Consider the following 461,373-nt stretch of genomic DNA (forward strand, 5'->3'; position numbering starts at 1 on the left):
GTTGCACGCGTAACCTGTTGGAGTGCTGCTCTAAAGCGGGCATAAAAAATATAATCTTCAGCTCTACTGCTGCTGTATACGGCGAACTTGAAACCGGTTTTGCTTCAGAAGAAACCCCTACCGCACCGATTAACCCGTATGGCAGTTCTAAACTGATGAGTGAGCAGATGATTCGCGACTTATCTAAAGCCACAGAACTCAATCACGTTATCTTGCGCTATTTTAACGTTGCCGGTTCGGACCCCGATGGAAAAATTGGTCAATCAACAAAAAATGCGACTTTACTCATTAAAGTCGCCGCTGAAGTTGCTGTTGGCAAACGTGAAAAATTATTTGTCTTTGGCACTGATTACCCAACACCCGATGGCACCGGTATTCGTGATTACATCCATGTGTCTGACTTAGCTGAAGCACATATTAACGCTCTGGATTATTTAAGAAATAATGGCGAATCAACAACCCTTAATTGTGGTTACGGCCATGGTTTTAGCGTTAAAGAAGTCATTAACGCTATTAATGAAGAACATGGCGTACCCATCTGTGTCGAAGAAATGCCCCGTCGTGCCGGCGACCCACCAGAACTCATCTCTGTGGCTGAAAAAATCCGTCAAACCATTGGTTGGCAACCTCAGTACGATGATTTAAACCTGATCGTTAAAACATCCTTAGCCTGGGAAAAGAAACTAATTACACACGGTAGCTAATAGGTTCAAGCGAGCCAACCCTGCACTATGCAGTTAATCTTAGCTACCACGTTCTGCTAAGAAGGTTTTAATTCGCTTTAAGCCCTCTTCAATACGTTCAATTGATGTCGTGTATGCAAACCGAAGATACCTCGCAGGTTCGCTAGAACCAAAGTCTTTCCCTGGCGTTGTTGCTACACCTGCTTTTTCCAATAACTCCAAAGCAAACGCATAACTATCATCCGTAAATAATCGGCAGTCCGCATAAATATAAAACGCACCTTGTGGCTTAGCCATCATTACAAACCCCAATGACTCCAAACCCTCGTAAAGCCTATCTCTACGCTGCTCGAACTCATCTCTACGTTGATTCAAAATCACTCGTGTATCCTCATCAAAGGCAGCTAAAGCGGCATATTGCGAAGGCGTTGGTGCAGAGATATATAAGTTTTGCATAAGCCGATTTGCAGCTGATATAGCGTATTCAGGCACCACCAACCAACCCAAGCGCCAGCCTGTCATTCCAAAAAACTTTGAAAAGCTATTTAAAACAAACACATCATCTGATATTTCTAATGCTGAAATGGCTCGTTGCCCATACACAAGCCCATGATATATCTCATCTGAAATTAAAAACCCTTCTCGCTCTCTTATTGTTTGAACAATATTTTGTAACTGATCAAAATTAACCGTTGCTCCAGTTGGGTTTGAGGGTGAGGCCATCATTACACCACGTGTTGCCTTCGACCATGCTTGTGCAATTAACTGCCCTGTTAGTTGAAAACCATGTTCCTCACCAACATTGATAGAGGTTGGCTGCCCCCCAAATAAAGTAACTATATTATTATTACAGGGATACCCCGGGTCGCAGGTCAGCACCTCATCACCTGCATCTATCAATGATGCTAAGGCAACCGTTAAGGCCCCTGATGCACCTGGCGTTATAAAAATACGTTCAGGCGATAGGTCAACGTTATACTCATCACGATAATACCTTGCTATTTTTTTTCGTAAGGCAGGTAAGCCTTGCGCTTTAGTATAGTGAACATCTCCTTTTTCCAAAAAACCTTGAGCAGCCTTTAAGATCGGTTCAGGGGTTGGAAAGTCTGGTTCCCCTACTTCCATATGAACAACATTTTCCCCTTGCTCTTCAAGCGCTTTAGCTTTCTCCATAATATCCATCACATAAAACGGAAAAACCTGTTCAACGCGCTTAGAAACTTTCCCAACATTCATCAAAAAACCTTTGTAGAAACCTGAAATAAAGTCTATATTTTAGAGCAATACAACTGAACGTACGAGCATTCAAATCGACGAAAAACATTGCTTATTTCCGCAATATCTGATATTTATGCGCGCTTGATTTTTTTAACCATTGGTAACAAATAAAATAATGGCTACAAACAAAGATAAAAATTTAGATGCAAGTCACCTAGAGTTTAAACCTTACAAAGCAAAGAAAGGTGAGGAACACATGAGTCCTGCTCAGGTTGAACACTTCAGATCTATTCTAATGCAGTGGAAAGAAGGCCTAATGGATGATGTGGACCGTACCGTTCATCACATGCAAGATGAAGCTTCAAACTTTCCAGATCCAACAGATAGAGCCAGCCAAGAAGCTGACTTTAGCCTTGAGTTAAGAACACGCGATCGTGAACGTAAACTGGTCAAAAAAATTGATGAATCCATTAGCATGTTGAACGCTGGTGACTATGGGTTTTGTGAAACATGTGGCATAGAAATCGCTATTAAGCGTTTAGAAGCACGCCCAACTGCCACACAATGTATTGACTGTAAATCTCTTGATGAGATAAGAGAAAAACAAAAGATTTGATGCCTTTGCCTTAAGCCTATCTTTTGGTTGCTTTGGACCCAGCTTATAGGGGGCGATTTGCCCCCTCTCCAACCGGCCCTTTACATTACGGCTCTTTATACACGGCTATTGCTAGCTTTTTACAAGCACGATCTAAAGGCGGCAAATGGCTTGTAAGAATAGATGACTTAGACTCCGCTCGCTGTCAGCAACAGTATTCCAGCAAAATACTTAAAACGCTCGAGCAATTCGGCCTTACATGGGATGAGCCTGTTTTCTACCAGCACACTCGCCATCATGACTATCAACAGGCGTTAGAACAACTCCTTGAACGTCAATTACTTTATCCCTGTCAATGCTCTCGCAAAGATTTAGCCAACAGAGGACTTCACGCAGGTCTTTATGACGGCCATTGTCTAAGCCATCCGCTAAAAGCCAATCAACCTTCTGCATTACGTATCCGATTAGCAAATAAAAAAATATCCTTTATCGATGCCGTGCAAGGTCCCTCCCACCATAAACTACAAACACAGCATGATGATTTTGTAATGTTTCGTAAAGACCGTGTTTATTCTTATCACCTTGCTGTTGTTATAGATGATAATACACAAGGCATTACTGAAGTATTACGAGGGCATGACCTTCTAGACAGCACCTACCAACAAATTCATTTACAACAATTATTGAACATACAAACACCTCATTATGCCCATATCCCTGTTATTACAGACACTAGCGGCATTAAATTGAGCAAACAAACTTATGCGAGCGACATCTCATTATCACCTGTTAAACCCACACTTTTAAGAACATTTGTTCATTTAAGCTTAAACCCACCCCAAGAACTGTTAGAATCAAGCACAGCAGACATTCTAAATTGGGGTATTAAGCATTGGTCACTTAAACAGATTATTGCGCAACAATCACTCCCCTTACAAAGCAACTAAACATCAAAGCCAGCATTACGTTTTAGTTTTATTTCAATATAATCATAGCTAGTTCATTAGAAACAACACAAATGACCACAGATACTAAAAGCCCTTATACTCAGTTTTTTACATTAATGAACAGTAAGCTGCCAGATGAGTACAAGGCCGTTTTGCAAAAGTTTCAAGAACATGGCGACTTTTATCAGCAGCTAATTAACAACGTAAATAATAACGAGACTGATTTATCAAAATTTTGGGACTTACCCAGCACTCTCGGATTTAACACAGCATCAAACCCACAAACTAAATGGCTCCAAAGCTTTTTTAGCCTCAATAACTTTCAATCAAGCACTGATACCCAGCTGATACAGCAATTTACCCAAGCAATCTGCGAACTTCCATTACAGGCCCAAGAAAATCTCTCTAGTATTCAAGCAGCGCTGTCTAAATTAAATCAGCTTTATGCCAAGTTAAGCCAATCAGCAATGAAGCACTTTCAAGCTTTGAAAGATGAGTCTCCAGACGCATCGAATGAACAGCTATGTATTTTTTGGTTAACTGCTGGAGAAAAGGCGTTTAGTGAGATCAGTCAAACAGATGACTATATAAATGCGCAAAAAAAATTGTTTGAATCATTAAATAACTTAAAAAATACACAACATGCTTTTTCTGAACAAGCAGCTGAGCTATTCGGCCTTCCAACACAACAATCATTAGAAGATTTACAAAATGGCCTGCATAAACTTAGAATGGAGTTTGCAGAATATAAAGCACAAACCGACGAAGTCATTAACGAACTTAGACAAACCATTTATCAATTAAAATAACGCCTGTTGAGCCGAGCAGATGCCGAATAAAACCAAAGATCACGAAAATATCTGGCAAGATGAGTTTGTGCTTCTTATGGAGAAGCTAGCTGACAAGGATAAACAACCCCCACCTGAAGTCGGCAGTAGCCTCAAAGAACTTATTTATAGTGAAAATAAGCTGCAACTTTTTCACTATAACCCTCTTGATGTTGCGCAGAAAAAACTCCCTATCCTAATAACCTACGCTCTGGTTAATCGCCCTTATATTATGGATCTTGAGCCTAAAAGATCCCTTATATTACGTTTATTAGAGAAAGGTTACCCGGTTTACCTCATCGACTGGGGATACCCCGATAGTAGTGATCGTTTTACAGACCTAAATGACTATATTAATGGTTATTTACACCGTTGCGTTCAGCAAGTAAAACACCACTCTAAAGAAGAAAAAATAGACCTCTTAGGTGTTTGCCAAGGCGGCGTCTTCTCCTTATGTTATACCGCGCTTCACCCAACTGAAATTCGCAAGCTCGTAACCCTAGTGACGCCCATAGATTTTCATACTAAAAACAACCCCTTAACAAGTTGGACCAGTCACTTAAATACACAAGCATTAGCATCTCATACAGGCAATGTGCCTGCTGAGCTTATAAGCCAACTTTTTAAAGCCATAAAACCTTTTCAATTAAACCGAGAAAAGTACCGTCGACTCAAGCATATTATTAACAACGCTGAAAGCTTAAACACGTTCCTACGCATGGAAAGGTGGTTACATGACGGACCAGATTTAAACAGAGCGGCTGCCGATGAGTTTTTAATTAATTTTTATCAACAGAACAAATTACATGAAAACACATTAACCATTGCTGGCCATGCTGTTTTACTGAACAAAATCACGTCTCCGGTGCTAAACCTTTACGCAACACAAGATCACCTTGTCCCACCCGAAGCAACACGCGCACTAAAGCAACATATAAAGCCGGAGCTTTATCAAGAACAAGCGCTTGTTGGCGGGCACATTGGTGCATTCACTAGCCCAAGAACTCAACAGACACTGATCCAATCACTGGAACAAGGACTAGCTTAGGATTTGCCTTTGTCTGTCGATGTTGATAGCTCAACCGTTTTCATCATCGCATCCCACATGGTCTTTTGAACACCTTCCATTGCCAACATTTGTTCAGGCATTGGCATATATAGTTTCATGAGTTCAACCATATCACTCGACTCAATACCAACTAGCATTTTATTACGAATTTTCTCTATCGCTTCGCGCTGAATAGCTTGAACATCAGGCAGACCCAAGAACTCTCTCATTTCTTGAGGCGTTGCCTCAATTTCAATCGTTGCTTTCATATACTTCCCCACCTCATACCGCTAAGGTCTACCTAACATTGTAGACCTTAGCGCGAGACATAATTATTTTTTAGCATCACCTTCTGTTACAGGGCGACCTGATGGATTTGGTAGTTGAGTGCTTCTAGCTGTTGCTTTAGGTGCCGTTTGCTTGACAGCGGGTTTTGGTGCGGCTTCCTTAGCTGTAGGCTTCGGTGCGGCTTTCTTAGCCGCCGGTTTGGGGGGAGTTTTTTTAGCGGCAGGTTTCGGTGCTGTTTTCTTAGCCGCGGGTTTGGGGGGAGCTTTTTTAGCAGCAGGTTTCGGTGCTGCTTTCTTAGGCGCAGGCTTGGGGGTCGCCTTCCTAGCGGCAGGTTTTGGTGTTGTTTTCTTAGCCGCGGGCGTCATAACCATTGAAGGCGCCTCTGCTAAGCCTTCTTGGATAAGCTCGCCCATCGCCTTCCTTGTCTCCATTGCAACTTTGACTGACGATTGCGCATTTTTCAATACTTTTTCTGATAGCTCCTTGTACAAACTAGATTGTAAATTCATCAATTCTGTCATTGACTCAACTTTGTTCACCGAGGTAACTTTTTTTATACTTCCTTCAAGACAACTCGACACCAAATCCATTTGTAATTGGGTTAGTTGTTTTACCGATTGGGTATTTAACGTATTAATTTTCTTTAATGATTCATTGGCTTTTTTACTTAATTGAGCCCACTGTTTGATAAGGTCATTTTGCATTTTCACCGCTCCCTGAATTATTTAAAAAATAAAAACCTAGTCCAGTAATATCGATTACTTAACTAGCTGTCAATAAAAAAGGCAACCAAATGGTTGCCTTTTTCTCTCTAAAGAAGTATTTCAGACTCCTTAGAAACTAGTAAACAAGCCACCATTAACAGGAATATTTGCCCCTGTTATATAGCTTGCTTCGCTTGAGGCTAAAAAGTTGACCGCATTGGCAATCTCAACCGGCTCAGCCAAACGTTGCATTGGAATTTGCGAAATTAATTCATTACGAATGCCTTCATCAATCGCCATAACCATGCTAGTCGCTACATAACCTGGGCTTACTGAATTAACAGTAATCCCTTTACGAGCTACTTCTTGTGCTAACGCCATTGTGAAACCGTGCATGCCGGCTTTTGCCGCAGAGTAGTTAGTTTGACCAAATTGGCCACGTTGGCCATTTACTGAAGAAATATTAATAATCCGTCCATGTCCTCTTTTCAACATAAAGTCTAGAACATTTTTAGTCATGTTAAACACGCCATCTAAATTAGTAGATAACACAGCATCCCAATTAGACTCATCCATGTTTTTCAAAAAGCCATCGCGAGTAATGCCTGCACAGTTAACCAACACTTCAATTGGTCCAACTGTCTCTTCAACGTGTTTAATCATCTCAGCACAAGCGTCAAAACTTGTAACGTCTGCTTCTTCAACTAAAAAATCAAACCCTTCTTTCTTTTGAGCAGCTACCCATTCGTCTGCTTTTTCAATTTCTTTGTTAAACGTTGTTGCAATAACAATATAGCCGTTCTGTGATAACTTTTTAGATATCTCAGACCCAATACCGCCAATACCACCTGTTACTAAGGCTACTGAATTACTCATACTCTGGCACTCCAAATAATTAATTAAGAATAAACTTGTTTATTGCATTGCACTATAGTTAAAGTAACTAGCTAAGTCAATTTTTGGCCCGCCAACATACCCTCGCTGCGTGTTTATTATTATTTTGCTCATCACGTTTTATAATAGAGAGCCCTTATAAATAAAGCTTCTTTTCTCACTTAACTGAACCAGTATATTTACCGTACAATACGAACACACATCACTTAAAATGAGTTAAGGCTATGTTATTGATTATTTCTCCTGCGAAAACCTTAGATTTCGACACCCCGCCCGCTACAACAAGCCATTCACAACCGGCGTTTTTAGATGATTCAGCGGAGTTAATTGATCAACTTAAAACCCTGTCACCATCAGACCTGTCTAGTTTGATGAGTATTAGTGATAAATTAGGCGTGCTCAATAGCAACCGGTTTATTGAGTGGCAGCGACCTTTCACCGATAAAAATAGCAAACAGGCATTATTATCATTTAAAGGTGATGTTTACGAAGGCATGGATACAAGCTCATTTTCAGAGGACGATTTAGAGTGGTCTCATAAGCACCTACGTATTCTTTCTGGTTTGTATGGTTTACTTAAACCTTTAGATTTAATCCAGCCCTATCGTTTAGAAATGGGCACAAAATTTAGCAACCAACGAGGTAAAAACCTCTATGAATTTTGGGGTCATAAAATTACCGACAAACTGAATCAAGAACTTACCGAACAGAAAAGCCCTGTTCTTATTAATCTAGCTTCTAACGAATATTTCAAGGCTGTCAAACCAGCTCAGCTGAATGCTCAAGTGATCACCCCGGTTTTCAAAGACTGGAAAAATGATAAATATAAAATTATCAGTTTTTATGCTAAAAAAGCGCGCGGTATGATGAGCGCCTACATTATTAAAAATAGACTGGAAAGCCCCAGCGATATCAAACAGTTTGACACCGCTGGCTACGCATTCTCAGCAGAACAATCTACAGACAAAGAATGGGTGTTTTTAAGAAAAGAGGCTGTTTAATTTTCTATCGCTTTTGCTACTGTCATGCCAAAATCGGTTATTCAAGCCGCTGTTTTAGTGTCTCTGGTTATCTTTAACTATAATCACAAGGCAGCAGACTTGCTCTAAGGTAAAACCCCACTTCGGCTCCAGCTCATTATAGACTGCTCCAAATCAGGCGACTGGTTAACTGGTCAATAAATTATTAACGCTAAAACCTATTAGAGGGTGCCTTATTAGTACGATACCTTTCGCCCTAGCCAGCTAGTCTGTGGTCAAGATAACGCGAATTGCATCTAACTTAAATGAGGCTCTTTTAATGTAGCTACCTAAGTCGTTAATATTGGCTTTTAGTTGAGTAATCTCGCTATCGCGAATATTTGGGTTTACCCGCGCCAATGCAACAAGCCTTTCTAGATTCAACGATTCTTGTTGTTGCATCTCTTCAACACTTTGTTTTACTAACGCTTCTTGGTGAACAACAACCAGTTTCTCAGCTTTTTCAATCAGTGTTTTAATCGCCTCTTGACCATGCTCAATAATATTCAGTGCAATTGACTTTTTAACAAACGTCACCCTAGACTCAATATGCTCTGGCTTTAAAATATCAGTCATATCCAAGCCATTTGAACCGACCACAATTCGCTTTACCGTTTTCGGCAAATAGCGGTGCAATTGTAAGCGTTTAGGTGCGGGACAATGCGTTGTAAAAATAGCTTCGAGAATCACCGTTCCAGCAGGAATAGGCGGTAATGCCATGGTACAAAACGTTGAATTACCAAACTCACTATTGATAATTTGCTCCATCGCGCCGGTCACCATGGGGTGTTCCCAGGTTAAGAATTGAAAATCTTCACGTGACAAGGCAATCTTTCGGTTAAACGTCGCCGTTAAACCGTCTTCAGGCAAACTAGGGAAAGCATCACTTTGCAAATGACCACTTGGCTTAATAACAATGCTGTCTTCGCTATGGTATTGCTGCTCAACACCAAAACTTTCAAAGACTTCTTCCATGTAATGAGACAGTTCTAAGTGGCTTGATGACAAACTAATTTCATCAATAATTTCTTGTGCCTGCTCTTTTCTGCAAGAGTTTAATTCCAACATCAAGTCACGGCCTGCATGCATATCCGCTATGCTCTGTTGCATTAACGTACTGGTTTTTTCAATGATCGCTGCAAATTCATCATCAGACGCATCACCCAGCAAGGCTTCTTTTAAATCCGCTTTAACAATCGCATAAACATGGTGCCCTGTTGAGCAGACATGGCTAAAGGCGTTGAGTCCTTTATCATACCAATTCATCAATCGATGTTGGCCGGTTCCCTCTATACATGGCACATGAAGGTGCACCGTATCGGTTTGACCAATTCGATCTAGGCGACCTATCCTTTGTTCTAACAAGTCTGGATTAAGTGGCAGGTCAAATAATACCAAGTGATGCGTAAACTGAAAATTTCGACCTTCACTTCCAATTTCAGAACAGATAAGAATCTGAGCTCCTTCCTCTGCATCAGAAAAATACGCCGCAGCCCTATCTCTTTCTATTAAGCTCATACCTTCATGAAAAACGGCAGACGCAAAAATTGTGCGCATTTTTAAATATTCATGTAACTCCTGCGCCGTTTGTTGCTGCGCGCAAATCAACAATACCTTTTCATTTTTATGCGTATCCAACCATTCCATCAACCAGGTGATACGTGGATCTAGCGTCAACCAGTCTTCGCCCAATAACATTTCAGGCAATAGCGTTTTGGCCAATGCAAGATCGGTGTCTAGCTCAAACTCATTTTCTACGCTAAGCGCAGGTAATTGATACGCGTGTAATTGCCTAGATGAAAATGCATCTATATTTTCTCGCGTGTTCCTAAACAACACGCGGCCAGTACCGTGCCGATCGAGCAATGCATCAATGAGCGAGTCCACAGATATATCGTCAGATAAAACCGCTTGCTCACCCAGTAGCTGCAACAGCGATTGCTTTAAATTAACATCAGCAAGTACCCCATCAATGGAGTTTGCCGCCATCAACTGTTTAATAAGCTGATTAATCTCCTGGTAACCGGCTTGTTCTTCACGAAAAGCGGCTAAATCGTAATAGCGATCGGGGTCTAATAAGCGCAACCTTGCGAAATGGCTCGTGACCCCTAATTGCTCAGGTGTGGCAGTCAATAACAATAAGCCCGGCACATGATTTGCCAATTCTTCAATACAGCGGTATTCGTTACTAACGTTATTCTCGTTCCAGAATAAATGATGTGCTTCATCAACAATCATCAAGTCCCAATTTGCTGCTACCGCTGAGGCATGATAATTCGCATTTTCAGATAAAAAAGATAATTGGCAAAGTACTAATTGAGCCGTTTCAAACGGGTTTATGTCACCCTCTTCTCTAATCGCATCACAACGTTCACGATCTAGAATTGTAAAAGACAAATTAAAACGACGTAAGAGTTCTACCAACCATTGATGAATAAGTGCATCGGGGACAACAATCAATACTCGCTCAATCGAACCGGTTAATAGTTGCTGATGTAAAATTAAACCCGCTTCAATTGTTTTCCCTAATCCGACCTCGTCGGCCAGTAAAACACGCGCTGCATTTCGCTCCGTTACTTTACTCGCTATATAAAATTGATGGGGTAGTAACTGAACACGTGGGCCCGATAAACCAAACCCTTTAAACTGATCTAGTTTGCGTTGAAAGTCTAATGTTTTAAGGCGCAAATCAAACAGCTTGTTTTTATCTAGCTGCCCAGTAAATAAACGACTTTGAGGTTTATTAAACGCCCCGGTACTATCCAAATCAATTTCGTGTAGCACCACTTGCTCACCCTGCCCATCAATACACAAATAAATCATGCAATGGTTATGCTCTTGGGTTTGCTCAATAGTTACTTCTTGACCACCTTGGTGGCTTACTGTGTCACCCACATTGAAAGTCACCCTACTTAGCGGTGCATTATCCAATGCATACACCCGAGGCTCTTCAACAGCTGGGTAAAACAATGTCACGTGGCGCCCTTCTATGCTCTCAACAACCCCTAGGCCCAATTCAGTTTCAGAATGACTAACCCAACGTTGCCCAGGATAAAAAATATGTTGACTCATCGACTGTTGACCTCACCACGGAATATAAAAGGCGTGGATGATAAAAGTAATCCCCCGTACTCGCAACCTAAGTTACACCTAAAATCATAAGATTACTTAAAGCCAAACAGGATTTCCATACTCGTTGTTAAAAATGTTTCACATCCAAATCTTTAGTTAAACGAACCTGCGCCGCAATCTCCTCAATCGAAATAGAGGTTACATTCAAAAACGGCACATTTTCCATATGCAATAATTCTTCTACTTGTGAAACTTCTCTTTGACAGGTTTTTAATGAAGCATAAGGACTACCTGGTCGACGCTCTTCACGAATCCTGCTCAGCTGCTCCGCGCTGATGGTCAAGCCAAATAATTTTTTCTTATACGGTTTTAATGCTCTAGGAAGCTCACAGTTATCTAAATCACTGTCTGTAATCGGGAAGTTAGCCGTAAAAATGCCATATTGAAGGGCAAGAAATAAAGACGTTGGTGTTTTCCCCGTTCTTGAAACACCAATTAAAATGACATCAGCCTGATCATAACGGTCTAAACGCGCACCATCATCATACTCCAGCGCATAATTAACCGCCCGTATGCGTGATTCGTAAGAGCTTGTATCACTCAAACCATGACTTTTCCCGACCTCATGAGATGACTCTTGTCGCAAATCATTTTCCATTCTAGTAATATAATCATTAAACAAATCATAGAAAATACAATTACTTTTAGACACTATCTCACGCAAATCATCATTAGTGAATGTGCTAAAAACAATTGGGCGGCCTTCATTAACCGTATAAGCTGCATTAATTTTATTACACACAGTCTGTGCCCTTGATACCGTATCTATAAAGGGAATAACGTGTCGTTCACGCTCAACACCTGTAAATTGTGTCATTAGACTATTACCCAGTGTTTCTGCTGTAATAGCCGTTCTATCTGATATAAAAAAGATTGTTCTGCTTTTCATTGAATATAGCGGTGCATTTTTTGTTAAAATATTGGATTAATTCGAATTTTAAACCAAAAGGTAGCTTCTCAGCAGATAGATTTGCAGTGTGGAAGGTATCAACATTAGGGGATCAGAAGTTGGAAGATTATATTGTTTGGCTAGACTCAACAGGTATGGACGACGTCGAGCACGTTGGTGGAAAGAATGCATCACTCGGCGAGATGATTAGCAATTTAGCCTCTGTAGGCGTTGATGTACCCGGTGGCTTTGCCACAACAGCAACGGCTTTTAGAGACTTTCTTTCGCAAAGTGGTATCGATGATAAAATTCACGAAAAGCTCAGCACATTAAATGTAGATGACGTTAATGCCTTGGCCGCAGCCGGCAAAGAAATTCGCCAGTGGATTATTGACACGCCCTTCCAACCAAGCTTAAAAACGGCTATTGAAAAGGCCTATGCAAAAATGCAAGCTGATGCAAATAGTGAGTTTTCTGTTGCCGTTCGTTCCTCTGCAACGGCTGAAGATTTACCCGATGCATCATTCGCGGGGCAACAAGAAACATTCCTAAACGTTGATGGTATTGACAATGTAATGCGTTCAATTAAAGAGGTATTTGCCTCATTATTTAATGATCGAGCCATTTCTTACCGTGTACACCAAGGATTTGAACACAGTGGCGTTGCCCTTTCCGCTGGCATTCAACGCATGGTTCGCAGCGACATAAGCGCTTCAGGTGTTATGTTTACACTCGATACCGAATCAGGCTTTCGTGACGCAGTTTTTATCACCTCAAGCTATGGCTTAGGTGAAATGGTCGTTCAAGGTGCCGTTAACCCAGATGAATTTTATGTTCATAAGCCAACCTTAGAAGCTGGTCGGCCTGCTGTATTACGCCGCAACTTAGGTAGCAAGTTGATTAAGATGATCTATAACGATGAAGCAGGCGACCCTGTTAAAATTGTGGATACTGACCCATCAACACGCGGCGTTTATTCCTTGACCGATGCCGAGGTGGAAAAACTTTCCAGCATCGCTATTACTATTGAAAAACACTACCAACGGCCTATGGATATCGAATGGGCTAAAGATGGTTTAGACGGTCAGCTGTATATCGTTCAAGCTCGTCCTGAAACGGTTCAAAGCCGCGCCGGTAAAGAAATTCAACGTTACTCTTTAAACGAAACAGCTAAGGTACTTGTTGAGGGTCGTAGTATTGGCCAAAAAATTGGTTCTGGCCCTGCTCGCGTTATCGATAATATTTCTCAAATGGACCAAGTCCAAGAGGGCGACGTATTAGTCACCGACATGACCGACCCAGACTGGGAACCGATTATGAAACGCGCCTCAGCGATTGTAACCAACCGTGGTGGCAGAACCTGTCATGCCGCCATTATTGCCCGTGAATTGGGTATTCCTGCTGTGGTTGGCTGTGGTGATGCAACAGACCATATTACCCAAGACACTGATATTACCGTTTCTTGTGCCGAAGGAGATACTGGCTTTATTTACGAAGGTCTACTGGACTATCAAGTAGACACCGTTAACTTAGACGCCATGCCTGACATTCCAGTTAAAGTCATGATGAACGTCGGCAACCCTGATCGAGCCTTTGATTTCGCCTCATTACCCCATGAAGGAGTTGGCCTAGCACGCTTAGAGTTCATTATTAACCGAATGATTGGTATTCACCCTAAAGCACTCTTAGAGTATGAACAATTACCAAGCGACCTAAAAGAAACCATCAGCAAACGAATTTCTTGTTATGAAAGCCCTAAAGACTATTACGTTAAACGTTTAGTCGAAGGCATCTCAACCATCGCTGCAGCTTTCTCGCCTAAATCCGTCATTGTTCGCATGTCCGATTTCAAATCGAATGAATACGCCAACTTAATTGGCGGCGACCGTTATGAACCGGAAGAAGAAAACCCAATGCTTGGTTTTAGAGGCGCATCACGCTACATCTCTGACTCATTCCGCGAATGTTTCAATATGGAATGCGAGGCCCTAAAGTTTGTACGCGACCAGATGGGGCTAACAAATGTCTGGGTGATGATCCCTTTCGTACGTACCCTAGACGAAGCCAAGCAAGTCACCGAGCTACTGAAAGAAAACGGTATTGAAAGCGGTAAAAATGGCCTTAAGCTCATTATGATGTGCGAATTACCTTCTAACGCTTTAATGGCTGAAGAGTTTTTAGAGTATTTCGATGGTTTCTCAATTGGCTCAAACGATTTAACACAACTAACGCTAGGGCTTGATCGTGATTCCGGCTTAATCGCTTCTTTATTTGACGAGCGCGACCCGGCCATTAGAAAACTTCTTTCTATGGCTATTCAAGCATGCCGCAAACAAAACAAATACATTGGTATTTGTGGACAAGGACCATCTGACCATCCTGATCTTGCCAAATGGTTAATGGAACAAGGCATTGAAAGCGTCTCGCTAAACCCAGACAGCGTTATTGAAACCTGGATGTTTATGGCGGGCCAAAAAATCGAAGGCTAAAAAAAACCATGACGATCACAACGTTTAACCCACCCGTTCGCACCTTGATGGGCCCCGGCCCATCTGATGTTCACCCACGTGTCCTATCGGCGCTTGCACGCCCAACGATTGGCCACTTGGACCCGAGCTTCAGCACCATGATGGATGAGGTTAAAACCTTGCTTCAATATGCATTCCAAACAGACAACCAATTAACTTTCCCGGTATCTGCGCCCGGCTCTGCTGGTATGGAAACTTGTTTTGCAAACTTATTAGAAGCAGGTGACAGCGTTATTGTTTGCCAAAATGGTGTTTTCGGCGGACGGATGAAAGAAAACGTTGAACGTTGTGGTGCTATTGCCATCATGGTTGAAGATGAATGGGGAAAAGCGGTTGACCCGCAAAAAGTTGAAGATGCTCTTAAAGCCCATCCTGAAGCTAGCGTGCTGGCTTTTGTTCACGCAGAAACTTCTACGGGCGCTTTATCGGACGCCAAAACTTTATGTGCATTAGCGCACCAATACAATTGCCTCACTATTGTAGATGCCGTCACTTCTGTGGGCGGTTCAGAATTACGGGTGGACGATTGGGGTATTGATGCCATTTACTCTGGCACACAAAAATGTCTTTCCTGCGTGCCTGGCTTATCCCCTGTTAGCTTTAGTGAACGCGCACAAGAGCGTATCAAACAACGTAAGGAGCGAGTACAAAGTTGGTTCTTAGATTTAAGCCTTGTTATGGGCTACTGGGGTAATGACGGCGGACGCTCATACCATCACACCGCCCCAGTTAACAGCCTATATGCCTTACATGAATCACTATTAATGCTAAAAGAAGAAGGCTTGGAAAATGCATGGGCTCGGCATTCAATGCTGCACCAGGCCTTAAAAGCCGGTCTAGAAGCAATGGGGCTTAGCTTTATCGTTCCCGAAGGCTCTCGGCTCGCCCAACTCAATGCTGTCACTATTCCTAGCAATGTTGATGATGCTGTCGTTAGAAAACGCTTGCTACACGAATATGACCTAGAAATTGGCGCAGGGCTTGGTTCCTTAGCCGGTAAAGTATGGCGTATTGGCTTAATGGGCCAATCTGCTAGCGCTAGTAATGTGATGTTCTGCCTTGCCTCGCTGGAGTCCGTCTTGAATGACATGGGGGCAACTATCAACACTGGTGTTGCACTACCTGCAGCACAAAAAGCAACTTTCGGATAACGGTATTTAAAATGGATAAACTCTTTATACTCCTTCAGCACATTTTGCCAAAGCATAGTTTATCGGCCTTAATGCATAAACTCGCCCGTTGTAAAACGCCTTGGGTAAAGCAATTTATCATCAATACTGTTATTAAACAGTTTGGCGTCAACATGTCTGAGGCAGCACAGCCAGATCCAGAAGCCTACGAAAGTTTTAATGCCTTTTTTACCCGTCAATTACGTGAAGATGCTCGTCCCCTAGAGCACGACGATACAACGATTGCCAGCCCTGTCGACGGCACCATCAGCCAAATGGGCAGCATTGAAAACGGCGAATTATTTCAAGCAAAAGGCAAATCATTTAACCTGTCTGCTTTGTTGGGCAATGACAGCCTAAGTAGCGAATTTGAAGACGGCCAATTCACCACGGTTTATTTATCCCCCAAAGATTATCACCGCATCCACTTCCCTGTCGATGGAACACTCAAAAAAATGGTACACGTACCCGGTGAACTGTTCAGCGTTAACCAAACCACTGTTGAAGCAATAGATGAATTATTTGCCCGTAACGAACGGGTTATTGCTTTTTTTGATACCCCTGCTGGCCCTATGGCGATGGTCATGGTTGGTGCTATTTTTGTGTCGAGTATTGAAACCGTTTGGTATGGAGAGGTTACCCCGCCTCGCCACAATCAAATTCGTCAATGGCAATATAGCGATAACAAGCAACAATATAAAAAGAATGATGAAATGGCTCGTTTTAATATGGGCTCAACCATCGTTATGTTATATGGAAAAGACAAGGTCACATGGGCTGAAAATTTAGCAGCAGGGGACGCCGTTCAATACGGGCAAGTGATCGCTAAAATTAATAAGTAAACAAGCAAATTGAAAACCAACACGGTTTACACATCGGCTTGGCTTTTTATTTTTTTCAGCACATTACTATGGTCTGCCATAGCACCCAATGATGCCCTAACATGGTTACTTGAGGCCCTTCCGGCAATTATTGCGTTAATAATTTTAACCTTTACCCGCAAGACCTTCCCACTCACCACGCTGGCCTACCTATTAATCTTAATACACGCTGTCATTTTGATGGTTGGTGCTCATTATACTTATGCTGAAGTCCCTCTTTTTGATGCCTTGGCTGAGCTAATGGGCTCAGAAAGAAACAATTACGATAAACTTGGGCACTTTGTTCAAGGCATCACCCCAGCGATTATTACTCGGGAAATTGTCATACGACAAGATGTTATAACGTCATCACGCTGGATGAATTTTTTTGTCATCTGCGTGTGCTTAGCCGTGAGTGCATTTTATGAGTTAATTGAGTGGTGGATTGCATTAGCGTCAGGGAAAAGCGCAGACGCTTTCTTAGGCACGCAAGGCTACATTTGGGATACACAGTCAGACATGATGTTTGCACTAATTGGCGCCATCACTGCCCTGCTCACCTTATCTTATTTACACGATAGACAATTAAGCTCGATCAATCGGAAACGTTAAAACATCATCAATGGCGTTCGCGCCTGTCATTAACATCAACAGCCTATCTAAGCCCAAGGCAACGCCTGAACATTCGGGCATTCCATGTGCAAGCGCGGCTAATAAATTTTTGTCCATCGGCAAACCATCTAAGCCACCTTGCTCTCTTTGTGTTAACTCATCTCGAAAGCGCCTAGCTTGTTCAGCAGCATCGGTTAGCTCCTCATAACCATTCGCTAACTCCACATTATTAAAGTACACCTCAAAACGCTTAGCGGTCACGGGCGGGCCTTCATCTAATTGGGCTAACATCGCCATGCATTCAGGGTAATTGGTTACAAAATAAACAAGGTCTTTTTTAAGCTTCGGCTGAACATATTGACTGAATACGTAATCTAGGCCGTTGGATAACTTCCCGCCACAAATATCACTCGCCTCTGGGTTGCCTTGCGTAGTCGCATAGGCCATTAAATCACTGTAGGTAAGCTGATGAGGGTTTAACCCGGTTAATTGCTGAAATAGTTGTTGGTACGTGACCGTTCTATACGCCAAATTTTGCCCGAAACAGAGCATCAACAACTCAACCATTTCATTGATTAAATCAGCCAGCTTAAAACCCACTCGATACCATTCTAGTAACGTAAACTCAGGGTTATGAAAACGCCCCCGTTCAGACTGTCTAAATGATTTTGCTATTTGATAAATAGAACCCGAGCCCGCAGCCAGCAAACGCTTCATGGCAAATTCAGGTGACGTTTGCAAGTACAGTTTTTGAGACGCCGACAGGGCCGTACAAAAACTATCTAAATTAATATCACAACTTGCTGCTGCTGAAAGCACCGGCGTTTCGACTTCCAGAACAGCTTTTTCTATAAAGAAAGCCCTGATCGTTCGATAAAGCTCGGCACGCTGATGCAATAAAGCCGCTGAACAAGTCGGCGGCCATTGCTTATTGTTAAGGTCAGTCAATTAAAAACTAGTTTTTCACACGTGAAGTGTATTCGCCTGTGCGAGTATCAACCTTAATCACTTCGCCAATTTGCACAAATAAAGGAATTCGAACAACTGCACCTGTTTCTAATGTTGCGGGCTTACCACCACCGCCAGAAGTATCGCCTTTTAAGCCAGGGTCGGTGTCGGTCACTTCAAGCTCTACAAAATTTGGTGCCGATACCAATAAAGGCGCCCCATTCCATAAAGTCACAATACATTTATCTTGTTCTTTTATCCACTTTGCAGCATCGCCAACTGCGGTTGCATCACCGGATACTTGTTCGAACGTTTCATCATCCATGAAGTACCAAAAATCCCCATCGTTATATAAATAAGACATTTCAGTTTCCATTACGTCAGCCGCTTCAACGGTTTCGCCCGACTTAAACGTGCGGTCAATGACCCTACCTGTTTTTAAGTTACGAATCTTTACTCGACTAAACGCAGGCCCCTTACCGGGTCTCACGAATTCATTTTCAACAATCGTGCATGGCGAATTATCCAACATAATTTTTAATCCGCCTTTAAATTCATTTGTACTGTAAGTGGCCATGTAAATTCTCGTTAATTAATATAGTTAAATTATAAAGTTCTTCAATTAATGGTCATTATAATGGCTAATATGATGAACACAGAAAAAACTTCTTTAATTCCGAGCTGGCAGCAAGAACTCCAATCGGCCTTTACAAACATCAATGACTTATTGTGTTTTTTAAACCTTAATATTGACGACCTTAGCCTTCATACTGAAGCAGCTAAAGATTTTCCACTTCTGGTCACAAAAAGTTACGCACAGCGCATTAAAAAGTCTGATTGGGGTGATCCGCTGCTTCGGCAAGTTCTCCCCGACCCTAGTGAGCTTTTAACAAACCCAGATTATTTAAATGACCCAGTTGGTGACAGCCAAGCCAGTGTCTTGCCCGGCTTGTTACATAAATATTATGGTCGTATTTTACTGGTTAGCACGGGGGCCTGCGCAATACATTGTCGTTACTGTTTTCGTCGTGAGTTTCCATATACTGACAATAGTGCAAACCGCTCACAGCTTGACTCTATTAAACAGTACCTCATTGAACACCCAGAGGTAACCGAGGTCATTCTCAGTGGTGGCGACCCGTTAACACTAAGTGATACCAGACTTGAGCACTTATTTGACTTGTTCGAACAGCTGCCACAAATTGAGCGTATTCGTATTCATTCAAGAATACCCATTGTGTTGCCTAGCCGGATAAGCAAAAAATTATTGGAAATACTTTCCTCAACAAATAAAAAAGTCATTATGGTTATTCACGCCAACCACCCAAACGAGTTAGATGATAGTGTTTCTAACACTTTGTTTGCTATAAAAAAAGCGGGGCTTACTTTACTCAATCAAACGGTATTATTACGGGGCATAAATGATAATGCAAAAACCTTAACTAAGTTAAGCCACCGTCTATTCCATTGCGACACCCTCCCCTATTACTTACACGTTCTTGACAAGGTAAACGGTGCTATGCATTTCGATACAGAGATGGAGCATGTGTTTGATGTATACCAACACCTTCAAAAAAAACTCCCAGGTTATTTAGTACCTAAGCTGGTACGCGAAGAAGCCGGCAAGCCTTATAAAACATTATTATCTACAAATATTAACTTTCCTTAAAATAAGGCGCATAATCAAACCTAACTTATAAAAAATAATTTAAAACACACCTTAAATAAATACTGACTTAAGAAACACCACATGGATATGCACAAAAAATTCACGGATAGAATTGGGCCTGTCGCAACTAAATCTCACGTAGATTTGCCTTTTGAGCCTAATACAAGATCCTGCCAAGAGTGGGTAGACGACTTGCCGATCTTAGACGCCGCATCGACAGCAGGAATGATGTTGACAGCAACGCAAGGGCTATTATCAACGACCGTTGCCCCCTACACTGAATTTAAAATTTCTGAGGTAGTTAGCCCTTATGTTATAAAACTAACAACTCTCTACCTTAAAGCAACAGAGGGAACCAAGTTACCGTTAAGCCAAAAGCAGGCTGAGCTTTCAACACAAACATTAAAGGTTTTAACAAACGCCCAAGCTGTTTACCAAAATATTATATGCTCCGCATACTTTGCTAAAAACAGCGCTGATGAGAGCGGTGACGATACTCCTATTTTTTCTAAACACCAAAAGGGCCTTATTATCCATAGGGCCGTAGAGCTACTGGGTATTATTCAGTTTTTTGAGTCCCTAGTTTACAAACCCACTGACGCTGGCTTTTGGAATGCGCTCAACGCTTTATTTACTCTCGCTGAAGACTTGCAAGTACATCAACTTGATTGCCTTAAAGTAAACGGTAACAGCCACACTACGATAGAAAATGAATTCAAGAAAATTCATTTTTTTAATTTAGCTCGCCCTAACCGGTTTAGACAAGGTGATATCAAAACGATCCAACGTATTTTATCCTTGCAAGCTAATAATATAACAATGTCCTCAAACCAAGAGGTATCAACAAGCTTTTATATTGACCTTTCATCATCTAAACCGATTTCCCATGTGGCGACTTTAAAAGCGCATGATCAATGCCGTTTTATAGACAATAAGCTTCTTGTTCAATTCATACAAAGTGATCAACTTGTCGCCCCAGAAAGACAGGTCACTATTTCAATGACTCCTGAGAAACCTATTTTGTCAAAAAAAGTAATCCAGCAACTATTACCTAGCTGGAGCACTCAACAAAGCCGACAATCACCGAGGTATGAACAAACTGAGGAGTTAACCGTTTACCCTGGTTTCGACAGTGTTATTAGGGCGTTGGTTCTTAAACAAAACCCCGATTACTTTGGCAAAAAACCCGCTCAAACAACAAAACCTCGTCACGACTTCGGTATAGATAACCTACACTTAATACCAATAGAGGAACGCTACAAAAGCCAACATACAATAAATGATACCGACGTAAACAAAGCGCTTAAAGCTTCCGCCGAAAACTCACTGTCTGCAAACAGCATTTGGACTAAAAACCTTATAAAGCCAGGTGAAAAAGGTCACTCAATGGAAGCAACAATGAACGATATCAGCTTACAAGGGCTAAGGTTTCAAATTGCTGCTAATAACCAAGCCCTTTTAAATGCAAATGACCTTATTGGCATCCAAACAAAAACTGGCCCCCTTCAACTCGCCATCATTAGGCGCATCAATAAACTTGAGGACGGCGATATTTCTGTTGGTGTAGAAATGATGTCGCCTAATCTTAAAATTGCCAATATCAAGTTCCATAATAAGGAGCTCCCCCCTAAACCGGCTATTTTCCTCCAAGGCATTCCTAGTATTCATCAACCAGACTCAATTATCACCCCTCTACTACTAAACAATACAGCTAAAAGCATCATCTTAAAAACAAAGGACACCCTTAACACTTACCGCCTTGATAAAATAATAGAAACAAATCAAGTTTTTAACCATTACACAGTGTTAAAAGAATCAGATCTAGATTATGGTAAACAGTAATTTAATAATTGGCTGAAAGATGACTAAGCGGACTGTATTAACTGTTGGTTTTTCAACAAAAGAAAGTAAGGCTTTAGAGCTTGCATTGAACACAACTAAAACCGATGTTGTTTTAACGCCAACAACTGCTAGCCGCCTAAAATCTGAGTCATACGCTGATGCGAACTTAGTTGTTGTAAAACTAAACGACGATGACTCAAAAAACGAAGATTTAATACGAAAAGTAAAACAATACTTTCTTCACTTCCCCGTTATTTTATTGACAGAAAAACACTTAAGCAGTGATGAAGTCAAGCGTTACGATGCTAACAACATTATCGATATTCGCAGCTTTAACCCTGTTCTTTTGGTCGCTAAATCTATCGCCCGTGAAGTAACCCTACAACATAATAAATATTTATTACACCAGGTTAATTCACAGTTTAAAAATGAATCTTACCGATTCGAGTCTTTTCTAAAACATACCGAAGACGGTGTCGCGCTTATCTACGATGGGCAATATTGGGCGACCAACTCAGCCTATAAACGTATTTTTAACATCCCTGATGATGAGAACATTATTTGCACACCCGTCATGGAGTTCAGTAGCCCAACATCATGCGCTGTGCGTGGCAACCTGCCTAAAAGAAACTTCAATACGTCGCTAGAATCGTTACCCGATGAAACCGTCTTATCGGTTCTTATACAAACTCGAGATGGCGACTCATTTGTCACCACTCTCTATAAGACGCATTGCTTTGTTAAAGAGCAGCTTTGCACACAAATCCTGATTCATAACCCAGATGCATGGAGTAGCGTAGAAAAAGGCTTCACCGACCTACGAACCTTTGACCATGAAACTGGCTTGTACAACAAAAGATTTGTGACTGAATATATTGATAAAGAGATAGCCAGTGAAGAAGCACGTGGCTCGCTGGCCATTATTCTGATTGATGACTTCCGTACTATTCGAGAACAGCATGGTATTAATTATACCGACGACGTTATTCGCTCCCTAAGCCGCACGATTAACGAAACCTGCTCGCAAAATGATATTCTTGCGCGCTATGGTGATGCTGTTTTCACCTTGTTTTCAGATGAGCTTGGGCGCTCTGAGTTTTTGTTAAGCTGTCAAAAAATACTAACCCAAGTTAACAACACCCTCTTTGGCGATGATAGCCAATACATTAAATTAACCTTAAGTATTGGTGTTAGTTTTATTGACCCGCGAGTCACCACCTCTAAACAACTCACCTCACAGGCTGATAAAGCCTGTGACAAAGCCAGTTCTCATGGTGGCAACCAAATTCATGTCTTTGATTCTGTCACGACACCCTTAACCGTTATCATCGATGAGGCAAAAAACACGCATTTGATACAATCTGCTTTAGAACAAGACAGACTTCACCCGTTATACCAACCCATTGTGGAACTATCCCAGAAAAAAACTGAAAATTATGCGGTGCTACTTAGGATTCTTGATAGCAAGAATGCACATATCCCACCTGATCATTTTATTTTAACAGCCGAAAAAACCGGCTTAATCAGCCAGCTTGATGAGTGGGTATTGAAAAGCACCCTAGAACAAATCAAAGAAGCCTCTCGCCAAGGCATTAAAAGAAAATTCTTTATTTCTATCTCTAATATTACCTACCGAAATACACCGTTCATAGAAACGCTTGTGAGTGAATTAAAGTTCTATAATATAGATGCCAGTTTATTGGTTTTCCAAATCAGCTTTTCCGATGTAAAAATTGAACCCACTGTTTTAAAGAATTTCATCTCCGTCATTAAAAAAGAGTGTGGTTGTCAAATCGCTTTTGACCAGATTGGTTTTAGTCAAATCACTGACAGCATATTAAAAGAGTACCATGTTGATTACTTAAAAATAGACGGTACGTTTAGTCAAAACTTACTTAACAATGAAGAGTCACAACAAACCATTAAAGACCTTATTCAAGTCACTCGCAGAAATAACGTAAAAACAATTGCAAAGTCGGTTGAGAATGCAAATACACTCGCGCTGCTTTGGAACCTTGGTATTGACGCAGTACAGGGCTATTTCTTACAAGAACCCTCCGACATCATGCGTTTTGACTTTGACCTTAACAACTAATCTTCATTTGCCACGCCATGAGGTACATGTCCAGTAGCGACGTGTAGTTGAGCAGACTCGCAGTGCGCTGCTTGATCATCAAAGAAAATATCAGCACCAAATGATTTTAAAAACTCACCTTTTGCTAGCCCACCTAAAAAAAGCGCCTCATCAATTCTAATATCCCAAGAACGAAGCGTTCGAACAACACGCTCGTGGGCTGGCGCTGAACGAGCCGTTACCAACGCTGTTCGAACAGGGGATATTTCTTCAGCAAACTGACTTTGTAAATTATGTAAGGCAGATAAAAAGGATTTAAAGGGACCGCCAGACATCGGTTCTTTAGCTGATACCTGCTCATTTTCAGTAAACGCATCCAGCCCTTTTTCCTTATATATTCTCTCCGATTCATCAGAAAAAATAACCGCATCACCATCAAAGGCTATCCGTAACTGATCATTAGCAGCATCCGTGCCTTTACCAGACAAAATAGTCGCTGCAGCATGCCCTACCTCCAACGCCTTACGTACATCTTCTGGAGAGGTTGAGAGAAACAAGTCCACTTCAAAGGCTGAGATATAACCAAACGGGCTATTACCACTGGTAAAAGCAGCACGCTTTATATCTAAATCATGTTCGCGTATTGAGTTAAATACCCTAAGTCCAGTATCGGCGCTATTTCTTGATAATAAAATCACCTCAACTGATGCCTCAGGTAATCGTTTGTTCAAGCCCAAAAGCTTTTTCACCAAAGGGTAAGCCACCCCGGGGTTTAAACTCTCATCCTCCCTAGCAATTTGATAAGCGCAGTACGCTGCTTTGCCTTCTGTTTCAAACACTTTATTCGATTCGACTAAATCAAATAATGCCATTGAAGAGATCCCAATCGTTAATTTTTTAGAACCTGATGATTGCATGATGAATACCCCTATTTCGCTCGTCCATATTAAATCATGTAGATAAGCCCCATAAAAGAAGCCCTTTGCCATGTACAACTAGTTGAAGATTCAAGCAGTACTGACGATATTAGTTGTTTATAAAGCCTCTATCAATAACTCATATAAGCATAAACTAACTGCTAGTTTATTTGTTCATCTGTTGAAATCAGATCAGCGCTTAATTAGACAGAACTAATGCCTTCGCCTGTGGCTGCTAAGTCCTCAGAATTACCTCGTTCCACCCAGTTCCATGCAACAAAAAATGCTATTGCACTCAAGAAAGAGGCCATAGTAAATACCCATTGCGAACCAAACGCATCCCAAAGAAAGCCCGCTAGCAGCCCACCAAACATGCCACCTGCCCCATAACCAATACTCGTATATAAAGCCTGGCCTTTATCTTGCGCCGCACCTTTAAAGTAGTGATGTGTTAACTGTATGCAAACAACATGAAATGAGCCAAAAGATGCGGCATGTAATAGTTGCGCCACTAACAGCGCGACCAAACTTTCTGCTAGCCAAGCAATAATTAACCATCTAATAATGGTTAAAAATATACTTAACAATAAAACAAACCGTAATTGAAGATGATGAAAAAGCTTCTGAATTATGATAAATATCGCAATTTCAGCAAAGACGCCTAACGACCATAACAGGCCTATTTCAGTTTCGTTGTAATCTAGCTTATCGAGTAATATCGAAAAAAATGCGTAATAGGCTCCATGTGAGGCTTGCATTAAAAAAACCACCATAAAAAATGCGACTATTGCCTTTTTGCTCAAAATGGAATAAATCGTAGGTCCCTTTGTTGGATGTTTTTTTCGCCCTTTTTCACTCAGCAGCAAGCTAGATAAAAAAATCATCACCAAGCACAGACTGACCAAGAGCGGCCATTCATCTAAACCGATGACTGTCAGCACATAGCCAACACCCAACACCGTCACAACAAACCCCACCGAGCCCCATAACCTTATTCCGCTATATAGGTTTGTTCGCTGCGCCAATTTAGTTAATGTCACTGCCTCAAACTGCGGCAACATGGCATTCCAAAAAAAACTAAAAACAAAAAATATCAACAAGATAGCAACAAATTCTTGCTCAAATAGCACACAGGTATAAGCCGCCGCGGATACAAAAGAGGCCAACTGGATCAGTCTCATTCGGTCATTAAACCCTGAAGATATCCAAGCTAAAATACTCGGCGAAACCAGCTTAGTTCCTTGCATCACAGCAAAAACCAAACCTACTTGCACAGCCATATAGCCAATAGAATTTAAATACAGGCCTAAATACGGCGTCAGCGCACCTAAGGATGCAAAATAAAAAAAATAGAACCCAGATAACCGCCAATAAGGCAATTTTTGATTAGCCAACGAAATAAACCTTATGCCAGACTATTAGTGAACACTATAACGAGCTGTCTCCCGCTGGAATAATAGGTGCCGCTGATTTCACATCACTGTTTTGTCCTGTGTGTCTTAGCATATGATCCATTAACGTAATGGCCATCATCGCTTCTGCAATGGGGGTTGCTCTAATGCCTACACAAGGATCATGTCGTCCTTTAGTAACAACCTCTATGGGCTGCCCATGTATATCGACAGACTGACCAGGAATTCGTAAACTGGATGTGGGTTTCAAGGCGATACTGGCCGAAATCGCCTGACCAGTAGAAATACCTCCTAAAATACCGCCGGCATGATTACTGAGGAATCCTTCTGGCGTTATTTCATCTCGAAACGCCGTACCTAGCGCCTCCACACAGCCAAAGCCCCCTCCAATTTCAACGCCTTTGACGGCATTAATACTCATTAAAGCATGCGCCAGTTCGGCATCAAGGCGATCAAAAATCGGCTCACCCAACCCTACAGGGACACCTGTTGCACTAACATTGACCCGTGCACCAACAGAATCGCCTGATTTTCTCAATGCATCCATATAGTTTTCTAATTCACCTACTTTACTGGGATCTGGAGAAAAAAATGGATTTTCATGGACATAGGCCATATCAACCACATCAATTTTAATTGGTCCTAATTGAGCCAAATACCCTTTAATTTCAACACCAAATTTCTCTCGCAAATATTTTTTTGCAATACCGCCAGCGGCTACCCTCATTGCCGTTTCACGGGCAGAAGAACGCCCACCACCACGATAGTCACGAAAACCATACTTATGCTGGTAGCTATAATCTGCATGCCCAGGTCTAAAGGTTTCTTTGATATTCGAATAGTCCTTAGAACGCTGGTCTGTATTTTGTATCAACAGCCCAATAGAGGTCCCTGTTGTTTTCCCTTCGAACACTCCCGATAAAATTTTTACTTCATCAGCTTCACGTCGTTGTGTTGTGTGTCTTGATGTACCAGGTTTCCTTAAATCAAGATCTCCTTGTAAGTCTGCCTCGCATAGCTCTAAGCCCGGAGGACAGCCATCTACAATACAGCCAATAGCCGGACCATGACTTTCTCCAAAACTAGTCACCGTAAAAATTTTTCCTATTGAATTTCCTGACATATTCGTATTATTACTGTTAATTAATTACGCTAGTTTAGCTTGAAATAGCGTGTGATATTTTAATAATTGTTCTTTCGTTAACATGAAAACACCATGTCCACCATACTCAAACTCTTGCCATAGAAAGGGGACTACTGGGTAACATTGTTGCAAAGCCTCATCTGTGTTTCCAACTTCAACATAAAGCACCCCACCTTCTTTTAAATATTCTGGAGCCTTCACAAGAATGTTATGCACCAATTCTAAACCCGATACTCCACCATCCAAACCAAGTTGAGGTTCTTTATAAAACTCGTCAGGTAAATTAGAAAGCTCCTCATGCCCAACATATGGCGGGTTACTAATAATCAGATCATATTGCCGATTCGCCAAGCCTTCAAATAAATCTGACTCCATAGCCTCTACCCTGTCTGCAAGCTTATGCCGCTGTATATTTTTATTAGCAACATTTAACGCCAACGCTGAAATATCTGCCAAATCAACCTTTGCCTCAGGAAAGCTAAACGCACTAGCAATCCCTATGCAACCGCTGCCGGTACATAAATCTAGAATACTATTTATTTTTGAGCTATCCACCCAAGGAGCAAACCGGTCTTCAATAAGTTCTGCGAATGGCGAACGAGGGACAAGAACATTATTATCAACAAAAAAAGGTAGGCCAGCAAACCACGCTTCACCCACTAAATAGGCAGCAGGAATTCTTTCTACTATTCTACGCTCAAAAGCATCTAAAACTTTTTGCTGTTCATCAACACTCACCTCTGACGATAATATCTGCTCATTATCTAACGGTAAATTCTTTGTGATGCCCAGCACAATATAACTGGCTTCATCTAGTGTATTATCTGTCCCATGGCCAAAATAAAGCCCTGCATCAGCAAATAAATTAGCGCCCTCAGTAATGAGTTCATTAATTGTCTTTATTTTTTGTATTTTAATTGTCATAGGGGCATAGAAAGGGCTATATTTAACTGAATAATAGGGTGATTGGTGATTAATGATAATTTTAACTCAAATCATAACTTACAAAGCAGTTTAAAAAAGCAGTATAAAAAATGTCCATTAGAAGCCTAACAAACGAAGAAGTTAACACCTTATTTCCTATCAGAAACTTCTCTGATAATAGCAAGCAGCAACTTAAAGAAATGGTGAAAACGGAACAATATGATTCCAATAGCATATTGTTTTCTGAGGGTAGTAGTGATGACAAACAAACTTACTTATTAGAAGGTAAAATACAGCTAACGTTTAGTAACAAAAAAGAAAGAATTATAGAAGGTGGTCAAATGGAAGCCCGCTTTCCCATTGATAATACATCTCCTCACCAAGCCACAGCCGTTGCACTTGGAGACGTCACCGTTTTATCTGTTAAGCGCAGCACATTAGATGATTTATTAAACGAGGTCCTGCCCAATAACAACGTTGAGATTCTTGATAATAGTCAGGACTCCTTACTGTATAACCAACTTTACTTTGAAGTTACCCAAGAAATGCAAGCGGGTAAACTAATATTGCCATCTATTCCAGAAACGGCGGTAAAAGTTCGCGCTGCTATCACAGACCCTCATGCAACGTCAGACACGATTGCAAAAATCACCCAACAAGACCCCGCTATTACCGCTCAGCTAATCAAAGTTGCAAATAGTCCCTTATTTAGGGGACGAGAAAAAATCGAAGCCCTCCCGCTTGCGATCACTCGATTAGGAATAAAAGCCATCAGCAACCTCATTACCACTTTTACCATGAGGATGGTTTTCACAGCTAAAACAAAAGACGTAAAGGATTTGATCTCAGCGTTATGGTTACATAGCCGAGATGTCTCAGGAATTTGCGCTGTCATGGCAAAAAAGCTTAAGGGCTTTGATACTGACAAGGCCATGTTAGCCGGCTTGATACACGATATCGGATCCATACCTATTTTAACTCATGCAGACAAACACCCAAATTTAATACATAACAAAACCGAAGTACAACAGACGCTTGAAAAGCTCTCACCTGTTATCGGCAAGATGGTATTAGAAAAGTGGAATTTCACTGAGGACTTCGTTGAGTTAGCCGTTAATGCTGAAAACTGGGAGCGCAAAAATGATCAACCCGCTAACTATACGGACTTAGTCATTGTTGCCCAATTACTCAGTTTTAAAAACACCCCTCACAAAAGTCACTACCCAGAAGCATCTTCTGTACCTGCTTATAATCGGCTGACCAAGTTGCTCCGAGACCCTAATGATTCGCTTGATGTGTTGGAAAATGCACAAGAAGAACTGACTATCGTCAAACAACTTTTCAATTAAATAGCCACCTAGCTTCATTGGAAATACCTAGCCTCCCAACCCACGTAACAACAGCAACTAGGGAGACAGCTTTAATTATAGACAAGCTCCAAACCGGTCAACCCTTACAAGTAAAAATAGTCGATCAATTAGCCAATAAGCATGACGTTATTATCCATTTGGGTAATCAACTGATAGCGGTAAAAACAAATATTCCCGTCACTGTTGGTCAAACGATTAACGTGATAGTCGACAGAACGCCTACTGAACTGATCCTAAACGTTAAACAGCCACCACAAGCCAATCAACAAATACCGTTAAGCTTACGACACTTACTTCCAAAACAAACTCCCGTCAGTGATTTCCATCAGCCACTCGGCGAAGTGCTTGCTGGGATTAATAAGCAAACAGTTCAATCAGCGCTGACTCAGTCAAAAGAACTGGCGCTGCAATTACTTCAGCTTCGGCGTTTAGCCAATAATATTATTCACACCTTGCCCAAGCAAAAAAATATAACAACAGCTGCGGGACTAAAAGACGCAGTCCAGCACTCAGGTGTGTTTTTAGAACCAACCTTACAAAAAATGCTGTTGGACAATAAAGCCGCTTTAAAAAACCATTCTGATAACGCAACAACCAGACATCAGCTTCCACTCGAACATTTAGCCACTAAAGCATTAAACCAACAATCTACTGAGCTCTCTCGCGTTGATATAAAGGCAAACCTTATTAAACTCATACAATTATTGAATGCCTGGCCAAACTCCACAGCAAGCCAACAAAAAGCGCAGCCACAAAGACTAACGCAAGAAGCGGCACCATCGTCCTCAGTAAAACCTACCGTTATGACACAACAGGCAAGCGCAGCGCAATTATTCGACCAACAAATAAAGGCCTTACTCAATAAAACAGAAGGTGCGCTTTCTAAAATAACGCTAAACCAACTGGCAAGCAGCAATATCGATAACAGTACCGGTCGCCAAACATGGCAAATTGAAATTCCGTTTCTAAACCAACAAGCTACGGAGTCTGTTTTTCTAAAAATTGAACAAGAAGACCCCTCTCGTAAAAAAACGAATGAGACGAACCCTCAATGGGTCGTTTCGCTTGAAATGAACCCTCCAAAATTAGGCCTCATTAAAAACAAACTCACACTTCAAAACCATCAAATCAGCAGTCATTTTTGGGCAGAACAACTCGAAACACGGCAGCTAATTGATCGTCACTTAAATACCTTCAAAGAACAACTTAACCGCGCCAACTTAAAGACCGATAGTATTCAGTTACAAGAAGGGCCAGGCCCGATAATGCAAAACAACAAACCTAGCGAATCTATTTTAAGTGAGAAGGCCTAATGACTGACATAGTAAACCCTGCTGATATTGCCATTGCTTTAAAATACGACGGCCAACATGCACCTACTATAACCGCAAAAGGTAGGGGTGATCTTGCACAGGACATTATTGACCTTGCTATTGCTAATGACATCCCCTTTGATCACAACCCAGAATTAGTCAAAATACTCAGTAGTATTCCTCTCGGAGATGAAATTCCCGAAGCACTTTATATAGCCGTTGCAGAAGTCATTGCCTTTGCTTATTTACTATCCGGTAAAGTACCAGACAACTATACAGAGCAACCAGACTAAGCCTTATGTAAGCGAATCAGTAAACTGGCTTCATCAACTGTTAGGTGGCACTTTTCAACAATTTCATCAGCGCTAGCCCCTTTTTGCGCCAACTCTATCGCACCTTGGAACTCTTGTAAGTGCTCAAACGTATCGCTTTCTTCTAATTCTTCTATACGGCCCATTAAACTACGAACACGCCGCTCTGCCCCACCCACGCGCTCATCAACACCTAAACCACTCGCACAAAGGGCTGAAATATCATGTTGAACCGTGTTAAGTTTCTTACCAAGGTGGCTAACTGTAGACTCTAGTGCTTTAGTTCTACACCATTGTTTATAGGTTAGAAAAAACAGCATCACCACCGCCAACAGCAGCGCGGTAACAACTATAGGTATATAAAATTCCATCAAACCCTTTCGTCTATATGTTTAGGCACTGAGTCATCCTCAGTATCTTTTGGTCGTTGCTTTTCAATTTTTTTATTTGTTTGAGCGTCTGGTTTATTTTTATTGTTCGGCTTAACAGGACGAACAGCTCTACTTGGTGTTATTTTATTTATACTGGCCATCTTTACTAACCCATATATTAATTCAAAAATTTATTAAACCGACTATTTTTGGCTTTCTCAAGCTTCTCTATTTTTTCAGCTGTCGATTCATTTGATTCACTCACATTACCCATTGGCAACTCAATCGCTTCTTGCAATTCGACCGCTTTCTTTTCAACAACCATAGGCTCTTCTATAACCGCCTGCGCTGATTTTCTTTTTTCTGCAAAACGTGAAATAGCATTCGATTGAACCACAATAACCACTCGTCTATTCCTTTCACGCCCTTCTGGGGTTCGGTTATCCTCAACTGGGTGGTGTTCGCCATAACCAACCGCCGCCAAACGTTGCGGATCGATCCCATATTTAGTCAATAAATGAACAACACTGGCTGAGCGTGCGGCAGATAATTCCCAATTAGAAGGGTATTCAAATGAATTTATCGGAATATTATCCGTGTATCCTTCTACTTGCACCGTATTATTTAATTTTCTAATTGGCTTGGCGACTTGCCATAAGACTCTTAACGCTTCATCAGACAAGCTCGCATTACCACTTCCAAATAACATTTTGCTGTTCAATTCAATTTCGACCCAAAGGTCATTTTTTTTAACCGACACAAGGTCACTATCTATTAGTGGGGACAAACCAGACTCCAAATTGTCGGCTAACTGGCCTAAGACTTTCGCTTCACTTATTGTTTGATCACTGTCAATGTCACTATCAACAATTTTAGCTGTTTGTTGTGGTTTGGCCTCAGAAAATAGCTCAGGAATCATTTTATCGCCCCCTCCTTCCAGCTCCATCAGCCTTTCAATCAGCGCTTTATTTTGCAGAACATCGCCAATTTCTATTGGATTCATGGTTCTAGGCTGACCTTTAAAAGCGCCATCTAAAGTGCTTGATAACACTCTATATTTCCCTTCATTCACCGACGAGACCGAATACATCACCACAAAAAAGGCAAATAAAAGGGTAATGAAGTCCGCATAAGAAACCATCCATCTCTCATGGTTTTCAACCTCTTCAAGCTTTTTTTTGCGTCTTGCCATTGACTATAAATACCCTTGAAGCTTTATCTCAACATTCCGTGGATTTTCACCTTCGGCTATCGCCGCAATCCCCTCTATCATCATTTCTCGAGATTGCGAGTATGCTTGAATTTGAACTTTTAATTTGGAGGCCATAGGAATAAATAATAAGTTAGCTAAGCCTACACCATAGATGGTTGCAACAAATGCGGTTGCAATACCAGCTCCTAATTTACTTGGGTCGGACAAGTTTTGCATAACATGAATAAGACCCATAACAGCACCAATAATGCCGATTGTTGGTGCATAACTACCCATCGACTCAAACACTTTTGCACTCAGCAACTGCCTTTCTTCTAGCGCTTCTAATTCAAGCATTAATATATCGCGTATTACTTCTGGTTCAGCTCCATCAACCAATAATTGCATTCCTTTTTTAGCGAACTCATCTTCTTCATCATCAACAACCGCTTCTAGACCGAGTAACCCTTCGCGTCTAGCAATTTCGCTCCATTCAATAATTTTAGTGATTGACTGTTTTAGCTTAAGCTTAGGAGGAAAGAGCACCCAGCTTAATAACTTAAGTGAACCAAAAAATATTTTTGCGGGTGATTGCAGCAAAACTGCGCCAATGGTTCCACCCAGCACAATCAAGGCTGCCGGGCCATTAATCAACGCAGACAGGTGGCCACCATCCATAAAATTGCCACCTAAAATAGCACCAAAGCCAATAATTACGCCCAAAATGGTCAAAATATCCAAATTACACTCTCCTGGTTTAGGGCGAATAACATCGAATGAAAAATCATCAATACAGCTCCATTGTCTTAATTATTAGGCTTAATACCTGATGCTTATGAGGGCGCATAATTTACCAAACGTGATTTCAAGCGAAGCATTGCTTGATTATTAATTTGACACGCTCGTGATTCACTTACCCCTAATACACTGCCTATTTCTTTTAAATTTAGTTCATTATCATAATACAATGATACGACCATTTGCTCTCTTTCCGGCAAGCTAGAAATGGCCCCTGCTAGTGCCACTCTAAAGTCTTCTTCATTGATGTTTTCTAAAATATTTTCTGTAGAGACTTGGTCGCTTTCTCCCTCCATCTCATCGGTACTGAATAACCGACAACATGTACTATCTTGCAATATTTTATGGTATTCCTCTATTGTGATATCTAGCAGCGCGGCTATTTCTGTGTCACGCGCATCTCGCCCAGTTTGCTGTTCAATACGTCGCATCGCTTCAGTAATTTGACGCGCTTTTCTATGCACCGACCTAGGCGTCCAATCGGTGCGCCTAACATCATCCAACATGGCGCCTCGTATGCGAATTCCAGCATACGTTGCAAAACTAGCCCCATAGTTATCTTTATAGTTATTAGAGGCTTCTAATAAACCTATCATACCTGCTTGAATAAGGTCTTCTACTAAAACAGTATCCGGTAGTTTCGCTAATAAGTGATAAGCAATGCGTTTAACTAAAGGCGCATGTGTAGCAACCAGTTCCCCAGCAGTTTTTGCTTGAAGGTTGGTATACATCGCAATGCCGTTCACTCCGTCAACTCTCCTATTTAACTCGCCTGAATAAGCCGTTCTACAAAAAACTCTAAATAACCTGCCGCACCCCGTTGCACAGGCCATCGATCAATTTTATTTGCTAGGTTTTTAATCGCCACGGCGGCGTGACTATTTGGCGCAGACTCAAGCACTGCTTGTTGTTTTTGAACTGACTTACGGAGACTTGGATCAAATGGAACAGCACCTGTAAAATACAGCGCTACATCAAGATATTGATCCGTGACTTTACAGAGCTTTTGGTACAGCATTTTCCCATGTTGAAGCGACTCCACCATATTGGTAATAATATGGAAGCGAGACAGGCCATGATCACGGTTTAACAACTTAATCAACGCATACGCATCGGTTAATGACGTTGGTTCATCACAAACAACAATCAACACCTCTTGACAAGCCCTTGCAAAATTAATCACACCGCCATGAATGCCCGCTGCGGTATCAACCAATAATAAATCAATTTCTTCTTGAAATTCGCTGAACGCATTAATAATCCCAGCTTGTTCCAGCGTGCCCATTTCTGCCATATGCTGAACACCTGATGAGGCTGGAATGACTTTTAAGCCCTGAGGGCCTTCAACAACAATTTCGTCTAACGTTTTTTCCCCACTTAACACATGGGTTAAATTAAATTCCGGGTGCAGCCCCAGCAAAATATCAACATTGGCTAACCCCATATCTGCATCAAGCAGCGCAACTTTTCGGCCTAATTTACAAAAAGCGATTCCCAGGTTTACAGATAAATTTGTTTTACCCACCCCACCTTTACCACTGGCTACTGCAATCACTCTCACAGGTTTTTTATTTGTCATCTGTTTCATTCCTGATGCTTGATTCAAGCCTTCTTTAAACATTCGCATGTCGCGAAGACCCATCTAATAACACAGATAAACCAATATCTTCTTCATCTGCTAATAATTCACTGGGTTCAATAAACGTTGCCATAAGCTCGCTGGCAGATGGGTAATGGAGATCTTCAGGTACTCGTTGCCCATCTGTTACAAAACCCAAGGGTATTTGTTGTTCAATAATGGCAGATAGTGCACTGCCAGGGCAATCTGTTTCATCCAATTTACTAAGAATGCAGCCTTTTGGCTCTGCATCTGCAAACGTTTTAATCACTTCGCGCATAGCCCTAGATTCGGTAGTCGCCGAAATGACCAAATAATTATCTATCTCAAACTTATCGTCTTGCAATAATTTGAACTGTTCTGTCATCCGAATATCTCGTTGACTCATCCCAGCTGTATCGATCAATACCAACCGTTTATCGACGAAATCCGTTAATGCATCTTGGAAATCCTCTTCGGTAGAAGCAACACGCATAGGCACACCTAAAATTCTAGCAAAATTACTCAATTGCTCATGAGCCCCAATACGGAAATTATCTGTTGTGATTAATGCTAATGAATCAGGCCCATGACGCATTCTAAAACGTGCAGCAATTTTTGCGATAGTGGTGGTTTTACCCACACCTGTAGGGCCCACTAAAGCGACCAAACCACCGTCATCAAGTATTTTGTTCTCCATAATAGGTAGTGAATCGGCGGCTAGTGTTAAGCAATTAAGCCACGCCTCTTCAAGCTCTGTTTCTGTAACAACCGTTTCGGCCAACTTAACACTTAGTTTTTTTGAAAACCCGGTATCCAACAATCGTCTAATAACATCAATTCGTACTGGGTTTTGTTGCGTCCGGTCTGACCAAGACAATTCGTTTAATACGGTTCTAAACTCATGCCGCATCATGTCTAATTCATGTTTAACTGCCTTAATAGCTGGGTCTTCAACCCATGTTGGCTCGACCCCTGCCGGTTTGTTTTTTGCTGGTTTTGGTTTAGCTAACCGTTGTTTCAGCGCCGGTTTTTTGTGGCCCGGCGTATAGTCCTCTCTAAACGCCTGCTTAGGCGGCTCATTCCAGTCTATTGACACCCTGTCATCTTGTAGCTCCTCATCCAACCTAGCATCTAGCAACGTTTCTTTCTTATCGGCCGCTGCTTGAATGGCTTGCTCATCATAATCCTTAGCCGCCACAATTTCGACGCCACCGTCTACTCTATTATTTGATAGGATAACCGCATCCGCACCCAGCTGCTCTTTGACCAGCTTAAGTGCTTCACGCATATCGGGAGCAAAAAAACGTTTAATTTTCATCGAATATAACCTCGTTAAGTCTATTATCCATTTTGCCCAACACTCCCAACAACACGAACTTGTCTATCCTCAGGGATTTCGTTATACGACAAAACATTTAATGTTGATATTGAGTGGCGAACAAAATGAGCTAACCAAGGGCGCAAAAAGCCAGAGACTAGAAGAACGGCACTTTTCCCTTCCATTTCTAGTTTTTGAGTACTTTCTTGCAATGCATTTATCATTCTTTCTGCTAACCCTGGTTCCAATCCTGCGCTACCATCTTCTGACGCTTGTAAGCTTTGTTGCAATAAGCGTTCCAAATCTGGATCTAAAGTAATCACTGACAGTTCACTGTCTAAGCCACTGATTTTCTGGACTATTGAGCGGCCAAGGGCAATTCTAACGGCCGCTGTTAATGCGCCAGCATCTTGACTGCTACGCCCATGTTCAATCAGTGTCTCGGCAATTGTTCGCATATCTCGAACCGGAATATTTTCCTGTAATAAATTTTGCAGCACTTTAACAACTGTACCTAATGAAATGGTTTCTGGTACTAAGTCTTCAACCAGTTTTGGCGCTGACTTTTTCAGCGTATCGAGCATTTGCTGAACTTCCTCATGGCCTAATAACTCATGCGCATGTGTTTGAATAATCTGACTTAAATGTGTTGCCACAACAGTCCCAGGGTCAACAACGGTATAGCCCATTGTTTGTGCTTGGTCCTTTTGCGATGAGTCAACCCAAACCGCGTCTAGACCAAACGCGGGGTCTTTTGTAGCAATGCCTTGAATATCACCAAATACTTGGCCTGGATTAATCGCCAATTCCCTATCAGGGTGAATTTCAACCTCGCCAATATTAACGCCCATCAATGTTAGGCGATACACATTCGGTGCCAAGTCTAGGTTGTCACGAATATGCACAGATGGAATTAAAAAGCCTAATTCTTGCGAGAGCTTTTTCCGTACCCCTTTAATTCTTGACATCAGCTCACCACCTTGCGTTTTGTCAACTAAGGGAATCAACCGATAGCCCACCTCTAGGCCAATCATATCGACTGGGGCCACATCATCCCAAGACAGTTCTTTTGGTTCATCTGGCAATGCTTGTACAGGCGAATCAAGCTCAACAGGTGTTAATTCTGCCTGTTGCTGTTTTTTATGCATTAAATAAGCAACATAACCTAAGGCACCGGCCAATGACATAAACACTAAGTTGGGCATTCCTGGAATCAACCCTAATACGCCAATAATCGCACCAGCAATAGCCAATGCTTTCGGGTTACTAAGTACTTGCAGTGACACCTGCTCACCCATATCTTGATTACTATTCACTCGCGTCACGATAATGGCTGTTGCGGTAGAGAGTAATAAGCCGGGGATCTGCGCCACAAGACCATCACCAATTGTTAGCAATGTGTAATATTCCATTGCTTGAGAAAAAGCCAAGTCGTGTTGCAACACACCCACACCAAGGCCGCCAACAATATTAATTAGTAGAATCAAAATGCCTGCAATAGCATCACCACGAACAAATTTACTAGCCCCGTCCATCGAACCATAAAAATCAGCTTCCTGACTAATCTCTGCTCGTCTGTCACGTGCTTCATCTTGGGTTAACAGCCCCGCATTTAAGTCTGCATCAATAGCCATTTGTTTACCCGGCATTGCATCCAAAGTAAACCGAGCGCTCACTTCTGAGACACGGCCTGCACCCTTTGTAACTACCACAAAATTAATGATAATCAAGATGCTAAAAACTACTAAACCAACCGCGTAGTTACCACCAATAACAAACGCACCAAATGCTTCGATCACTTTACCGGCAGCATCACCACCATTATGCCCCTCAAGTAAAACCACCCGCGTTGATGCAACATTTAAACTAAGCCGTAATAGCGTAGCTACCAATAAGAAGCTTGGAAAAACAGCAAAATCCAGTGGCCGTAATGCATAAACCACTACCAATAAAACAATCAACGACAACGCAATATTAAAGGTAAATAACATATCCAGCAAAAAGGGTGGCAATGGCAGCACCAACATCGCCAAGATGACCATAATCAAAATGGGTGCACCTAAACCATTTCGCGCGAAATCTAATAAAATTTTTGAAATGTCGTTAAAATTCATCGTCTATTGCTACCTTGTTAAACGCTAATCGGTGTTGTTTGTATATTTTTTGTATTCATCTGGAATAGAAATATCACTTGGCGCGACTGGTTTCTTCCAGCGCTTTTGTGTTGCAATTCGTAATTGATAAACATATGCCAAGACTTGAGCTACCGCTAGGTAAAGCCCTTTAGGGACTTCTTGATCAATTTCCGTCGTAAAGAATAAGGCCCTAGCTAAAGGTGGTGCTGAAACCAGCGTAACCCCATTACCAACCGCAATATTCCTTATTTTCGCGGCTATTAAATCCGCACCTTTAGCAACAACGATGGGGGCATCGCTTCCACCTTCCTCGTATTTAAGTGCTACTGCAAAATGCGTGGGGTTGGTCACAATAACATCAGCCTGTGGTACCGCTTCTAGCATTCTTCCTTGTGACATTTCTTGTTGCAATTGACGTATTTTACCTTTTACTTCGGGCCGCCCTTCGGTCTGCTTCATTTCATCTTTCACTTCTTGAAGCGTCATTTTTAGCTTTTTCTTGTATTCCCATAAACTAAACGGCACATCAATCGCCACGACCAATAATAAAGACGAGCATAAAATGACAAAAGATAAGGTCATCACATCGCTGGCTCGAAGCAAGGCATTTTCTAACGGTAATTGACTAAGATAGATAAACTCGCGCAAATAGATATCCACTAACAAAGCCATAATGCCTAATATTAAGCCAAACTTAAGTAAAGATTTAACCAGCTCTATTAGACTGCGCATCGCGAACATTCGCTTAAAGCCTTCAAGCGGATTCATTTTGCTTGCCTTAGGAGCAAAGGCTTCAGCACTAAATGACCAGCCCCCCATCGCAATAGGAGCCGCTAACGCAGCAACCACCATCGCCGCTAAAAAAGGGGCCACGAACATTAGTGCCTCCTGCATAGCGAACTGAAGGCTGTTAATTGATGCTAAAGGGTCAAACAAAGTGCTTCTTTCTATCGTAAAAGCCTCTTCCATCACGCGCCACATGCCTTTCATGATGCGCTCACCGGTCATCCAAATCATCACCGAGCCCACCATTAAAACAACGACCGTATTCAGTTCTTTAGAGCGTGCAATATCACCCTTTTTTCGGGCGTCTTCCTCACGTTTGGCGGTGGGTTCTTCGGTTTTTTCTTGGTCGTTATCAGTCGCCATATCAACGCCTTATCCGTAAAAAGTCGCCAATCACACCATAACTTTCTGCCAGCAAATTAGTAAAATTTCCAAGTACTGACGGAAGGGTAACCCACATTAATAATGTTCCTAAAATGAGTGTAATGGGAAAACCAACCGCAAAAATATTAAGTTGTGGCGCTGCTCTTGTAACAACACCGAAGGCAATATTGACCATTAATAACGACACAATGGCTGGTAATGCCATTAATAGCCCAGCTGAAAAAATTCTGCTTGACCAGGCAATAATGGACCAAATGTCCGAACGCTCCATGCCGATAGCACCAATCGGTAGGGTATTAAAACTATCGATCAACATTTCAATTAACACCAAGTGCCCCCCAAGTGTTAAAAACAAAAGAGTAGCCAGTACCAAATAAAATTGACTAACCACCGGTACGCTGACGCCGGTAGTTGGGTCCATCATCGAGGCAAAACCTAGGCCCATACTGTAAGCAATTCCCTGTCCTGCAAAAATAATAGCACTGAATACCAACTGCAAAACAAACCCCATTGACAGGCCAATCAATAATTGTTGCAACCCCGTCATAATGCCTTCATGACTCAACACATCAATCGCTCGGTGTTCAGGTAAAAGAGGAAGCGTAAAAAATGTCACCATCAATGCTGCGCCAACAAGAATTTTGTTATCAACAAAACGCCCACTAAACACAGGGATTGCAATAAACATGGCACTTATGCGAAGCAAGGGCCAAAAAAAACTCGATGCCCAAGCCATGATTTGTTGTTCACTATAGACCACGCTTAGAGTATCCGCTTAACCGATTAAATCAGGAATACTTAGATATGTTTGGCGCGTAAAATTAATAATTAAGCGCAACATCCATGGCCCGGCAATAGATAAAACAACAACGGTGATCAATAACTTAGGAACAAAACTTAATGTCTGCTCATTAATTTGAGTTGCAGCCTGAAACATCGCAACAATAAAACCAATGGCTAACGCTGATAATAAAATAGGTGCCGATAAAAGGACCGTTACTTGCAAGGCTTGCTCGCCTAAATTCATGACGCTATCAGGTGTCATTAGTTCTACCTCCTAAGTAAAGAAGCTCGCGGCTAAAGTCTCCATAATCAGCGACCAGCCATCTACTAAAACAAATAACATCAGCTTAAATGGCAAGGAAATAATCAATGGAGATAACATCATCATACCCATCGACATCAAGACACTGGCCACGACCATATCGATGATAAGAAAAGGAACAAAGATCATAAACCCAATTTGAAACGCTGTTTTCAGCTCACTGGTCACAAACGCCGGTAATAACAGCGATAACGGCACATCTGACTCATCTGTGATAGGCTCCGCTCCAGAAATTCTGGCAAACATTTCCAAATCATCACTTCTGGTCTGGCGCAACATAAAGCCACGAAACGGCTCTATTGCTTTTGTAATAGCTATATCTGCCGCTATCTGATCGTTTAAATAAGGTTGCAGAGCCTCTTCATTCGCCTTTTCTAACACTGGCGACATAATGAAAAAAGTTAAAAATAAAGCCAGCCCCAACAAAATTTGATTGCTAGGTGTTTGTGGTGTGCCCATCGCTTGGCGAAGAATGGAAAAAACAATAATGATTCGTGTAAACGAGGTCATCATTACTAACAAGCTTGGTAAAACTGTCAGCAATGTCATAACTGCTAATATTTGCAGAGTGACCGAATAACTTTTACCGTCTCCAGCGATAGTAATGGCCTCAATGCCATTCGCCGCAAAACTAGTCATGGGAACAAGAGAGAAAAAAATAATAAACAATAGTCGCCTTTTCATTCTGCGCCCTTTTTATTCATTACTTTTTTTAAACTGTCTTGAAAAGCTGTCGGTACTGCTTCTTCCTGACTAAGGCTTTGAGATATTTCACCGGCCTCAAAGGTATGCAAGGTCACCACCCTACCCGGTGCAACACCAAGTAGCAGGTGTTGATTACCCGCCTGTATCAAGACTGCTTTTTCTCGATGCCCCAACGACACTCCAGACAGTACTTTCAAATGACCTTTATGACTAGAGGCTAGCCCTGTAAAACGCTTTGCCGCCCAAGCAACGATAAGAATCAGCAATAAAACAAAGAACAAACCTATCGTCCACTGCGTTAGATTCGCTGTAGAGAACGGATCTACGCTATTCGAACCAATAGCAGTTGGCACCGATGAGAAGGCAGCTGTTGAAGTGAACATCAATGATAAAGCCCGTAAGTAGTTCATTACTTCAGCTTCTTTACTCGCTCGGCGGGGCTGATAATATCCGTTAAACGCAGGCCAAACTTATCATTCACAACCACTACCTCACCACGCGCGATAAGCGTTTTATTCACCAGCACATCCATCGGTTCACCAGCTAGGCGGTCTAACTCAATCACCGAGCCTTGGTTTAGCTGAAGTAAGTTACGAATACTGATCTTTGTATTACCCACTTCCATTGAAACAGTCACTGGCACATCTAAAATAACATCCAGATTTATTTCGCTGTCCATGCTGCTAGGCGCGCTGGTATCAGAGACAGGTGCGAACGCTGCTGCTTGTGCATCATCATGTTCATTAGTACTCTCATCGCCCCAATCAGCATTGTTATCTGATGGCTCATTTGCTGTCCCACCTAGGTCAGAAGTGTCATTAGTATTATCGTCATCACTCATTTTCTTTATTCCTCATCATTGACCAAAATCTTCACTTCTTCACGTTCCATCTTCTCTTGAAGTTTCACCGCAAAGTGTCCATTACTTTCACCAAGCTTGCCTCTAAACAATGGCATTTCTCCAGACTCAACAATGACCTGCTCTGGTAAGGTAATCGGTAAAATATCGCCTTCCTTAAAGGATAAAACCTCTTTAAGTGAAACTTCTTTCTTTAGTAATACACAGTTAATATCCACATCTGCTGTTTTAATGTCGTTCCTTAATGCAGACTTCCAACGGACATCAATATCACCACGGTCACTTTGAATACCGGCATCTAACAGTTCACGAATCGGTTCTAACATGCTGTATGGCAAACTAAATTGAATATCTCCGCCACCCCCTTCAAGCTCAAGATGAATAGTCGATACCACCATCACCTCTGTCGGGCTAACGATATTGGCAAATTGGGGGTTTACCTCAGAATTAACATACTCAAACTCAAGTTTTAAAACCGGCTCCCATGCTTTCATCAAGTCTTCAAAAACAATGTCCAAAACAATTCGAACTACACGTATTTCTGTTGCTGTAAATTCGCGTGCTTCGCTCGTATTATGAAATTTTCCAGAACCGCCAAAATAACTATCCACAATCATAAAGACCAAGCTTGGGTCAAAAACAAACAAGGCTGACCCACGTAAGGCCTTTATTTTTATAATATTTAAGTTAGTTGGTACAAACAGGCTTTGGACGTATTCTGAAAACTTCAACATTTGAATGCCTGATACAGACACCTCTGTTGAGCGCCTTAAGAAGTTAAACAGGCTAATGCGGAAATAACGTGCAAAGCGCTCATTAACCATTTCAAGTGTTGGCATTCGCCCACGCACGATTCTATCTTGGCTATTAAAGTCATAATTGCTCGCCTCACCGTTTGGCGCATCAACGCCTGTTTCTGTTTCAACATCGCCACCATCGACACCTTGCAATAAGGCATCAATTTCATCTTGCGATAATAAATCCGAATCAGACATTTACTGCATGACCAAGTCTGTAAAAAAGACTTCTTTTACGTTAGAAGAGACGCTTCTCTTAACTAAAATTTTATTAATTTCTTCTTTAACATCTGATTGCAGCTGTTCTTTTCCTTTTGATGTTTTGAGTACTTCAGGATCTTGAGCAGACAGCATCATTAGAATATTGTTTCGAATCACAGGGTCATGTTTTTTTACCGCATCAATAACGCCTTCATCATCGACCATAATACTGATAGCCAGTTTTAAGACCTTTATATTGCCGTCTGAAAAATTAACCATAAACGGCGGCGTCAATGCTTGATAAACGGCTACCGCTTCAGCCTCATCAGCATTCTGTTCATCTGCTTTTTCTTCAATAGCTTCTGTTGACTCACCCACAACCGGATCTTTTTCTGCTTCAAAAAAACCTGTGAAATACAAGCCAGCGCCTAGCAGTATAATGGCCAACACAACACCGCCCGCGATCATGATTAACTTCTTTTTAGAACCCACCGCATTTTCAACTGCTGTTTCTTGCTCTTGCTCTTCGTCTGCCATAATATTTACGTCCAAAAGTTATTACATAAAAACAGTAATAGCAATTGCTGTGCCATATATTAAATCGATATTTTTCAATGACTTATAATAAATTAATACTCAGACGTCAAAATCAAGTCATTAAGCAACGTAGTATTTTTGGTGTTTGTCAAAATTTAACCACCCTAAACGTAAAAAAGCCTAAGTGTTCTTAGAACAACTTAGGCTTTTAAAACATCCTACCTAACTGTCTATTTAAACGTCAGGCAAAGTCACTAAATAAACCAGTGTATCGTCGTACTTGTTCAGCATCTTGTGAATCAAACATTGATTCACCGGTGTCCCGATTAAACTCATCTGATTGAGCCATTCCACCTTCTTGGCTCTTGGATGCTTGTTCACGTTGATCACTAAATGAATGTTGCGATACATCAATATCCACCACGTTGACGTTTTGCTCATTCAACATATCGCGTAAGCGGGGAAGAGCCGCCTCAATGGCTTCTCTTGTTGCACCATGTTGTGCAGTAAATGACACCATTGCTTGATCATTTTGCATTTGGACTCTGACCTCAATAGGCCCCATATGCTGAGGGTTCAACCTAATCTGTGCGCCAGACATGGATTGGCCCACTACCCACTGTACTCGCTGGGTGAAGTGCTCCCCCCACTTCTGACTGTTCATTGGTGTATCAAGCTGCAAATTTGCCTTATCAATTACGGCATGTTGTGTTTGCCCAGCAACCGGTGCCCCTACATTTAATAACAAGCCTTCTGTTGCTGGTAAAGCTTTACTGCCTGCCGTTTGCTGAGTAAACATGGAGTTTACCGTATCAGACACTGTGTTTTTTAAATCACCTACAAGTGCATCAGGCAGACTTGTAGATTGAGGCTTATTTAAGGATGGCAGCGTAGCCGACGAATTCAAAAAATTCACTTCGCCACCTTTCCCATTCAATCTACCCCTCTGGTCCGGCAACCGTCCGGCCGTTAGTGGGTCAAACACTATATCTTTGTCGCGCACATTAACATTAGCCAATATATCGCTGTTTAATGGGCCGCCCAAAGCTGCCGCTGGTGGCAATTCATTGCCGCTAATCGCAGCCATAGCTTCCCCTGCTTCAAGCTTAGGTTCAACTAATATTACGCCTGCCTCTGTGGGTATCTCAGCTGTATTTTCTACGATAATGACTTCTTCATGCAGTTGCCCTGAAGCGTTAGATAGCACCTCGGTAACCGTTGCCGTTTGTTCTGATTGAGTTTCATCAGCCGTTACAATCTTGGATGATGAAGCAGCTTCCGGCGCATTAGTCTTATTAACAACAGCCGCCGTGTTACCAGTGTTTTCAGCATGTTTATCCGATGATGCTGGTTCATGACTCTGCCTATTAAGACGGTCTATATTTTTTTCAAAATGTTTTGAAAACCCGTCATCGTTTGAGCGACTGGAATCACTTATAACCGAATCAGCAGCACCCTTCGAGGCGCTACCCATCTGTGGACTTAATATAGCTGGTACGTCCATTGCCATCTCCATATTGCTTTAAATGTGTTTACAACAGAGCAATTGGCATGCCAGATCAATAAAAGCCTTAATAACCAGGTCTTAGCTTTAGTTTTATCAAGCTTATTTTTAGATTACTACTGCCTACATATTCCGGCGGTACTGTCCGCCGACCTCAAAAAACGCCTCTGTAATTTGGCCCAATGAGCAATAGCGACCTGCCTCCATTAACACCTCAAAAACGTTCTCATTATTTTGCACCGCCTGTTGTAAATCATGCAGTGCTTCTACGGCCTTATCTTCGTTTGCTTCGTGGGTAGCCTTTAATCGATGCAATTGACTTTGTTTTTCTTCTTCCGTGGAGCGCGCCAATTCGATAGACGTTACGGACTCATCAGCCGTTGGATTTTTAAACGTGTTTACCCCAATAATTGGCAGCTCACCTGTATGTTTCAACATTTCATAATTCATTGATTCATCTTGAATTTTCCCACGTTGATACCCCGTCTCCATTGCACCGAGCACGCCACCACGTTCAGAAATGCGTTCAAATTCGCGTAGCACTGCTTCTTCGACTAAATCAGTCAGCTCTTCGATAATATAAGCCCCCTGCAAGGCATTTTCATTTTTTGCAAGGCCGTACTCTTTATTGATAATAAGTTGAATTGCCATCGCACGACGGACAGACTCTTCGGTTGGTGTTGTCACCGCTTCATCATATGCGTTGGTATGAAGGCTATTGCAGTTGTCATTAATGGCAATCAATGCCTGCAAGGTAGTCCGAATATCATTAAAATCCATCTCTTGAGCATGTAATGAACGGCCCGATGTTTGGATATGGTATTTTAATTTTTGTGAGCGATCATTTGCCCCGTATTTAAAACGCATTGCAACGGCCCAAATTCGCCGCGCTACTCGGCCCATAACGGTATATTCCGGGTCCATACCATTAGAAAAAAAGAATGACAAATTAGCGGCAAAATCATCAATATGCATACCTCGTGACAAATAGGTTTCTACATAAGTAAAGCCATTTGACAAGGTAAAGGCCAACTGGGAAATAGGGTTCGCGCCCGCTTCAGCGATGTGGTAACCCGAGATCGAGACTGAGTAGAAATTACGGACTTGTTTATCGATAAAATATTGTTGGATGTCACCCATCATTTTCAGGCTAAATTCTGTCGAAAAAATACACGTGTTTTGACCTTGATCCTCTTTAAGAATATCTGCTTGAACGGTACCTCGTACATTCGATAAAGCCCAATCTTTAATCTCATTGCGTTCGTCCTCTGACGGGCAGCGTCCTTTTTCCTCTTCAAATTTATCGCACTGTTGATCAATAGCGGTATTTAAAAAGAACGACAATAAGGTTGGCGCTGGGCCGTTAATCGTTAGCGAAACGGATGTTGTTGGTGCGCATAAGTCAAAACCATCAAACAAAACTTTCATATCGTCTAGAGTAGCAATAGAAACGCCTGAATTGCCAACTTTCCCATATATATCGGGCCTCACACCTGGGTCATTGCCATACAGTGTTACCGAATCAAAGGCTGTTGATAGCCGTGTTGCCTCTGAACTTTCAGACAATAATTTAAAACGTCGATTGGTTCTGAAGGGGTCGCCCTCACCCGCAAACATACGGGCTGGGTCTTCACCTTCGCGCTTAAAACTAAACACACCGGCGGTATACGGAAAGCTTCCCGGTAAATTTTCTTTTAATAAAAAGCGTAATCGTTCGCCATCGTCTTCATAAGCGGGTATTGAGACTTTTGGAATACGGGTGCCTGACAAAGAGTATGTTGCTATATTCGTTGTCACTTTTTTATCCCGAATAGTGTTCACATAGGTGTCTTCTTTATAGGCTTTTTTTGTATCTTCCCAAACATCAAGCAATCTTTTACAGCGTGGATCGAGCGCATTTTCACGCTTCAAAATTTGTCTATTGAAGGCTTCGTCGCTTGCAGGCTCACCCAACATACGTTGCACTTGTTTCAATTGCTGACGTTCTCGTGCAACGATGACTTGCTGTTCGATTTTTTTATGGTAATCACGCACTGTTTCGGCAATTTCAGCTAAATAACGTTGCCGTTCAACAGCAATAATCGCGCTACTTGTTGTTGAGCGTTTGATGGCTACTTGAGCAAAAAAGTCACCTTCCCAGCTGTTAAGCTCTTTGCTCTCGAAGATTTTTAATAAGCCCTGATACAACGCCGTCACCCCATCATCATTAAATTTTGACGCGATGGTGCCATAAATTGGCAGTTCTTCGATCGGGGTTGTAAAGAGTTCGTAATTACGTTGATACTGCTTTCTAACATCGCGAAAAGCATCGTCACTGCCTTTACGATCAAATTTATTAATTACCACCACATCAGCAAAATCCAACATATCAATTTTTTCTAACTGACTGGCTGCCCCAAACTCAGGCGTCATCACATACATCGATACATTAACAAACGGAACAATACCCGCATCACCCTGCCCAATGCCTGGGGTTTCTACAATAATTAAATCAAAATTTGCAACTTTGCAGGCATCTATAATGTTTGGTAATGCTTCAGGAACTTCGCCTTTCGTGTTGCGCGTTGCGATCGATCGAAAATAAATATTCGGGTGATTAATCGCATTCATACGAATACGGTCGCCTAATAGGGCACCACCCGTTTTACGTTTGGTAGGGTCAATGGCAATAACCGCAATTTTTAAATGCTCAAGCTCAATATTAAAACGTCTAATAAGCTCATCTGTTAAGGACGACTTACCAGCACCACCGGTTCCCGTAATACCCAACACAGGGGTTTTTGAAAACGCCTTAGCACGCACATTGATTGCATCAGTAGATTGTTTTGAAACCGTATTTTCATCGAAGCCTGTAATAAGACGTGATAATTTTCGATACCCGTGTTCATTCAAATCATCAAAATCATCAGGTATACCCACCTGTGCAAGGTCATAGTCCGATGTTTCGATCATCTCATTGATAATCCCTTGTAGCTGTAATGATTGCCCATCGGCTGGACTAAATATATGAGACACACCATAGGCATGCAACTGTTCAATTTCTTCTGGCACGATAACCCCACCGCCGCCTCCAAAGACCTTGATATGCGATGCTCCCTTTTCTTTTAACAGGTCAATCATGTATTTGAAATATTCAACATGTCCGCCTTGATAAGAGCTTATTGCAATACCATGCACATCCTCCTGAATAGCTGCATTAACCACTTCTTGTACCGAACGATTATGCCCTAAGTGAATAACTTCAGCCCCCGTTGATTGAAGAATACGGCGCATAATATTAATCGCCGCATCATGACCGTCAAACAAACTGGCTGCGGTAATAAAACGCACGTGGTTATTAGCTTTATATTTTACAAGTTTACTGGGGTCAACGACCGTCTCTTGTGCTACTGACATGCTATAACTCCTAACTGTTTTGCCTTAGTTCAATACGCCTTATTTTTCCTGAAATTGTTTTTGGTAATGACTCAACAAATTCAATTTCTCGTGGGTATTTATAAGGTGCTGTCTGTTTTTTCATGAAAGCTTGAATGTCTCGTCTCAGCTCATCACTAGGTTGATAGTTACTGGCTAAAATAATAAACGCTTTAACTACTTCGCCACGTGCTTCATCTAGCTTTCCAATGACCGCTGACTCAAGAACGGCAGGGTGTTCTAATAAAGAACTTTCTACTTCAAATGGGCTAATTCTGTATCCCGATGAATTAATCATGTCATCTGAGCGCCCAACAAACCAAAAATACCCGTCTTTATCGACGCTACCATTATCTCCCGTATAGTACCAACCGTTTTTGAAACACATTGCCGTTGCTTCATCATCTTGCCAATAGCCCTCAAACATACCCGGCTGAAGCGGCTCTGTTAGTTCAATGGCTATACTGCCAATGCAATCTACCGCACAAATATCACCTTTTTCATCAACAACTTGCACATTAACACCCGGTACCGGCTTACCCATAGAGCCTGGTTTAACAGGCATGCATGGGTAGTTGGCAACAATATTAATGGTTTCGGTTTGACCATAGCCATCGTAAATTTTTCCACCCGTGGCGTTATACCAAACTTTAATCACTTCCGGGTTTAACGGCTCACCTGCTCCTAACGCATGACGAACTGAACTTAAGTTATAGCTTGATAAGTCCATTTGAGCAAATACTCGGTAAACGGTTGGCGGCGCGCAGAATGTTGTTACTCCTAACTTTTCAATTAATTTCAAGTGTAATTCGGCATCAAAACCCACACCATCAAACAACACCATTGCAGACCCCATTTGCCATGGTGAATACAACATTCCCCAGGCTGCTTTAGCCCAACCCGTGTCAGACAACGTCCAATGGATATCATTTTCTTGCTGATCCATCCAATATTTACCCGTAATCGTATGGGCGTGTGCATAGGCGTTATCTCGTGGCACCATTTTTGGCATTCCTGTCGTACCAGAGGTAAAGTAAATCATCATTAAATCTGATGCTTTGCTCGGTGCTAATTGTGACCTATCTAAATGAGTGCTTGCAGGTTGAGTAAGTGATTCAAATGTACACCAACCTTCTTTTGGTTCTCCAATAACAATCAGCGTCTTAAGACTAGGGCAGTTCTTTTTAATCGCCTCAACCTTATCTGCGTTACTGGCACTCACAATTGCCATACTGGCCTTTGAGCGATTGATACGATATTCAATATCTTGTGAGGTTAACAAATTAGTACCTGGCATCGTTACCACACCTAATTTGCAACAGCCCAGCATTACTGAGTACCATTCACCAACTCGGGGAATCATAACAAAAGCCAAGTCGCCTTTTTTAGCGCCTAAGCTTAGCAAGCCATTTGCAAATTGATTAGATCGTTTAGAAAGATCGCTAAATTGATAATATCGAATATTCTCGCCCGTACTATCGACTTCGATATACGCCAATTTATCGGCTTCTTGCGCTCTTTTATCAATGACATCAAAAGCAAAGTTATAAAGTGCCGGCGTTTCTAATGTGAATGATGCTTTAACATCATCATAATTTGTCATATTAAACATACGCTTCCCCTATTTTTATTATTATTCTTTTAATCAGTTTAACACTGACCAATTATGAGTCAAAAATAGTAAAACTAATGCTTGGGCTATGTATATAGTCCATAGATCACTAATTTCGTGCAAAAAAAAGCCCTTATAAATATACTTTATAAGGGCTTTATGTATTAAGGCATCAATTGTTTAGCATTAACTGAATGGGTTATTCAGAACAATCGTCTCTGTCCTTTCTGGTCCTGTGGAAACAATATCAATAGGCACCTCTACGAGTTCCTCTAATCGTTTAATATACGCTAGCGCTTCTTTTGGAAAGCCGTCTAACGATTTACACCCTTCCGTTTGACCTTGCCAGCCAGGCATTGTTTCAAAAATTGGCTCACACTGTGCATAATTTTCAGCACCAATGGGTGGTACGTCAATAATCTCACCGTTTAACTTATATGCGGTGCATATTTTTACTTCCTTGAGTCCATCCATTACATCCAGTTTGGTTAAGCAAATACCAGTTAAACTGTTCAAGCGGGCAGAGCGTCGAAGTGACACAGCATCGAACCAGCCACAACGCCTTTCACGACCGGTTGTTGCACCAAACTCATGCCCTTTTTTACCTAAGTACTCCCCCACTTCATCATTTAACTCGGTCGGAAACGGTCCGCTACCAACACGCGTTGTATAAGCTTTAGTGATGCCTAAAATATAATCCATATCACAAGGCCCCATTCCGCTGCCACTGGCCGAACTACCAGCAGTAGTGTTAGACGAAGTAACATAGGGGTAGGTGCCATGGTCAATATCTAATAATGCGCCTTGTGCGCCTTCAAATAAAATATTTTGACTGTCGCGACTGTATTTATGCAGTTGATCGGCCACATCAATAAGCATTGGCTTAATGATCTGTGCCTGCTCCATTACTTGGTCATACATTGTTTGAAAATCATACGTTTCGGCATTGAAATAATGCTCCAACACAAAATTATGGTACTTCAATAGTTCTTGCAGCTTTTCCGCAAAAATCTTTGGTGTTAATAAATCGCCGGCACGCAAACCTCGTCTTGCAACCTTATCTTCATAAGCAGGCCCAATTCCACGTCCTGTGGTGCCAATTGCTTTATTACCTCGTGCTCTTTCGCGCGCTAGATCTAAACCTATATGCACAGGTAATATTAATGGACAGGCTTCACTAATCTTCAAGCGTCCATCCAACTTAACACCGGCTTTTTCTAAAATATCCATTTCAGTCAATAAAGCTTCGGGCGATAACACAACACCGTTACCAATTAAACACTGAACATTTTCTCTTAAGATACCTGATGGAATCAGATGCAATACTGTTTTTTCATTTCCAATCACTAAGGTATGGCCAGCATTATGCCCCCCTTGAAAGCGCACAACTGCAGCAACATCATCAGTTAATAAATCAACCAATTTACCTTTGCCCTCGTCACCCCACTGGGTGCCAATTACGACAACATTTTTTCCCATTTTATGTCTCTATCTAAACTATGATTATGAATTGATACAAGTGCGTTATTCACTCACTTGCCATTGACCGTTTATCTGTTTGATGGTCAACGTATGGTCGGGTTGTTGCGTATCACCGGGTAGCGCTTGTATAACAATTCGGCCCGATGCTCGCAATTGACGAATAACATCATGCAAATCAGCATCCATTACATCGGGCGCTAAAATAACATTGTCAGTTTGTTCTTCGCTTAACTGACTTAAGCGTGATAACACTTTGACATCCGCACTAAACCCAGTGGCTGGTAGCAAATCGTCCATTTGTTCTGTTAAGTTATCGTATCGGCCACCACGCGCCACTTCTGAGCCAAAGCCCGGCACAAACGCAGCAAACACAATACCTGTTTGGTATTGATAACAACGCAGCTCACCTAAATCAAAGTATAAAGGTAACGCGGGGTAAATATTCTGCAGTAATTCAGCGGTCCGTTGAAGCTCGTCTATCGCTTGTAAAACATCAGCGCCGCCAATTGCTAAATTAGTTTTTGCATCATTAAGAACAGATATATCGCCATTTAGGTTTAACAACTGATAAAAAGCATCATACCAAGCTTTATCTAACTGGAAAGTTGTTAGCAACTCTTCTAGCTCTTCCGTCGCTTTTCGTTGCAATACTTCAAATAACTCAGCTTCTTGCTCAACCGTTAAGCCGGCGTTTTTGGCAAGCTCTCTAAAAATGGCCACGTGGCCTAAATCTAAGTGTACTTCTTGTAAGCCAGCTATTGCTAAGGTTTCGAGCATCAACCGTATAATTTCCACATCACTTTCAATGTGCTGGCTGCCGTAAAGTTCTACCCCTACTTGAATTGGGCTACGTGATTTTTCAATCTTAGCACCTCGCGCCTGTAGTATTGAGCCGAGGTAACAAAGCCTAGTAGGCGCCTCTTTATAAAGGTGATGTGAGGCCATACGAGCCACTTGCGGCGTCATATCGGCTCTAACCCCTAAGGCTTTACCACTGATCTGGTCAGTTAAATTAAACGTCTGAAGCGCTAATTCACTGCCCGTTCCTGTTAGCAAGGTATCGCGAAATTCAACCATCGGTGGAATAACATACTGATACCCCCAAGATCGAAACAAATCTAACAATTTGCGCCGCATGGTTTCCAAACGAGCTGCCTCATTCGGGAGTAAGGCATCAATACCTTCTGGTAACATCCAATTATTTTTCTTAGCCATTAACTTGTTAACCTTATCGCACCAGCGTTAATAAAATAACACCCGCAATCATGCTTAAAAGCCCTGACATGCGAATCGTTTTATCATCCATTTCTATTAACCGCTGATAGGTTTTGCGTAGTGCATCGGGGCTTATAAATGGAACAACCCCTTCTAAAACCAACACCAATGCCATTGCCGCAAATAGTTCTTGCCACGCCATTACAAAACCCCATTAGCAATTACTGCTTATATAAACTTACTGTTTCTTAAAATATTTAAAGAAATCAGATGTCGGTTCAAGCACAATAAGGTCATCTCCTGCCCCCATACTTTTACGATAGGCATCTAAACTACGGTAAAAAGCGAAGAACTCTTTGTTCTTATTATATGCACCGGCATAAGTTTCAGCCGCTTCGGCATCACCCCTACCACGTAATTCTTGCGACTCCCTATAGGCTGTCGCTAAGATAATTTCACCTTGTTTATCAGCATCCGCTTTAATTCTCTCAGCTGCCTCTTTACCTCTTGATCTAAAGTCACGTGCCACACGCTCACGCTCTGACTCCATTCTTTTGTATACAGACGCGCTAACTTCCTCTGGCAAATCAATTCGTTTAATTTGAACATCAATAATATCGATGCCTAGACCATTTGCTAACTCATTAATTTCTTTAACAAGCCCTAAACGGATTGTATCTCTACCTACCGAAATTAACTCTTTAATTGTTTGCTTACTAAACGCTGCTCGCATGCCTTCTTTTACAAATTGATTTAATCGTGTATCAACTTGCCTAGGGTCGCCACCAACAGCTCGATAGAAATTATCCACATTGGCGATTCTCCATTTCACGAAAGTATCAACAATCACATTTTTCTTTTCAGAGGTTAAAAAACGCTCTGCCTTAGAATCAAGCGTTTGAAGACGACCATCATATTTTCGAACGTTATTAATAAACGGAAATTTGAAGTGTAACCCTGGCTCTAGGTCTGTTCGAACAATTTCACCCAAGCGAAAAACGATTACCCGCTCTCGTTGATCGACCGTAAAAATACTTCCAGAGCCAATAAAAAGAACCGCTGCTAAAACAACCAACATCATTGGATTCATTTTCATTATCTTCCCCTCCCTCTATCTCTGTAACTTGTATCTCGCCCTGTGTTATCAGGCGTGGTTTTTTCTGGCGGTGTAATAAAGCGATTCGGGGCAGCCGATGCTTTAGCAGCGGTTGATTCCATCAATTTATCAATAGGCAAATACATTAAGTTATTGCCACCTTTAACATCCATGATGACTTTTTTAGAATTACCCAACACATCTTCCATTGTTTCTAAATAAAGTCGTTTACGAGTCACTTCTGGAGCTGCTTCGTACTGAACAAGCAGTTGATCAAAACGTGAAGCATCACCTTTCGCCTCTGATTTTACACGTTGTTCATAGGCTTGTGCTTCTTGCACAATTCTTGATGCCGCACCACGTGCTTTAGGTATGACTTCATTAGAGTAGGCTTGCGCTTCGTTGATAAACCGCTGCTCATCTTCTCGAGCCCGAATAGCATCGGAAAACGCACCTTGGACTTCTTCAGGGGGTTGTGCTTCGACAAGGTTCACAGACAAAATGATCAGACCGGTTTCATATTCATCCAGCATGGTTTGCAGCTTTGTCTCAACTTTTGCGACAACCTCACTTCTACCTTCAGTTAAAACAAAGTCCATTTTATTTTTGCCGATAACAGATCGTAAGGCACTTTCAGCAGACTGTTTTAGCGTAACCTCAGGCGCTCTAACGTTAAAAATATAATCTTGTGGATTTTTAACTCTATATTGCACTGCTAAGCGAACATCAATGATATTTTCATCTTCTGTCAGCATTAATGCTTCTTTTCGGACACCGCTGGCTGCTTGCTGGTTAGCACCAGAACGGTAACCAATTTCAATAAATCTTTGCTGATCGACATTAACAATAATCGCGCTATCGACTGGGCGAGGGAAACGCCAGTGGGGCCCGGGTAATGTTGTTTCATGATATTTACCGAAACGTAATATAACGCCTCTGTTACCTTCATCAACGATATATATCCCTGTGGCGAGCCAAATTAAAGCGGCAATTCCAACCAACACACCAAGGTTAGCGCCTGATGGGCCATTTGAAGGTTTCTTATTAGACGTTCCTTTTGAACCGCCCCCACCAAACAAGCCACCAAATTTTTCTTGTAAGGAGCGTACTAACTCGTCTAGATCTGGAGGAGTTTGTTGTTCTTTTTTACGCCCACTCCATGGGTCTTCCTTCTTTTTATCGTTACCTGAGTCATCCCAAGACATAGTTAAAACCTCAACTTTAAAAATTTATTTATTTCAGCACACAATTTTAGGGTGCTACGCCATGCTAAGCAAGAATTTAAACCACTAATTCAATGATGCCCTGCTAGATGGTCGTCAGCAAATGTTTATATTTATTGGATATATTGAGCTCTATAACCCAGCAACCATCATCCCGGTTTTCTTCTTTAAGAATTTGTGCAACTTGGAATAACTTCGCTCGTAGTTTAGCCTGCTCGGGCTTTAAAACGACACTCATTCGTGTGTTTTCATCATGACAAAGCGTCGATAGTGTCTCTAACAATAGGTTTATTCCATCACCGTCCATTGCTGATAACCAGACCGCGTTGACACTGTCTGTTTCGTCTTTATCTACATGCGCATCGACGGCTGGTAAGCAATCAATTTTATTGTAAACCATCACCTGTGGGATGTTGTCTGCTCCAATTTCTTTCAGGACAGAATTTACTTCGTGGATTTGTTCTTGCCTATTAGGACTACTTGCATCAACTACATGTAATAGCAGGTCAGCCTCAATCGTTTCTTGCAGGGTAGAACGAAAAGCTGCGACTAATTCATGCGGTAAGTTTTGAATAAAACCAACTGTATCAGCCAATACAAGCTCACCGTAATCAGGCAATTTCACTTGACGTAATGTTGGATCTAATGTGGCGAAAAGCTGATCCGCTGCATAAATAGCAGAGTTTGTCAGTACATTAAAAAGCGTTGATTTTCCGGCATTTGTATACCCCACTAAAGACACCGTGGGCACATCAGCGCGTTGCCGACTTCGCCGCCCTTGATCGCGCTGCTTATTAACTTTTGTTAACCGTGTTTTAATTTGACGGATACGTTGGCCTATTAGTCGGCGGTCTGTTTCTAACTGTGTTTCGCCCGGCCCACGCAAGCCTATCCCACCCTTTTGTCTTTCTAGGTGAGTCCAGCCTCTAATTAAACGCGTCGATAAGTGCTGTAATTGCGCCAGCTCGACTTGCAGCTTACCTTCAAAAGATTGTGCTCGTTGGGCAAAAATATCTAGAATTAAGTTCGTCCGATCTAATACCCGAACTTCTAATTCTTTTTCTAAATTGCGTTGCTGACTTGGACTTAGGGTATGGTTAAACAACACAATATCAGCGCAAGTTTCATGCAACTGATGCTTCACCTCGTCTAACTTACCCTTCCCCACAAAAAATCTAGCGTCTGGCGAACGTCGTGAGCCAGTCACCGTTGCCAGCGGCTCAACATTGGCCGATATAACCAATTGCTCAAACTCGCTTAGATCATCTTCTGAAAAACTTTCATTAATCGATAAATGAACAATAAGCGCCCTTTCACCCGTACCGGGGCGATCAAACAACTCCATTAATTAGGCCCAGCGCTAATCATTAAATCAACCGAATAAATAAACTAAGCCTCCTCACCAGCACGAGGCATCGTAACCGCTCTAGCAGGCACAACCGTGGAAATAGCATGCTTATAAACCATTTGATTAATCGCATTTTTTAAAATGACGACGTATTGATCAAATGACTCAATTTGCCCTTGCAATTTAATCCCATTAACTAAAAAAATCGCCACAGGAATATGTTCCTTTCTTAATGTATTTAGAAAAGTATCCTGTAAGTTATGCCCCTTAGACATCTTGTTTCTCCTTATTATTTTGAATATTAACTTAGTGACTCCAAAACGATCGAATCCATTCTATTTTGCAGTGCAACAAATTGTACCTCAAAACACCTCAAATTTGTTTATTAATATTGTCTATTGCTTATAGATGATGACGTCATCACAATATTTCAAGCCTACCGCATTGTTTTTTTGTTAACCTCGCTCAACACCTGCTCTAACACCCTTGGAGCGGCTATGTCCAAAAGGGTTGTTTTAGTCTGTTGTCGCAACCAGGTAAACTGCCTTTTTGCCAATTGTCGTGTGGCTATAATCGCTTTTTCACGAAAAGTCACTTCGTCATATTCGCCCAATAAGTGTGACCATGCCTGTCGATACCCAACTGCTCTAATAGCCGGCAATAATGCCGTTAAATCACCTCGTTCAAACAAGCAACGAACCTCATCAAGAAACCCGTTTTCAATCATCTTATCCATTCTTAAGGCGATCTTGTCATGTAGCTCTATACGATTGCTTGGCATGATAGCAAATTTAAATACTTCAAACGGTAGCGGTTGTTTTGCCTGTTCTAACAACCAATCGCTTTGACTTTTACCCGACACCAAAAACACTTCAAGCGCACGTTGTATTCTTTGCGTGTCATTCGGGTGAATTCGCTTAGCCGCCTCCGGGTCAACTTTTTTTAAATGATCATGAACCGCCTCCCAACCTTCACTCGCTGCTTGCTGATCAATCTCTTGACGAATCGCTGCATTAGCATCGGGCAATTTAGCCATACCATTTAATAAAACATGAAAGTACAGCATCGTACCACCAACTAAAATCGGCATTTTCCCTCTACTCGCTACCTCATTAATCAGCCCGAGTGCCTGCTCTCGAAATTGCCCTGCCGAAAAACTTTCAGAAGGGTCTAAAATATCAATTAAATGATGCTTAACACCTTGCCTTTCAGTTAAATCTGGCTTTGCTGTGCCAATATCCATCCCTCGGTAAACTAACGCCGAATCAACACTGATCACTTCACCATCTAAGGCCTTTGCTATTTCAACCCCCAAGGCTGTTTTACCAGAGGCAGTTGGCCCCATCAACATGACCACACGAGGTAAAATTGACATACGTTTATTGACCTCTTAAAAACAATGAGTCTAATTGTTGAACATTAAGTAGCACCCATGTTGGTCGCCCATGATTGCATTGACCGCTATTCTCGGTCTGCTCAATGTCTCTCAACAAGGCATTCATTTCCATTTCTGTTAGGCGTCGATTGGCTCTAATGGAACCATGGCAGGCCATATTACCCAAAACGGTATAACACGCCTCTTGAATACTTTTTGTTTCCCCTGTTTGTGCCAAATCTTGAATTAGTTTCCTAACCAACACCTCAGCATCATCTTGTGCCAGCAAAACAGGTATAGCTCGAACCAAAAGCGTATTTGGGCCTGACAAACTTAAGTCTAACGCTAAGCCTTCAAGCATGTCTTGGTATTGCTCAAAAGCCACCACCTCTTCATCCGATAAATGTATCTTCTGTGGAATCAACAACGGTTGCGATGGTATCTCACCCGCGTCATATTGTTTTTTCATCTTTTCGTACACAATCCGCTCATGGGCCGCATGCGTATCTACCAATACCAAGCCTTGTTCCGACTCTGCAAGAATATAAGTATTGTGCAAGTGTGCAATGGCATACCCTAGCGGAGGCGCACCCTCTGCTTGCTGAACACGATTATCAACTGCTGGAGCCGCCATTGACATTTTTGGAGCGGTGTATGATGTTCCTTTAGCGTAATGAACAGGCGATTCAGAAACTGACATTGGCATTTGACGCTGCTGCATATCGCTGTAACTGGGCACAGTATTTGGCGTAGTCGGCGTTAGTGTTTTAACCGAATGATGGTCTGAGGGCCGAACATCCGTCAATAATTGTTTTATTCGCCGATAAACAAAGTCATGAACCGCTTTACTTTCGCGAAAACGCACTTCTAATTTAGCTGGGTGCGCATTGACATCAACTAACCTAGGATCAATACTCAAATACAAGACATAAACCGGGTGACGCCCATGAAATAAAACATCCTGATAGGCTAAGCGAACCGCGTGATTAATCAATTTGTCTCTGATCAAACGGCCATTGACATAAAAAAACTGCATATCTGCCTGCGACCTTGAATAAGTTGGTAAACCAACCCAACCTTGCAGACCTAAGTCTCCATTGACGACATCCACTTCTAGCGATTCATGGACAAAACCATCACCACATAATAAGCCCACTCGTTCGCTCTTTTCAGCATTAGATAAGGCCGGTTTTAAATCCATAATTTGACGCTGATTATGCCTAAGGTTAAACCCTGTATCAAAGCGACTTAACGCCATCCGCTTAAGCACTGTTTCAATATGGCCAAATTCTGTCTTTTCTGTTTTAAGGAATTTTCGGCGTGCAGGCGTATTGTAAAAAAGATCACGCAGTTCTACGCATGTGCCAAAAGGGTGTGCGGTGGGCACAGGGTCTAGTTCTTTTTCTGTACCGTCTGCCTTAACAGACCAGCCTGCATTATCACTTTCTTGTCGTGAGGTTAACGTTAATCGTGACACCGAACTCATACTCGGTAAGGCTTCGCCGCGAAAACCAAAGCTAAGCACTGACTCTAAATCATGCAAGGAACCAATTTTACTGGTTGCATGACGCGATAAAGCGAGCTCTAGATCCACTTTAGCAATACCTAAGCCATTATCGGTAACACGTATTAACCGCGACCCACCTTCTTCAATTTCTATCAAGATTTGAGTAGCACCGGCATCCAGTGAGTTTTCTACTAATTCTTTCACTGCAGAGGCGGGGCGCTCGATAACCTCACCTGCCGCAATTTGGTTAATCAGCTGTGGAGGTAGTTGCTTAATGAGCATAAGGCATTCGATACGTTTGTTGTTTTGCGTCTATATGAAGGTAGACACATTGTATCGAAAAAAAACTAACTGGGTATTTGAATAACTTGACCAACTTTAATTTTACTGCTGCGCATGTCATTGGCTTTTTTCAAGGAACTAAGAGAAACCCGATGGCGTTGCGCAATGCCCGACAAAGTATCACCTCTTTGAATTTTATAAGTTGCCGCAGCCATACGAATCGTTGGTTCTGACGGTAAGCGTTGATGAGCAAAATATGTCTTAACGCCTTTCATAATGGCATTCGCCATTTTCATTTGATGCCTTGGGCTTCGTAGCTTAGCTTCTTCATCTTTATTTGAGATGAAGGCCGTTTCAACTAAAATCGACGGTATATCTGGCGACTTCAATACCATAAAGCCCGCTCGCTGGACTTGTTTTTTATGTACATGGCCAACGCCTTTTAAGTTTTTCAGCACCTCACTTGCCACTTTTGCACTGGCATCTTCAGTATGGTTTTGCGATAAATCCAGCAGTACAGAGGCCAACATGCCGTCTTTATCATCCAAGCTAACACCACCCACTAAATCGGCTGCGTTTTCACTTTTAGCTAACCACCTCGCCGCTTCACTACTAGCACCTCGGGTAGACAACACATACACGGACGAACCTCTCGCACGTTGGTCTTTAAACGCATCGGCATGAATAGATACAAACAAATCAGCTTTAGCCTTACGAGCCTTTTCCATTCGCTCACGCAAACCGATGTAATAATCCCCTGAACGAACTAAATAAGCTTGCATATTGGGCTGTTGGTTCACCAGCGTCGCTAATTTTTTAGCAATCGCTAACACCACTTCTTTTTCACGCGTCCCTCTATGACCTTGTGCGCCCGGATCTTCTCCACCATGACCCGCGTCAATAGCAACAACCCACTTGTTATGCTGAGCAGAACTCACTGACTTTTTAACGACTGCCGGCTGCTTAGCCACTGCATTTTGTTTAGGGTATAAATCAACCACTAAACGATGTCCATAATTATCATTTGGTTTTAAAACAAAACTTTTTGCCTTAACCGCTGTTTTCAAATCAATGACAACACGCAAATCATTTTTATTACGAGACGCTTGGCGTATTTGGTTTACGACTTTGTGATTGGTCGTAAATGCTGGCACTACCGCGTCAAACTTTGCGTTATTTAAATCAACCACCAACCGAGAGGGGTTATCGAGTGAAAACACTTTATGCACAACCGGTGACGACAAACCAAACACTAAACGCGTATGATCCGGTGCAGTCCAATAACGCAGTGAGTCCACTTTTTTACTTGCAGCGGCGATTGCCGTAGTACTTATTGATAAGGCAAAGACAACCAACATCAGCATTGACACATGCTCTATCAGTTTAAAATTATTCGAGAATAGTTTCATAACCAACTGTTTTTATGAGTCTTTATAGTTAGATATTAACAGTTCTCTCTCCGTTCCGTAAATATTTATTTTAATCAGTAAATCTGGTTCTGTTAATAAGTCTCCGCCATTAACTGGCCATTCAACAAAACAAATTGATTCGTTATTAAAATAATCACGTATCCCCATGTACTCGAGCTCTTCAGCATCCTTTACTCGATACAAATCAAAATGAAAGACTGGTTGATCGTTGATGATGTAGGGTTCAACTAAATTATACGTCGGGCTTTTAACGGCTCCTTGGTGCCCCAGGCCTTGTAAAACACCTCGAACTAAGGTTGTTTTTCCTGCACCTAAATCACCCTCTAAAAAAACAATCATTCCCGCTTTCAACTTCAATGCCAGCTGCTTTCCCGCTGCTAACATGCCCTGCTCATCTTTAATAATCATTCACTAACTCACGAATTGGTTGCATCAAATCACTTGCCAACAGGCCTCTTTGACCCTTCTGAGCCGCACAATCGGCTGCCATCGCATGAACCATTACAGCCATTTTTGCGGCGTCTAAAATCGTTAAGCCTTGAGCCATTAAACCTGAAATAACCCCTGTTAAGACATCACCCATACCGCCTGACGCCATGCCTGGGTTACCGGCTTTACACATGTAAATATCATCACCGCCGCCATAAACTAAACTACCAGAACCTTTTAAAACAACCACCCCTCCATATTCATTCTGGAGCTCTTTAACAGCTGCTTGCCGATCTAGTTGAATATCCGCAGCTGAACAGCGCAGTAGGCGCGCAGCCTCACCGACATGAGGCGTTAATACCCAATTTTTATTTTTCCGAGGTGACCTAGACAATAAATTCAGCCCATCCGCATCAACCACTGCTGCTAGCCCCGTTTCTAAGGCCGCTTCATAGAGACTGCTTGACCACCGTGTTTGACCAAGCCCTGGACCGATACCAATAACATCACAGGCCGTCGCTATTCGCCTTAATTCTCTTTGATCAGCGACCCCATGGCACATTAATTCAGGTCGTGACAAAGTAAGGCTTGCCGCATGTTCTTTTTTTGTCGCAATACTAACTAAACCACTGCCAACTCTTAGCGCTGCTTCTCCAGCCAACCGTATCGCACCACAAAACCCACGATGACCACCCACTAGCAAAACATGGCCAAAATCACCTTTATGTGATTCCTGTTCACGAGGCGGCAATAAGGTCATCAGCTCAGCATGTGCCAATACCGATATTTTATTTTGTATTTTTTCGGGCATATGAGGACATTCGAAATTGAGATATAAATTCACTGATCATTTTAAGGTATCCTACCGCAGATGAACGAAAACAACATCGACTTACAACAATTAGCCAAGGAAATAAAATCACTTGGCCAGTCCCTTGGCTTTCAACAGGTCGGCATTACTGACACCGAATTATCTAACGCTGAAAAACAGCTAAATCATTGGCTTGAGGCGGGCTTCCATGGCGACATGGATTATATGCACAAACACGGTACAAAACGTACACGTCCCAGTGAGTTACATGAAGGCACGATACGTGTTATTTCATGCCGCATGGATTATTTACCAGAGCACATGGAGCGCACTAAAGACTTAATGAAAGACCCCGTTCGCGCCTATATTTCACGTTATTCGTTAGGACGAGACTATCACAAACTCATCAGAAAAAGGCTTCAAAAACTGGCAACCCTCATTGAACAAAAAATAGGCCCTTTTGGCTACCGTGTGTTTGTTGATAGTGCACCAGTTATGGAAAAAGCAATTGCTGAAAAAGCCGGCTTAGGTTGGATTGGAAAACACAGCAATGTATTAAATAAAGAGGCCGGCTCTTGGTTTTTTTTAGGCGAACTCTACATCGACCTGCCACTGCCCATTGATACAGCCGCCGAAAAACATTGTGGCCGTTGTATCGACTGCATTGATATTTGCCCAACACAGGCTATCGTCGCCCCTTACACCGTTGACGCTAGGCGCTGCATATCATACCTGACTATCGAACTGAAAGGCTCGATCCCAGAAGAATTTCGCGCTCCAATGGGTAATCGAATATATGGTTGTGATGACTGCCAACAAGTTTGCCCATGGAATCGATTCGCCAGTTTGACGAACGAAGAAGACTTCCTAGCGCGCCAACATTTAGATACCACGTCTCTCATTGACATCTTTCGCTGGGATGAACACACTTTTTTAAAAAACACCGAGGGCTCTGCTATTCGTAGAATTGGTTATGTCAGCTGGATTAGGAATATTGCCGTTGCCCTAGGTAACGCGCCCCACGATAAGGAAATCATTAAAACCTTGAGCGAAAAACAACATGACGACAACCCAATTATTCAAGAACATGTGCAGTGGGCCATCACACAACAAAAACAGAAAAAGCCTTTAAGTAATTGCTAAGCAAAGTCACTTAGCCAATTTTTATAAAATGCTCTCTGTAGTACTTTAATTCTTCTATTGACTCGATAACATCGTCTAAAGCCTGGTGCGTCGCTTTTTTCTTAAAGCCCTTCATTATTTCTGGTGCCCAACGGCCTGCCAATTCTTTTAACGTGCTCACGTCCAAATTTCTGTAATGAAAAAATGCCTCTAGCGTTGGCATATAGTTCGCCATAAAACGCCGGTCTTGGCAAATACTGTTTCCACACATAGGTGAAGCACCTTGTGGGACCCATTTCTCCAAAAAATCAATGGTTTGCTGTTCAGCATCGCGTTCTGATAATGAACTTTTTAAAACGCGCTCAATCAAGCCAGACTGGCCATGGTGCTGCTGATTCCAATCATCCATTGCATCCATCGTTTGTTTTGTTTGACGTACTGCTAACACCGGCCCTTGTGCAAGCACATTCAGTTCCTTATCGGTGACAATCGTTGCGATTTCAATGATAGAATCGCTGGCAGGTTCTAAACCCGTCATTTCAAGGTCTATCCATATTAAATTCTGTTTATCTTGAGACATTTTATTACCTTATATAAATTACAAATATTAATAACACCCAGCATGCTAGTAAAATTATGAATGAGTTTAGCTATATTTTTTTATTTTTCTTAGTCGCCTCAACACTACTAACACTGTGGTTGAATAAACGCCAAATAATGCACATCATGCACCACCGGAATAGCGTACCCAGTGATTTCAGTGACAAAATTGATTTAACCGCCCACCAAAAAGCGGCTGATTACACCATTGCTAAAACAAAAATAGACAACTTACAAACCCTGCTAAGTGCTGGCATTTTAATCATTCTAACCTTAGGCGGCTTGATTAATGTCATTCTTGAAACAAGCCAGACTTACCTCTATAGCGATATTTGGGCTGGGGTGAGCTTAGTTCTTTTTGTTTTTGTTCTCTCCCATCTTCTTGGTTTACCTTTGAGCGTCTATCAAACCTTCAAGGTCGAACAGTACTTTGGTTTCAATCGTACAACGGTAACGCAGTTTATCAAAGATCAGTTTTTACAACTGAGCTTAATGTTTGTGATCGGCATTCCGCTGCTGTACGCGCTGTTATGGGTTATGGATAAAATGGGTACATATTGGTGGCTGTATGCTTGGATACTAACCATCAGTTTTACATTTTTTATGACTTGGTTAGTTCCTACAGTTATCGCCCCCTTGTTTAATAAGTTCACCCCGCTTGAAGAAGGCGAATTAAAATCAAAAATCACACAACTTTTTGAACGGTGCGGTTTTAATAGCAAAGGCATTTACATCATGGACGGGTCAAAACGTTCAGGGCACGGTAACGCTTACTTTACAGGCATTGGAAACAACAAGCGTATCGTTTTTTTTGATACCTTAATTGACGCCCTAAGCCCCGATGAAATAGAGGCCGTACTTGCTCATGAGCTCGGTCATTTTAAATGCAAACATATTCTCAAGCAGATGCTCACATCAACGCTCATTACCCTGATAGGGTTTGCTATCTTGGGCGTGTTAAAACAACAAAATTGGTTCTTTGAAGGTTTGGGTGTCTTGCAAAATAACAACGCTGTCGCGCTACTACTTTTCATCTTAGTGATGCCGGTTTTCACTACTTTTTTACAACCACTTAGCAGTCATCTTCAGCGTAAGTTTGAGTTTGAAGCAGATGCCTTTGCAAGCACAATGGCTAACCCAGAGCACCTAATTCAGGCCCTTGTGAAGCTCTATCGAGAAAATGCCAGCACACTAACGCCAGATCCACTTTATTCAAGCTTCCACCATAGCCACCCGCCTGCTGGCGTGAGAATTAATCACTTAAAAGAGCTAGCCCATAAAGCTTATTAACGCTGCCTATGAACGTAAACGCCCGCTGCACGCTGTTTTTGCCTGTTAAGCCTTACTTTGTAAAAATGCTAACAAGCATTCAACGAATTGTTTCGCAAACAGCTTATCATTCACCTAAAACCCGTATTCTGTGAAGACTAACAAACGCGCGCAACACACTAAAAAGGAGCAACAAAAGCTTCTTAAAGGTCGCATTATTGCTCACTTAGGAAAGGCGTTAATTATAGAGGACGAGCAAGGTCGAACGGCTCGCTGTAAAAAACGCACACAGCTACAACAGCCTGCTGTTGGCGACTATGTAGAATGGATAAAAACTGAGGATGATGCGGGGCGCGTTGAAAATGTATTAGAACGTCGTTCACTACTGTCTAGACCTGCAAAAAATGGCCAAACACGGCCTGTCGCTGCTAATCTTGACCAAATTGTTATTATTATTGCCGTTAAACCTACAATAGATCCGCTGCTACTCGATCAATACTTGATTGTTTGTGAGTTCCAAGAAATAAAACCACTTATTGTATTGAATAAAGTTGACCTGCTTGATGAGAGCTCAAGGAAAAGCACTGATGAGCTGATCCTACTTTATCGAAACCTTAGCTATGAAGTTATCGAGGTTAGCGCTGTAGAAAAAAGCGGGCTAGACAAACTAAGAAAACGGCTGAAAAATGAAACCAGTATCTTAGTTGGACAGTCTGGCGTGGGCAAATCAACCATCACTAATTCATTACTACCTGACCTAGACCTTCAAACAAAAGCTCTTTCCACGGCATCAGGCTTGGGCAAACACACAACCACCTCATCCACTTTGTACAAACTACCTGAGGGTGGTGACATTATTGATAGCCCGGGTGTTAATATTTTTGGTTTAGCGCACATTACCGAACAAAATTTGGCTTATGGCTATCGAGAAATCAAGCACTTAGCAGAGCATTGTAAGTACTCAAACTGTCTGCACCTAAAAGAGCCCAAATGTGCCGTTAAAGATGCCGTTGAAACAGGTGATGTTTCAAAAAAACGCTACTTACGATATTTGAAATTACGCGATAAACTTGCTTACTAGCCTGGAGGCCACTGCATTGCTCTTCCACCTAGCACATGCAGGTGAATATGGTAGACCTCTTGGCCAGCATCTTGTTTACAGTTAAACACGGTTCGATAACCTGACTCCGACAACCCCTCCATCTCAGCCACTTTTTTAGCCGCCTGCATAATTTCACCCATTAACAAGGTGTCTTCCTCGCCCATATCTGCCAATGTCGGGATATGCTTTTTAGGAATAACCAATATATGCGTTGGTGCTCGCGGATTAATATCTCTAAACGCTAAAACAGACTCGGTTTCATACACAACATCCGGTGTTATTTCACCATTCACCATCTTACAGAATAAACAATCCGTCATTTATTGCTCCTTTAAACTTCACTACGCCCACTAAACGCGTGAGACAACGTACCACTATCAATATATTCTAACTCGCCGCCAAAAGGCACACCGTGCGCTATACGCGTAGCCCTAACGGAGTATTTTTTTGCCATCTCACTAATATAATGCGCTGTTGCTTCACCTTCAACCGTTGGATTAGTCGCCAAAATAATTTCTTTAATGACGCCCATTTTCAGTCTATCAACCAATTTATCCAAACCGATGTCCGCTGGCCCCAAGCCATCGAGCGGAGACAAGCGGCCGTTCAACACAAAATACACCCCTTTAAAAGAGGTTGCACCGTCTATCGCCATCACATCAGCAGGTGTTTCCACAATACATAATAACTGTTGATCACGGCGATCATCTGAACATAATCCGCAAATATCAGCAGACGACAACGTTTGACAAACCGAACAGTGTCCAATTTTATCCACCGCTTCTGCAAGGCTTTGCGCCAATTTAAAGGCGCCCTGACGGTCACGTTCTAGTAGATGAAACGCCATTCGTTGGGCCGACTTTTGACCGACACCCGGTAAACAGCGCAAGGCCTGAATAAGGTCTTGAAGAATGGGCTCAGATTGCATTTAAAAAGGTAATTTGAAGCCAGGAGGTAGTGGAATGCCTGCGGTCATCCCCGCCATACTCTCTTTATTTTCACTTTCAACTTTACGCACCGCATCATTAATCGCTGAGACAATTAGATCTTCGAGCATTTCCTGGTCATTATCTGCAATCAAACTTGGGTCTATCGATAACCTTTTGGCTTCGTGTTTTCCTGTCAGTACGACCTTAACAAGACCTGCTCCGGACTCGCCCGTCACTTCAAGTTCTGCCAGCTTTTGTTGCGCCTCTTGCATCTTTTCTTGCATTTTTTGCGCTTGTTGCATTAAGTCGCCTAATTGGTTCTTCATTTCTTTCTCCGTACTATACCGTGGTTAATCTATTGGCTTAATTGAGCCCTCTATAATAGTAGCGTCAAACAACTCCATTATTTTCTTTACTGCGGGGTTGTTTCTTACTTCTTGCTCTGCCTGACGTTGCCTTTCAGCCACTTTATCATTAGCAATACTATTCGGTGTAACAATGTCTTTAGCCCCTTCGATGAGCTGAAGCTGTAACTTGCGCCCATAATAATCAGACAATGCCTGTTCTAAGTTTAGCTCTGATTTTTTATTTAGAGAAACATGCCCGCCCATTAACATCAACTCACAGACGTGCTCGTCCAGTTTCACCAATGTTGCATTATTCGCTAACTGAAGTGTCATGGGATCCAAGCCTAATGTTGGCACCAACTCATGCCAAGGCAGATCTACATTGGCAGCTGGTTTTACTGTTTCAACAGGTTGTATAAGAGCCGTGGGGGCTGCTTTTTTAGCGACAGGAACCGGTTCTACCGGACGCTTTGTTACTGGCGCTATATTTTCAGGTGTTTTTTTTTCAGGAATAATCAGTTTAGGAGCTTTTTTAGCTTTGCCCGTCTCTTTGCTGTCCTCTACTGTGACCTTTTTTGGCACCGCTGCTACTTCAGTTAATTTTTGAGCCGCCACTGGTGGCTTTGGCTTAAGGCTAGCTTGTGCGATGGGTTTATCACTCCTATTAGCAACATCAACCGGTGCAAAGGCTAGCATCCTCAATAACACCATTTCAAACCCAACTTTTGGTGTAGGTGCCAACGGCAAGTCTTTTTGGCCCATCAGTGCTATTTGATAATACAGCTGCACATCTTCTTTGCTTAACTGCTGGGCCAACATGGCCAACGCTTTATCTTCTGCGTCAGTTCCAACTATTTGACAGACTGCTATTTGATGCAGGTGAATCAATAACGACTGCAACACTTCTGCATAGTCTGGGGCAAATTCATCCAGTGTTTGAATGCTAGCTAGCACTTCTGATCCTTGCTGAGTTAATAATGCCTTTAGTAAATCTAGTACCGGTTCGCGTGCAACGCTACCCAGCATATCAATTACATCAGCTTCATTCAGCTCACCGTTGCCGTGAACAATCGCCTGATCTAATAAACTAAGACCATCACGCATACTGCCATCAGCTGCACGTGCCAATAATTCAGTTGCTTGTTGTTGATATGCAATGCCTTCGCTTTCAAGAATTAGCTTAAATTGACCTTCAATTTGATCTGGCGATAAGCGCTTCAGGTTAAACTGCAAGCAACGAGATAAAACGGTCACTGGCATTTTTTGTGGATCTGTCGTTGCTAAAAGAAACTTAACATGAGCGGGCGGCTCTTCTAATGTTTTAAGCAGCGCGTTAAAACTACTTTTGGAAAACATGTGCACTTCATCGATCAGGTAAACTTTATATTTACCGCGACTCGGCATATATTGAACGTTTTCTAACAGGTCTCGCGTGTCATCGACACCTGTTCTAGACGCCGCATCAACTTCAATTAAATCGGGGTAACAACCTTGATCGACTTCTAGGCAAGTTTCACACTCACCACAAGGCTCTGCATTAGTAAGATTAGGGCAATTTAATGCTTTAGCTAATACGCGGGCAATTGTTGTTTTCCCTACTCCGCGTGTCCCTGTGAAGAGATAGGCATGATGCAAGCGGTCATTTTCTAAGCCATTGACCAAGGCACGCACGATATGCTCTTGCCCAACCACTTGAGCAAAATTTAACGGGCGCCATTTTCTTGCAAAGACTTTATAACTCATAAGTTTTTATAGGGTAACAAAGGCAATGGGATTGTGCGAATTTTTAGCCCTTTAAGCTAAAACTAAAGAAGCCTCTAAAAAATGGGCGGTAACCCATGCCAGCCGCACCCCGGCACATGACTCCATCGCTACCGTTGCTCCCTTCCGGGCCTGGCGGAGTTCACGACTTCACATTGCGAGGGGACCAACATGAGTCACCATTGTTCGTTGCTTTCAATCAGGGTGGGGATTGTCCATCATTGTGTGCGATCAATCAAGAAGGGAGAATAAAGTTTATTCATTATTTTTAAACCAGGAAGCCCTTTATGCTAAATATGCTTAGTAAGAACTTCCCTTAAATGCTAATTTACCGTAGAGTAGAAGTATGCCTTGGCCCAATTCTGCATTATTGCGCATGAAGAACTCGCCAAACTCCCTCTTATTACAAAATTTAAGCTACAGCACGCTAATGCCTAACTGGCCGCTTTGCCAATTTACGCTGCAAGGTTCGCCGATGCATATTAAGTCGCCTTGCTGCTTCCGAAATATTCCCATCACAGTCCAATAAAATTTTCTGCATATGCTCCCACTCAACGCGTTTAACAGAAAGCGGTTTATCAGATGGTGTGACATCAGAGTCTGCCTTTTCTTGCGCAAAGGCCGCTAGAATCTCATCCGCATTTGCCGGTTTAGTAATATACTGAATAGCACCCAATTTAACCGCTTCTACTGCTGTCGCAATACTTGCATAGCCCGTTAACATCACTATGCTTATGGCCGTGTCTTTTTCTTTCAAGCGCCGAATCAGCTGCAAACCAGAACCGTGCTCTAACCGCAAATCCACTACTGCCATATGTGGTTTAAACACCTCTGCCTTATGAATAGCTTGCTCTTTTGTCTGTGCCGATGCCACCTCAAAACCACGACGCGTAAAGGCATCACATAATACTGAACAGTAAACTTCGTCATCATCAATAATCAGCATTCGTTTATGAGTGTCTTCCATGCTCTTTGCCTATGCTATTACCGGAATACAAATACTCACACAAACACCCTTTGGCTGGTGATTTTCCCATTTAATACTCCCTCCTAATCGTTCTAGAGTTGCCTGCGTAATATAAACACCAAGACCTAACCCTTTGTCTTTAGAACTCATCATATGTTTGCCTAATTTAAGTAATTGCGCTTCATCTATTCCGCAGCCTCTATCTTCAATACGAATATGTATATTGCTATCAGTCCAGCTCAATACAAGTTTCACATACTCTGGGGAGACTCTTGCTGCATTGTCTAACACATTGATTAATGCACGCGTTAATGCAAGATCGGTTATCAACTTTGGGGCGCGCCCAACTCCTTTAACCTTTTCAATTAAAGGCACATTTAAATTAGATATTCGCCATTGGACAACAACATTAGCCAAGTATTCATCAATCGCTAATAATTGCCCTGAGTCATATTTTTCAGACGTTGCTCTTTCAGTAATCGTCGACAGAACCTTTTTACAACGTTTGATTTGTCCTTGAAGAATCGATAACTTAGAGCTCGCAGCCTTATCTCCCGCTGCCTGAAAATCAAGCTCAAGCTCATGTGCCAACACGTCCATTGTCCCTAATGGCGTTCCAAGCTCATGAGCAGCGCCTGTCGCCAAAGTCCCCAGCGCAATTAAACGCTCATCTCGAAACATGCGTTCCTTCATAGTCGATAACAGCTCGTTTCTCTTACGTAATGATTGTGCCATCCCTGCTACAAAATAAGCCAGTAAGAATATAGACAATAAAAACCCTATCCACATACCGATCACATGGTCTTTAAAATGCCCACCTGCTTCCACTTCCACGGGGTTATTAATGTGAACAAGTGGCTGATAATAAAACACAATTAAGCTATACGATAGTGATGTCAATAATGCCATTAGCCAAACATAACGTTGTGATAACAATGTTGCCGCAATACTGTGGGGGACTAATAAAAACCAAGCAAAGGGGTTTGTCGCACCGCCTGTGAAATACAAAATACCGGTTAGCGCAACCACATCACTAATCAATTGGTAGAAAAATGCCTCATCTGTAATTCTTGATGAATCCTTTAATAAAAAAAGAGTCGATACACTCCAAATAACTTGACCTACTAATATCGCCGCTAACGGTTTAACAGGCAATGCCATTTCTAAATAGTAAATCGTTGTTAAAATAGCAATCAATTGCCCGCTTATATTCAGTGCTCGTAACGATAATAAACGCTTTAGGTTCTCACCAGGTGCTGAGGTTGCTGTATTGGCCGACAAAGTAATCATTAAAATATTTAAAAAAATAAGCGCTTCTTACTTTAACAGCTAAATCTATTAACGAAGAGTCCTTGCGTCAATTTGACTCAGTTAATCACTCATTATTTTTTCTTTCCCATCTAGTAAATTCTCAATATCCTGCCATCATTAATGTATTTATATTTGGAACTTAACTTATGACCCTTGATCAACCAGAAAGTCGTTGCTCTATTACTGGCTTGCCCGATGCTGCGACTTTTTCAGAGCAAACAGAACAACTACTAGAATTTTGTACCCGTACTCATGCTAACGCCCTTATGCTTTTTATTACTTTTGATACGAGTGTTAGCGAGATCAATGGCCAACAAAATGACCTCGCCCTTAAAGCCATTGCAAAGCGATTACTCTCTAAAGCCCGTGATTCAGATATTTACGCCCATTTAGGTGAAATGAACTTCGCTAACCTAACTATTGAAACCAGTGAAAAACATACGCCGATCTTAATTGAAAAGCTCAAAATAGAACTCGCACAACCGATCACGTTAATGGACGGCTCTTCTATCAAACTAAACACTAAAGTGGGCCTTGCCGAGTATCCTAAGCAAGGAAAATCTTATGCAGAGCTGATTGAGGTTGCTAGAAAAAACACTCAAACGTTATAGCTTAGAAAGCAACATACCCCAGATACAAAAAAACCTGGCACCTATTGAATTAGGCGCCAGGTTCAACTCAATATTAACTACTTAAGTTGTTATTTCAATGAAGCAAGCGCCTCATTAAATATCTTTGAAGGTCTCATAACCTCACGCACTTTATCAACATCTGGCTTGTAATAACCACCAATGTCTACTGCATGCCACTGCTCTGTAGTTAATGTACCAACAATTTTCTCTTCATTCTCAGTTAGTGATGCTGCTAATGGCTGAAAATGAGCTTGTAAGGCTTCATCTTCTGTCTGTTCAGCAAGTGCCTGCGCCCAATACAACGCAAGGTAAAAGTGACTACCACGGTTATCAAGCTCCCCTGTTTTACGTGACGGCGATTTGCCAGTATCGAGTAATTTAGCCGTTGCTTCATCTAATGTTTTTGCCAACACAGCTGCCTTCGCATTGCCATCTGATATCGCTGTATGCTCAAGTGAAGCGCACAGAGCTAAAAACTCACCTAGCGAATCCCAACGTAAATGATTTTCTTCTATCAATTGTTTAACATGCTTAGGCGCTGAACCACCTGCACCCGTTTCAAATAAACCACCGCCTGCCATAAGCGGCACGATAGACAACATCTTTGCACTGGTCCCTAACTCAAGAATCGGAAATAGATCGGTTAAGTAATCACGCAAAATATTACCCGTCACAGAAATTGTATCTTTACCACGTAAAATACGCTCAAGTGTGTAACGCATCGCTCTTGTTTGCGACTTAATTTTAATATCTACGCCGGTTAGATCATGATCTTTAAGGTATTTTTCAACTTTTTTAATCAATTCATTTTCGTGCGGACGGTACTTATCTAACCAAAAAACAGCCGGCGTATTTGATAAACGTGCGCGCTTCACAGCCAATTTCACCCAGTCTTGAATAGGTGCATCTTTAACTTGGCACATTCTCCATATATCACCTTCTTCAACATCCATTTCAAGTAAGACATTACCTTCTTCATCAACAATACGGGTGCTGCCATCCGCCTTCATCTCAAAGGTTTTATCATGGGAACCATATTCTTCAGCTTTTTGAGCCATTAGGCCAACATTGGGGACTGTTCCCATTGTGGTTGGGTCAAACTCTCCATGTGTTTTACAAAAGTTGATTATTTCTTGATAAATTCGAGCGAAAGTACTCTCCGGCATCACTGCTTTCGTGTCTTTCATTTTACCGTCAGGGCCCCACATTTTGCCGCCTGCGCGAATCATTGCAGGCATTGATGCATCAACAATCACCTCATTAGGCGTATGTAGGTTAGAAATCCCTTTAGCGGAATCCACCATAGCAAGCTCTGGGCGCTTTTCGTAACAGGCATGCATATCACTAAGAATTTCTTCTTTAATCGATGCAGGTAGCTTCTCAATATGTTCATAAACACTGCTCAAACCATCATTAGGGTTAACACCTAATTCATCAAACAGCTTGCCATGTTTTTCAAACAAGTCTTTGTAATACACTTTTACCGCGTGTCCAAAAACAATAGGATGAGACACTTTCATCATGGTCGCTTTTACATGAAATGAAAACATCACACCGGTTTCTTTCGCGTCGTTCATTTCATCTTCTAGATACGCACACAATTGCTTCTTGCTCATAAACATACTGTCTATGATTTCACCTTCTTGTAGCGCTAAACCCTTCTTTAATACGGTGACCTCACCATTCTTAGCAACAAATTCAATGTTCACCTTGCATGCTTTGTCCAGCGTTAAGCTTTTCTCACTAGAATAAAAGTCACCTGAGCGCATATGAGAAACGTGTGTTCTAGACGCCTGACTCCACTTACCCATAGAGTGTGGGTTTTTCTTGGCATATTCTTTAACTGCCTTAGGTGCGCGACGATCAGAGTTACCCTCGCGTAGTACCGGGTTAACCGCACTTCCTAACACTTTACCGTACTTTTGTTGAAGAGCTTTTTCCTCATCAGTTTGAGGATCTTCTGGATAATTTGGAATATCAAAACCCTTTCCCTGCAACTCATTAATAATTGCTTTTAACTGAGGAACCGATGCACTGATATTCGGTAATTTGATAATGTTCGTCTCGGGATTTTGCGTTAAACGTCCTAATTCAGACAATGCATCGGGGACCTTTTGATCATCAGGTAGCTGATCAGCAAACGTAGCAAGCACTCTAGACGCTAACGAGATATCACTCACCTCAACGTCAATGCCAGCTGCTCCTGCGAACGCTTCAACAATAGGAAGAAATGAAGCAGTCGCTAATAAAGGCGCTTCATCCGTTAACGTATAAATAATTTTGGACTTTTTGACAGTCATTCTCTCTCCGTGCATTGATAGGGTAATTTAAAGATGCCTGATTATACGACATTTTAAAGCCCTTCTAACTGTTTAGAGCACGAAAATTCAGCAATGACTAGCTGAGTGTATTCCAGCTAGTTTGAACTTAATGCAAAACATCATCATCAAAAACCGCTTAGCTTTCGTATTGTAATTGAAATACGAGTAACCTTTTAGAGACACCGTTGTGTTTTAATTCCGACATGGAGGCTGAGAGCGGAATCGAACCGCTGTACACGGCTTTGCAGGCCGCTGCATAACCACTCTGCCACTCAGCCAGAGAGGACTTTATTGATAAAACCGTGGTGGTATCACGGCTTAAAATTTGGAGCGGGAAACGAGATTCGAACTCGCGACCCCAACCTTGGCAAGGTTGTGCTCTACCACTGAGCTATTCCCGCTTTGAGGCCGTGTATTCTATCTTTCGTAGCAACTCTGTCAAGTCAGAATCCCTACTATTTTCTAAATTGGGGTAAAGCAAGCTGAATATATTGCCACATTGACCAAAGCGTCAGCACTACAGAGATATAAATCAACACCACTCCTAACATCCGAACCGGAATCCCATAAAGGTCTGCGTTAAATAACAAACACACAATCGAAACCATTTGGAACCCTGTTTTATACTTTCCAATCCATGAAACCTTTACAACAGAGCGTTGCCCAACCTCTGCCATCCACTCACGTAATGATGCCACTGAAATTTCACGGCCTATAATGATGGCGACTGGTATTGCGATATAAATAGCTGGATCGGCTTGCACAATAAGCACCAATACAACCACCACCATTAACTTATCAGCCACAGGGTCGAGAAACTCACCAAACGCGGTCTGCAAATTCAACTTTCTGGCTAAAAACCCATCAAACCAATCTGTGATGGATGCCACTATAAATATTAGCGCACACCACAATCTAGGCTCTTCAATTGGCAAGTAAAAAATCACCATTATTACCGGTATAGAGGCAATACGGAATAAGGTCAAAATGGTTGGAATATTAAGAATCATTCAACTAAAAAGTATTGATGTAGCCACATATAGTACCACTTTATCCAGCTGGTCCGTCATGATAGAAGTTATACACTCTTTGCGCTAATGATTTACTGATCCCCTCAACCGTACAAAGGTCTTCCACCCCAGCAGATTGAATTTCACGCAAGCCTCCAAACTGTTTAAGTAATTGGCGTCTACGTTTCGGACCTAAGCCATCAATTTGCTCTAGGGTCGACTTTTTCTTCTCTTTACCACGCTGTTGACGATGGCCACTAATAGCGAAACGGTGCGCCTCGTCTCTAATTTGCTGAACAACCAATAAGGCCGGTTCATCTGCTGGAAAAATTAGCACCTTACCGTCCTTTGCACGATAAATTTTTTCCATCCCAACTTTTCTATCACTACCTTTTGAGATGCCGATAACAAACACTTCAGGGCTATCAATATCGCTTAGTGCTTTTAAAACAGCATTAACTTGGCCTTTCCCACCATCAATTATCAGCAAATCGGGCACTACATGTTCATTTTTTTTGGCACGAAGGAAGCGACGTGATACTGCCTGAGACAGTGCAGCATAGTCATCACCCGGCGTAACTCCGGTGATATTAAAGCGACGATAATCTGATTTCAAAGGGCCCTCTTCATTTAAAACAACACATGAAGCAACGGTTTGATCCCCCTGCAGATGACTAATATCAAAACATTCCATACGCGCAATACCTTTCTCAACGCCTAATAGCATTGATAATTTACTGAGTCTATCCCTTGTATTTTCTCTACTTTCTAGGCGCTGAGTTAAGGCCGTTATAGCGTTACTTTTCGCCATCTTCAGCCAACGCGCCCTTTCCCCTCTGGGGTTAGTAACTAGACTTACTTTCCTCTCTGCTTTCTCATTGAATACTTGTTGGATTAATTCTGCTTCAAGCAAGGCATGACTCAAAATAACCGCCTTAGGTAATTTTTTATCTAAATAAAACTGCAGCAAGAAAGCATTTAACACCTCTTGCTCTGTTTTTCCCTGCGGAATTTTAGGATAAAACGTACGATTGCCTAAATGTTGACCTTTTCGTATGAAAAACACTTGAACACAAGCAACATGCTGCTGTATTTCACACGCAACCACGTCAAGGTCCCCATCATTACCACTAACATATTGGCGCTCCATCACCTTTCTTAACTGAGCAATTTGATCACGGAATTGAGCTGCTTTTTCGAAATTCAACTCATTTGCTGCACTTTCCATTTTCTTAACTAGATCACTGATTAGTTTGCTATTTTTGCCCTCAAGAAATAACACCGTGTGAGCCACATCATCATGATAATCTTGCTGGCTAATAAGGCCAACGCAAGGGGCTGTGCAACGTTTAATTTGATGCTGTAGGCACGGTCTAGACCTATTTTTAAAAAAACTGTCATCACATTGCCTAACGGGGAAAAGTTTCTGCAAGACGTGTAAGCTGTCGCGAACCGCGCCTGCACTGGGGTAGGGACCAAAATACTGCCCTTGCTTTTTTTTAGCACCCCGATGGAATGTAAGTTTGGGAAACTCTTGATGTGTTGATAAATAAATATAAGGGTAACTTTTATCATCCCTTAAACAAATATTATATCTAGGCTTCAATTTTTTGATGAGTTGATTTTCTAACAGCAGCGCCTCACCTTCAGTATGCGTAACAACTATCTCGATCTGTTGCACATGAGACAACATCATTTTTTTCTTAGCGTCTTTATCTGTTTTATTAAAGTAACTCGACACCCTTTTTTTTAGGTTTTTCGCTTTACCTACATAAATACACATACCACGATGATCGAGCATTTGATAAACACCCGGTTTTTGGGTCAATGTTTTTAGAAAATGCTCGCTATCAAAAGTCGTTAATTTGTCCTTACCTTCCATAACAATCAGTTTACTTATTTATTCAACTTAAGGGCAGCCATATTCATTTTAAATTAACCCTACAGGGTATTTTTATACTAAATGAACAGCCAAAAAAAAACCTCGTAAACGAGGTTTTTTCTTTTAGCTATTAACTGCTTATTTCTTTTTACTGGCTTTAGCAGGCATCACACTTTTGAACAGCCCTTCTTGCATTTCTTTAAAAACTTCCATATTTCTATTTGCTAATGAGGTCATCATTGCAAAAGGATCAGCTGCTTGCTCCAGTTTGCTCCTTACCTTGGCTCTTTGCTCGGCGATTAACTTCACCGAGTTTTCAAGGTAACTTGCAAAATTATGTTGAAATGGATCACCATAAAAACGAATCAATTGCTCTAACATTTCAGCACTCATTATCGGCTCACCATCCTCTTCTTGCTCAAGAATGATTTGCAATAATACGCTTCGAGTTAAATCTTCTTTTGATTTCGCATCAACAACTTTAACAGGTTCCCGTTCAATAATAAGCTGACGCACATCATTAAGCGTTACATACTTACTAATCTCTGTGTCATACAAACGACGATTAGGGTACTTTTTTATGATTCGAGAATTAGCCATAGTTATTAACCGTGAACTGATGAGTCGTTAATCTATTTCCTTCATGCTTAATCTAACACGTCCTTGGCGATCAACCTCAAGAACTTTCACATTAACAACATCACCTTCAGAAAGCTTGTCACTAACCTTCTCAACACGCTCTTCAGAAATTTGTGAAATATGTACAAGGCCATCTTTGCCTGGCAAGATCGATACAAATGCACCAAAGTCCATTAAACGAACAACTTTACCTTCGTAAATTTTGCCCACTTCAACTTCTGCAGTAATATCTTCTATGCGTTTTAACGCTTTTTCGCCAGCTTCACGATCAACTGAAGCAACTTTTACGATGCCTTCATCAGTAATATCAATAGATGCGCCTGTTTCTTCGGTAATTGCCCGAATAGTGACACCACCTTTACCAATAACATCACGAATTTTTGCTGGGTCAATCTTAAGTGTAAGGATGCGCGGAGCAAAATCAGACATCTCTTCGCGTGCTTGTGAAAGATCAGAATTCATTTTTTCTAAGATATGCAAGCGGCCTGCCTTTGCTTGCTCCAACGCATTAGACATGATTTCATGCGTAATCCCTTGGATTTTGATATCCATTTGAAGTGCAGTCACACCAGAATCTGTACCAGAGACTTTAAAGTCCATATCACCTAAGTGATCTTCATCGCCCAAAATGTCAGACAAGACCGCAAATTCATCACCTTCTTTGATAAGGCCCATCGCGATACCAGCTACAGGTGATTTAATCGGCACACCTGCATCCATTAGCGCCAAACTAGTACCACATGTGCTCGCCATTGAGCTTGAACCATTTGATTCTGTCACTTCGGCTACAACACGTAGTACATAAGAGAAATCTTCTTGGCTTGGTAGAACCGCTTGAATACCACGTTTTGCTAAACGACCATGACCAATTTCACGTCTTTTTGGTGAACCAACAAAGCCTGTTTCACCAACACAATATGGAGGGAAGTTATAGTGCAACATGAAGTGATCACGGTACTCACCTTCTACTGCATCAATCATTTGTGCATCGCGGTCTGTGCCTAACGTTGCAACAACTAATGCCTGCGTTTCACCGCGAGTAAATAGCGCCGAACCGTGTGCACGAGGTAAAACCCCTGTACGCACATGGATAGGACGAACAGTTGACAAATCACGTCCATCAATACGTTTTTTAGTCGATAGTACTAACTCACGGACATGTTTCTTTTCTAGAGAAGAGAAGATTTCTTTTACTTCTTCAGGGTCTTCGTCTTCAAGTTGGGCTAATACACTTGTACGTAGCTCTTGTAATTTAACTTGACGATCAAGTTTAACAAGAATCGTATACGCATCTGCAATGCCAGCTGTTGCAAGATCAGCCACTTTTTCAAGTAACGTTTGATCTTTTTCGGGTGCAACCCATTCCATACGTGGCTTACCCACCTGTTCAGCTAGCTCATTAATGGCCTGAATAGCCGCCTGCATTTGTTCGTGGCCAAAGGTCACGGCGCCCAACATAATATCTTCAGGCAAACAATCAGCTTCTGATTCAACCATTAAAACAGCATCTTCAGTACCTGCAACAACTAAATCTAATTTAGACTCAGCCAAAGCATTTTTTGATGGGTTTAATGCATATTCACCATTTATATAACCTACTCGTGCAGCACCAATTGGACCTTCAAACGGTAGACCTGAAATAGCCAATGCAGCTGATGCACCTAATAAGGCAGGAATATCTGGATCAACTTCTGGGTTTAGTGAAATAACAGTCGCAATAACCTGAGTTTCGTTTTTGTATCCTTTTGGAAACAGTGGACGAATAGGACGGTCGATAAGACGAGAAGTTAGAGTTTCTTTCTCACTTGGTCGCCCTTCTCTCTTAAAAAAACCACCCGGTATTTTACCTGCAGCATATGTTTTTTCTTGATAGTTTACGGTAAGCGGAAAGAATGAATTATTTTCTCCCCCTTCACGTTTACCTACTGCTGTTACTAAAACAATCGTACCGTCTATTTCTACTAGTACTGCTCCGTCTGCTTGACGTGCAATCTCACCTGTTTCAAAAGATACAGTCTGATGACCGAATTGAAACTCTTTTTTTACTGAATTCACTATTTATGCCTACCTATTATTTATCTTTTACTTTCTCAATCCTAAACGCGCAATCAATGCACGGTAACGTTCTACGTCTTTGCCTTTTAAATAGTCTAATAACTTACGGCGACGGTTAATAATTCTTAATAAACCTTGACGTGAATGGTGATCTTTTTTGTTCTCAGAAAAATGCGGTGTCAAATGATTGATTCTCCCCGTTAACAAAGCAACTTGAACCTCTGGAGATCCTGTATCACCTTCTGATAACGCATATTCTTTAACAATTTCTTGCTTTTGTTCTGTACCGAACGACATATTTCTTACTCCACTTTCTATTATATTAATCTTAAGTAACAGTTCATTGTACTCTTCGTAATGTATGCTAACAAGCTTTAAGACAAATGCTTAAGCAAGCTTATTATGCAAAAATCCTGATAGGCGCCAAATAGTTACCCTCACTCCACTTACCAAGGCCAAAAATATTTCCCTTTGGGTCATTTAAACGAATAATAGGGGAATTTTCTAGACCGTCGACGTATATTTGCCGACCCAAACATAAATCACTCACCGCTTTATCATTACAGTTGATGATAGGGTATTGTTGAAGCGCCAAATCTAGACTATTCAACTGGCAATCTAAACTAGCCAAATCACCTTTATCAGCCTCTAATTGCTCTATGGTAACCGCATCATTAAGGTCAAACGGACCAGTTTTAAGGCGCCTTAAAAAGGTCACGTGAGCCCCACACCCTAACTGCTTACCAATATCTTCTGCCAAAGTGCGAACATACGTACCTTTAGTACACGACACTTCAAACGTTAGGGTTTCTTCGGATTGTGACAGCAAGCTCAATGAATTAATCGTCACCTCACGAGCTGGCCGCGGCACTACCTGCCCTGCGCGTGCTATGTCATACAACCGCCGACCGTTATGTTTAAGCGCCGAATACATTGGAGGGATTTGTTTAATCTTTCCGCTAAATGTTTCCAAGATTAAATTGAGATCATTTTTATTTATAGATGGCACAGGGCGCTCGGCTAGGACCTCACCCTCAACATCACCTGTAGTGGTGGTTTGCCCCAATCTCATTGTAAATTGATAGGTTTTATCTGATGCCAATAAATATTGCGACACTTTTGTTGCATGGCCTAAGCATATCGGAAGTACACCAGATGCAAGCGGGTCTAAACTGCCGGTATGCCCTACTTTTTTTGCACCATATAGACGTTTAATAATTTGAACGGCGCGACTGGATGAAATATGAAGTGGCTTGTCTAAAATTAGAATACCGCTGATATCACGGCCTTTCTTTTTTCGTTCTGACACTCGTTATTTCTCGTTATCTGGGTTTGTTGCTTTCAGCAGCGCATCCATTTTAATACCTTGTTCGATAGACTCATCTAGAAAAAAACGTAATTCTGGCACCATCCGCATGCGCATCCGCTTTGAAACGATACCGTGGATGTAGTTTGACGCACGATTTAAAGCCGCAACACTAGACTGCTTATCTTCTGCTTCTTGCGTTGTTAACACGCTGACAAAAACTTTGGCGACCGCTAAATCTTTCGTGACTTCAACATCACTAACGGTGACAAAGCCAACGTCAGGGTCTCTCAAGTCACGCTGAATAATTTCAGCCAACTCTCGTTGAAGTTGGCGTGAAACTCGTTGGAAACGTAAAAACTCTCTAGGCATTAATCACTGCTTATAATTTGCGTTTAACTTCTATGCGCTCAAAAACTTCAATTTGATCGCCATCTTGTACGTCATTGTAGTTTTTCACACCAATACCACATTCCATACCCGACTTAACTTCCTGAACATCATCTTTAAAGCGCCTTAATGACTCAAGCTGTCCTTCATAGATAACAACATTGTCACGTAACACACGAATAGGTAAATCCCTCTTAACGTAACCTTCTGTCACCATACAGCCTGCAATTGCGCCTAATTTAGGTGATTTAAATACGTCTCGTACGTTTGCAATCCCCACAATTTGCTCTTTAATGTCTGGAGCTAATAGGCCTGACAATGCATCACGTACATCATCAATCACATCATAAATAATACTGTAATAACGAACCGATACACCTCGGTTTTCAATCATACGCCTTGCACTTGCATCGGCACGTGTATTGAAGCCGATAATTAGCGCATCTGACGCAGCAGCAAGGTTAACATCACTTTCATTAATACCGCCAACACCTGCGGCCACAATTGAAACCTTCACTTCATCTGTTGAAAGATTTGTTAGTGATGATTTAAGTGCCTCTAAACTACCATGTACATCTGTTTTAAGCAGCACATTAAGTGTAGCGCTATCCCCATCTTCCATTTGTGAGAATGCTTGCTCTAGTTTCGCTGCTTGCTGTTTTGCTTGCCTTGCTTGTTTCGATTTATTTTGGCGGAATTCCGCAATTTCACGTGCTTTTCGCTCGCTTGGTGCAGCATATACTTCAACGCCAGCTTCAGTTGCACTTGAAAGACCCAGCACTTCAACAGGTACCGCTGGCGTTGCTGATTTCACTGCTTTAGCATGTTCATCAAACATCGCCTTAACTCGACCATGCGCTTCACCAGCAACTAAATAGTCCCCCATATTCAAGGTGCCTTTTTGCACAAGAATAGTTGCCACTGGGCCTCGGCCCTTATCGAGTCGTGACTCAATTACAACGCCTGTAGCTGCCACATCAACTGGTGCAGACAACTCTAATAATTCAGCTTGTAGCGCAATTGCTTCAAGTAACTCATCAACACCGTCGCCTTTTAATGCTGAAATATTAACAAATTGCGTATCACCACCCCAATCTTCAGGTGTCACCTCAAGTTGAGACAACTCATTCCTTACTCGATCAGGCTGCGCCCCTTCTTTGTCCATCTTATTAACAGCAACAATCATCGGGACACCCGCTGCTCGCGCATGCTCAACGGCTTCTTTTGTTTGCGGCATCACTCCATCATCGGCAGCAACCACTAAAATAACTAAATCGGTTATTTGCGCACCCCGTGCACGCATTGCAGTAAACGCGGCATGCCCAGGTGTATCAATGAAAGTCACCATGCTATCGCCTTGTTTAACTCGATAAGCACCAATATGCTGAGTAATACCACCTGATTCACCCGCTGCTACACGACTTTCGCGAATATAATCTAATAGCGATGTTTTACCATGATCTACGTGCCCCATAATCGTCACGACTGGGCCACGCGGCTCTTCTTTACCGTCTTTTTCTATGACATCTGCTAATAACTCAGCCTGGATGTCTTCATCGCTGCGTAAAACAACCTTATGACCCATTTCTTCAACGACAATTACCGCTGTTTCCTGGTCTAATGGTTGATTGATGGTAGCCATAGTGCCTAAGCCCATCAATGTTTTAATAACTTCTCCTGCTTTCACATTCATGCGCTGAGCAAGGTCAGAGACAATAATGCTTTCAGGAATTTCTACACTATAAACAATACTTTTTGTTGGTACTTCAAAGCCGTGCTTACCATCGGATTCTAGTCGTATATCACGTGTCTTACCGCCACCTTTCTTTTTATTTCGACGTGGTTTCTTGTCTACGTGCAAGATGCCTCCACCGAACTTAGAGCCCGCCTTCTTCTTGTCTGTCCTGCGGCCCAGTTCTTTTGCTTTTTTAGCGTCAGCTTCTGCCTTCACTCTGGCCATAATCTCAGGTGAGGCTATTTTAATCTTAGGCTCCTCAACTGGCTCACTTTTTGGTTCTGGTTCTGGCTGCGGCTCTGGTTTTTGCTTTGCTTCTAACTCAGCACGCTTAGCCGCCTCTTCTGCTTCAGCCGCTGCTTTTTTTGCAGCTTCTTTAGCTTGTTCAGCTTCTAAAATTGCTTTTTCTTCAGCTAACTTAGCCTGTTTTTCAGCTTCAATTTTATCTAAGGCTTCTTGTTTTTTGCTCGCTCTTTCTTGTTCTTTTTCACGAGCGGCACCTTGTTCCTGCACTAAGTCTTGATGTGCTTGGGCCGCTCTTTTTGCTTCTTCAAGTTCATCAGAACTCAACCCCGTCGCAATTTCTTCAGCGGAGCGTCCAAGTGTTTTCTTTTTTCTAACCTCGATACTAACCGAACTTGCGCCACGGCCTTTTGCTTGCTTCAGCTCTGTGACGGTAGTTTTACGTTTAAGAGTCATCTTTTTTGGTGCGGAGATGTCTTTTTTAGCTTTCCCGTGACTCTCACGAAGATATGTGAGTAATTTTACTTTATCGTCTTCACTAAGCGTTGAGGTTATTGTCTTACCTTTTACACCAGCATCTTTTAGTTGCTCCACTAGCTTTTCAGCGGAGGTACCAACTACTTTTGCTAAATGTTGAACTGTAATATCTGCCATACTTCTTTCTCCAGAGAGTTTATTGCTTACTCAGCGAACCAAGGTTCACGTGCTTTCATAATTAATGTTGTCGCACGCTCTTCATCAATACTTGCTATTTCGAGTAGTTCATCGGTTGCTAAATTAGCTAAATCTTCCATTGTGACAATTTCTTTGCTCGCTAATTTAAAGGCTAACTCACGATCCATCCCTTCCATATTAAGAAGGTCTTTGGCTGGCTCATGTTCTTCTAAGACTTCTTCAGAAGCAATTGCTTTTATTAAGTAAGCATCCTTAGCACGTTGTTGCAGCTCTTCAGCAATATCTTCATCAAATTCTTCAATATCAGTTAGATCATCTAAATCTGCGAAATTTATTTCTTCAATTGAGGTGTAACCCTCTTGCACTAAAATGAGTGCAACATCTTCATCAACATCAAGATCAAGCATTAATTGTTGAGCATAACCATCTGCTTCTGATGAATTTTGCTCATCTGCTTGCGTCTCGCTCATCACATTAAGCTTCCAGCCAGTTAACTCACTTGCCAAACGAACATTTTGTCCACCTCGACCAATTGCCTGCGAGAGACTATCGTCTTTAACTGACACATCCATGCTGTGCTTATCTTCGTCCACGACAATCGCAACCACTTCAGCTGGCGACATCGCATTAATCACGAACTGCGCTTCGTTTTCATCCCAAAGAATAATATCTACACGTTCACCTGCCAGTTCATTTGATACTGCTTGAACTCGTGAACCACGCATCCCAACACAGGCACCCACAGGGTCTAGACGTTGGTCTCGTGTACGAACGGCTATTTTTGCTCTTGAACCTGGGTCACGCGCAGCCCCCAAAATTTCAATTAAACCGTCTCCTACTTCAGGCACTTCTAGTTTAAAAAGCGCTGTTAGTAATTCTGGTGCGCTTCTTGAAACCGTCAGCTGCGGACCACGTGTTACTTCTTCTACTGACTTTAAGTAACCACGAATCCTATCGCCTGTTCTAACGGGCTCCCTTGGAATCATTTCTTCACGTGGAATAATGGCATCCGCTGTCCCTTCTAGGTCTACAAACACATTACCACGCTCAATACGCTTAATAACGCCTGTGACCAGCTCGCCCACTTTATCTTTATAAAGTTCGTATACTTTTCTTCGTTCAGCTTCTCTAACTTTTTGAACAATCACTTGCTTTGCAGCCTGCGCACCAATTCGGCCAAAGTCAGCCGACTCAATTGGCTCTTCTATAAAGCTACCCACTTCTAAAGTTGGGTCTTTTTTCTGTGCATCTTCCAGTAGGATTTGAGCATCTGGGTTTTCTAAACCATTTTCAAACTCAGGGTCAGCTTCAACAACCTCCCATTGACGGAAAGATTCATAATCCCCACTCACGCGATCAATAGCTACACGCACTGCAATGTCGTCACGGTATAGTTTTTTCGTTGCCATCTCTAAAGCAGCTTCAATTGCTTCAAAAAGAACACTACGATCAATTTCTTTTTCGTTAGAAACAACGTCTACAACCATTAAAATTTCTTTATTAGCCATCTTTAACCCTGAAATATTTTTTAATAATTAACTACTAGCCTAGCTTTCTTTATGAGAGAAAACGGAATTTCTATTTCCTCGTCATCAACATGTAAGTGCACTGTCTCACCTTTCACTTCTAGAATTTCGCCTGTAAACCGACGTTGCCCTTCAAGTGTTGATTGACGCAACTCCAATTTGACTGTTGATCCTTTAAAGCGTTCAAAATGAGCCAACTCAAACAATGGACGCTCCAAACCAGGCGATGAAACTTCAAGCCTGTATTGTCCTGTTATTGGGTCTTCAACATCCATAATACCGCTAATTTGATGACTCACTTTAGAACAGTCATCCACCATAATTCCTTTTTCCGAATCGATATAAACCAATAAAGTCGCCGCCTTACCTTGCCCGGTAAACTCCGCACCAACAAACTCATAACCAAGCCCAGTAACTGCGGGCCTAATCAACTCTAATATTTTAGCGGGTGCTTGATTCATCTCTATCCATCACGTACAAAAAAAGGGCCAAAGCCCCATTCAACACTTTAATTTTTGCCTTAAATCTTTTAGTCTTATTTAGATTCATAAGGGGCCAAACAAAAATACCCCAAATGGGGTACCGTATATTCATTGGTAGCGGGGGCAGGATTTGAACCTACGACCTTCGGGTTATGAGCCCGACGAGCTACCAAACTGCTCCACCCCGCGTCCATTTAAGAGAAGAATAATACTGGATTTAGCTTTCTTTTACAATCACTATTAACGTTTTATTTACTGTTTTTAATTCTTCGTTTTAAAGCAAGCCTGTTAATACGTATAAACAGCCGGCAGACATCAGCCCTGCCAATAGATCATCGACCATAATACCGAGGCCACCTTTTACTTTTGTATCTAACCAATTAATGGGCCAGGGTTTCGCAATATCAAATAGACGAAATAAAACAAACCCCAGTATTACGTTTTGCCAACTAAACGCCACCCAATACATTGTTAGTAAATAACCAGCAATTTCATCCCAGACAATACCACCATGATCATGCACACCAATATCATCCGCCGCCTTACCACATATCCACACACCTGAAACAACGACCAATATCAACGCCGCTGCATAACCATTTTCAAAAAACTTGATTAGTACATAATAAAAAGGAATCGCCACTAATGTTCCCATCGTGCCGGGTGCTTTTTTAGATAACCCAGAACCAAACCCAAAAGCCAACATTTGCACAGGGTTAGCTAATAATTGTTTAAATGACGGGGTTTTATCAGCTCGCAAAATGATCGTACCCCTTATTAAGCGTAAATATTTTTCCGTTTTTCACTTCGACTCTCAAGCCCGCCTCTTTCTCAATAACACCAATTTTTGTAATGTCATACTTATGTAATTTACTTAATTCATCAGCATTTAGGTTCGAGGGTAATGTAAAGCATAACTCATAATCATCACCTGTCGAATAAGGCCATAAATCGTCACTCAGCTTACTTGCATGTTGGCGAACGGACTCAGTCACAGGTAAGCACTCATCCCATACGCTTGCCCCAACACCGCTTGCTTTAAGTAGGTGACTCAAATCTGCAGACAAGCCATCTGAAACATCAATACAAGATGTCGCTACATTGAGCAGCTCGCGCCCTAATGCCACTTGAGGATTTGGCTTTAAATATGAACCCAGTTCTGAGTCCATCATGTTGAGATAACCCTGGCGGGCTTTTTCTAAGCCTAAGCCGGCGCTACCAATATGACCGGACACATAAATATCATCACCAACGTTTGCGCCTGAACGCATCAATCGTTGCTGTTTAGGTAATAGACCCATCACATTCACTGTAATAGAAAGGGGGCCTCGAGTAGTATCACCGCCTATTAACTGTAACGAATATCGATCAGCCAATTCAAAAAAACCTTTTGCAAACGATGCAAGCCAAGCTTTATCTATTGCTGGTAGTGTAATCGCTAACGAGGCCCATGCTGGGGATGCCCCCATCGCGGCTAAATCACTTAGATTAACAGCCAGCACTTTATGCCCTAACAATTCTGGTTCACTATTCGCTAAGAAATGTACATTTTCAACCAGCGTATCCGTGCTAACAGCTATTTGTTTATGGCTAGGCACATCGATTACAGCGCAATCATCCCCGATACCTAGCACTAAGGATTCGTTAGGGCCACCTGCTCTTGAGGCAAAGAACTCTTCAATAATCGAAAACTCGGGGGACGACATCTTGCAAGGTTAACCGGTTTTTTTCTTGCCTTTTGATTTTGCGTTTATTTCAACGGCTCGACTTTTTTGCGCTAATTTGTCCATGATGCTATTTACATAAGCATGACTTTTTTCAGAACCAAATTTTTTCGCCAAGTTTATCGACTCATTAATAGCCACTCGGTACGGTACTTCTGGCTTGTAAAATAGCTCATATGCACCCAAGCGTAAAACAGCCTTTTCAATGGGATCAATCTTTTCTAAATTTCGCGTAGTGAACTCACTAATTGCTTCGTCTAACTCACCCAGTTTATCAACGACACCGATCAATAGGTGCTCAAAATAGGCTGTTTGATATTTAGGCGTTTCTGAGTCTTCTTCAAATTGTTTACAAATTTCATTAAGGTTTTGACCCGTAATTTGCCACTGATACAAAGCTTGTAACGCGACTAATCTTGCATTGCTTTTTGGTGAACTCATTCGGCGTCTATCACCTTAAGCACATTAACCATTTCAATGGCCGCAAGGGCCGCTTCTGCCCCTTTATTTCCAGCCTTTGTGCCCGCACGTTCTATCGCTTGCTCGATAGAGTCAACTGTTAACACACCAAACGTAACAGGGATATTCGCTTGCAATGACACAGTGGCTAGGCCTTTGGTGACCTCGGCTGAAACATATTCAAAATGTGGCGTACCACCGCGAATAACCGCGCCCAAACCAATGATTGCATCGTAATTTTGCTTCGCTGCTAGACGTTGCGCTGCCAAGGGCATTTCAAATGCGCCAGGTACTTTGACAATATCAATGTTTTTAATATCCGCACCATGTCGGACTAATGTATCAATTGCACCGCCTTCTAGTTGGTCAACAATAAAACTATTAAAACGCCCCACCAATAAGCAGAAACGTGCATCACGCACGACCATATTCCCTTCTATTACCTTTGCATCTGACATATAAAACCCTTGTTATGTGTACGTATAAACTTAAATTTAAAGAACCATTTGTATCGTTCGAAAAGCGCTTAAGCTGCTGCACTCTTCATTTATCAGCAACTTAATCTAATGGCACATGCTCAACAATCTCAATATCAAAACCAGTCAGTCCTGAATATTTCGTTGGCGTACCAAGCAATTTTAAGTTTTTAATACCGAGCGCTGTTAAAATTTGACAACCTACACCCACTTCTCTTGAGTCAACCAAGGGTTGTGGCGCCAAATTAGACACCCCTTTTTCTTTTAATTCTTGCTCGTGAATAAACTCAACAATCGATTGATTATCTTCTTTATTACGAATTAAAATCAACGCACCTCGCCCTTCAGCAACAATCTTTTGCATCGCACTTGGCAAGGGGTAGTGATCACTCTCTTTCGCGTGTAATAAGTCGGCTAATGTGCTTTTTGCATTAATTCGAACCATTACTGGCTCATCTGTGTTGACATCACCATACGTTAAGGCCAAATGCAGCTTATTATCTATTTCATCTTGAAAAGCATGAAGTCTGAAATCACCGTATTTAGTCGGATAATGGCAACTACTGACAAGCTCTATCGTTTTTTCATTTTGTATACGGTAATGAATTAAGTCGGCAATCGTCCCCATTTTTAATTCATGTTTTTCAGCAAAAACGCTCAAATCTGCTCGCCTCGCCATCGTGCCATCATCATTTAATATTTCCACAATAACAGCAGCAGGCTCTGCACCTGCCAGACGCGCAAGGTCACAGCCAGCTTCAGTATGCCCTGTACGATTTAAAACCCCACCCGGTTGCGCCATCAGCGGGAAAATATGCCCCGGCTGAACCACATCGGTTGGCTTTGCAGTTGGATTAACCGCGGCTAAAATAGTTTTTGCACGATCAGCCGCTGAAATACCGGTAGTTACGCCTTCGGCCGCTTCAATTGACACCGTGAAATTGGTTGAGTAGGCTGCTTGATTATCATTAACCATTAACGGCAACCTTAATTGCTGGCAACGCTCACGCGTTAACGTTAAGCAAATCAAACCGCGGCCATAACTCGCCATAAAGTTAATGTCTTGCGGGCGCACATGCTCAGCAATCATTAGCAAGTCACCTTCATTTTCACGATCTTCATCGTCCATTATGATGACAATTTTGCCTTGCTTTAGGTCATCAATAATTTCTTGAGTCGTATTCATAAGTATTTTTAGTTGGTCAGTGGCACGTATTGTAGCCGATTCAACTCAGTTTCTTTTCAGATTATTTAACAAAGCCACTGCTTTCAAGTAATTTTTTATAATCAACTGATGACGAATTCTTTGCATCCCCCATCATTAAGCGCTCTAAGTAACGCGCAATAACGTCTACTTCAAGATTCACTGAATCGCCAATTGTTCGCAGGCCTAATGTTGTCATCTCTAACGTGTGCGGCACAATATTAACGGAAAACGAAGAATCATCCACGCTATTCACCGTTAAGCTAATACCATCAATACAAATGGAGCCTTTTTGCGCAACATAACGAGCTAATTGTTTAGGCATACTAAAACGAAAACGGACTGAACGTGCATCGGTTTTGCGCTCAAGCACCTGCCCAACCCCATCAACGTGGCCACTAACCATATGCCCACCTAAGCGAGTGTGTGCTTGCAACGCACATTCTAAATTAACCGCCGTACCGACTGTTAGTGCCCCCATCGTTGTTGCCGATAATGTTTCATTTGAAACATCCGCAACAAACTGGCCTGCCGCCAATTCAATGGCCGTTAAACAGACACCATTAACAGCAATACTGTCACCAAGCTGTGCATCACTCAAATCTAAATGAGCTGTAGCAACCGTCAAACGCACATCACCTTGCTGTTGCTCAATACGCTTAATTTCACCGACTGCTTCGATAATTCCAGTAAACATTTAGCCTTCCCTTTTAACCCGATAAGTTAATTTAATATCGTTATCAAGCTCATGCATACCCACATAGTGTAGTTGAACTCTATCTGACAACGTTGATACTTGAGGCATAGAAAAAGCACCTCTTGCATCCGACCCTAAGGCACTTGGCGCCATATAAATGATTAACTCATCAATAATACCTGCTTGCAACAGTGCACCATTTAACAATGCACCGGCTTCAACCATTACACTATTAATAGCCTGCGACCTTAGCCACTCATGAACGGCGTATAAATCAACTTGTCCCTGAGCATCGGCAGCAATCACCTGCACAGTACAGCCAGCTTGCTGCAAAGCCGTCATAGCGTCTTGATTATTACTACAGGTTAAAATAGTGACCTTAACGTTCGACTTAAAAATACGAGCATTCACTGGGGTTTTTAACTGCGAATCTAGAATAACTCGATGCGGTTGCTCTACCGCTATATGCTCCAAACCATCTCTCGCTGTTAACTGGGGGTCATCAGCAAGGATTGTTCCTACCCCTGTTAAGACAATATCACTTTCAGCACGTAGCTGATGTACATCCTTTCTCGCCGCTGCTCCTGTTATCCATTGGCTTTCGCCCGATGCCATCGCTGTTTTACCGTCCAGACTCATTGCCACTTTACTAAAAATATACGGCTGGCCTGTAGTCATCCTATGATAGAACGCTTGATTTAGCGCTATTGCTTGCTCTTCAAACAAGCCAACAGCCACCTCAATACCTGCAGCCTGAAGTTTAGCAACACCTTGCCCGGACACAATAGGATTAGGGTCTTGCATAGCAATAACCACGCGAGATACCCCCGCGTTAATTAAACCATCAGCACACGGTGGTGTTCTGCCATGGTGGCTGCAAGGCTCTAATGTCACATACGCAGTTGCACCTTTCGCTGCTGCAGCAGCACTCTGTAACGCATATACTTCAGCATGTGGTTCGCCAGCTTTTTTATGCCAACCTTCAGCAATAACGTGCCCCTCGTCAACAATAACACAGCCGACACAAGGGTTTGGTTTTGTGCTGTACCTACCAAGCGCCGCCAGTTCTAGCGCTCGGTTCATATGGCGTTGATCATTAGACGTAAACGTCATAGCATCATATTATTTTTTGCTAACAACGGCTGATAACATCAGCTGTTCGCTTTTATCTTCTTTTTCAAGCTCATCAATTACTTTTCTAAATTCATTGATGTCTTCAAAACTTTTATACACAGACGCGAAACGAACATAAGCAACATGGTCTAGGTTTCCTAGTTCTTCCATCACCAGCTCACCAATTTTCATCGAGGGGACTTCGCGCTCGCCCAGTGACAGCAAGCTTTTTTTGATGCGACTCAAAGCAGCATCAATATCTTCGCTGCTAACAGGCCGTTTCTCTAACGCACGCAATACCCCGACACTAAGCTTTTCTTCCCAAAAGGGCTCGCGAACACCATTACTCTTCACTACCCTCGGCAGATTCAGCTCGGCTGTCTCAAAGGTGGTAAACCGCTCTTTACATGCTTGGCATTCACGACGCCTACGCACACTATCCCCTTCACCCGCTAAGCGCGAGTCAATAACACGTGTATCACTGTCATTACAAAAGGGGCATTGCATATGGCTTAAACCTTAATCTGCGTAAACAGGTAAACGTAAACAAATGGCCAATACTTTTTCCTTAACCGCTTGTTGAACGCTTTCGTTTTCAATGTCATCAAGAATGTCACACATCCAACCAGCAAGGTCTTTGCTGTCTTGTTCGCTAAAGCCGCGTGTTGTAATTGCTGGCGCACCTAAACGAATACCACTGGTCACAAAGGGTGACTGAGGGTCATTCGGTACAGAGTTTTTATTAGTCGTGATGTTTGCCGCTTCTAGGGCTGCTTCAGCTGCTTTACCGGTTAAGCCTTTGTCGATTAAATCAACCAAGAACAAGTGATTGTCTGTACCACCTGACACGATGTTATAACCACGTGCGATAAAGGTATCGGCCATCGCACTAGCATTGACTTTAACTTGTTTTTGGTAAGCTTTAAATTCAGGTGACAACGCTTCTTTAAAGGCCACTGCTTTCGCTGCAATCACATGCATCAGTGGGCCGCCTTGAGTACCGGGAAAGACCATTGAGTTTAATTTTTTCTCAATCTCAGGATTGGATTTGGCCAAAATTAAACCACCACGTGGGCCACGTAATGTTTTATGTGTGGTTGATGTAGTAACATCAGCAATCCCTACTGGGCTTGGGTATTCACCCGCCGCCACTAAACCGGCAACATGCGCCATATCTACAAATAAATACGCACCAACAGAATCCGCAATATCACGGAATTTTTGCCAGTCCATTACACGAGAATACGCAGAAAAACCGGCTACAATCATTTTAGGTTTATGTTCGTTTGCCAGTGCTTGAATTTCTTCATAATCCACCTCGCCGGTTGCTTCATTTAAGCCGTATTGAACGGCATTAAATATTTTGCCCGAGAAGTTTACTTTAGCTCCATGCGTGAGGTGCCCACCGTGCGCCAAACTCATCCCTAAAATGGTATCGCCTGCTTGTAAAAGTGCGAAATAAACTGCTGCATTGGCTTGTGAGCCCGCATGAGGTTGCACATTGGCATAATCTGCACCAAACAACTCTTTAACACGGTCAATAGCTAACTGCTCAGCAATATCCACATACTCACAACCACCATAATAGCGTTTACCTGGATAGCCTTCTGCATACTTATTAGTCAACATAGAACCCTGCGCCTGCATCACACGAGGACTCGCGTAGTTTTCAGATGCGATCAGCTCAATATGGTCTTCTTGGCGTTGCTCTTCTTGTTGAATAGACGCCCAAAGTTCGTCATCAAATCCTTCAATGGTCATGCGCTTGTTGTACATTTAGTTTCCTCGTGCCGTTTCCAACGTCGTTAATTAAATAAAAAAGCGAATTCTACATCATATTGTGGTTACAAGGCTATTTTTAGCAGAAAGCACACAAGAACTTTGAAAAACCAACACCAATTGGCATCCTAAAGCCTGATCAACGCATGCTCAAGTTCTTTAATGTATATTATTAACATCATAAACTACCGGACCAATGTTGTATGAGAACGGCCTACATCACGCATGCTGATTTAATTAAACATGACATGGGGGATGGACACCCAGAAAGGTCAAGTCGCCTATATGCCATTCAAGATCAATTAAAACACCAACAGCTTTGGGACCTTTTAGAGCATATTGAGGCGCCAAATGTCGAGCAAGCCGCTTTATTGCGAGTTCATAGCCAGCAACACCTTGAATATATAGTTGATAACGCCCCTGGCAGCGGGCAAGCGCTCTTTCAAATCACCCCTGATACGCTAATGAACGAACATAGCCTAGACGCTGCGCTAAAAGCTGCAGGCGCAGGCACCACTGCGGTTGACCTTATTATGGACAAGCAAATAGAAAACGCTTTTTGTGCTGTTCGGCCACCGGGGCACCATGCGGAAAGGTCCAAATCAATGGGCTTTTGTTTTTTCAACAATATTGCTGTTGCGGCTGCACACGCTCTTGAAAAACACACACTAGATCGTATTGCCATTGTTGACTTTGATGTCCACCAAGGTAATGGCACACAGGAAATTTTTGAGGCAGATGATCGCGTGCTATTTTGCTCAAGCTATGAGCACCCTCTGTTTCCATTTTCTAATCGCCCGAGCATCCCCAACAAGCTCATTAACACGCCTTTAAAGTCAGGCTCAACAGGGGCAGAGTTCCGCGCTCAGGTACAACAACATTGGTTACCCGCCTTACATGCTTTTAAACCACAGTTTATTTTTATATCGGCCGGCTTTGATGCACACTGGGAAGATGATATCGCGACCCTGTGTTTTCAAGATCAAGACTTTGCTTGGGTAACACAGGAAATCATAGCGATTGCACGGCGCTACTCGCACAATCGCATTGTTTCTGTACTCGAAGGCGGTTACGCACTAAAAGCATTGGGACGTAGTGCCGAACAACACATACGTGCTCTAATGCAATTGAGCTAAATCAACTGTTTGACGCTTCGCGATTTAATAACAGCTTCACCGTCACCACCCCGGGTTCATTATGCTGACTTTGCATCGTAAAGCCGGCTCTTTTACACAGATCTAGCATGACTTTGTTTTCTGCCAACACTGAACCATACACCTCCTTAAGCCCTCTTGATTCGGCGTAATGAATAATCCTCTTCAACAATAACGTACCCAAGCCTTGTCGGCCAACGACATGATTAACAATTAAAGAAAACTCGGCCCTTGGTTCAAATGCATCTGATATTAAGCGCACCACGGCGTACAGCTTCCAGTTTTTTTGTGTTCTTGGGTCCGTTATAACCAACGCCATTTCACGGTCATAATCAATTTGCGAAAAACGTGCTGCCATGGGGTGACTCATCGTCTTTATTGCATTAAAAAATCTAAACCGTATCTCTTCTTTGGTTAACTGATTAAAGTTTTCTATCAGCGCCGGTTCATCCTCTGGTCTCACCGGTCTCAATTCGTAGGTTTTACCGGACGCAAGCGTTATTTTCTCTTCAAGATCATGTGGGTAAGGGTGTATAGCCAGCCTGTTCGTCTTCACCTCACTTTTTATAGAAATACGTATGCGGGCATCGAGCGCAACAACACCCTGACTATTAACCAGCAACGGATTAACATCCAACTCAACTAAGCGATCAAAATCCACAACTAATTGAGAGAGTTTAATCAGTGTTAACAAAAGCGCATCCATATCAACAGCTTCTCGATCACGATAACCTTTTAGCAGATGATAAATTTTCGTCCTCACCACCATATCTTTTGCTAACTTAAGGTTCAATGGAGGCAAGGCTAGCGCTTTATCGTTATACACTTCAACCGCTGTACCCCCCTGGCCAAACATTAAAACCGGACCAAATGTTGGGTCATTTAACACACCTAAGATCACCTCATGCGCGTCTTTATAATTAGCCATATTTTGAACAAAAAAGCCTTCTATTTGCGCATCTGGCCGACGATGTTGAACCGTATTTTGAATATCTAGCACGGCTTGTTTTACCGCTGCCTCACTCGCCAAGTTCAGCGCAACGCCTTGAACATCTGATTTATGAAGAATATCGGGAGAAAATATTTTTACCGCCACTGGGTACCCAAGCTCTGTCGCAAAACTGACAGCCTCTTCGGCTGTCGTAGCTAGGCGTGTTGTTACCGTCGGAATACCATAGGCTGCCAACACCTGCTTTGCTTCCATTTCATTAAGCCATTCGCGCTTTTGCGCTACCGCTTTGTCAACAATAGACTGTGCTGTCTTAACGTCAAACTCTAAATCTTCTGTCAGCGCGGGCGGTGTTTCCATCAAAATTTTCTGGTTTTGACGATAATGTACTAAATACATAAATGAATTAACCGCCGATTCAGGCGTTGCATAACTCGGAATACCTCGCTCAGCAAACAAGGAACGACTTGCTTCGGCGGTTGCACTACCCACCCAACTGGTGAGCACACATTTTTTACCTGTTGCAGCAATATCAGCCACAACCTTCGCTATATCAATGCTTGATGAAACAGCCGTCGGACAATTCAAGACCAATATCGCACCAATATTTTCATCCTCTTGAAGAACACCCAAGGCGGCAGCATAACGGTCTGGTCCAGCATCACCAATAATGTCGATAGGGTTTGCACCCGACCATGTTTTTGGCAACACCTTATCAAGCTTTTGTTTGCTGACATCTGACAGCTGCGCTAACACCCCACCTGATTGAACCAATGCGTCTGTTGCCAATACACCCATACCACCACCATTTGTCAAAATGGCTAAGCCACTCTTATCCAGTGGTTTAACCGATGTCAGTGATGCAGCAGCATAAAAAAGCTCACTCATCCCATTGACCCTAAGTAAGCCTGAACGATCAAAAACAGCTTGATAGACATCATCAGAACCTGCCATTGCTCCCGTATGAGACGCTACTGCTTTACTGCCCGCATCTGAGCGACCCACTTTCAGCACAACAATCGGCTTCGTCCTAGAGGCGGCCCTTGCTGCTGAAATAAAGCGCCTCGCATGCTGAACCGATTCCATGTAAATAACAATAGCTTCCGTTTCTGAGTCCATTGACATTGCATCTAAGACCTCTCCAAATGTAATATCAGCCATATCCCCCAGTGACACTAAATGAGAAAAACCGATACCGCGACCACATGCCCAGTCAATAATCGAGGTTAACATGGCGCCTGATTGAGAAATGACACCAATCTTTCCTTTGTTAGGCATTAAATGGCTAAAACTCGCATTTAATTTGTTAATCGGTGAGATAACCCCTAAACAATTCGGCCCTATAATTCTCACATTATATTGACGCGCCTCTTTCAACATTTGCGCCTCAAGATCTTTACCACCGGTGCCATTGCCTTCAGAAAAGCCAGCGGTAATGACAACAACACTTCTTGTCCCTTTTTGCCCTAGTTCAGCAATTAACCCCGGCACAGTCTTAGGTGGTGAAACAATAACCGCTAAATCCGCTGCAGATTCAAGTTCATCTACCGAGGCACTACAAGGAAGATCGAGTACACGTTTATACTTAGGGTTAACAATACTGATATTGTCTTTCGCCATACCGCCAGACAATAAGTTTTGAACAATGATCTTACCGAGTGAGCCATCACGTGAACTGGCGCCGATAACAACAATTGTTTGAGGAGCAATAAAGCTCGACATTCTGTTTTCAGTCATGTTCCTTCCTTAAAATAAAATTATTTGTGCAATGCAATATAATAAGATTGTAATACGCATTTATCTAATTTATAAGAAAAAACCACCTATATCGCAGCCTAATCTGATATTTACGCCTATAACACCACCCAATCATTGTATAAAATATCTATCAATAACTATGCGCACCAACTCGCCATTAAACGAGCCGCGCCATAAACGATTAATACGCGTTTAACTATGTTTACTACCCTTAGAAAAAGTCTTATTTAAATAATAAACGGATTACAAATGGCTCAATATATCTACACCATGAACGGCGTTAGTAAAGTCGTTCCCCCTAAACGTAAAATTCTTACTGATATTTATTTATCGTTTTACCCCGGCGCTAAAATTGGTGTTTTGGGTCTAAATGGCTCAGGTAAATCGACCCTGCTAAAAATTATGGCTGGGTTAGACACCGAAATAGAGGGCGAAGCGCGCCCACAGCCAGGCATTAAAATTGGCTACCTCGCCCAAGAACCGCAATTAGACGAAAGCAAGGACGTACGCGCTAACATTGAAGAAGCGTTAGGTGACCTCACCAATGCTCAAGCTGAATTAGACGCTGTATATGCCGCTTATGCCGAGCCCGATGCTGACTTTGACGCCCTAGCAAAAAAACAGGCCGAGTTAGAAAACATCCTGCAAGCTGGTGATGGCCACGACACCGATCGCACCATGGAAATTGCCGCAGATGCCCTACGCCTACCGCCATGGGATGCCGATGTGAGCAAACTATCAGGGGGTGAAAAACGCCGCGTTGCGCTGTGTAAATTATTACTTTCAAAACCCGATATGTTGCTGCTTGATGAACCAACCAACCACTTAGATGCTGAATCTGTGGCATGGTTAGAACGCTTCTTGCACGATTTTACCGGTACCGTAGTTGCCGTTACCCATGACCGTTATTTTTTAGATAACGTTGCCGGGTGGATTTTAGAACTCGATCGCGGACGCGGCATTCCTTGGGAAGGCAATTACTCATCATGGTTAGAACAAAAAGACGCACGACTAGAGCAAGAACAAAAAGCCGAAGCTTCACAAAAACGTTCCATTAAAAAAGAACTTGAATGGGTACGTTCAAACCCGAAAGGCCGCCATGCCAAAAGCAAAGCACGTATGGCACGCTTTGATGACTTGCAATCCAAAGAGTTCCAAAAACGCAGCGAAACACAGGAAATTTACATACCACCCGGCCCACGCTTGGGTGATTCGGTGATAGAAGCCGTTAACATCAGCAAAGCCTTTGGTGACCGCGTGTTATTCGACAACTTAAACTTTAATCTGCCACAAGGTGGCATCGTGGGGATTATTGGTGCCAACGGCGCAGGTAAATCCACCCTATTCAAAATGATGGGCGGGTTAGAAGAAGCCACCAGCGGCGACATTAAAATGGGTGAAACCGTAAAACTCGCCTACGTAGACCAATCACGCGAAAACTTAGACGACAACAAAACCGTATTCGAAGAAATATCAGAAGGTAACGACGTGATTACCGTTGGCACTTACGAAACCCCATCACGCGCTTATGTTGGACGCTTTAACTTTAAAGGATCTGACCAACAAAAACGCATGGGCGACCTATCCGGTGGTGAACGTAACCGTGTGCATTTAGCTAAAGTACTGAAAGAAGGCGGTAATGTATTACTGCTGGATGAACCGACTAATGATTTAGACATTGAAACCCTGCGCGCACTAGAAGAAGCCCTACTCAGCTTCCCCGGTTGCGCCGTGGTCATCTCGCATGATCGCTGGTTCTTAGACCGCATAGCCACCCACATGCTTGCCTTTGAAGGCGATAGTAATGTAGTCTGGTTTGAAGGTAATTATGAAGAATATGAAGCCGATTTAAAACGCCGACTGGGTGTAGAAGCAGATCAACCTAAAAGGTTAAAATATAAAAAGTTGGCGGGGTAGAAAAATTCATTCATGGGGCTATCGAATATCAATTTGATTGCCCCTATGATTTCGCACCATAAACACCATTAAAAAAGGACGATTAATGCTCAACTCATCCAAAAGCCGTCAAATAATCTATGCTTTATTTGCTTTAGCGGGCGTCACGTTAACGTCGTACTTTAATATTCAATATATGCTTGAACAGGGTGGGTTTTCACTTAGTCATTTTATTCATCAGGCCTATATTAACAATGCCTCAAGCTCTTTAACCAATGATGTGCTGGTTATCTGGGGCGCTTTTATTGTTTGGTCATTTGTTGAAGCTCGCCGCCTCTCAATGGCTCGATGGTGGGTGTATATTCTACTAACGGCTACCGTTGCGGTGGCTTTTGCAGTACCCGTTTTTCTATTAATGCGCGAGCGACGCTTAGCAGAGATGAATATCGATTGATAATGAGTGAAGACTACGAGGCTGTTTAAAACGCAGACTAGACGCAGAAACAGCTCAAGCTCGTCGACTTAAATATTAAATTTGGCGGGGTAAAAAAGCTTATTGATATGTGGGATTAAATCCCACCATTTAAATTCAAGAGACCAATGGAATGGAAATAATATATAAATATTACAAAAAGTTAAGCCCCTTTATTTAAATCAACCAAATAAAACTATCGGGATTCCCGGTAATACTGTTTTGTGGGATGCAATCCCATAAAACATACTGTTAACTGTACATGGATGGATTGAATCTTGGTTGAACAATTTGCAGTAATCGTTGGACTAATTTCAGCCTTCTCAGCAGGAAGGGAACTAAATAAGGCTACAGATATGGCTGAGTTTCAGTCGTGGTTGATTGAACACAACCATCAAGATATTCTTGCTCTTATCACTGAAAGTAATAAATCAAGCAGATTCGTAAAAGCCTATCTCAACCAACAGGTTCCTGAGATTCAGGGAAAACTAGATAAGCTAATATATCTAGTAGAGAATTTAGCTGGTGAGGATGGTTCTGATGAGCTGGAATTTACAGGTCATCATTATTTAAAGGGAATATTAAGGTGTTCGTTTGAAAATATTTTTAATTCTAATCTGTCGTCGAATGACTTTGATATCGCTTATACGTATGTTACTGATTGGATAGGTGACAGCGCTCGATATAATGAGTATGTTCTTGAGAAAATGGTTAGAGAGTCTTTGAAAAGAAAAAATACTATTTCACAATTGATAGATAAATATTGGTTTGATTTGGTCGGTGGTTAGAGCAATTCATAAGACCTTATTGAGAGAAAAAGAGAAAAATAGGGTCAGGTCTTGCAATCACACATTTCTGTTTTTCAAGTTACTTGACGAAATCAAGGGGCGGTCAGCTTAGTTTCTTCAAAAATAAGCTCCCCTTTACTCCCAACTTAGCTTTTAACGCTTTGATTTTTAAAAGACTTGAATTTACGTACGCTTAGGCGTACGCTTCGCTTGGAGGTAAAATATTATGACCATATTAAACGTTACTGAAGCTAGATCCAAACTGTACAGTCTTATAGATGAGACTACTGAAACACACCAACCTGTCATCATTACAGGAAAAAGAGGTAATGCCGTTTTAGTGGCAGAAGAAGACTGGAACGCCATCTCTGAAACGCTTAACTTGTTATCCGTTCCTGGCATGCGAGAGTCTATCCAAGAGGGATTGAAACAAGACCTATCTAAAAGCTCTAAGGAGCTTGATTGGTGACTTGGGCGCTACTCTATACAAAACAAGCTCAAAAAGATGCCAGGAAGCTTTCTTCTGAACTTAAGAGTAAATAATAGGGTCAGGTCTTGCAATCAGGCATTTCTATTTTTCAAATTACTCGACGAAATCAAGGGGCGGTCAGCTTAGTTTCTTCAAAAATAAGCTTCCCTATACCCCCAACTTAGCTTTAACGCTTTGATTTTTAAAAGACTTGAATTTACGTACGTTTAGGCGTACGCTTAGCTTGGAGGTAAAATATTATGACCATATTAAATGTTACTGAAGCTAGATCTAAACTGTACAGTCTTATAGATGAGACTACTGAAACACACCAACCTGTCATCATTACAGGAAAAAGAGGTAATGCCGTTTTAGTGGCAGAAGAAGACTGGAACGCCATCTCTGAAACGCTTAACTTGCTATCCGTTCCTGGCATGAGAGAATCTATCCAAGAGGGATTGAAACAAGACCTATCCGAAAGCTCTAAGGAGCTTGATTGGTGACTTGGGAGCTACTCTATACAAAACAAGCTCAAAAAGATGCTAGGAAGCTTTCTTCTGAACTTAAGAATAACGCAAAACCTCTTCTAGATATAATTCAAAAAGACCCTTACCAAAACCCACCACCCTATGAAAAGTTGGTTGGCGATTTATCCGGTGCATATTCACGTCGCATCAACATTCAGCATAGGCTTGTTTACCAAATATACGAAAAGGAACATAGTATAAAAGTAATCAGGCTTTGGACTCACTATGAATAAAGGTGAGTTCAAGTTGCAAGCCCAACACTCTATAAACTAAAAAGACATCGCAAGTATCTGATAAATTTAAATCACTACAACTTAAATATCTGGAACTCACGATGTCTTATACTCATTTAACAGCAGATGAGCATTTCAAAGAGACTAACCCAGCAAACCCTTAAGCGTTCAACGCTTCCTCAATCGCGTTAATAAGGCTTGCATCATCAGGCTATATCAGGCGCAAACCGGCCTTTAATTGACCCATCACGTGCCACTAAAAATTTTTCAAAATTCCAGCTGACATCGCTTTCTACCGCTGGCGATAAACCCTTTTCTGCCAGTCGGCTCATTAACTGACCACCTTCTAGCTGTTTGCTTGTTGGCTGGGCATTAATAAGCCATTCGTATAGCGGGTGTCTTGGGCTGCTATTTATGTTTACTTTACTGTACAGCGGAAAATTGACGGCATAGTTTGTTGAACAAAATGTTTGTATTTCAGCATCACTGCCCGGTTCTTGCCCTGCAAAATCATTACAAGGCAAACCCAATACCACCAAGCCTTTGTCCTGATACGCTTGATAAAGCGCCTCTAAACCTTCATATTGAGGGGTTAAACCGCATTTAGAAGCCACATTAACAATCAGCATAACCTTTCCCTGGTAGTCAGAGAGGGTTGATTCGCTACCGTCAATTTTAGTTAGCGCTATGTCGTAAATTGAGTTACTCATCATCTTTTCCTTGTTCGTTTAATTGTCGTATCTTAACCATTATTTTGATAACTTGTACCTTATAAATGCAGTTATTCCTAGTACCCTAAAAGAACGTGAATATCACAATAGAGTGAATTATGGGGTCAGTCTAGCTAGCGCCCACTCTTAACAAAGAACCAATAAGTTCTTTAACGGTTATTGGTTAAAGTAATCATAAAAAAACATGCAATCAGACCCCCAAAAACTAATTGAAAAACACCCCAGCCTTACTCACTCAGAATTAATGAAGGTTATGTCACATGTTCAACGCCCTCAAGGCGACTGGATTTTACATACGTTGATGGTAGAAGGTTGCACTGTGCCCTTTAAATTCAAGCGCAAAGGTCAATACCAGAGCTTAAAAGGCGCCCGAGTAAACATGACGTACTATCCAGCACAAGAAACTGTTGCTGGCATTGATTTAGAAATTATGAAAGTAGTGCGTATAAAAAGAGGCTGACCTACAACTTAAAGAAGGCGCTAGTTTAAGTTCGTGATTGTTATGCCTAACACGAGTTTTAGCAGAATTGCTTGCAGCTGTACCCAACAGGGCCTGTATCGGTTCTTGATAGGTAAAAAACAGTTGAAAGATAACAAGAACACCAACGCCAACCAGCACATAACCGTTGCCATTAAACCTTGCCCAGTTAAATACCGAAGCCATGGTATAGATGGGGCAGCCAGTTTGATTTAACTCAATTAGTCATTTTTTGACGCGACTTTTAACAGGCGATTTTTACTCTTGAGACGATAAAAGAAATTAGGCTCGCTGATGACATAAATATCACCGTCTTTGTCCATTGTTATACCTTCAGCCTGCGGTACATCATCATGCAAACCAGCATTCCCTCTACTCAAGTCCAATCGGCTGATTTCAATCCCTTCTTTATTGACTTCAACCATTTGACGAGATTCGTCACTCAAGAGTATTAGATGGCCTGTTTGATCGTCATAATGCACCCCTGAGTAATCATCACCGCCAAAAGAGGTTTTTTCTAAAGAAAACGGCGTTGAAATAGCGATATCAGATGATTCAACAAAACCCGACAGCTTTATCAGTTGTCGAGGTGTTTTCTCGTTAATGATAAATAAATCCCCACTGTCTTGGTTATAAGTTAACCCTTCAAATCCTTTGTTTTTACCTGATGTAATGGCTAACTGAAGGCTCTTTAAGCCCACCCTATTAACAACCTTTGTTTGCGAATTAATATCGAACATTACCAAGGTTCTTTTTCGCTCTTCAACCACGGCATATCGTTCGCCGCCGAGATACATCACCCCTTCTGTGTCTTCGAAGCCAATTAAATCAATACGACGAATTAGCTCACCGTCTTTTGTCAGCTCAAGTAGCATTTCTGGGTTATTAACAACAGCAAATAATGTATTGGTATTGCTGTTATAGGTTAGGCCAGATGCATTATCTTTAACACCCGCTATCATCTTAGGCGTTGCGTGAATTTCATAGCCAGTTAAGCCAATTTGCTGTCCAGCAACTATGGGGGTTTCTTCACCGCTGAAGAGGCCGAATGAAACGACTAATATTAACAAGAGATAGATCAGGTTTTGCTTATTACAAACTTTTAAATCACCAATACGAGACTGCTCCAAAACAATTTTTAAGCAATAATCTAAACGAGATATTCGTGTGGTATTCAGCATGGCATTCATCCTTAAAATTTGCAGTGAATGTAACCAATGATGATGACAACGAAGTGTCAGAACGATGACAATATGCAGACGCAAGGCACAAATACCTATCTCAGCCCTTTCCGTGTAACAGGAAAATTTCGCCCCATAAAACCAAAGGATTAGACACTGTCACGAACCTGTCATCTTGCCTCTACATAATAAAGTTTTAGTAAACGGCTTAGGTAGGTTAGGTGATCAAAAAATTAGAGGCGAAATATATTGCGAAAGAACTCAGCTGGCTGTCCTTTAACGAGCGCGTGCTACAAGAAGCGGCTGATAAATCCACACCTATTATAGAAAGAGTCCGGTTTTTAGGCATTTTTTCAAACAACCTAGATGAGTTTTTCAGGGTGCGCGTTGCCAATGTTAAGCGCCGGGTTCTTATTGAGAAAGACCTTGATGAACAAACACCGACCAAAAACTTGTTACGTGATATACAAAAAAAGGTCTTAAAGCTACAAGAAGAATTTGATGTCACTTACCATGAGGTATTGAAAGGGCTCGCGCATAAAAACATTTTCTTAATTAATGAAGATCAACTGAGCCCCGAGCAAGGAAACTGGCTACAAAAATACTTTACCAATCATCTACAAGGTTTTATTGAGCCTATTATTATCAATAAAAATACTAATTTAGCGGCCTTATTAAAAGATGACCTCAGCTATTTAATTTGTGAAATGCTGGGTGGTAAAAACATACAGTATGCAGCAATTGCGATACCAACCACAGACTCTCCTCGTTTTATTGAATTACCACGTGAAAAAGGTAAACGACGACGAGATATTATTATGTCCGACAATATTATTCGCTATTGTATAAACAATATTTTTTCCGCCTATTTTAATTACAAGGTCTGCAATGTTTACGCTATGAAGGTAACGGGAGATGCTGATTTCGGTCTAACCGATGATATTGATTTATCGGTTTTAGAAAAATTATCTATCGGTTTAAAGCAGCGCCTACATGCTAAGCCTGTGAGATTTGTGTACGAACGAGCCATGCCCGATCATGCTATCGACATGCTGAAATCTAAACTTGGCATTACACGTCATGATAGTGTGGTGCCAGGTGGCCGTTATCATAATTTCCGAGACTTTATTGACTTCCCTAATGTGGGGCGTAAACACCTTGAAAACCCTCCGTTAACACCTTTGGTTTCTAGGCAATTTTCCCGTCATGCCTGCCCTTTTGATGCAATAAAGCAGCAAGACATTTTGCTTTGTTACCCTTATCACAAGTTTGATCACTTTACCGAATTGATACGTCAGGCAGCTTTTGATCCAAATGTATTTGAAATAAAAATCTGCCTCTACCGTGTAGCCAACAACAGTAGGCTTATCAAGTCACTGATCAATGCGGTTAGAAATGGCAAAGAAGTTTTTGCTGTTATTGAGTTACACGCACGTTTTGATGAACAAGCCAACATGGAATGGGCGCGTATCTTAACCGAGTCGGGTGTTAAGGTTCACTTTGGCTTACCCTCACTAAAGTGCCACACTAAATTATGTTTAATTGGCCGACATGAACATAAAAAACAAACCTATTACGCTCACGTTGGCACCGGTAACTTTCACGAAAAAACAGCTAAGGTTTACACCGACTTTAGTTTATTTACCAACAAACAAGCGATTACCAAGGAAGTTGCGCTTGTTTTTGACTTTATTGCGCACAGTTATAAAAAAACCACGTTTAAACATTTAATTGTTTCCCCTATCGGCACAAGAGATTGGATTAATAAATCGATTGAGAATGAAATAAAGATGGCCAAAAAAGGGCATAAGGCTGAAATTCTTATTAAAATGAATAACATTGATGATAAGCAAGTTATTGATAAGTTGTACGAGGCCAGTAGTGCCGGTGTGAAAATTAAAATCGTCTTGAGGGGAATGTGCAGTTTAGCTCCTGGGGTTGTAGGGCTTAGTGACAATATTGAAGTTATTTCTATTGTCGACCGATTTTTAGAACATACACGATTTACGATTTTTCATAATAATGGAGACCCTCGCGTTACCATTAGTTCGGCAGACTGGATGACGCGTAATATAGAGCGGCGTGTAGAGGTTGGCTGCCCTATTTATGACCCTGCCATTCAGCAACAAATTATCCATATCTTTAACCTCCAATGGTCCGATAAGACAAAGGCCAGAATTATAGATAAGAAACAACATAACAAATATTTGCCACGAGGCAATAAGCGAAAAATTCGCTCTCAAATATCGGTGTATAACTATCTAAAAGACCTTGAGTCTAACAAGAAATGACTAGCCTTAACGCCGATACCCAATCAGAATTAATTGCTGCCTTAGATTTAGGCTCTAATAGTTTTCACTTAATTATTGCTCGCTTAAATGCCGGTAAGCTTGAACCTCTGCATAAGGTAAAACATCGAGTACGCTTACGAGCGGGGTTAAATAAGGCTAATGAATTAAGTTACGAGGCGATGCTAAGAGCAGCAAGCAGTCTTAAAGAAATGAGCGCTACAATAAAAACATATCAAATTAAAAAATGTCGTGTCGTGGCCACTCATACCTTGCGAGAAGCTGTTAACCGTAATGCTTTTCTCTCACTGGCTGAGTACTCATTGGGCTTTCCTATTGAAATAATTTCAGGCTCTGAAGAGGCCAGATTAATCTACCAAGGGGTCGTTCGTAGCGAAGAAATCAAAGACTCATGTTTGGTGGTTGATATAGGTGGTGGCAGTACTGAAATAGTGCTGGGTGAAGGCACTGATACTCAATATAGAGACAGCAAAAACATGGGCTGCATCAGCTTTACAGAACGTTACTTCAGTAAAGGCGTGAATCAAAAATCATTTAAACGGGCCGAGGTATCCGCACTGCAAAAGCTTGAGCAGTGTTCCCATCATTTTAGGACAAGTCACCCAAATAAGGTCTTTGCAACATCAGGCACCGCCAAAGCCCTTTTTAAGGCGATCGGTTTAATCAGCGAAACAACCGACCGTCTAGAATTAAATACCTTACTCAAATTACAACATTTATTATGCCAAATAGACGGTGTCTCTAAGCTCTCATTAGTTGGTATTGACGAAGCTAGAGCCATGGTTTTACCTGCTGGCTTAGCCATTATGATTGCCCTTATGAAGAGCCTAAACCTAACTGCTTTGACATTCTGCTCTGCTGCCTTGCGCGAGGGCGTCTTGTTTGAAATGGAGCAACAAAATAAACAAGGAGATACACGGCTGCGTACTCGCCAACATTTACAACGTCTTTACAACGTTGACCGTAGGCAGGCCCAACAAATAGCAGAAACTTGCGAGCTATTTTGGCACCAAACTTCAAAAAGCTGGAGTCTAACCTCAACGAAACTTAAGACTCTATTACTTGAGGCCGCTTATTTATATGAGGTTGGCCAGCAAATTAATGTGACTGACTTTCAGCAACATTCAGCTTATATTTTGGCTAACAGTGACCTTGCGGGCTATAACCAAGACGAACAGCTTCTGCTTTCAACCATCGTCATTGGGGCTAGAAAACGGTTTAGACGAAGACGGCTTCCCGACATTCGAATTATCAGCCATAAAATGTTAACGCGGTTAATTCGCCTATTTCGCTTAGCTGTTATTATAAATAATAGCCGCCAGCCCTTAGTTATCGATTTATTATCGCTTCAGGTTGATGGGCGCGAAATGATGCTAAGCATTGATAAACAGTTCTTTCTTGAACAAGACGTGACTATGGCTGACTTAAACAAAGAGTCCAGTGTTATGGCAAACCTAGGCTACACCCTGTCTTGCCAAATTGTTTAACTGACTAGTTTAATAGCAAAATTTATTCTGCACGTTACTTAGCTGGCCTATTCACCCTCTTTCACTTTAATGTTTTATATTTTTTTGCAACGCTGTCTTTTTCCTAACTAGAATCGAACGTTCAAGTAATCAAACTAACCTTCTCTGTCCTTAAACAAAAACGCTTAACCGTTTAAGCATTAGGTATCAAAAATAGGGTATTTAGATTATTGAGACAAGCAAACGTCGAGTAAGATATTTAGCTTAAAATACCTAAACTTGAATTTACAAAATTCACCCCCAAATACTTTTTATATTGTTTAAGGACATTTTTAACATGACTCGAATTGCTTTATTTTTAGCCACTAATGTAGCCATTATGGTCGTTATCAGCTTGGTATTTAGCCTATTTGGTTTATCAGGTACTTTGCAGGCAAATGGGGTCGATTTAGACCTGAATGCTTTATTAATTATCTCTCTGATCGTTGGCATGACCGGTTCGGTCATTTCCTTAGCCATGTCAAAATCCATGGCAAAACGTTCCATGGGTGTTCAGGTTATTGATCAGCCTAAAAATTCAACAGAGCAATGGCTTGTTTCTGTGGTCTCAAAACAGGCGGAAAAAGCAGGCATTGGTATGCCAGAAGTCGGTATTTTTAATAACCCTACACCCAATGCCTTTGCAACTGGGATGAATAAGAATGATGCTTTAGTGGCCGTGAGTACTGGCTTACTTAATGCAATGAACAGAGATGAAGTAGAAGCCGTGCTTGGGCATGAAGTCAGCCATGTTGCCAATGGTGATATGATCACGATGGCATTGATGCAAGGTGTGGTGAATACTTTTGTATATTTCTTTGCCTCTGTCATTGGTCATATTGTGGATAGGGTCATTCTTAAAAATGAACGTGGGCATGGCATTGGTTATTTTGTGACCCAAATGTTAGCTCAGGTCGTGTTATCCTTTTTAGCCTCCATGCTTGTTATGTGGTTCTCGCGCTATCGTGAGTTTCATGCCGATAAAGGCGGCGCCAATTTAGCCGGCAAACAAAAAATGATTAACGCATTAAAAGCCCTACAGCGTAGTCATGAGCCAACTGATATGCCAGAAGAATTAGCCGCTTTTGGTATTAATGGTGGACAAGTCAAAAAACTCTTTATGTCTCACCCACCGCTTGAAGAACGCATCGCTGCGCTACAAAGAAACTAAGCTATCAAATAGATAAGGCAAACTGTACACATTATTAAACTAGGGAGCACCTTAAATGGATAGGCGATCTTTTATTAAAAAATCCAGCAGCTTCGCCTTAGCAAGTAGCTGCGGCGCCTCCTTATTAGTGGGCTGCCAAACATCACCCAATATCAAAACCACTCTTTTAAAAACGCAGCAAAACAATAAAATAATTGCTCATAAAACTGTATTAGAAAACGATGACTTTGCTATTTTGCAGGCCACGACTGTCAAGGCACCGATCTTTCTACATCAACAAAAAAATGGAAAATATGTTGCCTTGCTCTTAAGCTGTACACACCAAAAGTGCACCGTTTCTGTGGCGCCAGACAAGCTAGTTTGCCCCTGTCATGGTGCTAAATTTGATAAACAGGGGACGGTTCTTCAAGGGCCCGCTGATAAAAACCTTCTTGCGCTTGAACTTTCTGAACAAGGCAATGAAATTGTTATCTCACTTCCTTAATAACTGCTTTTAAAAGGCCAGACTCAACACGATTGCCGATGAGGTTTGCCATTTATCCTTTTGCTTTGCCACTATTTTAAAAGATAGTTGCGGCACCACTGTTTTGAATTTATCGAAGGTAACACCCATGTCTACCCGTGTTTGCGATAATTGATGCGCCGTTAAATCATAATAATATTCATGGCTCACAAACGGTTTAGCATTAAAAATTCGCTTGGGTAATACAACCTTAGCTCTCACTCGGCTGCGTTTAGAGCGCCCTTTTCCTTCTCGATCTCTAAATTCTTGGCGAACTCTCAATCTCCAATCAAGCTTATTGTTCCCTTTGAATTTTTGCTCTAATTGAACATAGGGCCTATTTTCTAGCGCCCAACCATCTTCTTCTAAGCTATAAACCCTTCGATAATGAACACCTAGTGTTAAGTCTTTTATCGCCAAAGGAAGTCTCACGCCAATATCTGCATGCTTTCTATGCAATATGCCTTTATCTCTTCGGGCTTCTATATCACCTTTAAAAGCCACTCCTTTTATGACGGCTTTTTTATTCACTTTTAACTGGCTTTCAGTTGCTAAGCAGCTAAAAGAAAAGCACCAAACAACAAGGCTCATTAATATGAATCGATTTAAGTTAACGAACATATAAACACCAATCTTTTATCCTGCAGGGTGTGTTATCCGCTTTCTGCTTCTTTTTTTAAAATGCATCGTTAAAAACAAATATAGCCCCGTTACCCACAAAACAAATAAAATCAATGAGCTAGGTAAAAAAACCCATAGCTTTACAGCATCATGAAAGAACGTACCATCATGAATTGACTCAATGAAATCTGACCGGCGATGGGCCACTTGCAATATTTCATTAGATTGAGTGTCTATTTGAATTTCCCAATCGCTCTTCGCTCGAACTTTAACAATGCCTTTATTGGGCCTTACATCCAGTCGGTCAATATCCGCCCAACCGTTAACCTTTGCTTGTTTTACTGTTTTTGAAGTTGCTAGAATTTCATCAAAAGTAATTGAAGGAACAGAACTCACTCCGCGAGTGCTGGGCGGCTGGATCCAATCTACATCTTTTTTGAGCAGCAACAAGACGCCTGAGCCTATAACAACCAAAATAGGTAAGGCACATAAAATTGATCCCCAATAATGCGTTTTCCGATTAAATTTTTTCCAATTTACTTTCATTATTTCGCTTTTCATTTTTCTGTTTAACTTTCAATAACACATGAAGAGATAAACTGACAGGCAACACGAGACCTATCGCTAAGTGGGTGTACTCAAGCCATTGTCGAAACGTATCTTCTGCTACGTAATACAATAAATAGCCACTAATTATCAAAAGGCAGGGCATGGTAAGCAGCAAAATACCTGTCTTTCTTTTCTGTTTTGTTTTCCAACTTTTGGGTAGGTGGGCTCCTATAACAAAGCCCACGCCAATCATCATTAAAAATGCCATTGCACCGTGAACTTGCAATGCAGGGTATTGCCAAGCATGTTTTACCAGTCCATATTTGCCTTCTTGAAGAAACCAGGTTTTAAGAATAAAAAACCCACTGCCCGAGAACCAACTTAAGAAAAACAAACTATAAAGGCCGTAACGATATGGTTTAGGAAAATAGACAGTTACCATGACGTAAATAACTCATATTTATTACTAAATTAATTGTTAAACGAGTAGGTATTACAAGTGCTGTAAGACTTGTTGCCAAGTATGCGTCCAACGGTTTACTCCATCGGTAATATGTCGGCACGACAGCGTTGCACCCGAAATATTGTCAATCTGCTTATCTAACAATAATTTCTCAGAACTATCCCGACCATTAAACTGATCTAACCATTTAATATATCGAACTTCACTGCCATAACTTTCAACATAACGCAGTACCCTAAGCCCCTTTATCTTGCCTGAACTATCGATACCCACAGCCATATCAATCATTTCATGCTTACCAATAACTTGGTCTACAAGAAACCACTCGTTGCTTTGTGTTTTCCATGCATTCAATTTATTACTCAGCACACGCATATCCGACGCATCTTCTATTGCCTCAACTTGAGCGTTAGATAATGTTAAATCCATTTTTTTCATCGGTGTGTTAGCAAATAACTCACCTTTTGCTTGCTCAACCGTTAAAAAAGTTTCCGCGTGTCCTGTTGAAATCAGGCTTAACAGCATAAAGCCGAGTATGTACTTTACGTTTAACGCTTGCATTAAAACTCATAACCGAATGATACGCCGGCATGGTATTTCTCATGCTCATCAAAGTTTTTACCATCTTCACTAAAGCCGCCGCCCCCTTGGAACTGAAACAACACACCGCCTGTTGCCCACCATCGCTGAGTCGCATAATGAAGCGTTGGACCTATGTATTGGCCACTTTGATACCTATCGCCTAATCTAAAATCTGTTAAATCAAAACTAGAGCGCTGCACACCTTCTTCGAATTCTCCGTTTTCTTGCACACTTAAATAATCAGATTGAGAGCGATACTCAAGGCCGACCGTCCATTTAGGCATAAATCGATATGAAACAGCCGCCATCAACTCTAATGAAATCTCTTCCTCTAATACATCGGGGGACTTTCTTCTTTCAAGCTCTACCTTAGGGTTAACAACAAATATAAGTGTGTCATCTAAAAAGTCTTTTTGAAAATAGAATGTCGTTGTTAACGAATCTTGATCGATATCTGCGCCATCTAATCTGTACGCATCTCTATGCTCAAAAGCCAAGCCTACAGATAAACCCATGACATCTTTATAAGGGCTCAAAATATTATATTTAAGCGCCGCTTCATACCCTGCAAACTGAAATTTATCAAAGCGCTTGCCAGCCCCTCCCTGTGTACTAAACATAGGGTCATTGTCTGAATTATTCAGTGAGTAGTTATGATCAAAAAACACCAGCTCAGCGCTTACAGTTAATTTATCCGTTATTCCATACTCAATTTCTGGCCTAATATCATGTGCAACATAATCACCTGAGTTTTTTCCAACTTTAATTGTGTCACTCAGTTTGAACTCATAACTCCCTTGCGGCCTCGTGTCTGTACCTTTTGCATATAGCCATTGGTTTTCTCCTGCCACTGAAGCACCACTGGCTAACGTCAATAGACTGACTGCATACAACTTTTTCATAAAATTAATCCCTCTCCATAATTTTAATGAATAGTAATACGAATCATTCTCATTAGCAATAAGATTATTAAAAGTATTTTCTTGACAGCGCCAATCCATTTGTTTTAAATATTAATGATAATCATTCTCATTAACAAAAAAAGGTATTTGTATGAAATCCAATAGCACACCATTAGACCCTTCATCAAACATTGCAGACATGGCGACAAACATAAGCATTGAAAAACTACAGACGACTGTTTTGTTTTTAACAACCAAATATGCACAAACTAGGGAGTTAAAATTTGCTCAAGCAACCTATCAACACCTCTGTATGATTAATGATCACACCGATGCCAGCCCTGAACTAAAATACTTTGCCCAATCTTTAATTATGAAATGGCGGTTAATCGCATGTAATACTAGTTCACGCTTTTCATCACTTAATTAGCCCTGCTCTACCCTAATACGGTTTGCTTATTTGGGTGCCTATGTCATGCGACTCCAGCTGACCAAGCATTTATTAAGCAGGCCGTATTTAATAGCATTGAACATATGATGTAGCGATTTTCTCGGTAGTGCCGGCTGTGTTAGTACAGCTAAACGAAAAGTCTTATCGCTTCACTCTATCGCCGGTTGCTGACAGGTATAATGGAGGCCTAACCCACCGAATTAAGACAAATATCATGAATGACCCAATTGATTACACAAATAACCCGCTGCATGGCCTTAGTTTAAAGAACCTGCTGCTTGAGATCGTCGAGCATTACGGCTTTGAGATTCTCTTTGCTTATTTGAATATTAATTGCTTTAAGACTAACCCGAGTATTGCGTCGAGCCTTAAGTTTCTAAAAAAGACAACTTGGGCGCGTGAAAAAGTTGAGGCATTTTATCTATATGAATTTAAAAACCTGCCCAAGGTATCATCTAAAGAATTCTCAATACCACCTAGAGACCGACTTGTTCCAGCAAATCAAACGCCCGGGAAACCAGCTGAGCTAAGTTTGGAAGACGCGGAACAATTACAGACTAAACGTGTTAATAAAGCCTCTACCTATAATAAAGGCCAACACACAACGCACGAGAATAAGCGCCCGCCCGTCGAAGATAGCTATAGCCCTGAAAATACTGAGGATCCTTGGGCAAAATGGCGATAAAACCCAGCTACGCTATGTCTATTTAGGTGACATAAAATGGGCTGGCTGGCTGCTTTATATTACCCTTAAAGCTCGATGTCTAAACCCATGTGGCGTTGAACAGCACTACTCAACTACTAAAAGCGAAATATGCTAATTACACGCCTAGACTAAGGAAACCAGTATCATTATTTGCAACAAACACGCAGCCTGCCAGTGTGTTTGGGTATCGGCTATTCGCTATTTTTTTTAAACGAATCGGAGATGGCTGAACCGTACGCTGTTTCTTGTTCACGGCCTGCAGCCTGTTCTTGCTGGTTCTCAATGTCACGTGCCTTAGCCCTTAGTGGGTTTGAGCCCATACCATCTTGTCCATCACAACCGATCAAGAAGGAACTTGTTACGATGATAAATAATATCTTTTTCATACTTAAATACAGTTATTGATGAGCCTAATGACCTATTAGTATAACCGTTATTCCCACTAAAATTTTAGCGTGAAGGGCTATTTTAAAAAAATACTTTTTGAGTGGTTCAACTGCTTAAGCGCACAGTATTTTTAAACTACTGCATACACAAAGCAACCAATACTACAAGCTCAGCTGCTTGTTATAAGCCTTGTCTATATTGTGCCATCGTCGAGACAGGAACCATTTGATTAAGCTGTTGTTTTGCTGCCTTTTGACCGCTTATTATTTGCTCAAAAGAATCTATCAATTGTGTTTTGTTCTGCTCTTCTTTTGACCCTGCACCGATATTGGTTAAATCTATAAAAAATTCATCAAATAAATCAGCCAAATCATTCACTACATCTAGGTTCAAAAACTGCTCATCATTGTAAATGCTGGGGTAGCCACCTTTTTGCTTATCAATGGCAAACGACACACCTTTTACATTGGTAATAGTCGTTGCCTTTTGACACTTAAGCATGCAGCCATCTTCAATGCTCGGTTTTTTACACCCCACAGTTTGTTGAAAGAAACATTGTCGACTGGTCATCATTAAAATGGGGTGATAAATACTGTAGAGCAATTTGAAATTTTTGGGTCGCGCAATATTTTTAATTTGCATACGATTAATTTCATTAGAAATAAACGCACCCGAACAGTTAAGCGTTTCTTGCAAGGTTAACAAAGCATATGAATTAGTGGTGTTTAAAAACGGTCCGGCAACCCAATCTATTCCCATTTCAAACGCTTTATAGGCAATACCCGTATTATTAGTAACAATACGTTTAGGGCGCACATGTTTTAGGACATTAACGGCTTCTTGGTAATCTTTACCAATTAAAACAGCGGGAAACCACGGTATTAAACGTGGGTTTTGAAGAAATAAATCAATGTATTTCGTACAGCCTTTTTTAAAGCTTTCTGGCAACTTAAAGTAAATGTCCGCCTGTGTTACCTCACATAAATGCAGGTCTTTCTCATCCGCTATTAAAATAGACATAGACGGCTTCTTATCTATCGATGAACCTTCTTCTACTTTTGGGTGATTGAGCAGTGGCGGCACATCGACATCCCGCAATATCTCAACAGAATCATTCAGCAGGAAAGCGGCTTTATTTTTTAGCCGTGCCAGTTCTTTGAATGGCAGGCTAATATTGTCTGCTAAACGACTAAAGTCTATGGCTTCAATCGTATATCTCGCCTTATTGAAGCCTTTAAAACGCTTCTTGATCGCATTGGTATCCAGTGTTGACTGTGTTGGGTTTTTCAGTGGCTCTGCAGATTCGATCACATGTGTTGTCTCATCTTGCCCATTTGCAGTCTTTACCTGAATAGTTAGCACTAATGGCTCACCCACTTGCCCAGAAAAAACCAAATTCAATTGCTGCTTATCGATATTTAAGCCTTTAATTTTGTCGGCTAATTCATCACCAATTTTATTTTTATCTTCATACAAATCTTGTTTTGCTTTATGAATATGGACAATCGATACAGCCTGGCTTTTCGTCACTGCGTGTTCAACACTGTGATCTCTGGGATTATCAATAAACATGTCTTTGGTCAGATCACCCTTTAAAAAGGAATTGGTGAAATCACGATTAAAGACCTTATGTAAATTTGAATCGTCTTCTAATAAGCGCCCTGTTTGTTCAAATTTATCCATTTGTTTACGCCAGCTATCCACCACCGTATAAACATAATGCGCACCCTTAATACGTCCTTCTATTTTTAACGAGTCGACGCCCGCGTCCACTAATTCAGGTAAATCAAAATAGGCTGAATTGTCTTTTAAATTAAGTGGGAAATTATTGCCCGTGGCAGTGGTTTCATACTCATCTCGGCACGCTTGGCTACACCGCCCACGGTTACCAGAGTTGCCGACACTTACCGAGCTTGAATAACACTGACCAGAAAAAGCTATACAAAGGGAACCGTGTACAAAAACTTCGGTTAATACATCATGATCATGTGCAAAACGGGTCAGGCTTTTAACCTCGTCAAGGTTTAGTTCGCGCGATAAATTAACCCGAGAAGCGCCAATTTTGCTTAAAAACTGTATTTGCCCTTCATTGTGCGTCGTTAACTGCGTTGAGGCGTGTAAATCAAGACTTGGAAAATACTTCTTTACTAAATTAAATGTGCCAAGGTCCTGCACAATAATGCCATCCAGACCGCTATTCACTAATTTATTCAACAGTTTGATTAGGCTTGGTAATTCTTGCTCCAATATAACGACATTGAGCGTTAAAAATACCTCGCAATCGTGCTGATGCGCTAAACGTAATACGCCACACAACTCATCAAAAGAAAGGTTGGTTGCGCGATTACGTGCATTAAAAACATCTAAACCGCAATAAACAGCATTTGCACCGGCAACAATGGCCCCTTTAATTGCTTCTACATCGCCGCCGGGTGCTAATAACTCTATTTGCTTATTCATTCAATTCATCGTGTCTGACTATAAAAGCTTATTCTACTGTATCCAACACTTGCACCGGCTATTAGTCGTCACACTTCAACTCATTGCTCGATAAGCAAAGCCCTAGTCGTGAGACCAATAATGAATTAAAACTGATAACCCGGTGTTGACTTAGACACAGCTATTTCATCCTCTGACATCTCAATCGAAATATCATCAAACAAAGGCGTACTTAAATAACGCTCGCCAGTGTCTGGCAACATACATAAAATATTCGCACCTGACTTCGCTGTTTCGGCTATTTTCAAAGCCCCAGCTAAGGTAGCACCTGCTGAAATACCCACAAAAATACCTTCTTGTTGCGCTAAATCTTTCGCACACTGAATGGCCTCTTTGCCATCGATAGATAGCAGTTCATCAATACGTGAGCCAGCATCCACCACTTCTTTTGTTAACACGGGAATAAAGTCTGGCGTCCAACCTTGTATCGGGTGAGGGTTAAAGCTTGGGTGGCTTTCATTTTCAACTTGCGCAATACCACCACCTAATAAGGCTGCATTTACCGGCTCACAGACAATAACTTTGGTTGCTGGGCTTTTTTCTTTTAATACGGCTGATACACCGTTTAACGTCCCGCCTGTTCCATAACCGGTGACCCAATAATCAAGCGTTACATCGGAGAAATCTTCTAGAATTTCTTCTGCCGTCGTTTTCATATGCATTTGCGCATTTGCTGGGTTTTCAAACTGTTTTGATTGCCACCAGCCATTTTTAGCCGCCAGTTCTTCCGCCTTTTTAACCATGCCCGTGCCTTTTTCATGCGCCGGCGTTAGCACCACTTTTGCGCCTAAAAAGCGCATCAGTTTTCTGCGTTCTACGCTAAAACTCTCGGCCATGGTTATCACCAATGGGTAGCCTTTTTGTGCACATACCATTGCTAAACCAATACCGGTATTGCCACTGGTCGCTTCTACAATCGTTTGACCTGGCGTTAGCTCACCTTTACGCTCAGCATCTTCTATAACACCCAAAGCAAGCCGATCTTTAACCGACCCCATTGGGTTAAACGCTTCTATTTTGGCAAAAACATTCACCCCTTTTGGGCCAAGCTTATTGATCCGTACAACCGGCGTATGACCTATTGTTTGTAAAATATTATCGTAGCGTTGAGCCATATCAATCTCCTTATTTAAGAACTACTTTAGTTAGTATTAAATGAGTGCCTGAGCAATTTCAAGCACTTCATTGACCAAATCATCAGCATGATGCCAATCTGTTCTAGCACCCAAAAAGCACGGCCGGATAACCAGCTTATTATCCACCATGGTGGTGCTCGGAATATTGACACCATTTTTCATTAGTTGACGGTGAATTTTTTTATTTAAGCCATTTAAATCATCTACTTTTTCATTAACATAACGGAAACAACATACCGATAACGTCGGCTTTAATGCTAATTCTAAATGAGGGTGTTTTTCTACACGTTCAGCAACACGTCGCGCCATAGCATTGTGTCGACACACACGCGCCTTCATTCCCTCTACACCAATTTCACGAATCAAAGCCCATACAATGGCACCTCGAGCAGGTGCAGATAGCTCAACACCTAAATCATGATACGGAAAACCAATGGTATCCATTGAGTTCTCAATGTGTTCATTTTTTACCGTTGTTGTTTCTAGGTAAGCTGCTTCGCCTTGGTTAAAGGTTTTATATTGCGCTTGAACATCGCGCACAAAAGTCGCCCCAATACCAACCGGTGCACCTAACCATTTATGAGCATCAACAGTAATAGAATCAGCTAATGCCAGCCCCTTATATAATTCATGTACTTGTGGATCTAATGTGCCGGGTAAACCATAAGCACCATCAACATGAAACCAAATATTATGTTCACGTGCAATTTCGCCAATTTCTTGCAAAGGGTCAATCGAGCCTGTGTTCGTGCTGCCTGCATTAGCCACAATAGCCACTGGTAATGCATCGGACTTTTTATCTTCTATTAATAAACGTTTAAGCTCTCTCGGTGAAAGCCTCATCATATTATCAACAGGCACATGCACCATCGCCTTTCGCCCCATACCCAACACAGCAGCTGCACGGTGTATGGTGTGGTGACTATGCTCAGTGGCATACACTTTACAAGCGCGCTGAACACCGTCATTTGCCGGGTCTAAACCAACTTTTTCAAAGGCAGACTGCCTAGCCGCGCCTAAGCCTATTAAATTAGCCGTAGAGCCGCCACTGCTAAAAACGCCTTGCATACCCTTTGGCAAATCAAACATTTCAGTTAACCAATTTAAGGCAACCTCTTCTAAATGGTTAAAAGCGGTCATGCCAACACGTTGTGGTGATGCCACTATTCCAGCCAATGTCGCAATAGACCCCATATCCGTCGCGGCTGTTGTTATATAGGATGTACAACCGGGTTTAGCCAGTTGCGACCCATTCGGCATCACATGTAAACCCAATTCACTAATCACCTGTTTTGCACCAATACCTTGCGTAGGTACTGGACGATTTAATGCTGTAGTCCAACTGTCCACGGTTGACATGGCATCAGGCTGTTCAAATCGCTGGCATTGTTCGATGGCACTGCTTAACTGTTGCAATAACTCAGGCAGGTGATTACATTCTGCTTTTTCTTCAAACATTAAAATATCAAACGTTCCGAGTTTTAAAGGGCTACTTTACCATTGCAGCATTCATCGCCAACATAGTTTTTTATTATCAGTTTCGCAAGACATGTTATAGCCTTAAATGACCCTTTATCGTCTCCTTTACCGCACTAATGATGTCAACACAGCTGTCCTTTTAGCCCCCACTTAAACCGATACTTGCTCTGCAAACTATTTACAAACCTCTTTATGGGATCGTTACTTGAACAAGTGTTATCGCTTGATTATTGAAGTATTCATCAATATTGAGCCCGTTGCTGAATTGGAATACTAGTATTGATTGGCGTAACCCTAATTAATACCCACGAGCCTATTTATCGTTAAATTCAACTTTAATATGACTTATAGATAGTCTATGGTTATGTGATAAAAATAATATCAAAGGAGCCTCATGAGCACTCAAGCAGCAAACCAGTCACTTTCATCTGCCCTACTATCAGGGAGCATGGGTATCATTGTTGTATTAACCCTAGCCGCTCTTTGTATTGCACCTTTTGAGCAACACTTTTTTACCGGTTGGGTGGGTATCGCATTTATGTGCGCAACACCCACACAAGTCATTTTAAATTTGTTTTGGCATAACAACTTACCCAAACGAATCGGCGATATGCCACAGCCACTAAAAGGCATTTGCTTAACCCTTATTACTGTTGCTGCAGGTGCATTCTTCACCTTGTTATTGTCCGCCTTGGTTGGGCAAAATTATGGCGATACCCCGATGTTTATCCAGTATACGATTCTAACGGTTGTGACTGTTTTATGGCTTATTCCGATATGGCATGCTTGGCCTTTTTCTTTACTGAGTAAAAACCCTGTCATCATTGGGCTTGTTACATTAGTGGCCACGTATGTCTTAGCCTATATTGTCTGGTTTATCTTTTTTGACTACAGCGCATTAGCGCATATCCCCACACCCAACGGCGAGATTGTTCACCCGCTTTACCACCCAGAAATTGACCCGAAAGGCTTATTCGACTCATGGGTGGCTATGACATTTGCCGTTACAACGGCAGGGGTGATTGTTATTCATTCTTTATTTGACTTTTGGCCTATTAACAAGCTGTCGATGGGCCGCCCGCAGCCTATTCGCGGCCTTATTGGAACGATCTATGTTTTACTTTTTGCATTCATCGTACGCTGGTTTTTTACTGACTTTATCGGCATGGAACAGGTGAGCTATATGATTCAAGTGCCTGTCTGCATGCTTTTTGGTGCCTTTTTGGTTAACAATATGATGCAATTTAGCCTCTTCCCTAATTTAAAGCAGCCTTACCGTGGTTTTGCGCTATTAGCTTGTGCGGTTATAGCAGGCTTAGTTATGTACCGACTCTACAGTTATGCCGGTTATTTATTCGTAGGGCATGAGCTAATATCAGGCCCAGCAGGTGGCTGGGAGCTTGAACTATGGATAGCCACAGCCATGTTAGGTGTGACCTTTCCTATGGTATTCCTCGTATCCGGTTTTTTTGATTTTTGGTTACTTAAAAAAGCAAAATAAAACCAGCCTTTAACTAAAAAACAGCGTCACCAAAAGAAATAACAGTGCCTTCTCTCAAGAAGAAAGAAGGCACTGTTTCTCAACAACTCAACAATCTGGATTCAAGCTTAATTAATTTTATGGCTTAGTTAGTTTATGACTTATTAAGTGGCTATATTATGTACTGGCAGCCCAGCGAGCTAGATTTCAAATCTCAACATTATTTAATAACATCACCAGCAGCCGAACAAAATCAGTGTTGATACATCAAAATCATCAACTGACCTCAGAACAAACGTCATCAATCAAAAACAACCCTAGAGCATGTTAACTCATCACTCTGTTTGATTTTGTACCCATTATTCTTGGCATAGTAGTATCACCATGTCAGCCATTTCAATACAAACCGATTCTCGCGCCTTACAAATACTCGCCGTATTTCATCTGCAATAATAATCGTAATGGCAAACGGAATGCTCAAACTTAACTGCCATAATTCCAGCGGCGCGGTACCAAAGAACGTATTCATCAAAGGTACATAGGCAATTAAAGCCAATAAGATCAACTCTGACACAACACCCAGTAACACGAGTTTATTGGCAAAAATACCTACCGTTAAGATACTTTGTCGTCGTGTACGACAAATTAATACATCGGCAATTTGGCAGATAATGATGGACGCAAAAAAAGCAGTAATCGCTTGTCGATACAGCGGATCGGATACGGCCAACGCCTTGCCCCATTGCCAGCCGCCATCCAGCAGGATATAAAAATAACTAAAAAAGCCGGCAGCCGCTTGAATCATGCCGACAATGCCATAGCTCATAAACAATAAATTTCGCGTTAAGAGCCGCTCATGTCTGGCACGTGGCGGTTTATTCATCACATCGGTTTCAGGCTTTTCTGAACCTAAGCCCAGCGCTGGAATAATATCGGTGCCTAAATCAATCGCCAGTATTAACACCACGGTGAGTGGCAGCGGGATATCCAACAAAACATAGGCGATAAAAGGCAGAATTTGAGGAATATTACTGGTTAAAATATAAGCGATAAACTTTTTGATATTATCAAAAATAGTCCGGCCTTCTTCAATCGCCGTCACAATGGTGGCAAAGTTATCGTCCATTAACACCATATTACTCGCTTCTTTCGCGACATCTGTCCCCATCAAGCCCATTGCTACGCCCATATCTGCATTTTTAAGCGCAGGCGCGTCGTTCACCCCATCACCGGTGACCGTGACAATTTGATCTTTCTTTTGCAAGGCTTGGACTATTTGCAACTTTTGAGCTGGTGTAATACGCGCAAATATCAACTCATTTTCATCCAGCAAGCTCGATAAGCCAGCCTCATCTAATGCTGATAATTCATCACCATTTAGCACCTTGCCTTTATCACTAAACAAGCCAATTTGTTTACCTATCGCTTTAGCTGTAGGGCCAAAGTCACCGGTTAGCATAAATACACGTATGCCAGCCTGCCGACATTTTAAGATCGCCTCAGGAACTTCTACCCGAGGCGGGTCAATCATGCCAACAACCGCAACAAATATGTAATGCGCATCCGGAATGCCATCATTATCAAGATTCCTATAAGCTAATGCTAAGCCTCGCTCACCTCGTTCAGCCAGCGACATATATTGCGCAACAACCTGCTTTCGATACGCCTCGGTAAACGCCACCTTTTGACCATTTAAATGAATCTGATCACACATCGCCATCACCACTTCAGGCGCACCTTTTAAATAGGCATGAAAATGATCGCCCTCTGGTGATTCATTAACGGTCACCATATATTTATCTTCAGAGGTAAACGATTTTTCAGCTAGGCGTTTAGTCTGCACAATGTCTTTAATTGAGGTTAGCTTTTCTGCGTAAGCCAGCAGCGCCACTTCTGTTGAATCACCACTGTATTTCAGCTCACTGTCTAGGTGTGCGTTATTACAAAGGGTCATCACTCGACGGGCTATGTGTAATTCCACATCATCAGCAGTCAACGATAGCCCCACATCGTATTCACGTTGGTTAGTAATCAAGCTGTTAACACTGATTTTATTCTGCGTTAGGGTGCCAGTTTTATCGGTGCAAATAACGGTGGTGCTACCCAGTGTTTCAACGCTTTCTAAATTTTTAATCAGCGCATTTTTACGCGCCATTCGTTTACTGGCCATGGTGAGTGCTAATGTGACCGTTGGCAATAAGCCTTCGGGTACATTCGCGACGATGATCCCAATCGCAAAAATAAGGCTACTGATCTCCCCTTTCCCAATCGCCACGCTCACGGCAAAAAAGCTAATACCAAGCACTATCGCAATACTGCTGATTATTTTTATGAAGTAATTTAGCTCTTTACCAATGGGAGTTTCAACGTTTGAGGTCTGCTTGGTTAACTCAACTATTTTACCAATTTGAGTCGCCATACCTGTTTCACAAACCAGCACCTTAGCATTGCCACTTTGTACCAAGGTACCTGAAAACACCATATTTCGGCTTTGATATGGGTTCTCGCTATCAGCCTCTAACTGTAAGGTTTCGGGCGTACTTTCACCCGTTAAACTACTCATATCAACTTGCAGTTGATTAACGCGAATTAAGCGCCCATCTGCCGAGACTTTATCGCCCTCATACAGCAACATAATGTCACCAGGAACCACTTGGCTAGCGGCGATCTGCTTAACCTCACCTTCACGTTCAATATTAACCATCGTTGGTAACATTTTCTGAAAGCTTTGCATGATTTTTTCACTTTGATACGCCTGTATAAAGGTGAAAATAGCGTTGAGTAATACCACGCCATACAGGGCACAACCAATATAAAAGTTACCTTGACCTGGGTCCAAATAATCAGCAAAGAAAGCTAAACTGCCCCCAACCATCAGCAAGATGGCAAAGAAATTTTTAAATTGTAAGAGGAATTTTATATAGCCAGGTGTTTGCTGCCGAACGTGTAGTTCATTCGTACCAACAATTTTAAGCCGCCGCTCAGCCTCTTCATCTGACAAGCCTGTTTCATGGCTATCAAGTGATTGATAGAGCTCACTAATCGGGCATTGATGAGGCTTTTCCATAATCACACTCTTAGCAATTTACACTCAATTAGCCGCGAAACTAACAAACCATTATGATTATCTTGGCAGTTTTATCGTTCAACTCAGCCATCAATAAACGTTAACTTAGCTAAATAATCATAGTGCGGCCCTTGCTGAACTATCTCGCAACTAAAGCCATTTCTGTCAGCTGCATCTTGTAATAATTCCTCAGCAACATATAACCAATTAAATGGCTTTCCAGTAATATCTTTATAAGACAAGTTAAACTCGACCTCACCATGATATTTATCATTTAAATCAATCAGGTAAGAACCATCGTCTTGTTCGTAAAGGTAGATAAGATCTGAGCTATCTAACAATATTTGCCCATTCGGTGCCAACAAACTTTTTGCTTTTGAAAAAAAGGCATCAAAGCCCTCTAATGTTTCAACTAAGCCGATTCCATTCATTAATAATAATAAGGTATCAAACGGCTCTTCAGGTAAATCATAAAAGTTACACAATTTAACCGTTGATAAACCGCGCTTTTTCATCAACGCCACTGAATGAGGCGATATATCTAAGGCAGTCACATCGAGTCCTTGATTCTGCAAATACAAACTATGTGAGCCTGCACCTGCGCCTACATCTAACACTTTTCCATAGGCTAATTGAAGGGCTGCTTGCTCTAACGCGGGGCACTGCTCATAGGAACGGAAAAAATAGCTGGGCGCTAGCGTATCTTGCTCTGCAATATCCATATCAACGAAGATAGGCGTATCATCTTGCGTTTGATAAAAATTTATCAGCGCAGACCCTATCGGGTCCTCATTTTTATTTATCAACACAGTTTTAAGAAGGGTGTTTTCATTTAAGTGTCCTGTGTTTCGCTGTTGGCTTCGCGTTTCTTTTTGAGTTTATCTTGCCGATGCTGCTCAATCAATTCAGCCATTTCACCACCAATATGTTCCTCGCCGCGTTGTTTTGCCAATTCAATTTGATGTTGACGTTCAATAAACCGTGCTTTTTGCTCCTCATCCGTTTTATCAAAACAATGGTGGCAACTAATTCCCTGCTGATAGTGCGGATGCAATTTATCTTCTTCGGTAATGGGCATTCTGCAACCAAAACACTGATCAAAACTGCCTTTTTCTAATTGATGATCCACCGACACGCGGTTATCGAAGACAAAACATTCTCCTTCCCATTGCGTTTGCTCCTCTGGCACTTCCTCAAGGTATTTTAGTATCCCACCTTCTAGGTGATACACCTCATCAAAACCCTGTTGTTTGAGATAAGCAGTCGATTTTTCACAACGAATACCGCCGGTACAAAACATCGCTACTTTTTTATGCTTCGTTGCATCTAAATTTTCTTTTACGTAATCAGGAAATTCGCGAAATGTTTGCGTTTTAGGGTTTAGCGCCCCTTTAAATGTACCAATCGCCACTTCATAGTCATTGCGGGTATCCACCAATAACACATCAGGGTCGTTAATCAGCGCATTCCACTGTGTTGGTTTGACGTACGTACCTACTATATCGTTAGGGTCAATATCCTCGACACCCATCGTGACGATTTCTTTTTTAAGCTTCACCTTAGTGCGGTTAAACGGTTGCGAATCGACATACGATTCTTTGTGAACAAGGTTTTTAAACGCTTCTTGATTTCTTAGCCACCCTAATAGGTGGTCTATCCCATTGCGTTTTCCTGCAACGGTGCCATTAATGCCTTCAGCGGCGAGCAGTAAAGTACCCTTAATACCCTGATGTTGCATTAGCTTAAGTAAAGGCTGTTTTAATGCCGCGTGGTCAGCTAATCTAACAAAGTGATAGAGCGCACAAACAACGTAGTCTTGATTTTTCATATGTATCCTCAATGAGCTGGCTGGAACGTAAATCCAGTGCCTTGGTTGATTATTATATCAAACCGGCCAAAAACTTAGCGCAAACTCTTAAGAACCCACTCTGTTTAATAGCTTTTTAGGTTAACTATTTGATTTAAGTCATTATCACTTAAGTACATTTCACCGTCTTGGATATTACACTGTAAATTCATCGTTCGGCCCGCCAATGCTTCTACCCCACTGGCTGTAATGTGCACGATACTGAGATTTTTAAACCGTGCTAACTTTTCGCCGTGTTGTTGCCACCAAACAGTCGCCTTACCTTCGTGATAGGTATAAATAATCACTTGTTGTGCTCGTCCACAAGCCTTACGGATACGTTTTTCATCTGGCTGCCCAAGCTCAATCCATAATTCAATCTCACCTGTTAATGATTTTTGCCATAATTCCGGCTCATCATCGGTTGATAAGCCTTTGGTCAATGTCAGGTTTTCATTAGCATTGGCTATAAAAGCAATTAATCGAACCATCAACCTGAAATCATTTTCTGATGGGTGTTGGGCTACTGTTAACTCGTGAGTTGCATAATAATGGCTATCCATATTAGCGATACTCAAAGACACTTTATTAATGGTTGATCCGATAGCCATCTACGTTAATAATTTTTTTTTAATCACAAAAAAACAGGCTAACAGATTAAAGCATTCTTGACACAGCTCATTGACGCATTCCCCTCTAATGATTGATAGTTATTACACCTTTCAATCATTAGCTCCAAACACAATAGAAAACCTTCCAACGAAAACTATAGCGTTCTTAACTAATCAATAGCCATCATGACACTAGCTGAAAAAAAAACCATCCATAGAGCAAGAGAAAAAACTCTTGGCGTGCCAGAATTAATTGCCATTGCATTGGGAGGGATGGTTGGCGGAGGCATTTTTACCATTTTGGGCATTTCTGTTTCAATGGTCGGTGCATATACACCCGTGGCTATCTTTATCGGCGGAGGAATTGCCTTATTAGCCTGTTATTCATATATAAAGCTGGGCGTTTACTACCAAGATGAAGGAGCTACGTACTCGTTTTACAAAAGAACCTTTCCCAAATCGCGGTTTGCCGCCTCATTAATTGGTTGGTGTGTGATTTTTGGTTATATCAGTACACTTGCTTTATATGCCTATACTTTTTCTTCTTACGCCGTTAGTGCTGTTGATTTTGCAAACAATGAATGGGGGCGAAAAATCGTTGCTGGACTGATCATTTTAAGCTTCACACTAATCAATATATGGAGCGTTAAAGGTATGGGTAAAATTGAAGACATTATGGTCTATAGCAAATTAATTATCCTAATCGTGATCTCCTTTGTGCTGATTAACAACAGCCAGACCTCTCTGCCTGAGCTTCTGCAAAACGAACAAAACACTAGCCTTCTATCAATACTTATTGTGGCATCACTGACCTTTGTCGCCTACGAAGGGTTTCAACTAGTCATCAATGCAGTGAATGAAATGGAACAGCCTGAGATCAATATTCCAAAATCAATTTATTCTGCTATTTTTTTAGCTATTTTGATTTATGTTGTGATTTCACTTGGCGCCATTTTAGCTATCTCATTTGAAGAAATTATCGAGAACCAGGAATATGCACTCGCTGCTGGAGCAAATCACACACTCGGCCACTGGGGCACAGACCTTGTTATTATTGGTGCACTGTTAGCCACCAGTAGTGCAATTAGTGGCACCTTATTCGGTGCTTCAAGGCAAATGGCCGTCATTGCTCAAGATGGTTACTTTCCTGCTATTCTCGCCAAACGCTCTGGCCAAATACCCACTGCGTCCATTATCGGTATGTCGATAATGGCATTTTTATTAATATTAGCTGGAAGTCTGCGCATTATTCTTGAGTTTGGTAGCATTACGTTTTTGCTTGTCTCTGTATTGATGGCTTATGCAAACTTTAAAATTCGGCAGCTAACAAAGGCTTCCCCGTTAATAACAATAAGTTCCATCGTCGGGCTTTTTTTAGCCACCGCACTGATCATTTATTATGAGTTTACGCATCAACCGCAGCAATTAGCTTTTATCGTAGGAATATATGCTTTGCTGACCTTAAGCGCTTGGCTTTATTCTAAAAAAAACCAACCTTAATTAAGAGCTACACGACAGCATAGAACAACCTACTTTATGCTTCGCCCAATCTGGCCTTTTTTGATTGAGGTGCTCTTTATCAGGTTGTTCATCATATGGGTGCCTTAAAACCTCTAAGAGCTCATTCACCATGCTGTGATCGCCTTTCTCTGATTTATCGATCGCCAGTTGAGCCAAATAATTACGTAATACATATTTAGGGTTAACGCTGTTCATTAAGGCCCTTCTTTGCACCGCATTTTGCGGCTCTTGTTCGCACCGTTTCACATAGCGAACTAACCACTCGGTGATCGCCTCTTTCGCCTGCAGCTCAAGCTCATCAATATAAAACGCTGGCTTTAAATGCTCTATCGCTGTTGCGACGTTAAAGTCATCAGAAGTTGTCTGAATATCTGCTAATCGTCTAAAGAAAATCGTCATATCTGTTTCATGCAAACTAAAAAATGACAGCAATTGTTTAACCAACTCACTATCAGTCTCTTCTTCATGCTGCGAGAAACCGAGCTTTTTAGACATCATTAATAACCATTGTTGACCGTAACGCTCAGCATACTCGTTAAGCGCTTTTTCCAACGGTTCTGCCTCCTCAATCAACGGATAAATCGCATTTGCTAATTGATATAAATTCCAGTGCGCTATTTTTGCTTGTTGAGCAAAGGCATAACGATGATGTGTTGCATCGGTGGTATTAGGTGTCCAGTTAGGGTCATACGATTCAAGCCAACCATAGGGACCATAATCAATGGTTAAACCAAGTATCGACATATTGTCGGTATTCATGACCCCGTGAACAAAACCAACTCGCATCCATTCTATGACCATATCGCAAGTTAATCTGCAGACCTCTTCAAACCACTTCAGATAAATCTGCTTAGACGGCACTGAGTCTTTTTCTAGTAAGTGCGGAAAATCGGTTTCAAGCGTGTAATCAACAAACTGTTTTAATAAATCTTTATTTTGTTGCCCGTAATATTGAAAATGCCCGAAACGCGTAAAGGATGGTGCGAGCCTACAAACGACAGCACCCGGTTCAGGCGCCGGGTTACCGTTGTACATCACATCACGCATAACATGCTCGCCAGTACTTGCTAGACTAAGTGCCCGCGTGGTTGGCACGCCAAGATGAAACATCGCTTCACTGCACAAAAATTCTCTAATCGAAGAGCGTAAAACAGCTAACCCATCTGCCGTTCTAGAGTACGGTGTTGGCCCGGCTCCTTTAAGCTGCAAAGCCCAACGTTCACCCTTTTTATTAACAATTTCTCCTAAATTAATTGCTCGCCCATCGCCCAGTTGCCCTGCCCAATTTCCAAACTGATGGCCGCCGTAACAAGTAGCATATGGCTGCATGCCATCGAGTTGTTCATTCCCTGAAAAAGTATTGAGAAACTGTTCTGATAAGCAATCGTCTTCATCTAAGTCTAATAATGCCGCCGCTTCTAGAGAGTAAGAAACCAGCGATGGCGCCTTCATCTGTTTTGGACTAACCCATGAAAAACAAGCTCCCTGAACCTGCCGCGGGTAATTCTCGCTAACATTATCGGCAGGTAACTGGCTTACAAATTTATTACTAAAGGTTAAATTATTCATACTGCCTCCTCGGTTGGCATTAAGTCGGCAAATACAAAGCCATCACGTTCCACGACTTCACCCAGCAACACCCCAATGGAGTACTTAAACATCGGGCCAGCATACGCAAAACTATGAAACTCACCATTTTCACCGCATGGATCAACACCAATCGGTAAGTCATCTAAAAACTGTTGGTTAAAATCACGCCCTACAAAACTGGCTGGCAACTGCTTAGGGTCAATACAAGTAATGTGCGTTTTTAAGCCAGCTGCTAACATCTGTTGAGCTAGTTGATCGGTCGGTTTCAACCAGAGTGGGAATAAAGGCTCTATCCCAGTTGGTTTTAAGTTGTCTATTCGGTATTGGCGAATATCCTCTAAAAATAAGTCGCCAAAGGCCATATGCGTGGCACCCAGCTTTTCGATGGATTCAAAAAAAGCACTCATTGCTCGGTTATATTCATTATTACTACATGGCGATGGAATGGGGATAATATATAAGGGGAGGTCTGCCGCCGCCGCTTGTTGCTTTAGCAGTTCCACACGAACTGCATGCATCGCAACACGTTGGTGTGTTTGATTGACCGTTGTTACTAAACCAAGCAGTTCAATATCCTCATCTTGCTGAAGTTGATAAAGTGTCCACGCGCTATCTTTACCACTACTCCACGATAATAAGGTTTTTTTCTTTGTCATGGTAGCGTTACACCTTCTACCGATTGTTCAAAAGAAGCAACTTTTGCTTTAATATCGTTGGGAATTGGGGCTGTTTGTTGACGTTTCATATCAAACCAAACTATCACTCCTCGGCTTGTTAGTACGGGAGTATCCTGACCTTTGTGATAAATATCGGCTAACATTGTTGCGCTTTTATTACCCATTTGACTAATGCGCGTATGAACCTCAAGTAAGGCTGGATAATGGACTTGTTTTAGATACCTACATTGCATATCCGCTAATACCCAGCCCGACTCTATACCCGCTTTAAGGGTTAAGCCCATCACCTCTTCGCAGTAAGCAACTCGACCGGATTCAACATAACGAACAAATTCAACATTATTAATATGTCCATAAACATCTGCGTCACCCCAGCGAACAGATAATGGAAAGACATGGTTAAATTCTTGTTTACTCATCAACAGCCCTTTGAACCTTATAAATTATTCATTACGTTTGTCATTATAACGACTTGGACACCGCCGCTTTAGGACAATATATTTCAATATTCTTAACGCTTAGAGCTATAGAAAACATACCCATCATTTAAGTGCCCTATTGAAAACAACCATAACAGTCGAACTATTGAACACCCCTTTCTATTTCACCGCGCTTATTTAAAACCCGCTTCACGATCTTACCAGCACCATTTTTAGGAAGTGTATCCATAAAAACGACTTTTCTTGGCACTTCATAACTGCCTAAGTGTTGACGACACCAACGACGTATATCGGCTGAGCTCGCCTCAACGCTCTCTTTTAACACGACATAGGCAACGGGGATTTCACCATGTAGTTCATCTGTTTGCCCAATTACCGCTGCTTCTAATATTCCGTCATAGCGATACAGCACCTCTTCAATAATCCGCGGATAAACATTCATACCGTTAACAATAACCATATCTTTTTTCCGATCGAGAATACTAAAGTAACCCTCTTCGTCAACGTTACCTAAGTCACCGGTTAAGAACCAATCTTCATAAAAAGACTCTTTGGTCGCCTCTGGCAATTGCCAATAGCCTTTCATCACATTATCGCCACGAACGGCAATTTCACCAATTTCACCTACCGGCAACTCCACACCCTGTTCATTAAGAATTTTCATTTCAACATTGGGTACAGGCAGACCAACCGTGCCTATTTTTCGAATGCCGCCTACTGGATTTACACAAGTTACCGGTGAACACTCTGTTGGCCCATCGCCTTCATAAATGGGCACGCCAAATTTTTGTTCAAAACGATTTAATATGTCTACCGGCATCGACGCACCACCAGACACACATAACTTAATTGAACGAAAGCGTGCACACTTATCGTTACGAGTATTTAGCAACACGTTGTACATACTAGGCACACCAAGAAAAACGGTACTGTTAGTTTTTTCGATGATGGTAAGCAAATTATCAGGTTCAAACTTGGCAACGGGAACAAAAGCACAGCCATGGGTCAGAGGGGTCAGCATGCCCACAGTCGCTGCAAACGCATGAAACATTGGTAACACTAAAACAATCACCTCTTTACCTGCTTGCCATTTCATTGCCTGAAAGACACTAGATGTATTGCTCACTAAATTGTGATGTGTCAGCATCGCACCTTTTGGTTTCCCCGTAGTACCGGACGTGTATAAAATAGCCGCTAAGTCATTAACTGGGTCAATTTTTATATTTGGTAATGAGCCATCATTATCACAAAGTTGCTTCCAATCAGCAGATTCTTCACGATTAGCGCGGATACAAATATTAAATAACGGTGCTGATATCTCTGCAGCAATGTCATCCATATTCGCCTGAAAAGCTTCATGGTAAATAACACCTTTAACCTGTGCATTTGTCATCACATAAATGATTTCAGCCGCTTTTTGAAGTAAATTAATAGGAACCACAACAGCTCCAGCCTTAACGATACCCATATAAGCTATCGCAAACTCAATACTGTTTATGCAATACAAGGCGACTGTGTCGCCTTTTTTAATACCCCTTTTTAGCAGCCCGTGAGCAAATTTATCTGAAGCAGTTTTTAACGCTATGAAAGTACATGACGTATCATTATCAATAACCGCAACACTATTAGCATAGGTGCTTGAAGTGGTGTTAAACGCATCTATTAAAGATATTTTATGGCTCATTTATGCTCTCTTTTATTGCCATTTAATGGCTTATATTTATTAATGAGTAAGCGGTAAGTTATTTACTCTACGATGTTAGTTATTTATCACACATATTATTAGCAGCCAACCATAACGTGACAATATACTGATAGCAACCTAGAAGCGCTAAAGCAAGCGTTTCATTTTAATGAACTAAAAAATAGTTTACGTAGGTTTGATGATTGTCGTTAGCTTTTTGATCGAACAGCTCTGTTTAACAGCAAGTAATTACAAGATAGCTTACCGATAAGACTTAGCCGAACCAGATGATAAGAAAGCTAGATTAGCACTGAGATAACAGGGTAGTCTATTAATGGACTTTAGTGAATAATCCGTAATCCCAACTGATGAGCAACCGTAAAATAAACACCAGCAGGCAAAGCATTTTGAATGATACCGTTATTACCACGAATAGATTAGCAATAAGTGCTACTTACCACTAAGGACGAGAACTGAGATGGTTTTATGTCTAATTCATGCCACTACGTTTATGTAGCCGTCATAGACATTATTTAACTATTTTTAACACCGGTTTTTTAGTTTCTTTTTTTGCCGGCGATTTATCAGGATCTGGTGGCACGTCATCTTCAAAGCGTTCATCAAACATCATCCCTTTACCATTTTCTTTTGCATACGTCGCTAAAACAGCATTGATCGGGATATATAGGTTTTCAGACTGACCAGAGAACCGAGCAGAAAAAGAAATAGCCTCATTATCTAAAAACCAATTTTGTACTGCGCTCGGGTTAGTATTTAAAATAATACGCTCATCCGATACATATGCAGTCGGAACAATGACCCCCTCATAGCTTGCATCAACTAAAAGATAGGGAGTCATTCCGTTTTCAAGTATCCACTCATGTAAAGAGCGTACTAAATAAGGCTTGAGTGGCGTCATTGATAATTAAGAGGCCATTAATATATGACTTTCCATCATATCAAGCTCTTCTTTGCTCATGCTTTCTTGGAAGGTGTCACGTTTTGTGACTCGAGCAATATAGTCCTTAATGGCCTTTGCTTCTTTAGGTAATTCAATACCATATAGTGGTAGACGCCAAAGTAAAGGAGCCAGTACACCATCTACCAATGTAAACTCATCACTTAAAAAGTATTTATTTGATTCAAACAATGGAATAGAAGCGATTAAGTTTTCTCTAAGTAGTTTCTTTGCTTTTGCCGCTTTTTTCTCACCTGCATTAACAATATCATCAAGTAGGGTATACCAGTCTTGATCAATTCTATGTATTAACAGACGAGAACGCGCACGGGATACAGGGTCAATAGGATATAACGGTGGATGCGGAAAGCGTTCATCCAAATATTCCATAATAATTCTTGAATTGAATAAGGCTAAATCCCTGTCAATTAAAATAGGTAAGGTTCCATACGGGTTCAACTCTTGTAAGTCTTCTGGGAACTCCTTGCTATCTACAAATTCAACTTCAGCTGATGCACTTTTTTCGCACAATATAAAACGAGCACGGTGACTATAGTGACACACAGGGTCTGCAAAAAGCGTCATGATGGATTTTCTATTCAGTGCATTTATCATTATTTTGTCCGTTTTATTAAATGTGAAAGAGCTTTGTGTTAAATACAAAGCTCCTCAACTAGTACCGCTTATTATATTTTTAGTGAACGTCTTTCCAATATTCTTTCTTTAAGAAATAGAACACGACAATCATCAAGAAGATAAACATCAAGACTTTCCAACCAAGGCGTTGACGTTCAAGTTTTGCTGGCTCGCCCATGTAGGTCATAAAATTAACAAGGTCATTCATCGCCTTATCAAATTCTTTTTCAGTCATTCGACCAGGCTCAACGATTTCTAATCGATCTATCACTTTACGAATAGAACCATCTTCAAGCTCAACATCTTTATAGACTGCTTGTTGCATACCTTGTAAGTCTGCCAATACATGTGGCATCCCTACTTTTGGAAACAACGCATTGTCCACTCCAAACGGGCGCGATGCATCTACATAGAAGCTTTTTAGGTAGGTGTATAACCAGTCAGAGCCACGAGACCTAGCAATCAATGATAAGTCTGGTGGGTTAACACCAAACCACTTTACTGCATCTTCTGGACGCATTGAAATGGTCATACCATCAAATATTTTTTCACCCGTGAACATTAGATTAAGCTCAACTAATTCAGGCGGGATTTCTAAATCCTTCGCCATTCTTGAGTATCTAAGTTGCTTAGCTGAATGACAACTTAAACAATAGTTAACAAAATACTTAGCACCCCGTTGTAAAGACGCCTTGTTATCTAAATCTATCCTCGCCGACTCAAGTTCAATTGCCCCACCTGCAGCAAACAATTGTGATGAAAATAGTACTAATAAAGCCAAACTTAGTTTTTTCATTTCTCTTCTACCCTCTCTGGAACATATTTATCTTGGCCAAGGTTTGAATAAAATGGCATTAATAAGAAAAAAGCAAAATAAACAATCGAGAAGAGCCTAGAAGCTATGGTGCCTATTTCTGTTACAGGCTGCATTCCAAAGTAACCTAAGCCAATGAAACTAACACAAAATGCAACTATCGCCGCTTTAAATATAGGGCCTCTATAACGTATTGATTTATTCACACCCCTATCTAACCAAGGCAATAGGAATAAAACAAAAATTGCACCACCCATTGCAACAACGCCTAGGAACTTATCAGGCACCGCTCTTAAGATTGCGTAAAACGGTGTGAAGTACCATACCGGGGCAATATGCTCAGGTGTCTTCAATGGGTCCGCTGGTATAAAGTTTGCGTGCTCAAGGAAGTAGCCTCCCATCTCCGGCATATAGAAAATAATTAATGCGAAGACAAACATGAACACCGCGACACCTACTAAGTCTTTGACTGAATAGTATGGGTGGAATGGTATTCCGTCTAACGGTACACCTTTATCATCCTTGTGCTTTTTAATCTCGATACCTTCTGGGTTGTTAGAACCCACTGCATGCAATGCCACAATGTGCATAAACACCAAAATAACCAGTACTAATGGAATCGCAATCACATGAAAAGCAAAAAAGCGGTTAAGTGTTGCATCAGAAATAACATAGTCACCACGTAACCATAGTGCTAAATCTTCACCAACATAAGGAATCGCTCCAAACAAAGACACAATCACTTGTGCTCCCCAATATGACATTTGGCCCCATGGTAATAAATACCCCATAAAAGCTTCAGCCATAAGAGCGACATAAATAATCATGCCGAATACCCAGACTAATTCACGAGGTTTTTTAAATGAGCCATAAATCAAACCACGGAACATGTGTAAATACACAACGATGAAAAAAGCAGATGCGCCTGTTGAGTGCATATAGCGAATCAACCAACCCCATTCGACATCACGCATGATGTACTCAACAGAGTCAAACGCTAACTTTGCATCTGGCTTGTAGTTAATTGTTAAGAAAATACCGGTAATAAATTGATTAATTAGCACCAATATCGCTAACGAACCAAAGTAGTACATCCAGTTGAAGTTTTTAGGTGCATAATATTCTGCAAGATGCTCATTCCACACTTTGCTTAGTGGGAATCGTTCATCCACCCACCCTAACGCATTTTTTAACATGCCACTCATTATGCTTGCCCTCCTGATGAACCAATTAATATTCTGGTGTCTGTTATATATTCATGAGGCGGCACCACAAGATTTAATGGTGCAGGTACGCCCGCGTAAACTCGACCGGACAAATCAAACAACGAACCGTGACATGGGCAGAAAAACCCACCCTTCCACTGAGGACCTAAGTCTTCTGGAGCCACTTCGGGTCTATAGGTTGGAGAGCAACCCAAATGTGTACAAATACCAACTGCAATAAAAACTTCTGGCTTAATAGAGCGCGATACATTTTTACAAGACTCTGGTTGCTCAGATTCATTTGAATCTGGATCCCTTAATATATCTGTCATTTCAGCCATCTCAGCGAGTGCTTCTTGACTACGTTTCAACACCCAAACCGGTTTCCCACGCCATTCAACACGAATCAGCTGCCCGGGTTCTAACTTACCAATATCAGCCTCAACTGGAGCACCCGCCGCTTTTGCACGGTCACTTGGGTTCATTGACGCTATAAATGGAACCGCCACATAAGCCGCACCCACTCCCGTTACCGCAGTAGCTGCAGCGGTTAAAAAAAGACGCCTGCGCTTATCTACTACTTGTTCGCTCATCTAAATCTCCATAAAATCATCGTAAATTACACATGCACATTTTGCACGGCACTTATTCGCAGGATTTTAGCATATTTTATTTTTTTAGGGTCAGCTAACAAAGCCTAGAAGAGAAATTGTATGCCATATACAACTCTTTTTTGATTTACTGCTTTAGTATTGAAGCAAATTTTTCAATAAATAAATCATTTTCCGAACGTGTGCCTACTGTGACGCGAAGACATTCCGCCGGCAAACCGGGATTACTAGCCATTTTTTTAATTAACACACCGGCTTGCTTTAATTGCTCAAAAACACGCTCCGCAGAATCGGATAACAATGAGAATAATATAAAGTTGGCATCACTCGGGAAAACTTTCACTCCAGCAAATGACGTTAAGCCGCTCAGTAACCGTTCACGTTGTTCGCGAATAACGGCGGCTTGCTGATTTAGAGTATCAATGTGTTTAAATGCAAATGTAGCCGTTAATTGTGTAAAAACATTAATATTGTATGGCAGGCGTATTTTTTCAAGCTCGTCTGTCAGACATGGGTGGCCCACTACAAAACCAAGCCTCAACCCTGCCAAACCTAATTTAGACACTGTCCGCATCACTAATAAATTTTTAAAATCTGGCGTTCGATTCATAAACGTTTTGCATGCGAAAGGCTGATACGCCTCATCAATCACGACTATGCCATTAGCCAATTCTAAAATTTGAATTAAATCATCATCATCAAATAAGTTTGCCGTCGGGTTATTTGGGTATGATAAAAATATAACAGCCGGGTCTTCTTGTTTAATTGCAGCCTTCATAGCCGACATATTCAAGCTAAAGTCTTCGTTAAGCGGCACACCGGTGAAAGGCAAACCGAGAGAATTTGCAATGTGCTGGTACATAACAAAACTTGGTGTTGGCGCTATGACAGCACTTCGATCGTTCATCGCCATTAAAATAAGTTGTATCAGCTCATCAGAGCCATTACCAAGCACTACCCCTAATTCTGCTGGCACATCAAAGCAATCACGCAACCCAGTTATCAATTCCCTAGCTGATGGATCTGGATATCTATTAGGCTCAACATTTGAAAGTAGTTGTAACCACTCTTCTTTCATTGCCTTAGGCCACGGAAATGGGTTTTCCATCGCATCCAACTTAATCAGCCCTGTTGCTTCTGGCACATGATAAGCCGCCATTTGCTGTATTTCTGGGCGAATTAAGTCTTCAACTATTTTGTTTGTTTTTGACATCCTACTAGCCGTTTATTTTACGGTATTCTGCAGATTTTGCATGGGCTGTTAAAGCCTCACCGCGCGCCAAAATAGACGCTGTATCAGAGAGTGCTGAGGCCCCAGCTTTACTGCAATTAATCATGCTAGTGCGCTTTTGAAAATCATAAACACCCAGTGGTGATGAGAATCTCGCTGTGCCAGATGTCGGTAAGACATGGTTAGGTCCAGCGCAATAATCGCCCAGTGCTTCCGGCGTATATCTACCTATAAATATTGCACCCGCGTGTTTAATCTCTTCAGCCCACTGCTCAGCATTATCTACTGATAACTCAAGATGCTCTGGCGCTATTTTATTAGCAATGCTTATCGCTTGTTCTTTTGTTTCTGCATAAATAAACCCACCCCTACCTTCTAATGAGGCTTTTATCACCTGTGAACGCTCAAGCGTAGGAAGTAATTTTTTTATGCTCGCCTTAACCGCTTCAATGAACCCTTCATCTAGTGAAACGAGTATCGACTGCGCTTTTTCGTCATGTTCTGCTTGCGAAAAAAGATCCATCGCTATCCAATCTGGATTGGTTTTTCCATCACAAACAATAAGAATTTCAGACGGACCAGCAATCATGTCTATACCTACTTGGCCGAAAACCATCTTTTTTGCTGTCGCGACAAAAATATTGCCCGGCCCAACAATCTTATCAACTCTCGGCACGGTTTCTGTTCCATAAGCAAGCGCTGCCACGGCTTGCGCCCCACCCACTTTAATCACCTTATCTACGCCCGCAAGCCAGGCAGCCGCAAGAACTAATGCGTTTAGTTCGCCCTTAGGAGTCGGGGTAACCATTACAATCTGTGATACCCCCGCTACTTTCGCAGGAATAATATTCATCAACACTGAAGATGGGTATGCCGCTTTACCGCCCGGCACATATACACCAACACGTTCAAGTGGGGTAACTTTCTGACCGAGCGTATTACCCATCTCATCGACAAAATCCCATGATTGTGCTTTTTGCTGTTCGGCATAGTGACGAATCCTATCAGCGGCGACTTTAAGTGCCTTTGAGTGCTCATCCGGTAATTGATCCCAAGCACTAGCGAGCTGCTCTTGGTCAACAACAAGGTTATCGGCGCTGGCTTCCCATTGATCAAACTCTTGAGTATATGACAATAGCGCTGCATCACCATGCTGGCGGACAGCCTGTATTATTTCACTGACGGTTTGATTAACCGAGCTATCTTCTACATCATCCCATGCCAACAAATCAGCAAGTGATTGATCAAAATCAGTACTCGATGCGTTCAAGGTTTGTATATTCATTTATTAACGCCTGTTATCAACAGCCACTTCTAATGTCTTAATCAGCGTCTTAATTTGTTGATACTTCATTTTCATTGAGGCTTTATTAATGACCAGCCTAGAGCTAATGTCCATAATAAAGTCTAGTGGCTCCATACCATTAGCTTTCAATGTATTACCAGTATCGACTAAATCCACAATACAATCGGCCAAGCCTACAATAGGTGCCAACTCCATAGAGCCATATAACTTAATAATTTCTACTTGTTGGCCTTTTTTAGCAAAATATTGCTCCGTTAACGACACGTATTTAGACGCCACTCGAATTTTACCGGTTGGTAGTTTTTTACCCGTTACAATCGCCGTCATTAAACGACATTTTGCAATATTTAAGTCTAACGGCTCATAAAGGTTATCGCTACCATGTTCAACCAGCGTATCCTTACCCGTCACACCGACATCTGCTGCGCCATACTCTACGAAGGTTGGCACATCAGTAGCCCTTATGATGACTAAATTAACCTTACCACAAACACTTGGCACAATCAGTTTCCGTGTTTTAGATAAATCCTCAGATGGCTCGATGCCCGCCTCAGCCAACAACGGGAGCGTATCTTTTAAAATCCGGCCTTTTGAAATTGCTATTGTTAACATTGAACTAGCTAGGTACTCGGCGTATTTGACCGCCTAATAAAGCGGTTTTTTCTTCAATACATTCATAACCACGGTCGATATGGTAAATCCGCTCAATAATTGTTTCGCCTTTAGAGACTAAACCAGCAATAACCAGACTTGCAGATGCTCTTAAATCTGTTGCCATCACTGTTGCGCCTTCCAGCATTTCTTTACCGACACAAATAGCTGTATTACCTTCTAATTTAATATCAGCACCTAAACGCTGTAACTCATGAACATGCATAAAGCGATTTTCAAAAATCGTTTCTGTAATAACCGATGTCCCTTCAGCCAGTGTATTAAGCACCATAAATTGTGCTTGCATATCTGTTGGAAAACCTGGGTATGGCGCTGTTTTAAAAGACACAGCTTTAGCACGTTGGCCCTTCATATCCAACTCAATCCAATCGTCGCCTATGGTCAATTCTGCACCGGCTTCTTGCAATTTTGACAACACCATATCTAAGGTACCAGGGTCAACGTCTTTGATTTTAATCTTCCCCCCGGTTGTTGCAGCCGCCACCAAATAGGTGCCCGCTTCAATCCTATCTGGAAGAATGTCATACACTAAATTTTTAGTTGCTAGCGATTCAACACCTTCGATGGTCAAGGTGTCTGTTCCAATACCTGATATTTTTGCACCTAATTTATTTAGAAAGTTAGCTAAATCACTCACTTCAGGTTCACGTGCAGCATTTTCTATAATGGTTGTTCCTTCTGCTAACGTCGCAGCCATCATCAAGTTTTCAGTCCCTGTCACTGTCACCATATCTAACACAAGCCTTGCACCTTTAAGCCGATCGCATGACGCATGAATATACCCATTCTCAACTCGAATATCAGCGCCCATTGCCTCCAAGCCCTTTAAGTGAATATTCACCGGTCGTGAACCAATTGCGCAACCACCTGGCAAGGAAACTTCTGCTTTACCAAAACGTGCTAATAATGGGCCTAAAACAATAATTGATGCCCGCATTGTTTTTACCAGTTCATAAGGTGCTTTAAAGGTGGAGATCGTAGATGAATCTACTTCAATTCTTACTTTTTCATCGACCGATAAGGTAACACCCATCTGTCCTAGCAGACTCATTGTGGTTGTAATATCATGCAGATGAGGAACATTCCCAATAATAACTGGGTTTTCGGCAAGCAACGCACCTGCCAAAATTGGCAAGGCCGCATTTTTTGCACCTGAAATACGTATTTCTCCTGAGAGCGGCCCACTGCCTTGAATAATCAACTTATCCATTTTCTACCTACCTATTATATTTACTAACGCCACTAAACGATTGGCAGAATTCCATCAAGACCACTAACTCGGGCGATTTCTAACATTTGCTCAGGTATTTCTTGAAAACAAATACCCTGACCAGACCTCTGCGCCATGGCCATCCACTCAACCAATAAAGCCAAGCCTGCGCTGTCTGTTTTTTCAACTGAGTTTAAGTTAAACGCTAGGTCAGCCTGACCGGCAAAAAACGGCTCAGACGCTAATAACAACGCCGCAACATGATCAAACCCTAAGGTACCTGACACACATATTACACCTTCATCATTTTGCTCTAGTCTTGCATTACTCATTGATAAATCCAGCCTGCTGTAAAACTTATTATTCTTCGGAGCTACTGCTAAACAAAAATTGACCAATAATCTGTTCAAGCACTAACGCTGATTGCGTCATCTCAAGTTGACTGCCGTGAACAAGTACTTCTTCTTCACCGCCAGGCTCAAGCCCAACAAACTGCTCCCCCAACAAGCCTGCTGTTAAAATACTCGCATTACTGTCAGAAGGTAATTGGTTGTACTTTGCATCGATCTTCATCGTGACAACAGCCTCAAATGAGTCTGGGTCAAAATCAATCGCCTTTACTCGGCCTATGTTGACGCCAGCCATTGATACTGGCGCACGCACTTTTAGGCTACCAATATTTTCAAAGTTAGCAATAACATCGTAACCTTCGTCACTATTTGCATTGCTTAAATTGCTCACTTCCATAGACAAGAAAAACATCGCAACAAAGCCAATGGCTACAAAAAAACCTACTAAAATCTCAATCGATCTTGATATGTGCATACCTAGATATCTCCAAACATCAATGCAGTTAAAATAAAATCTAACAATAAAATAGCAAATGCAGAGTGAACAACCGTTCTCGTTGTTGCTCTCCCCACTCCTTCAGAAGTAGGCACCGCATCATAACCTTCAAAAATAGCAATCCATGTGACTACCCAACCAAACACTACACTTTTAATTAAGCCATTAATAATGTCTTCGTTGAAATCAATCTTAGCCTGCATTTGAGACCAAAAACCACCTTCGTCAATGCCAAGCAAGCCAACGCCGATAAAGTATCCACCTAAAACACCAACCGCACTAAACAATGTCGCTAAAATAGGCATTGAAAGCAAACCTGCCAAGAAACGTGGCGCCATAACTCTTTTGACTGGGTCAACAGCCATCATCTCCATTCCAGACAATTGCTCAGTGGCTTTCATTAAACCAATTTCTGCGGTTAGTGCTGACCCCGCACGACCAGCAAATAACAATGCCGTTACCACTGGGCCTAACTCTCTAACCAGTGACGCGGCAACCATGACGCCCAGCATGCCTTCTGCGCCAAAGTCTGACAGCGTATAAAACCCTTGTAATGCCAGCACCATACCGACAAAAACTCCTGAAATAATAATCAAGGAAAAACTCAGCACACCAACCGAATACATCTGTGCAATTAACAATCGCGGCCTCATCAAAACACTTGGGATGCTCAGCAAAATGTTAACAAAAAAAACAGATCCTCGACCCAAACGCTCAAGCATACTCAATGATGCAGCCCCTAAGCGTTGCAAATAATCTAGCATGCTAAAGTCACCTTTATTCTCACGTCTCTATTCCCATTAAGTCTTTTGCATACTCTTTGGCTGCATAATGAAAAGGAACAGGCCCATCAGCCATTCCCTGCATAAACTGTTGCGTCCATTCAGAGTCTGATTGTGCTAATTGCTCCGGCGAGCCGTGCTCAACCACTTTGCCCTTTGATACCAGATAAACATAGTCTGCAATGGCACAGGTTTCTTTCACATCATGTGACACCACAATACTCGATAGGCCTAATGCATTATTCAACAAGCGAATTAACTGCACCAACACACCCATCGAAATGGGGTCTTGTCCAGTAAATGGCTCATCGTACATAATCATCATTGGGTCTAGTGCAATAGCTCGAGCCAATGCAACACGTCGCGCCATACCACCGGACAACTCGGCCGGCATCATATCCCTTGCGCCGCGCAAACCAACCGCATTTAACTTCATTAATACTAAATGGCGAATTAACGACTCGGGAAGCTGAGTGTGTTCACGTAGCGGAAACGCCACATTGTCAAACACCGAAATATCCGTTAGCAATGCACCACTTTGAAACAGCATTCCCATTTTTTTACGCAGTTGATAAAGGTGCTTATGTTTTAGCTGATGAACATTCTGCCCATCTACTTCAATAGAACCAGATGAAGGTTTCAACTGACCACCAATTAACTTCAACAAGGTAGTCTTTCCTGTCCCACTAGGCCCCATAATGGCCGTGACTTTTCCACGCTGAATATCCATATCTACGCCATCAAAGATAAGCTTTGATCCGCGAGAAAAATGGACATCTCTAACTTTTATTAATGAAGTCGTTTCCGTCAATGACGTTTCCCTAGTTTCTTTCAACACTATTATCAGCGTTATTGAAGATAAAATAAATCAGGCATTGTCCCTACCTTATCAATGCACGTCAATCCGAACTTTCACTATTTATGGCGCAATCTTTTAAAACCCAATTGTTTTTTTCGCTTAAACTATCCACTTTTTATGCGACAATAAATTTCGCGTTAACTTAACCTATTCTCCTTACCTTAATCTTATGCTTGTATTTTCTGTTGCGCTGCTTGCAGGCTTTTTCTTTTTAATTTTTTCAGCTGATTATTTTGTTAAGGGCACTTCCGCTATTGCGCGAAATATTGGAATATCGCCGTTAATTATTGGTCTCACCATCATTGGCTTGGGCACTTCGGCCCCTGAAATGTTGGTTGCTGGAATAGCCTCTGTTCAAGGCAACACTGGTCTTGCAACAGGCAATGCCGTTGGCTCAAATATCGCTAATATTGGTCTAGTACTCGGTGTTACCGCGTTAATCAGCCCCATTTTGATAAAGTCATCTTTACTTAAACGCGAACTACCTATTTTATTGGTCATCTCTATAATCAGTTACCTTTTACTCGTTGATGGCCACCTATCAAGATTTGACGGACTTATTTTAATTGCTGGGCTCATTGCTTTCCTTTACTGGTTATTACGCAGCGCTCAACAGAACAAGCAGCAAAAAAAAGACATCTTAGCAGCCGAATTTGATGACGAAATCCCAAGCGACCTAAGTACAAAGACTGCCTCTTTTTATGTCATCATCGGCCTTACTATCCTCATTATTAGTTCAAAACTACTAGTTTGGGCAGCCGTCAATATTGCCATCCTCTTTGGTGTTAGTGATTTAGTCATTGGATTAACCATTATCGCCATAGGAACTAGCTTGCCAGAATTAGCAGCTTCTATTATGAGCGTTATTAAAAAAGAGCCTGATCTTGCTGTAGGAAACATTATTGGGTCGAATGCCTTCAACTTATTAGCTGTCTTATGTTTGCCTGGGCTTCTTCACCCTGGCAATGTAGATCCACAGCTCGTTTCACGCGACCTCCCCATTATGCTTGGCTTTACTTTATGCCTATTCATTTTTTCATATAGTTTTAATGGCCAACCTAAGATCAACCGTTTTAAAGGTGGGGTTTTTATGCTATTTTTTGTCGCCTACCTTAGCAAGGTATACTTAGATACTCTTGGAATTTAGCACAACTGAACACCGACCTAATGCCTGATAACCATCATCGAACTCAACTTAAGCAACTAGGCTTGGCCGTTGTACAAACCGAAGCAGACGCTATTGCTAATCTCGCCGGACACATTGACGAACATTTTATCGATGCGTGTGAACTGATGCTTAAATGTGACGGCAAAGTTGTCGTCATCGGTATGGGAAAATCAGGCCATATTGGTAATAAAATTGCTGCCACGCTAGCCAGCACCGGAACACCTGCTTTTTTCATTCACCCAGGGGAAGCCAGCCATGGCGATCTTGGCATGATCACTAAAAACGATGTCGCTTTAGCGCTTTCAAATTCAGGCGAAACCGGAGAAGTGCTCACCATTTTACCCATTCTTAAACGTTTAGGCATTCCACTCATTTCTATCACAGGCAATCCAAGTTCAACCTTAGCAAGCCTTTCTGACGCACCCATTAATGCCAGTGTTGCTAAAGAAGCTTGCCCATTGGGCCTTGCGCCTACCTCCAGCACCACAGCTGCGTTGGTTATGGGCGACGCCTTGGCCATTGCGTTACTTGAGGCACGCGGCTTTACCGAAGCGGACTTCGCTCTTTCACACCCAGGCGGCAGCCTAGGAAGGCGTCTATTACTTCATGTTAGTGACATTATGCATCAGGGTGATGATATTCCAATCACTGAAGAAACAGCGCCGGTAAGCGCCGCCTTGCTTGAAATGACAGAAAAAAAATTAGGAATGACGGCTATTACAAACCAACAAGGTGATTTAACCGGTATTTTCACCGATGGCGATTTACGACGCATGCTTGAAAATAATATTGACATCCACGGCACTGAAATCAAACAAGTGATGACCCGTGGAGGCGCGACTATTAGCTCAACACAACTGGCCGTCGAGGCCTTACAACTGATGCAAGATAAAAAAATTAACGCATTATTGGTCACCGATAACAACCAACTGGTTGGTGCTCTTAATATGCACGATATGCTAAAAGCAGGGCTATCATGATTGAGCTAACTGATGATTTTCAGCAACGGGCACAAGATATCCGATGCGTTATTTTTGATGTCGATGGGGTGTTAACAGACGGAAAATTGTTTTTTGACCTAAAAGGCAATGAGTACAAATCTTTTCATGCACAAGATGGACAAGGCTTAAAACTACTCCAGCAAAATGATATCGATGTTGCCGTTATTTCTGGCCGCTCATCCCCCCTTGTCGAGCAAAGAATGAAAAACCTTGGCGTGACAAATATTTACCAAGGCCAAGAAAACAAAACCGCCGCGTTTAACCATTTACTAAAAAAACTTAACATTACCCCAAATCAAGTGGCGCACGTTGGTGACGACTTACCCGACTTAGCGCTAATGACACGAACTCGCTTAGCCATTGCCGTTAAAGACGCAAACCCATCTATACTTGGATACTGCCAAGGCCAAACAGAACGACTCGGGGGACACGGTGCCGCTCGAGAAGTCTGTGATACTATTTTAAGCATTCAAGACAAACTCACGCCTTCTGTGCAACTGTTCTGTGACACCTAACACCCTAATGAAACCTCTTAAAATCCTTGCCTTGGCTCTATTTGCCGCTGGCACTTGGTGGATTGCCTTCACACAAGAGCCAGAAGCGCCTGTACAAACGACAAAACCAGGGCATAAAATTGATTATTTTTTAAAACATTTTGAAGCCCTCAGCATGACCTTATCGGGCGAACCAAAACAACGAATAAAAGCAGAATACATGCAACATTTTGTTGATGACGACAGCACCGAGCTTACTCGCCCTATCATGACCATGTATTCACCAGACAAACCTGATTTGCACATTAATTCGGAGACTGGTTATTTATCTTCAGACGGTGAACTTGTTTTACTCAATGGTGCCGTAAACATCAGACGAGAGGCATTAAAAAATATTGCGCCACTTGAAATCGACACGCATAATCTACGCATTCAATTGCCCAACGATTTTGCAGAAACCGATGAGTTTGTGAAAATAAAATCTGGCACTAACGCCATTGAAGGCATGGGCTTACGTGCCCACTTTCGAGAACCCATTAATATTAAAATACTAGAACAAGTTCGAGGCCGCCATGAAATCAACTAAACAAACGCTTCTTTTTTTAACACTGACATTAATCTCAGTGACAACACCCTTGTGGGCGCTCAGTACAGATAAACAAAAACCGGTAGAGGTTGAGGCCGATAACTTTAATTTAGATGACGCGAAAAAAATTACCGTCTATTCTGGTAACGTTATTATCACCCAAGGCAGCATGGAAATTATAGCTGATAAAGTCACCATTTATGGCGTTCGCGGTACCACCGATAAAGTTATTGCCATTGGAAACCCAGTTAAATTCAAACAACAACCTGATGGTAACCAAGGACTTATTCGAGGTGAAGCTAATCGGTTTAACTACTTGGTAACCAAAGACACTTTGGTGCTATTAGACGATGCCACTTTATGGCAAAACGGTAACACCTTCGCCAGCGATCGAATTGAATACGACAGCAAGCGCTCTATCGTCAAAGCAGGTGATAAAAAAGCAGGCTCTAAACGTGTAAAAGTAACCTTAGAGCCTGCAAAAAAATAATGAGCACCTTAAAAACACATAATATCTGCAAACAATTCAATAATAGAAAAGTTGTTGATAACGTTAGTATTAACGTAAAAAGTGGTGAAGTTGTTGGTTTATTAGGCCCAAATGGTGCAGGCAAAACAACCTCTTTTTACATAACCGTTGGCCTCATTAAACCTGACAGTGGCGATGTCTTTCTTGATGACGAAAACATTACTCAAAGCCCTATGCATGTTCGCGCACGTCAGGGTCTTGGCTATTTACCACAAGAAGCCTCTATTTTTAGAAAATTAAGCGTAGAAGACAATATTCGCGCCGTTCTACAAACACGAAAAACACTCTCACCCGGCCAGCAAGAACTGGTTCTTGATGAGTTATTAAATGAGTTTGCAATCGATCAATTACGTACTCAAAATGCCTTAGCACTTTCTGGCGGTGAAAGACGCCGATTAGAAATAGCCCGTGCGCTAGCCACTGAACCTCGTTTTGTATTGTTAGATGAGCCTTTTGCCGGCGTTGACCCCATCTCTGTTATTGATATTCAAAAAATCATCCATCACTTGACCGAACGAGATATCGGTGTCCTCATTACCGACCATAATGTTAGGGAAACCTTAGGTACTTGTGATCGTGCATACATCCTAAATAATGGTCGTGTTATCACCGAAGGATCAGCTGAAGATATCTTAGAACACCGCGAGGTACGGGACGTTTATCTAGGGCATGAATTTCGCATGTAATTTCCAATTAAAAGTCATTCTTTTTGTTGAAATATGGGCTAAACTTACAACATGAGATGTCAGCAAGTTTTTAATTCTTTTGTACAACAGGCGGTATAAATGAAGCAGTCATTACAGCTTCGAATAGGTCAGCATTTAACAATGACCCCTCAATTGCAACAGGCTATTCGCTTGCTGCAATTATCGACAGTAGAGCTTCAACAAGAAATCCAAACCGTCCTAGATGGCAATATGATGTTGGAAGTTCCGGACGAAGAGCTTCCTGCTAATCAAGATGCTATAGACAAGAAAAATCTCCCCGCCGATGAAAAAACCAGCGAAGGTTCACAGGATCTTCTACCTGACGAGTTAGCCGTCGACACTTCATGGGATGACATTTACGACCTAACCCCCTCACCCGGACTTAATCAAGCTTCAGACAGTATCGCCCCTGACCCTGGTAGTATCAATTCTGCTAAGCAGACTTTACATGATCACCTGACGTGGCAGATGGAGTTAACCAATTTCTCAGATACTGACCGCGTCATAGCCACCACCATTATCGACAGTATCAACGACAACGGTTATCTAAATTCAAGCCCTGAGCTTATTCACCAATACCTGTCAGAGCAACTAGACAATTTAGATCTAGATGAAGTTATTGCTGTTTTACATAAAGTGCAATCATTCGACCCCATAGGTGTTGGAGCACTTGATTTACAAGATTGTTTGCTCATTCAATTAAAGCAACTGCCAGAAAATACGCCTCTTTTGTCACTTGCTATCGAACTGGTCAGCAACTGTATGCCAGCACTTGGCTCTCAAGATAGTACAAAACTTAAACGCCAGATGGGCGTTGATGACGATACATTAGGGCAGATTATTGCTCTTATTCAGCAGCTCGATCCACGACCAGGGTCAGGTGTTGAAGAAACCAGTACCGAATACGTCACACCTGATGTTTATGTTAACAAAGTAAAAGGTCGCTGGCAGGTTTCTATCAATGGAGAGATCGCGACAAATATTCGTATTAATCCTTATTACCAAACGCTGATTAAACACGGCGATAAAAGCACCGACACTCAGGCCATGAAAAACCACTTGCAAGAAGCGCGTTGGTTTTTAAAAAGCCTACAAAGCAGAAATGAAACGTTGATGTTAGTCGCACAAGAAATTGTTAACCGGCAGCATGAATTCCTTGAGCATGGCGCTATCGCCATGAAGCCGATGGTATTACGTGACATCGCTGAAACCGTTGAAATGCATGAATCAACCATTTCACGCGTTACGACAAACAAATACATGCATACACCCAACGGTATTTTTGAACTCAAGCATTTCTTTTCAAGCCATGTTTCAACTGACACAGGTGGAGAGTGTTCCGCTACTGCGATTCGAGCCTTTATTAAAGAACTTGTTAGTAACGAAAACCCTAAAAAGCCTCTTAGCGACAATAAAATTGCCGTTATACTGGGAGAAAAAGGCATTAACGTTGCGAGAAGAACGATCGCCAAATACCGCGAATCCATCTCAATACCCCCTTCTAGTCAAAGGAAGCGAATTCTTTGATTTTTTACCACCAAAACAGGAGAGTGATATGCAATTAGATCTATCTGGACACCACGTTGAAATTACCGATGCAATTAGAGAATATACAAATACAAAATTTGGTAAAATTAAACGTCATTTTGATAAAGTTATCGATGTACATGTTGTTTTATCCGTTGAAAAACTTGAACAAAAAGCAGAAGCGACTATTCAGCTAAACGGCTCAAAAATTTTTGCTGAAGATACGCAAGAAAACATGTATGCAGCCATCGACAACTTGGTTGACAAGTTAGATAGACAAGTTATAAAACACAAAGAAAAGACTAACGCTCACCGCTAATTAATTAAGGCCGACTTCACCGTCGGCCTTTTTACTGACTTATTATGAAATTTATTATCGTTAGTGGTTTATCCGGATCAGGAAAAAGCGTCACTTTAGATACCTTGGAAGACGCCGGTTTTTACTGCACGGATAATTTACCTGTTGCCTTATTATCAGATTTTGCAACATTGCTGACAGATTCAAAAAAACCTCTCTTTAGCAAAGCCGCTGTTGGCATCGATGCACGTAATGACCCGTCGTCCTTGGAGCAGTTCAGCGGTTTTATTGAACAACTAAAAAGCAATAATATCGATTATGACATTATCTTTCTTAGAGCCAGTAAAGGCAGTTTAATTAAGCGTTTTAGTGAAACTCGACGAAAACACCCCTTATCTGACAGCAATACCTCGTTAGATGAGGCGCTAGACTTAGAACTTAACCGACTTAGCTTAATCTCAAGTCATGCAAGCATCCAAATTGATACAACGCACAGCAATGTGCATGAGTTACGCGGAATCATTCGTGAACGTGTAAGCTTTGATAACAGCACAGGTTTGTCGCTTCAAGTCATGTCCTTTGGGTACAAACACGGGGCACCCAATGACGTCGACTTTGTATTTGATGCTCGATGCCTCCCTAACCCATATTGGGAACCAAGTTTGCGTGAATTCACCGGGTTAGACAAACCTGTTATCGAGTTTCTAGATGATAAACAACTCGTTCAAGATTTTCTTCAAGATACCGCTAAATTCCTGACTCGCTGGGTGCCAGAGTTTATCAATACAAACCGTAATTATTTATCCATTGCTGTAGGCTGTACCGGTGGACAACACCGCTCTGTTTACCTCACAGAAAAGTTAGCAAAATACCTTACTTCTCAAGCACTTAACGTAATCACTCGACACCGCGAATTAACCTAAGTCTATTCGGCCTTGACAGTTCGCATAAATAACAAAGCAGTCAACAAATGATTACGCTAGAATATTAGGTGTTTACAGTACCTGATTTTTATTATTGATATGTCAGCTTCTCCACAACATGAGAACACCCATGAGCACCTACGTTTACTCGCCGGTAACCTCGACAGCGGTGCTTTATCAAAAATTGAAGCCCAACTAAACGAACTTCATCCTGCTGAAATAGCTAACCTTCTCGAATCACTACCACTACAAAACCGACGTATTGTCTGGGAGCTTACCAACCCTGAACTAGCCGGTGACATTTTAGTTGAAGTAAATGATGAAGTACGCCTAGGGCTTATCGAACATACCGATGAAGACGACTTAGTTGCAGCTGTCGGCTCACTAGATACTGATGATCTGGCTGATATTTTTGAAGACCTTCCGAAGGTTGTTTTGCATCAGGTTGTCCGTGCCATGTCAAACCAAGACCGACGACGACTACAGTCTGTCATGTCTTATGATGAGGATAGCGCGGGGGGGTTAATGAACCCTGACATGGTCACTATTCGCCCAAATGTGGATCTTGGTGTGGTTTTAAGGTACCTAAGACAACGCAGTGAGTTACCGGCGAATACTGACAAATTATTTGTTGTCGATAGAGATGATCGTTATTTAGGTATTTTGAACATCTCAGACTTGCTGACAACCAATTCTAAAGCGTCGGTGAGCAACACCATGATCACTGACCAAAAAGCCTTACTGCCTACCTTATCTGCTAATGAGGTGGCCCTATTCTTCGAAGATTACAACCTCGTTTCAGCGCCTGTTGTTGATGAGGACAATCGATTACTTGGGCGCATTACCGTTGATGATGTTGTTGATGTTATTCGTGATGAAGCCGATCGCTCCTTGTTAAGCTTAGCCGGTCTAGATGAAGATGATGACATGTTTGCACCTGTCACAAGGAGCGCTAAACGTCGTGCAGTTTGGCTAGGAATTAATTTATTCACCGCTTTTCTAGCTGCTTGGGTTATCGGTATATTTGCAGCAACCATTGAACAGGTTGTTGCCCTTGCGGTTCTTATGCCAATTGTTGCCAGTATGGGTGGAATTGCCGGTAGCCAAACATTAATGCTGGTAATACGAGGCATTGCACTGAATCAAATTGGCACTACCAATGCTCGTTGGCTATTATGGAAAGAATTAGCCGTCGGTAGCTTAAATGGTATTCTATGGGCTTGCGTTGTCGCCGCAATAACTGGGTTTTGGTTTCAAAGCCAATCCCTCGGCCTTTTGATTGGTGTCGCTTTGGTTATTAACTTAATCGTTGCTGCACTGGCCGGCGCCACCATTCCGTTAACGCTAAAGAAAATGAATATAGACCCAGCTATTGCTGGGGGCGTTATTCTGACGACGGTCACCGACGTTATCGGCTTCTTTTCTTTCTTGGGCCTCGCAACCGTTTTTCTAATTTAAATAAGTCCAAACGCTGACTTACGAACCAGCAATGGTCATTTCACTAACTAAAATAGACCCTGTCCGCGTATTCCCTCTAAGGTCTACATCATTACCCACAGCAACAATAGATTGATAAATATCTTTTAAATTACCCGCTATCGTCACTTCTTCTACTGGGAACTGGATGACCCCATTTTCAACCCAAAAACCTGCGGCTCCTCTGGAGTAGTCACCGGTCATTGTATTCACTCCCTGACCTATCAATTCAGTCACTAGCAAGCCTGTATTCATTTCTTTAAGCATGCCATTAAAATCCAGCTCACCGGACTTAACGGTCAAATTATGTACGCCACCAGCATTAGCCGTGGTTTTCATCCCAAGCTTACGCGCTGAGTAACTACTTAAAACATAACCTTCGACTACGCCTGCTTTAACAATGTTCCTTGCCGATGTGGCCACACCTTCAGAATCATACGTTGCACTACCCATTGCTTGAGCTAACAAAGGCTGCTCATAAATATCAATAAATGAAGGAAAAACTTGCTGACCTAAACTGTCCAAAAGAAATGATGATTTGCGATATAAATTTCCACCTCTAATGGCTGATATAAAATGGCCGATCAGGCCACCGCTGACTTCAGCAGCAAACATAATAGGGCTTTTTCTAGTGCTAATGGCTTTAGCTCCAAGACGGTTTATGGTTCTTTTAGACGCCATTTCACCTACTTTTTTAGCATCATCCATTGCACTAGCCTGACGAGCAACGGTGTACCAATAATCGCGCTGCATAGTTCCATCACGTTCACCAATAACTGAGCAGCTCATGCTATGGCGACTAGCCGGATAACCATGATTAAACCCAAGGCTATTGGCTAGCACTCGGGTGCCCTCAAATGTTTGAATACTGGCACCCTCTGAGTTGCTAATGTCTTTATCATAAAAACGTGCGGCATCTTCACACCTTACCGCCATTTCAATGGCTTCATCCGCACTAATAGTCCATGGGTGATATAACGATAAGTCAGGAAAAGTTGTTGCCAAATACTGCTGTTCTGGCAGCCCAGAAAATGGATCTTCTTCAGCATACTTCGCAATTGCACACGCTGCAGACACCATTTCTTTAATTGCCGCAGAATCCAATTTTGTGGAACTAGCAGAGCCCTTCTTATGGCCCTTATAAACGGTAATACCAATACCCTGATCACGATGATGCTCTATCGTTTCAACTTCCCCCAAGCGTGCATTCACAGAAAGGCCTTGCCCAACACTAATAGCCGTTTCTACTTGGTCTGCACCCTGTTTTTTTGCTTCTAATAAAATATCGGCTGCAATATTTTTCAATTGCTCCGTTTTTTGTTCACTGTTAGTTGATGTATCCACTGACTTAGGCATGCGTCCCTCCTACTGTCAAGCCATCAATTTTTAGTGTTGGCTGGCCGACTCCAACCGGAACACTTTGACCTTCTTTACCGCAGGTTCCAACCCCTTGATCTAATTTGAGATCATTCCCCACCATGCTGACTTTGTTCAAGACATCTGGGCCATTACCAATTAACGTTGCGCCTTTGACAGGTTGGGTTATTTTTCCGTTTTCAATTAAGTAGGCTTCGCTGGCTGAAAACACAAACTTACCCGAGGTAATATCCACCTGCCCCCCTGCAAAATTGACTGCATACAAGCCATTTTTTACCGATGACACTATCTCAGCTGGCTCACTTTTACCCGGCAACATATAAGTATTTGTCATTCTAGGCATTGGTAAATGTGCATATGACTCACGTCGGCCGTTTCCAGTTGCTGCATGCCCCATCAGGCGCGCATTCATTTTATCGTGCATATAGCCCTTCAATACACCATTTTCAATTAATGTTGTACACGCCGTCTTAGTACCTTCATCATCCACCGACAGTGAACCACGCCGACCTTCCAACGTTCCATCATCCACCACAGTGCATAATGGCGAGGCCACCTTTTCACCAATGCGTCCACTAAACGCTGAGCTGCCTTTGCGGTTAAAATCGCCCTCTAAGCCATGGCCTATTGCTTCGTGTAGGAGAATCCCCGGCCAACCAGGCCCTAATACGACTGTCATGGTACCTGCTGGAGCCTCAACTGCTTCTAAGTTAACCTGCGCTAAACGCACAGCCTCTCTTGCATAACTCATTGCTCGATCTTCTTCTAAGAAGTATTCATAACCTTGTCGCGCGCCACCACCCGAACCACCTTGTTCACGTCGCCCATTTTCTTCTATGATAACCGACACATTCATTCTTACTAAGGGTCGGATATCGCTGCTTAGACTGCCATCATCCGTTGCCACCAGTACAACTTCGTAAACACCCACCAAACTAATAACGACTTGTTCAATACGTGCATCCAGTTGACGTGTTTGCTGATCAATACGTTTTAATAAAGCCACTTTCTCTTCACGAGTCATGGTATTTAATGGGTCAATGGGTGCATACAAGCTAGGCATATCATTGAACATAGTAGCCTTTAAAATACCCGAACGTCCCCCACTCGCTATTGCTTTGACGCTGTTCGCGGCGGCTAACATATTCGGCAGTGTTAGTTCCTCACTGTAGGCAAAACCTGTTTTTTCCCCGCTCACCGCTCGAAGACCAACGCCTTGTTCTATATTGTAATTGCCATCCTTCACGATACCATCTTCAAGAACCCACGACTCACTGCGTGACGATTGAAAGTAAATATCTGCCTGATCAATGTTAGTCGACAGTAATGACCCCATCACATTGTCTATATCGTTAATTGATAAACCGACAGGTTTAAGAATCAAACTTTCTGCTTGTTGAATTAAATCGCTCATAATGTCTCGTTATTAAAGTCGTCTATGCTGAATCGCTGGTAGACTTGTTCTGACCTTGTTTAGTTCTGATTTTTTGAATGTCGCTAGGGCAATACCATTGTCGATGTCTAAGCTCGATAGCACATCACCCCAAGGACCGACAATCATACTATGTCCGAAGGTTGAACGGCCATTATTATGCTGACCACCTTGGTTAGCCGCAATCATATAACACGAATTCTCAACGGCCCTAGCCCTACATAATAATGACCAATGTGCTTGACCTGTGAGTTCAGTAAAAGCCGACGGTGCGACCATAAACTCCGCCCCTTGGCGTAACAGTTCACGGTAAAGTTCGGGAAAGCGTAAATCATAACAAATAGACAACCCCATCTTACCAAACGGCGTATTAACTACCACTGGGGAATCACCTGCTAAAAAGGTCTCTGATTCACGATAACGCTTCTTGCCATCCGCTATGTCTACATCAAATAGGTGCATTTTATGATAATACGCCTGTCGCTCACCCTTAGCGTTATAGACCAAACACGTCGCATATACTTTGTCTTGTACCGGCGAGCTTATCGGTAAAGAACCCGCCACTATCCAACACGCCGTCTTTTTTGAGAGTTCACTTAAAAAACTCTGGATTGCCCCCTCCCCTAACGTTTCAGCAATCGATAGAAGTTGCCCCGAGTGCTTGGCCATTAGTGCAAAGTTTTCCGGCAACACAACCAGTTTTGCTCCCTCAGACACCGCTTGGTTCACCCAATATTCAACGGCTGTTAAATTATCTGCAAGTTGGTCAGATGATGTCATTTGAACAGCCGCCACCGTTAACTCTTTTTTCATCATGGCATTACGGCTCATTAGCCTTCTGCCCTGAAAGAGGTAACTGGCCAAGTGTTGCATCAAAAACAGGCGTTAACACATTATCCATCATGCCAAATATTTTACCCCCAGGTTGACTAATTTGTTCTATCGTCGGGTCACGCCATGGCCCGGTAACACGATATTGATAGCCGGCCAATTTATTCACTGTTTTGCCAGCAATTTTTTGAGCGATAAATACCGCTGCGCCGACCAAAGGACCACCAGCGATAGCACCGGCTAAAGGTAAGCTTTCCGTTGTTTTTGGTGTCACCGTAATCAACTGATCTAATTGTTCGTTAACTAAACTAACATCCCCTTGAAAATCTAAGCGAGCCGACGGGCTTTCTAAATAAAAACGCTTTGTAGATGCCTCGCCTTTTAGCAAGTTAAAGCGCCCTTTTATTTTATCAAAACTCAAGCCTTTTTGTACCAAATCACTAAAGTCGAGCTGCAAGCGCCTTTGCAGTGTATTTAGACTCAACAAACCAAAAATCCGCCCAATGCCAGGCTCGACATCTAACAAACGCCCTTGACCTGATTTTATCTCTGCATACCCGCTGAGCGTATCTTTTGAGAAATCTTGCGGCTCGCCTAACCAGTTCAAATCAAAATAAAACTCGACAGGCGCATCTTTCAGTTTCTTGGTGATGTGCATATCCGCTAACAAAGAACCTAATGACTGACTATTAAGCGTTCCTTTTAAACCCGTTATACTTTGCCCATCCAGAACTTCCCACGCGCCGCCCGCTTTAAAGTCATCACGATCTGATTTTAAAGATAATGTTTCAATCACGACTCCATTATCTTTTTGACGAAGCTGCAATGTCAGCGTTCCTAGTTTTGAGCGCCCAATAAAAAACTCTTTACTACTCAAATCTAGATTTGGGATATCAGTAGGGCTCATTGGCGGTATTTTGCCGCTATATACCTGCCCCTCATTAGAGGGTAGTTTCAAGGTATCTAACTCTAGACTTATTGTGCTTCCATCAACAAATTTGTCCGGCACTTTATATCGACCTATAACAGTTGGGCTGTTGACCTCGCCCGACCAAGTTGAGTGCTGATGCGTGCCACTAACAAGCACATTATCAAAGACTCTATCTAGCCATTCTAGCGTTCGAATATTGAGGTTAAATTGGTTGATCATGGGCGGCTCTGATATACGACTTGTGTCAACACCAAGAGCTTGCTGCCACTGTGTAATATTTAACACTTCGATTTCCCCAGATAACTGAACTCCCTGCTTTACCGGTAGTTTCGACTCGTCTTTACCAAAATGAATATCTGCTTTTTCTAGGGCCAGTTTTTTATCCTGACTATTGGTTAATCGTATATAGGTTTTAAGGCTGTCTCCATACCAGGCTTTAATTGGTAATGAGGACTGACCCAGCTGCACTATCGCCTTAAAGGGCTTTACTTGATTTTTTTGCTTACCTATCGGCGCGGGTAAGTCCACCCCTACCCCTTTGAGAGAACTGCTTAATGTGATCGTCGATAACCTTCCAGTCGCTAATCCCTTATGCGGTAACTCAACCTTTACCTTGGCCAAACCAGTACCCTTAATATGCCTCCAAAAGTCTGACGGGTACTGTTTTGCAAGACGCGAAATAGTTAACGGGCCATTACCTTCAATGACCGTACTATCTTTTTCCGTCTTGATCGCTAGACTAAGTTTTTCATCTAAGAAATGCCCAGTAATTGAGTCCCCACGTATGCCTTGGTCGTCATATTCAATTTCACCTTCAATAGCATTAATAACCAGCCCAACATCAGGAACCGTTAGTCGATTATCTTTTAATTGCGCTTTCGCTTTCACCTTTGTTTTAAGGTTTTTCCTAAGCGGTATATCAAGGTTTAAATCTAAAACCGAGGACCCAGACACAGTGCTGTAGTCTAATAAGCCACTCATCTGTTCATTAAGCGGTGACTGCTTAAAAAAGGTATATAAGCCTTGAATATCATTTTTAACCTTACCGCTTAGGTGTAAGTATTTATCTGTTTTAAAATCTGCGATATTAACAAGAACATGATCAATTTCATTACCCGCTATTAAGCCTTCATGCCCATTAATCTTCATCCCTTCATTTTTAAATTCAATATCTGCTGACACGCCTAACGCATCTGGCCACTTATCTGCATAATGTAAGCGGAGATTTTGTGCGCTAAATAGCACTTGAAAAACACCTTCATTTTGACGATATGGGAAACTTGATAATGGACCGCTAAGTAATAAACCACCTCCTTGAACCCCACCTTCTATAAAAGCTGCATCTAACCAATTAACAACCTGTTTGCCCATGATACCAACCGGTAAATAAAGCGCTGTATAGCGGCTATCCGCTGCACCAAAATTTGTTTGCAAGTCGATCGAAGGTTTTTCATCGCCATCAGGTAACGTAACGTTCACCCGTGTTTGTGTCGCAATATGCGGTGAATTCATCGTGATATGATCAGACTTTATTGACCAGCCATACGCGTCTTTATGCCACGTTAATTGACCATTTAGCTGATCAACCGTTATCGGTTCTCTAAACAGCGGCGTAAAGTGTATCGAGCCGTTATCCACATCAAGCTGTAACCAACCTTTATCTTGCGTTGCACAGCCTGTTCCAGAAAAATTATTAATACTTGGAAATACTTCATACGCCTCGCTCGTCAAGCCTTGCAGCTCGCCGCAAGTAGCCCAGCTAAGCTGTGTGTCTCGGCGTTGAATAGAAACACTTGCATGATTTAATAAACCCGTTGGTTTAACCTCTTTAAGAATAGGTAAGACAGAATCGTCTGTCACACTAACAGACTGAAAAATACTGGTAATGGCCTTTAAATTAAGCCCATTTGCTGTTACATCAAAGGAATAATTATCCGCATTATCCGAGCGATATTGCACATTAAATTGGCTTTCCTTCTGCATGCTGTTCTGTGTTTTAAACACTACATCTTGGGCTTTTAATGTCCAACCATTCAAAATGGTTTCCCAAGCAAAATGACTACTAAAGTCAGACACATTAATTTCATTATCGCCCTGCCTAAGGCTGGCTCTTCGTACCAAGGCATTGCCTTTAACCTTTGACAATTTAGCGGCTTTCCACGTACTCCAAAGCTCAACATCACCTTCACCTTGGTCAATAGACAACGTTTCTACTTTTAACCGCGTCAGGTATTCAGCTATATCAATCCCTTCTGCCTTAAAGTAGCCTTTAGCATCCCAGTTTGTTGTTGATAAAACATCCCCTCTAACTTTAATAGCTAAAACAAAGGTTCCCCCTTTTTCTGTTGGCAATGCCGCAGTCACTTTGAGTGCATGTTCTGGCCCGTTGTTTTGAAAAATGATATTTGCCTTTTCAAGGGTAATGTCTGGCAAGTCTCGTAAATCGTCTTGCCATATGATCTGACTATCCATTACTTCATAACGTCTACCCTCTAATAACCAAGAAAAGTCACCTGATGAAGCATCCGTGTTTTTTGCAGTTGTCAAACCAACGAGAGAAAAACGCCCATCAGCAAGCCGCTGTATTTTAATATGACTATTAACGATGGTTATTTTATTTGGCTTGGTTTCCCCCGTCACCAAATCAAGTGGATTAAACGATAAGCGAATTTCACCCACCTTGAGTGCGTTTGTTTGTTTGTTTAGCCCATTTATTGTTATACCTCTTAGACTTAACTGTGGATTGAAACCAGACATTCTCGCCGACAAGCTGGTAATACCAACCTCAGCACCTATTTCTTCAGACAAGTACACTTCTAAATCATGTTTGTACTCGGGCACCTCTGTTAAAAAAAATCGTGCCGTCATTAGCAATACCGCAAGCACACCAAGACTTACGGTAAAAAACCATAATAAGGAATGTCCAAATAAACGTACTTTACTCACTATTAATACTCTAGTTTTATACTAGCACCACATCATATTGTTCTTGGGTATATTCATTTTCTGCTCTAAAACGAATGCGTATACCAACAAAAGATTCTAAGTCTGCCAATGTTGTTGATTCTTCATCGAGCATCATGTCGACAACTTCATTTGACGCCAACACCAATAGCTCCTTTGCTTCGTATTGCCGAGCATCTCGTATAATTTCACGAAAAATCTCATAACACGTCGTTTCTGGTGTTCGCACCATCCCCGTGCCTGAACACGTAGCACAAGGTTCACACAACACTTGCTCCAAACTTTCCCGCGTCCGCTTACGTGTCATTTCGACCAAACCTAACTCGGAAACATTACTAATTGTATATTTTGCATGATCCTTAATCATTGCTTTTTCTAAGGCATTCAACACCGCCGCTTTATGCTCTTCGTTATGCATATCAATGAAATCGATGATGATAATGCCACCCAAGTTTCTCAGCCGTAACTGGTGTGCAGTAACTTGAGCCGCTTCCATATTAGTTTTAAAAATAGTTTGCTCTTGATTACCTCGTCCTAAATAACTGCCAGTATTAACATCAACCGTTGTCATTGCTTCTGTTTGGTCAAGTATCAAATGCCCACCTGACTTTAACGGCACTTTTCTTTCCAATGCTGCCTTTATGTCACTTTCAATGCTGTACATATCGAATAAGGGCCGATGGCCTTTATACAATTCTAATAAGTGTTCTACTTCCGGCATAAACTTGATTGAAAAATCCAGCATTCGATCAAAGTTACTCTTCGAATCTATAACAATTTTAGTGACTGATGTTTGATACCAATCCCGTAATATCCTCAAAGCCAAAGGTAAATCTTCATAAATAAGCCCAATAGGCACTTCTTTTACTTGAAGACTGATCACTTCCCAAAGTTTGTTAAGAAACAGCATATCAGCGCGAATGCTCTCTTCACTAACCCCTTCTGACGCAGTTCTTGCGATATAACCACCTGAGTAACCTTGCTCTTTAAAAATCTCCATACACGCTAGCAACCGTTCTCGCTCGGCTTCGTCTTCTAATTGTTGGGACAGCGCTAATTTTTCAGAATAAGGCAAAAAAACTTGGTAACGAGATGGAATTGAAATACTCATCGTTAAACGCGGGCCTTTTGTACCAATGGGGGCTTTCAAAACTTGTACGACAACTTTTTGACCTTGCTGCAAAAAATGCTCGATGCCTTTGTCTTCCGAGGGAGTTTCCCCCGCCACCAACACGTCAGATGCATGTAAAAAACCAGCCCGGCCGATACCAATTTCCACAAAAGCCGCTTGAATACCTGGCATAACACGACATATTTCACCACGATATAAATTCCCAACAACATCTCGTTTACGCTGGCGCTCAATAATCAGTTCTTGCAAGACACCATTTTCAAGCACCGCCACCCGTGTCTCAGGCGGCGTGATATTTATCAGAATTTCATCGCTCATTTTTTCTAAACCATTGGTTATTTAGTATTGATGAATATAGTTAGGGTATTGACCACTTTACTATGAAAAGCCTTTTTTACTGCGTTGATTTTACGCTTATTACACCGCTGCATTTATCAATTTGCTGATAAAAACAGATAACCAACTTGCAAATAAAAAATGTAAAAACTAGTCCCGCACAAACATTAATAGTTTTACCGGTATGGGACGGAAAAGTTGCCGATAAACCTGAGGCTGACTAAGGCTTTTGTGTTATGCCTAATAACGACCCTCTATAAGCGCCTGTCATGGAGCCATTCAACAATAGCATCACGTTTTGCCCCTATCATTCCAGTTGAAAAAATTAAACAGTTTTAGCTTGGCTTACATCAAGTCCATGTTGTTTAAGTAACTGAGCTGTTTCATAGATAGGAAGCCCCATAACACCTGAAAAACTGCCATTCAATTCGGTAATAAAAACAGCGCCTTTACCTTGTATTGCATAGGCGCCGGCTTTATCTTTTGGCTCCCCTGTTAACCAATACCATTCAAGCTGATGATCTGAGAGAGTTGAAAATGTCACCGTGCTTTCACTAACTACATACGCATTTTGTTGCCCCATAACGGCCACCGATGTTAACACTGTGTGTCGCTTACCTGACAGTTTCCTTAACATTGCCAAGGCATGTTCTTTGCTATCTGGTTTACCTAAAATCTCCCCCTCGATAACAACGGTCGTATCAGACCCTAGCACCAACACCTCTTGTTCCGGATAAAAAACCTTTGCTGCTTTGGCTTTCTCTATTGCCAAACGCTGAACATAATCATATGGCAACTCACCCTTTAACGGAGTTTCATCTATATCGACAGGTTTTACATTAAACTCAACACCCAACTGACGCAGCAATTCAGCCCGCCTTGGTGATGCCGATGCTAATATTAATCGCTTCATTCTCTATGGTAGGGATGGTTATTCATCAGGCTCCAGCCTCTATATAATTGTTCAGCAAGAACAACACGCACAAGAGGATGAGGAAACGTCAAGGCGGATAAGCACCATTGTTCATTGGCTCTTTTTAAGCACTCGGCGGAAAGACCGTCTGCACCACCGATGATAAAAATTATTGACGGTTGAACACCTTGCCAAGCCGATAACTTATTTGCAAGCTCTTCTGTTGACCACTGCTTTCCTTTCACCTCAAGGGCCACGACATAATCAACATCTTTAATCATGGATAAAATCTTTTTCCCCTCCAGCTCCACCACTTTCGACACATTACTTTGCTTAGTCCTTTTTGCAGGGGGAATTTCAATCATTTCAAGTGAGCATTCACGAGGCATTCGCTTTGCGTATTCCTGATAGCCATGACTCACCCAGCTGGGCATTTTTTGCCCTACTGCTAAAATTTTCAGCTTCATATACGACCTATGATTTATGAAAAAGGCGGCTCAACTGAGCCGCCTTTATACTTTCTTTTGAGCCCTTATCGTAACAAGCTCCTTAAAATACGCTGTAAGCTAACGCAGTGCTACCTAACATTTAATGGTGTTAATGTTATTTCCACTCGCCTGTTTTGTGCTCGCCCTTCTTTTGTAGAGTTACTTGCAATCGGACTTTGCTCACCATAGCCCATTACATTAAACCGTTGGCCAACCACACCTTGTGAGCGTAGGTAGCTCGCTACACTTTGTGCGCGCTGTTCAGATAAACCTTGGTTATACGCTTCATCACCTACACTATCTGTATGGCCAATGACCGTAATGGTCGTATCTGAATATTCTTTAAGAATAATCGCCACTGAGTCCAGCACTTGATAGAAGCCTGCATTAATACTTGAGTTACCAGTTGTAAACGTAACATTGCCGGGCATATTCAATATAAGGTTGTTTCCAACACGGCTAACGCTTACCCCTGTTCCACTTAGACGTTGACGTAATTTCGCCTCTTGCACATCCATATAGTAACCAACACCACCGCCTGCTGCCGCACCCAAGACTGCACCTTTCAATGCCGTTTTTCGGTCCCCTTTCATTGCGCCTATTATAGCGCCTGTTACAGCACCCGCTCCTGCACCCATCGCCGCTTTACTGGTTTGTTGTTCTTGTGTATATGGGTTTACTGTCGTACAACCGGCTAATGTAAACATTAAACCAGCTGCAATGCCTGTTACTAAGGTTTTACTATTCATCCAAAATCTCCCTATTAATACGTATGGTTAAAAATCATTGATTCATAAAATCGAGCATTTAAAATCATTGCCATTTCTTTGTTTTGTTCCTTATCTTAACTCACTTAAATGAACAAACAATGAACTTAAATCAATCTTTAAGTATCTGTCTCGACCGTCCAAAGCTTTTCAAGTTGGTAGAACTCACGAATATTCGGCTGCATAACATGAACAATCGTATCACCCAAGTCTATTAGCACCCATTCACCCGCATCCATTCCTTCAACACCGAGGGGTATTAATCCGTGCTTTTTAGAAACCATCGATACTTCCATTGCAAGAGACTTTACATGTCTATTTGATGAGCCTGTCACAATCACTATATGATCAGCAAAAGAGCACTTACCGCTCACATCAATCACTTCAATGTGCTGACCTTTTTTATCATCCAGCGCTTCGGTGACTTTTGTTAATAACTGCTGAGCCATATTTTCTATACCTTATTTTCTAATTATTGAGTTATCTATAAAAACTGTTTTTGTTAATCACATCTAAACACTGACTCGTCAGCATTTCTTTTACAGTTTTTTTATCTTTAATGCGTTGTCTAATCTGTGTTGCCGAAATATCGAGAGGCTTCACTGACTGACAGTAAATTTTACCATGTGTTTGCTGCTTTAGTTGCGACTTATCCTTTGTTAAAAAAGGGGTAATATAACTTTTTACTGCTGCTTCAAACTGGTTATCAAACCCAGCACGATCGGTCACCACGATATGCGTCAATTTTATTAGCTCTTCCCAGCGATGCCACGACATCAAACCATTAAAAGCCTCCATGCCTAACACCAACACCAGCGAGTCATTTGGATACTTTCGACGAAAATCCGATAACGTATCTACCATATAACTCGGCCCACTTCGCTCCATTTCGCAACTATCCGCCACTAGCGAGGGGTACTCTCTCACTGCCAACTTCAATAAAGAGAATCGTTGTTCCGCTGATAACACCGGCGCAATACGATGCGGTGGATTAGCTGATAAAACCATTCTCACCTCATCTAAGCCTATCTCTTTTTGCACTGCGCTTGCCGCTGTCAAATGCCCCAAATGAATGGGGTCAAACGTCCCGCCATATATTCCAATAAATTTGGCCATCACTCACAGCATCTCAAAACAAGCAAACAACAAGCCCATTAATGGAGCAAAACTACTGACGAATATGCCCATCACCTAACACAATATATTTTTGCGTCGTCAAACCAATCAGCCCAACAGGGCCACGCGCGTGCAGCTTGTTGGTGCTGATACCTATTTCACCACCCAAACCATACTCAAAGCCATCCGCAAACCGTGTCGAGGCATTGACCATCACAGAGCTCGAATCAACCTCACGTAAAAATTGCATTGCCTTAGAATAATCGGCCGTCACAATTGACTCGGTATGCCCAGACCCATGCTGATGAATATGATCCATAGCAGCTGTCATATCATCAACAACCCGAATTGACAAAATAGGGGCAAGGTACTCTTCGTCCCAATCAGCCTCAACAGCTTTCTCGCAACTGGGTATAATTTGACAAGTTCTTTCACAGCCACGTAACTCCACTCCCTTATCAGTGTAGAGTTTCGCTAATTCAGGCAAGATATCTTTTGCAATACCTTCGGCCAGCAATAAAGTTTCCATTGTATTACAGGTACCATAACGCTGTGTTTTTGCATTGAACGCAATCGATTTCGCCATTTCTTTATCCGCCAAATCGTCAATATAGACATGACATACTCCATGCAAATGCTTGATCACTGGCACCCGTGCTTCTTTAGTGACCCGTTCAATCAGGCCCTTACCGCCTCGTGGGATAATAACATCCACAAAATCTTCCATACGTATTAGCTCACCAACTGCATTACGATCCGTTGTTTCAACAACTTGAACCACCTCGTTTGGTAAGCCTGCTTGATTTAAACCTTTGGTAATACAAGCTGCAATGGCTTGATTTGAGTGTTTTGCTTCCGAGCCGCCACGTAAAATACTTGCGTTACCTGACTTCAGGCATAACGCAGCCGCATCGGCAGTTACATTTGGACGTGACTCATAAATAATACCGATCACACCTAACGGGACACGCATTTGACCAACTTTTATTCCCGAAGGTCGTGAGTTAATTTGACTGATTTCTCCCGCAGGATCAGGTAAGGCGATTATCTGCCTTAAGCCTTCTGAGATGGCCTGTACACGTTCTTCATTCAACGCTAAACGATCTAATAAAGCAGCATCAAGGCCACTGTCCTGGCCAGCTTTTACATCTAGCGCATTGGCCTGTAAAATAACACTTTGTTGATGTTCTATTTCATCAGCTATAAACGCCAGAGCTTGATTTTTAACGCCAGTATCTGCATTAGCAATAACACGGGCAGCACGTTTTGCCCGCTCACCCACGCTATACATATAGTCTTTTAGTTCGCTCATTTTTTTCCTATAAAAATCATTATTTTTGACATTAATTATACTACGGTTGGTTATTGAAACGTTTCGGCTCACAAAACGCTAAACAAATTTGCTCAATCATCAGCCATTCATCCCCTGTCTCAACACCTTTTGTCACCCGTTCGGCCTTTGCGCAAGCCTGAATCATCGCTTGCCACTGACCAAGCCCTCCTCTAGATAGAGCCTTCATATAAGTGTTTTTTTTACTGTCCCAAATCCGGTGCTTTTTAAACGTTGCGTCACGTCGACCCATTGTTTTTTCTTCAAAGCTTAAGCTGGCAAGAATCCGTAATTCGCGCATTAAAGCCCATAAAACGACAGGTGCCGCCAGCTTTTCCCCTAACAAGCCTTTTAATATTTGAAGTGCTCTTGCCGCGTCACCCAACAGCAAGCTATCGGTCAGCTTGAAAACATCATACCGTGCATTATCTGCCACCGTATTTGAGATATCTTCTATTGATAATTCTACTGGGCCAAATAATGTGTGAAGTTTTTCAATTTCTTGATCAGCAGCCAGCAAATTCCCCTCAACACTGTCTGCTAGCAATTTAACACCTTGGGCGCTTGCCTTTAAGCCTTTTCGCTTCAGACGATGGTCCAACCATCTCAACAATTTATCATCAACCAGAGGCCACACTTGCACCACTACCCCATGTTGATCTATCGATTTAAACCATTTTGACTTTTTTGCAGAACCATCTAACTTGCCAGCGACAATAATCAGTAGATTGTCGGCAGACAAATCATCTAGCATTTTTTCAATCGCTTGTGATCCTTCTCGCCCCGGTTTAGCCGTTGGTAAATTTAATTCAATTAGGTTCTTTTCGGCAAATAATGACTGGTTCAAACTAGCGGCATAAAGCTGGTTCCAGTCAAACTGCCCCTCAACATGCAACACCTGACGGTTCACAAACCCCGCGTTTCTGGCCTGCTGACGAATTAAGTCAACAGCCTCACCTTGCTGTAATGGCTCAGCACCCGACACTAAATACACCGGTGCTAGTTTTTTATTCAGCGAAGAAGATAATTGATTAACGTCTAACTGCATAGGCTCTGGCTCAACACAGGCCAGCTAATTGAGTTAATGAACCACCGCGTCTACTTTTACTGCTTGTATATGCCTTAAAATTTGTTGGGCCGCATCTCGTTTTAAATCACGCGCAATAACCGCTGACTCATTGGTTCGACCTATAATGTCATTTTCATCGTTGATGAAATCACGCACTAATAATAGCGCTTGGTCATCTAAAAGCACCTGACCATTCGCCATCACCAAACTATAAATGACGGAGTACTGCATTTCTGACTCACGAACTTTACCTCTTGAGTCCACACTCAAAGTTCTATTTTCTGACTCTTCTTTTTTAATCGTTAATATCGCATCGGCATCTGAACGCTGGCTTACCACTTCTGCGGAGTACCCAAGCAGCTCTTTCAAATCTCTTACTAAGTCAGTGTGCTGAGGGCCAGCCACATAAATTTTCTGAAGTTCAGCAGGTAGCTCGAAAGCTCCTCGTAATTTAAAACCGCACGCCGTTAATGAAACTGACAACAGGCAAAGTATTGTCATTAAACGCAGTATCACAAAAAAGTGTGTTCGAGTGTTCATCATATTTTAGTCCGCTAAATAACAATATTAACCAGTCTCTTCGGCACAATAATAACCTTTCGAACAGGTTTTCCGTCAATAAATTTATTAACATTGTCCTCTGATAACGCTAACTTTTCTATGCTTTCTTTAGATGCATCGGCCGCCACCATCAGCTTAGCTCTTAATTTGCCATTTACTTGCACCACCATTTGCACTTCCTCCAACACCAACGCCGTCTCATCAAATTCTGGCCACGTTACGTCGATCAGTGGATCTTGATGGCCCAAAGCTTGCCACATCTGATCACAAACATGAGGAATAATCGGCGACAACATCAACACAATGCTTTCTAACGCTTCTTGTAACAAGGCTCGAGAAGCATCCGTTTCGGCTTTAAATTTAGACACTGAATTTAACAATTCCATATTAGCCGCAATGGCTGTATTGAACGTTAAACGGCGACCATAATCATCATTGACCTTATTTAAGGTTTCATGGACCTGTCGACGAAGCGCCTTATCTTCACTGCTTAATTGATCAACTGTATATCCGCTGATTAAGCCGCCATCGACATGCTCTTTGACTTGACGCCATAAGCGACGAATAAATCGAAATGAGCCTTCGACTGCGCTGTCAGACCATTCTAATGATTGCTCTGGAGGCGCAGCAAACATAGTGAATAGGCGCACCGTATCGGCACCGTACTTTTCAATTAAACCTTGCGGATCAACCGTATTGCCTTTCGATTTTGACATTTTCGTGCCATCTTTAAGCACCATCCCTTGCGTTAACAAGTTCTTAAACGGCTCATCGCAAGACACCAAGCCAAGGTCACGCAATAATTTTGTATAAAACCGCGAATACAGGAGATGCAAAATAGCGTGTTCAATACCACCGATATATTGATCAACCGGCAGCCAATAGTTAGCTCGTTCATCTAACATCGCTTGATCATTATCTGCACAACAATAACGTGCAAAATACCATGAAGACTCCATGAACGTATCAAACGTATCGGTTTCTCTTTTAGCTTGCTGACCACACGTTGGACAGCTTGTATTAATAAATTCTTCGTGCCTTGCTAAGGGCGACCCAACCCCTTCCAAGGACACATCCTTAGGCAAAATAACCGGTAACTGCTCATCGGGCACTGGCACAGTACCGCAGTCATCACAATAAATAACCGGCACAGGTGTTCCCCAATAACGTTGACGTGAAATACCCCAATCACGCAAACGAAAGTTAACCGTTTTTTTGCCCTTACCCTTGGCACTTAATGATTCAGCAATTGCATCGAAGGCCTGCTGAAAATCTAAACCATCAAATTCCGCTGAATTAAGTAACGTTCCTTTGCCCGTATACGCTTGCTTTGTAAGATCAATATCATCAGGGTTATCGGTAGCTATAACTTGCTTGATTGCTAAGCCATACTTGTTCGCAAACTCGAAATCACGCTGATCATGAGCAGGCACTGACATCACTGCTCCGGTTCCATAATGCATTAATACAAAATTTGCGATCCAAATAGGTACCGTCTCACCCGTTAATGGATGAATCGCCTTAAGCCCCGAATCAATGCCCTTTTTCTCCATTGTCTCCATCGCAGCTTCCGATGTTTCCATGGTTTTACATTGATCTAAAAATTCAGCAATATCGGTATTATTTTCTGCCGCTTGGAGAGCCAGAGGGTGCTCTGCCGCAACCGCAACATAGGTAACACCCATTAAAGTATCTGGTCGTGTCGTATAAACAGGTAAGGTACTATCACTGCCTTCAATATCAAACGACAGCTCAACACCTTCTGAACGACCAATCCAGTTTTGCTGCATAGTGCGAACCTGCTCAGGCCAGCCTTCCAACTCTTTCAACGAGCTCAATAATTCGTCAGCATAGTTTGTAATTCGCATAAACCATTGTGAAATTTCGCGTTTTTCAACCTCGTTATCACAACGCCAACAGCAACCATCAATCACCTGTTCATTTGCTAACACCGTATTACAATCTGGACACCAGTTAAGCGGTGCTGTTTTTTTATACACCAAGTCTTTTTCAAGTAAGCGCGTAAAGAACCACTGTTCCCAACGATAGTAATCATCATTACAAGTGGCCACTTCACGCTTCCAATCATAACCAAAACCCAATTGTTTAAGTTGGGTGCGCATATAATCAATATTATCTGAGGTCCAGCCACCAGGGTGCACTCCATGTTTCATCGCTGCATTTTCCGCCGGCAACCCAAAGGCATCCCAACCCATCGGTTGCATCACATTTTTACCTTTCATCCGCTGGTAACGGCTAACTACATCACCAATGGTGTAATTACGAACATGTCCCATATGTAACCGCCCACTCGGATACGGAAACATAGACAAACAATAGTATTTTTCCTTTGTTGTGTCCTCGGTTACTTCAAAAGCACCCGTTAATTGCCATTTTTCTTGAACACTCTTTTCAATAAGAGAAGGTTGATATTCTTCTTGCATTTTTTTACCGTCGGACACACTATTTAATAAGGTGGGTAGAATACCTTAGCTACCTATAAATCTAAAGTTGAATTAAATAGAAGGTTACATCTTCTGTTTGTATAAACTTTAAACCCAATGGGTCTGAAGTTGAATTGAGAAGACTAGACCTTCATACAGGGAGATCTTATGAATAACTCAATACAAGATAAGTTACTTCAAGCCTACGATAAGATGATGCAACGCCTCCATGACACCGTTGAACGGGCTGAAAAAATTGCTATTCCAACTCTTAGTGAAAACCTAAAACATGCACAAGAAAAAGCCGTTGAACTAGGCGAACTGACAAAAGAGGAAGCAAGTAAAGTTGCCGACTATTTAAAAAGGGACTTAGAAGACGCCTCAGCCTATCTACAAACCACAAAAAAGGAGTTCTCTGACTGGCTATCTTTTGAGTCAAATTTGATAGAGGGTAAAATCGGTGACTGGACCCATTCGGTCGTCGATAAAGCAAAATTAGAGTGGGAGAACTTAAACTTAGATACCATAAAGGGAACGCTTTACCATTCAGGAGAGCTTACAGGCCCTGGCACTCTTGAGTGCACCCAATGTAAACAGACACTGAACTTTAAAAAAACCGGACATATTCCCCCATGTCCAACCTGCCATAAAACTGAATTTAAACGTCGCAAAAAGAAGGTGGTTAAAAAATGAACCGTGTTATTTTTAATAAAAAAGGTGGTGTTGGCAAATCTACTATTACCTGCAATTTAGCCGCAATTAGTGCGTCGAAAGGTAAAAAAACCTTGGTCATCGACCTTGATACACAAGGCAACTCAACTCACTATTTACTCGGCCAGCAATCAAATACGCTTGAATCCACATTGGCAGATTTTTATACCAACACCCTTAACGTAAGCCTATTTCCAAAAGATTTCAGCGATTTTATCTATGAAACTGGTATGCCAAATTTATATGTCATGCCATCACACCCAGACATGGACAATCTACACGCAAAGCTTGAATCTCGTTACAAAATATATAAATTGAAAGAAGCGTTAGACACCATGGGAGAGTTTGATAATATTTTTATCGACACGCCACCAGCGCTCAACTTCTACACCCGTTCGGCACTAATCGCCGCAAATAGCTGCATCATTCCCTTCGATTGCGATGTTTTTTCAAAACAAGCCTTGTATTCCTTACTCGATACTGTCGCCGAAGTTAAAGCTGACCATAACCCAAACTTGGCGATTGAGGGTATTGTTGTCAACCAGTTCCAAAAACGCGCAAAACTACCGACCCAGCTACTAGAAGAACTTATTGACGACAATTTAAAGCTTTTCAAAAGCATGATCTCCCCTTCTGTAAAAATACGAGAATCCCATAGCGCAAGCCAACCCATGATCCAATATGCGCCAAACCATAAAATCACCGAGGAGTTTAAAAGCCTTTATCAGGAATTAAAGAAAAAATAATTGGATTCTCCCCTAACGTTAGGTTTACACTCTACGGCGGTTATAAATTACCTACATTTAACACTTTTTAAAATCAACACAGCAAACGTAAGGTCACAATGAAAAAACTATTTGGCTTATTTGGTGGGGCAAAAAAAACCCCTTTAAAGGCAACTATTCAGCCATCTGGCAAATCATTTGAAGTTCCAAAAAACAACACTTTGTTACAGACTGCGCTCAATGAAGGGGTTAATTTTCCGTTTCACTGCACGGTGGGCACCTGTGGAAATTGTCGCTGCAAATTACTCGATGGTGAGGTTAAAGCCATCATGGATTTTTCATACACCTTATCAGAACCAGAACTTGATGAAGGCTACATTCTTGCCTGCCAAAGCTTATTGAAGACCGATGTTATCATTGAGCTTGAAGCCGACGCTAACCAACCCAAACACTCAGTAAAAACCTATAAGGGAACCATTACTGACACCCACATGCATACACATGACATTATGGAAGTGACGGTGGAATTAGACCAAGCAATTTCATTCACCGCAGGGCAATTTGCCGATATAGGACTTGAGGGGTTTTCTCGCCACCGCAGTTACTCTTTCGCCAATGCGCCGGCTGCTAATGGCCAAAAAACGCTAAGTTTTCATGTTAGAAATGTGCCCGGTGGCGACTACACCCAATGGCTGTTTGAAAAAGACCGAAAAGGCGAAGCCTTTGAACTGCACGGCCCTAGCGGTGCGTTTTGGTTAAGAACTTCAGATGCGCCAATTCTCGCCATCGCAGGTGGTAGCGGCATGGCACCACTAAAATCTATTTTAGAAGATGCCTTAAAAAATAACATTAATAGACCCGTTACCTATTTATTTGGTGCCCGTGCTCAACGCGATCTCTATTGTCTTGATGATATGAAAAAACTAACAGAAAAGTGGTCCAACTCTTTTAAATTTGTACCCGTGCTGTCCGAGGAGCCTGAAGATTCAGACTGGACTGGAAAACGTGGTCTGGTCACCGACTTTATTGACGATGAAACTATCGGTTTTTCGGTGTCTGATAGTCACGCCTACCTATGTGGCCCGCCAGGAATGATTGATGCAACACTGGTAAAGCTTGAAGAGGCTAATATCAGTTTAGATAATATTCATTACGACAAATTTTTGGACTCTAGGCAGTTAGAGAGCTGATTTTCGAACTACCCTAGAGTTAAATCTGATTCGCCTTCAGCAAACCAGCATAAGAGCGTCATGTTCATCTGGCCGCCTTTAGTCTGTTAAGCACTGTAGGCGGGGCGATTTTTTATACGGTCCCTTTTTAAAAAACTCACCAGTACCATCACCACAACAAAACCTAAAAAGCCCCACCAACCACCTTGGACAAAAGGGGTAGCGCCCTTTAACGGCGTTATCTCCCCAGTTAATGCAGTGCGTCTAAACATCGGCGCTTGTTTAATAACTTGCCCCGCAGGGTCAATAATTGCCGTAATACCCGTATTGGTAGACCTTAATAAAAAGCGCCCACTTTCCAACGAACGCATCCGAGCCATCTGAAAATGTTGGTACGGTGCAATCGTGTCGCCAAACCAGGTATCGTTACTCACGTTCACTAAATACGCTGCCTCAGGAAGCCCATCAATGGATGTTTGCTGAAAAGCATCTTCGTAACAAATAGACGATGCAAACGGAAAACCCGCCCCTTGTAAAAGCGTTTGCTGATCACCTCCGGCTGAAAAATCGGACATGGGTATTTTTAGAAAATTTAAAATAATGGTCGATAGGGGCTTCAATGGCATATATTCACCCAGAGGCACTAAATGACGCTTAAGGTAAAAATCATTCGAATATCGAACACTGTATAAGCCATTATAATAATCGCTGCCATTAGTAGACATGACGGGTAGCCCTAGAACAATATCTATATCACGTTCATCTACTTCCCTTTTTAGTTGTGGTATCAACGTGTTTTCCACCCGATGCAAAAAAGCAGGTACAGATGTTTCAGGCCAAACAATTAAATCAACACCATGCTGTTGCCTTGTCATTTGCAGATAAATGTCGATGTTTTTTTGCTTAAATGACGGCAGCCATTTTATTTCTTGTGGGATATTACCTTGCAATAAGGCTACTTTAATCGGCGCTCCTGCAGGCTCCGTCCATTCGATGTTTTTAAGCATAAATCCACTGAGCCAAACGGACACAATTAAAGTACTAGCAAACATCATCTGCCTTTTTCCTAACTTATGAAGGCAGTATGAAATCGCCCCAACCATTACGACTAACAACCAAGAAACCCCCAACACCCCAACGATAGGGGCCCAAGCAGACAGCCAAGTATCGACTTGGCTAAAACCCAGTGACAACCATGGAAACCCAGTAAACAAGATGCCTCGTAACGCTTCTAACCCAACCCATAAACTGGGCAACGCCAATAAATACCGAACCGCAAGGCGCCGGTAAAAAAATCGGTTCATCAAATATGCAAATAACGCCATATAAAGCGCAAGAATGGCCACCATTCCTAACATGATAATGATGGCTAACCACAATGGAGCATTTGCAAAGTGGTGAATACTAAAGTAAACCCAATAGACACCATGAGCAAAATACCCCCAACCAAAGGCATAGCCCATTAACGCTGCTGTTGATGGCCTTAATTGGCGTAAGGTCAATAGAAATAAAACGGGAGACAGCACCGCCATAAGCGGAAGGTCGTAAGGTGAAAACGCTAGTGGGAGTAAGGCACCAGAAAAAATTGCAGCAATAACACGCATGCCCTGCTTAGGATTCATCAGCATTATTCGCCCTGCATTTTCCTGACTTTATTCTTCCTCAACCGCATCTAGAATGGTCATACGAAGTAAATGAACACGACGATTATCAGCCCTTAACACCTCAAATAAAAAGCCATCAATTTGTGTTTTTTCACCATGTTCAGGCACATGACCGAAGCTTTTAACCACCATACCACCCACTGTATCAACATCGTCTGGATAATCGGTTTCAAAACGTTCATTAAAATCGGCAATTTCGGTTAAGGCTTTAATGTTGTATTCATATTCGCTACGCTGAAGAATAAACGCTTCTTCTTCAAAATCATGCTCATCTTCAATCTCACCAACAATTTGCTCAAGCACATCTTCAATCGTGATAAGACCCGCAACTGAACCATACTCGTCAATCACAATCGCCATGTGATTTCTATTCGCACGAAACTCATGCAACATCACATTTAAACGCTTACTTTCAGGCACAAAAATCGCGGGGCGCATGACATCCTTTACGTCAAACTTTTCATCCTTATTAGTAACAACATAGTTCAATAAATCTTTCGCCAACAAAATACCAGCCACTTGTGAGGTTTCTTCATCTTGAACAGGAAAACGAGAGTGTGCTGACTCCGTCACGCGAGGAAAGATATCTTTCAATTCTGCTTCTCGAGGAATAAAAACTATCTGCGAACGAGGAATCATAATATCTCGCACCTGTAACTCTGAGACTTGCAAAACACCTTCAATCATCGCTAAGGCATCCTGCCCTAATAAATCTCTTTTCTCCGCGTCACGCATTAACTGCACTAGGTCTTCACGATCTTTTGGCTCGCCCATTAGCGCCTGCCCTAATCGTTCTATCCAAGATCGATTTTCAAGTGTGTCATTTTTTGTCTGGTTCATATTATTGCTCAACCCTCATAAGGGTTCTTAATCCCGATACTATTCAAAAGTTTTATTTCTAACAATTCCATGACCTGAGCATCATCGTCATTAATGTGATCATAACCTTGAAGGTGTAAACAACCATGGATCACCATATGCGCCCAGTGTGCAGCCGCTTGCTTCCCCTGCTCTTCCGCCTCACGCAACACCACAGGTGCACAAATAACTAAGTCGCCTAGGGTTTCTTCCGATAAGGCACCGTCAGGCAAACCACTTGGGCTTTCGAACGGAAAGCTTAAAACATTCGTTGGCCCTTTCTTTTGACGATAGGCTTCATTTAAAGCAGCTGACTCATCTTCGTCTACCAATCTTATAACGACTTCAGCATCTTTTTGCTGTTGGAGTCCAAGTTTAACCCAATCAATCAACGATTGTTGCTCAGGCAATTCGCTACAGTCACTGGCTATTTGTAATTCAACACTCATGATTTAGCGTGCTTTTCATAGGCCGACACAATTTTTTGTACGATCGGATGCCTCACCACATCTGTATTTTTAAACTGCGTAAAACTAATGCTGTCTATGCCCTTTAAAATCTTCATGACCAATTTCAAACCCGATTCGGTATGCCCTGGTAGGTCTATCTGAGTAATATCACCCGTCACCACCACTGTAGACCCATAACCAATTCGTGTTAAAAACATTTTAATTTGTTCTGGCGTTGTATTTTGCGCCTCATCTAAAATAATAAATGCTTCGCTCAATGTTCGGCCTCGCATAAAAGCCAATGGCGCAATCTCTATTACATTTCGTTCAATAAGTTTTTCGACTCGCTCGACACCTAACATCTCATATAAAGCATCGTACAAAGGTCTTAAATATGGATTAATTTTTTCACTTAAATCGCCCGGTAAAAAACCCAGTCGTTCACCCGCCTCTACCGCTGGGCGAGCTAGAATAATTCGTGATACTTTCTCTGCTTCTAAGGCTTCTACTGCACAGGCTACAGCCAAATATGTTTTACCCGTCCCTGCCGGCCCAATGCCAAAAACAATATCATTTTTTGGAATACTTTTAACGTAAGACTGTTGGTTACCGCCACGTGGCTTAATTACTTTTTTTCTAGTATGGATAACGGCGGTGTCATCTAGATCCACCGGTTGCTCTACAGACATCTTTGTTTCCTGCATTAATAAATGTACCTTTTCAGGTGTTAATTGATCGCTTTCGGTACTTTTATACAGCGCTTTTAACGCCGTAATCGCTACTCCAACCCCAATCTCCAAACCGGTCACGCTAAAATGATGCCCTCGATGTTTTACATCAACATCTAAACGCCGTTCTAACTGTGTGATATGCTCATTAAATTGGCCGCACAAACTGGCCAAACGTTTATTGTTGGCTGGCGTTAAGATCACATCAGTGGTTTTAAGTTTGCTACTCAATTTATGAAGCTGTACGCCTTTCTTGAAGAGACTGACTAGCCTCCCTATCTGCTGCTGTCACTACCCGTCCCCTTAGAGAGTATGGCAAGGCTTCTGTAATTAACACATCAACAAATTGCCCTTTTAGCCGAGTATGGCCAGCAAAGTTTACAACGCGATTATTCTCTGTACGCCCGGTCATTTGTAAAGAATTCTTCTTTGACTCACCTTCCACCAAAAGCCGTTGAACAGTGCCAACCATGCTTTTCGAAATATCTGCCGTTTGCTGGGTAATAATATTCTGTAGTCGCTCAAGACGTTGCTTTTTAACATCCATATCAATATCATCTGGCATTTCTGCCGCTGGCGTTCCTGGACGAGCACTAAAAATAAAGCTAAATGAAAAGTCGAAGCCTATTTTTTCGATTAGCTGTATGGTGTCTTCAAACTCCTCATCGGTTTCTTGTGGAAAACCAACAATGAAGTCTGATGAAAAGCTCATATTCGGACGAATCTTTTTAAGACGTTGAAGTTTTTCAATATATAAATCTATTTCATGCCCGCGTTTCATTCGTGCCAACACGCTATTGCTGCCGCTTTGCACTGGCAAATGAAGGTGATCAACTAACTCTGGAATATCCTCATACGCTTGAATTAAACTTTCTGAAAACTCCTTTGGGTGTGATGTGGTATATCGGATACGATCAATACCATCAATTGCTGCAACGTAATGCAGCAGTAACGCAAAATCAGCGATATCTCCATCGCTCATTTCTCCGCGATAGGCGTTAACATTTTGCCCCAATAAATTAACTTCTCTAACCCCTTGCGACGCTAAACTCGATACTTCTGCAATCACATCATCTAAAGGTCTACTGACTTCCTCGCCGCGTGTATAGGGAACAACGCAAAAGGTACAATATTTACTGCACCCTTCCATAACTGATACGAAAGCTTTCGGCCCTTCTGCACGAGGTTCTGGCAAATTATCAAACTTTTCAATTTCCGGAAAAGAAATGTCCATTACCAGTTTCTTTTTTGTTTGCGCCTCTTTCAACATCGCTGGTAAACGGTGCAAGGTCTGTGGACCAAACACTACATCAACATAGGGTGCTCTTCGCCGTATAATTTTGCCCTCTTGACTGGCAACACAACCACCTACGCCTATTAATAAGTCGGGGTTCTTTTCTTTCAATGGGCGCCAGCGCCCTAATTGATGAAAAACACGCTCTTGTGCTTTTTCTCTAATTGAGCAGGTATTAAGCAGCAATACATCTGCTTCTTTTTCATTATCTGTTAACCGTAGGTCATGCGATTGCGCAAGCACATCCGCCATTTTTTCAGAATCATATTCATTCATCTGACAACCATGGGTGCGTATAAAAAGTTTTTTAGTCATATTCGTTAATTTTAACACGCAACGAGAGGCCGTTGCTCAACTTGGTCCACCAGCTTTTCTTACCATCATGCCCTTTGATGGGTTATAACCCCAAACGGCCACTAACAAAAACACAATAAACGCCACTAAGGTATACACAAAAGCAGCTAGGTTAAACTGCCCATACAGCGCAAATCGAAGCAACTCAACCGCTTGTGAAAACGGATTATAACTTGCCAAGGTATGCAATAACTCGCTTGATTCTTTAATTTTCCATAACGGATAAAGCGCCGTAGACATAAAAAACATTGGAAAAATAACAAAATTCATCACCCCTGCAAAGTTTTCTAACTGTTTTATAAAAGACGACAGCAACATTCCTAACGCTCCGAGCATTAAACCCGCTAGGACCAACGCCGGAAATAAAGTCAGATAGCCCAGCCATGGTGCTTGAATGTCATAGAACCACGCAATCAGCAAAAACACATACGCTTGAAGGATCGAAACAAACGTCCCGGCCATTAATTTTCCAGTGAGTAAAAACCAACGTGGCAAAGGGCTAACTAAGAGTGTTTTCATGCTACCCATTTCGCGATCATAGACCATCGATAAGGAACTTTGCATGCCATTGAAGAGTTGAATCATGCCAATCAAACCAGCAGTAATATACACCTCATACAATATGTACGTTTCATACGGTGGCATAATCGCAATTCCCAAGGTAGAGCGAAAACCCGCTGCAAAAACAAACAACCAAACCAAGGGCCTAACTAACGCCGCAATAAAACGTTCACGTTGAAGCAAAAATCGCCACAACTCTCGTTTTATAATACCTTTCAATGCAATAAAGGCATGCTTAAGCCTCATGATGATATCCCCTGTGTTAAGCGCTTAAACGCACGGGAGATGTCATCTGTAGAGTCCCCACCACATACTTGGCTCACCGGCCCTTGTGCTTTGATTTCCCCTTGATGCAAAACAAGCAACTTATCAGACGGATACACCTCATCGATCAAATGCGTTGCCCAAAGAACCGACAACCCATCATCTTTGCATAACGCATGCACGTGCTCAACAATCCCTTTACGGCTTGACACATCCAAACCAACAGTGGGCTCATCTAATAACAATAAAGATGGCTTATGTAACAGCGCTCTGGCTATTTCCACACGCCGACGATGCCCGCCATTGAGCTGACGAATTTTTTCATCTTTACGCGCCAACATACCCTGCCTTTCTAGTTCTTCACTTACTCGAACGGAAGCCTGTTTACGCGACATACCGTGCAACGAGGCGTGATAATAAAGATTTTGCAGAACACTTAAATCCATATCTAGTGTTGTTTGCTGAAACACCACCCCTAAATTCGCCAAAGCCTGACAAGCTTGCGTCTTAACGTTAAACCCATTAATGCTAATTTCACCGGAACGACTGTCGTACAAATGCGTTATCAACGAAAACAAGGTCGACTTGCCCGCACCATTAGGCCCTAACAAAATAGCGCACTCACCAGCTGCTATTGAAAAATTAATGTCCGATAAGGCTGCTGTATTTCCATACGCATAACTTAGCGTTTTAACAGCTAATGAAAGACTCATTATTTAACTGCAATACCCCAAGGGTAACGACCAACCCGTACAGATTTTGTTACTGTTAAGGTTTCCACCTCAATAATCGAAATGTCATTACTGACACCATTAGTTGTATACAACCGCTTTAAGTCTGGCGAAAACGCAAGGTTCCATACCCGCTGGCCAACTAATAAATACTTGATGACCGTCATTGTTTCAATATCCAAAACAGCAACACGGTTCGCAGGACCCAACGCAACAAATAAAAATTTATTATTCGGGTGCGCCAACACACCGACCGGTTGAATAAGCGCCTTATCAACCCCGGCTATTTCAAACTGTACTTTACTGACAATTTGCTTCGTCGACACATTAATACGAGACAAAGAACCTGCTATTTCAGAGCTTACAAACAGCGCTTGACCGTCTACAGAAAACTCTGCTGCCCTAGGACGTGAATCGACCAAGGTATTCTCTTTTATCGTTTGCTCTGTAGGATCAATCCAATGGACCATATTAGTTGTTTCAGATGTATTAACTACCCACTTTCCATCAAGAGACACAGCAATACCTTCAGGTTCCACGCCAACCGGGATCTCAGCAATTACGTTCTTTGTTTGCAAATCAATCACTGTGACAATATTGTCATCTTCATTAGATACGTACAACCAAAGGCCATTAGGGTGAATCTTGAACAATTCCGGGTCATCACCTGATGGCAGCTCACCCACCACCTTTAAGCTTGCGGTATCTATAACCTGAATGGTGTCATCGTCACTCGCTGCGACATAGAGTTGTGTTTTATCGTTGTTGAAGGCTACACCACGTGGGCGCTGACCCAACGGCACTGTTTGCAACAACTGCCCTGTTTCACCGTTAACCACAGCCAAGGCGTTGTCTTTTTCTAATGTTATATAAAGTGTATCTGCAAAACTGACTGTCGAAAAAATTATTAAAAACGCGAAGAGGTATTTATTCATTATTATTTTTAGCGTAATTCACATGTTGATTCGAGCTTATCATACCCTAGCGTATCTAAATAAGTCCGCGGGTGTAAAAACTCTTTAAGCGGCAATACCGAGACAATTGAGCGTGGCGTTGCCAATAAAACAGGCTGACGTAACTGTTGATTCCAACGCCTAAATGTAAGCTTTACACCTTTAAAACCGGCCAAACTAAAACGATCACTGAGGATATATTTTTTTACTTCAGCTGGCTCCACTTTATTGGCTCGTGTCACCGCCTCACCTACCGTACGAACGGCTAACCATGACGAGTAATCAACATCATTCATCCAGCGGCCAGCTTGCTTATAAAACCTATTTTGCATTTGAACTGCGCCCCATCGCTCGTGGGTTCTATGCCAAGCACTTGGCACTAAACCCTGCGTGCCAATAATAGGTCGAGGTAACCAAGTATTCATCGTTAAGTATTCACCAAATAAGCCTTTTACATCCGCTACCGCTAAAACATCATACTCAGCGCCCTGAGTAAATACAGGGATTTCTGCTTGCGCTGTGCGACGAGCATCATGATCAAAATTCCACGTTTTTTCTTTTACGATTTTTATCCCAAAACGTTTTGCAGCACGCTTAATAGCATTAGCAAAGCGTTGGTCTTCTTCATCGTTCCCCTTAACCAAAAACCAATTTTGCCAGCGTTTTTTCAGCATCCATTGAGCAAGTGCATCTGCTTTCATAGCATCACTTGGAATAATATGAAAGATGTTTGCACTACAACTGTTATTCCTTAGCCTGTCATCTGTCGATGAAACATTGAAGAGCAATATATTCTTCGGCTTGGCCAAGGCAGAGATTTTTTCCAGTGTTGATGCTTGAACATCGACGAGGATATAGCGATAACCTCCTTCTACCAATAGATTGAAGGCGCTAATTACATCAGCATGAAGAGGCACCTCAATGTGCTTCAAGTCATAATGATGTCCTGTAAATTGCCCTGTGGTATTATTATCCTTGATGCCTAAGGTGGCTCCTTGAATACCTTCATCCGTTAGTATTGGGTCAAGGTTTGATAAGGCCGGCGGCACTGCTCTTTTTTCCGTAAGCAAGGCCAAACTCACCTTAACATCATTTGCTAGCACATGATTGGAGCCCATCACCATTAAGCAAGTTAAGAAAAAAACCACGCGCTTGTTTAATACCATATTATTCATTTTTTAACCGGCTCTTTAGCAATGGACACTGCCCTTTCAAGCGCTTCATGCGCCATCTGTGTGCAGCTTGACTTGTTTTTGATTTTATTTTGATTAAAACAGCACGTCTAGTGCAATTAAAGTCTAGAATGTGAGGCAAAAAAAAGCGACTCATAAAGAGTCGCCAAGAGGAGGAGAACATTATTACATTGGGCAGCGATCTGAGAGCAGAGCTGCAGTAACAATGTGATATGAATATTATATTGCTTTGCAGCATACGTCAAGACTTATTCTAAAATTTACACATAAAAAGTTAGCCCGCTTTAAATAAAAGGAAAATAATGATTAATACATCTAAATATAATCGAGGTAGCAATGAACATTGAATCCTCGGCAGAAAACCCAGCTTTAGATGTTATTGAGCGCCACCCTAACAAAGCGACTCGCAAACCCATCTTATTTATTCATGGTGCGAACATGTCTGCATGGTGTTGGGACGAATACTTTATGCCTTTTTTTGCAGACCTGGGGCATCCAACCTATGCCATCAATCTACGCGGCCACGGGAAAAGCGGCGGAAGCGCCATGCTCGCTTCAAATAGCATTGCCGATTATGTTAATGACATTCAACGAGTTATCGATGAAATTGGCGAACCCCCAATTCTGATTGGTCACTCCTTAGGTGGGCTGATTATTCAAAAATATATAGAAAAGGAAACCGTTCCTGCCTCCATACTGATGGCTAGTGTTCCTGTTGACGGTCTTATTCCATCAATTATTGATTTGGCCTTGAACCCAACTTTTTATATGCAAATGAACCTTGGCGAACTTATCGGCACGTGGTTTTCACCGGTTGATCTAACGCGTAAATCTATATTTGCTGGCCACGTTAATGACGATGTTGTAATCCGTTATTGTGCTGAAATGCAACAAGGCTCTCCAAAAGCTTTGCTTGATACCTTATGGCTTGGTCTGCCTACGTACAAAAACCCTTTCGAGATCCCGATGTTGGCGCTCAGTGCTGATGAGGATACTTTCTTTAGGCCCGCACACATCAGAAAAACAGCAAAGGCATACAAGGCAGACTTCATTAATATGAAAAAAATGGGGCATACCATGATGATTGACGCTCACTGGCGTGAAAGTGCTGAAACCATTCAGCATTGGCTAGAAAAAAACCTTTAGCCGCTCATTAACGACATATACCTTAATAAAAAGGGCTGAATACACAGCCCTTTTTACGATCACTTAAAGCACCACAGCGATTTAAGATATCATCGCTTTGCTTTTCTCAACAATTAAGTGAAGTTTCTTCAAAATGACTGATAATTGCTCAATTTCCATTTCACTTTCAGCTTGAATTAATGACACCAAGTGCAAATAACGATCAATATCAGCGCGTTGAGTAGAGCACCACTCAGTGAGCCTTTTTTCCGTAGTATCGCCTTTATCAAATGATTTAAGTATAGCCGTTAACAAGGCACGATTTTCAGCATGCAATTCATCTCGTAAAGCCGACCGAGCCAAGGATTGCCAGTAGTTTTTCCGCGGTAAATAACTAATACATCCATGCAACCAACTGAGTTTAAGTTCGTTACTAACCACCGAATACACAGACAGAACATCCTCTATACCTCGATCAACAATACTGTTCACCGCAATAATATCTAAAGCAACAAACTCCAACTCTAGACAGGCAATCTTGTTAGCTAATACCTCATCCACGCCGCCTTCTTGGTAGTAAGCAGCTCGCTGCTCAACATGCTCTTTTTCAACGTCTGAAGCATGCGTTATCATCTTTTCCCCTATTAGGGAAACATTCTTAGCAAACTCATCAGTCACGTCGGTAACTGAAACGACTTGCGAACGGTTTCTCTGCAACCAATACATCGTACGTTCAACCAGCTTTCGTACATTCATCAACATATCGATCTGCACTTTGGGCGATACTTTATTATCTAGCGCCTCAATCTCGCTCCATATCACTTCTATATTAAAAATCTCGCAAGCAATCTTATAATTTTTAATAACCTCATCAATACAGGCACCCGCTTCATCTTTCATTCTAAAGGCAAATGATGGCCCTAGCCGGTTTACCATACTGTTAACTACCTGATTAACAATGATATCGTCTCGTAAGCGATGCTCCTCAATAGCGCTTACAAATTTATCCCGTAAGTTTGATGGGAAGTATGCCAATAACTCTCGTTTAAAATTTTCATCTTGTATAACTGAAGCGCCCTTCATTAAGTCCTTTAAAAGTAACTTGCTATAGGCAAAAATCACCGCCAACTCGGGGCGATGCAAGCCCTCGCCTTTAGCCTTCCGCTCTTCTATTTCTTCTTGGCTTGGTAAGAACTCAACTGTACGGTCTAACCGACCCTCTTGACCAAGTTGGTTGATCAAACGCCCATGCACTTCCAGCATGTCTGAGGATTGGCTTTCAACCATCGTAATGGCTTGTGTTTGCAGGTAATTATTTCTTAGTACCAACGTACTGACCTCATCGGTCATCTTGGCAAGAAGAGCATTGCGCTGCTTAATGGTCATATCGCCTTGCTCAACCAATTTATTAAGTAAGATTTTAATATTCACTTCGTGGTCTGAGCAATCCACACCTGCAGCATTATCAATAGCATCGGTATTAATGCGCCCTTTAGCCGCGTATTCAATCCGGCCTAATTGGGTAAACCCTAAATTTCCGCCTTCACCCACCACTTTGCAAGCAAGCTCTCGACCGTTAACCCTTAGTGCATCATTGGCCCGATCTCCTACATCAGCATCCGTCTCGATGCTAGATTTTACATACGTTCCTATACCACCGTTCCACAACAAATCTACCGGCGCTTTTAGCATCGCTCGAATAAGATTATTAGGCGTTAACACCTTATCGCTAACGCCTAATAACTTCTGTATTGGTGGCGTGAGGGCAATAGATTTATCTGCCCTTGAAAAAACACCTCCACCCTTCGAAATCAACGCCTTGTCATAGTCACTCCATGATGAACGTGGCAATTTAAATAACCGCTTACGCTCTTCAAATGAAGCACTGATATCGGGGTCTGGGTCTAAAAAAATGTGCATATGATTAAATGCACCGATAAGCCTAATCTTTTCAGATAACAACATTCCGTTACCAAACACATCTCCGGCCATATCGCCAATTCCGATCACGCTAAAAGGAGTTGTTTGAGTATCGACGCCTATCTCTCTAAAGTGTCGCTTTACCGACTCCCAAGCCCCTTTGGCGGTAATGCCCATTTTTTTATGGTCATACCCGACAGAACCTCCTGATGCAAATGCATCACCCAGCCAAAAGTCACGCTCAATAGCTATATTATTCGCAATATCAGAAAATGTTGCTGTCCCTTTATCTGCCGCCACCACTAGATAAGGATCATCATCGTCATACCGCACCACATCATGTGGCGGTATCACTTTTTCACCTTTCAAATTATCAGTGATATCTAACAAGGCACCAATAAAAATACTGTAACAAGCAACCACTTCTTCCATCATCTCGTCACGCGTTAAGCCGTCTAGAGAACGCTTAACGATAAAGCCACCTTTAGCGCCGGTTGGCACGATCACCGCATTTTTTGACATCTGCGCTTTCATCAAGCCTAAAATTTCTGTTCTAAAGTCCTCTTTTCGATCTGACCAACGCAAGCCACCACGCGCAACTGAGCCCCCTCTTAAATGTACCCCTTCAACACGAGGCGAATAAACAAATATTTCAAATTTTGGTCGCGGAGACGGCAACTCGGTCAGCGCTTCTGGGTTTAGCTTAAACGAGAGATACGGCACACCCGTACTATCGACAGTGCATTGGTAATAATTTGTCCGTAATGTTGACTGAATTAAATTCAAATACCGCCGTAGAATTCGATCTTCATCTAGCGACACGACCGTCTCAATTTCAGCAAGAATCTCTGCTTCCTGCTGCCCAATTTTTGTTTTTTTAGCTTTAATAGATGGGTCAAATCTAAGCTCAAATAAGCGCACTAAATGCCCCGCAATAATTGGGTTACTTTGCAAAGTTTGCTGAACATATGCCTGGCTAAAGGTTATTCCTGCTTGCCGCAAATACATATAATAGGCACGCAGTAACATAATCTGTTTCCAATCAAGGTTTGCCTTAATGACAAGCTGATTAAATCCATCGTTCTCAATATTTCCAGTCCAAACCTTTTCAAAAACCAATTGAAAGTTTTCTTTTATACTTTCTATGTCAGGCAGTTCTGTGTTGTACACCAAACCAAAATCATGCACCCAGTAACTCGACTGTGATGATAGATCAGTCACTTCAAACGGTCGCTCATCAAACACCGTAACACCCATGTTTTCTAGTACCGGTAACGTTTGCGATAAAGGAGCTGGCACCCCCTTATTAATTAACTTAAATTGTAAACCCTCGCCGTGCGACTCTAATGGTTGATACAAAGACATTTGAATTTGTTGGTCGGCACTGACTTTTAAACGTTCGGCTTTTTCAATATCGGCCACAGCAAACCTAGCTGGATAGTTATCTTTATACGCCGAAGTAAAACCATCACCATAACGATTCCAAAGCTCTGTGCCTTTCGTTTCCCCATGTCGATGAACTAAAGAAGATAATAAATCGTCCTTCCAATCTCTGAGCGCTTCAATGATTTCACTTTCCACTTCAGATACATCAAACTCACCCACCCAATCAGTATTGGTATGCACCATAAAATGAATCCGTGCAAAAATAGACTCGCTAAACTGGACATTAAAATCTACGCTATCGGTTTGCAGTTTAGCGCAAATGATCTGCTCCATTTTTTTTCTAGCCATCGTGTTGTAGCGATCTCTAGGCACGTAAACAAGCATTGATACGAAGCGCCCATACGCATCAATTCTTGCAAACACCCGAGTCCGTTGACGTTCTTTTAATTTTAGAACCCCCAGCGCTAAACTCAGTAATTGCTCATCATTTGAATGAAATAACTCATCTCGAGGCAAATCTTCTAGCACATTCATTAACGATTTGCCGCTGTGGCTATTTTCCTTGAAGTTTGATTTAGCAAAAACTTTGCTGATTTTTTTGCGTATTAAGGGGATTTCTCTCACCCTGACAAGGTAAGCCGCTGATGTGTATAGCCCTAAAAATCGATACTCGCCAATCACCTCACCGTGTTTATTGAATTTTTTTACCCCAACATAATCCATATACGCAGGACGATGAATAATAGATTTTGTGGTTGCCTTAGTCACAATTAACGGGCATGGCTCACTCATAAAGTCGCATGCCTTATCCGTTATAGGAATAACATCAGCTTGTGGGATAGCCGCTAGCTTATCTCTTAATATACCTTTACCGGAACCTTCTACAATTTTAAAACCATCCGATTCATTACCTTTAACCAACTCATATTCCCGACAGCCAAGAAATAAAAAATTATCGTCTTTAAGCCAGCTTAAAAAGGCTAACGATTCGTCAATATCTTCATTATTATCTTTTGGCGAAAACTCTTTTAGCATCTCGGCAGACTGCTGAAGTGAATTAATACTAGCTTTCCAGTCTTCATTAACCGCCGTATTGTAGGTGATCACTTTTTGAACTTGATCTGCCAACAGCTCAAGCCCGCCTCCCTTTGAAGCCTGGCGATCAACTTCTAATCGAATCATTGACTCACTGACTGTGCGCTCTTTACTTTGCCCAGGCTTAAGAAGGCCATTTTCATCACGCACGACTTCAATAATGGGGTGAACAACCAAGTGACAAGTTAAGCCGCTTTGATTTAAATTCATTGTTAACGAATTCAATAAAAACGGTCTATCCATGGTGACTATTTCTATAATGCTATAAGGGGATTGCCAGCCATGAGTTTCAAAGTCAGGGTTATAGACATTGACTTTAGACTCTTCACCTTGCCTAGACTGCGCTAAATTCCAATGCGCAATCGCCGCTCCATACAGGTCATCCAGCTCTCTTTCTGCTAAATCCTCCCAAGCCACGTCACGATAATATTCGTTAATAAAGCTCCGAATAATAGGCTCTTCTTTTTTATCAAAACGGTGATTGATAATTTTTTCTAGCTGAGAAAAAATTTGTTCTTTTTCTTTTAACTCTGTCACCATTAACAGCCTCTCTATTGATCGATAAAATTAAGTATAGGAGATTTTCTTTAAGATGTGCTTATTTTGCTGGCTACTGGGTAATAGATAAGCTTATCGCCCCCTACAACCGTTGCTGCTGTATGAAGTTTTCTAATTGTTGCTGCCCCTGTTGTTCAAGCCGTATGAACTTAAGGTTAAAACAAAATAAATCCTGTGCTAAGCGGTAACTATTTTGTATGCTGCACGTGGCTTTAAGCGAGTTATCTTCCATCTCAAATTCAACACCCAAGTGCAGTGGTTTTGCTGGATTTAGTTGATAGCCTTTCGGCATAATCATTTGCGCGGTCATTTGGTCACAGCAGATGCCTAACCCACCTACAGAAATATTTTCCCCTCTCACTATCAACGTTATACGCTCGGCTGTTTCCAACTTCACCTCTTGTTGATAGTCAACTCTTACATATTGTCGTTCATAAACTCTCACTGTAGATCCACCTTACTCTAAGTAAGTCGCAATTAAATAGTTTCTAAGGTTTTCGTGTACAACAGTTTTAGCTCTGTACCTGCCCAACCAACAAGAATACAGATCACCTTACCGCTAATGTTAATAACCTTATTGTGTTTTTCTTCATACCCTCAGCCATCTATTGTACAGGCCTGCAAATAAAGACAAAACACCTTAACAACACGGCTAATTGCTGCGACTAAGCGATAAAATAATGCTTTCCCTTGCTCCGTTAGCATCCCAACGTTAACATTGAATTTTTAAACTAAAGACTCTCTATATAAAGTGAAAAAAAGCTGTCTACTTATCACTCTTCTATCGCTGATTTTTAGCGCCATAAGTTATGCTCAAGACCCCTTACGCCTAGCAACGACAACAAGCACTGAGAATTCAGGTCTTTTGGCACAATTACTACCCGCCTTTACTCAGCAAACGGGCATCCAAGTTGATGTAATTGCCGTAGGAACCGGCAAAGCACTTCAAATGGCCCGCAAAGGCGATGCCGACGTTGTGATGGTTCATGCAAGACAAGCCGAAAATATTTTTATTGCCGAAGGTTTTGGCGTTAATCGACGTGATGTGATGGAAAATGACTTCGTCATCGTCGGCCCTGTTACCGACCCTGCTCATATTAAAAACCAGAAAAACACACTGAATGCACTCAAGCAAATTGCCGCTAAGCAAGTGTCTTTTATTTCTCGTGGAGATAATTCTGGAACGCATAATAAAGAACGCTCCATATGGGGCCAAGCTAATTTGAAGCCCCGTGGCCCTTGGTATAAGGAAGCAGGACAAGGCATGGGAAAAGTATTGTTAATGGCTGATGAATTGGGCGCTTATACCTTAACTGACCGAGGCACTTGGCTGGCCTATAAAGACAAACTGTCACTCACTATTTTAAATCAAGGCAGTGTTTTACTAAAAAACCCTTATGGCATTATTGCGGTAAATCCTGCTTTGCATAAAGACATTCAATACTTAAAAGCCATGTCACTTATCGCTTGGGTAACCTCGCCAGCAGGACAACGCCTTATCGATACCTTTCAAAAAAACGAGCAACGTCTTTTTTACCCAACCGCCATTAAAGACGTCATGACCAGTGAATGATTTAAGCCAAGCTTGCATAAATGCCTTTCAGTTGTTACTGAGCGGTCATGATGATATTTGGGAAATTATCTCGCTCTCATTTGGCGTATCTATGTCGGCTATTTTGATTGCCACGCCCTTTGCGATGCTGATTGCCTTTATATTGGCTTTTTTCGAATTTCCCTTGCGTAGAGTGCTCATTTCTTTATTTAATACCTTTATGTCTGTCCCCGCCGTCATTGTTGGCTTAACACTTTATTTAATTTTATCGCGTAGCGGCCCATTAGGAGATTTGAGGCTTTTATTCACCAGCCAAGCAATGGTTATCGGCCAAGTTATGCTGAGCTTTCCATTATTAGTCGCAATGGCTCATGCCTCTTTTCAAGCTGCAGACCGGCGCGCTTGGGAAACGGCTATCACCTTAGGCGCAAAGCCTTGGAGGGCTTTTTTCACACTAATATACGAAGTACGTTTTGGCTTAATTGCTGCTGTTGTTGCCGGCTTTGGTCGCGTGGTTGCTGAAATTGGTTGTTCTATGATGGTTGGCGGTAATATTCTTCACTCCACACGTAACATTCCTACCGCTATCGCCTTAGAAACCAGCAAAGGCGAGTTCGCTCAAGGCATTGCACTTGGCATGGTTTTACTGTTACTGTCCTTAAGCTTGAATGCAGGCATTTCGATCTTTCAAGGTAAAGGGGAATTAAAAGCATGAGCACATTAGTTAGTTATAAAAACCTCGCTATTACCTTGTCTGGAAAACTGGTTTTAAATATCAAGCATCTCGATATACCCGCCCGCCAATGCACACTCTTAACTGGTCAAAATGGATCGGGAAAAACCACGTTATTAAAAATAATGAGTGGTTTATTAAAGCCTGATTCAGCCAGCATTAACTACCAAGGTTTAACGCTCAACTGGAAGCAAGCCAAAGCTTACATCCAAAAAGACATCATCTATTTACATCAACAACCGTATTTATTTGATGCCAGCGTTACTGACAATATTGCTTATGGACTGTATCGATCAGGCGAACGCAAAAGCAATGTGCATAAAAAAGTCACGCAAGCATTAGATTGGGCAGATTTATCGCATCTTGCCCACCGCCCAGCCAAACAATTATCTGGCGGTGAAAAACAACGTGTTGCGTTGACTCGCGCACGTATTTTATCGCCGCGCTTATTGCTGCTAGACGAACCAACCGCAAGTATGGACAGTACTGCAAAACAACAAACAGCCAAGCTATTACAGCGACTCAAAGATGAAGGGGTTACCATTATGATCAGCAGCCACGAAGCACATACTGTTGAACATATTGCCGATCACCATATTCATATTGAGCATGGTAATGCCCTAATACGTCCACCTAATTCAAATAACGTGACAATGATAAACACCGCAAAAAAAACTTCATAATATGAATAGAGTAGACGTACAAAGTAGTTGTAGCGACGACAATGAAGCAGACACCTTAAGCGTCGATGCCGCCTTGCTGAAAATGTTAAACGCTGTTGCAGAAAAAAGCGGCAGTGAACATATTCCATTAACTTCGGCTGTTGACCGAATACTCGCAGCCCCCATTCTTTCGCCAATCAACGTTCCTTCACACCGCAATGCAGCCGTTGATGGCTATGCAATAATACATACTGATTTACCCAGCAGCGGGGAAATCAAAACATTAAACATTGTTGGTCGTATTGTTGCTGGGCACCCTTATAAAGGTCGCTTAAAGCAAGGCGAGTGCCTACAAATAATGACTGGCGCACAAATGCCTGACGCTGCCGATACCGTTATTATGCAAGAACATGTAGAAATACATGACAACACCATTCATATTGATGCACGGCATAAAAACGGACAAAATGTTCGCCAAGCAGGCGAAGATATCCAACAAAATCATACTGTTTTGGAAGCAGGCATTAAATTAACACCGCCACAAATTGGTCTCATTGCCTCTTTAGGTATTTCAGAAGTTCATGTTAAAACGCCACTAACCATTGCTGTTTTTTCAACCGGCGATGAACTTCTTAGCCTTGGAGAGCCTCCACGTGAGGGCTGTATTTATGACAGTAACCGCTACAGTATGATTTCTGCATTAAAGAAAATAGGCTGCAAGGTATTAGACATGGGCATCATTGCAGACGACCCCGAACAATTACGCAGCGCTTTTAAACTAGCATCAAACAGTGCCGATGTTATTTTCACCTCTGGCGGCGTGTCTGTTGGAGCCGCCGATTACACCAAACAAATACTCGCAGAAACTGGCTCTATCAATTTTTGGAAAGTCGCTATAAAACCCGGTAGGCCCATTGCCTTTGGCCATATAGACAATACAACGTTTTTTGGCTTACCCGGTAACCCTGTCGCAGTCATGGTCACCTTTTATCAATTTGCCTTACCCTGCCTACAAAAAATGATGGGGCTAACAACACCATTAATTTGCCCAACTATTCAAGCCAAGAGCACACACTCTATTCGAAAAATTGCAGGGCGTACTGAGTTCCAGCGTGGGTTTTTATCAAAGAACAATAACGGCGAATGGGAAGTCAGCACCACAGGAAAACAAGGCTCTGGTATCTTACGATCAATGAGTGATGCAAATGCCTTTATCATTCTTGAACACGAGCGCCCCTCCATCAATAAAGGCGACTGGGTAATAACCCAGCCATTTTCGGCCCTTTTTTAAGGCTTTATAAGCCCATAAAACATGCTAAGTCTCAATTAAAATCTGGCTTGAGTGAATGACGTTAATTGACCACAACTGGCCTCTCTTTCTAGGCCAACCACGAACCTCAAGTTGTTTACCTTTATAGCTGTCTAACGTTAAAAAATAACGTTTGTTTTCAACGCTAATCCAAATATACACTTCATCAGTTAGCCACAACTTTGCACCTTTTTTACCCTTCGTTATTTTTTGGACTTGCCCACTAAAACGCCCCCAGCCCTGAGCTCTATTTTTTGCAATCTCCTCAACCGCCTTTTTCTGATAAGCCTGCAGGGACCATAAACCCATTTTCTTTTTCTCGGCCTGTCGTTGCATCGCTTTAAAACGATGGGCATATCGAAGATTAGGCGGATGAATACTCAGGGTCGCTTGACCACTACGAAGCATTTCTAAATTAATGTGTTGGCCATCGTCTAAAAATAGATGCGCTAATATACGACCATAGCGATCTTTTTGTTCGACATCGTATTCAACTAAAACCATTTTGTTTAATACCCATTTTTTCAACGCCTTTTTTGCCGCAACGGCTCCTGCTTCACTAGCCCGTCCCTTGTAACCCATTTCAGGCGTATTAATGCCTAATAAACGAACCGTCAAACCATTTTTAAGCACAACAGTATCACCATCAATAACATTGATTACTTTTAATAACGACCCAGCCTGAACGGTAGAACACGCGACTAGATACAACAGCAAAAAAGTAACGAATGTAAATTGCCTGATAGAAACAACGCTAAAAGCCCGACTGATAATGTCTTTTTTAATATGATCAATTAACATATTGCACCGCCCATTAGCCTATAATTAGCTCAGCCATAATACCTATGGCTATTAACTTTTTAACAATAAATAATAACAGGTAGGTGTAGGTTGTATTTACGCATACAAAAAAGACTCAAAAAATTTCTTGATCACCAGCAAGGTGACGCACTTTGTGACGGATTAAAAGGTATTGAAAAAGAAAGTTTGCGCGTAACCCCTGAAGGGAACATAGCTCAAAGCCCACATCCTACTGGCCTTGGATCTGCCTTAACAAACCCTTACATCACCACTGATTATTCAGAGGCATTGCTCGAATTTATCACCCCACCTTTTAGCAAGACGGCCGATACCTTAAACTTTATGGAGGCCGTACATTCCTATACTTACCAACACCTTGGTAATGAAATGTTATGGGGTACCAGCATGCCATGTATTGTTGATGGAGACATGAGTATTCCTATTGCCAATTATGGCTCATCCAATATTGGTCAAATGAAACATATTTATCGAATTGGCTTATGGCACCGTTATGGCCGAAGCATGCAAGCCATCGCAGGCATACACTTTAACTACTCTCTGCCAGAGAAGTTTTGGCCCATTTACCAATCTTTAGAGCAAGACACGCGGCCTAGGCAAGATTTCATTTCACAGTCATATATGGATATGGCACGAAACCTACACCGATACGGCTGGTTAATTTTATACCTATTCGGCGCGTCACCTGCTATTTGTAAATCGTTCGTTAAGGGTCAAGAACACGACGATTTCGAAGAGTTTGATGCCGGCACACTGTACAAACCTTATTGCACCTCTCTTAGAATGAGCGATATTGGCTATAAAAATGACAGTCAATCGAACATCAACATTTCATACAACAGCCTTGACAAGTATGTCGCTCGACTAATAGCTGCTACGCAAACGCCTTTTGCTGAATACGAGGCCTTTGGCGTTAAAGATGCTAATGGACAATACCAGCAACTTAATACCAATATTTTGCAAATTGAGAATGAGTACTACAGCAACGTTCGCCCTAAACAAATTACTCGCTCAGGGGAAAGCCCTAGTCAAGCGTTAAAAAAGCGCGGTATACGTTATGTTGAACTTCGTTCAGTGGACTTAAACCCATTTGACCCTGCCGGTATTAATGAACAACAGTTACACTTTTTAGAAGCCTTTATGATCTTTTGCTTATTGGCTGACAGCCCTTCCCTTTCATCAGAGGATAAAGCTTGCGTAGATAAAAACTTAACCTTAGTCGCCTCTGCTGGTCGACAGCCAGGGTTAAAGTTACGCCGTAATGGTGACAGCATCAGCTTAAAAGATTGGGGATTAGAAATTTGCCAAGAAATGACTCTGCTTTGTGAGACGCTTGATGCCGATGATAAAACCAAACCATACAGCAATTCACTCGCCGCACAGATCGCTAAATTGAATGATGTGGAACTTACCCCTTCTGCAAAAATACTCAAGGCCATGAAAGAGCAAAAACTTCCATTTTTCAAATTTGCAATGAAACAGGTCAAGAAACATCATACCTTCTTCAATCAGCACAGCATCAACAATGAGCAACAGCAGTGTTTTGAAAAAGCAAGGCAACAGTCTATCGACGAACAACGAGAGATAGAAAGCAGTGATACAGTCGAATTTGATGAGTTTTTAGAACGCTATTTAGCGCAAACTAAAAATGTTTAGTTATTTTATCTAATATCAACACACCATTACTTCTATTCATATCTCATTTTAGAATTTTTGAAATAGATGATTCTTGCTACACTGACAGCTAGCCATTTACTAGAGCCTTAATATGAACATCCAAACACTCCAAAGCCAACTGGACAATAAGCAACCACGAGACATTCTTAAAACCATTTACTCGCAGCTAGATGACCTCGCTATTTCATTCAGTGGTGCCGAAGATGTAATATTGATTGATATGGCATGCAAACTTGGATTAAAACCAAATGTCTTCACCTTAGATACCGGACGACTTCACCCTGAGACATACCAGTTCATCCAAACAGTGATGGACCATTATAAAATTAAAATTACCGTTTTATCCCCCAACCAAGATGCTTTACAAGCTTTAACCCACGAAAAAGGCTTATACAGCTTTTACCAAGATGGCCATAAAGAATGTTGCGGCATTAGGAAAGTTCAGCCATTAAAGCAGCATTTAACGGCTTATTCTGGCTGGATAACAGGCCAACGACGTGACCAAAGTAAAGCCACTCGTGATAGCCTTAATATTGCTGAAATTGACACTGCTTTTAGCGGCAAAAACACGGAACTGCTAAAGTTTAACCCCTTGTGTCATTGGACTTCAGAACAGGTCTGGTCGTATATACGTGCTCTGGAAGTCCCGTTTAACCCGTTACATAACCAAGGGTTTATTAGTATTGGTTGTGAACCTTGTACAAGGGCCACCTTACCGCACCAAGATCCTAGGGAGGGGCGATGGTGGTGGGAAGCTGCAGAGAGTAAAGAATGCGGATTACACTCAAGTTTAAGCAAACCTCGCTAGAAAGTTATTGCCCCTTAGAAATGAGGCAAGCTTACACCCTCAAATAGCTTATCAATAGCCGATTGCTCCTTAAGTTCCATCGCTTGATTGATAACTGCTTGTGTTAGATGCGGCGCAAATAAATGAATAAACTCATACATATAGCCACGTAAGAAGGTATCTTTACGGATACCTATTTTAGTGATGCTGGTGCCAAAAAGATGTCCAGCATCTAATGCCACCAGATCATTATCTACTTGTTCGTCATAGGCCATCCGCGCAACAATCCCTACCCCAAGTCCAAGCCTGACATATGTCTTAATGACATCCGCATCTACCGCTGTTAAAGCAATATCTGGACTTAAACCTTGTGCTTTAAATGCATCATCTAATTTAGATCGCCCAGTAAAGCCAAACACATAAGTTATCAGCGGGTGTAGCGCAACATCAATAAGGCTTAGCCGATCAATTTTAGTTAACGCATGGCCCTTCGGAACCAATATGCACCGTTCCCAAGAATAACAAGGCATCATGACCAAGTTATCAAATAACTCTAAAGCCTCCGTTGCAATGGCAAGATCCACTTTCCCTTGCGATACCATTTCAGAAATTTGTACCGGCGTACCTTGTTGAATATCTAAGCTAACATCTGGCATTTCTTGCATAAATGTTTTGATGATAGACGGTAAAGCATAACGTGCTTGAGTATGTGTTGTTGCAATCGATAGCAAGCCCTTTGTTTGATTTTTATATTCTTTAGCAATATTTTTGATATTCTCTGCCTTCATTAACATTTCGCCCGCTATGCTAATAATTTTTTTTCCGGCCGGCGTCATGTCAGTTAAATGCTTGCCATTACGAGTGAAAATGGGAATACCTAACTCATCTTCTAAAATACGAATTTGTTTACTTATACCCGGTTGCGAGGTATAAATTGTTTCAGCTGTCGCTGACACATTAAGATTGTTTTTTGAAACTTCCCAGATATAACGGAGTTGTTGTAACTTCATAGATTAATATTCTTTTGTTATAAATATAGAAATATATATTCCTTTTTATTATAAGAGAATTGATTTATATTACAAGGTTATATTAATAGCTCGGTTTCTCCCATTGGATTACTTATATATATTAGCAGGCGCAGCTGTAGGCTTCGTAATTGGCCTAACGGGTGTAGGTGGTGGTTCTTTGATGACGCCTCTACTTGTTCTTGGCTTCAACGTTCAACCAGCGATTGCTGTTGGCACAGATCTTTTATACGCAGCCATTACAAAAGCAAGCGGCGTTTGGTCACATCAAAAACTTAAAAATATTGACTGGATGATTGTAAAAAATCTATGCCTAGGTAGCATCCCAGGCTCAATATCTTGCATATACATCATCCAATACTTTAATTTATCAGCAGAAGCATTTGAAAGCATTATATCGATTAGTCTAGGCATCATGCTAATCTTGACCTCAGCAGTTATAGTTTTTAAAGACAATATAGCAAGGCACTTCAAAAAACCTGCTGACTACACGCCAAGCCCATTTATTATTATCTGCTTAGGCCTTGTGCTAGGCATACTGGTCACCTTATCGTCAGTTGGGGCAGGTGCTATTGGTGGTGCGCTTTTATTACTCCTCTACCCTCGTTTAAGAACCAGAACCATAGTAGGCACCGACATAGCACATGCCGTACCGCTAACTGCAGTAGCAGGCCTAGGACATTTTCAATTAGGGCATATAGATTTCCAATTATTAATCAGTTTGATCATTGGCTCATTGCCAGCAATCTATCTAGGCACTATGGTCGGTGAAAAACTGCCTGAGAAAACATTAAAATATATCGTCGCAACCATTTTATTACTAATTGGCATTAAGTTTGCGATTTAACACGGCAATTAAATCACAGTACATTCAATTTTATGTGAGCTAGATTCTCAAATTGAATATAATAACAACAGAAACAAACCAACAAGGATTATAAAATGACATTCGTAGTAACCGAATCATGTATCAAATGTAAATACACCGATTGTGTAGATGTATGCCCAGTAGATTGCTTTCATGAAGGGCCAAACTTCCTAGTCATCGACCCAGATGAGTGTATTGATTGCACACTATGCGAACCTGAGTGCCCTGTAGAAGCCATTTATTCAGAAGATGAATTACCCGAAGGGCAAGAAGAATTTATTCAAATTAACGCCGACCTATCCCAAACTTGGCCTGTTATCACTGATGTAAAAGATGCACCTGAAGATGCTGATGAATGGGCAAACAAAGAAAACAAATTAGACTATTTAGAAAGATAAATAAAATAGTTAAGCATAAAAAAACCGGGCTAAGCCCGGTTTTTTTATGCTTATCAAGCAGATCAAGATTCGATAATTTCTTCCGAACCAGATTCCACATCACGATCGACTAATTCAACATACGCCATAGGCGCAGCATCACCAGGTCTGAATCCACATTTAAGAATTCGTAGATAACCACCAGGGCGATCTTTATAACGAGGAGCTAGATCATTAAACAGTTTCGTAACACTGTCTCTATCTCTTAACCGTGCAAAAACTAAACGTCTTTTAGCAACGGTATCTTCCTTAGATGATGTAATAAGAGGTTCAATGAAACGACGAAGCTCTTTGGCTTTAGGTAATGTTGTACGAATAACCTCATGACCGATGAGAGAGTTAGCCATATTTTTAAACATTGCTTTACGGTGGCTGCTATTACGATTAAGTTGCCTACCTGATTTACGATGACGCATAGTTAAATCCTTAAATTAAATTGAACCTACAGCTCTATCACTAGTAATTAAACTAGATGGTGGCCAGTTTTCAAGACGAATACCTAAAGACATGCCCTTTGAAGCAAGAACATCCTTAATTTCTGTTAATGATTTTTTACCAAGATTTGGTGCTTTTAATAATTCAACTTCAGTACGTTGAATTAAGTCACCAATGTAGAAAATTTGTTCAGCTTTCAAACAATTTGCTGATCGAACCGTCAGTTCTAGATCGTCAACAGGACGTAATAGAATAGGATCGAACTCAGGTTCTTTAGGTTCCTCAGGAACTTCTACAATGTCTTTAAGGTCAACAAAAACAGCAATATGATGATGTAGAATCGTTGCAGCCGCTCTAATCGTTTCTTCAGGATCAGTCGTACCGTTTGTTTCAAGCTCAATAATTAGCTTATCAAGGTTAGTACGTTGCTCAACACGAGCTGTATCTACATTATAAGAGATGCGCTTAATAGGGCTAAAAGAAGCATCTAATAAAAGTGTACCAATCGGTAAATCTTCATCATCTTGTTTACGTGAAGCGGCTGTCTGATAACCTGAACCCCGTTCAACTTTAATTGACATGGAAAGCTTACCATTGGCAGTTAAATTGGCGATAACAAGTTCTGGATTCGCTATTTCAACATCATGATCAATTTGAATGTCAGCAGCAGTAACTTGACCTTCTCCAGATTTTTCGATTGTCAAATAGGCTTCATCTTTTGCATTTAGATTAACCGCAAGATTTTTAAGATTCAACATGATATCAATAACATCTTCTTGGACGCCATCGATTGTTGTGTACTCGTGTAAAACACCTTCAATTTTAATTTCGGTCACTGCGCAACCTGAAATTGAAGATAAAAGAACACGTCTTAAGGCATTACCTAAAGTGTGACCATATCCACGTTCCATTGGTTCTATGGTTACTTTAGAACATGTAGGAGATATAGATTGAACTCCTGTAACCTTAGGCTGTAAAAAACCTGAAAGTAAATTTTGCATTATATTTCCTCTTTAAAGATTACTTAGAGTACAGCTCAACAACAAGATGTTCATTGATTTCTGCAGGTAAGTCAGAACGCTCAGGTTTGACTTTGAAAATACCTTGCATTTTTTTAATATCAAGCTCTATCCACTCAGGCACACCACGTTGCTCAACAAATTCAAGAGCAGATTTGATACGGTTTTGGTTCTTTGAGCTTTCCATTACTTCGATAACATCTTCAGATTTAACCTGAAACGAAGGAATATTCACACGAACACCATTAACAACAATTCCGTTATGTCTAACAAGCTGCCTTGCTTCAGAGCGTGAAGCAGCAAAGCCCATTCTGTAAACGACATTATCAAGACGGCATTCTAACAATTGCAATAAGTTTTCACCGGTAGAGCCTTTAATACGGGCTGCTTCAGCATAATAACCACGGAATTGTTTTTCAAGTACGCCATAAATACGACGTAGTTTTTGTTTTTCGCGAAGCTGTAATGCATAGTCTGATAAACGAGTACGACGTTGCCCGTGTTGACCAGGAGGGTATGCTCTTTTTTCCATTGCACATTTAGCTGTGTAGCATTTTTCGCCTTTCAAGAAAAGCTTTTCGCCTTCACGACGACATAAACGACATTTTGAATCAGTATATTTAGCCATAATAATTTCCTAGTTATACACGTCGTTTCTTTGGCGGACGACAGCCATTATGTGGAATAGGTGTTACATCTTCAATAAAAGTAATATTAAAACCAATATTGTTTAATGCACGTACTGCAGATTCACGACCAGGACCTGGGCCTTTAATCTTAACTTCAAGATTTTTCATTCCAAAATCTTTCGCAACTTCACCGGCACGTTCAGCGGCAACTTGAGCTGCAAAAGGTGTACTTTTACGTGAACCTCTAAATCCAGACCCACCAGCAGTTGCCCAAGATAGTGCATTGCCTTTACGGTCTGTTATGGTAACGATCGTGTTATTAAATGTAGCATGTACATGGACAATTCCATCAACTACATTTTTTTTAACTTTCTTCTTACTACGACTTGGTTTAGCCATACTTCAAATATCCTTTAATTGAATCTTACTTTCTAATTGGTTTCCGAGGGCCCTTGCGGGTTCTAGCGTTTGTTTTAGTACGCTGGCCTCGAACAGGTAAACTTCTACGATGACGGATTCCACGGAAGCAACCCAAATCTAGTAAGCGTTTAATATTCATAGAAACTTCACGACGTAAATCGCCTTCTATTAAATATTTTCCGACTTCTTCACGTATCAGTTCTAATTGATCTTCAGATAGTTCGCGAACTTTAGTTGTTGTATCAATTCCAGCTGCAGCACAAATAGCTTTTGATCTAGTAAGACCAACGCCATATATAGATGTCAGTGAAATAACAATGTGCTTATTATCAGGTATATTAATACCAGCGATACGTGCCATTAATTCTCTCCGTTATTTTGGCCAGTAGAAAACCGGCAATTTTAATCTTTATTTCGAATAACTACAAGCTTAAATATTAGCCTTGACGTTGCTTATGTCGCCCATCTTTGCAGATAATGCGTATTACTCTATTACGACGAACAACTTTACAATTGCGACAAATTTTCTTAACTGATGCTCTTACTTTCATAATTTACTCCTACTAACCTTAACTTATTTGTTTTTAAGGTTCGCTTTTTTCATTAAACCTTCATATTGCTGTGACATAAGATGACTTTGCATTTGCGCAATGAAATCCATGACAACAACAACGATAATTAACAATGATGTTCCACCAAAATAAAACGGCACATTCCAATAAACAATCAAAAACTCAGGTAACAAACAAACAGCCGTAATATACATAGCACCAAGCAACGTTAATTTTGTAATAACCGCATCTATATATTTAGTTGTTTGCTCACCAGGTCGGATACCAGGAATAAAAGCACCTGATTTTTTAAGGTTATCCGACGTATCTCTTGAATTAAATACTAATGCAGTATAGAAAAAACAAAAGAATATAATCGCTGCTGCATAAAGCAACACATAAATTGGCTGCCCAGGAGATAACATACTAGATACATCTTGCAACCAACCCATTCCTTCACTGTTACCAAACCAACCTGCAATAGTTGAAGGAAATAAAATTATACTTGAAGCGAAAATGGGTGGGATCACACCTGCCATATTAAGCTTCAACGGTAAAAAACTAGACTGACCCGCCATCATTTTATTACCTTGCTGACGTTTAGCGTAATTTATAGTGATTCTTCGCTGAGCACGCTCAACAAAAATCACAAATGCCGTCACAGCAACAGCTATAAAGAACAGCATAATAACCATAAATGCGTTCATTTCGCCTGTTCTAACTAATTCGAGTGTACCACCAATAGCACTCGGTAATCCTGCAACAATACCACCAAAAATGATAATTGATATACCGTTACCAATTCCACGTTCAGTAACTTGTTCCCCTAACCACATAAGAAACATCGTCCCACTGACAAGTGTAACTACTGCAGTAAACATAAAAGCAAAACCTGGATTAAATACCACCGGTAAGCCGCCAGCAGATTGCCCTTGAATTGCTGTAGCAACACCAAACGCTTGAAACGTTGCAAGTACTACCGTGAAATAACGTGTATATTGAGTTATTTTACGTTTTCCAGATTCACCTTCTTTTTTAAGTTGCTCAAATTTTGGAACAACAGACGTCATTAACTGGATAATAATAGACGCAGAAATATACGGCATTATTCCAAGCGCAAAAATACTCAGTCTTTTGAGCGCACCACCTGAGAACATGTTAAACATATCAAGAATAGTTCCAGCTTGTTGCTCGAACATTAATGATAGTGCCTTAGGGTCAATTCCAGGAACTGGCACATGCGCACCAATACGAAACACGAACAAAGCACCAAGAACGAAAAACAATCGTTTTCGTAGTTCAGGTAGTTTGCTTAACCCGCCAGTTGCGCCTGAGGCTGATGAACCAAGTACAGACATTGATTAAGCTAAACTGCCGCCAGCTGCTTCGATTGCCTTAACGGCACCAGCAGTTGCAGAAATTCCTTGTAATTTTACCGCTGAAGTCAATTCACCAGATGAAATAATTTTAACTTTTTTAGTAAAAACAGGAACAATATTAGCGGCGATCAATGATTCAATTGTAACAATCTCATCATTTAAGTTATTTAACTCATGCAACCTAACTTCTGCTGTTAATTTCTTTTTAGCAGAGGTAAATCCAATTTTAGGAAGCCTACGCTGTATTGGCATTTGACCACCTTCAAAACCGATTTTAGGCATTCCACCTGATCGTGATTTTTGACCTTTATGACCACGACCACAAGTTTTACCTGATCCAGAGCCGATACCACGGCCAACGCGTTTTGCAGGTTTTGTACTACCAGCAGCTGGTTTAATTGTATTTAGTAACATTTTAAATCTCTTCTACGTTAAGCATGTAATGAATTTTATTGATCATGCCTCGATTTTCAGGTGTATCAATAACTTCAACTGATTGATTGATTTTGCGTAAGCCTAAACCAGCAACACATGCTTTATGTGATGCTAATCGACCATTCTTACTACGAATCATTGTTACTTTGATTTTCTTTTCACTCATTATTATTACCCGATGATATCAGCGACTGATTTTCCACGTTTCATAGCAACTTGTTCAGCATTCGTCATATCAGACAAACCTTTAATAGTTGCTCTAACAACGTTAGCAGGATTGTTACTTCCAACACATTTTGCAAGCACATCATGCACACCAACAACTTCAAATACAGCACGCATTGCGCCACCAGCAATAATACCAGTACCATCAGAAGCAGGTTTCATAAAGACTTCTGCAGCGCCATATTTAGCAGTAATTGGATATTGCAATGTATGCTCACTTAAATTAACTGTAACCATATTTTTGCGTGCTTGTTCCATCGCCTTTTGTATAGCTACAGGAACCTCACGTGCTTTGCTAATACCAAAACCAACACGACCGTTACCGTCACCTACAACAGCAAGTGCAGAGAACCTAAATTGACGTCCACCTTTAACTACTTTAGAAATTCTTCTAACGGTAATTAATTTTTCTTGTAAATCGTCTTGTTGATTATTTTGTCCAGGTTGTGATGCCATAATTGCCTCTAAAATTCCAATCCATTTTCACGTGCAGCGTCAGCTAGTGCTTTAACGCGGCCATGATATTTATATCCAGAACGATCAAAAGCAACTTCTTTTATACCTGCTTCTACGGCACGTTCAGCAATAGTTTTACCAACTACGCTGGCTGCTTCAATATTTCCACAATTTTTTACTGATGATTTAATATCACTTAATAGTGTAGATGCGGAAACAAGCACCTTAGATCCATCAGCAGTCATTACTTGTGCGTATATATGACGTGGTGAACGGTGCACGCTTAAACGTGCTTTTCCACTTTCTTTAATACGTGACCTTGTTTTGGTTGCTCTACGCAAACGTGAAGTTTTCTTATTCATTATTCCGCCTATTTCTTCTTAGCTTCTTTCATAACAACGTGCTCACCAACATACCTAATACCTTTACCTTTGTATGGTTCTGGTGAACGATATGCACGAATATTAGCAGCAACTTGACCAACTAATTGTTTATCACAACCCTTGATAACAATTTCAGTTTGAGAAGGTGTTTCAATCGTAATACCTTCTGGAATATCATATTCAACAGGGTGAGAAAAACCTAAGGTTAAGTTAAGAGTTTTTCCTTTAACCTGTGTTCTGTAACCAACACCACGTAATTCTAATTTCTTTTCAAACCCATCAGTTACGCCAACGACCATATTGTTAACAAGCGCTCGTTGAGTACCGGTTAATGCGATAGAACCTTTCACTTTATTATTTGCTTTAAAGGAAAGAACGTTATCGTTAACATCAATATCAACACACTTAAACAATTCACAGCTAAGCTCGCCATTTTTACCTTTAACAGATAAGTGACCGTTAGCATTGTTGAACTCTACACCTGCAGGCAATACAACTGGATTATTCGCAATTCTTGACATAATAAAACCTAACCTAACTTACGTAACAAAGAACTTCACCACCATGACCTTCAGCTCTCGCTGTACGATCAGCTAACAAGCCTTTAGATGTAGAAATAATAGCCACACCTAAACCACCCTTAACTTTAGGAAGTTCATCTTTTGATTTATAAATACGTAAACCAGGTTTGCTGACACGGTCGATTGTCTCAATAACTGGTTTACCTTGAAAATATTTCAACGTAATCTCTAACTCAGGCTTACTTTTTGAGTCTTCGATTTTAGTCGAACCACTTACAAAACCTTCTTGTTCTAAAATGTTAGCTAATGCTTGTTTTTTAGTAGAAAAGGGCATTCTAACTACAGCTTTTTCAGCAGACTGCGCATTACGAATGCGAGTTAACATATCTGCAATTGGATCACTCATACTCATTTTAATACTCCTTCTTTACCAGCTAGCTTTAGATAAGCCCGGTACATCACCGCGCATCGTAGCTTCACGTAACTTGTTACGTCCAAGACCAAACTTTCTATAGTAGCCATGTGGTCGACCGGTCATATTACAACGGTTACGAACACGAGACGCACTTGAATCACGAGGTAAAGACACTAATTTTGTTTGTGCCTCTGTTACTTGTTCAAAAGTAGACTTAGGGTTTCTAATAATTTCTTTAAGCGCTGCTCTTTTGGCAGCATATTTAGCCACTAAACGAATTCGTTTATTTTCTCTAGCTATCATTGATTTCTTAGCCATTTCTTAACCTTGTTGTTTAATGGGAAAATTGAATGCTTTCAATAAAGCACGACCTTGCTCGTCATTCTTAGCACTTGTCGTAATAGCAATATCCAGCCCACGTAGCGTATCAATCTTGTCGTAATCAATTTCAGGGAAGATTATTTGCTCAGTTACACCAAGAGAGTAGTTACCTCGTCCATCAAAAGATTTATCACTTAAGCCACGAAAATCCCTAATTCTAGGAATTGCAATTGAGATAAGTCTCTGAAGAAAATCATACATACGCTCATTTCTTAAAGTGACTTTACAGCCAATTGGCATATCGTCCCTTATTTTGAAACCAGCGATTGATTTTTTTGAAATCGTAATAATTGGCTTCTGGCTTGAAATCTTTTCTAGGTCAGAGACAGCATTTTGGATAATTTTTTTATCAGCAACAGCCTCACCAACACCCATATTAAGTGTTATTTTAGTGATCTTAGGCACTTCCATAACAGTCTTAAGATTCAATTCCTTTAATAAAGCAGGAATGATTTCTTTTTTATAGCGTTCTTCTAAATTTGACATAAAATTCTCTATTTCTTAAGCGTCAAGCACTTCATTATTTGATTTGAAGTAACGAACCTTCTTACCATCTTCAAGTACTTTAAAACCAACTCTATCAGCCTTGTTAGTTTGAGCATTATAGATAGCAACATTAGAGACATTGATCGGCATTTGCTTCTCAATAATCCCACCTTCAATACCTTTATTAGGATTAGGTTTTTGATGTTTTTTTACTGAATTAATTCCTTCAACCAAAACTTTTTCATCAGAAACAACAGAAAGAACTAGGCCTTTTTTACCCTTATCTTTCCCTGTTAAAACGATTACTTCATCACCTTTCTTTATTTTATTCATAATTAATTCAATCAGTTAAATCACTTCAGGCGCTAAAGAAATGATTTTCATAAACTTTTCATTCCTTAATTCGCGAGTAACAGGGCCAAATATACGAGTTCCAATTGGTTGCAAGTTTGCATTTAAAAGCACCGCCGCATTACCATCAAAACGAATAGCTGAACCATCTGGACGACGTATTGCTTTTCTTGTTCTAACGACGACTGCATTATGAACATCACCCTTTTTTACTTTGCCACGTGGGATCGCATCTTTAATGCTGACTTTGATGATGTCACCAATTTTAGCATAGCGTTTATGAGAACCACCTAGTACTTTAATACACATAACATTGCGGGCACCGCTGTTGTCTGCCACATCAAGTCTTGTCTGCATCTGAATCATTACTTAACTCCCACTCACTCTATTTAGTTTTTTCAATGATTTCATGAAGTTTCCATGATTTCGACTTTGAAACAGGTCGACAAGAAACTAAAGAAACGATATCGCCTTCAGAGCATTCGTTACTTTCGTCATGAGCATTATATTTAGTTGATCGTTTAATCACCTTGCCATACAAAGGATGTTTAACTTGACGAGTGACTTTTACAGTGATGCTTTTATCACCTTTATTGCTTGTCACAACACCAGATATAGTTCTTAGAGTCTGCTCTTTTGCACTCATTTAGATTCACCTGCTTGATCATTCAAAATAGTTTTAATACGAGCAATATCACCACGTACTTCACCAAATTGATGAACTTGATTTAATTGACCAGTAGCATTTTGCATACGTAAATTAAATTGCTCTTTTCTTAATTCAAGCAATAATTCGTTAAGCTCCTGAACTGTTTTTTCTCTTAATTCTGATGCCTTCATTACATTATTGTCCGTTCAGCAAATTTTGTTTTAAAAGGGAGTTTTGCAGCAGCTAAATCAAAGGCCTCAACTGCTAACTCTTTTGATACACCCTGCAATTCAAATAACATAGTTCCTGGTTTGATTTGCGCAACCCAGAATTCAACACTACCTTTACCCTTACCCATACGTACTTCAAGAGGTTTTTTTGTAATTGGTTTATCTGGGAACACGCGGATCCAAACCTTACCACCACGCTTAATATGACGTGTAATAGTACGACGACCAGCTTCAATTTGACGCGCAGTCATTCTACCGCGTTCAATAGATTTCAAGCCAAATTCACCAAAACTAACACTACTACCACGATGTGCAAGTCCAGTGTTTCTGTTTTTATGTGCTTTTCTAAATTTAGTTTTTTTTGGTTGTAACATATCGCTTACCTATTCTCCCGTCGCTTCCTTATTACCTAAGATTGGTAGGGCAGACTTTTCGTCAAAAACTTCACCTTTGAAGATCCACACTTTGATACCTAAAATACCATATGTAGTTAGTGCTTCAGTAAATCCATAATCAATATCAGCACGAAGTGTATGTAGTGGAACACGTCCTTCTCTGTACCATTCGTTACGAGCAATATCTGCACCGTTCAAACGTCCACTTACTTTAATTTTGATACCTTCAGCACCTAATCGCATGGTGTTAGTAACCGCTCTTTTCATTGCACGTCTGAACATAATTCGACGCTCAAGCTGTTGCGCAACACTTTCAGCTACTAAAAGAGCATCCAGTTCAGGCTTACGAATTTCCTCGACGTTTATCTGGACAGGCACACCCATGATATTACTTACTTCCGCACGTAGCGAATCAACATCACCACCTTTTTTACCAATAACAATACCAGGACGAGCCGTATGTATTGTAATTTGTGCATTACCCGCAGGACGATTAATTTGGATTTTGCTTACAGAAGCTGCCATTAATTTCTTTTTTAAGAAATCACGTGCAATTAAATCTTGTTTTAACATGTCAGGATACGCTTGTGAACTAGCATACCAACGCGAATTCCAATCTTTAACTATACCAAGGCGTATACCAGTTGGATGTACTTTTTGACCCATATTTATTTACTCTTTTATTTAGTATCACTAACTTCAATAGTTAGATGGCAGTTTCTTTTAAGAATTTTATTACCACGACCTTTAGCACGCGCTTTAAATCGTTTGTAAGTAGGTGCTTCATCAACAAATACTGTTGAAACATATAACTCATCTACATCAGCACCTTCATTATGTTCAGCATTAGCAATAGCAGAATTAAGAAGTTTCTTGAAACTATCTGCTGCTTTACGTGTACTAAAACCCAATAAATTCAAAGCACTCTCAACATCCATGCCTCTGATTTGATTTGCAACTAATCGGCCTTTTTGGGCTGAAAAATTAGCGTTTTTTAATTTAGCTTTAACTTCCATCACTGCACCAATGTTTATCTGGATTTTTTGTCAACAACATGACCACGGTATGTACGCGTTAACGCGAACTCACCTAATTTGTGGCCAACCATATTTTCGGTAATCAATACCGGCATATGCTGTCTTCCGTTGTGAATAGCTATCGTCAAACCAACCATAGTTGGCGAGATCATTGAACGTCTAGACCAAGTTTTAATTGGTCTACGATTATTACTTTCTGCGGCTGCTTCTACTTTCTTCATTAAATGAAGATCAACAAAAGGGCCTTTTTTTATGGATCTTGGCACAATATATCCTTAACGTTTTGTTCTATTTCTAACTATTAATTTATCAGTACGCTTATTTTTACGCGTCTTATAACCCTTTGTTGGCATACCCCATGGAGATACCGGGTGGCGACCACCAGAAGTACGACCTTCACCACCACCATGCGGGTGATCAACAGGGTTCATAGCAACACCACGTACAGTTGGTCTAACACCTCTCCAACGTTTTGCCCCGGCTTTACCAAGGGAAATCAAGCTATGCTCAGAATTACCAACTTCTCCGATAACTGCTCGACAACCAGATAAAACCTTGCGCATTTCGCCAGAACGTAACCTTAACGTAACATGGTCACCATCTCTCGCAACAATTTGCACAACAGCACCTGCACTACGTGCTATTTGGGCACCTTTATTTGGTTTTAACTCAACACAGTGTACTTGTGTACCAACAGGTATATTCCTCATTGGTAAACAATTGCCTACTGTAATTGGGGCTACTTCAGAAGAAATCACTTCATCACCAACATTTAAGTTTTTTGGTGCAATGATGTATCGTCTTTCGCCGTCATTATATAGTATCAGCGCAATATTGGCAGATCTATTTGGGTCATATTGCAGACTTTCTACCTTACCAGGTACATCGAATTTGTTTCTTTTGAAATCGATAATACGATAATGTTGCTTGTGACCTCCACCACGATGTCTTGTAGTGATCCTTCCGTTATTATTGCGCCCGCCTGACTTGCTTTTTTTAGCTAAAAGCGGCCCATGTGGTGCAGACTTACTAAGCTCAGCATTTTTTACTCTAATTACAAAGCGTGAGCCTGGTGAAGTTGGTTTTGATTTTACAATAGCCATAAGATTAATTTATCTTCCAGTTAGGCAGAAACAAATTCTATTTCTTGCCCAGATTTAATACGAACATACGCTTTTTTTACATCTGATCTTTTACCAAAACCTTTACCAAAGCGTTTAACTTTTCCTTTTACATTCAATGTTTTTACAGACTCAACATCTACACTAAATAGTTTTTCAACGGCAGCTTTGATATCAGCTTTATTAGCACTGCTATCAACCTTAAAGACATATTGATTATTAAGGTCAGCAGCAATAGAGCTTTTTTCCGTAACAACAGGCGCAGTAATTAACTGCAATAAGAATTCCTGATTCATTTTAAGCGCTCCTCTACTAATGCAATTGCATCAGCTGTTATACAAACTTTTTCATATGCTAGTAAAGAAACAGGATCAATTTCATAAGCAGTACAAACATCAACTTTTTGTACGTTTCTACTAGCTAATTGCAAATTAACGTCTTCAGCCGCTAAAACGATTAAAACATTACTTAGGCCATTTTCAGCCAATTTAGCATTTAATAATTTTGTTTTAGGTTCTTCAATACTTAGCTCATCAACAACTACCAATCTATCTTGACGGATAAGCTCAGATAAAATTGACTTCATACCAACAGCGTACATTTTTTTATTTAATTTTTTGCTGTGATCTTGAGGTTTAGCTGCAAACGTTACACCACCAGTTCTCCAAATAGGACTTCTGATTGTTCCTGCACGAGCACGACCAGTTCCTTTTTGTTTCCATGGCTTGATACCACCACCGCTTACTTCTGATCGAGTTTTTTGCGCACGTGTTCCTGCTCTAGCATTCGCCATATAAGTAACAACAAGTTGATGAATTATCCCCTCGTTATATTCTTGGCCAAAGACCGCTTCAGAAACATCTTTACCTACGACAGGCGTTTGAATATTCATAATTTTGCCTATTTATTTGTTTTAATAGCAGGTGTAATAACAATGTCACTATTCTTTGAACCCGGTATCGCACCTTTAATTAATACCACAGACTTGTCTGTATCAATTTTTACGATTTCAAGGTTTTGAGTAGTCACTCTTTCGTCACCCATGTGACCTGACATTTTTTTACCCTTTAAAACACGACCTGGTGTTTGACATTGCCCAATTGATCCAGGCGCACGATGTGATAAAGAGTTACCGTGTGTAGCATCTTGCATTTGGAAATTATAGCGTTTGATAACACCCGCATATCCTTTACCAATACTTTTGCCACGCACATCAATTTTTTGACCAGCTTCAAATATATCAAGTGATAAATCAGAACCTACTTCAAGGTCAGAGTCTTCTTCAAGTCTAAACTCCCATAAACCTCTTCCCGCTTCAACACCAGCTTTTTTGAACTGGCCCGCCTCAGCTTTATTAACTCGAGAGTTCTTTACATCACCCGTTGTTACCTGCACTGCAGAATAACCATCGGATTGTTCATTTAAAACACGTGTAACACGATTTGGCAAAATTTGTACTACAGAAACAGGAATTGACTCACCTTCTTCTGTAAACAATCTTGTCATTCCGCATTTACGGCCTACTAAACCTAAAGACATGATTTATCCTTTATTTTATATATTTAAAACTGATTTAATTCAGTTTAATTTGAACATCAACACCAGCTGATAAGTCTAGCTTCATCAGCGCATCAACAGTTTTATCAGTCGGCTCAACAATATCCATCATACGTTTATGCGTACGAAGCTCATATTGATCCCTTGCATCTTTATTAACATGCGGAGAAATAAGCACTGTAAAACGTTCTTTTTTTGTTGGTAAAGGAATAGGACCCATTACTTGAGCGCCTGTACGTTTCGCAGTCTCAACTATTTCACGTGCCGCATGATCTATTAAACGGTGATCAAAGCCTTTTAAACGAATTCTTATGGATTGTTTTGACATTTCAATTACTCAATAATTTTAGCAACAACACCGGCACCAACTGTTCGGCCACCTTCGCGAATAGCGAAACGTAAACCTTCTTCCATGGCAATCGGGTTGATTAATTTGACGGTCATTTGCACGTTATCACCTGGCATCACCATTTCGATACCTTCTGGTAAGTCACATGCACCTGTTACGTCTGTCGTTCTAAAGTAGAACTGTGGACGGTAACCGTTGAAGAATGGTGTGTGACGACCACCTTCATCTTTACCTAACACATAGACTTCTGCTTCGAAGTGTGTGTGAGGTGTGATTGATCCAGGCTTAGCTAATACTTGACCACGCTCTACGTCTTCACGTTTTGTACCACGTAGTAAGATACCAACGTTATCGCCAGCTTCACCTTGATCTAATAATTTGCGGAACATTTCAACACCGGTACACGTGGTTGTGACCGTGTCTTTGATACCAACGATTTCAATTTCTTCACCGACGTTGATAACACCGCGCTCAATACGACCGGTTACAACTGTTCCACGACCTGAGATTGAGAATACGTCTTCAACTGGCATAATGAAGTCGCCGTCTACAGCTCGTTCTGGTAATGGGATGTATGAGTCAAGCGCTTCAACTAGTTTAAGCACTGATGGAACACCAATGTCTGATGTATCGCCTTCTAGGGCTTTAAGTGCTGAACCTGTTACGATTGGTGTGTCATCACCTGGGAATTCGTACATGTCTAATAGTTCACGTACTTCCATTTCTACTAGTTCTAATAGCTCTTCATCGTCAACCATGTCCGCTTTGTTAAGGAATACGACGATGTATGGAACACCCACTTGACGTGATAACAAGATATGTTCACGTGTTTGCGGCATAGGGCCGTCTGCAGCTGAACATACTAGGATGGCACCATCCATTTGCGCCGCACCTGTGATCATGTTTTTAACGTAATCGGCGTGACCTGGACAGTCTACGTGAGCATAGTGACGTGTATTTGATTCATATTCAACGTGTGATGTTGCAATGGTAATACCACGCTCACGTTCTTCTGGTGCATTGTCAATTTCATCAAAGGCTTTAACTTCTCCACCCATGGCTTCAGCCATAACTTTCGTTAACGCAGCCGTTAATGTTGTTTTTCCGTGATCAACGTGGCCAATTGTGCCTACGTTTACATGGGGCTTATTTCTTTCAAATTTTTCTTTAGACATTGTAAATACCCGTCATTACTTAATATTAATAAAAAATTCTGCTTTTAATCTTTTCTTCTAACGCTTTAGGCACTTCAGCATAACTATCAAACATCATGCTGTATGTAGCCCTACCTTGCGTTGCAGACCTAAGGTCTGTTGCATAACCAAACATCTCGGCAAGCGGCACATCTGCATCAACCATCTTTCCAGCAGGACAATCATCCATACCATGAATAACCCCCCTACGCTTATTTAAATCTCCAACTACGTGACCCATGTACTCTTCTGGTGTAACCACTTCTACTTTCATCATTGGCTCTAGCACTTTAGGATCTGCTTTTGCTGCGCCATCTTTAAAACCAAGTGAGCCGGCTATTTTAAACGCCATTTCATTTGAGTCAACATCATGATACGAACCATCGTACAAAGTAACTCTAATATTTATCATGGGGTACCCTGCTAAAACCCCATTTTTCATTTGTTCTTTGACACCAGCCTCGACCGCACCAATATATTCGCTTGGTACTGAACCACCGACAATCGCATTTACAAACTCAAACTCTTGATCTTCTAGTGGCTCAATCTTCAACCATACATGGCCATATTGACCCTTACCACCAGACTGCCTTACAAACTTGCCTTCTTGCTTCACGACTTGACGGATAGTCTCACGGTAAGCAACTTGTGGTGTTCCAACATTGGCTACCACATTAAATTCTCTGAGCATACGATCAACGATTATCTCAAGATGAAGCTCACCCATTCCAGAAATAATTGTTTGCCCTGACTCTTCATCAGTATGCACTTTAAATGATGGATCTTCTTGTGCAAGCTTTCCCAATGCAACTGCCATTTTATCTTGATCTTGTATGGTTTTAGGCTCTACCGCAATTGAAATCACGGGATCCGGAAACTCCATACGCTCAAGTGTAATGGGTGCATTAATTGAACATAAAGTATCACCAGTAGTAACATCTTTTAGTCCAATTGCTGCCGCTATATCACCAGCATATACTTCTTTAACTTCTTGCCTATCATTCGAATGCATTTGCACCAATCGACCAATACGCTCTTTCTTATTTTTAAGTGGGTTATAAACAGTATCACCTGCTTTTAACACACCTGAGTACACTCTAAAAAATGTTAACGTTCCAACAAATGAATCCGTTAAAATTTTAAATGCTAATGCTGAAAATGGTGAGTCATCATCAGCACTTCTTATTTCTGGCTCTTCACCCTCAGATACTACTGAGGAAATAGCCGGCACATCTATCGGTGATGGTAAAAAATCCACAACCGCATCCAGCATTGCTTGTACGCCTTTGTTTTTAAATGCACTTCCACATAATACAAGCACTAACTCATTATTGAGAGTTCGTAAACGCAGTCCAAGCTTAATTTCTTCTTTAGATAACTCGCCAGAGTTAAGATACAGCTCCATTAACTCATCATTACCTTCAGCTGCTGCTTCAACTAACTGTTCACGAAGCGCTTCACATTCATCTTTTATTTCTTCAGGTATTTCACCTGTTACATGTGAAACACCCTTATCACTTTCATTCCAATAGATCGCTTGCATACTTATTAAGTCTACAACGCCTTTGAAAGCATCTTCAGCACCAATTGCATATTGCAAAGGCACTGCATTACAACCTAATCGAACTTTTAATTGATCGACCACACGCATAAAATTTGCGCCAGCCCGATCCATTTTATTCACAAACGCTATACGAGGCACTCTGTATTTATCTGCTTGCCGCCAGACCGTTTCCGATTGCGGCTCAACACCACCAACAGCACAGAAAACAGCACATGCTCCATCTAAAACTCTTAACGAGCGCTCAACTTCAATGGTAAAGTCAACATGCCCTGGTGTATCGATAATGTTGATACGATGCGTATCATACTGCTTATCCATCCCAGACCAGAAACATGTGGTGGCCGCTGAAGTTATCGTTATACCACGTTCTTGTTCTTGTTCCATCCAGTCCATGGTAGCTGAACCATCATGAACCTCACCCATTTTATGCGACACACCCGTATAAAACAAAACACGCTCTGTTGTTGTTGTCTTACCAGCATCAATATGAGCCATGATGCCTATATTCCGATAACGCTCAATTGGAGTACTGCGAGGCATCTTTATTCCTAAATTATTCTAAATATAATTACCAGCGGAAGTGAGAGAATGCTTTGTTCGCCTCAGCCATACGGTGAGTATCTTCACGTTTTTTAAATGCAGATCCTCTACTTTCTAAAGCATCAATAACTTCACCTGCTAATCTAGCAGACATAGATCGCTCACTACGTTTACGAGAAGCATCTATCATCCAACGCATTGACAAACCCATTCTACGATTTGGACGTACTTCTACGGGCACTTGGTAAGTAGCACCACCTACACGACGAGACTTAACCTCAACTGCAGGCTGAACTTTCTCTAACGCCTTAATAAGCGCATCAACAGGTTCCGCATGACCCTTGCCTTCAATCGTATCAAGAGCGCCATAAACAATCTTCTCAGCGATTGATTTCTTACCATCAACCATGATCATATTCATAAACTTTGCTAACACTAAATTACCAAACTTTGGATCTGGGAGGATTTCGCGCTTTATCGCTTTTTTTCTTCTAGACATTATTTAAACTCGTTTAATATTAGTTTTTAGGGCGCTTAGCACCATATTTAGAACGGCCTCTACGACGCGCTTCTACACCAGATGTATCCAGGCTACCTCGGACTACGTGGTAACGTACACCAGGTAAATCTTTCACACGACCACCACGAATAAGTACAACCGAGTGCTCTTGGAGGTTATGGCCTTCACCACCAATATAGCTAGTTACTTCTGCGCCATTGGTCAGCCTTACACGAGCTACTTTACGAAGCGCTGAGTTTGGTTTTTTTGGTGTTGTTGTATAAACACGTGTACAAACACCCCGTCTCTGAGGACAAGCCTCTAGTGCTGGCACATTGCTTTTTTCTACTTTACGCTTTCTAGGTTTACGAACTAGTTGGTTAATAGTGGTCATATCTAATTTAGAGCTCCAAAAACTCGTGCAAAACATTTTCCACACATCCTATGACGTGCGTTTAAATTCTTATTTAGGTTATTTCAGTAAATATAAAAAAATCCAATCTACCGAAGAGCGGGAATTTTAGGCAGATATCACTTATCTGTCAAGCATAATGAGTGCGTAATTATTCTTAGATAAGAAAATGCCAACCCATGGTTCAGGTTGGCATTCTTTAATCCCGCTACAATAGAATAATTAATTATTCTTGCATGTTAAGCGCTTGCTTCAACGCCTCTTCTGCCTCGTCATGTGCTGCTGCTGTAGTCACTTCTTCAACAATCTCTGGGCTCATCGATGCTGCTTTATTTTTTCTGCGTTCCAGGTGATGAGCCAAGCCTGTTCCAGCCGGTATAAGTCGACCAACAATGACGTTTTCCTTCAAACCATGCAAGTCATCTCTGGTACCTCTTACAGCTGCATCTGTTAGCACTCTTGTTGTTTCTTGGAAAGATGCTGCAGAAACAAACGATTCAGTCGCTAAGGATGCCTTTGTAATACCGAGTAGTACATTATCAGCTGTCGCAGGTACTTTACCTTCTGCTTCTAGTTGATCATTAACTTCAAGGAAACGAGTCTTCTCAACTTGCTCACCTTTGATGAATGAACTATCCCCACCAGACGTAATTTCAACTTTTCTTAACATTTGCCTGATAATTACTTCAATGTGCTTATCGTTAATCTTCACGCCTTGTAAACGATAAACATCTTGGATTTCATTTACCAAGTATCTCGCTAATTCAAAAACCCCTCTCAATCTTAAAATATCATGTGGTGTTAATTCACCTTCAGCAATGGTTTCACCTTGCTCAACGTGTTCACCTTCAAATACTGTGATGTGTCTCCATTTTGGTATAAGCAGTTCTTTAGTTTCACCATCTTTATCAGTGACTACTAAACGACGTTTACCTTTAGTCTCTTTACCAAAACTTACTGTACCAGTCATTTCAGCTAAGATAGCCGGATCTTTTGTTTTACGAGCTTCAAATAGATCGGCCACACGAGGAAGACCACCGGTAATATCACGAGTCTTACTTGATTCTTGTGGAATTCGCGCCAAAATATCAGCATTTTCTACGCTCATTCCATCAGTGACATTAACAACAGCACCTGCAGGCATAACATAATGCGCAACAATGGTAGTACCAGGGATATAGACCGGCTCACCTTGCTCATCAACCAAGGTAATAGCAGGTCTTAAATCTTTACCGCTACTTCCACGCTGTTTCGCATCTGTCACCACTAAAGATGTTAAGCCTGTGATTTCATCCGAATGTTGTTGAACAGATACACCTTCTACAAAATCGGTAAAGATAACTTTACCATTTACCTCTGTAATAACAGGGTGAGTGTGCGGATCCCATGTTGCTAAGACCGCGCCGGCTGATAAGGTGTCACCTTCCTTAGCTGATAATTCAGAGCCATAAGGTATCTTATAGTTTTCACGAGTACGACCATATTCATCAACAACACTGATCTCACCGGAACGAGAAATAACAATCAGTTTATTCTCTTTGTTCTCAATTGTTTTTAGCTTGTCATTAAACGTTAGTGTACCTTCAGATTTTATCTGAATACTATTGATCGCAGCTGAACTAGACGCCGCACCACCAATATGGAAAGTACGCATAGTAAGCTGTGTACCAGGCTCACCAATTGACTGCGCTGCTACCACACCTACCGCTTCACCTAGGTTAACTAATTGTCCTCGGGCTAAATCGCGGCCGTAACACATCTTACAAATACCCTTACGATTTTCACAACTAATCGCAGAACGGACCATCACCTTATCTACACCCATTTCTTCAAGACGTTCTACCCATGCCTCGTCAATTAGTGTATTCCTTTCAACAATAATTTCATTAGTTGCGGCGCTAATGACATCTTGCGCGATAACTCGACCCAGTATTAAATTACCCAGTGGTTCAACAACCTCTCCACCTTCAATTAGCGGTGTTACTTCAAGGCCATTTTCAGTACCACAATCATCTGTTAAAACGACCATATCTTGTGCCACATCAACCAAACGACGAGTAAGGTAACCAGCATTCGCAGTCTTTAAAGCCGTGTCAGCCAAACCTTTACGAGCACCATGTGTAGAAACGAAGTACTGTAGAACGTTCAAACCTTCTCTGAAGTTAGCTGTAATAGGTGTTTCAATAATTGACCCATCTGGCTTAGCCATCAGGCCACGCATACCAGCAAGCTGTCTAATCTGCGCTGCTGAACCACGAGCACCAGAATCAGCCATCATGTAAACAGAATTAAATGATTTCTCCTTAACTGTTTCACCTTTGGCATCAACGACATCGTCGCTACCTAAGTTATCCATCATTGCCTTAGCAACTTGCTCATTAGTATGAGACCAGATATCAATGACTTTATTGTAGCGTTCGCCATTTGTCACAAGTCCAGATGCATATTGACTCTCAACATCTTTAACTTCTTTTTGCGCTGATTTGATTAATTTACTTTTACTTTCCGGGATAACCATATCGTTAATACCAAACGATACCCCTGATTTAGTAGCATTTGAGAAACCAAGATACATAAGCTGATCAGCGAAAATAACCGTTTCTTTATCACCCAATTGGCGATAAGACGCATCAATTAACTGCATAATCGCTTTTTTAGTTAAATCTTTATTAACTAAATCAAAGTCTAATGATTTTGGAACTATATTCCATACTTGAGCACGACCCGTTGTCGTTTCAACAAGACGTCTGGTCACTGTGGTTTCACCGTTTTCATCGGTGTGCATTTCTTCGATACGAATTTTAACCTTTGAATGAAGACCAACAACGCCTGACTGGATAGCACGTGCCGCTTCTTCTACATCACTGAACGCCATGCCTTCACCAAGACCATTAATACGTTCGCGTGTCATGTAGTACAAACCCAACACAACATCTTGTGAAGGCACAATCACTGGCTCACCGTTTGCTGGAGACAAGATATTGTTTGTCGACATCATCAATGTTCTGGCTTCTAACTGTGCCTCTATCGATAAGGGAACGTGGACAGCCATTTGGTCGCCGTCAAAGTCAGCGTTAAACGCAGAACAAACTAGCGGATGTAATTGAATCGCTTTACCTTCAATCAAGGTTGGTTCAAATGCTTGAATACCAAGACGGTGAAGTGTAGGAGCACGGTTCAACATGATAGGATGCTCACGAATCACTTCAGCAAGAATATCCCAGACTTCTGGCCCTTCACGTTCAACCTGTTTCTTAGCTACTTTAATGGTTGTTGCTTCACCACGTAATTGTAATTTGTTAAAGATAAATGGCTTAAATAATTCAAGCGCCATTTTCTTAGGTAAACCACACTGATGTAATTTTAAGGTAGGTCCAACAACAATGACTGAACGCCCAGAATAATCAACACGTTTACCTAGTAAGTTTTGGCGGAAACGACCTTGCTTACCTTTAATCATATCAGCTAAAGATTTTAACGGACGACGGTTCGTACCTGTAATAGCACGGCCTCGTCTACCATTATCTAACAATGCATCAACAGATTCTTGAAGCATACGCTTCTCATTGCGAACAATGATGTCTGGCGCACTAAGGTCTAATAGACGATGTAAACGGTTATTTCTGTTAATAACACGGCGATAAAGGTCATTTAAGTCTGATGTCGCAAAACGGCCCCCATCTAATGGCACCAAAGGTCTTAATTCAGGTGGAAGCACAGGAAGCACTCTTAAAATCATCCATTCTGGTTTATTTTTAGATTCAACCAGAGCCTCTAAAACTTTTAGACGCTTAGATATTTTTTTAATCTTTGTTTCAGATTTAGTTGCATTAATATCTGTACGACACGATTCCATTTCAGCGTTCAAATCAAGGGCTTTCAAAAGCCCATCAACCGCTTCCGCACCCATCAGCGCTGTAAATTCATCACCATGCTCTTCAAGGGCATCTAAGTGCTCTTCTTCTGTCATCAGAGTACCGGCTTCAAGCGCAGTTAAACCCGGATCAACAACAACAAATGATTCGAAATACAATACTCGCTCGATATCTCGTAATGTCATATTGAGTAATAAGGCAATACGTGATGGTAGCGACTTAAGGAACCAGATATGAGCTACTGGAGAAGCAAGGTCAATATGACCCATACGTTCACGTCTTACTTTAGACAATGTGACTTCTACACCACACTTTTCGCAAATAACACCGCGATGTTTTAGACGTTTATATTTACCACACAGACATTCATAATCATTAACTGGGCCGAAAATTTTTGCACAGAAAAGGCCATCTCTTTCTGGTTTAAATGTACGGTAATTAATCGTTTCAGGTTTTTTAACCTCGCCATATGACCATGATCTGATCATATCAGGTGAAGCTAGACCTATACGAATGGCATCAAACTCTTCAGTTTGGTTTTGTTGCTTTAAAAAATTGAGTAGATCTTTCAAGACCGTATCTCCTTGTTATCAGTTTTTGTTCAGCTAAATGCTAATAGAAAAAGAAATTAATCTTGTTCTAACTCTATATTGATACCCAGCGCTCTAATCTCTTTAACTAACACGTTAAATGACTCTGGCATTCCTGGATCCATTGTGTGATTTCCATCCACAATGTTTTTGTACATTCGTGTACGTCCAGAAACATCATCAGACTTAACTGTTAGCATTTCCTGCAAAGTATATGCTGCACCGTAAGCTTCTAGTGCCCATACTTCCATCTCACCGAAGCGTTGGCCTCCAAATTGTGCTTTACCACCAAGTGGTTGCTGAGTCACTAAGCTATAAGGTCCAGTTGATCTAGCATGCATTTTATCGTCAACCAAGTGATTAAGCTTTAGCATATACATGTAACCTACCGTCGTTTCTCTATCAAACGCTTCACCCGTACGGCCATCATAAAGTTGCACTTGACCCGTGTCTGAACGTCCACCAAGTTTCAACATTTGCTTAACTTCTGTTTCTGATGCACCATCAAACACTGGCGTAGCCATCGGAACACCGCCCTTTAAGTTTTCAGCCAATTCGAGAATCTCACCATCACTAAATGAGTCTAAATCTTCTTTACGACCACTTGTGTTATATACTTTGTCTAAAAATTTACGCACTTTATCGACATTGGCTTTTGCTTCAAGCATTTTACCAATTTCATTACCTAAACCTTTAGCAGCCCACCCTAAGTGAGTTTCTAGCACCTGTCCAACGTTCATCCGCGAAGGAACACCCAATGGGTTTAGGACAACATCTACAGGAGTACCATCTTCCATATATGGCATATCTTCTTCAGGTACAATCATTGAGATAACACCTTTGTTACCATGACGACCCGCCATTTTATCACCCGGTTGAATACGTCGTTTAACAGCTAGATACACCTTAACCATTTTCAATACACCTGGCTGAAGGTCATCACCCATTGTAATTTTCTTACGCTTTTCTTCAAATAATTCATTAAGATCAATTCGTTGCTGTTCAATTTGTTCAGCTACCGCTTCAAGTTGAACATTAAGCCCTTCATCTTTGAATTTAATTTTTAACCAATCATGATTAGAAATACTAGATAGGTATTCTTTCGTAACTTTAGTGCCTTTTTTCAGTTTCTGTGGTCCAGAAACGGCCTCTTTGTCTAAAATAAGCTTTTCAACACGTAAAAATGTATCACCTTCAACAATCCTTAATTGATCATCAAGGTCTTTCTTAACACTGGCTAATTCTGCATCTTCAATTTCAATTGCACGTGCATCTTTATCAACTCCATCACGTGTAAATACTTTTACATCGATGACAGTACCTTGCATGCTTGAAGGAACGCGTAATGAAGTATCTTTTACGTCAGATGCTTTTTCACCAAAGATCGCCCTTAACAATTTTTCTTCAGCAGTTAGCTGACTTTCGCCTTTAGGTGTTACTTTACCGACAAGAATGTCGCCACCTTTAACTTCGGCACCGATATATACAATTCCAGATTCATCAAGCTTAGATAATGCACCTTCACCTACATTTGGAATATCAGCTGTAATTTCTTCAGAGCCTAATTTTGTGTCTCGTGCAACGCAGACTTTTTCTTCAATATGAATGGTAGTCAGGCGATCTTCCTTAACAACTTTTTCAGAAATAAGAATCGAATCTTCAAAGTTATAGCCATTCCAAGGCATAAACGCGACCATCATATTTTGACCAAGCGCTAATTCACCCATGTCAGTCGATGGACCGTCTGCAAGAACATCACCTTTAGCAATCAAGTCCCCTGGTTTAACCAATGGACGTTGGTTAATACAGGTGTTTTGGTTAGATCGTGTGTATTTTGTACAATTGTAAATATCTACACCCGATTCACCTGTTAACGTTTCTTCATCATTAACACGAACGATAATTCTTGACGCATCAACGTCATCGATCACACCACCACGCTCTGCAACAATTGTTACCCCTGAGTCAACAGCAACAGCACGCTCCATACCGGTACCTACTAATGGCTTGTCTGCCTTAAGGGTTGGAACTGCTTGACGCTGCATATTAGAGCCCATCAACGCACGGTTAGCATCATCATGCTCGAGGAAAGGAATAATAGAAGCCGCAACAGATACAATCTGTTTTGGTGATACATCCATATAGTCAATTTTATCAGCTGTAGCAATGGCAAACTCTTCTGCATGACGACATGTCACCATGTCTTCTACAAACCGGCCATTTTCGTCTATTTCAGCATTCGCCTGCGCGATATAGAAACGACCTTCTTCAATAGCTGATAAAAAGTCAACCTGATCAGTTAATTGTCCATCAACAACTTTTCTATACGGAGTTTCTAAGAAACCGTACTCATTAGTACGCGCATAAACAGCTAATGAGTTGATCAAACCAATATTTGGCCCCTCAGGTGTCTCAATAGGACATACTCGACCGTAATGAGTTGCATGCACATCTCGAACCTCAAAACCTGCTCTTTCACGAGCTAAACCACCTGGGCCTAAAGCAGAAACACGACGTTTATGTGTGATTTCTGATAACGGGTTATTTTGGTCCATAAACTGCGACAATTGGCTTGAGCCAAAAAATTCTTTAATCGCAGCCGCTACAGGTTTTGCATTAATGATTTCCTGAGGCATTAAACCTTCAGAGTCTGCAATTGAAAGGCGCTCTTTAACAGCTCGTTCAACACGAACTAAACCTACTCTAAATTGGTTCTCAACCATCTCACCAACAGAGCGGATACGTCTGTTACCCAAGTGGTCAATATCATCAACTGAGCCTTCACCATTACGGATACTAATTAGCTCTTTAAGTACATCAATAATATCTTCGTTACTCAGTACGCCAGGACCTGTTATTTCTTCACGGCCAAGACGAAGATTAAATTTCATTCGCCCAACTGTTGAGATGTCATAACGGTCTAATGTGAAAAACAAGTTCTGGAATAACTTTAGCGCTGATTCTTTCGTTGGTGGCTCACCTGGTCTCATCATACGATAAATTTCAACCAAGGCATCTAGCTGATCTACGGTTGAATCAATTTTCAAAGTATTTGAGATAAAAGCACCTTTATCAAGATCATTTACATACAGTGTCTCAATAGTCGTTGCACCGCTATGTACAATATCGTCGATATTATCTTCAGTAACCTCTTCATTCAGATCGACAATAATCTCACCTGTTTCTTGGTTAACTATGGGCGTAGCCATAATTTTTCCAATCAGGTATTCACTCGGTACATCAATTTGCTTAACACCAGCTTTGCTTAAGTCACGAATGTGTTTAGCTGTTACTCGACGCCCTTCTTCAATAAGGGTTTTACCATTGACCTTAACATCAAAACCAACAATTTCACCACGTAACCTTTCAGGCACGAGTTCCATTGTGAGTCCATTTTTGTTTAGGTGAAATACATTCTTTTCAAAGAACATATCTATAATTTGATCGTTAGTAAACTCTAACGCTTTAAGTAATACAGTGGCCGGCAATTTTCTACGACGATCGATACGTACATATACGATATCTTTATGATCGAATTCAAAGTCTAACCAAGAACCACGGTATGGAATAACACGGGCAGAAAAAAGTAATTTTCCAGATGAGTGCGTCTTACCTTTGTCATGATCAAAGAACACACCAGGAGAGCGGTGCAGCTGCGACACTATAACGCGTTCAGTACCATTAATAACGAACGTACCATTATCAGTCATTAAGGGTAATTCACCCATATAAACTTCTTGCTCACGTATATCTTTTACGCGCTTAGAGCCAGCAGGAGAGTCTTTATCATAAATGACAAGCCTGACCTGTACTCTTAATGGTGATGCATATGTAGCACCACGTGATTGACATTCTTTAACATCAAACTTGGGCTTACCCAACCGGTAACTCACATATTCCAAAACAGCATAACCGGTATGACTAGTTATTGGAAACACACTACCTAACGCAGCGTGAAGACCAACAGAGTCAAGTTCATCTGCTTTTGCAACTTCGGATTGAAGAAAACGTTTGTAAGAACTAATTTGTGTTTCTAACAAGTAAGGCGTTTCCATTGCACCTTCTTGTCGACCAAATGTTTTACGAATACGTCTTTTCTCAGTATATGAGTACGCCATTTTTAAACCCTTTTTAATCAATTACTTCTAAATTTAGACTACATTCCAATTTAGAAACTTAATACCCTACAACGGGAAATAGGCCGACAGTTAACAACTGCCGACCCTATTCTTTTAAAAGCTTTTATAGCTTTTTAGTAACAACAAGAATTACTTAATTTCAGCAGCAGCACCTGCTTCTTCAAGTTGTTTTACTGTTTCTTCAGCTTCATCTTTTGACACTGCTTCTTTAACTGGAGCTGGAACACTTTCTACTAATGTTTTCGCTTCTTTCAAGCCTAGGCCAGTGATACCACGTACCGCTTTAATAGCAGAAACTTTGTTATCACCGAAGCTTGTCATAATAACGTCAAACTCAGTTTTTTCTTCTACGGCAGCCGCTTCGCCACCCGCAGCTGGTGCAGCCGCTACAGCAGCCGCTGCAGACACACCAAATTTTTCTTCCATCGCTTCAACTAGTTCTACGACGTCCATTACACTCATGTTTGAGATTGCTTCTAAAATATCTTCTTTGGAGACAGCCATTGTCTTAACCCCTATAATTTAAATTTGTTTGAAAAAATAATACCTATGCAGCCTGCTTTTGAACGCGGACAGCATCGACAGTTCTAACCAATTTCGCATGTGGCTCAGCAAGTGTTCTGACGAATTTCTCGACAGGTGCTTTCATCACAGACATCAACATACTGATTGCTTGGTCTTTTGTCGGTAGTTTAGATAGTCGTTCGAGTTCTGAAGCCTCAAGTAATTGGCCACTGACAGAAACAAATTTTGTTTCTAGCTTTGCATGGTCTTTACTAAAGGTTTTCACCAATCGAGCCGCACAACCTGGATCTTCCATCGAGAACGCTACAATTAGCGGGCCCGATAAAGCGTCTTGAATACATTCAAAATCTGTATTTTCAACTGCTTTTCGTACCAACGTGTTTTTTACCACACGTAAATACACACCAGATTCACGAGCTTGTTGACGAAGCTCAGTCATCTCAACAACAGTCAAACCACGGTATTCTGCTGCAACCACTGAAAATGCATTTGCAGCTACCTCAGCCACTTCAGCAACTACCGCTTGTTTTTGCTCAAGATTTAGTGGCATATATACCTCCTGACTACTGTATGTAATAACCTAAGTTATTACGGTTTATAAAACCCAAAAAGGGCACCCTAACGGGGCCATCCTTTAAAATAAAATTAAGGACTTTACCGCCTGCGTAGGAAATTAAGCAAAATCTGCTCCTACGGTCTTTGACGATTGTTAATTATTTTAACAATCCAAAGTTTTGCTTCGAAAACGAAGCTTCTAGCCAATAGAAACGCTAGATTGATCAACCATCAGGCCAGGGCCCATTGTGGTTGACACACTAATTTTCTTTAAGTAAACACCTTTAGCAGCAGCTGGTTTAGCTTTGATCAAATCAGACAACAGTGCTTCCATGTTTTCTTTAAGTGCATTTTCATTAAACGTTGTTTTACCTATACTGCAATGGATAATGCCAGCTTTATCAGTTCTATAACGCACTTGACCACCTTTAGCATTTCTTACAGCGGTTGCCACATCTGCAGTAACTGTTCCAACTTTCGGGTTAGGCATCAAACCACGTGGGCCCAATATCTGCCCAAGTGTACCAACAACACGCATAGCATCAGGTGACGCAATCACAACATCAAAATCCATCTCGCCCGCTTTAACTTGGGCAGCCAAATCATCCATACCTACAACATCTGCACCTGCTTCTGTTGCAGCTTCAGCATTTGCACCTTGAGTAAACACTGCAACGCGAACAACTTTACCCGTACCATTTGGCAATAATGTAGATCCTCTAACATTTTGCTCAGATTTACGTGAATCAATGCCAAGATTGACACTTACATCTACTGATTCTTCAAATTTACTGATGGCCAGTTCTTTTAGAATTGAGAACGCATTGTTTGCATCATATGCTTTCCCGGGCTCAACTTTCTCTTTAATTAGTTTTGCTTTTTTGGTTAGCTTAGCCATTTACACACCCTCCACATCAATACCCATACTACGAGCACTACCCGCAATCGTTCTTACAGCAGCATCCATATCAGCTGCAGTAATATCTGCATCTTTTACTTTGGCAATTTCTTCAAGCTGTTCACGTGTCACCTTTGCAACTTTTACAGTATTTGGTGTACCACTACCTTTTTGAATACCGGCTGCTTTTTTTAATAAAATTGAAGCTGGAGGTGTCTTGGTGATAAATGTAAAGCTTTTATCAGCGAAAACAGAAATAACCACAGGGATAGGCAAGCCTTTTTCCATACTCTGGGTTTTAGCATTAAACGCCTTACAAAACTCCATGATATTTACACCGTGCTGACCCAACGCTGGACCCACTGGTGGACTTGGATTTGCTTCACCTGCTTTCACCTGTAACTTAATATAGGCATCAATCTTTTTAGCCATCTTACTCTCCTAATTGGGTCAAACGCCTTACGGCTCCCCTGTTAATAACAATCAGACCTTTTCGACCTGACCAAATTCTAAGTCTACCGGTGTGGCACGACCAAAGATCAATACGGATGCGCGTAACGAGCTTTTATCATAATTGACTTCTTCGACTGTACCATTAAAGTCTTTGAATGGCCCATCGTTAATGCGAATAACCTCACCTACTTCAAAGAGTACTTTAGGTCGTGGCTTCTCAACACCTTCTTGTATTCTATTAAGTATTTTATTTGCTTCAGCTTCTGAGATAGGTGCTGGACGATCACTTTTACCACCAATAAACCCTAATACTTTATTTGTGTCTTTTACCAAGTGCCAAGTATCATCATCTAGTTCCATTTGAACCAATACATAGCCTGGAAAAAACTTGCGCTCACTTCTTTTTTGCTGACCTTCACGCATTTCTACAACTTCTTCAGTTGGCACTAAGATCTCACCGAACTTATCTTGCATACCTTCACGTTCAATCGCCTCTTCCAATGAGCTTTTTACTCTGTGCTCAAAGTTTGAATAAGCGTGAACCACATACCAACGCAACGTCATATTATTAGCCTTAACCTGTTATATAGCCAATGCCCCACATAAGCAGGCCATCAAACATCCATAATAAAATTCCAACAAACAAAACCATCACTGCAACAATTAACGTCGTCTGCATGGTTTCTTTTTTAGTTGGCCAAACAATCTTTTTAAGCTCAATTTTAGAGCCCTGAGCAAATTGCCACAATGATTGCCCTAAGCCTGTGCTATACACCAAACCAACTGCAAAAGATAACGCAACAAGCAACCCTATTACTCGAAACAACAAAGACTCATCTGCGTAATAATAAAACCCAGCTATTGACGCGACTATAACTACAACTGCTAACGCTAATTTTGCTACATCCAGTTGACCAGAGCCTTGATCTGTTTCTGCATTCATAGTGATTAATTTCTCTCGATCAAAGTAAGAAAGGTCAGCACCTTCCAAATGGCAGGCCAGGAGGGAATCGAACCCCCAACCTGCGGTTTTGGAGACCGCTGCTCTGCCAATTGAGCTACTGACCTATACTTATTGAATTAAATTTTATTATGTTATTACTCAATAATTTTAGCAACAACACCGGCACCAACTGTTCGGCCACCTTCGCGAATAGCGAAACGTAAACCTTCTTCCATGGCAATCGGGTTGATTAATTTGACGGTCATTTGCACGTTATCACCTGGCATCACCATTTCGATACCTTCTGGTAAGTCACATGCACCTGTTACGTCTGTCGTTCTAAAGTAGAACTGTGGACGGTAACCGTTGAAGAATGGTGTGTGACGACCACCTTCATCTTTACCTAACACATAGACTTCTGCTTCGAAGTGTGTGTGAGGTGTGATTGATCCAGGCTTAGCTAATACTTGACCACGCTCTACGTCTTCACGTTTTGTACCACGTAGTAAGATACCAACGTTATCGCCAGCTTCACCTTGATCTAATAATTTGCGGAACATTTCAACACCGGTACACGTGGTTGTGACCGTGTCTTTGATACCAACGATTTCAATTTCTTCACCGACGTTGATAACACCGCGCTCAATACGACCGGTTACAACTGTTCCACGACCTGAGATTGAGAATACGTCTTCAACTGGCATAATGAAGTCGCCGTCTACAGCTCGTTCTGGTAATGGGATGTATGAGTCAAGCGCTTCAACTAGTTTAAGCACTGATGGAACACCAATGTCTGATGTATCGCCTTCTAGGGCTTTAAGTGCTGAACCTGTTACGATTGGTGTGTCATCACCTGGGAATTCGTACATGTCTAATAGTTCACGTACTTCCATTTCTACTAGTTCTAATAGCTCTTCATCGTCAACCATGTCCGCTTTGTTAAGGAATACGACGATGTATGGAACACCCACTTGACGTGATAACAAGATATGTTCACGTGTTTGCGGCATAGGGCCGTCTGCAGCTGAACATACTAGGATGGCACCATCCATTTGCGCCGCACCTGTGATCATGTTTTTAACGTAATCGGCGTGACCTGGACAGTCTACGTGAGCATAGTGACGTGTATTTGATTCATATTCAACGTGTGATGTTGCAATGGTAATACCACGCTCACGTTCTTCTGGTGCATTGTCAATTTCATCAAAAGCTTTAACTTCTCCACCCATGGCTTCAGCCATAACTTTCGTTAACGCAGCCGTTAATGTTGTTTTTCCGTGATCAACGTGGCCAATTGTGCCTACGTTTACATGGGGCTTATTTCTTTCAAATTTTTCTTTAGACATTACGCACCTTTTATTCGAATATTAATTTAAATTAAAAACCACAATCACTTCTTAACAACTAGATACAACTGGAGCCCATAATCGGAATTGAACCGATGGCCTCTTCCTTACCAAGGAAGTGCTCTACCCCTGAGCTATATGGGCTTGACCCATGCCGCAATGGAGCGGGTGATGGGAATCGAACCCACGTGTTCAGCTTGGAAGGCTGACGTTCTACCATTGAACTACACCCGCGGTCATTTCGGCTCTACCAAAAATGGTGGAGGGGGGAGGATTCGAACCTCCGAAGGCTGAGCCGTCAGATTTACAGTCTGATCCCTTTGGCCGCTCGGGAACCCCTCCGAAATTAGCCGACTATTGTCTTTGATTTAATTTTGGCTGTCAACAACCAATATACTTCTTAATAAAAGATTTTAGTCTGTATGTAAACTTTGCATTACCGACTGGATCTCACCGGCACAAATACCCGGTATTTTCTCAATCGCACGATCCATTGCAGCCTCAATTAATACATTATCCGCTTTACTGGGCGCCTTTAATACATAATTTACAACTTTATTACGATCACCTGGGTGCCCCACCCCAAGTCTAAGCCTATAAAACTCTTTGGATGATAAATGCGCGATTATATCTCGAAGACCATTATGCCCGCCATGACCCCCTCCTTTCTTCAATCGCACTATGCCAGGCTCCAAGTCTAACTCATCATGCACAATCATGACATTTTCTGGCTGGACAGAATAATACTTTGCATAGGCCGATACTGACAAGCCACTTTTATTCATAAATGTTTGCGGCTTGATTAACCTAACCGTGCTGTTACCAATTACGCACTTTGACACATCGGCTTTAAATTTAGCGTCATAATTAAAGTGCGCACCTTCTCTTTGAGCCAAAGCATCTAACAATAAAAACCCGACATTATGTCGGGTTTTTTTATACTCATCGCCCGGATTGCCCAGACCGACTATTACTGAAATCATTTATTACTCGCCAGAACCCTCTTCGGACTCACCTTCAGCTGATTCAGCACCTTCAACATCTTCGTCTACTTCTGCTGCTCTGTTGGCCTGAATTGCAACCACCTGCAGATCGTGGTCTTCACCTTGCAACAAGGCAACCATTTCTAGACCATCGGCCAACTTAATGTCGGATAAGTGTAAACTATCACCAATTTCTAGAGCCGATACATCCACTTCTATAAACTCAGGCAAATTATTAGGTAAGCATTGTATCTCAACATCCACTAGGCTATGCGTTACCACACCACCCTGTTTAGCGCCTGGAGCCTCTTCTTCACCAATAAAGTGAATAGGCACATGTACTTTTAATTTTTCCTTCATGCTGACACGCATAAAATCCGCATGCATTAAAATATTTTTCGCAGGATGACGCTGTAACGCTTTGATAATAACGCTTTCTTTCTTTCCATCCACATCAATAGATAAAATATGCGAGAAAAAGGCTTCATTTTCCGTGCTATGCATTAATTGATTATGGCCCAAAGTTATCGAAACAGGTTCTTCACCCGCCCCATAAATTACAGCTGGAACCATTTCTTGTTTGCGTAAACGACGCGTTGCACCTTTACCTAAGTCATTACGAATCGATGCCGCCAATTCAAAGCTGATACTCATCTAACTTTCTCCAAAAATAATATTTAATTTGCGCTAAACAGCGTATTTTGCCACATTTTTTAATCTACGTATAGCGAACTTACTGAATCGCCTTCTACCATTCGACGAATTGTTTCTGCCAGCATCTCAGCAATACTCAATTGTCTTATTTTTTCACAACCCAATGCTGTTTCACTTAAAGGAATTGTATCTGTAACAACCAATTCATCAAGCACTGAACCTGATATATTTTCTATTGCCTTTCCTGATAACACAGGGTGCGTACAATACGCCTTTACACTTATTGCGCCATTATCTTTTAGCGCCTTTGCAGCCAAACACAAGGTACCCGCTGTATCCACCAAATCATCAACAATAACGCATTCTCTGCCGCTTACATCGCCAATAATATTCATCACTTGCGAAACATTAGCCTTTGGGCGACGCTTATCTATTATTGCCAAATCTGCATCGTCTAAGCGTTTTGCAATAGCCCTTGCCCTTACTACACCGCCGACATCAGGCGACACAATCATTAGGTCTTTTGTTTTTCTCTTCCATATATCGCTCAACAAAAGAGGTGACGCATAAACGTTATCAACCGGGATATCAAAAAAACCTTGGATCTGATCGGCATGCAAATCAACAGTTAGTACATGATCTGCACCGGCAGTATCAATCATTTTTGCTATTAATTTAGACGTTATAGGCACCCGCGCTGAACGTGGGCGGCGATCCTGTCTAGCATAGCCATAATATGGAATAACCGCAGTGATACGATTTGCGCAAGCTCTTTTCAGCGCATCAATCATCACCAATAACTCCATCACATGGTTGTTTGTTGGTGCGCATGTTGGCTGTATGATGAACACATCTTTACCACGAACATTTTCGCCAATTTCAACCATTACTTCGCCATCGCTGAATATCTCAACGCTGGCACGGCCAAGCCTCATATTAAGATGACGAACGATATCTTTAGCTAACGATATATTTGCGTTACCAGTAAACACCATGATGCCATTATCTAGCACTATGAACTCCCACTAAAGTATTGAATGATATAAGTATAAAGAATGGCTGGGGCGCCAGGATTCGAACCTGGGATGCGGAGATCAAAACCCCGTGCCTTAACCACTTGGCCACGCCCCAAACTTTATGGCTGCAGATTATACCTGATTTAACCGATTAAAAAACTGTTTAAGCGACTTCTGTAAAGGTGATTCGCTTACGCCCTTTACTACCCACTTATTCCAGCCATCAGGTAACCTTTCTGACAGCAGCACCGCCTCTTGCCGAGTATCGCATTTAGCAAACATACTCGAGCCAGTGCCTGTTAAATAAACCTTAGAGAATTCAGAAAATTGCAGATAAACAGCATCCAACTCTTGACTTATTTCTCTAACAACCGGCAAGCAACTATTATCTTCTTGCCCGTCTAAAAAGTCGCGTATTGTGATGGCTGAATTATCCCGTGTCAAACTGTTATGTGAAAAAACTTCTTTTGTTGAGCAATGATAAGGAGGATTTACCACAACAAACCACTTTTCAGGCAAGTCAATCACTGTCATTTTTTCACCAATACCTTCCGCCCATGCTGACAAGCCCCTAACAAAAACAGGCACATCCGCCCCCAGTTTAAGGCCCAACATTTCCAACTCTTCAACTGAATAACCGAGCCCCCAAACTGCATTAAGCACAATCAACGTAGTGGCCGCATCAGAGCTACCTCCTCCTAAACCGGCACCCATTGGTAATATTTTCTTAAGTATTATCTTTGCACCTAAACTTGCATTTGCTTGCTGCTTTAGTAAATTAGCCGCTTGAACAACCAAATTAGTATTTGTTGCAAGACTGACCGAATTGCAACTTAATGTGATCTCACCATCCTCTGTAGGCACGACGTTTAACCAGTCAGAAATACCTATTAACTGGAAAACTGTTTGCAACTCATGGTATCCATCAGGTCTTTGTCCAACAATATTTAGCATTAAATTTAACTTTGCCGGTGCTGGCCACCAATGCTCTTCCCACTCTGTCACCGCTATTTTTCCATCCACCATTTATCTACAACCAATTTAATTTTTAAGTCTTCTTTTATAAGCGTCACCCTAGCGGGCAATACAACTTCCCCATAACTCTGAAACCGTTCTAATTGCACATTCCAGCCACCCTGCTCAAACAACACGGTATCATCGAGATATTCCCTGCTTGATGGTCCTTGAAACTCGGGGGATAACACACCTCTCACCCAATATTTCATATGCTTTAAAGGTGCTGAATACCCCAATAATGAAGCCAACTCCTCCTCCGAAACATGCTGTAAAACACCCTCTTCATCGGTCAGTAAAATACCTTGCTTTGAATACAATATTTTTGCAACCACGCCCCCTAATGAGGTGCTTAAGGTCAGGTCATCTATACCCTTTCGATGATTCCACTCTAGCGTTGTAAACCAAGACTGCCGCATATTTCGAACAGATAAACGACCCAGCAAACGCCACTCATTAATAGCTAAAACCTTCTCTGCGTTGTGTAAGGTCGGTAAAGAACTTTCCTCAGTTTTTATAATGCTTGTAGAGGCACAGGCCATCAATTGCGAAACTAACAGAAGACAAACAAGACAACGGGTCATTTTAGTTTCTGCAATACTTCAAGTAGGTAACGGTTATCTTTATCCCGTTTTAGTGCTTCCTCCCAGATGGTACGCGCTTCTTTTTGACGCCCTAGCATCCAAAGAGTCTGACCAAGGTGAGCAGCTATTTCACCTTCAGGTGTTTGACTGTATGCTCTTTTTAACAAAACCAGTGCGCTTTCGTAATGACCTTCACGATAATCCAACCACCCCATACTATCTAAAATAGCGGGGTCATCTGGCTTTAATGAAAGCGCCTGCGTTAGGTAACCCCTCGCTTCTTTAAAGCGAAAGGTTTTACTCGCCAATGCGTAACCCAATGCATTTAAGGCATTAACATCCTTAGGCTCTTTTTCTAATACAAACAATAAGTCTTTCTCTGCAACGGACAATTTATCTAGCTCCGTGGCTGCGATTGAGCGCGCATATCTGAGCGATAAGTTATCCACATTTTCACTAATTGCCGACGATAATAAGTCATAAGCCAGCTGATAATTCTGAACATCCACCAAAAGCTCCGCCTCTAACAGGTAAAACCGTGCTGTATTTTTTGGGTATTCATTGCGCAACTGTTGCAAAACACTCCTGGCGCCTTGCAAATCTCCCATTTCTGACTTAATCATCGCGATTGAGACCCAAGAATCTACATGGTGAACACCATTATCCACCTTCTCAAACCACAACAAAGCATCTTGGTACTGTTTCTGATAATAATATATTCGCCCTAAATAAAAGGCTGACTTCGAAGCAAACACCTCTTCGTTATATAAATTTTCAAATACTTTCGCCGCTTCTATAGGGTTATCCAACTTTAAATAAACAAGGCCCAATGCAAAACTTGCCTCTGGGTAGCTTTCCCCATCAGACAACAACTTTAAAAACTGCTCTTTTGCCTCTTCGTACTGTTCATTCTTGGCTAACAACTGACCATAACCCATCAGCAAAGGTTTCGCTTTAAGGTTCTCGACAGCGTTTTTTAAAACCTCTAACGCACGCTCTGTCTCACCTTTTTGCTCCAACACTAGGGCAAGCTGAGCAAACCCCACAGGCCAGGTCGAATCCAACTCAGTAACCTTCACCGCATCCTTTTCGGCTTGAAGCAGTTGCCCTAAATGAGACATCATTTGCGAGCGAGCAAGATAAGCTCCAGCCTCTTCAGGATAATAACTCACCAACTCATCGATCAGATGACCAGCCAAGTCTTTAGACGCATGACGGGAAACAATGTCGCCAATGGCCAGCAAGGTATTTCGTTGAGGCATATCGCTTTCTTTAAGGATTGAAGTAATCAAATCCAAACTCTTCTCTGCCTCACCCGCACGCAAGTAAACTGTTAGAGCAAGCCGTTGCGATTGAAGCGATAGCTCTCCTTTTGCCACCAATATATCAACGGCTAACTTAGCTCCAACGATATCATTACTATACAACGCTATTTGTGCAGCCCTAAGCGCTACCTGTGGATCATTCGAGCGCTTAGCCGCATCAACATAGAATGCAGAAGCCATTTTGACATCCCCACGTTGACCTGCCACCTCGCCACCTAACAAACTATACAATAAAGCAGCATCTAGCTGGCTCGGTTGTACCTGCTTCGTTTTAACCTCAGGCGTTTCTTGCACAAGATTCGATATTGCTTTGCTTGGCTCTACCACTTCAACAGCATCGTTTTTACCTACGTGTGTACAACCTATAGATAAAACAACAAAAACCATCATCACGAACTTTAGAATCATATTTTTCTCACCCACACCCTAATCAACATCAGCCGCCTATAAAACTAACACCTCATTCTCTTTTTACAAGGCAAATCGAAAACTACCTGTTTAAACATATAGAACATTCATAGGGCTAAAACGCTTATAATAACCCAATTAACCTAAAGTAAAACTACCAAAAGCGCATGCTGCTTACGCTCGGACTCAATCACAACACAGCACCTATCGAGATTCGAGAGAAACTCGCTTTCTCTCCTGAGCGCCTCGGTCAATCGCTTCAGTCATTAGCGCAGCTTTCATCCATTGAAGAAGCCGCTATTTTATCCACCTGTAATCGCACCGAAATATACTGTGATATAGCAACGCAACAAACAGATGAACTGATCGCTTGGCTTGCCAGCTACCATCGCCTAGATGAAAGTAGTATTAGAGACTATCTATACAGCCACATTGGCCCCCAATCAATAAAGCACATGTCACGAGTCGCCTGTGGGCTTGACTCCTTAGTGCTTGGCGAACCACAGATTCTTGGTCAAATGAAAACGGCTTATCAACATGCCTCTGAGGCCGGCACCCTGGGAAAGTATCTTGGTCGCTTATTCCAGCACACCTTCCAAGTCGCAAAGAAAGTGCGTACCGATACAGCCATTGGCTCTAGCCCGGTATCGGTTGCTTTTGCTGGCGTAAAATTAGCACAACAAATATTTGGTCAATTACAAGATCAAACCGCCTTACTTATTGGTGCCGGGGAAACTATCGAACTATCAGCCCAACACCTAAAAGAGCAAGGCATTGGTCGATTAATTGTTGCTAATAGAACCCTTGAAAAAGCACATGCCATTGCTTCTCAAGGTAATGGATACGCCATTGAAATTAAAGATATCCCTGAGCATCTCGCCGAAGCAGACATTATCATTTCATCAACGGCTAGCTCACTACCCATCCTTGGCAAAGGGAGTGTTGAAACCGCCATTTCAAAACGTAAACACAAACCCATGTTTATGATGGATTTGGCAGTACCACACGATATAGAAAAAGAAGTTGGTTCATTAAGCGACGTCTATCTTTACTGCGTAGATGACCTAAAAAATATAGTTGATGATGGACTTCAATCACGTCGCGAAGCGGCCGAACAAGCTGAAGATATAATCGACATTCAAATCTCGCACTTTCAAACATGGCTACGTGCGCAAGATGCTTCAAAAACCATTTACCAGCTTAGAACCCAATCGGACAATATACGTGAGGAACTCCTTCAAAAGGCGATTAGTGCGGTAAAAAACGGCCAGCCCGCTGAACAAGCCCTAGAACGTTTAGCAAATGATCTCACGAAAAAAATATTACACGCACCTAGCAGCACCCTGAAGAAAGCTGCATCCGAAGGTAACAACGAATTACTATTAGCCGCTCAACAACTTTTTAACTTAAATAAATAACGTGAATATAACTATCCTACAAAAGCTAGACACTCTGTCTGAACGTTTCGAAGAAATTGCTGGGCTACTCTCTGAACCCAGCATACAAAGCGATCAAAATAAATTTCGCTCTTTGAGTCAAGAGTATGCCCAATTAGATCCCATTGTTAGCACCTACCAGAACTATCTAGCGACACTAGAAGATAATGAGTCTGCAAAAGCCATGCTGAATGATAGCGACCCGGATATTAAGGCTATGGCAAAAGATGAGTTAAAGGACACTCAAGCAGCCCTTGAAAAACAAGAAAATGAATTGCAAATCCTTTTGTTACCTAAAGACCCTAACGATGGAAAGAATGCTTTTCTTGAAGTTCGTGCGGGAACAGGTGGTGATGAAGCAGCTATTTTTTCAGGCGATCTTTACCGTATGTACCTACGATTTGCTGAGAAAAAAGGCTGGAAGTTTGAAATCATGAGTGAAAACCAAGGCGACCACGGCGGATACAAAGAAATTATCGCTCGAATAGAAGGTCACGACGTGTATTCACAACTGAAATTTGAATCCGGTGCTCACCGTGTTCAACGTGTCCCAGAAACCGAATCTCAAGGCCGCGTTCACACCTCTGCATGCACGGTAGCTATCATGCCTGAAACCGATGAAAAAGATGATATTGAAATCAACGCTGGCGACTTGCGTGTCGACACTTTTAGAGCATCAGGATCTGGAGGCCAACATGTTAACAAAACAGACTCTGCGATACGTCTTACTCATCTTCCCACCGGCACAGTTGTAGAGTGTCAAGACGAACGCTCACAACATAAAAATAGGGCTCGCGCGATGTCCTTATTAAAGGCCAGAATCATGACCGCTGAACAAGAAAAAGCTGATGCTGAACAAGCTGAGTCTCGTCGTTCGCAAGTTGGTAGCGGCGATCGCTCTGAACGCATTCGAACCTATAACTACCCACAAGGCAGAGTTACCGACCACCGCATCAACTTAACACTGTATAAACTAGATGAGATCATGCAAGGCGCACTAGATCAGGTGATCGACCCATTAATTCAAGAACACCAAGCAGAACAACTAACACAGTTAAGCGCAGAAGAATAAACCCTCGTTTTGAAGCCCCCCTTGACAATAAAAGAGGCTCTTACAGAAGCTGCAAAAACACTGGTTAGCAGTGACAGCTGCGTGCTTGATAGCGAAGTATTACTAGCCTTCGTACTGAATAAAAACCGTAGCTATTTTAGAGCTTGGCCTGACGAGCTTCTAACTACCGAGAAGCTGGACAGGTTTCAGCGACTTGTTAAACAGCGACAAAAAGGGCAGCCGATCGCTTACTTAGTTGGCGAACGAGAGTTTTGGTCACGACGATTTATCGTTTCAAAAGACGTCTTAATTCCTCGACCCGACACCGAGCTACTCATAGAAATTACCCACGAAACGTTCGCTACCGACCAATATTTCTCAGTATTAGATTTAGGGACTGGTAGCGGCGCCATCGCTATCACCTTGGCATTAGAGTTTCCAAACGCCTCGGTGACAGCCGTTGATAACAGCCAAAAGGCCTTAGCGATTGCTGAAAAAAATGCCCTGCAACATAAGGTTCACAATATTCAGTTTCTGCGTAGCGATTGGTTTGAAACAGTGCCCAATACGAGGTTTGATTTAATAATAAGTAACCCACCTTATATTTGCCCAAATGACCCTCACCTTTTAGAAGGCGACCTTCGTTTTGAACCCTCTTCGGCATTGATTGCTCAACACGAAGGCCTACAGGATCTTGAGCATATTACCTCGCAAGCAAAGTCTTTCCTTAAACACAACGGACTTATCTTGTTTGAGCATGGCTTTCAGCAAGGCACTTTGGTCAAAAACTTGTTAGAATTGTACGGATTTAAATCAACCCAACATTTCCAAGATATTCAAGGGCACGTTCGGGCAACATTAGGCACAAAACCATAAACATTAGGGTTAAAAATGCACGAAAAAGAAATTGTCTTACCTAGAAAACTCGTTAATGAATTACTTCATAACGCACAATTATCAGAAGACCTCGAGGTCTGTGGTTTTATCAGTAAAAACAAAACGGGTCAGTACACCTGCCATCCTGTTCAAAATATAGCTGAAACACCTAGCAAGCGTTTTCTAATGGCGCCTGAAGAACAAATCAGCGTAATGAAAGAAATCCGCGATAAGGGTGAAGAGGTTTTTGCTATCTACCACTCGCACCCCACCGCACCCGCTAGGCCTTCAATAAGCGATACTGAAATGCCTTCACACCCCGAAGCCTATTATTTAATTATTTCGCTAAACACCAAAGGTGTCTTAGAGATGCGCTGTTTCAAATTATTACACGATGAAAATATTGTTGAGATAACCCTAAGAATGGTTGAGGAATAACAACCAGACCGGGTTATCCCTTATTGGCTATTTACTTAACGCTATCGTTGCCAAAAACATTGCTCGTTTTAGTTTTCTTTTGGGCTCCTCTGCATAGTCGCTCAATATATATGCTTCTCTGTAGGCTGAAACAGCTTCATCATATCTTTTCAAATACATGTTTCCATCGCCGACTAACAACCAGTCTTTAACCGTTGGTTCATCTTTTAGCTTTTCAGATATACGCGCAACCTGCTGCTCAACTTCCGCTTCCTCTGCTGACAAAGTCTTAGTCGCCAGCCCTTCTTGAGTTAGTTCCACGCCATTTTTAGTCGCATGGCCACAGGCAGCCAACCATAACGCGATAATAAAAACACTCAACGCCTTCAATATACTCATAACATCCTTGCTATTTATTCTAATAATTAACGTAACACTTTAAGAGAAACTACCCTTTTAGTTTACTTTCCAGCAATTTATTTAATTCTTGTGGATTCGCCTTACCCTGGGTTTGCTTCATCAACTGACCAACAAAGAAGCCTATCATTTTTGTTTTACCGGCTCTATATTGCTCAACTTGCTGAGCGTTATCAGCCATTAGCTGATCAATCATTTTTTCTAAGGCACCTGTGTCAGAAATTTGTTTCAAACCTTCTCGCTCAATCACGTCGTCTGCAACATCCTGACTATTCCACATAAACTCAAGGACTTGCTTAGCGATTTTTCCAGAAATTGTCTTATCTGCAATGCGTCTAACCAAGCCTCCTAATCGTTCAGCACTCAAGGGACTTTGCTGGATATCTAAATTATTGTTATTCAAGTTTGCGCTCAATTCGCCCATCACCCAATTAGCAACAAGCTTCGCCTCTCCATCTGAAAAGTTAACAGCATCTTCGTAGTAATCTGCCATCGCCCGTTGTGTTGTTAATACGTCGGCATCATACTCACTTAAACCATACTGCTGTTGGAAACGTTGTTTTTTAGCCGCAGGTAATTCTGGCAAGTCATTACGCACTTCATCCAACAACTCTGCTGTGATTTCGACTGGTAATAAATCAGGACACGGGAAGTATCGATAGTCGTTCGCTTCTTCCTTAGAACGCATAGAGCGTGTCTCATCTTTATTAGCATCATACAAACGAGTCTCTTGAACCACTTGTCCGCCTGTTTCGATCACATCAATTTGGCGCTCAACCTCATGTGCAATGGCTTTTTCAATAAAACGAAATGAGTTTAAGTTTTTTATCTCTGCACGGGTTCCAAAGGCTTCTTGCCCTACTGGTCTGACTGATACATTAACATCGCAACGAAAAGAACCTTCCTGCATATTGCCATCGCAAATTCCTAAATACTGCACAAGAGTATGTAGTTTTTTAACATACGCTACTGCTTCTGCGGCAGAGCGCATATCCGGCTCAGAAACAATTTCAAGCAACGGTGTTCCTGCTCGATTTAAATCTATTCCCGTCATCCCATGATAGTCTTCGTGCAACGATTTACCCGCATCTTCTTCTAAATGAGCCCGCGTAACACCTATTGTTTTTGTTTTACCATCCACCTCTATATCTAACCGCCCTAAACCAACAATCGGCTTATCAAATTGACTTGTTTGATAACCCTTAGGCAAGTCAGGATAAAAATAGTTTTTCCGTGCGAACACTGAATATGGAGCGATATGCGCACCAATGGCCAAACCAAATTTCACCGCAAAACGAACGGCCTGCTCGTTCAACACCGGCAATGTACCCGGTAACCCAAGGTCCACCGCACAAGCCTGCGTATTAGGTTCTGCGCCATAAGCCGTTGAAGCACCCGAGAAAATTTTAGATTGAGTCGCTAACTGAACATGAATTTCAAGACCTATAACTGTTTCCCACTGCATCCTTATACCTCCTGCTCGTATCCAGCCGGCACCGCAAGATGCCAGTCAGTCAGTTGTTGATATTGGTGCGCTACATTTAACAAGCGAGACTCTTCAAAATAATTTCCTATCAACTGCATACCTACCGGCTTGTTCTCCACAAAACCACACGGCACTGACATTCCAGGCAAGCCTGCTAAATTAACACCAATGGTAAAAATATCTGAAAGATACATTGAAACAGGGTCTCCCTTCTTCTCATCTGATTTAAAGGCAACAGAAGGTGCTGTTGCACTAGCGATCACATCTACTTCTTTAAACGCTTCTACGAAATCTTGTTGAATCAAACGACGAACTTGTTGAGCTTTTTTATAATACGCATCGTAATACCCCGCAGACAAAACATAAGCGCCAATCATAACTCTTCGTTTTACCTCGTCACCAAACCCCTCTCCACGCGAACGCTTATAAAGATCCTCTAAGTCTTTTGGCGATTCGCAGCGATACCCAAATCGAACACCATCAAAACGAGACAAATTAGCAGAACATTCAGCGGGGGCAACCACATAATAAGCAGGCACTGATAGGTTAATATTCGGTAGGCTAATTTCTTTCACATGTGCCCCTGCAGACCGAATGGTATCAACCGCTTCTTCTACTTTTTCTCGAATATCACTATCAAGATCATCGGTAAAAAACTCTTTGGGCAAGCCAACGGTCAAGCCTTTGATCGAGTCACCCAAGCCGCTTAACAAATCATCAACGGGTCTATCAACACTGGTTGAATCCCTCTCATCAAAACCAGACATCGCTTGTAGCATGATCGCTGCATCTTCAGCACTTTTCGCCATCGCACCACCTTGGTCCAAACTAGAGGCGAACGCAATCATGCCGTAACGTGACACACGGCCATAGGTTGGTTTAATACCCGTCACCCCACAAAAAGCTGCTGGCTGACGGATCGATCCACCTGTATCTGTACCACTAGCCAACGGCGCCAAACGTGCCGCTACCGCCGCTGCTGATCCACCCGATGAGCCACCTGGGACCGTTTCCAAATCCCAAGGGTTTTTTACTCCACTATAAAAACTGGTCTCATTTGACGAGCCCATCGCAAACTCATCCATATTGGTTTTACCCAACATCACCGCACCAGCTTGTTCTAATTTACTAACCGCTGTTGCCGAATAAGGGGCAATAAAATTATCCAGCATCTTTGAGCCACAGCTTGTTCGTAAGCCTTGTGTACAAAAGATATCTTTATGTAACAAAGGAATCCCCGTTAACAAGCCGGCATCCCCTGATGCAATTAGTTGATCCGCCTGTTGAGCTGCAAGTAATGCGCCGTCTTCATTTAATGTAATGACGCTATTTAACGCCCCATCGTATCGATTGATACGCTCCAAAAAGTATTGACTAAGCTCAACACTGGATATTTGTTTGTTGTGGAGGTCGCTGGACAGTTCTTTTAATGATTTGTTATACATTGATTACCAATACTGTTTAAAAGGTATATATGCTTATCGCTATAAGCCTTTGTTTAAATAAAAATGACACCGCCTCGTTAAAGGGCGACTAATCGATCACTCGCGGCACTAAAAACAAACCGTCTTCAATAGATGGCGCATTGTCCTGCAAAATATCACGTTGATTGCTTTCTGATACCACATCCGCCCGTAAACGTTGAAACTGATCAAGTGGGTGGGCCATAGGTTCAATATCAGTTGTATCAACTTGATTCATTTGCTCAACTAACAGCATTATATTCGACAAGTCTGACGCATATGACTCAAGCTGCTCGTGCTGAATACCGAGCCTCGCCAAGTGTGCGATTTTCAGTACATCTTCTGACTGAATTGGCATAAAATAACCCCCTTGTTTTATTCATACTTTAAAACAGTGCAAATTAACACAATTCGCGCCTTGCCCAAAGAGGTAAAGGGTTGTTAAAGTACAAAATTCTCACCACCTACATTTATAAAATTCATGTTTAAAAAAATACGCGGCATGTTTTCCAACGATTTATCCATCGATTTGGGCACAGCGAACACACTAATCTATGCACTTGGCAAAGGCATTGTGCTAGATGAACCCTCTGTTGTTGCCATTCGAGAAGATAAAGTGCGTGGCGAAAAAAGCTTTGCCGCTGTCGGCAGCGAAGCAAAAGCAATGCTGGGTAGAACACCTGGTAATATCACCGCGATTCGCCCAATGAAGGACGGTGTTATTGCTGACTTTACTATCACTGAAAAAATGCTTCAGTACTTTATCCATAAAGTACATGAAGGTAAATTTCTACGTCCTAGTCCTCGTGTGCTTATTTGCGTACCGTGTGGCTCTACTCAAGTTGAACGAAGAGCCATTCGAGAATCGGCATCAGGTGCTGGTGCACGTGAAGTATATTTAATTGAGGAGCCAATGTCAGCGGCAGTTGGTGCAGGCTTACCGATAGATGAGGCGCGCGGCTCCATGGTATTAGATATTGGTGGCGGCACATCAGAAATCGCCGTTTTATCACTCAATGGTATCGTCTACTCGGAGTCAATTCGCGTTGGTGGTGACCGTTTTGACGAAGCGATTATCAATTACGTTCGACGTAATTACGGCACTATCGTCGGTGAATCGACCGCCGAAAGAATTAAACACACGATTGGCTCAGCTTACCCAGCGAATGAAGTTAAGGAAATGACCGTTACGGGTCGAAACCTAGCAGAGGGCATTCCCCGAAGCTTTACGCTTAACAGTAATGAAATTTTAGAGTCATTACAAGAACCTGTTACCGCCATTGTTAGTGCTGTGAAACAAGCTCTCGAGCAAACTCCCCCAGAGCTAAGCGCTGACGTTGCTGAAAATGGCATTGTGCTAACCGGTGGCGGTGCATTACTGTATGGTTTAGATGAGCTTATCCATGAAGAAACAGGCGTACCTGTTCGCACAGCTGACGACCCTCTAACTTGCGTTGCGCGAGGTGGGGGCAAAGTACTAGAGTTGATCAATGAAAAAGGGCCTAATACGTTTGCATTAGAGTAAGAATAAGAGGTTATTCGCCATAAAACCAATTTTCTCAAAAGGTCCTGCTACCAGCACACGCTATATTGCCGCCGCCGTTATTTCTATTTTGCTTTTGCTACTTGCACAGCAAACGAACCAACTTACGCGCCTTAAAGACAGCCTTTCTTTTATCGTTCACCCTGTTCTCATCGTTGTGGACCTGCCTAGCCAGCTCTATGCCTGGCTGACTGAAAGCACAACAGAGTTATCTGAATTAGCTGACGAAAATCAACGCCTAAAAGATGAGTTATTATTTCTTAAAGTCAAACTGCAAAAATTTGAGGCGCTTGAAACAGAAAATACCCGGTTGCATAGCTTATTGGAGTCTTCATTCAAAATTGGAGAACAATTTATTTCAGCGTCTCTTATTAAAGTAAACCAACACCCAAACACAACCAATATTGTGATTGATAAAGGCAGTCGTTTCGACCTTTATAAAGGACAAGCCGCCCTCAACGAAGACGGTGTACTCGGTCAGATTACCAACGTTCACCCGCTCACTTCGTCTATCATCCTGATTACTGACCCCAATCATGCTATACCTGTTGAAATAAACCGAACAGGCTTAAGAACCATTGCCTCTGGTAGCGGACTAAAAAATACATTAACGCTACCATACCTACCCCATAATGCTGACATCAAGATAGGCGATTTATTAACGACATCTGGACTGGGCGGTGTTTTCCCATCTGGTTACCCTGTTGCCACCGTCACCAAACTGGCCCCGCTGCCAGGAGAAGCTTTCATGCATGCCGAGGCTAAAACTGTCGCCAAAATAGACAGCACTCGTGACATTTTATTGGTATGGAGCCAACAACAGCCCATTCCTATTTTATCAGGCGCCCCTGAAGAACCAGAAGTACCCACAGACAATGCACGCTAAATCCTCTGGCGGTACCATCATTGGCTTAACTTTATTTTTTTCCATGGCCCTTAGCATTGCACCTTGGCCTGACCATTTGGCTATATTAATGCCCAGCTGGACGTTGCTAACATTAATCTACTGGAGCATCGCTTTACCGCATAAAGTTAGTATCTTGACTGGTTTTTCAACCGGCCTACTGTTCGATGTTTTAACAGGCAGTTTGCTCGGACAAAATGCGCTAATATTCAGTACCGCTTCTTTTTTTAGCCACTCTCTTTATTCACGCCTAAGAAATTATCCTGTGTGGCAACAATCTACGCTTATTTTAATGTTCTTAGGGTGCATAAAACTACTCTCTTTATGGCTTAACCACTTTATTGTTCACATTGAGTATACTTACCAACATGGGCTTCAAGTTCTTTTTAGCGCGCTGGTATGGCCTGCTATATTTGCTGTCTTACGCCTCATCAGAAGACACTTTAAAGTACAGTAACCTCACATGAACACTCGCTTCGACCTCAAGAGCTCACTCCAGGAAAATCGCCTTTTCCTATTGCGAGCCACCACATTGATCGTTTTTGTTCTTATTTTATTTTTTGCGCTGATTGCCCGTCTTACCTATTTACAAATTGCAACACATGAGAAGTATGTAGACCTCGCTCAAAATAACCGCGTAAAACTATCAGTTATTAGTCCTGTTCGTGGTTTAATTTTCGATACAAAAGGTCGCGTTCTTGCTGAAAACAACCCTACTTATAGTCTTGAATTAGTACCGGAACAAACGCCAGACCTTGCGAACACCCTCGAACGCTTGAGCGCCTTATTACCCATTTCTAAAGATGAACTGGCGTTATTTGAAAAACGTAGAAAACAGCAAAAACGCTTCGCTAGCGTCTCCATTAGAAATCGATTAAACGATCAGGAAGTGGCTATTTTTTCTGCCAACCGTCACTTATTTCCCGGTGTTGACATACAGGCACGTCCATTAAGACACTACCCTTTCCCTGAGCTAACCGCACATGTAGTGGGTTATGTCGGCGCCATTAATGAACAAGAGCTGAAAACTATTGAGCCAGCCAACTACCGAGGGACTCGATTTATTGGAAAAACCGGCATTGAAAGAACTTACGAAACTGAATTACATGGTTATGTTGGATACCAGCAAACCGAAAACACAGCACAAGGCAGATCATTAAAAGTCCTCAGCTACACACCACCATTATCAGGTAGCGATCTAACTTTGAATCTAGATATTGAGCTACAAAAAATCGCTCACGACGCACTCGGTGATTACACCGGAAGTGTTGCCGCAATAGATACTCGTACTGGCGCAGTTCGCGCCTTGGTGAGCAAACCAGGCTTCAATGCTAACTTGTTTGCTAAAGGTATCGATCAAGCCTCATACAGCCAATTACAAAACTCTTCAAAACGCCCTTTATTTAACCGCTTTCTTCGAGGGCAATATCCCCCAGGGTCTACCTTAAAGCCATTTTTAGCGCTCGCCGGCCTCGATTACAAAACCGTTCACCCACATCAAAGAATCTTCTGCCCAGGCTTCTATCAACTACCCAAACAAACACATAAATACCGTGATTGGAAAAAAACTGGGCATGGTATGACCACGCTTCATGACTCAATCGTTCAGTCGTGCGATGTTTATTACTATATATTGGCCCATGAGTTAAAAATTGATCGGATGCATGACTTTCTGCAAAAATTTGGTTTTGGGCAAAAAACAGGCATTGACATTCTGGGCGAAAGATCGGGCTTATTGCCCTCAAGAGAGTGGAAGAAACGCACACGAAATCAGGTCTGGTATCCTGGCGAGACATTGATTGCTGGCATAGGGCAAGGTTTCAATTTAACCACACCCCTTCAGTTAGCCCATGCAACGGCTCTTATTGCTAACAAAGGCTCCACACATATTCCATCACTCGTTGCTAAAATTAATGATAAGCCTCAGCAAACATCAACCACCCTGCCAATTACATTAAATAACCCTCAGCATTGGAATACCATTATTGATGCCATGTATGATGTCGTTAACGGTGCGCGTGGCACTGCTCGAAAAATTAGGGAAGGTGCGCCCTACAAAATAGCTGGCAAAACGGGAACTGCTCAAGTGTTTACCATCAAACAAGATGAAAAATATGATGAGGAAAATGTGCAAGAACACCTCAAAGACCATGCCCTTTTTATCGCTTTTGCACCCGCACGTGAGCCTCAATTAGCCGTTGCTATCGTGGTAGAGAACGGTGGTCATGGTGGCTCGGTTGCTGCGCCTATTGCCCGTTCTATTTTCGATCAATATATACAAGTTACCCCATGAATTGGTCTTTCCAAAAAGCCTCACAAATGAGCCTCTATCATCATCGCAAAGAGAGCCTCTTTCAGCGATTGCATATTGACCTCACCTTGCTCATTCTACTGGCCCTCTTATCGTCTATTGGCATTCTTATTTTGATGAGCGCCGAACACCAAAATATTGGATTATTAAACAGGCAAGCCACTCGATTAGCTGTTGCCTTTTTTGCCATGTTTATCATTGCTCAAGTGCCACCTCATGCGTTAAAAATGTTTGCTCCTTGGTTATTTTTTCTCGGCACGCTCTTATTACTGGGCGTGTTATTTGTTGGTGATATGGGGAAAGGCGCTCAACGTTGGCTAGACCTAGGCTTCTTTCGCTTTCAACCCTCTGAATTACTGAAACTGGCAACCCCCATGATGGTGGCTTGGTACCTAGCAGAACGGCGACTACCTCCCAGTCACAAACATGTCGGTCTCGCCACTGTTTTTATAGCTATCCCTACCGTCTTAATTGCCAAACAACCTGACCTCGGTACCGCTATCTTAATAGCCAGCTCGGGATTAACCGTGCTGTTTCTTGCCGGCATTTCATGGAAGATCATCATCGGCGTCATAGCAACTGGCGCAGGACTCGCCCCTGTTCTATGGAGTTTTATGAAAGACTATCAAAAACAACGGGTTCTTACCTTTTTGAGCCCAGAAGAAGACCCATTAGGGGCTGGTTACCACATTATTCAATCAAAAATCGCCATTGGCTCAGGTGGTATCAATGGCAAAGGCTGGATGCATGGCTCGCAAGCACGCCTAGAGTTTTTACCCGAAAGTTCTACCGATTTTATTTTTGCCGTCTTCTCTGAAGAATTTGGCTTGATGGGTTGTGTCGGCTTATTAACCATTTATTTGATTATTTTCATCCGCTCCATTTACATTGCAATTCAGGCACAAGACACCTTTTCACGACTGCTTGCAGGTAGCTTATCGCTAACATTTTTTATCTATTTATTTGTAAACGTCGGGATGGTCACGGGTATTTTGCCAGTCGTTGGTGTACCCTTACCTCTAGTGAGTTATGGCGGTACATCAATGGTGACATTATTACTTGGATTTGGCATATTAATGTCGATACATACTCATCGAAAATTACTTTCTTCTTAAGGACAAACGATGCGCAACATAAAACTTTTTTCTTTTCGATTAGCATTAACCCTTCTATTAACGCTAGTCTCTATTAGTGCTTGCGCCTCAACATCGTCGTCGCCTAGCAACCCTAGCCTTTATCACGACTTTATTGAAAAAATGGTCGAAGAGCACCAATTTAATCGTGACGAATTAACAACCTTATTAAATAAATCGGTTGTTAAAGAAAGCATCTTAAAAGCCATGTCATCACCGGCGGAGAAACGCCTAGAGTGGCACAGTTACCGTAATATTTTTCTTAAACCTAATCGCATTAATGGCGGTATAAAATTCTGGAAAGAAAACAAAGACCTATTGGATGCCGCCACCGAAAAATATGGCGTACCAGCAGAAATCATTGTCGCCATTATTGGTGTTGAAACACGTTATGGTGGCAACACAGGGTCTTATAAAGTCCTCGATGCCCTAACAACCCTTGGTTTTCATTTTCCAAAACGCGCTAAGTTCTTTCAACGTGAGTTAGAGCATTTCTTATTACTGTGTCGTGAAGAAGGCTTTGACCCTTATGAACCCAAAGGGTCTTATGCTGGAGCCATGGGGAAGTCTCAATTTATTTCAAGCAGCTACCGTGCTTACGCTGTTGATGGTGATGGCGATAACAAGCGGGACTTGTGGAATAGCCAGGCTGATATCATTAACAGCGTGGCCAATTACTTTTCAAGACATGGTTGGAAAAACACAGACCTAGTCACACAACAAACTAACGTTACAGGTGATGCTTATAAAACCTTACTCAATCGTTCACTCAAACCAAAGAACACCTTAAAACAACTGGCTAAACATCAGGTGCAAACACCACCTAATCTTGCAGATGACACTATCGTCAGATTATTGGAACTTAAACAAAAAGACCAATCGGAATTTTGGCTAACATTTCATAATTTTTATGTCATCACCCGCTACAACCATAGTCACTTATACGCAATGGCCGTTTATCAACTTGGTCAAGAAATTAAAAAGGGCTTTATAAATAACGCATGATCCGCCTCCACTTTTTTTTATTATGCTGCTTGTCTGCTTACTTTTTAATAGGCTGCACAAGCCAACAACCTTTCGTTACCGATAGCGCCCCATCCGTTCACCCTGCCGGTATTGAACTAACCCCAGATGCGATCCCTAAAATAGAAGCTAAGAGCCGTGGAGGCAACCCCAGCTCCTATGAAGTTTTTGGCAAAAAGTATTTCGTACAAGCGTCCAGTAAAAACTTTGTTCAACGCGGCCTCGCCTCTTGGTACGGCACTAAATTTCATGGCAATAAAACTTCGAACGGTGAAACCTACGATATGTATGCAATGACTGCCGCGCATAAAACCCTGCCTCTCCCAACCTATGTCGAAGTCACTAATCTTTCTAATGGCAAAAAAATCATTGTTCGCGTTAATGACCGTGGCCCTTTTCATGATGAACGAATTATAGATTTATCGTATGCCGCTGCCGCTAAACTCGGCACCCTTAAAAACGGCACATCAATGGTAGAAATCAAAGCCCTCGACCCTCACACCTATCTTTCAACCTCTTTAGATGAGCCACCTGCCGCACCAAAAAGCGACCTCACCTTAAGGTATACTGTTCAGCCACCCCAACCCTCTACTGAACAAAAGGGTTTGTTATTTATTCAAGCGGGGGCCTTTAGCTCTGAAGAAAATGCCAATAAACTCAAGTATGAATTGACCAATTTACTAAAAACCCCAGTCACCATAGAGTCTGGTGGTAGCACGTCAAAACCCTTGTATTTTGTGCGTGTCGGCCCTTATATACGAATGAAAAGTGCTGACTCAACAAGATCAAAACTTTACGAGTTAGGCTATAAGAGCACTTTTTATACCTCTAAATAAGCCAGCTAAAACAGCCTTCCTCCTAGCCCTTAATGATACGTTTTGCATGATATAATCCGAGCTTATCGTTACCCTAATACCTAACATTGCATTAATATGAAAAGAATTATCCTGCTGCTGAGCTTTTTTCTCTCTTCTCAAGCCATCGCGTTACCTATTCCTTCCGCCCCAAATTTAAAAGCGAGAAGCTACCACCTGACCGACTTTCACAGTGGAACAGTTTTAGCCTCTAAAGACCCTGATTTAAAACTAGCCCCCGCCAGCATGACAAAAATCATGACTGCGTTAATTGTCTTTCGTGAACTAAACCATGGAAATTTGAATTTAGACGATCAAGTTCGTATTAGTGAAAAAGCATGGCGAACTCCTGGTTCTAGAATGTTTGTGGAAGTTAATAAATTCGTTACGGTCGATGATTTAATTCACGGAATGCTTGTGCAATCAGGTAACGATGCCACTGTTGCATTAGCCGAACATATCGCAGGGGATGAATCAACTTTTGCACAATTAATGAACCAAGTTGCTAAAGACCTTGGCATGAAAAATAGCCACTTTACTAATAGTTCTGGTCTGCCCGACGAACAGCATTACACTACCGCTAGAGACCTCTCAGTTCTAACTCGCGCCTTAATCATTGAGTCTCCCGAGTTATATAAAATAAATGCGATCAAATCATTTTCTTTTAACGGTATTACTCAACAAAATAGAAACAAGCTGTTATGGCGTGATAGCACAGTAGACGGCGTTAAAACAGGGCATACAGAGGACGCTGGTTATTGTTTAGTTTCATCTGCTGTTCGCGACAATATGCGTTTAATTTCTGTCGTTATGGGCACAGACAGCGTAGCTGCACGAAATGATATCAATCAGGCCTTGCTGAATTATGGTTACCGTTTTTATAAAACTCACTTGCTGTATAAAGCACAACAATCACTAACCACCACCCGCGTCTGGAAAGGCGCGATTAAATCTTTACCAGTAGGCTTGGCGAAAGACCTTTACCTGACTATTCCTCGCAATGAATATAAATCATTAGATGCGAGCCTAGAGTTAAACCCCCAGCTGATTGCACCCATAAAAAAAGGCCAACTTGTTGGCAACGCGGTTATTCAACTTAAAGGTGACATTATTGCCAAACGCCCACTCATTGCTTTACAAGATATTCCGGAAGGGTCATTTATGGACATCCTAAAAGATGAAGCATTGTTATTGCTTGAGTAGGAGAATTGATGGTGTCGCACAAAACTGATGTTTTCCTTAATGGCCAATTTCTGCCACTAGCTGAGGCTAACGTTTCTGTATTAGACCGTGGTTTTTTATTTGCCGATGGTGTGTATGAAGTTATTCCTGCATACGGCGGCAAGCTTTTTCGCCTTCAACAGCACTTAGACCGCCTCAATAGTAGCTTAGCCGCTATTCGCATGAAACCGGTCATGAGTGATCAACAATGGACAAAAACACTCTCCCAACTGGTTTCACCGCATACGCAATCTGACCAATCGGTCTATGTTCAAGTAACACGTGGTGCTGGCACAAACCGTGATCACCAATTGCCAACTGAGTACTCCGCAACAACTTTTGCAATGTGCCAAACAATAGACCCCAAGAGTCTCGATTCTATTGCTAACGGCATTAACGCTATCACTTTAGATGATATTCGCTGGGATTGGTGCCATATAAAATCCGTCGCCTTACTTGGCAATATATTATTGAAGCAACAAGCCAGTGATCAAGGTTGTACTGAGGCTATTTTATTACGTGATGGTTTTGCAACCGAAGGGTCTGCTAGTAACTTGTTTATCGTTAAAGACCAGCAACTTATTACGCCACCCAAAAGCCATCATTTATTGCCCGGCATTACACGTGATCTTGTTTTAGAGCTTGCTATCAAAGAAGGCATTTCATGCATTGAGCAAGAAATATCAGAACAACAACTGTTTGATGCTGATGAAATTTGGTTAACCAGCTCTACCAAAGAAATTATGCCTGTAGTTAAATTAAACCGCCAAGCGGTCGGCAACGGACAACCGGGGAATTTATGGCAACAAGTCTCAACCAGCTATAGTCAATTTAAGAACCAATTGAGAAACCAGTAAAATGACTGATAACCCAGACGATCAACATAATGCATTAATGGACTACCCTTGTGAGTTCACCATCAAAACAATGGGGCTATCAAACATTGAGTTTGACGTAATCGTTGTCGAGATTGTGCGTCGCCACGCGCCTGATCTGAGTGAAAATGCGGTATCGTCGAAATTCAGTAAATCTAAAAAATACGTGTCTGTTAGCATCACCCTTACTGCTCAAAATAAACAGCAAATGGATGCCATTTATCAGGACTTAACGGACTGCGAACACGTTTTAATGTCTCTGTGAGCATTGACACAACACCCCCAGATTTACCATTAGTTATTCGTCAGCTTAACCAGCAGGACTACCTAGCAACCTGGGAAGCGATGAAAGCCTTTTGCATTGATCGTACCGGCGAAACACATGATGAAATTTGGTTTGTTGAACACCCCTCTGTTTTCACCCAAGGGGTGAGCGGTAAACCCGAACACGTCTTGAGTGCCAGTGATATTCCTATTATTCAAACAGACCGTGGCGGTCAAGTCACCTATCACGGACCTGGGCAATTGGTCATGTACGTTTTATTGGATTTACGCCGCCTAGGAATAGGTGTTCGTGCACTGGTTGATGTGCTCGAAAATATTACTATCTCAGGGTTAAAGAAATACGGATTAAAGGCTGCTGCACAAATAGATGCGCCGGGCGTCTATCTTAATGATAAAAAAATTGCTTCCTTAGGTTTACGGGTAAAAAAAGGCTGTAGTTATCATGGACTCAGCATAAATGTTGATATGGACCTAACACCCTTTAGCTTTATTAACCCCTGTGGTTATAAAGGTCTCGAAGTTACCCAATTATCCAAACATGGCGTAAAATGCACTACTGCAGACTTTTCAGCCGTTTTATTGCATGAATTAAAAGAACAACTCAATTATTCCCAATTAATACTCGGCCCCAATACACTACACGTTTAACACTATGTCACACGATACTGATACTTTAAAAGCACCCTCTCGCGCTACACCCGAAACACATCAACGCAGTGAAGCAAAGTTGGCTCGCATTCCGATTAAAGTTGAGAAAAAAGCTGACATTTTACGCAAACCCAAATGGATACGTGCAAAAGTACCCAGCGGGAACCGCGTTAACGCCATAAAAAAGGCTCTTCGTGAACACGGTTTATATTCCGTTTGTGAAGAAGCGGCTTGCCCAAACCTTGGCGAATGTTTTAATAATGGCACCGCCACCTTTATGATTATGGGTGATATCTGTACACGGCGCTGCCCATTTTGTGACGTTGCTCATGGTCGGCCAAACCCGCTAGATAAAGATGAACCACAAAAACTCGCCGACACCATTAAAGATATGAAGCTCCGTTATGTGGTCATTACATCGGTAGACCGTGATGATTTACGTGATGGTGGCGCTGACCATTTTGCCCAATGTATTAGTGCCGTGCGTGAAAAAAACCCTACTATACAAGTTGAAGTGCTAGTCCCTGACTTTAGGGGCCGTATGGATATCGCGGTCAACATATTAGCGCAAACACCACCAGATGTTTTTAATCATAACCTAGAGACCGTTCCACGTTTATATAAAAAAGCGCGCCCCGGCTCAGACTATCAGTGGTCGCTTGATTTATTAAAGCGTTACAAAGACGCCCACCCTGATATTCCAACTAAATCGGGACTTATGCTTGGTTTAGGGGAATCCAACGAAGAAACCTTAGCGGTAATGCGAGATTTACGCGCGCATGGATGTAACATGCTGACCTTAGGCCAATACTTACAACCTAGCCAAGGGCATTTAGCTGTGGAACGATATGTCACCCCAGAAGAGTTTGATGAATTAGCCAAACTGGGCAAAGAGATGGGCTTTTCACACGTCGCCAGTGGACCGATGGTTCGCTCTTCTTACCATGCCGATCAACAAGCCTCCGGGGTCATCGACTAGCCTAACGTTTGAGTGGCGTTAACGCTGTTTAAGCTTTAACGCCAACTCAGCAAGCCTTTCCGGTGTTCCTACATCAACCCACTCCCCCCGATGAAGCTCGCTGCTCACTCGCCCTTGTGCTATAAACTGACGAATAATCGGTGCTAAAGGAAAAACACACTCTGTTTGCTGTTCAAAAACAGCGCGGCTAAACACGCCGATTCCACTGTAGGTATAACGTTGACTGTCTTGATTTTTTTTCTCGCCATCCAGCAAGCAAAAATCACCGTGTTGATTATGATCAGGGTTATTAACAAGCACCAGATGAATATCTTTCACTGTCTTTTTTCTTAAACGCTGGAATGGAAAATCAGTCCATACATCCGCATTGACCAATAAAAACGGTTCATCACCTAATAAAGGCAAGGCCCTAAAAACCCCACCGCCTGTTTCTAAGGCGTTATCGCCTTCATCTGAATATTCAATGTGAACGCCCCACTGCTCCCCTTTTCCTAAGGCCGTTTTTATTTGATCGCCCAAATAGGCCACATTAATAACAAAGTCATTAAAACCTTGCGATTTTAACGCCAATAGGTGATGCACAATTAACGGCTGACCCGAAATTTCAAGCAGCGGTTTCGGGCAATTGTCGGTTAAGCGGCCCATTCTCTCGCCTCGACCTGCCGCTAAAATCATGACCTTCATGCTTCTTCACGCTCTTGTTGAAGCGTTGTAAATCTCTTCATTAATTGGTACTTATTAATCAAATCTGCTAATGGTTTTAATGTTTCATAACGTGAACACACACGGGTTATATACGCCAGTGTGCGCGGTATATCCTTTAAGTAGCCTTTTTTACCATCCCTTAATAGCAAACGAGAAAAGATACCTACTGCTTTCATATGTCGTTGAACACCCATCCAATCAAACCATTGGTAAAAACGAAGCGAGTCAAAATCATCGCTACAACCACGTTGCTTACGTTGTTGTAGAAACGCATCCAGCCAAGCATAAATTTTTTCATCTGGCCAATTTATATAACAATCCCTGTATAAAGAGACTAAGTCGTAGCTTATTGGCCCGACAACAGCATCTTGAAAATCAATCACCCCTGGGTTGTTCTTCTCTGTCACCATCAAGTTTCTTGAATGGTAATCTCTGTGTACAAAAACCTGTGGCTGCTCGAGAGCAGAGCCTGTTAAGGCGTTTTTAACAGTCACTAGTGTTTTCTTATCTTCAGATGATAACTCTACACTTAATAGCTGACTGATAAACCACTCATCAAACAAGCCCATTTCTTTGTGAAGCAACTGAGAGTCATAATGCGGAATTGACAGTTCTTTCAGCGCTATAGCATGCATCTTATGTAGAACAGTCGCAGCATCTTGGTAGAGCCCATTAACAGACATTTCGTTCAATTTATCCAAATAGCTGTCTGTTCCTAAATCACTGAGCACGAGAAACCCTTCTTCAAGCGATTTGTAAAAAATTTCCGGTGCATAAATGCCGTTTTCGCGTAATACCTCAGCTATCATGATAAAAGAGGTACAGTCTTCTTGAGCAGGGGGCGCATCCATCACAACAAAAGATTGTGCCTGACATTTAACCCGAAAATAACGTCGAAAACTTGCATCACTTGAAGCAGGCTCACAACTAAAATCATCGGTTAAGAGAACCCCCGACAACCATTTAATTAAACGCTGCTTACGCTCATCTCTTACCATAAAAAATACTCTATCAGACCTAATTAACGCAGACCGAAAGTTGCGTGTTAATATATCGAAAAAATTACATGCTATCGTTGAAGATAAGCACCATTCTATGCGATTTTATACAACTTACGTTAGACTCAAGCAAAAAGGTTCAGCCATTATCTGCTCATACAAACACTTTCTTTTAGCCCTAGTGCTTTTATTGATGGCAAGCCAGGCATTTGGTTTCAGTAACTCTCAGTGGGATTGTAAATTAGCGAATGATGGTCAAACCTGGGATTGTTCCGCGTCTACCAAACCGATTGAAAAAAATGCCAAAGTAGATAGTCCGCAACAACCCTCTAAGGATCAAACAACCGTTGCAGACAACACGACTGATAAACCAGCGCCCCCCCCTGTTCCAAGGGTTCGAGTTGCTGGCCAACCAAAAGTCATACAAACAAACAAAAAAGCACCGACTCAGACTCAAGTCACAACATTAAAAAACACTGGCTCATGGGATTGCAAAACTGGTGAGAATGGAACTTGGGACTGCTCACAAACCAGCGCGCCTTCTACAATGGTAGCCACCCTAGATAATAGACAGAGCATTGCCTTGTATGATGATAATGCAGGCCGGGTTAGAAATAATGCGCTGTTTCATCAAATGGTTAGGCAACTTAAAGTTGACCCTTGGGACACTTGTGAAGTCACTACCGACTCACTTCGCGAAAGCAGAAACAGCATTCAGCAAAATCGTTTAAATTCTGAGGTAAACATACAATCAGACTACGCCGAAGTCCTTGATAAAAGTAATGCCAAATTTAGCGGCGATGTCTTGGTTAATCGTGCTGATCAATCTATTACCGCCGACCAACTGACATATAATAATCAACAAGAAAGCGCCTCTGCTTCAGGTGATGTTTTCTACCAAGAAAATGGTTTCGCCTTGCACAGTGACCAAGCTGAACTACAGCTTGCTAAGGATACCGGGCAATTTAAAAACAACCAATTTATTCTTGAAACCACACACGCTCGCGGCAGCACCCAAACAACAACACTGGTTAACCGTAATATCACCCAGTCAACAAACGTTACTTACACCACCTGCGCACCGAGTGTTAGTGACTGGGAGTTACAGGCAAGAACACTTGAGTTGAACAAGGAAACTGGTCGCGGAACTGGACGTGACGTATGGGTTGAAGTATTTGATATTCCATTGCTTTATACGCCTTACATTAGCTTCCCTATTGATGACCGACGTCAATCTGGGGTCTTGACACCGACCTTTGGAAGTTCTGACACAACAGGCGTTGATTTCTCTCTCCCTTACTATTGGAATATTGCGCCAAACTATGATGCAACTATTACTCCTCGCATCATGAGCAACCGAGGGTTTATGCTCGGAGGCGAATTTCGCTACCTAACAGGTAGCAGTGAAGGACAGGTATCTGCTGAAATTCTAAGCGATACAGAGACGAGCGACTTACGAGGTCAATTTTCATTACAAAACCAATCAACCATTACATCTCGTTTGAGCTCAGATATAGACTTAAACTACATCTCCGATGATGATTATTTTGAAGATTTTGGTAATAGCCTCATCAGCTCTAGTAACCGTTACCTAAAAAGCCAAGCCAGTTTAAATTACCGTGCCGATCACTGGAGCCTACTAACTAAAATAGATAACTATGACTCTATTGATGAATCCCTCTCTAGCACCGCACGTCCTCATCGCCGTTTACCTCAGGTGCTGTTTAATTTACGTGAAACAGACGTATTTGGTATCGCTAAAGTCGATATGCGCAATGAGTTTGTTTACTTCGACCATAGTTCAGATGTTGATGCCAAACGTGTAGACCTTCACCCAGGCATTAGCGTTCCTTTAAGAAACGCCAGTGGCTTTTTAACCCCTAGACTAAGCCTAAGACATACCGAATATCGGCTGAGCGATCAAGCCAGCACCATTAACAGCGGTCAAAGTAGAACGCTTCCAATACTCTCTGTAGACTCTGGATTGTTTTTTGAAAGAAACCTTAATTTTGCCAGTGGCATGATACAAACACTGGAACCACGCGTATATTATTTATACGTTCCCCATGAAGACCAAGATGATATTCCATTGTTTGATACCTCTGAATATGACTTTAGCTTTAATCAATTATTTAGAGAAAACCGTTTCTCCGGCGCTGACAGAGTAGCCGACGCTAACCAGCTTACCTTAGCAGTCACTTCACGTTTTATTGAGTCTAATACGGGTAATGAACGCCTAAGAGCCAGTATTGGTTCCATTGTTTACTTTGACGACCTAGATGTACAACTTAAACCAACCAACAAGCCTATTACCGACGATACTTCAGACTTAGTAACAGAAGTTTCCGCAAAAATCACAGATACATGGTCCGCTCGTTCAGCCTTGCAATACGACCCACATGCTGGCAAAACAGAAAAAGCAACTCTGGGTCTTCACTACCAAGATGGGGCAAATCGTTTATTTAACGCAACCTACCGTTCACGCTATGAAGGCACTACTGACTTCAGAGGAAACTCTAATGATATTGAACAAACCGACTTATCATTCAAATGGCCAATTAGCAAAGAATGGAGTACGGTTGGCCGCTGGAATTACTCACAAGAGCATAACCTAGCACTTGATACCTTCTTAGGGTTAGAGAAAGACACCTGTTGTTGGCGCTTAAGAGTCATCGCTAGGCGCTACGTTAACGACGCAATAGACGAAGAAGCTAAAGAAGGCATTTTCTTTCAATTTGAACTAAAAGGCCTTACCAGCTTTGGTGAAAAACTAGACTCTTTCCTTGAAGAAGGCATATTAGGCTACCAAATACCCGAGCAATAACGTTCAGAAAAATCACTCTCAACAGTAAATAGAAGGTTACATAATAGCAATCCAAATGTTATTTTAACCTTCTATTTAAGCCCCTTTTAACTTGTGAATCTTTCCATCATGAATAATCTTAATCGCGCTCTCTTTATTAATGCAATCGTGCTATGTAGCTTCCTTTCGCCTGCTGTCTTCGCACAAGAGTCTATGAACCGCATTGTCGCCATTGTTGATAAAGGCGTTATTTTAAAAAGCCAATTAGACGAGCAAGTTAAACAAACCTACCAACGCCTACCCGCTGAACAACGTGCCTCAATATCAAGAGACGATATTGAAAAACGCGTATTAGACCGTATGGTACAAACCGAACTACAACTACAAATTGCTAGACGAAGTGCAATGAAAATCTCTGACGCGGAAATCGAAGACTCCATGCAACGTATCGCAGCCGCCAATAAACTTTCAACAGAAGAATTTTTAGACGTTCTACAAAAAGATGGCGTTACGCTGAAGTCTTTTAAGAACTCAATTAGAGATCAGATGTTAGTCAGACGTGTACAAGCAAGTTATGTACATCATGAAGTTAAAGTTTCAGACCAAGAAGTCGCCAGTTTTCTAAACTACCTAGAACAAAGCGAAGGAGACCAGTCTACAGAGTATCATTTAGGACATATCCTCATTGCTACGCCTGAAAACGCATCACCACAACAAATAACAACCGCTCGTAACAAGGCAGAAAAAATTATTACTAGCCTTAAACAAGGAAAGAAATTCTCTACGCTGTCCATTGCAAATTCAGACGCCAGCAATGCATTGGATGGTGGTGACCTTGGGTGGATGAAATTAGCGCAAATGCCGTCATTATTAACGCCCTTCGTTGAGAAAATGCAAGTCAATGAGTTTTCAGACCCTATTGAAAGCCCTAGTGGGTTCCATATTATTAAACTGTTTGGGACACGTGGCCAACAAAAGGTAATGATTACTAAAACACATGTTCGTCATATTCTTATTAAAATTAATGCATTGATTACCGATCAAATTGCGCAGGACCGATTGCTTAATCTTAAACAGCGTATTGAAAACGGCGAAGACTTTGCTGCATTAGCAAGAACAAACTCCGAAGATAGAGGGTCAGCCATTAATGGCGGCGACTTAAATTGGGTGCAACCCGGTGCTCTGGTGCCTGCTTTTGAAGCCGCCATGAACACACTCGAGATCAATGAAATTAGCCAACCTGTACAAACCCAATTCGGCTGGCACTTAATTCAAGTGTTAGGTCGCGAGGAACAAGATAACACCCAACTGATGCGCGAAGCTCAAGCACGCTCTCAACTTCAAAAACGTAAAGCAGATGCTGCGATTGAGTCGTGGTTAACTAAGTTAAGGGATGATGCTTACATTGAATATCGCTTGGATAACTAATTATCTTTTTTATCCAGTGATCATGTAATCATGCCATTACCTCGAATTGTTATTACACCTGGCGAACCTGCCGGTATTGGGCCTGATATTTGTCTGCAAATCTGCCAGAAACCATGGCCCTGCGAGCTTATTTTTGTCGCTGACCCTAACCTGTTAGCCCGTAGAGCTACTGAACTAAACCTTTCCATCGACATTCAACAAGCAGACCTAAGGCAAGCCTCTAGCGCCCATAAACCCGGCACTATGAACGTGTTTCCAATTAAACTCGCTAAGCAAGAAATTAGTGGGCTCTTGGATGTCAGCAATGCCGCGTATATCGTTGAAACGCTCAAAGCCGCCGCTCAACTTTGTCTCGACAATCAATGCCAAGCACTCGTTACTGGGCCTGTCCAAAAGAGTGTTATTAATGATGCTCATATACCCTTTTCTGGCCACACTGAGTTTTTAGCTGATTATTGCGGCAGCTACCCAGTAATGATGCTAGCAACCAAAACCTTACGAGTTGCTCTTGCAACAACGCACCTTCCACTAAGCAATGTTAGCGCAGCCATTACCCCTACTTTACTGGAAAAAACGATTACAATTTTAAACCATGATCTTCAACGGCAATTTGCCATCGCCAACCCGCGAATCGCCGTCTGTGGGCTCAACCCCCATGCAGGTGAAAATGGTCACTTGGGCAATGAAGAAATTGACACCATTATTCCTTCACTTGAAAAATTACGCCTAAATAATATCTGCCTGACTGGCCCCCTGCCGGCTGACACCGCGTTTACACGACCCGTGCTTGAAAAACATGATGTGGTGTTAGCAATGTACCATGACCAAGGCTTACCAACCCTTAAGTTCTCTGGCTTTGGCGACGCTGTTAATATCACCTTAGGTCTACCAATTATTCGCACATCTGTTGATCACGGCACAGCTCTTGATTTAGCCGCTACAGGAAAGGCCAGCGCAAGCAGTTTAGCATCTGCTTTAGACACTGCCATACAACTCGCACAAAGGTCAACCCTTGAACAAACAACATAAAGCTCGTAAACGCTTCGGCCAGAATTTTCTACAAGATAGCCAAATTATTCACCAGATAATCATGGCCATAGACCCTATCGCCACTGAACACCTTGTTGAAATTGGGCCAGGGCAAGGCGCTATTACAGAACCACTCCTTGATGCTCAATGTGAGCTTGATGTTGTAGAGTTGGATAGAGATTTAGTAGAGCAACTAACTAGCCGCTTTTCTCATATCGACCGCTTTACCCTTCACAGTGCAGATGCCTTAACCTTTGATTTTTCTGCTTTAGACCATGGCCAGCCATTGAGAGTTATTGGTAATTTACCTTACAATATTTCAACGCCCTTATTGTTCCATCTATTAACCCAAGCCTCGCATATCAAAGATATGCATTTTATGTTGCAAAAGGAAATTGTTAATCGGCTTCAAGCACAGCCTGGCAGCAAGCAATTTGGTCGCCTAAGTATCATGGTACAACTTCATTGTCAGGTTGAAGCACTATTTGATGTCGAACCAGAATGTTTTCACCCACAACCTAAAGTCATGTCGAGTATCGTCCGTATTACTCCTTACCGCCAACAAAAATACCTGATTGATGATATGCAGCTATTTGAAACCATAGTAAAGGCCGCCTTTTCTCAGCGTCGTAAAACCATTAAGAACACATTAAAAAATATTTGTGATGACAACGCACTTGACGCCGCTAACATCGCCCCTAGTCTTCGTGCAGAAGCCCTGACAATTGATGACTTCGTTAACCTTAGCAATCAACTCAGTCGTGCTTAAGTTAAATTACTGAGCAACCAACGCTGCTTCAACAGGATATATCAGCTGTATTACGTGGTAGGACAAGTACAAGTAACAAAACGTTAATAATAAACTCACACCCAAACTCTTTTGTATTGTTTGTCGAATAATATTTGCCAGCACAGCAAAGCTCCAACAAACAATTAGAAAGACGACCAAACCCAGCACGCCGGTTGAGCCTTCACTGCCAGTCATACCACCCATCAAAAAAACAAATGGAGCACTGATTACGGTAATTAAAGCACCGCTTCCGTAAATCGCTGTTACTGATTGATTAAAACGATTCTTGAGTGCAAAGAAACTCAATAATATATAGACGAATAAGCCCAACAATATGGTCTCAATGAAGGATTGAACAACTGCCTCACCGAATGCCATAGAACTTGAAAGCAGTAAACTACCTGATAGAAAATAAATAAAAAATACGGCTTTCAATAATATTGTAGAGTCCGGCACATCTTGCGGCCCTTTCTTGATGAGACAAAGATCAACAAATAGCCGTAACACTGTTTTAAAATCATTATTCATGCCGCAAGTATGCTGTACCATAGGCGTTTATTCAATGCGCTTTGTGTAAATCGAAATGATATTAAGTGAAAATGATCAAATAGAGCTCAGGATTATTGAACTCAACCAAGAACATCAAGATTTACACTATATCATCGACCATTTAAGTGAAGAAATTCAGCCTGATCAACTGAGAATTCGTCGATTAAAAAAAAGGCGACTATTTATAAAAGATCAAATCGTACACTTGAAAAGCACCTTAATCCCCGACATTGATGCCTAATGGAAAAAATTAGTTACGAACAATACCTACAACTGATTGACGGTGCGCAGGTAATAGAAAAAGATGGCGCCGGTATAAAAGTACTGGATACTCAGCAAGGTGAAATCATTAAATTATTTCGCCGAAAACGATTCTTTTCGACTGCTCTTTTAAAACCTTACGCAGTTCGCTTTGTAGACAACGCACAACAGCTTGACACCCTTGGTATTCCAACGGTTAAAATTAATCGACTACTTTGGTGTCACAGCATTAAGCGTCATCTCGTTGTTTACCAACGCTTAGACGGCTTATTACTGCGCGATGTCTTAAGCGATAGCACACTCAATAGCGATGCCCTCTTTCGACAATTTGGAAGCTTTATTGCCAAGCTACACAATAAAGGAGTTTATTTCCGCTCTGCCCATTTAAAAAACATTCTTGTTTGTCCTCATGGGGACTTTGCACTGATTGATATTTCAGATATGCAAATCAAGAAAAAAGCCCTCAAGTTAGCGTTACGCATACGGAATTTTCAACACATACTTCGTTATCAGGCAGATAAAGACTTACTCAAAAAACACACTGAAGCCTTTCTTTCAGCTTACCTTGAGGCCAGCCCGTTAAACAAAACCGATGCAGCAGCTCTAAACCGTGGCTTACAGTCTAATTTGAGTAATACATCAGCGACGTAAACAAAGTACTGCAAGAACACATCACCTAGTCGACGTTATGTTTTCTCACTAAAATATCTTCCATCACTAAATATTCCAAGTCAGACCCATAAAACATATTTAGGGCATCGGTTGGTGAACACACCATCGGTTCTCCACGACGGTTTAGCGAGGTGTTTAACACGACCCCATTGCCGGTGAGCTTTTCAACTTCGCTAATCAGCGAATAATAACGAGGGTTAGTTTTTTCAGTGACAACTTGTGCCCGTGCTGTTCCATCTTCATGCACTACTTCCGGAATACGTTCTTTCCAACTTTCTGCCACATCAAAGGTAAACGTCATATAAGGGCTTGGGTGATCGGTTTGCAATATATCCTCAGCCACTGTATCTAAAATACTTGGGCAAAAAGGTCGCCAACGTTCGCGGTATTTGATCTGTGCATTAATTCTATCTGCCACACCTTTACTACTGGGGTTACCAATAATACTTCTATTGCCTAACGCACGAGGACCAAACTCCATACGGCCTTGGAACCATGAAATAGGGTTACCCTCAGCCAACAACTTAGCTGTGTATTGCGTCGTATTTTCCAACACTTCATACTTTGGTTTATTCGGGTGATCTAAACAGGCCTGAATACACTCTTCATTGGTGTACTTTGGCCCAAGGTAGACATGTTCCATTTTTTCAATCTCGTCACCTAATTCTTGAGCCGCATAACTCGCCGCACCAATCGCTGTTCCTGCATCACTTGCAGCAGGTTGTACAAACAGTTCATTAACATCAGGTCGAGCAATAATGCGCTGGTTCAATTTAACATTAAGAGCAACTCCACCGGCGTAACATAACTTGCCAGTTTCTTTTAAGGTGTCGCCTAGATAGGTATCAATTAGGCCCAGCGCTACTTTTTCAAGCAAGGCTTGAATGCTTGCAGCATAATCAATATACGGATCATCAATCTCATCACCTTCACGCTTTGGCCCCAGCCACTCAATCAACTTTGGACTAAAGAAATAGCCTTTGCCATTTTCTTTATAACGACGTAAGCCCAAGCAATTAACCAACTTAGTATTCACTCGAAAATCCTTACCATCGGTTTCAATTAAACGTGAAAAATCAAACCGGGAAGGGTCGCCATAGGGTGCCATCCCCATTACTTTAAACTCGCCATCAAGCATTTCAAAACCGAGAAATTCGGTAATTGCGCCATAAACACCGCCCAGTGAATCAGGATCATAAAATTCTTTTATTTTATGAATTTTTCCATGTTCACCGTAACCGAAAAAGGTGGTTGCGTATTCACCTTTTCCATCAATTCCAAGAATAGCCGTTTTTTCTTTAAAACCACTTAAGTGATACGCACTACTCGCGTGCGCTAAATGATGTTCAACTGGAACATACTTAACACGCTGAGAGCCAATGCCAAGGTCATCGAGCATTTTCATAACACTATTGAAGTTACGCTCATATCGACGGTTACCATTAAACAATGCCATCAGCGCACGATCCGGCGCATACCAATGCCGTTTTGCATAATGCCATCTCGCTGGACTAGATAAGCCTATTTTCGCGTACGGAAACGCCACTACGTCGACATCGCTTGGTTTAATACCCGCGTACTCTAGACAGAACTTGGTAGATTCGTAGGGAAACTGACCTTTTGCGTGTTTATCTCGTAAAAAGCGCTCTTCTTCAACCGCCGCAACTAATTTCCCATCAATGTATAACGCTGCTGATGCGTCATGACTAACTGCACCCGACAAACCTAAAACTATCATAAATAATCCGTTTTCAATTCCTGTTATTTCACCTAGCTTGGTGATTCTTTTTGCAGCATTTTACAGGATCCAAGGTTCTTGCTGTTTATAATTTCAACCCGCAAGACAGCCTTTTCAGCGCCCATTAAATTTATTTTTTATTCAACTTATTCCAAAGCCGTTGTGAACCATTGCTCAAATAGCTCTCACCTTGGTAGGTCTTATAAAATGCTAACTTGTCTTCATCACTCCACGTCTTAGCATGTCGTAATAAGGTATCTAAATCCCTATACATAGCTTGCTTCTTTGTCAGCACTTTTTTTACTTTTTCCAAGTCTATAACGCGTAAATCCACCCCACCTGCTGCTAATTGCTTTGCGAAAACATGCTTTGGATATAAACAGTTATGCTGAAACTTATGCTTATGCATGCTATGGAGTAGTTCAGCCAGTTTTTCAAATAGTGCCGTTTTTTGTTGTTCGTTTGCTAACAGTGCCGAGCCCATCCTATAGTCTTCGGACGATAGCGGAGCATAGCCAGACAATTCCTCGGTCATAATAAAAGCACGTTGATGCCCATCTTGCTTCCATTGTTCAAAAAAAACGACTTCTAACGATGGAATATTATGCTGCTGAAAAGCACGAATAACATTGAATTCTCTAGCAAATGTGGAAAACCCTTTAATGGGGTGCCCCAGTGTACGCGTCACATGGTCCTCTTGACGTTTTAAAAACACCCCGACTGAACCACCTAGCGGCAACTTTAACTCAACCCTAGAAACTCCGCTCCAACCACCTCGGCGGTAATTAGGCTCTTCAAACCAATCTGCTTTCAGCGCCCATACTTTTTCATAACTGTCTAAGTCATTAAAAACGAGTATGTCCCGCCATTTTTCAGCTATATAATGTTTCATTTGATCACCAACTTACACATCTAATGTCCTCTAGGAAATCATTATATCGGTATATTTTTCACGGTACTCGATTAAATATAGTCCCCCAATACCGCTCCACTTTATCGACTATCGGGCTCAATGATGCATCGAACTGGCTAACGTTTAATACTGGTGAAACTTTATCATCAGGCAAAACCACCTGCCTAAAAATTACTCTGCCAAGCAATCAAGGAGTTTTTTATTTCAAAAGGTATGTCTATAAAAAAAATCGCTGGGAATTTTTCTTACGCCGAAGCAAAGCCGCTAATGAGTCAATTAACTACCAACGTTTTAAGAATCTTGGCATTCCAACCATAGATACAATTGCCTTATATGAACAACGCTCCTTTGGTCGCTTAGATACTGCTTGCATCGTGACAAAGGAACAACCTAATAGCATGCAATTAGATCACTTTTTCAAAAAAGTCCTGTTAAAAATGCCCAACAGTGAGCACAGACTTATACTTAATAGTCTTAAGGAACAATTATTCCAACAAATAAGAACCGCTCATGACACGGGGCTGTTTCATCTAGATCTCAAATGGCGGAATATCCTTATCCAACAAACAGGACAGACTTACACACCTATATGGATAGATTGCCCTCGAGGCATTCAGCGTAAATTTTTTAATTACCGCCTTAAGGTGGCCGACTTAAGCGGCTTAGCCCGCAAAGCACTCTCCTTCTTTACCACCCAACAACTCTACAGAATGCTTTATTCTTACCTTGGTCCCTCCGCATCAAAAGCAGAGGCTAGAAAGCTGTTTTTGGATATTGCCAAGCATTTAAGCCGCCGCCCACCTAAAAAGATAACGCCTTAAGCTTTTATCGGTTTAGCTTTTAAGACCCGTGCTTTTCTTTTTACTTCAGCCCAAAACTTTTTGTTCTCGGTTAATTCTTTAGTCGCTTTATTCCCAGTGTAGTGATGAATAAAGTAAAACAAATCCTGACGACTGAGGCCAAGATCCATACTTGAAAACCACAAAGCGGCCAAATCTTTTACTAACCAGCGCATCGGCGTTTTAGCTCTTATTTGTACCCGATGTAAGTCTATTAAATAAAGATCAACATCTTTATTGCCATTAAGGGCTTCAAGTTCATTCTCTTTCAATAAAAAATGGCAAATATACAAATCTCGATGATTAATGCCATTTTCATGCATTTTTCGCGTTATGCTAGCCACACGTCTAATCAATGCTCGCTTTAATTTTAGCGAAGGCTTATCTACTGCCCAATTTGCACAGAAATCTTCTAAGCTTATGGCCGGTTCAAGTGACCGTGTTAGCACAAAGGATTCTTGCTCGGCGATATTCCACCCACGCCGCCCATAAGCTGCAAGTGTCATCGTCTTAATGCCAAGCTTTGTTAGAGCACGAATGGCATCATATTCATTTTCGGCACCCAATATAGGTAACCGCCCCTGAATAATGTTTTTTAAAATCTCCCTCCAACCAACACCGTGGTGAATTTTTGCAAAGTAAAACGTCTCCTTAAGAAGAAACTTGAATGTTTTACGTCGTGCCACTTGTCGATACATTTCACCGTCAAGTGCCATTAACTGATCAAAGCTAGGGGTGTCGCCCCAGTCTTTTTGAAACTCTTCCGTTACTTCAAGTTTCATTCCGTTTCCTATTTATGACAGTTTCAATCGCCTCTACTGCTTTTTCAGGCATGCTGTATAAGTCTTCTTTGTTTGCAAATGCTAATGCATGGTCACGCCGTTCATTGGTTTTACCATCCGTTAGCATGCTCACTAACTGTTCATTAAGTAACTGCTGATTAAAGGGTGACGACATTACTGCACCTGCTTTAGACTGCGTAACATACTTTGCATAACCACACACATCCGTTACCAACATGGGTAGGCCTGCAACCATTGCTTCTAAAATAACCGTTCCCGTATTCTCCTTACGCGCAGGATGTAACAGCAGATCAGCCGCTAATAAAAAATCAGGCACATCTGAGCGCCCTCCCATTAAGTGAACCCGTTCACTTACCTTGTTTTCTCGGGCCAAACGCTCATAGCTAGAAAGGTCATCTTCACCAACAACCATTAAAGACGTTTTACTCTTCAACCCTTCAGGTAACGCCGCTATTGCTTTTATCGCTCGGTCAACGCCCTTGGTTTTAAACCCAGTTCCAACCATCAAGACCATTAAATCTTGCTCAAGCATGCCTAGCTGTTGACGAAAAGCTGCCCGCTTACGAAGTGCATCTAATGGTCTACGTCGGTTGATATCAATGCCTGGCGGTAACATCACTAACCTTTCAGCAGCAGTCTGGTAGTGCTTTTTAAACAGTGCCATTTGCACATCTGATATCATCAAACATACCGTACGACTGGGCGCTTTGAAAACAGCTTTTTCCACCCCAGCATAAAAACGATATCGTGGATTGAGTTTATTGAAAAACGACCGGGCAGAAAAGCGATCGATGTAACAAGGATCCGCGGCATAATACACATCAACACCGGGAATTTTATTAAAACCGATCACTGCCTCATACGATTGTTGCTCCAACCTTGATCTCAATTGCTGGTGAAAGTCAGCAACTTTGGCATGATTACTCCACCCCGAGGAACGCAACACAGAGACATTATAGCCAGCCTTTTGATCACCTTGCCATTCCATTACATACACATCAACTTGATAACCTTTCTCAAGGCAAATATCCGCAATACGCATAAAATCACGCGCTAGTCCGCCGTACGGGAAATACTTATAAAGTGCAAAAGCTAAACGCATGGAAGCTGAAATAAAATCCTATTGAATTAAAATAATTTTACCCCTAAACACCCTACCAATGGTCAAACTATGCGTTAAAATGTTGGATTGTTAAGCGCAACGGTTAAACATTGAACAAGCAAACTAAAAAAGCCCCATCAAGCACTAGCATTAAAATTTACTTAAGGTTGCTTGAATACGTTTGGCCTTATTGGAAACCTTTTTCCATTAGCCTCTTAGGGTTTCTCATTTTCGCCCTCACGCAACCCGCTCTTGCTGCCTTGATGGAGTACTTAGTTGATTCATTACAGGCTGAAAATAGATCGGAAATTTACTGGGTACCTTTAGCAACTATCTGTATTGTCTTTTTTAGAGGCATTGGCTCATTTTTAGGTAGTTATTACATTGCAAAAGTCGCTAACAACGTCGTACATAATTTACGTTGTGAAATATTCAACAAATACACTGCCCTGCCTAACTCATATTTCGATGACCAAAACTCTGGGCACTTGCTCTCACGTGTTACCTATAACGTCTCTCAAGTCACATCTGCTGCAACAGATGCCATTAAGGTTGTGGTCAGAGAGGGCTTAACCATTATCGGTCTACTCGGCTATTTGTTGTACATGAACTGGGCTTTATCTTTAATCTTTTTAACCATTGCACCCATCATTGGCTTACTTGTAAGGTATGCCGGCAAGCGCTTTAAAGCCATTAGTAAACGCATTCAAACCTCAATGGGCGATATCACCCATGTCTCGTCCGAGCTGATCAACAATTACCGCGTTGTTCGAAGCTTTGGTGGAGAAGACTACGAAAAAAAGCGTTTTAAAGAAGCCAGCTTTTCAAACTTCAAACAAGCAATGAAAATGGTACAAACAGGTGCTATTAACACACCTGTCCTACAGCTTATTGTTGCGTCTGCCTTGGCCTTAATGATCTATTTAGCTTTATTGTTCATGACTAATGCAACTCCTGGGGAATTCATTGCTTACATCACTGCCGCCGGTTTAATGCCCAAACCCATCAGACAGCTTAGTGAAGTCAATGCAAACATTCAAAAAGGCATTGCTGGAGCAGAAAGTATTTTTGAAATCTTTGATACACAACCAGAACAAGACGATGGTGAATATAGTGTCAACAAGGTTAGCGGACACATTAAAATCAGAAACTTAGACTTCTCTTACCCAGGTACAAATAAAACCGTTCTGAAAAATATTAATATCGATATTAAACCAGGCATGATGGTTGCGTTAGTTGGTAGGTCCGGTAGCGGAAAAACAACGCTAGCAAACCTCATTCCTCGTTTCTACACACATCAACAAGGTGATATTTTGCTAGATGATGTCGACATTAATCAATATACCCTTAAAAATCTAAGGCACCATATTTCTCTGGTTACTCAGAACATTACCCTCTTTAACGACACTATTGCCAATAACATCGCCTACGGCACCCTTAAAAACACACCGCTAGACGAAATTAAACAAGCCGCTAGAGATGCAAATGCCGCAGAATTTATCGAACAACTGCCAAATGGTTGGGACACCTTAGTGGGGGAAAATGGGCTAAAGCTCTCTGGTGGTCAGCGTCAACGTATTGCAATTGCTAGGGCCTTACTAAAAAATGCCCCCATTCTCATTCTTGATGAAGCAACATCTGCTTTAGATACCGAATCAGAACAACTGATTCAAAATGCATTTGAAAAAGCCGTAAAAAACCGTACGACTATCGTCATAGCCCATAGGTTATCAACCATTCAAAACGCCGATGAAATCTTAATTATGGATAAAGGTAAGATTATTGAATCTGGAACACATAGTACTTTGTTGGCAAACAACGGCGCTTACACAAAGCTTTTAAAAAACCAAGTGACTACCCCCTAGACACATGAAGGAAAAAACCATTCACTCGTTAACAGCAGCGAATGAAATAACTCACGTTGAGTTACGAAACCTTCTTATATTTACAGTCGTCATAAGTCTATTCTTATCATTATCACAACATATAGCTGATTCAGTAATAAATAGTGACGGAATACTCTATCTATACCTAGCATCACTCATTCAAGAAGGTGACTGGCAAAGTGCGACAAAAGCCTATAATTGGCTGTTTTACCCCTATCTAATCTCACAAATTTCCACACTCACTACCCTTTCTTTAGAATATTCCGCCTATATTTTAAATGCTTTCTTAACAGCGCTGACCTGCGCTGTATTCATAATCATCGTAAAAGAATTTGCTGGTAAAAACAAAATACTCCTATATTGTGCCAGTCTCGTGATTTTATGTTACCCAAATTTAAATGAATACCGTAACATGGTGATTCGCGACCACGGTTATTGGGCATTTTATTTACTAAGCGTTTACTTCTTCCTTCAAGCCTACAAAAAAACAACGCTAAGGGCCGTTATTTCATTAACTTTCTTCACTACTTTAGCTACTTTATTTAGGGTAGAAGGCATTATTTTTCTTCTTCTACCGCTGCTATTATTATTCCGTTCTGTTTCCTCAGCAGGCAAACTGACCATAGCAACCACTTTAATACTGCTAGTAACGTTACTTAGCACCCTCATCTATAGTCATAACTATGAACACATAAACCTTAGGGGCTTTACAAAATTCGATCAAATTGAACATATATTAAGCTCATTCGGTACAAGCGTTTCATCCGCTTTAAATTCAACTGAAAAATTCATTAACACCCTTTCCCCTCAAGGCTTTTCCAATGATTATGCCTTTGCTGTTCTTGCCTTTCTTTTCATACTTATTTTACTGACTGAAATTGTTTCCGCGACAAGTCCTCTTTATGCCATTTTCTTAGTTCCCGCACTTTTCTTCAGTAGAACCACTGTAAACCATCAAGTTATACGTCCTTGGGCTTACTTAATAGCGATTCATATTATTATATTAGTTGGCTTTTTATCATCCAGATACTTTCTTGCTGGAAGGTACCCAATCCCACTAGCTCTAACGCTCATCATTCCCTTACCTTTTTTGCTTCAACTAGCTTATCAACAACTACAAAAAAAAGCTTTTTCACCAATTCAAGCTAACATTGTAAAAATTACAACAGTGCTTTTTATCATCTTAACTCTTGATAGCCTAATATCGACCGGCGCAAGCAAAGCGTATCTGAAAGATGCTGGACAATGGATTGCTGCTTCAAATAAAAACCAAGACATCTCGTTATTTACCAACGATCAATTTGTCAGCTTCTACTCTGGTCATCAGAATGGGAAACGAATTAGAGAACCGCGCTTTAAAGCTGTTATTCAAAAAATAAACAATGGAAAATTAAATCAATTTGACCTTTTAGCTATACAAGTAAGCCGAAAAAACACCACCGGGGTCTCAACCTTGCTTAATTCATTAAAGACAAAACCAGTAAAGATTTTTAACAACCGTAAGGGTGATAGCGTTTTAATTTTTAAACAATAAAATTATTTATGCTCTTTAATAGCTACGAATTTATTTTTGCTTTTCTACCCGTGTCAGTCATGGTCTTTATTCTATGTCAGCGGGTTGGCAACAAGGAGCTGACATCACTTTGGCTTATTGCATGCTCACTTTTCTTCTATGGCTGGTGGAACCCAAGCTATTTACCTTTAATTCTTCTTTCAATTTTCGTTAACTTCAGTCTTGCTAAGAAAATACTTTCTTTAAATACAAGCAATAACGCACTATCTTCAAAACTCTTTTTATTACTGGGCATTAGCCTAAACCTAGTCTTATTGGGCTACTTTAAATATGCTAACTTTTTTATTGAAAATATTAATGCAGTCATCGATACAGAACATTCCACACTGAATATAGTCCTTCCTCTAGCAATTTCATTTTTCACCTTCCAACAAATAACTTATTTGGTTGATACATATAAGAAAGAAGTTGAGTCTCATAGAGTTTTAGATTACCTGCTTTTTGTTACATTCTTCCCACAATTAATTGCAGGCCCTATCGTTCATCATAAAGAGATGATGCCGCAGTTTTCCAACCCAAAATTTTTAATACTCAACACATCAAACATTGCCAAAGGCCTCTCTATTTTCAGCTTAGGTTTGTTTAAAAAAGTAATTATCGCCGATTATTTCGCTTCTCTCGCTAACCCTATCTTTAATCAGGCTAGCGCTGATATGATTGCCAACTCAACCACAGCTTGGACAGGGGCAATAGCATACACATTACAACTATATTTTGACTTTTCAGGGTATAGTGATATGGCAATAGGTTTAGCCTTAATATTTGGCATTACACTTCCATATAATTTCAACTCTCCATACAAAGCAAAAAATATCATAGATTTTTGGAGGCGTTGGCACATGACCCTTTCACGCTTCCTAAAAGATTATGTTTATATCCCGTTAGGTGGAAATAAAAAAGGTGATGCAAGACGTTATATCAATTTGATGATAACGATGCTTCTAGGAGGCCTGTGGCATGGTGCAGGGTGGACTTTTATACTTTGGGGTCTGTTGCACGGAATATATTTGACCCTTAACCACAGCTGGCAAACACTAGTAAACTCAAAGCCTCATCGCTTAAGTTTCCTCTCCTCAACTTTTGGAAGGTTATTAACATTTCTTTCTATTGTTCTTGCTTGGGTTATATTTCGTTCAGAAAATATACCTACCGCTATCAATATCATCCAGCAAATGCTTATTATCAATCCCGAAGGCTTCAGCCAACATCTCGAATCAATCTCTTCACTTATAATTGGACTCTTTTTAGTATGGTTTGCACCCAACAGTAACGATATTTTTTCTAATAAAGTCAAACCTGACGTTTACCGGCTTGACTACCGCTGGCATCCAAGTAAAGCGTCAGCATTAACCTTCTCCATCATCGGCTTTATTTCGGTTATCTATTTAGCTAGAGCTCAAGAATTCTTATACTTTCAATTTTAATATGCAATATAAGCAATACCTTTTAATTTTTCTTAGTCTATTTTTTCTACTTTGCTTGTCTGCCCTATCACTCTCTTTTTACGCCAACCCATACGATATAGACTCTTTTTTGTCTCCAAAAGGCTCCATTAGTTATTTTGGAGGGACAAGAACAGCTAAAGCAGTTCATATTGTTAAAGGTGATTACGATGCTTTTATTTTGGGTTCATCACGCTCAGAAATCGGCATTAACCCTAGACACCGACTTTGGGGCTCACTCAAAGCATATAATGCATCGTTAGCTGGTAGTAACTTTATAGAAACACATAAAGTATTCCAGACCATTATCAAGCACAAGCAACCTAAATTAATCATGCTTGCTCTCGATTACGGCCTTTTTTCCGAAGCACGTTCAACCAGCGCAGATTTCACTCTCTCTAGATTTGACGATTCAAACAACGCTTTCTCATCATTTTTCAAAGAGCATTTCAGCAAAGAGTCTATCGAAAAATCATTTCGAACCTTAAAGTACACCGCAAAAGGATTACCCGCTAAACATAAGCAAGGCCAAAAGTTAGGCGAACTCACTTTTTCAGATACGATTGATAACGGTGAGCAGCACGAACTAATTCTCAATACCCTAGAAAAAAAAGTCATCAATAATAATGAAACTTATTCTTCAAAGGGCTATTCCAGTGATAGGTTAAGATTATTAAAAGAGTTAATAAAAACCTGCCTTGATCATGAGATTAACCTTATGATCGTTATTTCACCGGTCCATACTCTACAATTAATGACTTTTAAACAAATGGGCATATGGGAGAACTTTCTTACTTGGAAACAGGAGATCGTCTCTCTAACAAGCGCCCCCAATAATATTCCTCTTTACGATTTTACTGATTTAAGCACGGTTATATCTGAAACCGTTCCAACCGAGAAAACATCAACACCGATGAAATGGTTTTGGGAAACATCTCATTACAAAGAATCGATGGGCGATCTCATCTTAAGTAGAGTCATGGCACCATCATCGCCAATAGAGCCAAGCTTTGGCGTCAAATTAACAAGTGAGAATATTGATTTTGAAATTGCCAAACAACGTATCAAATTAGAGGAGTACGAACAAAAAAATAGCGAGTTATACTCAACGGTTCTTTCATTAATAAAACCGAACAGCTAAAACTCGTTTTTTACATTAAATTTAAAATTTCAATCTTTCGTAGCCAAAAAAATTAAAGTCTTCTTTATAACGCTCATACACTTTTTCTTCTAGCTCCCTAGAATACTTCATACGATAATCATCAATATTTAGACTTTTTGTACTATTTTTATGTACTGGCTCCCCTAGGTTAAATCGCTTATCTAATGACGCCCAATCTTTTTCAAAGCACTCTAATTGCCCTATAAACTTTGGGATAACGTTTCCTTCATAACTTAGAAACCATGCCTGCGAGCGTAAGTGTCTATCTATTCTGTTGTCTGTTAAACCACAAACAATATCAACAAACTCATCAAACTCCATTCCTAACCTAACACCATGATTACTAAAAATATTTTTGCCCCCTATTTCTAGTGGCTGTAATACCTTGTTTTTATATGCCGAATATAATCGATCGTAAGGGTTTCTCACAAAAGCAAAAATATAATTTTCTTTTGATAGCAGACTTAGTACTTTCTGTGATGCATGAAATGCAGTTTTTTCTTCAACCTTTTTGATTGTTTTTTTATCCCACACTATTGGCCTATCAAGAGATTCCTTTTCAACATAGTAATTAGCTAAACACTGTTGAATTGACCGCGTTGCTACTTTAGGGATTTGAATATAACCCACACGTATATCTTTCATAAGCCACACTTCTGGCTTTTCACGCTGGATTTTATTATTACGCTTCCAATGCTCAAACCTCTTTTTTAGTGTTAATTTCATTTTAATAATAAGTGTGTGAATTTAATGAAATAAGGGTTTTCTTTCCACTTATCCGGCCAACTTATCTGAAAGCGCCGAAGGTCTTTAGAAATTTTTTTCTGAAATCTTTTAAAGTTCTGGTTTGACTTAAGACCGTCTAAGTCTATAAAAAAAGCGCCTTCAGCGGAGCACAAAATATTATGTGCTTTTAAATCACCATGGCTGATCTGACTGAGTTTTAACAGTAAAAACAATTCGTAGATTTTTTTTGCCCACTGCTTTTTATTCTCTTCATCATATTGATCATCTTCATAAATATCCCACGCTCTAGGCGCATCAATATATTCTGACAACAGGTATGAGCGCCGTCTTAGTGCCCTCTTACGCTCCTCAATCATCGCATACGATTTTGCAGTTGGGATGCCCAACATTTCTAAGAGCAGACCGTTCTTCCACGATATTGCCGCTCTAGACCAACAAAAACCTCGTAATAAAGCATGAATAGGTTTTTTTATATTGTAACGTTTTAACACATACGGCTGTCCAGCAATCTCCACCTGGGCTACCGTGGCAGTGGCGCCATCTTTCAACAATCGGCCCTTAGCAATAAGCTTGTCTGGATCAGATAGCGCTACGGCCATTTGTTCAGAGTAATCAGCCCGTTTAGCCATCAAAAAACGTGATGTATTTTGCTCACAAATATAGGCTGTACATGAGCGAAAAACCTTTTTATTAATAAATCTTTTTTGTCGCCAACGTCGTTGTTTAAGTAACGCTTGCCGCCAAGATTGTTCGCTCAAGCCGTTCCAGTCAGCCAAACTTTCTAACATTTTTGTTAACAATTGATACGCTTGTTGATCTAACGTTACCGGTAATTGCGCATAAAATAATGCTAAATTTTGCATCGCTGCTTGAGCGCTAAGCTTGTTTTTTACTTTTTTTATATCACCTGCATCAATAAGATACACATCACCTTGGCAACATAAAAAATTATCTAAATGAGGGTCTTTAATCTCAAACCCTGCCTGTTGGCACAACAACACTAACTCAGTAACTGCGAGTAATTTAGTCTCAAGCTCGGCTTGTTCAGGCTGCGACCAAAAAAAGGAAGAAAGCGTTTGCACGTGCTCTATATACTGAATAACGAGCACCCCATAATCAGTATGTTGTTCACTATGCAGTAACTCGGGCACCTTGATAGATGACTTCTTTAAAGCCTGTAACATTAACGCTTCTTTAAACATTAATGCCTTAAAACCAGCACCGTAAAAAAACTTCGCGATCACTCGCTTATTCTGCCATTGCGCACGACACGTTAATCGTCTTGTAGGTAAGTGCCTTAAATTCGCCTCTAACTGAATAGGTCCATGCTGAGTTGTTAATGCCAACATGTCAGCTGAACTGTTCGCCCAATTCTCAAGTTCCTTCACTGTATTTAGCTTTTCTATATTCATACCATTAGCTCAACTAAGTTTTGCCAAACCAAGTCCGCTGGTAAAGTCTGATAACAGGCGGGGGTTACAGTTGTTTGTTGATTGTAACAACAAACCTTTTTCAAACATGGTGAGCAAGCGAAATTTGTTTGTAAACAGGCGTTTTTTTCTCCCATGGTGCCGGTTAAGTCAGCACTCGTTGAGCCGTAAATCGTCACTGATGGTGTCTCACATGCCGCCGTTAAGTGCGCTAAACCACTATCCACACCCACTACCCCGCTGGCATTCATTAGGATTTCAGCGAGCTGTTTTACGGATGAACGTTTTAACACATATGCTTTTTCTGATAAGCGAGAGAGTTCATCAGCACGCGTTTTTTCAAACTCGTTCCCCCAAGGCAAATAAATATTGAAGCCTTTAGCGGTCGCCAGTGAAATTAATGTTTGCCAGTATTCATTAGGCCAATGCTTGCTTTCCCATGTGGTGCCATGAAGAAAAACCAAATACGGTGCTTCCAGACCCGACGAGTCACTTATACTTGCTTTATTCAGGCCATATGAAAAAAAGTTACTTGGAACGTCATAACCTAAGCTTTTTGCAAATAACTGCCGAACACGGTCAATCGCATGCTGCCCTTTTGCGACATCGACCTTATATTGGTAAGCCAGTGCTGCTAGCGGTTCTCGACAACTTGTTTTAGACAGACCGTACCTTTTACCTTTTGCATAACGTGTAAAAAAAGCACTTTTTATTAAACCCTGTGCATCAATCACAGCATCATATTCGTCTGCCTGAATATCGCGAATACTCGCCTTAATTTCAGCACGATATTTCCAAAAATTCTTTCGCCAACGCCGAACAGACACCGGTATCACACGCTGCACATTAGGGTGTAAGGCTGGAATATCTTGAAATGATTCTTCTACAACCCAATCAAACGAGATACCAGGAATAGCGTGTACCGCATCGCTTAACGCTGGTAAGGTATGAACAACATCACCCAAAGACGATGTTTTAATGATAAGCACCTTCATCAAGGCACTGATGCCACGTCCAAGAGCGCTAACACACGCTCTGGTAAAATTTTTGTAAGACAATCTAAGTGCCCAAGTGGACACTCCCGCTTAAAGCAAGGCGAACACTCCAATCCTAACGTAATCACCTGTGCATCTGGGTGCAATGGCGGAGTAAACGTTGGGTCGGACGAACCATACAGTGCAATGGTTTTAATGTTAAGGGCCGCGGCCACATGCATTAAACCAGAATCGTTGCTAACGACCGCATCACATAGTGACATAAGGTCTAACGCTTGAGTCAAACTTGTTTTACCAGCAAAATCACTACAGGCTCCACCACTTAGATCATTAATAGTTGCCGCTACGGCCTTATCTTTTGCTGAGCCGAATAGATACACTTGCCAGCCATTTTCTATGGCTTTTTTTGCCACCTCAGCATAATGCGTTTCAGGCCAACGTTTTGCCGGGCCATATTCTGCCCCTGGGCAAAGCCCAAGTATTTTCCCTGCCTTGGTGGGCAATAAAAACGTTTCAGTTGTTTTAGCAACACTCGCTGGATCAACTAATAAACGTGGCTGTGGAATAACCGGCAAAATAGCACACGGCTCGGTGGCCAAGGCCACAAAACGTTGCACCGTTTTAGTCAAAAAATCTTTATTAAGCTTGCGTGCATTATTCAACAAACCCCAACGCATCTCACCTAAATAACCGGTTCGTTTCGGTATCCTAGCAAAGTAAGGAACTAAGGCCGATTTCCATGAATTTGGCAATACAATCGCTTCGTCATAATTTTCATCACGTAGCGATAGGCCCAAGTTTTTACGACCCTTGAAATTAAACTGTCCATGCCCCAATGACATAACAATCGCTTTACGTACTTCAGGCATCCGCTCCATCAACGCTAATGACCATTGCGGTGCGAGCACATCTATTGAGCAATGTTGATATTGCTCTTTAAGTGCTATAAATAAACTTTGTGCCATCACCATATCGCCGACCCACGAAGGGCCTACGATTAGTATGCGATAAGGGTTACTCAAGCCTATTATACGTAAGTTAGCCAGTCACTATGCTGAGCGGAGCGACCTTGGACGGCATCAAAATACATTGTTTGTAAGCGTTCGGTAATTGGGCCACGCCCCCCATTGCCGATGGTTCGATCATCCACTTCACGAATAGGCGTCACTTCAGCAGCTGTCCCGGTGAAAAACGCTTCATCGGCGACATAAACCTCATCACGTGTGATTCTTTTTTCAACGACTTCTAAGCTACACTCTTCAGCCAGTTGGAAAATTGTTTCGCGCGTAATCCCTTCTAATGCAGAGGTTAGGTCGGGCGTAATTAACTTACCATTGCGAACAAGAAAGATGTTTTCACCGCTGCCTTCTGCCACATAGCCTTCGTGATCGAGCAACATCGCTTCATCGTAACCGCATGAAATAGCTTCTTGCAGCGCCAAAATAGAGTTCATATAGTTTCCATTTGCTTTAGCTTTGCACATCACACTATTCACATGGTTTCTGATATAAGAAGATGTACGAATGCGAATACCTTTTTCTATACCGTCTTCACCAAGGTATTTACCCCATTCCCATGCCGCAACCATGACGTGAACTTTCAGGCTATCGGCACGTATACCCATTCCTTCAGAACCGTAAAAACACATCGGACGCAAATAAGCAGACTTTAACTTATTTTTAGCCACCGCCTCGCGCTGCACCTGGTTTAGCGTAGCTTTATCAAACGGAATTTGCATATTTAAAATATGAGCCGAGCGGAACAAACGGTCAGTATGATCCTGCAATCTGAAAATAGCGGTGCCTTCATTTGTTTCATAGGCACGTGTGCCTTCAAACACACCCATACCATAATGCAGAGTATGCGTAAGCACGTGGACTTTGGCGTCGCGCCAATCTACCCATTCACCGTCCATCCAGATGACGCCATCTTTGTCATCCATTCCCATAGTTAACTCCTAATTTATTTGTGAAACTAAACGACCATTCGTTTAGTTATTTATCATTATTTCATCCCAAACTAACGCCACCTGCCGAACCTGCTCTTCAACCACATCAACTGGTACCATTGTTGGCTGTTCTGCTAATGAAGCATGATGCGAGGCTTCTCGATAGGCTTTGTATGCCCCATCAAGATTCTGCTGTTGTAACGTCGATAAGAAACCAATCTTGTTCAATTCATGTAACAGACGAATATTGTCTGTATACGTTAATAGACTGTCATGTTCATTAGCATTAGCCAATACACCGAATTGTACAATAAACTCAATATCGACAATACCTCCAACACCATGTTTAAGATCAAAAAAGCCCTGCTTTTTAGTCAGTAACGTTGAACGCATTTTTTCTCGCATTTCAACCACCTCATTTCTCAAGGTTGTTATATCTCGTCGAAGCCCTAACACCTCACTTCGAATCTTGTTAAATCGCTCAGCTACGTCAGAACACCCAGCAACAAATCGCGCACGTACTAGAGCCTGATGTTCCCACGCCCATGCGTTTTTTCGCTGATATTGCTCAAATGATGACTCACTGCTAACTAACAGACCAGAATTTCCATTCGGCCGCAGTCGTAAATCCATTTCATACAATAAACCAGAAAAAGTGCGCGTTACCATGTAAGTAATAATTTTTCGCCCCAAGCGCATATAGAACTCACCCAATGAAATCGCACGATCACCCACTGTCATCTCATCTATTTGAGCCTCTTTATGCAAAAAAACCACATCAAGATCTGACCCAAAGCCCAGCTCAATACCCCCCATTTTTCCAAAGCCAATCACCGCAAAACCACTCACCGACTGCGCGCTTGCATTCGCGGGCGTTCCATATTGTGCGCAGATCGATTTCCAACTCAATGTCACCACTTTTTCAACAATGACCTCTGCTATCTCCGTCAGTTTATCGCTCACCACCATGACCGGCAAAGTACCTGTTAAATCTGAGGCAGCAACATGTAAAACACTGGTTTGCTTAAACAACCTCAACGCTTCCATCTGAGCTTCAATATCGTCCGAGTCTATTGATAATAAGGCATTATCTAAATCAGCTTGAAGCTCATCTTTTGACGGCACCTGATATAAACTATGAGGATCAATCAATTCATCCAATAGAATGGGCGATCTTGTCACCTGCGTTACAATCCAAGGGCTCAATATCGCCAACCGAGTTAACTGATTAAAGACACTTGGGCTTTCAACCAAAAGAACTAAGTACGCAACACGGTTACAAATCTTTTCAAGCATAGCCAGAAAAACGAGTACTGTTTTTTCTTCTGGCTCCACTATGAGTAAACGCTCTAACAACATGGGCAATAACCGAACGATATATTGCCGACCTTTCTCCTGTAATTGTCTAACCGGATAACTGTGGCAAAAATGGATAATGCCTTTTCGCGTTTCCTCACTCACTGAGCCACCTTTGGCGGCTAAAAAGCTATCCAGCCCCTCCTCAGTTAAGTCTAACCAGTCGGTATTATCAGTTTGTTCGGTAGGCTCATCAAAATCGACCAGCCTGTCAAAATATTGATGTACTCGCTTCATCGTTTGTTGTGTTTTTTCAAGCAGCTCAAGCCAGCTTGAAAAGCCCATTGAAAGTACTAGCCGCAGCTGGTTTTTAGTATCGGTGGGTAAATCATGTGTTTGCCGATCATCTATCTCTTGAATATGATTTTCTAAACGACGTAAGTAGCGATAATCTTCGCTAAGTTCTTGCGCTGCTAATGGTGAAATTTGATTCCTATCAGCCAATAAGCCTAACACTTTCAAAATACCACGCGCTTGCAACGCTTTATCTCGACCACCTCGAATCAGCTGGAACGCCTGGCCAATAAATTCAATTTCCCGAATACCACCCGGCCCTAATTTAACATTATGCTCAACACCCTTTTTTTGTAACTGCGCTTCAATCTGTCGCTTCATCACGCGAATAGAGTCGAACACGCCATAATCTAAATAACGGCGAAAAACAAAGGCCTTTATCATCGTCGTAAGTTCAGCCTTACCTTCTTTACTTCCGGTTATCAGCCGTGCCTTCACCATCGCATAACGCTCCCACTCTCGCGCATGGCTTTGGTAATAAATTTCCATGGCATCGTGGTTTAGCACTAATGCCCCACTTTCACCAAAAGGGCGTAACCGGGTATCTACGCGAAAGACAAAACCATCCACTGTAACCTTGTCTAGCAAGCGAATAACCATTCTGCACATTTTAGTAAAGAACTCTTCATTACTTGTAGGCCGTGTACCATCGGTTTCACCCCTTGATGGGTAACAAAATATAAGGTCTATATCCGAGGAAAAGTTAAGCTCCTTCGCACCCAGTTTCCCCATACCAATCACTATTAACTGCTGCTCTTTGCCTTGCTCATCACGGGGAATACCCGAGCGTGCACAAGCCATCGAATACGCCCATTCCACTGCACATCGGATCAACGCATCAGCCAATGCAGACAAATACTGCAAAATTGAATCGACCTCAGCGCCAGCGAGATCAAGCCAAGCAATCTGTAACATGTATTGATTGCGAAACTGGCGAAGCAGGGGCATCATAGTCGCTTCATCAGTAACTCCATCGACCCTGCCCGTTAACTCTTCAAATAGGCTATCGACACACCAGTTAATTGGGCCGACCCCTTGCAATAGCTTCTCGCTTATCTCAGGAAAGCGTACTGCTTGGCGTTGAATAAACGAACTACTCGCCACAACTCGGCCAGCTAAATGAGCATCCATTTCTGCAAGCCGACGTTGATCAAATAAATCCGGCAGCTCACTGACCATATGCGTTATATCTGCATGTAATTCGCTAGGCAATTGAGCCAATAATTCACTACTGTCTAATATTGTCATAAAGTTACTTTAATCGAAAATATCTCTGTCATAGTCTAATATCATATCCTTTCTATAAATTTAGTCTAAAATCATTGTACTTCTTTGCGCCCTGGTTTATAACGGAGTAATAAATCAAAACTCAATAAAATCAATCATCTATTGAGAATCTTGTCATTTATAAGGTTACCCACATGATCACTACATTAGCTGTACAGGTTGCTAAAAAAACCACTCAAAACTGTGCCGCTGCGTTATGGCACCTTAAACATAACTAAGCCAATGAAAGACGATATGTTTAACCAAAAGGGTTTCTTAATAAATGAACAAAAGCCTCTTTCTAACCCTTCGTCAACCGTTAAGCCTCATATAGCTGCGAAGGCTCAAAAGAAACTGAAAGACCAACAGGCTCGCATTAATCAACCAGAAAAAGAGACTTCAAACATTAAAGAAAAACTAAGCATCGAGAGAGATTTTCTTCAAGCAACGATGGAGTCAGTGCATGAAGGCGTTATCGTTACCGACCTCAACGGTATCATTCACTATAGCAACCCCGCTGCCCATAAGTTATTAAACACTCAACAAAAAGACTGTACCCACCAAGCTATTGATGAGGTTTTAATATTAAAAACCAATGAATCGTTGCCCATTGAGTTGGTTAATATCAATAAAGAAACGTTGGAAGCAAAACAACAAGTTGCTTTTATTGAGCACGAAGATGGCAACAAATCCACGATTGAGTGGTCTCGCACTTTTATAACCAACAAAAATGCCGAACGTTTAGGGCTTGTCTTTACTATTAACGACATCACAACGGCTTATCATTTAACCAACCAATTAAAGCATCAAGCCTCTCATGACACCTTAACCGGCTTATTAAACCGTGGTGAATTTAGCCGCCGCTTAGCAAACTGCCTATCTGCAACTCAAGAAGCCAATATTAGGCATAGCCTGATCTTTATAGACCTCGATCAATTTAAAATAGTTAATGACACCTGTGGACACCAAGGTGGAGATCAATTACTCAGGCAACTCTCCTCCATTCTTTCGCCTTTAGTCCGAGGACGAGATACCTTAGCGAGACTTGGTGGCGACGAGTTTGCCATTTTATTGGAAGCGTGCCCGAAAGAGGCTGCACTTAAAGTGGCTAACGACGTCTTATCCACCATACAAAAGTTTCGTTTCACCTGTGATCATAAAACGTTTAATATCGGCGCCAGTATGGGCATTGCACACTTTTCTTCCGGATTACAATCTGAAAGCGACCCACTAACAGTCGCTGATGCTGCTTGCTATAAAGCAAAAGAAGAAGGTAGAAACTGTATTATAGAAATGGATATCTCAAATGTTCAGCAACAGCCGGGCATACCTCAACACCAAATGCAATGGCTTAACAAGCTAAACACTGCGCTCGACACCGACCAATTCATTCTCTATCAACAAAGAATAGCCCCAACCAACCCTGGTAGTAACCAATCTTTACATTACGAAGTCCTACTCAGAATAAAAGATAATGAAAGACTCATCAGCCCCGGCGCTTTCTTACCACCAGCTGAACGTTACGGGCTGATACACCGAATTGATCATTGGGTCATTAAAAACACATTGGCATGGCTGTCTGAGCACCCTGATGTGTTAGCGAAAACAAAATTATGCAGCATTAACCTATCAGGCCTATCATTGTCAGACGAGGATCTTTCCCATTATGTCACTCGATACCTCAAACAATATGCGATTGATTGTAAAAAAATATGCTTTGAAATAACCGAGTCATCGGCCATTCAAAACTTATCGTTGGCATTTGAGTTCATACACAATATGCACGAGTTGGGCTGCTCTTTCTCATTAGACGACTTTGGTACGGGCATGTCATCCTTCTCTTACCTTAAGCAATTACCCGTTAATCATTTAAAAATAGACGGTAGCTTTATTCGTCATATTGAGTCCGACCCCATTGATTTAGCGATGACCCGCTCCATCAATGAAATTGGTCATGTTATGGGCATGAGTACAATTGCTGAGTTCGTTGAAAATGAAGAAATTTTTCAGCTGCTTAGGCAACTCGGGGTAGATTATGCTCAAGGCTACCACATAGCTAAACCCGCACCCCTAGATGAACTGCTTGATCACCTAACTTAAAGCCTTACCATTTTTAACCGCAGCGCATTGGCAATCACTGATACAGAGCTTAAACTCATCGCTGCGGCGGCAATCATCGGCGACAATAAAATCCCTAAGAAAGGGTACAACACGCCTGCTGCAACCGGCACACCTAAGCTATTGTAAAGAAAAGCAAACACAAGGTTTTGCCTGATATTTTTCATCGTTGCTTTACTCAATTTACGCGCGCGGACGATACCTCTCAGGTCACCCTTAACTAGTACAACTCCAGTGCTTTCAATAGCAATATCCGAACCGTTGCCCATTGCAATACCTACATTTGCTTGCGCCAGCGCGGGGGCATCGTTAACACCATCCCCAGCCATCGCTACCACATGGCCATCAGCTTGAAGACTTTTAATAACATCCGCTTTTTCTGCCGGTAAAACACCCGCTTTAAATTCATCAATCCCCAACTGATTGGCTACCTGCTCAGCTGACCCCTGCTGGTCACCCGTTAACATCACGACTTTTACACCAGCTTGGTGCAGTTGATCTATCGCCTCATGTGTTGAAGGCTTTATTTCATCCTTTAATAAAAACACTGCACAGGCCTGATCATTTACCGCCATATACAATAAAGTTTCTCCTGCACTGTTATCAGATAACGACAAGCTATTAAAATCACCCGTATCGATCCCGTTATCATCCAGAAAACGTTTATTCCCTAACAATACAGACTGCTGATTAATCTCACCAGACACTCCTTTTCCAGTAGTAGCATTAAAATCAACCACCTCAAGCAGAGTTAACTCTTGCGCTGCATTCACAACCGCCTCCGCCAGTGGATGTTCACTGACTTTTTCAAGGCTTGCCGCCAATAAGAGCGCCTCATCAGTCGTCATCTTCCCTAGTGTTTTGATACCCGTTACACTGGGCTTCCCTTCTGTTAATGTGCCGGTTTTATCAACCACCAAGGTATCCACCTTTTCCATCAACTCTAACATTTCAGCATTTTTGATTAACACGCCCATGTTCGCACCACGTCCCATACCCACCATAATCGACATCGGTGTCGCTAAACCTAGGGCACACGGACAGGCAATAATTAACACCGCAACGGCATTAACAACAGCCAAACTTAGCGCATATTCGGATGCCAAGGCATACCAGGCAAAAAAAGTCACCACAGAAATACTAACAACAATCGGGACGAACCACGACGCTACAACATCCGCCACACGCTGAATCGGCGCACGACTACGCTGTGCCTCGCTAACCATATGAATGATTTGTGACAACAACGTCTCATTGCCCACGTGCTGCGCCGTTAAGGTAAAGCTGCCAGTGCCATTAACTGTACCGGCAATAACTGAGTCTCCTGCTGTTTTCTCCACCGGCACAGGCTCACCGGTGACCATCGACTCATCTATTGAGCTACCGCCATCGAGTAAAACACCGTCCACAGGCACTTTATCGCCTGGGCGAACACGCAGCACATCACCGACAACAACATCTTCTAATAAAATTTCCTCTTCATCGCCATGCCCATTCACCCGTCGCGCTGTATTAGGTGATAGCCCCACCAACAAATGAATTGCTTTGTTGGTTTGACCGCGTGCTTTTAATTCCAACACTTGACCCAACAATACCAAGGTAATAATCACTGCAGCCGCTTCAAAATAGACAGCAACAACACCCTGTGCATTGAACATTGAGTCCGGAAAGGCATTAGGGAAGAACACCGCCACGAGGCTATACAGCCAAGCGACGGTTACACCCAAGCCGATCAAGGTGAACATATTAAGGTTCCATGTTTTTATCGACTGCACGGCGCGTTCAAAAAACGGCCAGCCCGCCCATAATACAACCGGGGATGCCAGCAGTAGCTGAATCCATTGCCATGTTTTGGCCGATAAAAATGATAAAAACAAATCCCCTACCAGCATTTCTGACATGGCTATAATAAATAACGGCACCGTAAATATAAGACTAAAGGTAAACCGTCGACTCATATCATCTAATTCTGGGTTTTCCTCTTCCAAAACCACCGTTCGCGCTTCTAAAGCCATACCGCAAACCGGGCATGAACCCGGTGACTCTTCCACCACCTCTGGATGCATAGGGCAAATATACTCGGTCTTTTTAGATGGAGGTACAAAGGCTTCCGGCTCCAATGCCATACCACATTTTGGGCAAATATCTGGGCTATCACTTTCAACACCCGGACACATTGGGCAGATATATTTAGCCCCTAGAGCAGCAGTAGGTTCAGGTCGTGCTTGACCCGACAGGTACATGTCTTGATCTTTGTTAAATTTTATCAGGCAGCCTTCACAACAAAACCCATACCATTGGCCCTTATATTCCGTCTGGTACTGAGTATCTTTAGAAACATCCATGCCACATACAGGGTCTTTATGGCTCATTCCCTTCTCCTGTTGAGCTTCATGACAACAATCATGCATGTTAGCAACTCCTCATAAAAAAACTGATCAAGATTATTTATAAACTATATTCACACCTCTAAGGCTTTAGCGTTCTTCCAGACCACAAGCCCTGTTGCGATAATAATGACATGAATAACCAGCGTAATCAGTGCCACAACAACATCCTCATGGTTCATCGCACTGTAGATATCCCAAATGCCAAAGATCGTTTCTGTGATAAACACCACAGGAATCAACGCAGGATAGTAGCGCATTGGGTTTCGTGCGCCAGCAATCAACACCACGCCTATTGCTGCTAAACCAAGCCCTACAATCAACCAAGCATCTAGCAACAATTGAAATATAACCTCATCTTGATATAGCTCAACACCTGGATACATCAAAGGTACTTGCGGCCCCCAAAGGCTTGGCCACAATAACACCAAGTTTAATATATAAAAAATACCAACACCGACCATCCAAACTTTTAAGCCTTTCATCAGATTGCTCTCCTAGATTTTGATTAATTTTTTAAAGCACGAATACACTAGCATTTACTTAACAATAATCAAAGAACGGCGTTACAATAAAACTAAGCATATTGATGCTTTTAGTAGACAATGACCCACATTTATTTTGGGATTTTTAACTAACGATAATTATAAGGAATAACACGTATGAAACTTTATTACTCCCCAGGATCATGTTCTTTATCTCCACATATTGCTATTCATGAAGCAGGTTTAACAGCTAAAACAGAGCTAGTAAAAGTAGACTTGCAATCACACACTCTCGAGAATGGTGATAACTATCTTGACATTAACCCTTGCGGTTATGTGCCTGCGTTACAGCTTGATAGCGGTGAATTTTTATTCGAAGGTCCTGCTATTGTGCAATACATCGCAAGCTTAGCACCTGAAAAAAACCTAGCACCTGCTGCTGACACGTTTGAACGTGCAAAGTTACAGCAATGGTTAAACTTTTTATCAACAGAATTACATAAAGGACTTGCGCCTTTATTTAACCCTGCTCTTTCTGATGATACAAAAGGTGTTTTTATTGAAGGTTATAGCAAGCGCCTAACTCAATTAGTTGAGTCAATGGGTGATAGTGAGTACCTAGTAGGTGATCAGTTCTCAGTAGCAGATATCTACTTATTCGTTATCTTAAGCTGGCACCCATACTTTGAATTTGATGCCTCACCTTGGCCATCACTTAAAGCATTCCAAGAGCGTATTGGCTCTCGCCCTGCTGTACAAGAAGCACTTAAGCATGAAGGTTTAGCTTAAGTCTTAAGCAAGTAATCGAGGTGCCCATAAGGCACCTCGGTTATTTCATTACAATTTAACGCAAACATTCCGTGTTTCAGTATAAAACTCTAAGGAATGAACACCACCCTCTCGTCCAATACCTGATTGCTTAGAGCCACCAAAAGCGGTTCTTAAATCACGTAAGAACCAGCTATTAATCCAGGTAATACCCACATCAATTTTGGCAGCCACGCGGTGAGCGCGTGACAAATCCCGTGTCCATACGGTTGTTGATAAACCATATTCTGTATCATTGGCCCAGTTAATCACTTGTTGCTCATCGTCAAATGGCGCAATGTGGCAGCAAGGACCAAAAATTTCTTCCTTCATGACCGTTGCATCTTCTGCAAGCCCCGTCCAAATGGTTGGCTCCACCCAAGCACCCTCTTTTAATTCTTCTGGCATGCTGGGAACGCCACCTCCCGTGACAACTGTTGCGCCTTCCTCAACTGCTTTTGCATAATAAGACAGTACCTTTGCTTGATGCTCATGGCTAATCATTGGGCCAAAATTACAGTTTTCATCATCCGGCCTACCGTGGCGCACTTTTTCGACTTTTTGCTTCAGTGCTTCCACAAATTTATCAAAAATGGGCCGCTCAACATAAACACGCTCCGTGCCTAAGCAGACCTGCCCAGAATTCAAGAATGAGGACTTGTATATCCCATCAACCGCTTTATCAAAATCACTATCTGCAAAGACAATACCCGCATTTTTACCACCCAGCTCAAAGGAAACATCTCGCATCCCCTCCGATGCGGCTTTCATAATGGCCGCTCCTGTAGTCGTTTCACCGGTAAAGGTAATAGCGTCTACCTTTGGATGATGTGTTAAATACTCACCGGCAGAGTCAGGCCCAAAACCGTGAACAACATTAAACACGCCTTTTGGTACGCCTACTTTATTCATGACTTCACCCAATAAAGCAGTGGTTAATGGCGTCTCTTCAGAAGGCTTAACCACCACCGTATTTCCACAAGCCAGCGCCGGCCCTACTTTCCACGTCATTAACAAAAAGGGTGCATTCCAAGGCGACACCACACCAACAACCCCTTTTGGTACACGAATAGCATAGTTCAGCGCACCTAAACCATCGGGTGTTGTCGTTTGAAATGACTCATTCGGAACATTCTTAATGACATCAGCAAAAATTTTAAAGTTTGCCGCGCCTCTAGGAATAAACGCATGCGTCATAATACTTTTAGGTTGGCCCGTATCTGCCATTTCCGCTTCTACAAAATCATCAAAACGTCGGGTAATCTCATCGGCAACACCATATAAAATCTCAACGCGTTGCTCCATGGTAAAAGCTCCCCATTCACCATTTAAAGCGGCACGCGCTGCTTGGACTGCACGATCAACATCAACCTTACCCCCTTCAGATACCTGAGCGATAAGGCGCCGGTCAACAGGGGAGCGTTTTTCAAATGATTTACCGTCAACAGCGGATACAAACTCGCCATTTATGAAATGATTAATATGTTGCATATGCCTTCCTTAAATAGTTAACTGAATGATAAAATAATTTATTCTACCGTGGCTAAATACACCACGCATTGATCATCATCAATCATAGTCTTTAAACGACTTAAAATTAATGTCATCAAAACACAAGCTTATCTAAAATAAGCCAATATCTGAGTTTTAATACCTTACTTTAAAGCTTTAAACCCTGCATTATCAAACAACCTGTCGCTCAAATCTAACTAAAGATAGATTTTTTTAAATTTTTTAAACTACAATGACTTTAATCAATATTTTATTCTAAAGAACTTAAAAATCACTTTTGGAGAACAGTAATTCATGAATAATGAGGAAAAAAGCACGTCTAATTGGTCTATCAATGAGATCAAAAAGTTAGTCAGCGACAAAAACGGAATTATAGATGCACGCATCTATAATGATGAGGCACTCTATGAACTTGAGCTTGAACGTGTATTCGCTCGTTCATGGATCCTACTTGGACACGAGAGTCATGTTCCTAATACCGGCGACTTCCTAAACACTTATATTGGTGAAGACCCTGTCATTCTAGTGCGACAAAAGGATGCTAGCCTTCGTGTTTTCTTAAACCAGTGCCATCATCGAGGCATGAAATTATCCCGTGATGACGCAGGCAACGCCAAAGCATTTGTTTGCACATACCACGGCTGGGCTCACGACATTTCTGGCCAGTTAATTGATATCCCCTTCGAGAAAGAAGGCCATTGTGAGCCCTTAGACAAATCAGAGTGGAGCCCCTTGCAAGCACGTGTTGAAACCTATCGCGGACTCATTTTTGCAAACTGGGATGAACAAGCACCTTCGTTAGACGAATACCTATCTGACTCAAAACCTTATATCGATGTGATGTTTAACCGGACCGAGGCAGGCACAGAAGCCATCGGCGGCATTCAAAAGTGGGTTATCCCCACCAACTGGAAATTTGCTGCCGAACAATTTTGTAGCGATATGTATCATGCTGCCACTATGTCTCACTTATCTGGTTTTACCGCTGGTTTACCTGAAGAGCTTAACTTGAACGATATTGATATCCCAACTCAAGGCAACCAGTTCCGCGCTAAATGGGGCGGTCATGGCACCGGGTACTATGTAGATCAACCCGGTCTTTTGCAGTGCATTATGGGCCCGGCCATTACTGAATATATTACCACCAGCCCGCAGGCCGAGATAGCTTCAAAACGCCTAGGCCCTATGTTTGGTCAACGTATGATGGGGCAACACATGACCATCTTCCCTACTTGCTCCTTTTTGCCGGGCGTTAACACCATCCGTACTTGGCACCCTCGTGGCCCTAACGAAATCGAAGTATGGGCATTTATTGTGGTTGATGCTGATGCACCTGATCATATTAAAGAAGAGTTCAGAAAACAGAATATTCGCACCTTTTCTGCCGGTGGTGTTTTTGAACAAGACGATGGTGAAAACTGGATTGAGGTTCAAAAGCTTTTCAGAGGCAATAAGGCTCGAAAAACTAAGCTTAATATGCAAATGGGGTTAGGTGACTCAACTACCGATCACCCTGACTTCCCTGGCCGCATTAGTGGTGTTTACAGTGAAGATGCCGCTCGTGGCATGTATCAGCACTGGTTAAGAATGATGACTGAGCTCAGCTGGGACACCTTAAAACCTTAACTTTAAGAGCTGATCTTAACCTAAAAATTACTTTTGGAATCGACTATGGCCTCACCTATTAACATTAAAGAAATTATTTCAAGCCCTGCGGCTGACCTTGCACTACAAAACGAAATTGAGCAGTTTTATTACCGCGAAGCGCTACTATTAGACAACATCAAATACGAAGATTGGTTTGCCTTATTAGATGACGACATTCACTATTATATGCCCATTAGAAGAAACGCTATGCAACGACGTGGACGCGTTCGAGCTAGTGATTTAGTTGAATATACTAACCAGCATGAATTCGCTCATTTCGATGAAGACAAAACCACAATGAACGGACGTTTAAGAAAGCTTCTCAGTGACTTTAGTTGGTCTGAAAACCCAGCTTCGCGAACACGTCACACCGTTTCAAACGTGATTATTACCGAAGGTGAACAGAAAGACACCTTCAATGTTTGCTCATCATTTATTGTTTATCGAAACCGCTTAGAAACGCAGGTGGATATTTTTGCAGGCGAACGTCACGACGTGCTGCGCCGCTCAGATAATACATTAGGCTTTAAAATAGCCAAACGTACCATTTTAGTAGACCAAAGCACCATCCTATCAAACAATATTAGTATCTTTTTCTAGTTAGATAGAAACCAGACTACCATGAGGTTGTTGCCAATATTCGCAGCGACCTCATGGCATAATAAACTCTGCTCTAAAATACCCTTGATCCAAAGAGTAGCCGAACCGACAGCCAGATTCTTTCGGCCTTAGCGCATCACCACTAAACCCTCATATACCTGCCACAGCAACCGCTAACGAGCCAAACATTAGCAAACCGCCTGCTAGTCGACTAATTAATTGTTTACGCGTCAGTTTTTCCATTTGGCTCAAACCAAACCGGGCTAATACATAAACCACACCTACGGCAATAAAGCCTCTTGACGCTTGCACAATATTTATCATCGTTGCCTCTTCCGATAACTTAAACGCATACATCAAAATAATAAGCCCCATGAAGTGCGCTAACGCATATATAAGCAATGATTTACCAAACGGTTTTGAAACCTTCCAGTCATTTTTAAACAAAATTGGTGAAAGTGGCATTAATAATACGGCTGGAACAACAAAAACAAACACCGCCAATTCCAACCCCCCCATGCCATTTTTCAATACATGGACGACAATTATATCGGCCAAGGCAAAGAAGAAACACGTTAACAATACAAAGAACAATGCCAACGGCGAGCCATGTAATTTACCGTCATTTAAAAAAAACAAACTAACGAAAGCACCTAGCCCCGCAAGATAGACACTCGGCGGATAGGTTTGTTCAAAAAACAGTACCGACAAGCCAGCCACTGCAAAAATTTTACAGCCCAACATCGGCACTACAAATGACGCATCACCATGCCGCATTGCATTGAGATAACTTGTTTGTCCCAATAGCACGAGCACACACATCGATAAGACTAGCCAAAACTGCTCCCACAATTGTGCTAAATCAACAAACGGCAATAATAGTACCGCTAGAAACCCCACTGCATACTGACTGTAAAAAGCTAACTTTTGGCGATTCAAAGAATGCGCTAAGAACTGTTTAGTATACGTAAAGCTAAACGCATGAAAAACAGATGCCAGCAATGTTAGCCAGACATAGGAGGGGATAATTGATATCAAAATGATGTCCTAGGTAGGAATAAACCAGAATATTATTACAAGCTAATATAATACCAATATTCAGGCTCTGTATCAGCTTTATTAATGACAGTTTACCTTAACATCCGTATCAATATGACTGACTGTGATTCACTACTCATTCGCTAACACTTTTAATACTTAAACAGCATATACAAATTTATTTAATACGAACCAACCATCGCCACATTAGCCCATAACAACAAGGCGCTGGGTTAAATGAAAGAGCGACCTCCTTTAATATCACCTATCTCATTTAAATTTTTCATGGCGCATTAAAAAAGCTTATGAGCACATCACCCATAAGCTTTTTATAAAACAAGAAAAAGGCTAATCCTTATTAAAGCGATCTAGCAAAGAGCCAGCAGCTGCCTTTAACAATAAGGTATCTGCTCCAATCAAGAAAAAACTAGCTCCCATTTGTTGGTAGCGCTCTGCTTGTTCAGGATCACCACAATAAACACCCACCGGCTTTCCAAGTTCATGAACACGCTTAATTGATCGCTCAACGACCTTACAAACTTCAGGGTGTCCAGGTTGACCTATATAGCCCATTGCAGCCGCTAAGTCTGCAGGGCCTATAAACACCGCATCTACACCATCAACTTGAGTAATCGCATCAAGATCCGCAATGCCTTCTTTACTTTCTAGCTGTAAGACTAAACAAATATTATCGTCTGCTTGTTGAAGGTAATCTTTGATGCTCCCCCAGCGAGTTGCTCGGGTCAAAGCCCCTCCCATACCTCGCACACCCTTCGGTGCATAACGTACCGCGTCGACTAATTGCTTCGCTTGCTCAGCCGTGTCAACCATAGGAATAAGCAATGTTTGCGCACCAATATCAAGCACCCTTTTAATATCGCCAACATTATGATCTTGCAAGCGAACAACTGAGTTAACGTCATACGCACTCATCGCTTGCAGTTGATGCATAATATTTTTGATATCATTCGGGCCGTGTTCGGCGTCGATCAACAACCAGTCAAAACCGGTCGTCGCCATCAGCTCTGCTGCCGTAGAATCGGCCAGTGCCATAAAGGCGCCCAGTTGTTTTTTATTCGCCTGTATCGACTGCTTAAATATATTCTTTGTCATCGGTAATGACATATTTCTCTACCTCTTAAATATTTAATTAGACGAAACGGAATCCAATGCTACCCAAAGTGCCAAAATCAGCATGAAAGGTATCTCCACGTTCGACTGACAAAAGGCGCGTAAATGAGCCACCTAATATCACTTGCCCCGGTTCCAGCGATATACCATGCGGAGCAAAACGCTTTGCCAGCCATACAATCCCATTACCTGGGTGATTAAGCACGCCCGCAGAAACGCCCGTTTCTTCGATTAAACCATTACGCGAAATGACACCACCTATCCATCTTAAATCAACATCCATTGGCTTTACTGGTCGGCCACCAGTAATTAAACCAGCACAAGCAGCATTGTCCGCAATAGTATCAAACACTTTGCGTCGTTTGCCGGTTTCTGGGTCTACACGTATTACCCGTGAATCAACTATTTCTACAGCTGGACAAACATAGTCAGTCGCTTTCAGCACATCCGTTAGCGTAATATCTTCACCAACAAGGCGTTTTCCTAAAACAAATGCTATCTCTACTTCAACCAACGGCGCAATAAAACGGTCAAATGGAATTTCAGAGTTATCTGAAAATACCATATCATCCATTAACGTACCGTAATCAGGCTCGGTTATTTGCGATGCCATTTGCATAGCACGGGATGTTAAACCAATTTTTCGCCCTACAATTTTTCGCCCTTGAGCCAACCTAATTTTTGTCCATTCAGCTTGGATGGCATAACCATCTTCAATGGTCATTTCAGGATACAGCTGAGAGAACTGCGGGATAGTCTCACCACTGGCTAGCGCTTTATCAAGCGCTAGCGCAGAGGCTTCTAATATTTTTTGGTCTAACACCTGATTTCTTTACCCAAGAAGTGAGACATAATAATTGGATACATACCGTCCCAACGTTGTGTTTGAGCCCAGTGACCACAACGATCCAATACATGTAGCTCAGCACGTTTCAAATGCTGTAAGAAGTACATGCTAGTTTCTAGTGGTACCACTTTATCTTGACGACCGTGAATAATCGCCCATTCATGGTCCATAGAAGCAAGGATAGGTGGTGGAATAACGAGCACTGTATTCATCTCTTCATTCATCGCTTTAAACATTACTTCTTGAATAGGACGCATTTTAGGGTCCATTGCTTTATCAAAACGATCTTGCATCACTGCTTCTAAATCTTCAAAGATACTTGGATCATAAACAAAGCTTTGAATTAACTCACGGTAACGCGCTTTTCTTGGATCATCATAAAAAGTCATCATACGTGTAAGCGTGGATGATTTTTCGAATGGCGCACCGATAGCGCCCATCAACATACACTTATCAAAACGATCTGGCATTTCAACAACACACTGCATAGCAAGCGCACCACCCATTGAATTACCAATAATATGTGTTTTTTCAATGCCTAACTCATCAAGCAAGCCCTTAATTTGCTCCACGCGATAGCCCATCCATCTAGCAATTTTTGTCGGCACTTCTTTCGGTAATTCTGATTGGCCGAAACCAATCGCATCCGGTGCAATCACATAAAAATCTTTTGCTAAAATAGGAGCACATTGCGCCCAATTTGACATCGCACTGGCTCCTGGGCCTGCACCATGTAATAACAATAGCGGTGGATTTTTAGGGTTTCCTGCAATAATACAATTACTTGCAAGCTCCCCTGAAGGGATCATTTTTTCAACCATTTCAAAACTCATATTTCTCTTCCTCTATATTAATTTATAAAAAACTTCTACAACTCTAAAAACGATGGCCCTTAAAAGGCCCATTAGTTTATTCACCACTATAAAATAACAGTATTCATTTAACGTCTGCTATAACACTGGTCCACCACGTTTAAGCCAATCTTGCATATCCCAATACTCACGCCACGAACTTATTTTGCCATTATTATCAAACTCAAATATACCTAATACTGGCAGTTCTTCCATCATCGTGCCATCTTTAAAAGCAAAGGTATCGACTCGTTCGGTTACAACACGCTTACCATCTGCCACCAAGGTTAATATTTTAAATTCAGTGCTTGCTGTCATCTTTAAAAAACCTTCTACAGAGCCTGCTATTTGCTCGCGGCCCTTTAATGGCCCTAGCGGTAAGTTATGGTAAACAGCATCATCACTCATTAACGATAAGATTGTATCCTGATCCATTTCATCCCAAGCCTCACAGAATCGCTTAACCGTTTCCTCATTATTGGTTACCAGCATGCCCCTCCTTCTTATATATGAGAACCGCGCTTTTCATACCACTTAGGGCTAGCATTCAACATGCACGACACAAAACGCAGATGTTGGCGACTCAAAAGAAAACTAACACTTGTTATTTTTACAGATCGGCATAATGCTAACCACTTACAGCGACTAAATCAATGCTTTTTATGCTTGAGATTTAGTAAAAATCTACTCTTAACTTTAATCTAATTCTCAAGTCGAAGCAAAGCTAGTTGATTCTCCTCATTATTGTATTTTTTTAAAACTTTGGCAGGCCATCATCATTCAGCTGTTCTTGTTTTAGACTGAGCTTTTAAAAAGCAATGTCAGCTATAGTTTCGATAGAACCAAGTTACCTATATGATCAACCTGACATTGCCAACCAGCGGCTAGGTACGTGGTTGCCACCTGTTCAACAATGAGCGCTTCCCCATTAATTACGTCATTCGACATTAACTCTTTTCGTTGGTAAATATGCATTCCATCATCCATTTCAACAGGCACCTTACCGTCTTTATCACGTGAACACTGTTCAACTAACCTAGGCTTCGGCATTTCACCCGATAATGACACCCTCAGATTAACTAATTCAACGGCCAGCTCTAGATCATGCCCATAACGGCTCTTATGCATCGTATGAAAGTCTTTAATCACTGTCGCCGAATCACTCCATTGTATTGGCAACGTATACGACTGACCGACATACCTTAGATCAACCAGGTAGTTTATTTTTATATCGTCTAAGGACACGCCTTCCGCCATTAATTCTGCTTGGCCTTGCCTCACTAAAGTTAAAAAACCATGCTCTATTTGCTCAACAGCTACATCATCCAACCGCCCTAGTAAGCTTCGGGACAACTCACGCGAGCGTGGCGCTGCTAACATCCCAAAGGCAGACAGCACACCCGAGTTAACAGGGACTATGGCTGTTTGCATTCCCAAAGCCTCCGCTAAAGCACACACATGCAAACTGCCTGCCCCACCAAACGTCATTAAGGCATAAGGCCTTGGATCAATACCACGCTGAATTGAAATAACACGTAACGCTCGTGCCATATGTTCATTCGCTAACTTAATAACCCCTTGCGCTGCCTCTTTAGGTTCACATCCCAAGTCTGCCGCTAAGCTCTCCATTGCTTGATTTGTCGACTTTATATCTAAGGGCATATCACCACCAAGAAAATAACGCGTATTAATTCTAGCCAAATATACATTGGCATCCGTTACTGTTACTGCCTGCCCACCTTTGCCATAACAAGCTGGCCCAGGTGAGGCACCCGCAGATGCAGGTCCAACACACAGCAACCCACCTGCATCAACAGATGCAATAGAGCCACCGCCTGCACCAATGGTATGCATATCCACCATTGGAACCGCAACGGGATAACCCTCAATTTGCCCCTCGTTTGTTAACGCTATCGCACCATCTAATAAGGCCACATCCGTAGACGTCCCCCCCATATCCAACGTTAACAGACGATCAAACCCTGCTTTTTCACCTATATGTAATGCGGCCATTAATCCGCCAGCAGGGCCAGACAAAAGCATTCGAACCGCTTGTTTACCTGCCTGTTCTGCGGCTATCGTTCCACCAGAGCTTTGCATCACAGAAACGGATGATGCTTTAACTGCTGCTCTTAGTCTATCTAGATAACCAATGACTAACGGCCCAACATAAGCATTCAACCAAGTCGCCATACCGCGTTCATATTCTTTATATTCAGCCAAAACCAGCGATGAACGCGATACAAATAAACCTTCAGGCATGGCCGCCTCTAATCGTCTTTCTGCTGCATCATCTAAAAAAGAGAATAAGAAATTAATCGCAACTGCTTCTGGTTCTAGATAATTTATTTTTGAAATCAATGTTGCGATCTGCTCATCGCATAGCGGTTCAATCACTTCACCCTGCGCTGAGACACGCCCGCCCGTTTCCAAACACAAGTTTGAGGGCACCGGCGGCTCTTCCGGTTTTGGGTTTAAGTTGTAAAGCTCTTTCCTTGCTTGGCGACCTATCGTTAACATATCCGCTAAGCCATGGTTTGTCACAAAGCAGCAACGGACACCTTTTTTTTCTAATACAGCATTAGTCGCCACTGTTGATCCATGCACAATCAACAAACTTTCATTATCAACGCCCAAGGCATTAATGCCTTGCAAAATAGCTTTTTCAGGAGCCTCTGGGGTTGAAAGCACCTTATGAATACGCACGCCTTGATCGTCTATGTAAACAAAATCGGTGAAAGTGCCGCCAGTATCTATACCTAATAACATGAAAAAAGCTCAACCTTTTAAACCTGTATTTTTACATGCCTCTATAATAGATTCACCCCTATTTATCTGACCATCGTTGCTTGAAAGGAAGTCAGGCACATATTAGACTCCTTCGTTTAACCCCCTAAACTAAGATCACAGATACTAAATTTGATGAGCAGCCTAATAGAAGTTAACCATTTATCGCGTCAATTTGGTCACCATTGTGCTGTTGACGATGTAAGCTTTTCGCTTAATAAAGGCGAGGTTCTTGGCTTTTTGGGGCCAAATGGGGCTGGTAAATCAACCACCATGAAAATGATTTGTGGCAACTTAACACCCACCGTCGGTGAAATTAAAATTAATGGTTATGACATTATCGACCAACCCAAACTTGCCAAAGCTGAATTAGGGTTTTTGCCTGAAATACCCCCTGTTTATCCAGATCTGACGGTAGATGAATACCTGCGCTACTGCGCCAAACTGCACGGTTTACGTAAACACGCCATTAAACTCTCTGTAGAACGTGGAAAGCTAAAATGTGGTTTAAGCGACATGGGGCATCGTTTAATTGGCAATTTATCAAAGGGTTATCAACAACGCGTTGGTATTGCTCAAGCTATTTTACATAACCCATCGGTGATTATTTTAGACGAACCCACGGTTGGCCTAGACCCTATTCAAATTTTAGAAATTCGTGAACTCATTCGTGAACTTGGCAATGAACACAGTGTCATTTTATCCACTCATATACTGCCCGAGGTTCAGCATTCATGCAGTAGAGTACAAATCATTCATCACGGAAAACTGGTATTAAATGAGCCTGTTGAAGGCTTATCTCGCAGAATGACGTCTTCGAGCTTAATAGTGCGCTTTCGTCAACAACCGAACGAGGAAGTACTGCAAAACGTGCCCAACATAACAGCCCTTGAAGCCCTCGACACCGGGCAGTACCTGATTCAGCATACCCAAGGCACTAGTATCTCAGAAACGATAGTCGAGCTGTCGGTAACAAATAACTGGGGCTTGCTAGAGTTGACACCTCAGCAACACGATATGGAACAAATTTTCCTTTCACTCACTCAACATTCAAATAACCATGAATAGTTTCACGATTGCCAGCCGAGAACTGCGCAGTTTATTTCTGTCACCACTTGCGTGGACCATTCTCGGTGTTAGCCAGCTTATTTTGGCCTACATGTTTTTAACACAAATTGATTATTATTTAGCGATACAACCCAAACTTATTGGTATACCGGGTGCGCCTGGCGTAACCGATCTGATTGTCGCACCGCTGTTTGGTAATGCTGCTGTCATCTTGTTACTTATTATTCCACTGCTAACCATGCGAACCATCAGTGATGAACGCCGCAACAAAACCATTAGCTTGCTGTTTTCTGCTCCCGTCAGTCTAACTGAAATTGTGCTTGGTAAATTCCTTGCCATTTTTGCTTTCTTACTGATTATTCTTTTATCCATCACCCTAATGCCGCTCTCGTTATTGACTGTAGGCGAACTCGATATAGGCAAGCTTTTCGCCTGCCTGCTTGCCATGGTCTTACTGATGGCTTCGTTCAATGCGCTAGGGCTTTACATGTCTGCTATTGCCTCTCAACCAACGGTTGCAGCAATCGGAAGTTTTGGCGCTTTATTACTCTTATGGATTATTGATTGGGCTGGTAACAGCAGCAGTGTGCTTGAATATATTTCTATCATGCGACATTTCGAAAACTTACTACGCGGCTTAATACACTCGACTGATATTTTTTACTTTATTTTGTTTATAGCCGGGTTTTTAATTCTCAGCATTCGTCGATTAGATAACGACCGTTTACAAAAATGAAAATATCCCGCAAAGCACACCAATTTATTCGGCTGCAAAATGTCGTTTTCACACTTTTATTTCTTGGCGTACTTGGCCTACTCGCTTGGCTAAGCACACAATATACCGCCCAATTTGATTGGACAGCCAATAGTAGAAATTCGTTATCTACCCCGAGCATCCAATTACTGAAACAATTAACACACCCCATAGAGGTAGACGCGTACGCCACTGAAAATGATATTTTGCGCCAACAAATCTCTGAGCTTATTGATAAATATAGCCACCATAAAACAGATATTACATTAACCCTTATTAACCCCGATATACGCCCTGACCAAGCACGTGAAGAAGGCATCACCGCCGATGGTGAGTTAGTGATTCGCTATAACGGTAAACGCGAATCACTACAACAATTAAACGAGCAAGCCTTTACCAATGCCCTACAAAGGCTTGCTAATAGTGATCAGCGTTGGGTTGTTTTTCTCACCGGGCACGGCGAGCGCAACCCAGCAGGCCATTCAAATTATGACTTTGGCCTATTCGCAAACGAATTAAAAAACAAAGGCATTAATAGCCAAACCATTAATCTAATGGATACGCCATCCATACCAAACAATACATCCTTGCTCGTCATCGCTGACCCACAGGTAAATTACCTAGCCGGAGAAATCGACGTGATAAAACAATATCTTGCTAAAGGTCGGGCATTATTATTGTTGGGCGAACCTAATCAATCCGAACCTCTTAAGCCTTTAACAGAACTGTTAACGATTCAACTCTTGCCCGGCACTGTGGTCGATGCCACTACCCAAGTCTTTGGTATTGATGACCCAACCTTTGCCTTGGTCACCGCATACCCTAACCATTTAGCAACCAAACATTTAAAGGCTATGAGCTTGTTTCCAGGCGCCGCTGGACTCAGTTTATTAGCTAACAGCCCTTATCAAGCCGACCCCTTATTATCTACGCTGGAACGTTCATGGACAGAAACAGGTGATATTGAAGGGCAAATACAATTTGACCCCGATACGGATGAAAAGCAGGGCCCCATTACAATTGGTTATGCGCTGAATAAAAAAGATGACAATACCAAAGAGCAGCGCATTATTGTTTTGGGCGATGCGGATTTCTTATCCAATACTTTTCTTGGTAATGGCGCTAATTTAGACCTTGGTCTTAGTCTGATTCAATGGCTCAACCACGATGATTCCTTTATTGATATTCCTGCAAAAACAGCGCCCGATACCACACTAGAAATAAGCCAACAGTGGTCGCTTATTTTTGGTCTTGGGTTTTTGTTTCTGCTACCGGCCCTCTTTATCGTCAGTGGCCTGCTCATTTGGCTTAAACGCAAAAAACGTTAAGCTATGAAAAATCGTCTACTTATCAACTTGCTACTAATTACCTTAGTGGTCTGTCTAGGCATGATTGCCTGGCTAAAGCCCGGGCATGAAGCCCCTAAAAAAAACAACCTAGCTGGGTTAGACATCAACACTATTCAGCACATTAAGATCGAGCGAACAGCGGCTAATACCATAGAATTAAAGCGCCTACAAAACCAGTGGTACTTAACCCAGCCTGTCAACACACTAGCCTTAGCAGGCAAGGTAGAAAGGTTACTTAAAATATCTCAGATCAAACCAACCACTAGCTACCCATTAGAAAAACAGCCACTCAGTCAATTTGGCCTAGATACACCAACAGTTAAGGTCTCTTTTAACAAAAAAACACTCAATATTGGCAAAACAGAAAGCGTTCAATCACGTCGCTACGTCAGCAACGACACACAATTATTTTTATTAGACGACACTTTTTTACATCATCTAACCGCGCCTGTTGATGCTTATATTGACACTCGGCTGATACCCAATAACGGTCAGATTATTGGCTTAAAAACACCCGAGATAACGCTTCAACGACAAGAAGATAATACTTGGAAAAATATCCAATCACCCACTGACGAGCTCTCATCAGACGCGGTTCAAATGCTTCTCGATGAATGGCGATTTGCCCGCGCTATTACTGTTACTACAAAATTCGACGCCACACCTACCGAACAGATTATTATTTCTCTCTACGAGCAGCCAAACTTGACCTTTCATTTAATAAAGCAAAAAGACAGCGTCTTGCTAGTCTCCAATGATAAAAAACTTGCATATCAGTTTAGTGATACAAAATATAAGAAAATGACAACTCTACCGAGATTGGAGACACCCGATGCCTGAGTTACCAGAAGTCGAAACGACTCGTCGCGGAATTGCCCCTCATATTGAAGGCAAACAAGTTTCACAGGTCATTGTCCGACAAGCAAAATTACGTTGGCCCGTTAGCCCAGAAGTTTCCACCTTATTACCGGGTCTTTGCATTAACCATGTTAAACGTCGTGCAAAATACCTATTGCTTGAAACCGATAAGGGCACGTTAATTATCCACCTGGGCATGTCGGGTAGTTTACGCATCGTTCAGGCTTCAACGACACCAGAAAAACACGAGCATATTGACATTATTTTTAGTAATAACACCTGCTTGCGCTATAAAGATCCGCGCCGTTTCGGTTCGCTGTTATGGTCAACAGATGTCATTGAAAATCACAAATTAATACAACACCTTGGGCCAGAGCCTTTATCCGACGCATTTAATATTGACGATTTTTACCCAAAGGCTCAATTAAAAAAAACACCCATTAAAAGTTTTATTATGGATGGGCAAGTCGTTGTCGGCGTTGGTAATATTTATGCTAGCGAAGCATTATTTCAGGCAGGCATTCACCCTAAACGTGCCGCTAACAAAGTTTCTAAAAAGCGCTTGATTAACCTCGTTTTTGCCATTAAAAAAATCCTAGCGCAAGCTATACAACAAGGCGGCACAACGTTAAAAGATTTTGTTAACAGTGACGGCAACCCTGGTTATTTTCAACAAACACTTAATGTTTACGGGCAAAAAGACAAACCTTGCCCAAGGTGCAAAGCACCCATTAAACAAATCATTATTGCTCAACGATCGACCTTTTACTGCACCCACTGCCAACGTTAAATACTTGACGAGCTAACGCCTACCAATAACGTTTTTTAATTCTTTATTAGGCATACCCTCCTAATTCCTATAGAGTTATAGCTCTAAAGGGAGTTTGCTTGTTTCAGTTAAAAAATAAATTTATTAACCAATTATTCGGCAGTTTTATGGACCTGCTGCCAATTTTTTCAGTGGTTCTTTTTTTTCAGTTATTTATTCTGCGCCAACCCATCCCCAATATAGCGGATATTGCTATTGGTACAGCTTTTGTTGTACTCGGCTTAACGCTGTTTATTCAAGGTCTTGAAAAAAGCCTATTCCCCATTGGTGAGACCATGGCCTATGCGTTTGCTAAGAAAGGTAGCTTATTGTGGTTACTAGTCTTTGCCTTTTCATTAGGCTTTGGCACCACTGCAGCCGAACCCGCCTTAATTGCTGTTGCCGACGAAGCAGCACGTATTGCAGCGGAAGGTGGCATGATCGAGAAAACTAACAAAGCAAAAGAATCTTATGCTTTTGGTCTTCGGTTTACCGTTGCCTTCTCTGTAGGCTTTGCCATTTTGTTAGGGGTACTAAGAATTATTCGTGGCTGGCCTCTGCATTATTTGATTATTCCAGGCTATATCGGCGTTGTGGTGATGACTTTTTTTGCACCCGAATCAATTATCGGTATTGCCTACGATTCAGGTGGCGTTACTACGTCTACTATCACAGTCCCCTTGGTAACCACTCTCGGCGTTGGCTTAGCCTCAGCCATTCAGGGCCGCAATCCAATGACTGACGGTTTTGGCTTAATTGCCTTTGCATCACTCACCCCGATGATTTTTGTGATGGCATACGGGGTCATTTTATAATGATATTGCTGGCGGAATTGTGGAGCACTTTCTTAAGTACCTTACGTGATGTCGCGCCAATTATTTTTGTTATCCTTTTCTTTCAATTGGTCATTATCCGACGACCATTTAGTCATTTGAAAAACTTAATAACCGGAATGGTTTACGTAGTTCTAGGGATGACTTTCTTTCTTGTGGGTTTAGACAAAGCCCTTTTTCCTTTAGGCACCAGCATGGCCGAACAATTAACCAGCCATGACTTCATCAACCCAACAACCGATCAACGTATTTCTATTGCTTGGCAAGACTATTATTGGGTTTATATTTTCGGGGGCTGTATTGGCTTTGCTACAACATTAGCAGAACCTGCTCTTATTGCTGTTGCTATCAAAGCTCAACAAATTTCTGGTGGTACTATTAAAGCTTGGTACCTAAGGTTGGCTGTGTCTATTGGTGTTGCAGTTGGTATTTCACTAGGGACATTTCGAATTGTAAGCGGCATTGATTTATATATGTTTATTATTGCTGGCTACGTCGTTGTCATTATCCAGACTATTTTTTCACCAAAACTCATCATTGGCCTTGCTTATGATTCAGGTGGCGTTACCACATCAACCGTCACCGTACCGCTAGTTACCGCATTAGGTATCGGTTTAGCTTCAAGCATTCCTGGCCGAAACCCATTGATGGATGGTTTTGGCCTTATTGCCTTTGCCAGCCTATTTCCCATCATGGCTGTGTTAGCCTACGCACAATTTGCTGAGTGGGTAAATCATCGCGCACAACTTAAACAAGCAGACCAAATAGGAGAATAAAATGCACTTTAAACTCATTATCGTCTTTGTTGATGACAACAAAACTGACAAAGTCCTTAAAGCGGCTAGAGAAGTAGGCGCCACCGGCGCTACTATTATCAATAATGCACGCGGCGAAGGTATTAAACAGCAAAAAACATTCTTGGGTCTAAATTTAGATACTCAACGAGATGTTTTGCTTTTCTTGGTCGAAGAACATTTAAGTCGAAAAATTATCGAAGAGGTATCACGAGCGGGTTTATTCGATGAAGAACCGGGCAGCGGCATCGCCTTACAAATAGATGTTGAAGATGCTATTGGCGTGCTACATCAAGCAAAAAAAATTACCCAATCAATAGAGACAGAACTATGAATGATGCAAAACTTATCACCGTACGCGATGTGATGAAAACCGAGTTTTATATGATTGATGGAACAGCCACCATCACAGCAGCTATTAGAATGATGAAAAAAAATAAAACCTCGGTTTTATTTGTCGATAAATTTCACGAACATGATGAGTATGGCGTGATTAATGCGGGCATTATTGCAAGACTTGTTTTAGCAAAAGATAGAGCACCCGACCGTGTCAATGTATACGAAATAAATGAAAAGCCACTCATTAACGCACACCCCGACATGGATATTCGTTACTGTTCTCGTTTATTTGCGCGCTATAATTTGATGCGCGCACCGGTTATGGAACAAGGCAAAATTATTGGTGTTGTTAGTCCTATTCAGCTAGTGCTTGATGGTTTATGTGAAATTACTGGCATTTGTTAATTAGCCGTATAAAAAGCTCATCAAAAACGCAGCAACGCGATTTATTTTGCTGTGCTTAAAGGTACTGACTCAACAATAGCTGCCCCAGATCCTCTACGGTCACTGGCGGCAACAAGTTTATTAGACTTTTTATCCCACAAGACTGCGTGCATATTGCCATAATGCCTTCCAACAGACTTTAGTTTGTGGCCTTTTTCGGTCAACTCCAGCAAAGTTTCTGCTTTAAAAGTATCTGGCTCATGTTGAATAACATCCGGTAAGTATTGATGATGATAACGTGGCAAGTTGACCCAAGATTCAGGACTATGTCCTTGCTCGGCATCCAAAATACCCAATAACACCATACTAATAATTCGGCTGCCTCCTGGTGTACCCAAAACGCCCACTTTTTCCTCTGTTTCAATAAAAGTTGGAGACATGCTCGATAACATTCGCTTACCTGCTGCGATTGCATTTGCCTCTCCGCCCACCAAGCCGTATACATTTGGCGTGCCTGGCTTAATAGAAAAATCATCCATTTCATCATTCAACAAAACACCCGTCCCTTGAGGCACAAATCCAGAACCAAATGGGTAATTAATCGATAAAGTTGCCGCCACACGGTTACCCCTTTTATCGATCACAGAGAAATGCGTTGTATCATGTCCTTCAATTTCGTTTAAACCACTAATGTGTTGACTGGGTGTAACCTCATCTAGCCTTAAATCTTTAGAGATAGTATGAGCATACGACTTTTCACTCAGCTCACTTACTGGCACGCTGACAAAATCACTATCGCCCATATGTAATGCGCGATCACGGTACGCTCGTTTCATTGCTTCAACCACAACATGAATTCGTGTGGCTTCGTCCATCGTTGACAAGTCATATTGTTCTAAAATATTTAGCGCAATAGACAACACCAATCCACCCGATGAGGGCAAAGCAGCACTGGTCACCTTGATATTTTTATAATGCGCAACCACCGGCAAACGCTCTTTCACTGTGTATCGAGCCAAATCCTCTTTGGTCCATATGCCCCCAGCTTGTTGCACACCTTTTACTAACTTATCTGCAAGCTCTCCACTATAAAACCCATCAAAACCTTGTGTTGCCAATAACTGCAAAGTATTAGCTAAATCGTTTTGTATAATGTTTGCGCCCAAGGCAGGTACCTTTCCATCACTTAGGAAAATAGCCTTCGCAGAGTCATTTGACGCTAAAACCGCCTGACGAAATTTAGCCAATCGCTGGTAATGCTCGTTAACTAAAAAACCGTCTTTAGCCAGCTTTATCGCCGGCTGCAAACTATCCGACAGTGCTAATACTCCATAATGCTTTGCTAAATGATCTAAAGCAGCTGGTAAACCCGGAATACCGGCAGCTAATGCCCCATCGACCGAGGCATTCTTAATTGGCTCACCCTGACTGTCTAAATACATATCACGTGTGGCGGCCAAAGGCGCTACTTCACGCCCATCTATCATCACTTGTTTACCATCATGTTGGCGATGTAATAACCAAAATCCACCACCACCCAGTCCAGAACCGAAGGGTTCGACAACTGCCAGTGCCGCACTAACGGCAATGGCTGCATCAAAAGCATTACCTCCTTGGTTGAGCACACTAAGTCCTGCTTGAGTTGCCGCCGGGTGTGCACTTGCTACTGCTTGTTGATGCAGCTGTGTGGCAGGGGTTGCATACGCTGTTATTGCAAATAAAATACTGGTGAAAAAAAGAATTTTTTTCATTTTTTTAATCCTCATTTGTCGCCATTAATTGCTGATATTTCAATAAAAGCTGATCGTTAGTTTCTTCGTTATTCGGATCTTTTGGTATACATTCAACGGGGCAGACTTCCACACACTGAGGCGTATCAAAATGCCCGACACACTCTGTACAAAGGTGAGAGTGTATTTCGTAAATTTCTTCGCCCATAAAAATCGCATCATTCGGGCATTCAGGTTCACAAACATCACAGTTGATGCACTCATCGGTAATAATTAATGACATTTTTCTAATTCACCTTAGCTAAAATAGCTTTTTCAATCTCATGCGGAACAAAATCACTGACCTGCCCACCAAGCCGTGCAATATCGCGCACCAAGGTCGAGGAAACATCACACCAGTCAGGGTCGGTTGTTAAAAATACCGTTTCTAATGCTGGCATCATTTTTTTATTCATACCTGCCATTTGTGATTCATATTCAAAATCCGCAATGCTGCGAATGCCTCTAACAACAATATTGGCTTTATGTTCTTTTGCTAAATCAACCAGCAGGCCATCAAAAAACACCACATCAATATTGTCATATTCACATAATGCTTGTTTTGCCATATCCAAACGCTCTTGGCTTTCAAATAAAGGTGACTTACCTGCACTTTTTGCAACCGCCACCACTATCGTATCGAATAATTTGCTGGCTCGCTGGATACTATTAATGTGTCCATTTGTCATCGGATCAAACGTTCCAGGGTAAATTGCTTTTTTAATCATTTGCTTCTCGATGATATAGGTAATAGGCCACTTGACCTGTTTTTTTTTGTCGGTGCTCTGTCCAGTTTTTTGGCAGAAAATCTAAATTTAGCGCGTTTTCGCATTCCAAATAAATAACAGCATCATCCGATAAGCAGCCACTTTCTTCAAGCCGTTTCACGCATTCACTAAGTTCACCTTGCTTAAACGGTGGGTCAAGAAAAACAACATCAAATAGCGCATCTGTTTGTTTACGCTTATCGTTTAAAACATCCAACGCCATTCGTTGCATTAATTGAATATTATCTGCTTTTATCAGTTCTTTATTCGTCCTTAGTGCCTTTATTGCCTTAATATCTTTTTCCACCATTAAAACAGAACGCGCACCACGCGATGCCGCCTCAAACCCTAATGCACCACTACCTGCATATAAATCTAAACAATTAGCTTGCGGTAAGTAAGGTTGCAACCAGTTAAATAGTGTTTCACGAATTGGGTCTGTAGTTGGACGCAAACCGTCAATACTAGGAAATTCGAGTTTACGCCCTCGCCATTGTCCACCAATGATACGAACACGGTTTCCCTTAGCAGCCATTAATCTTTTTGTACGACAGATTGGCCAGCAGTTACCATGACCATTTTTTCCATCTTCAGATGTCTTTGGAAAGCTTGTTTTATTTGCTGCTGTGTGACCGCTTCTATTTTCTGCATATAGCTATTTAAATAATTTAAGGGCGCACCACTAACAACGATTCTCACCACATTTCCTAACAATTTTTTATTGCTGTCTAACTTAAGCGCGAAGCCCCCTATGATATTTTTCTTAGCGGCCATTAGCTCTTCATCTGTTGGTCCGTCCTGTATAAAAGTTCGCAACGTTTGTTTAACAGCCATTGACGCTTCCTTTGCTTTTTCATTACGTGTCTGTAGGCCCATTACAAACGGCCCCTTTTGAATCATCGGGTGAAAGTAACTGTAGGCACTGTAGGCCAGCCCTCTTTCTTCACGAATTTCTTTAACAATGCGTGAGCTAAACCCGCTGCCACCGAGAATATGGTTACCCACATACAATGGAAAGTAGTCTGGATCATTATGCTGTAATACCGGCAAACCATACAGTAAGTGCGTCTGCTCAGATGGATATTCTAGATGAATAACCTTACCTTTTTGCGGCGTCAGCACCGCTTCAATCGGCGCCGCTTTTTTACCCGCTAACAAATCAACCACCAACTCCTCCACCATGCGTTCGGCCTGATCACGCGAAATACCGCCGACTAAAACAACCGCAAGGTTATTGGCTACATAATACTGCTGATAAAACTGCTTTAAGTCGTTAACTTGAATCTCTTTCACCGTACTTTCGACACCTTGTATTGCATGCGAATAAGGGTGGTTTTTATATATTTCTTGGTAGAGCGCCAATTGCCCCAGTACTCCCGGTGACTCTTGGCGCTGCTTAATCCCCAGTAATGTACGAGCCTTAATTCGATTAAAGTCCTGCAGAGGAAAGCTCGGTTTGCTTAATACTGCTTTCAATAACTGCCACGAGGTTTGTAGCGCTTTTTCATCTGTTAAGCTTCGGTAACTAATTGTTGTTAAGTCACGCGATGTTGATGCGCTGAGTTGCGCCCCAACACTGTCTAGTCGCTCTGCAATATCTTGCGCATTAAGCCCCGCTGCACCTTGAGTCAGTAAAGCACTGGTTAACGCTGCCACGCCATTTTTATCTCCGTCCGCTGAACTGCCTGCCCGCAAGACTAGTTGTGCGTCTAAAATTGGCAACCCTTCAGTTGGCACAAAATATACCTGAACGCCGTTATTTGTTTGCCAATGTTGAATACTTGGGAGAGCCAGCGATAACGGGCTGAGTAACAACAGAACACTACTGACTATAACCTTTATTTTAATTTTCATTAGCGTCCCCCATCGGCAGCATATGAACGACTGTTAAATGATCTTCAATCAAATATTGTTGTGCAACGGCACGAACTTGCTCAGCCGTCACAGCGTTTACTTTTTCAACATAATCATGCGCTTTTTGCCAACCAACACCTACAGTTTCAAGCATACCCAACTGCATCGCCTGATAAAAATTGGAATCTTTTTCATACACCGATGCCGCTATCACTTGCGCTTTAACCCTGTTCAATTCTTTTTCCTCAATTAAATCCGTTTGCAAGTTTGCTATTTGCTCCACTAAGGCCTCCTCAAGCTGTTGAATGCTTTTATCTGCAGCCGGCGCACCATCAAACAAAAACAATGTCGGTAGCCGAGCATTCATGTCGTACCCTGCACTGGCACTGGAGGCAACTTGAGAACCCCGTACTAAATTTGAGGGCAATCGTGCGCTACTACCGCCGCTTAAAATACCGGATAACACCTCTAATGCGTACACATCCTCTTCATTCTGCACAGTGTTGAGCACAGGTACTTTGTAGCCCATCAATAAATAAGGGACTTTAGCATTCTGCTTCACAATACTACGTCGCACACCCACCTGTGGCACTTCTGTTCTTTTTTTAACCGGCTTAAACGCGACCGCAGGAATAGGCTCAAAATATTGTTCTGCCAACTGAAAGACCTGCTCATGCTGAACATCACCGACAACCACCAGTGTTGCGTTATTTGGCGAATACCACTGTTTATACCAAACCGCTAAATCCTCTAGTTCCATATCTTTTAAGTCCTGCATCCAACCAATGATAGGGTTTCGATAGGGACTACTGGTGTAAGCCAGTGCTTTAAAGTATTCGTACGCCTGACCTCGTGGTTTATCTTCAGTACGCATACGGCGCTCTTCCATAACCACTTGCAGCTCTTTGCTGAACTCCTTTTCTTGCAACTTTAAATTTTGCATCCGTTCTGCCTCAAGCCGCAGACTTACCTCAAGGCGTGAGGCCTCCATGGTTTGAAAATACGCCGTATAATCAGCACCGGTAAACGCGTTTTCACGACCGCCATTTTCAGCAATTATTTTAGAGAACTCACCCGGCTCTAGGTTTTCTGTTCCTTGAAACATCATATGTTCTAGTACGTGCGATACACCGGTAATACCATCATGTTCGTAACTGGCCCCGACTTTATACCAAATTTGCGACACCATAACGGGTGCTCGCCGATCTTCTTTAACCAACACTTTTAAGCCATTTTTTAGCACTTTTTCGTGTACCATATCAGGCAGAGTTTCTGGCGAAGCAAAACTGTTCAGCGAATAAACGATATTCAGAATAAAAAGTGCCACAAATAACTTCTTCATTTAGTTCTCACTTAACTTTAAAACGAATTTAGAATAGGGATTTTACGATAAAGTTCCCACCAATAGACACAATATCATGTTTGGATTTGGCAAAAAGAAAGATACCGACACAACTAAGCAGCCGCCTGTCGAAGAACCTAAAGAAGGTTTTTTTGGCCGCTTAAAAAACCAGTTAACAAAAACACGCAGCGGATTGACCGGTGGTTTAGGTAATTTATTTTTAGGGAAAAAACAAATCGACGACGATTTGTTTGAAGAATTAGAAATGTTACTGCTAACAGCTGATGTCGGCATTGAAGCCACTCAACACATCATTTCAAATTTAACTCAGCGAGTTGCGCGCAAGCAGCTAGCCGACCCACAGGCTCTCACCCAAGCACTTCAAGAAGAGATGCTATCGATCCTTGAGCCAAACCAACAAGCTTTAACCATTCCTGACAGTGACGGCCCTTTCGTTATCTTAGTGGTCGGCGTTAATGGCATGGGTAAAACGACGACCATTGGTAAACTGGCTAAACGTTTACAAGCCGAGGGCAAAAGTGTCATGTTAGCGGCTGGCGATACATTTAGGGCCGCTGCGATTGAACAATTACAAGAATGGGGGAAGCGTAACGACGTTGAGGTTGTTGCTCAACATACTGGGGCTGACTCTGCTTCGGTTATTTACGATGCCTTTGAGAAGGCAAAAGCGCGCAACATTGACGTCTTACTGGCAGACACTGCTGGCCGCCTACATACCCAAACAAACCTAATGAATGAGTTAAGCAAAATCAACCGTGTTATTAAAAAACTGGATGACAGCGCGCCACACGAAACCATGCTGGTTCTTGATGCAGGCACCGGACAAAATGCCCTCGCCCAAGCTAAGAATTTTGATAAAGCCACCCCACTAACTAGCATCACTCTTACGAAATTGGACGGCACCGCAAAAGGTGGTATTATTTTCGCCATTGCCAATCAATTCAAACTACCCATTCGTTTTATTGGTATTGGTGAAGGCATCAATGACCTACGTCCTTTTGATGCCGCCGAGTTCACCACGGCTCTATTTGAAAAATCTGAAACTGACCATTAGCGCTCATGCTTCAATTTATCAACGTCAGCAAACGTTACCCTGGTGGTGCCGATGCGCTTAAAAACGTTAATTTCGAGTTAGAAAAAGGCGAAATGGCCTTTCTTACCGGCCACTCTGGTGCGGGTAAAAGCACCTTGCTAAAACTTATCGCGATTCTTGAACGTAGCACGCAAGGTCAAGTGATGCTCGACAACCAAAACATTGGCCGCCTTTCCAAACGGCTTGTTCCCTATGCTCGGCGTAAAATTGGCATGATATTTCAAGATCATCGTTTACTGCATGACCGTACCGTTTTTGATAATGTCGCCTTACCTTTAATTATTGCTGGACTGGATCGTCATGAAATTCAACGCCGTGTTCGCGCAGCGTTAGATAAAGTCAATTTACTTGGAAAAGAAAAGCGCTACCCCATCACTTTGTCTGGCGGTGAGCAACAACGTATTGGTATTGCACGGGCAGTTGTTAATAGGCCGCCAATGATTTTAGCCGATGAACCAACAGGAAACTTAGACCCTGCTTTATCCGAAGAAATAATGCAATTGTTTGAACAGTTTAACCAAGTGGGCGTGACTGTACTGGTCGCAACTCATGATATTGCCCTTATTGAACGCATGAATTATCGAACATTAGTACTTTCTCAAGGTGAAATAGTGAGCAATCATGGCTAGTCGTCGACAAAACGTACAAAGACCTACTAGTCTATTTAGTTTACGTGCTTACGTGCTAATTCACTTGCATACTTTTTTTGCCAGCCTTGGTCGTTTTTCAAGAGCACCCTTTAACTTTATGATGACGGTCAGCGTCATTGCCATAACATTATCCCTGCCGTCCGGTTTATTAGTTTCTATTAACAACCTTCAATCACTTAGCGGGCAAATTGACTTAAACAACAATATTTCATTATTTCTTGATCAGTCGGTCAACCTTGAGCAAGCGTCCAAACTCAGTCAGGCACTACATGAACATGATCAGATCACCCAATCACTTTTAATTAGTAAGCAAGCAGCTCTAGAAGAGTTTCAGCAATATAGCGGATTTGGTTCAGCCATTAGCGCACTTGCCAGCAATCCATTACCGCATGTTATCCAAATCACCCCTATTATTCAGCTAAACAACCGTGAGGCACTTGAGGCCCTGGTTAATGAACTTAAACAACGAGCCGATATCGAACTGGTCCAACTGGATATGGGCTGGCTCGACCGGTTAAATGGCATCCTCAACATAGCCCAGCGTGGTGTTAGCATTATCACTGTATTACTGGGTTTTGCTGTACTCTTAATCGTTAGCAATACTATTCGATTAGAACTGCAACACCGTCGTGATGAAATTGACATCACTCGACTAGTGGGTGCAACACGCAGTTTTATTATGCGCCCATTTATCTATAGTGGTTTTTGGTATGGTTTTCTGGGTGGTATTTTCGCTTGTTTGCTGGTTAATTTATCTGTGTGGCTAATTGATGGTCCCACCAGTTCTTTATCTGCTTTATATAATAGCTCGTTCAGCCTTAGCTTTATGCCTTTAGGGCATGCTATTTTATGGGTTATCTTCTCTATCAGCCTTGGTATTATTGGTTCATGGCTGGTTGTTAGTCGATACTTATCAGAACTAGAAAACTGAGTATCATAAAGCCTTTAAATTGCTTTATAAAATGAACCTTTGTTATACTTGCTGGTCTTATATTGTGAGTGTTAAGTTATTCAAGCACACAAAAGGAGGGATAGTATGACTCATGCTTTAGCATTACCTAATCAATTATCAGCTGGATCTTTAGATGCTTATATAGCCTCTGTTTCCTCTGCGCCTGCGTTAACGGTAGAGCAAGAAAGAGATTTAGCAAATCGTTTACGAAATGAAAATGATTTAGAAGCTGCTCGCATGCTCGTTTTATCTCATATGCGTTATGTTATCCATATTGCCAAAAGCTATAGTGGCTATGGCCTTGCACTGCCAGATCTCATTCAAGAAGGCAGCATTGGCTTAATGAAAGCCGTTAAACGCTTTGACCCTGACATGGGGGTTCGTCTTGTCTCGTATGCCGTACACTGGATTAAATCTGAAATTCATGAATTTGTAATCAAAAACTGGCGTATTGTTAAAATTGCGACGACAAAAGCTCAGCGCAAACTGTTCTTCAACTTAAGAAAGCACAAAAAGAACCTAGCATGGCTAGACGAAAATGAAGCCGACGCTATTGCAAATGACCTAGGTGTCGATAAATCTGCCGTTTACGAAATGGAAAAGCGTTTGAGCAATTTTGATATGGCTTTTGACGGTCATCAAGATGACAACACAGAATCAGACGAATTGATTCATACGCCTGCGACATTTGTGACTAAAGAAGAACACGACCCTGCTACTTTACTAGAAACATACAACGAAGAGGCTCACGATGCTTCTCGCTTAAATACTGCCCTTAGCAACCTTGACGATAGAAGTCGATCAATTTTAGCAGAGCGCTGGTTAAGCGAAAAGAAATCAACTTTGCATGAGTTAGCAGATAAATATCAAGTCTCTGCTGAACGTATTCGTCAATTAGAAAAAAATGCGATGAATAAGGTAAAGCAAGAATTAATTGAGTATAGAGCCTCTTAAAACCGCCTAAAGCCCAAGAATATCACCTTGGCTTTTTAGGCGTAGAGTCAGCTGTTTCCCGACTTGTATCATCTCGACCTGCTTTAAAAAACTCATCCCTAATAAAACAACCTCACCATCCATATGTGGGTTGATATGTGCCGCAACATTTTTTAGTTCAATCGACCCAAGGCTAACCGACTCAAGCGTAACCCGATACACCACAATATCACCATTGGCGGTTCGCGTTCTTTGCGGGTAACCTTCCGGCAATCGCATCTGTTTAGCAACTTTAGCGGGAATACTGATATTGGTGGCTCCAGTATCCAAAACAAACATAACCCAATGACCATTCAATTTGCCATTCGCTACATAATGACCTTGTTTATTTTGTTGTAACGTTACCTCAGCCACACCATCCAAGTCATAGATAACATCAGGGCGCTCGTTGGGGTTCGCTTGCAAGTCAAGGTATCGATCGAAGCCTATCACTAACATGGCTAAAAGGCCCAACCATGTTAGCCAAACCATTATTTTTGAAAGCTTAGTATTCGGTTCTACACTTTTCATTAGCAAATATTACACACACTTACGGCTCACCGCATTATGACAGGTAGTTATTTAACTCGCTGTATGTGTAACGGTATTAAATATTTTGCCTATTTAAATCAAAGATAATGATCGATAAGTAAGGCGGCGAATAACAGCATTAAATATAGAATTGAGTATTTAAATGCTTTCATTGCAATAATGTCATCAGCTGTTTTCTTAAGCAGCACTGCATAATATAAAAAACCGAAACCTAAGCCGATAGCACTAACCAAATAGAGCATGCCACTCATGCCTGTCAAATACGGCAATAAACTCACTAATATTAATAAAACCGTGTAAAAAACAATGTGTAGCCTAGTAAATTCGGCGCCATGAGTCACCGGTAACATCGGAATATCTGCTTTAGCGTATTCCTCCCTTCGCGCAACAGCCAGTGCCCAAAAATGTGGCGGCGTCCAAATAAAAATAATTAGGAATAACAATAAAGCATGTGGGTCAATTGTCGATGTAACCGCACTCCAGCCCAATACAGGAGGCGCTGCACCCGCAGCACCACCAATAACAATGTTTTGCGGTGTAGCATGCTTCAAATAAACGGTATAAATAACTGCATAACCAATTAATGAAAGAAAGGTTAAAAAGGCCGTTAACTCATTTACCAGAAAGATTAGCACTAGCATTGCAATAGCACCAATCGTAAAGGCAAATCCAAGCACCTGTGTACCGTTCAAATCCCCATGTGGTAATGGTCGCCCTTTTGTACGAGCCATTTTGGCATCAAATTTTTGATCTAGGTAATGGTTAATCGCTGCTGCTGAAGATGCTGCCAAACCAATTCCAATCGTGCCGAATACCAATGGTTGCCAAGGCACCATGCCCGGCACTGCTAAAAACATTCCAACCACTGCTGTAAAAATAATCAGCAGGACTACCTTAGGCTTACATAATTCGTAATAGCTTTTCCAACTAATAGTGTTAGTGGAATCATTAATCATCTGTTCACTCAAAATATAACCCTAAATTATAGTACTGGCTTACCAAGCCTAAATCTTACATACACTACACTTAATAAAAGTAATGCTGCTACTGCATTATGCGCGACAGCAACGTGTAGAGGCAAATTTAGCAACACATTTAATATGCCCAGCATTACTTGCATAAATAATAGAGCACCAAGCATTATTGCTTCTTTGACGGCACTTAAACGGATCAGTAAATATATCAAGAAACTAAATAATATAGTTGTTATTAAGGCGCCTATACGATGCACCCAGTGTATAGCTGCACGCGCTTCATTACTTAACACACCAAACTCATAGTCCACACCTAAGCCACGCCATAACACAAACCCTTCTTTATAATCCACAGCTGGGTTCCAGCTAGTACCAAAACAAGTCGGAAAGTCTGGGCAAGCCAACGCTGCGTAGTTTGTACTTGTCCAGCCGCCTAAGGCAATTTGCACGACTAATACTAACAGAGCAACTGATGTAACACCCCTGACAGTGTTTTTTTTGTCTGTCTGTGCTAACCGTTTTGTCTGAATACGCAGCAACAGCAACAATAACAAACTAAGTGTTGCTAACCCACCGAGCAAATGACTCATAACAATCGCCGGTTTAACCAACAAAGTTACTGTCCACATTCCAAGCGCCCCTTGAAACATAACTAACAATAATAATAACGTCGTTAAGCCTCGCTGACCAAGCTCTGGTTGCCTCCAAGCCATAATCGTTAATATTAGTATGACAAGACCTAGGCCACTAGCAAAATAACGGTGTATCATTTCCTTCCACGCTTTAGATACCTCTAGAGGGCGCTCAGGGTAATGCTCAGCGGCATGCGCAACACCTTCATGCGATTCGTCGACAATGAGGCTTCCGTAGCAACCAGGCCAGTCTGGGCAACCTAGCCCTGCATCTGATAAGCGAACATATGCGCCCAATACAACGACAAACAAGGCCAAGAGTATTGCAAAAATAGTTAAGTTTCTGAACATGTTATTAACCTATTTGGGAGGCCTTAAATAAAAGTTTAAGGTCTTTTTGAATACCATATGGGTCTGCGTCTTGCGAATATTTCATCATGATGTTCCCAAGAGGATCCAACAGCAACATATCACCATCGTTGATGTTTTTAACATTAGCTTGTAACTTTGCAAGATGCTGATCACTCCAACGTAAAACAAACAACTCAGGAGCCTGTGAAAGAAACACATTATCTTGATGTTCGGATTTGTCTAAATATACTCTTTTTAATCGCTTCGCATCTTTGTTTAACAATACGTGCAGTTGTTGAACAATATGAACAGACTGTTCACACAATTCAGAACACTCCCCATCCGTATCAATATGCACAAGAACCCATCGCCCCTTCAAGTCCTTGATCTCATCTTCTGAACCAACAAAGTAGTCACTTAATTCAGAAGGTATTGCTGGTACAATTAATTCACCATAGTTTTTAGTACTGCCACCGTCAAGCCATTGTGGATTATTGAACAATAGCCAGGCCGTTAAAACTGGCACAGCAAACATACTTGCAATAAATATAAGTTTAAGTCTATTTTTAATGACGTTATCCATTCTTTTTTCTACCTAGTTTTATGGTTAATACAAAATAAATAATGACCCAAGCCGTCGCTAAAGCAAACCATTGAAATGCGTAGCCATGGTGTTTTTGTGGGCCCATCTTCATTGGAACCCAACGACGATCATAGCCATTAGGTTCTTGTTGGTTTAATAACAGTTGATATGGCAAAACAGTATAACCTAAGCGTTCCGACACCTTATCGACATCAATTAATTGCGTTACCGAAGGCCAACCATTAGACAGTGTATCTGCTCCATCTAGCTTTATACCAACACTGGGGAAATGATCTAGTTTCCCACTAATTGTAACCTCATTAGCCGGTAAACTGACATTTGGTAAAATATCTCTAGTCGGTCCAGCAGGCACCCACCCTCGATTCAATAAAATTGCTTCTGAAGCATTTAATTTTAAAGGTGTTAATACAAAGTAGCCCTGTCGACCATCTTTCACTTGATTATCTATTAAAATTTGTTGATCTGTGTCTAACAAACCAGTTGCCTTAACTGGCCAGTAACGTAAGCCTTTATTAGCTCTCAACTGCAACGTTGACAACTCAACAGACTCCATGTTCATTCTGATGGACTGCAAATCTAATATATCTTGCTTTTCTTGAGCTCTATTAAGCTGCCAATTACCCAAACTTAGAAGCAATAACAAAACCAATATGGCAAGTATTGTTAAATATATATTCGCTTTGAATTGCATAATAAAATATTGTTAGTCTTTACACTAAGTTTAAATGACAATAGGAACATTATAATTTGAGAAATATGCAATGAACCCCTTCATTAAATACCTAATTGTTTTTACATTATGCGTCATTATTTACAGCCTCTTTAAAGCTTTCTACCATTTGTCTCGTAGAAAATCTTCCCCTAAAGAAGTGGTGAAGTCACTCGCACTACGAATTGGCCTATCATTAACGCTATTCATTTCATTATTATTATTTTCTTATCTTGGCTTTATTAAGCCTCATGCTGCCATACCCACCCAGCAAAGTAATCAACAACCATTAAATCAATGACAATAAAAAAGGCGCTATCTTGTAGCGCCTTTTTTAAATAAACCTCAGTCTCTATAGCCAATAGACAAAGACAAATAGTCCCAACCAAACCACGTCAACAAAGTGCCAATACCAAGCCGCTGCTTCAAAAGCAAAATGATTTTCTGGCGTGAAGTGTCCCTTCATACTACGAAAAAGGATAACTGCGAGGATAATAGCACCCATTGATACATGAAACCCATGGAAACCAGTCAACATATAAAAAGTAGAGCCATAAACGCCCGAAGCCATGGTTAAGTTCAAGTCATTATAACCGTGACTGTATTCAAGGGCCTGTAAAGCAACGAATACGAAGCCCAAAATAACCGTTAACGCCAATCCGATAATAAGCTGTTTACGTTTATTAGCAATTAAACCCCAATGTGCCCAAGTCACCGTCACACCACTTGTTAACAGAATAAGTGTGTTGATCGCTGGCAAACCCCATGGGCCCATTTTCTCATATTCACCACCTACATTTGCTGGTCCATTTGTTGGCCACATCGCCTCAAAGCCATCCCAAATATATTCATTGGTACTCGCTCCTGAGCCTTCGCCGCCTATCCAAGGCACTGAAAATGTTCGAATATAATACAAAGCACCAAAGAATGCGGCAAAAAACATTACTTCAGAAAAGATAAACCAAACCATGCCGCCACGAAAAGAAGCATCTTCATTGCTTTTATAAGCACCCGATTCACTTTCATTAATAACTTCGCCGAACCACCCAAACATCATATAAACCAAAACTAAAAAACCTACCGTCATGATAATAGATGCAGAAGGAGCATTATTTAGCTCGGCAGCAAAACCACCAAAAAATAACATCAAACCAATGGAGCCAATAATCGGCCATTTCGCATCGTGAGGTACGTAATACGCGTTTTCAGAAGACATAAATTTACCTATTCTAATTATTTATTCTGTAAGGAACATAAAAGAACCTAAATAAAAGCTTAATGCCATAGCGACCAAAATAGCCACTGTGATTAATTTTTTTTTGCGTTGTTCTTTCATATTAATAATGCGTCTAGCCCTTAAGCTAGACGCTCATACCTTTATTTAATTTCAGGTGCCGTTGAAAAACTATGATACGGCGCTGGAGAAGGCAATGTCCATTCAAGACCTTCAGCTCCTTCCCAAACTTGATCCGTTGCTTTTTCCCCGCCTTTGATTGTTTTATAAACAATGAAGCAGAAAAATACTTGCGACAGGCCAAAGGCAAAACCACCAATACTCGACCACATATTAAATTCTGCAAACTGAACTGAGTAATCAGGAATACGACGAGGCATTCCAGCAAGCCCTAAAAAGTGTTGAGGGAAGAACAATACATTCACAGATATCGTAGATAGCCAAAAGTGCCATTGGCCCATTTTTTCGCTATACATATTGCCTGTCCACTTTGGAATCCAATAATAAACAGATGCCATGATTGAATACACCGCACCGGTCACCAATACGTAATGGAAATGAGCGACAACAAAATAGGTGTCATGGTATTGAAAATCTGCAGGGGCAATCGCCAACATTAAGCCTGAGAACCCACCAATCGTAAACATAATGACAAAACCAATCGCAAATAACATGGGTGTTTCAAATGTCATCGAGCCTTTCCACATAGTGGAAATCCAGTTAAACACTTTCACCCCTGTTGGTACCGCAATCAACATCGTTGCGTACATGAAAAACAATTCACCTTGCAGCGGCAAGCCCACTGTGAACATGTGATGCGCCCAAACAATAAATGAAAGGAATGCGATCGACGAGGTCGCGTATACCATTGAGCTGTAACCAAATAGAGGCTTACGAGCAAACGTTGGAATAATCGCAGAAATGATACCAAAAGCTGGCAAAATCAAAATATACACTTCTGGATGACCAAAGAACCAGAAAATATGCTGGAACAACACAGGATCACCACCACCCGTTGCACTAAAGAACGTTGTATCGTAAAAGCGATCTGTCAAAAGCATTGTGATTGCCCCTGCTAACACAGGCATTACGGCAATTAATAAATAGGCTGTAATGAACCAAGTCCATACAAATAAAGGCATTTTCATCAATGTCATGCCAGGAGCACGCATATTAAGGATGGTAACAATAACGTTTATAGCGCCCATCACAGATGAAATACCCATCATATGAATCGCAAAAATCATAAATGGAAAGCCGTTACCACCTTGTAGTACTAACGGTGGGTACATAGTCCAGCCACCTGCTGGCGCACCACCATCCATAAAGAATGTTGCCAATAGCATTGTAAATGCAAAAGGTAGTATCCAAAAACTCCAGTTATTCATCCTAGGTAATGCCATATCAGGGCCGCCAATCATAATGGGCAACATCCAATTGGCTAAACCCACAAAAGCCGGCATAACAGCACCAAAAATCATGACTAAAGCATGAACAGTTGTCATTTGATTAAAGAAGCCTGGATCAATAAATTGTAAACCTGGTTGAAATAATTCCAAGCGTATAACCATTGCCATTGCACCACCAACCATAAACATCACTAGTGCAAATACTAAATACAGTGTGCCAATGTCTTTATGGTTTGTTGTTGTTACCCAACGCATAAAGCCTTTTGCTGGACCATGATCGTGGTGATCATCATGTGAATCTATAACAGTCGCCATTATCTGAATCTCCTAATTATCTTTTAAGTCTCTTGGATTAAGCGCGTCAAGTGCTGCTATTTTCGCTCCCTTAACCCCTGATTTCTGTTCGGCTAACCACGCTGCATAATCTTCTTCAGATTTGACTTCAACAACGATAGGCATAAAACCATGGTCACGACCACATAACTCAGCACATTGACCTCGGTAAATACCTGGTTTATCCACTACAACCCAAGCTTCATTAATATAACCAGGGATCGCATCTTTCTTCCAGCCAAAATCTGGTACCCACCAAGAGTGGATAACATCACTTGCTGTTAATAAGAAACTTACTTTTTTGCCCACAGGCAGCACCAATGGGTTGTCAACATTTAACAAGTAATTCTCAACAGTGGCTGGATCAATTTCTGAACCAACTTGACGTGCTTCGTTACTGGCAACATCTAATGTGCTAAAGAAGTCTACGCCTTCACCGACATACTCATAACGCCATTTCCACTGGTAGCCGGTTACTTTGATTTTCATATCAGCTTCAGACGTGTCATGCATTTCAATCAACACTTTCGTCGCTGGAATAGCCATAACAATCAGAATGATGAATGGAATAATTGTCCACACCAATTCTGCCGCCATGCTTTCATGAAACTGTGATGCCACTGCACCGCGTGATTTACGGTGATAAATCATCGAATAAATCATCGCACCAAAAACAACCACGCCAATCGCTACACAGACCCATAGGATCAACATATGCAAATCATGAACTTGCTTGCTCGTCTCAGTTACACCCACCGGTAAATTCAACCCATAGTCCGCCTGGGCGATGCCTGACATCAACGTCAATACAGTGCCACCAGCAAAAAGTTGCTTTAGTTTAATCACAGAAACTGCCTCCCTTATTTTTTATCTTTCAAAACTAATTTGATATTGACACGATTAGCATTTTCAAATGTCGCATCACCAACTTTTCGTTTACTTTTAGTTACAAAAGCATCCGACCTCAATTTAATGTTACTACCTTGTAAGACAAGGTCTCTGGGCGTCAGTTATATAGTGACGTCTCCAGTAATATTTATTTAACAACTAACGATTTTACTTTTATCCGAGTGAGTTCGTTCTCCTTCACTCACTTAAGATATACAAAGTAAAATCAATTAAAAATATATAGTATTTTCAGAATACCCATGAAAATCTGAGTGTTAGTGTCAGGCATTCTATCAATGACTTCTACCGACTTTACCCATTAATTTTCATCTATCCAAGCATAAGACAGTATGGCCTCGCAATTTAACGAAATTCAATCAAATAATCAAGTAGACCCTTTATCTTTCTTTGATCCACAGCACTCTTTTTGTCTTTATCTGGTTGATATTCAATATTGCCTATAAATTTAGATTTCATTCGCTGCTTTAATGTCCGTATATTTTCATTTATCTCCATAAACTGACCGTTTAGGTCATTACCGATCCAACCTGCAATCCGACACCCCTTGTTCAAAATTGCAGCCTCAGTCAATAACGCATGATTAATACACCCAAGCTTTAAACCAACGACTAGAATAACCGGAGCATTAAGCGCTAACGCCAAATCATCAAAACCAAGCTGATCATTTAGCGGAACCATCCAACCTCCGGCTCCCTCCACTATCACCATATCAGCTGCCAACTTATGTTTTGCGTAAACCGCCTCAATGTCTGGCAAGTTAATGACCATGTCTTCTTGTTCCGCCGCAATGTGCGGTGCTATGGCTGGTTCAAAACAATAAGGGTTTACATCCGAATAGCCCAGCCCTGCCGTAGATTCCCGCATTAAATCAATTGCGTCTTCATTTTTAAATTGACCATCCTGCCATGTAGCACCAGCAGCAACCGGCTTAAAACCAGACACCGTCAACTGACGCTCTGCTAAACCTCTTATTAAGGCAGCCGCGACATAAGTTTTTCCAACATCCGTATCGGTACCCGTAATAAAAAAACTCTTTAACATTAAACTTTACCCACCTTTTTAGCATAAACATAAACTGCCTGAAAAGTGGCAGGGACCCCTTGCTCTGTTCGTAAACTTTCATACGCTTTGAGCATAGCCTTAAATGATTTAACACCTGTTAAACCAAGCCGTCGTCCTTGATTCATATTGTGTGCTCCCATCCCTTTCAGGCTCACCATCAATTGTTTTGGTGATGAGTAATAATTCACAATATTATCCGTCAGTATCGTTATGTCGTAAAAACCAGCACGTTGAAGCGCTTGCCGAATCACTTCTTCACCCACAAACGAATTAACGTGTACCGCCTTATCACTTTGCTGCCATGAGCTTTTTAACTCAGTCAATGTTGCAGGCCCAAATGTGCTGAACACAAACAAACCTTTCGGCTGTAACACCCTATGTACTTGAGCAAACACTTTCTCCAAGTTTTCACACCATTGAAATGCCAGATTAGAATAAATCACATCCATAACGCCATCATTCAGTGGTAACTTTTCAGCATCGGCACATATAACGCCTTTCGCCTGCAAAGTCCCTAAATAATGACGTGCATGCTTCAACATACCAATTGCAATATCTAAAGCATACACATCCTTCACTTCATTTAACTCAAATAATTTCTTGGTTAAATAGCCCGTTCCAGCGCCAATATCAAGAACGCTTTGATTCGCATGATTTTGAGCTTTTTTGTGTAAAAGTAAGCGATCACCAATCAGCCGTTGAAGAGAGGTATGTTCGTTATAGTTTTGTGACGCTGAGTCGAATGATTGACGCACCATTTCTTTACTATAAGTAACTTTTTGAAACCCGCCAACGCTCATAACTCCCTATCTCCAGCAGACATAAATCGTACTAACTCTTGTGATACCTCATTCGGGTGTGACAAAAAAGGAACATGTGTGGCGCCCTCTATGACACACACAGCAACACGAGGATTAATTTGTGCGAACTCATCTGCTACCTCAACTGGCACCAATTGATCCTTCTCCCCAAGCAACAGCATAGTCGGACAGTTTAGTTTTTTTAACGCAAGCCGATAGTCAGCCTGAGATAAAATATCCAAACCGCTAATCAATCCTTTTGTTGATGTTTCACTGCGCACCTGTAACACCGACTTTAGAAACCTCTCGATTGTTTGAGATGGTTCACCACCATCTGTTTGCAATTTAACAAAGCGTTTCATAGTTGGCAGCGGCTTTCTTTTCAAGTGATTAGAAAAAACATCAAATACTGCTTTAGATTGGGCAGGCTGCCAGTCGGCAGATTGTACGAATTTTGGTGTGCTCGCCAACATGACAAGCCGATTAACACGCTTCGGGAAGTGATCTGCATAAGCCAAGGCAACCAACCCGCCTAATGACCACCCCAAAAAACTACACTGCTGAGGTAATTGTGCCGCCATCATCTCCAGCAAGTCACTCATCTGCCATGGCTCGTTATACTTGCTGTTTCCGTGCCCCGGCAACTCAACACAAATAACACGAAAGGACTGTTCCAAAAGAGCTAACCAATTATTCCAAACCAAGTTATTCATGGCCCAGCCATGTACTAACACAAGATTTGGCCCTTCACCCGATTCTTGTATATTTAATGCTGTTAACAGAACAATTCCTCCAAACCCAGCAGTAAATTATCAACTTGTGAGTCCGTATGGGTTGCCGATAACGTAATTCTTAGCCTCTCACTCGCTTTTTTAACCGCTGGATAACGAATAGCGCCCACTAAAACACCTTTCTCTTTTAAATACTCACCCGCAGCCATGACCGCCTCATTACTACCAAGAATAATCGGCTGGATAGGTGTCTGCGAAGGCATTAAGTTAAGCCCTAATTGCTCGGCGCCTTTCCTAAACCTAGCGACCAAATGCCGTAACTTTTCTCTGCGCCATGTTTCTTGTTGGCAAATTTTTAAACTTTGTCTGGTGGCTGCCATTACCGCTGACGGCATTGCAGTGGTAAAAACGTAGGTACGCGCTTGCTGTATCAACGTTTCGATAAGTTCTTCACTACCTGCAACAAAAGCCCCTGATGTTCCCAAGCCCTTGCCTAACGTCGCCATCAAAATGGGGACTTGTTGCTGATTTAAGTCGCATGCTTCCAATAACCCACCACCTTTTTCACCCAACACCCCTAGCCCATGCGCATCATCAATCATCAACATTGCATTTGAGGTTTCCGTTAGACCAACCAAGTCCTGCATGTTGGCTTCATCACCGTCCATACTAAACACGCCATCACTAACGACCAACTTTCTGCGAGTTGATGAGCCTTCGAGCAATTGCTTTAACTGCCCCATATCACCATGAACAAACCGTTTAACCTGAGCACCAGAAAGTCTTCCGCCATCGATCAGTGATGCATGATTAAGTTTATCTTGGAAAATCTCATCGCCTTTATGAGCCATTGCCGATATTGCGCCTAGATTTGCCATATAGCCAGTTGAAAAAATCAACGCGCGATCACGCCCGGTAAATTCTGCCAGTTCTTCCTCAAGCGCATGATGTTCGGCACTATGGCCACAAATCAAATGCGCAGAACCACTTCCAACACCGTAACGTTCAGCAGCTTGTTGAAATGCTTTAATAACCGACGGATGATTTGCTAACCCCAGGTAGTCATTGCTCGAAAAGTTATCGAACATTTGCCCAGCCATTTGGACACTTGCACCTTGAGGACTTTCGATTGTTTTGCGCAAGCGATAGCGCTGCTGACGCTTTAACTCATCGAGCTTTGTTGCTAACTCCCAAGGATCCATACAAAAAACTACACCGTTGCAGGATAAATACCTAATCGCTTAAACAATTGATGGTCTGCACTTTCTTCTGGATTTTCTGTGGTTAACAGTTGATCACCGTAAAAAATGGAGTTTGCGCCTGCAAAGAAACACATCGCCTGCATTTCATCGGTCATATCAGAACGACCAGCAGACAACCTGACTTGAGAAGTTGGCATTAAAATTCGAGCCACTGCGATCGTTTTTATAAATTCAAGCGAGTCTATCGCCTCGGCACCGTCTAATGGCGTCCCTTTTACTTGCACTAATTTATTAATCGGTACGCTTTCTGGCGGATGCTCCATGTTCGCTAATGTTTGTAACATCTTTGCTCGGTCATCACTGGCCTCACCCATGCCGACAATTCCGCCGCTACACACGTTAATGCCGGCATTTCGAACCGTATCAATCGTATCTAAGCGATCTTGATAGGTTCGCGTCGTAATCACCTCTTTATAATAGTCTTCTGACGTATCAATATTATGGTTGTAATAATCTAGCCCAGCGTCTTTTAACTGTTGCGCTTGGCCATCTTCCAACATTCCCAAGGTAACACAGGTTTCCATTCCCAAGGCTTTTACCTCTTCAACCATTTTGGTGACTTTATTTAAATCACGATCTTTAGGGCTACGCCATGCCGCCCCCATGCAAAATCGGCTTGCACCATTCGCTTTAGCTTCTTTAGCCGCATCAACAACTGCTCTAATTTCCATTAATGCTTCTTTTTCCAGCCCCGTATCGTAACGAACACTTTGTGGGCAATAGGAGCAGTCTTCAGGGCATGCGCCCGTTTTAATACTCAATAAGGTGCTAATTTGAACCGCATTTGGGTCAAAATTCTCACGGTGGATAGTGTGCGCTTTAAAAAGCAAATCGTTGAATGGCAAATCAAACAGTGCTTGAATTTTCTTTAACGGCCACGTGTTCCTAACTATATTAACGGCAGCTTTTTTTTGCTCGCCAATCGCTTCTGATGCTATGCTCATTCAAAAATACCTTTTCAACTGGATATAAATTGACAATGGTACATTAGGTTAAAAAGTTGTCAAAATTAATTTATACAAAAATGGACAACTGGTCAAATATTATCCAATTTAACCTTTACCCGCCCACTTGTTTTATTTGTGATCAGCCAGGGCATAATGCATTAGACCTATGCACTGAATGCCTACAAGAACTAAAGCCATCAACACACGCATGCCCAGTCTGCAATATAGAGCTCAGCGCTGTATCATCCATTTGTGGCCGCTGCCTACAAAGGCCACCCTGTTTTGACCATGTGTTTTCGTTATACCGATACGAAGGTATTGCACAATTTTTAATTAAGTCATTAAAATTTCAAGCAAAACACAGTTGCGCAAGAACCATCGGGCACCTAATGGGGCAGCACTTCAAAACTCTCGAAAAGCTACCTGACGCCCTAATAGCTGTTCCACTACACCCAAAACGCCTAAAAGAACGAGGGTTTAACCAAGCAGAACTTATCGCTCAACATATACATAAAGAGCTCAACATTCCTCTGGTTTCGCCCGACCTGACTCGAATCATTAACAGCACGAGCCAAACCAGCCTTAAAGCCAGCGAACGTCGAAAAAACTTAAAAAATGCTTTTTGCTATGAGCCATCAATAGAACTTAGATCCATCGCTGTTATTGATGACGTGGTCACGACTGGATCGACAGCAAACGAAATTGCCAAAACGCTGAAGAAAAAAGGAGTGCAACAGGTTGAAATTTGGGCTTTTGCTCGGGCTTAAGCAACAATACCTTTTACTGCATAGTCCGCAGCTATACCTACAAAAACGATTAAACCGAGCCAGTTATTATTTAAAAACGCCGCCATACACTTTGAGCGATCTCGATCTTTGATCAAATACTGATGGTAAATAGACAGTAAAAACGCAATGAAGACGGCTGTAAAATAAAGGCTGCCCAAATCTGCTTTTTGCCCAATCATGATCAACGCTATAAAAAATAATAGCTGGAAAAAACCAATCAATACTTTATCCAAATCACCGAACAAAATGGCCGTAGATTTAACCCCAATTTTTAAATCATCATCACGGTCAACCATTGCGTACATCGTATCGTAGATCACTGCCCATATCACTGTAGCGGTAAAGATCAGCCAAGCCATCGCAGGCACAGTATTTGTTTGAGCAGCAAAAATCATAGGAACGGCCCAGCCAAATGCCATGCCTAAGAATATTTGCGGCAAATGAGTATGGCGTTTCATAAAGGGATACAACGAGGCTAAAAAAACAGCACCCAATGATAAATAAATTGTCAGCGTGCTCATCAGTAACACCAACAGCGACGACGCAAAAACCAAAACAAAAAATAATTGCAATGCTTCAGTGGGCTCTACTTGCCCTAAGGCTAGCGGTCGATCTTTTGTTCGCAACACATGTGGGTCAAGTTTTCTATCTGCATAATCGTTAATCACACAGCCAGCCGAACGCATCAACACCACGCCCAACGTAAACACGATCAAAACCAGAATATCCGGCTTGCCATTACTGGCGATCCAAAGCGCCCAATACATCGGCCAAAGTAATAATAGGCTACCAATTGGCTTATGCATGCGTGTTAAACGCCAATACGCCTCAATGTTTTCTTTTTTTAATTCTAATTTCATCATTAATTATACAAAGCTGGTAAAAAAAACTCGCTAACCAAAAACACGTGTTTATTAAGCTGATAAGCATTACGACGTGCCCAGATATGCGGCTGACCTTCAAGCATTTTTTGAGTTTCTAGGTTTAACTGATGGCAGCCAATTTTAGCCAGATCAAGCCCTACTCTTTTTAACCTTGGGTCACTAAAAATGACTTCGCCCAGCGGTTTGTCCCCTAGGTGCGTTAATTCTTGCAAGTGATGGGCAGCTTTTCTTGGCAAAGTGGTCCGTGCAAATACAAACGGTTGATTATTAATATTCAGCTGCACCTCACGAATAAGCGCATACCGATACGGGCGCTGATTTAAATAGCGGGCATCCGCCAATAAAGGTTTTGCCAGTCCTTGCCCTAACACATTGACACTAAAAGGCTCATCAAATGTATTTTTCATTCGCACAGTAAGTGAATTAGGCTCTAATAACCAGTCTACCACCTGTTGCGGCATCGAGTGTATTGGCCATCGGCTTAACGCACGCCATACGGGTTCTTGTAGGAAAAAGTTATTAATGTTCTTCAACACAGCCTGACTCAATTAAACTTGCGCATATTCTACTGAATTCGCTATCCAACGGTGAACTAATGGCTCAACTAACTCCGGCTGTATTCGCAAAACCTCCTCCGCAGACAGTGCCACTTGATCTAACAACTCAGCATCTCTCACTAAGTCAGCCACTTTAAACCGCATAAAACCAGCCTGTCGCTGACCTAATATTTCCCCTGGACCACGCAATTGCATGTCTTTTTCGGCAATTTTAAAACCATCCGTTGTTTCACGCATAATTGATAACCGCTCACTGGCATTTTTTGACAACGGCGCCTTATACATCAGCACACAATGACTTTCTCGTTGCCCCCTGCCGACCCTACCTCGCAGTTGATGTAGTTGCGCCAAGCCCAAACGTTCGGCATTTTCAATGACCATTAGACTTGCGTTAGGTACATCAACACCTACTTCAATAACCGTTGTCGCCACCAGAACCTGTAATGCTTGCTGCTTAAATTGCATCATCACAGTCTGCTTTTCTTGTGCTTTCATCCGACCATGTACCAAGCCAATTTTCAACCTTGGTAAACACTCTCGCAGCAAATCAGCCGCTACTTCAGCTGCCTGACACTGTAAAGCCTCCGACTCTTCAACCAGCGTACAAACCCAATACACTTGCCGGCCATCCTCAACCCCTTTTTCAATTCGCTCAATAATTTGTTCTCTTTTAGAGACCGGAAGCACCGCCGTGGTCACTGGTGTTCGCCCGGGTGGTAGCTCGTTAATAATCGACAAATCTAAATCTGCATACCCTAACATTGCTAGGGTTCTTGGAATGGGGGTTGCTGTCATCACCAACTGATGCGGATAACCCCCTGTCTTCGCCCCTTTATCGCGTAACGCTAATCGTTGATGCACACCAAACCGATGCTGTTCATCAATAATGACTAGACCTAGGTTTGCAAAGGTTACTTTTTTTTGAAACAAGGCTTGTGTGCCAATTACGATGTTAGACCGACCTTCGGCAATATCGGCAGTAATTGACTCGTATGTTTTTCCCTTATGTTGTCCAACAAGCCAATCCACTTGAACACCTAGATCTTTTAGCCACAATTGGAAGTTTTTGAAATGTTGCTCTGCTAATAGTTCTGTTGGTGCCATCATTGCTACCTGATACCCCGCCTCTGTAGCTGCTAAGGCAGCACACGCTGCAACCACTGTTTTCCCTGAACCAACATCCCCTTGCAATAAACGTTGCATCGGGTGTGAACGTGCCAGATCTGACAATATTTCTTGAATCACTCGGTTTTGTGCATTAGTCAGCTCAAAACCCAATGATGTTAAAAAACGCTGTCGACTTTCCCCAGCCGATTTAAAACTCGGCGCAACATCACAACGAATGCCTTTTTTTAACCGGCTTAAACTAAGGTGATGAGCCAGTAATTCTTCAAATATTAAGCGTTTAAATGCCGGTCGCTGACTGGCATCCGAGCTTGGCATTGTGTCTGGGTAGTGTAATTGCTGCAAACTGTCTACTAACGTAGGCAGACCGCGTTGACTCAACATGGACTGCGGCAAACAATCACGAATGCCCATCCCTTGTTGAAGGAGCAAAAAAGCCTGCCTTATCAGTTTCCTAAATGATGCTTGATGTAAGCCATCTGTTACTGGGTAAACCGCAAGCAAACCTTCTTGAATTACACCGCGTTGCGCTTCATTAATCAACTGATATTCAGGGTGGACCACATCAGCAACCCCTTGTTTACTATAAGATTTAATATCACCAAAACAACGTAGCCACTGACCACGCTGCATAGCTTGTTTTTGACTGTTTGAAAAGTGAAAAAAACGTAATGTGACAAAGCCCGTCCCATCACTCAAGCGAACGAGCAAAGAGCGTCGCCCCCTAAAAACCACCTCTGCTAACTCAACTTGACCTTCAAATAAAGACGACTCCCCTGTTTTCAACGAGCCTATCGCAACCACCTTGCTTCTGTCTTCATAACGAAATGGCAAATGAAACAAGATATCTGCAACACTCACGATCCCTAGCCGACTTAATTTTTCGGCTACTTTTTCGCCAACACCTTTAAGGTAAGTTATGGGCAAATCATCCAAATAACTATCCACCACTATAACAGCCTTCTATGCAATAGTATTAATCGTCAACCAATACCATGACAGCGTCCATTTCAACACGACTATTTTTTGGTAATTCAGCCACGCCTATTGCCGCTCGTGCTGGGTAGGGCTGCGAAAAGTGGGCCGCCATTTTTTCATTGACCACCGGAAAGTCCGCCATATCAGTTAAATAAATATTTAGTTTTACAATATCTGCCAAACCACCGCCTGCCGCTTGTGCCACAGCGGTTAAGTTTTTTAATACTTGTTCAATTTGCTCTTCAATGCCGCCGCTAACCAGCACCATAGTTTCTGGCAATAGTGGAATTTGACCGGATAAATAAACCGTTTGGTCCACCTTAATCGCCTGCGAATAAGTGCCGATAGCATCTGGTGCTAAATCTGTATGAATGACTGTTTTTTGCAAAGCGCCCTCCTTAGTTCCTAATTCGTGCTATTTTTATAACCGATGCAAGTGCATGTAAACGACGCATCACCCTTGCTAAATGCTTCCTATCCCGTACCGTTATGGTAAAAACATCACTAGAAGCATCTGCAGAACGTGAGGCTATTTTGATGTTTTCAATATTACAATCATACGATGATAATATTGACGCAATCTCTGCTAAAACACCCCGCTCATTCTTTAACTCTAAGCCTATATCGGAACTAAACTCGCCTTCCACAATATTGGCCCACTGAACACTTAACCAATTTTTGTGTTTGCGTTTATATTCCCGTGTGTTTTTACAATGCACCCGATGTACCACCACACCACGCCCAGGGTTAAAAAAACCAATAATTTTATCGCCTGGAATTGGCCTACAGCAGGTACCCAAATTAATCAGCATCCCATCTGCACCGTGGATATTAAGCGTGGCTGTTGCTTGCTTACCCTTGGCAATGTCGATGAAGGAGTCTTCATCCCCAGCTGCTGCAATTAAATGTTGCGCAACCAACAAAGGCATTCGATTACCAAAGCCCAAATCCATCAATAAGGCATCAAGCGAACCAATTTGCTGTTCGCTTAAAAACTTTTGTAATTGTTCAGGGTCAACATCATCAAAATTTAAGCCGACACTTTTAAACTCTGCATTCAACAGTTGACCACCAAGACGAATAGCATCACGCTCTTTAAATTCTTTAAGGTGATTTCGAATAGCGTGCCTTGCTTTGTTGGTTACAACAAAATTTAACCAATTGGGGTTACAGACTGCAAAATCACTGGTCATAATTTCAATAGTCTGGCCATTTCTAAGCACTGTGTGCAACGGCTCCATTATTCTATTTATCTTCACGCCAGCACACGCCATACCAATATCGGTATGAACCGCAAAGGCAAAATCAACCGCCGTAGAGCCTTTAGGCAATTTAACAATTTTGCCTTTCGGCGAGAACACAAAAATTTCTGTCGGAAACAGATCTACCTTTAACGTATCAATAAACTCAAACGAGTCATCAGAACCCTTTTGCGTTTCTAACAGGTTCCTTAACCATTCATGCGCTCTCACTTTTGCATCATGCGCAACATCTGTTGTCTTATAAAGCCAATGTGCGGCAATCCCTGACTCAGCCAAACGATCCATTTCTAAGGTTCTAATTTGAAGCTCTATTGGCACTCCAAAGGGGCCAACTAATACGGTATGTAATGACTGATAGCCATTCGTTTTTGGCAAAGCGATGTAATCTTTAAATCGACCCGGCACCGGTTTGAATAAATTATGCAGCAAGCCTAAGGCTTGATAGCATTGCTCAATTGTCTCGACAATCACCCTAAAGGCATACACATCAAACACTTCGTTAAAAGGTATGTTTTGCCGTTTCATTTTTCGATAAACGCTGTACAAGTTCTTTTCACGCCCGTAAATAACGCCCGGAAAGTCGGTGTCTAAAAACTTTTCTACCAGTAATTTCTCTACTTTATCGACGACCTCTTTTCGGTTGCCTCGAGCTTTTTTAATGCTTTTATTGATAATCGCTCTGCGACGAGGGAACATTGCTTCAAAACTAAGGTCTTCTAATTCAAGCCGAAACTCATGCATCCCTAGCCGATGTGCAATAGGCGCATAAATATCTAATGTTTCTTTGGCAATCCTCCGTCTGCTAGCGGGTTTCATCACCTTAATTGTTCGCATATTATGCAAACGGTCAGCTAATTTAATAATAATCACTCGCAAATCTTTTGCCATTGCCAAAAACATTTTGCGCATATTTTCAGCCTGCGCTTCTTCACGAGTTTTAAAGTTAATTTTTGTGAGTTTACTCACTGCATCAACAAGGCCAGCAACATCATCATTAAATAACGAGGCCAATTCCTCATAGGTCGTGTCTGTATCTTCAAGAAGATCATGCATTATGGCAGCCATAATGCAGTCAACATCCATTTTCATATGACTTAAAATGAGTGCGACAGACACTGGGTGACAAATATAATCTTCACCACTCAATCGGTATTGTCCAGCATGTGCTTCACTGGCCACTTGGTACGCCTGATGAACCTGATCCAATTGCTCCTGCGATAAGTACTCAGACAACACTGACATTAGCTCTGCTAACAAGGCCGTTTGCGGCAATTCAACGTTTTCTTTTTCTACATCCATCTACAATTATTTTCTTTTTCACATAAAAAATGCCCATGAGAGCATCATGAGCATTTGAGTCTATCACCAAAACTCTATTGGCGAATAGGCAGCGTTTCTAATTTTTTAGTTGGCCAACCCTAGTTTTCTTCAACAGTCACTTGCTCAGTTGAATCAGCGTCTTCAATAAACAGCTCTTCAATCGGTGGATTATCAACCAAGTCCAACGCTTCTTCGGTGATATGACCGGCTGCGATTTCTCTCAGAGCAAGAACAGTTGGTTTATCATTTTCAAGCTCAAGGCTTGAATCAGCACCATCCATTATCTGGCGCGCACGTCTTGAAGCTAATAAAACCAACTCAAAACGGTTGTCTAATTTTTCAAGACAGTCAGAAACTGTTACACGTGCCATTTGAACCCCTTTTAAATATGAAATAATTTGAATAGTCGAACATTATACTATATTTTTAAATAATTAATTAAGCAACTGATTAATCAAAGCCGAGTGGGTGAGTTTTCCCCTTTTCATGGCTAATCGTTGAGTCTTTACAATCATGGCTAGCTCGTCCAAAGCCACTTCAAAATCATCATTGACCACCAAGAAATCATATTCTTCATGATGCACCATTTCATCCACTGCTGTACGCATTCGCTTATTGATAACCTCGTCGCTATCTAACCCACGTCCTCGCAACCTTTCCTCGAGAACCTGTTTGGACGGTGGCAAAATAAATATTGAACAGCTATCCTTCATCACACGGCGAACTTGTTGCGCCCCTTGCCAGTCAATCTCTAGAATAATATCCACCCCTTGTGCTAACTTTTCATCAACCAAGCGCTTGGACGTTCCATACGAATTGCCAAAAACGGTCGCGTATTCTAAAAAGCCATCTTGCGCAACAACCTGTTGAAAGCCTTCCTCGCTGATAAAGTGATAATCAATACCACTCACCTCACCTGACCGTGGTGCTCTCGTTGTACTTGAAACAGACACCTCAATATCTGAGAGTGTCTCTAATAACGCCTTCACTAAACTTGTTTTACCAGCCCCCGAGGGTGCAGATACGATAAATAATTGCCCTGTTCTCGTCACTTTTGTCCTTTATTCTATGTTTTGAATTTGTTCTCGCATTTGTTCTATCAGAACTTTTAACTCAACAGAAACATTCGTTGTTTGGATATCTGCCGACTTTGATCCCAAGGTATTCGCTTCTCGATTAAGTTCTTGCATCAAAAAATCTAACCGTCGTCCAACCGGTTCTTCTTGGTGCAAAATCCTACGTACTTCCTTAACATGTGACTCAAGCCTATCTAGCTCTTCTTCAACATCCATTTTTTGTAAAAAATAAACAAGCTCTTGCTCAAGCCTTGCTTGCTCAGGCTCATCCATCAAGTCCTTAATTTTCTTTTCTAGCTTTTCACGCAGTAAGCCCTGCACTTCTGGTAGCCGTGTTTTAGCTATGTCCATTTGTTCTTGAATCAGCTCACAACGCGAATCAACCATTTCCAATATATTGGCGCCTTCTCGTTCACGCGAGTCAATCAATTGCTCTAACGCCTGATTTAATAATAACATCGCACCATCATGCACCGGCTCTAAGTCCTCCCTTACCTCTGCTTGCACACCCGGCCAACGTAAAATATCTAACGCAGACAGCTTCTGAAACTGTTCCATATTCGTTTCGATCTTCGAGGTTGCTGTTAGCAACTGCTTCAAGCGTGCTTGATTTATTTCAATGCTTTCTTCGCCTTGCTTTTGTTTTCTGTAAACCAAGTTACAATCAACTTTGCCACGCTTTAGCCGCTTGCCAACTGCCTCACGAACTAATGGTTCAATCGTACGAAATATTTCAGGCAACCGAGGTGAAACATCTAAATAACGATGATTAACTGACCGAATCTCCCAAATCAACGTGTATCCTTCAACTTCACACTCACTACTTGCAAAAGCAGTCATACTTCTTATCATTTTGTCGCCTATACTTAACGTTAAACAATAAATATTAGGCTGTTTTTAAAAAGATTAATACCCTGATGACAAAAAACACCTTCTCACTTCCTGCACACGCAACAACAAATCATACCGAGACCTTACCCTCTGGCACTGTTGTTAATGAATATATTATCGAACGCGTCATTGCACAAGGCGGTTTCAGCACCGTCTATTTAGCTCGCCAACTAAAAGATCAGCAACAAGTTGCTATCAAAGAATACAAGCCTAAACACCTAACTAGACGCAATGGCAACGCTGTCATGCCTATTGACTCGGCGGCACTAAACTTATTCCAACGTGGCCGCCAGTTATTTATGAAAGAAGCCACCTTATTAACAACCCTCAAACACCCAAACATTGTTAGCGTGCTTAATTTTTTCCTCTGCAATAATACCGCTTACTTAGTGATGAATTATGACTACGGTATAACCCTTGGAAATTGGTTAAAAGATTCAACAAATATCGCGACCACTGAGTTTTTACTGGACGTTTTTCTACCCGTAATGCGATGTATTAAAAACATGCATAACAGAGGGGTACTTCATCTCGATATTAAACCCGATAACATTCTATTAAGACCCTCATGCAACCCTCTCATCCTCGATTTTGGTTCAGCACTGTCTTACAAAAACCAACAACAGCTAAATTCACATAGCATGACAAAGGGTTACGCTGCACCAGAACAACACGAGCAAAGCAAAACATTAGGCCCTTGGAGTGATTGCTATGCAATAGGCGCTAGCATGCGCACTTGTTTAGATAGAACCGCCCCTATAAGCTCATCAGACGTTGTCGCTATTGAAAAAAGGCAATCGGCCCACCGTCTTTATAAGAAGCAAATTAATGAAAATATTCTTTACGCTATCGACTGGGCCATGCAAATGTCACCCTCTAAAAGGCCCCAGTCCATCGACGACTTATTGAATATCATAAACTACCGCCAGAATTCTTAATTCAGTCAGATAAAGTGATTTTTCTGGCCTATAATGCGCATATTATCAAACGTGGCATTTTCAACGTTGCCCGTCATTCAATATTATTATCATAGGAAAAAACATGAGACCCAGTGGACGTAACCCTGACCAACTTCGCGAAGTAAAAATAACAACCAACTTTACGATTCACGCCGAAGGGTCTGTATTAATTGCCTGTGGTGACACCCAAGTTCTATGCACCGCTTCGGTTGAAAGCCGTGTACCAAGGTTTTTAAAAGACAAAGGTCAAGGCTGGGTCACTGCTGAGTACGGCATGCTTCCGCGTTCAACACACAGCCGTATGGGTCGCGAAGCTGCGCGCGGCAAACAAAGCGGTCGCACACAAGAAATTCAACGCCTCATAGGTCGTTCTTTGCGTGCCGCCGTTGATCTAAACGCACTAGATGGCTACACGATCACTATCGACTGCGATGTTCTTCAAGCAGATGGCGGGACACGCACCGCCTCTATTACGGGAAGTTTTATTGCTTTGTCATTGGCTATTGAAAAATTACTCGATGAGAAAAAAATCAAGAAAAACCCAATCCATGGTCAAATTGCTGCTGTCTCTGTAGGCATTTTCAACGGCGTGCCAGTACTAGACTTAGACTACCCCGAAGATTCCGAAGCGGAAACTGACATGAATGTCATTATGAATGAAGCAGGTGCCTTCATCGAAGTTCAAGGCACTGCGGAAGGGCATGCTTTCCGTCGTGAAGAACTGGATGAAATGTTAAACCTTGCCGCATCTGGCATTAGCGAATTAATGCAGCAACAGCGTGACGCCTTAGCAAAATGATCCAACAACTTGTGCTGGCCAGCAGCAATAAAGGGAAAATAGCAGAAATTCAGGCGATGCTTAAACATCAAAACATTGAGATTGTTTCACAATCACATTTTGATGTGCCTGATGCCGAAGAAACCGGCACTACGTTTATTGAAAACGCTATCATTAAGGCTAGACAAGCAACAAAAATTTCAGGTTTACCTGCCATTGCGGATGACTCTGGACTAGAAGTTGATGCCCTTAATGGCGCGCCTGGCGTCTATTCTGCCCGTTATGCAGGCTTACCCAGCAACGATAAAAAAAATACCGCAAAGTTACTCAATGCGTTAGCCGACGTAGCTCAGGAAAAACGTACAGCACGCTTTCATTGCGTGATGGTTTTCATGGCACATGCTAATGACCCTTCCCCTTTGATCTCTCATGGTGTTTGGGAAGGGCGTATCGCATTTCAAGAAAATGGCGATAATGGTTTTGGCTATGACCCCGTTTTTTTTACCCCTGAACACCAGTGCCTCTCTGCTGAGCTAGCGCCCTCTATCAAAAACACAATCAGTCATCGCGCTAAAGCATTGAACCAACTCATGCCTCAAATTTCTGATTACTTCACGACACAAGCATGACAAAAGGCTCAACAGATTATAGCCTCTATATTCATATCCCTTGGTGCATTAAAAAATGCCCCTATTGTGACTTTAATTCACATGAAAAAAAAGGCGACTATAACGAAGAACTGTACGTTAACGCGCTGATAAAAGATCTCTCAACCGAAATAGAAACTGTTAACAATAAGTCATTAAAAAGTATCTTTATCGGTGGCGGCACACCCAGCCTCTTTTCCGCCGCTAGTATTCACCGCATTCTAGAAGCAACCGATAATGCGCTGGGTATTAATGAACAGACTGAAATTACCTTAGAAGCTAATCCTGGCACAGCCGAAGCCAAGAAATTTTCTGACTTTCACGCAATTGGTATTAACCGCCTATCCATTGGCGTGCAAAGCTTTAATAACGAACATTTGAAAAAACTGGGCCGTGTTCATGATGCTGAGCAAGCGCATAAGGCCATCCAACTAGCACAAAAAGCTGGTTTTAATAGAATCAATCTTGACCTCATGTTTGGCTTACCCGGCCAGAACATCCAACAAGCCATTGACGACGTTGAAATGGCACTAAGTTACCACACAGGCCACCTGTCTCATTATCAACTCACCCTTGAAAAAAACACCTTATTTTATAAACACCCACCAGCGTTACCGCATGATGAGTTAATTTGGGATATGCAAGTTGCCTGTCAAACAAAAATTGATAACGAACTTAACCAATACGAGGTATCTGCCTATGCTGCCGAGGGGCAGCAGTCTCGTCATAACCTAAATTATTGGCAATTTGGCGACTACATTGGAATCGGCGCGGGCGCACATGGCAAGTTAACCGATGAACAAGGTACTATCACACGCTATTGGAAAAAGAAGCTGCCTCGAGACTACATCAAGCTGGCGGGCACTCAAGATGTTATAGGTGGAAAAAATATCGTTAAAGACGCTGAGTTACCTTTTGAATACATGATGAATGCTTTGCGCTTAAAATCAGGCTTTACAGTTGACCACTATCAACAACAAACACATCAAAACGCTTACCAAATACAAGCCATCTTAGACTCACTGGTTAACAAGAAATTATTACAGCGGAACGCTTCAAGCTACCGCTGCACCGAGCAAGGATGGAACTTTCTAAATGATACCGTAGAACACTTTTTACCCAGCGAATGAACGAATTACTGATCAACAAAACTTACAGTTGCCCATATTGCGGAGAACGAATCGATACCTTCATCGACACCTCTCAAGGCAACCATCAAACAGTCGAGGACTGCAGTGTCTGCTGCCGCCCCATTGAGTTAAACATAGAAATTGATATCAGCAGCCAAGAAGTTAACCTAACTGCACAAACTGATTCAGAATAATATCGCGCCAAAAGATTGCTTCGTTCCTACGAAATAGAGCACCTTTCAGTATAAAATAGCCCAACATTAACCCAGATAATCAGACCATGAAAAATTACAAACGCGAGTTTATTGAATTCGCCCTGCAATGCAACGCACTCAAATTCGGACAATTCACCCTAAAGTCTGGCCGAATTAGCCCTTACTTTTTTAACACCGGGCTATTTAACACGGGCTATCGTTTACGAAAATTAGGGCATTTCTATGCACATGCCTTGATAGACTCTGGCATGGATTACGATATTTTATATGGCCCCGCTTATAAAGGCATTCCACTTGTTTGCGCTGTGTCTATTGGCTTGTCTGAGGTGTCCAATCAAGATATACCCTATGTTTTTAATCGTAAAGAAGTCAAAGACCACGGCGAAGGTGGCTTATTAGTCGGCTCAGAACTGAAGGGTAACGCTATCATTGTTGATGATGTTATTAGTGCCGGCACCTCGGTTAGAGAGTCTGTCGATATTATTCGATCAGCTAATGCGACTGCATCCGGTGTTCTAATCGCGCTTAATCGGCAAGAAAAAGGTCGTGGCGACACCTCAGCAATCGACGATGTGGAAGAAAGCTATGGCTTTAAAGTCGCTTCTATTATTGGCTTAGCAGACATTATCGATTACCTCAAAGAATCAGCTGAACCTGAGCATTTAAACAGTATTCTTAAGTATCAGGAAACTTACGGGACTGGCTAGCCCCCACCACGAAGAAACTTAAGCAAAAACACGTCCATAAACTGCGCTTGCTTTTCATCATCCATCGTTGAAAAGTCAAAGCTCACGGGCAACATTGGTAGGCGCGTAGAGGATACTTTATGCGTACCCTCATGACCTAAGCTAAGACGCGCCTGTTGATCAGCTACTGTAAAGATAATGAGATTTTCATCGCGTTTATAAACCAACTTATTTTGGTTCTCGAGCAACGAAAGAAACTCTTTGCGCGAGAACCCCATGTCTAATGTAAATTGTTTTTTTTTAAATAGTTTCATTATTCAGCCTCACTTGTTGTCAACTCAAAGAACACTGGCTTTGCTGTTCAGGTTGCAACTTTTCGATTCATCACACGTTCCTTTAAAGCTAAAATCAAGCATAAAAAAAGCGAGACTTTTGTCTCGCCCTTTCTATTAGCACTTTGATCAGCTAATGGATATCAAACGCCGATCAATGCCATTTATCTTATAACGTCAGTCGTTATTTTGCTGGCATCGCTTTCGCCGCATAACCTTTCATTTTGTCATACCCAGTCCAATTCGCATCTTGATAAGTAATAGCATCCGTTGGGCATGCTTTTGCACACTCTGGGTCACCGCCACATAAATCACATTTAATCACTTTGCCACTGTCTGCATTATAGTTAACCGTTCCGAATGGGCAGGCAATCGTACAAACTTTACAGCCAACACATAAATCATTAACAATTTCTTTTGCGCCTGTTTCTTTATTCAACTGAATCGCTTCAACAGGACAAGCATGCATACACCACGCTTCATCACATTGGGTACACGTGTAAGGTACAAAAATACCTTCTTCATGAAATGGGAAGATTTTAATTCTGGATTTTGCTGGGTTAAAAACACCCTCGCCTTCATAAGAACAAGCCATTTCACACTGCAAACAACCCGTACATTTATTTGCGTCAATAACTAATGACATCTGCATAACACCCTCCTGTGGGTTCTATTTACTTTTAATAACATTAACAAAAAATTTATACCGTAAAGACATAAGGCCTAATTTGATTGGTAAAACTTACCTCTTTGCCACACTCACACTTAACCGCCCGTAACACTCATATGTCGAAAAATAACAGGTTGTTCTGTCATATCAAAATCATGCCCTTTTGGCTTTATGTCCATTGACTCTATAAGCGCTTCTTTGACCTTATTTAAATCTGTTGGGTTCGCTCTTAGTACCTGCTTTAAATCCATTGAGTGCTCTTGCCCCAGACACAATAACAACAAGCCCGATGCTGTAACACGCACTCTATTGCAAGTATCACAAAAGTTATGGCTATGTGGAGAAATAAAACCCACCAAATTGTCATAACCTTTTACGCCGTAATAACGTGCTGGACCACCCGTATTTTTTGTACTTGGTAGCAATTCAAATTGTTGTTCTATATCGCGCTTAATTTCATCACTAGAGTAATACGCCTCTTGTCTCGAGTGACTTTCTATGGCCCCTAAAGGCATTTCTTCAATAAAGCTGATATCGAGCCCCTCTTTCATTGCAAACTGAACTAAGCTGTTTACCTCATCGTGATTCCTATTTTTAAGAATCACCGCATTTAGTTTAATTTTTTCAAAGCCCGCTTTTTTAGCAGCTTGAATACCTTCTAAGACAGTATTAAGGTCACCCACTCGCGTTACTTTTTTGAATTTATCCGCATCAAGACTATCTAAGCTGATATTGATTCGTTTGACGCCAGCCTCTTTCAATGGGTGTGCTAATTTAGTTAATTGCGAACCATTTGTCGTAATAACTAATTCTTCCAAGCCCTCTAACTTAGCAACATCTGCCAGCATATTGACGATATCTTTTCGTACCAAAGGCTCACCCCCTGTTATACGAATTTTCGTCACGCCCATTTCTACAAAAGCCTTCGATAAACGAGTTATTTCCTCTAAGCTCAATACCTCTTCGCGCGGTAAAAACTCCATATCCTCGCTCATACAATACACACAGCGAAAGTCACAACGGTCTGTCACAGAAATTCGCACATAGGTGACTTGTCGACCAAATTTGTCGATTAACTTATTTGTGTTTATTATTGGCGATACGGCATTCATACAATCTAAACTGCTTCTCCTAATTTTTCTTAAGAAACTCCCGCACTTCAAAAGGTTACGAGCTTCTTGAGAATTACTTTCAATTGAAAATTATTCTCATTTATAATTAATGACTTACAGCCACATTCGTACTTTGTACACCTTACCGCAGTTTAAATTTATAGGTCAATAAATTAGTTCATAAAGCTAACTCCAAACTAGGGCTTTTATATACCTCCCAAGGCCTATTTCATCATTCACTTCACCTTCACTGTAATTAAGATAAACTAGCTTCTATAACAATTATTACAACAGCCTCCTTTACTATAGATGCGACTGTCATTAAAAACATACCTCACCAGCTACGTACTGATAACTACATTTATTTTATCTTATAGCGCTGTCGCCGATACAGGCACGCCGATAAAAATATCTGTCCTTAAGTTTGGTACTGTTAACTGGACATTAGAAACCATAAAGAAAAACCGACTTGATAAAAAAAATGGTTTTGAACTCATCATCCAGCCTTTAGCCAACACTCAAGCGGGCAAAATTGCACTGCAAGCAGGTGCCGCCGATATTATTGTCTCAGATTGGACATGGGTTGCGCGCCAACGCCAATTCTCATCTGATTATTTATTTGCCCCCTATTCATCCGCGGCAGGTTCTATTATGGTGCCTAATGACTCAGCTATTCATTCCATCAAGGATTTGAGCGGTAAGAGATTAGGGATCGCAGGAGGCGAGCTAGATAAAAACTGGCTGTTACTCCGAGCATTAGCATTAAAAAAAGGCATCGACCTTCAAACAGGCCTCGATACATTTTTTGGCGCCCCACCGCTGCTCAATAGCCTCATCAAACAAGGCCAGTTGGACGCCCTAATCAATTATTGGCACTATAGTACGCGTTTAAAAGCAGATGCTTATCGTGAAATTATTAATACGCATGAGATTATTCAGCAACTCGGTATCAACAAAACCATTCCAATCCTTGGCTACGTTTTTAGTGAAAAATGGGCACGAGAACAATCAATCAGCCTCAATAATTTTCTCACCGCTAGCCATGATGCCACTCAGCTCTTATGTACTTCAGATAAACACTGGAAAGCCATCTTGCCGCTAACCAAGACACACAACACACTGACTCAACAACTGTTACGCAAGAGTTATTGCGAAGGACAAATTAAAAAATTTTCAGCTGAAGAGAAACAAGCCATTGCTGATATTTACTCTATATTAGCCGATATTGGAGGTGAAAAACTTGTCGGGACAGTCAAGCAATTTGACCCTAATTTATTTTGGAATAGCGGCCATTAATTAACCAACCTCATGATGCTACGCTCCTCATTCTTAAACTCGATGTTATCATTAGGGCTGCTGATATTAATTTGGCAACTTGCCGCAGTCACATTTAACAGCCCCGTCTTACCCTCACCTTTACTGGTTTATAAGACACTGGCTCATGCTATTCAAACCCATGAATTACCACATCACCTTGGCGTAACTTTATATCGGTTAATAATTAGTTTTTTTCTGGCCATGCTTATAGGAACCGCCATTGGGATTCTTTTAGGCCGGCACAATTCACTCAATCAATTTTTTGATAGTTGGCTAATCATTCTGCTAAATATCCCTGCTTTGGTGACTATTATCTTGTGTTACATTTGGTTTGGTTTAGTTGAAACAGCTGCTATTTTCGCTGTCGTTATCAACAAGATTCCCAACGTTATCGTCACCATTAGAGAAGGCACTAAAAACCTAGATGAGCACCTTATGGAAATGACTAGGGCTTATCGATTTGGGCGCTACAAGACATTGCGTCATGTAATTCTCCCCCAACTCTTTCCTTACATTATGGCTGCCGCCAGAACCGGCCTTGCTCTAATATGGAAAATAATTTTAGTCGTTGAAATGTTAGGCAGAAGCGATGGCATGGGTTATCAAATACACCTGTTTTTTCAACTTTTTGATATCCCCAGCATTATGGCTTATACCGTTTCTTTTATTATTGTAATTCAATTGATAGAAAGCATGATATTAAAACCTTTGGACAAAAAATCTCAACGCTGGAAATAACGTACGATGAGCTCTCTTACTGTCGATATAAAAAAGAAAAACTTTCCAAAAAGTGGGCTTAAGGAAACGTTCACCGTCATAGAAAACCTTTCTTTCGATATAACAAATAATGAGTTTGTCTGCCTTGTCGGCCCATCAGGCTGTGGCAAAACAACGCTGCTTAATATTATCGCGGGCCTTGATAGTGATTATGACGGTACTATTAATAGTCAAAGCAGCAAGCTTCGACCCAGTTACGTTTTCCAAACTCCCCGTTTATTACCATGGCGAACTGTCTTGGAAAACATTCAATTAGCAACCCAGCCCGATGCTTCTTTAGCCAGCATAATAAAAACTCTTCAATCCTTAAACTTAGGTGACCATCTACATAGCTACCCCCATCATTTATCATTGGGAATGCAACGACGGGTTTCACTTGCAAGGGCTTTTTGCTTACCAAGTAACTTGTTGTTAATGGATGAGCCGTTCGTTTCGCTCGACCAGGCCAACGCGAACAAAGCCAGAGGGGCTTTATTAAACTTATGGCATGAAAAACCAAGGTCTATATTATTTGTTACCCATGATTTAAGCGAAGCGATAACACTAGCCGATCGCATTTTATTTTTATCCGCCCCCCCTAGTCATATTATCGCCGAGGTCAACATTAGCCTGACGAGAACTGAACGCACACCCAATCAAGTTAACGCATTTAAAGAGCATCTGAAAACCAGCCAACCAAACATTCGCCCATTTCTGTAAGTTAAACGCCTAAACTGGCTATAAAAAATATAACCTCTGTTTTCTTAAGATACTCATAAACAAAAAAAATCCGCTACCAAATTTGGCAGCGGATTTTTATAGCTATTAAACCATCCTCAAAAAGAGGACTTCTCACAAATGGTCAAGCAATTAGTTTCACTTTAAGCTGCTTTTTTAGCTGCTTTTTTTACAGTGTCTTTAACTTCTTGAGTTACTACTGAGTTGCTTTCTTGAACAAGCTTAATCACTTCTTCGTTATAAGCCTTAACCTCTTCAATCAATTCTTTACTATCAGCTTGTACTTTTTCAAAGCTACTTTGGGCCAGTTCAACCTGATCTTTAACAAAAGCACTTAGGCCTTCAAGATCTGTAATGGCAGTAGCCGCTTTAATGCGTGCTTCAGTGAGAGCAACATATTCTTTAGCTGCAGCTTGTTGTGCGGCAATAGCTTTTTCGAACTGTGCTTTATTTAATTCAACTAATTTTTTAGCAGGAGCGAATAAAGTTTCTAGATTATTTAACATGTCATATCCTTTTATTTGTTTTAAGGTATAAGCAATAACTTCTTCTTTGCTGAGTTGGATTATACAGTGTTTTTATTGCAGCGCAACACTTATCTAACTATCGCATTTTGCACGCACTGTCAACACCCCTTGAACCACTAGTGGTATTAGTCCCCTTACTAAATATTTATATTGCAGTCTTAAAAGAACATACGCTAACCTCTTTAGTTAACGTATCATTAACGACGACGATATCCATTTAATAGTCTCGATTATTCAGCGTAATGAATGGTAAAAAAGTCTTATTTAACCAAAAAGGAGCAGTGTTATGTTTATCGCAATGAACCGCTTTAAAGTAAGCCTTGGCAAAGAAAACGAGTTTGAAGAAGTTTGGCGTTCACGCGAATCTCGCTTAAATGAAGTCCCTGGTTTTAAAACATTTCACCTTTTACGTGGCCCAGCACTTGAGGATCACACCCTATTTGCCTCACATACAACATGGCAAGATAAAGCGGCTTTTGATGACTGGACTCACTCGGACGCGTTTAAACAAGTGCACGCTCAAGCCGGGCAAACAAAAGGTTTATATATTGGGCACCCTAACTTTGAAGGGTTTGAAGTCGTTTTATAGCTTAGGTGGTTTAGTTGTTTTTTTTGTTACATCAGTCTCGTCTTCCCGCTTGAACTCACCTTCGATGATATCCCCATCCAACGCGTCTTCACGGCTGCCTTGTTGAAACGGGCCATCTTGTTGGAAAGAGGCTTGGCCCATTAACGAGCTCTGCAGAATAGAGCGCGCAAAGCGATATCGTAACGACGGCACTAAACAAAGAAAACCAATAATGTCCGTCAAAAAGCCTGGTGTTAACAGCAAGGCTCCACTGACCAGCAACATAGCACCCTCAACCATCTCCACTGCTGGTATCTCAGCTCTAGACAGGCTTGCCTGTATGCGCTGTAGTGTTGCTAGGCCCTGCAATCTAAACAGGTAAGCACCTAATACCGCTGTCAGCAAAATCAACACAACGGTAGGAAACGCACCGATTATGCCTCCCACCTGAATAAGAAAATAAATTTCCACCACAGGGACAACAATTAAGAGTAACAAAAAAACAGAAAAGGGATTCATAGCCAACAGCTTACACAGGAACGATGCCTTTGTAAAAACTGGCATACAGATAAACAGCACAATAACAACATTAAAAAGAAAGATATCAGGAGCTCTTCAGGTCCTAATCTCTATGCAAAACAAAATCAGCTCCTTTGTATTACCGGTGGCGTTATAATGCCTACAAATAACAATGAACAACAAGCACCTGAGCAATGCTTGATATTTCAAGTTAGCATACTGACCCAATCAATTACTCAATGAAAACAAGAAATGTAATTATTTTATGTCTTCTCCTTTGCGCTGTATTTTCTACATCAATGGGGCTTGCAGCTGAGGCAGACCTTAATAAAAAAAATATTACCGATACAATAGGTGATTTATTTGATCGATTCAGCACTTCCCCCTCTGATGCATTACTGGAACCAGATGATGCCTTTAAATTTTTTGCAGAGGTAAACGATCAACAACACATTATCTTAAATTGGCAAATTGCTGACGGTTATTACTTATATCAACAACAGGTTGAGGTAACAGTAATCAACCCTCAAGGCATTCAGTTAGAAGCAATAAAATTCCCAAAAGGCAAGCGCAAAGTAGATGAGATATTTGGTGATACGGTGGTTTATTACCATGATCTACGACTCACCCAACGCTTAACCAATCCACTTGTTAAACCCACTAACGTAACGCTCAACATTCGATTTCAAGGCTGTGCTGATATTGGGGTTTGCTACCCGCCCATGAATAAAACGGTGAGCTTATCCCTGCAACCGACAAACCACCTAAATATTACCCAGCCGACAAAACCTACCCCTAGCAATATTTCGGAACAGGGCCGAATCGCCAAAGCCCTTGTGGACAATACCGTTTGGTTGACCGCTTTAACCTTCCTTGGGTTTGGTCTATTACTCTCATTGACGCCTTGTGTATTTCCCATGATCCCTATTCTGTCTGGCATTATTATTGGGCATGGCAAAAGCCTTACTACACGTAAAGCCTTTTATTTATCCTTTAGTTACGTGTTTGCCTCGGCAATAACGTATGCGCTTTTCGGCATATTAGCGGGCCTGTTTGGTAGTAACTTACAAGCCACCTTTCAAAACCCTTGGATTCTCAGCATCTTTAGTGGGCTTTTTGTGTTACTTGCTTTATCGATGTTTGGCTTGTATCAAATACAGCTACCTAATGCACTCCAAAGTAAACTATCTCAACTGTCACAACACCAAAAACACGGCTCCTTATGGGGCAGTGCAATCATGGGTATTTTATCGACACTTATTGTTGGCCCCTGTGTTGCTGCGCCACTCGCCGGGGTGTTGATTTATATAGGACAAACGGGCGATGCTGTATTAGGCGGCCTTGCACTATTCTCGTTAGGCCTCGGTATGGGCATTCCATTACTAATTATCGGTGTTTCTGCGGGTAAATTATTACCTAAGGCCGGGCACTGGATGGAACCCATTAAGTACTTCTTTGGGGTGTTATTATTGGCTGTCGCTATCTGGCTTGTTGAGCGCATTTTACCGGCCAGCATCACACTCCTTTTGTGGGCAAGCTTATTTATTATTTGCGCGATTTACCTTAACGCACTGGATCGGTTACCAGAAAATTCTTCGGGTTGGCAAAAACTATCCAAAGGAGTCGGTGCTATTTTGATGATCTATGGTGTTATTTTAATGCTCGGTGCAGCCTCCGGCGGAAGCAACCCCTTAAAACCTTTAGCCAACTTTAGTCTTTCGCAAAAAAATAACACTCTACAGCATAGCCTGCCATTTAAGAGAATCCAAAATATTGACGACTTACAGGCTGCTTTACAGCTTGCCTCTCAAAACAAACAATTCGTCATGTTAGATTTTTATGCTGACTGGTGTGTTTCCTGTAAAGAAATGGAAGCCTTTACCTTTAGTGAACCATCTATCCAACAGGCTTTAAAAAACACCCTCCTGTTACAAGCAGATGTCACCAAAAATAATGATGAAGATCGAGCATTATTAAATGCTTTCTCACTTATTGGGCCACCAGCCATTTTATTTTTTTCGCCTAACGGCACTGAAATAAAACAACATCGAGTCATCGGCTATATGGCAGCTGACGATTTTCTAAAACAACTACAAATACTGAAATAAATGAAGAAGAAGGCTCTATTTTCAATTGGTTTTATACTTATCTTCGCTACCGTTGCTATCACTTTGTTTAGCAAGAACCCTTTAACTATTAGCTCTAACGACACAACAGCTACTCAGCAGGCCCCAACCATGCGGCCAGAGTTTTCTTTTCCCGACCTTCAAGGCCAGTTACGAAACATTAAGGAATGGGACGGCAATTATATCGTGCTTAATTTCTGGGCAACTTGGTGCCCACCTTGTCGTGAAGAAATCCCTGAATTCATTGCCATGCAAAAAGAATATGGTGCAACCAACCTACAGTTCATTGGAGTTGCCATTGATAACACGGTCTCAGTTAACAAATTTGCTTTAGAAGTAGGCATCAACTACCCAAATTTAATTGCCGAAATACAGGGTCTGGATCTAGCAAGGCAATACGGCAACACCATGGGCGCCCTTCCTTTTTCTGTTATTATCAACCCTGAAGGCCGCATTATTACTCGTCAAGTAGGGCTTCTTGAACGATCCAAAATTCTTAAATCCATTCAGCTTTCAAAAGGCTAACTCCTGCTAACTTGCTTATATTTGTCTTTATCTTTCGCGAAATAACATTTTATATAGACTTTATCCAAAAGCTTTGGCAAAATCCCCCCTTATTGCAAGATGAAATTGCATAACCAATTATTTTTAAGTTAGTACATTATGGCAATTATTTCAGTCATCAACGGCCCAAACCTAAATATGCTAGGCACACGAGAACCTGGGATTTATGGTGCTCAAACTCTCGCTGATATAGAGCATTCCTTAACTCAGCTGGCCGAACAACACGGACACGAATTGCTTTTCTATCAAAGTAATGCAGAGCATGACCTTGTTAATAAAGTACAACAAAGTAAGCATGATAAGGTTGCTGTTATCTTATTAAACCCAGCGGCTTTTACGCATACAAGCGTTGCCTTGCGTGATGCCCTATTAGCAAGCGACACTCCTTTTATTGAGCTTCACTTATCAAATGTTCATGCTCGCGAGTCATTTCGCCAACACTCTTATTTTTCAGATATTGCCAAAGGTGTTATCTGTGGCTTCGGCCCCGACAGTTATAAATTAGCGCTGCTTGCAGCTCTCCCATTAATACAAAAACCATCAAGAGATTAATTATGGATATAAGAAAAGTTAAAAAACTGATCGAACTCATCGAAGAGTCCGATATTGCAGAAATTGAAATTCACGAAGGTGAAGAGTCTGTACGTATCAATCGTTACTCTTCAACACAACCTGCTGCCGTAACACAAATGCCTGCACCTGCTGCCGCTCCAGCCGTTGCCAGCGCTGCGCCTCAAGCAGCTGCAAGCGACAATACTGAACAGCCGTCTGGACATGTTATTACTTCTCCAATGGTCGGCACGTTTTATGACGCACCTGCGCCAGGCTCGGCCCCTTTCGTCAAAATAGGTCAATCCGTTCAAAAAGGCGATACCTTGTGCATTATTGAAGCAATGAAAATCCTTAACCAAATTGAAGCGGACAAATCTGGTGTTATTGCATCAGTGTTGACTGAGAATGGCCACCCAGTCGAATTTGATCAGCCACTTTTCATCATCGAATAACCGCCCCTGAGACGAGAAAAATATGTTCGATAAAATTCTTATTGCCAACCGTGGTGAAATTGCTTTGCGTATTTTGCGTGCCTGTCGCGAAATGGGCATCCAAACAGTTGCCGTTCACTCCTCTGCCGACCGTGATTTAAAACACGTTCGTTTAGCAGATGAATCCGTTTGTATTGGCGGTCCTTCATCTACAGAAAGCTACCTAAACGTACCCGCCATTATTAGTGCTGCAGAAATTACCGATGCCCAAGCTATTCACCCCGGCTACGGCTTTTTGTCTGAAAATGCGGACTTTGCTGAACGCGTAGAACAAAGCGGCTTTACATTTATTGGCCCTCGCTCGGAAACAATTCGCCTAATGGGTGATAAAGTCTCAGCGATTGAGGCAATGATTAAGGCTGGCGTGCCTTGCGTTCCCGGTTCAGATGGCCCGTTAAACGATGACAAAGAACGAAATGTCAGATTAGCCCGTGATATTGGCTACCCCATTATCATTAAAGCTGCTGGCGGTGGTGGTGGCCGCGGGATGCGTGTGGTTCATACAGAAGCAGCCCTTTTGAATGCCATTTCACTGACCAAAACCGAGGCTAAAAACTTTTTTGGTAACGATATGGTGTATATGGAGAAATTCCTTGAAACGCCACGCCATATCGAATTCCAAGTGCTGGCCGACCAACACGGTAACGCCATTCACTTGGGAGAACGTGACTGCTCAACTCAGCGTAAGCACCAAAAAGTAATTGAAGAAGCGCCCGCAATTGGCATCAGCGAAGAGGTTCGCCAAGAAATTGGTACTCGCTGTGCGAAAGCCTGTACAGATATTGGCTACTATGGAGCAGGAACCTTTGAGTTCTTATATGAGAAAGGTGAATTTTATTTCATTGAAATGAATACACGGGTTCAAGTAGAACATCCAATTACAGAAATTGTCACTGGTGTCGATATTGTTGCTGAACAACTGAAAATTGCCGCTGGTCTACCACTTGGTTACACGCAAGATGATATTAAAATTTCAGGTCACGCTATTGAATGTCGTCTAAATGCTGAGCATTCTGAAACCTTTATGCCTTCACCAGGGAAAATTACACAGTTACATATCCCAGGCGGTCCTGGCATTCGCTTTGATAGCCATATCTATAACGGCTACACCGTGCCTCAATACTATGACTCGATGATCGGCAAACTGATCGCATCAGGCCCCTCTCGCGACTCTGCACTTGCTCGCACAAAAACAGCTCTTAACGAAACGGTTATTGATGGCATTCACACCAATATCCCGTTATTAAAGGACATTGTGGTCGACAAAGATTTTGCCTCAGGCGTCTATAATATTCATTACCTTGAAAAGAAACTGGGGATGTAATCGGCATGGCATGGCAACAATTGACCATTGCAACAACTCAAGAGTTAGCCGCAACGATTGAAGGCTTATTAGAAAACCTTGGCGCTCTGTCTGTGACCATCACAGACAGAGCCGACCAACCTATTTATGAGCCGCCATTAAATAGCACGCCTCTATGGCAACATGTCTCCATTACAGGTTTGTTTGACGAACAAGACGACCTTAAAAATATCGAGCAATTTTTTAACCAACAACTTGGCCATCAGGGCGAGTGGCAATTAACTATTGAGCGTCTAGAAGACCAAGTCTGGGAACGTGTTTGGCTTGAAAATTTCCAACCCATTAAATTTGGCGATAACTTTTGGGTTTGCTCTACCGAACATGACATTGCAGATTCCAATGCAACCTTATTACGACTCGACCCTGGTCTAGCATTTGGCACCGGCACACACCCTACGACCGCCCTTTGTCTCGATTGGTTAGCCAAACATGATCTTACAAAAAGCAATATTATCGACTTTGGATGTGGCTCTGGCATACTCGCTATTGCAGGTCTTTTATTAGGTGCAAAAAGTGCTATTGGCATAGACATTGACCCTCAGGCACTTATCGCCACAACGAGCAATGCCGAACAAAACAATGTACTTGATAAAGTCAAAGTTTATGCCGCTGATCAATACCCTCGAAAACCCCAAGCCATTGTTATTGCGAATATTTTAGCTGAGCCGCTTATCTCACTATCAAGCGATATTTCAGCCTTAGTTAAACCCAAAGGCCATTTATTATTGTCTGGCATCCTTAGCGAACAAGTAACGCAAGTTATTAGCGCCTACCAACATGAATTCATCTTCTGCCCTGCCACCATTAGAGACAATTGGGCTTGCCTCCATGCCGTTAAAAAAACTTGAGCAATGCCTTATGCACTTTGTCCTTTTTGTTTTAGTACACTACATGTCACCCCTGAACAATTAGCAGTTAAGTCAGGCGTTATTCGCTGCGGCCATTGCCATAAAGTATTTAATGCACGGGAAAATGAACTCAGCGCCGATATTGAGCGAACTATTCCCATTAAGCCCAATGAAGACATCACTCAGTCATCAACTGCTATCCAAGAGCATTCGTCTGAAATAGATTCTCCTCCAATTATTGCGGCATGGGAGTCTACAAAAACCACCCATCACTATAAACTGCCTTACGGTCTGCTTTCATTTGTATTAGTGTTAGTGCTTCTCACTCAAATTGCCTTCATTGAATCAACACGATTAACTCAGAACACACAATTACAACCCTTCTTCAAAAAACTCAATAACACCTTCGACTTATCAATTCCTAGCTACCAAAACCTGGATGAAATTCACATCATTGCACGCCAGCTTACGCCTCACCCAAAGCTAGATGAGCTGCTGTCTTTTCAACTCACAATCAAAAATTCCGCCTTAGCCGAACAACCCTATCCAAGCATAAAATTGCTACTAACATCGACTCTCGGTGAGCCAATAGCTCAAGGAGTTTTTACTAAAAATGATTACCTAGCAGACAGTGAAATCAATGATTATTTCGCACCTCAATCCCTAAGGAACATTACGCTTACCTTCCAAAAACCTAGCAAAACTGCCTTTGGTTTTGAAATATCCTTTCAACCTTAAGGTAAAATGCTTGCGATAAATCGCCGCTAAGGATTGACTCAAGATCAGACAATAGCGACACTAAACACCTGAGAGTGTCGCATAAAACTCTCAACTCAACCCCTTTAAGTTCTTATGAAAATTGGTCCGTATACATTAAGTAACAACTTAGTCTTATCCCCCATGGCTGGAATAACCGACAGACCTTTTCGTCAACTTTGTCGGGAATTAGGGGCTGGCTTAGCGGTGTCTGAAATGACTGCGTCAAACCCTGCTTTACGCAAACACCGACGAACCTTATTGAAACTCGATCATAATGGCGAGAACGAGCCTCGCTCGGTACAAATTGTTGGCACAAATCCCAAACAAATGGCTGAAGCGGCTCTCTTTAATCAAGCCAATGGCGCACAAATTATTGATATCAACATGGGCTGTCCTGCTAAAAAAGTATGTAATGTCGCTGCTGGTTCAGCCTTATTAAGAGACGAACCTTTGGTTGAAGAAATTTTAAAGTCTGTGGTTTCTGCCGTCCACATTCCGGTAACGCTAAAAATAAGAACCGGCTGGGATCCACTCAGCAAAAACGCCCCCACCATTGCTAAAATTGCCGAGCAAGCCGGCATACAGGCCCTTGCGATTCATGGTCGGACACGTGCTTGTAAATATGATGGAAACGCTGAATTTGACACCATTAAACTCGTTAAACAATCCATCAACATTCCGGTATTTGCCAATGGAGATATAACTACCCCTCAACGAGCACGTGACGTATTACATCACACCAATGCAGATGGTCTGTTAATAGGCCGTGGTGCCCAAGGGCGACCTTGGATTTTCAGAGAAATTGACCATTTCTTGAAAACAGGCGAGACCTTAGCGCCACCTGACTTTGAGGAAATAAGACAGGTTGTTATTCGCCATATTACGCAGCTACATCAATTTTATGGTGATATTATGGGCGTCAGGATTGCCAGAAAGCATATAGCTTGGTATTTTAAACACCTAGATACATCATTACTGCCTCTTGTTAAGAAAAGTTTTTCCATCCAAGAGCCTCAGCAACAACTAGATTTTATGGATAAAATTTTTCATGCCCTTACACAAACACAACACCAAGTAGCATGAGTTTAGATAAATCAAAACAACCTTTATGTCACCAAGTGACACAAGCACTCGAAAACTATTTTGCACAACTTGACGGTCAAGAAGTCGTTGACCTACACGCACTAGTCATCAGTGAAGTTGAAAAACCATTATTTGAAGCAGTGCTAAACCATACTAAGTCTAACCAGTCTAAAGCTGCGAAGATGCTTGGTTTAAGCCGTGGCACGCTGAGAAAGAAATTAGCCAGCTACAATTTGGATATTTAACCCTAGTTCAGTTCTAAGCCGAGTAGCAAAAAGCTCAGCAAAAACATACGACTTTCTATAGAATACCCTGTTTTCAGATAGGCCAATTAGGCCTGACACTCTTTCATAAACAGGTCAAAAAATGAGCAATAAAATCACTCGCGCTTTAGTTAGCGTTTCCGATAAATCAGGCATTATTGAGTTCTGTCAACAATTGAGCAGCTTAGGTGTTGAAATCATTTCAACCGGCGGCACCGCTAAATTACTACAAAACAATAATATTCCTGTTGTAGAAATCAGTGATTACACCGGGTTTCCAGAAATGATGGATGGCCGCGTCAAGACGCTGCACCCAAAAGTTCATGGTGGTATTTTAGGTCGCCGTGATATTGACCAAACCATTATGCAAGATAATGATATCAAGCCGATCGACCTAGTTGTTGTAAACCTATACCCCTTCCAACAAACAGTGGCAAATCCAGATTGTGATCTTGCAACGGCCATCGAAAATATCGATATTGGTGGGCCCACTATGATTCGCGCTGCTGCTAAGAACCATAAAGATGTCACCATTATTGTTGACCCTAATGATTACCAACAAACCATTGAGTCTATTAAGGCAACTGGCGGGGTCGATGCGCCTAGTCGTTTTAATTTTGCCGTTAAGACGTTTGAGCATACTGCACAATATGACGGCGCTATCGCAAATTATTTAGGGGCCATTCAAGAAAACGGCGATAAAGCCGACTTTTCTCGTACTATTAACCTACAATTTAAACAAAAACAAGTGATGCGTTACGGTGAGAATCCTCATCAAAAAGCAGCCTTTTTTACCGAAGAGGCCTCTCAACCCGGCACAATTGCTTCAGCAGTTCAGCATCAAGGCAAAGAGTTATCCTATAACAATATCGCTGATACCGATGCGGCGCTTGAGTGTGTTAAACAGTTTGATGATTCGCCAGCCTGCGTAATCGTGAAACATGCAAACCCCTGTGGCGTAGCCCTTGGTGATAACATTCTGGACGCATACAACCGAGCTTACCAAACAGATCCTGAATCTGCGTTTGGCGGCATTATTGCGTTTAACCGCCCACTTGATTTAGCAACAGCTAAAGCCATCACAGATCGTCAATTTGTTGAAGTCATTATCGCCCCAGGTGTTAACGAAGATGCCTTGGCCGTCATCGCTGGCAAGAAAAACCTTCGCCTACTGGACAGCGGACAATGGGAAAAAAGCGACGAAGATCGCTATGATTTCAAGCGTGTTAATGGCGGCCTACTTGTCCAAACTATTGATAAAGAGTTATTCACAGATCTAACCGTTGTTACCAAACGACAACCCAGCAAACAAGAAATGCAAGATTTATTGTTCAGCTGGAGCGTTGCAAAGTTTGTTAAGTCAAATGCTATCATCTACGGCAAAAACAACATGACTATCGGCGTAGGCGCCGGTCAAATGAGCCGTGTTAATTCTGCGAGAATAGCCGCGATTAAGGCTGAACAAGCAGGTCTAGATGTTACTGGCTCTGTCATGGCATCTGATGCATTCTTCCCCTTTAGAGATGGCCTCGATAATGCTGCTCAAGTGGGTATTCGAGCAGTGATTCAACCTGGCGGGTCAATGCGTGACGAGGAAGTTATTCAAGCGGCTGACGAGCACGATATAGCCATGGTCTTTACGGGCATGCGCCACTTTAGGCACTAATCAAGGAGTTCTATAATGAATGTACTAATCGTAGGCGGCGGTGGGCGTGAACACGCCTTAGCGTGGAAAGCAAAGCAATCTTCTAACGTAGATACGGTTTATGTAGCACCCGGTAATGCAGGCACCGAACAAGAACCCGGCATTACCAATATTGACATACAGGCTGAAGATATTGATCGCTTATTAACCTTTGCCTTAGAAGAAAAAATTGAATTGACCATTGTTGGCCCCGAAGCTCCGTTAGTGGCCGGTATCGTTGATCAATTTACCGCTAACGGTTTACGTTGTTTTGGCCCGACCCAACTGGCTGCACAACTTGAAGGATCCAAAGCCTACTGTAAGGACTTCTTAGCACGCCATAATATTCCTACCGCTGACTATCAAAGCTTTAGCGATATCGAACCTGCTTGCGACTACATTCGCAGCAAAGGCGCTCCTATTGTTGTAAAGGCTGATGGTTTAGCCGCTGGCAAAGGCGTTATCCTTGCGGAAACTGAACAAGAAGCCATTGACGCGGTCAACGACATGTTAGCTGGCAATGCCTTTGGTGAAGCAGGTCATCGCGTTGTGATCGAAGAATTTTTGCTCGGTGAAGAAGCCAGCTTTATTGTCATTGCCAATGGTAATCAAGCACTGCCCATGGCCTCATCTCAGGACCATAAAGCACGTGATAATGGAGATTTAGGTCCTAACACGGGTGGTATGGGTGCTTACTCACCTGCACCTGTTGTAACACCTAAAATGCATGACCTCATCATGGATACCATTATTCAACCAACATTGGATGGCATGATAAAAGACGGTATTCCATACACCGGGTTTCTATACGCAGGCGTAATGATTGACGCTCAAGGAACACCCAAAGTACTTGAATACAATTGTCGATTTGGCGACCCAGAAACCCAACCCATCATGATGCGCTTGAAGAGCGACCTGACTAAGCTGTGTAATGCCGCCCTTGATAATAAATTAGATACCATCTCAGCTCAGTGGGATACTCGCACAGCTATTGGTGTGGTTCTTGCCGCTGGTGGCTACCCTTTCGACTATCACAAGGGTGACATTATTACTGGTATTCCAACGGAAACCGATGATGCTAAAACCTTTCATGCTGGTACCAAAATGAGCAATGGTGATATCACCACTAATGGCGGCCGTGTCCTGTGCGCCTGTGCCCTAGGTAACAGCGTACTCGACGCGCAATTAAAGGCCTATGAGACGGTCGGTTCAATTCAATGGGACAATGTATACTTCCGAACTGATATTGGCCACCGCGCTATAAAGCGCGAACAATCGGCCTAGCCTAATAAAATATCAACACGCAAAAAAAGAGCGTTTAAATATAAACGCTCTTTTTTTGTTTCTTAAAATTATTAATTGCTAACGCTTCATTGAATCAAAGAACTCGCCATTTGTTTTTGTTTTCTTAAAGCGTTCTAACAAGAACTCAATCGCACCCATTTCATCCATTGGATTAAGAATTTTGCGGAGAATCCAAGTTTTTTGAAGGATATCAGCGTCCACTAAATATTCTTCTCGACGTGTGCCTGAACGGTTAACGTTAATCGCTGGGTAAATACGTTTTTCAGCAATTTTACGCTCAAGATGAAGCTCCATATTACCCGTGCCTTTAAACTCCTCGTAAATCACATCGTCCATACGCGAACCGGTTTCAACGAGAGCTGTTGCAATAATTGTCAAACTACCGCCTTCTTCAATATTACGTGCCGCACCAAAAAAACGTTTAGGACGTTCAAGTGCATTAGCATCCACACCACCAGTCAAAATTTTACCTGATGAAGGCGCTACAGTATTGTAGGCTCGACCCAAACGGGTAATAGAGTCTAACAAAATAATAACGTCTCTTTTGTGCTCCACCATTCTTTTTGCTTTTTCAATAACCATTTCGGCCACCTGAACATGGCGAGAAGCAGGCTCATCAAATGTACTGGAAATCACTTCACCTTTAACGGTACGTGACATCTCTGTCACCTCTTCAGGCCGCTCATCGATCAATAGAACCATTAAATGGCTTTCTGGATTATTTGCAGCAATAGAGTGCGCTAAATTTTGCAGAATCATGGTCTTACCAGCTTTAGGCGGTGACACAATTAAGCCACGTTGCCCCTTACCAATGGGTGATACCAAGTCAATAACACGGGAAGTTAAATCTTCAGTCGTACCATTCCCCATTTCTAAAGTTAAACGTTCATTGGGGAAAATAGGCGTTAAATCCTTAAACGCTATTTTGTTTTTTGCATGTTCTGGTTTTTCATAATTAAGCTTATCGACCTTCAATAGTGCAAAGTAACGCTCACTATCTTTAGGTGGGCGAATTTTTCCCGAAATGGTATCCCCCGTTCTTAAACCAAACCGACGAATCTGACTCGGCGAGACATAAATATCATCTGGACCCGCTAAAAACGAACCATCTGCCGACCTTAAAAACCCAAAACCATCTGATAATATTTCAAGAACCCCATCACCATATACATCATCGCCTTTTTTGGCTATTTTCTTAAGAATTTGAAAGACAGTGGTTTGTTTTAATGATCGTCCAGTGTTATCAACACCAAGTTCTTTCGCAAGTTCAAGGATTTCAGTTGCGGGTTTACGCTTCAGCTCAGTTAGGTTCATATAGATTTAAGGTTGGAATAAAAAGGTATAAACGTGCACATTTAGCACTAGAGGTTTTTTAATTGATTTTTTTGATTGTTTGCACGGCAAGTGGCGTGCTTAAGGGGTTCTTACTTATGGAAGTAAAGGTAGCATTAAAAAACACCCTCGTCTACCTTTAAGGCGAAGGCGTTGTATTTTTTTAGATATTACTGTCAATAAATGCTGATAATTGTGATTTAGTCACGGCTCCTACTTTGGTCGCTTCCACTTCACCAGCTTTATAAACCATTAAGGTTGGAATGCCTCGCACACCAAAACGCCTTGGCATCGCTGGGTTTGAATCTATATCCAACTTAACGACTTTCAACTTACCGGCATATTCGTCTGCAATTTCATCGAGGATCGGTGCTACCATTTTACAAGGACCACACCATTCAGCCCAAAAATCTACTAATACTGGTTGTTCAGACGCCAAAACGTCCTGTTCAAAACTATCATCGGTGGTATGAACTACATTTTCACTCACTATTTATCTCCGTTCGGTTAATACTACGCACTATTACATCATAATAGAGTACGATATCAGATGCATAGCTTACCATGAATATTTCATTCCTAACTAAACTTCCAATTCACTCCTCTATTTCTTCAACAATTACATAACTTATGTCCGACACCCATCTTACTGATACTCAATTTTCTTCACTTGGGCTCACTGCCCCTTTAATTCAAGGTTTAGACGAGGCTAATTTCATAAAGTGCACGCCTATTCAGGAACAAACCTTACCCATCAGTTTGCTCGGCAACGATGTCGCAGGACAGGCGCAAACAGGCACTGGAAAAACCATTGCTTTTTTACTCGCCACGTATCACACCCTACTAACAAAAACGCCTGCCGATAATAAAAAAGGTGTTAGGGCGCTTATTCTTGCTCCAACGCGTGAACTGGCGATACAAATTGCAAATGATGCAAAAATTATTGGTAAACACACTGACATTAAAGTCGGCCTTGCCTACGGTGGAACAGATTACGATAAACAACGTAAAACCATAGAGGATGGTGTAGATATTTTAATTGGCACCCCGGGACGAACCATCGATTTTTTCAAACAAAAAGTATTTAACCTTAGAAACACCGAGGTCCTAGTACTAGATGAAGCAGACAGAATGTTTGACCTTGGGTTTATAAATGATATTCGCTATTTATTACGACGATTACCTAAACCTGAAAACCGTTTAAACTTATTGTTCTCGGCAACACTTTCGTTCAAAGTTACCGAATTGGCTTACGAGCATATGAACAACCCTGTAATGGTTCGCGTTGAACCCGAACAAATAACTGCAAAACAAGTGGTTGAGTCTGTTTATTACCCTGCTGATAATGAAAAAATCCCCTTACTTCTTCATCTGCTGACAAATGAGAAACCCGAAAGAGGGATTATTTTCATTAATACCAAACACACTGCAGACCGTTTACATCGTTACCTAAAGGGCAACGACTTTGATAACGCCGTGCTTTCAGGCGATGTACCACAAAAAAAACGACAAACCATTTTAACTCGCTTTCAAGACGGCAAACTACCTTTATTAATTGCCACTGATGTGGCCGCTCGTGGATTACACATTCCTGCTGTTAGTCATGTATTTAATTTTGACCTACCTCAAGATGCCGAAGACTATGTTCACCGAATTGGTAGAACCGCCCGCTCAGGCGCCAGCGGTAAAGCCATTAGTTTTGCCTGTGAAACCTATGCTTACTCACTGCCTGACATTGAAGCCTATATATCACACAAAATTCCTTTCGAAAATATTGATGGCGCCTCCTTACCGGATGTTAAACCAGCTACTAAAAGAACCGCTAAACCATCTACTCACAAACGCCCAGCAAACGCTCGAACACAACAAAAATCACGCTCACATAAACGGTAATTAAGCCGTTTATTTTGGCTGAATAGCGCCAAGACTTTCGACTGCTAAATAGTCATGTACGATACGCGGTGGCTCAGCGCTATCGGGTTTAGTAATAGCGACGATGTATTGAATGCCAAATGTATCGGCTGCCTTCAACACACTTAAACTATCATCCACCATCACGGTTTTAGATTTATCAAACTGCTCCAGCTGATGAAAAGCATGCCAAAAACTTTGCTGCTCTTTGGGGTAACCAAAATCATGCGCAGAAACAATCGCATCAAAAAACTCTACCAAACCTGTTTTTTGCATTTTTAGGTTTAAACTCTCTGCATGTGCATTTGTTACCAACACACAGCGTTTACCCGATGCTTTTATAGCTCCTAAAAAATCGCGTGTATGCGGCAATTCTTTAATATGTTCCTGTGTTTCAACTTTTAGCTTAACAATATCAATACCTAATGCCTCGCTCCAATAATCTAAGCAATACCAATTTAACAAGCCTTCTTGGGCTTTAAAAAGAGGCTCTAGCTGTTTAATTGCTTCATCAAATGAAATACCTTCCTTATTAGCAAAATAATCAGGCACAACACGTTGCCAAAAATGGTTGTCGAACCGTAGATCCAACAAAGTACCATCCATATCCAATAAAACAGTTTCTATATCCGACCAATTAATCATCTGGTAACCTAACCTTTACAACGTTAAACTTTTCGACTTACCTTCAAAAGGCATACCGGTATGTTAAACCATTTCAGCAAACGCTTATCCCTTTTCCTAATAAGTGGTTTATTGCTTACCATCAATGCCTCTCAACATTCCCCCACCCATGCTATTTAAGCGCTAACAAACAGATACTTACACAATAACTCAACTCACTTATGAACAAAGCTAAACGCCTAGAAATATTCGAGCGACTCGCTCAAGCTATCCCTGAACCTGAAACCGAACTTAATTACAGCTCACCTTTTGAGCTTTTAATTGCAGTTATCCTTTCTGCTCAAGCTACCGACAAGGGAGTTAACAAGGCGACCGATAAATTATTCCCTGTTGCCAACACGCCTGAAGCTATTTTTGCACTCGGTGAAAAAGGACTCAAAGAATATATTAAAACTATCGGGCTTTTTAACACCAAAGGCAGCAACGTTATCAAAACCTGTAAAATGTTAATGGAACAACATAATAGCCAAGTCCCTCAAACTCGCGAGGAACTTGAAGCCTTACCGGGCGTTGGGCGAAAAACGGCAAACGTTGTTCTAAACACTGCCTTTGGTGTTCCGACTATCGCTGTTGATACGCATATCTTTAGGGTCAGTAATCGCACTAAAATTGCCACCGGTAAAAATGTCTTAGAGGTTGAAAAGAAACTTGAAAAAAACGTACCAACAGCACACAAGCTTGATGCCCATCATTTACTGATTCTTCATGGTCGATACACGTGTATTGCTCGAAAACCACGCTGCGGTTCATGCGTCATTGAAGATTTATGTGAATTTAAAGACAAAACCATCTATTAGATCATTTTTAAATCAAGCTTATTAATTCTAGTAAAACTAAAACAAGCTGTAAGTTTTTTAAACTTTGCTTGGTCTATTAAAGCGCATATAGTAAACCGGCTTACTCTTGTCGGTACTGCAGACAAACGCACTGAAATAAACAGTGACCCGAGAATAAAAAAACAACAGGATATTCTTATGAAAAACCCTACAAAAAAACCAATCATCACCGCGTTAGGGGCTGCCTTTGTCACCTCAATGGCATTTACTCCAGTCGTAAACGCAGACACAAACCCATTTGGCGCAACTGAATTAAAAACTGGCTACATGGTGCTTGCCGAAGGTAAATGCGGTGAAGGCAAATGCGGTGAAGGTAAATGTGGTACTGAAAAAGCTGCTGACAAAGTAAAAGAAGCAAAATGCGGTGAAGGTAAATGTGGCGCTGAAAAAGCTGCTGACAAAGTAAAAGAAGCAAAATGCGGTGAAGGTAAATGTGGCGCTGAAAAAGCTGCTAACAAAGCAAAAGAAGGTAAATGTGGCTCTAAGAAGTAACGCTAGCTAGCAATGATTAATACCTTTCCCGTTCATGGAGTTGGGCTTGGATTAAGGCGGGCCTTTATAGGCCCGCTAGTTGAAAAGCCGCCTAGCAATATAGATTTTTATGAAATCGCTCCTGAAAACTGGATAAAAATCGGTGGTCGATATGGTAAGCAGTTACGCGCCTTAACCGAACAGTTTCCTTTTGTAGCACATGGTTTGTCACTCAGCCTAGGTAGCCCAGACCCACTAGACGTTAAGTTCATTCGCGACATTCGAGATTTTATTAAACTACATCAAATTAAGGTTTATACCGAACATCTCAGCTATTGTAGTGATGGCGGTCACCTATACGACCTGATGCCCATCCCGTTTACTCAGCAAGCAGTTGAATACGTAGCTGAGAGGATTCTCCACGTACAAGATATTCTTGGCCAACAAATTGCCATTGAAAATGCCTCTTACTATGCTGCCCCTGGTAAGGAAATGGAAGAAATTGATTTCATTAACGCAGTGATAAAAAAAGCCGATTGCAAGTTACTGGTCGATATTAACAATATATATGTCAACAGCGTAAACCATAAATACAGTGCGGAAGAATTTTTGAAAGCACTACCCGGTGACCGCATAAGCTATGCACATATTGCAGGACACTATAACGAAGCCGACGATATTATTATTGATTCTCACGGTGCTAATGTCATTGATCCTGTCTGGCAATTACTCGATAAAGCTTACGACAATTTTGGCCTATTTCCCACCCTATTGGAGCGTGACTTTAATATTCCACCACTACCTGAGTTACTCGACGAGGTTCACCTTATTCATCAAGCCCAATTAAATTATTCACCCCAATCAGGTCAAAAACGTGTCGCAAAATAACGCGCCTTCTTTCATGCAAACTCAACATGCATTCACCCGCTATATTCGTGACCCAAAAAATGCGCCAAAACCGAGTGATATTGAAGAACGACGCATAAATATATACCGCGACCTTCTGTTCACCAATATTGCCAGCGCGCTTAGTGATGGATTCCCGGTTGTTAAGACTATTTGCTCTGAACAACAATGGGAAAATATCTGTAGAGATTTTTATCATCGTCACCCAAGTCAAAGCCCCTACTTTTCTGACATTCCCCAAGAGTTTATCCACTATTTAGAGCACGAACGCACAAGTAATTCAGACGCCATTGATGATACTCCATTCCTACTAGAGCTAGCTCATTATGAATGGCTTGAGTTTATCGTTTCCATTACTGACGATGAAGCCTACCCTCCCATTAGCGACCCTTTCAATCAAGCTTTAACCGTTGCGCCAACAGCCTTAGTTGCTGCCTATACCTACCCCGTACATAAAATTTCGCCTGACTTTTTACCCGCCGAACCACCCGATCAGCCAACATACCTAGCCGTTTACCGCAATATTGAGCACACAATATGCTTTTTAGAAATAACACCAACAACACATGCCTTGCTTATCGCATTAGCCGACAACACAAGCCAATTAACCAAAGACATTTTGTCAACATTAGCTAAAAACCTTCAACACCCAGACCCTAGCGTTGTTATACAAGGAGGGCTATCCATAATTAATGACTTTATTCATCGTGGTATCGTCGTTTCTGCCCCTAATTAATTTAACCCTCAGCACTTAAAACGAGCTTGCGATAGCCGCCTGAGCTATTTTCAAAACTTTTTAACCCGCTAATGCCTGCTTTTTTTAAGTCCTTCATCTTTATTGCTTATAATGTTCCGTTATTCAAATAAACCACCCATTGATATGAGCAACTCTTCTCTTTTTGATCAAGCACAACAATCTATTCCTGGCGGGGTTAACTCACCGGTTCGCGCCTTTAAAGGTGTCGGTGGAGACCCTGTTTTTATCGACCATGCAAAGGGCGCATACCTTGTTGATACTAACAATAAACAATATATCGACTATGTTGGTTCCTGGGGCCCTATGATCTTAGGCCATAGCCACCCCGATGTTGTTAAAGCCGTCCAAACAGCGGCCGAAAAAGGGCTTAGTTTTGGTGCACCCACCATTATTGAAACCACGATGGCAGAAAAAGTGTGCCAACTAGTACCATCCATTGAAAAAGTACGCATGGTCAGCTCCGGAACAGAAGCCACCATGAGTGCTATACGTTTAGCTCGTGGTTACACAGGCCGTGACAATATCATTAAATTTGAAGGCTGTTACCACGGTCACTCCGATTCATTATTGGTAAAAGCCGGTTCTGGCGCACTCACTTTTGGCGTTCCCAGCTCACCGGGTGTACCAGCCTCACTGGCCGACCACACCCTAACGCTTCCCTATAATGATGCTGAAGCGGTCTCGCAATTATTAAAAACCAACGGCAATGACATCGCCTGTATTATCGTCGAACCAGTCGCTGGCAATATGAACTGCATACCTCCAGAAACCGGCTTCCTTGAGTGCTTACGAACATTATGTGACCAATACGGCATTGTGCTGATTTTTGATGAAGTGATGAGTGGCTTTCGCGTCGCGCTTGGTGGCGCACAACAAGTGTATGGCGTAACGCCCGATTTAACCACACTAGGCAAAGTCATTGGGGGTGGTATGCCTGTCGGTGCTTTTGGCGGCCGCGCTAAAATCATGGCTGAACTTGCACCTGATGGCCCTGTCTACCAAGCTGGCACCCTATCAGGCAACCCCCTAGCTATGTCTGCTGGGCTCGCAACACTTGAGCTTATTAGCCAACCTGATTTTTACCACCAACTATCACTCCGTACCACGCAGTTATTGGATGGTCTAAACAACATTGCTAAAGAAGCCAACATCCCTTTTTCTACCAACCAAGTGGGCGGTATGTTTGGCCTATTTTTCTCTGAGCACAAAAATATTCGCCGCTTTAGCCAAGTCATGGCATGCGACCAGGCACGCTTCAAACAATTCTTTCACCTTATGTTAGAACAAGGGATCTACCTCGCCCCTTCTGCCTTTGAAGCTGGGTTTGTCTCTGCTGCGCATAGTGAACAAGATATTAACGACACACTTCATGCTGCCAAGGTCGCCTTTGAGAAATTAACATGATTGACACATTAAAACCTGGCCAAACCTATAAACTCACCCAATACGAAAAACTAGGTGGTGAAACAGGTATTCGTCAACTTGTTAAGTACTTTTACGAGGCCATGGACAACACCACTGACGTTAAAACAATTCGTGACATGCATGCGGCAGATTTAACGGAGGCTGAAGACAAATTATTTCTTTTTTTAAGCGGGTGGCTCGGCGGCCCTTCGTTGTATATTGAAAAATATGGTCACCCACGATTACGAGCGCGCCACTTACCTTTTTCCATTGGCATTAAAGAGCGTGATCAATGGTTACACTGCATGGATAAAGCTCTCCACAAAATGAATATCGAAAAAGCCATGCACGATGAATTGATGCAAGCATTCTTTAACACCGCAGATTTTATGCGCAACCAAACTGAGTAACAACTGAACTGAATGTTTGCCGAACTGCTCGACACCTTCACTCAGCTAATTAACCAGCACCCAACCTGGGCAGGCCTTATTGTCTTTCTAGTTGCCATGGTTGAATCACTGGCTATTATTGGGGTGGTTATACCAGGTGTCGCTATTATGTTTGGAGTCGGCACACTTATTAGCAATGGCACATTAGATATGGCTAGCACTGTTATGTGGGCGGCAGCAGGCGCATCATTTGGCGACGGACTAAGCTTTGCATTAGGTAAGCACTACGATAAAAAAATTTACACCATCGCTTGGTTTAAAAACAATCCGGATGTATTAAAAAACGGACACGAATTTTTTGAAAAGTATGGCGCAATTAGTATTTTGATTGGGCGTTTTATTGGCCCTATTCGCGCGATTATTCCACTTATTGCTGGTATTTTAGACATGCCTACTAAGCATTATATTCCTACCAACCTTATTGCGTCGGCTTTATGGGCGCCTGCTTATCTCATACCCGGCTTTTTTTTTGGAAAATCGACGACCCTCATCACCACTAATCTTGAAAATGGATGGCCTTTCATCCTGCTCTTTGCTGTGCTTATCTGGGCTTTTTACAAAATACTCAAACAACGCTAATAAACTGATGGCTTAACCCTGATTAAAACCTAGTTAAACCTGTTAAGTCGTGCTATCAAAAGCCAACCCATTGCTTGTCAGCCTTTATAAAACAACCACATTTCTAAATAATAAATCATCCATCTCTTTTGCTGGCATTGGTTTGTGAAAATAATACCCTTGAAAGACAGAACACCCATGATAGGTTAAAAAGCTCAATTGGCTTTCCTTTTCAACACCCTCGGCGACCACATCCAAGCTCAAACTTTTAGCCATCGCAATAATCGTAGCGGCAATTTCCGCATCCGATTGATCGACGTGCAAATCTCGAACGAATGACTGGTCGACTTTTAATTCACTCAGCGGCAGCTTCTTCAAATACATTAACGACGAATACCCCGTGCCAAAATCATCCATCGAGATTTTAAAGCCGAGATCTGTCAACGCATGCATTTTATCAATAGTCAGGTGTATATCTTTAACAGTAATCCCCTCTGTTATCTCTAACGTCACATAACTTGCAGACATACCTATTTCCTCAAGCAGACTTGTTATTGTCTCGAGAAAATTATCCTGATCAAATTGATACGGGCTGATATTTATCGATAATCTAAAATCTGGAGCGATGTCTGCCTGCTTCCATTTTTTCAATTGCCCGAAGGCTTCTTTTATAACCCACTCACCAATCGGTAAAATAAGACCTGTCATTTCAGCTATTGGTATAAACTCCGACGGGGACACCATTTCTCCATCTTTTTTAAACCAACGTAACAAGGCCTCAGCCCCTAAAATTCGACCAAACTCATCTACCTGCGGTTGATAATATAATTTAAACTCATTAGCACTAAGAGCATGTCTTAAGTCCGTCTCCATTTGCAGCTTAGCATCTGCATCTGTTTGCATTTCAAGCTGGTAAAAACGATAACCATCACGTCCACCTTCTTTAGCACGATACATTGCGGTATCAGCCTGTTTCATTAAACCTTCCGGGGTCGTGGCCATATTTGGGAATGTGGTAATGCCAATACTCGCTGTTAAGTGATAAATTTCACCTTGGATAATGAATTTTTCACTTAAAACATGTCGTAACTTCAACATTAACGAATGAATTTGGTTAATAACCGCCTCTTCAGAATCTTCCAGTTGGCCTGATAAAATAACAAACTCGTCTCCACCCAATCTAGCAATCGTATCCACCCCACGAAAAACATGCTTCAAACTATCGGCTACTTTTTTTAATAGTTCATCCCCAGCTGCATGACCACGTGAATCATTCAGTGTTTTAAAGTTATCTAAGTCAATAAACAGTAATGCACCGTGCCGGTGTTCTCTGATAGCAATATCGAGAATGTACTCCATGTGTTCTGTTAACAGCCGCCTATTCGCAAGGCCTGTTAATTCATCATAATAAGCCAGCTCCTGAGCCACTTTTTTTGATTGCTCAACCTCATTCAACGTTGCATTCATCCGTTGCAATAAACTATTAAAATGCTTGGCCATTTCAGCATACTCACTGCTATCTGCCTTATTGACAAAGATTGTCTTTGCATAAGCCTGCTCAAGTGTAATGTCTTTGATATCCTCCATTAAATCTTGTAGCGGCTTGACGAAAATACTTTGTAACCAGATGGACAAGAGAATAGCCAAAACAAACGCGATAGGAATTGAGATCACAATCAACTCCTTTAGCGCTATTAGAAGCTTTTCAGAACTATCAGTAGAAATGGCATAAGTGACAGCACCCACTTCCTCTTCGCCATACATTACAATACTTTTGTATAACAGTAGGTTGTCGACTGCTTTTATTGTATCCGGCTCAACAAGTTGAATATTTTGATGTGCTTGTGCAGATTTTGAATAATGCAAAATAGTCTGCCCAGAAGCCCCCGCAAGATCGGCATGCTCAATAACAGGAAACTGTTGCCATTTACGCAATAATTCCGCACGCAAGCTTGGCACACCATTCAACACCAAGGCAGCATAATCATTTTCTAAGACCTGAGTGATGGCTTTCAATTCGCTAACTGATTCTTTAGCATACTCAGCCTTTTCATGTTGATAGGCAAACACAGAATAAAAAACAATCAGTGCTGACGCCATCACCATCATTAACAAGATAAATTGATACCTGACAGGGAGATAAGAAAGCTTCACTGTATTTAACAAGCTTATCCCCTTTAATTAATTGCTTTTTGTAGTAAGCCGACAGAAAACTGCTGCCACTCAAAAAAGGGGGCCAGATTGGTGCGCACAGGTACAGCTATTAGGCAACGACCCACATGATTAACAACCGGCCACCTAGCCTTGCTCTCATAAGTGGCCACCATCTCAATATGCCACGCTTTCATCTTGTGTGTGCAACTCACCAATGGTTTTAGAGCTTGAGCAAGTATCCAAGCATAAATATTGCCCCTGAAAAAATCTATCCAAGCCAAACAACGAGCTAGATGTTCTCGATCGCTCATTGCCTTCATTACTCCTTATTTTTACACACATACCCAAACGACCCGGTCATAAAATCTTTTAACCTTTAAAATATAGCAGATAAAAGCTCTTCTACAAGTCAATAAACAAAGGCAATTCAATGAGCCGATAACAAACCCAAAATCACCTCTAATCGCTCGGTAGGGTTGTCTATTTCAAGCAATCGTTGGCGCATAATATTTTCCATTGGAAATACTTCTGTTAGGCGGCAACTCACCCAGTTTGCATCTTTAAACCTCGATTCATCCAATGGGCTATTCGGTTGATGCTTTTTAAGTATTCTTTTTAACATCGTGATTAACTCAGAGCATTCAGCAGGAATCGTTGCGCCCACAGGTTCCTCTAAAATTTTAATACTAGCTGTTCTTAACTGTTGATCAGACACTTGGCTATCTACTATGCTGAATCGCTGACAACCTAATGCCTCAATTTGCAGCACGCCATCGGCTGACTGATCCCAATTGATGATTTTAGCTAATGTGCCTATTGCATAACACTTGGCTGCATCACCCACCTCATGACCATCTTCAATCATATTAACGCCAAAAGGCATATTTTGTTTTAAACAACGGCTCACCATATCGAGGTATCGCGTTTCAAAAATTCTTAGCGACAAAACCCCTTCTGGAAAAAGGGCTACGGATAATGGAAAAATAGGGACATTGTTTGTTGAAATTTGCATGGCCGTGTTACGAATTTAATCTGTCTTCAATTATTTGATGAATACCGCTAAAACTACCATTGCTCATAAATAACACATGGTCATTTGATTGCACAACACTAACGGTGGCTGCCACTAAATCATCAATGGTTTTAAAAAGCCTAATATTGGGATAATTACCCATCTCCATTTGCCAGTCCATCTCATCCGGCATAAAAACAAAAGCAAGGTCTGCTTGCTCTAACGAGGGTAACAAGGTCTCTTTATGCACGCCCATTTTCATAGTGTTGGATCGTGGTTCAAGCACCGCTATTATCCGTTGATCTGCAACCTTTCCTCGCAAACCCGCCAAGGTGCTAGCAATGGCCGTTGGGTGATGGGCAAAATCATCGTACAAGGTAATATTATTTACAACCGCTCGAACTTCCATTCGACGTTTAACGTTTTGGAATCGCGCCAGCGCTTTAATTGCGGTGGCCGGCTTAACACCCACATGAGCTGCCCCTGCAATAGCAGCTAAGGCATTTGATACATTGTGTTGCCCGCTTAAGCTCCAACACACACGCCCCATAAAATCACCTTGATAATACACATCAAACTCGCCTTCACCTGCGTCAAGGTTATCGGCAAACCAAGTCGCTTTAGCTGATGACTGTTTAGCAAATTTTTCTACCGGAGACCAGCAACCTTGTATGAGCACCTCGTCTAAGTTTTCATCACCGGAAGGGGAAATCAACAGCCCATTGTTTGGCACCGTTCTTACCAAATGATGAAACTGGCGTTTTATCGCACCAAGGTCATCAAAAATATCAGCATGGTCAAACTCAAGGTTATTTAAAATACAGGTCTTTGGCCGGTAATGTACAAACTTCGAACGTTTATCAAAAAAGGCCGTGTCATATTCATCCGCTTCAATCACAAAGTAATCAGATTCTCCCAACTTAGCAGATATAGCAAAATTTAGCGGCACACCACCTATTAAAAAACCTGGTTTTAAACCAGCATCCTCTAAGATCCACGCTAACATCGAACTGGTTGTCGTTTTGCCATGCGTGCCAGCGACAGCTAACACCCAATGATGTTGCAATACATGTTCGGCCAACCATTGTGCACCTGATGTGTAAGGCAGATTTAGGTTCAACACCGCTTCAACCTCTTCATTGCCTCGCGACAGTGCATTACCTATCACAACAATATCTGGCTTTACCCTTAAGTTATCAGCACTATAACCCTGCATCAACTCAATCCCTTCGGCTTCAAGCTGAGTACTCATGGGTGGGTAAACACCAGCATCTGAACCAGTAACGGTATGGCCTAAACGTTTCGCCATAACGGCAAGCCCGCCCATAAAGGTGCCACAAATACCTAAAATATGTACTCTCAATTCACGTTTTCCTAGATAATATCGCTGAAGACCATCTTACTTCAGATACTGTTTATATTTGAAGGTAAAGGCCAATTTATTATGAACAACCACCCACATTGGGCAAACGCTATTATTTATAAAAACCATGAGTGATATAAAACGTCAAAAGATTCAAGTCGATGTAGACACTACTTACATCGCCTCTTCATCTGAACCAGAAGCAGCACGTTACGTCTTTGCGTATTCTATAACAATTAAAAATACCGGTAATATTGAGGCACAACTCTTGAGCCGTCATTGGATTATCACTGATGCTAATGGCAAAGTTCAAGAAGTGCATGGCGAAGGCGTCGTTGGCGAAAAGCCTCACCTACAACCAGGCGAGTCTTTTCAATATACTAGCGGTGCGGTTATTGAAACATCGGTAGGTGCGATGCAAGGCAGTTATCATCTACAAGATGCTGATGGCGAAAAGTTCACCGCTACCATTGCGCCCTTTTCTTTATCCACTCCAAGAACCTTGCACTAAGGCGCTGTTATGACAACCTACGCCATCGGTGATGTTCAAGGTTGTTATGATTCTCTTCGCCGGCTATTGGATAAAATTCAATTCGATCCTAACAAAGATCAACTATGGTTTGCTGGCGACCTCATCAATCGAGGTCCCAAATCATTAGAAACATTACGTTTTATCATCTCGCTAGGCGACAGCGCCCACAGTGTATTAGGTAATCATGAGTGCCATTTTTTAGCATCCGCACGTGGTCACAAGAAAGCACATCGCACAGATACATTTGCTAATATTTTAGAGGCTCACGATGCCGACCAGCTTATTCACTGGGTTCGGTCGCTTCCATTCTTACATCACGACAAAACACTCGGCTATACAATGATTCACGCAGGCTTGCCTGCCCCATGGACACTTGAAGATGCTAAACGATATGCAAAGGAGCTGGAAGCAGCCTTTCAGAGCGACTTATTCGATCCCTTTTTAGCAAGTATGTACGGTAACAAGCCTACCCACTGGGATAACAGCTTGTCAGGTCATGCACGTTTGCGCTTTATTATTAATTGTTTTACCCGAATGCGTTTTTGCGATGAACAAGGACATTTAGAGTTTAAAGAAAAAGGTTCGCCAGCAGATAGTCCGCCTCACTTAATACCTTGGTTTGAAGTACCTAAGCGGCAAACAGCCCAGGAAAAAATAGTGTTTGGTCACTGGTCAACTTTAGGCCTCAATAAACAAAACAACGCCTTTTGTTTAGACTCTGGCTGTCTTTGGGGTGGCCAATTAAGCGCCATGACACTGGATGGAACTGAGCGCATAATCTCGCTAGATTGTGACGCTTCATTAGAACCTTATTAGATTCGTCGATAGGTTATAAATGAATACGAGTAAGCGTGCTTTTCATCCGCTTCATGCTTAACCTGCTCAACAACCTCCCAATCTTCGGCTTTGATCTCAGGAAAAAAAGCATCTGCTTCAAAATCTTGATGGACCACCGTTAAATATAATGTCTCTGTCACCGGTAACATTTGCTCATAAAAACTTGCGCCACCAATGACCATCACATCATCAAATTCTTCCGTCGCTTCTAACGCTGCTGTAATTGAATGAACAATGACAATACCCTCAGCCGTAAAGTTATTATCACGGGTAATAACAATGTTTTTTCTGCCCGGTAATGCCTTTCCTATCGATTCAAACGTCTTACGCCCCATTAAAATAGGCTTCCCCATGGTGACCGACTTAAAATGCTGAAAATCTTTAGGTAAGTGCCAAAGCAGCTCATTATTTTTCCCAATGGCTCTGTTTTCAGCCATTGCAACAATCATAGAAATCATTAAATCGCGACCGGTGCTTTAATCCCGGCATGGGATTGATAACCAATGATCTCAAAATCTTCATACCGATAATCAAATAATGAGGCGGGCTTTCTTGCTATCTGTAATTGAGGCAACGCTAAAGTATCACGTGATAGCTGTAAATTTGCTTGTTCAAAATGGTTGCTGTAGAGATGCACATCTCCCCCTGTCCAAACAAAGTCACCAACCTCTAAGTTTGCTTGCTGAGCAACCATATGGGTTAACAAGGCATAGCTGGCTATATTGAACGGCACCCCTAAAAAGAAATCAGCTGAGCGCTGGTACAACTGACACGACAGTTTCCCATTAGCGACATAAAACTGAAACAATAAATGGCATGGTGGTAAGGCCATATCCGGTATCTGCCCCACGTTCCATGCACTCACTATCATTCGGCGAGAGTCGGGGGTGTTTTTAATTTGCGCCAACACCTCACTGATTTGGTCAATATTCTCGCCAGAAGGAGTTGGCCAAGAACGCCACTGGTGACCATAAACTGGGCCTAAATCGCCCTTATCATCTGCCCATTCATCCCAAATACTCACCCCGTGATCTTTCAAATAGCGTGTATTTGTATCGCCATTTAAAAACCATAACAGTTCATGAATAATAGATCGCAAGTGTAATTTTTTAGTTGTTACCAACGGAAAACCTTTCGATAAGTCAAAGCGCATCTGCCGACCAAACACTGACCGCGTTCCAGTTCCCGTTCTATCTTCTTTATCTGTCCCGTTATCGAGGATATCTTGCATTAACTCTAAATATTGTTTCATTAACTTAGCCTTTTTGTTTTGCTTTCAGCATTAAGACGGCTCCTAACAGCAACATTGGCAAGGTCAAAATTTGCCCCATGGTTAGCCAACCAAATGCTAAGTAGCCTAAATGCGCATCGGGCAGCCGGACAAACTCAACCGCAAACCTAAAGGCACCGTAACCGATTAAAAACAGGCCCGACACGCTCATCCTTGCTCTTGGTTTGCTTGAATAAATCCATAAAATAAAAAATAGCACAAAGCCTTCTAGTACCGACTCATACAATTGTGAAGGGTGCCTAGGCATATTACCTAACCCTGGCACTAGCATACCTAGCGCAAAATCAGTCGGTTTACCCCACAGCTCACCATTAATAAAATTACCAATTCGTCCCGCCCCTAAACCAATCGGTACCAAAGGGGCAATAAAGTCAGTCACTTCAAAAAAGTGATGCTGGTATTTTTTGCCAAACAGGTACATGGCAACAAGCACACCCAATAACCCCCCGTGAAAAGACATACCGCCTTGCCATATTTTTAACAAAATAACAGGGTTATCGATAAAAGCAGGGAAGTTATAAAATAACACATAGCCAATACGGCCACCCAATACCACACCCATCGCCGCGTAAAAAATAAGGTCATCAATTTGCTGAACACTCCAGCCCACCTTTTTAGCCCTATACCGACCTAACAACCATGCCCCCACAAACCCAACAAGATACATGAGGCCGTACCAGTGAACAGCCAATGGCCCGAGGTTGATCGCAACGGGGTCTATTTGAGGGTATACCAACATATTATTTAATCCTTAAAGGGAGTAAATATTTTAGCGTGTGCACGCCAAGACATGCATCTTTTATTTAACGCAACCTGATTAACAAAAGTTATCGATATTTTTAACATTTTTCTCATGTTAAATAAGACATGAAATCTAACAACAAAAATAACTATTGTGGCTACTCGAACAACTGACTAATATAAGAAATATAAAATAAGCATGATGAAAGGATTTACTGTACAAAGAAATGCCGTTGGTATGGTGATTAGCATCATCATTCGCACGGCTTGTAGTTAAGGACCCTTTGATCATTTTTAGCTGACAGGATTATACCATCCACAGATGAATTACTTCTTCTCGTCACTATTCAAGAAGCTGTCAGCGAAGTACCTGCTGCGGTCATTAAATACGTTAGTTTTTATTTAAACGGTGGTCGATTTTATAATTATTGCTTTCACTATTTTCATGGTTGTGAAGGCTATTAACTCAACAAAAATAAACGGTGCTTATCAATGTTGAATGAATCTAACTTGTTAATTGGCGGCAACCTTACTGATCAAATAAAATTGAACCCTAAAATGGGCAATCGACACGGGTTGATTGCGGGGGCTACAGGCACTGGAAAAACCGTGACACTTCAGGTGTTAGCTGAAGGGTTCTCCAAGCTTGGTGTCCCTGTCTTTATGGCTGATATTAAAGGGGACTTATCTGGACTTGCTAACGCCGCATCAGCACACCCAAAAATCGAAGAGCGTATTAAGAAAATCAAAATAACAGATTATCAATCGCAAGCTTCACCAGTAGTTTTTTGGGATGTTTATGGAAAACTTGGTCACCCATTACGCACAACTGTCAGCGATATGGGCCCGCTACTTCTATCTAACTTACTCGAATTAAATGATACTCAAACGGGTGTCTTATACGCCTGCTTCAAAATTGCAGATGATAACGGATTATTGTTACTCGATTTCAACGACCTTAGATCAATGCTGACATGGGTGAGCAATAACACCAAAGAACTAAAAGGCGAGTATGGCAATATCACCTCCTCCAGCATTGGCGCAATACAGCGTGATCTACTCATTTTACAACAACAAGGAGTAGAAAATTTTTTAGGTGAACCAGCCTTAAGGCTTGAGGATTTAATGCGTATTGACTGGTCAGGTCGAGGATTCATCAATGTGATGGATGTAACGCAACTCATGCACAAGTCACCTCGTTTATACGCCACTATTTTATTATGGTTACTGTCTGAATTATTCGAAAACTTACCGGAAGTCGGTGATGCAGATAAACCAAAGTTTGTTATGTTCTTTGATGAAGCGCATTTGCTCTTTGACGATGCACCGGAAGCACTAACCGACAAAATCGAACAAATTGTAAGACTCATCCGGTCGAAAGGTGTTGGCGTCTATTTTATCAGCCAAAGTCCTATGGATATTCCGGAAAATGTCTTAGGGCAATTAGGCTTACGTATACAACATGCCTTACGAGCATTTACACCTAAGGACCAAAAAGCTATCAAACTGGTGGCTCAAACGTTTCGGCAAAACCCAAACATTAATATTGCAACATGCATTGCTGAGCTAGGTATTGGCGAAGCCTTAGTCTCCACACTTGACGAAAACGGTAGCCCTACACAGGTTGAGCGAACGCTCATTCGCCCACCTGAATCACAAATTGGCCCGATAAAGATGAAAGAACGCGCAGAAAAACTTGACCGTTCTCCTGTATCCGGAAAGTATGACACGCCTATTGATCGAGAATCCGCTCATGAGCTCTTAAAAATAAGAGCAGAAGAAGCAGAAAAACGTGCGCTCGATATTGAAGAAGAAAAAGCCAGAAAAAAACCCACTCGTAAGAAACCTCAACGCTCTACCAATAACCCAATGGACGCCATGATAAAAAGCGCCGCCCGAGCCATTGGAACTAAAATTGGCGGTAAACTCATACGCGGTCTCCTAGGTTCATTACTAAAGTAGTTTTAAACAAGGACAGATGAGTGTAAAGTTTTTAACGTCGACTCGACAAAACAACATAGGGAGAGAAAGATGACCGCATTATCTGATATAGAAGGAATTGGACCAGCATATGCAGAAAAACTAAGGGACGCCGGTTTAACATCAATTGAGAATTTATTAGAGGTTTGCTGTACAAAAAAAGGACGCAAAGAAATTGCCGAAAAGTCTGGCTTGAGTGAGAAACTTATCCTAGGCTGGGCCAACCGCGCAGATTTAACGCGTATTAAAGGTGTCAGCACACAATATGCAGACTTATTGGAATGCGCTGGCGTTGACACGGTACCAGAACTAAAACAACGAAACGCCGAGAACTTACACGCTAAAATGGCACAGGTGAATGAAGATAAAAATTTAGTCCGTAAAGTTCCCGCCTTATCACAAGTAGAAAGTTGGGTTGAGCAAGCTAAAGACTTACCTAAAAAAATCACACATTAAAAGCTTCCAGCACCCTATATAAAAGCCGTATATATCGTTAATGCTATGTACGGCTTTTTTTTACCCCAAAACAATCCTTTGTAAACTTTACATCCATGAGAAAGTATCTTGTTCTAATAATAGCGATCATTATTTTTTTCACCTTCTTTAACAAACAGCATCTACCCCTTGATACACCTCATGACTCAAGCTCTTCTACGTCCACGTATTCAACTGATGCGTTAATAAGCGCTTATAACAATAAACAAAGCGATAAAATTATCACAGCCACAGGCACCGTGAGCAAATTATTAGCCGATGATAACAATGGCAGCAGGCATCAAAAATTTATTGTCCGTATTTCACCCGTATTAACAGTCTTGATTGCGCATAATATTGACCTAGCTCCTCGAGTAAAGGCCTTAAAAAAAGACGACCCTATTACATTTAAGGGAGAATATGAGTGGAATATAAAAGGTGGTGTTATTCACTGGACCCATCATGACCCTAGAGGCATACACCCAGCCGGATGGATCAAATATCGTGGTAAAGTTTACCAATAAGATGAAAAATTAGAGAACATTATGAGCAAACCAACAAAAAGCAAAAAGATTCCAACACAAGCAGAACCCTTACTTGGTTCAAATCTAGTCAACGTAGACATTGGTCAAATTCATTCTTGCGCCCTTTCAGAGGATGACACGCCTAACTTACAAGAAAGTAATGAGTTTAGAAGTGCCGGTGTGTTAATGAAAGCCATTGCTGATGAAGCCCTATCTTGGCGACAATCACTTGAAGAAGGCCTACAACCAGCTATTGTGGCCGTTCTACAAGGTGGCATTCAAATTGACGTGTTAAAACTCTCTCAAGTCAGTTTCCACGGTATTAGAATTGAAGGCAAAATGGGCGGGAATAGCTGCGTGATGTTTGCTCACCAATCCAGTGTACAAATGCTCTGCCACGCGATAGAAATAAAAGAAGAGGCGCCCCAACGATCCATCGGTTTTATTTGGCCTGATAAAGAAGTTCACATATAAAAAAAGCGGCATTTAAGCCGCTTTTTTTATACCCTTTTACGCTCTACCCGAGCAACGGCGCAATAACCAAACTTACAATCGCCATTACATTAATCAAGATATTCATTGAAGGGCCTGATGTGTCTTTAAAGGGGTCGCCTACCGTATCACCTACCACTACGGCAGTATGGGTATCAGAACCTTTACCGCCTAAATTTCCTTTTTCAACGTACTTTTTAGCATTATCCCAAGCTCCACCGGCGTTCGCCATCATCAATGCTAACAACACGCAACATAGCAATGCGCCTGATAACATACCGCCTAAGGCTTCAGCGCTTATGAAAAAACCAACTAAAGGAGGCGCACTCACTGCAATCACACCGGGCACAATCATTTTCTTAAGTGCTGCTGTTGTTGCAATATCAACACAACGAGCGGTGTCTGGCTCGGCTGTTCCTTCTAATAAACCATCAATCTCTTTAAATTGGCGACGAATTTCCTTAATCATCTCAAATGCCGCATCACCGACAGCTGTCATCGTCAACGCAGCAATAACAAACGGAATAACCCCACCAATAAATAAACCAATTAATACTTGCGGGTCATTTAACTGCAAGGAAAAATCTGGCACATGTACCGATACTGTTTCTATAAACGCAGTAATAATCGCCAATGCCGCTAATGCTGCTGCACCAATAGCAAAGCCTTTACCTATCGCTGCTGTTGTATTACCCAGTTCATCTAACGAATCTGTGATTTTACGAGTTTCCTCGCCCAAGCCCCCCATTTCAGCAATACCACCGGCATTATCAGCAACGGGGCCATAAGCATCTATGGCCATAGTTATGCCAACAGTCGCCAGCATGCCCACCGCAGCAATACCCACACCGTATAAACCAGCAAAGTGGCTGGAAACTGCAATCACTCCACAAATACTAAATGCTGGGATAGCGACTGATTGCATACCAACAGATAAGCCTGTAATCATCACCGTTGCAGGGCCCGTTTCGCCTGATTTAGCGATATGTTTAACCGGTGCTCCTGCAGTGTAATATTCTGTCACTAAGCCAATTACCATACCACCTACTGCACCGGCCAAAACCGCTACCCAAACATAATTACTCACATCCATCATCAAAATAAGTAGCAAAGCCACAACAATAAATAAAGCAGATGCCCCCATGGTCCCCATACGCAGTGCTTTTTCTGACGACTTGGAAGCGTTGTTTTTAACAATAACAATACCCCCTATTGAGCAAAGTAATCCAATCGAGGCCAATGCCAAGGGTAAAAACATTAAACTGGACTGTGCACCCAGTTCTGACAACAAAACAGCTGACATCGTTGATGCAATCGCAATGGTCGCAATCATAGACCCACAATATGATTCAAAAATATCTGAGCCCATGCCAGCAACATCGCCCACGTTGTCGCCAACATTATCAGCTATCACGCCCGGATTACGCGGATCATCTTCTGGAATACCCGCTTCAATTTTCCCCACCAAATCCGCACCAACATCTGCACTTTTAGTAAAAATACCGCCACCTACACGAGAAAACAGCGCAACAACTGAGGCGCCCATCGCAAAGCCATGTATAGCATGTGAGCTTTCGGGGTCACTGCCAAAAAATAAATACATCAAGCCTAAACCCATTAGGCCAAGAGAGGCTACCGCTAGCCCCATAATTGAACCACCAAAGAAAGCAACTGAAAGAGCTGCTTCGGCGCCATCTGTATGAGCGGCCGTTGTTGTTCTAACATTCGCTTTGGTGGCTGTATTCATACCAATATAACCAGCCGCACCAGAGGCCAACGCGCCCACTAAGAAGCAAAGTGCTGTTGCCCAACCTAAAAATATAAATGTTAAAACAAATAAAGCGGCCGCAAAATTAACCAGCATTTTATATTCGCGCTTCATAAAAACCATTGCGCCTAAATGAATTTGCTCAGCAATTTTTGCGACAACACCCTCACCTTCCGGGTACTTCATTACCAAGCTATATACATATTTCGCTGCATACAAACCAAAACACCCAATAATAGGGGGCAATAAGTGACTCAACTCCATAGTTTTCTCCTGATGATTATTCTATTTCCCGCTGATTAGCTTCATAAAAACATCACGCCCTCTCTTTTTTACTCTGCCTACTGGTATGGTGCAAGCAGAAAGCTTAATTAAATCAAATCCTCCCTGTATAATGCGGCACAACATTCAATCCAACATAAAAACATAGGAAAAAACATGAGCCTTAACCTAGTCCCTTCTGGGGAAGATCTACCCCATGACGTTAACGTTATTATAGAAATACCCTCTCACTCTGATCCTATTAAATATGAAGTCGACAAAGAATCTGGCGCATTATTTGTAGACCGATTTATGGGCACTGCTATGCATTACCCATGTAACTATGGATACGTGCCGCATACACTTTCTGATGATGGTGACCCAGTGGATGTGCTCGTTATTACACCCATTCCTTTGATGAATGGCTCGGTTATTCGCTGTCGTCCTATTGGTGTTTTAAAGATGACTGATGAAGCAGGTGAAGATGCCAAAGTATTGGCTGTGCCTGTATCAAAACTGACACCCTTGTATGATGATGTTAAATCCTATGAAGATATCTCACCGGTTACCTTAAAACAAATCGCTCACTTTTTTGAACACTATAAAGATTTAGAAGCGAATAAATGGGTAAAAGTTGAAGGATGGGAAGGTGTTGATGGTGCCGCCAAAGAAATTACAGAAAGTGTTGCTCGTTACAACGCTATAGAAGAAAAGCCTAACTTCTAAACGGCTTGTTCTGATCAATAACCGCTGGTGTTTTTTTCAACCCAGCGGTTTTTTTCTGCCTGCAAAGCGGTAGAACTAAGGTTCTCTTTTTTCCAAAAAGGTGCCTTACTTTTTAAATCTTCCATAATAAAACGACTCGCCTCAAACGCATCTTTACGATGTACCGACCAAGCAGCCACCAAGACTATAGGATCATTTGGCAATAGCGCCCCTACTCGATGAATAACTAATGTTTCCAGCAGGTCCCACTGTTTTTTTGCCGATTGAACGATCTTTTCCAAGTGTTTTTCGGTCATTCCAGGATAATGCTCAAGAAACATTCCGTTGACGGCATCTCCCTCGTTCATATCACGCATCGTTCCAATAAAATTAGCACAAGCACCAAACTCACCTTCTCGCTTCATTTTTCGCTGAAAAGTTGCTAACTCTTGCCAAGGGTCAAACGCTTTTTGAATAATTTTAATCATTCTCAACCACCCGTAACTGGAGGAAAAAAAGCCACTTCATCGCCAGCATGTACTAACGAGTCCGCTTGAGCATATTCATGATTAACCGAATACAGCACCTGCTGGGATACATCGTACCCCTTGCTCACATGCTTCCAAACATCTTCGACCGTTTTTAGGCCGTCAATATTAAGCTGTTGCTCGCCACGTCCGAACAGCTCTTTTAAACTGGCAAAATAAAGTACTTTTACAGACATCGCTTCTTCATACATCTGACTATTTGATTGTGTCATAATTGATTATATTATCATGTTAACAAACGAATCGAGCCACTAGATTATGTCTGAACTCACACATTTTAACACCGCCGGTGATGCTCATATGGTCGATATTAGCGCCAAAGCCGATACCGACCGGACAGCCGTAACTGAAGGCTTTATTGAAATGAGCGCTGCCACCTTACAACGGGTGATGAACGGCGATAATAAAAAAGGCGATGTGCTGGGTATTGCACGGATCGCTGGCATTATGGCCAGCAAAAAAACAGCTGACCTTGTGCCCTTATGCCACCCCTTACCAATTACCCATGTGGACATTAAACTGGAACCTGATACGCAAAATAACTTGATTGCTTGCCAAACCACCGTCACCACATCGGGCAAAACAGGTGTTGAAATGGAAGCCCTTAATGCTACTCAGGTAGCCTTACTGACAATTTACGATATGTGCAAAGCGGTTGACCGCGGTATGACTATTCAAGGCGTTCGTTTGCTTGAAAAGAAGGGCGGGAAATCAGGTCATTGGAAACGTGAGGAGCCATAAGCATGGACTTTAAATTACATCCATGGCTTGCTGAAGATTGTTACTACCTAGGCGATTTTCCTTTGTGTGCACTTTTACTGAGCAAAGACGCCAATTACCCTTGGTACATTCTTGTGCCCCGACAAGCAGGCATTGTCGAAGCATTTCAGCTCAATAAGCAGGACCAACAAACACTACAAGATGAATCCTTACAATTCAGCCAAGCGTTAAGCGCAGCCTTTTCCGCTGACAAGATGAATATCGCCGCATTAGGAAACATGGTCCCGCAATTGCACCTTCATCATATTGTTCGTTATAAACATGATGCCGCTTGGCCAAATCCTATATGGGGCCATGTGAGCGCTAAACAATACACCCCTTCTGCATTACAAGACCGTATTCAAAAAACACACCAATTGCTCGGTCAGATGCACTTCACCCCTAACTTACAAACCAGCTAAAACAGGGCTTATTTTGAACCAACAAACCACCGCCATCTTATTAGCAGAATGTCCTGATCAAGCTGGCATTATCGCAAAAGTTACCAATTTTCTTACTAAGAATAATGGCAATATCGTCGATTTAGAACAACATGTCGATACTGCAGATAAGCACTTCTTTATGCGTGTTGAATGGCAACTAGAAAACTTTTCTATTGACCGCGAACAGATTCAAAAAACCTTTTCGGAAGAAGTTGGCTCGGCGCTTAATATGAACTGGCAGATAGCATTTTCTGACATTAAACCTAAGCTTGCACTGTTTGTTTCACAGCATGGGCATTGTTTGTTTGACATTCTTTCTCGCTACCAATCCGGCGAGTGGGACGTCGAGATCCCCCTGGTCATCAGCAATCACAAAAACCATCAATCACTTGCTGAAAACGCAGGCATTGCTTTTCATCACATACCCATCACTGCCGACAACAAGCAGCAGCAAGAACAGACGCAACTTGACTTACTTGCCAAGCATCAAATAGACACTATTGTGCTGGCTCGTTATATGCAAATATTAAGCGCCAACTTTATAGACCATTACCCGCATCAAATTATTAACATTCACCATTCTTTCTTACCCGCTTTTCCAGGCGCTAGGCCGTATCATTCAGCGCATGAAAGAGGGGTCAAGATTATTGGTGCCACTAGTCATTATGTCACCACGGAATTAGATGCAGGCCCTATTATTGAACAAGATATTGTACGCATCAGGCATAACGATAATATCGAAGATTTAAAACGCAAGGGCCAAGACAATGAAAAAATTGTGTTATCTCGCGCTATCCGACATCACCTAATGCACAAAGTATTAGTTTACAAAAACCGTTGTATCGTCTTTGTGTAACAACCTAATCAACAGCGGCTTAGTTGCCCAGTTGGTTTTGCGTAAATAAGCAACCGAGTCAAAAAGCCATTCCCAACCACGCTCTACTTAGTTGTAACAACAGAGCTACTTAAGCTGGGACGTTTTGCGCCGTCAGATGATGCACCAACCTCATCAAAAACAAACCAATAAAAAACCCCAACACCCAACAAGACGGCCACCACACTTAAGACAACCATCATATAAGCAAAGCGGCTTACTGCCTTTTTATTCGCTCTCACTGCATCTCTCCTTCATCTACAAAACAGAGTAAATCTGCATAAGTAAACGGCCAAGCCAACACTTGCTGAACAGCATCTTTCATCACAACGGGTATGCGCGTTCCATACTGTTCAACTAACTCTTCTGAGTCAATAATATCCACCACTTCGATTTGAAAACGCGTTGGATACTGCACTAATAACTGCTGTAATAACCGCTGTGCATCCTCACATAAATGACATCCTTCGGTTGTATAAAAGGTTAACTCAATTATCATCTGGGTCATACGCAAGACTTGGGGCCAGCCAACGTTCTATATATTCTAACGATTCACCCTTACGCACCGCATAGTCTTCAACTTGGTCTTTCTTTAGTTTTCCAACATTAAAATACTGCGCCTGCGGATGCGCAAAGTACCAGCCGCTCACTGCTGCAGTTGGGTACATGGCAAAACTTTCTGTTAACTCAATACCTGCTTGCTCGCTAGCATTAAGCAATGAAAACAATGTGGCCTTTTCAGTATGATCAGGACAGGCAGGGTAGCCTGGAGCAGGACGAATACCCGTATATTTCTCGCCAATAAGCTCGTCATTTACAAGTGATTCATCAGCGGCGTACCCCCAATAATCTTTTCTTACATGCTGATGTAAGCACTCAGCAAACGCTTCTGCTAAACGATCAGCTAACGCCTTGACCATAATCGATTGATAATCATCATGATCTGCTTCAAATCGCTTAATATGCTCTTCAATGCCAATACCCGCCGTTACTGCAAATGCGCCAATGTAATCATTAATGCCTGAACCCTTTGGTGCAACCATGTCCGATAAGCAGTAATTTTTACGTCCTGGTGGCTTGATATTTTGCTGACGTAAATGATGTAAAACTGCTGCTTCATTAGAACGCGACTCATCTTCATAAACAACAATATCATCCACTTGACTATTGGCTGGATAAAAGCCAAAAACCCCACGAGCCGTTAGCCACTTCTCATCGATAATTTTTTGCAGCATGATTTTGGCATCTTTTAACAAGTCCTTTGCATGCTGACCGACTATTTCATCTTCTAAAATTTTAGGGTAGCTTCCAACCAGCTCCCAAGTTTGAAAAAAGGGTGACCAATCAATAAACTTTGCAATTTCATCCAGTGGAAAATCATTCAACACCTTGGTACCCAAGAAACTCGGCTTTACCGGTGTATACTGACTCCAATCAATCGTGCTTGCATTCTGCCTGGCATCGTCTAAATTAAGCTGGCGTTTTGTAGACTGACGACCCTTATGACGCTCACGAACTTCAGCATATTCCTCACGAATTTTTTGCTGATAATCATTCGCCGCGCTTTTATCCATTAAATTACTCAACACACCAACCGACCGAGACGCATCGGTAACGTACACACTTACACCATGATAGTGCGGTTCTATTTTTACCGCTGTATGCGCACGCGATGTCGTCGCACCGCCAATCATTAACGGTATATCAAACCCTTGGCGTTCCATTTCTTTTGCCATATGCACCATTTCATCCAAAGATGGCGTAATCAGGCCGCTTAAGCCAATCACATCAACATTGTGTTTACTGGCTTCTTTCAAAATAGTATCTGCAGGTACCATTACACCCAAATCAACTACTTCAAAACCGTTGCATTGAAGCACAACAGCAACTATGTTTTTACCGATGTCATGCACATCGCCTTTGACTGTTGCCATTAAGACTTTTCCGTTAGTCTCCACCACATCACCCTTTTCTTCTTCCATAAACGGCATTAAATAGGCGACCGCTTTTTTCATAACACGCGCAGACTTTACGACTTGCGGTAAAAACATCTTACCAGCGCCAAACAAGTCACCTACTACATTCATACCATCCATCAGCGGCCCCTCGATGACGTGTAAAGGACGCTCAACTTCTTGTCGAACCAATTCGGTATCTTCTTCAATAAATTCTGTAATGCCTTTAACCAGCGCATGCTCTAAGCGTTTTTTAACCGGCCAAGATCGCCATTCGGCGGCTTCTTTAACCGCTTCTTCTGAATCACCCTCAAGGTATTTTTCAGCAATGGCTAATAAGTTCTCTGTCGCAGAGGTACCGCTTTTAGGTGTCCGGTTTAAGATGACATCTTCGACACTCTCGCGTAGCTCATCAGGAATATCGTCATATACTGCTAGCTGCCCTGCATTGACAATGCCCATATCCATGCCTGCTTGAACCGCATAGTATAAAAATACCGCATGAATCGCTTCCCTGACTTTGTTATTTCCTCGAAAGGAGAAGGACACATTCGAAACACCACCAGACACCATAGCATGTGGCAAAGTTTGCTTAATAACACGTGTTGCTTCAATAAAATCAACCGCATAATTATTGTGCTCATCGATGCCTGTGGCAATGGCAAAAATATTAGGGTCAAAAATGATATCTTCGGCTGGGAAGCCAACCTTTTCAGTTAGCACTTTATAGGCACGTGTACAAATTTCAACTTTACGTTCAAATGTATCTGCTTGCCCGGTTTCATCAAACGCCATCACTATCACTGCCGCGCCGTAACGCATAATGGTTTTAGCTTGATTGATAAAATTTTCTTCGCCTTCTTTCAGACTAATCGAATTGACGATCGCTTTGCCTTGCACACACTTTAAACCGGCTTCTAAAATATCCCATTTAGAAGAATCGATCATCACGGGAACCACCGATATATCTGGCTCTGCCGCTATCAAACTTAAAAAACGTATCATCGCTGCTTTCGAATCCAACATGCCTTCATCCATGTTGATATCGATCACCTGAGCGCCACTTTCCACCTGCTGACGCGCTACATCGAGTGCTGTTTCGTAATCTTGCTCTTTAATTAGGCGTTTAAACCGAGCCGAACCGGTCACATTCGTTCGCTCACCCACATTGACATACAGAGAGTCTTTAAAAATATTCATCGGCTCTAAGCCAGACAATCGACAGGCAACCTCAAGCTTCGGTATTTCCCTTGGTGCACTATCGCTCACTGCTTCTTTCATTGCCGTTATGAATTCAGGTGATGTTCCACAACAGCCACCAATAATATTCAAGAAACCACTTTGCGCCCACTCCCGAATATGGCCGGCCATATCGTCTGGTGTTTCGTCATAACCACCAAACTCATTCGGTAGACCTGCATTGGGGTGTGCACTGATATACGTATCGGCAACACGAGACAACTCTTCTACATATTGGCGCAACTCTTCAGCACCAAGAGCACAGTTAAAGCCAATACTAATCGGCTTGATATGTCTTAGCGAATTCCAAAATGCTTCGGTTACTTGACCTGACAACGTTCGACCGGAGGCGTCGGTTATTGTGCCAGAAATCATGACTGGGTATTCAACATCATGTGTTTCAAAATACATTTGAATCGCGTACAGCGCCGCTTTCGCATTGAGCGTATCAAAAATGGTTTCTACCAAGATAATATCGGCCCCACCTTTTATCAGCGCATCAATTGATTCTGTATAAGCCTCCGCCAATTCATCAAAGCTGATATTTCTAAAAGCAGGGTCGTTTACATCCGGCGAAATACTGGCCGTACGATTTGTTGGGCCTAAAACACCTGCTACAAAACATACTCTGCCAGGGTATTTTGCCTCAATCTCATCTGCCGCTTTTCTTGCAATACGAGCCGATTGTTCGTTAATTTCATACGATAACTCTTGCATATCGTAATCAGCCATAGCAACACGTGTTGAGTTAAAAGTATTCGTTTCAACAATATCCGCACCCGCTTCAAAATAAGCCAAATGGATAGCACGGATAGTATCTTCTTGAGTTAACGATAATAAATCATTATTGCCTTTTACATCGCTTGGCCAGTCAGCAAAACGCTCCCCACGATAATCACTTTCGTTAAAGTCATACGACTGAATCATCGTACCCATAGCGCCATCCAGTAATAAAATGCGTTGCTTTAATAAATCTAACAGCTGTGTATGTTTTTCTGTTTGTGCCATTGTTTCGGTACGTTTGTTTTTAAATAATCAGCCATTTTACTCGTTTGCTACTGAACAGGCACTTGTTGTTATAAATTTATTCCTCTACCATCCTTTTTTAAATGTAAAACGCACCCCACTCTTTTGTCTCATTCGCCAAAAAATCTAGACATAAAACCTGCCGTACTAACTATTTCTGGGCATGACCCAACTGGCGGCGCCGGCATTCAAGCGGATATCGAAGTACTCACCCATTTTGGCTGCCACCCTTGTTCAATCATCAGCTGCTTAACGGTACAAGATTCCAGCACGGTTCATCGTTTAATACCCTTAAAAGCGGACGATATCATTGAGCAAGCTAAGGTGTTGTTTGATGATCTGCCTATTGCTGTTATCAAAGTTGGGTTAACTGGGTCAGTCGACGCCGTTAAAGCTATCGTCAAGATCATTCAGTTACACCCTAATATTCCTGTGGTTTTCGACCCCGTCCTTGCTAGTGGCGATGGCACATCATTGGCCAATATTAAACTGCTCGATGAAATTAAAAATACGCTTCTTCCCCTCACAACCGTGTTGACACCCAATACTATCGAAGCGGCTCAACTTTCTGGGTTACAACACGATAACAATGAAGAAAGCCTTGGCAAAGCACTGCTTAACACAGGTACAAATTACGTTTTAATAACGGGCGGGCATTCACCAGGGGCGGTACTGCGTAATCACTTATTTTTTAATCATGAAAAACAAATAACTTATGAATGGGAACGCCAAAGCGGCCACTTTCATGGTACCGGTTGCACACTGGCCTCAGCCATTGCAGCCTTAGTCGCGCAAGGTCAATCAATACCCAATGCCGTAGCGTTGGCACAAACATATGTTAACCAAGCCATTAAATTAGCTAACCGAGTTGGTAAAGGGCAACTTTTCCCCAATCGCATTCAGCAATGACTCCGTTACCTAAAAATGGCCTATACGCTATTACACCAAATATAGCCGAAACAGCTTTATTATTAGAAAAAGTAGAACAAGCACTTCAAGGAGGTGCAAGCCTTCTGCAATACCGAGACAAAATCAGCACGCCTGATGAAACACTGCTGCGAGCACAGGCTATTCATCAATTGTGCTTAAATTATAACGTTCCATTGATCATTAACGACAATCCTGCCCTTGCACTAGCCTGTCAGGCAGAGGGTGTCCACCTTGGTCAATCAGATGGCAGCATTCTTGAAGCGAGACAACGATTAGGCAAGGATGCACTTATCGGGGTGACTTGTCATCACCATTTATCGCTTGCCTTACAGGCTCAAGAACAGGGTGCAGATTACGTTGCATTTGGTCGATTTTTCAATTCAACCACAAAGCCCGGCACTCCTTTAGCAAACCTTAAAACCCTACAGGATGCAAAAGCTGCTTTATCTATCCCCATCGTTGCCATTGGCGGCATTCAACACAACAATGCAAAAGCACTGATTAATCAAGGTGCAGACTTTATCGCCGTTGTAGAGCAAATTTTCAGCGCAGATAACATCAGCGAAAGCTGCCAACACTTCAGCGCTTTATTTTAGTATTGCAGTGCCCACCTATCCACGACCTGAAGAGCATTTGCATCAGCTGCCACTAACTCACGCGCGCAAGTCAATAGTATTTGCTGGCTCACGATAATTCCCCTTAACTATGCTCTGACATTCAAAATGCGCATATTACGCTCTTTCATTTCTAACTAAACCTCGTAAAAACCCGAAGAGTAAGGTTCGGCGTTTGTATTCTAAGTACTACTTGGGAAGTCGCATCACCGCTTTAAGTGTCACGCCTTTCTCTGAGTCTTCCGCTGCTTGGTTTATTTGATCAAATTCGTAAAATTTTATTAATTTATCAAATGGAAATTTACCCTGTTTATACAACTCGATTAAGCGTGGGATAAAAATATCAAAGTTAGATTGGCCTTGTATAATCCCTCGTAGCGTTCGGTTATCCAACATAAAACTAACATCTACAGGTATCGTTACACCTAGCGCTGGTGAACCCACGATGCCTATTTCACCCCCTGGTTTTGAACAAGTAATTGCTTGAACCAATACATTTGGAACCCCGCTTGTTTCAAGTACATAAGCAATACCTGCCCCACCCACTATTTTCTTAATTTCCTCAACAGGGTCTACCTCAGCGGCATTAATAACATGGGTCGCCCCAAGCTCTTTTGCTAACGCTAAACGGTTTTCCTTTACATCAACCGAAATTATCGTTGTACAGTTTGCAATAACAGCGGCCATAACAGCCGATAGACCGACTGCACCCGCACCATAAATAGCAATTGCACTTCCTGCAGGTGGGTTCAAGGCATTGAGCACCGACCCTGCACCTGTTTGCACGCCACAACCCAACGGCCCCAATAGCTCCAATGGGACGTCTTTAGGCACTTTTATGGTATTTCTTTCATAGGATAGTGAATAGCTAGCAAATGATGATTGGCCAAAAAAACTCGAACCGATTGCTGCCCCCGAGTGATCATGAATCGTACAACTACCATCAACTGCTCGACCTAAAAAGTTCGGCTCAAATGCTGCTTCACATCGCGCAGGCTCACCATTCAAACAAGCTTCACAGTGGCCGCAGGTATAAAATGTAAGAACAACATGATCGCCCGGTTCAACCTTCGTCACATTTTTACCTACTTTTTCTACAACGCCAGCCCCTTCATGACCAAACACCATGGGCAAGGGAACGGGATAAGCTTGATCACGACAGGTTAAATCCGTATGACAAAGCCCTACTGCGACTATTTTTACTAAAATCTGATCAGCTGATACTTCTGCTAACTCCAACGATTCAAATTCAAAAGCCCCTTTACTTCCCCTTATTACTGCTGCTTCTATTTCCATGGAATGATCTCCTTTAGGTGATTATTATTTTTTATAAAATGCTAGTGTTAAAAATATGAATGAATGCTTTGCCTACCTAGAGCAAGCTAGAAAACGTTGCGCATTCACAGACTGAAGGAGCGACATATCATGCTCACTAAGCCCCAAAGATTGTATCCGCTTGCCGGGCGACTTCTCACGAATGACAAAAGGGTAATCAGACCCCACCATGAGTTGCTCTATGCCAAATGAGTCAATTAAATACTGAAGTGTTTGATTATCGTACACCAAGGTGTCGTAGTAGAGTCGTTGTGCAATATCTATCGGCGATTCATCAAATAGATCACGCCCCATTGTTTCCCACCCTTGCATCATTCGCGGCAACATCATGGCAAAACCACCGCCACCATGACTTAACCCAATACGTAACGCTGGGTACTTGGTTAACATTCCCCCGCTGACTAAAGAGGCTGCCGCGAAAGCTGTTTCATTTGGAAACGCTACCAAAGCTGGCATGGCTGGCGGGCCTATAACTCTTTCCACCCCAGCTGGGTGTAACGGATGAATAAAAATTGATAATCCATTCTCAACCGCTGCCGCAAAAATGGGCTCAAAGAAAGGGTCGCCAATGGGCCGTCCATTAATATTTGTACCCACTTCTATACCCAATAAACCATAATCAGCACGTAAACGTGACATTTCACTGGCTGCACGCTCAGGGTCTTGCAAGGGAACCATTCCTAATCCATAAAAGGATTCAGGAGAACTATTAACCATGTTAGCAATCGTATGATTCATATGCCCACACATACGCACAGCATCATCCACATCAAACCAATAGGATAAAAGCTCAGGCATTGGCGACAAGACTTGTCTATCAACCTTTTCCACCTGCATATCAAGCAGACGTTGAGAGGCATCCCAGCTATGATGACTGACTTCTCGAAATGTTTTGCCAGCAATTAAAACTGACCGATGATGCGGCTGATCACAACAGCCCATTGATGGCCATCGAGTGGCTACATTATTACCAGAGTATGCAGGGAAATACTCAGGAACCACATGCGTGTGTACATCAATAATCACTTTGAACCCCTATAAGGCTAATCTGGTTTTTAAAGTAACTGGCCTATCAATTGTGGTTTAGCCGGTAAAATATCGCCACCCTGAGCCCAATCTTCTTTCGGTACACTTCCCCAATAATCACCAGAATCTGGACGAGGCTCTAACGACCTTGGTTTCCGTGGGTTTTCTTCAGGAAATTCTTCCATGCCAAAACTGTATTCAACCGTCATTCCATCTGGATCTAAGAAATAATAAAAAATACTGCCTGAGGGTGGATGCCGTCCTGGCCCAAATACAATAGGAATATTATTTTCTGGCATTCTATTCAGTGCGCGCCCAATATCATCCATGTCTGTCACCATAAAATTAACATGATGCAAGCCTGGTCTATCGCCTCTTAATTTCGCATTACTCACACCCAACGTATGGTGGTAAGGGTTAGGAAAACACCGCATAAAGTTTATAAAACCATCAATCGAGTCAGAGGTATCAAAGTTCATGACTTCTCTAAAGAATTTAATCGAGGCATCCCAATCAGAAAAACTCACGACCACATGACCCAAACGGGCAATTTTACTGACGGTTGGCTGATAACTTGTTGCTCTCTTGTATTGCTGGTTATAAAGTTCAAAACATATACCATCATTAGGCTCTATAAAACGTAATGTTCGTCCTTGGAAAATCCCCTTACTTTCTTCGGTTGGCAATTCATAAACATCGAGGCCATGCTTTTTAAACGTATCAGCCGCGTTATCTAATTCGGCATCACTCTCCATTTCCCATGCAATGCGCTTTAACCCCGCAACATCATTTTGGTAAAGCACTAGATTATGATGGTCATCACTGCAAGAGAAATATGCCACCCCCTCTTCTTGCAAGTTAAGCTGCAAACCAACTAAATCACGGTAATAAGTAATAGACCTTTCCAGATCGGTGACACCCAACGCAACATAACCTAATTTTTTATAACGGATCATTACATTTCCTTTTGTGTTTAAACCTAACGGCTGACTTAATTAAAGCCCTTTCATTGAAATTAAGAATAAAGACCTTAACTCAAGCTCTTAAAGCAATCAATAAAAAATAACATCCGTTAGTTATTTATTTTCTTTTGTGCTAGGGTGTTGATTCCAATAAAAATAAAATCAATCGTTACAGGAGGGAGTTATGGATTATTTACGATACTACTTCGGAACCATTCTTGTTTGCATTGCTATTTGGGGCTTTGCTCATGGAGGCCACTGGGTTTGGGTCGGCGTCGGGCTGCTGATACCCATCACTATTCTTGATGTTTTAGCCAAACCCGATCTGAACATGCGCAAGATAAATCACCCGTTTATCGTCAATATCCCTCTGTACCTTCACCTCTTCTTTATGATTGGTTTATATGCAAGCTTTGTACATTGGGTCAACACGACGGTTCAGGCTACAGGCTCTATCCCTGTTATAGATATGGTCGGCGCAGTACTTTCTCTTGGATTGTTAGGCGCTATGCCCAACGTACCTGTTACCCATGAGTTACTACACCGCAGAGATTATGGGCGTTATTTTGCCACCTTATTAGGTACTTTTTTTCTAGACCCCACTCGTGACGTTGCTCATATCCACAACCACCATGTTAACCTAGCAACACCTCTGGACTCTGATACCGCAAGACGAGGTGAAAACATTTATAGCTATATGTTTAGGGCCTCTTTTGGCAGCTATAAAGACTTTATTCATGCAGAACGTGAAAAGAGTAAAAAAACTAATAAAAGCATATGGTCTCCGAGTGGTCGCTTAGTACGTGCTATCGTCCAAGTGTTTATCCTCATTGGAGTCGTTACTTGGTTCGGCGGCGTTTATGCGATGGTGATAAGCATTTTCGGCTTAATGCTAGCTAAACTATTTGCTGAGGGTTTTAACTACTTCCAACACAATGGTTTAGTTAGGGTTGAGGGCCAACCTTATGAATCACGTCATATTTGGAATCACTTGTCCTACATTATTCGCCCGCTCGCATATGAAATTTCAAATCATAACGATCATCACCTAGACTCATATATCCCGTTTTATGAACTAAAACCAACACCTGATGGCCCACAAGGCCCGAGCATGTTTTTATCCTTCAATGCAGCCCTAATCCCGCCCATTTGGTTTAAGTTTCTTGCTCAACCTAAACTCAAAGAGTGGGATCTGACTCGCGCTACACCTGAAGAAAGAGTGCTTGCAAGGGAAGCTAATAGAGCAGCTGGTTGGCCTGACTGGCTGGGTGAACCAACAGAAGAAACTGTCAGCGCGTAATTTTTCCTCTTACTCAGAAAAAAACCGAGTAGCAATCTACTCGGTTTTTTTGAATAATAAAGTAGCCTAATTTAGTTTAGCGGATCAATCACATAACGCCGCTAATTATTCGTAGTAACAATCGCCACACTCTTTTGAAAATGAAGCTCCACTAGACACATGATCAGTTCTTATTGGCAAACCAAGGCTGGAACGACGTCACTACCTGAGAACATTATATTACTCAATATAATGTCAGCATTAAATAGCTAGCATGCTCTAGGTTAAAACGTCATAGAAATTAACGCGCAGCATAAAATAAATATGACTAATGCACAGGCAACAATGCCATACCAATACAAAAATATCAGACATAAAAAAACCGGCACTATATATAACGCCGGTTTCTTAATACCCTACAGGTGACTACTTAGGAAGACGCATAATCGCTTTTAGCGTTGTTCCTTTTTCTGAGTCTTCCGCTGCCTCGTTAATTTGCTCAAGATCATAGAACTTAATCAATTTATCAAATGGGAATTTACCTTGTTGATAAAGACTAATTAACCGAGGAATAAAGATATCGGAATTTGATTCCCCTTCCACAATTCCACGCAATTTACGGTTAAATAACATGTGGTTAATATCTAAAGGAATTGTTGTACCCATCGCTGGCGCTCCAACAATACCAACCTCACCACCAACACAAGATGACATAATCGCTTGAGATAGCACGGGGCCTACGCCACTGGTTTCAAGCACATAAGCTATACCTGCACCACCGGTTAATTTTTGAATTTCTTCAACAGGATCAACCTCTAACGCATTAATAGCATGCGTCGCGCCTAATTCTTTAGCTAACTCCAAACGATCAGGGTTAACATCAATTGAAATAATGGTTGTGCAATTAGCTACCACAGCACCCATCACAGCTGAAAGGCCAACCGCCCCAGCACCGAACACTGCAATCGCACTACCCGCAGGTGGGTTTAACGCATTAAGCACAGAACCTGCACCCGTTTGTACACCACAACCTAACGGGCCTAATAAATCAAGCGGCGCATCTTTCGTTACCTTAATGGTATTACGCTCGTATGCTAATGCATGCGTTGCAAAGGAGGATTGACCAAAGAAACTACAACCAACCTCATCACCAGCATGATCGTGAATAGTACAACTACCATCAACAGCACGCCCCATAAAGTTAGGACCAAAAGAGTTTATACAACTTGTAGGATCGCCTGTTAAACAGGCATCACATTTACCACAGGTGTAAAAAGTTAAAACAACATGATCGCCTGGTTCTACTTTAGTAACATTTTTACCTACTTTTTCTACTACACCCGAACCTTCGTGCCCGAATACCATTGGAAGTGGTACTGGATAAAGCTGGTCACGACAGGTTAAGTCGGTATGACATAAGCCAACACCTACAATTTTAATTAAAATTTGATCATCAGATGGCTCTGCTAACTCAAGTGTTTCAATTTTAAAGTCACCCTTACCTTCCCGGACCACTGCTGCTTCAATCTTCATACACGTTCTCCTGAATTATTTTTACGTTATAAAAAAAAACAAAGCCACCTACTTGGTAGCCAATTTATCAATGGCACTATAAAAACATCATCTTTTTCTATCGTCAAACAATAATTGAGCTAATCGAGACAATTATCATTCTCTATATACTTTTAGCATTTTATTGCTTTCCAATACTGCATAAAAAAGCCTAGGCGTCACCTAGGCTTTTTACTACCATTGTTATGTAAAACTTAGTTCTTACAACTTACCATTTGTAGCTCGCTGTGACATAAAGATTGCGTCCTTGGCCTGGTATTTTGTCACCCACTGCAACATCTTCATTATTCATTGCCCGATTAACAGCTGAGGTATGATCTTCAAAATCTCTATCTAAAATATTTTCTACCCCCAACCCAACTTTAAGGCCTGCAATAGGTGCTATTTCACCACGAACATGCAGCAGCCCATAACCGGCTGATTTTTGCTCACCATTATAAGCAGCTACGTCATTTTGCGCACTGTACGCTTCGAGCTCTGTGGCTAATGACCAGTTATTTTGTTCGAACGTTAATTGCGTTCTCGTATTAAAAGGTGCTATCCGATAAAGATTATCTCCACCTCCATCACGGCGACGACCGCGCACATAACTGACCGTTCCATCCAAACGCCAGTCTGTCGTAAGTTCATAGCCCCACTCCACATCCACACCATACAGTTCAGCATCTACGTTGCTGAACTGTAACACCGTATCTCCGCCAAAAATACTGTTCGCGCCATCTGCTACAATATTTGCAGTTGTGCCAGTGACTTGCTCACCTTGAATATAATCATTCACACGGTGATAAAAAGCACGCGGCGCAAGGTATAACTCGCCAGCAGCATATTCTAGACCCAGCTCAAACTGATAGGCCGTTTCAGGCTCTAAATTCACATCGCCGATATACACTCGGTTATCCGCTAAACCACCCGTGGCTTCTAACGGTATCCATAAATAACGTTCTTGATAACTGGGAGAACGCATTTTACGTGCAAAACCTACTTCGGCTGTTAATTCGCTTGATATCGACTGCCTTAAAATAACATCAAAATCCCAGTTATGATCTGTTTGAGAACGATCTCCCTCATTAAAGCTATCAACCAATTCTGTGACTTGAGGCCCGATCATCATCATATTCCCGTACATGTGGTGCCCCACTTCGTCTGAGTCCATTTTAACTTGGGTATATCGAAGGCCTGTTTCAAGCTCTAAACCCTGCTGGACGTCACCTTTCCATTCTGCAAACCCACTGTAACGATTGCGTTCAGCGCCGTTAAAATTATCCACGCCAAACATTGGGTTATTCGGATCAGTAATAAAACCGTCATGCGTCGATTGATCGCCTTGCACACCAAGGCTAAGGTGACCGTTTGAAAAAGGCATTTTATAAACAGCCGATAAGCCACCCCCATCAACTGTTGTTAGGTTTTCACGGGTGCGGCTACTACCTGCCATGGCGGTCATGTTCGTACCGTTAGAACGTAAGCTAAAGTTATTCATTAAATGACGCATATCTTGATAATAGTAATCGATTTCTAATGAACGATTGTCAGCTAACTGGACACTGTAGTCAGCAGAAAATATACCGCCTCTAACCCAGATGATATCCATCGGTAAAGAAGCGGAGCCAGTATGACCGGTATCATTATTACTGTAATTAAACCCTAACTCATGAGCACCAAATTTTGTACCATAACCAACGGTGTAAGCATCACGATCATATTGGCTAGGGTCAACTGTACGACTACCGTCAAACTCATAGTCATCGCCTTGTTCTTTGCTAATACTCGCATAAAAACGATGGCTATCATTCGAATATGCACTCAACACACTGCTGGTTAAGCCGTTATCTACCTCACTAAACCCCAGTGACGCTAAGCCATGAAACTCAAATTCTTCACCATCGGTGAACTCTCCTTTACGAGACTCAGCGATCATTGAACCACCTATTGTTTCAATCCCGCTACTGATCGGCGCAATACCGCGATACACAGTCAGCTTATCGGTTAATGCTGCTGGTATATGGCTTAATGGAGGATCCATGCTGTTTGGCCCAACTTCTTTCCAAGACATGCCATCAACCACTGCATTAATACGACCACCAAATTGACCTCGGTATGAGGCTATACCGGTTAGCGGGCCATTACGATTAACATTAGCGCCAGGCACTCTTTTTAGAAGCGCAGCAGTATCTTTCAATGCTAACGATTCTGGTGCAATTCCGAATGCGCCCGGACGCATGCTAGCACCTTCTACAATGATTGTTTGATTTGTGTAATCAGCCGCCTTAACTGGCAAAGCTGCAATGACAGCTAATGATAATAAACTTAATTTAAACCGTTTCATAAACCCTCTAATTAGTTTTTTGTTTTTTTACAACAAAGTGGATTTTACCAATGAATCGGTTTTCAGAAATGTGACAAATTGTCACACCTCTATAGCGTCACACAAAAATAAACGTTAAAACCTCTGCGACAATTTGCCACATTCTCAGGACTCACATATCTCGGTAAGCTATCAGCAACTCTTAAAAGCTGATTGAGTAATTTTTACTTCAAACATGCTGATGCCCTATGGGCATAAAGCAGCCCGAATCTCCCTTCTATGGCTGCTTTTTTGACCTCAAATCTATTAAGAGTTCTTTATCGCCCTCTGTATCCCAGAGGGCTTTTTTTGACTATAAAGATTAAGAACGTTTCCTAGCCGCAATTCGCATGCGTAATGCATTTAATTTAATAAACCCTTCTGCATCTTTTTGATCATATGCGCCGCCATCATCTTCAAACGTGGCAATGTTTTCATCAAATAAACTATTAGAGGCTGATTCACGACCCACAACAATCACATTTCCTTTGTAGAGTTTCAAACGAATTCGGCCATTTACGGTAATTTGTGACGCATTAATCATTGTTTGCAACATTTCACGCTCTGGACTCCACCAGTAGCCGTTGTAAATAAGGCTAGCGTAACGTGGCATCAATTCATCTTTCAGATGGGTCACTTCGCGATCTAATGTTATCGATTCGATGGCACGATGCGCTTTTAGCATGATAGTGCCGCCTGGGGTTTCGTAACAACCACGCGCCTTCATACCCACATAACGGTTTTCAACAATATCTGCACGGCCAATACCGTTTGCCCCACCTATTTTATTTAATTCCGCTAATACGGTAGCCGGTGACATCGCTTGACCATCAATCGCTATAATATCACCACCTTTATACTCCAGTTCAATATAGGTCGGTTCACTGGGGGCTGCTTCTGGAGAAACAGACCAACGCCACATGTCTTCTTCTGGCTCAACCCATGGGTCTTCTAAAATATCCCCTTCATAAGAAATATGTAGCAAGTTCGCATCCATCGAATAGGGTGACTTTTTACCACGTTTCATTTCAACGGCTATCCCCGCTTTCTCAGCATACGCAAGCAATGAATCACGCGAGGTTAAATCCCACTCGCGCCAAGGCGCAATAATTTTTACATCTGGCTTTAACGCATAGGCACCGAGCTCAAAACGCACCTGATCATTACCTTTGCCGGTTGCCCCGTGTGAAATGGCATCCGCTCCTGTCTCATTAGCAATTTCAATTAAGCGTTTTGAAATTAGCGGGCGAGCAATAGATGTCCCGAGAAGGTATTCACCTTCGTAAATTGTATTCGCTCTAAACATTGGAAAAACAAAATCACGGACGAACTCTTCCTTTAGATCATCAATGTAAATTTCCTTAATGCCGTAGGATCGTGCTTTTTCACGGGCTGGCTCTACTTCCTCACCTTGACCCAAATCGGCGGTAAACGTAACCACTTCACAATTGTATACATCTTCTAGCCATTTAAGGATAACCGACGTATCTAATCCACCAGAATAAGCTAAAACAACTTTATTGACTTCTTGCTTTGACATGAGATCACTCGCGACTTAAAAATAATCCGCGAATTATACCCGATTGCATGACCACTTGGCGCTACCCTGAAATTGAAATATCCACTCGTCTGTTTAATTGACGCCCTGCAGGGTACCTATTACTAGATGTAGGGCGACTTTCACCATACGCCTTAGTCACTATTTGATCTGACTTAACACCCTTTGATAAGAGGTATTTTTTTATTACCTCAACACGCTTTTTGGAGACTGCCATATTAATCTGACGAGGACCTTGACTATCACTATATCCTTTAAGCACTATCTTCCCGTCTGGATGTTGTAAACGCCTATATTGTAATAAGTAGTCTAACTTTTTATTATCACGCTCATTTAAGCTGACTGAACCGGACCTAAAGTAGATATGCTTAAAAGGCTCAGGGCCAGCCACTTTCATCCGCACACTGGCGGCGGGTGTATCTAATGCTTCGGGGTCATCTAAGGCAATAACCTGTTCTTCAGGCATTCCTTCGTTAATTAAGAACTGGCGTAACGCCTGAACCCGCCCATCATAAACGCGCCGACCGTCTTTGACAGAAAAATCTTCTGTGCCACTAACTAAGTCAATTCTTTCTGTCTGACCGGCTTCTTTTACATACGTAACCGCTTTGCTTAACAGCTTGCGGTTTTTATGTGTGATTGTTGTACTTAAATAGTTGAATAACGACAATTGCTGGTGCACATCGTCCCTGCTAAAGGGGAGTAGATTTTGGCGGCATGACTCAAATTGAGCCATCACATCCAAAAAGTTAACCGATGATATCGCTACGTTAACCTGCCCGCCTTGATTCGCCTTATAACTAAACTGTGGAAAACGGCCATTGGATAGTTCTTGTAACATACGTTCTGATACATCACTTTGAACCACCAATTCTTTGGTTTTCGTTTTAACCTTTGCTAATTTAAGTGAGGGCGCATCGTGCATCCATACTGGTGGCACAGAGCTCAACATAGCCGTGTGAATTGGTGGCACGTATGACTCTGCTTTTAAAATAAAATTAACACGCTCACCTGACTTTTGCTCAAAAACACCCACGCCATATTGTGGAATAACATGCGTTATATAACACCCAACTTTGTTACCAGAGAACGTCCATTGTGAATGCGTAACTGGCGCCTGATACTGCTGAGCCAAGGTGCTCGCACTAAACAGCGTCATTGCCAGTAAGAATATATAGTGTTTAATCGTCTTCATACCGCCTATATCGGCAGATAAAAATAGAACTTTATATTTTTCTTCTAACTTAAAAAACTATTAAGCAACGTCATAAATTCCACAGGTGATTCAATATGCGGCCAATGGCCAGACTTAGCTATGGTTTGAAATTCGGCGGCTGGAAACATTTCTTTCGTCGGTTCTCGGTAGCGTGACGTCATATAGGTTGATTGACCACCATTAATAAACAACGCACGATTCGCATACTGCTTCTTAAGGCTATTTGCTGGAAACCCCATAATATCAGGCATGCTTTTTTCAATGCTCGCAAGGTTAACTCTCCACTGATAACCCCTTGATGTATTCGCCACCAAGTTTTGTAGTAAAAACTGTCTTAAACTGGGCGTACTTAGTTTTTCAGCTAAGTACTGATCAGCTTCTTTTCTTGAGCCGACGCTGTCAAGTGGTACATGATATAGGCCCAACAACACATCATCGAAATTATGCGAATACGTCACAGGTGCCATGTCCACAACAATTAATTGACTCACCTTTTCTGGCTCTGAGAGGGCCAGTTGCATCGCAACTTTCCCACCCATGCTATGGCCTAGTACCACCGCTTCTTTAATGTCTTCAAGCGTCATAAACGCTAGCACATCAGTCGCCATTGATTCATACCCCATCTCATCAGCATGTGGAGATGAACCATGATTACGTAAATCTAAGCTGTATACCGTGTCGTGTTCTGCCAATTGCTTTGCAATTCCCTGCCAATTACGCGCGCTACCAAATAGCCCATGTAAAATAATTATCGGCCTACCCGCTTCACCGTGTCGTACAAAATTCAGTGATACGCTCATCGCCTGACCCGACTTATTTCTTTTTAACGTATAAGTCGGTAATTGAACCCGCCTGCATTTCTGCTGCAAAACACAAGGTCTCAGATAAGGTCGGGTGTGGATGAATGGTTAACCCCATATCGTCAACATCTGCACCCATTTCCAATGCTAAAACCGCTTCGGCAATTAATTCACCTGCGTTGGTGCCAACAATACCTGCACCTAAAATACGTTTTGTTTCAGGATCCCAAAGGATTTTGGTCATCCCTTCATCGCGGCCAATGCTCAAGGCGCGACCACTCGCTGCCCATGGGAAAACAGATTTTTCGTACTTAATACCATCCGCTTTTGCTTTTGTTTCGGTCAATCCCATCCATGAAATTTCAGGGTCGGTATATGCTACCGATGGAATCGTCATAGGGTCAAAGGCTGCTTTTTCACCCGCTATCACTTCAGCGGCTACTTTTGCTTCATGAACTGCCTTATGCGCTAACATAGGGTTACCAACGACATCACCAATCGCAAAAATATGTGGTACGTTGGTTCTCATTTGCTTATCGACCGAAATAAAGCCGCGCTCATCTACATTCACACCGGCTTTATCTGCCGAAATTAAACTGCCGTTAGGACGACGACCTACAGACATCAACACTCGGTCATATACCGCTGAGTCGGGCACACCTTCGCCTTCAAAGCTTACTTTCAAGCCATCATCTGTTGACTCAATAGCCGTTACTTTTGCTTTCAAGTAAATATTTTCAAGCTGTTTCGATAATCTTTTATGTAGGGGCTTAACAAGGTCTTTATCACAACCGGCTACCAATTGATCCATTAATTCAATCACACTAATTTTTGAACCTAAAGCATGATAGACCGTCGCCATTTCTAAACCAATAATACCGCCACCGATCACCAACATTTTTTCAGGAACATCGGCCAGAGCGAGCGCACCTGTTGAGTCCATCAGACGATCATCGTCGTACGGGAAACCAGGGATTTTAACCGGCTGCGAACCGGCTGCAATAATTGCATTATCGAAGGATATCGTTTGGCTACTGCCTTCATTTTCAACCACAACAGAATGGCTGGATGCAAAATTCGCATACCCTGTCACAACCGTAACATTCCGTTGTTTTGCTAAGCCTGCTAAGCCACCTGTTAAGCGCTGAATAATGTTCTCTTTATTGCCACGAATAGCATCGATATCCAACGTCGGAGGTTCAAAAGTAACGCCATGTGCTGACATTTCTGCCGCCTCATGAATAACCTGCGCTTGGTGCAATAATGCTTTTGATGGAATACATCCAACATTCAAGCAAACGCCCCCTAACGAGGCATGGCGTTCTATAAGCGCCACTTTTTTGCCGAGGTCAGCTGCGCGAAAGGCCGCCGTGTAACCACCAGGACCTGCGCCCATAACCAGTACATCCACATGCAGATCAGCACTTTCATTTGCGCTTACAGGCGGCGTGGAAACAGGTTCTGCCACTGGAATATCGTCAGCAGCTGACGAGTCCTGCGTCGCCATAGCCTCAGATGCTTCAAGCTTTATCAATAAATCACCTTCAACCACTTTATCGCCTAATGCAACCATTATTTCTTTCACAACACCGGCTGAGGTACTTGGAATATCCATCGACGCCTTGTCGCTTTCCAAGGTCAAAAGACTGTCTTCGACCGCAACGCTATCACCCACAGCGACCTGAATATCAATTACCTCTACGCCGTCATCAAACTCGCCAATGTCTGGAACTTTTATATCTATTAGATTAGCCATCATATCCTCCTACAACAACACACGACGGATGTCATTGAGATAACGTGAAAGCGCTACCATAAAGGAGGCAGCATCCGCACCATCTATCACGCGATGATCATAAGTGAGATCTAATGGAAGCATTAAGCGGGGGATAAATTCACTACCATTCCAGACTGGCTGCATCTCTGCACGTGTCGCACCTAAGATCGCCACTTCGGGGGCGTTAACAATTGGTGAAAAAGCAGTACCGCCAATTCCACCTAGGCTTGAGATCGTCATACATGCGCCCTGCATTTCCTTTGGAGAAAGCTTACCATCCCTTGCTTTTTTACTGATCACGCCCATTTGTTCAGCCAACTCAAAAATACTGACCTTATCAACATCTTTAAAGACAGGTACAACAAGCCCATTTGGTGTCGCAACAGCTATACCAATGTTGTAATATTTTTTATAAATCAAGCTATTACCATCTGGCGATAACGAGGCATTAAACTGTGGAAACTCTTTTAATGCAGCCACTAAAGCCTTCATCATAAATGCTAAAAACGTGACCTTCACACCCCGTTTTTCAGCATCTGCTTTTAATGATTTACGGAACGCTTCCATATCAGTAATGTCTGCTAGCTCATGATGTGTCACCATCGGCACATTCAGCCAAGCACGCGTTAAATTCGTGCCTGTTAAGCGCTTAATCTTACTGAGCGGTTTTTCCTCTATTTCACCAAATTTTGTAAAATCAACCTCTGGAATAGGTGGAATCCCCGAGCCAACTGATGAAGACGTCGCTGATTGGCCGGCAATAATTTGCTTAACGTGTTGTTTAATGTCTTCTTTTAAAAGCCGGCCTTTAGGCCCTGTTGCCTTGGTAACCGTTGATAAATCAACACCCAACTCTCTTGCAAACTTGCGTACCGTTGGACTTGCATGAATATGTCCCATTGGTTTTGAAGTCACCGGTGCCGCTGCAACATTGGTATTGGGATTGGTATTCGTTTGCGATTTCGGCGCTGGCTTTGCTGGCGCTTTTTCTTCTGCTTTTGGCTCAGACTTTGCCGGACTCTCAGCCTTCACTGTTGGAGCCGCTTGGCCGGATAAAACTACAATTAAATCACCTTCTGAGACTTGCTCACCGACGGCGACTTTAACCTCTTTAACGGTACCTGCTGAGGTCGAAGGAATCTCCATACTGGCTTTGTCACTTTCTAAGGTTAACAACGATTGTTCTTCTTCAACCACATCGCCGACAGCGACATTCACTTCAATAACTTCAACAGCATCAAAGTCACCAATATCTGGGACATGAATATTAATTTCGCTTTCTGTTACTTCTTCTTGTACTGGTTCAGCTGCTGCTTCTTGAGCTGGTGCCTTCGCTTGCTCTGACGAGTTAAGCTCTTTTAGGCGAACGACAACAGTGCCTTCTGCCACAGAGTCGCCAACCGTCACTAAAATTTCTTCGACCACCCCTGCTGCTGATGAAGGGATTTCCATACTTGCCTTATCACTCTCTAACGTCAACAAGGCTTGTTCTACCTCAACTGAATCACCGATAGAAACTAAGACTTCAATAACCTCAACAGCATCAAAATCACCAATATCTGGCACCGCTACATCTATTAAATCACTCATTCAATTCTCCTATCGCTCGCTCTACACTAACCATGGCGCAGGTTTTTCAGTGTCTATTTCATATTTTTCTATGGCCTGCTGAACAACCTCAGCCTTAATTTGCCCTAAGTCTACCAGCGCATTTAGTGCGGTAATGGCAACATAATAACGATCAACTTCAAAGAAACGACGTAGGTTCTCACGGGTGTCTGATCGACCGAAACCATCTGTACCCAATATTGAACAATGCTTGCGAATAAATGGGCGAATTGAATCTGCTAATAAACGCACATAGTCTGTCGACACAATAACGGGGCCTTGACGTTCATTTAAACATTCAGACACATAAGGTATCCGTTTTTCTTGCGTTGGTTTCAAGCGGTTTTCACGCTCACAGGCTTGTCCCTCGCGGGCCAGCTCCGTAAAACTGGTACAACTCCACAAATCAGCTTCAACACCCCAATCAGTTTTCAATAGTTCTGCCGCGGCAATCACTTCGTTAAAGATCGTACCAGAACCCAATAACTGCACACGCAGTTTGCTCTTCGAAGCCCCTTCTTTAAACAAGTACATGCCTTTAATAATGCCTTCTTCTGCACCGTCTGGCATTGCTGGGTGCGCATAGTTTTCATTCATAACCGTTAGGTAATAGAAAACATCTTCTTGCTCTTGGAACATGCGTTTTAAACCATCATGCGTGATGACGGCTAATTCATAATTGAACGTTGGATCATATGAAATACAGTTCGGCACAGATGAGGCCCATAACAAACTATGCCCATCTTCATGCTGAAGCCCTTCACCATTAAGTGTCGTACGCCCGGCTGTTCCGCCTAATAAGAAGCCACGTGCACGCTGATCAGCCGCAGCCCATATCAAGTCACCAATGCGCTGAAAGCCAAACATTGAGTAAAAAATATAGAACGGGATCATTGGCACATCACTGGTTGAGTAGGACGTACCTGCTGCAATCCAGTCACACATTCCACCGGCCTCATTGATGCCCTCTTGCAATACTTGACCGTTCTTATCTTCTTTATAAAACATCAGCTGATCTGAGTCTTGTGGTGTGTACAACTGACCCACGTGCGACCAAATACCTAACTGACGGAATAAGCCTTCCATACCAAACGTACGCGACTCATCTGGCACGATAGGCACGATACGTTTACCAATCTCTTTATCTTTCAACAAAATGTTTAATAACCGAACAAAAGCCATCGTGGTGGAAATTTCACGGCCTTCCGATGTCCCTTTCATCATCGGCTCAAATACGGCTAAGTCTGGAATCGTTAAAGACTCTGACTTTTCACGACGCGCAGGTAAGTAGCCGCCTAAATCTTCGCGCTTCTTCTTCATGTACTCTTGTTCTGCCGAGCCCTCAGGAAAAGTAAGATAGGCAAGATTATCAACATCTTCATCAGAAATCGGCAGCTCAAATTTATCTCTAAAGTGAAGCAATGAGTTATGACTCATCTTCTTCTGCTGGTGCGTGGTATTTTGCGCCTGACCTGACTCACCCATGCCATAACCTTTGATGGTTTTTGCTAGGATCACAGTCGGTCTATTTGTTTCTTTGCAAGCTGCATCATACGCAGCATATACTTTAGCGGGATCATGTCCACCACGATTCAAATCCCAAATATCTTTATCGGACCAGTCAGCCACCATTGCTTTTAGCTCTGGCGTATTAAAGAAGTTCTCACGAACATAAGCCCCATCTTTGGCCTTCATTGTTTGGTAGTCACCATCAACGCACTCCATCATACGTTTACGTAGATGACCTTCAGTATCACGTGCTAACAGGGCATCCCAACGATTACCCCAAACAACTTTAATGACATTCCAGCCAGCGCCTCTAAACTCTGACTCTAGTTCTTGAATAATTTTCCCATTACCTCGAACCGGCCCATCTAGTCGCTGTAAATTACAGTTGATAACAAATACCAAATTATCAAGATTTTCACGACCAGCCATACCAATGGCACCTAAGGATTCTGGCTCATCGGTTTCACCATCGCCCAAAAACGCCCAGACTTTTCTCTCTGAGGTTTTAGCAAAACCTCGGTCTTCCAAGTATTTCAAAAAGCGCGCTTGGTAAATCGACATGATCGGCCCCAAGCCCATTGAAACCGTTGGGAATTGCCAAAAATCGGGCATTAACCAAGGGTGCGGATAAGATGACAAACCACCACCATCAACTTCTTGACGGAAACCGTCCATCTGCTCTTCGCTCAAACGACCCAGCATAAATGCACGTGCATAAATCCCAGTTGCTACATGTCCTTGCACATAGACTAAGTCTCCGCCATGCGTTTCACTCGCTGCGTGCCAAAAATGATTATAACCTACATCATATAAAGTGGCTGATGATGCAAAGCTGGCAATATGCCCACCAACATTAGTATTTTTATTCGCTCGAAGCACCATCACCATGGCATTCCAACGAACATACGAACGAATTTTATGCTCTAAGGTTCTATCACCAACATATTGCGCTTGTTCTGCAATCGATATCGAATTGATATACGCCGTTGCAGCGCTAAACGGGATATCCGCTCCTGCAGATCTGGTTCTCTCTATCAATGTTTCAAGTAAAAAATGGGCGCGATCTTTACCCTCATGTTCAATGACCGCCTCAAGTGCCTCAAGCCACTCGTTGGTTTCTTGCGGATCCGTATCATTCGCATCGGCGATGAAAGGGAAGTTATCGGTAGGCATACATACTCCAAAATGAATCAAATATTAAAAAAACCAGCATCTGTTTACATTCCCACAAATACCACTTTCTAAACTATACTCACTAACAGGCACATTCGTTATATAACGAAAAATGGCATATAACCATAATGAATGTTATTCACTCTGATACCTAAGTTTTCAGTCTATGCCTATGATAACCATTAATTGATTTAATCTTCAAAAAAAATAGACCTTTAATTCCCATGAGAAAAAAAAACCGTTTAATTTTATCCATCCTTTTATTGACTCTCTCAAACCCAACCTTTGCTGGAAAACTATATAAGTGGGTTGATAAGAATGGAAACGTATCCTTTTCGGACAAAGTGCCACCTGAAGAATCAAGGCGAGAACGAGAAGAACTAAATGAAGAAGGCCGCACCATCGCTGTAAAAGATGCTGCTAAAACCCCGGAAGAAATTCAGCGCCTGAAAGAAATCAATCACTTACAAGCCTTACAAAAAGAGCTCTTACAGTCACAATTGGCTAAAGATAGCGCTTTATTAAAAACATTTCGCTCAGAAGAAGATATCGACACGCTGGCAAACAGCAAACTTGAGATGCTTGATTCACATATAACAATCGCTACAAGTCAGTCTGAGACACTTAAAAAACAACTTATTCTTCACCAAGCGGCGGCTGCAAATTTCGAACGTTCAGGAAAAAAAATACCGCAAAAAAACCTTTCTAACATTCAGTCTGCTCAAGCACAATTTGATAAAAATCAACAAGAAATCGCTGACTTTAAATTACAAAAAACACAGTTAAGCGAACAACTCGCGAACGATAAATTACGCTTCAACGTATTAAAAACTCATTCAGTTGAAACACCTACCATTGATTCAGAAACCATTCCTAGCCTCTTTCTAGGCCAGTTAACATGTGACGCAAATACCTGCGAAACACTATGGGACAAAGCATCATCCTTTATCACTGACGCTGGCGCTACCATTGTGTATCGCTCGGATGAACTCATCCTTACCAGGACACCAAGGCTTAGCAAAGACATCGGCCTTTCATTAACTAAAGTTAACAATAAAGCCGAACTAAATATTATGCTGGATATCCGTTGTGCTAATTCAAAAGGCGGAAAAGCTACCTGTAAAAGCGAACAAACTGCCCAGCTCATCGAGCAATTTAATCAGCTAACACCTTAACTTCTAACCAGTAAAGTACCCATACCTTTATCAGTTAATAGCTCTAGCAAAACAACATGTGGAACACGCCCATCAATAATGTGGGCGCTGTTCACACCACCATTCAGCGCATCCATCGCACATCGAATTTTTGGTAGCATGCCACCAAAAATGGTGCCATCGTCTATCAACTTATTTACCTCATCAATAGACAAGCCTGTTAATAATTCACCTTCCTTACTTAGCAAGCCTGATGTATTGGTCAACAACAACAGCTTTTCTGCAGATAAAATTTCGGCCATTTTCCCCGCAACAAGATCCGCATTTATATTGTAAGAAGCCCCATCCTTACCCACGCCAATAGGCGCAATAACAGGAATAAAATCACCTTGAACCAGCATATCAACAACTGCAGAGTCAATGCTATCAACATGACCAACATGTCCCATATCTATCAGCTCTGAAGCCTCTTCTGTTGCTGCTTCTTTACTAGAAATTTTCTTCGCTCTTATTAAGTCACCATCTTTACCTGTTAGGCCAACAGCTGAGCCTCCATGCTGATTGATAAGACTTACAATTTCTTTATTAACTAAACCGCCAAGCACCATCTCAACAACATCCATCGTGTCACTATCTGTCACGCGAATACCATCTACGAATTGGCTTTTCATACCCAATTTTTCGAGATGACGACCAATCTGTGGTCCACCACCATGAACAACAACCGGGTTTAAACCCACCTGCTTTAGCAACACAATATCTCGTGCAAAACCACTTTTTAAGTCTTCGTCCACCATGGCGTTTCCGCCATATTTGATGACAATGGTTTTACCCGAGAATTTTTGAATATACGGAAGCGCCTCACTTAAAACGTGCGCTGTCTGAATTGGATCAATTTTATTATTTTCCATCATGCCTCATCTACAAATCATATTGATAAATAGTACGGTTAAAAAGGTAACGCTATGTCCGCATTAATTTTCAACATTTGTTCTCTAAATACATCTTTTATACGCTCTAACGACACCTCATTATCCGCTTCAAAGCGCAATACTAACGAAGGCGTTGTATTCGATGCTCTGACCAGCCCCCAACCATCTTTAAATTCAACACGGATACCATCAATGGTAATAACCTTAGCTTCGTCAAAGGTTGCCTGAGACTGCAATTTTTCAACAAAACTGAAGTTTTCACCTTCTGCCAAACTAATATTTAATTCGGGGGTGCTCACACTGTCAGGTAGTTCTGCAAAAATCTCGGCTGTTGACCTAAACTCTGCTGTCACAATTTCTAATAGTCGTGCGGCGGTATATAAAGCATCATCAAAACCAAACCAACGCTCTTTGAAAAAGATATGCCCGCTCATCTCACCTGCAAGCTCTGCTTTAGTCTCTTTCATTTTAGCTTTAATCAGTGAATGCCCTGTTTGCGACATAATGGGCTTCCCGCCATGTTTGGCAATTACTTTGGCAAGGTTCCGTGTACATTTCACATCATAAATAATGTCCGCGCCTGCTTGTCTAGATAGCACATCAACCGCGTACAACATCATTTGCCTATCCGGCCAGATAATATTGCCATCCGAGTCAACCACGCCTAAACGATCGCCATCGCCATCAAAAGCTAAACCCAGCTCCGCCTCTTCCTCACGCACCTTGTCGATCAGCGTTTGTAAATTCTCTGGCTTGCTCGGGTCGGGATGATGGTTTGGGAAATTACCATCAATCTCACAATACAACGGAATCACTTCACAGCCTAACGTCGACAGTAGCATTGGGGCAGCCTCTCCAGCCACTCCATTACCGCAATCGACCACTACTTTCATCATTCTGCCTAAACGAACATCGCCAGTAATAGCACCAATATATTCAGGTAACATCATTTGCTCTTGGTAAGCGCCTTCACCAGTTTCCAAGTTATCTTGCTGAATGCGTTGATATAACTGCTGAATTGCCTCGCCTGACAACGTATTACCCGCAATAACAATTTTCAAGCCATTATAATTTGCTGGGTTGTGGCTACCCGTTATCATTACCCCTGATTGAGTGTCTAGCTGATGGGTTGCAAAATACAAGACGGGGGTTGGGACTTGGCCAACATCTATCACATTACACCCCGCAGCTTGTATGCCCTTGGATAGTGACTCGCTAAGCCTTAGACTGTGCAGCCGGCCATCACGAGCAATCGCTATAGTCTGCTGACCTACACTTAACGCTTCGCTAGCAATCGCACGTCCAATCAAAAACACACCCTGTTCTGTCAATGTCTTATCAACAATCCCTCTAATATCATATGCCCTAAAAATAGACTGCGGCACTTCGGCTTGGGTTACCACATCAATTACATCGTCTTTCATAAAAATTGGACCTGATGTTGAGTCACCCGCATCAACACTTTCTTCCTTAATGCTATCGACGATTTGTTTATGTTCACGCGCCTCATCTTCTGGTGGGGAAATATCATCATCTTTCAAAACCAGCGGCTTTTTAGACGCCTTGCTTGTGCTTTGCTTTATCACCTCAACCCATTCTCGACATTTATCTTTATGTTTCACAAGGGCAAGCAACACCCCTGCAAGCAGCACCATTACCAATGCTCCAACAAGGTAGGTAAACAACTCTGCTTTAGTAATAGGCGCTGCTAACGCTTGCCTTTTTATACTTATGCGCCAATGCGTTCCTGCTACTGGCACACTGCCAATACTCTCACCCATCTGATGCATTGAAGCGCCATCACCAACAAGCTTCAACGCACCTTGCTTAAGCGTTAAAAAACCCTCTTTTTCACTGCCTATGGCCACACTAAATGCCGTCTGTATGGCCGGCACCTCAAATGCGCCGAGCATCACTGCTCGCAGTGTCTCGCCGTCTAATACAGGTAGTGCTATTACAACATGTTGATGGTCTGTCTCCATCATATGAACTTCTGGCATTTGAGCTTTCTTTGATGACTCTACTTTTCTAATTAGATCCAGCGTTGCATAGCCCAAGGGCGGCTTACTCGTCGGATCAACCTGCATCAGGTCCGGCTTAACAACTCGTAACGATACGATGTCATCTATCAACGCTGCTTGTGCTGCCACCCAATTTGTTGCCGCTGTTTCACCGCCGTCCAAGCCTTCAATCAAAGCTGGTGCTTTCGCCACATCCTCTAGGGCCTGACGCCACGCCCTTACTTTTGCTGATAAAGTATCACTCGCCTTTTCTGTCCGCTTGGTTAACTGTTCGGCTTGCTCAATATTTTGTTGGTCAATCTGACCGAGGTAAACATAGCCCGCACCACCCAAAGCAATAACAAGCAACATCAGCACAAGTATTGTTTTATTTATCATTTTTTACCCTTGTCCTGTATGGCCAAAACCACCTTCGCCACGATGGCTGTTATCAAAATGATCTACTTGCTCAAACTCAACTTGTTCCACAGGCACAAAAACCAATTGTGCAATCCGGTCCCCAACCTCAATATTAAAGGCCGTATCACCGCGGTTCCAACATGAAACAAATAACTGTCCTTGATAATCAGAGTCAATTAAACCAACTAAATTACCCAATACTATGCCATGTTTATGCCCCAAACCTGATCTAGGTAGGATGACTGCCGCCAAATTAGCATCGCTGATATGAATGGCCATTCCGGTTGGAATTAACGTTGTTTGCCCAGGCTTCACCAATAACGATTCATCCAAACATGCACGTAAATCCAACCCCGCAGAACCACTTGTTGCATATTCCGGTAAAGGAATTGATTGACCTAAACGATCATCCAGTAATTTAAGTTGTATTTTTTTCATGGTACCTTTTTGCTATTAATGTCACTAATTCACGAGCCAATTCAGACTTAGGCATGTAGCCGAGCTCTTGCTCACCACCTTTCCAGTAGACCGATAAGGCATTATTTTCACTGTTAAAACCAACGTTTTTCCGGCCCACCCAATTTGCCGCAATCATATCCAACGATTTTTTTTCTAACTTGCCTTTAGCATACGCTTCTAAGTTATCCGTTTCTGCCGCAAAACCAACACAAAACGTTGCGCTGCCTTGTGTTGCGACACTGGTCAAAATGTCTGTTGTTTTAACCAGAGTTAGCTGCATCTGCGATGCGTTTTTCTTTATCTTATTCTCGGCAATTTCAACTGGGGTGTAATCCACAACTGCAGCTGAGGCAATAAAGATATCGGCTTGCGCCGACCTTGAAAGCACAGCATCCGCCATCTCGCGCGCACTCACCACATCAATTCGTTCCACACCAGACGGTGTTGGCATATATACAGGTCCCGCCACTAACGTCACGTGCGCACCTGCCTCTACACAGGCTTGCGCCAATGCAAAGCCCATTTTCCCAGAACTGTGATTACTGATATAGCGAACAGGATCAATGTTTTCTCTTGTTGGCCCTGCGTTTAATAAAACATTTAACCCTGCCAACTCACCTGTTTGGAAATGTTCGACAACGGCTTGCGCCAAATCTTCCGGTTCGAGCATTCGCCCTAAGCCAACCTCACCACAGGCTTGCACGCCTTCGCCTGGCCCTAAAATAACCACGCCTTGAGACTCAAGCTGACGGAGATTGTTTTGTGTATTTTGATCATCAAACATCGCACGATTCATTGCTGGCGCCAACATCACTGGTTTTTCTGTTGCCAGCAAAAGCGTTGTCAACAAATCATTCGCCATACCGGAAGCTAAGCGAGCAATAAAGTCTGCGCTGGCTGGCGCCACTAAAATCACATCAGCCCAACGAGCCAGGTTAATATGCCCCATACCTGCTTCTTCTTCGACATCCATCAATTGAGTATGCACCGGCAAGCCTGACAACGCCTGAAACGTTAACGGGGTAATAAATTCTGTTGCCGCTGGGGTCATCACAACACGCACCTCAGCACCCATATTTTGACATTGGCGCAAAATTTCGGCGGCCTTATAAGCGGCTATTCCGCCCGTCACGCCCAATAACACACGCCGATACTGTAATTCATTCACAATATTTTCTGCATCTTTATTAAGTAATACCCCATTATGTCACACAACACGATATATTCTATGATCCAAGCCACTATCATTATCAAGGATTGATTATGTCTATTACTGACTGGCCTGAATTGGAAAGGCCCCGTGAAAAATTATTAAGTCGAGGCGCCGCCTCACTGTCCGATGCAGAACTTCTCGCCATTTTCTTACGTACAGGCACTCAAGGCTTGACCGCCGTAGACGTATCTCGCCGCCTTCTAAAGCAATTTGGCTCATTAAACTCGCTGATGCACGCATCGCAACCTGAGTTTTGTCAGGGGCATGGGTTGGGTAAGGCTAAATATGCACAATTGCAAGCCGTGCTAGAAATGGCACGTCGATATTTACACGAAAATATCCGCCATAAAAACGCGCTCAACACCCCCGATGACACCAAACAGTTCTTAAAAAGCAAACTAGCTCATCAGCAAAGAGAGGTATTTGCTTGTCTCTATTTGGACACCAAGCACCACGTTCTTGCCTTTGAAGAATTATTCTTTGGCACTATTGATGGTGCTAGTGTACACCCACGAGAAGTTGTTAAAGGCGCACTTGCTAACAATGCCGCAGCAGTTATTTTTGCTCACAACCACCCATCAGGGAATCCAACACCCAGTCAAGCCGATATACAGATTACCCACCAACTAATCGAGGCATTAAAGTTAATCGATATTCGCGTTTTAGACCATTTAATCATCGGCAGCGGCGATGCCTCCTCACTCGCTGAACTAGGCCACATCTAAGAATAGAAACGAATTTTTTCTTTACTCAATTATCATATTCTGGTATAAATTCGCACCGTTTCGCAGTAAGTTGCCAATCAATTAATTTTAATAGAGGTTTTATCATGTCTAAAGTATGCCAAGTCACTGGCAAGCGCCCTATGTCGGGAAACAATGTTTCTCACGCGAAAAACAGAACTCGTCGTCGCTTTGAGCCGAATCTTCATCACCACCGTTTTTGGGTAGAAAGCGAAAATCGTTTTGTTCGCTTACGCGTTTCAGCAAATGGCATGCGTACAATTGACAAAAATGGCATCGACGCTATTTTGGCCGACATTCGCTCACGTGGCGAAAAAGTTTAAGGACTGAAAAATGAGAGATAAAATTAAATTAGTTTCAAGCGCTAAAACAGGCCATTACTACACAACAACAAAAAACAAACGTAATATGCCAGAAAAAATGGAAATCAAAAAGTTTGATCCAACCATTAGACAGCATGTTATGTATAAGGAAGCTAAAATAAAATAAGTTTGAACCAATCAGCACTTAGCTTTCTGCACAGGCCATAGTCTGCGCAAAAATACCTTAAAAAGCCCGTCAAATTGACGGGCTTTTTTCGAGATCAAGTAATGCAATATAAGACATTCCGTCTTTTTCAATAAAGCTCAATGCCTTTAACCACTTCCCGTTACATGGCCCAGCAAAACACTCGCCATCTTGTGTTTTAAACATCGCCCCATGAATAGAGCATTGAATATATAAACCAGTTCGGCTTAAAAACTGGTCTGGCATCCAGTTCAATGGCGCCCCTGTATGGGGACAGTTATTCTTATACGCTCTCAGCGTCATGTCTTGCTCGCGCACAAAAAAACCACTGCAAGCACCTTTATCACCCAAGTCGACTTCAAATGCTCTGGAACTTAGGCTTGCTAGCGTTTCAACTTCAACCGCAGCCACATATTCAACACCATCTTTTTGTATTATTTCCACCAGCCCTTTTTCTTTTCTTTTTGTGTTTTCTCAGGAAGCACTTCTTGGTTTGCTAACGTTTGCATCGTCAAGATCTTTTTCTTCAGCGCCAAATTCATTTTTTCACTATTTTCTACTTTTAGCTGCATTGCTTGGATATCTTTTTCTGTTTGCTCCCGAACTAAATCTAGCTCTGACTGAAGTGCTTTAAGAGCATTTTTCTCTTCTTCACTGGGTTCTTCTACTACATCGCTAGAGGATGTCTCTAGTTTTATCTCAAGATCCAGCAACATAGTTGACGCCTCATCTAACTGTTTTTCCAACTCTTTTATTCGTTTTTCTGCTGGACCACTCTCGATCGCACTAGACGCATTTCTTTCCATCTTTTCAAGTTGATGCTTCAACTCATTATTGTTGTTATTAATATCCGCCAGCTTCTCTTCCAGGGCCGCTTTTTCGTGCTTATCGGTCTCAAGTGAGCTCATTAGCTGATCTAATCTTTTTAATGTTTCTTTCTCTGCATTTTGTGCCGTTAATAGTTGCTCAGTTAACTGAGCAGTTTTTTCATCTGCATCATTATGCGCCTCGATCAACTGTTCTTTTTCCACTTTAAGGCTTTTTAGCGATTGCTCCAGCTCAGCCATTTTTTGCTGTGATACGTTAACAACCTTATCACCCGATAATTTAAGTTGCTCTAACTCTGATAAGGCGACGCGCATTTCTTCTTTTTCACCAACCTTGGAAGATAAGTTTGTTTCCGCTTTTTGTAGAGCAATACGCTCTTTTTGGAGGTCATTTTCTGTCTGCTGAAGCTGGTTTTCTAACGCCTTTAACCGCTCTTCAAACATCCGTTCTTTATCTTGCTGTTTTGACACTTGTAGAGCTAAAGCATTGTTCAGTTCCTCACAACGCTGCTCAGCGCTATCCGCTAAAGTGCTCATCGCTTTATGCGCCTTTTTAGACGTCAACAACTCTTCTTCCAGTTCTTTTTTTAGCGATACAAACTCATCCATCTCAGTTTGTTTTAACTCAACCGTTCGTGTTAATTCCACAGACTCATTGCGCGCTTTTTCTAGCTGCACCAATAATTCTCGTTGATCACCCGTAGCACTCGATAAAACTGCTTCTGCATCAAATAGTTTCTGTTGCAACTCTTCTTTCTCAGCTTGTACTGACATCAACTGCCCTTCGCTAAGCTCCTGCTGCTGTTTGACTTTTTTTAGCTCTGTGTCCAACTTGTCAAGTTGTTGAACATGAGCTTCATCGAGCTGTCGCGTCTGTTCGAGCAATGACTCTTCTAATGCTTTCAACTGGCCTTTGAGCTGCTCTAACGAGTCTGCTAATTTAGCATTCTTAGCATCCTTTTCTTGGATGATCATTTTCGTTTCTTGACGCTCTTGAGACAGCTCTGCGGTGACTTTTTGTTGCTCAATCAACAGACTATCAAGCTGAGATTTAGTGACTAATGACGCTTGCTCTGCAGCTTCTTTTTCTGACGCTAATTTATTAAGTTCCTGCGCGCTTTCAGCCTCAGCTCTTTGCAGCATGTCCAACTCGGCTTCAAGCATATCGGCCTTTTGTTGTAACTGCCTAACATCACCCTCTTTTTCCTTAGTCAACGAATTAAACTCTACGTTTCTTTCTTGAAGTTTTGATTCGGCCTGCTGTAGCAACTTCGTTAAACGTAATACTTCAGCTTCTCCGCCTTCACGCAGCTCTTCAAGCTTTTCTTGCGATTCATCTAACTGTTTGCTTAATTGTTGCTGCTCACCCTGCCTCTGCGCCAACTGTTTTTCCAAGGCTATTAGGCTTTTTTGGATAGCTTCCTTTTCACTCACTTCGCGATTCAGTTGCAGCTCAACATCTTGTTGCGTTGTTAGTGCTACTTTGGCATCATTTTGCGCCTCGGCAAGGCGCTTCTTCAACTCACTCTCTAACGACTCTTTGCCTGAGCTTATTTCACTCAGAGAGCTTTCTAGGGCAATCACCTGCTGACGTAGTTTTATCGCTTCTTTTTCAAACTGTTCTGTTCGAGCCTCTGATTCATTAAGCGACTCAGCCAACGCCTTTTCTGCTTGCGATTTTTGTTGTTTAAGACTGTCAACCTCTGTTAAGTAGTTATCTTCGTTACTCTTTAGCTCATCGGTCAATTCTCGCAATTCATTTAACTGTTCAGCTAAAACTGTTTTTTCAGCCAACACATTCGATAAATGACTGTCCGACTGTGCTAGCTTTTCTTCTAAAGCAGCTTCCTCAGCATTCATTGCAACAGACTGTTCACGCCATTCAGCCAACAGCGTATCTTTTTCTAACACAGCGGACTCTAGGTCCTCTCGTTCTTGACTAAACGCCTCAAGTTTTTTCTCTGCCGTTTCTAATACCTTCGTCAAAGCCTCAAGTTTAGTTGTCTTTTCATGCAGGGTTTGGTCGTACCCCCTGCTTTTCTCTTTCAATGATTCACAGGTTTCCGCCAAGACGCCTAACGCCTCTGTTTGCTTTTCTAACGCTGTATCTTTTTCTTCTACTTGTTGTGTTAACGCGTTTATATCGCTTTCAAGCTCTTGGCGACGCGCATCAGCCTCTGCTTTATTTTTTTCTATCGCATCGTTTTGCTTTTCTTTTAACTGCTCTAGTTCATGCCTAGTCTGTGAAAGTTGGCTCTCTAATTGTGTTTGCAACTGGCCCGAGCTCTTTATAGTCGAACGCATTTCAGACAATTGGGAATTTAACTGCTGAATTTGATTATCTTTCTCTAAGTTAGCCGCTTCCTTATCATTAATCCGCTGTTTATTTTCTTCTTCCAGTTTAGTTTGAGATTTAAGTAACCCGCCCATTTCGCGCTCAGTCGCCTCTACTTTTTCTTCCAAGGCCTTTTTTTGGTTTCTTAATTCGATGGCTTCTTGTTTTGCCATCGCCAACGTTTCCTTAAACGTTGTTGTCGTTTCTGCCTCTCGAGTATTAATATCACTGATCGTTCGTTTAAGCTCATCGAGCTCCTTATCCTTCGCCTTAATGTCTTCGCCTAACAGGCTAAGCGATTCACGAGAACTCTCCATCGCTTGCTGCGCCTTATCCAGCGCTAGGGCTTTATCTTCCAGTTCTTTTGAAAGCTGCAAACCTGCTTCTTTTTCAGCAAGCAGCGCCTGGCTCATTTCCACCTCACGGTCACCATGACCATTGCGCAGCGCTAGCAGCTCGTCTGACACACGCTTTGATGATAATTGCAGCTCAGCGACTAGGGCTGCTTGTTGCTCATATTGTTGCTGTAAGCCCCTACGCTCTAACTCAAGCTTATTAGACCTTTCATTTGATTGCGCGCATAATTTTTCAAGCTCTGCTATTTTACGTTGCGCCTCTTCTAACTGCTTAGCATTCAAACTGTCAGCATTACTAACCGTCGCACCTTGATTCTCATTTGATGTTGTCGCAACGGCTGATAACGGCACCTCTTTTAAGGACAATTCTGGTGCCTTTTTCTTGCTCTTACTGGTAGACCTGCTAGCGATTCCTCCTTTCAAAATCAGCGCATTAAAACCAAACTTCAATAGTAGAAATGCTGCGGCCTCACTGGTTCGACCATTGGAGCAGACCAATACTTGTAATTGATCGTGACGCAATTCAGCGATTTTCATTCGTAACGAAAAGAAGGGGATATTTACACTGCCGTCAATATGATCATCAACATATTCATCGACCCCTCTTACATCTAACCAATTAGCACCCGCACTGACTTTTTCCTGCCCTTCTTGAAAGTTTACATATTGTAATACTGGCTCTTTAACCAACTTGATGAAGTTAGCTTTTGATAGGCGAAGCATTTGCCCCTTGCCTTTCATTTGAACCGTTACATTCCTTGGGTTGCCTGATAGCAGCGCATCTTCGCCAAAAGCATCACAGCTATGTAACTCACCCAACTTGATTAACCGCGCACCTTCAGAAGGCTGACGTATCAATTCACAACTACCTGTTTTAATGATGTAATAAAAATCCGCCTCATCCCCTTGTTTAACAACAACCTCACCCGGTTCAAAAGCGACCTCTTCCATCTGCATCATTACTTTTTGTAAATTTGATGCGGGCAACCGTTGAAAGACCGGCGATTGCAACATCGTTGTCATCCAATCGCCACTATGGTCTTCAACGTCATCTACCAAATAGGTTTGCCCATTATCTTCGGGGTTATCCATATCCAGCATATAAGTAGGAACTCGCACAATCCTCGCTTTAGATTTCGTCACTGCTCGAACTTTACGGGGCAATTGGTGGGCGATTGCAAAACGCGCCACTTCCGAACCTGTTACGATGGTTTCCATTTCCATCTCACCGGCAAATAAGCTAATCATTCCGCTGATCAAATAGATAAACTCTTTAGCATCATCCCCTTGCTCAAATAACACCGTTCCCTTATCGCACTCTTCAATAAGACATTCATTGCAAATAGTCGAAAAGTGGCCGCTTGGTAAGGTGTTTAAAGGAATAAATTTCCTTAAAATATGTTGGTTATCTTGATGTGGTCTCACGCTCATTTAATTCGGTTTGATCAATTAATTATCTATATATACAACACAGTGTAGTGCATGCAATAAAAATGGTCTGATTTCAGCCATAGAAATTAGTGTTTTCCAATTACGTCACACTTGCTACGCTTTTTTCAAAACGCTTTTAAAGCGTTCGTAAAGAAGTTAGCATTTTCAGTTAGAATACGTCTCATCAAGGTGACTCATTAAGGATAATACATTGAAAACAAATCAGTTCTCGGCCACTAATTTTTTCATTCGTTTAGCCATTGCAACAGTACTCGTCTTTGCAAGCTACAACCCCGCTGGCTTATCTTATTACCATTGGGTCGTCACAAAAACACCCGATATAACACCCCTTATGGCACTTGCCGGGCTGATTTTAATAATTGGTTGGGTCATTTATATACGCGCCACTTTACGCTCCCTTGGTGCTATCGGCATTGCCTTGGCAATTGCTTTTTTTGGCACCATATTCTGGATGATTGTTGATTGGGGGCTTGTGCCAGCTGATAACATCGATGCGGTCACTTATATTATTCAATGTATTTTATGTTTTATTATGACAACAGGTATGTCTTGGTCACACATACGTCGTCGTATGAGCGGACAAGTTGACGCCGACGATGTAGATCAATAGCATAGAGGTTTATGATGTTAAGACTTAAACAATTTGTACTGATCGGTTTATTAGTCCTTGCTACGAGTTTACCTGCGCACGCTGCACTGCCTGCTTTTATAGGCGAAAAACCTCTGCCTAGCTTAGCGCCCGTTTTAGAAAAAGTAACACCTGCTGTTGTTAATATTGCCACTAGAAGTATGGTTCAACAGCACGAAAACCCTCTATTACAAGACCCTTTCTTTCGACGTTTTTTCCAGCTCCCCAACACACCAAGAAAGCGTTCCACGCAAAGCTTAGGTTCAGGCGTCATCGTCGATGCAAATAAAGGACTTATCATTACTAATCACCACGTTATTGATAAAGCCGACAAAATAACGGTGACTTTGCGCGATGGCCGCTCATTTAACGCCAACGTGGTCGGCAGCGACCCTGATTCTGACGTTGCGGTTATTCAAATTAAGGCCGATCGGCTCACCGATTTACACATCGCCAACTCTGACCATTTACGGGTTGGCGACTTTGTTATTGCCATAGGCAACCCGTTTGGCCTTGGGCAAACCGTCACTTCAGGTATTGTTAGTGCGCTTGGCCGCTCTGGCCTTGGGATTGAAGGTTATGAGGATTTTATTCAAACAGATGCGTCTATTAATCCTGGTAATTCTGGTGGCGCGTTAATTAACTTGAAAGGCGAACTGGTGGGGATTAACACCGCCATCCTGGCACCGAGCGGCGGCAATGTTGGTATTGGTTTTGCGATCCCTAGTAATATGGCCGTTAGCCTAAAAGACCAATTGGTTAAGTTTGGTAAAGTCAAACGTGGGCAGTTAGGTATTAGTGTTCAAGACTTAACCCCTGAACTGGCGAAAGCATTTAGTCTTAGGGTCAAACATGGCGTTATTATTAGCCAAGTTGCTGCCAACTCCCCAGCAGAAAAAGCCCGCTTACGCCCCGGCGATATTGTGTTAAGCATAAATGGCAAACCGATAAAAAATAGTGCCAGTTTACGTAACAGCCTAGGACTGCTAACTATTGGCGACAATGCCAAACTACAAATTTTACGTAACGGCAAGCAACTACCTGTCTCTATCACCATCGCTCAACATGAAGTGGTTTCTATCGATGGGGCGCGTATTCATAATCAATTGGTCGGGGTAACACTGTCTAACTTATCTGATGGTGACCAACTGTACAACATCAAACACGGCGTCAAAATTGCCGACGTCGCAACCAACTCTATTGCTTGGCTAAACGGTTTACGTAAAGGTGATATCATTAGCCAAGTAAACCGCATTCCCGTTCGTAACATCCTTGAACTAACCAATGCCATCAAACAACGTAGATCCAACTCGCTACTACTGAATATTCAACGCGGTAATAGTGCCTTCTTTTTACTTATTCGGTAGCCAAAATGCCCACAAATTCTCGTCAATTTATTCCACTTAATATCGCCATTATGGTGGTCTCAGACTCGCGTACAGAAGAAACCGACACTTCTGGAAAAACACTGGTTGATCGACTCGTCGATGCAGGCCACCAGTGTGCAGAAAAAGTTATTGTTATTGATGATATCTACCAAATTCGCGCAAAAATATCCGCTTGGATTGCCGACCCAGCTATTAATGCCATCATCACCACTGGCGGCACTGGCGTCACTGGCCGTGATGGCACGCCTGAAGCTGTAAAACCTTTACTAGATAAAGAATTGACAGGCTTTGGTGAAGTTTTTCGCACACTTTCATACGATGAAATAGGTACCTCAACCATGCAATCAAGAGCCATTGCTGGCGTTGCTAATGGACATTATATTTTTTGCGTACCCGGCTCATCAGGTGCTTGTAGAACCGCATGGGACAAATTAATTAGTGCACAGCTTGATTACCGCACACGGCCCTGCAATCTGGTTGAAGTAATGCCACGTTTACTAGAAAAGTAACACCTTATGAAAACCTTACCGTTTATCACCTTAGGGGCCTTCTTTGCTTTCTTGGCCGTAGTAATGGGAGCCTTTGGAGCACATGCTGTTAAAGGCAGCTTATCGCCTCATTATTTAGCCGTTTACCACACCGCTTCGGATTATCAAATGTGGCATGCCATCGGCCTGATTCTCATCGGCGTGTTACACCAAAACAATCCATCTAATTTATTACGCATAGCGGGTTGGTTTATGCTTGCCGGGATGCTAATTTTTTCTGGCAGCCTATACATCCTCAGCTTAACAGGCATCACCATTCTCGGCGCAATCACACCCATTGGTGGCGTTGCCTTGCTCATCGCATGGTTACTGTTTGCCTACCACTCCTTTAAATCAAAATAACCTTATGTCTACTTCCGAACAAAAAACTATTTACTTAAAAGACTATACCGTTCCTGAGTTCCTAATTAGCAAAACTGAGCTTCATTTTGACTTATCGGCTGACAAAACCCTTGTCAATTCTCGCCTCAATATTTACCGTAACCCTGATTGTAAAAAAACTAACCCTGATTTGGTATTAATGGGTGAAGAGCTAACGCTTATTGACCTTAAAGTTGATGGTGAAAGACTTCACCCTGAACACTATACACTCGATGATAAAACACTCACTATTCACAACCCTAGTGCTCGTTTTGTTTTAGAAATCAGCAATCACATCAACCCAAGCACCAATACAGCGCTTAGTGGTTTATATAAATCAAACACCATGCTCTGTACCCAGTGCGAGGCCGAGGGCTTTAGACGTATTACCTGGTTTTTAGATAGGCCAGACGTCATGTCTATCTTTAGCGTCACGATGGTGGCCGACAAAGATGAATACCCCGTTTTATTATCCAACGGCAACCGCACTGGTAGCCCAAACATTGCCCTAGCAGATAATAAACACGCTGCCCGTTGGCATGACCCTTTCCCCAAACCTAGCTATTTATTTGCGCTTGTCGCTGGAGATTTAGCTTGCTTAAAAGACTCTTTTACAACCTGTTCGGGGCGAGAGGTTGCGTTAGAAGTGTACGTCGAAGAGCATGATTTAGATAAGACGTCACATGCCATGCAGTCTTTAAAAAATGCCATGCGTTGGGATGAACAAGCCTTTGGTCGCGAATACGACCTTGATATCTATATGATTGTTGCTGTGAGCCATTTCAATATGGGGGCAATGGAAAATAAGGGCCTCAATATTTTCAACACAAAATATGTTTTGGCCAGTGAAAAAACCGCTACTGATGCCGACTTTGAAAATGTCGAAGCTGTCATTGGCCACGAATACTTCCATAACTGGTCCGGCAATCGCGTTACCTGTAGAGATTGGTTTCAACTGAGTTTAAAAGAAGGCTTTACCGTTTTTCGCGATCAACAGTTTACCGCCCATCAAACTTCTGAAGCGGTAAAACGTATTAAAGATGTCAATATGCTTCGCACACATCAATTTGCTGAAGATGCGGGGCCATTGTCACACCCTATTCGCCCCAGCTCCTTCGTTGAGATCAATAACTTTTACACCCTTACTATCTATGAAAAAGGTGCTGAAGTTGTGCGAATGCTTCATACATTGTTAGGTGAAACCGGCTTTAGAAAAGGCTGTGACTTATATTTCGAACGTTATGATGGACAAGCTGTCACCACCGAAGACTTTGTAACTGCCTTAGAAGATGCGAATAACGCCAACTTTGAGCAATTTAAACAGTGGTATAGTCAAGCAGGCACGCCGACGGTTACAGTAACAACAAGCTATAACCAAAACGAAAAAACCTACACCGTAAGTTTCGAACAACACAATAACTCCCCCTCAACTCAAGCCAATAAAGAGCCTCTAGCCATCCCCATTCGACTGGGTTTACTCGATGACAACGGCAAAGAATTTAACCTGCATGGCGAGCAAACATCAACGGTTCTTGAGTTAACTAAAGCGGAGCAATCATTTACTTTTACTGATATTAATACAGAGCCCACCCCCTCTATACTCCGTGGATTTTCAGCACCGATAAAACTGCAACAAACACTTAGCATTGAACAGAAAATCCATTTATTTCAACATGATAAAGATGCCTTTAATCGCTGGGAAGCAGGACAAAACTGCCTAAGCTATTTTATTTTTAAAACCATTGATGCGATACAGAACCATCATAAGGTACCGCCCTTACCCGATGAACTGGTGGGTACATTCCGTGCCATTTTGCAACAGCCTTTAGCAGATCTAGCTTATCAATCATTATTATTAAGCCTTCCAAGCAAAGCTTACCTGGCCGAACAAATGAGCACTATTGATATTGATGCCTTATACCAAGCACACCGCATTGTTAAGCAAACCTTAGCCTCATCTCTACAAGACCTATGGCTAGCACACTATCACGCTAATCATCACGTAGGCGCTGGCACCGATTCACAAAGTATTGCTCAACGGTCATTTAAAAACCTTTGTCTCGATTATTTAATGGCGTTAGAAACCGATGAGGTTCGTTCAATGTGTATTCAACAATTTGAAACGGCTCGGAACATGACCGATCAAATTGCTGCGCTAGCCGAATTAAGCCACCTCGATACCTCACTCAATGTGAGTTATTTTGATGCTTTTTATCAACAGTGGAAAAATGAAGACCTGGTCATCGACAAATGGTTCGCCTTGCAAGCTTGTTCAGAAAAAACCGACGCATTACACAGCGTAAAAAAGTTAACTCAGCACCCAGACTTCGACATGAAAACACCCAATCGAGTTCGGAGTGTGATTGGCGCTTTTGCCACAGCCAACCCTTTGCACTTTAACGCAATAGACGGCTCTGGGTATGAATTTGTAGCCGATAACATTCTTCTGCTGGACAGCATTAATCCTCAAGTGGCGGCTCGATTAGCTAATTCACTAAGCCACTGGAAAAAATTTGATAGTACGCGACAACAATTGATTAAGGCGCAACTATCGCGCATACAAGCTCATACACCACTGTCAAAAGATGTGTCTGAAATTGTTTCTCGTAGCCTAACCGCTTAATTCACTGGGCTATCGCTACAAAGGACTAAATCCCATAGCATGCGATCGCTAAATGAAATCCACATCCAATCATACGATAGCCCACTAGGTGAACTACTGATTGGCTCCTTTGAGAATCAACTATGCCTATGTGATTGGCAACAGCGGCAAAAACGGGCGAGCATTGACAGACGTCTACAAACGCGCCTAAACGCGCATTATGTCAACAAAAAAACAGCTATCATCGACACGGCCTTTAAGCAACTCAATCGCTACTTTCGACAAGAATTAACACAATTCGACTTACCCATTTTAATGGTAGGCACTGATTTCCAACAACGCGTATGGCGTAGCCTACAAACCATCCCATACGCTTCAACTACTTCTTACCAAACAATCGCTAGCACTATTCATAATAAAACGGCTGTTCGTGCTGTTGCTAATGCCATAGGCGCTAATGCTGTCAGTTTAATCATTCCTTGTCACCGAATCATTGGCAGCCATGGCAGCCTGACCGGTTATGCGGGAGGCTTAGCGGCCAAAAAACAGTTATTGGCCTTAGAACAAAGTCAATAAGGCTTCGTCACTGTAAAACACCTATTATTCGGTTTACTTTTTCAGCGCATACAAAAAATGAACTACAGGCGCCCACGAAGCTGTAAAATACTCTCACCAACCAGACCAAACCATTCTAGGAACCTTTGTGACCAATAACGATATTTTACGCCGCCTTCGCTACACCTTCGATTTCAATGATGCAAAAATGATCGATATTTTTAAACAGGCAGATCACGAGGTGACACGCGAGCAAATAAGCAACTGGTTAAAAAAAGATGACGACGAAGCTTATGTAAGCTGTGGAGACACCTCATTTTCAATATTTTTAAATGGGTTGATTATCGACCGACGAGGAAAACAGGATAGGCCCACACCTGAGCCCGATAAAAAAATCACTAATAATATCGTGTTACGTAAACTTAAAATCGCCTTCGACATGAAAAATGAAGACGTTTTAGCGCTGTTATCAAACAATGGCGTTTCCATTAGTAAACATGAGCTAAGCGCATTTTTTCGTCGCACAGACCATAAACATTATCGTCCTTGTAAAGACCAAGTCCTACGAAATTTCTTGCAAGGCTTACAAAACAAGTACCGGCCCAGCTCAGCCAAAAACTAGCAAATTAGGTGTTTTTCGCCACCCTTAAACGGCCAGCAAATGCATACAGCATAGCGGCTGTTGCACCCCAGATTTGAAAGCCGTCGTACATCAACTCCCAATACATCCTATTTTGACCCTTCCAGACAACTTCTTTTTTTTCATAACAAGACTGGTCTGCCAAGATTGATAGTGGCACCTCAAACACATCAGCCACTTCAAACTCATCAATATTGAGAGTAAACGAAGGTTCCACAAAACCCACAATGGGAACGACTTTAAAATTAGTTACCGTTAAAAAGGGCTCGATAATTCCGGCCACTTCTATTAAGTCCTGTTGAATCCCCACTTCTTCCTCGGTTTCTCGTAACGCCGTATGTAGTGGCGAAAGATCAATGCTGTCAGCACGTCCTCCAGGAAAACTAACCTGTCCAGCATGATTATTAAGATGTTCGGTACGCTTAGTTAGCAAAACTTGCCATTGATCACGTTCAACCAAAGGAATCAGAACAGCTGCATTACGTAAACCATCTTTACGCTGTTGCTGCGACCAACCTTGAAGGCTGCTTGCCGGCTCTAGGCATTGAATAATCTGTTCTCGTTTCATTTCACACCCATGGCTAAATGGTTAACGAGATAACGGCCTTGTAATATCTGCAGACCTAAACTTAAAACAACCGGACTGTCTATCCTGAAAATAAAACTCTAGCGATTTACGCATGGTTTCAAAAGCCAGCTCATCCCAAGGAATTTCATGCTCCGCAAATAAACGCACCTCTAAACTTTCTTCACCACTTGAAAACTCTGGCTTTAATAATACTGAACGATACATCACATACACTTGGTCAATGTGTGGCAAGTTAAAAACCGCGTATAGCTCTTCAGTTTGGACAACCGCCTCGGCTTCTTCCAAAGTTTCTCGTACAGCCGCCTGCTCGGTCGTTTCACCCAGCTCCATAAAACCTGCTGGCAATGTCCAGAATCCTTTTCTAGGATCAATAGCGCGCTTACATAACAAAATTTTATCTTCCCAAACAGGAATACAGCCGGCAATAATTCGTGGGTTTTGATAATGCACAAGGTCGCAGGCGTCACAAACATCCCGAATCTGGTTATCCCCCTCGGGCGTTTTTGACTCCGTCTTATTACCACATTCAGGGCAATACTTTATCTGTGGTCTAGGCAAGCATTTCGCCTATTAATTGATCTTCTAACTCAATTCGGTTTGCCAGATTTTCACCGACTGAGGATAAGTCGCTAGCCAATTCATTTAAAATCATTGCTGGCGTTAACGTCTGGTACTTGTCATTAAAGTCTAAAACAGTTTCAGTAGCTTTAGAGATACTTGGGTAGATGCGCTCAGCGGCGGCCAGTACAGACTTACGTCTTTCATTACCCGCTAAAATGCGTTGATACACGCCAAAATGTCCTAATGAAATATAATCAACCGTCAACTGACAAAAATCTTGAAGCAGCTCCTCGATTGGTTTTTGGCCTTTATGTTCCTCAATGCCCGATACTGCACAGTAAGAAGACCAGACTTGTTTTCGTTCTTCGAGTAACTCACGGATCAAACCACTTGTTTGGGTTCGTTCCTTCTTTTGAGCCATACTTTCGTTAGACATATCCCTATCCATCATGTTTTTTTTGTAAAGAATACTCTATGCCATTGTTTACTTTTCGACAATATATAATTCCAGTATTTAGCGTTACCAGTTTATTCTTTAAAAACCCTATCTGAACTGCTCAGCGTCAGCGTTTTAGTGGCTTGTTATGGCCAATGGTTCTCATAATAGCTAGCCATAACAGCGCTAGAAACGACTACAATGGCATGCGCCTTAATCATTATTTTTCGTTAACCTTAACACTATGAATATTAAATTTCTCTCTAGCATATCTAAGGTATCAGACACACACTGGAACAGTGTATTTGAAACTGATTATCCGTTTATTCAACATGCTTTTTTATCTGCACTTGAACAAAGCGGCTGTACCCAAGCTTCTACCGGCTGGACCCCTCATCATATAATTGTCACCGATAGAGATGACATTATCGCTGCCATGCCTTGTTACCTTAAGACCCACTCGTACGGCGAATACGTTTTTGATTGGGCTTGGGCCAATGCCTATCAGCAACACCAATTACACTATTACCCTAAATTATTATCAGCCATCCCTTTCACACCATCCACAGGCCCTCGTTTAGCTTTTCACAACCGCATTCAACTGACACAAGAAAAACAGACCATCATTAAAAATATCCGACAGGCTGCTCTCGATTCAGTTTCTTCAGTGGGGTTATCGAGTTGGCATGTGCTTTTCCCTGACACCGAAATGTCTTCCTTACTGGAGGACTCCGAGTATAAACAACGCAGTGGTATTCAATACCATTGGTTCAACCATCACTACACGTCTTTCGACGATTTCCTACAAACATTCAAATCACGTAAACGCAAAACATTACGTAAAGAACGGCTGTCAATTACTCAACAAGGTATTGAAATGACGGTGGTCGATGGTCGTGATATTAGCAAACAATTAATGGCTGAATTTTATCGTTTTTATCATTTCACATACTTAAAGCGTAGCGGGCAACAAGGCTATTTAAATTTAGAATTTTTTAACTTATTACTGTCAACCATGGCTGAGAACTTGGTGATGTTTTGCGCCCATAAAGACAATAGGCTCATTGGTGCTGCACTGTGTTTTAAAGATCATCAAACACTGTATGGTCGCTATTGGGGCTGTGAGCAAGAATATGAGTTTTTACATTTCGAAGCTTGTTATTACCAAGGCATTGAATACTGTATTAATCATAAACTCATGCGCTTTGACCCGGGCGCTCAAGGCGAACATAAAATCTCGCGTGGTTTTAAGCCCGTCAAAACCTTGTCAAACCACATGATATTACATGCCGAATTTCGTCAAGCCATTGAACAGTTTATTGACGATGAAAAAATACAGGTTAACGCACAGATAGACCACCTCACTAGTTTCCTACCTTTTAAATCGGCGTCGTTATAAACAAAACATCAAGCATTATCAATAAAATACGCGCTTTTAAAGAAGGGCTTAAACGTTTATAGCCAACCAATACTAACCTTCAAGACAAACTTGAAGGCACAAATACTGCCAACTACTTATAAATTGTGGAGATAACGAAAACCTTCACGAAAAAATAAACATTCGAGCAGATCTGACAAGCCAACATTACAAAGAAACTTAATCTATTCTAAAGTCCGGCATATCGCTGTCTAAAAACCACTGTTTTGACTCCTCATCGAACCACCAAACTTGAGTATGTTTTACTTGATAGACACGCCCTGTTTCATTTTGAATATAACCAAATAATGCCTGCGCTATGATGGTGTCATCCTCCGCGTTGGGCACAGAACCTATCAAATCATAAGAAGTCACCGTAATTTTATTAAGCCCATCAATTGGAGCTAATTTGCGCGCTGGGTTTCTATAACGAATAACACTTGCCGCCGTTTCATACGACTTCCAGCGTAACGCTTTCATAAACAGTTTTTGTTTAGCATCTAGATGCTCTAACTTTTTTTGCTCTGTTATATGCGCGCAAGCCGACAGCATCAGTATTAGGCCAACACAAACCCATTTTATATTTTTCATTCAACGCCTTACTCTATATCTACCGTCAGTCTATTATGCCTAAATTATCCTTTTCCTGTTGCAGTCTTAGTCTATTTTTAACGGATAAACAATGTTTTTACATTAAAGAATGCTAATATTCAGTTTGAGAAGCCTTCTTTGACGGCGTATACTTAGGCCGCTAGCAATCAATTCAAGCATCATTACGGAGACCCCCTTGAGTAAAAAAATACTTTTACTAGCCATTATTATTATCGTGATATTTGGTGGCTTATTCGGTTCGAAATTCCTTCAAATCAACAAAGCAATGTCATCCCGCAAAGCACCACCGCCGCCTACAGTAACAACGGTCGAGGTGATTAAAGAGCAGTGGGAAAACACCTTGTCATCAGTCGGCACCATTAACCCTGTACGAGGCATTGTTTTAAGCAATGAAATTGCAGGCATCATTTCCGTTCTGCACGTAGACTCAGGCGCCACTGTGAAAAAAGGCGATTTGATTCTCGAGCTTGATACCTCAACAGATAGAGCAAACCTTGATGGTTTAGTCGCAGCTGAAAAGCTTGCGACAATAAAATTTAAACGTCAGGTCACTTTGTTAAAAAACAAAGCAACCTCCCTATCTAGTCATGATGAGGCCCGTGCTGAATTAGACATCGCAAAAGCGGCCGTTATTTCGCAACAAAGCATTATTAACAAAAAGAAAATACGTGCTCCATTCTCTGGTGAAATAGGTATTCGACTTGTCAGCCTTGGACAATACTTAGACAAAGGCGCTCAAATTGCCCAACTCGTGTCCTTATCGCCCATCATCGCCGATTTTTCATTTCCTGAACGCCACTTTGCACAACTTAAAACAGGGCAATTGGTAAAGATTAAGGTTCAAGCCTACCCCGACGAAGTCTTTACAGGTAATATCCAAGCGATAAACCCAAGCCTACATCAAGAAACCCGTTCTATTGGCGTTAGAGCCACTATCGACAATCCTGATGAAAAGCTTAGAGCAGGAATGTTTGCTGAAGTAACCGCTATTACCTCAAAAGCCAGTCCCGTTTTAACATTGCCTGAAACCGCTGTTTTATTTAATACCTATGGTGAGAGCGTTTATGTCGTAAAACAACAGGACGGCCAACATAGTGTTGAGCTACGTAATATTGAAACCGGCGCCCATCAAGAAGGCCGCGTTGAAATAGTTAAAGGACTCCAACTAAACGATATAGTCGTTAATGAGGGTCACGTAAAACTCAGAAACGGTCAGGTAGTTACCCTTTCCAATAACCAACAATAGGCATTGCTTTGAACTTTACCAGCATCTTCGTTAAGCGACCTGTATTAGCCAGCGTTGTTAGTTTAATTATTTTGGTGTTGGGCTTGCGCTCAATAGCTTCACTAGAAATACGTGAGTACCCAGAAACCAAAGATACCGTCATCTCTATTACTACGTCTTACCCTGGCGCTAGTAGTGAGCTTATAAAAGGTTTTATTACCACTCCCTTACAGCAGGCCATTGCCCAAGCTGAGGGAATAGACTACCTTTTTTCTTCCAGCACACAAGGTCTCTCATCCATTGAGGCTCATATGCGCCTCAATTATGACGCTAATGCCGCAATAGCAGAAATACAAGCCAAGGTGGCTAGTCAAAGTAGTGTATTACCTCAAGAAGCACTAGACCCTATCATCACCTCCAAAACAGGGTCTACCACTTCGCTGATTTATATCGCTTTTGTTAGTGACACCATGAAAGATATTCAAATCGCCGATTATCTATTGCGTGTCGTTCAACCACGATTACAATCCATTGAAGGTGTTGGCCAAGCAAGCCTCTTAGGCAATAGCACATACGCAATGCGTATTTGGCTAAAGCCAAAAAGGATGGCTGCTTTAGGTGTGAGCGCTGAAGATGTCTCTGCCGCCTTACGCAGAAACAACTACCTTTCCAGTGTTGGTAAAACAAAAGGCACACTGGTCAGTGTTGAGATGGGCGCTACAACCGATGTCGCTAAAGAAGAAGATTTCTTAACACTGGTCGTTGGCAAACAAAACGACACCCTAATTCGTTTATCTGATATAGCCGATGTTGAACTTGGCGCCGAAGGTTACGAAAGCGAAAACCTCTACAGTGGAAAGCCTGCTGTTTTTATGACGGTAGATCAATCGCCCGACGCAAACCCGCTTGATGTAGCTAAACGGGTTAACCTTGCCATGGTAGACATTAATAATAACTTGCCCGAGGGACTTGTGTCTCACATGCCCTATGATGCGAGTAAATTTATCAGCGACTCCATCAACGAGGTAGGAAGAACCTTACTTGAAGCCATCAGCATTGTTATTGTTGTTATTTTCCTATCGCTAGGCACCATGCGTGCTGCGTTTATACCGGCAGTCACCGTTCCTTTATCACTCATTGGTGCAACTTTCATTATGCTAGCGTTTGGTTTTTCATTAAACCTACTGACCTTGCTGGCGATGATCTTAGCAATTGGCTTAGTGGTGGATGATGCTATCGTCATGGTTGAAAATATTCACCGCCATATCGACATGGGAAAACCACGTATTCAAGCAGCCATAGATGCCGCAAAAGAACTCAGCTTGCCTATCATCGCAATGACAACTACCCTTATTGCCGTCTATTTCCCTATAGGCTTTATGGGTGGATTAGTTGGTACATTGTTTACTGAATTTGCTTTTTCTTTAGCTGCTGCTGTCCTTATTTCTGGCATTGTTGCGCTAACACTCGCTCCTATGCTGAGTGCTCGCATTCTAAAAAGCTCTGAAAGTGCCGGCCGATTTGAAAAGTACGCTGAACACTTTTTTGAAAAATTAGCCAGTGGCTACAAAAAAACTGTTTCGCCTTTATTATCAACCCCTTCTATTCCCGTTATATTTGGTTTGGTTGTGTTATTAAGCCTTTACCCGATGTACCTGTTATCAAAATCAGAATTAGCTCCCATTGAAGACAGGAATTTGCTTATCGCGATGGGTACGGCACCGCAGACATCTACTCTTGACTTTTTACAACAACAAGGCAAAAAGCTATCAGATATTTTTGAAGCCATGCCTGAGTATGATCATAGCTTCATCTTGCTGGGACTAGGGAATGATACGACTAAATTACTCGGCGGCCTAAAAATGGGCCATCAATCCACCCGCGAACGTACTCAGATGGAGATACAGCCCGAGCTCCAACAAAAAGTGGCCTCGCTTACAGGTGTGAGAACAGCTGTTGTACAGCGACCGGGGCTTCCAGGCGCAGGCGGTGGACTGCCTGTACAGTTTGTTGTTATTTCTGACGCTGATTATAGTCAAATTAGTGATGTAACAGGTGAGCTGATTGGTAAAGCTATGCAAAGCGGCAACTTTATTTTCTTACAAAAAAGCATAGAATTTGACAGACCTAAGTACAATTTGATGGTTGATAAAGACCGTGCAGCAGATTTAGGGATCAGCATGGAAGAAATAGGCCGTAACTTATCGGTTTATTTTAGTGAAGGTTATGTGAATCGCTTTAGCATGCAAGAGCGAAGCTATAAAGTGATTCCGCAAGTAGCCGATATTAGTCGCTCAGATATTGAAAAACTTGATAACATTTACCTAAAAACCTCATCAGGCAAGAAGGTTCCTATCAGTTCAATCGTCACCGTATCAACGCAAGTTGAACCGGCTAAACGCACACAGTTTCAACAACTTAACAGTATAACTATTGAGGGCTTATTACGCCCAGGTGTGACCATGGGAGATGGCTTAGCTTATCTTGAAGAAGAAGCTCAAAAATCTTTCCCTAGAGGCTTTAAGTGGGACCACACGGGTAGTTCACGACAATACAAACAGCAAGGTAGCGCGCTTGTTCTAACTTTCTTTATGTCATTGTTAATTATCTACTTAGTACTAGCCGCCCAATTTGAAAGTTGGCGTGACCCCCTTATCATTTTAGTGTCGGTGCCTTTATCGTTGGCCAGTGCAATGGCTTTTATTATGCTAGGGGTCGCAACGATGAATATCTATACTCAAGTTGGGCTTATTACCTTAATTGGGCTGGTCGCTAAAAATGGTATCTTAATTGTTGAGTTTGCCAATCAACTACAAATTACGGAAAAGCTTTCTATTCGAAATGCCGTTGAGGAGGCAGCTACTGTACGTTTAAGGCCGATCCTAATGACAACTGCATCGATGATTGTTGCGATGGTTCCGCTGCTACTTGCATCAGGCCCTGGTGCGGTTAGTCGGTTTGATATTGGGTTAGTTATTGCTACTGGCTTAGGTATAGGCACTATATTTACACTTTATATTCTGCCTGCTTTTTACTTGATTTTTGCTAGGGATCACTCAAAAGGCAATGATTAGAGCCATTCCACTGCGTTGCTGGCAAATTCCTCGTCTGGTATATCAGTCGCTGTACCAGCCAAGACGGCCATTGAGCCATTTTTCAATGGCTTAACCCAGCCATGTAAACCGGCATAATGAAAAGGTACGGTTTTATCTAGACTGATGTCTGGCATATAAATAATCGTTATGGCTTGCTGATGGTATTGATACACCATATGCAAGCCATAACTATCTCCAATAGGGCACTTTTTTGCAAAGCTAATATTTTTAGCTAACCTCAGCCGTATACCAAACTCTTTACTCAACTTTATGAGCTCTTGCTCATTAAGCGGGTAAGCCACTTGCGTTGAAGATGCCCCATCGTGTGAAAAGTGTTCGTAAACTAACTGATCTATTGGCAACACTGACTCTTCGTTTTGCGTTGGTATAAACGTTACCAAGCCTACCGCTAATAGTAACGATGCCGCAAAGGCAATAGGCTTCATTTTAGTCGCACTCCAAAAAGGTGCCTTATACACATAGTCTCTTATCGAATGCTTTAAACTGCTTGGAACACCTTGGTTAACAACCTCTTTTAATTGCTGCTCAAACAAGTTTTCTTGCGCTGCAAATATTTGACACTGCTCACAGGATGCTAGGTGCTCTTTGGCCTCTGCCCCAACCTCATTTGCTGCGACTGTATATTCAAATTTAAAATCATCACATTTCATCATTCACCTGCCCGGCCCGCTTCGGGCCTTAAAACACTTCTTAACTTCTGTTTTGCCCTAAACAAACGGGTCATGGTCGCACTTTTAGAAATATGACAAACCGAGGCGATTTCTTCACAGCTTAATCCAACAATTACCTGCAACAACAGCGGCTCTTTATATTCATTCGCAAGCTCATTCAATGCCTGCTTAAGAGCAAACGCGTCAGGACTCGTATCATTGTCTATATCCCTCAAACTCAACATATCTATATCGAAATCAACTATTTCCGGCCGGAAGCGTGCATATTGACGGGCATGTTCATTTCGCAAGATCGTCATCAGCCACGCCTTACTGGATAAACTATCACGTAATTTATCCAATGACTTCCAAGCACGCATACAGGTCTCTTGAAGCAAATCTTCAGCCATGTTTTTATCGTGACATAGCCAAAGCGCGTAACGAAAAAGTTCATCACTATATGCCAACACTAAGCGCTCATATTCCAGTTTTTTACGTTTTTGTTGCAATATTAGACCTCGATAGCACCGGCTATCTTTCAAGTTAAAAAATGATGCCACACCCAGCAGAAAATTCTTACTGATTGACTATTATCATCTTTGACAACCTTATTCTGGTACACCTACACCAATAACACAACGAATGATCAATCTCATGCTATGGCTAATAATTAACACATTAAGCTGAATAAAAAGATAGTGATAAACATCGATAGTCTAAACAAATAACAGGAATATAAAGACATTCACGGCAACACTTAACTTGACCTTCTTATTGTAATAATTTAGCTGAAAGGCGCCTTAAGCCCTATACACAAAGACTTCTTATTCACAAGCTAAAAACACTAGATTAGTCGCCATAAACATATTGCGACGCAATGATTAAAATAACCCTTGCATTATATAACTTGTTGTTTTTTATAGATATGTTAACAATGGTTTATTTTGTTACAATTTGATGTCAGCCCTTTTTGCATGGGCTTTGAGAGCTATTATAAATAGATAATCCACATAGTTATCCACAGAAAATGTGGATAAAATAAAAACCATAGTTAACTCATTAAGTTAGCGATTTATTGTAGATTTTTTTAATCTTTTCAGGCTAACTGATACAAAACAAATAACGCTTTTACTTGATGTCTGATTTTTACCTCAATATTGCTGTCGACACCCCCCTGCACCGTATTTTTGACTATCTCCCGATAAAAAATTCGGCTCGCTCTGATTACCAAATCGGCCAGCGTGTTTTTGTTTCCTTTGGCCGATTAAAAAAAATTGGCGTTATTCTTAACATTTCTTCGTCAACCGAACTTAGCCGAAAACAACTCAAACCCATCTCCCAATTAATTGATAGGCAGCCTCTAATATCGCTTGATGACTTAAAACTATATAAATGGGCTGCTAACTACTATCATCACCCTATCGGCGAGGTGCTTGCTCAGGCCTTCCCAAAACAGCTTCGAGCCGGATTAACACCCACTATAGAGCTCACCACGCGATACACATTATCCAAACATGGCCTGACACTCGATGAAAATTCCTTAAAACGCTCCCCAAGGCAGCTAGGCTTATGGCATCAACTAAAAAACGCCGATGCACCTGTTGATCGTGATTTCTTTTCCACACTTGACTGGAACTGGCGCTCGCCCCTTAAAAGCATGATCGAGAAAGGCTGGGTCACTGCCTCACAAGAACACAACACAGCCACACACTCTCCGACCACACCTTTATTTGACCCAAACCCGGCCCAACAAACTGCCATTGACTCAATTGCTAAGGCACTCGAAGGCTTTCAAGTATTTTTATTAGATGGCGTCACCGGTAGTGGAAAAACAGAAGTTTATCTTCGACTTATTCAGCACGTCATTAGTGCTGGAAAACAGGTGTTAATTTTATTGCCTGAAATCACCCTAACACCTCAATTAGCTCAGCGATTTAGGCAACGCCTAACAGCACAGATGGTCATTTCACATTCCGGCCTTAACGACACTCAACGAGCTCAAGCCTGGCTTAGATTAAAAGAAGGCCTTGCCAATATATTGCTGGGCACCCGCTCGGCAGTATTCACGCCGATGCGTACGCCCGGCCTGATCATTATGGACGAGGAGCATGACACATCATTCAAACAGCAAGAAGGCTTTCGCTATTCCGCTCGAGATATTGCTGTTATGCGTGCAAGGGACTACAACATCCCTATCGTATTAGGCACTGCAACACCCTCGCTCGAAAGTCTATACAACGTACAACAAGGTCGTTTCAAACAATTAGTGTTGCCCGAGCGTACCGCAGGTGCCTCACACCCTGATATTCGTTTATTAGACTGCCGAAACCAAACGTTAGACAATCATTTAAGCCAATCGCTTTTAAAAGCGATTGGCAAAACACTTGAGCGGAACGAACAAGTCATACTCTTTGTGAATCGCCGAGGCTTTGCTCCCGTATTAATGTGTCATAGCTGTGGTTGGGTTGCACAGTGTCGTCGTTGCGACTCTCGTCTAGTCATTCATAAAAATGCCAATTTACTTCGATGCCATCATTGCGGAGTTGAACATGCCATTCCGAATACCTGCCCATCGTGTCAACAAGCAGAATTATTTCCATTAGGGCTTGGGACCGAGCGCGTTGAAGAAACATTGAGCTCGCACTTTCCTGGCACCCCTGTGAGTCGAATTGACCGCGATAGCACACGACAAAAAAATGCCATGCAGTCAGTCATCGACAAAGTACATGAAGGCGGCGCTCAAATTTTAGTCGGCACGCAAATGCTTGCTAAAGGACACCACTTCCCAAATGTGACCTTAGTAGGCATTGTTGATATTGATGCGGGGCTGTTTAGTTGTGATTTCAGAGCCAGCGAACGTATGGCCCAGCTTATTACCCAAGTCGCTGGCCGTGCAGGACGCGAAGAAAAACTCGGCCGGGTACTCATTCAAACCCACCACCCCGAGCACCCCTTATTAAACACCTTAATCACGCACGGCTACACGCGTTTTGCAAAAGAGGCACTGGATGAAAGGCAGCAAGCCCAATTGCCCCCCTACCATTATCAAGCTCTATTACGAGTGAACGCCATCAATGAACAAGCGGTTCTAAACTTCTTAAACGATGCTAAGGAGTTGATCTCTACGATTCAAGCACCGCTGATTCAAATTCTAGGCCCCGTTCCAGCCCCCATGCTAAAAAGGGCGGGACGGTTTCGCTATCAATTATTAATTGAATCGGCCCAGCGAAAACCCCGCCATCAATTTTTACAGCAGCTTTTACCGAAACTTGAAAAACTCAAATCCTCGCGTAAGGTACGTTGGTCCATTGATGTTGATCCCATTGACTTGTTTTAACAGCGTTTAGACTTGCAAGTTTTACCCCACAAGCGATAATACGCAATGACAACGGTGTTCAACACCGAACAGCTATTCAGCGCATCAATCAACGATCTAAATTTACTATGAAAACACGTTTGGCCTCTTTGCTTCAGCAAGCCATTTCATCGCTACAAACTCAAGGCGAATTGCCTGAAGAGTTAACGCCTACTATCAAAATTGAGCACACTCGTGACCCCTCTCATGGTGATTACGCCAGTAACGTTGCAATGATGTTGGCAAAGCCTGCAAAAAAGAACCCTCGCCAAATAGCCCAAGCTATTATCAATAGCTTGCCAGAAGACAGCGACGTATTAAGTGTTGATATAGCCGGCCCAGGCTTTATTAATTTTTTCATCAACCCGCTTAGCCAACACGCCGTCATCAAACAGATTCTTGAACAAGGTTCTCGCTTTGGCACCTCCAATATTGCCAAAGGTAAAAAGGTGCAAGTTGAATTCGTTTCAGCGAACCCAACCGGCCCCCTTCACGTAGGGCACGGAAGAGGTGCAGCCTACGGTGCAACCGTTGCTAATCTACTGACAGCCATTGGTTACGATGTCCATCGCGAGTATTACGTTAATGATGCTGGCCGCCAAATGGACATCCTAGCTACCAGCGTATGGCTACGATATTTAGAACTTTGTGGTGAAAGCATCCCGTTTCCAAGTAACGGTTACAAAGGTGGCTATATTGCTGAAATTGCAACGCTGATTAAACAGTCACATGGCCAAACCTTTAACATGCCTGTCAGTGATGTGTTTCTTGATATCCCGGCCGATGAGCCTGATGGCGGCGACAAGGAAAAACATATTGACGGCCTTATTGCGCGTGCTAAAGAGTCCTTAGGGGATAAAAACTACCGCATTATTTTTGACGCCGCATTAACATCCATTCTCGGCGATATTCGTCAAGACCTTGAAGACTTTGGCGTTCATTACGACGATTGGTTTTCAGAACGCTCACTTATGGACAAAGGAGCCATTGATCGAGCCATTGAAAAGCTTAAAGCTTCTGGCTATATGTACCAAAAAGAAGGTGCTTGGTGGTTTAAATCAACCGAGTTTGGCGATGAAAAAGACCGTGTTGTTATTCGCGATAATGGCTTAACCACGTACTTTGCCTCCGATATAGCCTATCATTTACACACCCTCGAACGTGGTTACGATATCATCGATGTCTGGGGCTCTGACCATCACGGCTATGTGCCACGTGTTAAGGCGGCTTTGCAAGCGATGGGCGCAGACCCCGAGCGTATGAAAGTCTTGCTGGTCCAATTTGCCGTTTTGTATAAAGGTGGCGAAAAAATGCAAATGTCGACCCGTTCTGGTCAATTTGTAACACTTAGGGAGTTACGCGATGAAATCGGCGCTGATGCTGCACGCTATTTTTACGTCATGCGTAAAGCCGAGCAGCACATGGATTTTGACCTTGATTTGGCTACCTCGCAGTCCAATGAAAATCCCTTATATTACGTTCAATATGCTCATGCGCGTGTTTGTAGTGTGATGCGATTACTGACAGAAAAAGGCCTCAGCTATAGTGCACAGGAGGGTTTAAAGCATTTAGATCAATTAGCGCAAACGCACGAAACCAACCTGATTGATACCTTAAACCGTTACCCAGAAAAACTGACGCAAGCCGCTCAGCAATACGAACCACATCAACTTAACCATTATTTACGTGAACTTTCTACGCAGTTTCACAGTTATTACAATTCACACAAATTCATTGTTGATGATGTAGCACTGATGCAAGCTCGCCTAGTTCTTATTAATGCAACAAAGCAAGTCCTAGCCAATGGTTTACAGCTACTGGGCGTCAATGCACCGGAGTCCATGTAGTGCCTAGAGATTACAAAAACCGAATTAACAGCAATAACGCGCGCAAAAAAAAACGCCCTATTCCCGGTTATTGGTGGCTAATTACTGGCCTATTAATTGGCGGTTTTGCGATGTTTTTATCTGACTTGGAAGAAGCGCCAAATAAACCCGTTACTGATGTGAAGCGACCTGTTAGCCAACAAGACGTACGTGATGTAAAAAAGCCCATCGCAACAACTGCAAAACCCATCGACAGCACTAAACCACGTTTTGATTTTTATCAAATATTGCCCGACATGGAAATTGTTATTCCTGAGCATGAAATTGAAGAAAGGCGTCGGCTAGAAGGCACTGGAAAAAGCAAACCTGGCACCTTTATTATTCAAATAGGTTCTTTTAAAAAAGCTCAGCAGGCTGATACTCTTCGCGCCCGCTTAGCATTGTTAGGTATTGAATCGACCGTACAAACAGTAAACCAAAGCGGTAGCATTTGGCACCGAGTTAAATCAGGCCCGTACACTTCCTTTAGAATGGTCGATAAAATTCAAAATCGCTTGCACCGCAACAATATAGACAGTATCGCTATCAAACTAAAATAACGTGTAAATCAATAGACCAGATGCAAGTACATTCATAACATGGATATAACAAAGGTCTTTTATCGACTGTTATTTTCCCTTAGCCTCTGTCTTTTAGGGCTGTTTGCCTTAGTGTGGTTTAGCACATACCACCCACCAGCTCTTCAACAAGAAGCGGTATACTGCGGCGAAAACACACCCCGTTTAACGGCGGGCCAAACCCTTAAGCTGTATAACCAAAATGTTCAATTTATGGCGGGGAAAAACTATGTTTTTTTCTATGACCTACCTAATAATACCGGTCCCGATGAACGCCCTTCTAGCGACGACATCACAAAAACCCTGAAGGGTTTAGCCAACCTAATTACACAGCAAAATCCGGATATTATCCTCTTACAAGAAGTCGATGAAGGTGCTCAGCGAACAGATCATGCCGATCAATTAGCTCAATTACTTGAGTTGCTTCCCAGCGATTATGCCTGTCATACCAGTAGCTTTTATTGGCAAGCCCGCTATCTCCCTCACCCACGTATCATGGGCGCTGTGGGCACCAAGTTGAGTATTATTTCAAAATACAAAATAACCACGGCTACACGCACTCAACTCAGCCTTATCCCACAAGACCCCATCACGCAATTATTTAACCTTAAGCGTGCCTTACAGGAAGTTCACCTGCCCATAGAGGGTGCAGATAAACTGGTGCTTTTAAACACTCACTTATCCGCCTTTTCCAAAGGCACCGACACCCTTGAACGGCAAGTAACACAAATTAATCAACGATTACATTCGCTTAACAAGACTCAAACGCCTTGGGTTCTTGCTGGCGATTTTAATTTACTGCCGCCTAATGCCTATCCATTACTCGCACAAGAACAACGTCGCAATTACGATCAACAATCTGCAATAGAAACCTTGTACCAGCAACATTTAGCGGTACCCAGCCTTGCAAACACGCAATCCGAGCAACGCAAAGCATGGTTCACCTATGCCCCCAATAGTTCATCAAGCCAAGACCCTGACCGGACAATCGATTATTACTTCTACAGCCCAAATTTATCTGTGCAAAATGCGTTTGTAGAACAAGCTCAGTCACTCACTTTATCTGACCACATGCCAGTAATTGCTTCCTTTACCTTGCCGTAAAAACGATTAAAATGCGCATAGCGCTTAAGTTTTTACCGCTAAGGACCCAGCCTTCTTAGTTCGTTGCAAATCAAGCACCTCTAGCCGACCCACCTTAAAAAGGATATCCATGCCACAACTCAATAACTATTTCGCGACAACCGCCAAAGGCATGGAGCTGATCTTAGCCGACGAATTGGAACAAATCGGCGCCTTGCAAGTAAAACCAGCTGCCGGTGGAGTTTATTTTGAGGGTGAATTGGAAATGGCTTTACGCGTTTGCCTATGGTCTCGCCTTGCTAATCGCGTCTTAGTGCCCTTGGCTCGATATGCAGCACAAACACCTGAGCAATTGTATGCCGGTGCCTTAAAAATAGATTGGTCCAAGCACTTCGATGTCTACAACACTTTTGCCATTGACGCTTCTATTAGACGTTCAAAAATTAACCACTCGAGATATGCCGAGCAAGTGATCAAAGATGCTATTGTCGACCAATTTAAAGAAGCAACAGACGAGCGGCCAAACGTCCAGCGTGAGCAACCAGACATTCGCATTAACGCATATATCAATGAAGATAAAGTAACGCTTAGCTTAGACTTATCTGGCGACAGCTTACATCGTCGTCATTATCGTACTGAGTCTGTAGAAGCGCCATTAAAAGAGAACCTTGCCGCGGCTATTTTAATTCGCGCAGGCTGGCCAAAGATAGCCGCCGAAGGCGGTGCTTTATACGACCCCATGTGTGGATCAGGCACTTTTTTAACAGAAGCCGCCATGATGGCCGGCGACATTGCACCTGGCTTGCTGCGTGAGTATTTTGGCTTTCAAGCATGGAAACACTTTAACCCCATAATATGGCAACGACTGATAAAAGAAGCCGAATATCGCCGAGAAAAAGGCCTACATAACATCCCACCCATCACCGGCTCTGATATCAGCATCAAACACGCTGGCATTGCTAAAGCCAATATTAAAGCGGCTCATCTTACTGACGTTATTAAGGCCACCAGCTTACCGCTTACAAAAGTAGCCCCCGATCCGTCATGGAAACCTGGCTTGTTTATCGTTAACCCACCGTATGGTGAGCGACTCGGCGACATTAAACAACTCAAACCCTTATATCAAGAAATTGGCAGCATCCTAAAGGCCCGCTTTAACGGCTGGCACGCCTCTGTGTTTACCGGTAATGTTGAACTTGCATTTAATGTTTCATTAAAGTCACATAAGTCGTACCAACTATTTAACGGCGCTATCGCTTGTAAAGTCTTTAACTTTTCGGTGACCCCAGAACGGCACTTTGAAGGACAGCATGCCAGTCAGCAACAACACATTGGCGACAATTTAAAAAAAGCCTTACTACCGACACCCGGTGATTGGAGCGACGGCGCTACCATGCTGGCAAACCGCCTGCGCAAAAACATTAAAAAACTCTCCCCTTGGGTGAAGAAAAACAACATCCATTGTTACCGCTTGTACGATGCAGACTTACCCGAGTACGCATTGGCCATTGATGTTTACCAAGGCGAAAAAAAGTGGGTACATGTACAAGAGTATGAAGCCCCAAAAACCATTGATGAGGCTAAATCTATTCTACGTCTTCGTGATGCCTTAGCCGTTATGCCAGAGGTATTAAACATCCCTCCCCAGCAATTATCACTGAAAATTCGTCGTCGCCAAAAAGGTCGCACACAATACGAAAAACAAGGTACCGATGGTGGTTTCCATGAAGTCAGCGAAGGGCAGGCAAAGTTTCTCGTCAACTTCAAAGATTACCTCGATACAGGTTTATTCTTAGACCATCGCCCGATACGTTTTTGGATTGGCGAACACGCCGGCGGTAAACAGTTTTTAAACTTATTTGCCTACACAGGCGCGGCAACTGTACATGCGGCACTGGGCGGTGCCACCACGTCTACAACTGTGGATATGTCAAAAACCTATTTAGATTGGGCAAAAAATAATTTTGAGCTAAACCATTTAAACTTAGACAAGCACCAGCTTATTCGAGCTAACTGCATGGAATGGCTTGATACTGCCGTAGAAGAGCAAAAAAAGTACGAACTTATCTTCATTGACCCACCCACTTTTTCCAACTCAAAACGGATGGACAATGTGTTTGATATTCAACGTGATCATGTTGAATTAATTAATAAAGCGGCAAAGTTACTAAGCAAAAAAGGCACAATGATCTTTTCAACTAACTTTCGAAAGTTTAAATTAAACGAAGCCTCACTCACCCACTTGGCTGTTCAAAATATTAGTCAAAAAACAATATCAAAAGACTTTGAACGAAATCCAAAAATACATTATTGCTGGTCACTAGCACACCGTTAACCCGTTTTAAATATTCAAAAACGTACACGATAAAACAGCTTGCTTACTCATTTTACTGTTAGGCCAGTTTATTAGTCGCTGGTTTTGGCCTGATTCTCGGTTTATAAGGCCTACTCCCAAATATCGAGTTTTTCGTTCTTCACAACGCTTTATTCCCTTATGTAACGGTGAATAAAGCCCAGTCTCAGGGTATTTCCTCATTCTTGCGGGCTTTAGTTTATAGGCATATACTGGATAGTCCTACGGGCAAACCATGTAAAAGGTATCGCTATGACAGTTGATGTTATTTTAGATTTACAAGTTAACCCTGAAAACCGAGAAGAGCTATTAAGCGTTTTTATGTCGATCCTACCCGATACACGTGCCTTCAAAGGCTGCCAAAGTGTTTCGGTAACCAGTGATGAGGACGATAGACACCATATTGTTTTACTTGAAAAGTGGGGCCAACGCAGTGACTACGAAAGCTATATGGCCTGGCGGACGGAGCGTGGCGATATTGATAAACTCGCCAATTTATTATCGTCACCGCCTACTACCCACTACTTGACCACTGTCCCAATCTAACCCCGCTCGACCTAGTGGCGGAATACCCTTAAGGCCGATAAATCGTTCATGCGTATGAACACGATAATTTTCTGCCCGCCAGTATACAATCAACCAATAACCATTACGTTTAGCCCCTATTCCTCAAATCAATGTTTCATATATTTTTTTTAAATTCACTCGTTGTCGCCATTGCTGTGATCATTCATTACGAATTTTTATACCGTGTTTCTCGATATATCCCAAAAATGAAATTAAAGCATCGACTGAGAATACTGTTTGGCGTTTTTACTGCCCTTATTGCGCATGCGGTAGAGGTTTGGGTGTTTGCCTTTGCGTTTTACTTTATGCATCATGCTGAAGGCTGGGGGCATTTAGAAGGCAATTTTGATGGTAGTTTGCTTGATTGCACGTATTTATCTTTCACCACCTTTACAACCTTAGGCTTTGGGGATATTCAACCCATCGGTGATTTGCGCCATTTAACCGGCTTAGAGTCATTAACCGGACTGGTATTAATCACCTGGACGGCCTCATTCTTATATTATGAAATGCAACGTTATTGGGATAATCGTTGACGCAGTAATGTTAACCTTCGGTCACACCGCTCTTTGGCAAACACAGCGTCAATAAAGCGTATTGATGCAAGGAAGCCATCTGTTTTAATTATTTAAACTGTCAACGACCTGTATAATTGCCAGCACACCGAATATTAGGAGTACACCATGGTTACGCTAGGAAAAACACATCAATTAGAAGTCATCAAGTCGCTCGACTTCGGCTTTTATTTAGATGCTAAAGAATTAGGTGAAGTTCTCCTGCCAAACAAGCAGGCTCCAAGTAATTTAACCGTTGGTTCGTTGATTTATGTTTTTTTATACCTCGACTCAGAAGACCGCCCGATTGCCACCACAAAAAAGCCCAAAGCTCAGGTTGGTGAATTTGCCTACCTAACAGTCGTGGCACGTACACATGTGGGTGCTTTTTTGGACTGGGGGTTAGAAAAAGATGTTCTTGTACCATTTGCTGAACAACATCGACCAATGGATGTTGGCAAATCCTATTTAGTCTACTTATACCTCGACAAGAATGATGGGCGCATTGTCGCTTCATCAAAAATAGACAAGTTCATCGATGATGAAGCACCTCATGACTTTACCCCACAACAGCAAGTTGACCTTATCATTGCGAACAGCACCGACTTAGGCTTTAAAGCCATCATTAACCATTCACATTGGGGGGTTTTATACAAAAATGATGTCTTCCAAAAATTAAGTTTCGGGCAATCAAAAAAAGGGTTTATTAAACGTATTCGACCCGACGGTAAAATAGACTTAAGCCTCCAAGGCGGCAAAGAAACACGCGATAAATACAGTAAAATTATTCTTAATTATTTAAAAAAGAACCATAACTTTGCACCGGTTCACGATAAATCCAGCCCAGAAATCATCTCTGACACCTTCGGGATGAGCAAGGGTGCGTTCAAAAAAGCCATTGGTGGTTTATATAAGCAGCGCATTATCAATATCGAAAAAGATGGCATACGCTTGCTAGAAACAGATTCTTAAACTCAAGACAAACTTATACTTATGAGCATTACTAAAAAGTACACTTTTCAAACTTCCGCAGAAAAAGATAGCTGGAGAGCCGACATCGTTCGTCGCGCCAGTTCAAAAAACACGATTATTTCAAAAACCCAAACGGGGTTTAAATCAGAAGCTGAAGCCGTCCAATGGGCAGAAAAAGAACTCGCCTTGTTTTTAGAAAAGCAAAGCGCTCGAAACAAGCGCCAAGCAGATAAACGCACCTAACTAATACAGTTAACAGCGATTAGATGGGACACGATATTCAAAATATTCCTCTGTTAAATCTAGCGCTATCTTTTATCCCTGTTCTTTTCGCCTTGGCTATTTTGTTTAAATGGTCATTAGAGTCAAGCAACGCACTTTATGCCCTAGCACGCATGTTGGTTCAGTTGCTTTTAGTCGGCTACCTGTTGAGCTACATTTTTAACGCTGATAATGCTGCCATTGTTATCACTGTTCTAGCTATTATGGTCTTTGCCTCCAGCTGGATTGCTCTAGGCACGATCCCGATAAAGCGTAACCTATTGTATAAACAAGCCTTTCTCTCCATTATTGTTGGTGGTGGTTTTACCCTGCTGGTTATCACTCAAGGTGTACTTAATTTAAAACCATGGTATTTGCCTCAAATCATCATTCCATTAGCTGGAATGATTTTCGCCAATGCGATGAATAGCGTTAGTTTAGCCGCTGAGCGTATCCATGCAGAAATAGATCGCCATGTCTCTTACTTGGAGGCGCGGCGTATTGCACTTCATGCCTCACTGATCCCGGTTATAAACTCGCTATTTGCGGTTGGCCTAGTCTCTTTGCCGGGCATGATGACCGGGCAGATACTATCTGGGGTATCACCACTGATTGCTGTGCGTTATCAAATTATGGTGATGTGTATGATTTTCGCCTCTTCGGTACTCTCGGCTGCCATTTTCCTTGTTTTGGCTAAACCAATATTTAGCACCCGTTTTACTAAACCGCAATAAAGTTCATGTTAGTCATCACCCCTCATATCACCCTTGCTGATGATGAAATTAAGCTTACAGCCATCCGCGCGCAAGGAGCTGGGGGGCAAAATGTAAATAAACTCTCATCGGCCATTCATTTACGTTTCGACATTAACGCATCCTCCCTGCCTGAGCTTTTTAAACAACGATTATTAAGTCGACAAGATCACCGTATTAATAATATGGGTATTATCATCATTAAGGCTCAGCAATACCGCACCCAAGAAAAAAATCGTGCCGATGCGCTAGAACGCCTAAAACAGATCATAAAAAGCGTAACGGTTAGTCAAAAAGCTAGGCGAGCAACCTCACCTAGCAAAAATGCTAAGAAAAAACGGACTGATAATAAAACTCAACGCGGCCAATTAAAAAAGCTACGTGGCAAACTAACCGAATAACCTAAAATCATTAATCGCTAAACACCCCCTTAGTCCTTTTAACTGGCCAATAAGACAGGTAAAAACTTATAATGGTATTTCCCCCATTAGCTCACACAAAAGGATCTAACATGAGTGCTTTACCTAATTGCCCCCAATGCAACTCAGAATACACCTATGAAGACGGGACTGTGTATATCTGCCCTGAGTGTGCTCATGAGTGGTCCGCCAATTCAAGCGAAACCGACACTGACGAATTAGTCATAAAAGATTCAAACGGTAACCTTTTACAAGATGGTGATAGCATCACTGTTATCAAAGACTTAAAGGTTAAAGGCTCTTCATCTGTTGTAAAAGTCGGCACTAAGGTAAAAAATATTCGCTTAGTTGAAGGCGACCATGACATTGACTGTAGAATCACTGGTATTGGCCCAATGAAGCTGAAATCTATATTTGTAAAAAAAGCATAGCCGTTATATATTGCCTAGTTGTTTAGAATGACTCTAAAATCAGCTGTCGGTATTAACCTTCGGCATATATTCCATTTCAATAAATGAAAAAACGGCAACAAGTCTTAATACCTATTGCACTGATAAGCATGATGCTTATCAGTCAAATGGCTGCGCTTGCCCATTCTGTAGAGCATTCCTTTCACAAAGCCAGCCATTCGTGCACGGTATTTGTCCAGTGTGAAAAGTCTAGCAATGGACTCGTTTCGGCTATTCGACTCCCCGCTGTTCCACTATTGTCTAAAACACATGTTGATGGCATTCCCACTCAGCAAGTTCCTCTACTAAAAACAGCTTATTTCGCTCGCGCACCTCCCTTTACTTTCTTGTAAACCACATTTTAACGTTACGCGATGGGTTGACCTTGCGTGACTACCTTTTTGTTACAGGAGAGTTACTTATGCGTAAAGCATTTACTATGGCTGCAATAATCGCCAGTTTAATTATTTCTACCCCGGCACTTTCTAACACTGAAATTGCCTTATTAAAACAACAGCTAGACACCCTTAAAAAGAACTATGAACAACGCATTGAGGCCCTTGAGTCTAGATTAATAGAAACCGAAAAAAGAACGCAATATGTCGAACTTAAAACACAGGAAGCAGCAGTTAAACCGAAACAGAGTAGCTTCCTGACCCAAAATTCTTTCAATCCAGCCATTAGCCTTATTCTCGATGGTCGTTTTGCCGACATGGGCAATGACCCCGATGATTACGCATTGCCCGGCTTCATGCTCGGTGGCGAATCTGGCCTAGGTAGCCAAGGGTTTGCAGTGGGCGAAAGCGAACTGGTCATGAGCGCTAATATTGACAACACGTTTTATGGCAAAGCCACTCTTGGTTTTCATAATGATGACGGTAGCACCGAAGTAGACCTAGAAGAAGCCTATATACAGACATTAGGTTTAGGGAATGGCCTAACTATCAAGGCCGGTCGTTTTTTTTCTGCCATGGGGTACCTGAATGAACACCATGTTCACACTTGGGATTTTGCCGATGCGCCGTTAATTTATCGCGGCTTATTTGGCGACCAACTTAGGGATGATGGTATTCAACTAAGTTATATAGCACCGACCGATACTTTTTTACAGTTAGGCGCAGAAATTATGAGTGGTAGCCAATTCCCATCCGCTGGCGAGCAAAGTGGTATTGGCGCAGCAACAGTATTTGCTAACATCGGTGGTGATATCGGCATCGAACACAGTTGGCAATTGGGTTTAAGTCATTGGCAAGCTAATAACATAGAAGGTCGTACAGGTGGTGGCCATGCCCATGGTGAAGAAGATAGCGCTGAAGAAACCCCATCTTTTGATGGCGATAGCAAAATAAACGCTGTTGATTTTGTCTACAAATGGGCGCCCAATGGTAACCCTAAAAACCAACATGTTAAGGTACAGTTTGAATATTTTGACCGTAAAGAAAACGGCACCATTAGCATGCTAAACAGTGGCCCACCTCTAGAAGAAACCAGCTTCGACGGCCATCAAAAAGGCTGGTACGCACAAACTATTTATCAATTTAAACCTCGGTGGCGAGCAGGGCTTCGTTATGACCAGTTAGAAAGTGATAACACTGGATTCGATGACGATGTGTTAATGGAAGCAGGCTTAGATAGCGACGGTTTTAAACCTAAACGTATGAGTGCAATGATCGAGTGGTTACCGAGTGAATTTTCTAGGATACGGCTGCAATTTAACCGTGATAAATCCTACCAGGAATCAGATGATCAGATTTTCTTACAATACACTACTAGCCTAGGCAGTCACGGCGCTCATCAATATTAAAAACAAATCGCACAGGCCTTTTGTGCCTGTGCGACATTCATTTGTTTGGAGACAATTATGTTACATCCATGGAAAAAAACATTTATTTTATTACTCACTCTGCTCAGCCCATTTTACGCCCACGCTGAACTCAATATATTTGCATGTGAACCTGAATGGGCAGCGCTAACTAAAGCTCTCGGTGGTGATAAAGTACACGTCAACAGCGCTACAACTGCGATGCAAGACCCTCATCATATACAAGCACGCCCTAGCCTGATTGCCAGAATGCGCCGCGCCGACCTGTTAGTTTGCACAGGTGCAGACCTCGAAACAGGCTGGCTTCCTTTATTACTACGTAAATCTGCTAACCCTAATGTGCAGGTCGGTCAAACAGGCTATTTTATGGCTGCTGACTACGTTAGCCTGATGGACAAACCAACCGTGCTTGATCGTAGTCTCGGTGATATTCATGCTGCCGGAAACCCTCACTTTCACCTAGACCCTAAACGCATCGCTCAAGTCTCCGTGGCCTTAGCTGACAGGCTAGCAATGATTGATCCCTCTCATCAAGCATATTACCAACACAACCTAGCAACCTTTACTCAGCAATGGCAACAGGCAATGCAGCAATGGGAACAGCGAAGCAAACCATTACGCGATAAACCTATCGTTGTAAGCCATAATAATTGGGTCTACCTATCAAGCTGGTTAGGTTTAAAGCAAGTAGCAACTCTAGAGCCAAAACCCGGTATTCCAGCAAGTAGCACTCACCTTGCTAAGGTACTAAGCACATTGAAAAAAGAACCTGCTCAGATGTTACTTTATGCTAGTTACCAAAGTGATAAATCGGCACGTTGGCTAAGCAGTAAAACGGCGCTCCCCGCCATTGCTTTACCCCTCAGCCCTGATAATAATGAAACTCTAATTAATTGGTTTGATCGACTCCTCAGTCAATTATTAAATGTTACATCATGAACATTGAAGGACTTCAACTTTCGATTATTGGGCCGGCATTTATTGTCGGCCTACTGGTCCTCGCAACGCATGTCCCCCTTGGGCAAGAAGTTCTAAAACGCGGCATTATTTTTATTGATCTAGCTATTGCACAAATGGCTGGTTTAGGGGTTATCGTAGCCTGGCATTTTGGCTGGGAAGCACATGGCTGGGAGGTTCAAGTCGCCGCTTTATCTGCTTCTTTAATCGGCGCATTAGGCTTAAGCTGGGCCGAAAAGCACTGGGGAAAACACCAAGAAGCCCTTATTGGCATTAGTTTTATCTTAGCCGCTACCGCTAGTATTTTGCTGCTTGCTAATAACCCACATGGCGGTGATTCACTGAAAGACTTACTGGTCGGTCAAATATTATGGACCACTAGTGATCAACTTTTACCTACGGCCTTGGTAACCTGCTTAATTGTCTGGCTATTATTTAACTTTCGAAACCGCTTAGGTAATCTTGTTTTTTACATTTTATTTGCGTTAGCGGTTACCAACTCTGTTCAACTGATCGGGGTGTATCTAGTGTTTGCGAGCTTAATTATTCCTGCACTGGGTAGCCTGGGGCATAAAAAACCACTCTTAATTGGTTTTCTCATTGGTGCCACCGGTTATGGGTTTGGCTTAATTGGCTCATCATTATTTGATTTACCCAGCGGTGCTGTTATCGTCTGGAGCATTGCAATAACTGCCTTATTATTCAAATTTATTGTCAAACCTGCTTCACAGCAGCTTAATTAACAATTAAGCGCTCATTAAAGACCTAAAATGTAACTGTTCTTCAGTCAGTTCTTAACTTTAACTTTCAACGGAGGCTCTAGTATTTGAAGAGCCTCCCTTTCTATCAGCATAGCCCATTAACCGCCATTTAAGGCTGTGAAAACTACTGGCTAGGCTAGCCTCAGCAAGCTGTTTTCATAAGCTAACTAGAGACCCAGCACGCCAATAAAATTTATATTCTTGTGTTGACATAAAAGATATAGCATGAGATATTGTGCACCGCATCATTTAACAAAGGAACAGATTATGACAACCATAGATGAACTAGAAACCAAGTCTAAAGAGGCCATTACACACGCAACCGAGCTAAACGAAACGCTTGTTGAAGGTGCCTCTAAAGCAACAAAAGAAACAGGTATTTTCTATAAACGAATTATTGAAGGCAAACCAACAGACCTTTATCACATTACTAACGCTTTTAAGAAAATAATGGCAAACAACATTGAAGCAACTCAGCAATTTTTTAACTCATTTAAAAAATAAATGACCGCTTCGCTGTAACAATAGCTAATATGAGTCGTGTATTTCGCGACTCATGTTAGCCAATACTGTTAACCAGCTGTTGATAACGGCTTGGTTAGCTTTAGGGCTTAATGTCGTCATTGCACGACGATATAGGTCGTCCTACACCCCTTTTATAACAACTTCTTTAAAATGAGCCGCCAAACTGTTCTGCATACTGCATTTTGAGCTCATCTAGCGTCACAACATGGTTTTGCGTACCCGCATGGGCTATTTTAATCGCCCCCATTAGCCCCGCAATACGCCCTGTTACTTCCCAATCCAAGCCATTCATCAAGCCGTATAGCAAGCCACCGCGATAAGCATCACCACACCCTGTGGGGTCGACCAATGCTGTTGCTTTTGCAGGCGGAATATCGATACGCTCCGTCTTGGTATAAACCAACGACCCTTCTGCGCCTTTAGTAATAATTAATGCCTCTACTTGCTCAGCTATTTCATGTGGTGAAAGGCCCGTCTTTTCTTGCAACATCGCCGCTTCATAATCATTTAAAGTCACCCATGTTGCTTGTTCAATAAACGTTTTTAATTCATCGCTATCAAACATTGGCATACCTTGACCCGGGTCAAAAACAAATGGAATACCCGCTTCAACAAATTGCTTAGCATGTTCAATCATCCCTGCTTTACCATCCGGGGAGACTATTCCAATGCTTATATTCGCATCGCTAGGCACCTTGTTAAGCTCGGAGCGTCCCATTGCGCCAGGATGAAAAGCAGTAATTTGGTTATCATCCATATCACTGGTGATATAAGCTTGACCGGTAAAGTCATCTTCCAGCACTTTTAGATAGTCTTGCTTTACGCCTGTTTTAAGCATCCATTGCGCATAAGAAGCGAAATCTTTACCCACTGTTGCCATGGGCAATGCGTTTTCACCCAACAAATGTAAGTTATAAGCAATATTGCCTGCACAACCACCAAACTCACGGCGTAACTCAGGTACAAAAAAGGATACATTCAACATATGTACTTTATCGGGCAATATATGGTGTTGAAATTTATCAGGAAACACCATAATCGTATCAAATGCCATTGAGCCACAAATTAATGCTGATTGAGGCTTAGCGTTCATGTCAGCACCCGCTTCGGCATTTATATCCTTTGACTCTACAGCACTCATTGGTTTAACTCCTGCCATACTACATCCAACTGTTTAACCGCTTTGACATCATCTAAGCGTCTTACAGGTAGACTATAAGGCGCATTTTTTAAGCTTTCTGGCTGCATTTTTGCTTCATCTAAAATTTTCGCCATCGTGTCGACAAATTCATCGAGCGTTTCTTTAGCTTCAGTTTCTGTTGGCTCAATTAACAAACACTCAGGTATTAACAATGGGAAGTAGGTTGTTGGCGCATGGAAGTCATAATCCAAGAGACGTTTCGCCACATCCATCGCCGTTACATCAAGTTCTTTTGCTTGTTTTTTAAGCGTTAGAATAAATTCGTGTGTAGCACGCCGCTCAGGGTATGCAGCGTCATAACCTGCCGCCATTAAACGTTTCAATAGATAGTTTGCATTCAAGGTCGCAAAGTCTGCAACACGTGACATCCCCTCTCTACCGAGCATTTTTGCATAGATATAAGCTCGTAACAAAACACCCGCATTACCTGCAAAAGCAGACAAGCGACCAATCGTCTTAGGGCAATCTTGTTCATCTAATAACACGTACTGCCCTTCTTTCTTACCAACAATTGGTACTGGCAAGTACGGTTTCAAGCGCTTGCTGACACCTACTGGCCCTGCCCCTGGCCCACCACCACCATGTGGTGTAGAGAACGTTTTGTGCAAGTTCATATGAATCACATCAAAACCCATATCACCGGGGCGTACTTTACCCAAAATGGCATTCAAGTTAGCCCCATCGTAATACAACAACCCCCCGGCATCATGCACAATGCCAGCGATCTCTTTTATTTTACGATCAAAGACACCTAACGTACTTGGATTTGTCAGCATAATGCCCGCAGTTTGCGGGCCAATCGCCTCTTTTAGCGCCTCAATATCAACATCACCATTCTTTCCAGTGGGGATTTCTCGCACTTTATAACCACACATAACAGCCGATGCTGGGTTAGTACCATGTGCCGCATCAGGGACTAAGATTTCACAACGCGCCGTATCATTACGCTCATCGTGATAGGCTTTAATCATCGCCACACCCGCGAACTCACCTTGAGCACCGGCCGCAGGAGACAAAGAGACTGCCTGCATCCCTGTAACCTCTTTTAACATGCCTTGTAGTTCATACATACACGATAAAAACCCCTGACCGTGCAAGCTAGGCCCAAGTGGGTGCCGCCCAGTAAATTCAGGTAAACTCGCTAGCGTATTGCAGGCGCGTGGGTTGTATTTCATCGTACAAGAACCCAACGGGTAAAAATGCGTATCTATCGAGAAGTTTTTCTGAGATAAGCGCGTAAAATGACGCACCACCTGCATTTCTGAAACCTCAGGTAAATTTGGCTTGGAGGTTCTTAAGGCGTCTGCAGGCAATGAAGCCAAAGCATCATTATCTTGCGGCAACTGAGCGTTTGACGCCCGCCCACTGTGCGATTGCTCGAATATCAGCATGTCAAATTTATCTCTTTTATAGTGCGGCTAATGCTGTCTCGTAATCCGGCTCATCGGCAATTTCAGCCACCAATTCTGACGTTTTTACATTATTGTTTTCATCTAAACTAATTAACGCTCTCGCTGTAATACCTTTCAGCGGTCCATCACCAATCAGCACACCATAATCTTTTGCGAAGTTACGATCGCGCATCATTGACAAGGTAACGACATTTTCTAAGCCCTCGTCGCCACAAAAGCGCGACATTGCAAATGGTAAATCCGCCGATACAACAAGAATCACTGTATTAGGGTGGCTCTTAGCGTATTCATTCAATTTTTTGGTTGATAGCTGACAAGTTGGTGTGTCCAAGCTTGGCACAATGCTAATTATTTTCTTTTTACCGGCATAATCTGCGAGCGATACATCGGCCAACTCTTTGGTTGTTAGGCTGAAGTCTGGCGCGTTTGAACCCACTGCAGGAACATCGCCGTTTGTATGAATCTCATTACTTTGTAGTGTAATTGTTGCCATGGTTATTTCTCCTATCCGTTTAATAATGTATCGAGCGTCGTTGCAAATTGCTCAATGTCGTTTTCTGTGCGTGTTTCAGTAGCACAAACCATCAAGGCATTACCTAATTCAGGGTAATGCGCAGACACTTCAAAACCAGCCAAAATATGGTGCTCTCGCGCCAACGTATCAATTAATTGTTTAACGTCCATGTCCAACTGAAGAACGCATTCATGAAAGTTGGGAGCATTAAACACTGTTTTCACACCCTTTATAGCTTGCAAGCGATTGCGTAAAAGTTGGGTGTTTTTATGTGAATTGAGTGCTACTTTTTTAAGTCCCTCTGGACCAAGCAAGGACATATAAATAGTAGCCGCTGTTACCAATAACCCTTGGTTTGTACAAATATTTGATGTCGCTTTTGAACGCCTAATATGCTGCTCGCGGGCCTGCAAGGTTAAGGTGAACCCTTCTTTACCATCTAGATCTGTTGTCCGACCAATAATTCGACCAGGCATTTGTCTAACATGCTTTTGTTTACAGCACATAAAGCCAAAATACGGCCCGCCTGACGCCAACGGAACACCCAGTGGCTGGCCTTCCCCACAAACAATATCAACACCTGTTTGCCCCCACTCACCTGGTGGTTTTAACAATGCCATTGCTACTGGGTTAACCACAGCGATTGACAGCATTTTATTCTCAGCTGCCCATGCAGTTAAAGCATCTACGTTTTCTATCACACCAAAAAAGTTAGGCTGGGGAATCACCAAGGCAGAAAAATCTTCGCCTGAAAACGAGTCGAGCGCATTTAAATCAGTTTGGCCCGTTTCTGAATCATACGGCACGGCCACCAGCTCAATATCTTGATTGTTGACAATCGCCTCTGTTACTGAACGATACACAGGGTTCGTCGTCACCGGCATTAATATTTTCCGTGATTTAGACTTTTTATTCGCACGCACCGCCATTAGAACAGCCTCAGCGAGTGCCGAAGCACCGTCATACAGCGATGCATTTGATACATCCATGCCCATTAAACTGGCCATCATCGACTGAAATTCATACAACAACTGTAAGGTTCCTTGCGAAGCTTCGGCTTGATAGGGTGTATACGCACTATAAAACTCACCGCGCGTGGTTATTTCCCAAACAGCAGCAGGTATATGGTGTTCGTAAGCACCGGCACCTAAGAAGCATAATGGCAAGCCATCTTGTGCCGCACGGTCTCGAAGTAGACGAGTCACTTCCATCTCGTTCATACCTTGTGGGATTTTCTCTAAATCACCACACCGTAAATTTGCCGGGATTTCATCAAACAAGTCTTCAATACTATCCGCGCCAATGACCGATAGCATTTGTTCGATATCTTGCTCTGAATGGGGAATAAAGGGCATATTATTACTCGTCGTCGATTAAGTTTTCGTAGCCTTCAGCAGCCAATAAATCATCCAGCTCACTGGCATCAGTTGGTTTTACGACAAAAATCCAACCCTCGTCATATGGTGACTCATTAATTGCTTCTGGACTATCTTCTAATGCGTCATTAACCGCTACAATTTCCCCTGTTACGGGGCTATAGATATCTGACGCCGCCTTTACCGACTCAACAACACTGCACTCATCGCCTTTACCAACAGCTTGACCAGCCTCAGGTAACTCAACAAAAACTAAATCTCCCAATAGTTCTTGCGCATGATCGGTTATCCCAACGCGAATATTACCATCGGCTTCCAGTAATGCCCATTCATGAGAATCCGCATATTTTCTATCATCAGGTGTATTTGACATGTTTTTTCCTCTCTTTGTCCCCAAGGGCACTTATTTCGTTTAAGCGAATTTCGCTTGATGTTGTTATAACGTTACCTGTACGTCCCCATGACGAACAAAACAAGGGCTGACTACCCTTGCCGTTTTAAGTTTGCCACGAATATCAATTTTACATGTTTCAGCAATATTTGCTGGTACACGTGCCAGCGCAATAGAACGTTCCATTGTCGGCGAATACCCGCCACTGGTTATTTCGCCAGTAGAGCCATCTTGCAAGACGACTTTTTGATGCCCTCTGAGAATGCCTTTATCTTCTAGCAGCAGACCTACAAACTGATCGCTGACACCGTTAGCGTTTATCGTCTCAAGCGCTGAACGGCCAATAAAGTGACGGTTTTCAGGTTGAAAGGCTACCGTCCATGCTAAGCCAGACTCTAGAGGATGTTTGCTTTCATCCATATCTTGACCGTATAAATTCATACCTGCTTCCAGCCTTAACGTATCTCTTGCGCCCAAACCACACGGTTTAACACCCACTTCGATTAACTGTTTCCAAAAACCTTCTGCTTTCTCTTCGGGCAGTATAATCTCAAAGCCATCCTCTCCGGTGTAGCCGGTTCTGCCAATAAACCACTCACCATACCAACAGGCACTAAATGGTTTAATTTCAGCTGCCGACAGCCCTAACCGCTCCGGTAATAATGGGCAAACTTTTTGACGAGCCTTTGGACCTTGTACTGCAATCATTGCCAATTGAGGCCGCTCAGTCACGGTCACTTCAAATGTGTCGGCTTGCTTTTCAATCCACGCTAAATCTTTCTCTCGCGTTGAAGCATTAACCACTAGACGATAATTATTATCGTCTAAAAAATAAACAATAAGGTCATCAATAATGCCCGCTGCTTCATTCAGCATGCAACTATATAAAGCTTTTCCCTGTCGAGCTAGCTTCGCCACATCATTCGCTAACAGGTATTGTAAAAAAGCTTTCGCTTGCGCGCCATTAATATCAATAACAGTCATATGCGACACATCAAACATGCCAACCGATTGTCTGACCACATGGTGTTCATCTATTTGCGAACCATAATTTACTGGCATATCCCAGCCACCAAAATCCACCATTCGGGCACCCAGTTCACGGTGCGCATCATTTAAAATTGTCTTTTTAGTCATCTAATTTCTCCGCACAAAAAAAGGGCGGCACGCGGAAACCACATGCCGCCCCTCTGTCCAAAACCTGAAAGTTTAAGAGCTTTTGCCCTCTTGCCTCTTCGGTGGGCTAAACGTATCCGCCTAACCTCTCTCCAGAGTCAACTGATTACCGGCAAGCCGGTAAATTCTCTTATGGTCCATTTGCCTGAGCGATTCCGAGCGAATTGCGCCTTCGGCGTCGGTGTTATACCGATCTCTCCCAAAAGAGGTTAATTGATAATCCATTGTACCCTGCTAAAGTCACTATTTCCATCAACAAAAATTTTCAAGCCATCGGATCTTTTTGCCCACACTGAAAAATAGTGTTACTGTTTCACCCACATTAAAAAGAATGTATGCGGTCCAACTTAGGGGGATTAATAATGAAATTCAACCAAGAACTCATTGATGAACTTAACATCCTTATACAGTACGATCTTAGCAATACCGAGCAGGGCATAAAAATACATCACGACGCTAGCCCAGCAACTATTGATGCCGCCGCTCGCTTGTTCGATAAAGGGTTAATCGACAAAAAAGATGGCGGATATTTAACGTCTATTGGCAGAAAGGCGGCCGAACACACACTGTCTATTTCGGGCCTACTGACAACTGATTGAACTTAAACCCCCATAGCATATTTGCAAATTTGGTTTTTCAATAACGCCGACTGGTTAATCAAACCCATACCCGAACTTCTAGTCAGCTTAATAAGTGATTGATCTGCAGCGAAAAGCCGTTTAAAGCCATCCATAATGCCCATCATTAACAAATTGTCGCCCTTACGCTGACGCTCATAACGTCGCAATACTTGCTCACTGGCTATATCGCGTTTTGCTATATGTGCTTTTAACACCACATCGGCTAATACCGTAGCATCTTTGAGCCCCAAATTTGCGCCTTGCCCTGCAAGCGGATGAATGGTGTGAATCGCATCACCAATCAAAACCATTCTCTGCTGACAATATTGCGATGAAAACTGTA

General features: G+C 42.0%; 459 protein-coding genes, 8 tRNA genes, 1 other RNA gene, 2 riboswitches and 1 other annotated feature (2 of these 471 cut by a window edge). Of the genes, 178 read left to right on the plus strand and 290 right to left on the minus strand.

Annotated elements, in window-relative coordinates; translation table 11 throughout:
- Window positions 1–704 carry the 3' portion of a UDP-glucose 4-epimerase GalE gene (gene galE / locus CYCPU_RS0107805; RefSeq protein WP_015006306.1) on the plus strand. The gene continues 289 nt to the left of window position 1, outside the view, so only the last 704 of its 993 coding nucleotides appear in the window; its start codon lies beyond the left edge, outside the window; it ends in the stop codon at window positions 702–704.
- 39 nt (window positions 705–743) lie between these two features.
- On the opposite strand, the gene CYCPU_RS0107810 is transcribed toward galE, so the two are convergent.
- Window positions 744–1,919, minus strand: a complete 1,176-nt coding sequence (locus CYCPU_RS0107810) for an aminotransferase class I/II-fold pyridoxal phosphate-dependent enzyme (RefSeq protein ID WP_020162431.1) — start codon at window positions 1,917–1,919, stop codon at window positions 744–746.
- Between the two features lie 157 nt (window positions 1,920–2,076).
- Here CYCPU_RS0107810 and dksA point away from each other — a divergent pair, with 157 nt between their 5' ends.
- From dksA to phaC, 4 genes are all read left to right on the plus strand, one after another.
- The gene (gene dksA / locus CYCPU_RS0107815) at window positions 2,077–2,517 is read left to right on the plus strand and encodes an RNA polymerase-binding protein DksA (protein WP_015006308.1); all 441 of its coding nucleotides are present in this window, start codon (window positions 2,077–2,079) and stop codon (window positions 2,515–2,517) included.
- A 23-nt stretch (window positions 2,518–2,540) separates the two neighbouring features.
- Complete coding sequence (gene gluQRS, locus CYCPU_RS0107820) at window positions 2,541–3,443, plus strand: tRNA glutamyl-Q(34) synthetase GluQRS (RefSeq protein ID WP_016390035.1); 903 nt, start codon at window positions 2,541–2,543, stop codon at window positions 3,441–3,443.
- 71 nt (window positions 3,444–3,514) lie between these two features.
- Window positions 3,515–4,252 (plus strand): poly(R)-hydroxyalkanoic acid synthase subunit PhaE, encoded by a 738-nt coding sequence (locus CYCPU_RS0107825; RefSeq protein ID WP_015006310.1) that lies wholly within the window; start codon window positions 3,515–3,517, stop codon window positions 4,250–4,252.
- Between the two features lie 19 nt (window positions 4,253–4,271).
- On the plus strand, window positions 4,272–5,318 hold the full coding sequence (gene phaC / locus CYCPU_RS0107830; RefSeq protein WP_015006311.1) for a class III poly(R)-hydroxyalkanoic acid synthase subunit PhaC: 1,047 nt from the start codon (window positions 4,272–4,274) through the stop codon (window positions 5,316–5,318).
- On the opposite strand, the gene CYCPU_RS0107835 is transcribed toward phaC, so the two are convergent.
- The 3 genes from CYCPU_RS0107835 to phbB all read right to left on the minus strand — a co-directional run bounded on the left by CYCPU_RS0107835 (window position 5,315) and on the right by phbB (window position 7,186).
- The gene (locus CYCPU_RS0107835; protein WP_015006312.1) at window positions 5,315–5,587 is read right to left on the minus strand and encodes a DUF6489 family protein; all 273 of its coding nucleotides are present in this window, start codon (window positions 5,585–5,587) and stop codon (window positions 5,315–5,317) included. The two genes, phaC and CYCPU_RS0107835, sit on opposite strands and share 4 nt — an antisense overlap.
- Window positions 5,588–5,650: 63 nt before the next feature.
- Window positions 5,651–6,310, minus strand: a complete 660-nt coding sequence (locus CYCPU_RS0107840; RefSeq protein WP_015006313.1) for a phasin family protein — start codon at window positions 6,308–6,310, stop codon at window positions 5,651–5,653.
- 129 nt (window positions 6,311–6,439) lie between these two features.
- Window positions 6,440–7,186: an acetoacetyl-CoA reductase gene (gene phbB, locus CYCPU_RS0107845; RefSeq protein ID WP_015006314.1), complete on the minus strand. Its 747-nt coding sequence runs from the start codon at window positions 7,184–7,186 to the stop codon at window positions 6,440–6,442.
- Window positions 7,187–7,428: 242 nt separating this feature from the next.
- On the opposite strand from phbB, the gene yaaA reads away from it, so the two are divergent.
- On the plus strand, window positions 7,429–8,205 hold the full coding sequence (gene yaaA / locus CYCPU_RS0107850) for a peroxide stress protein YaaA (RefSeq protein ID WP_016390034.1): 777 nt from the start codon (window positions 7,429–7,431) through the stop codon (window positions 8,203–8,205).
- A 243-nt stretch (window positions 8,206–8,448) separates the two neighbouring features.
- Here the strand turns inward: yaaA and rapA are convergent, their stop codons facing one another.
- Window positions 8,449–11,295 carry an RNA polymerase-associated protein RapA gene (rapA, locus tag CYCPU_RS0107855; RefSeq protein WP_020162433.1) on the minus strand — a complete coding sequence of 949 codons (2,847 nt, stop codon included), beginning with the start codon at window positions 11,293–11,295 and terminating at the stop codon, window positions 8,449–8,451.
- Between the two features lie 127 nt (window positions 11,296–11,422).
- Window positions 11,423–12,244: a posphoenolpyruvate synthetase regulatory kinase/phosphorylase PpsR gene (gene ppsR, locus CYCPU_RS0107860; protein ID WP_015006317.1), complete on the minus strand. Its 822-nt coding sequence runs from the start codon at window positions 12,242–12,244 to the stop codon at window positions 11,423–11,425.
- A 119-nt stretch (window positions 12,245–12,363) separates the two neighbouring features.
- Here ppsR and ppsA point away from each other — a divergent pair, with 119 nt between their 5' ends.
- From ppsA to CYCPU_RS0107880, 4 genes are read left to right on the plus strand one after another with little or no spacing between them, the layout of a single operon-like run.
- A complete protein-coding gene (gene ppsA, locus CYCPU_RS0107865; protein WP_020932264.1) occupies window positions 12,364–14,733 on the plus strand; it encodes a phosphoenolpyruvate synthase in 2,370 nt (789 codons plus the stop codon).
- An 8-nt stretch (window positions 14,734–14,741) separates the two neighbouring features.
- Complete coding sequence (locus tag CYCPU_RS0107870; RefSeq protein WP_015006319.1) at window positions 14,742–15,923, plus strand: pyridoxal-phosphate-dependent aminotransferase family protein; 1,182 nt, start codon at window positions 14,742–14,744, stop codon at window positions 15,921–15,923.
- 11 nt (window positions 15,924–15,934) lie between these two features.
- Complete coding sequence (gene asd / locus CYCPU_RS0107875; protein ID WP_020162435.1) at window positions 15,935–16,783, plus strand: archaetidylserine decarboxylase; 849 nt, start codon at window positions 15,935–15,937, stop codon at window positions 16,781–16,783.
- 9 nt (window positions 16,784–16,792) lie between these two features.
- Window positions 16,793–17,413 (plus strand): DUF2238 domain-containing protein, encoded by a 621-nt coding sequence (locus CYCPU_RS0107880; protein ID WP_020162436.1) that lies wholly within the window; start codon window positions 16,793–16,795, stop codon window positions 17,411–17,413.
- Here the strand turns inward: CYCPU_RS0107880 and epmA are convergent.
- The gene (epmA, locus tag CYCPU_RS0107885) at window positions 17,387–18,361 is read right to left on the minus strand and encodes an EF-P lysine aminoacylase EpmA (protein ID WP_015006322.1); all 975 of its coding nucleotides are present in this window, start codon (window positions 18,359–18,361) and stop codon (window positions 17,387–17,389) included. The genes CYCPU_RS0107880 and epmA overlap by 27 nt on opposite strands.
- A 7-nt stretch (window positions 18,362–18,368) precedes the next feature.
- Window positions 18,369–18,938 carry an elongation factor P gene (gene efp, locus CYCPU_RS0107890; RefSeq protein ID WP_015006323.1) on the minus strand — a complete coding sequence of 190 codons (570 nt, stop codon included), beginning with the start codon at window positions 18,936–18,938 and terminating at the stop codon, window positions 18,369–18,371.
- 60 nt (window positions 18,939–18,998) lie between these two features.
- On the opposite strand from efp, the gene epmB reads away from it, so the two are divergent.
- The 3 genes from epmB (at window position 18,999) to CYCPU_RS0107905 (ending at window position 23,967) form a co-directional block, all read left to right on the plus strand.
- The gene (epmB, locus tag CYCPU_RS0107895; RefSeq protein WP_020162437.1) at window positions 18,999–20,030 is read left to right on the plus strand and encodes an EF-P beta-lysylation protein EpmB; all 1,032 of its coding nucleotides are present in this window, start codon (window positions 18,999–19,001) and stop codon (window positions 20,028–20,030) included.
- 81 nt (window positions 20,031–20,111) lie between these two features.
- On the plus strand, window positions 20,112–21,872 hold the full coding sequence (locus tag CYCPU_RS0107900; protein ID WP_020162438.1) for a cyclic-di-GMP receptor FimW-related protein: 1,761 nt from the start codon (window positions 20,112–20,114) through the stop codon (window positions 21,870–21,872).
- A 19-nt stretch (window positions 21,873–21,891) separates the two neighbouring features.
- The gene (locus CYCPU_RS0107905; protein WP_020162439.1) at window positions 21,892–23,967 is read left to right on the plus strand and encodes an EAL domain-containing protein; all 2,076 of its coding nucleotides are present in this window, start codon (window positions 21,892–21,894) and stop codon (window positions 23,965–23,967) included.
- Here the strand turns inward: CYCPU_RS0107905 and CYCPU_RS0107910 are convergent.
- The 4 genes from CYCPU_RS0107910 to prmB form a co-directional block, all read right to left on the minus strand.
- Complete coding sequence (locus CYCPU_RS0107910; RefSeq protein WP_015006327.1) at window positions 23,964–24,863, minus strand: 5'-nucleotidase; 900 nt, start codon at window positions 24,861–24,863, stop codon at window positions 23,964–23,966. The genes CYCPU_RS0107905 and CYCPU_RS0107910 overlap by 4 nt on opposite strands.
- Before the next feature lie 203 nt (window positions 24,864–25,066).
- Window positions 25,067–26,257: an MFS transporter gene (locus CYCPU_RS0107915; RefSeq protein ID WP_020162440.1), complete on the minus strand. Its 1,191-nt coding sequence runs from the start codon at window positions 26,255–26,257 to the stop codon at window positions 25,067–25,069.
- A gap of 34 nt (window positions 26,258–26,291) precedes the next feature.
- The gene (gene aroC, locus CYCPU_RS0107920; protein ID WP_020162441.1) at window positions 26,292–27,398 is read right to left on the minus strand and encodes a chorismate synthase; all 1,107 of its coding nucleotides are present in this window, start codon (window positions 27,396–27,398) and stop codon (window positions 26,292–26,294) included.
- A 24-nt stretch (window positions 27,399–27,422) separates the two neighbouring features.
- Window positions 27,423–28,343, minus strand: coding sequence for a 50S ribosomal protein L3 N(5)-glutamine methyltransferase (prmB, locus tag CYCPU_RS0107925; RefSeq protein ID WP_020162442.1), 921 nt, complete (start codon window positions 28,341–28,343; stop codon window positions 27,423–27,425).
- Window positions 28,344–28,453: 110 nt separating this feature from the next.
- On the opposite strand from prmB, the gene CYCPU_RS0107930 reads away from it, so the two are divergent.
- The 3 genes from CYCPU_RS0107930 to CYCPU_RS0107940 are packed head-to-tail and all read left to right on the plus strand — an operon-like array spanning window position 28,454 to window position 31,319.
- On the plus strand, window positions 28,454–29,692 hold the full coding sequence (locus CYCPU_RS0107930; RefSeq protein ID WP_020162443.1) for an HDOD domain-containing protein: 1,239 nt from the start codon (window positions 28,454–28,456) through the stop codon (window positions 29,690–29,692).
- A gap of 17 nt (window positions 29,693–29,709) precedes the next feature.
- Window positions 29,710–31,026, plus strand: coding sequence for a flagellar hook-length control protein FliK (gene fliK / locus CYCPU_RS0107935; protein ID WP_020162444.1), 1,317 nt, complete (start codon window positions 29,710–29,712; stop codon window positions 31,024–31,026).
- Window positions 31,026–31,319, plus strand: a complete 294-nt coding sequence (locus CYCPU_RS0107940; protein WP_020162445.1) for an EscU/YscU/HrcU family type III secretion system export apparatus switch protein — start codon at window positions 31,026–31,028, stop codon at window positions 31,317–31,319. The genes fliK and CYCPU_RS0107940 overlap by 1 nt, the downstream gene beginning before the upstream one ends.
- Here the strand turns inward: CYCPU_RS0107940 and CYCPU_RS0107945 are convergent.
- The 31 genes from CYCPU_RS0107945 to CYCPU_RS11760 all read right to left on the minus strand — a co-directional run bounded on the left by CYCPU_RS0107945 (window position 31,316) and on the right by CYCPU_RS11760 (window position 62,853).
- Window positions 31,316–31,708 (minus strand): DUF2802 domain-containing protein, encoded by a 393-nt coding sequence (locus CYCPU_RS0107945; RefSeq protein WP_015006334.1) that lies wholly within the window; start codon window positions 31,706–31,708, stop codon window positions 31,316–31,318. The two genes, CYCPU_RS0107940 and CYCPU_RS0107945, sit on opposite strands and share 4 nt — an antisense overlap.
- Window positions 31,708–31,869, minus strand: coding sequence for a hypothetical protein (locus CYCPU_RS12050; RefSeq protein ID WP_020162446.1), 162 nt, complete (start codon window positions 31,867–31,869; stop codon window positions 31,708–31,710). The genes CYCPU_RS0107945 and CYCPU_RS12050 overlap by 1 nt, the downstream gene beginning before the upstream one ends.
- 17 nt (window positions 31,870–31,886) lie before the next feature.
- Window positions 31,887–32,900, minus strand: a complete 1,014-nt coding sequence (gene motD / locus CYCPU_RS0107955) for a flagellar motor protein MotD (protein ID WP_020162447.1) — start codon at window positions 32,898–32,900, stop codon at window positions 31,887–31,889.
- Between the two features lie 3 nt (window positions 32,901–32,903).
- Window positions 32,904–33,641, minus strand: a complete 738-nt coding sequence (locus tag CYCPU_RS0107960; RefSeq protein WP_016390021.1) for a flagellar motor protein — start codon at window positions 33,639–33,641, stop codon at window positions 32,904–32,906.
- A 92-nt stretch (window positions 33,642–33,733) separates the two neighbouring features.
- Window positions 33,734–34,444, minus strand: coding sequence for an RNA polymerase sigma factor FliA (locus CYCPU_RS0107965; RefSeq protein ID WP_015006338.1), 711 nt, complete (start codon window positions 34,442–34,444; stop codon window positions 33,734–33,736).
- A 17-nt stretch (window positions 34,445–34,461) separates the two neighbouring features.
- Window positions 34,462–35,319 carry a MinD/ParA family protein gene (locus tag CYCPU_RS0107970; RefSeq protein WP_015006339.1) on the minus strand — a complete coding sequence of 286 codons (858 nt, stop codon included), beginning with the start codon at window positions 35,317–35,319 and terminating at the stop codon, window positions 34,462–34,464.
- Window positions 35,312–36,616: a flagellar biosynthesis GTPase FlhF gene (flhF, locus tag CYCPU_RS0107975; protein WP_020162448.1), complete on the minus strand. Its 1,305-nt coding sequence runs from the start codon at window positions 36,614–36,616 to the stop codon at window positions 35,312–35,314. The genes CYCPU_RS0107970 and flhF overlap by 8 nt, the downstream gene beginning before the upstream one ends.
- Before the next feature lie 23 nt (window positions 36,617–36,639).
- The gene (gene flhA / locus CYCPU_RS0107980; RefSeq protein ID WP_020162449.1) at window positions 36,640–38,730 is read right to left on the minus strand and encodes a flagellar biosynthesis protein FlhA; all 2,091 of its coding nucleotides are present in this window, start codon (window positions 38,728–38,730) and stop codon (window positions 36,640–36,642) included.
- 24 nt (window positions 38,731–38,754) lie between these two features.
- Window positions 38,755–39,900, minus strand: a complete 1,146-nt coding sequence (gene flhB, locus CYCPU_RS0107985; RefSeq protein ID WP_015006342.1) for a flagellar biosynthesis protein FlhB — start codon at window positions 39,898–39,900, stop codon at window positions 38,755–38,757.
- Between the two features lies 1 nt (window position 39,901).
- Window positions 39,902–40,657 (minus strand): flagellar biosynthetic protein FliR, encoded by a 756-nt coding sequence (fliR, locus tag CYCPU_RS0107990; protein WP_020162450.1) that lies wholly within the window; start codon window positions 40,655–40,657, stop codon window positions 39,902–39,904.
- Window positions 40,658–40,696: 39 nt separating this feature from the next.
- Complete coding sequence (gene fliQ, locus CYCPU_RS0107995) at window positions 40,697–40,966, minus strand: flagellar biosynthesis protein FliQ (RefSeq protein WP_015006344.1); 270 nt, start codon at window positions 40,964–40,966, stop codon at window positions 40,697–40,699.
- Window positions 40,967–40,978: 12 nt separating this feature from the next.
- Window positions 40,979–41,710: a flagellar type III secretion system pore protein FliP gene (gene fliP, locus CYCPU_RS0108000; protein WP_016390016.1), complete on the minus strand. Its 732-nt coding sequence runs from the start codon at window positions 41,708–41,710 to the stop codon at window positions 40,979–40,981.
- Window positions 41,707–42,141: a flagellar biosynthetic protein FliO gene (gene fliO / locus CYCPU_RS0108005; RefSeq protein WP_020162452.1), complete on the minus strand. Its 435-nt coding sequence runs from the start codon at window positions 42,139–42,141 to the stop codon at window positions 41,707–41,709. Before fliO ends, fliP begins: the two co-directional genes overlap by 4 nt.
- Complete coding sequence (fliN, locus tag CYCPU_RS0108010) at window positions 42,141–42,572, minus strand: flagellar motor switch protein FliN (protein ID WP_020162453.1); 432 nt, start codon at window positions 42,570–42,572, stop codon at window positions 42,141–42,143. Before fliN ends, fliO begins: the two co-directional genes overlap by 1 nt.
- 5 nt (window positions 42,573–42,577) lie before the next feature.
- Window positions 42,578–43,585 carry a flagellar motor switch protein FliM gene (gene fliM, locus CYCPU_RS0108015; protein ID WP_015006348.1) on the minus strand — a complete coding sequence of 336 codons (1,008 nt, stop codon included), beginning with the start codon at window positions 43,583–43,585 and terminating at the stop codon, window positions 42,578–42,580.
- Entirely contained in the window at window positions 43,586–44,125 is a 540-nt protein-coding gene (locus CYCPU_RS0108020) for a flagellar basal body-associated FliL family protein (protein WP_016390014.1), read from the minus strand.
- Between the two features lie 241 nt (window positions 44,126–44,366).
- Window positions 44,367–45,629 carry a flagellar hook-length control protein FliK gene (locus tag CYCPU_RS0108025; protein WP_020162454.1) on the minus strand — a complete coding sequence of 421 codons (1,263 nt, stop codon included), beginning with the start codon at window positions 45,627–45,629 and terminating at the stop codon, window positions 44,367–44,369.
- Window positions 45,630–45,752: 123 nt separating this feature from the next.
- On the minus strand, window positions 45,753–49,025 hold the full coding sequence (gene icmF, locus CYCPU_RS0108030) for a fused isobutyryl-CoA mutase/GTPase IcmF (RefSeq protein WP_020162455.1): 3,273 nt from the start codon (window positions 49,023–49,025) through the stop codon (window positions 45,753–45,755).
- A 10-nt stretch (window positions 49,026–49,035) separates the two neighbouring features.
- A complete protein-coding gene (locus CYCPU_RS0108035; protein WP_020162456.1) occupies window positions 49,036–50,655 on the minus strand; it encodes an acetate--CoA ligase in 1,620 nt (539 codons plus the stop codon).
- A gap of 186 nt (window positions 50,656–50,841) precedes the next feature.
- Window positions 50,842–52,134 (minus strand): adenylosuccinate synthase, encoded by a 1,293-nt coding sequence (locus CYCPU_RS0108040; RefSeq protein WP_015006352.1) that lies wholly within the window; start codon window positions 52,132–52,134, stop codon window positions 50,842–50,844.
- A 45-nt stretch (window positions 52,135–52,179) separates the two neighbouring features.
- Complete coding sequence (locus CYCPU_RS0108045; protein WP_016390010.1) at window positions 52,180–53,352, minus strand: ATP phosphoribosyltransferase regulatory subunit; 1,173 nt, start codon at window positions 53,350–53,352, stop codon at window positions 52,180–52,182.
- A 13-nt stretch (window positions 53,353–53,365) separates the two neighbouring features.
- Complete coding sequence (locus tag CYCPU_RS0108050) at window positions 53,366–53,554, minus strand: DUF2065 domain-containing protein (RefSeq protein WP_020162457.1); 189 nt, start codon at window positions 53,552–53,554, stop codon at window positions 53,366–53,368.
- Window positions 53,555–53,590: 36 nt separating this feature from the next.
- Window positions 53,591–54,448, minus strand: coding sequence for a protease modulator HflC (gene hflC, locus CYCPU_RS0108055; RefSeq protein WP_015006355.1), 858 nt, complete (start codon window positions 54,446–54,448; stop codon window positions 53,591–53,593).
- On the minus strand, window positions 54,448–55,653 hold the full coding sequence (hflK, locus tag CYCPU_RS0108060; protein ID WP_015006356.1) for an FtsH protease activity modulator HflK: 1,206 nt from the start codon (window positions 55,651–55,653) through the stop codon (window positions 54,448–54,450). Before hflK ends, hflC begins: the two co-directional genes overlap by 1 nt.
- Window positions 55,654–55,756: 103 nt before the next feature.
- Window positions 55,757–57,016, minus strand: a complete 1,260-nt coding sequence (gene hflX, locus CYCPU_RS0108065; protein WP_015006357.1) for a ribosome rescue GTPase HflX — start codon at window positions 57,014–57,016, stop codon at window positions 55,757–55,759.
- Window positions 57,017–57,060: 44 nt separating this feature from the next.
- Window positions 57,061–57,294, minus strand: coding sequence for an RNA chaperone Hfq (gene hfq / locus CYCPU_RS0108070; RefSeq protein WP_015006358.1), 234 nt, complete (start codon window positions 57,292–57,294; stop codon window positions 57,061–57,063).
- Between the two features lie 161 nt (window positions 57,295–57,455).
- Window positions 57,456–58,394 carry a tRNA (adenosine(37)-N6)-dimethylallyltransferase MiaA gene (miaA, locus tag CYCPU_RS0108075; protein ID WP_020162458.1) on the minus strand — a complete coding sequence of 313 codons (939 nt, stop codon included), beginning with the start codon at window positions 58,392–58,394 and terminating at the stop codon, window positions 57,456–57,458.
- Between the two features lie 4 nt (window positions 58,395–58,398).
- On the minus strand, window positions 58,399–60,183 hold the full coding sequence (gene mutL, locus CYCPU_RS0108080) for a DNA mismatch repair endonuclease MutL (RefSeq protein WP_020162459.1): 1,785 nt from the start codon (window positions 60,181–60,183) through the stop codon (window positions 58,399–58,401).
- Window positions 60,184–60,248: 65 nt separating this feature from the next.
- Window positions 60,249–61,592: an N-acetylmuramoyl-L-alanine amidase gene (locus tag CYCPU_RS0108085; protein ID WP_020162460.1), complete on the minus strand. Its 1,344-nt coding sequence runs from the start codon at window positions 61,590–61,592 to the stop codon at window positions 60,249–60,251.
- Window positions 61,593–61,604: 12 nt separating this feature from the next.
- Window positions 61,605–62,021 (minus strand): tRNA (adenosine(37)-N6)-threonylcarbamoyltransferase complex ATPase subunit type 1 TsaE, encoded by a 417-nt coding sequence (gene tsaE / locus CYCPU_RS0108090; RefSeq protein WP_015006362.1) that lies wholly within the window; start codon window positions 62,019–62,021, stop codon window positions 61,605–61,607.
- Complete coding sequence (locus tag CYCPU_RS11760) at window positions 62,011–62,853, minus strand: NAD(P)H-hydrate dehydratase (protein WP_020162461.1); 843 nt, start codon at window positions 62,851–62,853, stop codon at window positions 62,011–62,013. The genes tsaE and CYCPU_RS11760 overlap by 11 nt, the downstream gene beginning before the upstream one ends.
- A gap of 60 nt (window positions 62,854–62,913) precedes the next feature.
- Here CYCPU_RS11760 and queG point away from each other — a divergent pair, with 60 nt between their 5' ends.
- Window positions 62,914–63,996: a tRNA epoxyqueuosine(34) reductase QueG gene (gene queG, locus CYCPU_RS0108100; RefSeq protein WP_020162462.1), complete on the plus strand. Its 1,083-nt coding sequence runs from the start codon at window positions 62,914–62,916 to the stop codon at window positions 63,994–63,996.
- Window positions 63,997–64,006: 10 nt separating this feature from the next.
- Here the strand turns inward: queG and orn are convergent, their stop codons facing one another.
- Entirely contained in the window at window positions 64,007–64,555 is a 549-nt protein-coding gene (gene orn / locus CYCPU_RS0108105; protein WP_016390003.1) for an oligoribonuclease, read from the minus strand.
- Between the two features lie 56 nt (window positions 64,556–64,611).
- On the opposite strand from orn, the gene CYCPU_RS0108110 reads away from it, so the two are divergent.
- Window positions 64,612–65,865 carry a M48 family metallopeptidase gene (locus CYCPU_RS0108110; protein ID WP_020162463.1) on the plus strand — a complete coding sequence of 418 codons (1,254 nt, stop codon included), beginning with the start codon at window positions 64,612–64,614 and terminating at the stop codon, window positions 65,863–65,865.
- 130 nt (window positions 65,866–65,995) lie between these two features.
- Entirely contained in the window at window positions 65,996–66,925 is a 930-nt protein-coding gene (gene rsgA, locus CYCPU_RS0108115; RefSeq protein ID WP_020162464.1) for a ribosome small subunit-dependent GTPase A, read from the plus strand.
- Here the strand turns inward: rsgA and CYCPU_RS0108120 are convergent.
- From CYCPU_RS0108120 to CYCPU_RS0108145, 7 genes are all read right to left on the minus strand, one after another.
- Window positions 66,922–67,266: a histidine triad nucleotide-binding protein gene (locus CYCPU_RS0108120; protein WP_015006368.1), complete on the minus strand. Its 345-nt coding sequence runs from the start codon at window positions 67,264–67,266 to the stop codon at window positions 66,922–66,924. The two genes, rsgA and CYCPU_RS0108120, sit on opposite strands and share 4 nt — an antisense overlap.
- A gap of 11 nt (window positions 67,267–67,277) precedes the next feature.
- Complete coding sequence (gene recR, locus CYCPU_RS0108125) at window positions 67,278–67,874, minus strand: recombination mediator RecR (protein WP_015006369.1); 597 nt, start codon at window positions 67,872–67,874, stop codon at window positions 67,278–67,280.
- Window positions 67,875–68,201 carry a YbaB/EbfC family nucleoid-associated protein gene (locus tag CYCPU_RS0108130; RefSeq protein WP_015006370.1) on the minus strand — a complete coding sequence of 109 codons (327 nt, stop codon included), beginning with the start codon at window positions 68,199–68,201 and terminating at the stop codon, window positions 67,875–67,877.
- A 24-nt stretch (window positions 68,202–68,225) separates the two neighbouring features.
- The gene (dnaX, locus tag CYCPU_RS0108135) at window positions 68,226–69,965 is read right to left on the minus strand and encodes a DNA polymerase III subunit gamma/tau (RefSeq protein ID WP_020162466.1); all 1,740 of its coding nucleotides are present in this window, start codon (window positions 69,963–69,965) and stop codon (window positions 68,226–68,228) included.
- A gap of 93 nt (window positions 69,966–70,058) precedes the next feature.
- An RNA gene (gene ffs / locus CYCPU_RS11935) (signal recognition particle sRNA small type) lies at window positions 70,059–70,155 on the minus strand.
- Between the two features lie 255 nt (window positions 70,156–70,410).
- On the minus strand, window positions 70,411–70,950 hold the full coding sequence (locus CYCPU_RS0108140) for a response regulator transcription factor (protein WP_016390000.1): 540 nt from the start codon (window positions 70,948–70,950) through the stop codon (window positions 70,411–70,413).
- Between the two features lie 9 nt (window positions 70,951–70,959).
- Entirely contained in the window at window positions 70,960–72,240 is a 1,281-nt protein-coding gene (locus CYCPU_RS0108145; protein ID WP_020162467.1) for a GerAB/ArcD/ProY family transporter, read from the minus strand.
- Between the two features lie 167 nt (window positions 72,241–72,407).
- Here CYCPU_RS0108145 and CYCPU_RS0108150 point away from each other — a divergent pair, with 167 nt between their 5' ends.
- Window positions 72,408–72,872 carry a GGDEF domain-containing protein gene (locus CYCPU_RS0108150; protein ID WP_015006374.1) on the plus strand — a complete coding sequence of 155 codons (465 nt, stop codon included), beginning with the start codon at window positions 72,408–72,410 and terminating at the stop codon, window positions 72,870–72,872.
- Window positions 72,873–72,961: 89 nt separating this feature from the next.
- Here the strand turns inward: CYCPU_RS0108150 and CYCPU_RS0108155 are convergent, their stop codons facing one another.
- The 23 genes from CYCPU_RS0108155 to glyA form a co-directional block, all read right to left on the minus strand.
- Complete coding sequence (locus CYCPU_RS0108155) at window positions 72,962–75,193, minus strand: NADP-dependent isocitrate dehydrogenase (RefSeq protein ID WP_020162468.1); 2,232 nt, start codon at window positions 75,191–75,193, stop codon at window positions 72,962–72,964.
- A 225-nt stretch (window positions 75,194–75,418) separates the two neighbouring features.
- Window positions 75,419–75,492: transfer RNA gene (locus CYCPU_RS0108160), tRNA-Cys, on the minus strand.
- A gap of 48 nt (window positions 75,493–75,540) precedes the next feature.
- Window positions 75,541–75,615 (minus strand) — tRNA-Gly (locus tag CYCPU_RS0108165).
- Between the two features lie 54 nt (window positions 75,616–75,669).
- On the minus strand, window positions 75,670–76,224 hold the full coding sequence (gene pgsA, locus CYCPU_RS0108170; protein WP_015006376.1) for a CDP-diacylglycerol--glycerol-3-phosphate 3-phosphatidyltransferase: 555 nt from the start codon (window positions 76,222–76,224) through the stop codon (window positions 75,670–75,672).
- A gap of 40 nt (window positions 76,225–76,264) precedes the next feature.
- On the minus strand, window positions 76,265–78,106 hold the full coding sequence (gene uvrC, locus CYCPU_RS0108175) for an excinuclease ABC subunit UvrC (protein WP_020162469.1): 1,842 nt from the start codon (window positions 78,104–78,106) through the stop codon (window positions 76,265–76,267).
- A gap of 138 nt (window positions 78,107–78,244) precedes the next feature.
- Window positions 78,245–78,706 carry a polyhydroxyalkanoate synthesis repressor PhaR gene (phaR, locus tag CYCPU_RS0108180; protein WP_015006378.1) on the minus strand — a complete coding sequence of 154 codons (462 nt, stop codon included), beginning with the start codon at window positions 78,704–78,706 and terminating at the stop codon, window positions 78,245–78,247.
- Window positions 78,707–78,733: 27 nt separating this feature from the next.
- Window positions 78,734–80,800: a polyribonucleotide nucleotidyltransferase gene (gene pnp / locus CYCPU_RS0108185; protein WP_015006379.1), complete on the minus strand. Its 2,067-nt coding sequence runs from the start codon at window positions 80,798–80,800 to the stop codon at window positions 78,734–78,736.
- A gap of 27 nt (window positions 80,801–80,827) precedes the next feature.
- Entirely contained in the window at window positions 80,828–81,097 is a 270-nt protein-coding gene (gene rpsO / locus CYCPU_RS0108190) for a 30S ribosomal protein S15 (protein ID WP_015006380.1), read from the minus strand.
- Between the two features lie 103 nt (window positions 81,098–81,200).
- Window positions 81,201–82,109 carry a tRNA pseudouridine(55) synthase TruB gene (gene truB, locus CYCPU_RS0108195; RefSeq protein WP_016389997.1) on the minus strand — a complete coding sequence of 303 codons (909 nt, stop codon included), beginning with the start codon at window positions 82,107–82,109 and terminating at the stop codon, window positions 81,201–81,203.
- Window positions 82,110–82,112: 3 nt separating this feature from the next.
- Window positions 82,113–82,478 (minus strand): 30S ribosome-binding factor RbfA, encoded by a 366-nt coding sequence (gene rbfA, locus CYCPU_RS0108200; RefSeq protein WP_015006382.1) that lies wholly within the window; start codon window positions 82,476–82,478, stop codon window positions 82,113–82,115.
- A gap of 10 nt (window positions 82,479–82,488) precedes the next feature.
- On the minus strand, window positions 82,489–85,128 hold the full coding sequence (gene infB, locus CYCPU_RS0108205) for a translation initiation factor IF-2 (RefSeq protein WP_020162470.1): 2,640 nt from the start codon (window positions 85,126–85,128) through the stop codon (window positions 82,489–82,491).
- Between the two features lie 26 nt (window positions 85,129–85,154).
- The gene (nusA, locus tag CYCPU_RS0108210; RefSeq protein ID WP_015006384.1) at window positions 85,155–86,657 is read right to left on the minus strand and encodes a transcription termination factor NusA; all 1,503 of its coding nucleotides are present in this window, start codon (window positions 86,655–86,657) and stop codon (window positions 85,155–85,157) included.
- Between the two features lie 20 nt (window positions 86,658–86,677).
- Window positions 86,678–87,136 carry a ribosome maturation factor RimP gene (rimP, locus tag CYCPU_RS0108215; RefSeq protein WP_015006385.1) on the minus strand — a complete coding sequence of 153 codons (459 nt, stop codon included), beginning with the start codon at window positions 87,134–87,136 and terminating at the stop codon, window positions 86,678–86,680.
- A 133-nt stretch (window positions 87,137–87,269) separates the two neighbouring features.
- Window positions 87,270–87,346 (minus strand) — tRNA-Met (locus CYCPU_RS0108220).
- Window positions 87,347–87,431: 85 nt separating this feature from the next.
- On the minus strand, window positions 87,432–87,917 hold the full coding sequence (locus tag CYCPU_RS0108225) for a phosphatidylglycerophosphatase A family protein (RefSeq protein ID WP_015006386.1): 486 nt from the start codon (window positions 87,915–87,917) through the stop codon (window positions 87,432–87,434).
- Window positions 87,907–88,863 (minus strand): thiamine-phosphate kinase, encoded by a 957-nt coding sequence (thiL, locus tag CYCPU_RS0108230; RefSeq protein WP_015006387.1) that lies wholly within the window; start codon window positions 88,861–88,863, stop codon window positions 87,907–87,909. The genes CYCPU_RS0108225 and thiL overlap by 11 nt, the downstream gene beginning before the upstream one ends.
- 9 nt (window positions 88,864–88,872) lie before the next feature.
- Window positions 88,873–89,322, minus strand: coding sequence for a transcription antitermination factor NusB (gene nusB / locus CYCPU_RS0108235; protein ID WP_015006388.1), 450 nt, complete (start codon window positions 89,320–89,322; stop codon window positions 88,873–88,875).
- Window positions 89,319–89,798 (minus strand): 6,7-dimethyl-8-ribityllumazine synthase, encoded by a 480-nt coding sequence (gene ribH / locus CYCPU_RS0108240; protein WP_015006389.1) that lies wholly within the window; start codon window positions 89,796–89,798, stop codon window positions 89,319–89,321. Before ribH ends, nusB begins: the two co-directional genes overlap by 4 nt.
- A gap of 100 nt (window positions 89,799–89,898) precedes the next feature.
- On the minus strand, window positions 89,899–91,002 hold the full coding sequence (ribBA, locus tag CYCPU_RS0108245; protein WP_015006390.1) for a bifunctional 3,4-dihydroxy-2-butanone-4-phosphate synthase/GTP cyclohydrolase II: 1,104 nt from the start codon (window positions 91,000–91,002) through the stop codon (window positions 89,899–89,901).
- Between the two features lie 61 nt (window positions 91,003–91,063).
- Window positions 91,064–91,717 carry a riboflavin synthase gene (locus CYCPU_RS0108250; RefSeq protein ID WP_020162471.1) on the minus strand — a complete coding sequence of 218 codons (654 nt, stop codon included), beginning with the start codon at window positions 91,715–91,717 and terminating at the stop codon, window positions 91,064–91,066.
- Window positions 91,718–92,830 (minus strand): bifunctional diaminohydroxyphosphoribosylaminopyrimidine deaminase/5-amino-6-(5-phosphoribosylamino)uracil reductase RibD, encoded by a 1,113-nt coding sequence (gene ribD, locus CYCPU_RS0108255; protein WP_020162472.1) that lies wholly within the window; start codon window positions 92,828–92,830, stop codon window positions 91,718–91,720.
- A 9-nt stretch (window positions 92,831–92,839) separates the two neighbouring features.
- Window positions 92,840–93,337 carry a transcriptional regulator NrdR gene (gene nrdR / locus CYCPU_RS0108260; protein WP_015006393.1) on the minus strand — a complete coding sequence of 166 codons (498 nt, stop codon included), beginning with the start codon at window positions 93,335–93,337 and terminating at the stop codon, window positions 92,840–92,842.
- Between the two features lie 12 nt (window positions 93,338–93,349).
- A complete protein-coding gene (gene glyA, locus CYCPU_RS0108265; protein WP_020162473.1) occupies window positions 93,350–94,606 on the minus strand; it encodes a serine hydroxymethyltransferase in 1,257 nt (418 codons plus the stop codon).
- A gap of 206 nt (window positions 94,607–94,812) precedes the next feature.
- On the opposite strand from glyA, the gene CYCPU_RS0108270 reads away from it, so the two are divergent.
- Window positions 94,813–95,745: a histone deacetylase family protein gene (locus CYCPU_RS0108270; protein ID WP_016389992.1), complete on the plus strand. Its 933-nt coding sequence runs from the start codon at window positions 94,813–94,815 to the stop codon at window positions 95,743–95,745.
- Window position 95,746: 1 nt separating this feature from the next.
- On the opposite strand, the gene CYCPU_RS0108275 is transcribed toward CYCPU_RS0108270, so the two are convergent.
- The gene (locus CYCPU_RS0108275) at window positions 95,747–98,449 is read right to left on the minus strand and encodes a bifunctional acetate--CoA ligase family protein/GNAT family N-acetyltransferase (RefSeq protein WP_020162474.1); all 2,703 of its coding nucleotides are present in this window, start codon (window positions 98,447–98,449) and stop codon (window positions 95,747–95,749) included.
- A 270-nt stretch (window positions 98,450–98,719) separates the two neighbouring features.
- Here CYCPU_RS0108275 and ettA point away from each other — a divergent pair, with 270 nt between their 5' ends.
- The 6 genes from ettA (at window position 98,720) to CYCPU_RS0108305 (ending at window position 102,855) form a co-directional block, all read left to right on the plus strand.
- The gene (ettA, locus tag CYCPU_RS0108280) at window positions 98,720–100,387 is read left to right on the plus strand and encodes an energy-dependent translational throttle protein EttA (protein WP_020162475.1); all 1,668 of its coding nucleotides are present in this window, start codon (window positions 98,720–98,722) and stop codon (window positions 100,385–100,387) included.
- A gap of 85 nt (window positions 100,388–100,472) precedes the next feature.
- Window positions 100,473–100,820, plus strand: coding sequence for a DUF2834 domain-containing protein (locus CYCPU_RS0108285; RefSeq protein WP_020162476.1), 348 nt, complete (start codon window positions 100,473–100,475; stop codon window positions 100,818–100,820).
- Window positions 100,821–101,116: 296 nt separating this feature from the next.
- Window positions 101,117–101,626, plus strand: a complete 510-nt coding sequence (locus CYCPU_RS0108290) for a hypothetical protein (protein ID WP_016389989.1) — start codon at window positions 101,117–101,119, stop codon at window positions 101,624–101,626.
- 226 nt (window positions 101,627–101,852) lie between these two features.
- Window positions 101,853–102,095, plus strand: a complete 243-nt coding sequence (locus CYCPU_RS0108295; RefSeq protein WP_020162477.1) for a type II toxin-antitoxin system Phd/YefM family antitoxin — start codon at window positions 101,853–101,855, stop codon at window positions 102,093–102,095.
- A gap of 260 nt (window positions 102,096–102,355) precedes the next feature.
- Window positions 102,356–102,598 (plus strand): type II toxin-antitoxin system Phd/YefM family antitoxin, encoded by a 243-nt coding sequence (locus CYCPU_RS0108300; protein ID WP_015006399.1) that lies wholly within the window; start codon window positions 102,356–102,358, stop codon window positions 102,596–102,598.
- A complete protein-coding gene (locus CYCPU_RS0108305) occupies window positions 102,595–102,855 on the plus strand; it encodes a Txe/YoeB family addiction module toxin (protein WP_020162478.1) in 261 nt (86 codons plus the stop codon). The genes CYCPU_RS0108300 and CYCPU_RS0108305 overlap by 4 nt, the downstream gene beginning before the upstream one ends.
- Window positions 102,856–103,061: 206 nt before the next feature.
- Here the strand turns inward: CYCPU_RS0108305 and CYCPU_RS11810 are convergent, their stop codons facing one another.
- Entirely contained in the window at window positions 103,062–103,568 is a 507-nt protein-coding gene (locus CYCPU_RS11810) for a glutathione peroxidase (RefSeq protein WP_232228624.1), read from the minus strand.
- Window positions 103,569–103,770: 202 nt separating this feature from the next.
- Here CYCPU_RS11810 and CYCPU_RS0108315 point away from each other — a divergent pair, with 202 nt between their 5' ends.
- The gene (locus CYCPU_RS0108315; protein ID WP_020162480.1) at window positions 103,771–104,046 is read left to right on the plus strand and encodes a hypothetical protein; all 276 of its coding nucleotides are present in this window, start codon (window positions 103,771–103,773) and stop codon (window positions 104,044–104,046) included.
- A gap of 239 nt (window positions 104,047–104,285) precedes the next feature.
- Here the strand turns inward: CYCPU_RS0108315 and CYCPU_RS0108320 are convergent, their stop codons facing one another.
- Complete coding sequence (locus CYCPU_RS0108320; RefSeq protein WP_020162481.1) at window positions 104,286–105,245, minus strand: SdiA-regulated domain-containing protein; 960 nt, start codon at window positions 105,243–105,245, stop codon at window positions 104,286–104,288.
- Between the two features lie 221 nt (window positions 105,246–105,466).
- Between CYCPU_RS0108320 and ppk1 the strand changes: the two genes are divergently transcribed.
- From ppk1 to CYCPU_RS0108340, 4 genes are all read left to right on the plus strand, one after another.
- Complete coding sequence (ppk1, locus tag CYCPU_RS0108325; RefSeq protein WP_020162482.1) at window positions 105,467–107,536, plus strand: polyphosphate kinase 1; 2,070 nt, start codon at window positions 105,467–105,469, stop codon at window positions 107,534–107,536.
- Entirely contained in the window at window positions 107,533–109,041 is a 1,509-nt protein-coding gene (locus tag CYCPU_RS0108330; RefSeq protein WP_020162483.1) for a Ppx/GppA phosphatase family protein, read from the plus strand. The genes ppk1 and CYCPU_RS0108330 overlap by 4 nt, the downstream gene beginning before the upstream one ends.
- A 316-nt stretch (window positions 109,042–109,357) precedes the next feature.
- On the plus strand, window positions 109,358–110,230 hold the full coding sequence (gene htpX, locus CYCPU_RS0108335; protein WP_015006408.1) for a protease HtpX: 873 nt from the start codon (window positions 109,358–109,360) through the stop codon (window positions 110,228–110,230).
- 55 nt (window positions 110,231–110,285) lie between these two features.
- On the plus strand, window positions 110,286–110,714 hold the full coding sequence (locus tag CYCPU_RS0108340) for a QcrA and Rieske domain-containing protein (protein ID WP_015006409.1): 429 nt from the start codon (window positions 110,286–110,288) through the stop codon (window positions 110,712–110,714).
- Between the two features lie 9 nt (window positions 110,715–110,723).
- Here the strand turns inward: CYCPU_RS0108340 and CYCPU_RS0108345 are convergent, their stop codons facing one another.
- Genes CYCPU_RS0108345 through CYCPU_RS0108365 form a run of 5 tightly spaced genes read right to left on the minus strand, consistent with a single transcriptional unit; the run spans window position 110,724 to window position 113,849 of the window.
- Complete coding sequence (locus CYCPU_RS0108345) at window positions 110,724–111,323, minus strand: DUF2490 domain-containing protein (RefSeq protein ID WP_232228625.1); 600 nt, start codon at window positions 111,321–111,323, stop codon at window positions 110,724–110,726.
- A gap of 45 nt (window positions 111,324–111,368) precedes the next feature.
- Window positions 111,369–111,899, minus strand: a complete 531-nt coding sequence (locus CYCPU_RS0108350; protein WP_020162485.1) for a PepSY domain-containing protein — start codon at window positions 111,897–111,899, stop codon at window positions 111,369–111,371.
- The gene (locus CYCPU_RS0108355; RefSeq protein ID WP_016389982.1) at window positions 111,874–112,344 is read right to left on the minus strand and encodes a hypothetical protein; all 471 of its coding nucleotides are present in this window, start codon (window positions 112,342–112,344) and stop codon (window positions 111,874–111,876) included. Before CYCPU_RS0108355 ends, CYCPU_RS0108350 begins: the two co-directional genes overlap by 26 nt.
- Window positions 112,345–112,395: 51 nt before the next feature.
- Window positions 112,396–112,926: an FMN-binding protein gene (locus CYCPU_RS0108360; protein WP_016389981.1), complete on the minus strand. Its 531-nt coding sequence runs from the start codon at window positions 112,924–112,926 to the stop codon at window positions 112,396–112,398.
- The gene (locus CYCPU_RS0108365) at window positions 112,926–113,849 is read right to left on the minus strand and encodes a DUF6662 family protein (RefSeq protein WP_015006414.1); all 924 of its coding nucleotides are present in this window, start codon (window positions 113,847–113,849) and stop codon (window positions 112,926–112,928) included. Before CYCPU_RS0108365 ends, CYCPU_RS0108360 begins: the two co-directional genes overlap by 1 nt.
- A 151-nt stretch (window positions 113,850–114,000) precedes the next feature.
- Here CYCPU_RS0108365 and CYCPU_RS0108370 point away from each other — a divergent pair, with 151 nt between their 5' ends.
- A complete protein-coding gene (locus CYCPU_RS0108370; protein WP_015006415.1) occupies window positions 114,001–114,279 on the plus strand; it encodes a hypothetical protein in 279 nt (92 codons plus the stop codon).
- Window positions 114,280–114,514: 235 nt separating this feature from the next.
- Entirely contained in the window at window positions 114,515–114,985 is a 471-nt protein-coding gene (locus CYCPU_RS0108375) for a VF530 family protein (protein ID WP_020162486.1), read from the plus strand.
- A 212-nt stretch (window positions 114,986–115,197) separates the two neighbouring features.
- Here CYCPU_RS0108375 and CYCPU_RS0108380 read toward each other — a convergent pair whose 3' ends face one another.
- The 4 genes from CYCPU_RS0108380 to CYCPU_RS0108395 form a co-directional block, all read right to left on the minus strand.
- On the minus strand, window positions 115,198–115,392 hold the full coding sequence (locus tag CYCPU_RS0108380) for a hypothetical protein (RefSeq protein WP_020162487.1): 195 nt from the start codon (window positions 115,390–115,392) through the stop codon (window positions 115,198–115,200).
- A 181-nt stretch (window positions 115,393–115,573) separates the two neighbouring features.
- Window positions 115,574–117,853 (minus strand): peptidase U32 family protein, encoded by a 2,280-nt coding sequence (locus CYCPU_RS0108385; RefSeq protein WP_020162488.1) that lies wholly within the window; start codon window positions 117,851–117,853, stop codon window positions 115,574–115,576.
- A 125-nt stretch (window positions 117,854–117,978) separates the two neighbouring features.
- The gene (gene cysK / locus CYCPU_RS0108390) at window positions 117,979–119,007 is read right to left on the minus strand and encodes a cysteine synthase A (RefSeq protein WP_016389978.1); all 1,029 of its coding nucleotides are present in this window, start codon (window positions 119,005–119,007) and stop codon (window positions 117,979–117,981) included.
- A gap of 36 nt (window positions 119,008–119,043) precedes the next feature.
- Window positions 119,044–120,486 (minus strand): pyridoxal phosphate-dependent decarboxylase family protein, encoded by a 1,443-nt coding sequence (locus tag CYCPU_RS0108395; RefSeq protein WP_016389977.1) that lies wholly within the window; start codon window positions 120,484–120,486, stop codon window positions 119,044–119,046.
- A gap of 415 nt (window positions 120,487–120,901) precedes the next feature.
- Here CYCPU_RS0108395 and CYCPU_RS0108400 point away from each other — a divergent pair, with 415 nt between their 5' ends.
- A complete protein-coding gene (locus tag CYCPU_RS0108400) occupies window positions 120,902–122,008 on the plus strand; it encodes a hypothetical protein (protein WP_020162489.1) in 1,107 nt (368 codons plus the stop codon).
- 358 nt (window positions 122,009–122,366) lie between these two features.
- On the opposite strand, the gene CYCPU_RS0108405 is transcribed toward CYCPU_RS0108400, so the two are convergent.
- The 4 genes from CYCPU_RS0108405 to CYCPU_RS0108420 form a co-directional block, all read right to left on the minus strand.
- Entirely contained in the window at window positions 122,367–125,054 is a 2,688-nt protein-coding gene (locus tag CYCPU_RS0108405) for a cation-translocating P-type ATPase (RefSeq protein ID WP_020162490.1), read from the minus strand.
- A gap of 83 nt (window positions 125,055–125,137) precedes the next feature.
- On the minus strand, window positions 125,138–125,863 hold the full coding sequence (locus CYCPU_RS0108410; protein WP_015006423.1) for a class I SAM-dependent methyltransferase: 726 nt from the start codon (window positions 125,861–125,863) through the stop codon (window positions 125,138–125,140).
- Window positions 125,864–125,886: 23 nt separating this feature from the next.
- Complete coding sequence (gene trhO / locus CYCPU_RS0108415) at window positions 125,887–126,882, minus strand: oxygen-dependent tRNA uridine(34) hydroxylase TrhO (protein WP_015006424.1); 996 nt, start codon at window positions 126,880–126,882, stop codon at window positions 125,887–125,889.
- 104 nt (window positions 126,883–126,986) lie between these two features.
- Window positions 126,987–127,511, minus strand: coding sequence for a YaeQ family protein (locus tag CYCPU_RS0108420; RefSeq protein WP_020162491.1), 525 nt, complete (start codon window positions 127,509–127,511; stop codon window positions 126,987–126,989).
- Window positions 127,512–127,697: 186 nt separating this feature from the next.
- On the opposite strand from CYCPU_RS0108420, the gene CYCPU_RS0108425 reads away from it, so the two are divergent.
- Window positions 127,698–129,011: an APC family permease gene (locus CYCPU_RS0108425; protein WP_020162492.1), complete on the plus strand. Its 1,314-nt coding sequence runs from the start codon at window positions 127,698–127,700 to the stop codon at window positions 129,009–129,011.
- On the opposite strand, the gene CYCPU_RS0108430 is transcribed toward CYCPU_RS0108425, so the two are convergent.
- From CYCPU_RS0108430 to CYCPU_RS0108510, 17 genes are all read right to left on the minus strand, one after another.
- Window positions 129,012–130,601: a protein adenylyltransferase SelO gene (locus tag CYCPU_RS0108430; protein WP_020162493.1), complete on the minus strand. Its 1,590-nt coding sequence runs from the start codon at window positions 130,599–130,601 to the stop codon at window positions 129,012–129,014. It lies immediately after the preceding gene.
- Window positions 130,598–131,278 carry a Dph6-related ATP pyrophosphatase gene (locus CYCPU_RS0108435; RefSeq protein ID WP_015006428.1) on the minus strand — a complete coding sequence of 227 codons (681 nt, stop codon included), beginning with the start codon at window positions 131,276–131,278 and terminating at the stop codon, window positions 130,598–130,600. Before CYCPU_RS0108435 ends, CYCPU_RS0108430 begins: the two co-directional genes overlap by 4 nt.
- Entirely contained in the window at window positions 131,275–131,718 is a 444-nt protein-coding gene (locus tag CYCPU_RS0108440) for an acyl-CoA thioesterase (protein WP_016389967.1), read from the minus strand. The genes CYCPU_RS0108435 and CYCPU_RS0108440 overlap by 4 nt, the downstream gene beginning before the upstream one ends.
- Window positions 131,719–131,881: 163 nt before the next feature.
- The gene (locus tag CYCPU_RS0108445) at window positions 131,882–133,423 is read right to left on the minus strand and encodes a long-chain-fatty-acid--CoA ligase (RefSeq protein ID WP_016389965.1); all 1,542 of its coding nucleotides are present in this window, start codon (window positions 133,421–133,423) and stop codon (window positions 131,882–131,884) included.
- Window positions 133,424–133,952: 529 nt separating this feature from the next.
- Window positions 133,953–134,342: a ClpXP protease specificity-enhancing factor gene (locus CYCPU_RS0108450; RefSeq protein ID WP_015006431.1), complete on the minus strand. Its 390-nt coding sequence runs from the start codon at window positions 134,340–134,342 to the stop codon at window positions 133,953–133,955.
- Window positions 134,343–134,348: 6 nt separating this feature from the next.
- Window positions 134,349–134,996, minus strand: coding sequence for a glutathione S-transferase N-terminal domain-containing protein (locus tag CYCPU_RS0108455; RefSeq protein ID WP_015006432.1), 648 nt, complete (start codon window positions 134,994–134,996; stop codon window positions 134,349–134,351).
- Between the two features lie 79 nt (window positions 134,997–135,075).
- On the minus strand, window positions 135,076–135,813 hold the full coding sequence (locus CYCPU_RS0108460; RefSeq protein WP_016389964.1) for a cytochrome c1: 738 nt from the start codon (window positions 135,811–135,813) through the stop codon (window positions 135,076–135,078).
- Window positions 135,810–137,036, minus strand: coding sequence for a cytochrome b (locus CYCPU_RS0108465; protein WP_015006434.1), 1,227 nt, complete (start codon window positions 137,034–137,036; stop codon window positions 135,810–135,812). The genes CYCPU_RS0108460 and CYCPU_RS0108465 overlap by 4 nt, the downstream gene beginning before the upstream one ends.
- Window positions 137,036–137,629 carry a ubiquinol-cytochrome c reductase iron-sulfur subunit gene (gene petA / locus CYCPU_RS0108470; RefSeq protein WP_015006435.1) on the minus strand — a complete coding sequence of 198 codons (594 nt, stop codon included), beginning with the start codon at window positions 137,627–137,629 and terminating at the stop codon, window positions 137,036–137,038. Before petA ends, CYCPU_RS0108465 begins: the two co-directional genes overlap by 1 nt.
- A gap of 145 nt (window positions 137,630–137,774) precedes the next feature.
- Window positions 137,775–138,860, minus strand: a complete 1,086-nt coding sequence (gene hisC, locus CYCPU_RS0108475) for a histidinol-phosphate transaminase (protein ID WP_016389962.1) — start codon at window positions 138,858–138,860, stop codon at window positions 137,775–137,777.
- Between the two features lie 4 nt (window positions 138,861–138,864).
- Window positions 138,865–140,163, minus strand: a complete 1,299-nt coding sequence (hisD, locus tag CYCPU_RS0108480) for a histidinol dehydrogenase (RefSeq protein WP_020162495.1) — start codon at window positions 140,161–140,163, stop codon at window positions 138,865–138,867.
- A 3-nt stretch (window positions 140,164–140,166) separates the two neighbouring features.
- Window positions 140,167–140,796: an ATP phosphoribosyltransferase gene (gene hisG / locus CYCPU_RS0108485; protein ID WP_016389960.1), complete on the minus strand. Its 630-nt coding sequence runs from the start codon at window positions 140,794–140,796 to the stop codon at window positions 140,167–140,169.
- Between the two features lie 4 nt (window positions 140,797–140,800).
- On the minus strand, window positions 140,801–142,066 hold the full coding sequence (gene murA / locus CYCPU_RS0108490) for a UDP-N-acetylglucosamine 1-carboxyvinyltransferase (protein ID WP_016389959.1): 1,266 nt from the start codon (window positions 142,064–142,066) through the stop codon (window positions 140,801–140,803).
- 32 nt (window positions 142,067–142,098) lie between these two features.
- Entirely contained in the window at window positions 142,099–142,398 is a 300-nt protein-coding gene (locus CYCPU_RS0108495) for an STAS domain-containing protein (RefSeq protein WP_015006440.1), read from the minus strand.
- Between the two features lie 28 nt (window positions 142,399–142,426).
- On the minus strand, window positions 142,427–142,891 hold the full coding sequence (mlaD, locus tag CYCPU_RS0108500; protein WP_015006441.1) for an outer membrane lipid asymmetry maintenance protein MlaD: 465 nt from the start codon (window positions 142,889–142,891) through the stop codon (window positions 142,427–142,429).
- Between the two features lie 2 nt (window positions 142,892–142,893).
- Window positions 142,894–143,676: a lipid asymmetry maintenance ABC transporter permease subunit MlaE gene (mlaE, locus tag CYCPU_RS0108505; RefSeq protein WP_015006442.1), complete on the minus strand. Its 783-nt coding sequence runs from the start codon at window positions 143,674–143,676 to the stop codon at window positions 142,894–142,896.
- A gap of 19 nt (window positions 143,677–143,695) precedes the next feature.
- A complete protein-coding gene (locus tag CYCPU_RS0108510; protein WP_015006443.1) occupies window positions 143,696–144,424 on the minus strand; it encodes an ABC transporter ATP-binding protein in 729 nt (242 codons plus the stop codon).
- 298 nt (window positions 144,425–144,722) lie between these two features.
- On the opposite strand from CYCPU_RS0108510, the gene CYCPU_RS0108515 reads away from it, so the two are divergent.
- From CYCPU_RS0108515 to mgtE, 10 genes are all read left to right on the plus strand, one after another.
- The gene (locus CYCPU_RS0108515) at window positions 144,723–145,700 is read left to right on the plus strand and encodes a calcium/sodium antiporter (protein WP_020162496.1); all 978 of its coding nucleotides are present in this window, start codon (window positions 144,723–144,725) and stop codon (window positions 145,698–145,700) included.
- A 20-nt stretch (window positions 145,701–145,720) separates the two neighbouring features.
- The gene (locus CYCPU_RS0108520; RefSeq protein ID WP_016389955.1) at window positions 145,721–146,701 is read left to right on the plus strand and encodes a KpsF/GutQ family sugar-phosphate isomerase; all 981 of its coding nucleotides are present in this window, start codon (window positions 145,721–145,723) and stop codon (window positions 146,699–146,701) included.
- On the plus strand, window positions 146,698–147,237 hold the full coding sequence (locus CYCPU_RS0108525; protein WP_020162497.1) for a KdsC family phosphatase: 540 nt from the start codon (window positions 146,698–146,700) through the stop codon (window positions 147,235–147,237). Before CYCPU_RS0108520 ends, CYCPU_RS0108525 begins: the two co-directional genes overlap by 4 nt.
- 7 nt (window positions 147,238–147,244) lie before the next feature.
- Window positions 147,245–147,802, plus strand: coding sequence for an LPS export ABC transporter periplasmic protein LptC (gene lptC, locus CYCPU_RS0108530; protein ID WP_020162498.1), 558 nt, complete (start codon window positions 147,245–147,247; stop codon window positions 147,800–147,802).
- On the plus strand, window positions 147,789–148,292 hold the full coding sequence (gene lptA, locus CYCPU_RS0108535) for a lipopolysaccharide transport periplasmic protein LptA (protein WP_015006448.1): 504 nt from the start codon (window positions 147,789–147,791) through the stop codon (window positions 148,290–148,292). Before lptC ends, lptA begins: the two co-directional genes overlap by 14 nt.
- Window positions 148,292–149,017 (plus strand): LPS export ABC transporter ATP-binding protein, encoded by a 726-nt coding sequence (gene lptB / locus CYCPU_RS0108540; RefSeq protein WP_015006449.1) that lies wholly within the window; start codon window positions 148,292–148,294, stop codon window positions 149,015–149,017. Before lptA ends, lptB begins: the two co-directional genes overlap by 1 nt.
- 99 nt (window positions 149,018–149,116) lie before the next feature.
- Window positions 149,117–150,565, plus strand: a complete 1,449-nt coding sequence (locus tag CYCPU_RS0108545) for an RNA polymerase factor sigma-54 (protein WP_020162499.1) — start codon at window positions 149,117–149,119, stop codon at window positions 150,563–150,565.
- A gap of 28 nt (window positions 150,566–150,593) precedes the next feature.
- The gene (hpf, locus tag CYCPU_RS0108550) at window positions 150,594–150,884 is read left to right on the plus strand and encodes a ribosome hibernation-promoting factor, HPF/YfiA family (RefSeq protein WP_015006451.1); all 291 of its coding nucleotides are present in this window, start codon (window positions 150,594–150,596) and stop codon (window positions 150,882–150,884) included.
- A gap of 44 nt (window positions 150,885–150,928) precedes the next feature.
- Window positions 150,929–151,786, plus strand: a complete 858-nt coding sequence (gene rapZ, locus CYCPU_RS0108555) for an RNase adapter RapZ (RefSeq protein ID WP_016389951.1) — start codon at window positions 150,929–150,931, stop codon at window positions 151,784–151,786.
- A 99-nt stretch (window positions 151,787–151,885) separates the two neighbouring features.
- Window positions 151,886–153,244 (plus strand): magnesium transporter, encoded by a 1,359-nt coding sequence (gene mgtE / locus CYCPU_RS0108560; RefSeq protein ID WP_020162500.1) that lies wholly within the window; start codon window positions 151,886–151,888, stop codon window positions 153,242–153,244.
- An 18-nt stretch (window positions 153,245–153,262) separates the two neighbouring features.
- Here mgtE and pmbA read toward each other — a convergent pair whose 3' ends face one another.
- The 14 genes from pmbA to leuS all read right to left on the minus strand — a co-directional run bounded on the left by pmbA (window position 153,263) and on the right by leuS (window position 170,953).
- Complete coding sequence (gene pmbA / locus CYCPU_RS0108565) at window positions 153,263–154,618, minus strand: metalloprotease PmbA (RefSeq protein ID WP_020162501.1); 1,356 nt, start codon at window positions 154,616–154,618, stop codon at window positions 153,263–153,265.
- The gene (tldD, locus tag CYCPU_RS0108570; RefSeq protein WP_015006455.1) at window positions 154,611–156,053 is read right to left on the minus strand and encodes a metalloprotease TldD; all 1,443 of its coding nucleotides are present in this window, start codon (window positions 156,051–156,053) and stop codon (window positions 154,611–154,613) included. The genes pmbA and tldD overlap by 8 nt, the downstream gene beginning before the upstream one ends.
- 12 nt (window positions 156,054–156,065) lie before the next feature.
- Window positions 156,066–156,902, minus strand: a complete 837-nt coding sequence (locus CYCPU_RS0108575) for a carbon-nitrogen hydrolase family protein (protein WP_020162502.1) — start codon at window positions 156,900–156,902, stop codon at window positions 156,066–156,068.
- Window positions 156,892–160,779: a YhdP family protein gene (locus tag CYCPU_RS0108580; protein WP_020162503.1), complete on the minus strand. Its 3,888-nt coding sequence runs from the start codon at window positions 160,777–160,779 to the stop codon at window positions 156,892–156,894. Before CYCPU_RS0108580 ends, CYCPU_RS0108575 begins: the two co-directional genes overlap by 11 nt.
- Window positions 160,780–160,795: 16 nt before the next feature.
- Window positions 160,796–162,247 carry a ribonuclease G gene (rng, locus tag CYCPU_RS0108585; RefSeq protein WP_015006458.1) on the minus strand — a complete coding sequence of 484 codons (1,452 nt, stop codon included), beginning with the start codon at window positions 162,245–162,247 and terminating at the stop codon, window positions 160,796–160,798.
- A 343-nt stretch (window positions 162,248–162,590) separates the two neighbouring features.
- Window positions 162,591–163,178 (minus strand): Maf family protein, encoded by a 588-nt coding sequence (locus CYCPU_RS0108590; RefSeq protein WP_020162504.1) that lies wholly within the window; start codon window positions 163,176–163,178, stop codon window positions 162,591–162,593.
- Entirely contained in the window at window positions 163,175–163,645 is a 471-nt protein-coding gene (gene rlmH / locus CYCPU_RS0108595; RefSeq protein WP_020162505.1) for a 23S rRNA (pseudouridine(1915)-N(3))-methyltransferase RlmH, read from the minus strand. Before rlmH ends, CYCPU_RS0108590 begins: the two co-directional genes overlap by 4 nt.
- A 110-nt stretch (window positions 163,646–163,755) precedes the next feature.
- The gene (locus CYCPU_RS0108600; protein WP_020162506.1) at window positions 163,756–164,415 is read right to left on the minus strand and encodes a YiaD family glycine zipper/OmpA-like lipoprotein; all 660 of its coding nucleotides are present in this window, start codon (window positions 164,413–164,415) and stop codon (window positions 163,756–163,758) included.
- A 137-nt stretch (window positions 164,416–164,552) separates the two neighbouring features.
- The gene (rsfS, locus tag CYCPU_RS0108605) at window positions 164,553–164,882 is read right to left on the minus strand and encodes a ribosome silencing factor (protein ID WP_015006463.1); all 330 of its coding nucleotides are present in this window, start codon (window positions 164,880–164,882) and stop codon (window positions 164,553–164,555) included.
- A 31-nt stretch (window positions 164,883–164,913) separates the two neighbouring features.
- Entirely contained in the window at window positions 164,914–165,549 is a 636-nt protein-coding gene (nadD, locus tag CYCPU_RS0108610; RefSeq protein WP_020162507.1) for a nicotinate-nucleotide adenylyltransferase, read from the minus strand.
- Between the two features lie 52 nt (window positions 165,550–165,601).
- Complete coding sequence (locus CYCPU_RS0108615) at window positions 165,602–166,861, minus strand: glutamate-5-semialdehyde dehydrogenase (protein WP_020162508.1); 1,260 nt, start codon at window positions 166,859–166,861, stop codon at window positions 165,602–165,604.
- 40 nt (window positions 166,862–166,901) lie between these two features.
- On the minus strand, window positions 166,902–167,927 hold the full coding sequence (gene holA / locus CYCPU_RS0108620) for a DNA polymerase III subunit delta (RefSeq protein ID WP_020162509.1): 1,026 nt from the start codon (window positions 167,925–167,927) through the stop codon (window positions 166,902–166,904).
- Window positions 167,928–167,960: 33 nt separating this feature from the next.
- On the minus strand, window positions 167,961–168,491 hold the full coding sequence (locus CYCPU_RS0108625; protein WP_015006467.1) for an LPS-assembly lipoprotein LptE: 531 nt from the start codon (window positions 168,489–168,491) through the stop codon (window positions 167,961–167,963).
- A gap of 11 nt (window positions 168,492–168,502) precedes the next feature.
- Window positions 168,503–170,953 (minus strand): leucine--tRNA ligase, encoded by a 2,451-nt coding sequence (gene leuS, locus CYCPU_RS0108630; RefSeq protein WP_026362647.1) that lies wholly within the window; start codon window positions 170,951–170,953, stop codon window positions 168,503–168,505.
- A gap of 168 nt (window positions 170,954–171,121) precedes the next feature.
- Between leuS and CYCPU_RS0108635 the strand changes: the two genes are divergently transcribed.
- From CYCPU_RS0108635 to CYCPU_RS0108645, 3 genes are all read left to right on the plus strand, one after another.
- On the plus strand, window positions 171,122–171,646 hold the full coding sequence (locus CYCPU_RS0108635) for a zinc ribbon-containing protein (protein ID WP_015006469.1): 525 nt from the start codon (window positions 171,122–171,124) through the stop codon (window positions 171,644–171,646).
- Window positions 171,643–172,410: a ParA family protein gene (locus tag CYCPU_RS0108640; protein WP_016389939.1), complete on the plus strand. Its 768-nt coding sequence runs from the start codon at window positions 171,643–171,645 to the stop codon at window positions 172,408–172,410. The genes CYCPU_RS0108635 and CYCPU_RS0108640 overlap by 4 nt, the downstream gene beginning before the upstream one ends.
- 98 nt (window positions 172,411–172,508) lie before the next feature.
- Window positions 172,509–173,579 (plus strand): NADH:ubiquinone reductase (Na(+)-transporting) subunit F, encoded by a 1,071-nt coding sequence (locus tag CYCPU_RS0108645; RefSeq protein WP_015006471.1) that lies wholly within the window; start codon window positions 172,509–172,511, stop codon window positions 173,577–173,579.
- Between the two features lie 86 nt (window positions 173,580–173,665).
- Here the strand turns inward: CYCPU_RS0108645 and lnt are convergent, their stop codons facing one another.
- Genes lnt through CYCPU_RS0108690 form a run of 9 tightly spaced genes read right to left on the minus strand, consistent with a single transcriptional unit; the run spans window position 173,666 to window position 182,589 of the window.
- The gene (lnt, locus tag CYCPU_RS0108650; protein WP_232228626.1) at window positions 173,666–175,180 is read right to left on the minus strand and encodes an apolipoprotein N-acyltransferase; all 1,515 of its coding nucleotides are present in this window, start codon (window positions 175,178–175,180) and stop codon (window positions 173,666–173,668) included.
- Window positions 175,181–175,210: 30 nt separating this feature from the next.
- Window positions 175,211–176,062 carry a CorC family transporter gene (locus CYCPU_RS0108655; RefSeq protein WP_015006473.1) on the minus strand — a complete coding sequence of 284 codons (852 nt, stop codon included), beginning with the start codon at window positions 176,060–176,062 and terminating at the stop codon, window positions 175,211–175,213.
- An 8-nt stretch (window positions 176,063–176,070) separates the two neighbouring features.
- Complete coding sequence (gene ybeY, locus CYCPU_RS0108660) at window positions 176,071–176,529, minus strand: rRNA maturation RNase YbeY (RefSeq protein ID WP_015006474.1); 459 nt, start codon at window positions 176,527–176,529, stop codon at window positions 176,071–176,073.
- Complete coding sequence (locus CYCPU_RS0108665; protein ID WP_015006475.1) at window positions 176,526–177,488, minus strand: PhoH family protein; 963 nt, start codon at window positions 177,486–177,488, stop codon at window positions 176,526–176,528. Before CYCPU_RS0108665 ends, ybeY begins: the two co-directional genes overlap by 4 nt.
- Window position 177,489: 1 nt before the next feature.
- On the minus strand, window positions 177,490–178,866 hold the full coding sequence (gene miaB, locus CYCPU_RS11770) for a tRNA (N6-isopentenyl adenosine(37)-C2)-methylthiotransferase MiaB (protein WP_050999777.1): 1,377 nt from the start codon (window positions 178,864–178,866) through the stop codon (window positions 177,490–177,492).
- A gap of 36 nt (window positions 178,867–178,902) precedes the next feature.
- Complete coding sequence (locus CYCPU_RS0108675; RefSeq protein WP_015006477.1) at window positions 178,903–179,712, minus strand: lanthanide ABC transporter permease protein PedC; 810 nt, start codon at window positions 179,710–179,712, stop codon at window positions 178,903–178,905.
- A complete protein-coding gene (locus tag CYCPU_RS0108680) occupies window positions 179,709–180,443 on the minus strand; it encodes a lanthanide ABC transporter ATP-binding protein PedB/LutE (protein WP_015006478.1) in 735 nt (244 codons plus the stop codon). Before CYCPU_RS0108680 ends, CYCPU_RS0108675 begins: the two co-directional genes overlap by 4 nt.
- The gene (locus tag CYCPU_RS0108685) at window positions 180,443–181,396 is read right to left on the minus strand and encodes a PQQ-dependent catabolism-associated beta-propeller protein (RefSeq protein ID WP_020162512.1); all 954 of its coding nucleotides are present in this window, start codon (window positions 181,394–181,396) and stop codon (window positions 180,443–180,445) included. The genes CYCPU_RS0108680 and CYCPU_RS0108685 overlap by 1 nt, the downstream gene beginning before the upstream one ends.
- A gap of 8 nt (window positions 181,397–181,404) precedes the next feature.
- Window positions 181,405–182,589, minus strand: a complete 1,185-nt coding sequence (locus CYCPU_RS0108690; RefSeq protein ID WP_016389931.1) for a lanthanide ABC transporter ABC transporter substrate-binding protein PedA1 — start codon at window positions 182,587–182,589, stop codon at window positions 181,405–181,407.
- 354 nt (window positions 182,590–182,943) lie between these two features.
- Between CYCPU_RS0108690 and CYCPU_RS0108695 the strand changes: the two genes are divergently transcribed.
- Window positions 182,944–183,753, plus strand: a complete 810-nt coding sequence (locus CYCPU_RS0108695; RefSeq protein WP_020162513.1) for an alpha/beta hydrolase — start codon at window positions 182,944–182,946, stop codon at window positions 183,751–183,753.
- An 81-nt stretch (window positions 183,754–183,834) separates the two neighbouring features.
- Here CYCPU_RS0108695 and CYCPU_RS0108700 read toward each other — a convergent pair whose 3' ends face one another.
- On the minus strand, window positions 183,835–188,673 hold the full coding sequence (locus tag CYCPU_RS0108700; RefSeq protein WP_020162514.1) for an NAD-glutamate dehydrogenase: 4,839 nt from the start codon (window positions 188,671–188,673) through the stop codon (window positions 183,835–183,837).
- A 100-nt stretch (window positions 188,674–188,773) separates the two neighbouring features.
- Window positions 188,774–189,136 carry a PilZ domain-containing protein gene (locus CYCPU_RS0108705; RefSeq protein ID WP_015006483.1) on the minus strand — a complete coding sequence of 121 codons (363 nt, stop codon included), beginning with the start codon at window positions 189,134–189,136 and terminating at the stop codon, window positions 188,774–188,776.
- Window positions 189,137–189,442: 306 nt separating this feature from the next.
- Between CYCPU_RS0108705 and CYCPU_RS0108710 the strand changes: the two genes are divergently transcribed.
- The 4 genes from CYCPU_RS0108710 to moeA are packed head-to-tail and all read left to right on the plus strand — an operon-like array spanning window position 189,443 to window position 192,929.
- Complete coding sequence (locus CYCPU_RS0108710; RefSeq protein WP_015006484.1) at window positions 189,443–190,264, plus strand: ABC transporter substrate-binding protein; 822 nt, start codon at window positions 189,443–189,445, stop codon at window positions 190,262–190,264.
- Window positions 190,257–190,958 (plus strand): ABC transporter permease, encoded by a 702-nt coding sequence (locus CYCPU_RS0108715; protein WP_015006485.1) that lies wholly within the window; start codon window positions 190,257–190,259, stop codon window positions 190,956–190,958. Before CYCPU_RS0108710 ends, CYCPU_RS0108715 begins: the two co-directional genes overlap by 8 nt.
- A complete protein-coding gene (locus CYCPU_RS0108720; protein WP_020162515.1) occupies window positions 190,955–191,659 on the plus strand; it encodes an energy-coupling factor ABC transporter ATP-binding protein in 705 nt (234 codons plus the stop codon). Before CYCPU_RS0108715 ends, CYCPU_RS0108720 begins: the two co-directional genes overlap by 4 nt.
- Window position 191,660: 1 nt before the next feature.
- Complete coding sequence (gene moeA / locus CYCPU_RS0108725; RefSeq protein ID WP_020162516.1) at window positions 191,661–192,929, plus strand: molybdopterin molybdotransferase MoeA; 1,269 nt, start codon at window positions 191,661–191,663, stop codon at window positions 192,927–192,929.
- Between the two features lie 24 nt (window positions 192,930–192,953).
- Here the strand turns inward: moeA and CYCPU_RS0108730 are convergent, their stop codons facing one another.
- Window positions 192,954–193,748 (minus strand): thermonuclease family protein, encoded by a 795-nt coding sequence (locus CYCPU_RS0108730; RefSeq protein ID WP_020162517.1) that lies wholly within the window; start codon window positions 193,746–193,748, stop codon window positions 192,954–192,956.
- A 90-nt stretch (window positions 193,749–193,838) separates the two neighbouring features.
- Here CYCPU_RS0108730 and gshA point away from each other — a divergent pair, with 90 nt between their 5' ends.
- Window positions 193,839–195,422 (plus strand): glutamate--cysteine ligase, encoded by a 1,584-nt coding sequence (gene gshA / locus CYCPU_RS0108735; RefSeq protein ID WP_020162518.1) that lies wholly within the window; start codon window positions 193,839–193,841, stop codon window positions 195,420–195,422.
- A gap of 112 nt (window positions 195,423–195,534) precedes the next feature.
- Entirely contained in the window at window positions 195,535–196,251 is a 717-nt protein-coding gene (locus CYCPU_RS0108740; protein WP_016389926.1) for a phosphoadenylyl-sulfate reductase, read from the plus strand.
- 14 nt (window positions 196,252–196,265) lie between these two features.
- On the opposite strand, the gene cysB is transcribed toward CYCPU_RS0108740, so the two are convergent.
- Window positions 196,266–197,240 carry an HTH-type transcriptional regulator CysB gene (gene cysB / locus CYCPU_RS0108745; protein WP_016389924.1) on the minus strand — a complete coding sequence of 325 codons (975 nt, stop codon included), beginning with the start codon at window positions 197,238–197,240 and terminating at the stop codon, window positions 196,266–196,268.
- 103 nt (window positions 197,241–197,343) lie between these two features.
- On the opposite strand from cysB, the gene CYCPU_RS0108750 reads away from it, so the two are divergent.
- Together CYCPU_RS0108750 and fdxA are read left to right on the plus strand one after the other, a co-directional pair.
- The gene (locus CYCPU_RS0108750) at window positions 197,344–198,105 is read left to right on the plus strand and encodes a sulfite exporter TauE/SafE family protein (protein ID WP_015006492.1); all 762 of its coding nucleotides are present in this window, start codon (window positions 197,344–197,346) and stop codon (window positions 198,103–198,105) included.
- Between the two features lie 95 nt (window positions 198,106–198,200).
- Entirely contained in the window at window positions 198,201–198,524 is a 324-nt protein-coding gene (gene fdxA, locus CYCPU_RS0108755) for a ferredoxin FdxA (RefSeq protein ID WP_015006493.1), read from the plus strand.
- A gap of 62 nt (window positions 198,525–198,586) precedes the next feature.
- On the opposite strand, the gene rplQ is transcribed toward fdxA, so the two are convergent.
- The 52 genes from rplQ to CYCPU_RS0109010 all read right to left on the minus strand — a co-directional run bounded on the left by rplQ (window position 198,587) and on the right by CYCPU_RS0109010 (window position 235,503).
- Window positions 198,587–198,979, minus strand: a complete 393-nt coding sequence (gene rplQ, locus CYCPU_RS0108760) for a 50S ribosomal protein L17 (RefSeq protein WP_016389923.1) — start codon at window positions 198,977–198,979, stop codon at window positions 198,587–198,589.
- Between the two features lie 15 nt (window positions 198,980–198,994).
- Window positions 198,995–199,999 carry a DNA-directed RNA polymerase subunit alpha gene (locus tag CYCPU_RS0108765; protein ID WP_016389922.1) on the minus strand — a complete coding sequence of 335 codons (1,005 nt, stop codon included), beginning with the start codon at window positions 199,997–199,999 and terminating at the stop codon, window positions 198,995–198,997.
- Between the two features lie 19 nt (window positions 200,000–200,018).
- A complete protein-coding gene (rpsD, locus tag CYCPU_RS0108770; RefSeq protein WP_015006496.1) occupies window positions 200,019–200,645 on the minus strand; it encodes a 30S ribosomal protein S4 in 627 nt (208 codons plus the stop codon).
- Window positions 200,646–200,658: 13 nt separating this feature from the next.
- Window positions 200,659–201,045 (minus strand): 30S ribosomal protein S11, encoded by a 387-nt coding sequence (gene rpsK / locus CYCPU_RS0108775; RefSeq protein ID WP_015006497.1) that lies wholly within the window; start codon window positions 201,043–201,045, stop codon window positions 200,659–200,661.
- Window positions 201,046–201,070: 25 nt separating this feature from the next.
- Window positions 201,071–201,427, minus strand: a complete 357-nt coding sequence (gene rpsM / locus CYCPU_RS0108780; protein ID WP_015006498.1) for a 30S ribosomal protein S13 — start codon at window positions 201,425–201,427, stop codon at window positions 201,071–201,073.
- Between the two features lie 76 nt (window positions 201,428–201,503).
- Window positions 201,504–201,617, minus strand: a complete 114-nt coding sequence (gene rpmJ, locus CYCPU_RS11940; RefSeq protein ID WP_016389921.1) for a 50S ribosomal protein L36 — start codon at window positions 201,615–201,617, stop codon at window positions 201,504–201,506.
- A 23-nt stretch (window positions 201,618–201,640) separates the two neighbouring features.
- A complete protein-coding gene (gene secY, locus CYCPU_RS0108785) occupies window positions 201,641–202,975 on the minus strand; it encodes a preprotein translocase subunit SecY (RefSeq protein WP_015006499.1) in 1,335 nt (444 codons plus the stop codon).
- Window positions 202,976–202,978: 3 nt separating this feature from the next.
- Entirely contained in the window at window positions 202,979–203,410 is a 432-nt protein-coding gene (gene rplO / locus CYCPU_RS0108790) for a 50S ribosomal protein L15 (RefSeq protein ID WP_015006500.1), read from the minus strand.
- A 1-nt stretch (window position 203,411) separates the two neighbouring features.
- Complete coding sequence (gene rpmD, locus CYCPU_RS0108795; RefSeq protein WP_015006501.1) at window positions 203,412–203,597, minus strand: 50S ribosomal protein L30; 186 nt, start codon at window positions 203,595–203,597, stop codon at window positions 203,412–203,414.
- Between the two features lie 5 nt (window positions 203,598–203,602).
- Window positions 203,603–204,112 (minus strand): 30S ribosomal protein S5, encoded by a 510-nt coding sequence (rpsE, locus tag CYCPU_RS0108800; RefSeq protein ID WP_015006502.1) that lies wholly within the window; start codon window positions 204,110–204,112, stop codon window positions 203,603–203,605.
- Between the two features lie 8 nt (window positions 204,113–204,120).
- Entirely contained in the window at window positions 204,121–204,474 is a 354-nt protein-coding gene (gene rplR, locus CYCPU_RS0108805; RefSeq protein WP_015006503.1) for a 50S ribosomal protein L18, read from the minus strand.
- A gap of 8 nt (window positions 204,475–204,482) precedes the next feature.
- Window positions 204,483–205,016 carry a 50S ribosomal protein L6 gene (rplF, locus tag CYCPU_RS0108810; protein ID WP_015006504.1) on the minus strand — a complete coding sequence of 178 codons (534 nt, stop codon included), beginning with the start codon at window positions 205,014–205,016 and terminating at the stop codon, window positions 204,483–204,485.
- A 13-nt stretch (window positions 205,017–205,029) separates the two neighbouring features.
- A complete protein-coding gene (gene rpsH, locus CYCPU_RS0108815) occupies window positions 205,030–205,428 on the minus strand; it encodes a 30S ribosomal protein S8 (RefSeq protein WP_015006505.1) in 399 nt (132 codons plus the stop codon).
- A 15-nt stretch (window positions 205,429–205,443) separates the two neighbouring features.
- Entirely contained in the window at window positions 205,444–205,749 is a 306-nt protein-coding gene (rpsN, locus tag CYCPU_RS0108820) for a 30S ribosomal protein S14 (protein WP_015006506.1), read from the minus strand.
- Between the two features lie 3 nt (window positions 205,750–205,752).
- Window positions 205,753–206,298: a 50S ribosomal protein L5 gene (gene rplE, locus CYCPU_RS0108825; protein WP_015006507.1), complete on the minus strand. Its 546-nt coding sequence runs from the start codon at window positions 206,296–206,298 to the stop codon at window positions 205,753–205,755.
- A gap of 15 nt (window positions 206,299–206,313) precedes the next feature.
- Window positions 206,314–206,631: a 50S ribosomal protein L24 gene (rplX, locus tag CYCPU_RS0108830; RefSeq protein WP_015006508.1), complete on the minus strand. Its 318-nt coding sequence runs from the start codon at window positions 206,629–206,631 to the stop codon at window positions 206,314–206,316.
- Between the two features lie 15 nt (window positions 206,632–206,646).
- Window positions 206,647–207,015, minus strand: coding sequence for a 50S ribosomal protein L14 (gene rplN, locus CYCPU_RS0108835; RefSeq protein ID WP_015006509.1), 369 nt, complete (start codon window positions 207,013–207,015; stop codon window positions 206,647–206,649).
- 19 nt (window positions 207,016–207,034) lie between these two features.
- Complete coding sequence (rpsQ, locus tag CYCPU_RS0108840) at window positions 207,035–207,295, minus strand: 30S ribosomal protein S17 (protein ID WP_015006510.1); 261 nt, start codon at window positions 207,293–207,295, stop codon at window positions 207,035–207,037.
- Window positions 207,292–207,489: a 50S ribosomal protein L29 gene (gene rpmC / locus CYCPU_RS0108845; protein WP_015006511.1), complete on the minus strand. Its 198-nt coding sequence runs from the start codon at window positions 207,487–207,489 to the stop codon at window positions 207,292–207,294. Before rpmC ends, rpsQ begins: the two co-directional genes overlap by 4 nt.
- On the minus strand, window positions 207,489–207,902 hold the full coding sequence (gene rplP, locus CYCPU_RS0108850; protein ID WP_015006512.1) for a 50S ribosomal protein L16: 414 nt from the start codon (window positions 207,900–207,902) through the stop codon (window positions 207,489–207,491). The genes rpmC and rplP overlap by 1 nt, the downstream gene beginning before the upstream one ends.
- Before the next feature lie 9 nt (window positions 207,903–207,911).
- Window positions 207,912–208,589: a 30S ribosomal protein S3 gene (gene rpsC, locus CYCPU_RS0108855; protein WP_016389918.1), complete on the minus strand. Its 678-nt coding sequence runs from the start codon at window positions 208,587–208,589 to the stop codon at window positions 207,912–207,914.
- Window positions 208,590–208,603: 14 nt separating this feature from the next.
- Window positions 208,604–208,939, minus strand: coding sequence for a 50S ribosomal protein L22 (rplV, locus tag CYCPU_RS0108860; RefSeq protein ID WP_015006514.1), 336 nt, complete (start codon window positions 208,937–208,939; stop codon window positions 208,604–208,606).
- A gap of 14 nt (window positions 208,940–208,953) precedes the next feature.
- On the minus strand, window positions 208,954–209,226 hold the full coding sequence (gene rpsS, locus CYCPU_RS0108865; protein ID WP_015006515.1) for a 30S ribosomal protein S19: 273 nt from the start codon (window positions 209,224–209,226) through the stop codon (window positions 208,954–208,956).
- A 9-nt stretch (window positions 209,227–209,235) separates the two neighbouring features.
- Window positions 209,236–210,063 carry a 50S ribosomal protein L2 gene (gene rplB, locus CYCPU_RS0108870; RefSeq protein ID WP_016389917.1) on the minus strand — a complete coding sequence of 276 codons (828 nt, stop codon included), beginning with the start codon at window positions 210,061–210,063 and terminating at the stop codon, window positions 209,236–209,238.
- Window positions 210,064–210,083: 20 nt separating this feature from the next.
- Entirely contained in the window at window positions 210,084–210,377 is a 294-nt protein-coding gene (gene rplW, locus CYCPU_RS0108875) for a 50S ribosomal protein L23 (protein WP_015006517.1), read from the minus strand.
- Window positions 210,374–210,973, minus strand: coding sequence for a 50S ribosomal protein L4 (rplD, locus tag CYCPU_RS0108880; RefSeq protein ID WP_020162519.1), 600 nt, complete (start codon window positions 210,971–210,973; stop codon window positions 210,374–210,376). Before rplD ends, rplW begins: the two co-directional genes overlap by 4 nt.
- Before the next feature lie 8 nt (window positions 210,974–210,981).
- Window positions 210,982–211,620, minus strand: a complete 639-nt coding sequence (gene rplC / locus CYCPU_RS0108885) for a 50S ribosomal protein L3 (protein WP_015006519.1) — start codon at window positions 211,618–211,620, stop codon at window positions 210,982–210,984.
- Window positions 211,621–211,654: 34 nt separating this feature from the next.
- Window positions 211,655–211,966, minus strand: a complete 312-nt coding sequence (rpsJ, locus tag CYCPU_RS0108890) for a 30S ribosomal protein S10 (protein ID WP_015006520.1) — start codon at window positions 211,964–211,966, stop codon at window positions 211,655–211,657.
- Between the two features lie 5 nt (window positions 211,967–211,971).
- On the minus strand, window positions 211,972–213,162 hold the full coding sequence (tuf, locus tag CYCPU_RS0108895; RefSeq protein WP_015006521.1) for an elongation factor Tu: 1,191 nt from the start codon (window positions 213,160–213,162) through the stop codon (window positions 211,972–211,974).
- A 25-nt stretch (window positions 213,163–213,187) separates the two neighbouring features.
- Window positions 213,188–215,284 (minus strand): elongation factor G, encoded by a 2,097-nt coding sequence (gene fusA, locus CYCPU_RS0108900; protein ID WP_020162520.1) that lies wholly within the window; start codon window positions 215,282–215,284, stop codon window positions 213,188–213,190.
- A gap of 28 nt (window positions 215,285–215,312) precedes the next feature.
- Window positions 215,313–215,783, minus strand: coding sequence for a 30S ribosomal protein S7 (gene rpsG / locus CYCPU_RS0108905; protein WP_015006523.1), 471 nt, complete (start codon window positions 215,781–215,783; stop codon window positions 215,313–215,315).
- A 19-nt stretch (window positions 215,784–215,802) separates the two neighbouring features.
- Complete coding sequence (rpsL, locus tag CYCPU_RS0108910) at window positions 215,803–216,177, minus strand: 30S ribosomal protein S12 (RefSeq protein ID WP_016391041.1); 375 nt, start codon at window positions 216,175–216,177, stop codon at window positions 215,803–215,805.
- 244 nt (window positions 216,178–216,421) lie between these two features.
- Window positions 216,422–220,642 (minus strand): DNA-directed RNA polymerase subunit beta', encoded by a 4,221-nt coding sequence (gene rpoC / locus CYCPU_RS0108915; RefSeq protein WP_015006525.1) that lies wholly within the window; start codon window positions 220,640–220,642, stop codon window positions 216,422–216,424.
- Window positions 220,643–220,698: 56 nt separating this feature from the next.
- Entirely contained in the window at window positions 220,699–224,778 is a 4,080-nt protein-coding gene (rpoB, locus tag CYCPU_RS0108920; protein WP_020162521.1) for a DNA-directed RNA polymerase subunit beta, read from the minus strand.
- A 150-nt stretch (window positions 224,779–224,928) separates the two neighbouring features.
- Window positions 224,929–225,303 (minus strand): 50S ribosomal protein L7/L12, encoded by a 375-nt coding sequence (gene rplL / locus CYCPU_RS0108925; RefSeq protein WP_015006527.1) that lies wholly within the window; start codon window positions 225,301–225,303, stop codon window positions 224,929–224,931.
- A 43-nt stretch (window positions 225,304–225,346) separates the two neighbouring features.
- Window positions 225,347–225,874, minus strand: coding sequence for a 50S ribosomal protein L10 (rplJ, locus tag CYCPU_RS0108930; protein ID WP_015006528.1), 528 nt, complete (start codon window positions 225,872–225,874; stop codon window positions 225,347–225,349).
- A gap of 46 nt (window positions 225,875–225,920) precedes the next feature.
- Window positions 225,921–226,045, minus strand: a sequence feature (ribosomal protein L10 leader region).
- Between the two features lie 33 nt (window positions 226,046–226,078).
- Entirely contained in the window at window positions 226,079–226,777 is a 699-nt protein-coding gene (gene rplA, locus CYCPU_RS0108935) for a 50S ribosomal protein L1 (RefSeq protein WP_015006529.1), read from the minus strand.
- Window positions 226,778–227,209, minus strand: a complete 432-nt coding sequence (rplK, locus tag CYCPU_RS0108940) for a 50S ribosomal protein L11 (protein ID WP_015006530.1) — start codon at window positions 227,207–227,209, stop codon at window positions 226,778–226,780. It abuts the gene before it with no gap.
- 51 nt (window positions 227,210–227,260) lie between these two features.
- Window positions 227,261–227,794: a transcription termination/antitermination protein NusG gene (nusG, locus tag CYCPU_RS0108945; RefSeq protein ID WP_015006531.1), complete on the minus strand. Its 534-nt coding sequence runs from the start codon at window positions 227,792–227,794 to the stop codon at window positions 227,261–227,263.
- A gap of 10 nt (window positions 227,795–227,804) precedes the next feature.
- Window positions 227,805–228,173, minus strand: a complete 369-nt coding sequence (gene secE, locus CYCPU_RS0108950; protein ID WP_020932174.1) for a preprotein translocase subunit SecE — start codon at window positions 228,171–228,173, stop codon at window positions 227,805–227,807.
- Window positions 228,174–228,222: 49 nt separating this feature from the next.
- Window positions 228,223–228,298: transfer RNA gene (locus CYCPU_RS0108955), tRNA-Trp, on the minus strand.
- 30 nt (window positions 228,299–228,328) lie between these two features.
- A complete protein-coding gene (gene tuf, locus CYCPU_RS0108960; protein ID WP_015006521.1) occupies window positions 228,329–229,519 on the minus strand; it encodes an elongation factor Tu in 1,191 nt (396 codons plus the stop codon).
- Between the two features lie 69 nt (window positions 229,520–229,588).
- Window positions 229,589–229,663, minus strand: a tRNA-Thr gene (locus CYCPU_RS0108965).
- A 16-nt stretch (window positions 229,664–229,679) separates the two neighbouring features.
- Window positions 229,680–229,753: transfer RNA gene (locus tag CYCPU_RS0108970), tRNA-Gly, on the minus strand.
- A 23-nt stretch (window positions 229,754–229,776) separates the two neighbouring features.
- Window positions 229,777–229,861 (minus strand) — tRNA-Tyr (locus tag CYCPU_RS0108975).
- 71 nt (window positions 229,862–229,932) lie between these two features.
- Window positions 229,933–230,502 carry an aminoacyl-tRNA hydrolase gene (gene pth / locus CYCPU_RS0108980; RefSeq protein WP_020162522.1) on the minus strand — a complete coding sequence of 190 codons (570 nt, stop codon included), beginning with the start codon at window positions 230,500–230,502 and terminating at the stop codon, window positions 229,933–229,935.
- Between the two features lie 3 nt (window positions 230,503–230,505).
- Window positions 230,506–231,156, minus strand: a complete 651-nt coding sequence (locus tag CYCPU_RS0108985) for a 50S ribosomal protein L25/general stress protein Ctc (protein ID WP_016390630.1) — start codon at window positions 231,154–231,156, stop codon at window positions 230,506–230,508.
- A 59-nt stretch (window positions 231,157–231,215) separates the two neighbouring features.
- Entirely contained in the window at window positions 231,216–232,169 is a 954-nt protein-coding gene (locus CYCPU_RS0108990) for a ribose-phosphate diphosphokinase (RefSeq protein ID WP_015006535.1), read from the minus strand.
- 43 nt (window positions 232,170–232,212) lie between these two features.
- Window positions 232,213–232,287 (minus strand) — tRNA-Gln (locus CYCPU_RS0108995).
- Between the two features lie 17 nt (window positions 232,288–232,304).
- Window positions 232,305–233,198 carry a 4-(cytidine 5'-diphospho)-2-C-methyl-D-erythritol kinase gene (gene ispE / locus CYCPU_RS0109000; RefSeq protein ID WP_015006536.1) on the minus strand — a complete coding sequence of 298 codons (894 nt, stop codon included), beginning with the start codon at window positions 233,196–233,198 and terminating at the stop codon, window positions 232,305–232,307.
- On the minus strand, window positions 233,180–233,770 hold the full coding sequence (gene lolB, locus CYCPU_RS0109005) for a lipoprotein insertase outer membrane protein LolB (RefSeq protein ID WP_016390628.1): 591 nt from the start codon (window positions 233,768–233,770) through the stop codon (window positions 233,180–233,182). The genes ispE and lolB overlap by 19 nt, the downstream gene beginning before the upstream one ends.
- Window positions 233,767–235,503, minus strand: a complete 1,737-nt coding sequence (locus CYCPU_RS0109010) for a tetratricopeptide repeat protein (protein ID WP_020162523.1) — start codon at window positions 235,501–235,503, stop codon at window positions 233,767–233,769. Before CYCPU_RS0109010 ends, lolB begins: the two co-directional genes overlap by 4 nt.
- Window positions 235,504–235,670: 167 nt before the next feature.
- On the opposite strand from CYCPU_RS0109010, the gene hemA reads away from it, so the two are divergent.
- From hemA to CYCPU_RS0109030, 4 genes are read left to right on the plus strand one after another with little or no spacing between them, the layout of a single operon-like run.
- The gene (gene hemA, locus CYCPU_RS0109015) at window positions 235,671–236,921 is read left to right on the plus strand and encodes a glutamyl-tRNA reductase (RefSeq protein ID WP_016390626.1); all 1,251 of its coding nucleotides are present in this window, start codon (window positions 235,671–235,673) and stop codon (window positions 236,919–236,921) included.
- 1 nt (window position 236,922) lies between these two features.
- Window positions 236,923–238,011, plus strand: coding sequence for a peptide chain release factor 1 (prfA, locus tag CYCPU_RS0109020; RefSeq protein WP_020162524.1), 1,089 nt, complete (start codon window positions 236,923–236,925; stop codon window positions 238,009–238,011).
- Window positions 238,012–238,032: 21 nt separating this feature from the next.
- On the plus strand, window positions 238,033–238,866 hold the full coding sequence (gene prmC, locus CYCPU_RS0109025; protein ID WP_015006541.1) for a peptide chain release factor N(5)-glutamine methyltransferase: 834 nt from the start codon (window positions 238,033–238,035) through the stop codon (window positions 238,864–238,866).
- A gap of 15 nt (window positions 238,867–238,881) precedes the next feature.
- On the plus strand, window positions 238,882–239,304 hold the full coding sequence (locus CYCPU_RS0109030; RefSeq protein WP_020162525.1) for a M67 family metallopeptidase: 423 nt from the start codon (window positions 238,882–238,884) through the stop codon (window positions 239,302–239,304).
- A gap of 27 nt (window positions 239,305–239,331) precedes the next feature.
- On the opposite strand, the gene CYCPU_RS0109035 is transcribed toward CYCPU_RS0109030, so the two are convergent.
- The 4 genes from CYCPU_RS0109035 to gatC form a co-directional block, all read right to left on the minus strand.
- Entirely contained in the window at window positions 239,332–239,682 is a 351-nt protein-coding gene (locus CYCPU_RS0109035; protein WP_020162526.1) for a hypothetical protein, read from the minus strand.
- Between the two features lie 49 nt (window positions 239,683–239,731).
- The gene (gene gatB / locus CYCPU_RS0109040) at window positions 239,732–241,165 is read right to left on the minus strand and encodes an Asp-tRNA(Asn)/Glu-tRNA(Gln) amidotransferase subunit GatB (RefSeq protein ID WP_020162527.1); all 1,434 of its coding nucleotides are present in this window, start codon (window positions 241,163–241,165) and stop codon (window positions 239,732–239,734) included.
- Between the two features lie 2 nt (window positions 241,166–241,167).
- Window positions 241,168–242,631 (minus strand): Asp-tRNA(Asn)/Glu-tRNA(Gln) amidotransferase subunit GatA, encoded by a 1,464-nt coding sequence (gene gatA, locus CYCPU_RS0109045; RefSeq protein ID WP_020162528.1) that lies wholly within the window; start codon window positions 242,629–242,631, stop codon window positions 241,168–241,170.
- An 88-nt stretch (window positions 242,632–242,719) separates the two neighbouring features.
- Complete coding sequence (gene gatC / locus CYCPU_RS0109050) at window positions 242,720–243,007, minus strand: Asp-tRNA(Asn)/Glu-tRNA(Gln) amidotransferase subunit GatC (protein ID WP_015006546.1); 288 nt, start codon at window positions 243,005–243,007, stop codon at window positions 242,720–242,722.
- Window positions 243,008–243,130: 123 nt separating this feature from the next.
- Between gatC and CYCPU_RS0109055 the strand changes: the two genes are divergently transcribed.
- The 12 genes from CYCPU_RS0109055 to lipA all read left to right on the plus strand — a co-directional run bounded on the left by CYCPU_RS0109055 (window position 243,131) and on the right by lipA (window position 254,425).
- Window positions 243,131–244,174, plus strand: a complete 1,044-nt coding sequence (locus CYCPU_RS0109055; RefSeq protein WP_015006547.1) for a rod shape-determining protein — start codon at window positions 243,131–243,133, stop codon at window positions 244,172–244,174.
- Between the two features lie 28 nt (window positions 244,175–244,202).
- Complete coding sequence (mreC, locus tag CYCPU_RS0109060) at window positions 244,203–245,078, plus strand: rod shape-determining protein MreC (RefSeq protein WP_081651236.1); 876 nt, start codon at window positions 244,203–244,205, stop codon at window positions 245,076–245,078.
- Window positions 245,068–245,553 (plus strand): rod shape-determining protein MreD, encoded by a 486-nt coding sequence (mreD, locus tag CYCPU_RS0109065; protein WP_015006549.1) that lies wholly within the window; start codon window positions 245,068–245,070, stop codon window positions 245,551–245,553. The genes mreC and mreD overlap by 11 nt, the downstream gene beginning before the upstream one ends.
- A gap of 6 nt (window positions 245,554–245,559) precedes the next feature.
- Window positions 245,560–247,389, plus strand: a complete 1,830-nt coding sequence (gene mrdA, locus CYCPU_RS0109070; RefSeq protein WP_026362649.1) for a penicillin-binding protein 2 — start codon at window positions 245,560–245,562, stop codon at window positions 247,387–247,389.
- Entirely contained in the window at window positions 247,386–248,522 is a 1,137-nt protein-coding gene (gene rodA / locus CYCPU_RS0109075; protein WP_020162530.1) for a rod shape-determining protein RodA, read from the plus strand. The genes mrdA and rodA overlap by 4 nt, the downstream gene beginning before the upstream one ends.
- A gap of 9 nt (window positions 248,523–248,531) precedes the next feature.
- On the plus strand, window positions 248,532–249,545 hold the full coding sequence (gene mltB / locus CYCPU_RS0109080; RefSeq protein WP_020162531.1) for a lytic murein transglycosylase B: 1,014 nt from the start codon (window positions 248,532–248,534) through the stop codon (window positions 249,543–249,545).
- Between the two features lie 29 nt (window positions 249,546–249,574).
- The gene (locus CYCPU_RS0109085; RefSeq protein ID WP_269493084.1) at window positions 249,575–250,399 is read left to right on the plus strand and encodes a septal ring lytic transglycosylase RlpA family protein; all 825 of its coding nucleotides are present in this window, start codon (window positions 249,575–249,577) and stop codon (window positions 250,397–250,399) included.
- A 96-nt stretch (window positions 250,400–250,495) separates the two neighbouring features.
- Window positions 250,496–251,620 (plus strand): D-alanyl-D-alanine carboxypeptidase family protein, encoded by a 1,125-nt coding sequence (locus CYCPU_RS0109090; protein WP_020162533.1) that lies wholly within the window; start codon window positions 250,496–250,498, stop codon window positions 251,618–251,620.
- Window positions 251,621–251,628: 8 nt separating this feature from the next.
- Entirely contained in the window at window positions 251,629–252,495 is an 867-nt protein-coding gene (locus CYCPU_RS0109095; protein ID WP_015006555.1) for a D-amino acid aminotransferase, read from the plus strand.
- A gap of 1 nt (window position 252,496) precedes the next feature.
- Complete coding sequence (locus tag CYCPU_RS0109100) at window positions 252,497–252,778, plus strand: YbeD family protein (protein ID WP_015006556.1); 282 nt, start codon at window positions 252,497–252,499, stop codon at window positions 252,776–252,778.
- On the plus strand, window positions 252,775–253,446 hold the full coding sequence (gene lipB, locus CYCPU_RS0109105) for a lipoyl(octanoyl) transferase LipB (RefSeq protein WP_016390614.1): 672 nt from the start codon (window positions 252,775–252,777) through the stop codon (window positions 253,444–253,446). Before CYCPU_RS0109100 ends, lipB begins: the two co-directional genes overlap by 4 nt.
- A gap of 4 nt (window positions 253,447–253,450) precedes the next feature.
- Complete coding sequence (lipA, locus tag CYCPU_RS0109110) at window positions 253,451–254,425, plus strand: lipoyl synthase (RefSeq protein ID WP_015006558.1); 975 nt, start codon at window positions 253,451–253,453, stop codon at window positions 254,423–254,425.
- A gap of 18 nt (window positions 254,426–254,443) precedes the next feature.
- Here the strand turns inward: lipA and murU are convergent, their stop codons facing one another.
- Complete coding sequence (murU, locus tag CYCPU_RS0109115; protein WP_020162534.1) at window positions 254,444–255,109, minus strand: N-acetylmuramate alpha-1-phosphate uridylyltransferase MurU; 666 nt, start codon at window positions 255,107–255,109, stop codon at window positions 254,444–254,446.
- A complete protein-coding gene (locus CYCPU_RS0109120; RefSeq protein ID WP_020162535.1) occupies window positions 255,106–256,128 on the minus strand; it encodes an aminoglycoside phosphotransferase family protein in 1,023 nt (340 codons plus the stop codon). Before CYCPU_RS0109120 ends, murU begins: the two co-directional genes overlap by 4 nt.
- A 97-nt stretch (window positions 256,129–256,225) precedes the next feature.
- On the opposite strand from CYCPU_RS0109120, the gene CYCPU_RS0109125 reads away from it, so the two are divergent.
- The 4 genes from CYCPU_RS0109125 (at window position 256,226) to rsmA (ending at window position 262,157) form a co-directional block, all read left to right on the plus strand.
- Entirely contained in the window at window positions 256,226–258,952 is a 2,727-nt protein-coding gene (locus CYCPU_RS0109125; RefSeq protein WP_051088449.1) for an LPS-assembly protein LptD, read from the plus strand.
- A gap of 108 nt (window positions 258,953–259,060) precedes the next feature.
- Complete coding sequence (locus CYCPU_RS0109130; protein WP_020932163.1) at window positions 259,061–260,359, plus strand: peptidylprolyl isomerase; 1,299 nt, start codon at window positions 259,061–259,063, stop codon at window positions 260,357–260,359.
- Between the two features lie 30 nt (window positions 260,360–260,389).
- Window positions 260,390–261,388, plus strand: a complete 999-nt coding sequence (gene pdxA / locus CYCPU_RS0109135) for a 4-hydroxythreonine-4-phosphate dehydrogenase PdxA (RefSeq protein WP_020162537.1) — start codon at window positions 260,390–260,392, stop codon at window positions 261,386–261,388.
- On the plus strand, window positions 261,372–262,157 hold the full coding sequence (gene rsmA / locus CYCPU_RS0109140; RefSeq protein ID WP_020162538.1) for a 16S rRNA (adenine(1518)-N(6)/adenine(1519)-N(6))-dimethyltransferase RsmA: 786 nt from the start codon (window positions 261,372–261,374) through the stop codon (window positions 262,155–262,157). Before pdxA ends, rsmA begins: the two co-directional genes overlap by 17 nt.
- A 6-nt stretch (window positions 262,158–262,163) precedes the next feature.
- On the opposite strand, the gene CYCPU_RS0109145 is transcribed toward rsmA, so the two are convergent.
- Window positions 262,164–262,706 carry a hypothetical protein gene (locus tag CYCPU_RS0109145; protein ID WP_015006565.1) on the minus strand — a complete coding sequence of 181 codons (543 nt, stop codon included), beginning with the start codon at window positions 262,704–262,706 and terminating at the stop codon, window positions 262,164–262,166.
- Between the two features lie 55 nt (window positions 262,707–262,761).
- Between CYCPU_RS0109145 and CYCPU_RS0109150 the strand changes: the two genes are divergently transcribed.
- Window positions 262,762–262,968: a DUF465 domain-containing protein gene (locus CYCPU_RS0109150; protein WP_020162539.1), complete on the plus strand. Its 207-nt coding sequence runs from the start codon at window positions 262,762–262,764 to the stop codon at window positions 262,966–262,968.
- Window positions 262,968–263,639: a lipopolysaccharide kinase InaA family protein gene (locus tag CYCPU_RS0109155; protein WP_020162540.1), complete on the plus strand. Its 672-nt coding sequence runs from the start codon at window positions 262,968–262,970 to the stop codon at window positions 263,637–263,639. Before CYCPU_RS0109150 ends, CYCPU_RS0109155 begins: the two co-directional genes overlap by 1 nt.
- Before the next feature lie 25 nt (window positions 263,640–263,664).
- Here the strand turns inward: CYCPU_RS0109155 and CYCPU_RS0109160 are convergent, their stop codons facing one another.
- Together CYCPU_RS0109160 and CYCPU_RS0109165 are read right to left on the minus strand one after the other, a co-directional pair.
- Window positions 263,665–265,398: a carbamoyltransferase family protein gene (locus CYCPU_RS0109160; protein WP_020162541.1), complete on the minus strand. Its 1,734-nt coding sequence runs from the start codon at window positions 265,396–265,398 to the stop codon at window positions 263,665–263,667.
- Window positions 265,399–265,528: 130 nt separating this feature from the next.
- Window positions 265,529–266,290, minus strand: a complete 762-nt coding sequence (locus CYCPU_RS0109165) for a lipopolysaccharide kinase InaA family protein (RefSeq protein WP_020162542.1) — start codon at window positions 266,288–266,290, stop codon at window positions 265,529–265,531.
- Window positions 266,291–266,313: 23 nt separating this feature from the next.
- Here CYCPU_RS0109165 and CYCPU_RS0109170 point away from each other — a divergent pair, with 23 nt between their 5' ends.
- On the plus strand, window positions 266,314–267,132 hold the full coding sequence (locus CYCPU_RS0109170; RefSeq protein WP_020162543.1) for a lipopolysaccharide kinase InaA family protein: 819 nt from the start codon (window positions 266,314–266,316) through the stop codon (window positions 267,130–267,132).
- On the opposite strand, the gene rfaP is transcribed toward CYCPU_RS0109170, so the two are convergent.
- Both rfaP and CYCPU_RS0109180 read right to left on the minus strand, forming a co-directional pair.
- Complete coding sequence (rfaP, locus tag CYCPU_RS0109175; RefSeq protein ID WP_020162544.1) at window positions 267,129–267,932, minus strand: lipopolysaccharide core heptose(I) kinase RfaP; 804 nt, start codon at window positions 267,930–267,932, stop codon at window positions 267,129–267,131. The two genes, CYCPU_RS0109170 and rfaP, sit on opposite strands and share 4 nt — an antisense overlap.
- Window positions 267,922–269,055 (minus strand): glycosyltransferase family 4 protein, encoded by a 1,134-nt coding sequence (locus CYCPU_RS0109180; protein WP_020162545.1) that lies wholly within the window; start codon window positions 269,053–269,055, stop codon window positions 267,922–267,924. The genes rfaP and CYCPU_RS0109180 overlap by 11 nt, the downstream gene beginning before the upstream one ends.
- 167 nt (window positions 269,056–269,222) lie before the next feature.
- Between CYCPU_RS0109180 and msbA the strand changes: the two genes are divergently transcribed.
- From msbA to CYCPU_RS0109200, 4 genes are all read left to right on the plus strand, one after another.
- Entirely contained in the window at window positions 269,223–270,920 is a 1,698-nt protein-coding gene (msbA, locus tag CYCPU_RS0109185; protein WP_232228653.1) for a lipid A export permease/ATP-binding protein MsbA, read from the plus strand.
- Between the two features lie 4 nt (window positions 270,921–270,924).
- Window positions 270,925–272,475: a hypothetical protein gene (locus CYCPU_RS0109190; protein WP_020162547.1), complete on the plus strand. Its 1,551-nt coding sequence runs from the start codon at window positions 270,925–270,927 to the stop codon at window positions 272,473–272,475.
- Between the two features lie 59 nt (window positions 272,476–272,534).
- On the plus strand, window positions 272,535–273,938 hold the full coding sequence (locus CYCPU_RS0109195; protein WP_232228627.1) for an MBOAT family O-acyltransferase: 1,404 nt from the start codon (window positions 272,535–272,537) through the stop codon (window positions 273,936–273,938).
- 109 nt (window positions 273,939–274,047) lie between these two features.
- Window positions 274,048–275,097, plus strand: a complete 1,050-nt coding sequence (locus CYCPU_RS0109200) for a hypothetical protein (protein ID WP_232228628.1) — start codon at window positions 274,048–274,050, stop codon at window positions 275,095–275,097.
- Between the two features lie 21 nt (window positions 275,098–275,118).
- On the opposite strand, the gene CYCPU_RS0109205 is transcribed toward CYCPU_RS0109200, so the two are convergent.
- The 6 genes from CYCPU_RS0109205 to glnE form a co-directional block, all read right to left on the minus strand.
- A complete protein-coding gene (locus CYCPU_RS0109205; RefSeq protein ID WP_232228629.1) occupies window positions 275,119–275,763 on the minus strand; it encodes a sulfotransferase family protein in 645 nt (214 codons plus the stop codon).
- A 77-nt stretch (window positions 275,764–275,840) separates the two neighbouring features.
- Window positions 275,841–277,277 (minus strand): lipopolysaccharide kinase InaA family protein, encoded by a 1,437-nt coding sequence (locus CYCPU_RS0109210; RefSeq protein WP_020162549.1) that lies wholly within the window; start codon window positions 277,275–277,277, stop codon window positions 275,841–275,843.
- Window positions 277,274–278,353, minus strand: a complete 1,080-nt coding sequence (gene waaC, locus CYCPU_RS0109215; protein ID WP_232228630.1) for a lipopolysaccharide heptosyltransferase I — start codon at window positions 278,351–278,353, stop codon at window positions 277,274–277,276. Before waaC ends, CYCPU_RS0109210 begins: the two co-directional genes overlap by 4 nt.
- Window positions 278,290–279,261 carry a lipopolysaccharide heptosyltransferase II gene (waaF, locus tag CYCPU_RS0109220; protein WP_020162551.1) on the minus strand — a complete coding sequence of 324 codons (972 nt, stop codon included), beginning with the start codon at window positions 279,259–279,261 and terminating at the stop codon, window positions 278,290–278,292. Before waaF ends, waaC begins: the two co-directional genes overlap by 64 nt.
- Before the next feature lie 56 nt (window positions 279,262–279,317).
- Window positions 279,318–280,238, minus strand: a complete 921-nt coding sequence (locus tag CYCPU_RS0109225) for a branched-chain amino acid transaminase (protein WP_020162552.1) — start codon at window positions 280,236–280,238, stop codon at window positions 279,318–279,320.
- A gap of 42 nt (window positions 280,239–280,280) precedes the next feature.
- A complete protein-coding gene (gene glnE, locus CYCPU_RS0109230) occupies window positions 280,281–283,136 on the minus strand; it encodes a bifunctional [glutamate--ammonia ligase]-adenylyl-L-tyrosine phosphorylase/[glutamate--ammonia-ligase] adenylyltransferase (protein ID WP_020162553.1) in 2,856 nt (951 codons plus the stop codon).
- Between the two features lie 273 nt (window positions 283,137–283,409).
- On the opposite strand from glnE, the gene CYCPU_RS0109235 reads away from it, so the two are divergent.
- Entirely contained in the window at window positions 283,410–285,254 is a 1,845-nt protein-coding gene (locus tag CYCPU_RS0109235; RefSeq protein ID WP_232228631.1) for a sensor domain-containing protein, read from the plus strand.
- Here CYCPU_RS0109235 and CYCPU_RS0109240 read toward each other — a convergent pair.
- Together CYCPU_RS0109240 and CYCPU_RS0109245 are read right to left on the minus strand one after the other, a co-directional pair.
- Window positions 285,251–287,683, minus strand: a complete 2,433-nt coding sequence (locus CYCPU_RS0109240) for a heavy metal translocating P-type ATPase (RefSeq protein ID WP_026362652.1) — start codon at window positions 287,681–287,683, stop codon at window positions 285,251–285,253. The genes CYCPU_RS0109235 and CYCPU_RS0109240 overlap by 4 nt on opposite strands.
- A 50-nt stretch (window positions 287,684–287,733) precedes the next feature.
- Window positions 287,734–288,144 carry a BphX family protein gene (locus CYCPU_RS0109245; protein WP_016390589.1) on the minus strand — a complete coding sequence of 137 codons (411 nt, stop codon included), beginning with the start codon at window positions 288,142–288,144 and terminating at the stop codon, window positions 287,734–287,736.
- A gap of 177 nt (window positions 288,145–288,321) precedes the next feature.
- Between CYCPU_RS0109245 and gstA the strand changes: the two genes are divergently transcribed.
- Complete coding sequence (gene gstA / locus CYCPU_RS0109250) at window positions 288,322–288,933, plus strand: glutathione transferase GstA (protein WP_015006586.1); 612 nt, start codon at window positions 288,322–288,324, stop codon at window positions 288,931–288,933.
- 48 nt (window positions 288,934–288,981) lie between these two features.
- Here gstA and CYCPU_RS0109255 read toward each other — a convergent pair whose 3' ends face one another.
- Window positions 288,982–290,442 (minus strand): 2-hydroxymuconic semialdehyde dehydrogenase, encoded by a 1,461-nt coding sequence (locus CYCPU_RS0109255; protein WP_020162555.1) that lies wholly within the window; start codon window positions 290,440–290,442, stop codon window positions 288,982–288,984.
- A gap of 315 nt (window positions 290,443–290,757) precedes the next feature.
- Here CYCPU_RS0109255 and CYCPU_RS0109260 point away from each other — a divergent pair, with 315 nt between their 5' ends.
- Window positions 290,758–292,089: an aromatic ring-hydroxylating dioxygenase subunit alpha gene (locus CYCPU_RS0109260; RefSeq protein WP_015006588.1), complete on the plus strand. Its 1,332-nt coding sequence runs from the start codon at window positions 290,758–290,760 to the stop codon at window positions 292,087–292,089.
- Window positions 292,090–292,134: 45 nt separating this feature from the next.
- The gene (locus CYCPU_RS0109265) at window positions 292,135–292,710 is read left to right on the plus strand and encodes an aromatic-ring-hydroxylating dioxygenase subunit beta (RefSeq protein WP_015006589.1); all 576 of its coding nucleotides are present in this window, start codon (window positions 292,135–292,137) and stop codon (window positions 292,708–292,710) included.
- 150 nt (window positions 292,711–292,860) lie between these two features.
- Here CYCPU_RS0109265 and CYCPU_RS0109270 read toward each other — a convergent pair whose 3' ends face one another.
- From CYCPU_RS0109270 to CYCPU_RS0109295, 6 genes are all read right to left on the minus strand, one after another.
- Complete coding sequence (locus tag CYCPU_RS0109270; protein WP_020162556.1) at window positions 292,861–293,748, minus strand: EamA family transporter; 888 nt, start codon at window positions 293,746–293,748, stop codon at window positions 292,861–292,863.
- 348 nt (window positions 293,749–294,096) lie between these two features.
- Window positions 294,097–294,873 carry an HpcH/HpaI aldolase family protein gene (locus CYCPU_RS0109275; protein WP_015006591.1) on the minus strand — a complete coding sequence of 259 codons (777 nt, stop codon included), beginning with the start codon at window positions 294,871–294,873 and terminating at the stop codon, window positions 294,097–294,099.
- A gap of 25 nt (window positions 294,874–294,898) precedes the next feature.
- Window positions 294,899–295,702, minus strand: a complete 804-nt coding sequence (gene hpaH / locus CYCPU_RS0109280; protein ID WP_015006592.1) for a 2-oxo-hept-4-ene-1,7-dioate hydratase — start codon at window positions 295,700–295,702, stop codon at window positions 294,899–294,901.
- On the minus strand, window positions 295,696–296,559 hold the full coding sequence (locus tag CYCPU_RS0109285) for an alpha/beta fold hydrolase (protein WP_015006593.1): 864 nt from the start codon (window positions 296,557–296,559) through the stop codon (window positions 295,696–295,698). Before CYCPU_RS0109285 ends, hpaH begins: the two co-directional genes overlap by 7 nt.
- A 117-nt stretch (window positions 296,560–296,676) precedes the next feature.
- Window positions 296,677–297,069, minus strand: a complete 393-nt coding sequence (locus tag CYCPU_RS0109290; protein ID WP_015006594.1) for a limonene-1,2-epoxide hydrolase family protein — start codon at window positions 297,067–297,069, stop codon at window positions 296,677–296,679.
- A 333-nt stretch (window positions 297,070–297,402) separates the two neighbouring features.
- Window positions 297,403–299,346: a hydantoinase/oxoprolinase family protein gene (locus tag CYCPU_RS0109295; RefSeq protein ID WP_020162557.1), complete on the minus strand. Its 1,944-nt coding sequence runs from the start codon at window positions 299,344–299,346 to the stop codon at window positions 297,403–297,405.
- 153 nt (window positions 299,347–299,499) lie between these two features.
- On the opposite strand from CYCPU_RS0109295, the gene CYCPU_RS0109300 reads away from it, so the two are divergent.
- The 9 genes from CYCPU_RS0109300 (at window position 299,500) to CYCPU_RS0109340 (ending at window position 306,572) form a co-directional block, all read left to right on the plus strand.
- Window positions 299,500–300,432: an ABC transporter ATP-binding protein gene (locus tag CYCPU_RS0109300; protein ID WP_015006596.1), complete on the plus strand. Its 933-nt coding sequence runs from the start codon at window positions 299,500–299,502 to the stop codon at window positions 300,430–300,432.
- Entirely contained in the window at window positions 300,425–301,168 is a 744-nt protein-coding gene (locus CYCPU_RS0109305; RefSeq protein WP_015006597.1) for an ABC transporter permease subunit, read from the plus strand. The genes CYCPU_RS0109300 and CYCPU_RS0109305 overlap by 8 nt, the downstream gene beginning before the upstream one ends.
- On the plus strand, window positions 301,165–302,514 hold the full coding sequence (locus CYCPU_RS0109310; RefSeq protein WP_020162558.1) for a GldG family protein: 1,350 nt from the start codon (window positions 301,165–301,167) through the stop codon (window positions 302,512–302,514). Before CYCPU_RS0109305 ends, CYCPU_RS0109310 begins: the two co-directional genes overlap by 4 nt.
- Before the next feature lie 3 nt (window positions 302,515–302,517).
- Complete coding sequence (locus CYCPU_RS0109315; RefSeq protein WP_020162559.1) at window positions 302,518–303,375, plus strand: DUF4340 domain-containing protein; 858 nt, start codon at window positions 302,518–302,520, stop codon at window positions 303,373–303,375.
- A complete protein-coding gene (gene mutM, locus CYCPU_RS0109320; RefSeq protein WP_015006600.1) occupies window positions 303,368–304,183 on the plus strand; it encodes a bifunctional DNA-formamidopyrimidine glycosylase/DNA-(apurinic or apyrimidinic site) lyase in 816 nt (271 codons plus the stop codon). Before CYCPU_RS0109315 ends, mutM begins: the two co-directional genes overlap by 8 nt.
- A 98-nt stretch (window positions 304,184–304,281) precedes the next feature.
- Complete coding sequence (locus CYCPU_RS0109325; RefSeq protein WP_015006601.1) at window positions 304,282–305,016, plus strand: DUF1538 domain-containing protein; 735 nt, start codon at window positions 304,282–304,284, stop codon at window positions 305,014–305,016.
- A complete protein-coding gene (locus CYCPU_RS0109330; RefSeq protein WP_020162560.1) occupies window positions 305,016–305,810 on the plus strand; it encodes a DUF1538 domain-containing protein in 795 nt (264 codons plus the stop codon). Before CYCPU_RS0109325 ends, CYCPU_RS0109330 begins: the two co-directional genes overlap by 1 nt.
- A gap of 1 nt (window position 305,811) precedes the next feature.
- Window positions 305,812–306,162, plus strand: coding sequence for a P-II family nitrogen regulator (locus tag CYCPU_RS0109335; protein ID WP_015006603.1), 351 nt, complete (start codon window positions 305,812–305,814; stop codon window positions 306,160–306,162).
- Window positions 306,159–306,572: a CBS domain-containing protein gene (locus tag CYCPU_RS0109340; protein WP_020162561.1), complete on the plus strand. Its 414-nt coding sequence runs from the start codon at window positions 306,159–306,161 to the stop codon at window positions 306,570–306,572. Before CYCPU_RS0109335 ends, CYCPU_RS0109340 begins: the two co-directional genes overlap by 4 nt.
- 41 nt (window positions 306,573–306,613) lie before the next feature.
- On the opposite strand, the gene ggt is transcribed toward CYCPU_RS0109340, so the two are convergent.
- The 6 genes from ggt to CYCPU_RS0109370 are packed head-to-tail and all read right to left on the minus strand — an operon-like array spanning window position 306,614 to window position 312,283.
- Entirely contained in the window at window positions 306,614–308,302 is a 1,689-nt protein-coding gene (gene ggt, locus CYCPU_RS0109345) for a gamma-glutamyltransferase (RefSeq protein WP_232228632.1), read from the minus strand.
- A gap of 4 nt (window positions 308,303–308,306) precedes the next feature.
- Complete coding sequence (locus CYCPU_RS0109350) at window positions 308,307–308,564, minus strand: YfhL family 4Fe-4S dicluster ferredoxin (RefSeq protein WP_015006606.1); 258 nt, start codon at window positions 308,562–308,564, stop codon at window positions 308,307–308,309.
- A gap of 4 nt (window positions 308,565–308,568) precedes the next feature.
- Window positions 308,569–309,048, minus strand: coding sequence for a pantetheine-phosphate adenylyltransferase (gene coaD / locus CYCPU_RS0109355; RefSeq protein WP_015006607.1), 480 nt, complete (start codon window positions 309,046–309,048; stop codon window positions 308,569–308,571).
- A complete protein-coding gene (rsmD, locus tag CYCPU_RS0109360) occupies window positions 309,041–309,622 on the minus strand; it encodes a 16S rRNA (guanine(966)-N(2))-methyltransferase RsmD (RefSeq protein WP_015006608.1) in 582 nt (193 codons plus the stop codon). Before rsmD ends, coaD begins: the two co-directional genes overlap by 8 nt.
- On the minus strand, window positions 309,622–310,941 hold the full coding sequence (locus CYCPU_RS0109365; RefSeq protein WP_015006609.1) for a M16 family metallopeptidase: 1,320 nt from the start codon (window positions 310,939–310,941) through the stop codon (window positions 309,622–309,624). Before CYCPU_RS0109365 ends, rsmD begins: the two co-directional genes overlap by 1 nt.
- Window positions 310,931–312,283, minus strand: a complete 1,353-nt coding sequence (locus CYCPU_RS0109370; protein WP_016390576.1) for a M16 family metallopeptidase — start codon at window positions 312,281–312,283, stop codon at window positions 310,931–310,933. The genes CYCPU_RS0109365 and CYCPU_RS0109370 overlap by 11 nt, the downstream gene beginning before the upstream one ends.
- A 76-nt stretch (window positions 312,284–312,359) precedes the next feature.
- On the opposite strand from CYCPU_RS0109370, the gene ftsY reads away from it, so the two are divergent.
- The 4 genes from ftsY to rpoH all read left to right on the plus strand — a co-directional run bounded on the left by ftsY (window position 312,360) and on the right by rpoH (window position 315,953).
- Window positions 312,360–313,358: a signal recognition particle-docking protein FtsY gene (gene ftsY / locus CYCPU_RS0109375; RefSeq protein ID WP_016390575.1), complete on the plus strand. Its 999-nt coding sequence runs from the start codon at window positions 312,360–312,362 to the stop codon at window positions 313,356–313,358.
- Window positions 313,359–313,363: 5 nt separating this feature from the next.
- Window positions 313,364–314,026, plus strand: a complete 663-nt coding sequence (gene ftsE, locus CYCPU_RS0109380) for a cell division ATP-binding protein FtsE (protein WP_015006612.1) — start codon at window positions 313,364–313,366, stop codon at window positions 314,024–314,026.
- On the plus strand, window positions 314,019–314,978 hold the full coding sequence (ftsX, locus tag CYCPU_RS0109385; RefSeq protein WP_016390574.1) for a permease-like cell division protein FtsX: 960 nt from the start codon (window positions 314,019–314,021) through the stop codon (window positions 314,976–314,978). The genes ftsE and ftsX overlap by 8 nt, the downstream gene beginning before the upstream one ends.
- Before the next feature lie 105 nt (window positions 314,979–315,083).
- Window positions 315,084–315,953 carry an RNA polymerase sigma factor RpoH gene (gene rpoH, locus CYCPU_RS0109390; RefSeq protein ID WP_015006614.1) on the plus strand — a complete coding sequence of 290 codons (870 nt, stop codon included), beginning with the start codon at window positions 315,084–315,086 and terminating at the stop codon, window positions 315,951–315,953.
- A gap of 6 nt (window positions 315,954–315,959) precedes the next feature.
- On the opposite strand, the gene CYCPU_RS0109395 is transcribed toward rpoH, so the two are convergent.
- From CYCPU_RS0109395 to CYCPU_RS0109415, 5 genes are all read right to left on the minus strand, one after another.
- On the minus strand, window positions 315,960–316,502 hold the full coding sequence (locus CYCPU_RS0109395) for a retropepsin-like aspartic protease family protein (RefSeq protein WP_020162562.1): 543 nt from the start codon (window positions 316,500–316,502) through the stop codon (window positions 315,960–315,962).
- Window positions 316,503–316,600: 98 nt separating this feature from the next.
- Window positions 316,601–317,491 (minus strand): heme o synthase, encoded by an 891-nt coding sequence (cyoE, locus tag CYCPU_RS0109400; protein WP_020932131.1) that lies wholly within the window; start codon window positions 317,489–317,491, stop codon window positions 316,601–316,603.
- A 14-nt stretch (window positions 317,492–317,505) separates the two neighbouring features.
- Window positions 317,506–318,480, minus strand: coding sequence for a COX15/CtaA family protein (locus tag CYCPU_RS0109405; protein WP_020162563.1), 975 nt, complete (start codon window positions 318,478–318,480; stop codon window positions 317,506–317,508).
- Window positions 318,481–318,484: 4 nt separating this feature from the next.
- The gene (locus tag CYCPU_RS0109410) at window positions 318,485–319,063 is read right to left on the minus strand and encodes a redox-active disulfide-containing membrane protein (RefSeq protein WP_015006618.1); all 579 of its coding nucleotides are present in this window, start codon (window positions 319,061–319,063) and stop codon (window positions 318,485–318,487) included.
- A complete protein-coding gene (locus CYCPU_RS0109415; protein WP_232228633.1) occupies window positions 319,056–319,721 on the minus strand; it encodes an SURF1 family protein in 666 nt (221 codons plus the stop codon). The genes CYCPU_RS0109410 and CYCPU_RS0109415 overlap by 8 nt, the downstream gene beginning before the upstream one ends.
- A gap of 124 nt (window positions 319,722–319,845) precedes the next feature.
- Here CYCPU_RS0109415 and CYCPU_RS12195 point away from each other — a divergent pair, with 124 nt between their 5' ends.
- Window positions 319,846–320,094 (plus strand): DUF2909 domain-containing protein, encoded by a 249-nt coding sequence (locus CYCPU_RS12195; protein WP_020162565.1) that lies wholly within the window; start codon window positions 319,846–319,848, stop codon window positions 320,092–320,094.
- A gap of 51 nt (window positions 320,095–320,145) precedes the next feature.
- Here CYCPU_RS12195 and CYCPU_RS0109425 read toward each other — a convergent pair whose 3' ends face one another.
- The 8 genes from CYCPU_RS0109425 to bioB form a co-directional block, all read right to left on the minus strand.
- A complete protein-coding gene (locus CYCPU_RS0109425) occupies window positions 320,146–321,009 on the minus strand; it encodes a cytochrome c oxidase subunit 3 (protein WP_015006621.1) in 864 nt (287 codons plus the stop codon).
- A gap of 161 nt (window positions 321,010–321,170) precedes the next feature.
- The gene (ctaD, locus tag CYCPU_RS0109435; protein ID WP_020162567.1) at window positions 321,171–322,751 is read right to left on the minus strand and encodes a cytochrome c oxidase subunit I; all 1,581 of its coding nucleotides are present in this window, start codon (window positions 322,749–322,751) and stop codon (window positions 321,171–321,173) included.
- Window positions 322,752–322,763: 12 nt separating this feature from the next.
- Window positions 322,764–323,615 (minus strand): cytochrome c oxidase subunit II, encoded by an 852-nt coding sequence (gene coxB / locus CYCPU_RS0109440; RefSeq protein WP_015006623.1) that lies wholly within the window; start codon window positions 323,613–323,615, stop codon window positions 322,764–322,766.
- Between the two features lie 405 nt (window positions 323,616–324,020).
- Window positions 324,021–324,719, minus strand: a complete 699-nt coding sequence (bioD, locus tag CYCPU_RS0109445; protein WP_020162568.1) for a dethiobiotin synthase — start codon at window positions 324,717–324,719, stop codon at window positions 324,021–324,023.
- Window positions 324,719–325,540, minus strand: a complete 822-nt coding sequence (gene bioC, locus CYCPU_RS0109450) for a malonyl-ACP O-methyltransferase BioC (RefSeq protein WP_020162569.1) — start codon at window positions 325,538–325,540, stop codon at window positions 324,719–324,721. Before bioC ends, bioD begins: the two co-directional genes overlap by 1 nt.
- Window positions 325,537–326,328, minus strand: a complete 792-nt coding sequence (gene bioH / locus CYCPU_RS0109455) for a pimeloyl-ACP methyl ester esterase BioH (RefSeq protein ID WP_332248300.1) — start codon at window positions 326,326–326,328, stop codon at window positions 325,537–325,539. The genes bioC and bioH overlap by 4 nt, the downstream gene beginning before the upstream one ends.
- The gene (gene bioF, locus CYCPU_RS0109460) at window positions 326,316–327,473 is read right to left on the minus strand and encodes an 8-amino-7-oxononanoate synthase (protein WP_020162571.1); all 1,158 of its coding nucleotides are present in this window, start codon (window positions 327,471–327,473) and stop codon (window positions 326,316–326,318) included. Before bioF ends, bioH begins: the two co-directional genes overlap by 13 nt.
- Window positions 327,474–327,481: 8 nt before the next feature.
- Window positions 327,482–328,477, minus strand: coding sequence for a biotin synthase BioB (bioB, locus tag CYCPU_RS0109465; RefSeq protein ID WP_015006628.1), 996 nt, complete (start codon window positions 328,475–328,477; stop codon window positions 327,482–327,484).
- A gap of 56 nt (window positions 328,478–328,533) precedes the next feature.
- Here bioB and CYCPU_RS0109470 point away from each other — a divergent pair, with 56 nt between their 5' ends.
- Window positions 328,534–329,247 carry a ComF family protein gene (locus CYCPU_RS0109470; protein ID WP_015006629.1) on the plus strand — a complete coding sequence of 238 codons (714 nt, stop codon included), beginning with the start codon at window positions 328,534–328,536 and terminating at the stop codon, window positions 329,245–329,247.
- Here CYCPU_RS0109470 and ubiA read toward each other — a convergent pair.
- The 8 genes from ubiA to CYCPU_RS0109510 all read right to left on the minus strand — a co-directional run bounded on the left by ubiA (window position 329,244) and on the right by CYCPU_RS0109510 (window position 337,322).
- Window positions 329,244–330,131 carry a 4-hydroxybenzoate octaprenyltransferase gene (gene ubiA, locus CYCPU_RS0109475; protein WP_020162572.1) on the minus strand — a complete coding sequence of 296 codons (888 nt, stop codon included), beginning with the start codon at window positions 330,129–330,131 and terminating at the stop codon, window positions 329,244–329,246. The two genes, CYCPU_RS0109470 and ubiA, sit on opposite strands and share 4 nt — an antisense overlap.
- Window positions 330,131–330,685, minus strand: coding sequence for a chorismate--pyruvate lyase family protein (locus tag CYCPU_RS0109480; RefSeq protein WP_232228634.1), 555 nt, complete (start codon window positions 330,683–330,685; stop codon window positions 330,131–330,133). The genes ubiA and CYCPU_RS0109480 overlap by 1 nt, the downstream gene beginning before the upstream one ends.
- A gap of 15 nt (window positions 330,686–330,700) precedes the next feature.
- On the minus strand, window positions 330,701–332,785 hold the full coding sequence (recG, locus tag CYCPU_RS0109485; protein WP_020162574.1) for an ATP-dependent DNA helicase RecG: 2,085 nt from the start codon (window positions 332,783–332,785) through the stop codon (window positions 330,701–330,703).
- Between the two features lie 25 nt (window positions 332,786–332,810).
- Window positions 332,811–333,200, minus strand: coding sequence for a RidA family protein (locus tag CYCPU_RS0109490; RefSeq protein WP_015006633.1), 390 nt, complete (start codon window positions 333,198–333,200; stop codon window positions 332,811–332,813).
- A gap of 10 nt (window positions 333,201–333,210) precedes the next feature.
- The gene (locus CYCPU_RS0109495) at window positions 333,211–335,373 is read right to left on the minus strand and encodes a RelA/SpoT family protein (RefSeq protein ID WP_015006634.1); all 2,163 of its coding nucleotides are present in this window, start codon (window positions 335,371–335,373) and stop codon (window positions 333,211–333,213) included.
- Between the two features lie 119 nt (window positions 335,374–335,492).
- Window positions 335,493–335,765 (minus strand): DNA-directed RNA polymerase subunit omega, encoded by a 273-nt coding sequence (gene rpoZ, locus CYCPU_RS0109500; protein WP_015006635.1) that lies wholly within the window; start codon window positions 335,763–335,765, stop codon window positions 335,493–335,495.
- A 63-nt stretch (window positions 335,766–335,828) separates the two neighbouring features.
- Entirely contained in the window at window positions 335,829–336,446 is a 618-nt protein-coding gene (gmk, locus tag CYCPU_RS0109505; protein ID WP_015006636.1) for a guanylate kinase, read from the minus strand.
- Between the two features lie 9 nt (window positions 336,447–336,455).
- Window positions 336,456–337,322: a YicC/YloC family endoribonuclease gene (locus CYCPU_RS0109510; protein ID WP_015006637.1), complete on the minus strand. Its 867-nt coding sequence runs from the start codon at window positions 337,320–337,322 to the stop codon at window positions 336,456–336,458.
- 65 nt (window positions 337,323–337,387) lie between these two features.
- Here CYCPU_RS0109510 and CYCPU_RS0109515 point away from each other — a divergent pair, with 65 nt between their 5' ends.
- From CYCPU_RS0109515 to pyrE, 6 genes are all read left to right on the plus strand, one after another.
- On the plus strand, window positions 337,388–338,299 hold the full coding sequence (locus CYCPU_RS0109515) for a serine/threonine protein kinase (RefSeq protein ID WP_020162575.1): 912 nt from the start codon (window positions 337,388–337,390) through the stop codon (window positions 338,297–338,299).
- Between the two features lie 103 nt (window positions 338,300–338,402).
- Window positions 338,403–339,119, plus strand: a complete 717-nt coding sequence (rph, locus tag CYCPU_RS0109520; RefSeq protein ID WP_015006639.1) for a ribonuclease PH — start codon at window positions 338,403–338,405, stop codon at window positions 339,117–339,119.
- Window positions 339,116–339,727 carry an XTP/dITP diphosphatase gene (locus tag CYCPU_RS0109525; protein ID WP_015006640.1) on the plus strand — a complete coding sequence of 204 codons (612 nt, stop codon included), beginning with the start codon at window positions 339,116–339,118 and terminating at the stop codon, window positions 339,725–339,727. The genes rph and CYCPU_RS0109525 overlap by 4 nt, the downstream gene beginning before the upstream one ends.
- Complete coding sequence (gene hemW / locus CYCPU_RS0109530; protein ID WP_020162576.1) at window positions 339,724–340,875, plus strand: radical SAM family heme chaperone HemW; 1,152 nt, start codon at window positions 339,724–339,726, stop codon at window positions 340,873–340,875. The genes CYCPU_RS0109525 and hemW overlap by 4 nt, the downstream gene beginning before the upstream one ends.
- Entirely contained in the window at window positions 340,872–341,069 is a 198-nt protein-coding gene (locus tag CYCPU_RS11950) for a CPXCG motif-containing cysteine-rich protein (protein WP_015006642.1), read from the plus strand. The genes hemW and CYCPU_RS11950 overlap by 4 nt, the downstream gene beginning before the upstream one ends.
- 86 nt (window positions 341,070–341,155) lie before the next feature.
- Window positions 341,156–341,797, plus strand: a complete 642-nt coding sequence (gene pyrE, locus CYCPU_RS0109535) for an orotate phosphoribosyltransferase (protein ID WP_016390559.1) — start codon at window positions 341,156–341,158, stop codon at window positions 341,795–341,797.
- Here pyrE and CYCPU_RS0109540 read toward each other — a convergent pair.
- The 3 genes from CYCPU_RS0109540 to moaA form a co-directional block, all read right to left on the minus strand.
- A complete protein-coding gene (locus CYCPU_RS0109540) occupies window positions 341,794–342,090 on the minus strand; it encodes a hypothetical protein (RefSeq protein ID WP_015006644.1) in 297 nt (98 codons plus the stop codon). The two genes, pyrE and CYCPU_RS0109540, sit on opposite strands and share 4 nt — an antisense overlap.
- Before the next feature lie 202 nt (window positions 342,091–342,292).
- The gene (locus CYCPU_RS0109545) at window positions 342,293–342,760 is read right to left on the minus strand and encodes a 4Fe-4S dicluster domain-containing protein (protein ID WP_015006645.1); all 468 of its coding nucleotides are present in this window, start codon (window positions 342,758–342,760) and stop codon (window positions 342,293–342,295) included.
- A gap of 113 nt (window positions 342,761–342,873) precedes the next feature.
- Window positions 342,874–343,890 carry a GTP 3',8-cyclase MoaA gene (gene moaA / locus CYCPU_RS0109550; protein WP_015006646.1) on the minus strand — a complete coding sequence of 339 codons (1,017 nt, stop codon included), beginning with the start codon at window positions 343,888–343,890 and terminating at the stop codon, window positions 342,874–342,876.
- Window positions 343,891–344,199: 309 nt separating this feature from the next.
- Between moaA and CYCPU_RS0109555 the strand changes: the two genes are divergently transcribed.
- Genes CYCPU_RS0109555 through CYCPU_RS0109565 form a run of 3 tightly spaced genes read left to right on the plus strand, consistent with a single transcriptional unit; the run spans window position 344,200 to window position 346,683 of the window.
- Window positions 344,200–345,186, plus strand: coding sequence for an ABC transporter substrate-binding protein (locus CYCPU_RS0109555; protein WP_020162577.1), 987 nt, complete (start codon window positions 344,200–344,202; stop codon window positions 345,184–345,186).
- A gap of 12 nt (window positions 345,187–345,198) precedes the next feature.
- Window positions 345,199–345,945 (plus strand): ABC transporter permease, encoded by a 747-nt coding sequence (locus CYCPU_RS0109560; RefSeq protein ID WP_016390557.1) that lies wholly within the window; start codon window positions 345,199–345,201, stop codon window positions 345,943–345,945.
- Window positions 345,946–345,951: 6 nt separating this feature from the next.
- Window positions 345,952–346,683 (plus strand): ABC transporter ATP-binding protein, encoded by a 732-nt coding sequence (locus tag CYCPU_RS0109565; RefSeq protein ID WP_020162578.1) that lies wholly within the window; start codon window positions 345,952–345,954, stop codon window positions 346,681–346,683.
- Window positions 346,684–346,844: 161 nt separating this feature from the next.
- On the opposite strand, the gene CYCPU_RS0109570 is transcribed toward CYCPU_RS0109565, so the two are convergent.
- Entirely contained in the window at window positions 346,845–347,207 is a 363-nt protein-coding gene (locus CYCPU_RS0109570; protein WP_015006650.1) for a phasin family protein, read from the minus strand.
- Between the two features lie 307 nt (window positions 347,208–347,514).
- Here CYCPU_RS0109570 and CYCPU_RS0109575 point away from each other — a divergent pair, with 307 nt between their 5' ends.
- Window positions 347,515–347,817: a heme-degrading protein HmuQ gene (locus tag CYCPU_RS0109575; protein WP_015006651.1), complete on the plus strand. Its 303-nt coding sequence runs from the start codon at window positions 347,515–347,517 to the stop codon at window positions 347,815–347,817.
- Here the strand turns inward: CYCPU_RS0109575 and CYCPU_RS0109580 are convergent.
- Complete coding sequence (locus CYCPU_RS0109580) at window positions 347,812–348,315, minus strand: FxsA family protein (RefSeq protein ID WP_015006652.1); 504 nt, start codon at window positions 348,313–348,315, stop codon at window positions 347,812–347,814. The two genes, CYCPU_RS0109575 and CYCPU_RS0109580, sit on opposite strands and share 6 nt — an antisense overlap.
- Before the next feature lie 239 nt (window positions 348,316–348,554).
- On the opposite strand from CYCPU_RS0109580, the gene CYCPU_RS0109585 reads away from it, so the two are divergent.
- From CYCPU_RS0109585 to purD, 11 genes are all read left to right on the plus strand, one after another.
- Window positions 348,555–350,423, plus strand: a complete 1,869-nt coding sequence (locus CYCPU_RS0109585; RefSeq protein WP_083923788.1) for a protein-disulfide reductase DsbD — start codon at window positions 348,555–348,557, stop codon at window positions 350,421–350,423.
- Window positions 350,424–350,966, plus strand: coding sequence for a TlpA family protein disulfide reductase (locus CYCPU_RS0109590; RefSeq protein ID WP_016390554.1), 543 nt, complete (start codon window positions 350,424–350,426; stop codon window positions 350,964–350,966).
- A gap of 138 nt (window positions 350,967–351,104) precedes the next feature.
- Window positions 351,105–351,557 carry a type II 3-dehydroquinate dehydratase gene (gene aroQ / locus CYCPU_RS0109595; RefSeq protein ID WP_015006655.1) on the plus strand — a complete coding sequence of 151 codons (453 nt, stop codon included), beginning with the start codon at window positions 351,105–351,107 and terminating at the stop codon, window positions 351,555–351,557.
- A gap of 2 nt (window positions 351,558–351,559) precedes the next feature.
- Complete coding sequence (gene accB, locus CYCPU_RS0109600; RefSeq protein ID WP_020162580.1) at window positions 351,560–352,009, plus strand: acetyl-CoA carboxylase biotin carboxyl carrier protein; 450 nt, start codon at window positions 351,560–351,562, stop codon at window positions 352,007–352,009.
- 22 nt (window positions 352,010–352,031) lie between these two features.
- Window positions 352,032–353,372 (plus strand): acetyl-CoA carboxylase biotin carboxylase subunit, encoded by a 1,341-nt coding sequence (gene accC / locus CYCPU_RS0109605; RefSeq protein WP_015006657.1) that lies wholly within the window; start codon window positions 352,032–352,034, stop codon window positions 353,370–353,372.
- A gap of 5 nt (window positions 353,373–353,377) precedes the next feature.
- Entirely contained in the window at window positions 353,378–354,259 is an 882-nt protein-coding gene (prmA, locus tag CYCPU_RS0109610) for a 50S ribosomal protein L11 methyltransferase (RefSeq protein ID WP_016390549.1), read from the plus strand.
- Between the two features lie 3 nt (window positions 354,260–354,262).
- Window positions 354,263–354,997 (plus strand): zinc-ribbon and DUF3426 domain-containing protein, encoded by a 735-nt coding sequence (locus CYCPU_RS0109615; RefSeq protein ID WP_016390548.1) that lies wholly within the window; start codon window positions 354,263–354,265, stop codon window positions 354,995–354,997.
- A 114-nt stretch (window positions 354,998–355,111) separates the two neighbouring features.
- Window positions 355,112–356,101 carry a tRNA dihydrouridine synthase DusB gene (dusB, locus tag CYCPU_RS0109620; protein WP_026362656.1) on the plus strand — a complete coding sequence of 330 codons (990 nt, stop codon included), beginning with the start codon at window positions 355,112–355,114 and terminating at the stop codon, window positions 356,099–356,101.
- The gene (fis, locus tag CYCPU_RS0109625) at window positions 356,098–356,346 is read left to right on the plus strand and encodes a DNA-binding transcriptional regulator Fis (protein ID WP_015006661.1); all 249 of its coding nucleotides are present in this window, start codon (window positions 356,098–356,100) and stop codon (window positions 356,344–356,346) included. Before dusB ends, fis begins: the two co-directional genes overlap by 4 nt.
- 121 nt (window positions 356,347–356,467) lie before the next feature.
- Complete coding sequence (gene purH / locus CYCPU_RS0109630; protein ID WP_020162581.1) at window positions 356,468–358,030, plus strand: bifunctional phosphoribosylaminoimidazolecarboxamide formyltransferase/IMP cyclohydrolase; 1,563 nt, start codon at window positions 356,468–356,470, stop codon at window positions 358,028–358,030.
- Between the two features lie 15 nt (window positions 358,031–358,045).
- On the plus strand, window positions 358,046–359,332 hold the full coding sequence (gene purD / locus CYCPU_RS0109635) for a phosphoribosylamine--glycine ligase (RefSeq protein ID WP_020162582.1): 1,287 nt from the start codon (window positions 358,046–358,048) through the stop codon (window positions 359,330–359,332).
- A 78-nt stretch (window positions 359,333–359,410) separates the two neighbouring features.
- Here the strand turns inward: purD and rho are convergent, their stop codons facing one another.
- Window positions 359,411–360,667 (minus strand): transcription termination factor Rho, encoded by a 1,257-nt coding sequence (gene rho / locus CYCPU_RS0109640; protein ID WP_015006664.1) that lies wholly within the window; start codon window positions 360,665–360,667, stop codon window positions 359,411–359,413.
- A gap of 181 nt (window positions 360,668–360,848) precedes the next feature.
- Window positions 360,849–361,175, minus strand: coding sequence for a thioredoxin TrxA (gene trxA / locus CYCPU_RS0109645; RefSeq protein WP_015006665.1), 327 nt, complete (start codon window positions 361,173–361,175; stop codon window positions 360,849–360,851).
- Between the two features lie 140 nt (window positions 361,176–361,315).
- Between trxA and rhlB the strand changes: the two genes are divergently transcribed.
- Window positions 361,316–362,578 carry an ATP-dependent RNA helicase RhlB gene (rhlB, locus tag CYCPU_RS0109650; RefSeq protein ID WP_015006666.1) on the plus strand — a complete coding sequence of 421 codons (1,263 nt, stop codon included), beginning with the start codon at window positions 361,316–361,318 and terminating at the stop codon, window positions 362,576–362,578.
- Between the two features lie 9 nt (window positions 362,579–362,587).
- On the opposite strand, the gene yrfG is transcribed toward rhlB, so the two are convergent.
- Window positions 362,588–363,241, minus strand: a complete 654-nt coding sequence (gene yrfG, locus CYCPU_RS0109655) for a GMP/IMP nucleotidase (protein ID WP_015006667.1) — start codon at window positions 363,239–363,241, stop codon at window positions 362,588–362,590.
- Between the two features lie 200 nt (window positions 363,242–363,441).
- Between yrfG and nth the strand changes: the two genes are divergently transcribed.
- The 7 genes from nth to CYCPU_RS0109695 all read left to right on the plus strand — a co-directional run bounded on the left by nth (window position 363,442) and on the right by CYCPU_RS0109695 (window position 368,682).
- Window positions 363,442–364,077, plus strand: coding sequence for an endonuclease III (gene nth / locus CYCPU_RS0109660; protein WP_015006668.1), 636 nt, complete (start codon window positions 363,442–363,444; stop codon window positions 364,075–364,077).
- Between the two features lie 177 nt (window positions 364,078–364,254).
- The gene (locus CYCPU_RS0109665) at window positions 364,255–364,608 is read left to right on the plus strand and encodes an HvfA family oxazolone/thioamide-modified RiPP metallophore (RefSeq protein WP_015006669.1); all 354 of its coding nucleotides are present in this window, start codon (window positions 364,255–364,257) and stop codon (window positions 364,606–364,608) included.
- 12 nt (window positions 364,609–364,620) lie between these two features.
- Window positions 364,621–365,475 carry an HvfB family MNIO-type RiPP peptide maturase gene (locus tag CYCPU_RS0109670; RefSeq protein WP_015006670.1) on the plus strand — a complete coding sequence of 285 codons (855 nt, stop codon included), beginning with the start codon at window positions 364,621–364,623 and terminating at the stop codon, window positions 365,473–365,475.
- 13 nt (window positions 365,476–365,488) lie between these two features.
- Window positions 365,489–366,229 carry an HvfC family RiPP maturation protein gene (locus CYCPU_RS0109675; RefSeq protein ID WP_015006671.1) on the plus strand — a complete coding sequence of 247 codons (741 nt, stop codon included), beginning with the start codon at window positions 365,489–365,491 and terminating at the stop codon, window positions 366,227–366,229.
- A 144-nt stretch (window positions 366,230–366,373) separates the two neighbouring features.
- The gene (gene hemL / locus CYCPU_RS0109685) at window positions 366,374–367,654 is read left to right on the plus strand and encodes a glutamate-1-semialdehyde 2,1-aminomutase (protein ID WP_016390543.1); all 1,281 of its coding nucleotides are present in this window, start codon (window positions 366,374–366,376) and stop codon (window positions 367,652–367,654) included.
- Complete coding sequence (locus CYCPU_RS0109690; RefSeq protein ID WP_020162585.1) at window positions 367,651–368,064, plus strand: group II truncated hemoglobin; 414 nt, start codon at window positions 367,651–367,653, stop codon at window positions 368,062–368,064. Before hemL ends, CYCPU_RS0109690 begins: the two co-directional genes overlap by 4 nt.
- A 12-nt stretch (window positions 368,065–368,076) precedes the next feature.
- Window positions 368,077–368,682 (plus strand): DedA family protein, encoded by a 606-nt coding sequence (locus CYCPU_RS0109695; RefSeq protein ID WP_020162586.1) that lies wholly within the window; start codon window positions 368,077–368,079, stop codon window positions 368,680–368,682.
- Window positions 368,683–368,766: 84 nt separating this feature from the next.
- On the opposite strand, the gene CYCPU_RS0109700 is transcribed toward CYCPU_RS0109695, so the two are convergent.
- The 4 genes from CYCPU_RS0109700 to mpl form a co-directional block, all read right to left on the minus strand.
- Window positions 368,767–370,827 (minus strand): bifunctional diguanylate cyclase/phosphodiesterase, encoded by a 2,061-nt coding sequence (locus CYCPU_RS0109700; protein WP_020162587.1) that lies wholly within the window; start codon window positions 370,825–370,827, stop codon window positions 368,767–368,769.
- Between the two features lie 11 nt (window positions 370,828–370,838).
- Window positions 370,839–371,126: a hypothetical protein gene (locus CYCPU_RS0109705; RefSeq protein ID WP_156815278.1), complete on the minus strand. Its 288-nt coding sequence runs from the start codon at window positions 371,124–371,126 to the stop codon at window positions 370,839–370,841.
- A 116-nt stretch (window positions 371,127–371,242) separates the two neighbouring features.
- The gene (locus CYCPU_RS0109710; protein WP_020162589.1) at window positions 371,243–371,827 is read right to left on the minus strand and encodes an LON peptidase substrate-binding domain-containing protein; all 585 of its coding nucleotides are present in this window, start codon (window positions 371,825–371,827) and stop codon (window positions 371,243–371,245) included.
- Between the two features lie 7 nt (window positions 371,828–371,834).
- Complete coding sequence (gene mpl, locus CYCPU_RS0109715; protein WP_020162590.1) at window positions 371,835–373,190, minus strand: UDP-N-acetylmuramate:L-alanyl-gamma-D-glutamyl-meso-diaminopimelate ligase; 1,356 nt, start codon at window positions 373,188–373,190, stop codon at window positions 371,835–371,837.
- A 127-nt stretch (window positions 373,191–373,317) separates the two neighbouring features.
- On the opposite strand from mpl, the gene apaG reads away from it, so the two are divergent.
- Window positions 373,318–373,701, plus strand: a complete 384-nt coding sequence (gene apaG / locus CYCPU_RS0109720; RefSeq protein ID WP_015006679.1) for a Co2+/Mg2+ efflux facilitator ApaG/CorD — start codon at window positions 373,318–373,320, stop codon at window positions 373,699–373,701.
- Between the two features lie 9 nt (window positions 373,702–373,710).
- Window positions 373,711–374,538, plus strand: coding sequence for a symmetrical bis(5'-nucleosyl)-tetraphosphatase (locus CYCPU_RS0109725; protein WP_015006680.1), 828 nt, complete (start codon window positions 373,711–373,713; stop codon window positions 374,536–374,538).
- On the opposite strand, the gene CYCPU_RS0109730 is transcribed toward CYCPU_RS0109725, so the two are convergent.
- Genes CYCPU_RS0109730 through lgt form a run of 3 tightly spaced genes read right to left on the minus strand, consistent with a single transcriptional unit; the run spans window position 374,535 to window position 376,589 of the window.
- A complete protein-coding gene (locus CYCPU_RS0109730; RefSeq protein WP_020162591.1) occupies window positions 374,535–375,017 on the minus strand; it encodes a dihydrofolate reductase in 483 nt (160 codons plus the stop codon). The genes CYCPU_RS0109725 and CYCPU_RS0109730 overlap by 4 nt on opposite strands.
- Window positions 375,017–375,811 carry a thymidylate synthase gene (gene thyA / locus CYCPU_RS0109735; RefSeq protein WP_020162592.1) on the minus strand — a complete coding sequence of 265 codons (795 nt, stop codon included), beginning with the start codon at window positions 375,809–375,811 and terminating at the stop codon, window positions 375,017–375,019. Before thyA ends, CYCPU_RS0109730 begins: the two co-directional genes overlap by 1 nt.
- A 4-nt stretch (window positions 375,812–375,815) precedes the next feature.
- Window positions 375,816–376,589 (minus strand): prolipoprotein diacylglyceryl transferase, encoded by a 774-nt coding sequence (gene lgt / locus CYCPU_RS0109740; protein ID WP_016390535.1) that lies wholly within the window; start codon window positions 376,587–376,589, stop codon window positions 375,816–375,818.
- Between the two features lie 494 nt (window positions 376,590–377,083).
- On the opposite strand from lgt, the gene CYCPU_RS0109745 reads away from it, so the two are divergent.
- From CYCPU_RS0109745 to CYCPU_RS0109760, 4 genes are all read left to right on the plus strand, one after another.
- Window positions 377,084–378,553 (plus strand): helicase HerA-like domain-containing protein, encoded by a 1,470-nt coding sequence (locus CYCPU_RS0109745; protein ID WP_020162593.1) that lies wholly within the window; start codon window positions 377,084–377,086, stop codon window positions 378,551–378,553.
- A gap of 69 nt (window positions 378,554–378,622) precedes the next feature.
- The gene (locus tag CYCPU_RS0109750; protein WP_015006685.1) at window positions 378,623–379,027 is read left to right on the plus strand and encodes a DUF4332 domain-containing protein; all 405 of its coding nucleotides are present in this window, start codon (window positions 378,623–378,625) and stop codon (window positions 379,025–379,027) included.
- Window positions 379,028–379,122: 95 nt separating this feature from the next.
- Window positions 379,123–379,569 (plus strand): DUF3465 domain-containing protein, encoded by a 447-nt coding sequence (locus CYCPU_RS0109755; protein ID WP_020162594.1) that lies wholly within the window; start codon window positions 379,123–379,125, stop codon window positions 379,567–379,569.
- Window positions 379,570–379,590: 21 nt separating this feature from the next.
- Complete coding sequence (locus CYCPU_RS0109760; protein WP_020162595.1) at window positions 379,591–380,043, plus strand: hypothetical protein; 453 nt, start codon at window positions 379,591–379,593, stop codon at window positions 380,041–380,043.
- 43 nt (window positions 380,044–380,086) lie between these two features.
- Here CYCPU_RS0109760 and CYCPU_RS0109765 read toward each other — a convergent pair whose 3' ends face one another.
- Window positions 380,087–382,093: a sodium-translocating pyrophosphatase gene (locus CYCPU_RS0109765; RefSeq protein WP_020162596.1), complete on the minus strand. Its 2,007-nt coding sequence runs from the start codon at window positions 382,091–382,093 to the stop codon at window positions 380,087–380,089.
- Between the two features lie 174 nt (window positions 382,094–382,267).
- Between CYCPU_RS0109765 and ppa the strand changes: the two genes are divergently transcribed.
- The gene (gene ppa / locus CYCPU_RS0109770; RefSeq protein ID WP_015006689.1) at window positions 382,268–382,816 is read left to right on the plus strand and encodes an inorganic diphosphatase; all 549 of its coding nucleotides are present in this window, start codon (window positions 382,268–382,270) and stop codon (window positions 382,814–382,816) included.
- Window positions 382,817–382,830: 14 nt separating this feature from the next.
- Here the strand turns inward: ppa and CYCPU_RS0109775 are convergent, their stop codons facing one another.
- Both CYCPU_RS0109775 and moaD read right to left on the minus strand, forming a co-directional pair.
- A complete protein-coding gene (locus CYCPU_RS0109775) occupies window positions 382,831–383,283 on the minus strand; it encodes a molybdenum cofactor biosynthesis protein MoaE (protein WP_020162597.1) in 453 nt (150 codons plus the stop codon).
- 2 nt (window positions 383,284–383,285) lie between these two features.
- Window positions 383,286–383,555 (minus strand): molybdopterin converting factor subunit 1, encoded by a 270-nt coding sequence (gene moaD, locus CYCPU_RS0109780; RefSeq protein WP_020162598.1) that lies wholly within the window; start codon window positions 383,553–383,555, stop codon window positions 383,286–383,288.
- 46 nt (window positions 383,556–383,601) lie between these two features.
- On the opposite strand from moaD, the gene moaC reads away from it, so the two are divergent.
- Genes moaC through purU form a run of 3 tightly spaced genes read left to right on the plus strand, consistent with a single transcriptional unit; the run spans window position 383,602 to window position 385,401 of the window.
- Window positions 383,602–384,084 (plus strand): cyclic pyranopterin monophosphate synthase MoaC, encoded by a 483-nt coding sequence (moaC, locus tag CYCPU_RS0109785; RefSeq protein WP_015006692.1) that lies wholly within the window; start codon window positions 383,602–383,604, stop codon window positions 384,082–384,084.
- A 2-nt stretch (window positions 384,085–384,086) separates the two neighbouring features.
- A complete protein-coding gene (locus CYCPU_RS0109790; protein WP_015006693.1) occupies window positions 384,087–384,524 on the plus strand; it encodes an HIT domain-containing protein in 438 nt (145 codons plus the stop codon).
- Window positions 384,525–384,537: 13 nt separating this feature from the next.
- Window positions 384,538–385,401 (plus strand): formyltetrahydrofolate deformylase, encoded by an 864-nt coding sequence (purU, locus tag CYCPU_RS0109795; RefSeq protein ID WP_015006694.1) that lies wholly within the window; start codon window positions 384,538–384,540, stop codon window positions 385,399–385,401.
- An 83-nt stretch (window positions 385,402–385,484) separates the two neighbouring features.
- On the opposite strand, the gene CYCPU_RS12055 is transcribed toward purU, so the two are convergent.
- From CYCPU_RS12055 to metH, 3 genes are read right to left on the minus strand one after another with little or no spacing between them, the layout of a single operon-like run.
- Complete coding sequence (locus CYCPU_RS12055) at window positions 385,485–385,661, minus strand: hypothetical protein (RefSeq protein WP_015006695.1); 177 nt, start codon at window positions 385,659–385,661, stop codon at window positions 385,485–385,487.
- On the minus strand, window positions 385,658–385,927 hold the full coding sequence (locus CYCPU_RS0109805; protein ID WP_232228635.1) for a glutaredoxin family protein: 270 nt from the start codon (window positions 385,925–385,927) through the stop codon (window positions 385,658–385,660). Before CYCPU_RS0109805 ends, CYCPU_RS12055 begins: the two co-directional genes overlap by 4 nt.
- Window positions 385,908–389,621 carry a methionine synthase gene (gene metH, locus CYCPU_RS0109810; protein ID WP_020162600.1) on the minus strand — a complete coding sequence of 1,238 codons (3,714 nt, stop codon included), beginning with the start codon at window positions 389,619–389,621 and terminating at the stop codon, window positions 385,908–385,910. The genes CYCPU_RS0109805 and metH overlap by 20 nt, the downstream gene beginning before the upstream one ends.
- A gap of 123 nt (window positions 389,622–389,744) precedes the next feature.
- Between metH and thiD the strand changes: the two genes are divergently transcribed.
- Both thiD and thiE read left to right on the plus strand, forming a co-directional pair.
- On the plus strand, window positions 389,745–390,548 hold the full coding sequence (thiD, locus tag CYCPU_RS0109815) for a bifunctional hydroxymethylpyrimidine kinase/phosphomethylpyrimidine kinase (protein ID WP_020162601.1): 804 nt from the start codon (window positions 389,745–389,747) through the stop codon (window positions 390,546–390,548).
- The gene (gene thiE, locus CYCPU_RS0109820; RefSeq protein ID WP_016390525.1) at window positions 390,545–391,165 is read left to right on the plus strand and encodes a thiamine phosphate synthase; all 621 of its coding nucleotides are present in this window, start codon (window positions 390,545–390,547) and stop codon (window positions 391,163–391,165) included. Before thiD ends, thiE begins: the two co-directional genes overlap by 4 nt.
- 207 nt (window positions 391,166–391,372) lie before the next feature.
- On the opposite strand, the gene CYCPU_RS0109825 is transcribed toward thiE, so the two are convergent.
- The 3 genes from CYCPU_RS0109825 to CYCPU_RS0109835 form a co-directional block, all read right to left on the minus strand.
- Window positions 391,373–392,479 (minus strand): NAD(P)-dependent alcohol dehydrogenase, encoded by a 1,107-nt coding sequence (locus CYCPU_RS0109825; protein WP_020162602.1) that lies wholly within the window; start codon window positions 392,477–392,479, stop codon window positions 391,373–391,375.
- A 72-nt stretch (window positions 392,480–392,551) separates the two neighbouring features.
- Window positions 392,552–393,544, minus strand: coding sequence for an amidohydrolase family protein (locus CYCPU_RS0109830; protein ID WP_020162603.1), 993 nt, complete (start codon window positions 393,542–393,544; stop codon window positions 392,552–392,554).
- 29 nt (window positions 393,545–393,573) lie between these two features.
- A complete protein-coding gene (locus tag CYCPU_RS0109835; protein WP_020162604.1) occupies window positions 393,574–394,500 on the minus strand; it encodes a VOC family protein in 927 nt (308 codons plus the stop codon).
- 190 nt (window positions 394,501–394,690) lie between these two features.
- Here CYCPU_RS0109835 and CYCPU_RS0109840 point away from each other — a divergent pair, with 190 nt between their 5' ends.
- Entirely contained in the window at window positions 394,691–395,806 is a 1,116-nt protein-coding gene (locus CYCPU_RS0109840) for a fatty acid desaturase (RefSeq protein WP_015006703.1), read from the plus strand.
- Window positions 395,807–396,211: 405 nt separating this feature from the next.
- On the opposite strand, the gene CYCPU_RS0109845 is transcribed toward CYCPU_RS0109840, so the two are convergent.
- The 8 genes from CYCPU_RS0109845 to aceE all read right to left on the minus strand — a co-directional run bounded on the left by CYCPU_RS0109845 (window position 396,212) and on the right by aceE (window position 409,342).
- A complete protein-coding gene (locus tag CYCPU_RS0109845; RefSeq protein WP_020162605.1) occupies window positions 396,212–397,318 on the minus strand; it encodes an NAD(P)-dependent alcohol dehydrogenase in 1,107 nt (368 codons plus the stop codon).
- 247 nt (window positions 397,319–397,565) lie between these two features.
- Window positions 397,566–399,683, minus strand: coding sequence for a TonB-dependent receptor (locus CYCPU_RS0109850; RefSeq protein ID WP_020162606.1), 2,118 nt, complete (start codon window positions 399,681–399,683; stop codon window positions 397,566–397,568).
- A 340-nt stretch (window positions 399,684–400,023) separates the two neighbouring features.
- Window positions 400,024–401,241, minus strand: a complete 1,218-nt coding sequence (locus CYCPU_RS0109855; RefSeq protein ID WP_015006706.1) for an argininosuccinate synthase — start codon at window positions 401,239–401,241, stop codon at window positions 400,024–400,026.
- Window positions 401,242–401,302: 61 nt separating this feature from the next.
- The gene (locus CYCPU_RS0109860; protein ID WP_015006707.1) at window positions 401,303–402,454 is read right to left on the minus strand and encodes an OmpA family protein; all 1,152 of its coding nucleotides are present in this window, start codon (window positions 402,452–402,454) and stop codon (window positions 401,303–401,305) included.
- A gap of 44 nt (window positions 402,455–402,498) precedes the next feature.
- On the minus strand, window positions 402,499–403,275 hold the full coding sequence (locus tag CYCPU_RS0109865; protein WP_020162607.1) for an alpha/beta fold hydrolase: 777 nt from the start codon (window positions 403,273–403,275) through the stop codon (window positions 402,499–402,501).
- 13 nt (window positions 403,276–403,288) lie between these two features.
- A complete protein-coding gene (lpdA, locus tag CYCPU_RS0109870; protein ID WP_020162608.1) occupies window positions 403,289–405,031 on the minus strand; it encodes a dihydrolipoyl dehydrogenase in 1,743 nt (580 codons plus the stop codon).
- 9 nt (window positions 405,032–405,040) lie between these two features.
- Window positions 405,041–406,642 (minus strand): dihydrolipoyllysine-residue acetyltransferase, encoded by a 1,602-nt coding sequence (gene aceF, locus CYCPU_RS0109875; protein WP_020162609.1) that lies wholly within the window; start codon window positions 406,640–406,642, stop codon window positions 405,041–405,043.
- A gap of 21 nt (window positions 406,643–406,663) precedes the next feature.
- Window positions 406,664–409,342: a pyruvate dehydrogenase (acetyl-transferring), homodimeric type gene (gene aceE, locus CYCPU_RS0109880; protein ID WP_015006711.1), complete on the minus strand. Its 2,679-nt coding sequence runs from the start codon at window positions 409,340–409,342 to the stop codon at window positions 406,664–406,666.
- 224 nt (window positions 409,343–409,566) lie between these two features.
- Between aceE and CYCPU_RS0109885 the strand changes: the two genes are divergently transcribed.
- A complete protein-coding gene (locus CYCPU_RS0109885; RefSeq protein ID WP_015006712.1) occupies window positions 409,567–410,517 on the plus strand; it encodes a DUF4124 domain-containing protein in 951 nt (316 codons plus the stop codon).
- On the opposite strand, the gene argB is transcribed toward CYCPU_RS0109885, so the two are convergent.
- From argB to coaBC, 4 genes are read right to left on the minus strand one after another with little or no spacing between them, the layout of a single operon-like run.
- Complete coding sequence (argB, locus tag CYCPU_RS0109890; protein WP_015006713.1) at window positions 410,514–411,407, minus strand: acetylglutamate kinase; 894 nt, start codon at window positions 411,405–411,407, stop codon at window positions 410,514–410,516. The two genes, CYCPU_RS0109885 and argB, sit on opposite strands and share 4 nt — an antisense overlap.
- Before the next feature lie 38 nt (window positions 411,408–411,445).
- On the minus strand, window positions 411,446–413,827 hold the full coding sequence (locus CYCPU_RS12160; RefSeq protein WP_020162610.1) for a phosphomannomutase/phosphoglucomutase: 2,382 nt from the start codon (window positions 413,825–413,827) through the stop codon (window positions 411,446–411,448).
- 3 nt (window positions 413,828–413,830) lie between these two features.
- Entirely contained in the window at window positions 413,831–414,286 is a 456-nt protein-coding gene (dut, locus tag CYCPU_RS0109900) for a dUTP diphosphatase (RefSeq protein WP_015006715.1), read from the minus strand.
- Window positions 414,267–415,475 carry a bifunctional phosphopantothenoylcysteine decarboxylase/phosphopantothenate--cysteine ligase CoaBC gene (gene coaBC / locus CYCPU_RS0109905; RefSeq protein WP_020162611.1) on the minus strand — a complete coding sequence of 403 codons (1,209 nt, stop codon included), beginning with the start codon at window positions 415,473–415,475 and terminating at the stop codon, window positions 414,267–414,269. The genes dut and coaBC overlap by 20 nt, the downstream gene beginning before the upstream one ends.
- Window positions 415,476–415,570: 95 nt before the next feature.
- Between coaBC and radC the strand changes: the two genes are divergently transcribed.
- The 3 genes from radC (at window position 415,571) to rpmG (ending at window position 416,752) form a co-directional block, all read left to right on the plus strand.
- A complete protein-coding gene (radC, locus tag CYCPU_RS0109910) occupies window positions 415,571–416,245 on the plus strand; it encodes a RadC family protein (RefSeq protein WP_020162612.1) in 675 nt (224 codons plus the stop codon).
- 104 nt (window positions 416,246–416,349) lie between these two features.
- Window positions 416,350–416,586, plus strand: coding sequence for a 50S ribosomal protein L28 (gene rpmB, locus CYCPU_RS0109915; RefSeq protein ID WP_015006718.1), 237 nt, complete (start codon window positions 416,350–416,352; stop codon window positions 416,584–416,586).
- Window positions 416,587–416,596: 10 nt separating this feature from the next.
- Window positions 416,597–416,752, plus strand: coding sequence for a 50S ribosomal protein L33 (rpmG, locus tag CYCPU_RS0109920; RefSeq protein WP_015006719.1), 156 nt, complete (start codon window positions 416,597–416,599; stop codon window positions 416,750–416,752).
- A 69-nt stretch (window positions 416,753–416,821) separates the two neighbouring features.
- On the opposite strand, the gene CYCPU_RS0109925 is transcribed toward rpmG, so the two are convergent.
- Window positions 416,822–417,214, minus strand: a complete 393-nt coding sequence (locus tag CYCPU_RS0109925; protein WP_015006720.1) for a Rieske (2Fe-2S) protein — start codon at window positions 417,212–417,214, stop codon at window positions 416,822–416,824.
- A complete protein-coding gene (locus CYCPU_RS0109930) occupies window positions 417,205–421,719 on the minus strand; it encodes a cyclic nucleotide-binding domain-containing protein (RefSeq protein ID WP_020162613.1) in 4,515 nt (1,504 codons plus the stop codon). Before CYCPU_RS0109930 ends, CYCPU_RS0109925 begins: the two co-directional genes overlap by 10 nt.
- Window positions 421,720–421,930: 211 nt before the next feature.
- On the opposite strand from CYCPU_RS0109930, the gene CYCPU_RS0109935 reads away from it, so the two are divergent.
- The 7 genes from CYCPU_RS0109935 to CYCPU_RS0109965 all read left to right on the plus strand — a co-directional run bounded on the left by CYCPU_RS0109935 (window position 421,931) and on the right by CYCPU_RS0109965 (window position 428,443).
- Entirely contained in the window at window positions 421,931–422,350 is a 420-nt protein-coding gene (locus CYCPU_RS0109935) for a DUF6524 family protein (RefSeq protein ID WP_015006722.1), read from the plus strand.
- 11 nt (window positions 422,351–422,361) lie between these two features.
- Window positions 422,362–423,735, plus strand: coding sequence for a DegQ family serine endoprotease (locus CYCPU_RS0109940; protein WP_020162614.1), 1,374 nt, complete (start codon window positions 422,362–422,364; stop codon window positions 423,733–423,735).
- Window positions 423,736–423,740: 5 nt separating this feature from the next.
- Window positions 423,741–424,265, plus strand: coding sequence for a molybdenum cofactor biosynthesis protein B (gene moaB, locus CYCPU_RS0109945; protein WP_015006724.1), 525 nt, complete (start codon window positions 423,741–423,743; stop codon window positions 424,263–424,265).
- A gap of 6 nt (window positions 424,266–424,271) precedes the next feature.
- Entirely contained in the window at window positions 424,272–424,646 is a 375-nt protein-coding gene (locus CYCPU_RS0109950) for a DUF423 domain-containing protein (protein WP_020162615.1), read from the plus strand.
- 4 nt (window positions 424,647–424,650) lie between these two features.
- Entirely contained in the window at window positions 424,651–427,287 is a 2,637-nt protein-coding gene (gene pepN, locus CYCPU_RS0109955; RefSeq protein ID WP_020162616.1) for an aminopeptidase N, read from the plus strand.
- Between the two features lie 39 nt (window positions 427,288–427,326).
- Window positions 427,327–427,842, plus strand: coding sequence for a methylated-DNA--[protein]-cysteine S-methyltransferase (locus CYCPU_RS0109960; RefSeq protein ID WP_020162617.1), 516 nt, complete (start codon window positions 427,327–427,329; stop codon window positions 427,840–427,842).
- 127 nt (window positions 427,843–427,969) lie between these two features.
- Window positions 427,970–428,443: a YehS family protein gene (locus CYCPU_RS0109965; RefSeq protein WP_015006728.1), complete on the plus strand. Its 474-nt coding sequence runs from the start codon at window positions 427,970–427,972 to the stop codon at window positions 428,441–428,443.
- 4 nt (window positions 428,444–428,447) lie between these two features.
- Here the strand turns inward: CYCPU_RS0109965 and CYCPU_RS0109970 are convergent, their stop codons facing one another.
- From CYCPU_RS0109970 to CYCPU_RS0109980, 3 genes are read right to left on the minus strand one after another with little or no spacing between them, the layout of a single operon-like run.
- Window positions 428,448–429,029 carry a CoA pyrophosphatase gene (locus CYCPU_RS0109970; RefSeq protein ID WP_020162618.1) on the minus strand — a complete coding sequence of 194 codons (582 nt, stop codon included), beginning with the start codon at window positions 429,027–429,029 and terminating at the stop codon, window positions 428,448–428,450.
- A 21-nt stretch (window positions 429,030–429,050) separates the two neighbouring features.
- Window positions 429,051–429,608 carry an NUDIX hydrolase gene (locus CYCPU_RS0109975; RefSeq protein WP_015006730.1) on the minus strand — a complete coding sequence of 186 codons (558 nt, stop codon included), beginning with the start codon at window positions 429,606–429,608 and terminating at the stop codon, window positions 429,051–429,053.
- Window positions 429,601–430,047 (minus strand): sigma D regulator, encoded by a 447-nt coding sequence (locus CYCPU_RS0109980; protein WP_015006731.1) that lies wholly within the window; start codon window positions 430,045–430,047, stop codon window positions 429,601–429,603. Before CYCPU_RS0109980 ends, CYCPU_RS0109975 begins: the two co-directional genes overlap by 8 nt.
- Before the next feature lie 244 nt (window positions 430,048–430,291).
- Here CYCPU_RS0109980 and CYCPU_RS0109985 point away from each other — a divergent pair, with 244 nt between their 5' ends.
- Window positions 430,292–431,446, plus strand: a complete 1,155-nt coding sequence (locus CYCPU_RS0109985; protein ID WP_020162619.1) for a GNAT family N-acetyltransferase — start codon at window positions 430,292–430,294, stop codon at window positions 431,444–431,446.
- 198 nt (window positions 431,447–431,644) lie between these two features.
- Here CYCPU_RS0109985 and CYCPU_RS0109990 read toward each other — a convergent pair whose 3' ends face one another.
- The gene (locus CYCPU_RS0109990; protein ID WP_020162620.1) at window positions 431,645–432,055 is read right to left on the minus strand and encodes a hypothetical protein; all 411 of its coding nucleotides are present in this window, start codon (window positions 432,053–432,055) and stop codon (window positions 431,645–431,647) included.
- 196 nt (window positions 432,056–432,251) lie between these two features.
- On the opposite strand from CYCPU_RS0109990, the gene CYCPU_RS0109995 reads away from it, so the two are divergent.
- Window positions 432,252–433,322, plus strand: coding sequence for an efflux RND transporter periplasmic adaptor subunit (locus CYCPU_RS0109995; RefSeq protein ID WP_020162621.1), 1,071 nt, complete (start codon window positions 432,252–432,254; stop codon window positions 433,320–433,322).
- Between the two features lie 8 nt (window positions 433,323–433,330).
- Window positions 433,331–436,375: an efflux RND transporter permease subunit gene (locus tag CYCPU_RS0110000; RefSeq protein ID WP_020162622.1), complete on the plus strand. Its 3,045-nt coding sequence runs from the start codon at window positions 433,331–433,333 to the stop codon at window positions 436,373–436,375.
- Here the strand turns inward: CYCPU_RS0110000 and CYCPU_RS0110005 are convergent.
- Both CYCPU_RS0110005 and CYCPU_RS0110010 read right to left on the minus strand, forming a co-directional pair.
- The gene (locus tag CYCPU_RS0110005) at window positions 436,372–437,070 is read right to left on the minus strand and encodes a DUF3379 family protein (protein WP_232228636.1); all 699 of its coding nucleotides are present in this window, start codon (window positions 437,068–437,070) and stop codon (window positions 436,372–436,374) included. The two genes, CYCPU_RS0110000 and CYCPU_RS0110005, sit on opposite strands and share 4 nt — an antisense overlap.
- Window positions 437,067–437,576 (minus strand): sigma-70 family RNA polymerase sigma factor, encoded by a 510-nt coding sequence (locus CYCPU_RS0110010; RefSeq protein ID WP_020162624.1) that lies wholly within the window; start codon window positions 437,574–437,576, stop codon window positions 437,067–437,069. The genes CYCPU_RS0110005 and CYCPU_RS0110010 overlap by 4 nt, the downstream gene beginning before the upstream one ends.
- Before the next feature lie 626 nt (window positions 437,577–438,202).
- Between CYCPU_RS0110010 and CYCPU_RS0110015 the strand changes: the two genes are divergently transcribed.
- The 17 genes from CYCPU_RS0110015 (at window position 438,203) to CYCPU_RS0110090 (ending at window position 454,319) form a co-directional block, all read left to right on the plus strand.
- A complete protein-coding gene (locus CYCPU_RS0110015) occupies window positions 438,203–440,404 on the plus strand; it encodes a primosomal protein N' (RefSeq protein WP_020162625.1) in 2,202 nt (733 codons plus the stop codon).
- A gap of 107 nt (window positions 440,405–440,511) precedes the next feature.
- Window positions 440,512–442,269 (plus strand): arginine--tRNA ligase, encoded by a 1,758-nt coding sequence (gene argS / locus CYCPU_RS0110020; RefSeq protein ID WP_020162626.1) that lies wholly within the window; start codon window positions 440,512–440,514, stop codon window positions 442,267–442,269.
- On the plus strand, window positions 442,269–442,847 hold the full coding sequence (locus CYCPU_RS0110025) for an SPOR domain-containing protein (RefSeq protein WP_015006740.1): 579 nt from the start codon (window positions 442,269–442,271) through the stop codon (window positions 442,845–442,847). The genes argS and CYCPU_RS0110025 overlap by 1 nt, the downstream gene beginning before the upstream one ends.
- 39 nt (window positions 442,848–442,886) lie before the next feature.
- Entirely contained in the window at window positions 442,887–443,969 is a 1,083-nt protein-coding gene (locus CYCPU_RS0110030; protein WP_020162627.1) for an endonuclease/exonuclease/phosphatase family protein, read from the plus strand.
- 109 nt (window positions 443,970–444,078) lie between these two features.
- On the plus strand, window positions 444,079–446,283 hold the full coding sequence (gene rlmKL / locus CYCPU_RS0110035; RefSeq protein ID WP_020162628.1) for a bifunctional 23S rRNA (guanine(2069)-N(7))-methyltransferase RlmK/23S rRNA (guanine(2445)-N(2))-methyltransferase RlmL: 2,205 nt from the start codon (window positions 444,079–444,081) through the stop codon (window positions 446,281–446,283).
- A 270-nt stretch (window positions 446,284–446,553) separates the two neighbouring features.
- On the plus strand, window positions 446,554–446,847 hold the full coding sequence (locus CYCPU_RS0110040; protein WP_020162629.1) for a putative quinol monooxygenase: 294 nt from the start codon (window positions 446,554–446,556) through the stop codon (window positions 446,845–446,847).
- A gap of 131 nt (window positions 446,848–446,978) precedes the next feature.
- Window positions 446,979–447,404, plus strand: a complete 426-nt coding sequence (locus tag CYCPU_RS0110045; protein ID WP_015006744.1) for a potassium channel family protein — start codon at window positions 446,979–446,981, stop codon at window positions 447,402–447,404.
- A 147-nt stretch (window positions 447,405–447,551) separates the two neighbouring features.
- Window positions 447,552–448,394 (plus strand): CvfB family protein, encoded by an 843-nt coding sequence (locus tag CYCPU_RS0110050; protein WP_020162630.1) that lies wholly within the window; start codon window positions 447,552–447,554, stop codon window positions 448,392–448,394.
- A 21-nt stretch (window positions 448,395–448,415) separates the two neighbouring features.
- Entirely contained in the window at window positions 448,416–448,637 is a 222-nt protein-coding gene (locus CYCPU_RS0110055) for a DUF3622 domain-containing protein (RefSeq protein ID WP_020162631.1), read from the plus strand.
- A gap of 23 nt (window positions 448,638–448,660) precedes the next feature.
- Window positions 448,661–449,389 carry an ABC transporter permease gene (locus tag CYCPU_RS0110060; RefSeq protein ID WP_020162632.1) on the plus strand — a complete coding sequence of 243 codons (729 nt, stop codon included), beginning with the start codon at window positions 448,661–448,663 and terminating at the stop codon, window positions 449,387–449,389.
- 5 nt (window positions 449,390–449,394) lie between these two features.
- Window positions 449,395–449,808, plus strand: a complete 414-nt coding sequence (gene arfB / locus CYCPU_RS0110065; protein WP_015006748.1) for an alternative ribosome rescue aminoacyl-tRNA hydrolase ArfB — start codon at window positions 449,395–449,397, stop codon at window positions 449,806–449,808.
- A gap of 110 nt (window positions 449,809–449,918) precedes the next feature.
- Complete coding sequence (locus tag CYCPU_RS0110070; RefSeq protein WP_020162633.1) at window positions 449,919–450,257, plus strand: zinc ribbon domain-containing protein YjdM; 339 nt, start codon at window positions 449,919–449,921, stop codon at window positions 450,255–450,257.
- Window positions 450,258–450,340: 83 nt separating this feature from the next.
- Window positions 450,341–450,628, plus strand: coding sequence for a DUF2607 family protein (locus tag CYCPU_RS11955; RefSeq protein ID WP_020932042.1), 288 nt, complete (start codon window positions 450,341–450,343; stop codon window positions 450,626–450,628).
- Window positions 450,629–450,696: 68 nt separating this feature from the next.
- Entirely contained in the window at window positions 450,697–452,079 is a 1,383-nt protein-coding gene (locus tag CYCPU_RS0110075; protein WP_020162634.1) for a carbohydrate porin, read from the plus strand.
- A 57-nt stretch (window positions 452,080–452,136) separates the two neighbouring features.
- The gene (locus CYCPU_RS0110080) at window positions 452,137–453,036 is read left to right on the plus strand and encodes a metal ABC transporter substrate-binding protein (protein WP_020162635.1); all 900 of its coding nucleotides are present in this window, start codon (window positions 452,137–452,139) and stop codon (window positions 453,034–453,036) included.
- Window positions 453,033–453,797: a metal ABC transporter permease gene (locus CYCPU_RS0110085; RefSeq protein WP_016390496.1), complete on the plus strand. Its 765-nt coding sequence runs from the start codon at window positions 453,033–453,035 to the stop codon at window positions 453,795–453,797. The genes CYCPU_RS0110080 and CYCPU_RS0110085 overlap by 4 nt, the downstream gene beginning before the upstream one ends.
- A 285-nt stretch (window positions 453,798–454,082) precedes the next feature.
- On the plus strand, window positions 454,083–454,319 hold the full coding sequence (locus CYCPU_RS0110090) for a hypothetical protein (protein ID WP_015006753.1): 237 nt from the start codon (window positions 454,083–454,085) through the stop codon (window positions 454,317–454,319).
- A 166-nt stretch (window positions 454,320–454,485) separates the two neighbouring features.
- Here CYCPU_RS0110090 and CYCPU_RS0110095 read toward each other — a convergent pair whose 3' ends face one another.
- The 6 genes from CYCPU_RS0110095 to gcvT form a co-directional block, all read right to left on the minus strand.
- Window positions 454,486–455,481 (minus strand): carbohydrate kinase family protein, encoded by a 996-nt coding sequence (locus tag CYCPU_RS0110095; protein ID WP_015006754.1) that lies wholly within the window; start codon window positions 455,479–455,481, stop codon window positions 454,486–454,488.
- Window positions 455,478–456,932 (minus strand): aminomethyl-transferring glycine dehydrogenase subunit GcvPB, encoded by a 1,455-nt coding sequence (gene gcvPB, locus CYCPU_RS0110100; protein WP_016390495.1) that lies wholly within the window; start codon window positions 456,930–456,932, stop codon window positions 455,478–455,480. The genes CYCPU_RS0110095 and gcvPB overlap by 4 nt, the downstream gene beginning before the upstream one ends.
- A 16-nt stretch (window positions 456,933–456,948) precedes the next feature.
- A complete protein-coding gene (gene tpx, locus CYCPU_RS0110105; protein ID WP_015006756.1) occupies window positions 456,949–457,446 on the minus strand; it encodes a thiol peroxidase in 498 nt (165 codons plus the stop codon).
- 11 nt (window positions 457,447–457,457) lie between these two features.
- Window positions 457,458–458,822 (minus strand): aminomethyl-transferring glycine dehydrogenase subunit GcvPA, encoded by a 1,365-nt coding sequence (gcvPA, locus tag CYCPU_RS0110110; protein ID WP_020162636.1) that lies wholly within the window; start codon window positions 458,820–458,822, stop codon window positions 457,458–457,460.
- Between the two features lie 4 nt (window positions 458,823–458,826).
- The gene (gene gcvH / locus CYCPU_RS0110115) at window positions 458,827–459,216 is read right to left on the minus strand and encodes a glycine cleavage system protein GcvH (RefSeq protein WP_016390493.1); all 390 of its coding nucleotides are present in this window, start codon (window positions 459,214–459,216) and stop codon (window positions 458,827–458,829) included.
- Between the two features lie 63 nt (window positions 459,217–459,279).
- Complete coding sequence (gcvT, locus tag CYCPU_RS0110120) at window positions 459,280–460,371, minus strand: glycine cleavage system aminomethyltransferase GcvT (protein ID WP_015006759.1); 1,092 nt, start codon at window positions 460,369–460,371, stop codon at window positions 459,280–459,282.
- Window positions 460,372–460,414: 43 nt separating this feature from the next.
- A riboswitch (glycine riboswitch) is annotated at window positions 460,415–460,516 on the minus strand.
- A 17-nt stretch (window positions 460,517–460,533) separates the two neighbouring features.
- Window positions 460,534–460,622, minus strand: a riboswitch (glycine riboswitch).
- 150 nt (window positions 460,623–460,772) lie between these two features.
- On the opposite strand from gcvT, the gene CYCPU_RS0110125 reads away from it, so the two are divergent.
- Window positions 460,773–461,009, plus strand: coding sequence for a TIGR02647 family protein (locus CYCPU_RS0110125; protein ID WP_016390492.1), 237 nt, complete (start codon window positions 460,773–460,775; stop codon window positions 461,007–461,009).
- 2 nt (window positions 461,010–461,011) lie between these two features.
- Here CYCPU_RS0110125 and CYCPU_RS0110130 read toward each other — a convergent pair whose 3' ends face one another.
- Window positions 461,012–461,373: the end of a UbiH/UbiF/VisC/COQ6 family ubiquinone biosynthesis hydroxylase gene (locus CYCPU_RS0110130; protein ID WP_020162637.1), read on the minus strand. It continues 820 nt past the right edge of the window; the window shows 362 of its 1,182 coding nt (coding positions 821–1,182); the start codon falls outside the window, past its right edge — the gene reads right to left on this strand; it ends in the stop codon at window positions 461,012–461,014.

The organism is Cycloclasticus pugetii PS-1 (assembly GCF_000384415.1).
GTDB classification, from domain to species: Bacteria; Pseudomonadota; Gammaproteobacteria; order Methylococcales; family Cycloclasticaceae; genus Cycloclasticus; species Cycloclasticus pugetii.

Coding starts and splice junctions, on each gene's coding strand:
- CYCPU_RS0107810 (WP_020162431.1), bottom strand. CDS start 1,919: ATGAATGTTGGGAAAGTTTCTAAGCGCGTTGAACAGGTTTTTCCGTTT.
- dksA (WP_015006308.1), top strand. CDS start 2,077: ATGGCTACAAACAAAGATAAAAATTTAGATGCAAGTCACCTAGAGTTT.
- CYCPU_RS0107825 (WP_015006310.1), top strand. CDS start 3,515: ATGACCACAGATACTAAAAGCCCTTATACTCAGTTTTTTACATTAATG.
- phaC (WP_015006311.1), top strand. CDS start 4,272: ATGCCGAATAAAACCAAAGATCACGAAAATATCTGGCAAGATGAGTTT.
- CYCPU_RS0107835 (WP_015006312.1), bottom strand. CDS start 5,587: ATGAAAGCAACGATTGAAATTGAGGCAACGCCTCAAGAAATGAGAGAG.
- CYCPU_RS0107840 (WP_015006313.1), bottom strand. CDS start 6,310: ATGCAAAATGACCTTATCAAACAGTGGGCTCAATTAAGTAAAAAAGCC.
- phbB (WP_015006314.1), bottom strand. CDS start 7,186: ATGAGTAATTCAGTAGCCTTAGTAACAGGTGGTATTGGCGGTATTGGG.
- yaaA (WP_016390034.1), top strand. CDS start 7,429: ATGTTATTGATTATTTCTCCTGCGAAAACCTTAGATTTCGACACCCCG.
- rapA (WP_020162433.1), bottom strand. CDS start 11,295: ATGAGTCAACATATTTTTTATCCTGGGCAACGTTGGGTTAGTCATTCT.
- ppsR (WP_015006317.1), bottom strand. CDS start 12,244: ATGAAAAGCAGAACAATCTTTTTTATATCAGATAGAACGGCTATTACA.
- CYCPU_RS0107870 (WP_015006319.1), top strand. CDS start 14,742: ATGACGATCACAACGTTTAACCCACCCGTTCGCACCTTGATGGGCCCC.
- asd (WP_020162435.1), top strand. CDS start 15,935: ATGGATAAACTCTTTATACTCCTTCAGCACATTTTGCCAAAGCATAGT.
- efp (WP_015006323.1), bottom strand. CDS start 18,938: ATGGCCACTTACAGTACAAATGAATTTAAAGGCGGATTAAAAATTATG.
- epmB (WP_020162437.1), top strand. CDS start 18,999: ATGGCTAATATGATGAACACAGAAAAAACTTCTTTAATTCCGAGCTGG.
- CYCPU_RS0107900 (WP_020162438.1), top strand. CDS start 20,112: ATGGATATGCACAAAAAATTCACGGATAGAATTGGGCCTGTCGCAACT.
- CYCPU_RS0107905 (WP_020162439.1), top strand. CDS start 21,892: ATGACTAAGCGGACTGTATTAACTGTTGGTTTTTCAACAAAAGAAAGT.
- CYCPU_RS0107910 (WP_015006327.1), bottom strand. CDS start 24,863: ATGCAATCATCAGGTTCTAAAAAATTAACGATTGGGATCTCTTCAATG.
- aroC (WP_020162441.1), bottom strand. CDS start 27,398: ATGTCAGGAAATTCAATAGGAAAAATTTTTACGGTGACTAGTTTTGGA.
- prmB (WP_020162442.1), bottom strand. CDS start 28,343: ATGACAATTAAAATACAAAAAATAAAGACAATTAATGAACTCATTACT.
- CYCPU_RS0107930 (WP_020162443.1), top strand. CDS start 28,454: ATGTCCATTAGAAGCCTAACAAACGAAGAAGTTAACACCTTATTTCCT.
- CYCPU_RS0107940 (WP_020162445.1), top strand. CDS start 31,026: ATGACTGACATAGTAAACCCTGCTGATATTGCCATTGCTTTAAAATAC.
- CYCPU_RS0107945 (WP_015006334.1), bottom strand. CDS start 31,708: ATGGAATTTTATATACCTATAGTTGTTACCGCGCTGCTGTTGGCGGTG.
- CYCPU_RS12050 (WP_020162446.1), bottom strand. CDS start 31,869: ATGGCCAGTATAAATAAAATAACACCAAGTAGAGCTGTTCGTCCTGTT.
- motD (WP_020162447.1), bottom strand. CDS start 32,900: ATGGCAAGACGCAAAAAAAAGCTTGAAGAGGTTGAAAACCATGAGAGA.
- CYCPU_RS0107970 (WP_015006339.1), bottom strand. CDS start 35,319: ATGTTTAAAGAAGGCTTGAATCAAGCATCAGGAATGAAACAGATGACA.
- flhF (WP_020162448.1), bottom strand. CDS start 36,616: ATGAAAATTAAACGTTTTTTTGCTCCCGATATGCGTGAAGCACTTAAG.
- flhA (WP_020162449.1), bottom strand. CDS start 38,730: ATGAATTTTAACGACATTTCAAAAATTTTATTAGATTTCGCGCGAAAT.
- flhB (WP_015006342.1), bottom strand. CDS start 39,900: ATGGCGACTGATAACGACCAAGAAAAAACCGAAGAACCCACCGCCAAA.
- fliR (WP_020162450.1), bottom strand. CDS start 40,657: ATGGCTTGGGCATCGAGTTTTTTTTGGCCCTTGCTTCGCATAAGTGCC.
- fliQ (WP_015006344.1), bottom strand. CDS start 40,966: ATGACACCTGATAGCGTCATGAATTTAGGCGAGCAAGCCTTGCAAGTA.
- fliP (WP_016390016.1), bottom strand. CDS start 41,710: ATGAAAAGGCGACTATTGTTTATTATTTTTTTCTCTCTTGTTCCCATG.
- fliO (WP_020162452.1), bottom strand. CDS start 42,141: ATGAACTACTTACGGGCTTTATCATTGATGTTCACTTCAACAGCTGCC.
- fliN (WP_020162453.1), bottom strand. CDS start 42,572: ATGAGTGATGACGATAATACTAATGACACTTCTGACCTAGGTGGGACA.
- fliM (WP_015006348.1), bottom strand. CDS start 43,585: ATGTCTGATTCGGATTTATTATCGCAAGATGAAATTGATGCCTTATTG.
- CYCPU_RS0108020 (WP_016390014.1), bottom strand. CDS start 44,125: ATGGCAGACGAAGAGCAAGAGCAAGAAACAGCAGTTGAAAATGCGGTG.
- CYCPU_RS0108025 (WP_020162454.1), bottom strand. CDS start 45,629: ATGGACGTACCAGCTATATTAAGTCCACAGATGGGTAGCGCCTCGAAG.
- icmF (WP_020162455.1), bottom strand. CDS start 49,025: ATGTCAGTAGCACAAGAGACGGTCGTTGACCCCAGTAAACTTGTAAAA.
- CYCPU_RS0108035 (WP_020162456.1), bottom strand. CDS start 50,655: ATGTTTAATATGACAAATTATGATGATGTTAAAGCATCATTCACATTA.
- CYCPU_RS0108040 (WP_015006352.1), bottom strand. CDS start 52,134: ATGGGAAAAAATGTTGTCGTAATTGGCACCCAGTGGGGTGACGAGGGC.
- CYCPU_RS0108045 (WP_016390010.1), bottom strand. CDS start 53,352: ATGGCTAAGAAAAATAATTGGATGTTACCAGAAGGTATTGATGCCTTA.
- CYCPU_RS0108050 (WP_020162457.1), bottom strand. CDS start 53,554: ATGGCGTGGCAAGAACTATTTGCGGCAATGGCATTGGTGTTGGTTTTA.
- hflC (WP_015006355.1), bottom strand. CDS start 54,448: ATGAAAATGAATCCAATGATGTTGGTTGTTTTAGCAGCGGTTCTTTTT.
- hflK (WP_015006356.1), bottom strand. CDS start 55,653: ATGTCTTGGGATGACTCAGGTAACGATAAAAAGAAGGAAGACCCATGG.
- hflX (WP_015006357.1), bottom strand. CDS start 57,016: ATGGAGTTGTTTGATCGCCCCGGTACGGGTGAAAGGGCGCTTATTGTT.
- hfq (WP_015006358.1), bottom strand. CDS start 57,294: ATGTCTAAGGGGCATAACTTACAGGATACTTTTCTAAATACATTAAGA.
- miaA (WP_020162458.1), bottom strand. CDS start 58,394: ATGTCAATTTTACCTCGTGTGGTCATGTTGATGGGGCCAACTGCCTCT.
- mutL (WP_020162459.1), bottom strand. CDS start 60,183: ATGCTCATTAAGCAACTACCTCCACAGCTGATTAACCAAATTGCGGCA.
- CYCPU_RS0108085 (WP_020162460.1), bottom strand. CDS start 61,592: ATGAAACTATTCTCGAATAATTTTAAACTGATAGAGCATGTGTCAATG.
- tsaE (WP_015006362.1), bottom strand. CDS start 62,021: ATGATTATTAAAGATGAGCAGGGCATGTTAGCAGCGGGAAAGCAGCTG.
- CYCPU_RS11760 (WP_020162461.1), bottom strand. CDS start 62,853: ATGCCCGAAAAAATACAAAATAAAATATCGGTATTGGCACATGCTGAG.
- queG (WP_020162462.1), top strand. CDS start 62,914: ATGAACGAAAACAACATCGACTTACAACAATTAGCCAAGGAAATAAAA.
- orn (WP_016390003.1), bottom strand. CDS start 64,555: ATGTCTCAAGATAAACAGAATTTAATATGGATAGACCTTGAAATGACG.
- CYCPU_RS0108110 (WP_020162463.1), top strand. CDS start 64,612: ATGAATGAGTTTAGCTATATTTTTTTATTTTTCTTAGTCGCCTCAACA.
- CYCPU_RS0108120 (WP_015006368.1), bottom strand. CDS start 67,266: ATGACGGATTGTTTATTCTGTAAGATGGTGAATGGTGAAATAACACCG.
- recR (WP_015006369.1), bottom strand. CDS start 67,874: ATGCAATCTGAGCCCATTCTTCAAGACCTTATTCAGGCCTTGCGCTGT.
- CYCPU_RS0108130 (WP_015006370.1), bottom strand. CDS start 68,201: ATGAAGAACCAATTAGGCGACTTAATGCAACAAGCGCAAAAAATGCAA.
- dnaX (WP_020162466.1), bottom strand. CDS start 69,965: ATGAGTTATAAAGTCTTTGCAAGAAAATGGCGCCCGTTAAATTTTGCT.
- CYCPU_RS0108140 (WP_016390000.1), bottom strand. CDS start 70,950: ATGGAAGACACTCATAAACGAATGCTGATTATTGATGATGACGAAGTT.
- CYCPU_RS0108145 (WP_020162467.1), bottom strand. CDS start 72,240: ATGATTACTTTGTCGGCCAATACAGCAACCTCAGCACCTGGTGAGAAC.
- CYCPU_RS0108150 (WP_015006374.1), top strand. CDS start 72,408: ATGACCCTTGATCAACCAGAAAGTCGTTGCTCTATTACTGGCTTGCCC.
- CYCPU_RS0108155 (WP_020162468.1), bottom strand. CDS start 75,193: ATGACTGTCAAAAAGTCCAAAATTATTTATACGTTAACGGATGAAGCG.
- pgsA (WP_015006376.1), bottom strand. CDS start 76,224: ATGATTCTTAATATTCCAACCATTTTGACCTTATTCCGTATTGCCTCT.
- uvrC (WP_020162469.1), bottom strand. CDS start 78,106: ATGGAAGGTAAGGACAAATTAACGACTTTTGATAGCGAGCATTTTCTA.
- phaR (WP_015006378.1), bottom strand. CDS start 78,706: ATGGCTAATTCTCGAATCATAAAAAAGTACCCTAATCGTCGTTTGTAT.
- rpsO (WP_015006380.1), bottom strand. CDS start 81,097: ATGTCGTTCGGTACAGAACAAAAGCAAGAAATTGTTAAAGAATATGCG.
- rbfA (WP_015006382.1), bottom strand. CDS start 82,478: ATGCCTAGAGAGTTTTTACGTTTCCAACGAGTTTCACGCCAACTTCAA.
- infB (WP_020162470.1), bottom strand. CDS start 85,128: ATGGCAGATATTACAGTTCAACATTTAGCAAAAGTAGTTGGTACCTCC.
- nusA (WP_015006384.1), bottom strand. CDS start 86,657: ATGGCTAATAAAGAAATTTTAATGGTTGTAGACGTTGTTTCTAACGAA.
- rimP (WP_015006385.1), bottom strand. CDS start 87,136: ATGAATCAAGCACCCGCTAAAATATTAGAGTTGATTAGGCCCGCAGTT.
- thiL (WP_015006387.1), bottom strand. CDS start 88,863: ATGTCGTCCCCCGAGTTTTCGATTATTGAAGAGTTCTTTGCCTCAAGA.
- nusB (WP_015006388.1), bottom strand. CDS start 89,322: ATGAGTTCACCAAAAAGCAATGCAAGATTAGTCGCGTTACAAGCTTTG.
- ribH (WP_015006389.1), bottom strand. CDS start 89,798: ATGTCAGATGCAAAGGTAATAGAAGGGAATATGGTCGTGCGTGATGCA.
- ribBA (WP_015006390.1), bottom strand. CDS start 91,002: ATGAATACGACTCAAGAAATTATTGATGACCTAAAGCAAGGCAAAATT.
- CYCPU_RS0108250 (WP_020162471.1), bottom strand. CDS start 91,717: ATGTTTACTGGAATTATCGAAGCAGTCGGTGAAATTAAGCGTATTGAG.
- ribD (WP_020162472.1), bottom strand. CDS start 92,830: ATGACGTTTACGTCTAATGATCAACGCCATATGAACCGAGCGCTAGAA.
- nrdR (WP_015006393.1), bottom strand. CDS start 93,337: ATGCAATGCCCCTTTTGTAATGACAGTGATACACGTGTTATTGACTCG.
- glyA (WP_020162473.1), bottom strand. CDS start 94,606: ATGTACAACAAGCGCATGACCATTGAAGGATTTGATGACGAACTTTGG.
- CYCPU_RS0108270 (WP_016389992.1), top strand. CDS start 94,813: ATGAGAACGGCCTACATCACGCATGCTGATTTAATTAAACATGACATG.
- CYCPU_RS0108275 (WP_020162474.1), bottom strand. CDS start 98,449: ATGACTGAAAACAGAATGTCGAGCTTTATTGCTCCTCAAACAATTGTT.
- ettA (WP_020162475.1), top strand. CDS start 98,720: ATGGCTCAATATATCTACACCATGAACGGCGTTAGTAAAGTCGTTCCC.
- CYCPU_RS0108285 (WP_020162476.1), top strand. CDS start 100,473: ATGCTCAACTCATCCAAAAGCCGTCAAATAATCTATGCTTTATTTGCT.
- CYCPU_RS0108295 (WP_020162477.1), top strand. CDS start 101,853: ATGACCATATTAAACGTTACTGAAGCTAGATCCAAACTGTACAGTCTT.
- CYCPU_RS0108300 (WP_015006399.1), top strand. CDS start 102,356: ATGACCATATTAAATGTTACTGAAGCTAGATCTAAACTGTACAGTCTT.
- CYCPU_RS11810 (WP_232228624.1), bottom strand. CDS start 103,568: ATGATGAGTAACTCAATTTACGACATAGCGCTAACTAAAATTGACGGT.
- CYCPU_RS0108315 (WP_020162480.1), top strand. CDS start 103,771: ATGCAATCAGACCCCCAAAAACTAATTGAAAAACACCCCAGCCTTACT.
- CYCPU_RS0108320 (WP_020162481.1), bottom strand. CDS start 105,245: ATGCTGAATACCACACGAATATCTCGTTTAGATTATTGCTTAAAAATT.
- CYCPU_RS0108330 (WP_020162483.1), top strand. CDS start 107,533: ATGACTAGCCTTAACGCCGATACCCAATCAGAATTAATTGCTGCCTTA.
- htpX (WP_015006408.1), top strand. CDS start 109,358: ATGACTCGAATTGCTTTATTTTTAGCCACTAATGTAGCCATTATGGTC.
- CYCPU_RS0108340 (WP_015006409.1), top strand. CDS start 110,286: ATGGATAGGCGATCTTTTATTAAAAAATCCAGCAGCTTCGCCTTAGCA.
- CYCPU_RS0108345 (WP_232228625.1), bottom strand. CDS start 111,323: ATGAGCCTTGTTGTTTGGTGCTTTTCTTTTAGCTGCTTAGCAACTGAA.
- CYCPU_RS0108350 (WP_020162485.1), bottom strand. CDS start 111,899: ATGAAAGTAAATTGGAAAAAATTTAATCGGAAAACGCATTATTGGGGA.
- CYCPU_RS0108355 (WP_016389982.1), bottom strand. CDS start 112,344: ATGGTAACTGTCTATTTTCCTAAACCATATCGTTACGGCCTTTATAGT.
- CYCPU_RS0108360 (WP_016389981.1), bottom strand. CDS start 112,926: ATGCAAGCGTTAAACGTAAAGTACATACTCGGCTTTATGCTGTTAAGC.
- CYCPU_RS0108365 (WP_015006414.1), bottom strand. CDS start 113,849: ATGAAAAAGTTGTATGCAGTCAGTCTATTGACGTTAGCCAGTGGTGCT.
- CYCPU_RS0108370 (WP_015006415.1), top strand. CDS start 114,001: ATGAAATCCAATAGCACACCATTAGACCCTTCATCAAACATTGCAGAC.
- CYCPU_RS0108375 (WP_020162486.1), top strand. CDS start 114,515: ATGAATGACCCAATTGATTACACAAATAACCCGCTGCATGGCCTTAGT.
- CYCPU_RS0108380 (WP_020162487.1), bottom strand. CDS start 115,392: ATGAAAAAGATATTATTTATCATCGTAACAAGTTCCTTCTTGATCGGT.
- CYCPU_RS0108385 (WP_020162488.1), bottom strand. CDS start 117,853: ATGAATAAGCAAATAGAGTTATTAGCACCCGGCGGCGATGTAGAAGCA.
- cysK (WP_016389978.1), bottom strand. CDS start 119,007: ATGGCTCAACGCTACGATAATATTTTACAAACAATAGGTCATACGCCG.
- CYCPU_RS0108395 (WP_016389977.1), bottom strand. CDS start 120,486: ATGTTTGAAGAAAAAGCAGAATGTAATCACCTGCCTGAGTTATTGCAA.
- CYCPU_RS0108400 (WP_020162489.1), top strand. CDS start 120,902: ATGAGCACTCAAGCAGCAAACCAGTCACTTTCATCTGCCCTACTATCA.
- CYCPU_RS0108405 (WP_020162490.1), bottom strand. CDS start 125,054: ATGGAAAAGCCTCATCAATGCCCGATTAGTGAGCTCTATCAATCACTT.
- trhO (WP_015006424.1), bottom strand. CDS start 126,882: ATGAAAAATCAAGACTACGTTGTTTGTGCGCTCTATCACTTTGTTAGA.
- CYCPU_RS0108420 (WP_020162491.1), bottom strand. CDS start 127,511: ATGGCTATCGGATCAACCATTAATAAAGTGTCTTTGAGTATCGCTAAT.
- CYCPU_RS0108425 (WP_020162492.1), top strand. CDS start 127,698: ATGACACTAGCTGAAAAAAAAACCATCCATAGAGCAAGAGAAAAAACT.
- CYCPU_RS0108430 (WP_020162493.1), bottom strand. CDS start 130,601: ATGAATAATTTAACCTTTAGTAATAAATTTGTAAGCCAGTTACCTGCC.
- CYCPU_RS0108435 (WP_015006428.1), bottom strand. CDS start 131,278: ATGACAAAGAAAAAAACCTTATTATCGTGGAGTAGTGGTAAAGATAGC.
- CYCPU_RS0108440 (WP_016389967.1), bottom strand. CDS start 131,718: ATGAGTAAACAAGAATTTAACCATGTCTTTCCATTATCTGTTCGCTGG.
- CYCPU_RS0108445 (WP_016389965.1), bottom strand. CDS start 133,423: ATGAGCCATAAAATATCTTTAATAGATGCGTTTAACACCACTTCAAGC.
- CYCPU_RS0108450 (WP_015006431.1), bottom strand. CDS start 134,342: ATGACGCCACTCAAGCCTTATTTAGTACGCTCTTTACATGAGTGGATA.
- CYCPU_RS0108455 (WP_015006432.1), bottom strand. CDS start 134,996: ATGATAAATGCACTGAATAGAAAATCCATCATGACGCTTTTTGCAGAC.
- CYCPU_RS0108460 (WP_016389964.1), bottom strand. CDS start 135,813: ATGAAAAAACTAAGTTTGGCTTTATTAGTACTATTTTCATCACAATTG.
- CYCPU_RS0108465 (WP_015006434.1), bottom strand. CDS start 137,036: ATGAGTGGCATGTTAAAAAATGCGTTAGGGTGGGTGGATGAACGATTC.
- petA (WP_015006435.1), bottom strand. CDS start 137,629: ATGAGCGAACAAGTAGTAGATAAGCGCAGGCGTCTTTTTTTAACCGCT.
- hisC (WP_016389962.1), bottom strand. CDS start 138,860: ATGTCAAAAACAAACAAAATAGTTGAAGACTTAATTCGCCCAGAAATA.
- hisD (WP_020162495.1), bottom strand. CDS start 140,163: ATGAATATACAAACCTTGAACGCATCGAGTACTGATTTTGATCAATCA.
- hisG (WP_016389960.1), bottom strand. CDS start 140,796: ATGTTAACAATAGCAATTTCAAAAGGCCGGATTTTAAAAGATACGCTC.
- murA (WP_016389959.1), bottom strand. CDS start 142,066: ATGGATAAGTTGATTATTCAAGGCAGTGGGCCGCTCTCAGGAGAAATA.
- CYCPU_RS0108495 (WP_015006440.1), bottom strand. CDS start 142,398: ATGAGTAATGCAAGACTAGAGCAAAATGATGAAGGTGTAATATGTGTG.
- mlaD (WP_015006441.1), bottom strand. CDS start 142,891: ATGCACATATCAAGATCGATTGAGATTTTAGTAGGTTTTTTTGTAGCC.
- mlaE (WP_015006442.1), bottom strand. CDS start 143,676: ATGCTAGATTATTTGCAACGCTTAGGGGCTGCATCATTGAGTATGCTT.
- CYCPU_RS0108510 (WP_015006443.1), bottom strand. CDS start 144,424: ATGGATATTCAGCGTGGAAAAGTCACGGCCATTATGGGGCCTAGTGGG.
- CYCPU_RS0108515 (WP_020162496.1), top strand. CDS start 144,723: ATGCTTGTATTTTCTGTTGCGCTGCTTGCAGGCTTTTTCTTTTTAATT.
- CYCPU_RS0108520 (WP_016389955.1), top strand. CDS start 145,721: ATGCCTGATAACCATCATCGAACTCAACTTAAGCAACTAGGCTTGGCC.
- CYCPU_RS0108525 (WP_020162497.1), top strand. CDS start 146,698: ATGATTGAGCTAACTGATGATTTTCAGCAACGGGCACAAGATATCCGA.
- lptC (WP_020162498.1), top strand. CDS start 147,245: ATGAAACCTCTTAAAATCCTTGCCTTGGCTCTATTTGCCGCTGGCACT.
- lptA (WP_015006448.1), top strand. CDS start 147,789: ATGAAATCAACTAAACAAACGCTTCTTTTTTTAACACTGACATTAATC.
- lptB (WP_015006449.1), top strand. CDS start 148,292: ATGAGCACCTTAAAAACACATAATATCTGCAAACAATTCAATAATAGA.
- CYCPU_RS0108545 (WP_020162499.1), top strand. CDS start 149,117: ATGAAGCAGTCATTACAGCTTCGAATAGGTCAGCATTTAACAATGACC.
- hpf (WP_015006451.1), top strand. CDS start 150,594: ATGCAATTAGATCTATCTGGACACCACGTTGAAATTACCGATGCAATT.
- rapZ (WP_016389951.1), top strand. CDS start 150,929: ATGAAATTTATTATCGTTAGTGGTTTATCCGGATCAGGAAAAAGCGTC.
- mgtE (WP_020162500.1), top strand. CDS start 151,886: ATGTCAGCTTCTCCACAACATGAGAACACCCATGAGCACCTACGTTTA.
- pmbA (WP_020162501.1), bottom strand. CDS start 154,618: ATGCCTAAGTCAGTGGATACATCAACTAACAGTGAACAAAAAACGGAG.
- tldD (WP_015006455.1), bottom strand. CDS start 156,053: ATGAGCGATTTAATTCAACAAGCAGAAAGTTTGATTCTTAAACCTGTC.
- CYCPU_RS0108575 (WP_020162502.1), bottom strand. CDS start 156,902: ATGAGCCGTAATGCCATGATGAAAAAAGAGTTAACGGTGGCGGCTGTT.
- rng (WP_015006458.1), bottom strand. CDS start 162,247: ATGAGCGATGAAATTCTGATAAATATCACGCCGCCTGAGACACGGGTG.
- CYCPU_RS0108590 (WP_020162504.1), bottom strand. CDS start 163,178: ATGAAGCGATTAATATTAGCATCGGCATCACCAAGGCGGGCTGAATTG.
- rlmH (WP_020162505.1), bottom strand. CDS start 163,645: ATGAAGCTGAAAATTTTAGCAGTAGGGCAAAAAATGCCCAGCTGGGTG.
- CYCPU_RS0108600 (WP_020162506.1), bottom strand. CDS start 164,415: ATGAATAGTAAAACCTTAGTAACAGGCATTGCAGCTGGTTTAATGTTT.
- rsfS (WP_015006463.1), bottom strand. CDS start 164,882: ATGGCTCAGCAGTTATTAACAAAAGTCACCGAAGCGCTGGATGATAAA.
- nadD (WP_020162507.1), bottom strand. CDS start 165,549: ATGGCCAAATTTATTGGAATATATGGCGGGACGTTTGACCCCATTCAT.
- CYCPU_RS0108615 (WP_020162508.1), bottom strand. CDS start 166,861: ATGAGCGAACTAAAAGACTATATGTATAGCGTGGGTGAGCGGGCAAAA.
- holA (WP_020162509.1), bottom strand. CDS start 167,927: ATGCAGTTAGACGTTAATCAATTATCTTCTTCGCTGAATAAAAAACTA.
- CYCPU_RS0108625 (WP_015006467.1), bottom strand. CDS start 168,491: ATGATGAACACTCGAACACACTTTTTTGTGATACTGCGTTTAATGACA.
- leuS (WP_026362647.1), bottom strand. CDS start 170,953: ATGCAAGAAGAATATCAACCTTCTCTTATTGAAAAGAGTGTTCAAGAA.
- CYCPU_RS0108635 (WP_015006469.1), top strand. CDS start 171,122: ATGAATAACTCAATACAAGATAAGTTACTTCAAGCCTACGATAAGATG.
- CYCPU_RS0108640 (WP_016389939.1), top strand. CDS start 171,643: ATGAACCGTGTTATTTTTAATAAAAAAGGTGGTGTTGGCAAATCTACT.
- CYCPU_RS0108645 (WP_015006471.1), top strand. CDS start 172,509: ATGAAAAAACTATTTGGCTTATTTGGTGGGGCAAAAAAAACCCCTTTA.
- lnt (WP_232228626.1), bottom strand. CDS start 175,180: ATGAATCCTAAGCAGGGCATGCGTGTTATTGCTGCAATTTTTTCTGGT.
- CYCPU_RS0108655 (WP_015006473.1), bottom strand. CDS start 176,062: ATGAACCAGACAAAAAATGACACACTTGAAAATCGATCTTGGATAGAA.
- ybeY (WP_015006474.1), bottom strand. CDS start 176,529: ATGAGTGTTGAATTACAAATAGCCAGTGACTGTAGCGAATTGCCTGAG.
- miaB (WP_050999777.1), bottom strand. CDS start 178,866: ATGACTAAAAAACTTTTTATACGCACCCATGGTTGTCAGATGAATGAA.
- CYCPU_RS0108675 (WP_015006477.1), bottom strand. CDS start 179,712: ATGAGGCTTAAGCATGCCTTTATTGCATTGAAAGGTATTATAAAACGA.
- CYCPU_RS0108680 (WP_015006478.1), bottom strand. CDS start 180,443: ATGAGTCTTTCATTAGCTGTTAAAACGCTAAGTTATGCGTATGGAAAT.
- CYCPU_RS0108685 (WP_020162512.1), bottom strand. CDS start 181,396: ATGAATAAATACCTCTTCGCGTTTTTAATAATTTTTTCGACAGTCAGT.
- CYCPU_RS0108690 (WP_016389931.1), bottom strand. CDS start 182,589: ATGAATAATATGGTATTAAACAAGCGCGTGGTTTTTTTCTTAACTTGC.
- CYCPU_RS0108695 (WP_020162513.1), top strand. CDS start 182,944: ATGAACATTGAATCCTCGGCAGAAAACCCAGCTTTAGATGTTATTGAG.
- CYCPU_RS0108700 (WP_020162514.1), bottom strand. CDS start 188,673: ATGGTGACAGAGTTAAAAGAAAAAGAACAAATTTTTTCTCAGCTAGAA.
- CYCPU_RS0108720 (WP_020162515.1), top strand. CDS start 190,955: ATGAGCACATTAGTTAGTTATAAAAACCTCGCTATTACCTTGTCTGGA.
- moeA (WP_020162516.1), top strand. CDS start 191,661: ATGAATAGAGTAGACGTACAAAGTAGTTGTAGCGACGACAATGAAGCA.
- CYCPU_RS0108730 (WP_020162517.1), bottom strand. CDS start 193,748: ATGTTAATTGATCATATTAAAAAAGACATTATCAGTCGGGCTTTTAGC.
- CYCPU_RS0108740 (WP_016389926.1), top strand. CDS start 195,535: ATGAACATCCAAACACTCCAAAGCCAACTGGACAATAAGCAACCACGA.
- cysB (WP_016389924.1), bottom strand. CDS start 197,240: ATGAAGTTACAACAACTCCGTTATATCTGGGAAGTTTCAAAAAACAAT.
- fdxA (WP_015006493.1), top strand. CDS start 198,201: ATGACATTCGTAGTAACCGAATCATGTATCAAATGTAAATACACCGAT.
- rplQ (WP_016389923.1), bottom strand. CDS start 198,979: ATGCGTCATCGTAAATCAGGTAGGCAACTTAATCGTAATAGCAGCCAC.
- CYCPU_RS0108765 (WP_016389922.1), bottom strand. CDS start 199,999: ATGCAAAATTTACTTTCAGGTTTTTTACAGCCTAAGGTTACAGGAGTT.
- rpsD (WP_015006496.1), bottom strand. CDS start 200,645: ATGGCTAAATATACTGATTCAAAATGTCGTTTATGTCGTCGTGAAGGC.
- rpsK (WP_015006497.1), bottom strand. CDS start 201,045: ATGGCTAAACCAAGTCGTAGTAAGAAGAAAGTTAAAAAAAATGTAGTT.
- rpsM (WP_015006498.1), bottom strand. CDS start 201,427: ATGGCACGTATCGCTGGTATTAATATACCTGATAATAAGCACATTGTT.
- rpmJ (WP_016389921.1), bottom strand. CDS start 201,617: ATGAAAGTAAGAGCATCAGTTAAGAAAATTTGTCGCAATTGTAAAGTT.
- secY (WP_015006499.1), bottom strand. CDS start 202,975: ATGTCTGTACTTGGTTCATCAGCCTCAGGCGCAACTGGCGGGTTAAGC.
- rplO (WP_015006500.1), bottom strand. CDS start 203,410: ATGTTACTAAATACAATTAAACCAGCTGCTGGTAGTACAAAACCTGCA.
- rpmD (WP_015006501.1), bottom strand. CDS start 203,597: ATGAGTGAAAAGAAAATCAAAGTAACAATGATTCGTAGTAAGAATGGT.
- rpsE (WP_015006502.1), bottom strand. CDS start 204,112: ATGGCATCACAACCTGGACAAAATAATCAACAAGACGATTTACAAGAA.
- rplR (WP_015006503.1), bottom strand. CDS start 204,474: ATGAATAAGAAAACTTCACGTTTGCGTAGAGCAACCAAAACAAGGTCA.
- rplF (WP_015006504.1), bottom strand. CDS start 205,016: ATGTCAAGAATTGCGAATAATCCAGTTGTATTGCCTGCAGGTGTAGAG.
- rpsH (WP_015006505.1), bottom strand. CDS start 205,428: ATGAGTATGAGTGATCCAATTGCAGATATGTTAACTCGCATTCGTAAT.
- rpsN (WP_015006506.1), bottom strand. CDS start 205,749: ATGGCTAAGAAATCAATGATAGCTAGAGAAAATAAACGAATTCGTTTA.
- rplE (WP_015006507.1), bottom strand. CDS start 206,298: ATGTCAAATTTAGAAGAACGCTATAAAAAAGAAATCATTCCTGCTTTA.
- rplX (WP_015006508.1), bottom strand. CDS start 206,631: ATGAATAAAATAAAGAAAGGTGATGAAGTAATCGTTTTAACAGGGAAA.
- rplN (WP_015006509.1), bottom strand. CDS start 207,015: ATGATTCAGATGCAGACAAGACTTGATGTGGCAGACAACAGCGGTGCC.
- rpsQ (WP_015006510.1), bottom strand. CDS start 207,295: ATGAGTGCAAAAGAGCAGACTCTAAGAACTATATCTGGTGTTGTGACA.
- rpmC (WP_015006511.1), bottom strand. CDS start 207,489: ATGAAGGCATCAGAATTAAGAGAAAAAACAGTTCAGGAGCTTAACGAA.
- rplP (WP_015006512.1), bottom strand. CDS start 207,902: ATGTTACAACCAAAAAAAACTAAATTTAGAAAAGCACATAAAAACAGA.
- rpsC (WP_016389918.1), bottom strand. CDS start 208,589: ATGGGTCAAAAAGTACATCCAACTGGTATACGCCTTGGTATAGTTAAA.
- rplV (WP_015006514.1), bottom strand. CDS start 208,939: ATGGAAGTTAAAGCTAAATTAAAAAACGCTAATTTTTCAGCCCAAAAA.
- rplB (WP_016389917.1), bottom strand. CDS start 210,063: ATGGCTATTGTAAAATCAAAACCAACTTCACCAGGCTCACGCTTTGTA.
- rplW (WP_015006517.1), bottom strand. CDS start 210,377: ATGAATCAGGAATTCTTATTGCAGTTAATTACTGCGCCTGTTGTTACG.
- rplD (WP_020162519.1), bottom strand. CDS start 210,973: ATGAATATTCAAACGCCTGTCGTAGGTAAAGATGTTTCTGAAGCGGTC.
- rplC (WP_015006519.1), bottom strand. CDS start 211,620: ATGTCTTTAGGTTTAGTAGGCCGTAAATGCGGAATGACAAGATTGTTT.
- rpsJ (WP_015006520.1), bottom strand. CDS start 211,966: ATGTCAAAACAATCCATAAGAATTCGTTTAAAAGGCTTTGATCACCGT.
- tuf (WP_015006521.1), bottom strand. CDS start 213,162: ATGTCTAAAGAAAAATTTGAAAGAAATAAGCCCCATGTAAACGTAGGC.
- fusA (WP_020162520.1), bottom strand. CDS start 215,284: ATGCCTCGCAGTACTCCAATTGAGCGTTATCGGAATATAGGCATCATG.
- rpsG (WP_015006523.1), bottom strand. CDS start 215,783: ATGTCTAGAAGAAAAAAAGCGATAAAGCGCGAAATCCTCCCAGATCCA.
- rpsL (WP_016391041.1), bottom strand. CDS start 216,177: ATGACCACTATTAACCAACTAGTTCGTAAACCTAGAAAGCGTAAAGTA.
- rpoB (WP_020162521.1), bottom strand. CDS start 224,778: ATGGCGTACTCATATACTGAGAAAAGACGTATTCGTAAAACATTTGGT.
- rplL (WP_015006527.1), bottom strand. CDS start 225,303: ATGGCTGTCTCCAAAGAAGATATTTTAGAAGCAATCTCAAACATGAGT.
- rplJ (WP_015006528.1), bottom strand. CDS start 225,874: ATGCCACTAAATCTTGAGCAAAAACAAGCGGTAGTTGCTGAAGTGGCT.
- rplA (WP_015006529.1), bottom strand. CDS start 226,777: ATGGCTAAGCTAACCAAAAAAGCAAAACTAATTAAAGAGAAAGTTGAG.
- rplK (WP_015006530.1), bottom strand. CDS start 227,209: ATGGCTAAAAAGATTGATGCCTATATTAAGTTACAGGTGAAAGCAGGT.
- nusG (WP_015006531.1), bottom strand. CDS start 227,794: ATGACGTTGCGTTGGTATGTGGTTCACGCTTATTCAAACTTTGAGCAC.
- secE (WP_020932174.1), bottom strand. CDS start 228,173: ATGAATGCAGAAACAGATCAAGGCTCTGGTCAACTGGATGTAGCAAAA.
- tuf (WP_015006521.1), bottom strand. CDS start 229,519: ATGTCTAAAGAAAAATTTGAAAGAAATAAGCCCCATGTAAACGTAGGC.
- pth (WP_020162522.1), bottom strand. CDS start 230,502: ATGATTTCAGTAATAGTCGGTCTGGGCAATCCGGGCGATGAGTATAAA.
- CYCPU_RS0108985 (WP_016390630.1), bottom strand. CDS start 231,156: ATGAGTATCAGCTTTGAATTGGCGGCATCGATTCGTAATGACTTAGGT.
- ispE (WP_015006536.1), bottom strand. CDS start 233,198: ATGGTGGATGGAAAAATAGCGGTGACAGAGTGGGAAGAGCATTGGTGG.
- lolB (WP_016390628.1), bottom strand. CDS start 233,770: ATGACCCGTTGTCTTGTTTGTCTTCTGTTAGTTTCGCAATTGATGGCC.
- CYCPU_RS0109010 (WP_020162523.1), bottom strand. CDS start 235,503: ATGATTCTAAAGTTCGTGATGATGGTTTTTGTTGTTTTATCTATAGGT.
- hemA (WP_016390626.1), top strand. CDS start 235,671: ATGCTGCTTACGCTCGGACTCAATCACAACACAGCACCTATCGAGATT.
- CYCPU_RS0109030 (WP_020162525.1), top strand. CDS start 238,882: ATGCACGAAAAAGAAATTGTCTTACCTAGAAAACTCGTTAATGAATTA.
- CYCPU_RS0109035 (WP_020162526.1), bottom strand. CDS start 239,682: ATGAGTATATTGAAGGCGTTGAGTGTTTTTATTATCGCGTTATGGTTG.
- gatB (WP_020162527.1), bottom strand. CDS start 241,165: ATGCAGTGGGAAACAGTTATAGGTCTTGAAATTCATGTTCAGTTAGCG.
- gatA (WP_020162528.1), bottom strand. CDS start 242,631: ATGTATAACAAATCATTAAAAGAACTGTCCAGCGACCTCCACAACAAA.
- gatC (WP_015006546.1), bottom strand. CDS start 243,007: ATGCCAATTCAGTCAGAAGATGTACTGAAAATCGCACACTTGGCGAGG.
- CYCPU_RS0109055 (WP_015006547.1), top strand. CDS start 243,131: ATGTTTAAAAAAATACGCGGCATGTTTTCCAACGATTTATCCATCGAT.
- mreD (WP_015006549.1), top strand. CDS start 245,068: ATGCACGCTAAATCCTCTGGCGGTACCATCATTGGCTTAACTTTATTT.
- mrdA (WP_026362649.1), top strand. CDS start 245,560: ATGAACACTCGCTTCGACCTCAAGAGCTCACTCCAGGAAAATCGCCTT.
- rodA (WP_020162530.1), top strand. CDS start 247,386: ATGAATTGGTCTTTCCAAAAAGCCTCACAAATGAGCCTCTATCATCAT.
- mltB (WP_020162531.1), top strand. CDS start 248,532: ATGCGCAACATAAAACTTTTTTCTTTTCGATTAGCATTAACCCTTCTA.
- CYCPU_RS0109090 (WP_020162533.1), top strand. CDS start 250,496: ATGAAAAGAATTATCCTGCTGCTGAGCTTTTTTCTCTCTTCTCAAGCC.
- CYCPU_RS0109095 (WP_015006555.1), top strand. CDS start 251,629: ATGGTGTCGCACAAAACTGATGTTTTCCTTAATGGCCAATTTCTGCCA.
- CYCPU_RS0109100 (WP_015006556.1), top strand. CDS start 252,497: ATGACTGATAACCCAGACGATCAACATAATGCATTAATGGACTACCCT.
- lipA (WP_015006558.1), top strand. CDS start 253,451: ATGTCACACGATACTGATACTTTAAAAGCACCCTCTCGCGCTACACCC.
- murU (WP_020162534.1), bottom strand. CDS start 255,109: ATGAAGGTCATGATTTTAGCGGCAGGTCGAGGCGAGAGAATGGGCCGC.
- CYCPU_RS0109120 (WP_020162535.1), bottom strand. CDS start 256,128: ATGGTAAGAGATGAGCGTAAGCAGCGTTTAATTAAATGGTTGTCGGGG.
- CYCPU_RS0109125 (WP_051088449.1), top strand. CDS start 256,226: ATGCGATTTTATACAACTTACGTTAGACTCAAGCAAAAAGGTTCAGCC.
- CYCPU_RS0109130 (WP_020932163.1), top strand. CDS start 259,061: ATGAATAATCTTAATCGCGCTCTCTTTATTAATGCAATCGTGCTATGT.
- pdxA (WP_020162537.1), top strand. CDS start 260,390: ATGCCATTACCTCGAATTGTTATTACACCTGGCGAACCTGCCGGTATT.
- CYCPU_RS0109145 (WP_015006565.1), bottom strand. CDS start 262,706: ATGAATAATGATTTTAAAACAGTGTTACGGCTATTTGTTGATCTTTGT.
- CYCPU_RS0109150 (WP_020162539.1), top strand. CDS start 262,762: ATGATATTAAGTGAAAATGATCAAATAGAGCTCAGGATTATTGAACTC.
- CYCPU_RS0109155 (WP_020162540.1), top strand. CDS start 262,968: ATGGAAAAAATTAGTTACGAACAATACCTACAACTGATTGACGGTGCG.
- CYCPU_RS0109160 (WP_020162541.1), bottom strand. CDS start 265,398: ATGATAGTTTTAGGTTTGTCGGGTGCAGTTAGTCATGACGCATCAGCA.
- CYCPU_RS0109165 (WP_020162542.1), bottom strand. CDS start 266,290: ATGAAACATTATATAGCTGAAAAATGGCGGGACATACTCGTTTTTAAT.
- CYCPU_RS0109170 (WP_020162543.1), top strand. CDS start 266,314: ATGTCCTCTAGGAAATCATTATATCGGTATATTTTTCACGGTACTCGA.
- rfaP (WP_020162544.1), bottom strand. CDS start 267,932: ATGAAACTTGAAGTAACGGAAGAGTTTCAAAAAGACTGGGGCGACACC.
- CYCPU_RS0109180 (WP_020162545.1), bottom strand. CDS start 269,055: ATGCGTTTAGCTTTTGCACTTTATAAGTATTTCCCGTACGGCGGACTA.
- CYCPU_RS0109190 (WP_020162547.1), top strand. CDS start 270,925: ATGAAGGAAAAAACCATTCACTCGTTAACAGCAGCGAATGAAATAACT.
- CYCPU_RS0109195 (WP_232228627.1), top strand. CDS start 272,535: ATGGTCTTTATTCTATGTCAGCGGGTTGGCAACAAGGAGCTGACATCA.
- CYCPU_RS0109205 (WP_232228629.1), bottom strand. CDS start 275,763: ATGAAAGATATACGTGTGGGTTATATTCAAATCCCTAAAGTAGCAACG.
- CYCPU_RS0109210 (WP_020162549.1), bottom strand. CDS start 277,277: ATGAATATAGAAAAGCTAAATACAGTGAAGGAACTTGAGAATTGGGCG.
- waaF (WP_020162551.1), bottom strand. CDS start 279,261: ATGGTGATGGCACAAAGTTTATTTATAGCACTTAAAGAGCAATATCAA.
- CYCPU_RS0109225 (WP_020162552.1), bottom strand. CDS start 280,238: ATGGGAATGGATGACAAAGATGGCGTCATCTGGATGGACGGTGAATGG.
- glnE (WP_020162553.1), bottom strand. CDS start 283,136: ATGACAATATTAGACAGTAGTGAATTATTGGCTCAATTGCCTAGCGAA.
- CYCPU_RS0109235 (WP_232228631.1), top strand. CDS start 283,410: ATGTTTAACCAAAAGGGTTTCTTAATAAATGAACAAAAGCCTCTTTCT.
- CYCPU_RS0109240 (WP_026362652.1), bottom strand. CDS start 287,683: ATGCATGATTGTTGTCATGAAGCTCAACAGGAGAAGGGAATGAGCCAT.
- CYCPU_RS0109245 (WP_016390589.1), bottom strand. CDS start 288,144: ATGAAAGGCTTAAAAGTTTGGATGGTCGGTGTTGGTATTTTTTATATA.
- gstA (WP_015006586.1), top strand. CDS start 288,322: ATGAAACTTTATTACTCCCCAGGATCATGTTCTTTATCTCCACATATT.
- CYCPU_RS0109255 (WP_020162555.1), bottom strand. CDS start 290,442: ATGCAACATATTAATCATTTCATAAATGGCGAGTTTGTATCCGCTGTT.
- CYCPU_RS0109260 (WP_015006588.1), top strand. CDS start 290,758: ATGAATAATGAGGAAAAAAGCACGTCTAATTGGTCTATCAATGAGATC.
- CYCPU_RS0109265 (WP_015006589.1), top strand. CDS start 292,135: ATGGCCTCACCTATTAACATTAAAGAAATTATTTCAAGCCCTGCGGCT.
- CYCPU_RS0109275 (WP_015006591.1), bottom strand. CDS start 294,873: ATGTCATTACCGATGACAAAGAATATATTTAAGCAGTCGATACAGGCG.
- CYCPU_RS0109285 (WP_015006593.1), bottom strand. CDS start 296,559: ATGAGTTTTGAAATGGTTGAAAAAATGATCCCTTCAGGGGAGCTTGCA.
- CYCPU_RS0109290 (WP_015006594.1), bottom strand. CDS start 297,069: ATGCTGGTAACCAATAATGAGGAAACGGTTAAGCGATTCTGTGAGGCT.
- CYCPU_RS0109295 (WP_020162557.1), bottom strand. CDS start 299,346: ATGTTATTAGGTATAGATACTGGCGGCACTTTCACCGATTTTGTTTAC.
- CYCPU_RS0109300 (WP_015006596.1), top strand. CDS start 299,500: ATGAGCAGCCTAATAGAAGTTAACCATTTATCGCGTCAATTTGGTCAC.
- CYCPU_RS0109305 (WP_015006597.1), top strand. CDS start 300,425: ATGAATAGTTTCACGATTGCCAGCCGAGAACTGCGCAGTTTATTTCTG.
- CYCPU_RS0109310 (WP_020162558.1), top strand. CDS start 301,165: ATGAAAATATCCCGCAAAGCACACCAATTTATTCGGCTGCAAAATGTC.
- CYCPU_RS0109315 (WP_020162559.1), top strand. CDS start 302,518: ATGAAAAATCGTCTACTTATCAACTTGCTACTAATTACCTTAGTGGTC.
- mutM (WP_015006600.1), top strand. CDS start 303,368: ATGCCTGAGTTACCAGAAGTCGAAACGACTCGTCGCGGAATTGCCCCT.
- CYCPU_RS0109330 (WP_020162560.1), top strand. CDS start 305,016: ATGATATTGCTGGCGGAATTGTGGAGCACTTTCTTAAGTACCTTACGT.
- CYCPU_RS0109335 (WP_015006603.1), top strand. CDS start 305,812: ATGCACTTTAAACTCATTATCGTCTTTGTTGATGACAACAAAACTGAC.
- CYCPU_RS0109340 (WP_020162561.1), top strand. CDS start 306,159: ATGAATGATGCAAAACTTATCACCGTACGCGATGTGATGAAAACCGAG.
- ggt (WP_232228632.1), bottom strand. CDS start 308,302: ATGAAAAAAATTCTTTTTTTCACCAGTATTTTATTTGCAATAACAGCG.
- CYCPU_RS0109350 (WP_015006606.1), bottom strand. CDS start 308,564: ATGTCATTAATTATTACCGATGAGTGCATCAACTGTGATGTTTGTGAA.
- coaD (WP_015006607.1), bottom strand. CDS start 309,048: ATGATTAAAAAAGCAATTTACCCTGGAACGTTTGATCCGATGACAAAT.
- rsmD (WP_015006608.1), bottom strand. CDS start 309,622: ATGGCTGCTAAGGGAAACCGTGTTCGTATCATTGGTGGACAATGGCGA.
- CYCPU_RS0109365 (WP_015006609.1), bottom strand. CDS start 310,941: ATGAAAATTAAAATAAAGGTTATAGTCAGTAGTGTTCTGTTGTTACTC.
- CYCPU_RS0109370 (WP_016390576.1), bottom strand. CDS start 312,283: ATGAAGAAGTTATTTGTGGCACTTTTTATTCTGAATATCGTTTATTCG.
- ftsY (WP_016390575.1), top strand. CDS start 312,360: ATGTTTGGATTTGGCAAAAAGAAAGATACCGACACAACTAAGCAGCCG.
- ftsE (WP_015006612.1), top strand. CDS start 313,364: ATGCTTCAATTTATCAACGTCAGCAAACGTTACCCTGGTGGTGCCGAT.
- ftsX (WP_016390574.1), top strand. CDS start 314,019: ATGGCTAGTCGTCGACAAAACGTACAAAGACCTACTAGTCTATTTAGT.
- rpoH (WP_015006614.1), top strand. CDS start 315,084: ATGACTCATGCTTTAGCATTACCTAATCAATTATCAGCTGGATCTTTA.
- CYCPU_RS0109395 (WP_020162562.1), bottom strand. CDS start 316,502: ATGAAAAGTGTAGAACCGAATACTAAGCTTTCAAAAATAATGGTTTGG.
- CYCPU_RS0109405 (WP_020162563.1), bottom strand. CDS start 318,480: ATGTTCAGAAACTTAACTATTTTTGCAATACTCTTGGCCTTGTTTGTC.
- CYCPU_RS0109410 (WP_015006618.1), bottom strand. CDS start 319,063: ATGGATAACGTCATTAAAAATAGACTTAAACTTATATTTATTGCAAGT.
- CYCPU_RS12195 (WP_020162565.1), top strand. CDS start 319,846: ATGAACCCCTTCATTAAATACCTAATTGTTTTTACATTATGCGTCATT.
- CYCPU_RS0109425 (WP_015006621.1), bottom strand. CDS start 321,009: ATGTCTTCTGAAAACGCGTATTACGTACCTCACGATGCGAAATGGCCG.
- ctaD (WP_020162567.1), bottom strand. CDS start 322,751: ATGGCGACTGTTATAGATTCACATGATGATCACCACGATCATGGTCCA.
- bioD (WP_020162568.1), bottom strand. CDS start 324,719: ATGTTAAAGAGTTTTTTTATTACGGGTACCGATACGGATGTTGGAAAA.
- bioC (WP_020162569.1), bottom strand. CDS start 325,540: ATGAGCGTTGGCGGGTTTCAAAAAGTTACTTATAGTAAAGAAATGGTG.
- bioF (WP_020162571.1), bottom strand. CDS start 327,473: ATGGATCCTTGGGAGTTAGCAACAAAGCTCGATGAGTTAAAGCGTCAG.
- bioB (WP_015006628.1), bottom strand. CDS start 328,477: ATGAGCATAGCATCAGAAGCGATTGGCGAGCAAAAAAAAGCTGCCGTT.
- ubiA (WP_020162572.1), bottom strand. CDS start 330,131: ATGATGAAATTAGAATTAAAAAAAGAAAACATTGAGGCGTATTGGCGT.
- CYCPU_RS0109495 (WP_015006634.1), bottom strand. CDS start 335,373: ATGGATGTAGAAAAAGAAAACGTTGAATTGCCGCAAACGGCCTTGTTA.
- rpoZ (WP_015006635.1), bottom strand. CDS start 335,765: ATGGCACGTGTAACAGTTTCTGACTGTCTTGAAAAATTAGACAACCGT.
- CYCPU_RS0109510 (WP_015006637.1), bottom strand. CDS start 337,322: ATGATAAGAAGTATGACTGCTTTTGCAAGTAGTGAGTGTGAAGTTGAA.
- CYCPU_RS0109515 (WP_020162575.1), top strand. CDS start 337,388: ATGACAAAAAACACCTTCTCACTTCCTGCACACGCAACAACAAATCAT.
- rph (WP_015006639.1), top strand. CDS start 338,403: ATGAGACCCAGTGGACGTAACCCTGACCAACTTCGCGAAGTAAAAATA.
- CYCPU_RS0109525 (WP_015006640.1), top strand. CDS start 339,116: ATGATCCAACAACTTGTGCTGGCCAGCAGCAATAAAGGGAAAATAGCA.
- hemW (WP_020162576.1), top strand. CDS start 339,724: ATGACAAAAGGCTCAACAGATTATAGCCTCTATATTCATATCCCTTGG.
- CYCPU_RS11950 (WP_015006642.1), top strand. CDS start 340,872: ATGAACGAATTACTGATCAACAAAACTTACAGTTGCCCATATTGCGGA.
- pyrE (WP_016390559.1), top strand. CDS start 341,156: ATGAAAAATTACAAACGCGAGTTTATTGAATTCGCCCTGCAATGCAAC.
- CYCPU_RS0109540 (WP_015006644.1), bottom strand. CDS start 342,090: ATGAAACTATTTAAAAAAAAACAATTTACATTAGACATGGGGTTCTCG.
- CYCPU_RS0109545 (WP_015006645.1), bottom strand. CDS start 342,760: ATGCAGATGTCATTAGTTATTGACGCAAATAAATGTACGGGTTGTTTG.
- moaA (WP_015006646.1), bottom strand. CDS start 343,890: ATGAATGCCGTATCGCCAATAATAAACACAAATAAGTTAATCGACAAA.
- CYCPU_RS0109555 (WP_020162577.1), top strand. CDS start 344,200: ATGCGACTGTCATTAAAAACATACCTCACCAGCTACGTACTGATAACT.
- CYCPU_RS0109560 (WP_016390557.1), top strand. CDS start 345,199: ATGATGCTACGCTCCTCATTCTTAAACTCGATGTTATCATTAGGGCTG.
- CYCPU_RS0109565 (WP_020162578.1), top strand. CDS start 345,952: ATGAGCTCTCTTACTGTCGATATAAAAAAGAAAAACTTTCCAAAAAGT.
- CYCPU_RS0109570 (WP_015006650.1), bottom strand. CDS start 347,207: ATGTTAAATAATCTAGAAACTTTATTCGCTCCTGCTAAAAAATTAGTT.
- CYCPU_RS0109575 (WP_015006651.1), top strand. CDS start 347,515: ATGTTTATCGCAATGAACCGCTTTAAAGTAAGCCTTGGCAAAGAAAAC.
- CYCPU_RS0109580 (WP_015006652.1), bottom strand. CDS start 348,315: ATGAATCCCTTTTCTGTTTTTTTGTTACTCTTAATTGTTGTCCCTGTG.
- CYCPU_RS0109585 (WP_083923788.1), top strand. CDS start 348,555: ATGAAAACAAGAAATGTAATTATTTTATGTCTTCTCCTTTGCGCTGTA.
- CYCPU_RS0109590 (WP_016390554.1), top strand. CDS start 350,424: ATGAAGAAGAAGGCTCTATTTTCAATTGGTTTTATACTTATCTTCGCT.
- aroQ (WP_015006655.1), top strand. CDS start 351,105: ATGGCAATTATTTCAGTCATCAACGGCCCAAACCTAAATATGCTAGGC.
- accB (WP_020162580.1), top strand. CDS start 351,560: ATGGATATAAGAAAAGTTAAAAAACTGATCGAACTCATCGAAGAGTCC.
- accC (WP_015006657.1), top strand. CDS start 352,032: ATGTTCGATAAAATTCTTATTGCCAACCGTGGTGAAATTGCTTTGCGT.
- prmA (WP_016390549.1), top strand. CDS start 353,378: ATGGCATGGCAACAATTGACCATTGCAACAACTCAAGAGTTAGCCGCA.
- CYCPU_RS0109615 (WP_016390548.1), top strand. CDS start 354,263: ATGCCTTATGCACTTTGTCCTTTTTGTTTTAGTACACTACATGTCACC.
- dusB (WP_026362656.1), top strand. CDS start 355,112: ATGAAAATTGGTCCGTATACATTAAGTAACAACTTAGTCTTATCCCCC.
- fis (WP_015006661.1), top strand. CDS start 356,098: ATGAGTTTAGATAAATCAAAACAACCTTTATGTCACCAAGTGACACAA.
- purH (WP_020162581.1), top strand. CDS start 356,468: ATGAGCAATAAAATCACTCGCGCTTTAGTTAGCGTTTCCGATAAATCA.
- purD (WP_020162582.1), top strand. CDS start 358,046: ATGAATGTACTAATCGTAGGCGGCGGTGGGCGTGAACACGCCTTAGCG.
- rho (WP_015006664.1), bottom strand. CDS start 360,667: ATGAACCTAACTGAGCTGAAGCGTAAACCCGCAACTGAAATCCTTGAA.
- rhlB (WP_015006666.1), top strand. CDS start 361,316: ATGTCCGACACCCATCTTACTGATACTCAATTTTCTTCACTTGGGCTC.
- yrfG (WP_015006667.1), bottom strand. CDS start 363,241: ATGATTAATTGGTCGGATATAGAAACTGTTTTATTGGATATGGATGGT.
- nth (WP_015006668.1), top strand. CDS start 363,442: ATGAACAAAGCTAAACGCCTAGAAATATTCGAGCGACTCGCTCAAGCT.
- CYCPU_RS0109665 (WP_015006669.1), top strand. CDS start 364,255: ATGAAAAACCCTACAAAAAAACCAATCATCACCGCGTTAGGGGCTGCC.
- CYCPU_RS0109670 (WP_015006670.1), top strand. CDS start 364,621: ATGATTAATACCTTTCCCGTTCATGGAGTTGGGCTTGGATTAAGGCGG.
- CYCPU_RS0109675 (WP_015006671.1), top strand. CDS start 365,489: ATGCAAACTCAACATGCATTCACCCGCTATATTCGTGACCCAAAAAAT.
- hemL (WP_016390543.1), top strand. CDS start 366,374: ATGAGCAACTCTTCTCTTTTTGATCAAGCACAACAATCTATTCCTGGC.
- CYCPU_RS0109690 (WP_020162585.1), top strand. CDS start 367,651: ATGATTGACACATTAAAACCTGGCCAAACCTATAAACTCACCCAATAC.
- CYCPU_RS0109695 (WP_020162586.1), top strand. CDS start 368,077: ATGTTTGCCGAACTGCTCGACACCTTCACTCAGCTAATTAACCAGCAC.
- CYCPU_RS0109705 (WP_156815278.1), bottom strand. CDS start 371,126: ATGAGCGATCGAGAACATCTAGCTCGTTGTTTGGCTTGGATAGATTTT.
- CYCPU_RS0109710 (WP_020162589.1), bottom strand. CDS start 371,827: ATGCAAATTTCAACAAACAATGTCCCTATTTTTCCATTATCCGTAGCC.
- apaG (WP_015006679.1), top strand. CDS start 373,318: ATGAGTGATATAAAACGTCAAAAGATTCAAGTCGATGTAGACACTACT.
- CYCPU_RS0109725 (WP_015006680.1), top strand. CDS start 373,711: ATGACAACCTACGCCATCGGTGATGTTCAAGGTTGTTATGATTCTCTT.
- CYCPU_RS0109730 (WP_020162591.1), bottom strand. CDS start 375,017: ATGATTTCTATGATTGTTGCAATGGCTGAAAACAGAGCCATTGGGAAA.
- thyA (WP_020162592.1), bottom strand. CDS start 375,811: ATGAAACAATATTTAGAGTTAATGCAAGATATCCTCGATAACGGGACA.
- lgt (WP_016390535.1), bottom strand. CDS start 376,589: ATGTTGGTATACCCTCAAATAGACCCCGTTGCGATCAACCTCGGGCCA.
- CYCPU_RS0109745 (WP_020162593.1), top strand. CDS start 377,084: ATGTTGAATGAATCTAACTTGTTAATTGGCGGCAACCTTACTGATCAA.
- CYCPU_RS0109750 (WP_015006685.1), top strand. CDS start 378,623: ATGACCGCATTATCTGATATAGAAGGAATTGGACCAGCATATGCAGAA.
- CYCPU_RS0109755 (WP_020162594.1), top strand. CDS start 379,123: ATGAGAAAGTATCTTGTTCTAATAATAGCGATCATTATTTTTTTCACC.
- CYCPU_RS0109760 (WP_020162595.1), top strand. CDS start 379,591: ATGAGCAAACCAACAAAAAGCAAAAAGATTCCAACACAAGCAGAACCC.
- CYCPU_RS0109765 (WP_020162596.1), bottom strand. CDS start 382,093: ATGGAGTTGAGTCACTTATTGCCCCCTATTATTGGGTGTTTTGGTTTG.
- ppa (WP_015006689.1), top strand. CDS start 382,268: ATGAGCCTTAACCTAGTCCCTTCTGGGGAAGATCTACCCCATGACGTT.
- CYCPU_RS0109775 (WP_020162597.1), bottom strand. CDS start 383,283: ATGATTAAAATTATTCAAAAAGCGTTTGACCCTTGGCAAGAGTTAGCA.
- moaD (WP_020162598.1), bottom strand. CDS start 383,555: ATGACACAATCAAATAGTCAGATGTATGAAGAAGCGATGTCTGTAAAA.
- moaC (WP_015006692.1), top strand. CDS start 383,602: ATGTCTGAACTCACACATTTTAACACCGCCGGTGATGCTCATATGGTC.
- CYCPU_RS0109790 (WP_015006693.1), top strand. CDS start 384,087: ATGGACTTTAAATTACATCCATGGCTTGCTGAAGATTGTTACTACCTA.
- CYCPU_RS0109805 (WP_232228635.1), bottom strand. CDS start 385,927: ATGACCCAGATGATAATTGAGTTAACCTTTTATACAACCGAAGGATGT.
- metH (WP_020162600.1), bottom strand. CDS start 389,621: ATGGCACAAACAGAAAAACATACACAGCTGTTAGATTTATTAAAGCAA.
- thiE (WP_016390525.1), top strand. CDS start 390,545: ATGACTCCGTTACCTAAAAATGGCCTATACGCTATTACACCAAATATA.
- CYCPU_RS0109825 (WP_020162602.1), bottom strand. CDS start 392,479: ATGGAAATAGAAGCAGCAGTAATAAGGGGAAGTAAAGGGGCTTTTGAA.
- CYCPU_RS0109835 (WP_020162604.1), bottom strand. CDS start 394,500: ATGATCCGTTATAAAAAATTAGGTTATGTTGCGTTGGGTGTCACCGAT.
- CYCPU_RS0109840 (WP_015006703.1), top strand. CDS start 394,691: ATGGATTATTTACGATACTACTTCGGAACCATTCTTGTTTGCATTGCT.
- CYCPU_RS0109845 (WP_020162605.1), bottom strand. CDS start 397,318: ATGAAGATTGAAGCAGCAGTGGTCCGGGAAGGTAAGGGTGACTTTAAA.
- CYCPU_RS0109850 (WP_020162606.1), bottom strand. CDS start 399,683: ATGAAACGGTTTAAATTAAGTTTATTATCATTAGCTGTCATTGCAGCT.
- CYCPU_RS0109855 (WP_015006706.1), bottom strand. CDS start 401,241: ATGTCAAAGCAAGAAGTCAATAAAGTTGTTTTAGCTTATTCTGGTGGA.
- CYCPU_RS0109860 (WP_015006707.1), bottom strand. CDS start 402,454: ATGAAGACGATTAAACACTATATATTCTTACTGGCAATGACGCTGTTT.
- CYCPU_RS0109865 (WP_020162607.1), bottom strand. CDS start 403,275: ATGAGCGTATCACTGAATTTTGTACGACACGGTGAAGCGGGTAGGCCG.
- lpdA (WP_020162608.1), bottom strand. CDS start 405,031: ATGGCTAATCTAATAGATATAAAAGTTCCAGACATTGGCGAGTTTGAT.
- aceF (WP_020162609.1), bottom strand. CDS start 406,642: ATGAGTGATTTAATAGATGTAGCGGTGCCAGATATTGGTGATTTTGAT.
- aceE (WP_015006711.1), bottom strand. CDS start 409,342: ATGCCTACCGATAACTTCCCTTTCATCGCCGATGCGAATGATACGGAT.
- CYCPU_RS0109885 (WP_015006712.1), top strand. CDS start 409,567: ATGAGAAAAAAAAACCGTTTAATTTTATCCATCCTTTTATTGACTCTC.
- argB (WP_015006713.1), bottom strand. CDS start 411,407: ATGGAAAATAATAAAATTGATCCAATTCAGACAGCGCACGTTTTAAGT.
- CYCPU_RS12160 (WP_020162610.1), bottom strand. CDS start 413,827: ATGATAAATAAAACAATACTTGTGCTGATGTTGCTTGTTATTGCTTTG.
- dut (WP_015006715.1), bottom strand. CDS start 414,286: ATGAAAAAAATACAACTTAAATTACTGGATGATCGTTTAGGTCAATCA.
- radC (WP_020162612.1), top strand. CDS start 415,571: ATGTCTATTACTGACTGGCCTGAATTGGAAAGGCCCCGTGAAAAATTA.
- rpmB (WP_015006718.1), top strand. CDS start 416,350: ATGTCTAAAGTATGCCAAGTCACTGGCAAGCGCCCTATGTCGGGAAAC.
- rpmG (WP_015006719.1), top strand. CDS start 416,597: ATGAGAGATAAAATTAAATTAGTTTCAAGCGCTAAAACAGGCCATTAC.
- CYCPU_RS0109930 (WP_020162613.1), bottom strand. CDS start 421,719: ATGAGCGTGAGACCACATCAAGATAACCAACATATTTTAAGGAAATTT.
- CYCPU_RS0109940 (WP_020162614.1), top strand. CDS start 422,362: ATGATGTTAAGACTTAAACAATTTGTACTGATCGGTTTATTAGTCCTT.
- moaB (WP_015006724.1), top strand. CDS start 423,741: ATGCCCACAAATTCTCGTCAATTTATTCCACTTAATATCGCCATTATG.
- CYCPU_RS0109950 (WP_020162615.1), top strand. CDS start 424,272: ATGAAAACCTTACCGTTTATCACCTTAGGGGCCTTCTTTGCTTTCTTG.
- pepN (WP_020162616.1), top strand. CDS start 424,651: ATGTCTACTTCCGAACAAAAAACTATTTACTTAAAAGACTATACCGTT.
- CYCPU_RS0109960 (WP_020162617.1), top strand. CDS start 427,327: ATGCGATCGCTAAATGAAATCCACATCCAATCATACGATAGCCCACTA.
- CYCPU_RS0109970 (WP_020162618.1), bottom strand. CDS start 429,029: ATGAAACGAGAACAGATTATTCAATGCCTAGAGCCGGCAAGCAGCCTT.
- CYCPU_RS0109980 (WP_015006731.1), bottom strand. CDS start 430,047: ATGTCTAACGAAAGTATGGCTCAAAAGAAGGAACGAACCCAAACAAGT.
- CYCPU_RS0109985 (WP_020162619.1), top strand. CDS start 430,292: ATGAATATTAAATTTCTCTCTAGCATATCTAAGGTATCAGACACACAC.
- CYCPU_RS0109990 (WP_020162620.1), bottom strand. CDS start 432,055: ATGAAAAATATAAAATGGGTTTGTGTTGGCCTAATACTGATGCTGTCG.
- CYCPU_RS0110005 (WP_232228636.1), bottom strand. CDS start 437,070: ATGATGAAATGTGATGATTTTAAATTTGAATATACAGTCGCAGCAAAT.
- CYCPU_RS0110015 (WP_020162625.1), top strand. CDS start 438,203: ATGTCTGATTTTTACCTCAATATTGCTGTCGACACCCCCCTGCACCGT.
- argS (WP_020162626.1), top strand. CDS start 440,512: ATGAAAACACGTTTGGCCTCTTTGCTTCAGCAAGCCATTTCATCGCTA.
- CYCPU_RS0110030 (WP_020162627.1), top strand. CDS start 442,887: ATGGATATAACAAAGGTCTTTTATCGACTGTTATTTTCCCTTAGCCTC.
- rlmKL (WP_020162628.1), top strand. CDS start 444,079: ATGCCACAACTCAATAACTATTTCGCGACAACCGCCAAAGGCATGGAG.
- CYCPU_RS0110040 (WP_020162629.1), top strand. CDS start 446,554: ATGACAGTTGATGTTATTTTAGATTTACAAGTTAACCCTGAAAACCGA.
- CYCPU_RS0110045 (WP_015006744.1), top strand. CDS start 446,979: ATGTTTCATATATTTTTTTTAAATTCACTCGTTGTCGCCATTGCTGTG.
- CYCPU_RS0110050 (WP_020162630.1), top strand. CDS start 447,552: ATGGTTACGCTAGGAAAAACACATCAATTAGAAGTCATCAAGTCGCTC.
- CYCPU_RS0110055 (WP_020162631.1), top strand. CDS start 448,416: ATGAGCATTACTAAAAAGTACACTTTTCAAACTTCCGCAGAAAAAGAT.
- CYCPU_RS0110060 (WP_020162632.1), top strand. CDS start 448,661: ATGGGACACGATATTCAAAATATTCCTCTGTTAAATCTAGCGCTATCT.
- arfB (WP_015006748.1), top strand. CDS start 449,395: ATGTTAGTCATCACCCCTCATATCACCCTTGCTGATGATGAAATTAAG.
- CYCPU_RS0110070 (WP_020162633.1), top strand. CDS start 449,919: ATGAGTGCTTTACCTAATTGCCCCCAATGCAACTCAGAATACACCTAT.
- CYCPU_RS11955 (WP_020932042.1), top strand. CDS start 450,341: ATGAAAAAACGGCAACAAGTCTTAATACCTATTGCACTGATAAGCATG.
- CYCPU_RS0110075 (WP_020162634.1), top strand. CDS start 450,697: ATGCGTAAAGCATTTACTATGGCTGCAATAATCGCCAGTTTAATTATT.
- CYCPU_RS0110080 (WP_020162635.1), top strand. CDS start 452,137: ATGTTACATCCATGGAAAAAAACATTTATTTTATTACTCACTCTGCTC.
- CYCPU_RS0110085 (WP_016390496.1), top strand. CDS start 453,033: ATGAACATTGAAGGACTTCAACTTTCGATTATTGGGCCGGCATTTATT.
- CYCPU_RS0110090 (WP_015006753.1), top strand. CDS start 454,083: ATGACAACCATAGATGAACTAGAAACCAAGTCTAAAGAGGCCATTACA.
- CYCPU_RS0110095 (WP_015006754.1), bottom strand. CDS start 455,481: ATGAGTGCTGTAGAGTCAAAGGATATAAATGCCGAAGCGGGTGCTGAC.
- gcvPB (WP_016390495.1), bottom strand. CDS start 456,932: ATGCTGATATTCGAGCAATCGCACAGTGGGCGGGCGTCAAACGCTCAG.
- tpx (WP_015006756.1), bottom strand. CDS start 457,446: ATGGCAACAATTACACTACAAAGTAATGAGATTCATACAAACGGCGAT.
- gcvPA (WP_020162636.1), bottom strand. CDS start 458,822: ATGCCCTTTATTCCCCATTCAGAGCAAGATATCGAACAAATGCTATCG.
- gcvH (WP_016390493.1), bottom strand. CDS start 459,216: ATGTCAAATACACCTGATGATAGAAAATATGCGGATTCTCATGAATGG.
- gcvT (WP_015006759.1), bottom strand. CDS start 460,371: ATGACTAAAAAGACAATTTTAAATGATGCGCACCGTGAACTGGGTGCC.
- CYCPU_RS0110125 (WP_016390492.1), top strand. CDS start 460,773: ATGAAATTCAACCAAGAACTCATTGATGAACTTAACATCCTTATACAG.